The following is a 459,152-nucleotide window of genomic DNA, read 5'->3' as shown; positions in this document are numbered from 1 at the left end:
ACGGACATCCCTTGTGTCATTGATTTTACGATTTTGAGACCGGCGGCGGGCCTATCATTTGTCCGCTCGCCGAACAGGGAGGAAGACAATGGACGGAGAATCGCGTTCCCAATCAAGGCGAAGATTTCTGAAGACGAGTGGACTTGTCGCTGGGTTAACGGCGACGGCTGTTACCGCTCCCTGGGTTCGAAGGGCCGGAGCCGCTGACACTATCACCTGGAAAATCCAAACCTCGTGGCCGGCGGGTGTCGGACTTGAAACTTTCCAGAAATGGTGCGGGACCATCAAGGAAAAGACCGGCGGCCAACTCGAATTTCAGCCGTTCAAGGCAAAGGACATCGTTGGTGATTTCGAGCTCCTCGACGGGGTGAAGAACGGCGTCCTGGAGGCGATGAACTCGTTTTCGCTTTACTGGGCCGGCAAGCTTCCCGCTGCAGCGTTCCTATCCTCGTACACGATGGGGCTACGTTATCCGCACGAATGGGACATCTTCTTCTATTCGAAAGGTGGCCTGCAGGCTGCGCGCGACCTTTATGCCAAACAAGGTCTTTACTACGTCAACCGCATTCATCACGGCCCGAACATCATCCACTCAAAGACACCGATCCGCTCGATCGAGGATTTCAGGGATCTGAAGCTGCGCGTACCGGGCGGCATGATCGCCGAGACATTCGCGAAAGCCGGCGCCAAGACCACGCTGCTGCCGGGCGGCGAGGTGTTCTCCGCGCTGGAAAAAGGCACGATCGATGCGGCCGACTACACGGGCCCGGCGGTAAACTGGGCGCTCGGCTTCCAACAAGTGACCAAATACATTTCCATGGGGCCGCCTGGGCTGATGTCGGTGTATCAGCCCGTCGACCTGATGGATTTCGCCGTCAACATGAACGTCTGGAACCAACTCCCGGACAATCTCAAGAAGTTCGTGGAAGACGAGATCCAGGTCTATTCGAACACCCATTTCGGCGCGATCCAGAAGGCCGACATGGAGGCTTGGCACAAATTCACCGACGCGGGCATCGAAATCAACCGGCTTGGCGCAGAAGATCTCCAAAAGTTCCAGGAAATCGCGGTGCCGATCTGGTTCGAGTGGGCCAACAAGGACAAGGACGCGGCGCGCATCTTCAAGCTGCAGCTTGAGGTGATGGAGAACCCGACCGTCGGCTACGTCACGCCGGACATGTATCAGGGATTGTCGATCAACCTCTGAGGCTCTCCGCGCCCGTCCTGTCCGGGCGGGCGCACTCTCCTTCAAGAGGCAGTCGCCGATGCCCTCACTTACATTTGTGCTGCCGCACTGGCTCTACTGGTCGAGCCTTGTGCTTTTTCCGCTTGCCGCGGTCTTCTTTGTCTATCGCGAGCGGGCTCGACGCGATGCCGGCCGAGCCAACCTGTTCCTCGCCTATTTCTTGCTGGTCACTGCCGGTTTTCTCGGCATGCACCGTTTCTACCTGAAGAGCCGCTGGGGGTTCTTGTTCATCCCGTTCTTCGTCGCTGTGCTCTGGACCAGTGCCCAGGTGCGGGATGGGCGCGAAGCATTGTCGCTGGCTCGATCCCAAGCGGAGCATGCCGAAAGGGTCCTGACGCAAACAAGGGCCGATGTCACATCCGGCAAGAGCGGTGCCGCCGGTCGCCTTGCGAAGGCCGAGGCGGATGCGGTGACGGCTCACGGCAATGACGCTGCTGCCATTGCTGGACTCGCCCGCTCGAACACCCTTGCTCGAATTGCCGGACTTCTGCTCGGCCTCGTTCTCGTGGGCGACGTCTTTCTGATGCCGGGCCTGGTTCGCCGCGCTCGCGAACGCGAGGTTCAACCGGCCCCAACCGACACCCATCCGCTGGTGGCCGACGTGCCCGCCACGCCGGTCAAAGCTCCGCTCGCTGTCTTCCGGCCCGTCGACCGGCTGGTCAAGGTGACGGGCGAGTTGGTCGCCTACTGGTCAGTCCTCGCGGTCATGGCCTACTATTACGAGGTCGTGGCCCGTTACGTCTTCAATTCGCCGACGAACTGGGTGCATGAGAGCATGTTTCTCATGTTTGGCATCCAGTACATGCTGGCAGGAGCCTATGCCTATCGCGACGAAACCCATGTCAGGGTAGATATCGTCTACAGCCATCTCTCCGAACGCGGTCGGGCTATCTGCGACATCATCACCTCGGCCTTCTTCTTCCTGTTCACCGGCACCATGCTGGTCACAGGGTGGCGATTTGCGAGTGATGCCATGGCGGTTGGCGAACGCTCGTTCACCGAATGGGGCATTCAATACTGGCCGGTAAAGCTCGCGATCCCCATCGGGGCGGCGCTCCTGTTGCTTCAGGGTCTGTCCCGGCTGATGCGGGACATCGCCACTGCATTCGGAAGGATCGGCTGAGCGATGGGTCTCGAGCTTCCGATCCTGTGGCTCAGCATATTGATGTTCGGGGGCCTGGGCGTGCTTCTGCTGCTCGGACTGCCGATGGCCTTTTGCACCGGCAGCCTTGCCGTGCTTTTCCTCTTTCTGTTCGGCAATTCGGCCATGCTGAATATGCTGCCGTCTCGGGTCTTCCCGTTCATGACGGATTATCAGCTCTCGGCGGTGCCGCTTTTCATCTTCATGGCCGCAATTCTGGAGAAGGCGGGCATCATCGAGGAATTGTTCGATGTCGTCTACAAATGGCTGGGCGGACTGAAAGGCGGGCTCGCTTCGGCCACGGTGATCTCCTGCACGCTGCTGGCCGCGATGGTCGGCGTGGTCGGGGCGACGGAAGTCACGATGGGGATGATCGCGCTGCCCGCCATGTTGCGCCGCAATTATGACGCCAAGCTCGCGTGCGGCTCGCTTCTTGCAGGCGGGACCCTTGGCATTCTCATACCCCCTTCCGTCATGGCAATCGTCTATGCCGTCGTGGCGCAGCAGTCGCTGGGCGAGCTTTTGATCGGGTCGGTGTTTCCCGGGCTGCTGCTATCCGGGATGTACGTCGCTTACGTGACGGCGCGCTGTTACATCAACCCCAAGCTCGGCCCGGCGTTGCCGCCGAACGAGCGCATCGCTTTCGTCGCAAAACTCAAGCTTTTGCGCCGCACGTTCATGCCGATACTGCTGATCCTGCTTGTGCTCGGAGTCATCTTCATGGGCATTGCCACGCCGGTCGAAGCTGCAGGCATTGGCACGTTCGGCGCCTTCATCGTCTGTGCCGCGCATCGGCGCCTCACCTGGGACACGATCCGGGAAGCCGGGGTCGCGACGCTCAAGGCAACAGCGATGGTCATGTGGATATTCTTCGGCGCCACAATGTTCGTCGGCTTCTTCATCCTGAAGGGCGGGCAGAACTTCGTCGCCGAATCCATACTCGGAACAGGCTTGGCGCCTTACGGCATTCTTGTCCTGATGATGATCATCCTGTTCGTCCTCGGCATGTTTCTGGACTGGGTGGGCATCCTCCTCCTGACCGTACCGATCTTCCTGCCCATTCTAAAAACGCTTCAATTCGGCGGCACTTTCGGATTAGCCGGCGTAGCTCCTGAAGATGTGCCGCTTTGGTATGGCGTCATTTTCATGGTCAACATGCAGATGGCGTTCCTGAGCCCACCTTTCGGCTATTCGCTGTTCTATCTGAAGAGTGTCGCGCCGCCGGAGATATCGATGGCGACAATCTTCCGATCCGCGGTCCCCTTCTTGTGCCTGCAGGCTATCGGAGTGGGACTGTGCATCGTGTTCCCCTCGATCGTCATATGGCTGCCGAAGGTCATGTACGGAGGCAACTGACCTCATTTGCGGCTTTCGTTATCCGACGCCGCGGATCAATCGAATTTGACAGCTTTTCTGTTGAACGGCGTCACCTTGTTTGCCTTTCTTTGCGCGCGTGATGAGATCGCTTCTTGAAACAATCCTGGCTGCGAATGCGGGTGTATTGCTCTCGACCGGTCTCGGTTATCTCGCCTACGCCGTGCCGGGCGACGCGGTGCCTTATCTGGACTGGCTTGCCAGTCCACTCCATTTCGAGGCGGTTGACCAGGGGGGTCCGTGACCTAGCTTAAAGCTCACGATGGACCGTCCAGACTCCGAAATGGCGGAATGGCACGCACCGTGGGAGAACTCTCGGGATGTTGAGAACGGAGAGATGCGAATGGGGCTTTTCGGAGCCCTGCGCGCCGTTCGCGGAGGACAGCCGGCGACCGGCGCTCCGCCATGCAACAACAAATTCGCACGGGCACTGGAGGGACCTGAAGCAGTGACAGTTTCGAGAGCAGTCAGAGGCTTTAAAGCGCACCTGGGCGAGGGGCCGAACACCACTTCACGGGCTTAAAAAGCACACCCAAGACCGAACGGGCACGGCGATGCCAGATCATCTTGCCGGATTTTATGCAAACGATGCAGATTTCGTCGTCCTAGGCGGGGTAGTGATACTTTTGGGCGTCTATCTTGTGCTCCGGCGTATCCTTGCCGCGGTGCGACGGCGCCGCCCGAAACCGTCTGCCTATCTGAACGAATACGGGTCTTCTCCCCTCGATTTGCCTTCTTGGGTATGGGAGCGCCCGGTCGACCTTGCAACCGAGCCTTCTCGGTCTGCCGTGCCTTCAGACCCCGATGTTCGGCCCCAGGATGTCGGCCGTCAGCTTGGGGTACGAATTGAGTATTTCGACGCGAACCCTGAAGCCTGCGAGACCTCGCAAGGGGTCCAGCCCAATGCTTTCGCTGCCGCGACGACCCTCGCGACGGCCTCACCTCCTGCCGCTCGCAGGCCGATCGGTCTTGCGTCCCGCCTGGGCGTCGCCACAATCTGCCTGGCCGTGCCGCTTGGTTATGCGATGACGAGGCAGAACTTGGTCGAAAGCGCCCCCGCCATTTCGCAGGCCCAGGGCCACTCCGACCTTTCGCGCCCCTTGGAGCTTCCGGCGAGTGCCGCACCGGATATGCGTGGACCAGCCCGGATCGACGAGCGCACGAATGCCGGATTGCTCAGCCCGGAGATCACCGCCGCCACGGCGCAAGCCGAGGCGGCCCGCGTTCAGGCAGCCGCGGCGAGGGAATTGGCGGGCCAGGAACACCAAGCTGCGGAAGCTGAGCGCGCCAGGAGCGCAGCCCTGCGGAGTGCGCTCCTCGAGTCGCGCAAGCAGATCGACTCGCTAAGGACAAGCATGACGGAAGCCGACAACACGCGCGAGGAGCGATTTCGCAACGAACTCGCGGCAGCCCGCGCGTTCGACGCATTGCGGCGCATTGCGGGAGAGGCACACACGCTACTGAGCAGGGCCATCGACTATGTCGTTACGGCGATGCCCGCTGCTCATCTGCAGCGACAGCGAACCGAACGAATGGCGCGCGATCTATCGCAAGCGTGGGCGCAAATTGAACAGCTTGAGGCCAAGACCGCCGAGGATCGCGCCAAGGCCGAGGCTTCGCTGGCGCAAGCGAGCGGAGTGCTTGACGACGAGCGCCGGAAGTCGGCGGGCCTTCGAGGCGACGTCGCCGAAATGGCACGATCCAATGCCGCGCTCGTGGAGCGCGCGGATGCGGCCGAGCGCGAGCGGACCGGTGCAGCGGCAGCGAGAGAGCGGGTGGAGCAGACCGCCGCCGAGACGGCGCAGGCTCTGGCGCGAGAACGCGCTGCGGCAGCGTCGGCTCGTGAGGAGCTGAAAAAAGCCCGCCTCGGGCGCGACATGGCCGAACAGGAACGAACCGCAGCAGTCTCAGCCAAAGAGCGTGCCGAGCAGGGTGCAGCCGAGGCGACGCAGGCTTTGGCGCGAGAACGCGCTGCAGCTGTCTCGACCCAGGAGGATCTCAACAGAGCCCGCCTCGAGCGCGACGCCGCCCGAGCACTTCTGGTGCCGGTCACCAGGTTGAACGAGGCTCTGGACGAGCAACGGGAGGCCACTGTTTCTCTAGCCCGCGACTTGGCGGCCGCCCGCGCGGACAATGACAGGCTCAGGGCTGAGCGTCGCGCCGCGCAGAACGAGGCGCCGCTGAAGCCGCGTTCTGGTCGCACATCAGACGCCACGGGCCAGGTTAAGGCTGTCAGCCAGAAAGTTGCGCGCGGCAAGGTTCGCAATACCTCGCGGGTGACCCGCGTACGATCTATCACGCTGCCTTATTCGCTCTGGCCAAGACACTTTGCGTTGGACTGAGTTCCAAAACGACTGGGCGGTCCATGTTTGAAGGCTTGAGACTATAGCCCGGCAGCAACTGAGGCAGGACGCAACGACGTGGGGGGAGACGCTGGAGACGGGAAAGAATTGCCCGTTCGAATTCATCCTGTTCTCGTCGGCGAGGAGTTCCGCGCCATACGCTATGTCAGCCCGATCACGCTGCCTTCGGCGTTCAACTCGCACTCGACCGGCGCCTGACGCGTCTCCACGCGGCCTTGATGTACATAGTCGATGCTGACCTGAACGGGGGCCGAGATCGTGTTTGAGCTCAATCGATGTAGGGAACCTGCGCTGCCGACGCGCACACTAACCGGGCCGAAGGGGGCCGCGGCCGATTTGATTGCATCATAACAGGCGCGAACGACATCATCCGGGACGCCCGGCACTTCGATTGGATGGATTGTTGATGGAATGGTGCTGTCGCCGGGAGGCTGCAGAGTGGGCGGGAGATCGAGCGACTGTCCGCCGTCTGCGGAGGGGACGACACTGGCGGCTGTGGCCGCCTTAGTTGACCCCGTTGTAAAAGTGCTGGTCCCGTCGGCCGGCGGAGGATCACCGCTGGAGACGTCAGGATCGTCCGCCGGGCCTTTGTGCGCGCCGCTGTTGCGGCCTTCGTGCTGGCTGCCAGCGCCATGGCTTCCATCATTGCCATGATGGCCGCCGGCGCCACGCCCTCCGCCGTGCTCGCCGCCGGCTGCGGCTCCTGCGCAAGCGACCGCGATCGCGCAAGCGAATGCGAAACATGCCCAGCTGGATCCAGGGGATTGATGCACGGCGACCTCCAAAGGTGCGTCGGCCAGCCGTCTTTCCCCGGTATACAGTCAGAACGGCACAACCGCTGCCGCCCCCAGGCAAAATTCGCGACTACGGCCCTTTCTAAAATAGCTAGCGGATGAATCCGGTGTATCAAGGACGCGGGTAGCCGCCGCAGCGCCGGGAGTGCAGCATTGGCAGCATGCTATCGAGACGCCGATTGCGAGTTGTGCGGCCTTCGCCTGGGTTTTGAAAAAGTGCGGGCCGGCGGTGCCGCGCCGATCCCGCAATCGGCGCATCGGTCTGGAGGGGCCGATACGCGGCAAGAAGACCCCGTCCTCAGGCAACCTTGCGATCGGGCTGTCGCGCGAAGATCTCCTGGACCTTGGCGGCTATCGCCTTGCCCAGGTCGTGGTTGTTCTGCGCTGTGAAGTGGATGCCGTCACAGCCGTCGGTGGTGATGAAATCCCCGGCGTTCAGGAAATCGACCTTCGCGAAATCGGCCATTGCGCGATACTCGGCCGCGAGCGCGGCGGTCTTTTCATGGCCGCCGGCGAACATGCCCTGGAAGAAGGGATGCGGCATCGGGGTCAGCGGCGGCGGCGCGATCACCAGCGCCTGCGGGGCCGGATAAGGCGTGCCGACGCCGCCGGCGCTGGTCAGGATCTGGCCGACGAGCTTGGCCATGCCATTGGCGATCTCATAGGGCGTGCGGCGGAAGAACGACTTGGTGTCGTTGGTGCCGAGCATGACGATGGCGAGGTCGAGCGGCAGGTGGCTGGCGATAGCCGACGGCAGATAGGCGCTGCCGTTGAGGCGCGGATCGTTGGGATCGTCGAGGCTGGTGGTACGCGCGCTCAAGCCCTCCTCGATCACGTGATAGCCGTCGCCCAGATGAGCGGCCATCGCGCCAGTCCAGCGGTCCTGATAGGGATAGCGGTGGCTCGGCGAACCCTCCATGACCGGAATCCAGCCCCAGGTCAGCGAGTCTCCAAAACACAAAATCGATCTCTTGGTCATGTCTCCAATCCATTTTCCCGTATGCGATTGATCATTGGCCGTTCCGGCCTCGTCCCCTCAAAAATGCCGTCACGTTGACCTGCTCCTGATCCCGTAGAGGATCGCCGCGAGCAGGATGATGAGGCCCTGCGCAATCAGCTTGCCGGGCTCGTCGACGCCGAAGGTGGTCATCACGACGAACAGCAGCGCAAATGACAGCACGCCGAAGAAGGGACCCCAGACGCCACCTTCGCCGCGGCCGAAGACGACGCCGCCAAGGATGGTGGCTGCGACCGCCAGGATCGGCAGGTCGAGACCGACCCTGACGCTGCCGACGGCGATCGAGGCCGTCTGGACCAGGGCGGCAATGCCTGCGAACAGGCCGGCAAGCGTGTGCGCGAGCACCACCGTACGGGCGACCGGAACGCCGGAGAAATGCGCGGCCTGAACGCTTTCGCCGACCGAGGTCACGTAGCGGCCGAAGACCGTGCGCGACAGGAAAAGCGACAGCGCGGCCGAAACCGCCACCCAGAAGATCACAGGCGTCGGCAGCGAGCCGAGCTTGGTGTTGTAGATGTCGCCGAACATGCCGGGCACGTCGCCCGGCGGCTTGCCGCTGGACAGGTATTGCACGATCCCGACGAGCACGATCCCGACCGCCAGCGTGACGATGACGGCCGAGACGCGTCTGACCCCGACCATCAGGCCGTTGAAGAGGCCGACGGCAAGGCCGATGGCCAGCGCCAGGGCGACGAAGAACGTCATCGAGGCACCGGGAAAGACGCCGGACGAGATCGTATAGTTGATAAGCAGGATGACCCCGCCGCCCGAGAGGTCGATGCTCCTCACCCGCATCACCAGAAGCTGGCCGAGCACCAATATGCCGAGCGGCACGATCTGGCGCACGAATATGCCCATGACGTTGAGGTTGAGCATGTTCGGCCGCGCGATCCACAGAACCAAAAGCAGCACGGCAAAGACGTAGTATGCCGGCGGGATGCGAAGCAGGCGGCGCATGACAGGATTGGCGAGCGCGGCAGCCACTTACAGCCCCATCTTCTTGCGCGATTGCAGGGCGACCACCAGAAGCAGGATCGCGCCTTTGATGGTGGTCTGGATGAAGGGCGACACATTCGTCAGGTTCATCCCGTTGGCGAGCAGCGCCATGACGAGCGCGCCGATCACCGTGCCGTGCAGGCTGCCGATGCCGCCGGAAAGCTGGGTGCCGCCGATGGCGACGGCCGTGATCGCGTCGAGCTCGAAGAGCAGCCCGACATTCGGGTCGCCGGAGACGATGCGTCCTGCAAGGAAGACGCCGGCAAGGGCCGCGAAGCAGGCGCAGATCACATAGGCAAGCACGATGTTGCGCCTGTCGGCGATGCCGAAATTATGCGCCGCATCCTCCACGCCGGACGACACGCCGCCGCCGATGGCGAAAAGGTGCAGTCCGAAGCGCGAGCCGTAGAGCAGCTTCCGGGCGACCAGGAGGGTGAATATCCCCCAGAATATCGGCAAGGGCACCCCGAGGAAGGAGCCGGCCACGGCGCTGATGACGATATCGGGCACCGTGCCGCCGGACACCGGCCGCAGCACCCGCGTGATGCCGAGCAAAATGTACTGCATCGACAGCGTCGCGATGATCGGATGCACGTTGAAGCGCGTGATGATGAAGCCGTTGGTGAAGCCCACCAAGGCCGCCAGCACGAACACGGCCGGGATCAGCACCCAGCCGGATCCGCCAAGCGCAAGCACTGCCGTCGTGAAGCTGATCATCGATCCGACCGAAAGGTCGAGCCCGCCGAGCAGGATGACGAACATCTGGCCCACCGCCGTGATGACGAGCGGCATCGCCTGCGGCACCAGATTGAGCAGATTCTCGCCGTTGAGGAACTGCGCGGTCTCGAGGCTCAGCCAGAGCGCGATCGCCAGCGCGATCAGCAAGGGCAGCACCCACATGCCCTGCCGCGATCCCCGCGCGCCCGTCAGGCGTCTGCTGATGGCTGTCATCGGCGCTCTCCTGTCTCCTCATTGCTGAGCGCAGCATCGAGGATGTTGTGCTCCGTGGCGTCGGCCGCCGGCATTTCCGTCACGATGGTGTCGTTGTGGACGACGCAGACGCGGTCGCAGAGCCCGATAAGCTCGACCGTCTCGCGCGACAGCACCAGCACCGCACCGCCCTTCAGCGCAAAGTCGCGCAGCAGCCGGTAGATCTCGGATTTTGCGCCGATGTCGACGCCGCGCGTCGGCTCCTCGACGAGCAGGATGTCGATGTCGGCGCAGAGGTAGCGGCCGAGCAGCACCTTCTGCTGGTTGCCGCCGGACAGCGTGCCGACGGCGGCGGCCGGACCGCTGGCCTTCACCGCAAGGCTCGACATCGTGTCAGCGATCAGTCGCTGATAGCCTGCGGCAAAAGCCAATTCCGGCCGTTTCGAATGGAGCGCGGCGGCAATGTTGTGCGCCACGGAGAGGCCGAGGAACAGCCCGTCCTCCTTGCGATCCTCCGGCACGAAGCCGACGCCCATCGCTTGCAGCCGGCGTACGCCGCCGCCAGGCGACACCGGCAGCGACAACGGTTTGTTCTTGATCGTCACACGGCCGGCGAAAGGATGGTATTGGCCGACCAGCGAGCGCAGGAAGCGCTGCTGGCCCTGCCCTTCCAGGCCGGCCAGCGCGACGATCTCGCCGCGGCTGAGCGACAGCGAGAACGGTCTGGAGCGATCGGTGATGCGGAAATCCTCGACCGCCAGCACGATGGGTCCCGGGGCATCGCCGCGTTGCGGAAAGAGGTCGGCGAGCTCGCGGCCGACCATCATCGCGATCAGCGACGCCGGCGTCATCTCGGCGACCGGCCTGGTGCCGACGAGTTCGCCATCCTTGAGGACGGTGACGGTATCACAGATGGCGAAGATCTCGTCCATGCGGTGCGAAATGTAGACGACCGCCTTGCCCTCATCCTTCAGCCTGCGGATGTGGCGGTTCAGGATTTCGACATCGGCGGCATTCAGCGCCGCCGTCGGCTCGTCGAGGATGAACACGCTGGCATCGGTCATGATGCCGTGCGCGATCTCGACGAATTGCCGTTCGGCAATGCTGAGCCTCGAGACGAGCGTGCCCGGATCGAGCCTGAGACCGAGTTGGGCAAGCGCCTTGCCCGCCTCGCGCCGCATGCGCCGGTGGTCGACGCCGCCAAAGGCCGTGACCGGCTCGCGGCCGAGAAACATGTTCTCGGCGATCGTCAGATTGGGCAGCAGCGACAATTCCTGGAAGACGGTCGAGATGCCGGCCTCCAGCGCATCCTTCGGTTTGTGGAAGACGACCTGGCGCCCTTCGCGAAGGATGGCTCCGCTGTCCGGCTGATGGACGCCGGCAAGGATCTTCATCAGCGTCGATTTGCCGGCGCCGTTCTCGCCCATCAGCGCATGCACGGAGCCGGACTGGAGCGCGATCGAGACTCCCTTCAGCGCCGCCGTGCCGGCGAACGCCTTGCGGATTTCGGACATTTCGACAAGGATTTTCGCGACAGGGGTTTTCACGACCAAAGCACCGTTGCGTCCGGGAGAATTTTCCGTGGCGCTGGCAGCCTCAGCGCCGCCCGCGCCACGATGGCGCCACCCTTTACTTCTTGGCGTAGAACTCCTTGAGCTTGTCTTCCGGCAGCTCCGACGGCCACCAGACATTGGCCGAGAGGTCATCGCGATAATATTTCTTGACCTTCTCGAGATCCCAGCCCGGCGGGTTGTAGTCATAGTGCTTCTTCAGCTCCTTGCCTTCGAGCAGGGCCACGGCGGCGCGGATGCCGGCGGCGCCCTGGGCGGGGCTGTATTCGGCCGAGATCGACTTGAAGCCGTCTGCGATCCACTGGCCGAAGAAGCCGTTGTTGCCCTCGCCGGTGATCGGCGGGATCTTGGCGCCGAACTGCTTGAAGACGTCGACGCAGGCGCGCGTCATGTCGGCGCCGGAAGACCAGATGCCGTCGACCTCGGGGTTGTTGAGATAGAGCGTCTCGCAGAGCTTCTTGGCCTTGTCGTACTGCCAGTCGCCATGCTCCTCGGCGATGATCTTGACGTCGGTCCCCTTCAGCGCCTGCAGCAGGCCGTTGTAGCGGTTGGTGTCTTCCGGATGGCCAGCGAGCCCGCGCAGCACCCAGATGTTGCCCTTGCCGCCAAGATCCTTGACCAGGAAGTCGCCCATCACCTTGCCGAAATGCTCGGCGCCGCCCTGGATCTCGGTGGTGAAGGCGTCGCTCTCGATGCGGCCGGTGTGCACGATGACCGGGATTCCGGCAGCAACCGCCTTGGCGATGCTGGCGTCGGCCGAGGTGGACGTGACCGGCTGGACGATGATGGCGTCGACCTTCTGCGCGATCAGGTCCTCGATGTCGGCGACCTGCTTCTTCTGGTCGAAGCCGGCGTCGAGCAGGATGAACTTGGCGATGCGCTTGTCCTTGGCGGCGGCCGCCTCGGCTTCATGCGCGACCTGCACGGTCCAGGTGTTGGCATTGACGCCGAAATGGCTCATGCCGATGACCCAGGGCGCGTCTTTCTTGAACTTCCCGGCCTCGACCGTCGGGTTGTCGCCGGCACGTGCCGTCACGCCATCCAGCAGGGACCCCTCGTCGGCGAACGAGGGACTGCACAACATGGTGGTCGCGATCACCGCCGCTGCGATTGATTGTACAATCCGTTTCACTGAGCCATCCTCCTTCTCAAGCTCCTCCGACCCTGGAGCCAGGGTCACGACTTCCCCATCGGCGTCCGGCCATGGCCAAGCGCCGCACCTGCCGGACGATCCGGCATTGCTTCAGTTCATTGCTCAACCCGCGCGCCAGGGCCGCCGGAGACATGGTCCAGCGTTGCCGCCATGGGTCATGGCAGCCGGTCGGCGCAAAAGGTTCGGGGCATTCCTCCCAGGCTCACTTCAACCATCGATCCGACGGGCTGTCAATAATTATTCAGAGTGATGGATTATTTTCGCCGCTTGCACTACCTTTGCGCCAAATGGCAGGGTCGCGGTGTGGCGGACGACCGACTCTCGTCCGATTACCTCTGCAAATCAGAACCTTGGCTGCATCGGAGGAGGAGCATGCGATCTGTCTTGTGCTATGGCGACTCCAACACGCACGGGCAGGTACCCGGCGGCACGCCGCTGGACCGCTACGGTCCGGCCGAGCGCTGGCCCGGCGTCATGGCAAGGGAGCTGGGCGCCGGCTGGCATGTCATCGAGGAGGGCCTGAGCGGCCGCACGACGGTGCGCGACGATCCGATCGAGGGAGCCCACAAGAACGGGCGCACATATCTGAGGCCCTGCCTGCAGAGCCACGCCGTTCTCGATCTCGTCATCATCATGCTGGGCACCAACGATCTCAAGGCACGCTTCAACCAGCCGGCTTCGGAAGTCGCGATGGCCATGGGCTGCCTTGTCTACGACATCAAGGAGCTGAAGCCCGGCCCGGGCGGCAGCGTGCCCGAGATCATGATCGTCTCGCCGCCGCCGATGCTGGACGACATCAAGGAATGGCGGTCGATCTTTGCCGGTGCGCCGGAGAAATCGCGAAAGCTGGCGCTCGAATTCGAGATAATTGCCGATTCGCTCGAAGTGCATTTCTTCGATGCGGGCTCGGTCGCCACCTGCGACCCTCTCGACGGGTTCCACATCAACAGGCAGGCGCATGCGCTGCTGGGCAGCGCGCTGGCCCGCGAAGTCGAAGCAATCGGGTGGCCGGATGAAAAGTGACGGCGGCATATTGGACACGACGGATTGCGAGAGGGCACACCATGCCTGACATGCGCTTTGCGCCGCCCAATCCCCTCCGCATCGCGGACCGCGCCAGCGGCCTCAACGCCGTCAGCGTGCGCGGCTACAACGAGCGCCTCGTGCTGTCACTGCTGCTCCAGAGCAAAGGCATCACCCGTCTCGAGATCGGCGAGCGGACCGGCCTGTCGGCGCAGACGGTGTCCGTCATCGTCCGCTCGCTCGAGCAGGAAGGGTTGATCGCCAAGGGCGAGGCCCAACGCGGCCGCGTCGGGCCGCCGACGGTGCCGATCTCGCTCAACCCGGAAGGTGCGTATTCCGTCGGCATCAGCGTCGGCCACCGGCAGGTCGAGGTCGTGCTTGTCGACTTCGTCGGCTCGATCCGCTCGCGCACGGTGCTGCCGTTCTCGGCGGCCAGGCAGGACACCAACCATCCGCAATTCATGAGCGCTATCGCCAAGGCCATTGCCGATCTGCCGCAGCACCTCCACTCGCGCATCGCCGGCATCGGCCTCGCCTTGCCCGGCGACCAGGCGGAACTCGAGCTGACCCCCATGGCGGCCCGTGAACGGTTCGACGCTTTGCAGGAGGAAGTCGAAAGGGAAATCGGCTACCCGGTCTACGTCCAGAACGACATCACCGCCGCCGCAGGCGGCGAGAGTATGTTCGGCGTGGCGAAGCACCTTTCGGACTATCTGTTCTTCTATCTCGGCGCGCGGCTGCACAGCCGACTGATCCTCAACCATCAGATCTACAACACCGCCGCCGCGGTCAGCTTCGACGTCGGCATCCTGCGCCTGGAGGAGGAGATCAGGAGGAGCGGCAGCTCGCCCTCCGAGCTCTGGGAACGGGGGGCCGACTGGCCGTCGTTTGGCGAGGCCGAGACCGCGTGGCAACGCGAGCTGGTGGAGCAGATGAAGTCGTCGATAGGGGCGCTGAAGCAATTCGTTCCGCTAGCTTCGGTTGTCCTGTCCTCCTACGCGCCCCAGGCGGTGTGCAAGGCGATCTGCCGGGAGTTGGAGCAGGCCATGCCCGGCATCACCGCCATCGCCGGCAACATCGAGCGCTCGCCCAAGGCGGTGGGAGCCGCAAGCCTTCCGTTTAGCTCGCGGTTCATGGTGGAATAGGTGTTCACAGCAGGCGAAGGCTGCTGATGGGGCGACGGATCTAGCCGGGTGGTCTCGTAGCTCGCAGGATAGAGGCGCGGGTTCTAAACTGTAGGCCACACGTTCGATTCCTGTCGGGCTCTCCAATCGGGACAGGCTGTCAGTTTTGGGCGCCGGAGGCGTTCGAAGCCAGCTTCTCGGATATTCAACTGTCCTTGTCGATAGGTTTGCGCATCACATGCAGCAGTCTCATCACCCGTGCCGAAATCGCCCAGATACCATCTGATCAGAGATAGATTCGATGGGGTCTCTCTCAATGACGCGCCAGTCCGGCAAGGGTGCTTGACCCGCGTTTTCACATATAGCGAGATCGACGCCAACAGAATACAGGTACTTCACATCCTCACTATTGTTACGATCTATCATTTTGCACGATATTTGAAACAAATTTCCGGAGTCATACTTAAATTTAACATAGTTAAATGTATACGGACCGAAGAATATGGCGCCGTCATTTAAAAATAGAATCCTTTTCTCGTTCAATCTCTTTGGGGTGAATATGTTCCCACCCACTTGGGAGGCCGTGGAAACATCCCAAATCTGAAATCTATCTTCGATCGCCGTTACGATCCGGTCATTCGAAAGAGCGTGCGCAGCTACTGGAGAACCTAGATTCCTAATTCCAATTTGCCTTCCGGTTTTGAGGGAAACGAAATTCCAGGTATCGTCAGAAAAATTTACCAATAAGATTTCATCCAGCAAAAATACGTTTTGAATCTCTGATTCCAGATTTGATACCCACGACACGCTGTCCTTTAGGTAATCATATTTCTCAAGAACGCCATCGTCACCCCAGATTAAAAGCCCCCCAGATTCCGGGAGGAGCATATAGTTGTCCCCAAAAGAAAGTCCCTTTGTAAACTTCTTCCTTAAACCGCCACTACCCACCTCTCGAATCTGAACATCGCCGCCGTCAGAGATCATAAATAGGTCCGTCGACAACTTTGCAATCGCCGTGGAAAAAATTCCAGAATAAACAATATCGTCATCGTTGCCTGGGTCTTTCTCCCATATTATTTTTCCATTGGAGCAATCATAGGCGGCAAGAAGGTTGGATGCCGCAACTAAGAGCCGACCGTCGCCGATCTCCACCACATTCAAGATTTCATTTGCTTCACTAGGATCTTTCACGTCCAGTAGTGGATGGAGTTGTCCGCTGCTGTCATCAAATATGGCGACGAAATCCCTTGACCATATGGAAATCAAGCCGCTCTGCAATAATATTGCCTTGGCAGCCCATGAGACATCCGAATCCGCCTGCCCACCGGTCCTCATGGGGCGGAATTCCTTTTCAATCAAAGGCTTACCGGTTTTGACATCCAAGATACTAATTTGATTCGATGATATCAAAGCAAGGCGATTTTCATCCATCAGGATCTCATCTTTAATAGGGCGTTCCGGCATCCATTCCCAGATCTTGATCCCATCCGATATTCTCCAGACAGCAGCGCTTCTGGCTGCTAAAGTCAGTACATAATCACTGCCGACCACCTTTACGGACTTTAAAACCCCGCCGGACCTTATACACCTTTCTAGATTTCCATCGTTGCTGTTCCAGACACACATTATACCGTCCGAACTCCACGAAAGCACCGCGCCTTCACCAACCCGCAATATCTCTTTAATTGGCCTGACATGCTGAGACTCGAGTTGCCGGACGCGAGCCTCATCGACCTTCCAGAATCTAATTGTTGAATCCTGAGACCAGGATATCACGCGATCGCCGGAGAAAACCCCGGCCCCGATGACAGCGCCGTCGTGATACATGGGAGGACTTGTCTCTAGACCGGTTTGCAAGTCCCACAGTCGAACGGAGCCGTCCGCCGACCAAGACAAGATCCGGTCATCAGCAGTCACAGATGCGGAGATTATAAGCCCGGGATGATGCATCTCCTTTCCAACCTGAGCTCTCTTTCGCAGATCCCAAATCCGCATCGTTCCGAGTTTCGACCATGAGAGCAGCCCGCCACTGGGTAGAGGCATTACCCCAATCACACCTCCATCCTGAGACATATCTGTTCCTAGATGCCTCCCGGTGATGCCATCCCAAACTTTGATGATACCGTCATCGCCCCAAGACACGACGTTGCCATTGGACAAATTGATCACACCTCGGACATCGCGGTCGTGTGCCATCTCACCAGGATCGCCGAGCAGCCGGGCAGTGGTGAAATCCCAAAATCTGATTTGATTGTCGTAGTAAAAAGCTATTGCGCTATCCGATATTTGAACGGAAGGGGTCAAATCTCCGTAGTATTCCGATGAAAAGGTATTTCCAATTCTGTGTCCAGAAATTGCATCAAATACCGCAATAAAATCGGGCTCTGATGAAGAGTTGCTGACTATGAATAAAGCAACTCTGCGTCCTGATATTGGAAGCACCTTCTCTATTTTGCCATCAATGACAGATACCAGCCCGATCCGGGCGATACCTTTGCCATCTAGTAGCTCATACTCATTGAGGCCAACGCGGTAGATATCTCCGTCGGGGGTAAGCCCAACGGTCGAACCGTTCCTTGAGAAATTTTGAAATTTGATTTTACCGGTTCCCCTATCCAGGATCGATATATCGCCTGCTATTGAGTGCGCAATATCGCCGTTTGGCAGCAGGGACATGACGACGGAGGAAAGCGGATTGGAAAACGGACCCTTCTGCCGAGTAAAATCCGCAGTCCAAATGTATTTATCCGTATTTGTGTTCATGAGTGATACTTTTTCCCCAGACGCTATTAGTATTTCGGTTCGAGAAATTTGAACAGCATCGGAAATTCCCAGCTTTATTATACGAGATGGAACTTTCTGATAGCTGTTAGCTATAGACATACTTCTTATCGTTTTCTCAAGCTGCGGTTTATTATCGGTATCATCCTTAGGCCAAGCCCCCAGCGAGAGTTTCAGAGCCTCCGTGGATCGCCCAACTGAGAGCGCTTGCTGTGCAAGCGCCGAGAAGGCACGCGTTTGGTTGACGAGGGCAGCCTTTGCCTTCGAGTCGGCATCGGTCCGAGCCGAATTCAGGGAAAAGGCACTAATCCCGAGAGCAATTGCGAATGCCCCAAGCACAGCGGCAAAAGCCAGACTCCATTTCTTAAACCGTTGTGCAGCCGCAGCTTTGTCTTCTGTCGCCTTTGCCGCGTCCGCGGCTTGCTTTTCTTTTTGAACTTGGCTCGCTGCGACAAAGGCGCTGATCTTGTCGGGAATGTCGTTGGTGCGGGTGATACGCCAGCTCTGGGCCTCCTCGAGATCGGTCCCGCGCAACAAGTCTTCGTCGCGCTGCCCCTTCTCGTCGTAGCGCCTCATTCTACGTTCTACGCTTTCTTGCCACTGCAAGAAGGCGGGATCCGCAGCCACCCAATCGTGCAGTTTTCCCCATTCGCGGATTAGGGCCTCATGGGCGACTTCGGCCACGTCCTGCTGGCGGCTTTCATCGCGTGAAATAACCACTAGCCGGTTCGCCTCTTGAGCCAATGCCTGGATCACATCCAGACCCGGCTTATCAAACTCGGCCAAGGGACGGCGCAGACGTGTGTAGGACTCCAGCGTTGAAACGTGAACCAGACGCGTCAAAGCTCTGCGTGCAGCGTTTTGCTGTTCCGGTTGAAGTTTGGCAAAGACCTCATTTGCATGCCGGTCTATTGCGCCCTTCAGGCCTCCGAGAGTCGCGTATGCGGCCAGTGTCAAGGATTTGGCCTGCTGATCGCGATCCTTCCATAGTTCGGTTAGGCTGAATTCGACAAGCGCCAGGACGCCAGGCTCCTCGCCGGCATCGTCGAGAATGGCTTCAACCAGCTTCTCTTCAAGTGTGAAACCAACAGCCTCGGCCGGCTTTCGAACCGCCCTCGACAACTCGTCGCGCGTCATGCGGGCCAACAGCATGGTACCCGAGCTTGCACAATCGGCAAAGCGGCGGTCGCTCTCCAAGAGATGGCCGGTGAAGTCTGCGCGCATTGTAAAGATCAGCCGATGGGGCCCTGACCGGAAGGTTTCCACCAAATGTTCCAGGAAGGCATTTCTCGCTGCTGCACTGTGAGTCTGGGTGTAGAGTTCTTCCCATTGATCAATGAACAGCAGCAGCCGCGGAGCAACCGCTCCATGCGCCCGCAGGTCGGCTATACGCGCGATATAGTCTGAGAGCTTCGCTTTACCGGCGAGGAGGCTTTCAGCACGTTCCCGCGCTCTGACTATGCGAGTATCCTCATCAGCATCGAGATCGACCTCGCTGCCAAGTGCACGTGCCAGAGCAAGAAGCGGATCCGTTCCTGGCCGCATGACAAGGCCGCGCCAGCCCGGCGCGATGCGCTTGCGGAGTTCCGGAACCACGCCCGCCTTCACTACAGACGACTTGCCGGATCCTGATGCGCCGATCACCGCCACAACCGTATGGCGGTCCAGCAATCCCAGAATATCACGGGTCGCCAGTTCGCGCCCGCCGAACAATAGTGCATCTTCCGGCTCAAACGAAAGAAGCCCTCGATACGGCGGACGCTCATCATCTTTGAGCGTTATGTCGGAGGGTTCAACTTCAATCAGGCGCGCAAGAAGAGCCAGTTGCCGGGCATCAACCCGCGCACCTTCCTCCGCAGCGAGCAGCCAGTTCTCATCGAATCCACCGCCAGCTCTCGCGACGATCTCAGTCGCTGTCAGTCCAAGGACTTCACGCGCCTTTCGGATAGCATCGCCGTTGCTGTGCGGAGAAAGCCCTACGGGACCCGACGGCGGGGCCGACGAGCCTTGCAGCGCGATATTCAGGAAGAAGTCTCTGCCTGCGGTCGCGCTGCCGAGTTCAACCCCGAGCTTAGAGGGGGAGGATGGGGCCGAATCCGCCCCCCCTATCGGTTTCCCGAGGACTTACCTCCGTTAACATCCGAGAAACGAATGTCGCCGGCAGCGCTCCAGCTCTTACCGCGAATACCGCCATGAATGCGTTCGGCAATCAAATTGCCTTGAGACGTCAGTGTCTCAATGTCGATGCCAAGCGCAGTTACCTGATCCGCCGGCATTGCGCTAACCGCTTCTTGCACGGCCTTGGCCTGCTTAAGAAGGTCAGGGTCATTGGCAATTTCCGGGATTGCCCTCAATTCGTCCTGCACGGCACCTTGGTAGGCTGTATTGGACGGTTTCTTCTCCAGTAGGGCTGTTGACACCACCTTGTAGGTATCGACCAATATTGTCCTTAAGCCCTGATAGGCTTCCTTTAACGCTAAAGAGCCGACCTCCGATCCTGCAGCCGTCGCTCCCGCGACGAGCGCGCCCAATATCGCTGAAACCGGATCCATACCCCCCTCCCTGGCCACAACCCCCGACATGAGTAGCACAAATTTGAACAGGCCATAAGCTAATTTACGCTACTTTTCAGTTGAACCCCAGCGGCCGGGGCATGACAGCATATCTCTCCGCATTGTACCTTAAACGAAGACACTTATACATTTGCGCGGATTGAGGTTATGCTCGACGGAAGCATACAGAATCATCCATGCTCAGATAGGTTATCCGAACTGGAAAGTATATTCAGTTCTCAAACCAGATGAGCCCTTACACCGAAAGATTTTCTACTATCAGTGCCGATGCATGCAGAGCTTTAGTAGTTTATACACCAGTGCCACCGCAGCATTTTTGCAACGAGTTCAAGCCCGCCTCGCCGAGTCACGGCTATAGCCCGGGGCGACGCATCCCGGCCAGGCCCCGACGCGAACCACCGTCACCTTTCGCTCGGCGGCGTAGAGGGATGACAGCGCGTCCTGCGACACGCCCTCGTCGGTAATCACCTCGTCGATCTCGGAAATATCCGACAGCGTGCAGGAACCGGGTGCGGTGAATTTCGAGCTGTCGACGAGCAGGATCGTCTTGCGGGCGGAGCCGATCATGGCGAGGGCCACATTTCCTACGGCTCGTCTAGAGCGGTTCAAGATTTGACGGAATCGGAAGGGATTCCCGATTTGTCGGATTTGTGATTCAAGATGCTGGCTGGAATGGAGGCCAGCATCTGATGACGCGACCTCTTTCGAATGATCTTCGCGAACGGGTTGTGGCGGCGGTTTTGCGTGGTGAGAGCCGCCGGTCGGCGGCCAAACGGTTTGGCATTTCGGTTTCGGCGGCGGTGAAGTTGTTGCAGCGCCATCGGGCGACTGGTTCGGTTGCTCCAGGCAAGATGGGTGGACATCGCAAGAGGGTGTTGGAGCCGCACCGTGCCTTCATCGCGGCCCGTCTACGTGAGACGCCGCATCTGACGCTGCACGGTCTGAAGGATGAGTTGGCCGCTCGCGGGGTCAAGGTTTCGCATAACGCAGTGTGGCAATTCCTGCGCCGCGAGGGGCTGAGCTTCAAAAAAAACGTTGTTCGCTCTTGAGCAGGCACGCGCCGATATTGCCCGAAGGCGCCAGCGATGGCGATCCTGGCAGGCCGGCCTCGATCCGCAGTGCCTGGTTTTCATCGATGAGACCTGGATCAAGACCAACATGGCTCCGCTGCGTGGCTGGGGGCCGAAGGGCAAGCGGCTGCGCGGCTTGGCTCCGCACGGCCACTGGCGCACGCTGACTTTCCTGGGCGCGCTGCGCTGGGATCGGCTCGCGGCACCTTGTGTCTTCGACGGACCGATCAACGGTCAATGCTTCCGCGCTTATGTCGAGCAACAGCTCATCACTGTCCTTAAGCCCGGCGATATCGTCATCATGGACAATCTGGGAAGTCATAAGTCGGCCGCCATCAGGCAGATGATCAAGGCCGCCGGTGCCAGGCTTTGGTACCTGCCGCCCTACTCGCCGGACCTTAATCCGATCGAGCAGGCCTTCGCCAAAATCAAACACTGGATGCGCCAAGCTCAGAAACGTACCGTCGAGGACACCTGGCGTCACATCGGTCACCTCGTCGAAACCATCGAGCCAGCCGAATGCAAGAACTACTTCGCAAACGCAGGCTATGCTTCCGTCAAAACGTGAAAGACCCTAAGGCGGCGCTCGAAAACATCACACGCTGCTCGGCGCTCGAGCTCGGCAAACACAACATTCGCGTCAACAGCGTGAACCCGACCGTGGTCATGACGCCGATTTCGTCCGGCCATTGGAGCCAGCCGCATGTCGCCGAGCCGTTTCTGAAGCAGATGCCGCTCGGCCGCTGGGCGACCGAGGATGAGGTCGCCGGCCCGATCGTGTTCCTGCTCAGCGACGCCGCCTCGATGATCACCGGCATCCACCCGCCCATCGACGGCGGCTACACCTGCCGGTGACTTCCATGGGCCCGGCGGCAAATATTCAGCCCGGACTGCCCGCAGTTGGATTGGCGATGATCGCCTCCCGGAAGCGGGCGACGAAATCGTCCAGCGCGGGGCGTTCGGCATCCGAGATCGCCCAGTAGGAAAAGGCGTCGTCGGTCCAGTGGACCAAGAGGAAGCCGCCGGCCGAGAGATCGTCCGCCACCGGCACAGGGGCCTCGTACTGCCGCGGCGCCGCCACCAGCGTGATCAGGTGCTCGTGATGGCGGTAGACCAGGGCCGGCACCGGCTTGTCGCCGATCACCTCGACCCGTCCGCCAAGCAGCGCATAGCCGTCCTTGGCCATGTCGGGCGCCGGCGGCGACACGCCGATCCGGCCGTCGAGCCACGGCTTCACCGTATGTCGGTCGGACGAGACGATATCGACCGGCGTTGCCGCAAGCAGGCTGCGGCGATGGCCGTTGGCGGCGGCGACCGCGAAACTGTCGGGCGCATTCTCCACCATCAGCCACTGCGTCGCGCCGCTGGCGAGAAACGCCGTGAGCACGATCGAGGCCGCCATCTGGCGCCAGTCGAAGGAGTTGAACCACCGTGCCGTAGCGCGCGGCCGCATCTCGATGACCTTGCCCTGTTGCAGCTCCGGGTCTGCCTTCACAGCTTCGGCCTGCGCGGCCTCGGCTTCGCCGGAAGCTTTCACCTCGCCGATCGCCGCGATGCGCGCCAGGAAATCGCTGCTGATCTCGGGGCGCGGCACGTTCGCGATGGCGCTGCGCAGCGCGAGGATGCGCGCATGTTCGGCGGCGAGCTCCGGATCGGCGGCGATGCGTCGCTCGACGGCAAGGGCGGCCGCGGCGTCGAGCTCGCCATCGACAAGAGCGTGGATCATCAGCTTCATATCCTGCGGGTCTTCCGGCAATCCATCCTCACGCGGGCTCATGGTGCCCCTCCAATGTCTGTCATCAGCAGGCTGCGGGCCCGCGCCAGCCGCGACATCACCGTGCCCTGCGGCACCCCTAACATCGCCGCGATCTCGCGGTAGCTGAGCCCGTTTATGTCGCGCAGCACCAGTGTTTCGCGAAACACGTCCGGCAGCCTTGCGATCGCCGCTTCCACCGCCGCCGAGTTCGCCTTGGCGATCAGCGCCGCCTCCGGGCTGTCTGAGCTATCCGGCGGCGGCGACACGTCGTCGAGATCGGCGAGATCGCCGACGGCAACCACCGCGCGGGGACGGTTGCGCGCCATCCAGGTGTAGGAGGCGTTGCGCACGATGGTCAGCAGCCACGCACGCGAATTGCCACCGGCGAAACCGGCAATACCGGCATGCGCCTTGAGACAAGCTTCCTGTACAACATCCTCGGCATCGGCGGCGTTGCCGGTCAGCCAGCGAGCGAGCGACAGCGCATCGCTAAGATGCGGCAACACCACCTCGGCAAAACGCGCGGCCAGCATTTTCTCGCTCAACACCGTCCCACCGTCAGGCGCTCCCGCCAGGGCTCCGCGGCCACCTTCAGCGGGTGGCGATGATCCGTCCCTGCTCACGCGGGTGAAGATCGCGATTGCAGGCGAAGGCGCCTGCTTTGGTGGAGGTGAAGGCATTGGCGTCACCGGAGTCAAGCGCTTAGCAACGCAACGGCGCACCGCCGTGTCAGGCCCGGTGGCATGACGGCGAGGCCAAAATCATTTTGGTCCAGCTCAGTCGCTCCAGGGGCCAGCGGCGGTTTATGCCCTCTCCCTGCCTCCCGGCGTTCGCATTGTCGCAATGGGTCATGTCGGTCTCCTGCAATGCCGTGAGCAGCATCTGCCGGGAAGACCGGTGGAACCGTCGGTTTATTCCCAAACGATCGCCAGTTTCCGATCACGCTGACGTGATCGATGTCGCATGGCTTCGCCAAGAGTACATTCCGGGACGGCCAGGCGCCGCCCGTCCAGCTTGGTCAGAGAGGGCCGGCCGCGATCAGATGCGTTGGCCGGTCTTGGCGTCGAACAGATGCGCCGAGGCGCGGTCGACCTCGATCCGCACGCTCTCCCCTTGCTTCAGCCCGAGCCGCTCGCGGAAGAGGCAGGAGATCGCCTCCCCGCCGCAGTCGACCGTGGCGAAGATCTCCGAGCCGGTCGCCTCTAGAAGCGTGACTGTGCCGGAGAGACCTTGGCCGGTCGCCCGGATGTGTTCGGGGCGAATGCCGTAGACCAGTTCCCTTCCCGCGGCCTCGGCCGGCTGGATACCTTCCGGCAGCGGTAGCGTCAGTCCGCCGGCGCTGCGGAAGATGCCTTCCTCGATGTGGCCGTGGATGAAGTTCATGGCGGGCGAGCCGATGAAGCCGGCAACGAACAGATTGGCCGGGCGGTCGTAAAGATCGAGCGGCGCTCCGATCTGCTCGACAAGGCCGTCATGCAGCACGACGATCTTGTCGGCCATGGTCATGGCCTCGATCTGGTCGTGCGTGACGTAGATCGTTGTTGTGCCGAGCCGCTGATGCAGCGCCTTGATCTCGCCGCGCATCTGCACGCGCAATTTGGCATCCAGATTGGAGAGCGGTTCGTCGAAGAGAAACACCTGCGGATCGCGCACGATGGCGCGGCCCATGGCGACGCGCTGGCGTTGGCCGCCGGAGAGCTGGCGCGGATAGCGGTCGAGCAGCTTTTCCAAACCAAGGATGCTCGCTGCCCGCTTGACCCGGCTCGCGGTGTCGGCCGGATCGGCTTTTTTGATCCTGAGCGCGAAGCCCATATTGTCGGCCACCGTCATATGCGGGTAGAGCGCGTAGTTCTGGAACACCATGGCGATGTTACGATCGCGCGCCCTGAGATTGTTCACGGTGCGCTCGCCGATCGCGATCTTGCCGGCCGAGATCGTTTCCAGCCCCGCGATCATGCGCAGCAGCGTCGACTTTCCGCAGCCCGACGGGCCGACCAGGATGACGAACTCGCCATCGGCGATATCGACGCTGACGTCATGGATGATCTTGGCGTTGCCGAAGGCCTTCTGCACGTTGCTGATGGTTACCGATGCCATTGCGTGTCTCCAAAAAGTGACGGCGGATCAGCCGCTCAACCGCCCTTGACCGCGCCGGCGGTCAGTCCGGCGACGATCTGCCGTTGCGCGAACATGGTCAGCACCAGCACCGGCAGCGTCACCACCAGCGCCGCGGCGGCGAGCGGTCCCCAGCTCACCTGCTCGTAGGACAGCATGTTGTAGACCGCGACCGGCAGCGTCCTGGTCTCGCGGCTGGCGAGCACCACGCCGAAGACGAAGTTGTTCCACGAGAAGATGACCGACAGGATGAAGGCCACGACGATGCCCGGCTTGGCGATCGGCAGCGCCACCAGGCGGAACACCTGCCAGGACGAGGCGCCGTCGATATTGGCCGCCTCCTCCAGTTCCATCGGCGTCGTCTCGAAATAGCCGATCATGACCCAGACCACGATCGGCACCGTCACCACCAGATGGATGATGATCTGCGGCCAGAGCGTGCCGAGGATGCCCAGCCACTGGAACAGAAGGAACAGCGGAATGAGGTAGGAGAGCCCCGGCGTCATGCGGGCGATCATGATCACGACCGCCGAGCGTTCCGCCTTGAGCCTGGCGATGCCGTAGCCGGCCGGCACGCCGATCAGCAACGCCAAGAGCGTCGCCGTGCCGGTCACCAGCACCGAGTTCCAGAGATAGAGCAGGAAATTGTTCTCCTCGAACACCTTCGCGTAGTTCGACCAGGCGAAGCGCTCCGGGATCAGGATCGGCGGGTAGGCGCCGTTGTCGATCTCGAACTTCAGCGACAGCGAGATCATCCAGAGGAAGAACAGGATCGCCGGCGAGACCAGCACCAGCGCCGCGAAGAACAGGCCCAGCTTGTTGAGCAGCCGCGAGCTCATCTATTTGCCCTCCGCGTCGATCCATTGCGAGCGCTGGCGCAGCATCAGGAGGATGAAGGACAGCGCCACGATGACGATGAAGAAGACCACGGCCATGGCCGAGCCATAGCCCATGTCGTAATAGGAGAAGGCGGTGTTGTAGAGGTAAATGTTGATCGTCTCCGACGCGGTGCCCGGCCCGCCCTGGGTCATGGCGTAGATGATGTCGAAGCTCTTCAGCGCATCGATCGTACGGATGATGACCGCGATCATCAGGAACGGCGCGATCATCGGCAAGGTGAGATAGCGGAACTGCTGCCAGGCGTTGGCGCCGTCGATCTCGGCGCTCTCGAAGGGCTCGCGCGGCACCGATGCCAGCCCGCCCAGCACGATCAACATCACCAGCGGCGTCCACTGCCAGGTCTCGACGGCGACCAGCGACGGGATGACCGTGTTGGCGTTGAATATCCACTCCTGCGCCGGAATGCCGACAAGCGACAACAGGTAGTTGAGCACGCCGAGCTGCGGATGGAACATCATCGTCCAGACCAATGCCACGGCGACGGGTGTGGCCATCATCGGCATCACGAAAAGCCCGCGCAGCAGGCCGCGCAACGGGAACCTGGCGTCGAAGATGAGCGCCGCGACGGTGCCGAAAAACATCGGCGCGACCACCGACAGGAACGTATAGGTCAAGGTGTGCCACAGCGATTCCCAAAAACGCGGATCGCTCGCCAGGCGCAGATAATTCTCCATCCCGGCAAAGCTTCGCGACTGGCCGAGCGTCCAGCTGTTGACGCTCATCCACAGCGTGAAGGCCCACGGAAAGACGATCACCGCGCCGACGACGACGAGCGCCGGGACGACGAAAGGCCAGTAGTTGGGAGCCAGCCGGACCGGCTGGCTCTCTTCGATGGCTTGCGTCGTCACCCCCGCGCGTTCTGGGGCGATGGCGGACATCAGCCTTGCTCGCTCCTGTCGAGAACCGGCTGGAACTGCTCGGTGGCCTTCTTCAGCTCGTCGGCCGGATCGGCACCGGCGATCATGTTGGTCAGCGCCACGCCATAGATGTCGCGGAACTCGGTGACCGGGATGATGACCGGCAGCGCCAGCCGGCTGATGTTGCCGGAGCCGACCACGGCGTCCAGCCAGCTCGGTGGCATGGTGACGCCCTCGCGCACCTTGGGGTCTTCGAGCACGGATTTGCGGAACGGCACGCCGGCGCCGGCCTGCAGCAGGCGCGCGCCCATGGCAGGCGATACCGCCCACTGGCAGAACAGATAAGCCGCTTCCTTCTTCGAGCTGGCGGACGTCACGCCGATGCCGTCGCCGAACGTACCCGAGGCATGCGCTTTCGGTCCCTTTGGCATGACGCCGTAGCCGACCTTGCCGACCACCCGCGACTTTTCCGGATTTTCCATCGGCGGCGCGAAGCCCACGCCGTCGAACCACATGCCGATCTTGCCTTGCAGGAACGCGGATTGCGCCTCGGCCCAGTTGAAGCCGGTGACGCCGGGAGGCGCCGCCTTGGTCATCAGCCGCTGGTAGAGGCTGGCGGCTTCGACCGCTTCCGGCGACGTCGTGCGCAGCTTGCCGTCGCTGCCGAGCGGCGTCATGTCGTAGCCGAGCATCAGCGACGTCCACACCGGCGTGTTGGCATTCTTGAGACCGCGCGCGACGAAGCCGTACGTGTTGCTCGACGGGTCCGTCAGCGCTTCGGCGGTGGCGACCAGTTGCTCGAAGCTTTCGGGATATTTCAGTCCCTTGGCGTCGAACAACTCCTTGTTCCAGTAAAGAATCCAGTAGTCGACCGAGAACGGCAGCGAGCGCAGCACGCCCTGTCCGTCCTTGGCGAACTGCATGCCGGCCTCGGCGAAGTCGCTTTCGACCAGCCCCGGGTCGGTGAGACCCGGATCGGCAAGGTAGCCGGAAATGTCGGCCAGCCAGCCTCCCTTCTCGAACTGCCGCTTCTGCACATGGTAGCTCAGATGCACGACATCGAAGCTCGGCTTGCCGGAGCTGAGCTCGATCACGGTCTTCTGGCGCTGCTGCTGCTCGGGCGTCGCCTCCGCATTGACCTTGATGCCGGTCAGTTCCTCGAACTCGGCGAGGTTCTTCAGGATGGTGTCGCTGCGTGGGCTCTTGACCAGGTTGACGTCGAGCGTCGTGCCGGCAAAGCGCTTCCAGTCGACGCCCGCGGCAAAGCTCGGCCGAAGACCGGCAAGGCCGGCGGCGGCGAGTGCGGCTGTTCCCTGGAGAAGCTGCCTCCTGGTTGGATTGAACGGATTGGACGACATTTCTTCCTCCCGGTTGCTGTCGTTGTCGATTGCGCAGCGTCGGTTGCGGCGCGGTCCTGCTTCCTCAAATCTGCAGCGCCAGCCGGCGCGCATTGTCGATGTGCTGGCTGATCGCCTCGACCGCCTTCTGCGGATCGCGTTTCTCCAGCGCGTCGATCACCGCCAGATGCTCGCGCATGACCGGCACGACGCGGCCGTCGATGCGGAAACGCTCCTGGTGGATCAGCCTGATCTTCACCGAATTGACCAGATAGGCCTTGGCGATGATCTCGTTGCCCAGCGCGCTGATGAAGGTGTCATGCATGGCCCAGTCGATGCTCTGGGCCTTGGCTTCCATTTCCGGCGTCGCCGTCTGCGCCAGCGCCTGGGCGAGCATCTCCTCATGCTCGCGCCTGAGACGCGCAATCTCGGCGTCGGAAGCGTTGACGGCAAACAGCGCGACCGCCTCGCGCTCCATGAACAGGCGGAATTGGAAAGCTTCGCGGATCAGGCTGATGTCGATATGCGCGATCTGCATCCCGCGTTGCGGAATGGTCGTCAGCAGCCCCTCCGCCTCGAGCCGCGGCACGATCTCGCGGATCGCGCCAAGCGGCAGGCCAGTGAAGGCGACCAGCTCGCGCTGCGACACGAACTGGCCCGGCCTGAGGTCGCGGGCCAACAGATGCCGCGTGAAGCTGGCATAGGCCTTTTCCCTCAGGGTTGCCGGTTCGCTCGTGTCGTCCATGCCGATCCCGCGTCCTTGCCGTTCAGGCCGCTTGCGTCGCGAACAGCCTGTCGTAAGCGGCGCCAAGCTGCTGCCGCTCCTGCAGTACCACCGGTTCGAGCGGCGGCCGAACCGTCAGCCAGCGTTCGTCGCCGGCCTGGCGCGCCACCATGGCCTTCACCGCCGGAATAACCGGGCGCCTGAGCAGTTCGAGGACGAAGCCTTCCACACGGGGATCGTCGCGCCCGCTCTCGATCATGGCGCGAAGCTCGCCGGCGGCGAAATTGGCCATGCCGGAAATCGCGCCCTGACCTCCGATCCGCACCGCGGGCGCCAGATGCCGTTCGTCGCCGATCAGGATGATCAGGTCGCCATGCGTCTTGATCAGCGCTTCGCTGTAGGCCCAGTCTCCGCCGGAATCCTTGACCCCTGCGACCACGCCTGGATACGCCTTGCGCAGCCTGCCGATCAGGTCGAGCGACAGCTGCACCGTGGTGACCGAAGGGATGTTGTAGAGCAGCATGCCGCGGGCGAGCGGACCGAGGGCCGCGAACACCGCCGCAAACCAGCCGAACAGTCCGTCGTCGCCGACATTCTTGAAGTAGCTCGGCGGCGCCAGCAGGATGTTGCGCGCACCGCGCTGCAAGGCCTGGCGGGATTGCTCCGCGGCATCTTCCGCCGCATCGACCAGCACGCCGGCGACAAGCTGGTCGGCCGAAATGCCTGCCGCAAGCATGGCGTCGATCACCGGCTGCCGTTCCGCCGTCCCGACGGAGGCGCCTTCGCCGGTGGTGCCGAACAGCGTCACGCTGCTGCAGCCGGCATCGAGACAAGCCCAGGCATGCGCGGTCATGAGCGGGACGGCAATCCGCCCGAATGCATCAAAGGGCGTTGTGAGGGCAACCGACAGACCAAAGCGCGAAGCCACCTGCAAAGTCTCCAATTCATCAATATGCAGGCAGAAGTATCATGCTGACATGTTAATTGTAAACAGCATCCGTCGATCACGCTTGGCTGCGGCCTGAAACAGTTCACAGTGCTTGCAAGGCCAGTCCCGCCAGCGCCGATGCCGCGAGCGTCGGCAACATGCCGACTTTCAGCTTCAGCATGGCGACCATCGCCGCCGCCGACAGCAGCGCCGCGCGCCAGTCGAGCGAGGAGAAGACCGGGACCTCCACGCCCCAGCCGACGCTCTCGACTTGGGTGAACACGACATGCAGCGCGAACCAGAGCGCAAGGTTCATCACCACGCCGACGACGGCCGCCGTGATCGCGCCGAGCGCCGCCGACAGCGCCTTGTTCTGCCGCAACTGCTCGATGTAAGGCGCGCCCAGGAATATCCAAAAGAAGCAGGGGACGAAGGTTGTCCAGAGCGTCAGCGCCGACCCGAGCGATCCCGCAAGCAGCGGGCTGATCGCGCCGGCATGACGATAGGCGGCGGCGAAACCGACGAATTGCAGCACCAGGATCAGCGGCCCGGGCGTCGTCTCGGCAAGCCCGAGCCCGTCGACCATCTCGCCGGGCGAAAGCCAGCCGAACGAGGTCACCGCAGCCTGCGCGACATAGGCCAGAACCGCATAGGCGCCGCCGAAGGTGACGACCGCCATCAGGCTGAAGAAGCCGCCCATCTGCGCCCACACGCTCCCCGGTCCCGCCAGCGCGGCGATAAGTGCCACCGGTCCGAGCCAGAGCGGCAGCCAGATCGCGACGGTGCGGGCGGCATGCCACCTGGTCGGCACGGTGTGGCCGAGCTCGCCGCGTTCGAACATCAGGTCGACCACGCCCCGGCTGTCGGCGGCGGTTTTGCCCTTGCCGTGCGCCGAGCCCGAAAACAGGCCCGGCGCGAAGCGGTTTCCGACCCAGCCGATCAGGCCTGCCGCAAGCACGATCAGCGGGAACGGCAACCTCGCGACATAGATGGCGAGGAAGGCCGCCACCGCGATCGCCACCATGACCCGGTTCTTCAGCGCCCGCTTGCCGATGCGGATCACAGCCTCGACGACGACGGCAAGCACTGCCGCCTTGACGCCGAAGAACAGCGCCTCGATGACCGGCGCGTCGTTGTAGAGCATGTAGAAGCTGCTCAAGCCGAGCATGACTAGCGCACCGGGCAGCACGAACAATGTTCCGGCGACGAGGCCGCCGGCCGTCCGGTGCAGCAGCCAGCCGATATAGACAGCGAGCTGCTGCGCCTCGGGGCCGGGCAAAAGCATGCAGTAGTTGAGCGCATGCAGAAACCGCTCCTCGCCGATCCAGCGGCGCTCCTCGACCAGTTCCTTGTGCATCAGCGCGATCTGACCGGCCGGCCCTCCGAAGGAGAGCAGGCCGATCTTTGCCCAGAGCCGTGTCGCTTCGCCGAAGGTCGGCACGGCCGGGATATCGGCCGGCTGCGCGGCGCCGTCTTTGGCAAGCACAGTCATTGTGCCTTGCCTGCGACCGGCCAGTTATGCGTCTCGTCCGTGGCGTCGCGGCACCAGCGGAAGAAGGCGTCGTAGAGAAGCATGCCGGCTTCGAGCTGCTCAAGGTCGTCGCGGAACATGCGCGACAGGCCGAGCGAGGCGGCGAGGAACCCGGCCGCCTGCGGCACGAGGTCGAGCCGTGCCGTGTCCGCTCCGCGCACGATGAGCGCCAGGCGATCGAGCGTCTCGACGCGCAGGCCGAACTCCTCGATCATCGTGTCGAATGTGCAGCGGTCGCCGCGGTGGCTCCAGAACACGCCTTCGATGTCGAAAGGAACCGCGGCGAACCGATCGGCCACCAGGGGCACCTCGGCGGGATCGACGAACAGGAACACCGCATCGGGATCGACGAAGCGGCGGATCAGCCAGGGGCAGGCGATGCGGTCGACCTTTGGCCGGGAACGCGTGACCCAGACGGTGCGGCCCTTCTGGTCGCGGGGCGGGACCGCACTGGCCGTGACCAATGGCGCCTTGGCGGCGGCCCAGGCCTCGAAGCCGCCTTCGAGCGATTCCGCCGCGATGCCTTCATGGCGCAGCCACGCGGCGACGCCTTGCGAGAGCTTCTGCCCTCTCTGGCAGATGACGACGACCTTTGATCCGGAGAATTCGGCCGCCCAGGCCGAGACGGTTCTGAAATCGCGCCGGCGGGAAGCCGGCAGCAGCCGCGGATCGGCTGCATAATCCTCGTCGATGCGCACGTCGATGAGAACCGGCGCATCGGGCAAGCCGACGAGACGTATAAGTTGCGGAATGGTGATTGCGGTCGTTGATGGCATGGCGTCCACCTCCTGAACAAAGAGAGTCTGGACGCGATCGTTGGGCTGACGCCTCACGGGGTCGTCGCGGGAAACCCCTTGCAATGATGCTGGAATGATCCCCGCCGATTGTCAAGGAAGAGCTTCTACGCTCGTCCCGTCACAGCGATGCCGTGATGCCGCCGTCGACATAGAGGACGTGGCCGTTGACAAAGCTTGATGCATCGGATGCCAGGAAGACCGCCGCCCCGATCAGTTCCTCGACCTCTGCCCAGCGGCCGGCAGGCGTGCGTTTCTCCAGCCAGGCGGTGAAGTTGGCGTCGGCGACCAGGGCGGCATTGAGTTCGGTGTTGAAATAGCCTGGACCGATCGCATTGACCTGCAGGCCATATCGCGCCCAGTCGGTCGCCATGCCCTTGGTCAGCATCTTCACGGCACCCTTGGTCGCCGTATAGGGCGCGATGCTCGTGCGTGCCAGCTCGCTCTGCACGGAGGCGATGTTGACGATTTTGCCGTGTCCGCGCGGGATCATACGGCGTGCCACGGCCTGGCCGACATGGAACACGCTGTCGATATTGGTCGCCTTGAGCCTTTCCCAGGCATCCAGCGGAAATTCCTCGAGCGGCGCGCGAAACTGCGTGCCGGCATTGTTGAAGAGGATCTCGATCGGACCGATTTCGCTCTCGATGGCATCGACCGCTGCCGCCACGGCGGCCGCGTCGGTCACATCGAAGGCGCGAGCGTGAACCTTATGGCCTTCGGCGGCGAGCCTTGCCCGCGCCTCCTCCAGCACGCTTTCGTTGCGCGCGTTGAGCACCAGCTCCGCGCCTGCTTCGGCCAGGCCGCGGGCGATCGCGAAGCCTATCCCCTTCGAGGATCCGGTTATCAGCGCGAGCCGGCCGGAAAGGTCGAAGCGCTTGATGGCAGTTTCGCTCATCGTCACGTGCATCACCCCGGAAAGATCGTGAAGCCGCCGTCCACGCGGATCACCTGGCCGTTGATGAAGCGGGCGCGCGACCCAGCGAGAAAGGCGACAGCCTCGGCAATCTCTTCAGGCTCGGCATAGCGGTTCAGGGAACGCTTCGACGAATCCATCCTGGCCGGATCGACGACGCGTGTCGCCTGGAACCGGGCGGTTTTCGTAGCCCCGGGACTGACTGCATTGACCCGCACGCCCTCGTCGATCAGCTCCTTGGCGAGGCAACGGGTATAGTGGACGACAGCAGCCTTGAGCGTCGAATAGACGACCTCCGGCGAGCAGCCGAGGTGAGCGGCCGCCGAGGCGATATTGATCACTGACCCTGATCCGCGCTTCACCATCGGCGGCACGAAGGCCTGGCAAACCAGCATGGTGCCGATCAGGTTGTTTTCGGTGAGCACTTTTATGTCCTCGTAATCGATGTCGAGGGCATTGTTGGGGTTGGGCTTGGTTCCCTTGGCGCCGATGTCGCCGCCCGCGCAGTTGACGAGCACATGCACATCGCCCAGTTCCGCCTCGATCTTGCGCTTCATCTCGGCAACGGCGGCACGGTCGCCGATATTGCCGGTGACCGCGGTCACCCGGGTGCCGTGTCGTCCCAAGTGCCTTGCCGATTCACCGAGGTCTGCGAACTCGCCATACTTCGCCGGTTGGGTCCAGTCCAGGTCGTGGATTGCTACGTCCGCCCCGAGTTCCGCCAGCCGGTCGGCCATCACGTGGCCGAGGCCGCGTCCGGAACCGGTGACGAAGGCGGTGACGCCGCTGAGTTCGCGAGTTGTCATGAGGGGTTCTCCAAGGTCATGAGGCCGAGCTCCTTCATGTTGGCGGCGCTGCGCCGGATCATGTCGAGCTCGTAGGAAACCAGGGCGCCGTCGTCCCCGCGCTCCCAGGGAGTGCGGAAATCAGCATCGCCGGGCAGGCAATTCTCTTGCGCGGCCGCAAGGCAGGCGGCGAATTCGCGCGCGGTTTTCGGCGGATAGCCGTTCCACCAGTCGTCGAGAAGAAAGCGCACATGGCGCGCCTCGAGCGCGCCCGGCTCGAGCACTGCGGTGAGTTCGTCGTGGAGGTCGCCGAGCAGGGCCGCGAGGTCGCGGAAGGGCACGGCACCGTCGCCGATGGCGCAGCGCACGAGCCGGTATCCTTCGCCCGTGAACTGGACGCGGTAGTCCTTCAGGTGGACATGCCGCACATAGGGCGCGACGCGGCGGGTGAAGTCGAGCGGCGCCTCGGCGACGGGAAACGTATTGCCGGTGTCGAACGTGATGCCGACCCCTCGCCCGCCGATCTCGCAGAACGCCACCAGCTCGGCGCTGCCGAAATCCTGATGGTTCTCGATCGCGAGCACGCGGCCTTCGGCTTCGGCCCGCGGCCCCCATTGCTGAAGCGCCGACCTGATCGAGGCGTTGAGCTCGCCCCATTTCTCGCCCCAGGCATTGCGGTCACCGCACAGAACCGGTGTCAGGCCGAGCCGGATGGTCTTCGCGCCGAGCGAGCGGGCGGAACGGAACGCGCTCTCCAGCGGCCCCATCATGTTGAGCCCGGCGCTGACGACGGGCGTCATCCCAACCCCATCGAGCCGCTCCTTCAGCGCGGCTAGTCCGGAATCGGACATTTCCGCCAGCCACGGATCATAGATCTCCAGCGTGCGTGCGCCGAGCTCTTCGGCCAGGGCGATGAAGCCTTCGAGCCCCGCGCCCTTGGGGTTGGCGCGCGGCGTGCCACGGCCCTGCAGCCCAAGATGATAGGTAAGCCCATAGGGGTTCAAACCAACGCGCAGCATCAGGCCAGCCGATCGAACGAGGGGAGACGGAGAACCTGCATCAGCGCAGGCCCGCATCGACGGTGATGGATTGCTTGGTGATCATGCGGCTGTCGTCGGCGGCGAGAAAAAGCGCCGTGCGGGCGATCTCGTCGGCCAGCAGAACCTGCCTGATCAACTGGCGCCCGACCATCTGATCGACGGACTCCTGCGTTGTGTACCAAAGACGGCGCTGCCGCTCGGTGATCACGGCGCCCGGCTCGATGGCGTTGACGCGGATATTGTCGGGACCGAAGGCGCGGGCCAACGACCGCGTCATGCCGATGATCGCGGCCTTGGCCGTGGCATAGGCGGTCATCTGGTCGGCGCCGAAGCGCCAGGAGGTCGAGGAAAGGTTGATGATGGAGCCAAAGCCCAGCGACTTCATCTGCGGATGGACGGCCTGGGCGGCGAAGAACTGATGCTTCAGATTGACGTTCTGGGCATGATCCCAGTAGTCCGGCGTCACCTCGGCGACTGCGTGGCGGTCATCATTGGCGGCGTTGTTCACCAGGACAGCAACCGGCCCGGCCTTTTCCCGCACATTCTCGATCGCTGCGCGCAGGGCCGCGATGTCGGTCACATCGCATGGCAGGAACAGAGGCGCGTGGCGCGTAGCGCCCGCAAGCTCCGCCTTTAGTTCCCTGCCGACCGCTTCCTGAATGTCGAGAAAGGCCACGCGCGCCGCGTTGGCCGCGAAGGCGCGAACCATTTCGGCGCCGATGCCAGAGGCTCCTCCGGTGATCAGCACGACGCGGTCTGCGAGGCTTGGATAGGTGGCGAATGTCAAAGGCTGAGCTTTCAAAGAAGGGATTGGGTCGTCGGATCGAAGAGGCAAGCCCGCGCCATGTCGATGCCGAGGGTCATTGTCTCGCCCATGCGTGGCGCACTGTCCGGGTCGAAACGGCCGGTGACTTCGAGATCGCCGAAGCGAAGCACCGCCAAGGTCTCGGCACCCGTGGGCTCGACCAGCTCGACCGGGGCCTTCACCGCCGCAATGGCGCGCTTGCGATGCTTCAAGTCGTCCGAAAAGCGGTAGATATGTTCCGGCCGCACGCCAAGCACGACGTTCCTCGGCGCGCCGGCCGGCACCGGCTGGGCAAGTTCCAACGCTGCCGTGCCGCCATCCACGGTCCGAACCGTGACGCAGGGCCGGCCCGCCCCGTCGCCGAGCTCGGCGGGAATGAAATTCATCGCCGGCGAGCCCATGAAGCCCGCGACGAACATGTTGGCGGGGCGGCTGTAGATCATCTGCGCGGCGTCGAACTGCTGCACCGACCCCTGATGCATGACGGCAATGCGCGAAGCGAGCGTCATCGCCTCCACCTGGTCGTGGGTGACATAGACCGTGGTCTTGCCGACACGGTTGTGCAGCTTCTTGATCTCGGTGCGCATGTCGACGCGCAGCTTGGCATCGAGGTTGGAAAGCGGCTCGTCGAACAGGAAAAGCTTCGGGTCCCGCACCAGCGCCCGGCCCATGGCGACCCGCTGGCGCTGGCCGCCGGAGAGTTGCCCGGGCTTGCGGCCAAGCAGCGCCTCGATCTGCAGCAGCGCCGCGACGTGCTTGACGGCTTCGGCCTGATCGGCCTTCGGCACGCCGCGGCTCTCCATGCCGAAGGTGATGTTCTGGCGCACGGTCATGGTCGGGTAGAGCGCATAGGACTGGAACACCATGGCGATGTCGCGGTCCTTTGGCGGCACGGAATTGACCAGCCGGTTGCCGATGCGGATTTCGCCCGACGTCACGCTTTCAAGTCCCGCGATCATGGCAAGCAGGGTGGACTTGCCGCAACCGGAAGGTCCGACGAGAGCGATGAACTCTCCCGGCTGCGCTTCGAGGTTGATGCCCTTCAAGACGTCCACGGCGCCGTAGCTCTTGTAGAGATTGCGAATGGTCAGGGCGGATAGGGATTGGTTCGTCATTTGATGGCGCCCTGTGTCAGACCGCGAACGAAGTATTTGCCGCCAAAGAGATAGATCAGGAGCGGCGGCAGCGCCCCGATCAGCACGGCGGCGCTCATCACGTCGTAGCTGCGGGCGGTCGTGCCGCTCGCCGTCAGCGCGACGAGCGCGGCTGTGATCGGCTGCGCCTGGCCGGACGTGAAGACCACGCCGAACAGATACTCGTTCCAGATGCCGGTGAACTGCCAGATGACGGTCACGATCAGAATGGGCGGCGACAGCGGCATTATGATCTTCCAGAAGATCCGCCAGAAGCCGGCGCCGTCGATGCGCGCCGCTTTGATCAGGTCGTCGGGGATGCCGACATAGTAGTTGCGGCAGAACAGGGTGGTGAAGGAAATGCCCTGGACGACATGCACCAGGATCAGGCCGTAGGTCGAGTTGGTCAGGCCGAGCTTTCCAAGAACGAATGCCCAGGGCATCAGCGCGATCTGCCCCGGCATGAAGACACCGAGCAGCATCAGGGTGAACAGGACCTCCGAGCCCTTGAAGCGCCATTTGGACAGCACGTAGCCGTTCACGGCGCCGAGCAGCGTGGAAACGATCGTCGCCGGAATGGTCATCCACAGCGAGTTCAGGAAATTCCGTTGCATCCCCTGGCAGGTGCCCGCGATGCAATAGGTGCTCCAGGCCTGCGCCCATGCCTCCAGCCGGAAGGTCCTTGGCAGCGAGATGAGCCCGTCGCGCGCGATCTCCGCCTGCTCGCGGAAGGAATTGAAGACGACCACGAGCAGCGGGATCAGATAGATTGCGGCGAAGACCGTGAGCAGGCCATAGATCGCGAACCGGCTCCAGAAGTGCCTGCGGCTCGCTGCAGCCGCTTCCAGGTCGATGGCGGCGGCCAGTTCAGCCATTTCCTGCCTCCGCCCGGCGGCGCCACACCACCCACAACGAATAGGGCACCAGCACCACGGCAAGCGCGGCCAGCATCATGACCGCGGCGGCCGCGCCCTCGCCGATCTCGCCACGCTGGAACATCAGATCGTAGACGTAGATGGCTGGGAACGTGGTCGAGATGCCCGGTCCGCCGCGGGTCAGGGCGGCGACGAGGTCGAACGTCTTGATGGCGAACTGGATCTGGATGACGGCGACCGCAAGGAAGATCGGCGCGATGGTTGGCAAAATGACCTTCCTGTAGGTGCGCACGACCGATGCGCCGTCGATCTGCGCCGCCTTCACCAGATCCGGATCGACCGAGCGTAGGCCGGCCAGAAAGAGCGCCATGGCGAAACCGGAAGACTGCCAGACGCCGGTGATGATCACCGCATAGATCGCGTGGTTGCGATCGCTGGTGAGCGCGAAGCTGAAGTCGCTCCAGCCCAGCCCGCGCACCAGCGCCTGGATGCCGTCGACCGGATTGTAGAGCCAGCTCCAGACAGTGCCGGTGACGATGAAGGAAACCGCCAGCGGGTAGAGGAAGATCGTCCGCCACACCGCCTCGCCGCGCACGCGCTGGTCGATCAGGATGGCCAGCAGCAGCCCGACCGCCATGGAGCCCACGATATAGAAGCCGCTGAAGAGGAAAAGGTTGGTGTAGGCGATGTTCCAGCGCCGGTTGGACCAGAGCGATACGTAGTTGTCGAGGCCCGCAAAGCCGTAGCTCGGCAAAAGTGTCGAGTCTGACAGCGACAGATAGAGCGTCCAGCCCGTGAACACGAAGACATAGACGAAGCTCGCCGCGAGCGAAGGGGCGAGCACGAGGATCGGCACGATCGATCCCAGACGATCCCGCCACGAGCGGGCGGGCACGGCTATCGGAACGGAAAGATCGTGGATGGACATTGGGCTTCCTGCCGGCCGGGCGCCGGCGCGATGTCGCGCCGGCGCTCTCCGCACGTCATTCCTGCGCTTCGGCGGCGTCGGCCATGGCGTTGGCCGCATCCTTGGCGGACATGTCTGGCGTCGCGACGAATTCTGTGATCGTGTCCATGATGGCGCCGCGGACCTTTTGCGGGATGGTCATGTTGTGGGCCATTGAGCGGACCAGCGTGCCCGCCTCGATCGAGGCCTGCAGGTCCTTCTGGGACTTCTGCTGGCAGGGATTGAAGCCCTTCGACAGATCGACGTCGAGGCGCGCCGGGATCGAGCCCTTGGCCTGGTTGAAGACGGTCTGGAACTCCGGCGACAGGATGGTGCTGGCGAGCAGCTTCTGGCCCTCCACGTAGTCGGGATCCTTCTGCTGGAAGAAGACGACGGAATCGGAGTTCAGGATGAAGCCGGGCTTGCCCCAGTCGGTCGGCGCCTGGGCGCAGACATAATCCGTTCCTTCCTTGAAGCCGGCGGCGGTGAGCAAGCCGATCGTCCAATCGCCCATGATGTGGAACGCCGCCTCGCCGCGGCCGACGAGAGCCGACATCGAATCCCAGTCGCGGCCGTTCATGCCTGGGTCCATGTACTTGGACGTCATGATGCGGAATTGCTCGAAGGCCTTGACCATGCCGTCGCTGCGCATGGCGTCGACGTTGCCTTCGACGAAGGCCTTGCGATAGAGGTCGAGGTCCTGGCCGTAGACGACGACTTCGAAGACGGTGGAATCGGTCCAGTCGGCGGTCGAGTGCGAGATGCAGATCTTGCCGGTGGCCACGATCTTGTCGCAGGCTGCGTTGAATTCCGCCCAGGTCTTCGGAACTTCCGTCACGCCGGCGGCCTGCATGACTTTCGGCGACGCCCATATCCAATTGATGCGGTGGATGTTCATGGGTGCCGCCACCCACTTGCCGCTCGGCTTCATCACCGGCAGCAATTCCGGCGCCACCACCTTCTCCCAATTCTCCGCCTTCGCGAGATCATCCAGATCGGCGGTCATGCCGGTCTTGTTCCATTCAGCGATCTCGGGACCCTTGAGCTGAACCGCCGGCGGAGCATTGCCTGCGATCACGTCGGCGCGCAGCTTGGCAAGCGTGTTGGCGGTATGGCCGGCGATCGAGGTCTGCTGCCATTTTCCGCCCTTCGCCTCGAACATCTCGCCAAGCTTGGCGATGGCCTGCGCGTCCGATCCGGTCGCCCATTGGTGGAGCAGATTGGTTTTCGGCTCGGCGAGTGCTGTGTTTGCAAGAAAGGCAAATACCGCCGTAGCGACAAGGGTCGCCCTCAGATATCTCATCGTCTCACTCCCATTTGATTTCAGCACGGTTCATCACGACCGTTTCGTCGAGACCGCCCGCGCATCGCAGAAGGTCTCTAGTTTTTTCTAGAATGATCAAATACGATCGACAGTCAAGGAGTTTTAAGACGAAAATGACAAAAAGCCTGCTCAGATCGCTGCTGGACGGTCAGCCTCCGGGCACGCCTGAAAGTCTGATTGTCCGCTGTCTCAGCCAGCGCGGCGCCATTTCCGCCGCGCAGATTGCCCGGCTCACCGGCTTGGCCCGCTCGACCGTCTCGACGGCTTTGACTGGTCTGAAGAAGTCAGGGATCGTGGTGGAACTGGCGGCGGCTGACGAAACGGCCAAAGGCGTCGGCCGGCCGCCGGCGACGCTGACGCTCAATCCTGAAGCCGGCACCTGCGTTGGCGTTCATCTTAGTCTCGACGAGATTCGGGTCGCTGTGGCCGACGTCTCGCATTCATTCATTTCTGAAAAAACTATCCCCCTCGGCCTGGATTATCCTCCGGACCGGGCGGCAAAGCTCACCAAGGCGGCGATCGCGCAATGCTACGAGGAGAACAGCTTGTCTGCGTCCGGCCTCCTGGGTGTCGGGGTTTCTGTATCGGGACCGGTCAGCCCCGAAGGCTTCGTCCAGCGGGCCAGCATCGTTCCCACTTGGGCTGGCGTCAACATCCGACATGTCTTTGGGCCGGTGCTGGAGCAGCCGATCTTCGCAGCCAATGAAAGCAACTGCGCCGCCATTGCCGAGATGATGTGGGGCGCCGCCGTCGGTTACGAGGACTTTGTCCTGTTCAAGATCGACCTCGGGGTCGGCGGCGCGATCGTCCAGCACGGACGCGTCGTGACCGGAATTGCCGGCGGCGCGGGCGAATTCGGTCACATGAGCATCGATCCATCGGGCGATCTTTGCCGCTGCGGCAATCGAGGCTGCCTGGAACTCTACGCCAGCTTCAACCGGCCATTGGAGCAGATCGCGCGCGTGACGGGCCGGCGCGTCACGATGGACGACGTGATCCGCATGGCCGAGCAGGGGGATGTCGGAGCATTGCGCATGATCGAGGATACGGCCGAAATGGCGGGCCGCGGCCTGGGCATGATTGGATCCGTTCTGAACCCGCCCCTCATCATCATCGGAGGACGCATGGCGCTCGCCGGCGACATCCTACTTACGCCGCTCATTGCAGCCTATGAACGGCACACCCTAATCAAGGCGCGGGACGTCGCCCCCGACAGGCGCACGCGAATAATCATCGGCAAGCACACCGAAAACGATGTGCTGCTTGGAGCCGTCGGCCTTGTCCTGAGCCATTACGGGCGACTTCAATAGCCATGGGGACCGGCAAGGACTGCGCCAGGGGAAGGATAGTACGAAGCACCGCGAGTTAAGCCTTACGCCGCGACAGCGCCCCCTTTAGAGCAATTCCAGGAAAAGTGTGTAACGGTTTTCCGTCCGGAATTGCGTAAAAACAGATAGTTAGAGCAGTTCAGCGTTTCCGTGAAACGATGAACTGCTCTAGGGAAGCGCGCCTACTGCGCCGTCCAGCCGCCATCCATCGGCAAGGTCGTGCCGGTCATCTGCTTGGCGGCGTCCGAGCACAGGAAGAGCGTCAGCGCGGCGAGTTCCTCGACGGTGACGAATTCCTTGGTCGGCTGTGCGGCTAAAAGCACATCGTGCTTGACCTGCTCCTCGGTCATGCCGCGCGCCTTCATCGTGTCTGGGATCTGCTTTTCGACCAGCGGCGTCCAGACATAGCCGGGCGCGATCGCGTTGACGGTGATGCCGTCCTGCGCCACTTCCAGCGCCACCGTCTTGGTCATGCCGGCAATGCCGTGCTTGGCCGAGACATAGGCCGACTTGAACGGCGAGGCGACCAGCGCATGCGCAGAAGCCGTGTTGATGATGCGGCCCCATTTGCGCCGCTTCATGCCGGGCAGCGCCGCCTTGATGGCGTAAAAAGCGGCAAGCAGGTTGATGCGGATGATGGCTTCCCATTTGTCGTCGGGGAATTCGTCGATCGGCGCGACATGCTGGATGCCGGCGTTGTTGACCAGGATGTCGAGGCTGCCGAATGCCTCTTCGGCCTCGCGGATCATGGCGGTCACCGCCGCACCGTCCATCATGTTGGCACCCGAATAGCGGCATTTTACGCCGAAATCCTTCTCGATGCCGGCGCGCTCCTGCTCGATCGCCGCGGCATCGCCCAGGCCGTTGATGGTGACGTTGGCGCCCTCGGCGGCAAAGGCGCGGGCGATTGCAAGGCCGATGCCGCTGGTCGAGCCGGTGACGAGCGCATTCTTCGAAGACAGGGAACCCATGGGGAGATCTCGCGACAGGTGGAAGGAGCTATAGGCGCACATAGTTTGTGCGCCGCAACATAACAATGCCATGACCATATGTCCCTGCGATTACAATGTTGTGATGCTGTCCGGGAGCCGGGAAGCTGGCGAACGAGGGGATGACATGGCACTGTCATGGTGCCGTGCAACATAGTCCTCTGCGCATCTCGCGCATGTCGTTCCTAAACCGATAGGTGAACAGCTTGGAAATCGACGATGTCGTGAAGCGCGCCTATGCGATGCCGCTCACCAACCCCTCCTTCCCGCCCGGCCCCTACCGTTTCTTCGACCGCGAATATATCATCATCACCTACCGCACGACGCGCGAGGCGCTGGAGGCGATAGTGCCGGCGCCGCTCGAAATCGACGAGCCGCTGGTCAAGTACGAGTTCATCCGCATGCCGGATTCGACCGGCTTCGGCGACTATACCGAGACCGGCCAGGTCATCCCTGTCCGCTTCGGCGGCCAGCATGGCGGCTATGTCCATTCCATGTATCTCGACGACGACGCGCCGATCGCCGGCGGCCGCGAGCTCTGGGGTTTTCCGAAGAAGCTCGCCAGCCCCAAGATCGTGCACGAGGGCGAAGTGGTGGTGGGCACGCTCCATTACGGCAGCGTTCTGTGCGCCACCGGCACCATGGGTTACAAGCATCGCGAGGCCGACCACGATTCCGTGCTCGCCTCGCTCGCCGCGCCCAACTTCCTGATCAAGATCATCCCGCATGTCGACGGCAGCCCGCGCATCTGCGAGCTGGTGCGCTACTACCTGACCGATGTGGCGCTGAAGGAGGCCTGGACGGCGCCAGCCGCGCTCGACCTTCGGCCGCATGTCATGGCCGATGTCGCGAAGCTGCCGGTGCTCGAGGTCGTCTCGGCCGTCCACTTCACCGCCGACCTGACGCTTGGGCTGGGCGAGGTCGTTCATGATTATCTCGCCGATCGCAACCCGTCCGCGACCAGCGCAATCCAGCCGGAGAAGGCTCGTGCTTGAACGCACCCGAAACAAGGCAAACGCCGCCACCATTGAGGAAATCACCGCGCAATATGACCGCATCGCCCTGGTGTTCCAGGGTGGCGGCGCGCTGGGCGCCTATCAGGCCGGTGTCTATCAGGCGCTTGCCGACGCCGGCTGCGAGCCGACCTGGCTGTCCGGCGTGTCGATCGGCGCCATCAACGCCTCGATCATCGCCGGCAACGAGCCGAGCCGCCGCCTGCAGCGGCTGGAGCAGTTCTGGCAGACGGTTTCCGGCCGCAAGATCTGGGCCTACACGCCGGAAGGCGACATCTATCGCGACATCCGCAACCGCACCTCGTCGTGGATGACGATGACCATGGGCCAGCCCGGCTTCTTCAAGCCGCGCAATCCCAATCCATGGTTCGAGCCCCCAGGCGCTGAAGGCGCCACCAGCTTCTACGACACCGCCGAGCTGAAGGAAACGCTGGAGAGCCTGATCGACTTCGATGTGCTGAACGACGGCAAAAAGCGCTTGAGCGTCGGCGCGGTCAATGTCAGGACCGGCAACTTCGTCTATTTCGACACAGACAAGGTGCGCATCGGGCCGGAGCACATCATGGCGAGCGGCGCGCTGCCGCCTGCCTTCCCCTCGATCCGCATCGAGGGCGAGTATTACTGGGACGGCGGCATCGTCTCCAACACGCCGCTGCAATACCTGCTCGACCAGGAGGAAGACCGCTCCTCGCTGGTGTTCCAGGTCGATCTGTTCAGCGCCCGCGGCGCGCTGCCACGCGGCATGGCCGATGTGCTGTCGCGTCACAAGGACATCATGTATTCGAGCCGCACGCGCCAGAACACCGACAATTTCCAGCGCATCCACGCGCTCAAGATGAAGCTGCTCGATGCGCTGAAGCGCGTTCCGCCGGAGCTGCTGAAAGACGGCGAGAAGGAACTGATGGCCGACTACTCCGATGCCGGTGTGGTCAACATCGTCCACCTGATCTACCAGCACAAAGGCTATGAGGGCCACGCCAAGGACTATGAATTCTCGGGCACCTCGATGCGCGAGCACTGGGAGATGGGCCTCGAGGACACCGAGCGCACGCTGCGCCACAAAAAGTGGCTGATGCTGCCGACCAATATCGAAGGCGTCGCCATCCACGACCTGCACCGCGAAGACCCGACCTGATATTGTCGAAGGCAGGCTTGCGCGCGGAAGGAAAACCTTCCCCGGCTTCGGTCAGCGCCGATCCTGGGCATCGGGTGTGCATCACGCTTTAGCCCGACGCGCTTCCATAAAGGCGCACCGCTGACTTATCCGATAAGAGACATTCTGAATTCTGCGGCGCCACGGCGAAAACCGCGGCGCAGGGCAACGCTTGGGAACGCCTTCGAACTGTGAAGTTCCTCTTAATAGGCCATCAACATTATCGCGAATAGCCGCTTGCGGAAAGCGGGCGTACATCCGGGCGCAAGTAAATGCGCCAGGCTCTGGAGTGCTGCCGATGACCGCCGAAGCTGTTTCCTCTGCCATCGTTCCGTCGCGTGACGCCTGGCGCAGCCTGCTCTGGCTTGCGCCGCTCACGGTGCTATGGCTACTGCTGATCTACAGTTGGCCAGCGATCCCGGCCAGCGGGATTCCGACCACGGCCCACCAACTCGCCGCCCACGGGCTCGTAGCGCTGGGATTGTGGCTCGGCCTCGAACACACGAGCCTGACGCAGGATCAACGCCGCGCGACCTGGCTGGCAATCATGGTCCCGGACACGCTGTGGCTCACCGTCGCCTGGAGCGCCGCGATCAACGGCGTCTTTCACCCGGACACTGCGTCTTTACCGGTGTTGCCAATGGCGATCTTCCTGCCGGTGATGATCGGCGCGCCGCTGCTGCTGTTCTCAAAGCGGATTGGGCAGGTACTCGATGCAATACCAGCGAGGTGGCTTGTCACGCTTCAGCTCTACCGCATATTCGGCAGCTGGGCGGTCGCAGCCTGGCTGCACGGTGCGCTGCCCGGCGTATTCGCAGTGCCGGCAGGTATCGGCGACATGCTGACCGGACTGCTCGCGTTGCCGGCGGCGATCGCTGTGGCGACAGGTACAGTCGAGGGCCGGAGGGCGGCAATTTTCTGGAATTTCCTCGGCCTTGCAGACTTCGCAGTCGCGATCACCATGGGCGTGATTACCTCGCCCGGACCCTGGCAACTGATCGTTCCGCATGTGCAGAGCATCGGTGCTGGCGATTACCCGGGTGTACTGACTCCTGCTTTCGTGGTGCCAAGCTCAATCCTGCTACATGTATTGTCGCTGCGCCAACTGCGCCGCCGTAGCAGGGCGGATGTCGCTCGGCGATAGGCTGGCCGGCAAAAAGAAAACGGCGCCGCGAACGGCGCCGCCTCTGGTTTTCCGCTTCGAACGCTAGAACACCTGGCGGAAGATCACAAACAGCGCGAAGGCAAGCGCGATCGAGCAGGGCAACGTCAGCACCCAGGCAAGCAAAAGGTTGCGCACGGTCGCCCACTGCAGGCCGGAGCCGTTGGCCGCCATCGTGCCGGCAACGCCCGACGACAGGACGTGAGTGGTCGACACCGGCAGGCCGAGACGGTCGGCCATGCCGATCGTGATCATCGCGACCAGCTCGGCGGCGGCGCCCTGGCCATAGGTCAGGTGGCTCTTGCCGATCTTCTCGCCGACGGTGACGACGATGCGCTTCCAGCCGACCATGGTGCCGAGGCCGAGCGCCAGCGCCACCGCGATCTTCACCCACAGCGGGATGAACTTGGTCGCGTTGTCGACCGCCTTATGATAGTCGGTGACCGCCTTCAGGTCGGCGTCCTGCATCGGCAAAAGCTTCTTCTTGTCGATCAGCTTCAGCGCTTCGCCGATCAGATAGATGTCGTTGCGGGCGTTGCTGACCAGGTCGGTCGGGACCTTGTCGACGGTAGCGTAGGGCTGCAGCCCGGCAGTCGTGTTGTGGATGTAGGTCTGCAGCGCCACCGTCGTCTGGTCGTTCCATGACTTGCTGCGCACGGCCTCCTGAACCGCTGCCTTGGCATCCGCGACGGTGATGCCCGGCTTGATGTATTTGCCCAGCGCCTGCTCTACGGAAACCGAGGCCGCCTTGTAGGCATCGAGATAGTTGACGTCAGGCGTGCGGTTGAGCGCATAGGCGGTCGGCACCACGCCGATCAGGATCAGCATGATCAGGCCCATGCCCTTCTGGCCGTCGTTCGAGCCATGCGCGAAGCTGACGCCGGTGCAGGTGAAGATGAGCAGCGCGCGGATCCACCACGGCGGCGGCGTGTTGCCCTTCGGCGCCTGATAGAGCGCCGGATTGCGCACCAGAAGCTTCATCACATAGAGCAGGAGGGCGGCGACGAAGAAGCCGACGAGGGGCGAGACCAGCAGCGACATGCCGACATTGCTCGCCTGCCCCCACTCGACGCCGCTGGTGGCGCTTCCGGCCGGGGCCATGAACTGGTTGGCGAGGCCGACGCCGATGATCGAGCCGACCATCGTGTGCGAGCTCGAAGCCGGCAGGCCGAGGAACCAGGTGCCGAGGTTCCACAGGATCGCCGCCACCAGCAGGGCGAACACCATGGCGAAGCCGGAAGACGAACCGACCTGCAGGATGAGCTCGACCGGCAGCAGCGACAGGATGCCGAACGCTACCGCGCCGCTCGAGGTCAAGACGCCGAGGAAGTTGAAGACGCCAGACCACATGACGGCGAATTCCGCCGGCAGCGATCGTGTGTAGATGACGGTGGCCACCGCGTTGGCGGTATCGTGGAAGCCGTTGACGAACTCGAAGCCCAGCGCAATCAGGAGCGCGATGCCGAGCAGGATCCAGGGCACCGTCTTGGCAATCGCCAGGTCCTGGCTCAGCGCATAGCCGACATAGACCAGGCCGGCCAGAACTAGCACCCCGAAGGCCGGCAGGAACCATTTGGCACCGCTCGATTGCTCTAACGGGTGATCCGGTCTCGGAATCCCCGCCTCACTGGAAACAACGTCCACCATGTCCCACTCCTTTTGCATGCAGCAAAGAACCGGGAAGAACGCTATGTCTCCAGGATGAAGCTGGTGTGACGCCGTGCAACCTATGCGGCTATTCTCACAAGCGGGGAGACGAGGAGCTTGCGCTCCTCTCTATCCGGCTATCTTGAGAAGCGAGGAAACCAGGAGCTTGTGCTCCTCCGGCGAGAGCACGTCGGAATCGAAGAGATTCATGCTGCGCAGTCCCTCGATGGCGAGGAAGCAGACCAGCAGCGAGCCGAGGTCGTCCGTCTCGTCTTTCAGCCGTTCGAACAGCTGCCGCTTGAACGCCTTTATCGGCGTCAGGAAATCCGGATCCTCCGCGATCGCGGAGAACATCCAGGAAGCCGATGGTTTTGGCTTCTCGCAATCATCGGCCGAAAGCCGTATGTAGGCCGCGAGCACGCTTTCATCGCTGGCCTCGGCCGTGCGTTCCTCGAGCGCCTCCTCGAAAGCGTTGAGGTAATTTTCCACCAGCCCCTGCATCAGCTTGGCCTTGGTCGGAAAATTGTAGAGCAGGCCCCCCTTGGAGACGCCGGCCCGGTTGGCAACGGCGTCGAGCGACAGGCTTCCCGGACCCGCCTCGCGGGCCACGTCGGCGGCGGCGGCCAAAATTCTGTTGCGCGAGTTTGCCCTGCGAGCCTTCATCACGCCTCCCTTACATTAGCATGTGCGGAATTGACAAGACCGTCCAGACGGTACAGTAAAGCGCCCGCCATTTGAAATCGGGATTCACGTCGATATGTGTCCCGGCATCGATTGTTTTGCCGGTTGCCGGCTCGAGGGGATTGTCCGTGAAGCGCTTCTTTATCATCGCCGGAATTCTGCTGCTGCTCGTTGTGGCGTGCGCCGGGATCGTCGGTTTCAACCTGTTTCGCGACAATGCGATCAAGCAGTTTTTCGCCACCATGAAGCCGCCGGCCGCGACCGTCTCGACGGTCGTAGCGAAGCCTTCGAACTGGACGCCCGGCGTCGAGGCGATCGGTACCGTCAACGCCGTGCGCGGCGTCGACTTGACGGTCGAGACAGCCGGCATCGTCAAGGACATCCTCTTCCACGCCAACCAGAAGGTCGCGGCCGACGCCGTGCTCCTGCAGCTCGACGATGCCGTCGAGAAAGCCGACCTGGTGGCGCAGAAGGCTCAGGCCGCGTCCGATCAGGCGGCGCTGACCCGCGCGATCGAATTGCAACGGCGTGGTGTCGGCACAGACGCGACGCTTGACGCAGCGCGCGCGGCTGCGGACGCCTCGGCCGCGCAGGTCAACAAGCTGCAGGCGGTGCTCGACCAGAAGCAGCTCTCGGCACCCTTCACCGGGACGGTCGGCATTCCGAAGATCGACATCGGCCAATATCTGGCGCCCGGCAACTCGGTAGTGACGATCCAGGATCTGGACACGATGCGGGTCGACTTCACGGTGCCCGAGCAGCAGCTGCCGCTGTTGAAGATCGGCCAGACGGTGCGGATCGGCAGCAATGCTGCCGACATGTCCTTTGCCGGCTCCATTCGCGGCATCGATCCCAAGATCGACCCGGCGAGCCGGCTGGTGTCGATCCGCGGTGAGGTCGCCAATCCGGAAGGCAAGCTGACGCCAGGCCAGTTCGTGCAGATCCGCGTCGAGCTGCCGGAGGAAAACAACATCATCTCGGTGCCCCAGACCGCGGTGACGTCAAGCCTTTACGGCGACTTCGTTTTCGTTGTCGTTCCGGCAAAGCCTGCCGAGGGTGGCGCTGCGGCGCCGGCCAAAACGGATGACCAGAAGACTGGCGCCGTAAAGCCGGCCGGCGAGGCCGCCAAACCGCAGGCCGATGCCTCGAAGCCGGCCTCCGATACAGCAAAGCCCGCCGACAACGCCGCAAAGCCAGCTGACAACGCTCAGAAGCCGGCCGAGGCCGGGCAGCAGCCGGCGCTCGTTCTGTCGCAGGTGTTCGTCAAGCTCGGCCGCCGCAACAACGGCATGGTCGAGATCACCGAGGGCCTGAAGGCCGGCGACCAGGTCGTCACCGCCGGCCAGAACCGGCTCTTCAACGGCATGTCCGTTGCCGTCGACAACACCATCGATCCCAGCAAATCGGCGAACAAGCAGGTTCAGCAATGAGCTTTTCCGACATCTTCATTCGCCGGCCCGTCCTCTCGACGGTGCTGGCCTGCATGATCCTGCTGCTAGGCTTCCAGGCCATCTTCAACCTGTCGATCCGCCAATATCCGAAGGTGGACGAGACGGCGATCACCATCACCACCGCCTATCCCGGCGCCAGCGCCGACCTGATCCAGGGCTTCATCTCCGCCCCGATCGCGCGCGCCGTCGCCTCGACCGAGAACATCGACTACGTGACATCGTCGAGCCGCCCGTCTTCCAGCACTGTAACTGTGCAGATGAAGCTCGGCTCCAATCCCGACGTGGCGCTGACTGAGGTGCTGTCCAAGGTTCAGGGCGTGCGCGGCACCCTGCCGGATGCGTCCAAGGACCCGGTGATCGTCAAGGGCACCGGCCAGCAGTTCGCGATGATGTACATCTCGATGCAGAATCCGAACATGACGAAGGAGCAGCTCACCGAATACATCGAGCGTGTCGTACGACCCCGCATTTCGACGGTGGAAGGCGTAGCCGATGTTCAGATCTTTGGCGCCGAGGAATATTCCATGCGCGTCTGGATCGACCCGGTCAGGCTTGCCGCCCGCGGTGCCACCGCCGCCGACGTGCTGACCGCGATCAACAACTCCAACTTCCTTTCGGCACCCGGCAACACCCAGAACGAGTATGTGGTCTCGTCGATCACGGTTCACTCGACCTTGCAGACGCCGGAAGCCTTCTCCCAGCTGCCGATCCGCTCGACGGATGGGCAGGTGGTACGCCTGCGCGACGTGGCGCGCGTCGAGCTCGGCGCCGCCAGCACCGACACCAGGGTGAGCTTCAACGGCAAGCCTGGTACCTTCCTCGCCATCTTCCCGACGCCGGCGGCCAACCCGCTGACGACGGCGGCGGCAGTCACCAAGCTCGTGCCGGTGATTCAGGAGACACTGCCGAAAGGCATGACGATCGAGGTCGTCTACGATTCCACTGAGCAGATCAGCGCCTCGATCGAAGAAGTGTTCAAGACCATCGTCGAGGCGGTCGCCATCGTCATCGTTGTCATCCTGTTGTTCCTCGGGTCCTTCCGCTCGGTGATGATGCCGATCGTCACCATCCCGCTGTCGCTGATCGGCGTCTGCTTCCTGCTGTTCGCGGTCGGTTATTCGATCAATCTGTTGTCGCTGCTGGCCATGGTGCTGGCGATCGGCCTCGTCGTCGACGACGCCATCGTGGTGGTGGAAAACATCCATCGCCACATGGAGGAAGACCACATGTCGCCGATGCAGGCTGCCTTCAACGGCATGCGCGAGATCTTCTCGGCCATCGTCGCCATGACCATCACGCTCGCCGCCGTGTTCGCGCCGCTAGCCTTCACCGGCGGCCTGACCGGCGCGTTGTTCCGTGAGTTCGCGGTCACGCTGGCCGGCTCCGTGGTGCTGTCGGGCCTGATCGCAGTCACCATTACGCCGATGATGTCGGCGCGCCTCCTGAAAGCGGGCGCGCACGGCCGCTTCCAGCGCATCGTCGACGGCACCTTCAGCCGCGTCGAGCGTGTTTACGAGCGCGCAGTCACCGCCTCGCTCAGAAACCGGCCGGTGACGCTGATCATCGTCGTCGCCTTGGTCGCGCTCACCGGCTTCATGTTCACGAAGACCTCGAGCGAATTGGCGCCGGAAGAGGATCAAGGCTTCCTGCTCTCGATCGTGACCGCGCCGCGCTATGCGACGTCGGACTATACCGAAACCTACGTCAACCAGATCCTCGGCCTGGTGAAGGATATACCGGAGACCAGGGCGCAGTTCTCCGCCGTCGCCTTCGGCGGCTCGACCAACAGCGCCTTCGTTGGCTTTGCTTTCAAGGACTGGGCCGAGCGGCAGCGCAGCTCGAAGCAGATCCAGGCCGATATCACCGGCCGCTTGGCCAAGGTGGCGGGCGTCGAGGCCTTCGTCTTCGCGCCGCCCACATTGCCCGGTTCCGGCGGCGGCCTGCCCATCTCCATGGTGGTGCGCTCGACCGGCGATCCCTCCGAGGTCTTCGACGAGGCCGAGAAGATCAAGAACAAGGCGCAGGCTTCCGGCCGCTTCATCGTCGTGCAGAACTCGATGGCCTATGACGCGCCACAGGTGACCGTCACCATCGACCGAGAGCGCGCGGCGGCGCTGAACCTGCCGATCGCCGACGTCGGCCGCACGCTGACGCTGCTGGTTGGCGGCGCCGAAGTGGCGCAATTTGACCGCGATTCCAACAGCTACGACATCATCCCGCAGGTGCCGCAGGAGTTCCGCGACAATCCGGCCAAGCTCGGCGAATATTTCGTGCGCAGCGTCGACGGCAAGATGGTGCCGCTGTCGGCCGTGGTGCAAATCTCGACCAACGCCTCGCCGGCGGCGATCGAGCAGTTCAACCAGCTGAACTCGGCCACGATCTCCGCCCTGCCCTTGCCCGGCGTGACCACCGGCGACGGGCTGAAGGTGCTGGAGGATCTCGCCAGGGAGACGCTGCCCGACACCTTCTTCATCGACTATTCCGGCCAGTCGCGGCAGGAAAAGGAGCAGGGCAACACCATCCTGATCGCCTTCACCGCCGCCGTGATCGTCATCTACCTGGTGCTGGCCGCGCAGTTCGAGAGCTTCCGCGATCCGCTGATCATCATGATGGCGGTGCCGCTCTCGATCTTCGGCGCCATCGTGCCGCTCAACATCGGCTTGGGCACGCTCAACATCTACACCCAGGTCGGACTGATCACACTGATCGGCCTCATCACCAAGCACGGCATCCTTTTGGTGGAATTCGCCAATCAGCAGCGCGAGATCCATGGCATGCGGCGGCGCGACGCCATCATAGCCTCGGCCAAGGTGCGCCTGCGGCCGATCCTGATGACGACGGCGGCGATGGCGCTCGGCGTCGTGCCGCTGATCATCTCCAGCGGCGCGGGCGCCGCGGCCCGTTACTCGATGGGCCTTGTCATCTTCACCGGCATCCTGGTCGGCACGATGTTCACGCTGTTCGTCGTGCCCATGTTCTACACCTTCATCGCCGGCAAGGATCTGCCGCACCTTGCCGAGAAGCCGGATCCGAAGCTGATGCCGGCGCTGCCGACTTGAACTAAGGCAATAGCGAATAGGGAGTAGCGAAGAGCGAGTAGCGAAGAGTGGCGCGCAACGGGCCTTCAATCCCCTACTCGCTACTCGCTACTCCCTATTCGCTATTCGCTATTCGCTCCAAAAAAAGAGGCCGGAAATTTTCCGGCCTCTTTTTTTGGCAGCCGCCTCACAGCTTCGGCGAATTCGTCCGAAGGCGGCAACCTGCCTGCTACTTGACCCAGCCCGTTACTTAACAATGACGATGCTGGTGTTGGTGGGACCGAAGGCCTCGACGAGCTGGTAGAAATCGGCCGCCGCATCGGGATGCAGCCGCACGCAGCCATGCGAGGCAGGCCGGCCAAGGCGATTGATGGCATAGGTCGCGTGCACGGCATAGCCGCCGCTGAAGAACACCGAATGCGGCATCGGCGCGTTGTCGTATTTCTTCGAATACCACATCTCGTGCATGCGCGTCGGCTTGAACGATCCCGTCGGCGTGATGTGCGCCCTGTCGCCCGTCGATACCTTCCAGGTGAAGGTCGGCCGGCCGTCGACCGTGACTTCCATGATCTGCTGCGACAGCGAAACCCGGGCGACGATCTGATTGGCGTGGGCGGCATTGCTGGCGAAAAGCAGTGCAGCGCCGGTCAGCGCGGCGGCGGCAATGTTGATGAGCTTGGCTGAAATGGCGGTATGCATGACGATCCCTCTTTTGTCCGGTCCCGGCCGGCTTCAATTTCGATGGGCCGTCCTATCGTGGGCACCTGTTTCAAGCTTATTTCGCTTGATGCTCGTTTCTGTTTCGAATCCGTTTCTCGAAATTAACGGAGCCGCCCATGGAATCTGCTCGTGGATGGCCATAATGGTTAACGAGAAATCAAGCAGATGCGGAAAACGAAAGCTCGTATGCCTCTGATACGAAAGCTATTTCGCCGATCTCGAAACCAAATTGCAACAAAACGCGGCCTGCGCGGCATGATGCGGATACAGGTCGGCGGCAATATCGATGCAACGGGAACAGACATCAGCAAACGAAAATGGGCAGGAAATCGAACCTACGCTCCTGGTTTCTCAGGATAAGCGTCGCGGCGGTCATCCTCGGTGGCGCCGGCTCAGTCGCCGGCAAACCGGTGACGACGCTTGGCGCCCTGAATTTTGGCGCCCTGAATTTTGGCACCATGAATTCCGGCGAGGTTTCGACGCTGCACACTGCACTGTTCATCGCCACGGTCTGGATTGTTTCCAGCCTGCGCGTCAACCGGCTGAGGGCCCTCTGGCGGGTCGGCTTTCGGCTGATGAGGACGCGCGGCCCCTCCGGCTACTTGCTGCCGAGAGGACCGAAGGCCCGCGCCGCAGCGGGGGGCTCCGTCAGCGGCGCGGGCGCTTCGGGAGTTTCCTGAAGCACCGACGACTATCGAATTTGGGGATCAAAGACATGAAGACGAAATTTGCAGCTTCGGTGCTGTCCGCGCTGCTTTACGCTCAAGGGCTGCTCGGCTTTGCCGCGCTTGCAACGGTGCTCCTCAAGGAGCGCGCGCACGCCGAGATCACCGCCAACGCCGACATGCCATCGGGCCCCGCGGTCCTCGTGGTGCGTTAAGCACTGGCATCGGTCCCAAAAGTGTAAAGCAGGTTTTGGGGAATTCCGATGCCAGATCAAGGAAATGACTTGGCCGCCTCCGCCTCAGTCGGTGCGCGGCGTCGGCGGATCGAAGCGATAGCCGGCGCCTCTGATCGTGGTGATGGTCTCGGTATCGAGCTTGCGGCGCAGCCTTACAATGCGCGAATCGATCGAGCGGTCGAAAGCGTCGGCATTCTCGGCAGGCGCGGCGGCGATGATGTCGTCGCGCGTCAGCACCTTTCGCGGGCTCGCCAGGAACAGCCTGAGCAGCGCCACCTGCCCCGGCGACAGCTGATCCTCGGCGCCGGAGCGATGCATGACCATGGCCGACCTCAAGTCGACGGTGGCGTTCTCCAGCACGATCAGTTCCTGGGTGTTGCGGCCGCGCCGCATCAACAGGCCGCCGATGCGGGCGGCGAGTTCGCGAACGTTGAGCGGGCTTTCGATCACGTCGGCGGCGCCGAGTTCCAGCGCCAGCACCTTGTCGACGAGATCGCGTGGCCGGCAGATCAGGATGAAGTCGGAGCCGCCCTCGCCGCCCCCGCCTTGGCTACTATATCGCTTGAGCAGCTCCCGCCCTTCCGCCTGGGTCACATCGTCTCCGACGACCACGACATCGATGCCCCCTGCCGAGAGCAGCGACTCAGCCTCCCAGGGCTGGCGCGCTTGGCGCACATCGTGCCCCCGCCGCTCGAGATGGTCGGCAAGGTCACTGGCCACCACCTCGGCAACGGACACAAGCGCGACGACGGATCGTGCTGCCATTTTTTTCACCCCGCCACAGACAACTCGAGATGAGCGCTGGACATCATGTTTATACCCAATCTACTTTCCGCTGAAAGCGGGAGCGAGACCATTGTGAAGGCGCGCATCATCGTCGTCGAGGACGAGCCGGATCTGAGGGAGGCGGTTGCCGAATATCTCGGCGCCAACGGCTATGACGTCGCCACGGCCGAGAACGCCGCGGCGGCGCGCAGCCTGCTGGACGCGCAATCCTTCCATCTCGCCATCCTCGACATCGCCATGCCCGGCGAGGACGGCCTGTCGCTCGGCCGCTGGCTGCGCTCCAAGACCCAGATCGGCATCATCTATGCCACCGCCGCCGGCACCGCGCTCGACCGCATCGTCGGGCTGGAGCTTGGCGCCGACGATTACATCGTCAAGCCCTATGAATTGCGCGAAGTGCTGGCGCGGGTCCGCAGCGTGCTGCGCCGCGTGCCGCAGCCGGCAGCGCCGCAGGCTGCCAAGATCGAGGCCGGCGCCCGCCGCTTCATGAATTTCGGCGGTTTCCAGGCCGATTTCGACGGCAGGCTCGTCACCGGCGCCAATGGCGCGGTCGTCGAGATGGCCAAGAGCGAGTTCGACGTGCTGGAGGTCTTCCTGACCCGCGCCAACCGGCTTTTGACGCGGGCGGCGATCTCGGAAGCGATCGGCTTCGTGGAAGACCCCGAATCGTCGCGCGCGGTCGACATCCGCATCATGCGTCTGAGAAAGAAGATCGAAGCCGATCCGGCCAATCCGAAATTCCTGCGCACGGTGCGCGGCGAAGGCTATATCTTCTCGCTGCCGACCGGCGACAGCAATTGAACGACACGCGCGGGCTCGAATGACAGCCGACAATGACTGCTGAGGCAGCACGCACCGAAATGCAGGGTTCCCGTCAGGGCGCCGCGATGGCGGCCGTCCATGTCGTTCGCCGCCTGCGCGAGGCGGGCGACTGGCAGCGCGAGATGGACGGCATATTGGAGACGCTCTGCCGCTCGATGGATTGCCAGCGCGGCATCCTCTTCCGCCTGCGCGAATTGCCGGGCGAGGGCTTCGCCCAATCGGTCGCCGCTTACTGGATCGATCCGGCCTCCGGCGGCGAGCTCGCATCGCCCACGGTGATTATGCAGTCGATCATCAACTCCGATCCGCTGCTGGAACGGCTGCAGGAGGACGAGCGCCAGGGCAAGGTCTTTGCCGGACACACGCGCAACCTCGAGGGTTTCCTGCGGGCCGATTTCGAGAAGCAGAGCATAAAATCCTTCATTTCCGTATCTGTCTTCGCTCACGGTCATCTCTGGGGCACGCTCGCCGTCAACGACTGCGTCGCAGAGCGCAAATGGACGGACGAGGAAGAGGCGACGCTGCACATCATCGCGCTCGCCATCGGCGACGCCATCGAGCGCTCACCCTCCGAGGCGCATGCCAGCGAGGTGATCCGCCGCACCATGCTGCAGGCTTCGCTCGACGCCATCATCGTCATCGACGAGTCCGGCTCCATCATCGAATTCAATCCGGCCGCCGAGAAGATGTTCGGCTTCAAGCGCGGCGACATCCTCGGCAAGGACCTGATCGACACGATCGTGCCGCACTACTATCGCAAGGGCTATGCGTCAGGCGCCGACTACATGGCCGGCCGCGGCGCGCCGATGGTCAACCAGCGGCTGGAGACCGTGACCCAGAACGCTGCCGGCGAGATCTTTCCGATCGAATTGACCGCGACCGAGATGCGGGTTGCCGACCGCCGGCTGATCTTCGGTTCGATCCGCGACCTGCGCGAAAAGCTGCGCGCCGAGGAAGAGATCAACCGCCAGCGCGAGAAGCTGCACCAGAATGAGAAGATGGCGGCGATGGGCTCGCTGCTCGCCGGCGTCTCGCACGAACTCAACAACCCACTCGCGGTGGTGGTGGCGCAGTCGACCTTGCTGCATGAATTCGCGACCGACCCGCAGACGAAAGTGCGCGCCGAAAAGGTGCGCGCCGCCGCCGAGCGCTGCGGCCGCATCGTCAAGAGCTTCCTGTCGATGGTGCGCCTGCATCCGACCGAGCAGGCCGAGACCGACCTCAACCAGGTGATGCGAGCCGCGCTCGAGGTCACCGCTTACGGCGCGCGCTCCAGCGGCATCATCATCGACACCGATTTCGCCAATGGCCCGCTGCTTGCCATGGCGGATGCCGACCATGTCACGCAGGTCGCGGCCAACTTCCTCATCAACAGCCAGCATGCGCTGGCCGGCGTTACCGGCGAACGGCGCATCAAGGTGCGGACCTTCCGCAGCGACCGCGGCAATCCCGGCTTCTCCGTCGAGGACAATGGTCCAGGGATTCCCGAGGCGATCCGCTCGCGCATCTTCGAATCCTATTTCACCACCAAGCCGGTCGGTGTCGGCACCGGCATCGGCCTGTCGATCTCGAAATCGATCGTCGAGCGCCACAACGGCAATATCTGGTTCGAGGAGGTTGAGCCGCACGGCGCGCGCTTCGTCGTGCAACTGCCGGCGATTTCCGGCGACGCCGCCAAGGCCGGCGAAGGCCCGGCGCGCTCGAGCGGGCTGCGCCATGCGCTGATCATCGACGACGAGCCCGACGTCGCCGCTTCGCTCTCCGACATACTGGAGCTGATGGGGGTGAAATCGCGGGTCGTCGCAAGCTGGACGTCGGCCGGCGACGTGCTGAGCGGGCAGATGCCGCCGGACATCGTCTTTTCCGACCTGCGCATGCCGGGCACCAGCGGCATATCCATCTACCGCGAGCTGCTGGCCGAACGTCCAGGCCTGGCGCAGCGCTTCGTGCTGGTCACCGGCGACCTGATCGGCGCCAAGGCGGAGATCGAGGCGCTGCCGCCGCCGCAGCGCCCGCATATCCTGGAAAAGCCGTTCTCGACGCTCGACGTCCGCGGCGTGCTCGCAGCGATTGCCGATCTTGCCGCGGTCGACAGCGGGGCGCACATCTGACGGGCTGGGTTCCAGTCGCCCAAAAAAAGAGGCTCCCGACCGACATTGCGGCGGGAGCCTGACTGGAGCGCGGAGGGTGCGCTCAGGGGAACTCTAAAAGACGTTCGGCGTGTTGGTGAGCGGCGCGGCATTGGCGATCATGCGCACCGCGCGGGCCCGGTGCTGGCCGGACTGTTCGGCGATGGCGCGCAGGCATTCGGCGTTTTCGGCGCCCCAGTTCTGACCCTTGCAGGCAAAGTCGATTGCCGGCTCCGGCAGCCGCGCCGTTTTGAGGGTCGTCGAGGCGCCCTGCACCACGTTGGCCGGCGGATTGAGCGAAGCGAAAGCGGGGCCGGAGACAGGCGCCAGCACCATGCCGGCGAAAGCGCAGGCGCCGATCAGCATGAACATCGCCATCGGATTGTCGCTGGCGCGCTGGCGCAGCGCCAGCTTCGGCCGGCGATCATTGCGCTCCGGGCCATATGCGTGGCGACTCGCGTCGACGGTCTGGGCTTTCGTAAACATCGGCTGCTCCCTTCGTTATCTTTCCTTTTCCCATGAAACGAACTTAATCGCGCCGCGTAACAGCCGAATGGTAGGGCGAGATTGCCCGTGTAACAGGATTGAAACAGGGATCTGGACCGCCAGCCTTCCATCCCTGCTTGCCCGCTGGCGAAGGTTCATGCGCCTGTCGGACGCGACGGACTGTAAGCGACCTCACACAGCCGCCGAATTGGCATGACCGTTGCGATCATCGGATGCACCAGACGATCCGAAGCGGACCTGTCGCAACGCCCGAATCCGCAGCCGGAACCGCTGTTTTACATCCGTAGTTAAGGCCCGGATTTTCCGGGATTTTTCTGGCTTAGGCGGCCTCAAAGTCGCCGCCGCGGAAGTTCCATATTCCAACAACCCATTGCATTTCAATGCAAAATATGCTTTTATTGAATGATCATTCAACAATAAGAAGAGTACTTTTATGAACCCGCACCTCCGTGACGTGGCGATCCCCAACGATTGGGACCGGCGGGGCTTGCCGGGGTGGAGTTATCACTCCAACGCGCTGCTCGAGCTCGAGAAGGAATATGTCTTCCGCAATCACTGGCAGATCGCCGGCCACGTCTCCGACGTTCCGAATGCGGGCGATTATCTGACCATGGACGTCATCGGCGAGCGCGCGCTGATCGTGCGCGGCAAGGACGGCGTCGTGCGCGCCTTCAACAATATGTGCCGCCACCGCGGCAGCCGGGTCGTCGCCGACAGCCAGGGCACCTGCAAGAACGCGCTGGTCTGCCCGTTCCACGGCTGGGTCTACAATCTCGACGGCACGCTGCGGGGTGCTGCCCGCCCGCGCTCTTTCCCCGAGCTCGCCAAGACCGAGTTCGGCCTGATGCCGCTCGACCTCGAAATCTGGATGGGCTTCATCTTCATCCGCTTCCGCAACGGCGGCCCGCAGCCTTCGGTGGCCGAGCTCTTGAAGCCGATCGAGGCCGAGATCGCCAACTACCGCATTGCCGACATGGTGCCGTCCTGGGGCATCTGGACGCAGAAATCGCCGGTCAACTGGAAGTCGGTTCGCGACGTCGACAATGAAGGCTATCACGTCGCCATGGCGCATCCTGCGCTGCAGGACCTTTACGGCGCGACGTATTTCGACGAGCCCTTCATCAACGGCGTGTCGCGGTCCTTTGCCACCTACAACCCGCATGCCGGGCGGCGCTGGAGCGTCGGCCAGTACATCAAAATAGCGCCCGAGCCGACGCATCTGCCGCAGCATCTGCGCAAGGCCTGGATCTACTACGGCATCTTCCCCAACAACGCGCTGTCGATCATGCCGGAATCGGTGCAATTCTATCAGGAGTTCCCGCTGTCGACCGGCGAAACGCTGCTGCGCGGCGCGATCTATCGCTACAAGGACGAGACAAGAGAGCAGGCGGCCGCCCGCTACCTAGCCTATCGCATCGACCGCGACACCATGAACGAGGACGTGCAGCTTTCGGTCTGGTCGAACGAATCCATGCTGTCGGAAGCCTTCGGGGGCTTTTATCTTTCCGACCTCGAATATGGCGTGCGCACCCACCACGACCATCTGCGCAGGCAGGTCCCGGTGTTGAACCTCGAGACGGCGCCCGAGGAAAAGGACATGTGGGGGCTGAACGATGCGCTGAGGTCGAGGGGATAAAGCTGCCAATCTCCCCCCTTGAGGGGGAGATGGCCGCGAAGCGGCCAGAGGGGTCGCTGCGCGTGAAGCGCCAACGCCCTTCGGGACATAGACAACGCCGGCGATCTACGCGAGACGACCCCCTCTGTCGCCTTCGGCGACATCTCCCCCTCAAGGGGGGAGAGGAGCGCTCTCACCCCCGCCACACCCCTTCCTTCCTCAGATCATCCATCGTCCGCGAAATCCCCTCGCGCAGGATCGCTACCATGTCGTCGACCTGCTCGCGACTGATGATCAGCGGCGGCGACATCACGCACATGTTGATCAAAGGCCGCACCAAAAGGCCGAGCTCGTGGCAATGCGCGTCGATGCGCTTGCCCACATCCTTGTCGAGCTGCAGCGGGTCCTTGCTCTCGCGGTCGGCGACGCATTCGACGCAAGCCATCAGGCCGACGCCGCGCACCTCGCCGACGAGCGGCAATTCCTCGAGCGTCTTCAACCGCGCCTGGAAATAGGGCGCGATCTCGCGTGCATGCTGAAGGACGCCGTCTTCCAGCAGGTCGAGGTTTTTCAGCGCGACGGCGCAGCCGATCGGATGGCTGGTGTAGGTGAGGCCGTGCCCGAACAGCGCGTCGGGATGATTGGAGCGTCGCAATTCTTCCAGAAGCCGCTCCGAGATGATGACACCGCCGAGCGGGAAATAGCCCGAGGTGACGCCCTTGGCGAAGGTGATCATATCCGGATCGATGCCGAACACGTCGCCCGAGGCAAAGACGTGGCCGAGCCGCCCGAAGCCGGTCACCACCTCATCCGAGACGTAGAGGATATCATTCTCGCGGCAGATCTCGCGGATACGCTTGAGATAGCCATCCGGCGGCACGACGACACCGCCCGAGGCCTGCACCGGCTCGCCGACAAAGGCGCCGATCCGGTCTGCGCCGACGCGCGCAACGGTGTCGCGGAACTGATCGACGAGGAAATCGGTGAAGGCGGGAACGCTCATGCCTTGCGGCCGCCGGAACGGGTTGGGCGATGACAGCTTCACCACCAGCTCGTCGGCACCGTCCATCCAGTCGCGGTCGCGCGGGCGGCCGTTGAGCGAGGCCGACAGGTAGGTCGAGCCGTGATAGGCGCCGCCGCGACTGAGGATCAGCTTCTTCTCCGGGCGGCCGCGCACGTTGTTGTAGAACTGCATGAAGCGCAGCGCCGTCTCCACCGCCGACGAGCCGCCGGTGGTGAAGAAGGTATGGCTGAGGTCGCCCGGCGCGGCGTCCGCAATGCGCCGGGCAAGCTCGGCCGAAGGCGCGTTCATCGTGTACCAGGGCGTATTGTAGGAGAGCGCCATCGCCTGGTCGTACATCACCCTTGCCAGCGCCTCGCGGCGGTGGCCGACATTGATGCACCACATGCCGGCCGGGCCGTCGATCAGCCGCTTGCCGGATGCGTCGGTGATGTAGATGCCGTCGCCCTCGCCGATCAGCGCGCGCGCCTCTGCGCCGACCGAGCCGGCATAGGGCCAGGGCTGGACGAGATGGCGCTTGGCGAGCTCGACCGCGTCCTCGTCGCCGGCGTCGACCATTTCCCTCGACTTGATCTCTCTTGCAGCCGCCATGTTAGCCTCGCATCGTCCGGTTGCGGAATTTCCATGGACACGAAACGAAGCGGAAAACCGTGGAAATTCGAGCTTTCTTCACTTCATTTTGAATGTCCGTTCAATCAATATTGCAGAAATAGCGCTTGATTTCAATCGGCGGATGCGCTCATGATGAAAGAAAGCCGGCAAGCCAGGGCGCGATCGCTCCAGGCATAAGAATTTGGGAACACGGCGCCGGTTAATGGGAAGGCCGAATGGCGGGACAGTCCGAGCCAGCAACCGCAATCACGCCCGGAGCGCTGCAATGACGGCGGCGGCGGAAGGGTCGCCCCCGCTCACCATGGCGGGAGCCAGACGAAGTCCCCTTCTGCAATCGGAAGCCGCCCAAGGCTTCGCGCTGATAAGCCCGACCTTCCTCTACGCGCTCATCCTTCTCGTTCTGCCGATCCTGGTCGTCATCGCCCATTCCTTCTGGACGCAAGACTACCTCACCATCGACCACACCTTCACGCTGGAGAACTACCGGATCGCGCTGACCGAGCCAATCTACCGCGACCTGCTCTGGCGCTCGCTCTACATCTCGCTGACGGTCAGCCTGCTCACCGTGGCTCTCGCCTACCCGATCGCCTATTTCATTTCCTTCCATGGCGGCCGCCACAAGAGCCTGTGGCTGTTCCTCATCACCATCCCGTTCTGGACCAGCTACCTTTTGCGCGTGATGTCGTGGAAGGTGATCCTCGGCTATAACGGCGTGCTCAATTCCGGCCTGATGGGGCTGGGCATCACCGACGAGCCGTCGACGGCGCTGCTCTACAATTCCAGCGCCGTCATCATCACGCTCACACATGCCTGGGCGACCTTCGCCATCCTGCCGATCTTCGTCTCGCTGGAGAAGGTCGACCGCACCTTGGTCGAGGCGGCGACCGATCTCGGCGACGGGCCGCTGCGCTCCTTCCTGCGCGTGACCTTGCCGTTGTCGGCGCCGGGCGTCATCTCGGCGGCGCTCATCGTGATGATCCCGACCGTCGGCGACTATGTCACGCCGAAGCTGGTCGGCGGCAAGGACGGCGTCATGATCGCCAACGCCATCCAGGCGCAATTCGGCAAGGCGTCGAACTGGCCGCTCGGCGCCGCACTTTCCGTCACCACCATGGTCATCGTCTCGCTGATGGCCGGCGCCACGGTGCTGGTCATCCGGGCGCTGCAGAGGCTGGCGCGATGACTGCGACCAGACGCTTCCTGCCAAGCTGGCTGTCGAGCTACGCAGCGCTCTACATCCTCTTCCTCTATTTGCCGGTGATCTTCCTGCCGATCTTTTCGATCAACACCGCGGCGACGCCGAAATTCCCGCTCTCCGGCGTCACGCTCCATTGGTATGAGGACCTGCCGCGCACGCCGGCGCTGATCGACGCGACTTGGAACAGCTTGGCTGTCGGTGTCTCGGCCTCGATCCTGTCGACCGTGCTCGGCATCCTCGCCGCCCGCTCGATCACCCGCTACCGCTATCCCGGCCGCCGCAGCATCAATGGGCTGATCATGGCGCCGCTGGTGCTGCCCGAGGTGATCGTCGCCATCTCGATGCTGCTGGTCATGCTGCAACTTGGCTTGAGCCTGTCGCTGTTCACCGTCGTGCTCGGCCACGTGCTGGTCTGCATCCCCTATTCGATGACGGTGCTGACCTCCGGTTTCGAAGGCTTTGATCGCAGCCTGGAGGAGGCTTCCGCCGATCTCGGCGAGAGCGCCTTCGGCACCTTCCGGCGCGTGACGCTGCCGATGGTCGCGCCGGCGATCATCTCCAGCCTGCTCGTCTGCTTCACCATCTCGCTCGACGAATTCATCATCGCCTTCTTCCTCACCGGCACCGAAGCGACGCTGCCGATCTATATCTGGGGCCAGCTCCGCTTTGCGGCCAAGCTCCCTGGCGTGCTGGCGCTTGGCACCTTGCTGCTGGTGGCGTCCTTCGTGCTGATGACCGTTGCCGAAATCCTGCGCCGCCGCGCGGCGAGACGCACCCAGAACGAGGGAGGCCTCTATGCTTGAGCGATCGGAGCGCGCCCAATCGGATCGCACCATGATCGAGATCCGCGAGGTCACGCGCAGCTACGGCGCCTTCAAGGCGCTGGACGATGCATCGCTCAGCATCCGCGAGGGCGAGTTCTTCTCGCTGCTTGGTCCTTCCGGCTGCGGCAAGACCACGCTCTTGCGCATGATCGCCGGCTTCGACACGCCGACCAGCGGCTCGATCGCCGTGGACAGTCAGCCGATGGACGGCATTCCGGCCAACCGGCGGCCGACCAACATGGTGTTCCAGAGCTATGCGATCTTCCCACACCTGAATGTGGAGCAGAATGTCGCTTACGGCCTGAAGCGGCTGAAGCTAGCGGCCGGCGAGGAAAAGCGCCGCATCGAGGAGGCGCTGGCGCAGGTGTCGCTGACCGGCCTCGGCAAGCGCCGCGCCACCGAGCTCTCCGGCGGCCAGCGCCAGCGCGTGGCGCTCGCCCGCGCGCTGGTCATGCGGCCCAAGGTGCTGCTCCTCGACGAGCCGCTCTCGGCGCTCGACAAGAAGCTGCGCGAGCAGATGCAGGTCGAGCTGCGTCGACTGCAGCAGGCGGTCGGCATCACCTTCGTGCTGGTCACTCACGATCAGTATGAGGCGCTCGCGATGTCGGACCGCATCGCCGTCATGTTCGACGGCCGCATCGCGCAAGTCGCTTCGCCGAAGGAAATCTATCAGCGTCCGGTCAACCGCCAGGTCGCCGACTTCCTCGGCGGCATGAACTTCGTCAAGGCCGAGATCGTCGAGGAGAACGGCGCTTCGCTGGTTGTCGACACGCTTGGCTTCGGGCGCGTCAAAACCGACAAGCCGAAGGCCTTCGTGCGCAATGGCGGCGTAGCCACGCTCGGCATCCGGCCGGAGCGGCTGCGCGTTTTGTGGGACAACGCCACGGCGAAGTTCGAGGTCGCCGGCAAGGTGGTCGAGCGCCACTATTTCGGCGAGATCACGCATCTGATCGTCGAGATACCGGGACTGGAAAAGCCGCTCTCGGTGACCGAGACCAACGATTTCGGCGCCGACGACATTCCGGTCGGCGCGCCGATCCGCCTCGCTTACGATCCCGAGGCGCTGGTGGCGATGGCCGACTGAATTTTCCTGGCGGCGATACGCCCGGCCACGATCGCGCCTTCGACATAGCCGGGAAAAGACGGCGAGAGTTCCGAAGCCGAGAAATAGACCGGCGGTGCGCCGGCAAGGATGGTGCGCTCGGCGTACCTCGCCGTCACGTCGACGATGAGATCGCTGTAGGCGCCGCCGCTCCAGCGATCGTGCGTCCAGTCGCGTGAGCTGAAATCGACGATGTCGGCCGCTTCCGGGCCGAGCGCGTCGACAAGCCTCGCCGTCACCTCCGCACGCAATGCCGCCTCGCCCAACTCGCGCCAGCGCAATGCACGCGGCCCGCCGACGAAGACGGTGAGCGCGGCGTGCCCCTCATCCTTGCTGGCGTCGCAGGCAAACAGCCCCGGCAGATCGCGCCACATCACCATGCCGCTCAAACCCCGCTCGCGCCAGAACGGCTTCGTATAGCGCACCAGGATCTTGATCACCGCACCGCTTTCCCAGACGCCCAAATCCTTCGCCAGGGCGGGCGGCAAGGCAGGCGCGAAGTCAAGCTTGGCAGCTGTCGCCGGTGGCAGCGCAATCAGCACCGCGCGCGCTTCGACGACGCCCGCGGCGGAAGTCACGCGAACGCCTTCCGGTCCATGCTCGATGCGCGTCGCCGGCTGACTGAGCCGCAGCCGGTCGCCGAGATCGCCCGCCAGATCGTCGGCGAGCGACTGCATGGTTTCGCGCAACGAGTATTGCAGCTCCGGCACCTCGTTGGTGATGCGCCGGTCGTTGTCGATCAGGTGCCAGAGCGGCACCTTGTCCAGCGCCAGGCACCACAGGCCCTCGATCAACGAGCGAAAGCCCGCCTTGGCGTCCGCCGGGTCTTCCTGGCGTTCGAGCCAGTCGGCGACGCTCAAGCCGGCGATCGCCGGATCGTCCGGCTCGATACTGTTCATGCGGTCGCGGATCGCCATCGAGGCGTGATACATGAGCTCGCCCCTCGACGCCGACATGCGCGGATGGGTGATGAACTCGCCCTCGACGTAGGTCTCGACCAATGTCCTGCCGTTCGCCTTTGCCAGCGCCATCAGTTCGGGCATGTCTTCGCACAGGAACTGGCCGCCGCTGTCGATCAGTTCGCCGAGCCCGTTTCGCACGGCCTCCACGCGCCCGCCGACACGGTCGCGCGCTTCCAGGACAAGAAAATCGATCCGGGCGCGCTTCAGTTCGAGCGCGGCGGACAGGCCGGTGAAGCCAGCGCCGACGATGGCAACGTCGGTCCTTTCGGTTCTGATGCTCAATAGCCGGCCTTGATCTTCTCGAACTCGGCGACCATCCGCTGCTTGAGCTCAGGCGCCACCGGCTGCTGGAACAGCGTCTTGTCGAGGAACTTGTCGAGATTGTCGAAGCCGCGTTCGGTGAGCAGCTTCTGGTCCATAGCCGCCATGCCGGCGCTGTTGCCGTGGCCGTAGCCGAAGGTCTTCACCATATACTCCGAAACATCGGGCGCGTTGACGGCGTTGAGGAAATCGTAGGCCTGGTCGAGCTTGCCCGGCGCGTCCTTCATCAGCACATAGCCGCACACCCAGGTCGACAGGCCTTCCCTCGTGTTGCGGTTCATCTCGATCGGCAGTCCTTGTCCTTTCAACGTCACATAGGTCTCGTTCCAGCCCCAGACCAGATCGACCTCGTTGCCGGTGAAGGCCTGGTTGAGGTCGGTGTCGTCGGTCCAGTAGAAGCGGATGTTCTTGTGCACGTCGCGCAGGAAGGCGGAAGCTTGGCTGAACTGCTCGTCGGTCATCTTGGTCCAGTCCTTCAGCCCGATGACGAGGCTTGCCAGCGCATAGGCATCGTCGACATTGTCGCCAATGGTGACGCGGCCCTTGAACTTGGGATCGGCGAAGATTTTCAGCGACTGCGCCTCGTCCGCCGTCACCTTGTCGGTGCGGTAGAGCAGCGAGGTGTTGCCCCAGTCGAAGGGCATGAACCAGGCCTTGCCGTCGGCGGTGGTAGCGAGATTCTTCATCGCCATGATGCCGGGATTGAGATCTTTCCAGCCGGCGATCCTGGACGTGTCGAGCGGCTGCAGCAGGCCGGCCTCGCGCCACTTCACAACGCTCTGCGAGCAGGGATGGGCGATGTCGGCCTTGAAGCCGGCGCGCATCTTCTCGAAGGCTTCGTCCTCGTCGCCGAAGAAGGAGAAGCTCGGCTCGGCCGCGTATTTGGCGGTATAGGCCGGATGCAGCAGCGGATCTTCGTAGCCCGACCAGTCGAAGACGACGAGGTCGCCGCCGCCTTCGGCAAGCGCATAGGCAGCACCCGCGCCGACGGTGACGGCGGCAGCCAAGGCAAGGCGGCGAAGCATGGATTTCATGGCGCGAGAACTCCCCCCGTCGCGGACGTATCGGCGGAAGTTAGGAGAATTCGGCAGCTTTGGCGAGCCCGCATGGTCCGGGGCCGGAGCAACGGCTTTCGGACCTGCCTCCAACTTATGCCGGGACCTTCAATTGCCGAGGCTGGCGCTGCCCCTCATTGCCCTGCCGGGCATTTCTCCCCGTATAGTGACAGGGAGAAAGACGCCGTCATCGATGGTTTCGCCAATCGCCGGCGTTGCAGGATAGGCGTCAGCGTTGCGGCCGGCCCCTTCTCCCCGTCACGACGGGGAGAAGGTCCCGGCAGGGGGATGAGGGGCAGCGCCGGCATCGGCGATCTGCACCTGCCAAACAACCACAAGCCGCCATTGAAGCGATTGCGCTACGCCGTTTCAGTTCAGGGCGACCGGTCGTTTCCGCAGCACTCAATAGCCGGCTTTGATCTTCTCGAACTCGGCGATCATCTTCAGCTTGAGCTCGGAAGGCAGCGGCTGCTGGAACAGCGTCTTGCCGACCCACTTTTCCACGTTGTCGTAGCCCTTTTCCTTGAGCACCGCCTGGTCGACGCCGGCCATGCCCTTGGCGTTGGCCTGGCCGTAGCCCCAGTCCTTGACCAGCACCTTGGCGACTTCCGGATCGTTGACGGCGTTGAGATAATCATAGGCCTTGTCGACATTGCCGGGCGCGTCCTTGAACAGCACATAGCCGCACACCCAGGTCGAGATGCCCTCGTCGGTATCTTTCTTGGATTTGATCGGCACGCCCGCCGCGACCGACTGCACCGTGGCGTCGTTCCAGGCCCAGGCGAGGTCGACCTCGCCGCCGCTCAAGAGCTGCACGATGTCGGTGGTGTCGGTCCAGTACGAGCGCACGTTCTTGTGCACCTGGCGCAGGAAGTCGGATGCCTGCTTGAACTGCTCGTCCGTCATCTTCGTCCAGTCCTTGAGCCCGATGGCGAGGCTGGCCAGCGCATAGGCGTCGTCGACATTGTCGCCGATCGAGACCCTGCCCTTGTACTTCGGATCGGCGAAGGCCTTGAGCGACTGCACGTCGTTCTCGGCGATCTTGTCGGAATTGAAGGTGAGCTGCGTGTCGCCCCAGTCCCACGGCATGAACCAGGCCTTGCCGTCGGATGTCGTGGCGAGATCCTTCATCGCCATGATGCCGGGATTGAGATCCTTCCAGCCGGCGATCTTCGAGGTGTCGAGCGGCTGCAGCAGCCCCGCCTCGCGCCACTTCACCACGCTCTGCGAGCAGGGATGGCCGAGGTCGGACTTGAAGCCGGAGCGGATCTTTTCGAATGCCTCATCCTCGTCGCCGAAGAAGGCGAAGGTCGGTGAGTCGCCGTCCTTCTCGACATATTTCGGATGGAAGCTCGGATCCTCATAGCCGGACCAGTCGAACACGATCAGGTCCTTGTCGGCGGCGACGGCGAACGCCGCCGCCGAGGCCGCCAGCGCGCCGGTGAGCGCCAATGTCAATGTGAGGCGTCGGCTGAGTTTCTTCATGCTGTTCCATCCTCTTTTGGTCTTGCCGGTCTTGGCGGCCGGCTGCTGCTAACCGTAATGTTTCGGGAAGGCGGCCGCCAAAAAGGCGTTGGCCGCCTGCAGCGCCGTTTCGCGCGTGGTGTCCTCCGTCCCCATCATCAGCCGCAGCCACAGGCCTTCGAGCATGGCGCTGAGCGCCAGGGCCATGACCTGAGGCTCATAGGCATAGCCGCCGCTTTGCTTCAGCGTCGCGCAGAGGTCGATGAAGACCTGCTGGTAGTAAGCGTCGCGCGAACTGCTCAGTGCCTGGTAGGTCGGCCGCGACTTGGCCTCGCCCCAGAAGGCGCACCAGGCGGCGAGCTTGCGCTTGTTGCAGATCGAGCGGTCGAAGTCGGCCCACACCAGCGCTTGCAACTGCCGGGCCGGATCGTCGCCGGCCTTCTGCAAGGCGGTGCGCCAATGCGCCGAATACTCGTCATACATGTACTGCAGCGTGGCGACGAGCAGCTTTTCCTTGCTCTCGAAATGGAAGTTGACGATGCCGCGCGACAGTCCGGCGCCGTCGGCGACATCGGCCATCGTCGTTTCCGCATAGCCTCGCTTGGCGAGTGAATCGATCGTCGCTTCGATCAGTTGGAGCTGCCTGACCTCTTTCGACGCCTTGCGCCCGCGCTTCTCGGCGTTTGCTTTTCGCGCCGGTTGAGGAGCGTTGTCCCTGGCCTCTACAGTCTTCATGAGCGTGACGGTCTCCAGCATTGCCGGCTATCCAACCGGCTTCCAACCGCGCAGATGAGTGGGACGGTGCTCCCCACTGTCAAGCACCTTCTGCATCGCCTCCCAGGTCCGGATGTTCTTGTCGACATAGGCCGCGCCGACCGCGGCGGCGACCGGCTCATAGAGCGGCCCCTTGAGCCGCGCGAGTTCCTCCCGCGCGACCTCGCGGTACCATGGATTGCGGTCGCGGACGGCAATGTCAGAGAAGCCGGCGCGCCGCATCGCTTCGGCATAACGCGCCGGCGAGGCCATTGCGAAGGACAAGCCTACCGCCGCTGTATAAGCCTTCATCTCCGGAGACGGCTCGCCGTCATGCGCGATCATCCAGTTCGACGCGGCGAAGACGCCGCCGGGTTTCAGCACGCGAAAAATCTCGGCGAACAGCGCCTCCTTGTCCCGCACGTGCAGCAGCGCGTCCTTGGAGAACACGACGTCGAAGGAGGCGTTGGCGAACGGCAGCGGCCCCGGCGGCGCCTGGACGAAACTGACGCGGTCTTGGAGACCTTTCAACATCGCCTTTCGCCTCGCCGTCTCGATCACCGGCTTCTCGACGTCGAAGCCGGTGGCTCGGGCAGCACCATGCCGCGCAACCAGATGCGCCGTGATGCCACCCGCGCCGCAGCCGATATCGAGGATCGCCTTGCCCTTCAGCGAAAGACCTTCGACCACGCGGTCGACCTCTTCGGGACCGCCCGGCGACAGATAGCCGTCACCCCAAAGCGCTTCGAGGAAGCGGATGGCGGTGTCGTCATATTCCGGCTCGGCATCCGCCGTTTCGATCATCAGACCTCGAGTCCCGAATACCTGGGTTCCCGGTTCAGTAATGCAGTGTCCAGAAATGCCGACAAAGCCTAGCGCATCAAAACGAAAACGCAATATCATTGGTTGAACATTCATTCAAAATGGCTGGACAGAAAACCGCGACCCATGCCAAATTCCGCGCATCGGGGAACAAACAGCCCGGAAAGAAAGGGCGGCCGGATGGAGGTTGAGCGCACATGAAGGCGTGGGATGCGATCGTCATCGGCGGCGGCCACAACGGCCTGGTCAACGCCTGCTATCTGCAGCGCGCCGGGCTCGACGTGCTGGTGGTCGAGAAGAACGACTGGGTCGGCGGCGCCGCTACCAGCCGCGAGTTGACGCCGGGCTTCCTCTACTCCAACTGCTCCTATGTCTGCTCGCTATTCCGGCCCGAGATCATGCGCGACCTGGAGCTGCCGCGCTTCGGCCTGCAGGTGGTCTCCTATGAGGGCGGCGCCGTGTTCACGCGCGATGGCGACTATCTCGCCAACTACCGCGATCATGACGCGCATCGCCGCGAGTTCGCCCGCTTCTCCAAGCGCGACGCCGAGGCCTATGACCGCTATTCGCGCGACGTCACAAGGCAGTGCCGTTTCATTCAGCCGCTTCTGATGCGCACCGCGCCCGACCCGACCAGCTTCAGGCCGCGCGACCTCGGCGAGTTGCTCTATCTCGGCAAGAAATTCGCCGGTCTCACCGCCGAGGAGATGGCGCTGACGCTTCGCTTCTGGACGATGTCGATCTCCGACTTCCTCGACGAATATTTCGAGACCGACGTCATCAAGGCGAACTTCGCGCTCTCCGGCATCATCGGCACCGCGCTCGGGCCGATGTCGCCCGGCACAGCTTATGTCCTGCTTCACCACTATATGGGCGAGGTCGACGGCTCGGTCGGCGCCTGGGGCTATGCGCGCGGCGGCATGGGCGCCGTCACCAAGGCGCTGGCCGCCTCCTTCAAAGCCTCGGGCGGCAGCATCCGCACCGGCGCCGCGGTCGATCACGTGCTGATCAGGAACGGCAAGGCGAAGGGCGTCGTGCTTGCCGGCGGCGAGGAGGTCTACGGCAAGCTCGTCGTCTCCAACGCAGACGTCAAGCGCACCTTCCTGAAGCTGGTCGAGGAAAAGGAGCTGCCCGACATCTTCCTGAGGCGCGTCAGGAACTTCAAGATCCGCGGCTCGTCCGGCAAGGTCAACATCGCGCTCGATTCGCTGCCCGAGTTCCCGGCTCTGCCGAAGGACTCGCCGGTCTATCGCGCCGACATGCACTTCACCGATTCCATCGAGCGAATGGAGCGCGCCTATGACGACTGGAAGGCCGGACGCTGGTCGGCCGACCCCTTCCTCGACATGGTGATCCCTACCACGCTCGACCCGACCATGGCTCCGCCGGGAAAACATTTCATGAGCTGCTTCGTGCAGTACGCGCCGCCCAAGATCGACGGACGCGACTGGACCGATGCCGACCGCGATGGTTTTGCTGAAAGCGTGATTGCGCAAATCGCCGAATACTCACCCGGCTTCCGCGACCGCATCGTCCATATGGAGGTGCGCACGCCGCGCGAGATCGAGGCAGAGGTCGGCCTCACCGAAGGCAACATTTTTCAGGGCGAGCTCACCTTCGACCAGTTGCTCTTCAACCGCCCGGTGCCGGGCTACGCGCAACACCGCTCGCCGGTCGGCGGGCTCTATATGTGCGGCTCGTCCACCCATCCGGGCGGCGGCGTCATGGGCGCGCCGGGACGCAACGCCGCCGCCGAGATCCTGCGCGACCTCGCCAAGCCAACCCTACATATGAGCCGGGCCCATGACGTCATCTGATCTGAACTGGGACGCCGTCGTCATCGGCGGCGGCCACAACGGCCTTGTCGCCGCCGCCACGCTGGCGAAGTCGGGACGCAAGGTGCTGCTGCTCGAGGCCGGCAACGATGTCGGCGGCGCAGCGCGCACCGAGGAATTCGCGCGGGGTTTCCGCGTCTCCGCGGTCGCCCACCTGCTCAATCGCCTGCATCCCGATGTGGTGAGGACGCTGGAGCTGGAGCGGCATGGGCTCAAGGTCGAGCGCAGCGATTTCGTGCCGTCGGTCGCGTTGTCGAAGGACGGTCCGCTGGTGCTGCACGGCGCCTATGGCGAAGTGCTGACGGGCGCCAGCGCTTCGGAGCAATCCGCCTGGAAGGCGCTGCGCGCGCAACTGCTGCGCTATGCCGGCGTGCTGAAACCGTTCCTGTCGCGCCGGCCGCCGGACCTTGCCGGCATGTCGCTCGCCGAAATCACCGGGCTCGGCCAGACCGCGCTGGCGCTGAAGAGGCTCGGCAAGGAAGACATGCGCGACTTCCTGCGCGTGCTTTTGATGAATGTCTACGACCTGCTCGACGAGCAGCTTTCCGACGACAGGCTAAAGGGCCTGCTTGCCTTCGACGCGACGCTCGGCAGCCATCTCGGGCCGCGTTCACCGACCTCGCTGCTCGGCCTCTGCTACCGGCTGGCCGGCGAGATCGGCGGCCTCGCCGGCGCGCAGATCCAGCCCAAAGGCGGTATGGGCGCCGTCGTCGCAGCGATCCGCGCCACGGCGGAAAAGGCTGGTGTCTCGATCCGCCCGGCATCGCCGGTCGCCAAAGTCATCGTCGAGAAAGGCCGCGCCGTCGGCGTCGTGACCCAAAGCGGCCAAACGCTGCGGGCCAGGACCGTCGTCTCGGCCATCAATCCGGCGACGACGATCCTCGATCTGGTCGGCCCGCACGAGGTCGATACCGGCTTCGTCCGCAAGGTGAAGAACATTCGCATGAAGGGCGATGCGGCGAAGCTCCATCTGGCGCTCGGCCGGCCGCCGCAATTCGCCGGCGTCGACGCCGCCTGCCACAAGGGCCGCCTCGTCATCGCCCCTTCGCCAGATCATGTCGAGCGCGCCTTCAACCCGTCGAAATATGGCGAGTTCTCGCCCGAGCCGGTGATGGAGATCACGCTGCCCAGCGTCGTTGATACCTCGCTCGCACCCACCGGCGCTTGCGTGCTTTCGGCCGTGGTGCAATACGCGCCCTATGCGTTGAGAGAGGGCTGGACCGCCGGCAAGCCGCAATTCCTCAAGGCGATCATGGCGCAGCTCGAAACCTATGCGCCCGGCATCGGCGCGACAGTACGCCACGCTGAGTTGCTGACCCCGGCCGACATCGAGGCGCGCTACCGCATGCCCGGCGGCCACTGGCACCATGGCGAATTGCAGGCCGACCAGATGCTGATGTCGCGGCCGGTCTCCGGCTGGTCGGGCTACGACACGCCGCTCGAAGGACTGTTTCTTGCCGGCGCCGGCTCGCATCCGGGCGGCGGCATCTCCGGCGCGCCCGGCCTCAACGCCGCGCGCCGCATCATCGCGATGAGGGCATGAGCATGGCACAGGCAACCAGGAAGAAGCCCGTCGAAGCCGATGCCGCGCTCGACGCCCGCACCCTCGCCCAACCCCATTTCCGCACGCTCAGGCTCGGCACGCCGTTCCAGCCCCGCATCGACGCGCTGGGGCTGAAGCAGGATTGGTACAGCTGGGCCGGCTACCGGGCGCCGCATTCGCTGTGGGACGAGGAGCTGGAATATTTCGCCATCCGCAGCCAGGCGGCGCTGTTCGACATCTCGCCGATGACCAAATACCGGATCGAAGGCCCGGATGCCGAAGCCTATCTCGACCGGGTCACGCTGCGCGACGTGACCAGGCTCAAGCCCGGTCGCGTCCACTACACCGCCTGGTGCGACGACGAAGGGTTCGTGCTCGACGACGGCACGCTGTTCCGGCTCTCGTCGACACGCTTCCGGCTGTGCTCGCAGGAGCGGCATCTGCCCTGGCTTCTGGACAGCGCGATCGGCTACGAGGTGAGCGTCGAGGAAGAGACCGAAGCGGTCGCCGGCTTGGCGCTGCAAGGCCCGACCTCCTTCGCCATCCTGCGCGACGCGGGCTTTGCCGGCGTCGAGCGGCTGAAGATCTTCGACCTTGCCGAATTCGCGCATGATGGCGGCCCCCAAGGAAACAGCCAAGTCACCATCTCGCGCACCGGCTTCACCGGCGACCTCGGCTACGAACTGTTCGTGCCGGCGGACAAGGCGCTGAGCCTGTGGGATCGGCTGATGGCGGCGGGCGAGCTGCGCGGCATCCGCGCCATCGGCTACACGGCGCTGAACCGCGCCCGGCTGGAAGCCGGCCTGATCGTCGCCAATGCCGACTTCACCACCGCCGAGCACGCCATCCGCACCGACCGCCTGCGCATGCCCGACGAGATCGGCCTCGGCTTCATGATCGATCCGGACAAGGGCCATTTCAACGGCCGCCGCGCCATCCTCGAGGCGAGGGCCAGGCGCAAGCTGCGCCACGTGCTGGTCGGGCTGGAGATCGAAGGCAACATTCCGGCCGAGCACGCCATCGTCTATTATCGTAAAAGCCAGGAGGTCGGACTGGTGAGCGCGGCGATGTGGTCGCCGATGGCCAAGCGCAACATCGCCATCGCCTCTTTGCGGCGGCCCTATGGCGACAGGATCGTCGACGACCTCTGGGTCGAGATCTACGCCATGCGCGAGCTGCAGTACCAGAAGCTGATGAAGCGGGCGAAGGTGGTGCCGCGGCCTTTCATCAAGCTCGACCGCCGCACCGCCAACCCGCCGGCGGATTTCTGACATGGCAAGCGAGCACCTGGACGCGGAGGCGGAAGCCGCCGAGCAGTGGCAGCTGGTCAACACACCGCTCGGCGAGATGTGGTCCGGCCGCACCCGCTATGCGGCGGCGATGTATTTCTTCAAGCGCGGCGAGATGAATGCCGAGACGCTGGAGGTCTACCGCATCTGCGCGAGGCTCGACCATGAAGACCCCTTACCGATCATCCGCGACCGCGGCGTCGGCAAGGAATGGCTGAAGCGTATCGGCGCTTAGGCTTCAATCGTCATTCTAGGGCGGAGCAAGGAGCGAAGCGACGCGGCGCAGACCCTAGAATCCATGCCGTGACTTGGAAGCGCTGCTACGGTGCAGAATTTTGCTCCGTTGCACTCCTTGGCGAAGGTAACGGCATGGATTCTAGGGTCTTCGCGACGGAGCTTCGCTCCTGCTTCGCCCTAGAATGACGACCTGAAAAGCGCTGGGCTCCGATCTTCTAAATCTGTGATCGTGCACTCACACGGAAGGCCTAGCCGATGGTCCTTTCCAGCACACTCAACCAGTTCCGATAAGCGATCTTCTCGATCAGCGCGCGCCCGAAGCCGCGCGCGGCGAGCGCGTCGATCAGCTTGGGCAGGCCGGCGACGTCGCCGATGACCGCCGGGATCATCGCGCCATCAAAGTCGGAGCCGAGCCCGACGCCGTCCTCGCCTAGCGCCTGCAAGAGCGAGTCGATATGGCGCACCATGATGTCGAGTCCGGTGTCGGCGTTCATGCGGCCGTCCTCGCGCAGGAAGCCGGTGGCGAAGTTCAGACCCACCATGCCGCCGGACTCGCGGATGGCGCCAAGCTGCCAGTCGGTCAGGTTGCGCGAATGGCCGCAGATCGCATGGACGTTGGAGTGTGTCGCGACCAGCGGCGCATCGCTCAGCGCCGCGACATCGCGAAAACCCTTCTCGTTGAGATGCGAGAGATCGATCATGATCCTGAGCTGGTTGCATGCCTTGACCAGCGCCTTGCCGGCGTCGGTCAGCCCCGGCCCGGTATCGGGCGACGAGGGAAAGCGGAACGGCACGCCATTGCCGAAAGCATTTGGACGGCTCCAGACGATGCCCAGCGAGCGCAGGCCGGCGGCATGAAGCACGTCAAGCATGGCAAGCTCGGGATCGATCGCCTCGACGCCCTCGATGTGGAAGACCGCCGCGATCGAACCCTTCGCCATCGCATCGCGCACGTCGCCGGCGCTGCGGCACACGCTCAGCGCGCCGGCGCGCTCCAGCCGGAACAGGATCGAGGCCATGCCGATGGTCGAGGTGATCGCCTCGGCACGCGGCAGTTCCGGCGGCAGGGGTTCATTGTCGCTCGGCGCCGGCGGCACGGCGCTGCGCTTGGTCTTTTCGATCGGCGGCGGGAAGATCGCGAACATGCCGCCGGCAAAGCCGCCCTTTTTGGCGCGCGGCAGGTCGATATGGCCGCCGGGCGTGCCCTCGATGAACAGCTTTTCGACATCCGCTTCCTTCGGCTGGTAAAGCCGAAGCAGCGTGTCGTTGTGGCCGTCGAAAACGGGAATGAGGTCGGGTTCGGTCATCAGGCCATTCGCTTTTGAGGTGGCAGATCGGGGGGCGGGAGAATCCGCAGCTGATCTGTCTACTTAGGCAAGATGGCCGAACTGCGCAAATGCCAGTGGCGTGTTCGTAGTTGTGGCTGGGCAGCTCTTTTCCTTCTCCCCTTGTGGGAGAAGGTGGATCGGCGCGCAGCGCCGAGACGGTTGAGGGGTGTTCCAGCGGAGTGAGACGTTGGCTTTCCCTGGAACACCCCTCATCCGGCCGCTTCGCGGCCACCTTCTCCCACAAGGGGAGAAGGGAAGAACTCAACGCTTCAGCACATCCGCCCATTCCGGATGGCGGCGGAATTGGGCGTTGGCGAAGGGGCAGAGCGGGATGATCTTCTTGCCGGCGGCGCGCGCGTCCTCGACCGCGCGGGTGACGAGCCGAAGCCCGGCGCCCTGGCCGCGGAAGACATCCGGCACTTCGGTGTGGTCGATGATGAGCTGGTGCTCGCCGACCTTGGTGAAGGTCATCTCGGCCTCGGCGCCGCCGGGACCGCGCAGCACGTAGCGCCCCTTCGAGCCATGGTCTTCCAGTTCGATCTCGGGCAGTTGGTCAGCCATTGTTCTTGTCTCCTTCGGCGGCAGACGCGGATGCGAAGAGCCGCCGCGCCGCTTCGATTTCATTCGGCCGCACCTCGTGCCCGCCGTCGTGCCATTCCACTGTGACATCGGCCCCGTCGGCGCGCAAATAGGCTTCCAGCCGCGCCGTCAGGTTCGGCGGGCAGATCGGATCGCGCCTGCCGGCCGTGATCAGGATGTGGCGGCCGGCAAGGCTGCCCTGCACCTCCGGCTCGAACGGGATGAGCGGATGCATCAGCGCCGCGACCTCGAATAGGTCCGGCTCAGCGAACACCACCGAAGCCAGGATGTTGGCGCCGTTGGAATAGCCGAGCCCGAACACCGCCGAGGGTTTTTCCGCCTCGACATGCGCCTTGACGAAGCCCGCCATCTTGGCCGTCGCCCGCGCGAGATCGTTCATGTCGTAGACGCCCTCGCCGGTGCGGCGGAAGAAGCGGGCGGCGCCATGCTCGGACACGTCGCCGCGCGGCGAGATGATCGTCGCTGAAAGCAGAAGCTCGCGGCCGAAGGACAGGAGCTGGTTCTCGTCGGCTCCGGTTCCGTGGAAGACGAAGAGCAGCGGGCTGCCCGGCGCACCGGGCAGCACTTTGTGGATATAGGCGTCCTTGCTCATGGCGTCAGTCTTCCAGCTTCTGCAGGTGCTGTTCGAGATAGGGCCTCAGATGCTGATGCTGCGTCGGCAGCTTCAGCGCCTCGCCGAGATGCGCGGTGTCCTCGTCACGGTTGAAGCCCGGCTCGTTCGTGGAAACCTCGAACAGCACGCCGCCCGGCGTGCGGAAATAGATCGCCCAGAAGTAATCGCGATCGATGACCGGCGTCACCCCGTAGCCGGTGTCGACCAGCGCCTTGCGCACCTCAAGCTGCTTGGCGCGATCCTCGACCGCGAAGGCGACATGGTGGACCGAGCCGGCGCCGAGATTGGCGAAGCCGGCGCCGGGCAGCGATTCGATATCGACGACATCCGCGCCATTGCCGTTCTTGATCGCCAGTCGGCGGACGCTGCCGGATTTATCGACCTCCTCATAGCCCATGAACTTCAACAGCTCCTCGGTGGCGCCGCCGTCTTTCAATCTGAGCGCGACCGAGTGAAAGCCACGGATCGCTTCGTCACCGGGCACGCCGCCCTTGACCCAGGGCGCTCTGGTGTCGGCCCTGTCTTCGACGAGCGCAAAACTATCGCCGTCGGGACCAGTGAAGGTGAGCCGCTTCTCGCCGAAGCTTGTCGAGCGGGCAACACCGCTCACGCCTTCATCGGCAAAGCGTTTTTCCCAGTAACCAAGCGTGCCCTCGGGCACGGAAAAGACCGTGGTGCCGACCTCGCCGACCCCATGCCGGCCCTTGCCGATGTCGGGGAACGGGAAATAGGTCATCACCGAGCCAGGCGTGCCGAACTCGTCGGCGTAGTAGAGGTGATAGACGTCCGGCGCGTCGAAATTGACGGTTTTCTTGACCCGGCGCAGGCCGAGCTTCCTCGTGAAGAATTCATTGTTGCGGCGCGCATCGCTCGCCATCGAGGTGACGTGATGCAGGCCCTTGATCTGATTGAGCATGATCATGCTCCTTCCCTATCCTTGCTGCGGCCCTCGCCGCTGTCCACGCCAATATGAGGATAGGCCTGACGACGGGAAAGCACGCAAACACAGAATGGACTGTGTCATAAAAGTGAACGAGCATAGAATTTACGTTCACCAATTGACGAAACTGACTTGGTCTTGCAACGCTGGCGAAATTCGGCTCCATGAGCGGCGCGCCTTCTTGAGGAGAAGACTTTGGACAACCGATTGAGCCGCCCGAATGTTCTCCTCATCACTTGCGACCAGTGGCGTGGCGATTGCCTGTCGGCGGCCGGCCATCCGGTGGTGAAAACGCCGAATGCCGACGCGCTGGCCGCCGAGGGTGTGCTATTCCGGCGCCACTTTGGCGGGGCCGCGCCCTGCTCTCCGGCGCGTGCCTGCCTCTATACCGGCCTCTACCAGATGAACAACCGCGTCTGCCGCAACGGCTCACCGCTCGACGCCCGCCACGGCAACATCGCACTTTCGGCGCGCGCGGCGGGCTACGACCCGACGCTGTTCGGCTACACCGATGTGGCGCCTGATCCACGCCGGCTCTCGGCCGGCGATCCGCGGCTGCGCAGCTATGAGGATGTGCTGCCCGGCTTCACCGTGCGGCAGGCGCTGCCCGAGCACCAGAAGCAGTGGCTGTCCTGGCTGCAAGCGCAAGGCATCGACGCCAGCGCGGGCAGCCCTGACATCCATCGTCCGGCAGTCGGGCCAGGCAAGGTCGGTGGCGACGTGACCAACGCGCCGCCGGTCTATTCGAAAGACCAGACGCCCACCGCATTTCTCGCCGGCGAGTTCATCCGCTGGCTTGGGGAGCAGGAGCAGGTCGTGCCATGGTTCGCCCACATCTCCTTCATCAGCCCGCACCCGCCTTTCATCGTGCCGGAGCCCTACAACACCCTGTACGACCCGGCCGACGGCCCCGCTTTCCAGCGCGCCGCAAACTGGCAGGCCGAGGTCGAAAGCCATCCCTATCTCGCTTACGATCTTGGCCTGCAGAAGCGGACAAAATTCGTTCCGGGCATCGAGGGCAAGGTGCCGGACTGGAGCGAGCAAAACTTCCGACGCATCCGCGCGATCTATTACGGCATGATCTCCGAGCTCGACGCCCAGCTCGGCCGCATCTGGCAGGCGCTGAAGGCGGCGGGCGCCTGGGACGACACCGTGATCGTGCTCACCTCCGACCACGCCGAGATGATGGGCGACCATTTCATGCTGGGCAAAGGCGGCTTCTTCGACGCCAGCTACCACATTCCGCTGATCATCCGCGATCCCAGCCGCGGAACAACTGCCGGCGCATCGGTTGACCGCTTCACCGAAGCCGTCGACATCTATGCGACTTTGCTCGACCTGATCGGCTCCGCACCGCAGCCACATCTCGACGGCAGATCGCTGGCACCCTGGCTCGACGGTGACCAGCCAGGCGACTGGCGCGACGCCGCGCATTGGGAGTTCGATTTCCGCTCGGTCGCCGAGGGCGAAGCTGAGCATCATTTCGGCGTCGGCTCGCGCGACTGCAACCTGGCAGTCATTCGCACGGAGGATTTCAAATATGTCCATTTCGGCGGCGGCCTGCCGCCACTGCTGTTCGATCTCGCGAAGGATCCGGGAGAACTGAGCAATGTCGCGCGCGACACCGCCTATCTGCCGGTGCGACTGGAATTTGCCGAAAAGCTGCTCGCCTGGCGCGCCAGGCATCTCGACCAGTCACTGGCGCTGGCGGAGCTGACGGAGGACGGCGTGGCCGGCTATGTCGCTAGGAAATAGGCAGTAGGGGTTGGGAAGCTCGTTCCCGAACATATGCCCTACTGCCCACTGCCTACTGCCCACTGCCTACTCCCCTACTCCCCTACTCCCTTACTTCAGAATCATCCGCTGCTGGTCGCGCTTCTCGGCATAGGTGCCTTTGTCATAGGCCGCCTGCGCCTGCAGCTGTTCCTTGGTGAAGTTGGTGTAGAGGTACTTCTTGCCGTCCTTGTCGGTCATGAATTTGAGCTTGTCCATGCCGACCGCCACTTCCTTGGCGCCAATGCCGAGGAAGCCGCCAACGTCGACGATCACGGCGTCCGGCTTGTTGTCCTTCAGCACGACATCGCCGATTGTGCCGATCTTGGCGTCGCTGGCGCCATAGACGGTGGCGCCCTTCAGATCGTCGCCCCGGATATTGTCCATCGGCATTTCGGTCAGCGTCGATTTGTCGATCGAAGCTGTCTGCGTCGTGTCGGTGGCGGACGTGCCGGAGTCCGCAGGCTTGGTCTCGGTGGTCGCCTGCGCAGTTTGGGCTGGCTTAGCCTCCTTGCCGGCCGTGGTGTCGGACGACGCCACAGCGGGCGTTGTGGTAGGTGGCGTCTCGTTCGACGCAGCAGTGCTTGTCGAGGCCGGCGCCGGATCGTAAGCCTTGCGGTTGAAGTCCGGTTGAGCCTGCAGCTGCTCCTTGGTGGTCTCGGCCACCAGCCAGCGATCGCCGTTCTTTTCCGCCCACTTTGCCTTGGCGAAGTCATAGGTGACGCTCTTTTCACCGATGCCAAGGAACCCACCAACGCCAATGACGAGCGACTCTGCCTTGCCGTCCTTGGCAAGCACGATGTCGTTCACGTCGCCGATCTTCTGGGCGTCGTCGGCGGTGCCATTGTAGACAGACTCGCCCATGATATTGGTGGCGAGATTGCCGTCGGCCTTCTTCACCGGTTCAGCCGGCTGAGCGGGCGCCTGCGCCGTTCCAGTGGTTGCAGGCTGAGTAGCATCCGCCGGCTGCGCCGGGGCTGGATCGTAAGGCTTGCGGTCGAACGCAGGCTGAGCATTCAGCTCGTCCTTGGTCGTCTTGGCCACCAGCCAGCGGTCACCGTTCTTCTCGGCCCATTCCATCTTGCTGTAGTCGAAGGCAACGTCCTTCGTGCCGACGCCAAGGAATCCGCCGACGCCGATGATTGCCGACGTGGCCTTGCCGCTTGCGTCGAAGACGACGTCGTCGATCTTGCCGATATCCTGGGCGTCCTTGCCGGTGCCGTTATAGACGGATTCCCCGATGATGTTGGTCATCAGGGCGCCGTCCGCGCGGATCACGGGAGCGGGGTTTTCGGCGGCAGGCGGCTGTGCCGGCGTTGCCGTCTGGGCGAAGGCCCCGGTTGCAACCAGTGTTGCAAGCGCGGTCGTCGCAAAAAGAGTGCGGATCATGATCGTATCTCCTCCTGTCTAATTTCGTGCACGCCGCATCCGCGACCGGCCTCTTCAAGAGCAGGTCGGGCGCGGCCCTATTCCACAGCTTCACAACGTCGTGAGCGGGGGGATGTTCCAACCACGTGGACGTTGCTCAACCAGCGATTGCCGCCGCGCGCGGAACCTTTCCGCGGCCCTTCCGTTTCAGCCTGCGGCCGGGGCTCGTTTCCGGCCCAAGAATGGAAGAGACGGAGCGGGACATGCGGTTTGCTGCGGTGCTGAACAAGGACGGCGGCACGCTGCGCACGACCGATATTTCAGCCTTTGCCGACCGCCTGCGCCAGACGCTGGAAGCGGCAGGCCATTCGGTTGAGGTCGACATCGTTGACGGCCGCGTAATCGCCGCTGCTCTGGAAAAAGCCGTAGCGAAGCGCAGTGTCGACGTCGTGATCGCCGGAGGCGGCGACGGCACGATTTCTACGGCGGCAACCCTTCTCATGAACAAGAAAAAGGCCTTGGCCATACTGCCGGCCGGCACGATGAATCTCTTCGCGCGCGGCCTTGGCATCCCGCAGACGCTGGATGCGGCGCTGAAATCCTTTGCCGAGGGCGAGGTGACGGCCGTCGACATGGCAAGCGCCAACGGCCAGCCCTTCGTGCATCAGTTTTCCATCGGCATGCATGCCAGCATGGTTCAGCTTCGAGAGAGCATGAATTTTGGGTCACGGCTGGGAAAGATGCAGGCTTCCGTTCGCGCCGGATGGGCGACGATCAAGAGCCCGCACACCCTCAAAGTGACCTTGACCATCGGCAAGGCCGAGATCGTCACCCGCACCACCGGCATCGGTATCAGCAACAACCTCTTCGGCGAGGGCCATCTGCCCTACGCGGACAATCCGGCCGGGGGTGTGCTTGGCATCTATGTCAGCGTCGCCCGTCGCCGTCACCATCTGGTGAAACTGCTCCTCGCGATGTTGCGCGGCCGGCTGCGCGACAGCGAACATGTCGAAATCCATCAGGCCGACAGGGCCGTCCTGAAGATCCATTCGCCGACGAAGAAGTTCAGGGCGGTCATGGACGGCGAGTTGGTCAAGCTGGAGCGCGAGACGGTGATCGAGATTCATCCCGGCGCGTTGAACGTATTGGTTCCGGCAAGCGACGCGCAGGCAAAGGCGGCGTGATGGGTCAGCCGCCTTGCGTGGGTTTCTGCCCAGTTGCCGGCCCAGTTGCCGGCGCCTGAGGCACGGTCTGTTCACTGGTCGCCTGGCTCTTGATCATCTCGCCATAGATCTCGACCGCGGCCCAGGCAATGAAGGCCAACAACAGCCCGGCGATGAGGATCCTGAGCGCGTGCCAGCCCCAATGCCCCTGGCGGGCTTTGTCTTCAGGAATGATCTTGGTCATATTGGCCTCCGTGTTGCGTGGCGGCGGGCGCTTCGGTCACGGCATGGTCGGGTAACGGGCCCTTTCCGCGAAGGTTCCGTTGCCGACGGCGCGGTTCGGCAGCGATCGGGCTTGCCGCGGGGCGTTGCGCATGGAGGATAGAGGATAGCAAGTCAGCCAAGTTGACGGCCGATATCAGCCGCTTCGTCGGGGATGCGGGGCGGCCTGCCTACGGCTTTACGTCGGAATCCGGATCCTCGGGCCCGGGCTTCACATTCTCGCGGTAGATGGCATAAGCGACGAGCGCGAGCGCGGGCGCCAGAACGGCGCCCAGGCCGCCCTTGCTCTTCGCAAGCGCCGGAAGCAACGCAAGCGCCGCTGTAACGCCGACCGCCGTCATGTCGGCCTTGCGCCGGCGCGCCCGCCGCCGCGCGCGCCTGCCGGTGGTCAACTTGTGGATCGCAAGGATGAGCCCGGCGATCACCAGGAAGCCGATGCCGAAGCCGAGGCTGACCGCCAACGCCCCGTAGCGCGCCGCCAGCCAGATATAGGCCGCACCGACGAGGAAGCCGGCGCCGGACAGGGCGAAAATACCGGCAAGCCCATAGAGGATTGCCGTCGTCCGCGTTCTTTGCAACGCGGCCATCGCCTCGCCGGAAGCAAGGCCCGAAATCAGCGAAACCAGCGTCCCCATCTGCGGGCTAGCGGCGCGAAAGAAGCGCGAACAGGAAGCCGACGCCCGCCGCGATCGCCAGCGACGTCACCGGTCTTTCGCGAACGCTGGCTATGAGCTGTGCCTCGATATCCTGAGCACCGCCGCGCACGCTTTCGAACGCAGCCTCGCCCTGGGCACGCAACTGCTCGACGCCTTCGCTGGCCGCGCGGCGCGCCGCTCCGTAACCATGCTCTCCGGTCTTGGCGAGTTGCTTGGTGAGCTTTTCGATGTCGGCTTTCAACTGCTGGATGTCGGCCTCGAGATCGGCCGTGGTCGGTGCATCTGTCGAGGATTTGCCTGCGGCGGTCGCCATCGTCTAACTCCTTGCGTTTGCTTCGGTTTCAACGCCCGATCGGTACCAAGGTTCCGATCCTGTGGGCTCAATTTCCCCCATCAGGCTGCCCTGCAGGCCAATGAGATCGCCAGGCATGGAATGGATTTGCCGCCGCCCGTCAGGCAATAGCTTGTAACGGAACGCCCAACCCGAAAGGATCGTGTAGAGATGCGCGCTGTGGCTGCCTTCGACCAACACGGTTGCGCCCCTGTCGACGGCGAGTTCCCCTTTCTTGAAGGTGCTGACGAACAGAAGTTCTTGTTTTTCGAACGTGCGAAAGGCCGGCAAAGGTCGCAGCGGACACTTGTCGCAAGAATGTTGGCGGGTTGTAACAGAACGGGCGCTCTGGCCGGACATTTCGACCCCTCTTCGAAATCCCTGCCCCGATCGGGCGGATAGAAACGCTTCACGCGGATGGAGGTTCCGCGATCACGAAGCTGCACACCCGGTCATGTCTTTTTTAAATGACAGAGCGCCAAATACCGCGCATGACTGCGGCCCATTGTAGGAGTCGCCGACACGTGCCCCCATTGCTTGACGGATTGCGTATCCTGATCCTGGAAGATGAAGTCCTGATCGCAATGGATGTCGAGCAGCTGTGCCGCGACCAGGGCGCCGCCGACGTCACGATTGTCGACGATCTAGCCGAGATCGACCGGCGGGATGGGCTGTCGTGGTTCGACGCCGCCATCGTCGACCTGATGCTTGGCGGCACCTCGACGCTCGACTTCGCCGCACGATTGCGCAACGCCGGCATTCCGTTCGTCTTTGCCTCCGGTCATTCCGACTCGGAAGAGATCGAGGGCTCCTTTCCGGAAATCCAGCTGGTCGCAAAACCGTACTCGGGAGACGATCTGATCGAGGCCGTGGCGACGGCCTGCGGGCGCGCCAAAGCGGCTTGACGAAGTCGCGGCCTGAGAAGAAACCGGACGTCGGAGTCAGGCCGCGTTTGAGCCGGTCACCTGCGCGGAAATCGCGTCAGGGCCGTATTCGTCCTCACCGGAAATCTTGAGGATATCCTGCAGCCTGGCGCGCGCCCGGCTGACTCGGCTCTTGATCGTGCCGACCGCGCAGCCGCAAATCTCGGCCGCCTCTTCGTAAGAGAAGCCGGACGCGCCGATCAGGATGATGGCTTCGCGCTGATCCTCGGGCAGTTGTTCCAGCGCGCCGCGAAAATCCTTGAGGTCGAGCTGGCCATGCTGGGCAGGGTGAACGGCGAGCCTGGCGGTCATGATGCCGTCGCTGTCCTGCACCTCGCGGCCGCGCTTGCGCATCTGGGAATAGAATTCGTTGCGCAGGATGGTGAACAGCCAGGCCTTGAGGTTGGTGCCCGGCTGAAAGCTCTCGTGCTTGTCCCACGCCTTGACCAGGGTTTCCTGGACGAGGTCATCGGCCTTGTCGGCATTCTGCGTCAGCGACACCGCAAAGGCGCGCAGGCTCGGTATGGCACCGAGCAACTCGGTCTTGAAGCTCTGGGAGACCGCCGCCATGCCTCAGTCCTTTTTCTCGGCGGGCTCGGCCTTTTCCAGCTGGCTCAGCAACTGAGCGAATCGATCCGGCACCTGATCGGAGACCAGCTCGTCGTAATATTGCTTGAGTTTGCGGGCGATTTCGGAGTTTGGTCCGAGTGGATTGCCACCCCCATTCCGGTGCCTGCCCGAGGCGCCAGTCGTTGGATTCTTTGACATTTCTTTCATATTTGCCCTAATTCCCAGCACTCGAACCGCTCTAGAACCACAAAACCATAACGCAAGCGGCACCCTTGTCTGGGTTGCCCATCCCGAAAGCCCGAAACGTCCGTTTCCTAATTTAGTTCCATGCGCGGCGGAACTTTTTCGGAAAGGCGACGTTGATTTGTCGGGGTTTGCGACCCGTATGGTCTAATGAAATGCAACAACGTCATCTGAGGGAGACGTCAAATATGAGCCTGTCCGCAACCATCGCTCCTCACCTGCCGTTCCTTCGCCGTTTCTCGCGCGCCGTCTCGGGATCGCAGGAAAGCGGTGACGCATTGGTCGCCGCCATGCTGGAGGCCATCATCGCCGACACCGAAGTCTTCCCCAAGGCATCGAGCGACCGGATCGCATTGTACAAGGTTTTTGCCAGGCTTTTCACCTCGATTGCCATCCGCGTGCCTCAAGAGAATGCGCAGACCGCTTGGGAACAGCGAGCAGCCGCCAATCTGAATGCGATCGCGCCGCGGCCGCGGCAGGCGTTCCTGCTGGTCGCCGTGGAAGGCTTCAGCGAGGACGAGGCGGCGGAAATCCTCGATGCCGACGAACAGGAATTCTCCGAATTGCTTGCCCAGGCAAGCAGCGAGATTTCCCGCCAGGTCGCGACCGATGTGCTGATCATCGAGGACGAGCCGCTGATTGCCATGGACATCGAGGAGATGGTCGAAAGCCTTGGCCACCGCGTTGTCGGCACCGCGCGCACCCACGCCGAAGCGGTGGCCATGTTCGGCAGGACGCGTCCGAAAATGGTCCTGGCCGACATCCAGCTCGCCGACGGCAGCTCGGGCATCGAGGCTGTGAACGAGATCCTGTCCTCGACGCCGGTGCCGGTGATCTTCATCACCGCCTTCCCCGAACGCCTGCTGACCGGCGAGCGCCCGGAACCGGCGTTTCTGGTGACCAAGCCGTTCAATCCCGATATGGTCAAGGCTCTGATCAGCCAGGCGCTCTTCTTCGACCGCCAGGCAAAGGCCGCAGCCTGACCGCACCAAGGTCCGACGACCGAGGTTTCATGCGAGGCCCCGCCTGGCATGAAGCCGTGCGAAGCCCGATCCGTGAAAGCGCTTCAGGGGGATCGTCTTTTTCCGTAAATGGTGGAACAAACGGCATCTAGCCACGTTTTTCAAGACGTTAGAAGGAGACGTATCATGCTGTACTGGGCGCTCGTTTTTCTTGTGGTTGCGATCATCGCCGGCGCGCTTGGGTTCGGCGGCATTGCCGGCACATCGGCTGGCATCGCGCAGATATTGTTCTTCATCTTCCTCGCCTTCCTGGTGATTTCGCTCATCGCCGGCCTCTTTAGACGAGCCTGAGGCGTGGAGCGTCGAACACTGGAAGCCGCACCCCTCAAACGGTTTCCAGCCACCGCCGGGCGGTGTCCCCAAAGGACGTCGTCCGGCGGACCGTTTTTGAGGCTGCGCGCAGCCTCGGCACGTCAAGGCCGAAGCAGCCGTCTGTCGTAAAGCCGGTCAGCCTGGATGCGGGAAGTATTGGATGCGTTCCAAGGCATCAGAGAAGGACGATACGGACAAGCGCGGCGACGAGGTGATCGCGATGCATCCGGCGGAGAGCGGGATGCAGCTGGGACGCGCGCTGCTCCACGCGCTTCACAATGCCGGAATTTCAGTCCTCTATCAGGACCGCGACATGAAGACCGTTTGGGCCCGCAACATGCGCGCGCCCTGGGCGGCCGAGACGGCCGACGGCAAGGATTTGCTCTCCCCCGCACAAGCCGAGCGCATCAGCGCAGCCAAACGCAGGGCGGTTGAAACCGGCAACGCGGACCGTCTCGAGCTCGGCATTCCCGGGAGTGACGGCGTGCGCTGGTTCCAGATTTGGGTCGATGCCGATCATGGCGATACCGGTGAGGTCCAGGGCGTCGTCACCACCATGGTCGAGACGACGGAGCAGAAGCGCCGCGAACAGACGCTGAAGACGCTGCTGCGGGAGGTCAGCCATCGCTCGAAGAACCTTCTGGCCATCATCCAGAGCATCGCCACACAGACCGGGCGCTACTCGGAGACGCTTGGCGACTTCCTGACGCGTTTTCGCGGCCGCATTCAGTCGCTCGCCTCGTCTCAGGATCTGGTGACATCCTCCAACTGGCGGGGAGCAGCACTTCAAGAGCTCGTATCTGGCCAGGTCGGCCGCTACAGCGCCGACCCGCGCCGCAGTTTGCGTTTCGATGGCGAAAACCCTTACCTCAACCCAAACGCCGCCCTGCATGTCGGGCTGGCCATGCATGAGCTCGCCGTGAATTCGGTGAGTTATGGTGCCCTGTCGCGGCCTGACGGCCATGTCGAGGTAAGCGCCAAGATCGCATCCGGCAGCGGGGCCTCGCCCGGCCTTTTGCTGGTATGGACGGAGAGGATCGGCGCCGGCCGGCGCAACAAAAAGCGCTTTGGCAGCGTCGCTCTGGAACGCGTCGTGCCGACGTCGCTGAACGGCTCCGCCAGCCTCGAGATCGACGAGAGTCGTCTCGAATATCGCCTCACGATCCCGCGCGGCAATTTCGAGATGGAATGACCGCCACGCCGCGGGCCACGGACATTCGCCGGCAAGGCCCTTAACCGGCTGTTCACCATAAAGTCCGATTCTGTATTCCCGGCGAAGGTGCGCCGGAACGCCCAGCCGCGCCCAGTCACGCACGATTTGGCACGCGATTCGGGAGGACTAAAATGATGATTGCCGACATGAACAGGTTGGAGCAGGCCGCGCGCGTCTCGATGAGCGGCTTCCAGGACGCCGAGGCGCCGCCCTCGCCCCGCTCCTCGCATCTTTCGCTTCGCCTCGGCGCCGTCGCGCTCCTCGCTGCCCTGGCTCTGGCGGCGGCGTGGCAGTTGACCTGATTCGGCAACCGTCCCGATTTCAAGGCAACCGCACAGTCGCCGAGGGCTCCTGGGATGGCGCGTCATGTCTGCGGCAAGAAACTTTGGGCGGCAAATATGTCCAACGGCGCGCGCCCCGAAAAAGACTCTCTTCAGCAACAATAAGATCGGGCAGGCAAAGCCCGTTTTTTCGTGCTAAATGGCGGACGGCACTGCCGAAAGTGAGGACAAAAGTGAGGAGCAATTTTATGCGGAAGATGATCATTGCCATGGTTGCCGTGGTCGCTGTCAGCGGCTGCACCACGACCGAGCAGGATGTGGTCGGCGGCGGCCTGATCGGCGCCGGTGTGGGCGGCTTGGTCGGCGGCGGCAAGGGCGCGCTGATCGGTGCGGCTGTCGGCGCCGGATCCGGCCTGCTGGTCCGCAACCTGCGCAATGGCTATTGCCAGTATCGTGATCATCGCGGCCGGATCTACACCGCCCGCTGCAACTGATCCCCCGACAGAGCAATCCCAGGAAAAGTGTGTAACGGTTTTTCCGTCCGGAATTGCTTAGTCCGGTGAGAATGTCGATCTGGAGGCCGGCCCGCCGGCCTCCATTTCTTGTGTTTGAACGGCCGGTCGCTCGCTAGAGCAATTCCAGGAAAAGTGTGCAACGGTTTTCTGTCCGGAATTGCGTAAAAACAAATAGTTAGAGCAGTTCGGCGTTTCCGTGAAACGGTGAACTGCTCTGAACGGATTCGATCCGTTCACCCTGTCAGCGGAATCCTTATTTCCACCTTCAGGCCGTCGGCCTGAAAATCGCGCCTGATCGTGCCGCGCAATTCCCGTGTGACATTGAGATCGATCAGCTTGGTGCCGAAACCGGTCTTTGCCGGTGCTTCCAGTCTTTCCTGCCCTGTCTCGCGCCATTCGAGCACCAGCGTCCGCTCGCGGCCGCGCGCTTCAACCGCCCAGCTGACTTTCAACGCACCAACAGAATTGCCGGCCTCGCCGTATTTCAGCGCATTGGTGGCAAGCTCGTGGAAGGTCAGGCCGAGCGCCTGCGTCGTCGTCTCGTCGAGCAGCACCTCCGGCCCCGACAATATGCCTTCGGGAAGCTCCTTGCCGAACACCTGCCCGAGCTCGATGCGCAGGAGATCGCCAAGGTCCGCCTTCTGCCAGCGCGAGCGTGTCAGCATGTCCTGTGAAGCCGCCATCGCCTGCAGCCGCGCCGAGAACGATGCCGAGAATTCCTTCACGTCGGTGGCGTGGGAGGCAGTCTGCCGCGCGATCGCCAGCACCCTGGTGATCGAATTCTTGATGCGGTGCTTCATCTCCTGCAGGATCAGATCCTTTTCCAGCAGGCTCTTCTCCGTCGCTTCATGCAGCAGCGACTTCGCCTCATAGGCGCGCTCCTGATAACGGGCCACCAGGGCGATCGCCCCGGCCAGCAGCAGGCCGAACAGCCCGAGCATCACCGGAATGGCGCGCGAGGAAGGCAGCGAAAAAGCGCTCGTCGGCCGAAACAGAACAGTCCAAGGTCGGCCGGCCACGACGATATCCCGGCGCGCCACGAGCTTCGTACCCAGGGAATCGGCCGGCGGCGCCTCCGAGCGGAACAGGAGATTGTCGGCACCCGGCTTGCCGTCATAGATCTCGACATTGACCGGCAGCAACGGTGCCTTGCTGAGCGCCACCTGGAACAAATCGCGCGCGCGGAAGGCGGCATAGAGAAAGCCTGCGGTCGAGGAGCGGCTGGCATTGATGACGTCCGGGGCCGTTTCCACGTTCAGCCGCACGAAAACCAGGAATCCGGGGAAGGTCTGCGTCGCGCCGGCGCCCTCGCCGAGTTGGATAAGGCCGCTGGCATGCTGCTGGTCGTCGGCCATGGCCTTCTCGATCGCCGCCCGCCGCACCGGTTCGCTGAACATATCGAAGCCGATGATCGACTGGCTGGAGGTATCGAGCGGCTCGAAAAGCACGATGGGCGTGCGCCACGGCTGCTGCGTCGTGGCCGGGTAGATCGGATGCGCTGAACCGTGATCGTGCAGGATGTCGCGCTCGACCGCGGCCACGTCGCCGGTCTTGGCCAGCCTCAGGAAGCCGATGCCGCGCAGGCCGGCGAAATTGTCGTCGATATCGAGCGCCGTGAAGAAGGCGTTGAACTCGCCGCGCGCGATATCGCCGTTGCGGGCATCGAACAGCGCCTGCGTCGAGCGCAACAGCGACAGATGCAGGTCGATGCGGCTCTCGATGCGGTTGAGCGCATCGTCGGCCGTTCCCTCGAACTTGATGCGCGCCGCTTCCTGGGTCGCGAAATAGGCGAACCCCGCCATCGTCAGGCTGATCAGCGAGACGGCAATGAATGCGACGATCGGAAAGAGTTTTTTCAATGTTGGATGCGGCCCTCGATGGTTGACCACCTTTATGGGCAAGTCTCCGTGCCAACACAATGGCGAGGCCAATCCATCACGGCCACTGGCACATCACCTAATCGTAAATTAGCCAACTAACTTATTGCCTTACGCCGCGATCTTCAGCGCTCCCGGACCCGGAATCGCGCCCGGCGGGCACTTGCCCAAAATGATCATGCCGAGCACCTCGTCCTGCGTCACGTCGCTGGTGCGGGCGGTGCCCACCACTTGGCCGTTCTTCATCACGCAGACCCGGTCGGCCAGCTCGAAAACGTCGTGGATGTCGTGGCTGATCAGGAAGATGCCGATGCCGTCGGCCTTGAGCTGCCGCACCAGCTCGCCGACCTGGGCCGTCTCCTGGGGACCGAGGGCCGCGGTCGGTTCGTCCATGATCAGGATGCGGGCATTGAACAGGATCGCGCGGGCGATCGCCACCGACTGCCTTTGCCCGCCGGACAGCTTGATCACCGGCTCCTTGAAGCGCTGGAAGCGCGGATTGAGCCGGCCCATCACCTTGCGCGCCTCGGCCTCCATGGCGACGTCGTCGAGCGTGCCCCAGGCGGTCATCAGCTCGCGGCCGAGGAACAGATTGGCGGCGGCATCGACATTGTCGGCAAGCGCCAGCGTCTGGTAGATCGTCTCGATGCCGTATTTCTTGGCGTCGCGCGGGTTGGAGATCGGTGCCTCCTCGCCGTTGACGAAGATCTGCCCGGCATCGCGCTTGTAGGCGCCGGACAGGATCTTGATCAGCGTCGACTTGCCGGCGCCGTTGTGGCCGAGCAGCGCCACCACTTCGCCGGGGAAGAGATCGATGGACGCGTCGTCGACGGCGCGGATGCCGCCGAAGGCGATCGAGACGTTGCGCATGTCGACCAGCGGGACGTCCGCGGGAGCGGTTTTCTCAGCCATGATCCTTCTCCTCCCTGCCTGATCAGACGCGCTTGCGGTAGATGGTGTCGAGCCAGACCGCGACGACCAGCACCGCGCCGACGACGATGCTCTGCAGCGGCGAGTCGACGCCGAGCAGCACCATGCCGGACTGCAGCGACTGCATCAAAAGCGCGCCAAGCATGGCGCCGAGCACGGTTCCGGAACCGCCGGCAAGCGAAGTGCCGCCGATGACCGCCGCGGCTATGACCAGCAGCTCGTCCAGGGTGCCCAGCGCATTGGTCGATGAATTCTGCCTGGCGGACGAGATGGCCGCGGCGATCGTCGCCAGCACACCCATGATCATGAACACCTTCATGGTGATCCAGCGCGTGTTGATGCCGGCAAGGTTCGCCGCCTCCGGATTGCCGCCGATGGCAAAGACATAGCGGCCGAAGCGGGTGCGCTTGGTGATGAAAGTCATGATCAGGCCGACCGCGACCGCCATGAGCACCGGAATGGCGATGCCATGGGCGATGAACAGGCCGCCTTCGGGAACGGTGATGTTGTTGGCGGCGGCGTAGCGGTTCACGATGCCGACCGGCCACGGATAGGAGTTGGCGAGCCAAACCGCGCCCATGATGACCGCGCAGCTGACGGCGCCGAGCAGCGTCTCGGCCCAGATCGGGCGCAGCGGGAAACGAAAGCGCTTGCGCTGCACCCGACCGTTGAACAGCGCAAACACCACCGCCAGGCAGGCGACGACGCCGACGACCCAGCTCCATCTGGCGCCGATCGAGCCGGCCGGTCCGCCGCCCATCAACTGGAAGGTGGCGTCGAGCGGCGCCACCGTCTGGCCGCTGGTGACCCACCAGGCAGCGCCGCGCCAGACCAGCAAGCCACCCAGCGTTACGATGAAGGCCGGCACTTCGAGATAGGCGATGACGAAGCCCTGGAAGGCGCCGATCAGCAACCCGAGCGCTAGGCCGATCAACAGCGCCAGCACCCAGATCCACGGATTGCCGAGCTCGAGCCCGACCATGCGCACCAGGAAATGCACCTGGGCAAAGCCCATCACCATGCCGATCAGCCCCTCGGCCGAGCCGACGGAGAGGTCGATGTTGCGCATGACGATGACCAGCACCATGCCGGAGGCCATGATCGCCACGGCCGAAGTCTGCACCGACAGGTTCCAGAGATTGCGCGGCGTAAGGAACGTGCGGCTGTCGAAATCGAGCGGATTGACGCCGAGCCGCAGGCTCGAAATGACGTGCAGGCCGATCCAGATGATCAAAAGCGCGCCGACCATGCCGAGCATGCGCGTGTCGAGCTCGGTCGCCTTGAGGAAGCGCCCGACGGCGCTGAGTTCGGAGGCCCGCGCGCGATCGGCGGCCGGGTTGGCCGGCGTATCAGAGGTCGTATCGGTCATGATCTCCTCCCACCGGCTTGCCGTCTGGCGCGGATGCCGGGCCACGATGCTAGAGCAATTCCAGGAAAAGTGTGTAGCCCGTCCGGAATTGCGTGAAAACCAAGCGGCTGCAGCTGTTCGACGACCTTGCCGGACGATGAGCTGCTCCAAAGACTTTCCCGGTTTATGTGCAGCGGGAAACCTTGTTGAGAAACGCCGCGGCCTCTGGGCCGCGGCGTCAGGATTTGGACAGGCGTCGTCGGCTTAATTGCAGACCGCGACACTGCCGGCGGCAACGCCGGCGCAGACCTCGTCCTTCTTGATCCAGCCGGCGTCGATGACGACGTTGAGATTGTCCTTGGTGATCGCGACCGGGGTCAGGAACAGCGACTTGACGGTGTTGCCGCCAGGCGTCGTGAAGTCCTTGGTGCCGACGATATCGGCCATCTTCTTGCCGTCGGCGAGCTGCGAGGCGATCTCGGCGGCGTTCTTGCCGAGCTCGCGCGCATCCTTCCACACCGACACCGTCTGCGTGCCGAGCGCGATGCGGTTGAGCGCGGCATGGTCGCCGTCCTGGCCGGAGACCGGAACGGTGCCGGCCAGGCCTTGAGCCGTCAGCGCGGCGACGACGCCGCCGGCGGTGCCGTCATTGGCCGCCACCACCGCGTCGACCTTGTTGTCGTTGGCGGTCAGGAACTGCTCCATGTTCTTCTGCGCTTTGGCTGGCAGCCAGCCGTCGGTATAGGCCTCGCCGACATTCTTGACCTTGCCGCTGTCGATGGCTTCCTTCAGCACTTCCATCGAGCCCGAGAACAGGAAATCGGCATTCGGATCGGAGCCCGAGCCCTTGATGAAGACGTAGTTGCCTTCGGGCTTGGCCTTGAACACCTCGCGGGCCTGCATGCGGCCGACTTCCTTGTTGTCGAAGGTCAGGTAGAACACGTCCTTGTTCTCGATCAGGCGGTCGTAGCCGACCACCGGAATGCCTTCGTCCAGCGCCTTCTGCACCGCCGGGCCGATTGCGGAAGCGTCCTGCGCCAGGATGATCAGCGCGTTGGCGCCCTGCGAGATCAGGCTCTCGACATCGGTCAGCTGCTTGCCCGGATTGGACTGCGCGTCGGCCGAGATGTATTTGTCGCCGGCGGCCTCGATGGCTTTCTTCATCGCCGCCTCGTCGGTCTTCCAGCGCTCTTCCTGGAAATTCGACCACGAAACGCCAATCACCTTGTCCTTCGCCTCTGCGACCGACGCCAGCGTCAGCGACATGGCGACACCCGCCAGCATGGCGGCTGCGAAACTCTTCATGATTTCCTCCCTGCGCCCCTTGCGGCGCGACCCAGACTGGCCCGAAGGCCGGTACAGAGGCTTTTTTTCGAGCCTCGAAAAAACACTGATGCAACGCCGAAGCGCTGTCAACTGCGATTCTGATGGTTTTTGAGGTGCCGCAAACTTTTTTTCGAGCTCCGCAATAAATAATGACAGTCCCGGCAGCTTCTGCCAGTATCCCTGGCACGTCGGCGACGGCCCATGGCATGAGGAGAAGGCCGCGACGCCCGGGAGGAAGGAAGAGATGTCGGTCGGAATCCGCCACGACGACCTGCGCCGGCGCAACCGCGCCATGGTGCTCTCGGCCGTGCGCCGGGCCGGCCAGCCGTCGCGCACGGAAATCGCCGCGACCACCGGGCTCAGCCACTCGACGATTTCGGCGATCTCGGCGGACCTCATCCAGGAAGGCATCCTGGCCGAGAGCAAGCCGAGCGAGACCGCGTCGCTGAAGCGCGGCCGGCCGCAGGTCGGCCTCGCCCTCAACCCCGAGGCGGCCGCGGTGGTGACGGTGGTGCTGTCGCTGAATTTCCTCTCCGTCGCCGTCATCGACTATGCCGGCCAGGTCATCGCCGAGGAGCAACGGCGTCTCGACACCCTCACCATGCCGCGCGACGAGCTGATCGGCGAATGCACGGCGATCGTCCGGCGCCGGCTGGAAGACCCCGATCTCGATGTCGCCAGCGTCGCCCGCATCGCCATGGGCATCCAGGGCATCACCGATTCCCATGCCCGCGCCATGCTGTGGTCGCCGATCACGCCTTTGACCGACATTCCCTTTGCCGACATCCTGGAAAAGGAGTTCGGCATTCCCGCCACCATGGAGAACGACTGCAACATGATGGCGGTGGCGCTGCAATGGCGCGACCCCGACCGCTATCGCGACAATTTCATCGCCATCCTGCTTTCGCACGGCATCGGCATGGGGCTGGTGCTGAAGGGCGAGTTGTTCACCGGCACGCATTCCTCCGGCGGCGAGTTCGGCCACATGATCCACCGTCCCGGCGGCGCGCTTTGCCGTTGCGGACGCCGCGGCTGCGTCGAGGCCTACGCCGGCAACTACGCCATCTGGCGCAGCGCCATGAAGATGAGCGAGGACGCCGAGCCGGTCGACGTCGGCGACGCCGACATGCGGGCTCTTGCCGCGAAGGCGCGTGAAAAAGACGGGCCGGAGCGCGAGGCCTATCGCCGGGCGGGCGAGGCGCTGGGCTTTGGGCTGGGCAGCCTGTTCGCGCTGATCGACCCGGCGCCGGTCGCCGTGGTCGGCGTCAGCGCGGCGGCCTTCGACCTGATCGAGCCGGCGCTGCGGGAAGCCATCGCCCAGACCGCCGGCGGCCAGCACTCCAAATCGATCTCCTTCGACACCGAGCCGAACGAATTGCCGCTGATCCGCGAAGGCTGCGCCATGCGCGCGCTGAGCTTCGTCGACCAGGAGATTTTCGCGCCGGGCGTCCAGGCGCGAGCGGGGACGGGCAAGAACGTAGCCTGATCAGCCTTGAAGTGATCGTTGGGTTCCGTGTCCTGCCAGGCGCCGGAGATTAGCGAAAGCCCCGCAGCTTCGTCATTCCAGGGCGAAGCAGGAGCGAAGCTCCCGTCGCGGAGACCCTGGAATCCATTCCGTTACCTCAATCGTCGGATGCAGCGGAGCAGAATTCTGCACCGCCGCGGCGCGTGGAAGTCACGGCATGGATCCTCGGGTCTTCGCCGCGTCGCTACGCTCCTTGCTCCGCCCGTGGATGACGAAGCAAAAGCGTCTCGGCTACTCCCCAGCGTGGATGTTGGAAGTGCATAACCTGTCAGAACATCGGTGCCTGAAACTTAATCCTCGCGGATCGCGTAGCCAGCCCCGCGTATCGTGCGGATGACGTCGGGCATGCGGCCGTTGTTGACCGCCTTGCGCAGGCGTCCGACATGCACGTCCACGGTGCGCTCGTCGATATAGATCGTCTCGCCCCAGACATTGTCGAGCAGCTGGCTGCGCGAGAACACGCGGCCGGGATGCCGCATCATGAATTCGAGCAGCCGGAACTCGGTTGGGCCGAGCCTGATCTCGCTCTTCTTGCGGTAGACACGGTGCGATTCACGGTCGAGCACGATGTCGCCGACCTTGAGCACGCTGGACAGCACCTCCGGCTTGGCACGGCGCAACAGCGCCTTGACCCTGGCCATGAATTCCGGCGTCGAGAACGGCTTGACCAGGTAGTCGTCGGCGCCCGTCGAGAGGCCGCGCACCCTGTCGCTTTCCTCGCCGCGCGCGGTCAGCATGATGATCGGCAGCCGTTCGGTCTCCGGCCGCATCCTGAGGCGCCGGCAAAGCTCGATGCCGGAAACCGCCGGCACCATCCAGTCGAGCACCAGAAGGTCGGGCACGTTCTCCTGCAGGCGGATCTCGGCTTCATCGCCGCGGGTCACCACCTCGACCTGATAGCCTTCGGATTCGAGATTGTAGCGGAGCAGCACCCCCAGCGGCTCCTCGTCCTCCACCACCATGATGCGTGGGGCGATCATTTGTCAGGCACCTTTGCTCAGGCCGCCGGCGCCGACATCGCCGTCTCGTCCTGCTTCGGACGATTCGCGGGCAATTGGGTGCCGGTCAGCACGTAATAGGCATTCTCGGCGATGTTGGTGACATGGTCGCCGATGCGCTCCAGATTCTTGGCGCAGAACAGGAGATGCGTACAGGCCGTGATGTTGCGCGGATCCTCCATCATGTAGGTCAAAAGCTCGCGGAAGACGGAGGTGTATTTGACGTCGACGCGCTCGTCGTCGTTCCGGAGCTTGGCAAGCGCCGTGGCGTCGCCCGCGGTGTACTCCTCGATCACGCCCTGGACCTGGATCAGCACCAGTTGCGCCATCGCGTCGATGGAGTGCGTCAAGTCGCGCGGCGCAGCGCTGACGCCGACCGAGCCGACCCGCTTGGCGATGTTCTTGGCGAGATCGCCGATGCGCTCGAGGTCGCCGGCCATGCGGATCGCGCCGACCACGCTGCGCAGGTCGTCGGCCATCGGCTGGCGCTTGGCGATCAGCGTGATGGCGCGGTCGTCGAGCTCGCGCTGACGCGCATCCATGATGGCGTCGTCGGAGACGACGCGCTGCGCCAAAGCATTGTCGGAATTGAGCAGAGCCTTGGTCGAGGCGCCGACCATCGAGCCGGCAAGATCGCCCATGTCACGGATGAGCCGGCTGATCTGCCCGAGATCCTCGTCGAAGGAAGCGACCGTATGGGCCATGATTTATGTCCTCGTATGAACTCAGCCGAAGCGGCCGGTGATGTAGTCCTGCGTGCGCTTCTCGCGGGGCGAGGTGAAGATCTTCTCGGTCCGGTCGAACTCGACCAGCTCGCCCAAATACATGAACGCCGTCTGCCGCGACACGCGCGCCGCCTGCTGCATGTTGTGGGTGACGATCACGATCGTGTAGTCGGCCTGCAGTTCGTCGATCAGTTCCTCGATCTTGGCGGTCGACAAAGGATCGAGCGCCGAGGCCGGCTCGTCGAGCAGGATGACCTCCGGCTTCACCGCCACCGTGCGGGCGATGCAGAGCCGCTGCTGCTGACCGCCGGAAAGGCTCTGGCCGCTGGCGTTGAGCTTGTCCTTGACCTCGTTCCACAGCGCCGCGCGCTTCAGCGCCTGCTCGACGCGGTTGTCCATCTCGGCCTTGCTGATCTTCTCATACAGCCTGACGCCGAAGGCGATGTTCTCGTAGATCGACATCGGGAACGGCGTCGGCTTCTGGAACACCATGCCTATCTTGGTCCTGAGCAGGTTGAGGTCCTGCGAACGGTCGAGGATGTTCTTGCCGTCGAGCAGCACCTGGCCCTCGGCGCTCTGCTTCGGATAGAGCTCGTAGATGCGGTTCAGCACGCGCAGCAGCGTCGACTTCCCGCAGCCCGACGGCCCGATGAAGGCGGTGACGCTGCGTTCGGGCAGCGACAGGTTGATGTCCTTCAGCGCCTTCGACTGGCCATAGTAGAAGTTGAGGTTCTTGACCTCGATCTTGGCCTTCTCGACGGCAGTGTCGGCTACGTTCAGGTCGGTGGACAACATCGGTTTCATCTGTCCTCTCTGCGTCCGGTAAGGCTGCGGGCGAAGATGCTCAGCCCGAGAACCGTCAGGGTGATTATGAGTGCGCCCGTCCAGGCCAACTGCTGCCATTCCTCATAGGGGCTGAGCGCAAACTGGAAGATGGTCACCGGCAGGCTGGCCATCGGCGCGTTGAGATTGCTCGACCAGAACTGGTTGTTGAGCGCGGTGAAGAGCAGCGGCGCCGTCTCGCCGGAAATGCGGGCGATGGCCAGCAAAATGCCGGTGACGATGCCGGACAGTGCGGCGCGATAGGCGACCGAACGGATCACCACCCAGCGCGGCGCGCCGATGGCGGTGCCGGCTTCGCGCAGCGCGTTGGGCACCAGGTTGAGCATGTCCTCGGTGGTGCGCACCACGACGGGGATCACCAGGATGGACAGCGCAACCGCGCCGGCGATCGCCGAGAAATGCCCCATCGGGCGCACCATCAGCTCATAGACGAACAGGCCGACGATGATCGACGGCGCCGACAGCAGGATGTCGTTGATGAAACGCACCACCGTGGTGAGACGCGAGAAGCGCCCGTATTCGGCCATGTAGGTTCCGGCAAGCACGCCGATCGGCGTGCCGACGATGATGCCGATGATGGTCATCACGATGCTGCCGTAGATGGCGTTGAGCAGGCCGCCGGCGTCGCCCGGCGGCGGCGTCATTTCCGTGAACACCGAAAGCGAGACGCCGGAGAGCCCCTTGTAGAGCAGCGCGCCGAGGATCAGCGCCAGCCAGGCGAGGCCGATGCCGGCCGCGATGACGCACAGCGCCATCATCACGGCATTCTTGCGCTTGCGGCGTCGGTGGAGCGATGCGGCTGTCGACATCGGTCAGGCTCCGGTGCGGCTATCGATGCGCAACAGCATGTAGCGTGCGAGCGCGAGGATGATGAAGGTGATGATGAACAGGATCAGGCCGAGCGACACCAGCGAGGATGTATAGAGCTCGCCGTCGGCCTCGGTGAATTCGTTGGCGATGGTCGCCGAGATCGTCGTGCCCGGCGCAAACAGCGAGGCGCTGATGCGATGCGCGTTGCCGATGACGAAGGTGACGGCCATCGTCTCGCCGAGCGCGCGGCCGAGGCCGAGCATGACGCCGCCCATGATGCCGACGCGGGTATAGGGAATGGTCACGCGCCGGGTCACTTCCCAGGTCGTGCAGCCGATGCCGTAGGCCGATTCCTTCAGCACCGCCGGCACCGTGTCGAACACGTCCTTGGTGATCGAGGTGATGAAAGGCAGCACCATGATGGCGAGGATGAGCGACGACGTCAGCAGGCCGATGCCGTAGGGCGGGCCGGCAAACAGGCTGGAGAGGCCTGGTATGCCGTGGAAAAGATTGATGATGAAGGGTTGCACCGTCGTCTGCAGGAACGGCGCGAAGACGAACAGGCCCCAGATGCCGTAGATGATCGAGGGAATGCCGGCGAGCAGTTCGACCGCGATGCCGATCGGCCGCCTGAGCGGGCGCGGGCAGAGCTCGGTCAGGAAGACGGCGATGCCGATGCCGATCGGCACGGCGATGAGAATGGCGATGGCAGAGGTGACGATGGTGCCGTAGATCGGCGCCAGGGCGCCGAAATTCTCGGTGACCGGGTTCCAGGATTCAGTGGTCAGGAAGGAGAAGCCGAACTTCGACAGCGCCTCCCACGAGCCGGCGATCAGCGAGATCGCGACCCCGCCGAGCAGGACCAGCACGAGGATGGCGGAAAGGCGCGTGGCCGTGCGGAAGATCGTGTCGGTGAGGGCGAAGCGGCGCACGGTCGCTTCTCTGGTCCGCATGGCGGACGATGTCACGGCTTCGGAAACGGCTGTCATTTCGCCCCTCGCATTTCGAAAGAGACGGGAGGGCGCTGGAGGCGCCCTCCCCATTCCGTAGCAATTACATGCCGGAGTAGAGCGGCTTGCCGTTGCTGTCGACGATGTCCTTGCCCCACATTTCCTCGACGCTCTTCACGACCGCGTCGGGCATCGCAACATAGTCGAGCTCGGCAGCCATGTCGTCGCCCTTGGCGTAGGACCAGGCGAAGAACTTGAGCGCTTCGCCGGTGGCGGCCGCATCGTCGGGCTTCTTGTAGACGAGGATCCAGGTGGCCGACGTCATCGGCCAGGATTCGGCGCCCGGCTGGTTGGCCAGGATGACGCCGTAACCCGGCTGCGAGCTCCAGTCGGCATTGGCTGCGGCGGCCGAGAACGCCGCTGCGGTCGGCTCGACCTTCTTGCCGTCCTTGTTGATCAGGTCGGTGTAGGTGAGCTTGTTCTGCTTGGCATAGGCGTATTCGACATAGCCTATCGCGCCACCGGTCTGCGAGACGTTGTTGGCGACGCCTTCGTTGCCCTTGGCGCCGATGCCCACCGGCCACTCGAGCGCCTTGTCGACGCCAACCTTCGACTTCCAGTCGGCGCTGACATCGCCCAGATAGTAGCTGAAGTTGAACGTAGTGCCCGAGCCGTCCGAACGGTGGACGACCGCGATCGCCTGGTCGGGCAGCTTGACGTCGGGATTGAGCTTCTTGATCGCCGCGTCGTTCCAGTTGGTGATCTTGCCGATGAAGATGTCGGCCAGCGTCGGACCGTCGAGCACGAGCTCGCCCGGCTTGACGCCTTCGAGATTGACGACCGGAACGATGCCGCCCATCACCATCGGGAACTGCGCCAGCCCGGTGGACTCAAGTTCATCGCCCTTGAGCGGCGCATCGGAAGCGCCGAAGGTCACGGTCTTGGCCTTGATCTGCTTGATGCCGCCGCCGGAGCCGATCGACTGGTAGTTCAGACCAGTGCCGGTCTCCTTCTTGTAGGCGTCGGCCCACTTGGCATAGATCGGATAGGGGAAGGTGGCGCCGGCGCCGGAGATATCGGCAGCCATCGCGGCGGAAACGCTAAGGGTCGATGCCGCAGCCATTGCAATCGCAACGGCCGCCGAGCGGATGAAATGTCTCATGTGGCCTGCTCCTGTTCGGAATATGGTCTCTTGGCACCGCCTTCTGCCGGCGCCCGGTGTGGGCAATAGCCCTCGATTATTACAGTCGCATGACAGTTTCGTGTCAGCCCGGTAACGTCCGAACAGGGATAGCTGGAGAGGCCTGCGGCCGCCTTTTGCCGGCCAGCCGGAGTTTGCCGCGGGAATCAGCAACTTGTCTGACTTTTGAATCAAAAAATTATCCCGGCGGCCGAAATTTCGGCCGCCGGGAAATAAAAGCCGGACGAGAGCGCGTTGCCCGAATGCCAGAGCGGATCATGGCATAGCCATCGCCGAAAACAGGTCCGTTGGGGTAGAGTCGACGCTGTTCCTTGCCGGCGGTCGCTGCTCCCGCCCGTAACCGAAGGGCGGAATCGACAGCCGCTATTGTTCCGGCTCGGCTTTCGCTTTGATATGGTGCGATCACACCATACGTCTGCGGACGATGCCCGTGAATGACGCCGCTAACAGCCGTCTGTTAGCCGGCGCTGCGCCGGGCTTCCGCGTCGGACCCGAGCCATCTTTCGAGCTTCTCGAGCAGCGCCTTCGGGCTGATCGGCTTCGGCAGATAGTCGTCCATACCGGCTTCCAGACAGCGTTCGCGGTCCCCTTTCAGCGCGTGCGCCGTGACGCCGACGATCGGCACACGCGTCCCCATCTCGGCTTCGAGTTGGCGGATGGCCGCGGTCGCCTCCAGCCCGCTCATCTCCGGCATCGACACATCCATCAGGATCATGCGCGGATTGAGCTTGCCGAAGGCGTCGAGCGCCTTGCGGCCATTGCCGACGATCTCGAAATGATAGCCGGTCTCGCCGAGGATTTGCGTGAACACCAGCTGGTTCACCTCATTGTCCTCGGCGACGAGGATGTCGAGCCCGCGCTCCACGCCGGCCGGGCGCGGACGGGCACGCGCCGGCGGCGGCTGCAGCAGGACGCGGTCCGATGCCGTTGCCTGCGCCATCGGCGATCGCGGCGCGCCGGACCCTGTCCCGACGCTGCCGGCCAAAGGCGGATGGGTGGCCGCGGTGCTGTGGCGATGGCGCTGGATGGTGGCGACCAGCGTCTCCAAAAGGATGGAGGAGCGCGCCGGCTTGATCAGCTGCGCATCGATGCCGAGATCGCGATAGGCTGCGCTGGCGAGCGACTGGTCGACCGAGGTCAGCATGATGATCGGCGTGTGCGCGAGGCCGGCGGTGTTGCGCAGGATGCGTGCCATTTCGGCGCCGGTCATGCCCGGCATCTGGTAGTCGAGCACGACGCAGTCGACAGGCACGCCGTAGGCGGCGGCGGCGATCAGCACCTTCATTCCCTCGGCGCCGCTTTCCGCCGCGCAGGAATCGAAGGTCCACGAGGCCATCTGCTCGCTGAGGATCGAGCGGTTGACGGCATTGTCGTCGACGATCAGCACGCGCGCGCCGGTGACGTCGACCGGCATGATCCGCTGCCCGCCCTGTTCGGCCCGCGGCAGCGTGACGGTGAACCAGAAGGTCGAGCCCTTGCCTTCGGCGCTGTCGACGCCGATCTCGCCGCCCATCATCCCGACCAGCCGCGAAGTGATGGCAAGGCCGAGCCCGGTGCCTTCGTGCCGCCTTGTCGAGGAGGTGTCGACCTGGCTGAACTTCTCGAACACCAGCTTCAGCTTGCCCTCGGGAATGCCGATGCCCGTATCGGTGATCGAGATGGTGAGCCTGGTGCCCGCCGGAACCCGCTCGCCGGTGACGTCGACCAGAACGTGGCCCTCGTCGGTGAATTTTACCGCGTTGCCGAGTAGATTGGTGACGATCTGCCTGAGGCGGCCGACATCGCCGACGAATTGCCCGTCGAGCCCCGGCTGGACGCGGACGATGAGCTCGAGGTCCTTTTCCTTGGCGCGCGTCGAAACCAGCGTCGCCACATCCTCGATCGCCTCGGCGAGATTGAAGGGCGCCGGATCGAGGACCAGCTGGCCGGCGTCGATCTTGGAGAAGTCGAGGATGTCGTTGATGATGGTGAGCAGCGCGTTGCCCGATTTGACGATGATGTCGGTGAACGTCTTCTGCTTCGGGTCGAGGTCCGACTTGGCGAGCAGCTCGGCCATGCCGAGCACGCCGTTCATCGGCGTGCGGATTTCATGGCTCATATTGGCGAGGAACTCCGACTTGGCGCGGTCGGCGAGCACGGCGCGCTGGCGCGCCTCGCTAAGCTCGGCCTCGCGCTGTTTCAGTTCCGTTATGTCCGTGGTCGATCCGATCAGATAGAGCGAGCCGTCGGACGCGATCATCGCGCCCTTGCGCGCGAACTGGTGGCGCACGCTGCCATCGGGCATCGTCACCTTTTCCTCGATCTCCTGCGTCTCGCCGGTGCGCAGCACCGCGAGGTCCCCCGCGATGAAGGCTTCGCCGTCCGCGCCGAATATCTCGACATCGGTCTTGCCGATCGCCTCTTCCTTGCTGAAGCCGGTGAGGTCGCACCAGCCCTTGTTGACGTAGAATTGCCTCAGATCCGAGCGCTTGGCGTAGATCGACACCGGCACGTTGTCGATCAGGCTGCGGAACACCTCGTTCTCGCTCATGCTTTCCTTGAGCGCCCGCTCGCGCGCCTTGACGTCGGTGATGTCGGTGCTGGAGCCGACCAGATGCACCGATCCGTCGACGGCGACGAGGCGGCTCTTGCGTGTCATCAGTTGCCGCACCGTGCCGTCGCGATGAGTGACGGGCTCCTCGACCTCGCGCCCATTGCCGGTGGCCACGACCTCGGTGTCGTCATGGCTGTAGCTCTCGGCGTCCCCGGAACCGAAAAGCTGGCGGTCCGTCTTGCCGATGACGTCTTCCTTGGCGATGCCCGTCAGCGCGCACCAGGCCTTGTTGACGAATTCGATGCTGAGATCCTCGGCCTTGATGAAGGCCGCCACCGGCAGTTCGTCCATGACATGGCGGTAAAGGTCGATCTGGCGCATCGAGTCGCGCAGCGCCTTCTCCCGTGTCTTGAGGTCGGTAATGTCGACACGAACGCCGATGAACGTGCCGTCATCGGTGCGCATGTCGTAGACCTGGTACCAGCGTCCGTCGGCATTGAGCCGCTCATAGGACGAATTGGGCAGGCGGTAACGCTTGAGCATGGCGTCGAGCCAGCGCTCGGTATCGACATTGTAGAGACTATCGATCTCAAGGTCGCCGCTCGACTGGAAATAGCCGACGGAATGCCCGAGTGCGAGCGCCTCGCGGAAGCTGCGGCCCGGCTGCCAGGCCGGCTTCAAGGCCGGCAGCGTATCCTGCAGCTTGTGGTTGGCGAAGACGAAGCGGTCGTCGCGGTCGTAGATGATGACGCCGGCCGGCAGCGACTCCAGCACCGTGGCAAGATTCTTGCGCGCGTCCTCGGCCTCGGTCTCGCGATGCTTCATGTCGGTGATGTCGACATAGGAGATCAATCGCTTGCCGCCGGCAAGCGGTGCCAGCGACGCGATCAGCGTGCGGCCGTCATTGCGCGGCAACTGCCTGGAGCCGGCGACGCCTGCCCGGATTTCCGCCTCGCGTCCGGCAATGTGGCGCTGCCATTCCGCTTCGTCGTCGCCATAGGGGTCGGCGTCGCGGCTCGCCGCCATCAGTTCGCGAAAGCCGCAGCCGACCGTGGCGCGGCGCGGATCGATCTTCCAGAAGTCGTAGAAGGCGCGGTTGATGATCTCCGCCCTGAGATCGGCATCGAGGACGATGACGCCGATCGGCATCGAATCGACCATCAAGCGAAGGTTGGCGAGCGCTTCCGAAGTCCCTGCCGCCTGCTGTGCTCCGGCGGATGTTTCGCCGCCGCCCGCAACCGTCCTTTGGGAATCGCGAGCGTCGCCCGTCCCGAAAGTCCCGTCCGTATCAGCCATTCCTACCCCCAGGCCGAACCCTCGCCGGTTCGTCGGCGGAATGTGCCCGACAAGCATTAACGATCCGCTAACCTTAACGATTCGCAACCGAACACAGCCGATGCCGTTGATGCGTGTCGCGCAAAAGTGCGCAGCGGTTTTGCGAAAACGACATGCATCGAAAACAAAAGACAAGCTCGTCGTATGGATCCGTTTCAGAGCCACACGCGTCAAATCGGACGCTGGTCCGATGCCTGCTGCGGTAATCCGTCCGTTGGCGGACCAGCGCTACCGGGCTATAAAGCCCGTGGGGGTAGATTGCTGATGCTCGGTCGAATGCTGACTTTTGTTCTGTGCCCGGCGCTGCTTGCCGCAAGCGGCTGCGCGCGCAGCGACGACGGCACGGTGATCATTCCACGGCAGCTCGACGTCAGGCGTGTCTGGGACAAGCCTCCGCAGCAGGCGCAGTCAAGCTCGCCACCTGTCGCCGTCGGCGTCTTTCCAGCGCCGCCCGAGGCGGCAAGATCGGCGCCGCGCAGATATCGGAAGCCGCCTCCGGCAAAGCCGCCGGCGAATGCGCAGCCGCAGGATACGTTTGCCGGTCCGGAGAAGGCGCTGGCCTGCCGCAATATCAGCGAACCCGGCAAGCGCTTTCGCGTCGTGTGCGACTAGACTAGTCCCCGGCGATTGCGGTCGAAGCTGCCGGCCGGGATCAATCCGCCGGGAAAAAGGCGGGGCCGACCACCCGCACCCGCCGCGATCCGACCGGCCCGGTCGGCGTCTGGCCCTCCGCCGCGCCTGCATCGGCTGCGGCCGCATGGACCTCGGCATCAGCGTCCGAGGGCGATGGAATATCCGAAACCGTGCCGAGATCGGGCTTTGCCGTCGGCAGCGGGATTATGGCGTTTTGCATGTTGCCCGGGGTCACGGTGCGCGCCCTGAGCTCGGCCACGCGTTGATGGTAGCGCTTGAGATCGCAAGACTTGAAATTGGCGTCGTCGCGATACCGGAAAGCGGCTGGAAGCTCGGTGTACGGCTTGCGCGTCTCGACAGCAACCATCTGGTCGGTCTCCAGGTTCGGATCGCTCAGCGCGTAGAGGTCGACACCCGGATCGTCGCAGATATAGCGGCACTGATCGACCGTGTCCTTGAGATCGGCGCCCTCGCGCGAATTGCGAGTTCGGCGCCGGGAAGAAGTAGCCGTCCGAAAGGCGCACACAAAACAGCATCGCATTGCCGCCGAACGTCGTGCCGGAAGATTGCATCGGCGCTGGTTCCGCCGACTGCCGCTTGGGCGCGGACTGGCAGCCCAGCGCGACATATCTCGCCTGCGGGTCGTCACGGCCCGGGCTGCCGATGGAGGCGATCCGGTGCTGTACCTCGGCCTTGCTTCTGGCGAGGTCGGCGCAGGCGTTGAAGAAGCCGCCCATCGCGCTGCTGGCGGTGCAGCGCCGCTGTCTTTCGATGCCCTGGATCGCGCCGAGCTGGCGCCGCAGTTGGGCAAGTTCCGGATTGGCCGAGCCGCGCCCGCCGGCAAGCATCTGGCTTTTGAGCGCGCTGCAAACGTCAGCGTAGGAAACTGTTGCCAATGCCAGCAACGCAGTAACAGCCAAGAGAGAGACCTTGAGGAACCGCAGACACATCATTGGTTGCCGCCCTTCTAAAACTCATCCAAGCTCTAAGCATACATAAGCCTTGGCTAAATGAGTTTATCGTCACGTCTTAAAAGGTAAAGCGCCCAACACAGCTTTGCACTATGAGTGTTATGCTCGGTCTTGTAAAATGAATATTACACTTTCATTTCAAGATTGAGACAGTGGCCGAAAAAGCCATCCGAATCGATCGACGTCTCGTATCGACGTCCAGCCGCGCTCGATCGCGGACTGCCGATGAAACCTTTGACCGGCATCTGACGTTATTCTCGCAGCACCGAGGAGGCTGAAGATGTCTGTTCACTTCACCGTCTCTGGCCTGACCAGGAACCTGATCCATTCGCTTGGACTGGATCACGAGCGGGCGCCGAGGCATCTGACACCGGAGCAAAATCTGCTGCTGGAATGCTATCTGGCCGGGCAGGTTCCGGAATCGGCCTGGAACGACTATGTCTTCGAGATGCCGGAACTGGAAAAGCACGCAAATGCGCGGCGACCGCGCAATGCGGCGTAGTGCGGTTCCCTAAAAAAGCATAACGGTTTTCGGTTCGGAATTGCGCAAAGCTAAATTGAGCCGTTCGGCAATTCTATTGCTGGACTGCTTTGGCGTTATCTTTTGGCGAATTGAACTGAAGTGTAAAGACCTTTCCCGGAATTCCCTGCGCCAGTGCCGGCGAAAAGCTGAGCGGCAGGCAATTGCGCAAGGCGGCCGTCGCCGCGTCGACAAACGCCTGACGCGCTTTGTCATCGCCGCTGACCTTGATGGCCGTTGGCTTCGGCGGGCCGATCAGCGTGCCGTCGCGCTTGAAGCTGAAGCTCAAGGTGACCGAGGAATTCCCGGAATTGGCAGGCGGGGTCCAGCACGCCTGCAGGGCGACGCCGACCTCATTCATGGTGTTGAGCGGCGTGGCATTGGCCGGAAGGGGCAGCGCCAGCAGCGCGCCGGCAATCGCCGAATATCTAGCCATGCCTCTCATCGCTGGTCCTCCTCGCTTTCGCCAATTCGCCCATTCGCCAATTCGCCCATTCGCTTGCCGGTATGGTACGATCAACGAGGAGGATGACAATAGGATTTCAACGCGGTTGACCCCGGCAAAATCATGTTGGCGTGATGCCGGCACGACCGTCGCCGGAAAAGCAAAAGGCCGGCAATGAGCCGACCTTTCCCTAGCCTCGGCATCGCGCCAGTACATCCGTGGTCGCAGCGAGGACTGAGACACTAGACAGGGCTTTGGTTAACGAATCCCTAATCCCACGGGTTTCTCAAGCCGTGGCCTGCGTCTTCACATGGGCGATGTAGCCGCGCACGTCGCCGGCCGGCTCTGCATAGGCATTGCCGAGCTTCTTCTCGATCGCGGCCATATAGTCCTTCGCCCATTTGGGCAGCGCGTAGTCGATGACGGCCAGGAATTCGAGCGTCGCCGCCAGCCGGATGTCTGCGATCGACGGGTTGGCACCGCCGATGAACGGCTTGCCGTCCCTGAAGAAGGAGTGAAACACCTCCAGCGGCTCGGCGATCGCCGCGGCAGCCGCCTTCTGCGCCTCCGATTTCCTGTCGGGGTGGGCGTCGCTATGGCCGACCTCGCCGGCATATTGCGGAAAGCCGAGCGCCGGATAGGTGGCTCTGGCCACATAGGGATAGAGCGTGCCGACCAGGTAGAACATGGCGCTGTCGACCATTGCCCGCTTGGCCGGCGCCTTCGGATAGAACTTATCGAGCCCGTGCTTGTTGGCGAGATACTGCATGATGGCGCAGCTCTCCCAGAGCACGCCCCTGGGAAGACCTTTGTCCTCGATCATCGGCGTCAGATGCGCCGGGTTGCGCGCCAGGAATTCAGGCGTGCGCGTCAGGCCCCAGGCGTCGGTCTCGGAATGGTCGAGCCCAGCCGCACGCGTGAACACCCTGACCGTCATGTTGTTGACGCTCGGCCTCAGCATGCTGAGTTTCACGCCAGCTTTCCTGGCTGGCTTCGCCTTGGCTTTTGCCGTCGCTTTAGGCGCGGCCTTTGCCGTCGCTTTAGGTGCGGCTTTTGCCGCCGCTTTGGGCGCGGCCTTTGCCGCGGCTTTCGCCGCCAGCCTCGCTGTTGGTTTGGCCGTTACCTTCTTGGTTCCTTTTGTGGCTGTCTTTGCCATCTTGGTCCTCCCTCTGACCTGTTCAGTATGGATTCTTCGCCGCCCGGTTCTCGGACAATGTTTCGCGCGATCGCTCGACCAGCGCCTGGATGGCGTCGGCAAGGTGCACTTCGGCGATGTTGTAGTCGCCGCGCGCGACGCGGATCTTGTGCGCCGCCATCAGCACGTCGGCATGGGTGAAACCGGCCGGCGGCTCGAAGCGGTACGAGGCGAGCTCGATCAGAAGGCCGAGCGGATCCTCGAAATAGATCGAATCCATGAAGCCGCGATCCTTGACGCCACTGTGCTTGATGGCGCGCTCGTCGAGCCGGGCGACCGCCTGCAGGAAGGTCACCCGCGACACCGAGAACGCGATGTGGTGGACGCAGCCCGTATCGGTCGGCGTGCGCCGCTTGACCGCCTCGCGGCTCTCGTCGGCGAAGACCGTGATCAGCCGGCCGTCGCCGGGGTCGAAATAGAGGTGGCTTTCGCTCGCCTTGTCGAGATTGGGCTGCTCGAAAATGAAGGGCATGCCAAGCACGCCTTCCCAAAAATCGATCGAGGTCTGGCGATTGGCACCAACCAGCGTGATGTGATGGACGCCTTGCGATTGTAGTTTCTGCATCTGGCTCCTCCCGGACACCCCGCGCCTTGCCGCCGGTTCAGATGCCCAGTCGCATTTTGATCAGCGCTCGGCACGTGATCGCCGCCCGGCTTCGCTCCCTGCGCTCCGCATTCCGCATCCTGCAGGAATGCGGCCGGAGCTTTTGATGCGCGGATGCTAATTCAATCCGAGGCGTTGCGCCAGAAGCGCTGGTGCTTCAGGACCCAGGCGGCCCGATCGGCGATCCGTGCTTGCCGGCGCCGAAGAATGCGCGACCCTTAGATGTAAATCACATGTTCTTCATCGGCACGTCGGGATCGACATGTCCCCCATCGGCGGTGATCTTCAGCCTTGAGAGGTAGTGCTCCCATCCCTTTCGATGGCTGTCACGCTCCTTTGCGTTCGGCAGTCCGCTGTGCGTGAAGCGGATCAGTGTCCCCGCATCCCTCGCGATCAGGTCGATCTCGACATGGCTGGAGCCGGGCGGCACGGTCTCGTTGTCTTCCCAGCCAAAACTGTAGGCAAGACGGTGGACCGGGATCACCTCGGTGAACTCACCGCGCGCCACATGGCGACCACCGACATTGACGAGGAACAGACCGCCCGGGGTTGCATCCAAATTCGCTTCGGTCCCGATCCATCGCACGATCTGGTCCGGATCCGTCAAAAGCGCGAACACGGTCGCCTGTGGCGCCGCGACCTCAATCTCTGTGTAAACCGATTCCGCCATTGCTCACTCCAGGTCACATCCGCCCAGGTCACATCCGCATCGAATGCCGTGCATGATTGAAGCGAATGTGGGGAGTTGCAAGAAGATGTTCGAGGCGTAAGCATAAGCTGGTGCCGAGTGACCTTCTACCGATGCTTCTCGCAAACTCGCTTTCATTCCTTCTGGACGACGCCGCGCATATTGGCGGCGGCGGGCGACTTCTATTGCAGCTCTCAACGCATTTGATGGAAGACGGCTTGCCGATCATTGCCGGCGCGCTGGCGCAGGATGCTCCCAACCCGATCATTTCACGCCGCATCTGGCTCTGGCGAGCGCCTAGCGATGAAGTGGTCGAGGCTTTGGGAATAGGCGCCGACCGCCAGAATGCCGATCCCCGGCTCGTGCTGCGGGAGTGGCTTGGTACGACGCGGGCGATCGTGTTCGACGAGGGAGCGGGCGGTGTCGCACCGACTTTGGTGTGGGCGTTCGATCACACCCCGGATGAGGCGCAGTCGGAGCTGCTGCGGCAAATCTCCCGGTTTGCCGCGGCTCCGATGACCGCACTCGCAGAACGGTCTGCGAAACGCGAATTGCTCGAAGCATATTTGGGAAAGCGCAGTGCAGCACATGTGCTCAACGGTCATTCTCGTCGAGTAAAGGGAGAGACGATACGGGCTGCGCTTCTGTGCGCGGACCTTCGAGGTTTCACCGATCTATCCGAGGTTCAGGATGCAGACGAGATCGTATCGGTACTTGATGCCTGGTTCGATTGTGTCGCCGGCGCGGTGCACGCATTTGGTGGCGAGGTTCTCAAGTTTATAGGTGATGGCGTCCTCGCGATTTTCCCGATTGGCGAGCGCGATGCAAGGGCCGCATGTGACGCGGCGGTACGCGCCGTGAAGGCCACGCGCGCCGGGATAGATCATCTCAACCAAACTCGCCGCCGCAATGGGGGCCCTGAGCTCGGATATGGCATTGGCCTGCATGTCGGCGAGATACTTTGGGGGAATATCGGCACTGCCGGCAGGTTGGACTTCACCGCGATCGGCAAGGCTGTAAATCTTGTTAGCCGCATCGAAGGGCTGTGCAAGCCGTTAGGACGGACGGTGCTCGCGTCGACAGTGTTCGAGGCAGAAACTACCGAGCCGATGATCGCCATGGGCAGTCATACGCTAAGAGGAATAGCAGGCGCGCAAACGCTTTTCGGCTTGCCGGAATAGAGCCCAGCCATGCGCGTCGCACGCAGCTTCGCTGGCCGGTGCTAAGGGCCGACTATTCCTGGCTTCCACCCTTCGAGGGAGAGGCGCCAACGAGCCCAATCGCGTGAGCTCGCCGAAACGATCCGTCGCCGGCAGCTTTAGCCTGAATCGGCTCCAGTCACTGGGCCGCGTTTCAGATGGTGTCTTCCCTGACGGAACCCCCTACCCGTCCGACCGTTTACGGCTCATGGCACTGGCGAACGACATCCAAATGGCGGAACGGCACGTTCTGCAAGCTGAGCGGCACATCAAGCGCCAGCGCGCGCGGATCGCTGCACTAAAGCACCGTCGGTTGCCGCGAGGGAAGGCGGCCAACTTCCTGCAGTTGCTTGAAGATGCCCAATCGATGCACCTCCAACACCTATCGCGGTTGTTGGAGCAAGCGTCCCGCGAAAAGACCGAAGCCGGCACATAGACTCGGCGCAAATCCTGAGAAAAGCTTGGTACGCCCAAGGGGAATCGAACCCCTGTTCCCGCCGTGAGAGGGCGGTGTCCTGACCGCTAGACGATGGGCGCGCTCAAGAACCGGCTACATAGGATGACGGCATCGAAAAAGCAACTGGGGTTTCGGACTGTTCCCGGACTTTGCAGACTGCCCCTGTCAACCCTGCCGTTTCGGCTCGATCAGGTCCCAGAGATTGCCGTAGAGATCGGCAAACACCGCCACTGTGCCATAGACCTCGAAGCGCGGCGCCTCGCGAAACTCGACGCCCCTGCCAAGCATCGCCTGATGGTCGCGCGCGAAGTCGTCCGTCTCGAGGAAGAGAAACACCCTGCCGCCGGTCTGGTCGCCGATGCGGCTCGCCTGCGTCTCGCCGGAAGCCTCCGCAAGCAACAGCCGCGCGCCTTGTCCATTTGCCGGCGTGACCGTCACCCAGCGCTTGCCGCCGCCGAGGTCGACATCGTCGGTCAGCACGAAGCCGAGCCGCTCGACATACCAGGCGATCGCCTCGTCATAGTTTTCGACGACGAGCGCCACCGTCGCAATGCAGCGTTTTTCGGCAAAGCCGCTCATTTGTTGCGGGCTCATTTGTTACGGATTGCCGATCATGCGGCGCTCGGCAATGTCGTAGACGAAGATGGAACGGCTGCCGTCGGCAAGCTCGGCATCGATCGACAGCCGATTGCCGGACAGCGACTGGCTGACCACTCTGGCGCGGACCGGCAGCACGATGTCGCCGCTGAGCGGCGCGCCGGCCGGGGCCTGGACGTCGCCGGCGGGTGCCGATCCGGCAACCGGCGCATTGCGGGCTTTGTAGACAAGCGCCCCGATCACCACCATAAGGGCGAGGAACAGCAGGCCGAGATTGACGATCATGAAGCGGATGAGCTTCCTGCGCACCTTTTCGGCAGCGGGGTCGAGCGGCTTCTCTTCATCTTCTTCGTCGATGGGCCGGGCCATGGCTAAACAATCCGCAACGGGTTTCGATGAGCGCTCATAACGAAGAGACCCCGATTTTGATAGGGGATGAATCGACCGGGAACGAAGCCGTCATTCTGGAAGCCGGCGCGGATGCCGCAGGGCAGCGCCTCGACCAATGGCTGGCCGCAAGGCTTGGCCCCGACATTTCACGCAGCCGCGTTCAGGCCCTTATCAAGCAGGGCGCCGTCTCGATCGCCGGCAGACCGGTAGAGGAGGCCAAGCGCAAGATGGCGGTCGGCGAGCACGTCTCGGTCGTCATGCCGGAACCGCAACCGGCCGAGCCGCAGGGCGAGGCGATCCCGCTCGATATCCTCTACGAAGACGACGAGTTGATCGTTATCAACAAGCCGGCGGGTCTGGTCGTCCATCCCGGCGCCGGCAACTGGACCGGCACGCTGGTCAACGCGCTGATCCACCATTGCGGCGACAGCCTCTCCGGTATCGGCGGCGTCAGGCGGCCGGGCATCGTCCATCGCCTCGACAAGGAGACGAGCGGTGTTATGGTGGTGGCCAAGACCGATCGCGCCCACAAGGCGCTGTCGGAGGCCTTCGCCGACCATGGCCGCACCGGCGATCTCGAGCGCGCTTACCTGGCGCTGGTCTGGGGCATTCCGCAGCGGCCGAGCGGCACCGTCGACGCCGCGCTCGGCCGCGCCGCTGACCGCGTCCGCCGCGCGGTGGTTCCCGAAGGACGCGACGACGCCCGCCATGCGGTCACCCATTTCAGCGTGGTCGAACGCTTCGGCGAAGGGCAGAAGGCCTTCGCCACGGCAAGTCTGGTCGAATGCCGGCTGGAGACCGGCCGCACGCACCAGATCAGGGTCCATATGGCGCATATCGGCCATCCCGTGATCGGCGATCCGGATTACGGCCAGGCCTTCCGCACCAAGGCCAACCGGCTGCCGGAGCCGCTGAAAAGCGAGGTCACTGCATTTTCCCGGCAGGCGCTCCACGCCTGGCTCCTTGAATTCCGCCATCCGGCTACCCATCTAACGATGAGGTTCGAGGCGCCGATGCCGAGGGACATGGAGGAACTCGTCGGCGGTTTCCGCAAGCTCTGAGCCGCCATCAAGACGCTTCAAACCAGCCATCAAAAAACCTGACTGGCGTTGTTCACTTAAGCGTGACACACTGTTTTGTGTTGAACAAATGCCTGTCCTTTCTGGTTTTGTTCCTATATACACCCGCTGCCGCGGATGAGCCGATTGGCATTCGCGTCACATGCCCGCCGCGTTTCGGGGGCATCACTCCAATAGAGAGGGGGCGCTAATCATGGCCCAGTCATTACCCAGTATCGTTTCCGGTGAGGGCGGTCTCGCCCGTTACCTGGAAGAAATCCGTCGCTTTCCGATGCTGCAGCCGCAGGAAGAGTACATGCTCGCCAAGCGTTATGCCGAGCATCAGGACACTTCCGCCGCGCACAAGCTCGTCACCAGCCATTTGCGGCTCGTCGCCAAGATCGCCATGGGCTATCGCGGCTACGGCCTGCCGATCGGCGAGGTGATCTCGGAAGGCAATGTCGGCCTCATGCAGGCCGTGAAGAAATTCGAACCGGAGCGTGGTTTCCGGCTCGCCACCTACGCTATGTGGTGGATCAAGGCCTCGATCCAGGAATACATCCTGCGCTCGTGGAGCCTGGTCAAGATGGGCACCACCGCCAACCAGAAGCGCCTGTTCTTCAACCTGCGCAAGGTGAAGGGCAGAATCCAGGCGCTCGACGACGGCGATTTGAAGCCCGACCAGATCGCCGAGATCGCCACGCGCCTCAACGTGTCCGAGGCTGAGGTGGTGTCGATGAACCGCCGCCTGTCGGGCGACGCTTCGCTCAACGCCCCGATCAGGGCGAGCGAGGGCGAGTCCGGCGAATGGCAGGACTGGCTGGTCGACGACCACGAAAGCCAGGAAGAAATGCTGATCGAGCAGGACGAGCTGGAAAACCGGCGCTCGATGCTGTCGGGCGCTCTGTCGGTGCTCAACGATCGCGAGCGGCGCATCTTCGAGGCGCGTCGCCTGGCCGAAGAACCGCTGACGCTGGAAGAGCTGTCGGCCGAGTTCGACATCAGCCGTGAGCGCGTGCGCCAGATTGAGGTGCGCGCCTTCGAGAAGGTACAGGACGCGGTCAAGGCCGCAGCCAAGCGCCAGGCCCAGGCGCTGCGCACCATCGAGGCGCAGCCGGCCGCTTAACAAGCTCGATATCGAAAAGAAAAAGGCGGGGCTTCGGCGCCGCCTTTTTTGTTTTTGACGTCGGCGATTTGGCGAAAGCGGCGAACCAGCCCTTTCTCCCCGTCACTAAACGGGGAGAAATGCCCGGCAGGGCAATGAGGGGCGGCGCCGAGGCTGCGAGATTGCCGTTTCAGGGCAAGACATTCGGAAGCTGCGGCTCGATTACCTCGAAGCGCCGCGCCGCTCCTCATCCGCCCTTCGGCACCTTCTCCCCGTGAACGGGGAGAAGGAAAGCTCACGCCGTCGGCTGCTTGGTCTTTCTCAGATACGGCAGCACCGTCTCGTAGGCGCCGAAGCGCTTGATGGCGTCCTCGTTGGAGACGGCTGCGGTGATGATGACGTCCTCGCCCTGCTTCCAGTTCGCCGGCGTCGCCACCTGGTGCTTGGCCGTCAGCTGGATGGAATCGATGACGCGCAGGATCTCATCGAAGTTGCGGCCAGTGGTCATCGGATAGGTCAGCACCAGCTTGATCTTCTTGTCGGGGCCGATGACGTAGACAGAGCGCACGGTGGCGTTGTCGGCCGGCGTGCGGCCTTCCGAGCTCTCGCCGGCGCCCGCCGGCAGCATCTCGTAAAGCTTGGCGACCTTGAGGTCCTTGTCGCCGATCAGCGGGTAGTTCACCGTCTGGCCGGTAGCGGTCTTGATGTCGGCCTGCCACTTGTCGTGGCTCGATACCGGGTCGACGGAAATGCCTATGATCTTGACGTTGCGCTTCTTGAAGTCACCTTCCAGCCCGGCCATCGTGCCGAGCTCGGTCGTGCAGACCGGCGTGAAGTTCTTTGGATGGCTGAAAAGCACCGCCCAGCCGTCACCGATCCACTGATGGAAATTGATCGTCCCTTGCGTGGTCTCGGCCGTGAAGTCCGGCGCGATATCGTTGATACGAAGGCTCATGACGTGTTCCCTACCCTGTGACATGTCGCCGGCATGGGCCAACCCCAGCGGCGGCTCAACCTTCTATACCGCCGGACGGCCCGGTTCAAAAGGCTTGTGTCTGCAAGCGTGATCGAAGCGGCGGAAAAATTTCGTCTTTTCCTGGAAAAGACAGCAGGATTTTCCGCGACGGATGCTAAAGCATGTCTCCCGAAAGTGGGAACCGGTTTCGGGACAAAGACATGCGAAAAATCAAAAACTGAAGCGCATGGAGCGAATCTGAAAGATCGCGACGCGCTTTAGGGTCCGGACGAGGCGCGCTTTAAGCCTTCTTCACCGCCAGCGTCGTCGCCAGGTCTTCCATGCGCTGGGCAAGCGCCGCGAGCGCCGTGGTCAGCACGCTGTCGCTCTTGTCGGCCTTGGTCAGCGCCTCGTCGCGCGTCTTGCGCAGCGTCAGCACTTCGCTCTCCATGCCCTTGACGCGCTTGTTGAGCTCCGAGAGCTCATCCATCACCATGATGCCGGCCATCACGGTCAGCCGCTGGTCGCCGATCTCGCCGAAGGAATCCTTCAGATGCGCGACATAGCGGTCGAAGCGCTCGGCGAGGTCGATCAGGTGCTCTTCCTGGCCCTCGTCGCAGGCCATCCGGTACTGCTTGCCGTCGATCGAAACCGTCACCTGTGCCATTGGCTTACCTGTCCAGGACCGCGCGGATGGTCTCCATGGCGGTCACCAGCCGGCGCGATACTTCCTTGTTGGCATCTTCCAGCCGTTCGGCGCGGGCCTCGGAGTTGTCGAGCTCCTGCGCCAGCCGCGAGCGGTCGGCATTCATGCGCTGCACCTCGGCCTCGGCTTCCGAATAGTCGCGCTCATGCTCGAGCCGCGCCGCCACGGCGTTTTCCAGCCCTTCCATGGCCTTGCCGAGCCTGGCGATGACTTCTTTGAGGGTCGTTTCCCCGGTCATGGCCTTCGTCCTATGCCCTGCCCGTCACCGAATCGCTCGCGTTCAGAACGCGTTATGTCGGAAAGATTAGGCGCCGGGTGAAGCGCGCGTCAATAAAGCTCTCGCGACTGTCCCCCGCTAACGCTAATGTAGCGCACCCGCCCCCTTCACAAGCCCGGCAAAAGCCGACCGGATTTGTTGACTAAAAGGCCGCGCCTGCTATGTGTCGCGGCATCCTTTCCAAGGGTTCCCCCAAGGCTCCAACCCACTTCCGGAGGAAGCATGACCTCGCGTGAACAACATGACCGGATGGCCAATGCGATCCGTTTTCTCTCCATGGACGCCGTCGAAAAGGCGAATTCGGGTCACCCCGGCCTGCCCATGGGCTGCGCCGACATCGCCACGGTGCTGTTCACCCGCTTCCTGAAATTCGACGCCAAGGCCCCGCACTGGGCCGACCGCGACCGCTTCATCCTGTCGGCCGGCCACGGCTCGATGCTGCTCTACTCGCTCCTGTACCTCACCGGCTATGAGGACATGACGATCGACCAGATCAAGAATTTCCGGCAGCTCGGATCGAAGACCGCCGGCCATCCCGAATACGGCCATGCCGCCGGCATCGAGACCACCACCGGCCCGCTCGGGCAGGGCCTCGCGAATTCCGTCGGCTTCGCGCTCGGCGAGCGCATCATGAACGCCGCCTTCGGCAACGACCTCGTCAACCACTATACCTATGTGCTGGCCGGCGACGGCTGCCTGATGGAAGGCGTCTCCCAGGAAGCCATCGCGCTTGCCGGTCACCTCAAGCTCAACAAGCTGATCGTCTTCTGGGACAACAACAACATCTCAATCGACGGCCCGGTCTCGCTCGCCGACAACACCGACCAGGTCGCCCGCTTCCAGGCCAGCGGCTGGAACGCCAGCCACATCGACGGCACCGATCCGGAAGCGATCGCCTATGCCATCGAAGCTGCACGCCATTCCGACAAGCCGACGATGATCGCCTGCAAGACGACCATCGGCTTCGGCGCCCCGACCAAGGCCGGCACCAACAAGGCGCATGGCTCGCCGCTCGGTGCCGAGGAAATCGCCGGCGCGCGCAAATTCTTCAACTGGGAGTCGCCGCCCTTCGAGGTTCCGGCCGACGTTCTCGACGCCTGGCGCGCTGTCGGCACCGGCGGCGCCAAGGCACGCGCCGATTGGGAAGGCCGCCTCGCCAAGGCCGATGCCCAGCTGAAGGGCGAGTTCGAGCGCCGCCTCGCCGGCAAGCTGCCGTCCAACTTCGATGCCGTCATCGCCGACTACAAGAAGAAGCTCTCGGCCGACAAGCCGAAGGTCGCGACCCGCAAGTCGTCGGAGATGGCACTGGAAGTGATCAACGGCGCGGTTCCCGAAACCATCGGCGGCTCGGCCGACCTCACCGGCTCCAACAACACCAAGACCAGCCAGACCAAGAACATCACGCCGGACGACTACGGCCAGCGCTATGTCCACTACGGCATCCGCGAGCACGGCATGGCGGCTGCGATCAACGGCTTGACGCTGCATGGCGGCCTCATCGCCTATGGCGGCACCTTCCTGTGCTTCTCCGACTATGCCCGCCCCTCGATGCGCCTGGCCTCGCTGATGGGCATCCGCTCGATCTTCGTCATGACGCATGACTCGATCGGCCTCGGCGAGGACGGCCCGACCCACCAGCCGGTCGAGCATCTGGCCGCACTTCGCGCCATTCCGAACCACAATGTGTTCCGTCCGGCCGACGCGGTCGAAACCGCCGAATGCTGGCAGTTGGCGCTGGAGTCCGAAAAGACGCCGTCGACGCTGGCGCTGACCCGCCAGAACCTGCCGACCGTGCGCAACGAGTTCAGCGAGAAAAACCTCAGCGCCTCCGGCGCCTACGAGCTCGCCGCGGCAAATGGCGAGGCGGCGGTGACGATCTTTGCCACCGGATCCGAGGTCGAGATCGCGCTTGGCGCCCGCGAGCTGCTCGAGAAGCACGGCCATCCGACCCGCGTCGTCTCGGTGCCCTGCTTCGAGCTGTTCGACCGGCAGAGCGAGGACTATCGCAAGAAGACGATCGGCAACACCAAGGTGAAGGTCGCCATCGAGGCGGGCATCCGCCAGGGCTGGGACCATCTCATCGGCACTGACGGCATCTTCGTCGGCATGCACGGCTTCGGCGCCTCCGGCTCGATCGAGCAGCTCTATCCGCATTTCGGCATCACCGCGGAGGCCGCGGCGAAGGCGGTGGAAGCGCGCCTGCACGGCGACTGAGCCGTTGCATGTCGCTCAAAAGCGCACAGCGGCTTTGAGCGACATATAGAAGCAGGAAGCCCGTCCGGCGAAGCCATTCAAGGGTTTCGCCGGGCTGGACCAACCTAATCGATTTAAATCTGGGCTCCTGCGGCTGGATTCTTGTGCCATCCGCCGCTATGAAGCTGCGGGCCCATCCGCTTTCCAGCCCCAGGGAGAGAAAAATGACCGTCAGAGTTGCCATCAACGGATTTGGCCGCATCGGCCGCAACATCCTGCGCGCGATCCATGAATCCGGCCGCAAGGACATCGACGTCGTCGCCGTCAACGACCTCGGCCCGGTCGAGACCAACGCGCACCTGCTGCGCTATGACAGCGTGCATGGCCGCTTCCCGCACGAGGTGACGGTCGACGGCGACCAGATCTCGGTCGGCAAAGAGAAGTTCAAGGTCACCGCGATCAAGGATCCGACCCAGCTGCCCTGGAAGGAGCTCGGCATCGACATCGCGCTCGAATGCACCGGCATCTTCACCGCCCGCGACAAGGCCGCCGCGCATCTGACCGCCGGCGCCAAGCGCGTCATCGTCTCGGCTCCGGCCGAAGGCGCCGACCTCACCGTGGTCTACGGCATCAACCACGACAAGCTGACCAAGGACCACGTCGTCATCTCCAACGCGTCCTGCACCACCAACTGCCTGGCGCCGCTTGCTGCCGTCTTGCACGAGACCGTCGGCATCGAGAAGGGCATGATGACGACGATCCACTCCTACACCGGCGACCAGCCGACGCTGGACACCATGCACAAGGACCTCTACCGCGCCCGCGCGGCGGCGCTCTCGCAGATCCCGACCTCGACGGGTGCTGCCAAGGCGATCGGCCTCGTGCTGCCCGACCTCAAGGGCAAGCTCGACGGCATCTCGATCCGCGTGCCGACCCCGAACGTCTCGGTCGTCGACTTCAAGTTCATCGCCAAGCGCTCGACCACCGCGCAGGAGATCAACGAAGCTCTGATCGCCGCCTCCAAGGGCAAGCTGAAGGGCATCCTGGCGGTCACCCATCACCCGAATGTCTCGATCGACTTCAACCACGATCCGCATTCCTCGATCGCGGCGCTCGACCAGACCAAGGTCATGGACGGCAACTTCGTTTCGGTGCTGTCCTGGTACGACAACGAGTGGGGCTTCTCCAACCGCATGGGCGACACGGCCGTCGCCTTCGGCAAGACCATCGCCTGATCGCAGGCTGCCTTTGATCGTGTGAAACGCCCGGCTTCGGCCGGGCGTTTTTCGTTCGACGCCAGCGGCATGGGGCAAAAAACCACGCTGCCGCCTTGCACTGGTCATGTCTTCGCCCCACTCTGCCGTAAAGCGGGAGGGACGGGGATGTGAGGGGCGATTCCGGATGGAGCATGCGATCTATCTTGTAACGCTGGTCGGCACCGCGCTTGTCGTGGCCGCCGCGTTTTCGAGCCTGATCGCCTTCCGCTTCGGCGCCCCCCTGCTGCTCCTCTTCCTCTGCATCGGGCTCGCCACCGGCGTCGACGGCCTCGGTATCGAATTCGATAATGCGCGGCTGGCTTACTTTGCCGGCTCACTGGCTCTAGCCATCATCCTGTTCGATTCCGGTTTCGGTACGCCGCTCAACGCCTTGCGCCAGGCGGCCGGGCCGGCGCTGTCGCTGGCGACCGTCGGCGTCATCCTCACCACCGGCATTTTCGGCGTCGCCGCCTTTTATCTGCTCAACCTCAGCTGGCTGGAATCTTCGCTGCTCGGCGCCGCCGTCGCCTCGACCGACGCCGCCGCCGTGTTCTTCCTGCTGCGCGCCGGCGAGATCCACCTGCGCGAGCGCGTACGTTCGACGCTCGAGGTCGAATCCGGCACCAACGACCCGATCGCCATTTTCCTCACCATCACTTTGGTCGAGATCATTGCGGCCCACGCAAATCCGCAAGCGGATGTTCTCGCCACCAACCTTGCGCTCGGCTTCGTCATCAATATGGGGCTCGGCGCCGTCATCGGCGTGCTTGGCGGCTTCGCCATCGTGCGCCTCGTCGAGCGGCTGAATCTCGACCACGGCCTGCTGCCGATCTTCGTGCTGACGCTCTCGCTGATGGTGTTCGCGGCGGCCGGCGCCGTCGGCGGCTCCGGCTTCCTGGCCGTCTATCTCGCCGGCCTCGTCGCCGGCAATTCCGACATTCGCGCCGTCACCATCCTGAAACGCTTCCAGGACGGCATGTCGTGGCTGGCGCAGATCATCATGTTCCTGATTCTCGGCCTTTTCGCCACGCCGTCGCAGTTCCCGGCGATCATGGTGCCGGCGATTCTGCTCGGCCTTTTCCTGATCTTCGTGGCGCGGCCTTTAGCCGTCTGGCTCTGCCTGACCCCGTTCCGCTTGCCGCGCCCCGAGGTCGCCTTCGTCTCCTGGGTCGGCCTGCGCGGCGCCGTCTCGATCCTGCTTGCCATCACGCCGCTGCTCGGCGGGCTGGCGAACGGCCGCCTGATCTTCAACGTCGCCTTCATCATCGTGCTCGTGTCACTGGTGGTGCAGGGCTGGACCGTCGGACCGCTGGCCCGCCGCCTTGGCCTGATCGTGCCGGCGCGGCTCGGGCCGCTCGACAAGGTCGAGCTCGAGCTGCCGGGCTCGGCGCACCATGAGCTGCTCGCCTATCGCGTGGCGCCAGGCAGCCCGGTGGCGCGCGGCGAGCGCATCCCGCGCTGGGCGCGGCCTTCGCTGGTGCTGCGCGATGGCCGCTCCATGCGCTTCCAGGACATGGGCCGGCTGACCGCGGGCGACCAGGTCTATATCTTCGTTCCGGACCGCTATCCGCGCCTGCTCGATAAGCTTTTCGCCAGCCGCGCCGTGGTCGACCCCGAGGATGCGGATTTCTTCGGCGCCTTCGCCGTCGATCCGGCCCGCTCGGCTGGAGAGCTGGAAGCCGCCTACGCGCCAGGCCTCACCGAGGCCGAGCAGAAGCTCACCGTCGCCGCGCTGGTCACCGAGCGGCTCGGCGGCCACGCCGAATATGCCGACCGCGTGATGATCGGCCCGATCGAGCTGATCGTGCGCGATGTCGACGAAAAGGGCCGCATCACCGGGCTTGGCCTGTCCTTCGAGCCGACCGCGCCGGTGGCTCGGGTGCCGGTTTTCCTGAGCGCCGGCGAGATCGCCGACCGCATCGCCGCCTTCATCCGCGACTGGCGCAAACCCGCAGAAGCGCCTGTCGCGGTGCCATCCGCCGAGGACGCTCCGGCGCCCGATCCTGTGGCGCAAAAAGCGGCAAGCGAGAGCTGACGTCACACAACGACATCATTTTTGCGCGCGCCCTTCAATGCAGCCCTTGCATCGTCGCCGGTGCCGGGTAAGGTCCCCGCGTTTTCGCGGAAAGGAACGACCATGGCCGGCTTCAAGACACTCGACGATATCGGCGCCGTCAGCGGCAAGCGCGTTCTGGTGCGCGTCGACCTCAATGTGCCGGTAGCGGACGGCAAGGTGACCGATGCCACGCGCATCGAGCGCATCGCGCCGACCATTTCCGAGCTCTCCGGCAAGGGCGCCAAGGTGATCCTGCTCGCGCATTTCGGCCGTCCCAAGGACGGCCCCTCGGCAGAATTCTCGCTGGAGCCGATCGCCCGCGCGACGGCGCAAGTGCTTGGCCGCCCGGTCCGCTTCGCCGCCGACTGCATCGGCGACAAGGCGGCGGAAGCGGTCGCCGCCATGAAGGACGGCGACGTCCTGCTTTTGGAAAACACCCGCTTCCACAAGGCCGAAGAGAAGAATGAGCCGGCCTTCACCGAAAATCTCGCCGCCAATGGCGACATCTACGTCAACGACGCTTTTTCCGCTGCGCATCGCGCGCACGCGTCGACCGAGGGCCTGGCGCACCGGCTGCCGGCCTATGCCGGCCGCACCATGCAGGCCGAGCTCGAAGCGCTGGAAAAGGGTCTCGGCAATCCGGTGCGGCCCGTGGTGGCCATCGTCGGCGGCGCCAAGGTCTCGACCAAGATCGACCTTCTGATGAACCTGGTGAAGAAGGTCGATGCGCTGGTTATCGGCGGCGGCATGGCCAACACCTTCCTGGCCGCGCGCGGCACCGATGTCGGCAAGTCGCTCTGCGAGCATGACCTGGCCGGCACCGCCAAGCAGATCATGATCGAGGCGGCGGAAGCCGGCTGCGCCATCATCCTGCCCGCCGACGGCGTCGTGGCGAAGGAATTCAAGGCGGGTGCTGCGAGCGAAACCGTCGCCATTGCGGACGTGCCGGCCGACGGCATGATCCTCGATGTCGGCGCAAAGACCGTGAAAAGCGTCACCGACTGGATCGACCGTGCCGCGACCCTGGTGTGGAACGGCCCGCTCGGCGCCTTCGAGATCGAGCCTTTCGATCACGCGACGGTGGCTGCGGCCAAGCACGCTGCGGCTCGCACCAGGGAAGGTAAGCTTGTCTCGGTCGCCGGTGGCGGCGACACGGTGGCAGCGCTCAACCATGCCGGCGTCGCCGACGACTTCACCTATGTCTCGACCGCCGGCGGCGCTTTCCTGGAATGGATGGAAGGCAAGCCGCTGCCCGGCGTCGAGGTGCTGAAGCAATAGCCTATCAACATTCGGCGAGAACGTTCGCAGCTCGAAGACTTTCAATCGATTCACGCTTTCCGGCGTCATTCCTTTGGCGGTAGTGTTCTGCTGAAGCAATTCCAGGAAAAGTGCGCAGCGGTTTTCCGTCCGGAATTGCGGGAAAACGCAGGCCTGAAGCGGTCAGCGGGCTGACCGCCCCAGGCGCGGAATGAAACCGTCAAGGAGAGCACCATGAGCGAACGTCTCGAAGACATAGCCGCCGCGATCGTGGCCGATGGCAAGGGCCTTTTGGCCGCCGATGAGAGCTCTGGCACCATCAAGAAGCGCTTCGACGTCATCGGCGTCGAATCGACCGCCGACAGCCGGCGCGACTATCGCGAGATGATGTTTCGCGCCAAGGAGGCGATGACCAAGTACATTTCCGGCGTCATCCTCTATGACGAGACGATTCGTCAGAAGGCCGCCGACGGCACGCCGCTGATCGACATCATCAAGGCCTCCGGCGCGATTCCGGGCATCAAGGTCGACCTCGGCGCCAAGCCTCTCGCCGGCTTTCCGGGCGACACCATCACCGAGGGTCTCGACGGCCTGCGCGAGCGGCTGGCGGAGTATTACAAGCTCGGCGCCCGCTTCGCCAAATGGCGCGCGGTGATCGACATCGACGTCGCCAAGGAAGTGCCTTCGGCGACCTCGATCGGCTCCAACGCGCACGCGCTTGCCCGCTACGCGGCGCTCTGCCAGGAGGCCGGCATCGTGCCGATCGTCGAGCCGGAAGTGCTGATGGACGGCGCCCACTCGATCGATACCTGCTATGAGGTGAGCAAGGCGACGCTGCTGAAGCTCTATGGCGAGCTCTATGCGGCGCGCGTCGTGCTGGAAGGCACCATCCTCAAGCCCAACATGGTCATCTCCGGCAAGAAATCGGGCAAGAAGGACAATCCCGAGGAAGTCGCAGAGAAGACGATCAAACTGTTCCGCGAAACCGTGCCCGTGGCGGTGCAAGGCATTGCCTTCCTTTCCGGCGGCCAGGACGACGAGGAGGCGACGGCCAATCTCAATGCCATCAACGTGATCGGCCCGCATCCGTGGAAGCTCTCCTTCTCCTATGGCCGCGCCTTGCAGGCCGCCGCGCAGAAGGCCTGGAGCGGCAAGGCCTCGAACGTCGCCGCCGGCCAGGCGGCCTTCATCCACCGCGCCCACATGAACCATCTGGCGGCGCTGGGCAAATGGCGGCCGGCCCTCGAAAAGGCCGCCTGACACCTCGCTTTTCTCAATGCACCGAAAACCCGGACCATTTGAACTGACCCCCGAAAGTTGGACACAACCTTCGGGGGTCAGTTCACATTGGCCCGGGTTTTGTTTTTCGCGACCGCCATCCCCACTTTTGAAGCTGCCGAAAGCGCGCAGGCCATGTCGGGTCGCGCCCATGTCGAACGTCCTTGGCAGGAGAGGACAGGAGATGGTCATGCATCGCAACACCGTGGTTTCGCGGGAGGACTGGTTCGAGGCGCATAGAAAACACCTCGAGCGCGAGAAGGAGCTGACGCGGTTGCGCGATTGCATCGCCGCCGAGCGGCGGCAGCTGCCCTGGCTCAAGCTCCGCAAGGATTATGTCTTCGAAAGCGAACAGGGACCGAAGCGTCTCGCCGAGCTGTTCGCCGGCAAGAGCCAGCTGATCGTCTACCATTTCATGATGACGCCGGGCTCCGACCACCGCTGCGAAGGCTGCTCGTTCCTGGCCGACCATATCGATGCCGCCGACCAGCATCTCAAGCACCACGACGTCTCGCTGGTCGTCATCTCGCGGGCGCCGCTGGCCGAGCTCCTGCCCTACAAGCAGCGTATGGGCTGGAAATTCGACTGGGTGTCGTCCTACGCGTCCGACTTCAACTTCGACATGCAGGTCTCCTTCACCGAAAGGCAGATCGCGGCCGGCGGGACGATCTATAATTTCGAGAAACGCCCGCTGCGATCGAAGGACCTGCCCGGCACCAGCGTCTTCTATCGCGACGAATGCGGCGACATCTTCCTCACCTTTATGTCGCGCGCGCGCGGCGGCGACGCGCTGATCGGCGCCTACCACTATCTCGACATGACGCCGAGAGGGCGCAACGAGACCGGCCCCTATCATGGCCTGATGGACTGGGTGCGCCTGCACGACGAATACCAGGACAGGACCAAGGATCGGCCGGACTGCTGGGAGTGACCTGCCTCGTTCACCTCCGTCGAAACATGCGCTAAGAGCAATTCCAGGAAAAGTGTAACGGTTTTCCGTCCGGAATTGCGTAAAAACAAATGGTTAGAGCAGTTCAGCGTTTCCGTGAAACGATGAACTGGTCTAACGCTTCCCACTATTCAATGGATTTGGCATGCAGCGCCTGCTCGCCCTCGTCACCTGGCTCGCTTTTCCGATCTATGTCTGGCAGGGCCTTGGCGTGCGCCGCCGCACCAGCCGCATGCTGCCGGCGCAAGGCCCGGTCTTGCATGAGATACCCGGCACGGCCCCGGGAATCGCATTGTTGGTCCTGGGCGATTCCTCCGCCGCATCGGTTGGCATCGAACAATCGGAGTTCGGGCTCGCCGCGCAGCTAGCCGGCCTGATTGCCGAGAGCACCGGCTGCAGCGTGCGTTGGCGCGCCGCCGGCTTCAACTCGGCGACATCCGGCCAGATCCGCGATTACGTCCTGCCCAACCTGTCGGCCGATCCGTGGACGCATATCGTGCTTGCCATCGGCACCAACGACACCAAGAATTTTCATTCCGTGCCGCGCTTCAAGAAGGAGTTCGGCGGTCTGCTCTATGCGCTGCGCGCCAAGTGGCCGCAAGCGCGTGTGATCTGGTCGCCGGTGCTGGAATTCACCCGCGCGCCGGCGATGCCGCCATTGCTCGGCAAGATCCTCGAAATCCGCGCTATCGCGATGAACCGGCTGGGCGAGCGCCTCTGCAACGAGCGCGGCGCGGTTCCGGCCGCTCGCCTGCCGATCACCGATCCCCAAGCCGGTTTTGCCTCCGATGGCTTTCATGCCTCGGAAGCGGGCTATCGCGCCTGGGCCGAGCACCTGGTGGATTTTGTGCTGGGAGACGAGGTCCCCATCCCGATTTGAGGTATTCAGGCCCAATGGCCTAACACGGCCGCCAGCGAGATCGCGGCCATCGCAAGCAGCGCCAGCTTCCAGAAATCGCTGCGGCGCTTGAGCCCCGGCCAGCCGAGCGGCTTGATGATCTGGATCAGCATGATGCCGATGATGACAAGGGCGAGGAGTTTCGTCATGCCGCCTTTGACCAGTATCGCCGGCGGCTGTCAAAGCCGTTCTTGGCGCTTCCGGCAGCCGCGTCGCTCCTGACAAACAGGCGGTTTCGCGGTGCTTCGCCAACCTTTCTGGCGCCTGCTCCGTCGGCCTGCCAACCTCCTGACAGACTGCTGTCAGGAGGGGTGTGAGATACTGCTCCCATCGAAAAAGAGGAGCCTGGTCATGAACGGTTTTACGCTACTGCGCAGTGTGCAGCACTATGTCGGCAAGATCCGCACCGTGCGGAATGAGATTCGCACGCAGCGCTTCCTGAACACTTTGCCGGCGGACATCCGCAAGGACATCGGTTGGCCGGACCTTTATGACGGCCGCGTGCGCAAGAACTGAAATTTTTCGGCGCACGACTTGGATAGTGACTGTGTCGCGCCCAGATGTAATGTCGGTTGAAACGCCGGATTTCAGGAAAAACATGGCTGTTGTCTGGTGGATAGGACGCAGCCTCCTGACAGTATGTTGTCAGGAGGCATGCGGTAGTTGGAGCAGCCTCGAACCTGACAGCAACGATTTCGGTCCGCCCATCAGAGTGACCTTCGCATGGTGAAAAGCTGGAACGACAGGCTGAATACGCCAGGCATCAACGGCATCAAGCCGTCGCCACGCACTGTCGGCGACGTCGTCGAAGGCCAGTCGATGCTGGTGCCGACGGCGCGGCAAGTCGATGATTTCATCCGCTCGATCCCCGAAGGCGTTGAGATGGATGTGCGCGCGCTGCGCACCGCTTTGGCCATCGAGCACGGCGCCGAAGTGACATGTCCTTTAACCATCGGCTATCATTTGCGCACTGTCGCCGAGGCCGCCAACGAAGATCTTGAGCGCGGCATGGCGTTGAGCGATGTCGCCCCCTTCTGGCGCGTGCTCGACGCGAAGACGCCGACGACGGGCAGATTGTCCTTCGGTGCACAATTCGTCGCCGCGCAGCGCAAGCGCGAAGGCCTGAAGCCATAAACCCCCTGGGAGAAATCGATGCGCCGCGCCGACAGACTTTTCCAGATAGTGCAGCATTTGCGCGGGGGCCGATTGGTCACTGCGCAGAAGCTCGGCACGTGGCTCGAGGTTTCCGAGCGGACCATCTACCGCGACATAGCCGACCTGCAGTCGACCGGCGTGCCGATCGACGGCGAGGCGGGTGTCGGTTACATGATGAGGGAGGGTTTCGACCTTCCGCCGCTGATGTTCACGCGTGACGAGATCGTGGCGCTGGTTGCCGGCGCCCGCATGGTGCGCGCCTTCGGCGGCGCCGCCATGGCGAGGGCCGCCGACGAAGCGCTGGTCAAGATCGGCGCCGTGCTGCCCGATAGTGAAAAGGACCGCATTGCGCGCACCGAGATCCACACGCCGATGTGGGTGGTGAGCGATGCCGCGCGCGAAGCGATCGACCTGATCGAACGCGCCATCGAGAAGCGCCAGGTGCTGACCATAGATTACTCGGACGAGGCCGGCCGCGGCACCGCGCGCGACATCCGGCCCCTGGGCCTCTGGTTCTGGGGCAAGGTCTGGACCCTGGTCGCCTGGTGCGAGATGCGCGACGATTTTCGCGCTTTCCGCATCGATCGCATCGCCTCGGTGGTCATCGCCGGCCGCATCTACAAGCCGGAGCGCGGCAAGCAGCTCGCCGACTTCTATCGCGCCGTGGAGCGCAGCGAGGACTATGGCATGGCGCCCGACCGCGCGGCGCGGACCTGATCCTCCCCAGCCGCCGCCGACAAAAAAGCCCGCTCGAAGCGGGCTTTTTTGTCGGGTTTAGAGACCCTTATTCCTCTTCCTCGTCGTCTTTCTTGTCTTTCGACTTCAGCGCCGAAAGCTTGGCGAAGACGGCGTTGGCGTCGAGCTCGGCATCTTCGTCCTTCGGCTTCTCCGGCGCCGGCGTCAGCCTCTCGGTCAGCGCAGCCGGCAGCAGTGTGTCGCCGGCAACCGGCTGTGCCTGCTCGCGGCCGCGCGAGGCGCGGTTGACTTCCAGGTCGAGGTCGATCTGCGAGGTGAGACCCAGCGTCACCGGGTCCATCGGCTGCAGGTTGGCCGAGTTCCAGTGCTTGCGCTCGCGGATCTGCTCGATCGTCGACTTGGTGGTGCCGACGAGACGGGCAATCTGGGCATCCTTGAGCTCGGGATGGTTGCGCACCAGCCACAGGATCGCGTTCGGCCGGTCCTGGCGCTTCGACAGCGGCGTGTAGCGCGGACCCTTGCGCTTCGATTCCGGCACCCGCACCTTGGGGTCGGACAGCTTCAGCCGGTGGTTCGGCTCCTTCTCGCCGCGCGCGATCTCGTCGCGGGTGAGCTGGCCGGTCATGATCGGGTCCATGCCCTTGATGCCTTGCGCCGACTCGCCGTCGGCGATCGCCTTGACCTCCAGCGGATGCAGCCCGCAGAACTGCGCGATCTGCTCGAAGGAGAGCGCGGTGTTGTCGACCAGCCAGACGGCGGTCGCCTTGGGCATCAGCAGCGTATTGGCCATATCAAAAATCCTTCTCGTTCGCCCGCGTTCCCGCGCGGGCGGTGGTTTTAGAGCCACCAAAATGGGAAATTCGCGGCCTGTATAAACGCTCCGTCACGATTTCGCAATGTTTTTGGGAGGGAAGGGTCTGCGGCCCGAAAAAGACAAAACCCGCTGGACAGGATCCAGCGGGTTCGGAACCGGAGACGAGCAAGCGTCTGCGACGGCTCTGGCTTCGAGGCCGCGGCCCGGCCTTGCGGCCGGGTCGCGCTTGAAATCAAAGAGCCTGGCGGGCGATACGCTCGATGTCGGCGCGGTTGATGCCGAGGTCGTTCAGCTGACGGGCGTTGAGGCGGTTCAGCTCACGCACGGTCTCGTTGTACAGGCGCCAGTTGCGGAAAGCGCGGATCGGGTTCATGTCAGTCCTCCATTCGTGGATCAATTGTTTCGATGCCGCGTAAATAGGCACCCTTGCCTACGAATTGAACGGACGCTTTTGCATGGCGGCAATGCATTTTGTGCAATGCAGCATTAAGCATTGTTGAACCTGTTGCTGACGATGCCTGAGGTCTGTTGAGATTCAGGTCAGGCCGAGCCGAGAATGGTGGCTTCCGAGAACCGGCCTACGCCGGCCGTAGCCTTCATAGAGCGGAAACACTTATGACGTCTTCGGCCGGCGAAGGCCGGAGCGGAGCGTACTTTAAGTACGTGAGCACCGGCCTACGCCGGCCGTAGCCTTAACTGTCACATCACTCATGAGTGCTTCGGCCGGCGAAGGCCGGAAGCGCAGGAAGTCACCGTTCGCAGGCCGGCATCACCTGAATATCGACGGACCTCAGCCGACGTCGAGCACGATCTTGCCGATATGCTCGCCCTCCTCCATCCGCTCATGCGCCCGCCAGGCTTCCGTCAGCGGAAAGATCATGTCCATGACCGGGGCGACCTTGCGGGTGCCGAGCAGCGGCCAGACCTGGGCCTCGAGCGCGGCGGCGATCCCCGCCTTGAATTCGACAGTGCGGGGCCTGAGCGTCGAGCCGGTATGGACAAGGCGCTTGACCATGAGCTTTGCGAAATCGGCGCTGGCGACAGCGCCGGCCTGCACCGCGATCTGGACGATGCGCCCTTCGATCGCCGCGGCATCGTAGTTGCGCGCCACATAATCGCCGCCCACCATGTCGAGGATGACGTCGGCGCCTTTGCCGCCGGTTGCGTCCTTGACCCCGGCGACGAAGTCCTGCTCGCGATAATTGATCGCCCGGTCGGCGCCGAGCTTCAGGCAGGCGTCGCACTTCTCCTTGCTGCCGGCGGTGGTGACGACATAGGCGCCGAAGGCCGACGCCAGCTGTATGGCGGTGGTGCCGATGCCGGATGAGCCGCCATGAACGAGCAGGGTTTCGCCTTTCTTCAGCCCGCCCCGCTCGAACACATTATGCCAGACGGTGAAATAGTTCTCCGGCACGGCGGCGGCCTCGGAATAGGTGAAACCGGCCGGGATCGGCAGCACGCTGCCGGCATGGACCTTGACATATTCGGCATAGCCGCCGCCCGGCGTCAGCGCGCAAACCCGGTCGCCGATGCGCCAGCGCGATATCTCGTCGCCGAGCGCAGCGACTTCGCCGGCCGCCTCGAGGCCGGGCAGGTCCGAGGCGCCCGGCGGCGGCGGGTAGGCGCCCTTGCGCTGCTGCACGTCCGGCCGGTTGACGCCGGCGGCGTGCACGCGGATGAGGATTTCGCCGGGACCAGGCGCGGGCACGTCGCGCGTCTCCGGCTTCAGCACCCTGGGGCCGCCCGGCTGCGAGATCGCGACAGCCGTCATCTTTGCCGGAATCTTCTGCCCGCTTGCCATGGCTTCCCATCTCCTTGTGCCGGCATCCGAAAATCAGAATCGATTTTCGGAGAAGCGCGAAGCGCGACACAAAAACTACCTTGGCCGGTTATTTGCATCGGCGCCCCTGCCCTATGTATGCTGATTGCCAAACCAGGCAAATGGCCAATGAGGGAGGAGCGACGATGGCGATCTTCGACGACGAACCCAGGAAGAAGCCGCGCCCGCATGAGATCGGCCAGGATCTCTCGCTGCTGTCCGTCGACGAATTGTCCGAGCGCATTGCCCTGCTGCGCGAAGAGATTGCCAGGCTGGAAGCCGAACGGACGGCCAAAGGCTCCACCAAATCCGCTGCCGAGGCGCTGTTTCGCCGCGGATAATCCGGCCGGCGTGTCCGCCCGCCCCGGAAAAGCCTGAAAGCGACTGCCAGACCTGTACTCTGAAGCAGAGCTGCGCTCTGAAATTTCCAGCCGGATCAGCCCATGTTCGCAACCTACCGACCGATCCTCTCGCTGCTGCGCGGCACTGCGTTCCTGCTGGCGGCGTCGGGCCTGCACGGCTTGCTTTTGCCGCTGCGCGGCCAGGTTGAAGGGTTCTCGACCGCCTCGCTCGGCCTGATGGGCACGGCCTGGGCCGGCGGCTTCGTCACCGGCTGCTTCTTCGCGCCGCGGCTGGTGCGCCGGGCCGGCCATGTCAGGGCCTTCGGCGCCTTCGCCGCCTCGGGGGCGATCATCGCGCTGCTCACCGGCCTCATCATCGACGAGTATTTCTGGATCCTGCTGCGCGCCTTCACCGGCTTCACCATGGCCGGCGCCTTCATGGTCATCGAAAGCTGGCTGAACGAGAAGGCCACCAACGAGAACCGCGGCACCGTCTTCGGCCTCTATATGATGGTCACCTACGCTTCCATCATGGGCGGCCAGATGATCGTCGCCGGCGGCGACGTAAGATCGGCCTCGCTGTTCATGATCACCGGCATCCTGTTCTGCCTGTCGCTCATTCCGACCGCCGTCTCGACGCAGTCGCATCCCAAGCCGCTGCAGGACGTCAAGCTCGACGTCAAAGGCCTTTATGCCAATTCTCCGGTGTCGGCGGTGGCCTGCCTGCTGATCGGCATCGCCAATGGCGCCTGGGGCACGCTCGGCGCCGTCTATGGCGCCCGTATCGGCATCTCCACCGCCGAGATCGCGCTGATGATGAGCCTTGTGGTCGTCGCCGGCGCGGCCATGCAGCTTCCCGCGGGGCGGCTTTCCGACACCACCGACCGCCGCTTTGTGCTCGCCGGCGCCGCCTTCGGCGCGGCGCTGGTCGCGGTGCTGATCTTCCTGATCGAGCCGCATGCGGGCGTCTTCGTCATCGTGCTGACCGCCGCCTACGGCGCCTTCGCCTACACGCTCTATTCGATCGCCGTCGCGCATGCCAACGATCACGCGCGGGCGGAGGATTTCGTAAAAGTGTCGGGCGGCCTGCTTCTGCTTTACGGCTTCGGCACCATGATCGGGCCGCTGCTGGCCGCCGCCCTGATGGGCTGGCTGCGGCCGGAAGGGCTCTTCCTCGCAACCGCGCTCGCGCATCTTAGCCTGGCCGGCTACACGCTGCTGCGCATCCGCGCCCGTGCGCCGGTTCCGATCGAAAACCGCGATGCCTTCAAGACGCAGCCGGCCGACCGCGCCGTCACGCCCGAAGCCCTGCGGCTCGATCCGCGCACAAAGGTTGAAGCCGATAGTTGAGATTTGGAAAACTTTGCCTCACAAATAAGGCATGATGTTTTCCGACGCCTTCGTGGCGATAGCCGATCCCAACCGGCGCTATCTGTTGGAGGAGCTCCGGCGTGGCCCCAAGACGGTGAACGAATTGGCCGCCGGGTTGCCCGTTTCACGCCCGGCCGTTTCGCAGCACCTGAAAGTCCTGCTCGACGCCGGCCTGGTCAACGCCAAGGCGGAGGGCACCAGACGGGTCTATGCCGTCAGCGCCGCCGGTTTCCTCAGGCTCAACATCTGGCTCGACCAGTTCTGGGAAACAGCGCCGGGGGAATAGTCTTTGGCCGTGAATGCATGTCGCTCAGAAGTGTGCAGCGGTTCTGACACAATGACATGCATCAAAGTCGATTCCGCCATGCTAAGGTTTCCGAGCGTTCCGTAAAAACGTCACGTCCGGTTTTTCGTTGCGCCGTGCCGAGAGAGATGGGCAGTGCTTTGAAACTATGGCGCCTTTCGGCGAAGCTGACGGGGGACGACCCGACTGACACTGGTGTCGAACAGGCGCGGCCCTCTCGATGAAACCGGTGGCGACCCATAGCTTGAGAGCGCTTCAGGCGGGGGGTGCTGACTGCCACGTCGGCACCATCCGAGAACCGCGAACGCGCATTCGCGCAAGATCGGAATCGTGCGTCTTTGAGGATCGAATTTCCCGATGGAGAATTGCGGACTGGCTGCGAGGAGCTAATGCAAATAGTATCGCTGGTCCAAGCGATCTACACGCCGCAAGAGCAGGCGGCCATGTCCGGTGGCAATGCCCCTGCGTACTGCCGCATCGACGAAAACCATCCGGCATAGATGTCTGGAAAGATGCGCGCCTTTCAATTCCTTCCGATCGATGGTCTGGCTCCCTATGTCGACAGGATTTGGGGATGGGAAACTGTCGGCGGCGAGCGGGTCGACTTGCCTGTGCTGCTTCCCGGAACCGGGGCGGAACTGTATTTCCACTACCGTACGCCGTTCAGGCGATCGGTGAGTGATGGCGCGCCGGAAACCTGTTCCGTCGCCCACTTGTTCTACATTCGCCGCCGGCCGTTGGCATTGTTGCCATCAGACGACGTTGGTTTCGTCGCGGTGCGCTTCCGGGCCGGCATGATACATCGATTTGTCGACATGCCGGGCAGGGACATGATGGATCGTGCGCCTTCCGCGGAGGACCTGTGGGGTGCGGCGGGCCAAGAGTTGGCCTGGCGTGTAGCCGGCGCGGAGGCGCTGTCCACCCGGCTCCGGCTGATCCAGCGCTTCCTTGCAGAACGCCTGTCCCGAGCGGCGCCGGACATCGTCTTCGAACGCGCAATGGGCATGCTGTATGGCGATCCTGCCAACCTTGCGATCGACCGATTGACGGACTGCATCGGACTCGGGCGCCGTCAGTTGGAACGCCGTTCGCTAGCATTGCCGGGCAGACACCAGTCGAGATTCGTAGTCTGGGACGCTTCCAGAAGACGGTTCGCGCCCTGATGCTGAATGATAGCGCAAGGACCACAGACGCGGCGCTGGCATACGGCTATTACGATCAGGCTCACTTTATCCGCCACTTCCGCGAGCTGGTTGCGGAGTCTCCGCAGCGCTACCTCAGAGAGGCTCGCGCCAGGACGCATTTTTACAATACTTCCCGCTGGGCTGGAGCGATGGTGATGGCTCCTTCACACCTCTAGGAGATTGTCATCATGCATCTTTTGCTGGCGGAATTGAGTGCCCGTCCGGCCTGTGCCGGCGAAGTCGAAGGGATTCTGCGCAAGCTAGTGGATATCGCAAGCGGCGAAGATGGGAATGTGCGCTATGCCGTGCATCGGCGGAAGGAGGATCCCAATGCCTTTGTCGTCTACGAGCTCTATCGAGACGCGGGGGCGTGTGACGCGCACCTCGCATCTCAGCCGGTGAAGGAGGCGTTGGAGCGTTTCGAGACGCTGCTGAGTGCGCCGCCGCGGCTCGTTTTCTGTGATTTGGTCGCCGCGGCGGAGTAGGACTGCTTAGCTGGACCGGCTTTCCCCATGCAGCGACGATACGCGAAGCATTTGACAGGTAGAGGGCGGCTCGCCGTTTCCGTGAAATGGTGAAACGCTCTACTGCTTCATGTCGCCAGTTCCAGTGCCGCCCCGAGCGCGTCGAGCAGTTCGCCGGTGCCGTGCTCGCGGGTGGCCGGTGAGTCGATGCCGTCGAAGAAAGCCCCCTGCTCCGTCAGGATCAGCCGCGTTCCCCTGCCTTCCGCGATGAGCTCTATCGTCGCAAGCGACACCGACACTCGGGTTTCGCCGAACAACAGCTCATAGCTGTAGACGATGCGCTGGTTCGGCACGATGTCCTGATAGACCGCATTGTAGAAATGCATCTGCCCATCGCTCGGGCAACCGGCATTCATCTCCTTGCCGCCAATACGAAAGTCCATTTCATGCCGGCTCGGCATCGGGTTGTCGGGATCGAAAAACCAGCACTTCTTGGCGGCCGGATCGCTCAGCGCGAAATAGACCCTTTCGGGCGCCACCGGATAGACGCGCTCGATGACGAAGGTGGAATGGACGACGGATCGTTCGGTCATGGCGGCGTTCCTCAGTTTTGGTCTTTGGTTGTTTCGGCGAGAAAAACACCGAGCCGATCCAGCCGGCGCTCCCAGGCGAGCCGTCGCTCGTTGATCCAGCGCTCGGCGGCGCTCAGCGCCTGCGGTTCGATCCGGCAGGTGCGCACCCGGCCAAGCTTCTCGGTGCTCACCAGGCCGCTCGCCTCGAGGACGTTGAGATGCTGGACGACGGCCGACAGCGACATCGCCAGCGGTTCGGCCAGCTGGCTGACCGAGGCCGGCCCGCGCGACAGCCGTTCCACCATCTGGCGCCGCGCCGGATCGGCGAGCGCCTGGAACATGAGGTCGAGCTGGGCCGGATCGTGCAGCATCGCCGGCTAGCCGTTGTTGTACGGAAAGAACTTGAAGTAAGGTCCCGCTTCCTCGATCACGCGGGCGAAGGACGGGCGCGCGAGCAGCCGGTCGTGATAGCGCCTAACGGCGGGGAACTCGTCGCCGAACGGCTCGACCTTGTTGGCGTAGAATAGCGCCGGCGAGGCCGAGCAGTCGGCCATGGTGAAGATCTCGCCGACCGCCCAGGTCCTCCCTCTCATCTCCTGTTCGACGATGGCGTAGGAATTGCGCAGCTGCGCGCGCGCCTGCTCGACCCCGAACGGATCGGTCTTGTCCTTTGGACGCAGCCGGTCGCCGACGATCTTCTGCATCGGCTCCTGCATGTAGAAGTCGTAGAAGCGGTCGGCTTGGCGGACCTTGATGGCGAGGTCGATGTCGGCGGGGACGAGCTCGACCGGCCCGGGGTAATAGGCGGCGAGATATTCGATGACGATGGTCGATTCCAGCACCGTGCGGTCCCTGGCGTCGTCGCGCAGGGCCGGCATCTTGCCCGTCGGCGAAACCTTCAGGAATGCCGAACGCGACTGCGCGTCACCGAGATCGACGATCACCGGAGAGAAAGGCGTGTCGTTCTCGTAGAACGCGATGAGCGGCTTCCAGCAGAAGGAAGCGAGCGGATGGAAATGCAGCGTCAGGGACATCTTTTCTCCTGTCGTCGGATACAATACTGAAGTGACCACTTAACTATTTTTGTAGACCGCCGGAGTCAAGGCCGGCCTCTTCGACTAGCGATGCGTCGCGATGGCTTCGATGATTTGCGGCCAGTCGTTGCGGTGCAGTTCGTGGCCGCCGCCTTCGATCCGCACCAGCCGGGCGCCGGGAACGGCTTTAGCGAGCGCCTCGCCATGCTCGATCGGAAAGAGCGGATCGGCGGTGCCATGGATGACGAGCAGCGGCATCGTCAGGTCCTTTATCCGCCGCTCCGGCCCGCCGCCTTTGAGCAGGAAATGGTTGGAGGCGCTGGCGAGGCCGGCGGAACGGTCGTAATCCTTCTCGATCGCCGCGCGAGTCCGTTCGCTGTCGAACGGGTGCAGGGTGCTGGCAATGGCGCGAGCGTCCTTGACCATGAAGTCGAGCACCTGTCCCCGATTCGACCAGTCGACATTGGCGCCTTCCGCGGAATGCTCCTTGTAGGCCTGACTTACCCCCGGCAACCCGGAGGTATCGACGCCGAGCGGCGAGCTGGAGATCACGGTGAGCGCGCCGACGCGCATCGGATATTTCAGCGCCACGATCTGCGCGATCATGCCGCCCATCGACATACCGACGACATGCGCCTTGCGGATGTCGTGATCGTCGAGCACGCGGATGGCATCGTCGACCATGTCCTCGAACGCATAGGGCGGCTCGCCCGGTGTGTATTTGGTCGAGAGACCCGTATCGCGATTGTCGTAGCGGATGACGAAACGGCCGCGCTCGGCGAGCTGCCGGCAGAAGGCTTTCGGCCACCAGAGCATTGAGGCCATGGCGCCCATGATCAAAAGGATCGCCGGATCGGCCGGATTGCCGAAACTCTCCGAGACGATTTCAGGACGTGGCAAAGCGGACATCATGCTCTTCCTTCTCTCAATCCGATTGCATTTTGCAATCAGTTGCACGATAATGAAACCGATATAATAATGCAACCGGTTTTGGGAGACTGTCATGAACACCGAGCACCGCTCCGGCTGCCCGATCAATCTATCGCTCGAGGTTTTCGGCGATCGCTGGAGCCTGATCATCCTGCGCGACATGATCTTCGGCGGCCGGCGCCATTTCCGCGAACTGCTCAATGGATCGCTGGAAGGCATAGCCTCCAACATCCTGGCCGACCGACTAAGGCGGCTGATGGAACTCGGCCTGCTGACCAAGGCCGACGATCCCAGCCACAAGCAGAAAGCGATCTACAGCCTGACCGAGATGGCGATCACGCTGGTGCCGATCATGGCGCATCTCGGCGCCTGGGGCGGGTATGGCTTCCGGTCAGCGAGGAACTGTCGATCCGCGCCGAGCTTCTCGAAAACGGCGGCCCGCCGCTGTGGGAGCAGTTCATGGACGAGCTTCGCCACGAACATCTCGGCGCGCCGGTGAGGACGCCGCCGGGCACACCGACCGTGCGCCAGCAACTGCGCGCTGCCTACGAGGCGGTGGCCGCGCGAAAGGCTGAGGCTACTGCGGATTGACCGCTTTCGTCTCGGTGGCCTTGGAGATTGGCCGAAACGTCCCTCGCGTCGTCATCCTCTGGCGGAGCACGGAGCGAAGCGACGCGGCGCAGACCATAGGATCCATTCCGTGACTTCCAAGCGTTGCAAAGGTGCAGAATTCTGCTCCGCTGCGCTCTTCGGCCAAGGTCACGGCATGGATTCCAGGGTCTCCGCGACGGAGCTTCGCTCCTGCTTCGCCCTGGAATGACGACATTGGAAGACCTAGTTCAAATTGATGTCGCGGCTCGCCGATCGCATCGACACCGAGAAGCCGGCCAGCACGTCGAACAGCGCAATGATCATCAGCGTGAAAAACACCGAGTGCGCCGCGCCCTTCACCAGCAGGAACTCGACCAGGAAGGCGACGAAGACCAGCGTCGACAAAAGATGATCCAGGATCGATGCATTGGTGGTGCGCACCGATTTTGAGATCTCGATGAACAGGAAGACCAGGCCGATCAGCACCATCAGGTCGCCGAGCGTCATCGAGAACACGCCGCCCGACATCATGCGGAAGGAAAACATCTCGGTCATCCATGGATCGTCGCCGCCGCCGAACAATCCCAGCAGTCCGAGATTGTAGAGGACGAAGGGCACGATCAGCAGCGGGATGGCACCGAACATCTGGGCAACTCCAATGAGGCACCCTTTTGTAAAATCCGCGGCAGGCGCGCCGTCAAGAATTTTCGAGCCCTGCGACGAACACGGTCTGAGACCTAATGAAATAACGATGTCAGCCGGTTGTCTTTGCTTTTCCGCAACCTCCGCGATCCACTCCGCAATCCATCAACCATGCGCCAAAAACAAAAAGACCGGCCAGGGGCCGGTCTTTTGAAGATCACAAACCGTGGAAGCTGCTCAGCTTTCCTTCGGCTCCAGAACCTGGCGGCCGCGATACATGCCGGTCTTCAGGTCGATGTGGTGCGGGCGGCGCATTTCGCCGGAATTCTTGTCCTCGACATAGGTCGGGGCCTTGAGGGCGTCGGCCGAGCGGCGCATGCCGCGCTTCGACGGAGAGGTTTTTCGTTTTGGAACGGCCATGGATATGCTCCACTACATGGTCAAAATGCCCCGGCAACCCTCGCGAAAGGGCCGCATCGAGGCCATAATCTGAGAAAGTCGGGTGCCTATACACGCCTTGCGCCGTTTTGGCCAGCGCCGCTCGCGAAATTTTTTGCGCCGGCGCCGCTTCGCCCTAACTCTTCCGCAGGACAGAGTCCGCTGGCTGCACGGTGGTTATCGGATCGGCGTGCCGATGGATGAGCTTCCAGCCGCCTTCTTCGTGACGAAAGATGCTCGTAGCCCGAAGATACACCGGGGAGACATCCTTGCGGCCGCTCACCTTGGATTCGAGCCGCTCTACTTCGACGATGTAGGCGAGACCGGGGGTTACATATTTCGAGATGGTATCGAAGCCGATAGCATCGCCATCCCGGTAATTCGATGCTGCACGCTTCATCGTCTCAACAACTTGCGTCAATCCGCACGCGAAAGGCCCGAAGGGGTTGCCAAGGGTGACATCGTCTTGTTCGGAGAACAGTTGCTTGGCGGGCTCGTAGTCTCCCTGCATGAACGCGCCGAGCGCCCGGTGGTATTGCTCGACGACCTGCTCGAGATCGTTGGCGGTATTCATCGATCCGCTCCTTCTGATCGCGGATAAGGCTGACGCGAGGTTCGTTATGCCACCCCGTCAGTGCTGCACGAATCCCCTTGAGCGAATGAATGTCAACCGACCTTAGTCAAGACAACCGACATAGGCTCCGGACCTGCCCGCGCGCCGCTCGATCAGATTGGCGAGCCGCCTCAACCCCGGGCCGGGCCGGGCCGGATTGCGCGCGATCGGGTTGGGCAGGCTGACGGCGAGAAGTGCGGCCTGCCGGCGCGACAATTGCTTGGCCGAGACGCCGAAGTGATGCTGCGCGGCGGCCTCGATGCCGTAGATGCCCGGCCCCCACTCGGCGATGTTGAGATAGATCTCCATGATCCGCCGCTTCGACATCACCGCGTCGAAATAGATGGCCAGAGGCAGCTCGACCACCTTGCGCACGCTGCCCAGCGGCCGCGACCACAGGAACAGGTTCTTCACCGTCTGCATGGTGATGGTGGAGGCGCCGCGCGTCGCCTCGCCGGCCAGCGCATCGTCGACGACGCCGCGCAATTCGCCGAGATCGACGCCACGGTGGAAGCAGAACTGCCCATCCTCCGACATGATCACCGAATGCGCCAGCACCGGCGCCACGTCGTCGATCGACACCCAGCGCCGGTCGTAGCCGGAGAAGGTCGCGAGATCCTTCAGCATCAGCGTCGAGATAGGATGCACGAAGGACGGCAGATAGAGGAAGGTGAGCACGACCGGTATCGCCGCCAGCACGATCGCCGCGACCAGGCAACGCCGGCCAAGGCGCTTGAGACCGGCGCGATTCAGGCGCCGCGATCGCGCCATGTCCAGCCCTTCGCTTTCATGTTCGACGATCGGTTCCGTCAAGCCGCCCCACCCGTGCCACGCGCTCAACGGCATAAAGGTGCCGGGCTTCTTGCGCAATGTCTGAGTGTCGGCTACCGGTCCCGGCCATGATGAAAGACGACCAGACGGCCTTCGAAACCGCGCTTTTCGCGCACGCCGCCGCAATCGAGGTTCTGCTGCGGCAGATCCTGGATGCGCCGCTGCTTTCCGGCGAGATAGCCCGGCCGGAGCGCCTGATGGCGGCCATGCGCCATGGCGTTCTCAACGGCGGCAAGCGGCTCCGCCCTTTTCTGGTCATGGAAAGTGCTGCGCTTTTTTCCGCCGATGGCGAGCCGGCGCTGCGCATCGCTGCGGCGCTCGAATGCGTGCATTGCTATTCGCTGATCCATGACGATCTGCCGGCGATGGACGATGACGATCTGCGTCGCGGCCAGCCGACGGTGCACAAGGCCTTCGACGAGGCGACCGCGATCCTTGCCGGCGACGCGCTGTTGACCTTGGCCTTCGACATCGTCGCCGACGAGGCGACCGTGCTGCCGGCCGAGCGCCGGGCAGCGCTCGTGCTGGCGCTGGCGCGCGCCGCCGGAGCGGGCGGCATGGTCGGCGGCCAGACGCTCGATCTCGAGGCCGAGCGCAAGCGGCCGGATGAGGCCGGCATCATCAGGCTGCAGGCGATGAAGACCGGCGCGCTGATCCGCTTCGCCTGCGAGGCGGGCGCCATCGTCGCCGGCGCGCCGGCTGCGGATCGTGAAAGACTGGCGGAATTCGGCTCGGCCATCGGCCTTGCCTTCCAGCTTGCCGACGACCTGCTCGATCTGACGGCCGACGAAAAGCGGATGGGCAAGGCGACGAAGAAAGACGCAGCCGCCGGCAAGGCGACGCTTGCCGCACTCAACGGCCCGGACTGGACGCGCGAGCAGCTCCACGGCCTGATCGATCAGGCGCATGCGCTGCTGGAGCCCTATGGCGAGCAGGCGGATATGCTGAAAGCAGCCGCGACGTTCGTGGCGACGCGCAACAACTGAGCTGCGGCGCAGGCGGGGCGGCGATGCCGGCCAGCATCGATCCTCACAGCCTCGCCTCGGCAAAGAATGCGCGATGCTCGCTCCAGGAGGAACGTAGCCGCGGAGCAAGCTGCCGGTTCCGCGGATAGGGCGCCGACTGCATCGATTGTTCGACCTGCCCGAATACTGCTGTCGACAGCCAGGTGATTATTCGGCGTCCGAAGCAATCTATGTTCGCTCCGGGACAGCGAACGAAGATCGATCCGGCCGATGACGCCTCGCCGGCTTCTTCGTCCAGCGCCGTGAAAATCCAACCCGGAAGGAACCTGCAAATGCCCTTTGCCAACTTCAAGATGCCCGAGGCCGCCCTCACAAAGGCGCAGAAGGAAGACCTCGTCCACAAGACCACGCAGATGTTCGTCGAGTATTTCGGCGAAGGCGTGCGTCCCCATACCATGGTGCTGATCGAAGAAGTTCCCGATGGAGGCTATGGCCGCGCCGACGAGGTCTTCATTCTTCCCGACGCCTACCGGGCCAAGGATAGTGCCTGACTTGAACCGGGCGAGTCGCTTGCCGAGCGGCTCGCCCAACTTTCCGTGTCGGAGCCGATACTCGCTTTCCCTCGGATCAGTCCCGGTTCGGCAAGCTCCGGAGGAATTCGATCATCGCGGCGTTGACCTTGTCCGGGCGCTCCTGCTGGGTCCAATGCCCGCAGCCGGGCAGCATCAGTGTATCGCGGATTTGCGGGATGAAGTTCCTGAGATTGGCCAACAGTTGATCCATGCCGGGGAAGGCGATCACCAGGTCGCGGTCGCCTGCTATGTAGAGCGCGGGAACCTTGATCCGCGCGCCCGCAAAGGGCGCCATCAGCTCCCAGTTCCGATCGATGTTGCGGTACCAGTTGAGACCCCCGGCAAAACCGGTGCGCTGAAACTCGCCCGTGTAGAAATCGAGGTCGCTTTCGCTGAGCCAGTGCGGCAGGTTCGGAGGCGCCTCGACGGCTTGCAGGAGACCTCTGCCGTGCGGGACCATGCTGATTCCAGCGCCCGCTGTCGTGCTGCCGGCCGAAGCATCTCCCGATGCAGCGTAAAGCATGGTGCGCACCGTGGCCCGGGGGTCCCGTTCCAGCTCTGCCTCGGCAACGCCGGGTTGTTGGAAATAAAGCTGGTAGAATTGGGAATCCGCCGTTCGCGGCATGAGGCTGGTCGGGCGCGCATTGCCGCGCGGCCGGAACGGCACGCTGAGGCCGATGACGGCGTGGAAGCGGTCCGGTCGCAGCAGCGCCGCATACCAGGCGACGACCGCGCCCCAATCGTGGCCCACGATGACGGAGGTGGGGGCTTCAAGGGCGTCGAGAAGGCCAACCATGTCGCCGACCAGATGAAAAAGCGTGTATTGGTCGATCGCTTCCGGCCGATCGCTCTTGCCGTAGCCTCGCATGTCGGGGGCGACGGCGCGAAAGCCCGCCGCAGCAAGCGCGCCCAACTGATGGCGCCAGGAATACCAGGATTCGGGAAAGCCGTGGCACAAAAGCACCACCGGCCCTTCTCCCTGCTCCGCGACATTGAGGCGGATGCCGTTGGTCTCGACCGTTCGCTGTGTAGGTTCGCTCACGACCGCTTCCCGTGCTCGTGTTTCCACCTCCGATCAATGGCAGGCGGCCAGACGCCGCAACGGGTGGCTGGGCCGACGGAGTGCCAGGTTTCGGAAGCGCGCATCTTTTATTGACTGTCTCAGGGGCGGTCGCGGCAGTCAATGTCCGACATGGTCACCCGGCCGTCAGCGCCGCGAGGATCAAGGTCAATGGGCTTCTTTCTTCCAACCGATCCCCAACGGTGCATATTCCAATCGAAAAATCGGGCAGGCGCCCATGCATTCGAATAGTTCTGGTGATGCGCGTCCATTCGTGCAGGATCGCCGACTGAGGAAGCGGGGAATCAAATGCTTAAACTGCAAGGCTGGCTAGCCGACTATTGGGTCGTTGGCGCAGGGTTCATGGCGGCATCGCTTATCGCGGTTGCGCCAGTGATGCCGCTTTCGTGGCCGGTGTTCCTGATCTTCTTGCACAGCCCGCTTTACATGGTCCATCAGGTGGAAGAACGCACCGGCGACCGATTCCGCAAGTTCGCGAACGAGAATGTTTTCGGCGGCCGTGACGCTCTTACCGTCGCCTCGGTTCTCGTCATCAATCTGCCGTTTGTCTGGGACATCAACCTGCTGGCCCTTTACGCGGCATTCATATGGGGACCCGCTTGGGGCCTGGTCGCCCCGTATGTCATGATGGTGAACGCGCTCGCTCACCTCGTCACATCGGCGCGGCTCCGCAAATACAATCCCGGCCTCGTCACCAGCGTCACTTTGTTCTTGCCGCTGAGCGTTGCCACCATCTGGATGATTGGCCGAACGGGAGGTCTTGTCCCGCAATTGATCGGAGCAGCTCTCGCGATCCTGCTTCACCTGGCGATCATTGCGGTGGTGGCTGCTCGATACCGCTCTCTCATAGTCAACCCATAGCATCTCCGGCGAACCACCATTGCGATGTCGAGAAAGCCGATAAAACGCCAGTTGGGGCCGAACGCTCAGTTGTTGCCGATCAGAACGAGCACGGCACCAAAGCTGTCAATGACATCTGGCCACCCATCGCCAACGAAATCTTAATGTAAATCAAGCGTAATCCCGACCATTAAAATCGTGCGTATGGGTTTGGGGTTGCGCATGCCGGAATATTCCTCCTTCATCCGGTCGATCCGGATTCGTTACTTTTCGGGATTGCTCGTCTTTGCGCTGGCCTCGGCCGCCGTCATGTTCGCGCTCAACCGAGTGAATTCATACCGCCACGAGGTCGACGCTCTCAGCGGCAATTTCGTCATCTTCTCCCGCGATCTGCGCAACGCCACCAATTTCGCCGAAACGACGGGAACGGCCTGGCGGGCCGAGACCCGCGATGCGCTGGCCGCCGCCGCGCGTGGCCATTCCGAACGGCTGATGGGCGAGATCGGGATACTGAACGCGCAGCTTGCGGCGATCAGGCCGCGCCTGTCGAACAACACCCTCAACGCGCTGGAATCGGCTTCGGTGAACGGCGATCTGTTCTGGTCGACTCGCGACATGGTGCGCAACTTCAACCTGATGTCGGTGGCCCAGAAAGTCGATGAGTGGAGCTATCGCGAGATCCGCAACCAGAACGACCTTTTCGCCCAGCCGATGCTGGTGCGCGTGCGCACCGCGCTCGATGAGGAGCGGCGCCTCGCCGACGCCTCCAGCGACCGGCTGCTGTTGTGGGCGAGCGGCCTGCTGGTTGCCGTGATCGGCGTCGCCGCGGTTCTGATCTTCCGGCCGATGGAGAACGCGATCCGCCGCGCCTTCGCCGAAACCGCCGCGTCGCTGTACAAGGCGGAGGCCGCCGACCGCGCCAAGTCGGAATTCCTCGCCAATATGAGCCATGAGATCCGCACGCCGATGAACGGCGTGCTCGGCATGGCCGAGCTTCTCGCCAAGACCGAGCTGACGCCGCGCCAGAAGACGTTCACCGACGTCATCGTCAAGTCCGGCAACGCGCTGCTCACCATCATCAACGACATCCTCGATTTCTCGAAGATCAATGCCGGCCAGCTGACGCTCGACCCCGCCCCCTTCCGCCTGGCCGAAGCGGTCGAGGACGTGGCAACGCTGGTGTCGGCCCGCGTTGCCGAAAAGAACCTCGAGCTCATCGTACGCGTCGATCCGCGCCTGCCGGCCTTCGTCGTCGGCGACGCCGGGCGCTTCCGCCAGATCGTCACCAATCTGCTCGGCAACGCGGTGAAGTTCACCGAGAAGGGGCATGTGCTGATCGATGTCGGCGGCGATGTCGTCGACGGCGTGGTCCAGTTGAAGGTCCGCGTCGAGGACACCGGCATCGGCATCCCGGCCGAGAAGCTGCAAAGCGTGTTCGAGAAATTCGCCCAGGTCGACGGCTCGTCCACCCGCCGCCACGAGGGCACCGGCCTCGGCCTCGCCATCTCCGCCCGCCTCGTCGACCTGATGAGCGGCAAGATCGGCGTCGAAAGTGAGATCGGCCGCGGCTCGGTCTTCTGGTTCGCCGTGCCGCTGCCGGTGCAAAAACAACAAACGCGCGACGAGATCGTGCCGGTCGACGTCACCGGCGCGCGCGTGCTCGTCATCGACGATAACCCCGTCAACCGCGAGATCCTGCTGGAGCAGCTGAGAAGCTGGAGCTTCGACTGCGCCGCGGCCGAAAGCGGCGCCGTCGGCCTTGCCTTCCTCGATCGTGCCTGCCAGCTCGGCGCCTCGGTCGACTGCATCATCCTCGACTATCAGATGCCCGGTATGAACGGAGCCGATGTCGCGAGAGCCATTGCCGCCGACAACCGCCTTTCTTCCATTCCGGTCGTGCTGCTGACCTCGGTCGACCAGGTCGATTTCGGCAGGATGGTGATCGATTTCGGCATCGCCGCGCATCTCACCAAGCCGGCGCGTTCGGCGGTGCTGCTCGGCACCGTGATCTCCGCCATCCAGAAGGCGCGCACGCAAGGCGCCAAGGCGCAGTTCGTTCGCGAGCCGGTCGCCGCCCAGCCGGCACCTCCCGCCTTCACCGTCATCCGCGGCCCGGCTGTTCCCCTGCCCGCGGCGCCGGAATCGACCGCCACGCCGAGCGGCCCGATCGATATCCTGATCGCCGAGGACAATGACGTGAACCAGCTGGTCTTCGGCCAGATCCTCAACGGCCTTGGCTTGAGCTACCGTATCGCCGGCAATGGCCGCACCGCGGTCGAGATGTACCGCTCGCTGCGGCCGCGGCTGGTGCTGATGGACGTGTCCATGCCGGAGCTGAACGGCTATGAGGCGACGCGCGCCATCCGCGCCATCGAAGAGCAGAACGGCAGCCATACGCCGATCATCGGCGTCACCGCGCACGCGCTGAAAGGCGATCGCGAAAAATGCATCGAAGCCGGCATGGACGATTACCTGCCGAAGCCGGTCTCGCCCGACCGCCTCGGCGCCAAGATCGGCACCTGGCTCAGCGAGACGGTGGCGGCGAAGACGGCCTGAGCGTTTGCTGACTAAAGACGGGTCTCAAAAACCAACTGCCGAGTGCCCGCCACCCCCCTCTGTCCCGCCGACATCTCCCATTTTCTTTGTGCTACCGGTTGCGCAGCACCACGCATGCCCCGCCGACGCTTTGCAGCTTGTTGCAAATGCCGTTGGCCTCGGCGCGCGAGTCGGCGCCGATCCTGACCGCGTAGATGCCGCGCCGGCCGATCGGCGTGCGCACGCGGCTCACCACCGGATCATGGCTGGCGAGCAGGGCCGGGAACCGCCCACGCACGCGCAGCCATTGGCCGATTGCGGCGGAGCGGCGGAAATTGCCGGCCACCTGCACGCCCCATGGCTTGACGTTGATCGAGGCCATGGCGACCGTCCGCGACATGATCACCGGCAGCCGGCGGCAAGCGACAGCGAAGCTCGTCTTCGGATCGAGCGGCTGGATGGCGCTGGCGTAAGCGGCGTCGGAAAACTTGTCGACCGGCTCGCCCATGACGTCGAAGACATAGCTTTCCGTCTCCATCGGCAGAAAGCCGCCGGAGGAGAGCCAACGCGACACTCGGTTCTCGCCGGCATTGTAGGCGGCCGCTGCGAGGCCGAGATTGCCGTAGCCGGCCTTCATTTCGGCAAGATATTTCGCCGACGCCGGGATGGCCTGCTCGATGTCGAAGGGATCTGCGAGACCACGCAGCTTGGCCGTGCCGGGCATGAACTGCGCGATGCCTTCGGCGCCCACCGGACTGACCGCATTGGGGTCGAAGCGGCTCTCCTTCCAGATCAGCCGGGCGAAAAAATCCTTGGGCAGGCGGTTTTGCTCGGCCTGGGTCTCGATCAAGTCGCAGACGCGGGAAATCAGCCGTTTGGCGGCCGATTGCGGCGGATCGGCCAGCGCCTGGCCGGCCGAGTTCAGCCCTAAAAGTAGGAAAAGCGTCGCCTTCAACAAACGACGCATGGGCTCATTCCGCGGCGGCTTTGCCGTGTCCGTAACGCTGCTCGATATAGTCGGCGACCATTTTCTCGAAATCCTGCGCGATCGAAGGGCCGCGCAGCGTCGCCGCCTTCTTGCCATCGATGAAGACCGGCGCCGTCGGCGTCTCGCCGGTGCCCGGCAAAGAGATGCCGATATCGGCATGCTTGGATTCGCCCGGGCCGTTGACGATGCAGCCCATCACAGCGACCTTGAGGTTCTCGACGCCGGGATATTTTTCGCGCCATACCGGCATGTTCTTGCGGATGTCGGCCTGGATGCTCTGGGCCAGTTCCTGGAACACGGTGGAGGTGGTGCGGCCGCAGCCGGGGCACGCGGCGACGATCGGCACGAACTGCCGGAAGCCCATCGTCTGCAAAAGTTCCTGCGAGACCTGCACCTCGCGCGTGCGGTCGCCGTTCGGCTCGGGCGTCAGCGAGATGCGGATCGTGTCGCCGATGCCTTGCTGCAGGAGGATGCCCATTGCAGCGGACGAGGCGACGATGCCTTTCGTGCCCATCCCGGCTTCGGTCAGGCCAAGATGCAGCGCATGGTCGGAGCGCGTCGCAAGCGCGGTATAGACGGCGATCAGGTCCTGCACGCCGCTGACCTTGGCCGACAGGATGATCTTGTCGCGGCCGAGCCCGATCTCTTCCGCCATCTCGGCCGACAGGATCGCCGACTGCACGATCGCCTCGCGGGTGACTTCCTGCGCGGTGAGTGGCGAGCCCCGGGCCTGGTTCTCGTCCATCAGCCGGGTCAGGAGCTCCTGGTCGAGGGAGCCCCAGTTGACGCCGATGCGCACCGGCTTGTCGTACCTGATCGCCATCTCGACGATCGCGGCGAACTGGCGGTCCTTCTTCTCCTTGAAGCCGACATTGCCGGGATTGATGCGGTATTTCGCCAGCGCCTCGGCGCAGGCCGGGTGATCGGCGAGCAGCTTGTGGCCGATATAGTGGAAATCGCCGACCAGCGGCACGTTGACGCCGAGCCTCAACAGCCTCTCCTGGATGCGCGGCACGGCGGCAGCGCTCTCGTCGCGATCGACGGTGATGCGCACGATCTCCGAGCCGGCGCGATTGAGCGCCGCGACCTGGGCGACGGTCTGGTCGACATCGGCGGTGTCGGTGTTGGTCATCGACTGCACGACGACCGGCGCGCCGCCGCCGACCGTCACGCCGCCGACGTCGACGCCGACTGATGCCCGGCGCGGGAAAGGAGAAGAAAAATATCCGGTCATGCCGGCCGCCTTCATCTGGAAGTTCCGGGCATGAGGTGGCGGAGCAAAGATGGCTTGTCAATGGCAAGCGGCAGCCACGGTCCGCAAATCGGCTGACCTTGATCGGCGGCCGCGCAACTCAACCAACCACATCGGGTTGCGAGACGCGCCCCGAAAATGGTCAGGTAATTTCGGTGTAAAGCACCAACCCGGCGGCATTTCTTGCCACCGGTGGGGTTGCACCACGACGGGTGCGGTGATGTTGCCTAGAGGAGCTTCAGTGTGCCGTCGGTTTCGCCTTCAGCTTTTCAATCTCGTCCTTGATTGCCAACTTGCGCCGCTTGAGATTGGCGATTTCGAGGTCGTCTACCGAAGGATGCATCATCGCATCGGTGATTTCGCGCTCGATGTCGCCGTGCTTCCGCTGCAGCTCATCAAGATGGGATGCAAGAGACATGATTGGTTCTCCCTTTCATGGTTTCCTCGATTGCAGCCGCCGCAGGCTCGTCCACCGCAGGTCGCTACTGTGACGGCACAATGACAGTCTGCCACCAACCAATCTCGATGTCGAATGCCCAGTGGTAGCATTCCACGACAATGTGAAATGTGATATCAGCGGCGCGCCGGTGACAAGACCGACAAGTCACAAACCCCACCGGCCCCGCCCAAAGGCCCATCCCTGGGCGACGCATACGCAGACGGTAGATAATGTCCGAACAGGAACAGGCTGAGATACGCCTAGAATATTCCCGGCTCAAACAGGAACACGCCGATTTCGACGCCGCCATCAACGCGATGATCGCCATGGGTTGCGACCCGCTACAGATCCAGCGCATGAAGAAGAAGAAGCTTCTGCTGAAGGACCGGCTGATGGCGCTCGAAGACCGCATCATCCCCGACATCATCGCCTAATGCATGTCGCCCAGGATTGAAGCGCGGCGCCTGGATCCATTTCAGCGCGACGCGCTTTAGCCGAAACTTTTCGCTCGTCCTACGAGATCGAAAGCCGCGCCGCGCGCTCGCGCAGCAGCGCGACCAGTTCGCCTGTCCGCTCCTGCGAGGTGTCGATCGGCACCACCAGGCACATCGTCGCCTCGACCGTGCCGGGCGCTAAAAAGACCGGCGCCGCCAGGCATTTGGTATAGGCGTCGACGAGGCCCGACGTCACGCAATAGCCGGTGACGCGGGCTTTTCCGATGTCGTCGATGAAATCCTCGAGCTCGATCTTGCGGCCGTCGGGCAGCACGAGATCGTCCTCGCAGATCATGGCTTCGATCCGATTGCGTTCGAGGCCGGCGAGCAGCAGCCGGCCGGAAGCTGTCCAGGGCAGCGGTATCTGCAGGCCGGTGGCGGAGCTGATACGGAACGGCCGGGTGCCTGGGCTCGAATGGACGATCGTGTAGCGGCCGCTCTGCAGCATGCAGAGCTCCGAGGTCTCGCCCGTCTCGCGCGACAGCGCGTCGACCTCCTGCCGTCCGCGCCGCAACAGGTCGTTGCCGCGCATATAGGCCATTCCATAGAGGTAGAGCTTCTTGCCGAAATAGACGCGATTGCCGTCGCCGGCCATCTCCAGCAGGCCGGCATCGACCAGCTCGCGCACCAGCGTGTAGGTCGTCGAACGCGGCGCGTTGAGCCCCTTGGCCAGCTCGCCGATGCCGATCGCGCGCTGCGTGGCATGCAGGAACTCCAGAATGTGCAGCACGCGGTTGAGGCCCTTTTCGCGCGAGTTCGCGGGCTTCTCTTCGTCCGTGCCAATAGCTGGCCATTCGCTGAGCGTTTCGCCGTCTTGCATTGTCGATTCCTAATGCTAGTATCTGTCTTGTACAGGATACATGCGTCTCTTATAAGAGACAATACCTATCGACCATCGGCGCATGCATCGCTGCTTCATTGGGGAATAACCATCAAAGGAGGTCGCCGTGAACGACACATCCGGCAGACGTGATTTTCTGAAATTGGGCATGGCAGGATTGGCCACCGCCGGCGCGCTCACCGCAGTCAGCGCCGAAAAGGCGGCCGCGCAGGCCGCATCCGACAGCGTACTGCGCACCGCGCTCGATCGCGGCAAGCTCATCGTCGGCACCGGCAGCACCAATGCGCCCTGGCATTTCGAGAACGATGCCGGCGAGCTGGTCGGCATGGACATCACCATGGGCCGCATCCTCGCCAAGGGCCTCTTCGACGATCCGACCAAGGTCGAGTTCGTCATGCAGGACCCGGCGCAGCGCATCCCGAACGTGACCACCAACAAGGTCGACATTACCATCCAGTTCATGACCATGACCGCGCAGCGCTCGCAGCTGATCCACTTCTCGCGGCCCTACTATGTCGAAGGCGTCGCGCTGCTGACGCTGCCCGGCTCCGAGAACAAGACCTTTGACAAGCTGCTTGCCGGAGGCTCCGCCACACGCATCTCGATCCTGCAGAATGTCGATGCCGAAAGCTCGGTCCACTTTGCCCTGCCGCAGGCGCAGGTGATGCAGATCGACACCCAGGCCAACGTCCTGCAGGCACTGGAATCGAAGCGCGTCGACGCCGCCGCGGTCGACCTCTCCACCGTGCGCTGGCTCGCCTCGCGCAATCCGGACAAATATTTCGACGCCGGCAAGAGCTGGTACTCGATGCTTTACGGCGCAGCGGTCCGCCAGGGCGATCTCGACTGGCTGACCTATGTCAACCAGACCTTCACCATCGCCATGTTCGGCCACGAGACGGCGCTCTACGACGCCGCCTTCAAGGAATATTTCGGCCAGGAGCCGCCGCCACGTCACCCGGGCTTCCCGGTCATCTGACCAGGCCCGTCAGACAAAGTCGGCGGAAGGGCGCGGCAAACGCTCTTCCGCCTGTTTCTCCTCGACACGGGCCACGCGGAGGACGAATGCTGTGTTCGTCACCGCGGGCCATTGAGATGGACGCATGGGCTACACGCTCAATTTCAACCTGATCTGGCGGCATTTCGACAAGCTTTCGGGCGGCCTGCTGCTCAGCCTCGAGCTTGCCTTGATCTCGATCGCCATCGGCATCGTCATCGGCCTGGTGCTGGCGGTCTGGTACGTCTCGGCCGGGCGCGTCGCGCGCGCCATCATCGCGGCTTACGTCGAATTCATCCGCAACGTGCCGCTGATCCTGCTTGTCTATCTGGTCTTCTACGGCCTGCCGACCGTCATCGACGTCGCCTACAGCGCGCAGACCTCATTCGTTGCGACGCTTGCGCTCTACAGCGGCGCCTATCTGGTCGAGGTGTTTCGCTCCGGTCTCGAGGCCGTGCCGCGCGGCCAGATCGACGCCGGCAAGGCGATCGGCCTCACCCCCTGGCAGCGGCTTATCCATGTGCGCCTGCCGACGATGATGCGCATCACGCTGCCGGCGCTCTCCAACACCTTCATCTCGCTGTTCAAGGACACCTCGGTCGCGTCCGTCATCTCGGTGCCGGAGCTGACCTATGGCGCGCAGTGGATCAACTTCAACACCTTCCGCATCGTCGAGGTCTATCTCGTCGTCACTGCGATGTATCTTGTCACTGGCTACGCCCTGCTCTTCGCACTGCGGCTGGTCGAGCGCTGGTACAGGACGGCGCACTGATGCTTGGCCAGATCGCTTATGCCCTGCCGTTCCTCGCCGAGGGTTTCGCGCTGACGCTCTGGGTGTCCTTGCTGGTCGTGGTGCTGTCGCTGATTGCCGGCGTCATTCTCGGGGTCGGCCTCGTCTACGGACCGGCGCCGCTGCGCTGGGCGGTGCGCATCTTCAGCGATACCATTCGCGGCATCCCGATCCTGGTGCTGATCTTCTTCGTTTATTACGGCCTGCCGGCGGTCGGCGTGCATCTCCAGTCCTTCTGGGCCGCGGTGCTGGCGCTCACTCTGTTCAAGACCGCGCAGGTCGTCGAATATCTGCGCGGTGCGGTCGCTTCCATTCCAAAGGGCCAGTCCGAAGCGGCGATGGCGATCGGCCTGACCTTCCGCCAGCGGCTCGCCTACGTCATCTTTCCGCAGGCTTTCCGCCGCTTCCTGCCGCCCTGGATCAACGGCGTCACCGACGCGGTGAAGGGCAGCGCGCTGGTCTCGCTGCTCGGCATCACCGATCTGATGCAGGCCATCAACCAGGTCATCGGCCGCACCTATGAGGCGATGCCGCTCTATATCCTCGGCGCCCTTCTCTATTTCGCCGTCAATTACGCGCTTTCGCTCGCCAGCCGCCGGCTCGAGCGGCGCTTCGCCTTCATCCGGGAATAGCACTATGGCCACCAGTTCCAATGACATGCCAGCGCTTCTCGACATTGCCGAGGTCTCGAAATCCTTCGGCTCCGTCGAGGTGCTGCGTTCGGTCAGCCTCAAGGTGGCGAAGGGCCAGGTCGTCACCGTCATCGGCCCGTCCGGCAGCGGCAAGACCACGCTGCTGCGCTGCGTCAACTTCCTCGAAAGTTACGACAGCGGCTCGATCCGTATCGACGGCAAGGAGGTGGGCTTCCGCGACGGCGGTGCGCGCCAGCGGCGCAGCGAGCGCGACCTGGCCGCCATGCGCGCCGAGACCGGCATGGTGTTTCAGAGCTTCAACCTGTTCCCGCATCTGACCGCGGCTGGCAACATCATGCTCGGCCTCACCAAGGTGCGCGGCAAGAGCAGTGCGGAAGCGCGCTCGATCGCCGAGCATTGGCTCGGACGCGTCGGCCTCGCCCACAAGGCCGACAGCCTGCCGGCGGAGCTTTCCGGCGGCCAGCAGCAGCGTGTCGGCATTGCCCGCGCCGTCGCCATGGAGCCGAAGATCCTGCTGCTCGACGAGATCACCTCGGCGCTCGACCCCGAACTCGTCGGCGAAGTGCTGGCCGTGGTGAAGAGCCTTGCCGAAGACGGCATGACCATGGTGATGGTCACGCATGAAATGGCCTTCGCCCGCGATGCGTCGAGCCGCATCGTCTTTATGGCCGATGGCGGCGTCAGCGCCGTAGGGCCCCCGAAAGAGGTTCTCGCCGCGGAGACCACCAACGAACGCCTCCGCACCTTTCTGGCGCGCTTTCGCGCCTCGCATTTTTGAAATCGGATGGCTGGCGCCATCCAATGTCGACAACGGATGGCTGAAGCCGTCCTAGGGAGCCTTCTTCCATGACGCCTTATACCCGGCTCGCCGAACTCGGCCTGACGCTGCCCGAGCCGCCGACGCCCATCGCCAACTTCGTCACTCATGCCGAAAGCGGCCGGCTGATCTTCCTGTCAGGCCAGGGGCCGCTGCGCGCCGACGGCACGCTCTGCACCGGCAAGGTCGGTGAGGACGTGACCGTCGAGCAGGCCTATGAGCATGCCCGCCTCACCGGCCTCAACCTGCTTGCCGTCATGCATGCGGCGGCGGGCGACCTCGGCCGCATCGTGCGTGTCGTCAAGCTGCTCGGCTTCGTCAACGCGACGCCGACCTTCGGCGACCACCCCAAAGTGGTCAACGGCTGCTCCGACCTCTTCGCCGACGTCTTCGACAAGATCGGCGGCCATGCGCGCTCGGCGATCGGCGTCGGCTCGCTCCCTGGAAACATCACCGTCGAAATCGAAGCGGTCGTCGAGATCGCCGCCTGACTTTCATGGAGTCCACTCAAATGAAGACCTATTCCGACACCGGCTCGAACACCACGATCCACGAAAGGCTGGGCTTGCGGCCGATCATCAACGTCTCCGGCACGATGACATCGCTCGGCGCCTCGATCATCGTTCCGGAAGCAATCAGCGCCATGGCCGAGATCGCCTCGCAATGGGTGGATATGGACGATCTGCAGCGCGCTGCGAGCGCGGTCGTGGCGCGTCTCACCGGCGGCGAGGCCGGCTTCATCACCGCCTGCTGCGCCTCAGGCATCACCATGGCAATCGCCGGCGCGATGACTGGTACGAACCTTCTCGCGGTCGAACGGCTGCCGGACGACACCGAAGGCCTGAAGTCGGAGGTGGTGATCCAGCTCGGCCATATCGTCAATTACGGCGCGCCGATCGACCAGTCGATCAGGGTGGCCGGCGCCAAGGTGATCCCCGCCGGCACCGTCAGCGTCACGCAGGATTATCACGTACGCGAGGCGATCAACGAGCGCACGGCGGCAGCGCTCTACGTCGTCGCGCACCACACCGTGCAGTACGGCATGCTTTCGCTGGAGGAGTTCTGCGAGATTTGTCACGCCAAAAACATTCCGGTGATCGTCGACGCCGCCTCGGAATATGATCTGCGCAGCTTCCTGGCGCGCGGCGCCGACATCGTCGTCTACAGCGGCCATAAATTCCTCAGCGGCCCGACCAGCGGCATCGTCACCGGCCGCAAGGACCTGGTGCGCGCCGCCTATCTGCAGAACCGCGGCGTCGCCCGCGCCATGAAGGTCGGCAAGGAAAGCATCGCCGGCACGATGGCGGCGCTCGAGGCCTGGGAGAAGCGCGACCATGCCGGTATCCGCAGGCGCGAGGAAGCGGCGCTCAATCTGTGGAAGGACGCGCTGCAGGGCATTCCGGGCATCGGCGCTGAGATCATTCCCGATCCGACCGCGAACCCGCTCGATCGCCTGCAGGTCTTCGTGCGCCCGGAAAGCCGCTTCACCGCCGCCGGCCTCGCTTCCGTCTTGGCTGCCGGTTCGCCGCCCGTCATCGTGCGCAACCACGAGGTCGAGCGCGGCCACTTTTTCCTCGACCCGTGCAACCTCCATCCCGGCGAGGCGGAGATCGTCGCCGAGCGGCTGCGCGCCGTGCTGACCGCGAAGGAGCGACCGGCGGATGCAATGAAGGCGGCACGCAAGGATTCGGCGGGCGCACTGCGCTGGCCGGACTAGAGCATGATGCCGAAAAGTGTGAAGCGGTTTTCGGGCGACATCATGCTCTATCTCTTTGATTTAGAGCCGGATTCAGATTTCAGGTCGGTTCGACCTGAAATCATCCGGCTCTAGCACCGGCCTGCAACTACCTCGACAGTGCAGCCATCCGGCCTGCGAGGAAATCAACGAACAGGCGGGCCCGGACCGGCAGCTGCCGCCCGAACGCGTGCACGATATGGACCGGCATGGTCGGCATCGCCGCCTGGGGCAAGATGCGAACCAGGCGACCGGCATCGAGATCATCCTGCACCGCAAACTGCATCAGATGAGCGATGCCGGCTCCGGCAAGCGCCGCCTGCCGGATGGCGCCGCCGTCGTCGGTATCCAAGCGCCCGTTCGGCACGATCTGTGTGCCATTCGCGAAAACGACGGGATAGGGCCTCCCTGCCATCTGGTGGCGGATAAAGTCGTGGTCCTGCAGTGCATCGATAGAGGCCGGTTGGCCTCGCCGCTCTATATAGACGGGCGCGGCAACCAGCACGACCGGCAGATTGGCGATCCTGCGGGCGACAAGACCGGTGTCGGACAGGTCGCCTATTCGCACCGCCATGTCGTAGCCCTCGCGGATCAGGTCGGCATGGCGGTCGGTGACGCTGAGCTCTAGTTTCAGCTCGCTATGTTGCGAAAGAAAGAGCTGCGCCCAAGAGGCGATCAGGCCGCGCCCGAGCTCGAGGGGTGCGGTGACTCGCAGCAGGCCCCGGGCCGTATCGGCCATCTGGACGATATCTTCAGCATCGTCGAGCGCCCTTAGCAGAGGCGCGACCCGCTCGTAATAAGCGATGCCTTCGCTGGTCAGGCCGAGGCGGCGCGTCGAGCGTTGGACCAATCGCACGCCCAGCCGCCGTTCCAGCCGCGCCACGCTTTTCGATACTGCCGACGGGCTGGAGCCGAGTAGTCGGCTGGCAGCGTGAAAGGAACCGGCATCGACTGTACGAACGAAGGCGACAAGACCGGCGGTCTTTTCGAGGATTGTCGTCATTCCAGAATTCCAGGCACGAAAGAAATGATCCGGCTGATCCTAATACGCCTTCCGATCATCACCAGATACGGCTCATCATCAACACAAGGAGAGATTTGATGAGCAGACTGGCCGAAAAGGTCGCAATCGTTACCGGCGCTTCGAAAGGCATCGGCGCCGCCATCGCCAGAGGATTGGCGGCAGCCGGCGCTGCCGTGGTCGTCAACTACGCCACTTCCAAGGAAGGTGCTGACCGCATCGTTGCCGAGATCAAAGAAGGCGGCGGCCGGGCGATAGCCATCCAGGGCGACGTCTCGCTGGGCGACGACGTGCGCCGTCTGTTTGAGGCGGCGAAGTCGTCCTTCGGCACCATCGACATACTGGTCAACAATGCAGGCGTGTTCGAGTTCGAGCCCCTGGAGGCCGTAACCGAAGCTGAGTTCCACCGCCAGTTTGACACCAATGTGCTGGGTACGATCCTGACCATCCAGGAAGCAGCGAAACATTTCGGCCCAGCGGGCGGCAGTGTCATCAACATCAGCTCGATAGCCAGCCAGAACCCGCAACCCAATTCGCTCATCTATGCCGCAACCAAGAGCGCGGTGGATTCGATCACGCTGTCGATGTCCCGGGAACTCGGGGTTCGCAACATCCGCGTCAACGCAATAGCTCCGGGCGGCGTCGACACCGAGGGGCTGAAACGGGTCGGCGTCGTAGGCAGCGAGTTCGAAAAGGAAATCATTGCGAAGACCCCGCTCGGCCGTTTCGGCCAGCCCGAGGATGTCGCCAGAATTGCGGTCTTTCTCGCTTCCGATGACGCGTCGTGGCTGACCGGCGAGCGCATTGCCGCCTCTGGCGGGTGGCGATAGACGTCTGCCGGAGCATCGATCGGGCCCAAACCGAATCCTTGCGGCTCCTGGCGTTTTCCGCTAAGGCGCGCCTTTGCCGCCGGGAGCGAAAACCTTGACCGATCAGCGTGCCGACGTCGCCATCATCATGGGCAGCCAGTCCGACTGGGCGACGATGCGCCAGGCGGCCGAAACGCTGGACGCGCTGGGCATTCCGCACAGGCGGCTGATCGTCTCGGCGCACCGCACGCCCGACCGCCTCTATGAATTCGCCAAGGGCGCCAAGGCTGCCGGCTACAAGGTGATCATCGCCGGCGCCGGCGGCGCCGCGCACCTGCCCGGCATGACGGCGGCGATGACGCCGCTGCCGGTTTTCGGCGTTCCGGTCGAATCCAAGGCGCTGTCCGGCCAGGATTCGCTGCTTTCCATCGTGCAGATGCCGGCCGGCATTCCGGTCGGTACGCTGGCCATCGGCAAGGCGGGTGCGGCCAATGCGGCGCTTCTCGCCGCCGCCGTGTTGGCGCTGAACGACGAAAGGCTCGCCGCCCGGCTCGACGCCTGGCGCGCGGCTCAGACCGCCAAGGTCGCCAGCGAGCCGGCGGATACGCCGTGAGCCTGCCCATCGGATCGACCATCGGCATCATCGGCGGCGGCCAACTCGGCCGCATGCTGGCGATGGCGGCCGCCCGACTTGGTTATCGCACGATCGTGCTGGAGCCGCAGGCCGATTGCCCGGCGGCGCACGTCGCCAACCGGCAGATCGTCGCCGCCTTTGACGATCCGGCAGCGCTTGCCGAACTGGCCAGCGCCAGCGCCGTCGTCACCTACGAGTTCGAGAATGTCCCGGTTGCGGCGGCGGAGACGCTCGCCGCGCGCGTTCCCGTCCATCCGCCGGCCCGCGCGCTCGAGGTTGCGCAGGATCGCGTGACCGAGAAGAGTTTCTTAAACGGCATCGGCATTCCGACGGCGGAATTCTGCCCAATCGACAATGACGATCAGCTCACCGTGGCGCTGAAAAAGTTCAGCGGCAGCGGCGTGCTGAAGACGCGCCGCCTGGGCTATGACGGCAAGGGGCAGCGCATCTTCCGCAACATGGAGACGGGCGGCTTTGCCGGCACCTGCGAGGCGATGGGCAATGTGCCGCTGATCCTCGAATCGCTCGTCGCCTTCGAGCGCGAGATTTCGGTGATTGCCGCGCGAGGGCTTGACGGAAGCATCGCCGCCTACGATCCAGCGGAGAACGTTCATCGGGAAGGCATCCTGCGCAGCTCGACCGTACCGGCCACGATCAAGCCGGAAACCGCCGCGGCAGCGAAGGAGGCGGTGGCGAAAATCCTCGCGGCGCTCGACTATGTCGGCGTCATCGGCGTCGAGTTCTTCGTGCTTGCCGACGGCGCGCTGCTCGCCAACGAGCTGGCGCCGCGTGTCCACAATTCCGGCCACTGGACGGAAGCCGCCTGCATAGTCTCGCAATTCGAGCAGCATGTCCGCGCCGTCGCCGGCTTGCCGCTGGGCTCGCCCGCACGTCATTCCGACTGCGAGATGGAAAACCTGATCGGCGACGACATGCTGAAGGTGCCGGCGCTGCTCGCCGAGCCAGACCTGATGCTGCATCTCTACGGCAAGACCGAGTCGCGGCCCGGCCGCAAGATGGGCCATTTCACGCGGATCAGCCGCAGGAGCTAATCGCGCCGCGCCTATTGCATGTCCTGGTCTTCGTCCTCGTCCGGGCTGGCGCAGCTCGGATCGCCGTCCTGGCAATTGGGGCCTGAGGTGAGCTGCTTGGTGCGCTCGTTGGTCAGCTCCGTCAGGCACTGTGAAACCTCCATCGGATGGATGGAGCCACCCGCGCTGTCGGCGGCCGAATAGGCGCATTCGGCATCGCGGAAGGCGATCCAGGCGCGCTGCGCCGTCTGCAGCAGCTTGTTGGCCTTCTCGTCATTGTCGCCGACGAGATTCTTGTAGGCGGCATTGAGCTTGGCATCGGCCGCCTCATAGTCGGTGTTGGCGCAAATGGTCATCATCGACTGGCTGTCGTCGCTGCGGTCGCATTCTTGTGCCCAGGCCGCTGCAGCGGTCGCCAGGAGGACGAGGCTGGCTGACAGAAAGAGACGGCGCATGCTGGATCTCCAATCGCTTTGCGTCGGCCCAGCATTCCAGCCGCTCTTGAGTCGCGCAATGCGGCGCGATCCGGATGGCGAATGTTCGATGAGCGCGCCCAGTTGCGGTATCAGAGTTGCGCGCTTGCGGTTGACAGGGGCAAGGCTCCTCGTTTATGAGCCACGCAAGTTCAGAGGCGCGCTTTTCCGGGCGCGCCTTTAAAATTCGGCCCGGGACCGGGCCCCGACCGAACAGGCAAGACCATGAAGATCAAGAATTCGCTCAAGGCGCTCAAGGCGCGTCACCGCGACAACCGGCTGGTTCGCCGCAAGGGACGCATCTACATCATCAACAAGACCGCTCCGCGCTACAAGGCGCGCCAGGGCTGACGCTTGCGCGCGGCTTAATGCATGCCGCCCAAAAGTGCGCAGCGGTTTTGGGACAACGACATGCATAAAAACAAGGTCGCCGCGCCCGCTGATGTCGACTGCCGGTTCGCCGGCCTCTCACGTTAAAATCATTTTGACGATCCGCCGTCCGGGACTAGATTCCGGACATGCGGATTCTTTTTGCATTTTTCACCGCCTTCGTCCTTTCCGGCACGGCTTTGCCAGCCTCGGCGCAGGATCAGGCCAAGCCGCCCGCCGCGACGCCGCCCGCCATCACACCGCCCCCGGTCGCCTCGACCAGGCAGGGACGGCTCGACCAGCTCTTTGGCGATCTCAGACGCGAGCGCAACGAAAAGGCCGCCGAACGCATCGCCGGCCGCATCTGGAATGAGTGGAGCCAGTCCGGCAGCGCCTCGATCGACCTGATGATGCAATGGGCGCAAAAGGCGACGGAAGACCAGAAATTTGACGTCGCGCTCGATTTCCTCGACCAGGTCGTGACCCTGCAGCCCGATTATGCCGAGGGCTGGAACCGCCGCGCCACGGTGCATTTCCTGATGAAGAACTATGGGAAGTCGATGGCTGACATCGACCACACCCTGCAGCTCGAGCCCCGCCATTTCGGCGCCCTTTCCGGCTTGGCGCAGATCATGGCCGAGACCGGCCATAAGCAGTCGGCGCTGGAAGCCTGGCAGAAAGTGCTTACCATCTATCCGATGATGCGCAGCGCCCAGGATCAGGTCTCGACGCTTTCGGAAGAGCTGGCCGGCGAAGGGATTTGAGGCAGTAGGAATTGGGCAGTAGGGCTTAGGGGGAAGAGAGCACCTACTGCCTACTGCCTACTGCCTACTGCCCTAAACTAACTTCCCGCCACTTCCGTATTCCTCCGCATGAACCTCATCTGCGCTGCATTTCTCTTCCTCATTGCGCTCGTCTTTGCGCTTGCCGGCATCACCCGTGCCAGTGCCTGGCTGATCGAGCGCCGCAACCCGCCGGTCGGCGAATTCGCCGACATTAACGGCGCCCGTATCCATTACGTCCACATACCAGCCGCCCCAGGCGCCGAACTCCCGCCGATCGTCTTCATCCATGGCGCCAGCGCCAACCTCAAGGATCAGTTGCTGCCGCTGAAGCCCCTGCTCGACGGCCGCGCCGAGATGCTGTTCCTCGACCGGCCGGGCTTCGGCTGGTCCGAACGCGGACCGGGCAACAATGAAACGCTGGCGGCGCAGGCCGACACCATCGCCGCGCTGATGGATCGCCTCGGCATCGAAAAGGCGGTGATTGTCGGCCATTCCTTCGGCGGCGCGATCACGACAGCCTTTGCGCGGACGCATCCCGAAATGACGCTCGGCCTCGTCTTCCTCGCGCCTGTCAGCCATCCCTGGCCGGGCGGCGCGACCGCCTGGTATTACAGGCTGACGGCGACTCCGATTGTCGGTCGGCTGTTTTCGGAGACTCTGGCCCATCCTGCGGGCATGCTGCAGCTTGGCGGCGCCACGGCCTGCGTCTTCTCACCGAACAAGGTGCCGGACGGCTATGTCGAGAATACCTCGATCCCGCTGGTGCTGAGGCCGCGCGCCTTCCGCGCCAATGCCATCGATGTGGCGCAGCTCTATGATTATGTGCGCGAGGCCTCGCCCGGCTACCGCGAGATCAAGGCTCCGACGGTCGTCATCTCCGGCGATCGCGACAAGGTTGTCTACGCCACGATCCATTCCGTCGGCCTCGAACGCGACATTCCCGGCGCCGAATTGGTCTGGGTCCGTAATCTCGGCCACAAGCCCGACTGGATCGCACCCGACCTCGTCATCGGCGCGATCGAGAAGGCCGCCGGCAAAGATATCGATCTGGAGGCGATGGCCAGGACAGTGGAAGGCCGCATCGCCGGCGACACCCAAGGCATCGGCAGATGTCCCGAGCTCAAAGTGCCGGATGCAGAGCTCGCGCCGGGTTGAGCTCAAGCGCCTTGAGGTGCGTCGAGATTCAGGTCAGGCCGAGCCGAGAAGAGTGGCTTCCGAGAACCGGAGCGGAGCGTACTTGAAGTACGTGAGCACCGGCCTACGCCGGCCGTAGCCTCAAACTGCGCGGCGACTCATGAGTGCTTCGGCCGGCGAAGGCCGGAAGCGCAGGAAGCCGCACTTCGCAGGCCGGCCTCACCTGAATATCGGCACACCTCAGTGAGTTTCCGACCCGACATAGGCAATCCGCAGCATATTGGTCGATCCGGGCGTCCTGAGCGGCACTCCGGCGGTGATGATCACGCGGTCGCCGGGCTTGCCGAAGCCTTCGTCGAGAGCGATGCGGCAGGCGCGGTCCACCATGTCGTCGAGGTCGATGGCATCCTCCGAGACGACGCAATGCGTGCCCCACAGGAGCGACAGCCGGCGTGCCGTGTTGACGATCGGCGACAGCGCCACGATCGGCACCTGCGGGCGCTCGCGCGCGGCGCGCAGGCCGGTTGTGCCGGAGGCGGTGTAGGTGATGATGGCCGACAGTTTCAGCGTCTCGGCGATCTCGCGCGCGGCGAGCGAGATCGCGTCCGCTCCGGTCGCTTCCGGCTCCGAGCGCTGCGCGTTGATGATGCCGGCATAGGTCGGGTCGGTTTCGACCTTGGTGGCGATGCGGTCCATCATGGCGACCGCCTCGACCGGATAGGCGCCGGCCGCGGACTCGGCCGAAAGCATGATCGCATCCGCGCCTTCGAACACGGCGATCGACACGTCGGAGACCTCGGCGCGCGTCGGCACAGGCGCGGTGATCATCGATTCCAGCATCTGGGTGGCGATCACCACCGGCTTGCCGGCGCGGCGCGCGGCGCGCGTGATCTGCTTCTGGATGCCGGGCACGGCCTCCAGCGGCATCTCGACGCCGAGATCGCCGCGGGCGACCATCAGCGCGTCGGAGAGCTCGATGATCTCGGGCAGGCGGGCCACCGCCTGCGGCTTCTCGATCTTGGCCATGATCAGCGCCCGGCCGCGCGCGATCTTGCGGGCTTCGGCCAGATCCTCCGGCCGCTGCACGAAGGACAGCGCCACCCAGTCGACGCTTGCAGCCAGCACCGCGTCGAGATCGGCGCGATCCTTCTCGGTCAGCGCGCCGACCGGCAGATCCGTGTCGGGCAGGCTGACCCCCTTCTTGTCGGAAATGCCGGTGCCGGCCACGACCGTACAGGTGATCGACTTGCCGTCGCTCTTGATCGCCTTGAGCTGCAGCTTGCCGTCATCGATCAAGAGACGGTGACCGGCCTCGACCGAGCTCAGGATTTCCGGATGCGGCAGGTAGACACGGCTGGACGTGCCGGGCTCCGGATTGTCGTCGAGCGTGAAGGTCTGGCCGACGGTCAGCGCTTCCTTGACGTTGGCGAACTTGCCGACCCTGAGCTTCGGCCCCTGCAGGTCGGCGAGGATGCCGATCGGTCGGCCGACGGCCGCCTCGACGGCGCGGATGCGGCCGACGAGCGTGCGCATCAGCTCGTGGTCGGTATGGCTCATATTGATGCGGAAGACATCGGCTCCTGCTTCGAAAAGCTTCTTCAGCATCTCCTCGGACGAGGAAGCCGGACCGATGGTGGCGAGGATCTTGACCTTGCGGTTACGTCTCATTGACTGTTTGTTCCCGGGGCGGGGGTCGCTGGCGCGCCTCCCGTTGCGGGCTCGTCGGTCAGCTGGACCATCCAGCTGGCCTGCTCGCCCGTGTCATATTCCTGAAATCCGGCGCGCTGGAAGCCCCGGGCGACGCAATCATTCACGCCGGCAATCTTGAACTCTTTTTCGGCGACGCACATGTTGATCGGGCCGTCCCAACGCCCGCCGCGCTCGGCGTCTTCTGCATAAAGATAGTAAAACCTTGATGACAGCGGACCCTCGATCAGCGTCTTGCAGGTCGACCCCTCGATGTGCCACCAGCCTTCGGTGATCCAGCCGGCCTTGGCGCGGTAGCCGATGCCGACCCCGACCAGGTTTTGTGTCGCGTTGCAGACGCGGAAGTCGGCGCGCGCCGGCGAGGTCGCGCAAAGCGCGGACACGGCCGCGCCAAAGATCAGGAGCGGCAGGGTCAGGCGCTTGCGCGGCCTGCCGGCGAAACCCATTCCAAATCCCTTCGCGAACCACATCTGCATCTCTCGAAGCCCTTTTCAGCAAACTCCGGGCGCATGTCAACGCGCCGTTTTGTTCAATTCCAATCGATTTAGAAGGGCTCGGCGTGCGGTAAGTCGTCCCGCTCGGGATTTTTTGCAGAAACCGTGGCCAAACAACGGCATTGCGCCTGCGTCCTCTTCATGGAATGACGATACCACCCCGCCTGGACACCAGCGAACAGACCGTTTTCAGCCAATGACCCGATCCACAGTTTTCGCGCCTTTCGACATCGTCGAGGGCGACCGCAAGAAAGGCATCGTGCTTCTGGCCGACCACGCCCGCCGCGACGTGCCGGACGAATATGGCAGCCTCGGCTTGCCGGCGGCGGAGTTCGAGCGCCACATCGCCTATGACATCGGCGTCGAGACGGTGACGCGCGAGCTGGCGGCGGCGCTCGACGCGCCGGCCGTGCTTGCCGGCTTCTCGCGGCTTCTGATCGACCCCAACCGCGGCGAGGACGACCCGACGCTGATCCGCCAGCTCTATGACGGCACCATCGTGCCGGGAAACTACCCCATGGCTGAAGAGGAACGGGAGAAACGGCTCGACCGCTTTTACCGGCCCTATCACGACGCAGTCGGCGCGATGATTTCGTCGGTGGCGCACGCCTCCGGCAAGGCGCCGTTCATCTTCTCGGTGCATTCCTTCACCCCTCGCATGCAAGGCTTCATCCGCCCCTGGCATGTCGGCATCCTGTGGGACCGCGACGACCGCGTGGCGCGGCCGCTGATCGACATGCTTGCCGAAGACAAGAACCTCGTCGTCGGCGACAACGAACCCTATGACGGCGCTTTGCGCGGCGACACCATGTTCCGCCACGCCATCGTCAACGGCTACGCCCATGCGCTGATCGAGATCCGCCAGGACCTGATCGCCGACCGCGCCGACGCTCTTGCGTGGGCGGAGCGGCTGGCCCCGATCGTTGACGCCATCGACCGCCGTGCCGATATACACGAGGTGAAGATGTTCGGCTCGCGCACCGGGCCGGTGTGACGGGCCTCAACGCATGTCTCCCGAAAGTGGGAACCGGTTTCGGGATAAAGACATGCGTAAAATCAAAAACCTAAAGCGCATGGAGCGAACCTGAAAGATCGCGACGCGCTTTAAGCCCACGGAGTTCCATGCAATGGCCGAACTCAGCGACGAACAGAAACGCGATTTCGAGGCGGCCGCCTTCCGCCGGCTGGTCGATCACCTGCGCGAGCGCGGCGATGTCCAGAACATCGACCTGATGAACCTCGCCGGCTTCTGCCGCAACTGTCTGTCCAACTGGTATCGCGAGGCCGCCGAGGCCGACGGCGTCGCGCTGTCCAAGGACGAGTCGCGCGAGATCATCTACGGCATGCCCTATGCCGAATGGCAGGCGCTGAACCAGACCGAGGCGTCGGAGGCCAAGAAGGCGGCGTTCGAGGCCAGGCGGCCGAAGGATCATTAGCGATGCCGAACGCTTTCGCGACTTCGTCATTCTAGGGCGGAGCAAGGAGCGAAGCGACGCGGCGCAGACCCTAGAATCCATTCCGTGACGCCTGCCGAAGAATGCCGCGGTCCAGACTATGATCGTAGCGGCGGGGTGACGTTCTGCATCGTAGCGGCGCTCCCAGGTCGCGGCATGGATCCTCGGGTCTGCGCGCGTCGCTTCGCTCCTTGCTCCGCCCGTGGATGACGAAAGGAGGGGCGTCTCGCCAATCTCCGAAGCATGCCACGACGGCATGCCTATGCCGAATGGCAGGCGCTGAACCAGACCGACGCCTCCGAGGCCAAGAAGGCCGAGTTCGAGGCGAAGCGGCCGAGGGATCATTAGCGATGCCGAACGCTTTCGCGACTTCGTCATTCTAGGGCGGAGCAAGGAGCGAAGCGACGCGGCGGAGACCCTAGAATCCATTCCGTGACGCCTGCCGAAGAGCACGGCGGTCCAGACTATGATCGTAGCGGCGCAACCCCGGGGGACGTTCTGCATCGTAGCGGCGCTCCCAGGTCACGGAATGGATCCTCGGGTCTGCGCGCGTCGCTTCGCTCCTTGCTCCGCCCGTGGATGACCAGCGGAGAGGCGCTTCTGCCAACCTCCAAAGCAGCAGCCTGCCACGAACGACGACCCTTGGTCGCTCCCTTGGTCCAAGCACTTCCAGAATACGGTCCTTGACTGCAAATTGAATCGATCTAATTTGCCGCACGAGGGCCATCCGGCATCGCGGACTTCAAACAATGAACGTGCAGACCACAATGCAAGCCGCGACCCGCGGCCGCTTTGCCGTTGCCGGCATTTTCCTTGCCAACGGCTTTCTCACCGGCAGCTGGGCGCCGCAGATTCCGGTGTTCCTCACCCGGCTGGACATTTCGAAATTCACCCTCGGCCTGCTGATCCTCTTGTTCGGCGTCGGCGCGGTGATGGCGATGACCTGGTGCGGCCATCTCATCTCCAGGCACGGCTCGCGCGCCGTGCTGCGCTGGTTCGGCCTCTGCGGCAGTTTCGGCCTGCTGGTAGTGGCCCTCGCCCCCAACGTGCCGCTCGCGGCAATCGCCATGCTCCTCTTCGGCGGCTCGATCGGCGGCATGGACGTCGCCATGAACTCCAACGCGGTCGTGGTGGAGAGAAGATTGTCCCGCGCTATCATGTCGTCCTCGCATGGCTTCTGGAGCCTCGGCGGCTTCGCCGGCGGCGCGCTTGGCGGCTACGCCATCCAGAATTACGGCTCCCTCGTGCATGCGACCGTCGTGACGGCGATCGCTTTCGCAGTGATCGCCTTTGCTGTTCGTTACCTCATCGCCGAGGACAGGCCGCAGGTCGCCGAGCACCAAAAATTCGCGCTGCCGCGCCACCCAATCGTCTATCTCGTCGGACTGATGGCGCTGCTCACCATGGTCTCCGAGGGGGCGGTGCTCGACTGGGCGGCGCTCTACCTGCATCAGGAGCTCGGCGCCGACCTTGCCATTGCCGGCCTCGCCTATGCAGCCTTCTCCGGCGTCATGGCGCTCATGCGCTTCCTGGGTGACGGCGTGCGCAACCGCTTCGGCGCCGTGGCGACGCTGCGCGGATCGGCGCTCGTCGCCGCGGCCGGCATGTTCGTGGCCGGCCTCTCGCCCTCCCCCTGGCTTGCCATTGCCGCTTTCGCCTTCTGCGGCTTCGGCATCGCCAATATGGTGCCGATCTTGTTTTCAGCCGGCGGCAACCAGGAAGGCATGTCTTCCGGCACCGGCATGAGCGTGGTCACCACCATGGGCTATTCAGGCATCCTGGTAGCGCCGTCGGCGATCGGCTTCGTCGCGGAACACTCGAGCTTCGGCCCGATCTTCATCGCGCTCTCCGGCCTGCTGGTCATCGTGCTGTTGATGGCCAGCCTTGCTCACCGCGCCGAATTCGCCGCCGAGCCGGATGGATTTCAGGTCGGATCGACCTGAAATCATCCGGCTCTAGGATCAGAGAAATAGAGCATGATGTCGTCCGAAAAACCGCTTCACACTTTTCGGCATCATGCTCTAGCCGGCGCCGGCGGAGTAGCGCTTCAGCTCTTCATGCAGGAAATCGGCGACGCGACGGATGCGCATGCTCGTGCGCACGTCGCGATGCATCGCAAGCCACACCGGTAGCACGGGCAAGGGAACCTCCGGCAAAAGCTTCTCCAGCTCCGGATCGCTGTTCGCCAGCGGCTCCTGGCCGATGCCGATGCCGTTTCCTGCCCGCACCGCTTCCCAAAGCACGATCTGGTTGTCGGTCCGGAAACGGAAATGGCTGCGGCCGATGGGAATGCCGAAGGCGGTGAAGCCGCGAATGATCTCGTCGCTGCGGTCGAACCCGACCAGGGCGTGGTCGGCGAGGTCGGCGGGCTTCTCCGGGCGGCCGCGCCGGTCGAGATAGGATTTCGCCGCGCACAGGCAGAGCGCAATGTCAGTGACCTTGCGCGCCACCAGCTCGTTCTGCGCCGGCCTGACCATGCGGATGGCGATGTCGGCATCGCGGCGCAGCAGGTTCTCGACCTGGTTCGAGGCGACGATCTCGACCTCGATGCCCGGTTCCTCCTCGCCAAGACGCGCCGTCATCTGCGGCAATACGCAGGCCGCAACCACTTCGCTTGCGGCGATGCGCACCGTGCCCTCGATCGCCTCGACCGAGCCCAGCGCCAAAAGCGAGAAGGCATTGGCCTGCTCGCTGACCGCCTGACCGCGCTCATAGAGCGTGCTGCCGGCCTCGGTGAGCTCATAGCCGCGCCGCCCGCGCCGGAACAGCGTGACGCCCAACGCCTGTTCCAGCTCGGCGATGTGGCGGCCGAGCGTCGGCTGGCTCGCCTCCAGCCTGCGGGCGGCGGCCGAAAGACTGCCGGTCTCGGCCACCGCGACGAAGCTCTTGATCAGGTTCCAGTCGAATTCCTTCATTCATTTTTGAATATCAGACCGCCGATATCTGTCAATTTTCATTCGCTTGCGAAGAGGACAGATTGATTGGGCAAACCCAAGCACCGGAGAAGACAAAATGACCAAGATCGCAATTCTGGGCGCCAATGGCCGGCTCGGCCGCGTGGTCGCCAAGGCCTTCATCGACGCCGGTTTCGACGTCCGCGCCGTCACCCGCACCGGCAAGGTGCCCGCCGAGCTCAAGGGCGCCACTGCGGTTGCCGGCGACGCGCTGGACCGCCAGTCGCTGATCCGCGCGACGCAAGGCGTCGACATCGTCTTCAACGGCCTGAACCCGATCTATACCGACTGGGGCAAGTGCCTGCCGATGGCCGAGAACGTCATGGCCGCCTGTCGCGCGAATAACGCGCCGCATCTTTTCCCCGGCACCGTCTACAATTACGGCTCGCCGATGCCGCGGGTGATCACCGAGGAGACGCCTTTCCATCCGACCACCGAAAAGGGCCGCATCCGCTGCGCCATGGAAGAGCTGTTCCGCCGCGAGGCCGATGCCGGCCGCGTGCGCACCATTCTGCTCAGGGCCGGCGACTTCTTCGGCGGCACCGGCAGCGGTTCCTGGTTCGACCTCGTCGTCGCCGCCAAGATGAGCAAAGGGAACCTACACCGCCCCCGGTCCGGCCGACCTCGTGCATGAATGGGCTTATCTGCCGGACTTCGCAGTGGCCTTCGTCGGAGTGGCGCGCAACCTCGACAAGCTCGGCTTCTACGAGGCGATCAATTTCCCCGGCCACGCCATCACCGATCTCGACATCAAGGCCGCGGCGGAGAAGGCGCTCGGCCGCAAGCTGAAGCTCTCCTTCATGCCTTGGTGGGTTCTGCGCGCCGGCAGCCCGTTCGTGGCCATGTGGCGCGAGATCGTCTCGATGTCCTATCTGCGCTTCGAAGCGCACCGCCTGGTCTCGGCGCGGCTGGAAGAGGTCATTGGCGAAATCCCGCACACCCCGCTCGATCGGGCGGTTGCGGAAGCCATGCAGGATATCGGCATCGCCGTTGCGCCCTCGCGTCAGGCCGCCTGATCGCGACAAGAGAGCATCCAGAAATGAAGCGGCCGGTCCCGAAAGTCCGGCCGCAATGTTGAGGTCAAATCCTGCCCATCAACAAAAGGATCAGCAGCACTATCAGAATGACGCCGACGATCCCCGACGGGCCATAGCCCCAGGAGCGCGAGTGCGGCCATGCCGGCACCGCACCGATCAGGATCAAGATCAGGATGATGATGAGAAGTGTGCTGATCGTCATGAAAAGCCCTCGCCGTATGGTTGAATACGAGGGAACAATGCAAAAAGCCGCCCGGTTGTTCCCCGGGCGGCTCTTTTGCCATTGGGTTCGAAACCGGCCTATTCCGCGGCTTTCGGGAAGGCTGCCCCCGGTTCGAGGTCGGTTTCCAAAGTCGGTTGATCGGTCGACACCTTGCCGCGGCGGAACAGGCGGCTGAACAAGCTGCGCCGCGCGCCGGGCTTCACCTTGGCGCGGGTGAACACCATCAGCATTGAAGGCGTCACCACCAGCGTCAGCAAGGTGGCGAAGGACAGGCCGAAGACGATCGCCGAGGACAGCGAAATCCACCACTGCGTCGACGGCGCGTTGATCGTCGTCTCGTGATGGAAGATTTCGAGGCCGAGGCCAAAGGCGATCGGCAGCACGCCGAGGATCGCCGACACCGCCGTCAGCACCACCGGTCGCGCGCGTTCGCGACAGGTCTGCAGCACCGCGTCCATCTTGTCCCAGCCCTCCTCGCGCAGCCGGTCATAGGTGTCGATGAGCACGATGTTGTTGTTCACCACCACGCCGGCGAGCGCGATGACGCCGATACCCGACATGACGATGCCGAAGGCCTCGCCAGTCAGAAGCAGCCCGAGGAACACGCCGATCGTCGCCATGACCACGCAGGACAAGACAAGCCAAACGCTGGTGAACTTGTTGAACTGCGCCAAGAGCACCAGGAAGATCAGGAAGATCGCGGCGCCGAAGGCCTTGCTCAAGAAAGCGCTGGCTTCCGCGCTGTCCTCGTTGGAGCCAGCGAGCTTCCAGCGGATGCCGCTGCCGAGGCCCATGTCGGCGACGGCCTGAGTGACCTCCTGCTGCACGGCCGCCACCTGCGCGCCGGCGCTGACATTGGCTTGCACGACCACGGTGCGCGCGCCGTCGATGCGGTTGAGGATGCCGACCGTCGGCTCGGGTTTGCGCACCACGAAGTTCGAGATCGGCACCGACCCTTGCGAGGTCTGCACCCTAAGCTCGTCAAGCGTCGACAGCGTGCGCCGGTCCTCCGGCAGACGCAGCCGGATGTCGACCGCGTCGTCGGCGCCGGCCGGCCGGTACTCCGACAGCTTGAGGCCGTTGGTTACCAGTTGCACCACCGTGCCCACGGAGGTCGGGCTGATGCCGTATTGCGCAGCCTTGGCGCGGTCGACCTCGAGCGCCCAGTCGACGCCGGGCGGCGGCAGGCCGTCCGAAACGTCGATGACGTTGGGTATCTTGGCGATCCGCGCCGCCACCGCGCGCGCCTTGTCGTCGAGGCCGGCAGGATCGGCGGCCGACAGCCTGATCTGGATCGGCTTGCCGGTCGGCGGGCCGGCTTCTGGCACGCGCACCTCGACGTCGACGCCGGGAATGCCGGCCGTCACCGCGCGCAGGTCGTCGAGGATCTGGTTGGCGGACTTGCGTTCGCGCCAGTCGACAAATTCGTACTGGATCACGCCGACGACGTCTTCCGGGATGTCCTGGCCGCCGCCTTGCGTCTTGCCGACGCGGGTATAGACCGACTTCACCCCTGGCCAGCCGAGCAGGCGGCTTTCGGCCGTCTTGGTGGCAGCGTCCATTTCGGCCAGCGAAAGGTTGCCGCGGGCATGCACGTAGAGCAGGCCGTAATCCGGCTCGACATTGGGGAAGAACTCGACGCCGGCGCCGTACTTGGAGTAGGCGAAGCCGACGCCGACCAGCAGGCCGACGGTGAGCAGGATGACGGTGATCGGGAAGCGCACCGCCTGCTTGACCAGGGCCATGTACCAGCCGTCGCGGTTGCTCTCCTCGTGATGCGCCGGCGCCTTGGCGAAGATGGCGCCGAGCGTCGGCGCAAAGACCAGCGCATAGAGCATCGAGGCCGACAGCGTCACGATCAGCGTGATCGGCATGTATTTCATGAAGTCGCCGATGATGCCGGGCCAGAACAAGAGCGGCGAGAACGCGGCGATGCGCGTCATCGTCGCCGCGATCACTGGGCCGGCCATGCGCTTGGCGGCCAAAGCGAAGGCATCCGCCTTCGGCATGCCTTCGCTCATGCGCCGTTCCGCGAATTCGGTGACGATGATGGCATCGTCGACCAGCATGCCGACCGCCAGGATGAGGCTGAACAGCACGATCATGTTGATCGTGTAGCCCATCATGGCGAGCAGAAGGATGCCGATCAGGAACGACGACGGGATGGCGAGGCCGATGAGCAGCGAGGCGCGGCCGGACAGCGCGTAAAGGATAACGATGAACACCAGGATGACGGCGATCATCACATGGTTCTGCAGGTCGCCGAGCAGCTGGTTGACGAAGACCGACTTGTCCTGCGTGTAGGTGACATGCATGCCTTCCGGCATCGACTTGATGAAGTTGTCCGACACTTCCCTGACATGGGTCAGCGTATCGATCAGATTGGCGCCGATGCGCTTCTTCACCTCGATGGCGATCGCCGGCTTGCCGTCGAGCCGGGTCACCGTCTCGGCGTCCTTGAAGGTCGAGCGTACGGTGGCGACGTCCTTCGCCTGCACCACGGCATTCGGCGTGGCGACGACCGGCAGGTTGGCGACGTCCTCGGGCGTTTCGATCAGCGACGGCACCTTGACCGCGTATTTGCCTTCCGAGCCTTCGAGATTGCCGGCCGCGACAAGGCTGTTGGAAGCACCTACGCCCTGGATCACCTGGTCGAGCTGCAGCCCGTACGAAGAGAGCTTCACCGGGTCGATGACGACTTCGACCAGGTCGTCGCGCGCGCCCTGCAGCGAGCCTTCCAGCACGCCCGGCACTTCCTCGATGCGGTCGCGCAGTTCGCGCGCCGCCGCCGTCAGCACGCGCTCCGGCACGTCGCCAGACAGCGTCACGACCAGGACCGGGAATTCCGAGACGTTGACTTCGGTGACGGTCGGCTCCTCGGCCGCCTGCGGCAGGTCGGCCTTGGCGTCCTGCACCTTGCTGCGCGTATCCTGCAGCGCGGTGGCCAGATTGGTCTGCGGCTGGAACTCGACCAGCACGTAGCCGCCGCCCTGGAAGGCCGCAGAGCGCATCTCCTTGAGCCCCTTGAGGCTCTTGAGCTTGCTCTCCATCGGCCTGAGCAGCAGGCGCTCGGAGTCCTCCGGCGAGATGCCCTGGTAGACCAGGCTGACATACATCATCGGAATCGGAACGTCGGGCTCCGCTTCCTTCGGCGTCGACTGATAGGCTACCCAGCCCGCAGCCAGAAGGAACATCAGCGCCGATATCGTGAGGCGGGCGTTGTGAATGGCGAGTCTGACGATGTCCATGACTTATGCCTGCTGTTTCGTTGGAAGCGGCGACACTGGCCGGCGGCGCCGGTCGGGCCGGCGCCGGGCGGTCGCGCTACTGCGTGCCGGCGGTGGCTTCGCTGATCAGCTTGTTGATGGTGGCCTGGTCGGCCTCGACGGGCTTCACCGGATCGCCTTCCTTCACCAGCTCCTGGCCGGCGACGATGATGCGCGCATCCCGCGGGATGCCGCCGAGGACCAGGCCGCGCGGCGTATCGTCGACGAGGTCGATCGGGAAGAAGGCCACCTTGTCGTCCTTGCCGACGGCGCGGATGCCGAGGTCGCCCTTGTCGCCCAGCGTCACCACCGAGCGCGGCAGCATGACCGCATCGGTCGGCTCGGCGCTGAGCGTGATCTCGGCCGTCATGCCGGCGGGGATGGAGCCATCCCCATTGGGGATCGCCACCTCGACGCGGAAGGTGCGGGTCTGCGACGAGGCATCCCGGCTGATGTAGCGCACCGTGCCGGTGACCTTCTGGTCGTTGACCAGGCGCACATTGGCCTCGTCGCCGATCTTGATGTAGCGCAGGTCGCGCTCGCTGATCTCGCCGCGCGCGATCACCGGATCGAGTTTGAGGATCGTCGCCACCTCGCCGCCTTGCATGACCGAGCTGCCGAGTTCGACCGGCACGCGGTCGATGACGCCGTCGAACGGCGCCTTCACCTCGTTGCGGTCGAGTTCGGCCTGTGCCGTCTCCAGCATCGACTGCGCCGCGGTGAGGTTCGAGCGCGCGGTGTCGAGCTGCAGCTTGGGCAGGTTGCCGGTCTTCATCAGCTTGAGCGCCGCTTCGAGTTCGGCCTGTCGCTGCACCAGGAGCTGCTTGGCGTTGTCGACGTTCGAGATCTTCTCCTCGGCGGCAAGCATCAGCACCAGGTCGCCGGTCTTGACGCGATCGCCCTGCTTGACCGGCAGCTTGTCGATGACGCCGGCGACGCGCGTGGCGAGCACCGCCCGCTTGTCGGCCTCGGTGAGGCCCGAGATGCGTATCGCCCGCGCGAAGGTCTTGCGCGGCGGCGTCACCACCGCGACGGTGCGCAATGCGGCCTTCGGCTCGGCCTCTGCCGTCTTCGGCTTCTCGGCTCCTGATTGCGCTGCTTTGCCTGCCTCCCCTGCATTCTGGTGGTCGGCGGCGCTGCCCACGGACGAGAACTCGCCCGTTGCCATCCAGGCAGCGAATCCGATGAGCACAGCAATGGCTGCAAGCTTGTGAAACCTGATTTTCGGCATCGTCGTTTTTCCGTTGCGGGCTTGGCGAGGTCGGCGCTTCGACTCCCTGGCGCGCGGCCGATATGGGTGCGCGCAAAGCCATGTTCAATTTGCCGTGATCGGCGAAGCGCGCTTCTACCTCAAAGTTGCGGCGCAATATAGTCAGAAAAATTGCAGCATCATTGCGCTTTCAATCGGTGCTTGCTGGCTTTTTCCACTTTTCGGACCGTCGGCAGCCGGCTTTTCCCGGTCCGGACAGATATTTTTGTTCGCGGGGACCCTCGATGGCAGTAGGCGTCAGCATGCTGCGGAATTTTTTCGCGCAATGACTTGCCCCATTGGCATGAGACAACGCTGAGGCGCGCCCGCTTCGAAAATAAATGCTGTCAGCCGATCAAGTTCAGCAAGCGGAACAACTGCTCGAATGTCCTGCCATAGGGCGGTCTGAGCAGGCCGCCGGCGCTTAGCCTGGACTGGACGAAGATCGGCTTTTCCTTGCTGAAGGTCCGGAAGCCCCATTCGCCGTGATAGGCGCCCATGCCGCTCTCGCCGACGCCGCCGAATGGCTGCCGCTCCTGCACCAGATGCATCATGCAGTCATTGACCGTGACGCCGCCGGCCACGGTTTCCCGCATCACCCTTTGGCGATTGGCGCTATCCTTGCCGAACCAATAAAGAGCGAGCGGACGCTCGCCCCGGTTCACATGCTCGATGGCGTCGTCGACCGTGCCGTATTCGAGGATCGGCAGCACCGGCCCGAAGATTTCCTCGCGCATCAGCCGCAAGGTCTCACCGGGATTCCTGACCAGGACGGGCGCCATCTTGCGGTCAGTGACGCCAAGCTCTTCATTTGCCGGGTTGACCTCCGTGACATCGGCGCCGCCTTCGCGCGCCTCGGCAATCATGTCGCTCAGCCGTTGGCGGTGCCGTTCGCTGACGATCGCCGTGTAGTCGGGATTGTCGGCGAGGCGAGGATAGAGCCGCGCCATCGCGGCGGCGAGCTTTGTGGCGATCGCCGCACCTTGCCCTTGCGGGACCATCAGATAGTCGGGCGCGATGCAGGTTTGGCCTGCATTCAAAAGCTTGCCATAGGCGACGCTTGCGACGGCAGCATCGAGATCGCAGGATTGATCGAAGATCGCCGGCGACTTGCCGCCGAGCTCGAGCGTGACCGGCGTCAGATTGGCGGCCGCGGCCAGCGCCACCTGCCGGCCGACCGCGGTGGAGCCGGTGAACAGGAGATGATCGAAAGGCATCGACACGAATGTCTTGCCGACGTCGGCATCGCCGACCGCCACGCTCATCTCGTCAGGGGAAAAATGCTCCTCTACCAAGCGGGCGAGCAGGTCCGAGAACTTCGGCGTCAGTTCGGAAGGCTTGATCAGCACCCGGTTGCCGGCGGCTAAAGCGGCGGTCGCCGGCGCGACGGCGAGCTGGAACGGATAATTCCAGGGCGAGACGATGCCGACGACGCCGAGCGGTTGCGGCAAAAGCCGATTGCGCCCAGGCAGGAAGGGCAGGCTGGTGGCGACGCGGCGTTCGCGCATCCATCCGCGCAGATGCCGAATGGCGTGCCTGATGCCGGCGCGAACGACGAACAGTTCCGCAAGCCGCGTTTCCTGCTGAGCCCTGCCGGAAAAATCGCTGTCGATCGCCGCGCAGATCTCGGCCTCATGCTTTTCGGTGAGAGCGAGCAGGCGCTTGAGCCGGTCCTTGCGCACCTCGAGGCTGGGAAAAGGCTCCTTCTCGAAGGCCCTGCACTGCGCTTCAAACCTGACCCCGAGGGAGTTCTGTCTGGTCTGCAGCATCGCTACCTCCCCTTTACGTTCAGGTAAGTTACATCGGCCTGGCAATCGAATCCAGCATTGCCCCGGTTCCGTCGGGGAATGTTCCCGGCGGTTGCCCCGATCCGAACGCCTCAAATATGCCGTTTGGCACCCGTCATCGACACAAGAAAGTCACCGGTCCGCAAATGGCCCTTTTCGCCGTTCAAGCGTTAATTGGGCGTGCGTAAACAGCCCTTGGCGATGGTGTGCGGCCGGTGACAAAACCGCAAGATCGGTCGAGCGCCTCATGTCCGCGCCGCTTAGCTGGAGCTGCCACGGAGAACAGAACGATGCAGGCGGCGCTGCAAAACTACCTTGCCCGGATGCAGCGGGTGCTGGATCACATAGACCGGCATCTGGACGACGATCTGGACCTGGACGCGCTGAGCAGCGTCGCAGCCTATTCGAAATATCATTTCCACCGGCAGTTCACGGCGACCTTCGGGCTGTCCGTGCATCGCTATATCCAGCTCGCCCGCATGAAGCGCGCTTCATACCGGCTGGGCTACGGGGATGCCGAAAGCGTCACGGATATAGCGATGGATGCCGGTTACGACGCACCGGATGCCTTCGCCCGCGCCTTTCGGCAACGGTGCGGGCAATCGCCTTCGTCGTTCCGGAGATCTCCCGACTGGGGGGCGTGGCTTATGGCCTTCGGGCCTCTCGACAACGCCAGGAGAAAGCTCATGCAGATAATTTTTACCCGCGACGACGTGACGATCCGCGATGTGCCTCCCACCCCGGTGGCGATCATGGAGCATCGGGGTGACCGGGCGACGCTCGGCGCTACGATCCAGCGGTTCATCGCCTGGCGCAAGGCCGCCGGCCTGTCGCCCGAAACAAGCCCGACCTTCAATGTCTTCCGTTCCGAGAGATGTCCCGCTGTCGCGGCCGACTACAGCATGGACATTTGCGTCGGGACCGACCAGCCGATCGACGCGAACGACGAGCAGATGAAGGCTGGCGTGATCCCCGGCGGACGCTGTGCGGTGCTGCGCTACCCCGGCAATACCAACAATCTGGAGCCCGCCGCGCTTTACCTTTATCGTGAATGGCTTCCGGCCAGCGGCGAGGAAGCACGCGACTTTCCGGTCTATTGCCAACGACGGCTGTCCTTCTCCCCAGAGATGGCGGTGCCCGAGATCATCGTCGAACTCTTTCTCCCTCTGAAATAGCGCGACAGGAAAGCGGCTTGTCCTGTCCGAGCGAGAAGCGGGACAGGCCGCCATCCAACGATCTCGATCTTTGTGAGGTCGCGACCTGGCAAATCAGGCGCGGCGTCGCGCCGATTCCGGCTTGATGCGCGCTGCGAGGAATTCCTTGACGCGGCGCCCCGGCGCCGGACCGCGCACCGGCTTGAAGCCGTCGTCGAGCTCGCCCGACAGGTCGAGCGTCGCCTGGCTGCCGACGGCGTCGTAATTTTCCTCCAGCCAGTCGCTGGCGGCATTTCGGCCGAGGTCGCGCAGATAGGCGAGGAAGGCCCATTCGGCATTGACCTTGGACGAGGCCGAGAGATCCTTGAACGCCTCGTCGGCGTCGATCCTGTGCATGCGGATATCGCGGTATTCGCCATGCGGCAGGCGGCCGGCCGCGATCAGCTCCTTGACGAAGGCAATCGAGCGGAATTCGCGCAGGAGCCCTGCGTTGAAGGTGATCTCGTCGATCCGGTTCTGGATCTCGTTGGCGCTCTTCGGCGTGCCTTCGCGCACCACCGGATTGATCTGCACCAGCAGCACATCCTCGGTCGCCGCCGTCTTGAAGAAAGGATAGAGCGCCGGATTGCCGCCATAGCCGCCGTCCCAGTAAGGCACCCCCTTGATCTCGACCGCGCGGAACAATTGCGGCAGGCAGGCGGAAGCCATCACCGTGTCGAGGTCGATCTCGCCGTCGGAGAAAACGCGCAGCTGTCCGGTCTCGACATTGGTCGCCGAGATGAAGAGCTCGATCGACTTGCAGGCGCGCACATTGCGGAAATCGATTTCTTTCTCGACCACGTCGCGCAGCGGGTTGAGGCCGAGCGGATTGGCGATGTAAGGCGAGAAGACCCGCGACATGGTATCGAAGAAAAAATAGCCGGGCGTATTCTCGATCGACCAGTTGCCCCACACGACATCCCACGGCATGCGCTGCACCGGGCTGAAGCGGCCCTTCGAGGCCACCGCACGCCAGAACTTGTCGAGCTTCTTGCGCGCGCCCTCGACGCCGCCGCGCACGAAGCCGTCAGCCAGCGCGACCGCGTTCATGGCGCCGGCGCTGGTGCCGGACACGGCCGCGATGTCCAGCCGCCCGTCCTCGAGCAGGCGGTCGAGCACCCCCAGGAGAAGGCGCCGTGCGAACCGCCGCCCTGGAGCGCGACGTTGATCTTCTTCTTTTCCCCCGCCTTGCCGTTCTTCGCCATGACGTTCCTTGTCTTGATGCTTCGGCCTGCCCTTGCGTCATAAGGAGCAGCCCAGCGCAATCAGCCTATGTTGCAGCGCAGCATATAAGGGCGGACCAAGGCAAGAACACGAACACACAAGCGTGATCTGTTGAAATTTCGGCAGTCGCCTTCGTCATCCTATGGCGGAGCAAGGAGCGAAGCGACGCGGCGCAGACCATAGGATCCATGCCGTGACTTTCGAGAGCCGCGACGGTGCAGAAAGAGCGACGGCAGCGCCATGCGCTCGTTCTGGATCGCCGCATTCTTCGCTTGATGTATCGGCATGGATTCCAGGGTCTACGCTTCGCGTCGCCCTGGAATGACGAAGTTCGAGGGGCTTCGGCCAATTCCGAACGTTTACGCGGTGCAATGATCACCGATCCGCGCTGTCAGGCGACGAGATCGGGCACCGGCCCGACATAGCGCGACTGCGGCCGGATCATCCGCCCGGTCACCTGCTGCTCGCGCGCGTGGGCGATCCAGCCGGCGACGCGGCCGGCGGCAAAGACGTTGGAGAACGCTTCCTCAGGGAAGCCGGCGGCTTCGAGCAGCAGCGCCGTATAGAACTCGACATTGGTCTGGATCGAACGCTGGGGCTTGGCGATCCTGAGCACGTCGAGCGCCGCCTGCTCCACCGTTTCGGCGAAGGCCAGCCGGCTGCCCGCCTTCCCGCTACTCGTCTGGCTCCTGGCGCCAAGTCGCCGCACCACGGCCTTCAGCACGTCGGCGCGCGGATCGCGCACGCGGTAGATGCGGTGGCCGAAGCCCATGATGCGCTCGCCGCGCGCGATCTCGTCGCGCAGCCAGGCGGCGGCGTCGCCGCTCGCCTCGATCGCGTCGAGCATCTCGATCACCGGCCCCGGCGCGCCGCCATGCAGCGGACCCTTGAGCGCGCCGAGCCCGGCCAGGATCGCCGAGGTCAAGCCGGCCTGCGTCGATGCCACCACGCGCGTCGCGAAGGTCGAGGCGTTGAGCCCGTGGTCGCAGACCGTCACCAGATAGGTGTCGAGCGCCTTGGCAAGCGCCGGCGATGCGGTGCCGCCGAGCATCTTGAGCATATCGGCGGCATGATCGGCGCTTGCATCCGGAGCGATCGGCTTCTTGCCGCGGCTGAGCCGCAGCAGGGCCGGCGTGAGCACCGCCGGCGCCGCGGTCAGCCGCAGCGCATCGGCAAGCCCATCGCCGTCGGGCAGCAGGGCGATGCCGGCGCGCATGGCGCTGTAGATATGGAGCGGCGCGAGCTCCGTCAGCATCGGCTGCAGCCGTTCGAAAACCTCGACGCGCGCATCGCCGATGGCTTTTTCCAGCTCGGCATCACCGGGAAGCTCGTCGAAGAAGCCGTCGAACAAGAGGCGCACCACCTGGCCATAACGCCAATGGGCGGCGAGTTCCGTCAGGGAATGGCCTCGGATGGTGAGATGGCCGCCCGCGCCATCGACATCGGAAAGCACCGTGTCCGCCGCCACAACATCATCAAGCCCGTTTGCCATGACTTGTCTCCTTGACCTTTTGTGCACTGCAATTAATGCTGCGCAACCAATGCATCAATCTTGATCAATAGAATCAATGTGAGGCACCAGGCATGTCCGAATGGTTGACACGAGAGGAAGCGCTGACGCGGCTCAACGTGCGGCCGCAGACGCTTTATGCCTATGTCAGCCGCGGCCGCATCGGCATGCGGCCCGACGAAGTGGACCCGCGCCGCAGCCAGTATCGTGCCGACGACATTGCCGCGCTTGCCACCCGCCGGGCGCGCGGACGCAGCCCGCAGGCGATTGCCGAGAGCGCCATCGCCTGGGGCGAGCCGGCGATCACCACCGCCATCTCGACGGTGCTGCATGGCCGCCTCGTCTATCGCGGCCAGGATGCCGTGGCGTTTGCGGCGGCGGCAACGCTTGAGCAAACCGCCGGCCTGTTATGGGCCTCCGGCGCTGCCGTATCCTTCGCTTCGCTGACCCCTTCGACCGCGCGGCAGAGCGGTGCTTCCACGGCATTTGCGAGACTCTCGGCGCTTGCGGGCGAAGGCCGGCCTTCGCTCGGCCGCAGGCCGGCCATGCTGCAGCAGGACGGCGCCAATGCGATAAGCGTGATCGCCACCGCGCTCGGCGCGATCTTCGGATCGGAGCCGGTGCATGAAAGGCTGGCGCGCGCCTGGTCGGTCGACGCGGCCGGCGCCGATCTCATCCGCAAGGCGCTGGTGCTGCTTGCCGATCACGAGCTCAACGCCTCGACTTTTGCCGCGCGCGTGGCGGCCTCCACCGGCGCGCCGATCGCGGCCTGCCTGCTTGCCGGTCTCGCCACCCTCACCGGCCCGCGCCACGGCGGCGCCGGCGCCGCGGCGATCGCCCTTGTCGAGGATTCGGAACGGCTGGGCCCGGACGAGGCGATCGCGCGCTGGCTCGCCCACGACCGGCCGCTGCCCGGCTTCGGTCATCAACTTTACCCCGAAGGCGATCCGCGCGCGGAAGCCTTGCTGCCCGATGTCGAGATCGATGACGGGCTCCTGCATCTGCGCGACGCCGTCGTTGCCGCGACCGGCATGCATCCGAATGTCGATTTCGCGCTGGCCGCGCTGACGCGCAGCCTGCGTCTCCCCGCCGACGCGCCCTTCCGCCTGTTCGCGCTCGGCCGCAGCGTCGGCTGGACGGCGCATGCCATCGAACAAGTGACAAGCAACAGGCCGATCAGGCCCCGCGCGCGTTACGACGGGCCGCTAAGGCCGGAACGATCTATGGTCTAACCGTTGGGGATTAGCCGAAAGGCCTATCGCTTCGTCATACTCGGGCTTGACCCGAGTATCCATGCCGTGGCCCTTGCCGTAGGGTACAAACGTGCAGAATTCTGCAATTGCTGCAACGCTTTAATGTAACGGCATGGATCCTAGGGTCTGCGCGCGTCGCTTCGCTCCTTGCTCCGCCCTAGGATGACGACGTCAGAGACGCCTCGACCACCACAAGCGTTCGCAACCGCCAACACACCCGTCAGGACATCGTGTCGAGCTTGCGCTGCATCGCGGCGATCTGCGCCTTCAATTCCTGCAGATCGTCGGATTTCTCTTCCTTCTTCGGCGGCTCGGCAGGCGCCGCGGAATTGTTCCCCGCGGACGGGAACGGCGTGAACATGCGCATCGCGTTCTGGAACATTTCCACGTTCCGGCGCGTCTGTTCCTCCAGCGCCTTCATCGGCGTCTTCATCATGTCGATCGGCGTCTTGCCGAAGGCGCCCTTGAGCTGCTCGCGGAAGCGCTCCTGCTCCTTGGAGAAGGCGATCATCGACTGTTCGAGGAAGCTCGGCACGATCATCTGCATCTGATCGCCGTAGAAGGAGATCAGCTGGCGAAGGAACGGGATCGGCAGCATGTTCTGCCCATCCTTGTTCTCCAGCTCGAAGATGATCTGTGTGAGCACCGGATGCGTGATGTCGTCGCCGGTCTTGGCGTCCTGCACGGTGAACTCCTCGCCCTTCTTGACCATCTCGGCCAGATCCTCGAGCGTGACATAGGTGCTGGTGCCGGTGTTGTAGAGCCGGCGGTTGGCATATTTCTTGATGACGATCGGGTCGTCTTTTGCGGCCATCCGTATCCTCCCCAGGATACCGGCGCGTTCAGAGTAAGCGGCCGGTAACGATTGCGCCATTTGTCGAGGATATGCGCAAAAGCGTCACAATTCCAAGTGGTTTGTGCAGTGCGGCATCATTTAATGCGGAATGAGCGGAGCAAATTGTACCGCGCGCTGATGGCTGCGCTGTCACGATAGGCGCCCGACCTGCTTGCCGCGCATGGCGGCCATGCCCATTTCCGGTTTGACTCGGGTTCCCTAACGGGCAAGAAAAGTCTTCAATGATCGCCTAAAACACGACACCTCGAAGTCTGGAGAAGAAAATGTCCGCTTCCAATTCAATCGTCGTTGCCAGCGCCGCCCGCACGGCGGTCGGGTCCTTCAATGGCAGTTTCGCCGCGACGCCGGCACATGAGCTCGGCGCCGTGGTCATCAAGGAACTGCTCGCGCGGGCCGGCGTCGAGGCAGGCGAGGTCGACGAGGTCATCCTCGGGCAGGTGCTGACCGCCGCCCAGGGACAGAACCCAGCCCGCCAGGCCTCGATCAATGCCGGCCTGCCCAAGGAGACCACCGCCTGGGGCCTCAACCAGGTTTGCGGCTCGGGGCTGCGGGCAATCGCCCTCGGCATGCAGCAGATCGCCACCGGCGATGCCAAGCTGATCGTCGCCGGCGGCCAGGAATCGATGTCGCTCTCGCCGCATGCCCAGCATCTGCGCGCCGGCGTCAAGATGGGCGACTACAAGATGATCGACACCATGATCAAGGACGGCCTGTGGGATGCCTTCAACGGCTACCACATGGGCAACACCGCCGAGAACGTCGCCCGTCAGTTCCAGATCACCCGCGACGACCAGGACGAGTTCGCGCTCGCCTCGCAGAACAAGGCCGAAGCGGCACAGAAGGCCGGCAAGTTCAAGGACGAGATCGTCGCCTTCACCATCAAGGGCAAGAAGGGCGACACCATCGTCGACCAGGACGAATATATCCGCCATGGCGCGACGCTGGACGCCATGACCAAGCTGAAGCCCGCCTTCGACAAGGACGGCACGGTCACTGCCGCCAATGCTTCAGGCATCAATGACGGCGCCGCCGGCGCGCTGCTGATGACCGAGGCCGAAGCCGCCAGGCGCGGCATCACGCCGCTGGTGCGCATCGCTTCCTGGGCGACCGCCGGCGTCGACCCGGCGATCATGGGCACCGGCCCGATCCCGGCCTCGAAAAGGGCGCTGGAAAAGGCCGGCTGGTCGGTCAAGGACCTCGATCTCGTCGAGGCCAACGAGGCGTTCGCCGCGCAGGCTTGCGCCGTCAACAAGGGCATGGGCTGGGATCCCTCGATCGTCAACGTCAATGGCGGCGCCATCGCCATCGGCCATCCGATCGGCGCTTCCGGCGCCCGTGTCTTCAACACGCTGGTCCATGAAATGCGCCGCCGCGGCGCCAAGAAGGGCCTGGCGACGCTGTGCATCGGCGGTGGCATGGGCGTCGCCATGTGCGTTGAAGCGTTGAACTGAGGCAGTAGCGAATAGCGAATAGGGAGTAGCGAATAGGGAAGAAAAAGCGTCGCGCGGCGGGATATCAGATCCCTACTCGCTATTCGCTATTCGCTACTCCCTATTCGCTCCTCCGACCAAAAAAGGGAGGAACTTCATGTCCAAAGTCGCAATAGTCACGGGCGGATCGCGAGGCATCGGCGCGGCGATATCGGTGGCGCTGAAGAGCGCCGGTTATTCGGTGGCCGCGAACTATGCCGGCAACGACGAAGCGGCGCAGAAATTCAAGGCCGAGACCGGCATCCCCGTCTACAAATGGTCGGTCGCCGACTACGATGCCTGCGCCGCCGGGATTAAACAGGTGGAGGCCGATCTCGGCCCGGTCTCGGTGCTGGTCAACAATGCCGGCATCACCCGCGACGCCATGTTCCACAAGATGACCCGCGAGCAGTGGAAGGAGGTTGTCGACACCAACCTCTCCGGCGTCTTCAACATGACGCATCCGCTCTGGAGCGGCATGCGCGACCGCAAGTTCGGCCGCGTCATCACCATCTCCTCGATCAACGGCCAGAAGGGCCAGGCCGGCCAGGTCAATTACTCCGCCGCCAAGGCCGGCGACATCGGCTTCTCGAAGGCGCTTGCCCAGGAAGGTGCCCGCGCGGGCATCACCGTCAACGTCATCTGCCCGGGCTATATCGCCACCGAGATGGTCAAGGCGATCGACGAGAAGGTGCTCAACGAGCGCATCATCCCGCAGATCCCTGTCGGCCGTCTCGGCGAGCCGGAAGAGGTCGCGCGCTGCGTCGTCTTTCTGGCGTCGGACGAGGCCGGTTTCATCACCGGCTCGACCATCAGCGCCAATGGCGGCCAGTATTTCACCTGAGATCTTATCTCACCTGATGTTCTTCGATGGCAGGTGGCCCGGAGAAATCGGGCCACCTGTTTTTGTCTGCGCTCCCGGCGGAACGCGTGACGCATGCCTCAATTCGGCACGCAAAAGTTAACGGCTTCCGCGCGCCCTATGCGAAATCCCGTTCACAGCTTGTGAATTTTCGGTGCGCAAGCTGTGGACAACACCATATCTAGAGGTGAACAAAACGGGAAAGTTCGTAGATCGCTGATTCGTCGCCGATTCGTTCCGGCTTTGGCCGAAAAGTTAACGCGCGGAGCGGAAACGGCGTCAAAATAATTAATGGGCGATTAGGAAAGATCAACCATTTCATAACTTTGGCGACTGCACTCAGGTAAGCCGCCACCGTTCGCCGGCAAAAGTTAACGGCCGTTCGAAGCGCGCCCGAGCCAAGCATGAAACGGGCCAGTTCTTGGATTCAGCATGTGGTGAGACTCAGCGTCAAAAAATCCACATATAGCCGTGAACAAAACCTGAATCAGGCCGAGTCAGCGATTCGTCGCCGATTCGTTCCAGACTCGTTCCAACGGTTAATCGGCCGCAGATTTTGACCTTGCCCGTCGGCGCGCCATTTTTTTCAGGGAACATTCCGCTTTCGCTTCGCGTCTGAAATCCCTATGTGTCGCCTGTCACACGCGGCGGCACCGCCGCGTTCCCGACAACAAGCGGCAGAAAGCGTCATTTCCCAGCCGATGAACATCCAGCCGAAACACACCCAGCCGCTGATCCTTTCGGGCCGCGACGTGACGGCCGTGCTCGGCCCCACCAACACCGGCAAGACCCACCTCGCCATCGAGCGCATGGTGGCGCATGAGAGTGGCATCATCGGCCTGCCGCTCAGACTGCTTGCCCGCGAGGTCTACACGCGCGTCTGCGAGAAGGTCGGCGCCCACAAGGTGGCGCTCATCACCGGCGAAGAGAAGATCATTCCGGCAGCTGCGAAATATTCTGTCTGCACCGTCGAGGCGATGCCGCGCGAGACCGATGCGGCCTTCGTCGCCATCGACGAGGTGCAGCTCGCGAGCGACCTGGAACGCGGCCACATCTTCACCGACCGCATCCTGCATTTGCGCGGCCGCCAGGAGACGCTGCTGCTCGGTGCCGCCACCATGCACGGCATCTTGCAGAAACTGCTGAAGGGCATTTCGGTGGTGACGCGGCCGCGGCTGTCGCATCTCGCCTATGCCGGCTCGAAGAAGCTCACCCGCCTGCCGCGGCGCACGGCGATCGTCGCCTTCTCCGCCGACGAGGTCTATGCCATCGCCGAGCTGATCCGCCGCCAGCAGGGTGGCGCGGCAGTCGTGCTCGGCGCGCTCTCGCCCCGCACCCGCAATGCCCAGGTGGAGATCTTCCAGTCTGGCGATGTCGATTATCTCGTCGCCACCGACGCCATCGGCATGGGGCTGAACCTCGATCTCGAGCACGTCGCCTTCGCCCAGAACCGCAAGTTCGACGGCTACCAGTACCGCAACCTGACCGCCGCCGAGCTCGGCCAGATCGCCGGCCGCGCCGGGCGGCATCTGCGTGACGGTACCTTCGGCGTCACCGGTCAGGTCGATCCGTTCGACGAGGATCTGGTCAAGAAGATCGAAGGACACGACTTCGACCCGGTGAAGGTGCTGCAGTGGCGCACCGTCGATTTCGATTTCACCAGCCTCGATGCCCTGAAGCGCTCGATCGAGACCAACGCGCCGGTCGAAGGGCTGACCCGGGCATTGCCGGTGGTGGACGCCCAGGCGCTGGAACATCTGTCGCGCGACGAGGATATCCGCGCGCTTGCCAGCGGCAAGGAGCGCGTGGCGCTGCTTTGGGAAGCCTGCGCGCTGCCGGACTACCGCAAGATCGCGCCCGCGCAGCATGCTGACCTTATCGCCTCGATCTACATGGACCTTGCGCGCCATGGCCATGTCGATGAGAATTACATGGCCGAGCAGGTGCGGCGAGCCGACACGACGGATGGCGATATCGACACGCTGTCGCACCGGATCGCACAGATCCGCACCTGGACCTTCGTCTCCAACCGACCGAACTGGCTGGCCGATCAGCTACACTGGCAGGAAAAGACGCGCGAAATCGAAGACAGATTGTCGGATGCGCTGCATGAGCGGTTGACGAAACGCTTCGTAGACCGCAGGACTTCCGTCCTCATGCGGCGCCTTAGAGAAAATACCATGCCTGAAGCCGAAATCAGCCCAACCGGAACCGTCCTCGTCGAAGGCCATCACGTCGGCGAGCTGCAGGGATTCCGCTTCACCGCCGACCAGAGCGCCGGCGGCGAGGATGCCAAGGCGGTGCGCACCGCCGCCCAGAAGGCGCTCAGCACGGAATTCGAGGCGCGCTCGGAGCGCTTTGCCGCCTGCGCCAACGGCGATCTGGCATTGGGCTCGGACGGCATATTGCGCTGGATCGGCGCACCGATCGGCACGCTGGTCGCCGGTGACGAGGCGCTGAAGCCGCGGCTTGTGCTGCTTGCCGACGAACAGCTCACCGGGCCGGCCCGCGACAAGGTCGCGGCGCGCGCCGAGCGTTTCGTCAATTTCCAGATCGAGTCGCTGCTGAAGCCGCTCGTCGACTTGAAGAATGCCGACCAGCTCGCCGGCATCGCGCGTGGCATAGCCTTCCAGCTCGTCGAGCATTTCGGCCTCATCAACCGCCGCGACATCGCCGAGGAAATGAAGTCGCTCGACCAGGAGGGCCGCGCGGCACTGCGGCGCCTTGGCGTGCGCTTCGGCGCCTACCACGTCTTCGTGCCGGCGCTGATCAAGCCGGCGCCGGCCGGGCTGGTGACGCTGCTCTGGGCGCTGAAGAACGAGGGCAAGGACAAGCCGGGCTTCGGCGACGTCGTCCATGCGCTGGCGTCGGGCCGCACCTCGGTGGTCATCGACCCGGCCTTCGACAAGACCTTCTACAAACTCGCCGGCTACCGCAACCTCGGCCGCCGCGCCGTGCGTGTCGACATTTTGGAAAGGCTCGCCGATCTCATCCGCCCGGCGACCAACTGGAAGCCCGGCCTCGGTCAGCGCCCTGACGGCGCTTATGACGGCCACGCCTTCATGGTGACGCCGCCGATGATGTCGATCCTCGGCGCCACCGCCGACGACATGGAAGAGATCCTCAAGGGCTTGGGCTATCGTTCCGAGCCGAAGCCGGCCGCCGAAGTCAAGGCCAAGCTCGACGCGCTGGACAGCGCCGCCCGCGAAGCCGCCGCCGCGAAGCTCGCCGCGGAAGAGGCCGCGCGCGCTGCAAAGGCGGCTGAGATGCCGGCTGCCGATACCGCCGCCGAAGGCTCGGAACCGATAGCCGAAATACAAGCTACCGAAGCTACGACCGACGGAGGCACGGAGTCTGCCGCTGAGGCCGGCGTAGAGCCCGTGTCGGAAGAGCAGCCTCAAACTGAAGCTGTAGGAGAAGCCGCTCCTGCGCCAGAGCAGGCCACCGAGGCTCCGACCTCCCCCTCGATGGGGGAGGTCGCGGCGCGAAGCGACGCGGGTGGGGGTGATGGCGCCGGCGATGCAGACGGCACCAATACCGCCGGTGCCGGCGCTCCCCCCGCCCCGGCGCTGCGCGCCGACCCTCCCCACGAGGGGGAGGGTAAGGCCGGCGAAGCCCCAGCCGAGCAAGAAGAGCCGAAGCCGATCCTTCTGTGGCGACAGGCGCGCTTCGATCATCAGCGCCCGCGCCATCGCCACCATGACAACCGACGCGATAACCGTCAGCGCGGCGCACTGACTGCGCATGATGGCCAGGCGGGCGCCACTGGCGGCCAGGCCGGAGATCGGCCGACCCACGAAGGCCGTCGCGACCAGCGCGACGGCGCCGGCAAACCTCGCTTCGATCGCTCGAAGTTCAAGCCGAGGCCGGAAACCGGCGACCGCCGCGAGGGGCGGCCGGACTGGAAGGGCAACAGGCAGGGCGGCAAAGGAAATGCCGCGGGCGACAACAAGCCGGCCTTCCAGAGCAAGCCACGCGAGGAGCGTCCGCAGCGCTTCGACCCGGATTCGCCCTTCGCCAAGCTCGCCGCCTTGCGCGACCAGCTGAAGAAATAGCCTCGGCCGGTGCAATGGTTGGAGAAGGACGCCAGCGCATCGACAAATGGCTGTTCTTCTCGCGCGCGGTGAAATCGCGCTCCCTGGCGGCGAAGCTCGTCATTGCAGGACGCGTCCGCATCAATCGCGACAAAGCAGCGCAGGCCTCGGATCTGGTCAAGGCCGGCGATGTCCTGACCATCACGCTCGACCGCCGTATCATGGTCTGGAAAGTGCTTGGGCCAGGAACCCGGCGCGGCCCGGCGGAGGAAGCGCGACTGCTCTACGAGGATATGTCGCCCCCACCCACGCCCAAGGGTGAGGCCGTTCCCGACGCCATTCCGGCGCTGCGCGAGACCGGCAGCGGCCGTCCGACCAAGCGGGAGCGCCGGCACACCGACCGCCTGCGCGGCGAGGACTAAGCATGTCTCCCGAAAGTGGGAACCGGTTTCGGGACAAAGACATGCGTAAATTCAAAAAACTAAAGCGCAGGGAGCGAATCTGAAAGATCGCGACGCGCTTTAGAAGAGACGACTGAACCGCGTCGCGGCGACCGGTTGGAATTCTGTTCCGCAACGCCGGCTCCGGCAGCAAGCCCCGCCCTTGCCAGCGAAGGGCAAAGGCGTTACCTCACCCTGAAAAGCCCAACAAAAACGGGACGTCCCGGAGCCTGCGATGACCTATGTCGTGACCGACAATTGCATAAAATGCAAATACATGGACTGCATCGAGGTCTGTCCGGTCGACTGTTTCTACGAAGGCGAGAACATGCTCGTCATTCACCCTGACGAGTGCATCGACTGCGGCGTCTGCGAGCCGGAATGCCCGGCCGACGCGATCAAGCCGGACACCGAGTCCGGTCTCGACAAATGGTTGCAGGTCAATTCCGAATACGCCGAGAAATGGCCCAACATCACCGCCAAGAAAGAGCCGCCGGCAGATGCCAAGACCTTCGACGGCGAGACCGGAAAGTTCGAGAAATATTTCTCGCCGGAGCCTGGCGAAGGCGACTGACTGCCGAGCCGGCTAGGTCGGCATGACGCAGCGTAACAGGCCCGATACAATTGCTGTCTTGACAGACAGCGACGGCGTTTGGCGTTAGCGAACGCAGCAAAACCTTGATTCTTCCGACTTTTTGTGCTACATGAGCGAAACATGCCGGTGACACAACGTCGATTTATGGCGCTAACGCCCCAAATCACTGAAAGGTGAGCTTCTCAATCCGGACCAGAGCGATCTGGGGCAGGCGGGTCGCATTCGTGCGATTTGTCGGTCTCGGTTTTTCCGGTGGGTTCACCTGTTGTGCGGCTAACGGTCGGCTATCGCCGATCGCGTGGGTTTCAGCCGGCGCCGCCATGCCGGCGCTACAACTAAGGAGTTCAGGGCGTAATGGCAACGATCACCCCGCAGAAGAAGTCCACCGCAGCCCGCCACGGGTTCAAGACCGGCGAATTCATCGTCTATCCGGCGCATGGCGTCGGCCAGATCGTGGCGATCGACGAGCAGGAAGTCGCAGGTCACAAGCTGGAACTATTCGTCATCGATTTCCAGAAGGACAAGATGCGGCTCAAGGTGCCGGTCGCCAAGGCGACCTCGATCGGCATGCGCAAGCTGTCGGAAGAGGATTATGTCGATCGCGCGCTGAAGGTCGTGCAGGGCCGCGCCCGCATCAAGCGCACCATGTGGTCGCGCCGCGCGCAGGAATATGATGCCAAGATCAATTCCGGCGACCTGATCTCGATCTCGGAAGTGGTGCGCGACCTCTACCGCGCCGACAACCAGCCGGAGCAGTCCTATTCCGAGCGCCAGCTTTACGAAGCCGCGCTCGACCGCATGGCCCGCGAGATTGCCGCCGTCAACCGCATGTCGGAGACGGAAGCCGTGCGCCTCATCGAGGTCAACCTCAACAAGGGTCCGAAGCGCGGCGCCAAGGCCGACAACGAGGAAGCCGAGCAGGAAGAAGCTGCCTGAGCTTTTTCGCTTTCCGAATACGAAAAAACCCGGCTCGAGCCGGGTTTTTTCGTTGCGAGCAACGTTGGCAAAGTCAGCGCTGCTCCTCATCCGCCTGCCGGCACCTTCTCCCCGTATAGTGACGGGGAGAAGGAAGACGGCCGTGGCCTCGGCAATCATTCTGCACGTCGACAGTTGGCGAAATCATTCATGACGGCGTCTTTCTCCCCGTCACTATACGGGGAGAAATGCCCGGCAGGGCAATGAGGGGCAGCGCAGGCCTACGAAGAAATCGTACCTGATCCCTCTCTGCCGCCTTCCCTTTGCGCCTCCTCCTGCCGCAGCGAGGCGATGAAGCGCTTGGTCCGCTCGCGCTCCGGATTGTCGAACACGACCGAAGCCGGGCCCTTTTCGACAATCGAGCCGGCATCGAGGAACACCACTTCCTGCGCGATCTTGGAAGCAAGCCGCAGATCATGCGTGGCCATCACCATGGTGGTGCCTTCGCGGGCCAGTTGCCCCAGCACGTCGACCACTTCCTGCGCCAGTTCCGGATCGAGCGCCGAGGTCGGCTCGTCGCAAAGCAGCACGCGCGGCGACGGCGCCAGCGCCCGGGCGATCGCCACCCGCTGCTGCTGGCCGCCCGACAATGTCGCCGGCCAGGCATCGGCCTTGTGCGCCATGCCGACCTTTTCGAGCAGCGCCATCGCCCGCTCGCGCGCCCTTGTCTCGGACCACTTCAGCACCGTGATCAGTCCTTCCATGACATTCTCGATCGCGGTCCGGTGCGGAAAAAGCTGGAAATTCTGGAACACCATGCCGGTCTGCAGGCGCACGCGCTGCACATCCGCCGCCGGCACCTTGCCGCCCGGCCGGAACGCAAGCGTCTCGTCGCCGATGCGCAAGATGCCGGAGGTCGGGATCTCCAACAGGTTGATGCAGCGCAAAAGCGTGCTTTTCCCGCCGCCCGAGGGGCCGACCAGCGCCGTCACGCTGCCCTCGTCGATGCTGACGGTGACGCCCTTCAGGACAAGGTTGTCGCCAAAACGCTTCTCGATGTCGGTGAGGCCGATCATGCGTTGGCCTCCAGGAACCCGCCATAGCGGTTGAGCCGCACCTCCAGCCGCGCCTGCAGCGCCGACAGCACCGAGCTCATCGCCAGGTAGAGCGCGGCCGCCTCGACATAGAGGATCAGCGGCTCGTACGTGGTGGCGACGACGCGCTGCGCTGCCTGGAACATCTCGGGCACCGTTATTGCCGCCGCGAGCGAGGTGTCCTTGACCAGCGAGATGAAGGTGTTGGAAAGCGGCGGCACCGCGACCCGGCCCGCTTGCGGCAGAATGGTGCGCCGCATCGCCTGGCTCCAGGTCATGCCGATCGAGTAGGACGCCTCCCACTGCCCCTTCGGCACCGAGCCGATGACGGCGCGGATGATCTCCGACGTGTAGGCGCCGATGTTGAGCGTGAAGCCGATCAGCGCGGCGGGAAAGGCATCGAGCAGGATGCCGACCGACGGCAGGCCGTAGAAGATCAGGAAGAGCTGGACCAAGAGCGGCGTGCCGCGAAAAATCCAGACATAGAAGCGGACGAGCGCAACCAGAGGCTTGGGGCCGAACAGCCGGACCAGCGCCGTGACCAGCCCGGCGATGAGCCCAAGCGCGAAGGACAGCAGCGTCAGCGGCACGGTGAAGATCAGCGCCGCCCACAGCAGCGTCGGCAGCGACTCCATCATCAGTTGCAACCAGTGCGGCACGGAGCCCTTCTCCTTTCCGGATGCTGCGACCACCTCCGGCCGGCAATGCCCGAAGAATATCATGCAAAAACCGGCGGGCCGTCAAAGACGACCCGCCGGAACTCAAAAGGAAATACGTATGGTTTACTGCGAGACGTCCTGGCCGAAATAGGTGTCCGCGATCTTCTTGTAAGTGCCGTCGGCCTTGATGTCGGCCAGCGCCTTGTTGATCGCGGCGACCAGTTCCGGATCGCCCTTGCGCACGATGACGCCGGAATAGTCGGCGTTCTCTTCCTGCGCGGCGATCTTCACATTGGCGTCCGGCTTGTGCTTCTTGAAGTCGAGGAAGGATAGGCTGTCGTTGATGGTGGCGTCGGCGCGGCCGGTGAGCAGCAGCTGGATCGACTGGTCGAAGCCGTCGGTGCCGACCAGCTCGGCGCCGTTGGTTTCGGCGAGCTTGCCGAAATTGGACGTCAGCGACTGCGCCGACTTCTTGCCCTTGAGATCGGCGAAGGTCTTGATGTCGCTGTTGTCGGCGCGCACGATCAGCACGGCCTTGGAAGCGATGTAGGGGTCGGAGAAATCATACTTGGCCTTGCGGGCATCGGTGATGCCGACCTCGTTGATGACGGCGTCGTAGCGATTGGCGTCGAGACCGGCGATCAGACCGTCCCACTTGCCTTCGAGGAACTGGACCTTGACGCCGAGCTTCTCGGCGATCGCCTTGGCGATCTCGACGTCGAAGCCGACCAGCGCGCCGGATTCGTCATGATAGGTGAAGGGCGCGTAGGTGCCTTCCGTGCCGACCTTGATGACGCCTGCCTGCTTGATCTGGTCCAGATTGGCGCCGGCATGGCCGGCGGTAACCGCCAGAACCTGCAGGGTTCCGGCGACGAGAAGCGATTTGAGCCATTTCATTTTTCTGTGATCCCGTTTTGACCGGTGCCCCGGCGCATTGTGAGAGCCGCAAACTGGCAGATAGATGTCCACGAAATAAGGAACCAGATTTCAAAAATTGGCTCAGCCAGAAATCCGATCCTCAAAATCCATGCAAATCGCGGCAGGCGAACATGCCGGGCCGATAACAAAACCATGCCCGCGCATCGGGCGTGCGCCTCCGCCGCAACGGAACCATCCATGCGCCTGACACGTTGCAGGCTGTTGTAGGGCGCGGCAGCGTCTTTTCAACCTTCATCAGCGTAACGACCGCCAAGAGGAGCCGGCATGATCGAGGACGTGGCAGGACGGACACTGGTCCGGGCGGCGATGAAGGCTCCCTATCTCGAGCGCGAGGAGGAGCATCTCCTGGCGATACGCTGGAAGGAAAAGAACGACCAGGACGCGCTGCACCTGATCACCGTCGCCCATATGCGCCTGGTGATTTCCATGGCGTCGAAATTCCGCCACTACGGCCTGCCGCTCGGCGACCTGATCCAGGAAGGCCATGTCGGCCTGCTGGAGGCTGCGGCCCGCTTCGAGCCTGCCCGCGAGGTGCGCTTCTCGACCTACGCCACCTGGTGGATCCGCGCCTCGATGCAGGACTACATCCTGCGCAACTGGTCGATCGTGCGCGGCGGCACGAGTTCGGCGCAAAAGGCGCTGTTCTTCAATCTGAGGCGGTTGCGCGCGCGCCTCGCCAATGGCGCCGAGCCGATCTCCAACGCCTCGCTCTACCGCGAGGTCTCGGCCGCGCTCGGCGTGCCGGAGGCCGACGTGGCGATGATGGATTCGCGTCTTTCGGCTCCCGACAGCTCACTCAACACCCCTTTAGCCGACGAGAACGGCGCCGCCGAGCGGATGGATTTCCTGGTCTCGGAGGATCCGCTTCCCGACGAGGTGGTCGGCGAAACGATCGACATCGAGCGTCGCGCGGTCTGGCTGAAAAGCGCGCTTGGCGCGCTCAACGCCCGCGAGCTTCGGATCATCGAGGAACGGCGGCTGAGCGATGACGGCGCCACCCTGGAATCGCTCGGCGAGGCGCTCGGCATCTCCAAGGAACGCGTCCGCCAGATCGAAGCGCGCGCCATGGAAAAGCTGCGGGCGGCGCTGGTCAAGCAGAACCCTGAATTCCTTGCGGAAGCAGCCTAAGCAACAACTTGAAGTTGCTAGCGTGAATATTTATTAAATAAACATATCTCGCCATCGCAGCAGCCTTTCTTCTTTTCCATATCGGCGTATTGTGAATTCTTTAACAGACCCGCGTGCCGCAATTGGTCTTTGTGAGCCAATAGACCATAGCGGATGGGGGATTTGCCATGCTGCGATGCTACGCGTTCCTTGCAGCCTTGATCCTCGTGGGCCTCACGGCGTTCGAAGCGCATGCGGATCGCAGGGTTGCCTTTGTGATCGGCAATTCCGAATACCGAGAAATCCCGGCGCTTAAGAACCCGGACAAGGATGCTCAGGACGTGGCGAACACGTTCCGGCTGGCCGGCTTCGACGTGTTCGTCGCCAAGGATCTCACCAAGCTTCAGTTCGAGGCGCAGTTCCGAAACTATCTCGCCGCGGCGGACGGCGCCGATCTCGCCGTCGTCTATTATTCGGGCCACGGCTTTCAGATCGGCGGCGAGAATTTCCTGATCCCGGTCGATGCGTCGCTGAAGGCCGCGGCCGATATCGAGGTCCAGGCGATCAAGCTCGACGACGTGCTGCAGCAACTGCGCTCGAAGTCGAAGATCCAGGTGATCATCCTCGACGCTTGCCGCAACAATCCGTTTCCGCGCAAGGACTATTGGCTGCGCGACCAGCTGATCGTCGCCGGCGGCGCCGGCCTGGCGCAGGTGAAGAGCTCGCTGAACACGCTGATTGCCTTCGCCACCGAGCCCGGCGCTGTCGCCTATGACGGTACCGGCGACCTCAGCCCGTTCTCATCCGCCTTCTCCCGCCGCGCTCTGGCGCCGAACCAGGAGATACGCACGGTGATGGCGGCCGTGCGCCGCGACGTGGTCAAGGCCACCAACGGCAGGCAGGTTCCGTGGGAGAACTCCTCGCTGATCGACGACGTGGTGCTGGTGCGCAGCGCAAGCCAACCGGCACCGGAGACAGTCCAGCCGTCGGGCGTCGCACCTGTCGCGCTGAACCTGCCCAGCGGTGCCGCCGAGGCGATCGAAAGCCGCGACATCGGCATTCCTGTCGGCGTCGGTCCGGTTTCGTTGAAGCTGGACTTCCCGACCAGGGATCCCGCGGTCAGCCTCAAGCTCGCGAGTTATCCGGCAACCGGAACGCTGTCCCTGCCGGATCGCGCGCTGCCGCCTCAATCGAGCCTGACGGCCGATGAAGTCGACGATTTGCGCTACGAGCCGCAGATCGGCTCGGCAACTCCTGTCGAGGTTGGCTTCGAAATCCGCGCCGGCAACGCGTCCAGGTCGGCGACGATGAAGCTGTCGCCAAGCCTCAACCCCTGCGACCAGGCCGCGGGCGCACAGCTCGACCTGCAGGGCGTCGTCCCCGGCAGGTTGCCGAACGAGATCGGCGGCGCGGCTGTCGAGGCCTGCGAGGCGGCTGTGAAGGCTTACCCCGATGTCGCCCGCTTCCACTACGAACTCGGGCGGGCGCTGCTGGCGGCCGGCAAGGTCGACGAGGCCAGGAAGGCCATCCAGGATGCTGCCGACAAGGGACATGTCCGCGCCGTCTTCGAGCTCGGCTACATTGCCTCGTCCGGAATAGGGACGGCCGTAGATCCAGTGAAAGCGAGCGGCTTCTATTCGCAAGCTTCCGACAAGGGAGACCCCTACGCCATGGCCGCGTGGGGACGCGCCTTGTTCAATGGTCTCGGCGTCCAGCGCGATACCGACAAGGGGCTGGACCTGCTGCTCAAGGCGGCGGCGATGGGGCATGTCAATGCCATGAACGATCTCGCGCTGATCTTCCAGGAAGGCCGCAATGGCGTGCCCGCCGATCCGGCCCGCGCCCTGGCTTTTCTCAAAGCCGGCATCAAGCGGCAAGACGTATATTCGATGAGCATTCTCGGTCTTCCCGCGCGCAGCGAGTTAACGGTTGCGGTGTGCAAGCCCAAGATCGTGCGAAAAACAGTCACGAAGATAAAGGTGGTCCGCATACCCACGCCAAAGGCCGTCGAGACACCGGTCAAGCCAAGACAGAAAGATACTGGTCCGGCGTCCTGGCGCGGCAATGGCGGTGATCGTCCCGAGCCCCGCGGCGGCAGCGGCGGCGGATCCGACAGTGGCAGCACCGACGGCGGCACCGAAGGCGGCACCACCGGCGGCACCGAAGGCGGCACCACCGGCGGCACTGAGGGCGGCACGACCGGCGGCACTGACGGGAGCACCACCGGCGGCACTGACAGCGGTACCAGCGGCGGCTTCGACACCGTCAGCGGCGATGGGCTCTGACGACGGCGGCAGCGACGGCATGCCCGGACCGACCGAATAGACGGCGTCGAGCCAAATCCTGGCGGAGCCGCATGAACGCGGACGCCGGCCCCTACTTGTCGGTGACGATCTTTACCTTGTCGCCGGCCGACACGGTCGCGCCGGGCGACATTGCATTCAGCACGCGGAACAGGTCGAGCTTGCGGTCGACGCCGACCATCTGCGCGGCAAGCGTGCCCATGGTCTGGCCGGCCTGGACGGTCACCACCCGGATATGCAGCGGCTTCAGCGCCGCCTTCTCGGTTGCGCTCAGCGTGCGGAAGGAACCGCTGACCGAGCGCGCGACCGGCTCCAGCGCGGTGCTGGCCGAAGGGGCGGCGGTCAGAAGCCGGTAGACCTGCGCGCCGGCCCGGATGACCGCGATATCGAACTGCCAGCCTTGCGCGCTGGCATGCGCCATCGCGGCTTCGTTGCCGTTGACCGTTTCCTGGCGCACGCTTGAGTCTTCCAGTCCGGCGACCCAGCCGCTGCGGATGTAATCGGCCAGCGCCACCGACTTGTCGATCGCCACGCCGTCGAAGCGGATGGCGATGTCGCCAGGTCCGGTCGCGGTCACCGCGGCCGCCGAATTGTCGATGACGAAGCTTTCCGGCACCGAGAACGAGACGCCGAGGCCGGGATGCATGAAGGTCTGGCCGCGCACATAGCCCTCTTCCGGCGTGTCGCCGTAGAGCAGGCCGTCTATGCCGGCGAGGAAGGCATCGCGGTCGCGCGTGCCGACGCCCGGCGCCCCGAAGTTGCGGGCAAGCCGCTGCGCCAGTTCGATGCGCTGCGGCGTGTTGGGGTGCGTGGCCAGGAAGTCGAGGCTGGCATCGGTGGCGCCGCTCACCGAGCGGAAATCGGTATAGGCCGACATCGACTGCAGGAAGCGGCCGGCGGCATACGGATCGTACCCTGCCTCGCCGATCGACTTGATGCCGATGGCGTCGGCCTGCAGTTCCTGGTTGCGCGAGAACTGCGCGAGCTTCAGCTTGCCGCGGATGAGTGCTGCCTTGGCGGTCGGGCTGTCGCCGAGCACGTCGGAGACCACCTTGGTCGCCAGACCTTCCTCGGCCTCGAGCTGCTGCCGCTGCAGGCCATGATTCGCGGTGACGTGGCCCATCTCATGCGCGATGACGGCGGCGAGCTCGGAGGAATCATTGGCCAGCGCGAGCAGCCCGCGCGTGACATAGAGATAACCGCCCGGCAGCGCGAAGGCGTTGACGTTGGGCGAATTGAGGATGGTGATGCGATAGGTCTGCGTCGGATTGGCCGACACCACCGTCAGGTTGCCGACGACCTTGGCCACCATGCGCTCGAGCTTCGGATCGGAATATTCGCCGCCATAGGTTGCCAGGATGCGCGGGTGCTGCGCCTTCGCCATGTCGGCGAGCTTGGCATTGGCGACGACATTGTCGACCGTGATCGGCCTGTCGGAGGGCTGGAAGCCGGATTCCTGGACATCCGGCGGCGTGAACATCTGGCAGCTCGCCAGCGCCACGGCAAAGCTGGCCAACGCGAAAAATCGCGTCAGCGGCTTCATCCACACTTTCTCCGCGCCGGTCGGCAGATCGGCTTCCTTTCGAAACTCTTTCGGCAAATCGCGGCCCACCCGGACCAGCATGGCCGGACCTAGCCACACTCCCCCGGACAAGGCAAGCAAACGCCGGATCACCCGTTGCCGGTTTGGCCGTAAATTATGTCCGCTTCCGGGCAATGTGTTGTGATCCGGCAACGCTGCCGCCTCGATCACCGATATAGCGCCGGAAGGCGTCCGGTCCAGAGCGGTCGAAGAAGTCGGCGGCCGGCCCCGTTGCCGCGACCCTGCCCTCGTCCACAAACACGATCTCCTGGCCGATGCGGCGCGCATCCTCCGGCTGGTGGGTGACGAAGAGTGCAGTCATGTGCCGTTCGGCGTGGATGTCGGCGACCAGATCCAGCATGTCGTCGCGCAGCGCCGGACCGAGCGAGGCAAAAGGCTCGTCGAGCAGAAGCACAGGCCTGTCGCGTAAGAGCACCCTCGCCAGCGCGACGCGCTGCCGCTCGCCGCCGGAAAGCTCGCGCGGCAGCCGTTTCTCTTTGCCGGCAAGGCCGACGCGCGTCAGCGCTTCCGCGACCGCGTGGCGGTCGGCGGAGGTGAGCTTGAGCGATGGCGAGCGGCCGAGCCCGACATTGCCCTCCACAGAGAGATGGGCGAACAGATTGTTTTCCTGGAACACCATCGACATCGGGCGCGCCGAAGGCGGCGCATTGCCGACATCGATCCCACCGATCAGCACTTTGCCCGCGCTTGGCTTTTCAAAGCCGGCGACCAGATTGAGCAGCGTCGATTTTCCGGAACCGCTCGGTCCCATGATGGCGGTGATCCTGCCGGCGGCGAATTCGGCATCGAAGCGGAACGATGCCTCGCCATAGCTGAACCAAACGTCCTCCAGCCTGACGGCCAGCCCGGCCCCCGCCACAATGCCGTTGTTGGTCGTCGTCATGCCTTTGCTTCCCGCCCCAGCCAATCGGCGGCGACCACCAGCATCAGGCAGACGAGGCCGAGCAGCAAGGCCAGCCCCGCGGCGTCGGCGGTCCGGTAGCTGCCCATGCGCGCGAGCAGAAGATAGGGCAAGGTCTGCACCGCATCGCTGCCGAACAGCGCGATCACGCCGAGATCGCCGAGCGACAGCGCCATGGCGAAGGCGAAGCCGGTGGCCAAGGGCCGCCTGAGCGACGGCCAGTCGACCAGGCGCAGCCGATTCCAGCCGGAAATGCCGAGCGCTACGCAGAGCCGCTCATGGCGCTCGCTTGCCGCATCGTAGGCCGGACGAACGGCGCGGATGGCGAAAGGCATCGCCATCACCGCATTGACGGCGACGACCATGACGGGCGCGATGGCGAAGACATCCGTGACGCCGCGCAGCGCCAGGAACCAGCCGGCGCCGACCACGATCGGCGGCACGACGAGCACGAAACCGGCGCCGGTGTCGGTGGCATGCTCGAGCAGCGACATGGCGCTGCCCGCGCGACGGCGCAAGGCCAGCGCGCGCCGCGCCGCGATGAGCGAGAGCGATAGCGTCACCGAAAGCAGCGCCGAGACGAAAGAGAGACCGGCGCTGGTGAGCGTCGCCAGGCGCACGGCGTCCTCGCCAGCCAGCCGGCCGAGATCCGCATCCAGCCCGGCGAGTACGGTCGCCGCCATCGGCCCGGCGACGAACAGCAGGGCAAGCGCGATCAGGCCGGCGTTCAGAACGGCCTCGACCTTGCCGGTTGCAAGATAGCGGCGCGGCGCCACCGGCAGATTGGCGTCGCCGACCGTGTTGGCGCCGAGCCGCATCAGCACGGCGACGACAACGACGGTCAGGCCGATCTGCAGCAGCGTCAGCACCACCGCCCGGGCCGGATCGAAATCGAAGCGCAGCGCCTGGTAGATGGCGACCTCCAGCGTCGTCGCCGACGGCCCGCCGCCGAGCGTCAGCACGATGGTGAAGGACGTGATGCAGAGCATGAACACCAGTCCGGCGACGCCCGGCAATGCCGCGCGCAGCGCCGGCCATTCGATCAGCCGCAACGCCGGCCGGGCGCCCATGCCGAGCTGGCTCGCCAGCCGCCACTGGTCGGTGGGCACGGTAGCCAACGATTCCAGGAACAGGCGCGTGGCCAAAGGCAGGTTGAAGAAGACATGCGCGATAAGGATACCGGACAGGCCGTAGATGCCGGGCCATTCCCCGCCGCCGAATTTACCGAGGACGCCGGCGAAATAACCGGCGCGGCCATAGAGCGCCAGCACGCCGAGCGCCGCGACGATCGCCGGCAGCGCCAGCGGGACGGTGAAGAGCTGCAGGATCAGCCGACGCCCGGGAAAGGTCGGGTGCCTGGACAGGGCGCGCGCGACCAGCATCGCCGGCGCGACCGACAACAGCGTCGACAGCAGCGCCTGCCACAGCGTGAAGCGGGCGACGCGCAAGAGATAGCCGTCGAAGGCAGCGAGAGCGCCGGACGGGTCGTGCACGCCTTCGACAGCGAGACCGGCGAAGGCGCCGCCGATGAGCAAGGCGATTACCGCGAGGGCAACGATGCCGGCGGTGACGCGGAAGTCAGAGCGCGGCGCGGACTGCACGCTGCACCACTTGGGTTTGAGCTAGCGAACGCTGAGTTCCTTCGCGCCCCCCTCTGTCCTGCCGGACATCTCCCCCTCCAGGGGGAGATTGGAAGCTCGAGCGCCCCGCTCAGTCCTGCAACGTTTGAGATTGGCGAAGGTCGAGGTGACAGCCAATCTCCCCCCTTGAGGGGGAGATGTCCGGCAGGACAGAGGGGGGTGGCTTGGCGCAACCATCGAAAACTTTACTTGCTCATCGCCGCCAGCCACTCATCCACCCAGGCCTTGCGGTTGGCCGCGACCTCTTCGGGGCTGAAAAGCAGGGTCTTGGTCGGCTTCACCAGTCTGTCGAAGGCCGGGTTGAGCGGCTTGTCGGTCTTGCCGGCCGGGAACATCCAGTTGGTTTCCGGGATGACGTCCTGGAATTTCGGCCCGGTCATGAAAGCGATGAACTTTTCCGCCAGTGGGTTCTTCGCGCCGGTCGTGGTGATGCCGGCAACCTCGATCTGCAGGTATTCGCCCTCCTCGAAGGAAGCCGCCTGGTAGCGCTCGGTCTTTTCGGCGACCATATGGTAGGCCGGCGAGGTGGTGTAGGACAGCACCATCGGCGCTTCGCCCTTGGTGAACAGGCCATAGGCTTCGCTCCAGCCAGGCGTCACCGTGAGCACCTTTGACTTGAGCTTGGCCCAGGCTTCCGGCGTCCTGTCGCCGTAGACCGACTTCACCCAGAGCAGCAGGCCAAGGCCCGGCGTCGAGGTGCGCGGATCCTGGATGACGATCTTGTCGGCGGCGCTGCCCTCGACCAGTTCCTTCAAGCTCTTCGGCGGGCTCTTCAGCTTCTGGGTATCGTAGACGACGGCGAAATAGCCGTAGTCGAAGGGCACGAAGGTGTCGTCCTTCCAGCCGCCGGGCACGTTTATGTCAGCGACCGCGCCATGCGGCGCGAACAAACCGGTCGCCTTGGCGTCCGCCGTCAGGTTGGTGTCGAGCCCGAGCACGACGTCGGCCTTGGTGCCGGCGCCTTCCAGCTTGACGCGGTTGAGCAGCGCCACGCCGTCGGCGACCGAGACGAATTCGAGATCGCAGCCGCATTCGGCTTCGAATTCCTTCTTCACCGCGGGCCCCGGACCCCAGTCGGCGGTGAAGCTTTCATAGGTGTAGACGGTGAGCTTGTCCTTCGCCTCGGCAGGCCCGACGCCCGCCAAAAGCGAAACCAGGCCCGTTGCGAGAATAAGCTGGGACAATAGTGAGCGCATCGGCGCCTCCTTCGTTCGCGTGACAAGGAATTGAGGCGCCGGATGGTCCGAAACGTCTAATCCCTCCGCCGGTACAAACCGGATCAGGTTCAGCGGGTTGGCATTGTCGCCTCTCAGCCGGTTCGCAAAGTCAGCGTCCGGCACCCCGTTAGAGCACTGCGAGACATAGGCCCGGCCGAAGCGGCGCGCAAGCGGAAGTTGCCGGGCATCCAGTTGCATCGCCGCTAACTCCGGAACGCTGCTCCGTTGCGTTTGGATGCGCCCGGCTTCCGTTTCGCGGGCAGGGCTGGTAAGGGCGACGCCCATGGGCACATTCACCATCCTGCTTGGCGGCGAACTCGTCCGCACGCCTCGACTCGAGCGCCAGATCGAAGGCTCTCGCGTCATCGCCGCCGACGCCGGCATCGGCCATGCGCACATGCTCGGCCTCGTGCCGGAGCTCTGGGTCGGCGATTTCGACTCGGTGCCGGCGAACCTGCCGGATGATCTCGCCGCCGTCCCGCGTAAAATCTTTCCGGCCGAAAAGGACATGACCGATGGCGAGCTCGCCATCGCCGAGGCGCTTGCGCGCGGCGCCACCAGCCTGGTGCTGGCCGGCGCCTTTGGCGGTAAGCGCGCCGACCATGCCTTCCTGCATCAGGCTCTCAGCGTGCGGCTGGCCGAGGCGGGCACGACGGTGCTGCTGACCAGCGGCGCGCAGGAAGGCGTGCCCGTCCTGCCGGGCAAAGCCAGTTTCGACTACGCCGACGGCACGCTGTTCTCGGTGCTCGGCTTCTCCGACCTCGCCGGCCTGACGGTCACCGGCGCCAAATGGCCGCTCGACCGTGTCGAGGTGGCGTTCGGCTCCTCGCTCACTATATCAAACGAGGTCAAAGGGCAGCTTGGCATCGCGCTGGAGCGCGGCCGGGCGCTGCTGCTCGCCCACCCCTATCCTCTTCCCGAAAGCTGACATGGCGCCGCCACTCCTCAATCTCGACGGCATTAAACTGACCTTCGGCGGCACGCCGCTGCTCGACGGCGCGGCGCTGAGCGCCTCCGCCGGCGAGAAGATCGCGCTGGTCGGCCGCAACGGTTCCGGCAAGTCGACGCTGCTCAAGATCGCCGCCGGGCTGATCGAGCCGCAGGACGGCGAGGTCTTTCGCCAGCCTTCGGCCACGGTTCGCTACCTGCCGCAGATGCCCGACATGGATGGCTTCGCCAGCGTGCGCGCTTATGTGGAGGCCGGCCTTGGGCCGGCCGACGACCCGCATCGCGCCACCTATCTGATGGACCATCTCGGCCTCAGCGGCGAGGAACGGCCGAACGACCTTTCCGGCGGCGAGGCAAGACGCGCCGCGCTTGCCCGGGTGATGGCGCCGGAACCCGACATCCTGCTGTTGGACGAGCCGACCAACCATCTCGACCTGTCGGTCATCGAATGGCTGGAAGAGGAGCTCGCCCGCACCTCATCCGCCGTGATCCTGATCTCGCACGACCGCCGCTTTCTCGAGCGCGTCTCGCGTGCCACAGTCTGGCTCGACCGCGGCCAGACGCGGCGGCTGGACAAGGGATTTGCGCATTTCGAGGAATGGCGCGACCAGGTGCTGGAAGAGGAAGAGCGCGAGCAGCACAAGCTCGGCCGCCAGATCGTGCGCGAGGAGCATTGGCTGCGCTATGGCGTGACCGCCAGGCGCAAGCGCAACATGCGCCGCCTCGGCGAGCTGCAGGCCATGCGCCAGCGCTTCCGCAGTCATCGCGGCGCCGAAGGCACGGCCACCATGCTGGCGAGCGACGCCGCCGAATCCGGCAAGCTGGTGATCGAGGCCAAGAACATCGAGAAGAGTTTCGGCGGCCTTGCCGTCGTCAAAGGCTTTTCGACCCGCATCCAGCGTGGCGATCGCGTCGGCCTGGTCGGGCCGAACGGCGCCGGCAAGACGACGCTGTTGAAGATGCTGACCGGCGAGCTGGCCCCGGATGCAGGCTCGGTGCGGCTCGGCGTCAATCTGGAGATCGCCACGCTCGACCAGAAGCGCGAGGCCGTCGACCCGCAGGAGACGCTGGCGCATTATCTGACCGACGGACGCGGCGAGAACCTTCTGGTCAACGGCGAGCAGCGCCACGTCGTCTCCTATATGAAGGATTTCCTGTTCAAGCCGGAGCAGGCGCGCACGCCGGTGCGCGAGCTTTCGGGCGGTGAACGCGCGCGTCTTCTGCTGGCCCGCGTGCTGGCGCGGCCGGCGAACCTGCTTGTGCTCGACGAGCCCACCAACGACCTCGACATGGAGACGCTGGAACTGCTGCAGGAGCTGGTCGCCGGCTTTGCCGGAACGGTCATCCTGGTCAGCCACGACCGCGACTTCCTCGACCGCACGGTCACCAGCGTGATCGCCCCCGACCGCGGCGGCCGCTGGATCGAATATGCCGGCGGCTATTCCGATATGCTGGCGCAGCGCGGCGGCTCCAGGCTGGAGGACCGCAGGGCAAGGCCCAAGGTCGAAACCGCCGACGCAAGCGCCGCGCCGAAGGCCGAACAGGCCGCCCCGAAAGGCGCGGCGAAGAAGCTTTCGTTCAAGCAGAAATTCGCGCTGGAATCCCTGCCGAAGAAGATCGAGGCGGTGACGGCCTCGATCTCGCGGCTGGAGAACAATATCGCCGATCCGTCCTTCTACGAGCGCGACCCGGTCTCGTTCCAGAAGACCATCGCCGCGCTGGACAAGGAGCGCACCACACTGGCGGCACTTGAGGAAGAGTGGCTGGAACTGGAGATGCTGCGGGAAGAGATGGAGGGCTGAGGCCGAGCAATGCCCGCTCGTTGCCGCAATAAGGAAATGCGCATATAGTATACGCATATTGCGGAGACCATCATGCGCAAGATAGCCGCAAATGCGGTCCGTCAACCGGCAAATCTGTCGATCGATTCACAGCTCATGAAGGAGGCAAAGGGGCTTAACGTGAATGTCTCTCGTGCCGCCGAAGCCGGCATCGCCGAAGCCGTGGCCGTTGAGAAAACGCGGCTTTGGAAGCTTGAAAACCGCGCCACGATGGACTCCTGGAATGACTATGTCGAAAAGCATGGCATTCCGCTCAAAGAACATCGGCAGTTCTGATGGCGCGCTATGACGTCTTCGCCGCCGGCGGCATAGAAGGCGGCTACCTTCTCGACGTTCAGTCCGATCTCCTCGACAACTTCAAGACACGAGTGGTCGTTCCGCTTCTGCCGCTCGCGTCAGCCCCGCCGCCAATGCGGAAGCTGCACCCCGTCTTCGAAATCAATGGGCGAAAGCTGGTCATGGCCACCCATCTGATCGCCACGGTGGCCGCGACAGAGCTCGCGGAGAACAGAACCAATCTCGCCAACCATCACGACGAGATCGTCGCCGCACTCGACATGCTGTTTCAAGGATTTTAAGCCGGCGAAAACCGCTCTTATCCAGACGTCTTCGCCGCCCAAGCCTTCAGCGCCTCGTCAAAAACCTTCTCGCCGGGGATGCCCTTTTCCATGGTGAGCAGGGCGCGCCGTCCGGTCTTGTAGACCACCGGAACGTCGATCCAGTCCTGTCCCCTGAGCAGCGTCAGGTTGGCGTCCTCGTCGGCCTTGGTGTCGTTGAGCGCGACGAGGAAGAAGCCGTCGGCGATCTTGGCCGGAATGCCGATCAGCGGACTGCCGGCGTCCTGTTCGGAACTCTTCATGGCGATGCGCAGGATGTTGTCGACGCCGCCGCCATCAAACCCTTCCGGCGTCAGGAAGATCATCTCGATGATGTGGCTCGCCGGCAGGGTCTGGTCCGTGTTGCGCCGGATCGTCATGCGGAGCTGGATGTCCTTGCCGGGAATGGTTGCCTCGGCGCGGATCGCCGGCTCCGGCGGCAGGTCGCCGCCCGGCGATTCCTGCACCAGCGACCAGACGATGCTGCCGGGCTCCGCCGTGCCCTGCTGCGTGCTGGTGCGCTCCTCATAGAAGATCGCCTTCTGGCCGACCGGCACGGTCGCTTGCGCCGTCGCAGGTGCCGGCGCTGCGCCAGCGGGGGGTGGCGTTGCGCCGGCGGCAGGCGGTGTGGTCCCCGCTGCAGGGGGTGTGGTCCCGGCGGCCGGCGCAGGCGGATTGGCGGCAGCACCGGAAGGCGGCGTTCCCGCGGTAGGCGGTGTCGCGGCCGGCGTTTGCGCAGCCGGTGGCGTGCCGGCAGGGGCCGGCGGAGTAGTCGTCGCCGGCGCGGCCGGCGGCGGTGTGGTCAGCGCGGCGACGGATTCGCCCTCGCCGATGGTGCTCTGCCCACCGGCCGGACCGGGATCGGTCTCCTTGCCCTCAGGCGTCAGGCGCTGGGTGAATTTCGCTGTCTCGGCTGGCTCATTGGCAGCCGTCGCGTTGTTGCCCGCGGCGGGCGGCGCGGCTGCCGTCTCGGTGGCCGGTTTTGCTGGAGCGGGCTTGACCAGAGGCTCGGTCGAGACCGTCTTGCTGCCACCGCCTTTCAAGCCGAGCATCGAGCTGAACGCATCCTTGTTCAGCCAGATGCCGTAACCGCCCCCGCCCAGCACCAGCAACGCGACAACGGTCGCGATCAACCCGCCATAGCTGCGCTTGCGTGGCGGCGGCCGCAGCCGCTGGAAAGTGTCTGCCGCCGGCTGCTCGTCATTGGCGAAGACATCGCCGTCCTCCGGCTCGGCGGCGTCCGTGCCGGGCAGGCCGACATCGTCCTCGCGCGGCGAAGGCATCGGCGGTGGCGCCGAAGGCACTTTGTGCCAGCCGCCGGGCTCCGTCTTCGTTGCCCCTTGCCAGCTCGGTTCCGTCTTTGATGCGCTTTGCCAGTTCGGTTCCGTCTGCACCGGCGCCGGCGCCGGCTTGAACGGCTCAGGCTTGGCAGGTTCGGGCTTCGCCATCGGCGGCTGCCGGACATGGCTCGGCTGGTTCTTGTTGCGGTCGATCGACGAGAAGATGTGCTCCAGCTCCGCCAGTGGATCTTCCGCCGGGACGGGCTTGGGCGCCGGAGCTGGCTTGGTGTACTCCCGCTCGACGCTGGAAATCGCGTCTTCCAGCGAGCGTTTCTGTTTGCTGACGATATCGGGCGCCAACGGCGGAGAATACTCCGCGAGCTTCTTCACCAGTGCCGTACGAACGTTCTCGTAGATCCGCTTGCGAAGCTCGGACGAGGGCTCGCCGTGCTTCTCAAGCTGCTTTTTCAGAACACTAACGAAATCTGCCATGCGTCAGTTGACCTGCATTCTTTCCCCGGCGCACAAATCAGCTGTTACGCCGGGAAGGGCTGTGAAACTAGTCTTGAAACGGATCGGTCACAAGTATCGTGTCGTCCCGCTCCGGGCTGGTGGAAAGCAGCGCAACCGGGGCGCCGATCAGCTCCTCGATGTAGCGGACATATTTGACCGCTTGCGCCGGCAGATCGTTCCAGCTCCTGGCGCCGGCCGTCGTCCCCTTCCAGCCTTCGAGCGTCTCATAGACCGGCTCGACGCGCGCCTGGGCGCCCTGGCTGGCCGGCAGATAGTCGATCATTTCGCCATCGAGGCGATAGCCGGTGCAGACCTTGATCTCGTCCAGCCCGTCGAGCACATCGAGCTTGGTGAGCGCGATGCCCTTGATGCCGTTGACGGCGACGGCCTGGCGCACCAGCACCGCATCGAACCAGCCGCAGCGGCGCTTGCGGCCGGTGACGACGCCGAATTCGTGGCCGCGCGTGCCGAGGAACTCGCCGATCTCGTTCTGCTGTTCGGTCGGGAACGGGCCTTCGCCGACGCGCGTCGTATAGGCCTTGGTGATGCCGAGCACATAGCCGATCGCGCCTGGGCCGGTGCCGGAGCCGGCGGCCGCCTGTCCCGCCACCGTGTTGGACGAGGTGACGAAGGGATAGGTGCCATGGTCGATATCGAGCAGCGTGCCCTGCGCGCCTTCGAACAGGATGCGCTCGCCGGCGCGCCTTTTGTCGTCGAGCACCTTCCAGACGCGGTCCATGTAAGGCAGGATCTCGCCGGCCACCGAGGTCAGCTCCTGCATGATCGCCTCATGCGTCGCCTCGGCATGGCCAAGCCCACGGCGCAGCGCATTGTGGTGCGTGAGCAACCTGTCGACCTTCAGGGGAAGCGTTTCCAAATCCGCCAAATCCATTACCCGGACGGCGCGCCGGCCCACCTTGTCCTCGTAGGCGGGGCCGATGCCGCGGCGGGTCGTGCCAATCTTGGTTCCGGAATTCGAGGCGGCGTCTTCGCGGAATCCGTCCAGCTCCCGGTGCAGCGACAGGATAAGCGCGGTGTTTTCGGCTATTTTCAGGCTTTCGGGCGTCACGTCCACGCCCTGTTCCTTGAGCTTCTTGACTTCCGCGACGAAGGCATGCGGATCGAAGACGACGCCGTTGCCGATGATCGACAGCTTGCCCTGCCTGACCACGCCGGACGGCAGCAGCGACAGCTTGTAGACCTTGCCGTCGACGACCAGCGTATGACCGGCATTGTGGCCGCCTTGGAAGCGCACGACCACGTCGGCGCGTTCCGACAGCCAGTCGACGATCTTGCCCTTGCCTTCGTCGCCCCATTGCGAGCCGACGACCACCACATTGGCCATGTTCTTTTCCCTTGAGATGCCGCCTTGGCGGCTTGAAACGACAGGCCTCTATAGACTCATGTGCCGGCCGATGCGACCCTTTCTTTGCCGCCGAAAACCCGAAACCGAAGGTCGGCGAACGCAAAAAGTGGGAACCGGTTTTCGGAAGAGATCATGCTCCAACCTAGTGTTGGATCAGGATGACTCAACAAATCGTCATCCTGATCCAGGCACAACAAATTCTGGCTTTCGCATCATTTACTTGGCCTTGCGGCCGCAATAGGCCGGCTTCGATCTTCGAACGCAGCTTCCGAGCCGGATTGAGCAATGCATCGAGCCGCCTATCTGTTCCTTCTCTCCACCACGCTGCTATGGGGCGGCAATTCCGTGGCCGGCAAGCTTGCCGTCGATCACGTGTCGCCGATGACGCTGGTCTTCCTGCGCTGGGTATTGGCGGTGCTGATCCTGCTGCCCGTCGGCTGGCGGGCGTTTCGCGAGGACTGGCCCGAATTGCGCCGGCATTGGCTGCTGCTCGCCGGCCTCGGCGCTTGCGGCTTCACGATCTTCAACGTCATCTTCTACACGGCGCTGAACTACACGACCGCCATCAACGTCTCGATCGAGCAGGCCGCCATACCGATCGTCATCATCCTTGCCAATTTCGTGCTGTTCCGCCTGCATGTGCAGCGGCTGCAGATCGTCGGCGTCGCGCTGACCACCGTCGGCGTCGCCCTCACCGCGAGCCACGGCGATCTCGGCCAGTTGCTGAAGCTCGAGCTTAATTTCGGCGACGCCATCATGCTGGTCGCGGTTGTCTGCTACAGCCTCTATTCGGTGGGGCTGCGTCTGAAGCCGGCCATTCGCTGGCAAAGCCTCATGCTGGCCTTGTCTTTCGCCGCGCTTTTGACCTCGGTGCCCTTCTTCGTCTGGGAAGTGGCGGCAGGCCGCGTCATCGTCCCGGACGCGCGCGGATGGGCGGTCGCATTTTACACCGCGCTCGGCGCCAGCGTCGTCTCGCAGATTTTCTATATCAGGGGCAATGAACTGATCGGGGCCAACCGCGCCGGGCTGTTCATCAATCTGGTGCCGATCTTCGGCACGCTGCTTTCGGTGCTGATCGTCGGCGAGCAGTTTGAGCTCTATCAAGGTCTTGCGCTTGTGCTCGTGCTCGGAGGCATCGCCCTCGCCGAATACAGCGGCAGAAAGGTGGCCGTCACGGCTCACGTCACGGGGAGCTGTCGGTCACACCACGTTTAATCAGAATGCCTTCGGGAGACCTGCCTGTTTCAGAATGGCATTTGCTGTGTGACGGGACTTGATGGCGTGATCCACGGTGACCTTGCGCCCGGAAATCGGATTGGTCCAAATTTCATGGTCGCCTTTACCCGAACGGAGAAACTGCCAACCGGCTTGCGACAAGAGCTTTTTCGTTAACGGGGCGAAATTATTCACCGCAGACAACTCGATATTTGAAAATGATTCCGCTCACTTTAAGCGGAAATTAATAAAAAATTCTTAAAAATCTATTAAATCGCAACTAACAGAGGTTAATACCTAGGCGGCGACTGTTTGGTGACTCCGCGCAATCAGCTCGATCTCGAACGGCCCTTCGTGGTCGCCGCCGAGCAGGTCAGGAACTAAAACCGCCAGTTTGTCCTGAAGCAGTTCTATCGTATCGGCTTCTGTTGCGAGCCCGATCTTTTCCCGGGACGACGCGACCCAAACCTTCGCGTCATCATCCCAGAATGCGTCGACCACGATCTTCATAGCGAACTCCTCGGTTGCGCCATATTAACGTATCAGGTCATAAACAAAAAGGCGCGGAACGGCCGCGCCTTTGCATGCCCTTTTGGGCCCGGATCACACACCGCCGACGTCGAAGTGCAGCGGCTTGGCCGAGTCGATCGACTGGTGCGCCCGCAGTTGATCCAGCACCTTCTCCGGGAACGGCGCGTCGAGATAGAGCAGTGCGATCGCATCGCCGCCCGGCCGGTTGCGGCCGAGCTGGAAGTTGGCGATGTTGACGCCGTTCTCGCCGCAGACGGTGCCGAGCAGGCCGATGATGCCGGGCGCGTCCGCGTTGGTGGTGTAGAGCATATGCTGGCCGACCTCGGCGTCGAGGTTGATGCCCTTGATCTGGATGAAGCGCGGCTTGTGGTCGGAAAAGCAGGTGCCGGCGATCGAGCGCGTCCTGTGCTCGGTCTTGACGGTCAGCTTGATGTAACCGTCGAAGACGCCCGATTTGTCACGCTTGACCTCGGCGACGATGATGCCGCGCTCCTTCACCATGATCGGCGCCGACACCATGTTGACGTCGGAGACCTGCGGCCGGATCAGGCCGGCAAGGGTGGCGCTCACCAGCGCGCGCGTGTTCATCGTCGCGGTCGAGCCGTCGAACAGGATCTCGACCTCCTTGATCGGATCCTCGGTGACCTGGCCGACAAAGGCGCCGAGCACTTCGGCGAGCTTGACGAAGGGTTTCAGCCGCGGCGCTTCCTCGGCGGTGATCGAAGGCATGTTGATGGCGTTGGAGACGGCGCCCTTGATCAGGTAGTCCGACATCTGCTCGGCGACCTGCAGGGCGACATTCTCCTGCGCCTCGGTGGTCGAGGCGCCGAGATGCGGGGTTGCCACGACATTCTCCATGCCGAACAGCGCGTTGTTCTCCGCCGGCTCGACCTCGAACACGTCGATGCCGGCGCCGGCCACCTTGCCGCTCTTCAGCGCCGCGACCAGGTCGGCCTCGACGACCAGCCCGCCGCGCGCGCAGTTGATGATGCGCACGCCGTCCTTCATCTTGGCGATCGCAGTCGCGTCGATGATGTTGCGCGTCTTGTCGGTCAGTGGCGTGTGCAAGGTGATGAAATCGGCACGAGCGAAGAGCTCGTCGATTTCCACTTTCTCGACGCCGAGCTCCTCCGCCCGGCTGTCCGACAGGAACGGATCGAAAGCCACGACATGCATCTTCAGGCCGACGCCGCGCGTCGCGACGATCGAGCCGATATTGCCGCAGCCGACGACACCCAGCGTCTTGCCGGTGATCTCGATACCCATGAAGCGGTTCTTCTCCCACTTCCCGGCATGCGTCGAGGCGTTGGCCTCCGGGATCTGGCGGGCCAGTGCGAAGATCATCGCGACGGCGTGCTCTGCCGTGGTGATCGAATTGCCGAAGGGCGTGTTCATCACGATGATGCCCCTGCGGCTGGCTGCCGGGATGTCGACATTGTCGACGCCGATGCCGGCGCGGCCGACGACCTTCAGCCTGGTGGCGGCGTTGATCAGCTTCTCGGTGACCTTGGTCGCCGAGCGGATGGCGAGGCCGTCATACTGGCCGATCACTTCGGCGAGCTTTTCCTTGTCCTTTCCGAGATCGGGCAGGTAGTCGACCTCGATGCCGCGATCCTTGAAGATCTGCACGGCGGTGGTTGAAAGTTTATCCGAAACGAGAACGCGGGGCGCCATGGCGGCCTCCTTGAAGGGAATTGAGTGTATTGGGAAATGGTGGCGGCCCGCGGGCCGCCACGGATTTCAGGCCGCTGCTTTCAGCGACGCCTTCTGCGCGGCGCAGGCCCAGTCGAGCCAGGGCAGCAGCGCTTCGAGATCGGAAGTCTCGACGGTGGCGCCGCACCAGATGCGCAGGCCGGGCGGCGCGTCGCGATAGGAGCCGATGTCGTAGGCGACGCCTTCCTTGTCGAGCGCCGCGACGATGCCCTTGGCGAACGCCGCCTGACCGTCGGCGTCGAGCGCCGCGACATCGGTATCGGTGAAGGACAGGCACACGGAAGTGTTCGAGCGTGTCGCCGGATCGGCGGCCAGATGGCCGAGCCATGGTGAATTGTCCACGAACCGGTCCAGCACCGCGGCGTTGGCGTCGGCGCGGGCGATCAGCGCCTCCAGGCCGCCGATCGATTTCGCCCACTGAAGCGCATCGAGATAGTCCTCGACGCACAGCATCGACGGCGTGTTGATGGTCTCGCCCTTGAAGATGCCCTCGATCAGCTTGCCGCCCGAGGTCAGGCGGAAGATCTTCGGCAGCGGCCAGGCCGGCTTGTAGGTTTCCAGCCGCTCGACGGCGCGTGGGCTGAGGATCAGCATGCCATGCGCGCCTTCGCCGCCCAGCACCTTCTGCCATGAGAAGGTCACGACATCGAGTTTTTCGAAGTCGAGCCTTTGCGCGAACGCCGCCGAGGTGGCGTCGCAGATGGTCAGGCCGCGGCGCGCGGCCGGAATGAAATCGCCGTTCGGCACGCGCACGCCGGAGGTCGTGCCGTTCCAGGTGAAGACCACATCGCGGTCGAAATCGATCTTGGTGAGATCCGGCAGTTCGCCGTAACCGGCCTCGAACCTGCGTATGTCGGCGAGCTTGAGCTGCTTGACGACATCGGTCACCCAGCCGGAGCCAAAGCTTTCCCAGGCGACCATGTCGACGCCGCGCTCGCCAAGCAGCGACCACAGCGCCATCTCGACCGCGCCGGTGTCGGACGCCGGCACGATGCCGATGCGGTAGTCGGCGGGAACCTTGAGGATCTCGCGCGTGAGCTCGATCGCCTGCTCGAGCTTCGCCTTGCCGATCTTGGCGCGATGGGAACGTCCGAGCGCGGCGGCTTTCAGCGCCTCGGCCGACCAGCCGGGGCGTTTTGCGCAGGGACCTGAGGAGAAATTGGGATTTGCCGGACGGAATCCAGGCTTGGTAAGCGTCGTCATCGTGGTCTATCCTTCCAGATAGTGGCCCCTCGTTGGGGAGGGGTGGCCCACGGACGGCGATATGCTTTCAGCCTTCCGGCGTCAAGAGCAAAGTTTTTGTCGCTGGCGGGATACTGGCTTCAATCTGCGCTTCGGCTCAAACGAGAACGACGGATCTCCCGGGATCCGCCGTCGGCATCTCCTGCTTGTGCCGCTCACCAGAGATCGTAGCGCAAGCCGAGCTTGACCTGGTGATTGCTGATGCCTTTGTGGACCGGGAACGAATTCAGGCTCGCGGCGGTGACGTATTCCGCATCGGGGGCGGAAAAATACTGGTAGCCCAGGTCGATCAGCACATTCTTCGAGACCTGGTAGGCAACACCCGCATTCAATGTATAGGCCAGCGAATATTTCGCCTTGGAGCTACGCTCGACAAAATCGTCGGTGTCGTCGCCATTGGCGGTAAAATAGCTCGCCGAGAGCTCGTATTTGCTTCGGACGATGCCGACGCCTGCGCCAACGTAAGGCGTGAAGCCGACATAGGTGCCGAGATCGACATAGCCGTTGAGCATGCCCGAGATCGCATGGTTCTTGAGGCTTCCGGATGCCACGGTCGGCTCTGCCGCGGTCGCCGTGTCATCATAGCTGAAGCTGAACTTGTTGCCGGGCAGATAACCGAGGTTGAGATCGGCGCGGAGATAATCGTTGAAATGATATCCGAAACCGATGCTTGCGAAATACGCGTCCTCGCTCTCGCTTTGACTGGCAGGCGTGAAGCTGAAGTCCTGGTCCCTGAAGCTCTTTTCCACCAGATAGGAAACATCGCCGCGCAGGTACCAGCCTGAGCCCACCTCGACCGGCTGATAGTCAGGGGCCTGGTTGACATAGATCGGCGGATCGTAGTCGGCCGCGAGCGCTGGCGTCAGCGGCAAAAGGGTTGCGGCAAGCGCTGACGCGATACGCGATTTGAGTGTCATGGTCCCCGGCTCCCGAAATTGGCGCCAGCCGCGAACGCGAGCGCCGTTTCAAGGAGCCATTGTTAACCATAGTGGTTAAGTGCCGGTTAAGGATAACGGATGGTTACCGAATTGATTTCGATGCGATTTTACCAGCCGCGCAAAAACGAAAACCGCCCGGCTGGCGCCGGGCGGTTCGCAAATCTCGGGATCGCAAGGGCGATTACTTGGTATAGATCGGCTCCGGCTCGGGCACATAGGGTTCCGGCGGCGGGGCGCAATCGGACCTGCCGAATTGATAGCGCAGACCGCCGCGCACTTCATGCACGTTGATGCCGCGGTCATACCCCGGGCCGACATTGCTATCCGAAGCATATTCGAACATCTTGCCGCCATTGATGTGGCTGTAACGGTAGCCGACATCGAGCTTGACGCGATCGGTCAGGCAGTAGGAGGCACCGGCCATAAGAGCATAGGCGAAGCGCCAGCCCTTGCCGCCCTGATGGAAGAAATCGCCGTCGTCGTCGCTGTTGTGCAGCGTGTCCCACTTGACCCATGCGCCGCCGATGCCAGCGCCGACATAAGGCGTGACACCATGCCAGGTGCCGATGTCGACATAGGCGTTGGCCAAAAGCAGCAGCGCCGAATAGGACGAGGTGTCGGTCGATACGCAGGGTACGCCGCCGCCGCAGAAGCCGACCGTTGAACCCCGGAAGTTGGACTTGCCCATCCAGTCTGCGGTTAGGTCGGTGCGGAAATACTGATTGACCTGATAACCGATACCGGCACCGGCGGAGAAGGCGCCTTTCAGCTTGCCGCTGGCGAAGCTACCCTGGGTCTGGGGTGCCGCGCCGTAAGTGATGTAGTCGCCACCGCGGAAGCGCGACCAGTGATAGTCGATATCGCCGCGGATATACCAGCCGCCGAAGTCGACCGGCTGCGCCTCCACGACCGGCGGCGGAGCTTCCTCGACCGGTGGTGGTTCCGCAATATCCGCGGCGAACGCCGGTCCGGCCAAGCCCGCGAACAGCGCGGCAAACAATGCCATTCTTGCTGTATTGAACATGCTGTCACCCCTAAGAAGCCTCGGGACGACACCGCCCGAAGATGAACCTCGGCGTGGATAATGAATTGCAAAGGTTAAAAGCCGTTTAACCGTACCGATTAACCACGAATCTATACAATTTTAGAGGGTATGCCGTTGTCCGGGCGCCGCGGGCGCACGAAAAAGCCCGCCGGGCGGCGGGCTTCCGAACGCGATGGGCGGTTGCCTGTTTTACGCAATTCCGGACGGAAAACCGTTACACTTTTCCTGGAATTGCGCTTGCGGCTCCGTCAGGCGGCGCTGCGGGTTTCCGAGATGATCCCGACAATGTCGTTGACCACGGTCTCGACCAGTTGCGGATCGTCGCCTTCGGCCATGACGCGGATCAGCGGCTCGGTGCCGGAAGGCCGGATGACGAGGCGGCCGGCCTTGCCCAACCGGTTGCGAGCATCCTCGATCGCCGCCTTGACCGGCGCTTCCTCCAGCGGCTTGCCGCCGGAGATGCGGACATTCTTCAGAAGTTGCGGCACCGGTTCGAACTTCTTCGACAGCTCGCTGACCGGCCGGTTCTGCCGCTTGATGCAGGCCAACACCTGCAGCGCTGAAACCAGGCCGTCGCCGGTGGTCGAGAAATCGGACAGCACGATATGGCCAGACTGCTCGCCGCCGACATTGAGGCCGTGCGCGCGCATATGCTCGACGACGTAGCGGTCGCCGACCTTGGTGCGGTGCAGCTGCAGCTTCATGTCGCCGAGGAAACGTTCGAGGCCGAGATTGGACATCACCGTGGAGACGACGCCGCCGCCGGCCAGCCGCCCGTTCTGGTGCCAGGATTCGGCGATCAGCGCCATGATCTGGTCGCCGTCGACGATGGCGCCGTTCTCGTCGACGATGACCACACGGTCGGCGTCGCCGTCGAGCGCGATGCCGATATCGGCGCGCACCTCATGCACCTTCTTCTGCAGCCCGGCCGGATGGGTCGAGCCGCACTCCTTGTTGATGTTGAAGCCGTTGGGCTCGACATTGATGGCGACCACTTCGGCGCCGAGCTCCCATAGCGCCTCGGGCGCCACCTTGTAGGAGGCGCCGTTCGCGCAGTCGACGACGATCCGCAAGCCCGAGAGCGACATCGAGCGCGGCAGCGTGCGCTTGGCGAATTCGATGTAGCGGTCATGCACGCCATCGACGCGTTTGGCGCGGCCCAGCCCGTCTGAATCGGCAAGCGCAAGCTCGATGTCCTTGTCGAGCATGCCTTCGATGCGCTCCTCGATCTCGTCGGAGAGCTTGTAGCCATCGGGGCCGAACAGCTTGATGCCGTTGTCGTAGTAGGGGTTGTGCGAGGCCGAGATCATCACGCCGATGTCGGCGCGCAGCGAGCGCACCAGCATGGCGACCGCCGGCGTCGGTATCGGTCCGAGCAGAAACACGTCCATGCCGGCGGCGCACAGGCCCGACACCATCGCGTTCTCGATCATGTAGCCGGAAAGCCGCGTGTCCTTGCCGAGCACGACGCGGTGCCGATGATTGCCGCGCTGGAACGAAAGCCCGGCGGCCATTCCGACCCGCATGGCAACCTCGGCCGTCATCGGAAATTTGTTGGCGCGTCCGCGGATGCCGTCGGTGCCGAAATACTGCCCTGCCATGCTTGCCAATGTCCCCGTCGGTTTTTCAGCCGCCCGTATTGCCACAATTGGGCCGCATCCGATCATCACATTTCGTGATTATATATTACCATTCCTTAGAAAATCATTGTCGCGGGCGGGTCAAGTGATTCGACAGCCTACCATGCCCCCTCACTGTAGCGGCAATATACCAGCCGGGGCGAGCTTTTCTGCCCAAAACCGCCTGGCAAAACCTTGTTTACGCGACCGACGCCAAGCAATTCGTCACCTTATCGGGAGGAACACACTTTGTGAGGGCATCCGCGCCGGAAGCATCTGGCGCAGTCTGAAGTTGAGAGCTATTGATTTGGTATAGGGACACCACCTGGCGGCAGCAAGGGAGAAAACGCCATGCTTATTCATAGACTTGCAACATTGACGGGCATCGCCGTCGCAACCTTGTTCCTGGCGGCGCCGGCCAACGCGCTGACCATGGCCGAGTGCAGCACCAAGTATAACGCGGCCAAGGACGCCGGAACGCTCGCCGGCCAGACCTGGAACCAATTCCGCAAGGCGCAATGCGGCAGCGACGCCTCCGCCGCGACCGACACCAAGGCGGCGACCGATACCAAGGCGGCTGACACCAAGCCGGCCAAGAAGGCCAAGGACACGACCGCCGCGGCCGACGACAGCTCGGCCAAGGGCCTGACCGCCAAGGAATGCAGCACCAAGTATCAGGCCGCCAAGGCTGCCGGCACACTGAACGGCATGAAGTGGAACGACTTCCGCAAGACCGAATGCGCCGCCGGCGCCACCGCCGCTGCGACCGACACCAAGCCCGCCAAGGCGACCAAGACCGAGACCTCGACGGCGGCTGCAGCCGACGGCGGTAAGGGCCTGAGCATGGCCGAATGCAGCACCAAGTATCAGGCCGCGAAGACCGCCAACAAGCTCAACGGCATGAAGTGGAACGACTTCCGCAAGGCCGAGTGCGGCGCCGGCGCCGCCGACGACGACACCGTGCCGGCTCCAACGGAAGCGACTTTCACCAAGGAACCGGCGAAGCCGACCGCGGCCGCCCCGAAGGGCGTGACTTTCCCGACCGCTATCTCGCCGAAGTTTGCCACCGAGACCCCGGCCAAGGGCCGCATGCACACCTGCCTCGAGCAGTACTACGCCAACAAGGACGCCAACACGCTGAACGGCCTGAAGTGGATCCAGAAGGGCGGCGGCTTCTACAGCCTCTGCAACGCCAAGCTGAAGAGCTGACCTCTTAGTCACATCTTCCAGAGAAGGGCCCGCGCATCGCAAGATGCGCGGGCTTTTTTTGGGATTTGTTTGGTCTCGCGTGACCGTCAGGGCCAAATCTGGGCCATAGGTCGAAGCCGAGGCGACAATCCGATTTCCCCCTCGTGGGACCCACAAGGGGAAGATTGCATGCTCCACCGTCTTCGCCAATCACCATCGCTGAGATTGTTGGCGCCGTCGCTAAAACTGCCAATCTCCCCCCTTGCGGGGGAGATTGGCTGTCACCCCGACTTTCGCCAATCGCCAGCGTTGCAAATACCAGATCGAGGGCCGGCAATCCCTGCGATCCCCCAAAGCAAAACGCCGCGGTTTGATCCGCGGCGTTCCAAAGTTCCTTTGTTCTCTTCGAACTCAGCCCTGCGGCTGCGGCTCCATGCCGCCTTCGGGCTCGGGGCCCTTCTTGCGGCGGCCGCCGGTGCCGGCCTTCGGCACGGCCGAGCCGCGGCTGGGCGGGGTGTCGTCGCCGAGGTCGCGGGCGGGCTTGTGGCCGGCGATCAGCTGCTTGATCTCCTCGCCGGTCAGCGTCTCGTATTCGAGCAGCCCTTCGGCCAGCGCGATCCAGTCCTTCTTCTTCTTGGTCAGCACGGTCTTCGCGGTGGAATAGGCGTCGTCGATCAGCCGGCGCACCTCGGCGTCGATGATCTGCGCCGTCTCTTCCGAGATGTTCTGCTGGCGCGCAACCGAATGCCCGAGGAAGACCTCTTCCTGGTTGTCGCCATAGGCGACATGGCCGAGCTTGTCGGAGAAGCCCCAGCGCGTGACCATGGCGCGCGCCAGCTTGGTCGCCTGCTCGATGTCGGAGGAGGCGCCGGAGGTGATGTTCTCCTTGCCGAACTTGAACTCCTCGGCGACACGGCCGCCCATCATGATCGCGAGCCGCGAGATCATGTACTTGTAGCTCATCGAGTAGCGGTCGCCTTCCGGCAGCTGCATGACCATGCCGAGCGCACGGCCGCGCGGAATGATGGTCGCCTTGTGCAGCGGGTCGGCCGTCGGCACGTTGAGCGCCAGAATGGCGTGGCCGGCCTCGTGATAGGCGGTCAGTTCCTTCTCGGCCTGCGTCATCGCCGACGAGCGGCGCTCGGCGCCCATCATGATCTTGTCCTTGGCGTCCTCGAACTCGGCCATGGTGACGAGCCGCTTGTTGCGGCGCGCCGCCATCAGCGCGGATTCGTTGACGAGGTTCATCAGGTCGGCGCCGGAGAAGCCCGGCGTGCCGCGCGCGATCACCTTGAGGTCGACATTGGGCGCCAGCGGCACGTTGCGCACATGCACCTTGAGGATCTTCTCGCGGCCGACGATGTCGGGGTTCGGCACCACGACCTGGCGGTCGAAGCGACCGGGCCTGAGCAGCGCCGGATCGAGCACGTCGGGCCGGTTGGTGGCGGCGATCAGGATGATGCTTTCGTTGGACTCGAAGCCGTCCATCTCGACCAGCAGCTGGTTCAGCGTCTGCTCGCGCTCGTCATTGCCGCCGCCGAGGCCGGCGCCGCGATGACGGCCGACCGCGTCGATTTCGTCGATGAAGATGATGCAGGGCGCGTTCTTCTTGGCCTGGTCGAACATGTCGCGCACACGCGACGCGCCGACGCCGACGAACATCTCGACGAAGTCCGAGCCGGAGATGGTGAAGAACGGCACGTTGGCTTCGCCGGCGACAGAGCGGGCGAGCAGCGTCTTGCCGGTGCCGGGCGGGCCGACAAGCAGCACGCCGCGTGGGATCTTGCCGCCGAGCCGCTGGAACTTCTGTGGATCGCGCAGGAATTCGACGATCTCCTCGAGATCCTCCTTGGCCTCGTCCACGCCGGCGACGTCCTGGAAGGTGACGCGGCCGTGCGCCTCGGTGAGCAACTTCGCCTTCGACTTGCCGAAGCCCATCGCGCGGCCGGAGCCGGACTGCATCTGGCGCATGAAGAATATCCACACGCCGAGGATCAGGATCATCGGCAGCCACGAGATCAGATAGCCGAACAGCGAGTTGGAGCCGTCGGTTTCAGGCCGCGCGTTGATGGTGACGTTCTTGTCCTGCAGCCTCGAAACCAGCGACGGATCGCCGGGCGAATAGGTCTGGAAGCCGTTGGCGTTGTCCGTGTAGTTGCCCGAGATGCGGGCGCCGGCGATGGTCACGCTCTTCACCCGGCCGGACGCGACATCCTGCAGGAACTGCGAATAGGCAACCTCGCTTGAGGCGCCGCGCGTCTGCGGCGTCTGGAAAAGATTGAACAGGGCGATGAGCAGGACCGCTATGATCGCCCAGAGCGCAAGGTTGCGATAATTCGGATTCATCTATTGTCCTGTTGGCGTCCGCATGCGGACCCACGATGATGATGGAGGCTTGGGCCTAACATAGGGAGAGCGCTTCCCCTTGCCAAGCATAACAGCACGCCTCGGTTAAGCTTTCGCCCATGCTCCATCGCGATCATGGCCGCGGAAAGGCAAAGGCGGCAGCGGCGGCGCGCCAATCAGCGCGGCGACTGCCGCGGCGACCAGCAAATCGAAGGACGGCAGGAAGCGGGCGAAAGGCGACACCACCGGCACGCTGGCCATTGGCCGCGGCACATCACCGCCGCCAGCAAAATCAAGACGTTCAGCGCCGCGCCACAATGCGGGTTCGGCGGCGAGCGCCCTGCGTAGCAGGCTTGCCGGAACGTCGCCCTCCCGGACGGATCGTTTGGCAACGACGGCCCCCATGGGCGCGATCACCAACCCGCCCGACCTGTCGCTCAATGTGATCCGGCGCCGGCCGTCCCAAAGGGCCTGATCCTGCGCCGGAACGGCGGCGGGCAGATTGCGCGCCTCGCGGTGAAGGAAGATGCCGCTCCGGCGCGCATCGACCACGGTCCGCGACAATGTGGCGCAAAGCGTTCCGGACCGAAGACGCTCGAACAGCGCCCGGCAACGCGCCTGATCGACAAGGAACGAGACGCCGCCGACCGTGGCGAGCAGGATGCGCAGCGCATAGACGGCCGCCTCGCTGTCTTCACCATGAGCGAAAACGCGATCGAGGCGGATGAGCCCCGAAGCCGGCCTGTCGGCAAAAGCGCGGATCAGCGCGGCCGCGCGGCGGCCGAGGTCGTCGCGTTCGGCGGCCGCCTGTCCGGCCTTTGCGATTGCCTGCGCGAAGCGCGCCTCGCCGTCGTCGCCGGCAAGCGAGATGCGCATGCGCGGCCGCTCGAAACGCTGGTCGACATTGGTCGGATCCTCGATCCAGCCGATGCCGCGGCGCTTCAGCATCGCGCGCAGTGCCGCCCGGCGCGTGCCGAGCAGCGGCCGGGCGATACATGTGCGCCAGTCGTAGAGCGTGACGGGCGCCATGCCGGCGAGGCCGCGACCCTCCTCGCTCGACTCTTCTTCGCCGGCCCTTTCATCGCGGGTCCCTTCGGCGCGGACTTGCCGCATAAGAACCGTCTCTGCCTGGTCGTCGGCGGTGTGGCCGGTTACCACCACGCGGATGCCTTCCGCTTCGGCCGCCTCGGCCAGCAGCCGGTAGCGCGCCTCGCGCGCGGCGGCTGCCAGGCCGGTCGTCGGCTTGCGCCCGGACCAGACCAGCGTGCGGTGCGCGATCCCATGCTCGGCGCAGACGCTCGCCACGGTTTGCGCTTCCGCTGCCGAACCTGGTCTGAGGTCATGATCGATCGTCACCGCGAGCAGTTTTGCCGCGGGCAGGGTTCGGTCGAGATGATGTTTGAGGAGAAAGAGAAGGGCGGTCGAGTCGCTGCCGCCGGACACGGCTGCAACGGCGCCGTTGGAAAAGTCGAAGTCTGAGAAAAAGCGATCCGAAATGTCAGGCTCGGTGTCGAGCATCGGCGCATGTCGCCCAAGAGTGGTTCCGGGTTTGGAACAAACGGCATTCAGCCTAGCACGACGCCAGCGCCTTTTCCTGCTTGATGCGCTCCTTGAGCGTGCCGGAAACATCCGGATAGCGCTTGCCGATCTCGCTGAAGGTGGCGCAGGCCACGTCGTTCTGCTTGAGGCCGACCAGCGACACGCCGAGCTTCAGCAGCATGTCGGGCGCCTTCTTGGCCTTCGGATAATCCTTGCTGGCGGCCAGGAAGACCTCCGCCGCGTCGCGGTATTTCTGCTGGCCGAGCAGGGATTCTCCCAGCCAGTAATGCGCATCCGGCGCCTTGGCGTCCTTGGGGAAGCGGGAAATGTGGTCGCGAAAACCCTGCTCGGCGGTGGGATAATCGCCCGACAGGATGAACTGGTAGGAGTTGCGGTAGAGCTCGTCCGGATCATTGGTCGAGGGCAGCGAAGCCATGACCGTGCCGCCGGACTTGCCCTTGCCGCTCTTGGTGCTTGTCTCGGCCGAAGGCGCGTTTGCCGTGGCTGCGGGAGCTTGCGCCTGCGCACCCGCCTGCGGATCGGATTCGGCGTTGACGACATTGCCGTTCTTGTCGACCGTGATGGTGCCGAAGGTCTTCGGCGGCGCGCCGGTGATCACCTTGCCCGGATCGCCGGTCTGCGACTCGACGATAACCTCGCCGACGCTCTTGCCGCTGCCGCTTTGCGCACCCGCATCGGCCGGAGCCTGCGTCGCCGGAGCTTCGGCGACGCCGGTGTCCGTACTGGAGTCGCCGGTACCCGCATCACCCAGATTCGTGTTGCCATTGCCGGTGTTGCCATCCTGCGGCGCGGCCTCGGACTTCTTCTGGCCCGTTGGCTTCGCCCCTTGCGAGCCGCCTTCGAGCTGCTGGAAGCGGAACTCGTTGTCTTCCTGCTGCTTGCGCATCTGCTCCTGCATTTGCAGGATCTGGAAATTGAGCTCCTCGATCTTGCCGTTCATCTGGCGCAGCTGATCTTCCAGGCCGGTCATGCCGGTGCCGTCCTGCTGCGCCATCTGAGCCTGCTCGGCCTTCTTCTTGTCGCCGAAGATGCCGAGCGTCGGCAGATGGAAGGTGAACCCGCTGTCGGAGGATTGCCCGCTGTCCGCCGGGGCGGCGACGGCTGCGATGCTTGATACGAGCAGCAGCGCAAGCGTGCCGCTCAGGACCGTTCTGAAATGCATTCTATCTCTCGCCGTGAAATCTGTTGGCCTGATGCGCCTTTCCAAATCGGAATGGGAGGAAGCGCCCTCGCGCTCTTAGCAGGACGCGAGACTTCGGCCAAATTTTGTTTCAGGCTGTCGCATATGAAAAAGGCGGCCCTGAGGCCGCCTTTCGTTCCGCGATGTTGTATTTTTGCCGCCCGGTGGGGCGTCAGGATCCGGCGCCCGAGAGGGTGGTGACGGCGCGGCGGTTCTGCGACCAGCACGAGATGTCGTCGCAGACGGCGACCGGGCGTTCCTTGCCGTAGGAAATCGTCTTCAGGCGGTTGGCGGCGACGCCCTTGGAAACCAGGAAGTCGCGGGTGGCGGCGGCGCGGCGGGCGCCCAGCGCCAGATTATATTCGCGCGTGCCGCGCTCGTCGGCATGGCCTTCGATGACGATGGCATACTGCCTGTACTGGCTGAGCCACTGCGCCTGGCGCCCCAGCGTGGTCTGCGCGTCGGCGCGGATCGACGAGGAGTCGGTGTCGAAGAAGATGCGGTCGCCGATGTTGACGGTGAAATCCTGAGCGGAGCCCGGCGTAGCGGCGCCGGCGCCGTTGAGGCCGAGATCGGCCGCGCTGTTCGGCGTCTTCTTCGAGGCGCAACCGGTGATGGCAAGCGCTGCCACCAGCGCGATCATCGCCGGATTTCTGGTAAGTGCTGCGATACGGCCCATGCCGCCTCTCCTTCGCATTCGAGTGATTTCGTTGATCACCCAGTAACCACGTTTGGGTTAACCGGCATTCAAGAAACACGGTTAATATTTGGTTTCAGGCCGCCGTCCTCGGCCATTTTTGGCAGGGGCCACGATGCGAGCGAACCGTAGGCGGAAATTTGACCAAAACGCGACCACGACGTGAAAAAGCGGGATTTCCCCGCTTCTTCAGTTCTTCAATTCCCCAGTTCTTCAATTCCAGTTCAGTCCCTACTCCAGCAACGGCGACCAAGCCGGGTCCGACGCAAAATTCGACGTCGGGATCTGCTGCTCGTTGCGGCCGGTGAGGTCGACCGAAACCAGCTTCGGCCCGCCGGCCGAGTCGCGGAAGAACATCAGCACGCGGCCGTTCGGCGCCCAGGTCGGGCCCTCCTGCTGGAAGCCGGAGGACAGGATGCGCTCGCCCGAACCGTCGGTCTTCATGACGCCGATCTGGAACTCGCCGCCGGACTGCTTGGTGAAGGCGATGAGGTCGCCGCGCGGCGACCATACCGGCGTGGAATAGACGCCGTCGCCGAACGAGATGCGGTGCGGGTTGGAACCGTCTGCGCCCATGACATAGATCTGCGAACGGCCGCTGCCGCCGCCGCGGTCGGAGGTGAAGACGATCTGCGAGCCGTCCGGCGAATAGGACGGCGAGGTGTCGATGGCGACCGAATTGGTGAGCCGCGTGGTCGTGCGGCTTCTCAGATCCATCGCGAAGATGTTGGAGTTGCCGTCGTCGCGCAGCAGGCTCATGATCACCTTCTGGCCGTCAGGCGAGAAGCGCGGCGCGAACGTCATGCCGGGGAAGTTGCCGACCAGCTCGCGCTGCCCGGTCTCGATCTGCAGCAGGTAGACCTTCGGCTGCCCGCTCTCATAGGACATGTAGGTGATTTCCTGCCGGTTCGGCGAGAAGCGCGGCGTCAGCACGATGGAGCGGCCGTCCGACAGATAGCGCACATTGGCGCCGTCCTGATCCATGATGGCGAGGCGCTTCTTGCGCGCGTTTTTGGCGCCGGATTCGTCGACGAAGACGACGCGCGTGTCGAAATAGCCCTTCTCGCCGGTCAGCCGCTCATAGATCGCGTCGGCGATGATATGGGCGACCCGCCTGGTGTTGGCGTCATTGGCGAAGAACTGCTCGCCGGCCATCTGCTGGCCGGCGAAAGTGTCCCACAGCCGGTACTGGGCGCGGATGCGGCCATCGGCCTCCTTGCCGACGCTGCCGGTGACCAGCGCCTGCGCATTGATCACCTTCCAGTCGTCGAAGCGCGGCGTGGCGTCCGGGCCCGAGATCTTCTCGATGAAAGCGCTCTTGTCGATCGGCGCGAACAGGCCGGAGCGCTTCAGATCGGCGGTGACGATTTCCGTGATCTGCGCGCCAAGCGCGTCGTTGGACTGGAAATCCGTGATGGCGATCGGCAGCGGCTCGACATTGCCCTTGTTGACGTTGAGCTCGACGAGGGCCCAAGCCGGCAAGGTGGTGCTGGCCGTCATGCCCAACGCCATGGCTGCAATCGTCAGGAGCGGCTTGAGGAAGGATCTCATATTTTCTCGCTTCTTTTCTTTGATGGTTCAGACGCCGGGGCTAGAGGCCAAGCATCTCCCTTGGATCGAAGGTGACGCGGATGTCGTTCCAGATGTCCTGCTTGCCTGCGGGGACCTGCAGGCCGGCCACGTCGCATTTCTGAACAGCGCGCACGGCGCTTTCGTCGAACTGCCGGTTGCCGCTCGACTGCTCGACCGAGGGGCGACCGTCGAGCTTGCCGTCGGTGTCGAGATTGAACCGGACCACGACGACGAAGTTCTCCGAGCCTTCCAATCCGACAGGCAAGGTCCAGCAGCCGCCGAGCTGAGCCTCCAGGGCTCCCTGCTCCGACTTGGAGAGCTTCTGGCCCTGATCCTTGTCACCGCCGAGCGACGACTGCTGTGTCGAGCGCTTGGCGCCGCCGCCGGACGGCTTCTGCTTGTCGAGCAGGGCCGAAATCTCGTCGGCGTTGAACTGCTTCTCATCCGACTTCGGCTTCGAGGAGGCCTCCTTGACCGGCTTTTCCGCATCCTTGCGGTCCGGCGCCTTGGCGCTTTCGGCCTGGGCCGGCTGCGGCTTCGGCCGCGCCTCGGGTGCTGGAGCAGAGTCCGGAAGCTTGGCCTCCTCGGTCGGCTGTTCCTTGGCGATCGCCTCGGCGACAGCGTCCGGCTTCACCTCTTCCTTCTGGATGGCGGCGGTCGTGTCCTTTGGCGGCGCCGGCGTCGGCTCCTTGGCCGGTGTCGGCTTGGGATCGGTCTGCTTGACCGGCTCGGGCTTGACCTCTTCCTTCGGCGCAGGCGTCGGCGCCACTTCGGTCGCCGGCACCGGCTTCGGCTTTTCCTGCGGCTTCGGCACGTCCTCGACGGCCGGCTTTTCGGTCGGCGTCGGCGCCGGCGGCGGCGCGGAGGTCTTCTCGACCGGCTTCGGCTTGGCCTCGTCCGTCACCGGTTTCTCGGTGTCGACGGTATTCTCGCCGACCTTTTGGGCGTCGGGGACGACATCCGGCCGCTTGGTCGGCAGCGGCGCAGGCTTGTCATGCATGACCGCTTTCTTGTCGCCTTGCAGCGTCTGCGCGATCGCTTCCATCGGCACGATATCGACCGCCACCGACTCCACGTCGGAAGCCGGCATCGCCGGCGGCGAGGACAGCGTGAACAGCCCGAAGGCCAGCGCCACCGCATGCAAGATCACCGAAGAGGTGAGGCCGGTCCGCATTTCGCGTCCTACTGATCCTGTTCCTGCAACGAGACCAGGCCGATGTTCTTGTAGCCGGCCGCCGAAATGCGGGCCATGACCTTCATTGCCGTGCCATAGTCCGTCGACTTGTCGCCGCGGATGAAGATGCGCTCGTCGTAGCCGGTCTTCGAGATCGCCTGCAGCTTCGCCACCAGCTCCTCGATCGGAATCTCGGTTTCCTGCAGATAGATCTCGCCGGTCGCGTTGATCGACACGGTGATCGGCTGGGTGTCGACATTCATTGCCTTGGCCTGCGTGTCCGGCAGGTCGATCGGCACGCCGACGGTCAAGAGCGGCGCCGCGACCATGAAGATGATCAACAGCACCAGCATCACGTCGACCATCGGCGTGACGTTGATTTCCGACATCAGGCCATGATGACGGCCACGCCGCCTGTGGCCGCGTCCGCCTCGCCCTATGCCACCTGCGCTAGCAGCAGACATACCCATGATCGTACCTCAGGCCTTCTGCGCCACTTTTTCATCGATTTGGCGCGAGAGTATGGCGGAGAACTCGTCCGCGAACCCTTCCATGCGCACCGCGATCTTGTTCGCATCCGATGACAGCTTGTTGTAGGCGATGACCGCGGGAATGGCCGCGAGCAGGCCGATGGCCGTCGCCAGTAGCGCCTCGGCGATGCCGGGCGCCACGACCGACAGGCTGGTGTTCTTCGAGGCGGCAATCGCCTGGAAGGATGTCATGATGCCGATGACGGTGCCGAACAGGCCGATGAAGGGCGCGGCCGAACCCGTGGTGGCGAGGAAGCCGAGGCGTCCTTCCAGCCTTTCCATCTCGCGGGTCAGCGCCAGGTCCATCGCCTTGTCGATGCGCGTCTGCAGCGCCAGCGCCGATTTTGCGCCCTTTTCAAAACTCTTTTTCCATTCGCGCATGGCTGCAACGAAGATCGCGCCCATGCCGGTGGTCTTACGGTCTGACAGCGTGCGATAGAGGTCTTCGAGCGACTGCCCCGACCAGAACACCTGCTCGAAGCGGTTGAGCGCCAGCCGCATGCGGCTATAGGCGACGAGCTTGTCGATGATGATCGCCCAGGTCCAGATCGAGGCGCAGAGCAGGCCGATCATGACCAGCTTGACCACCCATCCGGCCTGCATGAACAGGGCCCATATCGACAAATGCGCGCCCGGGTCGGCGAGTGCGATGTTTTCCATGACTCAAGTCCTTAAGATTTTCCGGGCATCGCTGTCGGCTGGCCCATGGGCATCCCTCTGATCCGATCGCGCGAAGCTTGAAGCTTTGCGGGACAAGCCCCGAATGCACCGTTTCGCGGCCTTTTCGGGGCAAATATTGGTGAAAGGAAGGCGCACGAATTGCACCGATCTTCACCAATTCCTTCATGAACCGTTATGGTTAAGGATAGGTTAGGATATAAAGCGCGGCGCATTGCCGCGCCCGGCAGTCCGGCGCTACGCTTTGAGCGGGCCGGTTAACGGCTTCAGAAGTATGGCGATGCCATCGTTGGGATCAACTGCGACCCGTCGGTATAAAAGCCGCAACCCACTCCTTCGGAAAACGCCTCGGCCGGCCGTTCTCGCCAATGATCGCCGCCTCGACCTTCGCCTCCACCAGCACTTCGCCGCCGCGTTTCAATTGCTGCGCCATGAAGATGCGGGCGCCCGAAATGTCCTCGGTGCGCGTGTCGATGGTGAGGATGTCATCCATGCGGGCCGGCGAACGGAAATGGATCTCCATGCGTCTGACCACCCAGACGATGCGCTCGCCATGCTTGCCGTCCAAAAGCTCGGTGTGATGGACGCCGGCGAGCCTGAGATAATCGGAGCGCCCGCGCTCGAGGAATTCGAGATAACGCGCGTGATAGACGACGCCGGAAAAATCGGTGTCGGCATAATAGACGCGAGCCATGAGGCGGTGGCCGAACTCCGTCAGCACCCCGGAAAGCCCGGCGCCGAGCGCCGATTCACCATGATCGTCCATCGCGCTTTCCTTTTTGGGCCCGAACAGGCACCTGTTCGTTCGCGCGCCCTTCCCCGGATCTCCGGACGGTTCGGAGCGGCGCGCTCGGCGCGGGAACGGGATGGCACTGTTGGGCGCGATGATCAAGACCTTGATGGCGGCGCTGCTGGCGCTTGGCGCTCTCGTGCTGCCCGCCGAGGCGGCGACGTTCTCGATGAAGCGTGGCCTCAATCTCGACCAGTGGACGACCTGGACCGGCGAGGAGAAATGGAACGACCCGAACGCCATCCTGCCCTATCCGGAATGGCGCAAATTCCTGAAGGAGGATGACCTCAAGGCGCTTAAGGATGCCGGTTTCGATTTCCTGCGCATGCCGGTCGATCCCTCGCCCTTCCTGTCCGACGAGACCCTTGCACTGCGCGACGACCTCTATGCCAGCGTGCGGGACTCAGCGCGCCTGATCAACCGCGCCGGGCTGAAAGTGATCGTCGACCTGCATCTGATCCCGGCCGGCGGCAGCCGCAAGATCGGCATGAGCGAGGTGATGGACGATCCCGCCACCTTCGACGCCTATGTCGAGGTCGTGCGCAAGATGGCGCATACGCTCGCCGCCGAAGACCCGAGCCAGGTCGCCTTCGAGTTGATGAACGAGCCGATCGTCGATTGCGACGGGAACGGCACGAACCTGTGGCCGGACCGCCAGAAGAAATTGTTCGCGGCGGCGCGATCTTCCGCCACCAGGTTGACGCTCATCCTCACCGGCGGCTGCTATTCGAACGCGGCCTCGCTGGCGAAGGTCGATCCGAAGGCGATCCCAGACGACAACGTCATCTGGACCTTCCATTCCTATGATCCGTTCCTTCTGACGCATCAGGGCGCGACCTGGGCCGGCGACTTCATCCGCTACGTCACCGGCCTGCCCTATCCGCTGACCGCCGTGCCGCGCGCCCGGCTCGACGTGGCGCTGGAGACGATCCGCGACAGGATCGGGGCCGAGGCGCCATGGACGCGCCGCAGCGGCATGCTTGCCTATCTCGACGAGCAGGTCGCCGGCATGGACACGCCCGACAAGCTCATCGGCCAAATGGATGCGCCGTTCAAGACCGTCGAGGACTGGGCGACAGCCAACGGCATCAAGCCCGAAAACATCACGCTCGGCGAGTTCGGCATGATCCGCCAGGAATACGGCAATGCCTATGTGATGCCTGCCGAATACCGCGCCGCCTATGTCAAGGACATGATCGCGCGCGCCGAGACGCACGGCTTCTCCTGGTCGGTATGGGGTTATGGCGGCGCTTTCGGCATTGTCGATGCCTTCGACGGCGACAAGGCCGAGCCCAACGTGATGGACGCGATCAGGTCGCTTCACTGAGGTGGCTCAACCCAAGTCGATCTGCAGGATTTCCGGCCGCACACCGAAACGCACCGGCATGATGCTGAAGCCGAGCCCGCCCGACACGATCAGGTTGCGGTCGTTCTCGACGACATGGCCGTAGGCATAGCGGTTGCCGAAGTCGGACGGCACGACCGGCGAATAGCCGAACAGCCGCACCTGCCCGCCATGGGTGTGGCCGGACAGCGTCAGCGAAACCCGCCTGGGCACTTTCGGAAAGATATCCGGCTCATGCGCGAGCAGGACGATCGGGTCGCTATCTCGCACCTTGGCCAGCGTGCCATTGAGATCGTCCAAACCCTTGAAGCCGTGGCGGCCCAGGGCCTTGCTCGGCCGGATCGCCAGCTGGTCCGCAAGTCCGGCGATCCAGAAGCCATGCCCGCTTTTCTCCAGACGCACGACGTCGTTTTCCAGCACCGGGATGCCGACGCTCTCCAATGCCCGGCGCGCGACCGTCGGCCCGGCTCCGGCCACCTGAGCGGCATAATCGTGCCACCAGTCGTGATTGCCGAGGATCGAGAGCACGCCGAGCGGCGCTTTCAGTCCTGAAAGGGCGGACGCCCAATCCGGTGCGGATACGTCGGCCGTCACCAGGCGCATTCCGGCGACATAATCGCCAAGCAGCAGGATCAGGTCTGGCTGTAAGGCATTCGTCTGCTCAACCAGCGAGGCGATCCGCTCCGGCGTCATCCAGGGCCGGCAGGCATGGATGTCGGCCAGCGCCACGACGCGCAGCGTGAGTCCCGAGGGCCAGTGCGGCGGGGTCAAGGCATAGCGCTTCACATGGGTGAGCAGCATCGGCTCGATGCCGACCGCATAGGCACTGAGCGACACCATCGACAGGACCGAGCCGCCGATGAGGCGCAAAAAGCCACGTCTGGTGATCATCGGTCAGCCCAAGCCCTTGGGATCCATTAAGCGACCCTTGCCTTAAAGGCGGCAATTGTGCCTTCAGCTAGGCCAAGGCGAGCAGATTCTACGCAGACAAGCCGTTTTCTGCCCGACAGGCGGACAAATGTCCGTTACTCTTCCTGGAACAGGCTGATCTGCTGCTGGGCGAGGTCCTTCGGCGCTTCGAGGCCGAGGTGCCGCCAGGCATTGGCGGTCAGCACGCGGCCGCGCGGCGTGCGCTGGATGAAGCCCTGCTGGATGAGATAGGGCTCGATGATGTCCTCGATGGCGTCGCGCGGCTCGGAGAGCCCGGCCGCGATCGTCTCGATGCCGACCGGCCCGCCGCCGAAGTTGCGGGCGATCATCGAGAGATACCGGCGGTCGAGCGCGTCGAGCCCGAGCCCGTCGACTTCCAGCCTGGTCAGCGCCTCGTCGGCGATGCGCTTGTCGACATGGCCGTTCCCGGCGACGGAGGCGAAGTCGCGCACCCGGCGCAGCAGCCGGCCGGCGATGCGCGGCGTGCCGCGGGCACGGCGCGCGATCTCCAGCGCGCCGTCGTCGCCGAGCGGCATCGAGAGTATGCGGGCGCCGCGGCGCACGATCTGCTCCAGCTCCTCGACCGTGTAGAAATTGAGCCTGACCGGAATGCCGAAACGATCGCGCAACGGATTGGTCAAAAGCCCGAGCCGGGTCGTCGCGGCGACCAGCGTGAAGCGGGCGAGGTCGATCTTGACCGAGCGTGCCGCAGGCCCTTCGCCGATGATCAGGTCGAGCTGGAAATCCTCCATCGCCGGATAGAGGATTTCCTCGACCGCCGGATTGAGCCGGTGGATCTCGTCGATGAAGAGCACGTCGCGCTCTTCGAGATTGGTGAGAAGTGCGGCCAGATCGCCGGCCTTAGCGATGACGGGACCAGACGTCGAGCGGAAGTTGACGCCGAGTTCGCGCGCCATGATCTGCGCCAGCGTCGTCTTGCCAAGCCCCGGCGGGCCGACGAACAGCACATGGTCGAGCGCCTCGCCGCGGCTCTTGGCGGCATCGACGAAGACCTTGAGGTTGGCACGCGCCGCCGCCTGGCCGACGAATTCGTCGAGCGATTGCGGACGCAAGCTCTGGTCGGCATCCTCGCCGCGCTTGTCGGGGGCAATGAGGCGGGGCGAAAGGCTCATGCCGCCTTCCTTGCATACGGCAAGGATCGGGACAAGCGCTGCCTCACCGCGCCAGTTCCTTCAGGCCGAAGCGGATCAGCTTCGAGGCGTCGGCGCCCTCGCCGGCCGATTTCAGCGCCGCCGACACGGCATTGGCGGCGATGTCGCGCGAATAGCCAAGATTGACGAGCGCCGAGACCGCATCGGTGATCGGCGCTGCAGCCACGCCTTCGCCAAGCTCCTGCTTGAGGGCGATCGTGCCGTTGGCGGAGCCGGCATAGGCCGGCGCCTTGTTCTTCAATTCGGTCACGATGCGCTCGGCCACCTTCTTGCCGACGCCGGGGGCACGGGAGACCATGGCGATGTCGCGCAGCGCGATCGCATTGGCGAGGTCGGCCGGCGCCAGCGTCGACAGCACAGCCAGCGCCACCTTGGCGCCGACGCCTTGCACATTGTTCATCAGGAGACGGAACCACTCGCGCTCGAGCGCCGACTGGAAGCCATAGAGTCGGATCATGTCCTCGCGCACATAGGTCTCGATGAACAGCACCACCGCCTCGCCGGGCGACGGCAGGGAAGCCAGCGTGCGCGCCGAGCAATGGGCAACATAGCCGACGCCATGAACGTCCACGAGGCAGGAGTCCTCGTCGATCTCGTCCAGCGTGCCCTTGAGCTTGCCGATCATGTCCGAGAGCTTTCTTAGGGATGAGTGTCAGGTGCGATAAGCTCGACATCAGGAAAGTATTTTCTGAAGCCCGCCGGATCGCGCGTAAGGATGGGATAGCCCCGAATGACGGCATGGGCACCGATCAAAAAATCGGGCATGATCCTTTCTCGTGGCCCTCCTTGCCGGCGATAGATCAAGAATGCTCTCGACGCGGCGAAGGCCGCTTCGAACGGCAACCCTTCGCGTCGGTATTCATGCTCGGGCAACACGTCGTCGACTTCATCGATCGCGTCGTAGCGCATCGAAAATTCTGCGTAGATGATCTGATTGATGACCAAGCTGCCTTGCCTGCGCGCATTTTCTATCTTCGGCCGCGACCATTTCAGCCAGACAGGATCGCGAACGGCGATATCAATAAGCACATTGGTATCAACAAGTGTCGCCAAGATTAGCGATCTCGCGTCAAAGCCATGACGTCATCAGCATTCATCGTTTGGTCCCCGCTACCCTCCAGGCGGTCAAGCGCCGCGAGAAACCGATCGAGCCTTTCGCGATCTGCCTGCCGTCCCTTGTCGTGGCGGGGCGTGATCGTGATCTTGCCGCCTTCTATGCCGAAGATGACTTCGCTGTTCGCATCGATGCCGAACGTCTCCCGCAGGTCGCGCGGGATGGTCACCTGGCCCTTGCTGGTCACACGCATCGGATTTCTCCATTCTTACCGGTAAGAAATATTCCAACCGGAAGAACAAGTCAAGAACAAAGCTATCCAGCCGGCGCCGCCATCCGATAAGCGACGCTCTGGCGGTGATGCGCGTGGCAGATGGCGACGGCCAGCGCGTCGGCGGCATCGTCGGTTTCGAAAACCGCCTTCGGCATCAGCACCTTCACCATCATGTGGATCTGCTTCTTCTCGCCGTGGCCAACGCCGATCACCGCTTTCTTGACCGCGTTGGGGGCATATTCGGCGACCACCAGTCCGGCGCGCGCAGGCACCAGCATGGCGATGCCGCGCGCCTGGCCGAGCTTCAGCGTCGCCGTCGCGTCCTTGTTGACGAAGGTCTGTTCGACCGCCGCCTCGTGCGGCATGGCTTGATGCAGCACCTCGGCCAGCCCGTCATGCAACTGGCAGAGTCGCGTCGCCAGCGGCGCCTTGTCGTCGGAGCGCACGGTGCCGGAGGCGACGAAGCGCAGCGAGTTGCCGAGGCTCTCGAGGATGCCCCAGCCGGTGCGCCTCAGGCCCGGATCGATGCCGATGATGCGAATCGCTTCCCCCATGCGCCAAGTCTAACCTCGGCGTATGGCGATGCCAGCGAATTGTGAACAAACCAGAAACAAGCTTGGGCTAGCCGCGTGCAAACGCCGTGTTGAGAAGCGATATCTGGTCGGACACCGGGTTGGCGCGGAGGACGGCGGCCGGCGCGTCGTTCATCGCGCCGCCATAAATCTCCTCGTCCATGCGCCGCACAAGCGCCTGCAGGCGCAGCGACCGGCTCACCAGATCCAGAAAATCCTTCGGCAACTCGTTCCAGCCCAACGCCTCGTCATGCGCCGAAGCAGTGTCGAGCCGCACCTTGGATTTTTCAGAAGCGACCTGGTCGCGGGTCATTTCACCCGAATTCGCGGCCCGCTGCAGAAGCAGCCAGGACGCGACCTGCATCAGCCTTGTGGTCAGCCGCATCGATTCGGCCGCATAGAGTGTTGCAGCCGTGCGCGACAGCTTCTTGGCTTCGAGCCTGCCCTTGCCGTCGAGATATTCGGCCGCCTGTTCGACCAGGCCCATCCCCTCCTGGTAGAGCGGCTTGAAGGATTGGGAGAAAACCCGGCGTTCCGCGAGCTTTATGGTCTTCGCGCTGTCCTTCGAAGGCTCGGTCATCGATACGCCCCTGCACTGCCGCAAGCCGATTCGGCATCCTTGCCGATACGTCCTGCACCCTTAAACGACTGAGGCTTGAAAATGCGCTTCGATGCCCACGAAGGCAAGCGCATGTTTAACAAACGGTTAACGCCGGAGCGCACGCCGACGAGCCATCGGCGACAAAAAAAGAGCCGCGGATAAGGCGGCTCTCAGGAGTTTAACAGGGAGGCGTCAAACAAAGTGGCTCCAACCACTCGGTAAGAATCCAGCAAAACTGGATGCGCATAGTAAACGCCCGTAAAGCTTAATGAAGCCTTAACGCCGGGCGGAATTTTTAACCGAACGGACTTTCCTGTGCCGGAACGGGACACCGCCTCTTCCTGCCAGCCATCTCCTGCAACGCATATTGCGGTGTCGAAACAAGACGGTCGCCGCCGCGACATCGTTCGGAAACACGCCCCCCGCAAAACGCGCGCTCCTCTCGACGGCCGGCGCAAACCGGTGCCGCCCGCAAGACAAGAACGACATTTGGAGCACATCATGGACTGGTACTCGATCGTCAAATTCCTTCACGTCGTCTCGGCCATTTTGTGGGTCGGCGGCGGTTTCGTCCTGTTCCTGCTCGGCGTGCTTGCCGAGCGCGCCGGCAAGATCGAGGACAAGCTGCAGGCGATGCGCGCCAGCGGCCAACTCGGCGGCCGCTTCTTCGCGCCGATGTCCCTGCTCACCCTGATCTTCGGCCTCGTCATGTGCGGCTTCTGGGTCGGCTTTTCCGAGCTGTGGATCGTCATCGGCCTTGTCGGCTACGCCACGACCTTTTCGATCGGCATGCTCGTCTTCAAGCCGACCGGGGAGCGCATGGGCGCCATGGTCGCCAAGGAAGGCGTGACGCCGGCGGTTCTCGCCATCGGCCAGCGCATGATGAGCTGGGCGCGTTTCGACTACGCGGTGATGCTGGTGATCATTGCCGACATGGTGCTGAAGCCCGCTATGCACGACATCGGCATCCTCGCCGGCATGGCGCTGGTGATAGCGGTCGGCGCCGCACTCGCCCTTGGCGGCACCCGTCAGATGGTGCCGCGCACCGCCTGAGACCGCGATTGCAGGCGCGGCCGCCGAGCCGCCCCGCTATTACATGAGTCCCGCAAGACCGTCCCAGAGCAGCTTGACCGCCACCATGGCCACCGTCGCATAGGTGAACGGATAAAACACCTCCGGCCGCATGCGGCGCACCAGCCAGGCGCCGGCGATGGTGGAGAGCGGCGCCAGCGGCATCAGCGCAAAAGAGGCGGTGAGGTTGGTGCTGTCGAACTGGCCGAGTGCGAAATAGGGGATGAGCTTCAGCGCATTGGTGGCGGCGAAGAAGATCGCCGCCGTCCCCGACAGCACCTTTGGGTCGAGCCGGATCGGCAGCGCATAGACCTGGAAGGGCGGGCCGCCGACATGGGCGACGAAGCTGGTGAAGCCGGCGACCGTGCCCCAGAAGGCGGCCGCGATGCGGTTCGGCTCGGCCGCATGATCGGCGCCGTGGCGGAACTGCAGATAGATCCAGCGCAAGACGAAGATCAGCGCGACGGCGCCGACGATGAGCCGCACCATCTCCTCGGTCACCAGGGCCGCCGTCAGCCAGCCGAGGCCGATGCCGATGATGGCGCCCGGCATCATGTCGGTGAGCATCTTGCGGTCATAGATGCCCCACCATGTCCACACCGAAACGATGTCCATCAGGCAAAGGATCGGCAGCAGGATGGCCGCGGCCTGTACCGGCGGCATGGTCAGCGCCATCAGCGGCACGCCGACGAAACCCACGGCGCCGCCGAAGCCGCCCTTCGACAGGCCGACGAGGAGGACCGCCGGAATGGCGGCGGCATAGAACCAGGGATCGCTGAGCAGGCCTGACATGGTGAGAACGGCGGGGGATGAGAACGGCGGGAGAATGACGGGAGACCTGCAATAGACCACAAAGCGGAAGAGCGCGATAGCCGATGCGTCCCGTCAGCCGGCCGGCGCGATCAACTGTCCCGCAAACCAGCCTTACGGTTTGCGGCAGGCGCGAAGGCCATGCATAAGGTCAGCGGCCCAGCATGAGGTTTGACGATGAGCGAAGTCCTGATCCGCCGCGCGCGGCAAGCCGATCTCCCGGCGATCGTCGCCATGCTTGCCGATGATGTGCTTGGCCGCGCCCGCGAGGACACACGCATGCCGCTGACGCAGGCCTATCTGGATGCCTTCGCGGCGGTCGACAGCGACCCGAACCAGTTGCTCGCGGTAATGGCGGACGGCGCCGATGTCATCGGCACGCTGCAGATCAGCTTTCTCGCCGGACTGTCGTCGCAGGGTGCCTGGCGCGGCCAGATCGAGGCGGTGCGCGTCGCGGCGAACCGGCGCGGCGAAAGGCTCGGGCAGCGCCTGCTGGAATGGGCGATCGAAAAATGCCGTGAACGCGGCTGCAGGGTCGTCCAGCTGACGACCAACAAGAGCCGGCTCGACGCCCACCGCTTCTACGAGCGGCTCGGCTTCAAGGCCAGTCACATCGGCTACAAGCTGGATCTGTGACCGCCGCGGGGGCGCGGCCGGCGGGCGTGTCATCGCCGGGCTGGTTGGCCGATGCCCATTTGAGGGCATAGCGTTGGTTTCCCGCTAAACAACGCCATGCCCTCGATTTGAACTGCGGGGCGCCTATTCCACTCCGCCTTGCGCTCTACGGCTTGCGGCCGATCACGGCGCCGTTCGCGGCGGGTGCTTCGAACCAGACCGTCTCGATGTTCCGAAATCCGGCTTCCTTGAGCCACGCCGAATATTCAGCCGGCGTGTAGTTTCGCCCTTCCGTCTCGATCAGCATGTTGAGGCTCATCAGCGCGGCTGGCGCTGGTCCGGTCTTTTCGTCATTGACCAGAAGTTCGCTGATCACGACTGCGCCGCCGCTCGGCAAAGCCTCGAAGGACCGGCGCAGCAAGGCGTGGTTCTTCGCCTCGTCCCAATCGTGCAGGATCATCGACAGGAGATGCACGTCGTGATCTCCGGGAAGCTGTTCGAAAAAGCTGCCGCCGGCGGTCTCGATGCGGTCGGTCAAGCCGGCCTCGGCAATTTTTCCCGCGGCGATCGCGGCCACATGCGGCAAGTCGAACACGGTCGCACGCAGCGCCCCATGCTGTTTGCAAAGCTCGATGTCGTACGCGCCCGATCCGCCGCCGATATCGAGGAGGCGGCGGAAATGACCGAGATCCACGGCTTCGCCGAGCTTGCGCGCGGTCATCATGGAGAGCGAATGCATCGCCTCCCAGAAGAGGGCCAGCATCGTCGGATCCTCGCCTTCGAACGCCGAGGATTGCACTGCCGGGTCCCACGTGGTTGGCCGGTTCGTGCGCAGCGCTTCGGCAAGTTTGCCCCAGCCCTCGTAAAGCCGCTTGTCGGCCATCTGCACGAAGCCACCGAAGTAATACGGTTTCCCGCGCACGAGATAGGCTTCGCTTAGCGGCGTATTGCGATAACGGCCGTCCGTCTTCTCCAGAAGCCCGAGTGCGGCGCAGCCGGTCAACAGCATCTCGGCCGGGCGTGGATTGAGACCGAGCGCTTCCGCCAGTCCGGCAACCGTGATGCCGGCGCCGCCCGCGAGGCGGCTGAAGAGGTCCAACTCGTGCGCAGCGGCCAGGGTCTTGAAGGCCCAGAAACCGGTCGAAAGCGCCATCAGCGGGACAGCGGTAGGAAGCTCCGCTGCGTTCGCCGTGCGCCTTTCACGGATTGTCGGTTCCATGATCATCTCCTGCAAATGGGTTCGACGACACGCACATCGTCAAAGAGCGCCGTTGCAGGGTGATTTCGCGGCCGAGAAATTCGGTTACATCTGAAATCATGGGCCTCCTGCCTGGGGTCCCCGATGGCGCAAGCCTTCGCTGTCGCGATGCATTTCGGCGGCTATCTTCGCCCGCCTCCTGTTCAAGCCGGACGCATTGCTTTATGCCGCAATGCAACCATCTTCGCCCGGCATAGGCGAAAACCGGGATCGAAGGCCAATGAACGATTTAACGCCGCCCAACCGCTGCCGTATCGTGCTGATCGCGCCGCCGCTTGCGACGGCCGAGCACATCTGCGCGGCCTTCGACGGCGGCGACATCGCCTCGCTGATCCTGCCCGACAACGGCATGGACGATGCCACCTTCCAGGCCTTCGCCGAAAAAATCGTGCCGGTCGCTCAAGCCGCCGGCATCGCCGTCATCATCGCCGGCGACAGCCGCATTGCCGGCCGCGTTCACGCCGACGGCATCCATGTCGAGGCCAACCGACAGGAGCTCGCCGAGACGATCGAGCGCCTGGCGGACAAGATGATGGTCGGCGCCGGCGGCGCCAAGACCCGCGACGACGCGCTGGAGCTCGGTGAGGAGCGCCCCGACTATATATTCTTCGGCCGCTTCGGTTACGACAACAAGCCGGAGCCGCATCCGCGCAACCTCTCGCTCGGCCAATGGTGGGCGCAGATGATCCAGATCCCCTGCATCGTCATGGCCGGGTCCGATCTCGCCTCGGTGGAAACGGTGGCGGCCACGGGGACAGAATTCGTGGCGCTCTCCAGCGCGGTCTTCGCCGACGGGCTCGATCCGCGCGCGGCGGTCGCCGCCGCCAACGCCCTGCTCGACGAAACCGCGCCGCGCTTCGAGGACTGACGTGCGCTACTCCCGGCTTCCCCTCGCGGCGTTGGCCGCTGCCTTGACGATCCAGGCGGCCGCGGCGGCAGGCGCGGAGGCGGTGCCGGTGCCACAGCCCAGGCCGGATACAAGTGTGCCGGACGCGAGTGCCCCTAATACCGACGCCCCTAATGCTGGCGCCCCTAATGCTGGCGCTGCGCGGGCCGACAAGCCGATAGAAACACCGCTGCCGCAGCCGGCGACGCTTGCGCCGCCATCGCCCGACACCGTCAACCCCGATCGCTTCGGCGCCAAGCCGCCGGACGCCGCCTATGGCGCCTTCCAGCGCGGGCTCTACAAGACCGCCTATAACCTCGCCATGGTGCGGGCCAAGAATGGCGACCCCGCCGCTCAGACATTGGTCGCCGAGATCCTGTCGCGCGGGCTGGGCGTGCCGCTCAACGCGGCCGAGGCTGCGAAATGGTATGGGCTTGCCGCCGAGCAGGGCGTGCCGGAGGCGCAGTTCCAGTACGCGCTGATGCTGCTCGACGGCCGCTATGTGAAGAAGGACAGCAAGGAAGCCTATGCGCTGATGCAGGCCGCCGCCGAGGCCGGCAACCGCCTGGCGCAGTTCAACTTCGCCCAATTGCTCGTCCAGCAGGATCCGGGCGATGCCGGCCTCGCCAAGGCCGCCGTCTACTATGAGCGGGCTGCCGCGACCGGACTTGCCGACGCCGAATACGCGATGGCGCAAATCTACTCCAACGGCGCCGGCGGCAGGCCGCATGACGACGCCAAGGCACGCGTCCTGTTGGCTCAGGCCGCCCGCCAAAATTACGACACCGCACAGATCGATCTCGCCGCCTGGATGATCGAGGGGCGCGGCGGCGAACGCGACCTGAAATCGGGCTTCGCCTGGATGAAGCGCGCGGCCGAGGGAGGCAACGTCGCCGCCCAGAACCGACTCGCCAAGCTCTATATGGGCGGCATCGGCACCGACCCCGATCTGATCCTGGCCGGAGCCTGGTACATCCTCGCCCGCCGCGCCGGGCTGATCGACCCGCAGATGGACGATTTCCTGCAGGGCCTCGACGACGGCCAGACCAAGCAGGCGCTGCAGAAGGCGAATCGCCTGCCCTGAGACCACTTGCCATGCCGGACCGGTTCGAGATCCGCTCGCTCGCCGCTTTCCCTTGCCACTCCCTCCCTTGCCTCCCCTCCCTTGCCTCCTTGGGCGATTTGTGGTCTTGGAAGCGCCAAAGCGCGCGTCCCGCGCGAAAAAATCTCATTCCGGATCAGTTCACCATGGCCAAGATCAGCGGCAGCGAAATCCGTCCAGGTTACGTCATCGAGCACGATGGCGGCCTGTGGGTGGCGGTCAAGACCAACACCGTCAAGCCGGGCAAGGGCGGCGCCTACAACCAGGTCGAGCTGAAGAATCTGATCAACGGCACCAAGCTCAACGAGCGCTTCCGCTCGGCCGAGACCGTCGAGCAGATCCGCCTTGACCTGAAGGATTTCTCCTTCCTCTACGAGCAGGGCGACGCGCTGGTGTTCATGGACACCGAGAGCTACGAGCAGCTCGAACTGGCAAAGGACTTCGTCGGCGAACGCGCCGCTTTCCTGCAGGACGGCATGATGGTGACGGTCCAGCTCTACGAGGAACGGCCGATCGGCATCTCGCTGCCCGACCAGGTGACGCTGACCATCACCGAGGCCGACCCGGTGGTTAAGGGCCAGACGGCGGCGTCCTCCTACAAGCCGGCGGTGCTGGAAAACGGCGTCCGCGTGCTGGTGCCGCCCTTCATCTCCGCCGGCGAGCGCATCATCGTCGACACCAACGAAATCACTTACGTGCGCCGCGCAGACTAGACGGCCCGGACAACAGGAAGAAAAGACAGCAGGAAGAAAAAATGGCGCGTTCCGCTCTGCTCAATGTCATGGTCCAGGCCGCGATGAAGGCCGGCCGGTCCCTGTCGCGCGATTTCGGCGAGGTGCAGAACCTGCAGGTCTCGATGAAGGGACCGGGCGACTATGTCAGCCAGGCCGACCGCAAGGCGGAAGAGATCGTCTTTGCCGAACTGTCCAAGGCGCGGCCGGGCTATGCTTTCCTGATGGAGGAGCGCGGCGCCGTCGAAGGCGAGGACGGCCAGCATCGCTGGATCGTCGACCCGCTCGACGGCACCACCAATTTCCTGCACGGCATCCCGATTTTCTCGGTCTCGATCGCGCTCGAGCGCCAGGGCCAGATCGTCGCCGGCGTCGTCTACAATCCGGCGATGGACGAGCTCTATACCGCCGAGCGCGGCGGCGGCGCCTTCATGAACGACCGCCGGCTGCGGGTCGCCGGACGGACCAAGCTCACCGATGCCGTGATCGGCTGCGGCGTGCCGCATCTCGGCCGCGGCCAGCACGGCAATTTCCTGATCGAGCTGCGCAACGTCATGGCGGAAGTTTCCGGCGTCCGTCGCCTGGGCTCCGCCGCGCTTGACCTTGCCTATGTCGCGGCCGGCCGCATGGACGGTTTTTGGGAAACCGGTCTCTCGGCCTGGGACATCGCCGCCGGCACGCTGCTCATCCGCGAGGCGGGCGGCTTCGTGTCGGACATGGATGGCGGACAGGACATGCTGGAGGCCGGCTCCATCGTCGCCGGCAACGAACTCATCCAGCGTGCGCTCTTGAAGACCGTCAAGAAGCCCCTGGCATCGCGCTGACAGCCAGCCACGCCGGCGGCGCGGCGCGTTGAAGCGCCTACGCATGATCCCCGAACCGAAGGTTCGGAAAGGATCATGCGCAAATCAAAGTGCTATAGCGTCCTTTGCGCGTCGAAAGGACGCGCGGCTGTAGTCGCAAAACCGCAACCGAAGCTTGAAATACTGGTCCGCGACTGCCCAGATAAGGGTTGCAGGATCACTCATGAACGACGCGCGCGCAGAGTCCCGGATCGGAATTGGGCCCCAGGTCGAAACCGGGTCCCAGATCGAAATACCCTTTATCGGCCGCTGGCATTATTCGCGCGCCGAAATGATCGCCGATGGCATCGTTCATGCCGTGGGCATCGTGCTGGCGATCGCGGCCGGTTCGGCCTTCCTGGCGCTTGCTGCCTTTCATTCCGGGCCCGGTGAATATGTCGCCGCGGTCTTCTACGTCGTATCCCTGCTCACCGTGCTCTCGGTATCGCTGGCCTACAATCTTTGGCCGATATCGTGGCCGGCGAAGTGGATATTGCGCCGTTTCGATCACGCCGCGATCTACCTGCTGATCGCCGCCACCTACACGCCCTTCCTCGCTCAGCTCCAGGCCTCGTCGCTGGCCCTGCCGATGATCGTTGTGGTGTGGGCCGCGGCGGCGACGGGCATCGCGATCAAGATGTTCCTGCCCGGCCGCTACGACCGTCTGGCGATCGTCTTCTACCTCGCCATCGGTTGGAGCGGCGTCGTGCTCGCCCGACCGCTGGTCGAAACGCTGCCCACGGCCTCTGTCGTGCTGCTGATCGCCGGTGGCATCGTCTATTCCTTGGGCGTCATCTTCTTCGCCTGGAAAGGCCTGCGCTTCCACAATGCCGTCTGGCACGGCTTCGTCGTCACCGGCGCCGGGCTGCATCTGGCCGCCATGGTCGACTGCCTGGTGATCAGCCGGTTCTGAACCTTGGCGGCGGCGATATTGCCAAGCACCATTCAATTTGGTCACAATTCCGTTTAGAGTCGCGGCAAATTCGCGGCGGGTGGCATCGGAAACGGGGCACGGATGGCTTTTCTCAGATCCTTCGGCAGGCGCTCGGATGTCCTGGTCTACGATCCGCACAAACTATCGAGCCCGCAGGTCTTCCTGCTCACCATGGTGATCTTCCTGGTCATCGTCGCCTTCATCGCCGCCATCCTCACCCGCCAGATCTCGAGAGCCTTCTCGGCCAATCCCGGCCTCAACGGGCTGATCATCGGCGTGCTCGCCGTCGGCATCCTGCTCGCCTTTGTCCAGGTCGGGCGGCTGTTCCGGGAAGTGCGCTGGGTCAATTCCTTCCGTGCCGGCTCCGAGACCACCGAGCCGGTGCTTTTGGCGCCGATGAAGGCGATGATCGGCCGCTCGTCGGCGGTCGCCTTCTCGACCTCTTCGATGCGCACTATGCTCGATTCCATCGCCACCCGCCTCGACGAAAGCCGCGACACCTCGCGCTATCTCGTCGGGCTGTTGGTGTTCCTCGGCCTGCTCGGCACCTTCTGGGGTCTGCTCGGCACCATCGCCTCGATCCGCGAGACCATCGAAGCGCTGGACCCCGGCAGCGGCGATGCGGCGGCCGTGCTCGATGCGCTGAAGCAGGGCCTGTCGGCGCCGCTTGCCGGCATGGGCACGGCCTTCTCGTCCTCGCTGTTCGGCCTCTCCGGCTCGCTTGTGCTCGGCTTCCTCGACCTGCAGGCCGGCCGCGCCCAGACCCGCTTCTACACCGAGCTCGAGAACTGGCTGTCCTCGGTCACCGATCTGTCGTCCGACATCGTTGTCTCCGATCAGGCCCGTGCCGAGCCGTCGGAGGAAATCCGCCTGCTGTCGGAACGGCTGCGCAGCCTGCAGGAGAATGGCGGCGGCTCCAATCCACGCGTCGCCACCGCCATGGCCAACCTCGCCGACGGCATTTCCGGCCTGGTCAAGAACATGCGCTCCGAGCAGCAGATCATGCGCGACTGGGTCGAGGCCCAGTCCGACGAGCAGAAGGCGATGCGCAACACGCTGGAAAAGATCGCCGACGCGCTGAAGAAGCAAGGGGTCCACTGACGTGGCGCTGGCAAGACGGCGCGCCGATCGCCGCATCGACTACTGGCCGGGTTTCGTCGACGCGCTGTCGACGCTGCTTTTGGCGATCATGTTCCTGCTGACCGTCTTCGTGCTGGCGCAGTTCCTGCTCAGCCGCGAGATTTCCGGCAAGGACACGGTGCTCAACCGCCTCAACTCGCAGATCAACGAGCTGACCCAGCTGCTGGCGCTGGAGCGCTCGAACAGCCAGGACAAGGAAGATACGCTCGCCAACCTGCAGGCCTCGCTGTCGGCGGCGGAAGCGGAAAAAAGCCGCCTTCAGCAATTGCTGGACCAAGGGGCCGGCGCCGGCGACGCAGCTAACAAGCGCGCCTCGGCCCTTTCAGGCGAGCTCGACAACCAGCGCCAGATCAGCCAGCAGGCGCTGAGCCAGGTCGAGATCCTCAACCAGCAGATCGCGGCATTGCGCAAGCAGATCGGAGCGCTCGAAGACGCGCTCAACGTCTCCGAGCAGCGCGATCGCGACTCCAACACCAAGATCGCCGACCTCGGCCGCCGGCTGAACGTGGCGCTGGCGCAGCGTGTCCAGGAGCTCAACCGCTACCGTTCCGATTTCTTCGGCCGGCTGCGCGAGATCCTCGCCGACCGCGAGAACATCCGCATCGTCGGCGACCGCTTCGTCTTCCAGTCGGAGGTCTTGTTTCCCACCGGCTCCGACGTGATCAACGATGCCGGCAAGGTCGAGATGAAGAAGCTCGCCGACGCCATTATCGAATTGCAGAAGGAAATCCCGCCCGAGATCAGCTGGGTGCTGCGCGTCGACGGCCACACCGACAACAAGCCGCTGTCCGGCACCGGCCGTTATCGCGACAACTGGGAGCTTTCGACGGCGCGCGCGACCTCGGTGGTGAAGTTCCTGATCGAGAACGGCGTGCCGGCCAACCGGCTGGTCGCCGCCGGCTTCGGCGAGTTCCAGCCGCTCGATCCGGCCGATACGGACGAGGCGCGCAGCAAGAACCGCCGCATCGAGCTGAAGCTCACCGAGCGCTGAGTGGCCGCTCGAATCCGTTCGTGCCGGACGTTGCGCCCGAATGCGACTTTTTAGGGCAGGATGCGGGCATGACAAGGCCGCAAAAGATTACCGTTTTTTAATTCCACTTTGCCCGGTGCCGCTCCTAAGTTTGCTATGGGGCCGAGGACCGCCGGCGGTGCCTCCCACATCGCGACGCGACGGAAACCGGACGGCCCAGGCCGGAAGGCAGGTCGTTCCGGCGCTGCCTTCCCCAGCAAGAGGGAGACGCAGCCATGCGCTCTTTCAAGTTACCCCTAACTTTCAAGTTACCCAGGACCGCGGCGCTCGCCGCACTTGTCGTCGCCGTTCCGTTTGCCGGCGCCTATGCCGCATCGGCCGGCTTCTATACCCCGCGCACGGCGGGCCTCATCGATCAGGCGCAGAGCGTGGACCAAGGCATCACGGCCGCGAGGCAGATGGACAAGATCAAGCCAGCCGAGGCGCGAGACCTTCACAGGCAGGCCGTCCGCATCAGCCGGGTCGCGCAACGGGAAGCCGCGGCGGGACATGGCGCGATACCATCCGAGCAATATCAGCAGTTGGTGGCGCAGCTCGATGATGTGAGCCAGAGCCTGCGGAACGCCACCGGCAGCAGCCCGCTCATCGGCGACGGTGCCGACGGCGGCTACTATCTGAACGGTTGAGTTCCCATCCATCGCAGCGAATTTTGCCGCGACGGCGCCCGCGCGCTTTTTGGCGCGCGGGTAGGGTGGAGTCGCGCGGGCACCACCTGGCGCCCGAGCCCTAGAGCATGATGCCGAAAAGTGTGAAGCGGTTTTCGGGCGACATCATGCTCTATCTCTTTGATTTAGAGCCGGATTCAGATTTCGGGTCGGTTCGACCTGAAATCATCCGGCTCTAAGGGCGCCCTTTTTTCACCAGCCTAGCCAAACTGCGGCGATCGCGAGCACGGCCGGCACCGTCTGGATGAACAGGATCTTGCGGCCGACGGTCGCCGCGCCGTAAAGGCCGGCGATGGCGACGCAAAGCAGGAAGAAGATCTTGATCTGGAATCCGCCGGCGCCGAGATAGAGGCCCCAGATCAGGCCTGCCGCGAGAAAGCCGTTATAGAGCCCCTGGTTCGCGGCGAGCACTTTTGAAGCGCTGGCAAAGTCCGGCTTGAGATTGAACGCCTTGTGCCCGCGCGGCGTATCCCACAGCACCATCTCCAGATAGACGATGTAGCAGTGGATCAGCGCCACCAGCCCGGTCAGGATATTGCCGACCATTGTCCCCTCCAGTCGTTTGTTCCCGGCATTGATCACGCAGCGCTGCCGCAAGGCAAGATGGGCAGCTCTTCTGCTGGCCGATCAGGGTTGCCAAGCTCCATGCGTTGGTATCTTTTCGCGCCAGCCAATTTCCAGTTGGGATCCGCCATGTCCTTCCAAAAACTCGATCAACTCGGCCACAAGCTTGAAGCGCTGGAACATGCGTTAGCCATCCTCGGCGCCGACGAGGCGACCCACATGGCGGTCGGTGGCGGCGAGAAACGCGCCGAGGCGATGTCCACCCTTGCCGGCATGCTGCACGCCCAGGCAACCGCGCCGGAGATCGGCGACTGGATCGCCGCCGCCGAAGCCGAGCCGCTGAACGACGAGCAGCAGGCGGCGGTCCGGGAACTGCGCCGGCAATTCACCAATCTCACCTGCCTGCCGGTCGAGTTCGTCGAGCGCCAGACGACGGCGCGCATGCGCTCCGAGCAGCTCTGGCGCGACCTGCGCGCCAAGAATGACTGGGCGGGCTTCCTGCCGGCGCTGGAAGGGTGGTGGCGCTGGTGCGCGAAGAGGCGGCGCTGCGCGCCGACGCGCTCGGCCTCGCCCCCTATGACGCGCTGATGGAGCAGTACGACCCCGGCAACCGCGCCGCCGACATCACGCCGGTGTTTGCCGAGCTGAAGGCCTTCCTGCGGGACTTCCTGCCGCACGCGCTGGCCGTGCAGGATGCGCGCCTGGCCAAGCATCCGCTGAAGCCGCTCTCCGGCAGCTACGCCATCGAGAAGCAGCGCGAGCTCGGCCTTGCCATGATGGCGGCGGTCGGCTTCGACCTCACGCATGGCTCGCTGTCGGTGTCGCATCACCCGTTCTGCGGCGGCGTGCCGAGCGACGTGCGCATCACCACCCGCTACAAGACCTCCGATTTCCTGTCGGCGCTGATGGGCGTGCTGCACGAGACCGGCCACGCGCTCTACGAGCAGAACCTGCCGAAAGCCTGGTCGCACTGGCCGCTCGGCAAGGCGCGCGGCATGGCGGTGCATGAAAGCCAGAGCCTGTTCGTCGAGAAGCAGATCGGCCGCAACCCCGCCTTCTGGCGCTGGGCGCTGCCGGTGGTCGAAAAACACCTCGGCGAAGCCTGGTCGCTCGACGACATCCTGCCGCATGTCCACCATGTGAAACGCGGCTTCATCCGTGTCGACGCCGACGAGGTCACCTATCCGCTGCATGTCATCCTGCGCTACGAGCTCGAGCAGGAGCTTGTTGCCGGCCGGCTGGAGCCCGCCGACCTGCCCGAGGCCTGGGACGCCAAGATGCGCGACTATCTGGGCCTGTCGACCATCGACGACCCGGCCGACGGACCGATGCAGGACGTGCATTGGCCGGGCGCCGCGTTCGGCTATTTCCCGTCCTATACGCTTGGCGCCATGATGGCGGCGCAGCAATGGGCGGCCTTGACCAGGGAACATCCGTCCGCGGACGAGGACCTCGCCAGGGGCGATTTCGGCGCCATCAACGACTGGCGCCGCAAAAGGATCTGGTCGCAGGGTTCGCGCTGGTCGACGCCGGAACTGCTCGAGCGCGCCACCGGCAAGAGGCTCGACGCTGCTTACTTCACCGAGCACCTCCGCAGGCGCTACGGCAACTGACGCGCCCTCGCCGGCTCACCAGATCGAGGCGCGCAAAAGATGCGTTGCCGGCCTTTACTTTGGCAGGAAAGACTCTGAGAAATAGCGTTCCTTGCTTCAGCGGGCTTGAATGTTGGTGGGTGGCGGTTTTCGTGAGGTCGGGTCTTTCCGTTACCTCGTGCTTTTTTTGGTCGCACTGGCCGGTCTGATCTCCCCTGCAAGGGCGGATGAGATCGTCCGTAAAGGACCGGAGGCGGACTGGATCAAGTCGGTCGACGTCCCGTCGGCGGACCCGGCACGAGGCGACCAGATCAAAAACGGCATCTCCTGGCTGCTGGCGGATGAGCAAATCATCCATCGCGACTATGGCTATGACGACTATTCGCGCACTGTCTACAGAATCGTCGATCGGCCTGGCCTGGAGCAGGGTGCGAGCATCGACCTGCAATTCGACCCGTCCAGACACAAGGTGACGCTCAACCATTTACGCATCGTCCGCGACGGCCAGGTGCTGGACCGGCTCGACGACGTCAAGTTCGACATTTTCCGGCAGGAGAAGGATGCCGAAAAGGGCGTCTTTGACGGCTGGCTGACCGCCCATGTCAACATCGACGACGTGCGTGTCGGTGACGTCGTGGACTATGGCGAGACCTATGAGATCACGCCGCTCGTCGGCAAGGGCCTGTTTTTCTACAGCTTCTCGACCGAGTGGGAGGAGCCGGTGGGCCTGATCCGGACCAGCATCATCTGGCCGGCCTCGCGGCCGCTAGCGATCAAGCCGCGCGGAACCGAAATCAAACCCGTCATCTCCACCTCGGGAACGGGCTCCATCTATCTCTGGGAGATTGCCAATCCGAAACCGGTCAAGGTCGAGGAGAACGTGCCGACGGATTTCCCGGCCTGGGGATCGATCGACGTCTCGTCCACGGCAAGCTGGCAAAGCATCATCGACGCCATTCAGCCTTACTACAAGCCGGCTACCGCCTTCCCGCCCGCTTTTGCCGCCAAGCTCGACGAGATCGCGGCCAGGCACCCGCTGCCAGAGGATCGGATGATCCAGGCGATGCGCCTCGTCCAGGACGAGATCCGTTATGTCAGTCTCTCGATCGGCTCCGGGTCCTATATTCCGCGCGATCCGGCGACGGTCATCCAGAGCGGCTTTGGCGACTGCAAGGACAAGGCGCTGCTGCTTGCCTCGGCGCTCGCGCGGCTGGGCGTTTCCGCCCAAGTCGCGCTGGCCGACCTCGACCATGGGCGGGCGCTGGACCAGCACCTGCCAGCGCTGCGCGACTTCGATCACGCCATCGTCAAGGCGACGATCGGCGCCAAGATATATTGGCTGGACGCTACTGACTACCTGCAGGGCGGCGACGCAAGCAACTTCCCGCAGCCGGACTATGGTTTCGCCTTGCCAGTCTTTGGCAGTGGCGCGTTGGAGAAGATGCCCAGTGCGGAGCTTGAAAGCCCGACCGTCAAGGTCGCCGAGGAGTTTTCCTTTCCCGACAAGCCTGACGGCCACCTGACGCTTTCAGTGCTGTCGACCCATGAGGGTGCCGACGCCGACTACATGCGCGGCAAGCTCGCCAGCCGGTCGGTGAGCGAGCTGTCCGACGCCTACCTGAAATATTACAGCAAGCGCTACCCCGGTATCGAAAGCGCGGCAAAGCTGGAAATCTTCGACAATCGTGACGGCAACATCATCAATGTGCGGGAGAGCTACCGGCTGCCGGCTCAAGCATTGACCGCCAACGATCTGGCGAAAAACTTTTCGATCAAGGCAGCCGACCTCGGCACCGATCTGCCGACCCCGAGCATGGTGAACCGCGCCGGACCCGTCTCGCTTGGGTCCCCGGTCTACCGCAGGCACACCGTGACGGTGAGCAATCTGAAGGCACGCTTTTCCGGCGGCGAGATGAAGGATGTCGTCACGCCCTACCTGTCGCTGAAGTCGTCCTGGAGCAATACGCCGACCACTTTCGAGGTGCAGTGGGATTTCCGGACACTGGCGACACAGGTTCCGGCCAAGGCGGTCAACGATTATCTGAAGTCGGTCAAGGACGTGAGTGACAACATCGATTGGACGTTCGACTTCACCTATCAGGATGCGCCCGAAAATCCAGTGCCCGTCGCCGCACCGGACAGGTCCGAACAGCAGGTCATTGGCGGGTTGCTGCTGGTCTCGATTTTTGTAGGCATACCGCTTTTCATGGCCATCCGCCGCTGGTAGCCACGCGACGCGATACTTGCCTGCCCGGGACGCGCGGCCCCGGACGTTTTTACTCCGCCGCGCCCTTGAAGGCGCTGGCGCCGGTCTCGAACTGCAGCTTGGCCAGACGCGCATAGGTGCCGCCCTTGGCGACCAGGCTCTGATGCGTGCCTTCCTCGACGATGCGTCCCGCTTCCATGACGAGGATCCGGTCGGCCTTGAGCACCGTCGCCAGCCGGTGGGCGATGACGATGGTGGTGCGGCCGCGCATCAGCCGCTCCAGCGCCGTCTGCACCAGCGTCTCGCTTTCGGCGTCGAGCGCCGAGGTCGCCTCGTCGAGCAAGAGGATCGGCGCGTCACGCAGGATGGCGCGGGCGATCGCGATGCGCTGGCGCTGGCCGCCGGACAAGGTCACGCCGCGCTCGCCGACCTGGCTGTCATAGCCCTTTTCGAGCTTGCCGATGAATTCGTCGGCAAGGGCGGCCTTCGCCGCCGCCTCGATCCCGGCGTTGCCGGCGCCAGGCCGGCCGAAGCCGATATTGTCGCGCGCGCTGGCCGCGAAGATGGTGACGTCCTGCGGCACGATGGCGACGCGCTCGCGGATCGCGGCCGGATCGGCCTCGCGCACGTCGACGCCGTCGATGACGATGCGCCCGCTTTCCGGATCGTAGAAGCGCAGGATCAGCGAGAAGACGGTGCTTTTTCCCGCGCCGGAGGGGCCGACGATCGCCACCGTCTCGCCCGGCTTCACCTGGAAGCTCAGGCCATGCACCGCTGCCCGGTCCGGCCGCGCCGGATAGGAGAAGGAGACGTCGTCGAAGCTGATCGCGCCCTTGGCCTTGGCCGGCAGCGGCTGCGGATCGACGGGCGATTGGATGGCAGGTTTCTCGGCCAGGATTTCGGTTAGCCGTTCGGCGGCGCCCGCCGCCTGCGACAGTTCGCTCCACACTTCCGACAGCGCGCCGAGCGCCCCGGCGGCGAACACCGAATAAAGCAGGAACTGGCCGAGCGTGCCGGCCGACATCGTGCCGGCAAGCACGTCGCGTGAGCCGAACCAGAGCACCGCCACCACCGAGGAGAAGATCATGAAGATGGCGAAGAAGGTGAGGAAAGAGCGCGCGAAGACCGAGGTCCTTGCCGCCTCGAAAGCGGCCTCCACCGCGGTCGAGAAGCGCCCCGTCACCAGCTTCTCGTTGGTGAAGGCCTGCAGCGTGCGCACGGCGCCGATCTGCTCGCTGGCATAGGCGGTGGCTTCCGCAAGCGTGTCCTGCGCCAGCCGCGACTTGCGCCGCACCGAGCGGCCGAAGGCGACCAGCGGCAGCACGATCAGCGGGATGGCTGCAATGACCAGGCCGGAGAGTTTCGGACTGGTGAAGACCATCATCGCCACGGCGCCGAGGCCGAGGATGAGGTTGCGCAGCGCGACCGAAGCCGTGGCGCCGACAGCCGACTTCACCTGGGTGGTATCGGCGGCGAGCCGCGACACGATCTCACCGGAATGCGCCTTGTCGAAAAAGGCCGGCGAAAGCGTCGTGACATGAGAAAAGACGTCGCGGCGGATGTCGGCGACGACCCGCTCGCCGAGCGTGATGACGAAATAGTAGCGGCTGGCCGACGCCGCCGCCAGCAAGGCCGCCATCAGAACCAGCGCCGCGAAATACTCGGCAATAAAAGTGGAACCCGCGGCCTGGAAGCCGTGATCGATCATGCGCCGCACGGCCATCGGCAGGGCCAGCGTCGTCGCGGCCGCCACGATCAGTGAGATGATGGCGCCGACCGCCAGTTTCCGATAACGGGTAATATAGGGGAAAAGGCTTCTCAGCGGCCGGACCGAGCGCTTGCGCGCGTCTCCACTGACACCGATATCCGCCATGAGCGTTTCCTCTGGCCGCTTGCCGGTAACGCGCTTCAATATGCGCTTGCCGCGGCCTTGTGATTCAATTCCGGCTGATGTATAGGCTCGCCGACCGTTTTAGAAGCCGTGGCTTTTCATTAGCTGCGGCTTCGAGTTTTAAAAAGGGGCGCATCGACGCAGGCCATGGGCCCGTCACGGCGCCGGCAAGCCAGGAAATAAGACAATGAAGGCCGATATCCATCCCGACTACCACACCATCAAGGTCGTCATGACCGACGGCACCGAATACCTGACCCGTTCGACCTGGGGCAAGGAAGGCGACACGATGAACCTCGACATCGACCCGACCACCCACCCGGCCTGGACCGGCGGCCAGCAGACCCTGCTCGACCGCGGCGGCCGCCTGTCGAAGTTCAAGAAGCGTTTCGAAGGTTTCGGCCTTTAAGCCCTTCTCTGCTTTGTCGCAGATCAAAAACCCGCCCTCGTGGCGGGTTTTTTGTTGGTCAGTGCTCCCTTCTCCCCGTCTCTATACGGGGAGAAGGTGCCGGCAGGCGGATGAGGGGCAGCGCCAGCGTCGACGACTGGCTGGCTGAGGCGGAAGAAATTCGGCGACAGTGTATTATTAAAACTGGTGCCAATATCTTAGGCCCGCGCTGCCCCTCACCTGCCTGCCGGCATCCTCTCCCCGGATAGTGACGGGGAGAGGGACGCTGTCGCCGGTGGTTTCGCTAACTGTCAACCTGCAGGAAGCGCCGAGGTCGGGTCGTTTCTACTCCCCCACCAGCTCCCTCAGCGCCATTCGCTTGTAAGCCGCGACCAGCCTGTCGCCCTCTTCCCGGTCGACGGAGATCGCCAGCCGCATGGCGGTCTCGCCCATCTGCCAGACGAGGAACGCCGTCGTCTCCAACGCGATCGCGTCGGCGCCGGGGCGGAGCCGCTTCAGCACCGCGACCAGGAATTCGGCATTGGCCCGGCTGTCGGCAAGTTCCAGCTCGCGCAGCGCCTTGTCTGCCTGCGTGCCCGACCAGATGTCGCGCATCACCGGCTCGGCCAGGAACAGCCGGTAGTAGATATCGACCAGTTCCGAAAACGCCCGCTTCAGACCTTCGGCGTCGCTGACATCCTTCAGCGCTGAGGCAATGCAGGCCTGGCTTTCGGCGGTGTGGCGCTCGGCCAGCGCCCAGACGATTGCCCGCTTGTCCGGGAAGAATTGGTAGAGCGAGCCGATCGACACCCCTGCCCTCTCCGCCACCTCGCCCATGCGCATGGCGTCGCTGCCCTGCTCGGCAATCAGCGCGGAGGCGGCGGCAAGCATGCGCTCGACCCGCTCGCGGCTGCGTTGCTGCGTCGGCGCCCGCCGCGGCGAAGCAACAGAGGCCTGGTCGGTCCTCCCGGCGGATTTGTCTTCCATGCTCTCTCAGGGCGATTTTTCGAAAACTGGCTTGACTCGCAAAATACGAGGGTTTATCACATTTTGCAAATGTGAGGATTTCTCATATTTTTACCCGGGCATCGCCCGCGGCAAATCTGGAGCAACCGACATGATGAAACTTCTTCCCACCCTCACCTTCATCGCCGCGATCGGCTCTGGCGTCGTTGGCGGCGTCTTCTTCGCCTTCTCGAACTTCGTCATGGCGGCCCTTGCCCGGCTGCCCGTCCCAAGCGGCATCGCCGCGATGAATTCGATCAATGTAACGGTGATTACTCCAACCTTCATGACCGCTCTTTTCGGCACCGGCCTCATCTGCCTAGTGCTGATTGCCGCCGTTCTTCTTGGCTGGAGCCAGTCAGGCTCATACTGGCTGCTTGCCGGCGCCGTGATCTATTTCATCGGCAATCCGATCGTGACCATGGTCTTCAACGTGCCGCTCAACGACGCACTCGCCGCCGTTGATCCTGCGAGCGCCAACGGCGCCGCCGTGTGGGCGAACCATCTGAGCCAGTGGGTGATGTGGAATCACGTCCGCACCGTCACCGCCATCGTGGCGATGGCGTGCTTCATCATGGCATTGATCTGAGAATATGCAGCCGCAATGCAAAAGACCTCGCCTCTGAACTGACCCCGTAAAGTTGGACGGTTCATTGAGCTGGTAGATTTAAGGGCTGGGTCCTGTATTGCACAGGGGCCAGCCCTTTCAGTTTCAGTTTGATGCGGCGGTGGTTGTAATAGTCGATGTAGCCCTTGATGGCCGTATCGAGGCTTTGGACAGTGTCGAACCTTTCCGGATGGAAGAGCTCGGACTTGAGTGTGGCGAAGAAGCTCTCCATCGGTGCGTTGTCGAGGCAATTGCCTTTGCGTGACATGCTCTGTGCAAGGCCTCTGGCCTCCAGCCTGCGCTGGAATGCCGACATCTGGTATTGCCATCCCTGATCGGAATGCAGGATCGGCCGCTCGTCCTCGTTGAGCCGGGCGAAGGCTTTGGTCAGCATGTTGTCCACCAGTTTGAAGCGCGACCGGCGCGCCGTCTCGAAGGCGACGATCTCGCCATTGTAGAGATCCATGATGGGAGACAGGTAGAGCTTGTCGCCGGCCACGCTGAACTCCGTCACGTCGGTCACCCATTTGCGGTTGGCGCGGTCGGCGCCGAACTTGCGCTGCAAGAGATCGGGAGCGGTCCGCCCGATCTCGCCCCTGTAGGAACGATACTTCTTCGGCCTGACCAGTGACTTCAATCCCATCCCGGCCATCAGGCTCTGGACGGTCTTGTGGTTGACGCATTGGCCCAACTGGCGCAGTTGCGCGGTCACCCGGCGATAGCCATAGCGGCCCTTGTGGCTGTCGAAGATGGCCTTGATCGCCTCCTTCAGCGCCGCATGACGGTCCGGGCGCGAGGCCGCCTTTTGCCTGTAATAGAACGTGCTGCGCGGCAGCTTCGCCAGGTCGAGCAGGCCCTTAAGCGGATAAAACGGCCTTAACGCTTGGACGGCTTGCGCTTTTTGGGCGCATGTTCCTGCGTTAAGGCCCTCAGTTTTTTTAGGTAGGCGTTCTCCATCCGCAACTGCTTCAACTCGGCCAGCAATTCTTCGCGGCTTTTGGCCTCGTCACTGGCTGCAACAGGCACCGCAGGGGCCGGCGGCTTTGACATGGGTCGTCCTCTGGGGCGGGGGCCGAGCGCCTCTATCCCACCCGCATGATAGTGCTTCTCCCAGCCCGTCAGGCAACCGGAATTGCGGATATTGAACAGCGTCGCCGTCTGGCGATGCGACAGACCGTCCTTCCACATCCGCTCGAGCACCGACAGCTTGAACGCCACATCGTAACGACCGTACTTCCGCGACAGCCCGGCATCGCCATGCGCCTGGTACAAAGCAACCCACTTGCGCACAGTCGCCGCGTCAACTCCACGCTTAGACGCCGCACTCGCGTAGCTTTCATCCCCGCACAAATAGCTATCGACAACCGAGCGCTTGAAACGCGCACTGTGTTTGGACATGCAAAACCCCCGAAGGTTGTGTCCAACTTTCGGGGGTCAGTTCACTCAGGCGGGGTCTTTCTTGTGCGTCTTGCGGTCCGCATGCCCCAGATCGCGCTCCGGGTCGATGACGTCGCGGACCAGCTGCTTGAGCTTTGCCGCATCCGGAAAGCCGCCGTCGCGCTTGCGCTCCCAGATAAGCTGATCGTTGCAGGAAATGGTGAAGATGCCGCCAGTGCCCGGCACCAGCGTCACTTCGCCGAGATCGGTGCCGAAGGTCGAGAGCAATTCCTGCGCCATCCAGCCGGCACGCAGGAGCCACAGGCATTGCGTGCAGTAGGTGATGCGGATGGCCGGAAGCGGTTTCTCGCTCATGTCGGATCCCGCGGCCGATCAGGCAGCGCTGAGCTTGGCCATCGTCTCGTCGTCGACCTCGAAATTGGCGTAGACGCTTTGCACGTCGTCATCGTCCTCGAGGGTGGCGACCAGCTTCATCAGCGATTGCGCCCGCTCTTCGTCAACCGGGACGTTGTTCTGCGGCCGCCAGATCGGCTTCACCGATTCCGCCTCGCCGAGCGCAGCTTCCAACAACTTCGACACTTCGCCGAGATTTTCGAAGCTGCAATAGATGGTGTGGCCTTCCTCGTCCGACTCGACGTCGTCGGCGCCGGCCTCGATCGCCGCTTCCATGACCTTGTCGGCGCTGCCGGCAGCGGCCGGATAGTAGATCTCGCCGATGCGGTCCCACATGAAGGACACCGAGCCGGTTTCGCCGAGCGCCCCGCCGGCCTTGGTGAAGGCGGCGCGCACATTGGACGCGGAGCGGTTGCGGTTGTCGGTCAACGCCTCGACGATCAGCGCCACGCCACCTGGACCGTAGCCCTCGTAGCGCACGGCCTCGTAGTTTTCCCCGTCGCCGGCAGAAGCCTTGTTGATGGCGCGCTGGATGTTGTCCTTCGGCATCGACACCGCCTTGGCGTTCTGCACGGCAAGGCGCAGCCGCGGGTTCATCGCCGGGTCCGGCGTGCCGGTCTTGGCGGCGACGGTGATTTCGCGCGCCAGCTTGGAAAACATTTTCGACCGCACCGCGTCCTGGCGGCCCTTGCGGTGCATGATGTTCTTGAACTGTGAATGGCCAGCCATGGCACCCCTGTCGTGTTCGGCTAGAGCATTTTCGGCCAGGAGCGATCACCCGGCATCGGCAAATGCTCGAATTCAAATTTCAGAACGCTGCAAGCATGCCCGCGAAGGCATGCGGCGTCTCTGTCGGAATGGCCGGCTTATAGATAAATCGGCTCAATTCGTCCAGCCGCGCCGTTTCACCGGTCGCGACGCCGAGCTGGCCATCCCGGCGGAGTGCGTCAGCCCTCCAGATCCGACTTGAGCCGGTCGAGGATACTGATCGCGTGGCCGGCATACTGGCTGATCCAGCGGTCGTGGATCTGCCTTATCGGCAAAGCGTTGAGATGGTTCCAGCGTTCGCGCCCCTCGCGCCGCGCCACGACCAGATCGGCCTCTTCGAGCACCTTGAGGTGCATCATCACCGTGCAGCGGTCCATGTCGGGGAAAGCCTCGCAGAGCGCGCCCGTAGTCTGCGGCTGATCTTTCAGCCGGTCCAGCAGCTCGCGCCGGCGCGGATGCGCCAAGGCCTTGAAAACATGGTCGTCCGTGGTTTGACTTGACATGTTATATTTCTATAACATATCGTTTAGACGATCAAGGAAGGAGCTGTGGATATGTCTCTTGGATTCAGAATTTCCGGACGCATCGGCAAACCGGTCACCGATGTCTTCGACGCGGTGGTCAATCCGACGAAGCTCAGCGGCTATTTCACCACCATCGGCGGCGCCTCCGCCCCACTGGTCGCCGGCACAACCGTCACCTGGTGGAAGACCGTGCCGGTCGAGGTCGACGAGGTGACGAAGGACAAGCGCATCGTGCTGCGCTGGGACGCGACCGACGCCGAGGGCAAGCCGGCCTACAAGACCCGCATCGAGATGAATTTCGAGCCATTGGATGACGGCGGCACCTTCGTCACCATCGCCGAGGAGGGCTGGCGCGAAGGCGAGGCCGGACTGAAGAAATCCTACCTCAATTGCGAGGGCTGGTCGCAGATGCTGGCCTGCATGAAGGCCTATCTTGAATACGGCATCAACCTGCGCGACGGCTATTATCGCAGCGAGCTGCGGGGCGAGCCGGCGAACGAGACCAATATCTGAGCCCAACATCAGAGCAAAGGAGGCCGCTCGTGAAAGTAACGCCGTTCCTGATGTTCGAAGGCCGGGCGGAAGAGGCGATGACCTTCTATTGCGAGACCATCCCGGAGAGCCGCGTCGTCGACGTGACGCGCTACAGTGCGGGCGAAGACGGGCCCGAAGGGACAGTCAAGCTGGCCCGCGCCTCGATCGGCGGCACAGAGGTAATGATCTTCGACAGTCCGGTGCATCACGCCTTCACCTTCACGCGGTCGGTCTCGCTCTTCGTCGACTGTTCCTCCGAGGAGGAGCTGGAGCGCATCGTCGAGGCGCTGGCCAAGGACGGCGCGTTCCTGATGCCGACCGGCAATTACGGCTTCAGCCGCCGTTTCGCCTGGCTCAACGATCGGTTCGGCGTCTCCTGGCAGATCAACCTGCCATGAACAATGCGATTCCAGGAAAAGCGCGCAGCGGTTTTCCGTCCGGAATCGCGCAATCGCAAACTTACGGCAAGTCGGCAATTTAGGAGGAAGTCATGGAACTCAAAGAAGCTCCCACCGCCGAAACGGCCATGCTGATCCGCCGGCCGGTTGCCGAGGTTTTCGAGGCCATCGTCGATCCGGCGGTCACCACGAAATTCTGGTTCACGCATTCGAGCGGCAGGCTGGACGGTGGCAAGCCGGTCGAGTGGGAATGGCGCATGTATGGCGTCTCCACAAGAGTCGAGGTCAGCGAGATCGTTCCCAACGAAAAGATCGTCATGCGGTGGAGCGAGCCGCCGACCACCGTCGTCTGGACTTTCAGCGAAATGCCCGGCGACGCGACCTTCCTCGAAGTCCGCAATTTCGGCTTTGTCGGCAGCGGCGACGAACAAGTCAGCCAGGCGATCGGCTCGACCGGCGGTTTCTCGCTGGTGCTCGCCGGCGCCAAGGCGTGGCTGGAACAGGGCCTGACGCTCGGCCTGATCGGCGACCGGCATCCGAAGGGCATCTCAGCCTAAGCCGTAAGCGACTAATGCATGTCGCCCAAAAGTGCGCAGCGGTTTTGGGAGAACGACATGCATCAAAACAAAGACTTAAAGCGCGTCGTCTGAATCCGTTTCAGCGCGACGCGCTTTAGGTCATAAGGTCGGACAATGTTTGCGTTGGCAGATGCTGTGGCGATTGGCCGAAATGCCTTTCGCTTCGTCATTCTATGGCGGAGCAAGCGAAGCGACGCGGCGCAGACCATAGAATCCATGCCGTGACTTGGAAGCGCCGCCACGGTGCAGAATTTTGCTCCGTTGCGCTCCTTGGCTAAGGTAACGGCATGGCAACTGTGTTCATGCGAATGCGGTTTTGTCGCGGATGATGGCGTTGAGGACGACCAGGAGCTTCCTTGCTACGGCGATGATAGCAAGTTTCTTGGAGCCTGATCGGGCGGCAAGTGCGGTATAGAAGGACTTGAACCGGTCACAGGTTCTGATGGCTGTGAGGGCTGCCATGTAGAGGGCGCGGCGCACGCGTGATCGCCCGCCCTGGATCTGGCTCCTGCGTGTGAGCTTGCCGCTCTTGTTGTCGAACGGGGCAAGGCCGACGAGCGCGGCGATCGCCTTGGGTGAGCGCTGGCCGAGCTCGGGCAGGAGCGCCAGCAGCGAGAGCGCGCCGACCTTGGAGACACCGGGCACGGAGACCATCAGCGCATGGTCGCGAGCGGTGCCCTGGTTTTGACGAATGACTTCGGCAATCAGGCTCTCGAGCGCCTTGATGCGCGTGTCGAAGTGAGCGATCGTTTCTTCCAGATCGGCAATGACGATCTCATTGAAGGCCTCGGCGAGGTGCTTCTTCGCCGTTGCCCGCATATTGACCAGGTGATCGCGGTGGCCGGCAAGCGATTGAAGCCGCTCGACTTCTTCGCTCGGCGCCGGCTCGGCCTCAGGGTGATAGCGACGGCCGTAGTCGCTCAGCATCCTGGCATCGAGAGGATCGGTCTTGGCGCGCCGTCTCGTCGACTTGGCATAGTGGTGGGTATGGGCCGGGTTGTGCCGCGAGAACGGCACGCCGGCCTTGGCCAGCGCATGGCGCAGCAGCCGGTCATGCACCCCCGTCGCCTCCATGACGACAAAGTCCCGACTGGGATCAAGGCCCGCCACATAGGCCGCGATCGCGTCGGCCTGATTGTCGATGCGCCGGAAACGGCCGCTTGCCTCATCAAAAAAGTCCAGCCACTGCTTTGAGATGTCGCAGCCGACATAGTTCTGCATTATCATGTCCACGCCTCTTCCTGTGGTGCGGGGTCTGCTTGGAACAGCCCCGTGCAACTGTTCAGGTTGATGGTTCACCGGTGGGAAGGGACCGGGCCATGCCACGGCCTGTCCGAAAGGACGACCAGGATCCACTCGGTCTCCTTCCCACTTCAACCATACACCAGAACCAACACACAGGATTCTAGGGTCTGCGCTCCGCTTCGCGTCGCTCCGCCCTAGAATGACGAAGGTGTGCCAGCCTCAATGCCCGACGCCGGACCTCTGCTTCTTGCGGTGCCGCGCCAGCATGTTGAGCCCCTCGACCAGCGCCGAAAAACCCATGGCGGCGTAGATGTAGCCCTTGGGCACGTGGTAGCCCATGCCGTCGGCGATCAGCGTCATGCCGATCATCAGCAGGAAGCCGAGCGCCAGCATGACGATTGTCGGATTCTTGGCGATGAAATCGGCGAGCGGCGTCGCCGCCAGCATCATCGCGCTCACTGCCACGATCACCGCGATATACATGATGGCGATCTCGTCGGTCATGCCGACGGCGGTGATGATGGAATCGATCGAGAAGACGAGGTCGAGCAGCAGGATCTGGAAGATCGCGCCGGCAAGGCTCATCTGCAGCGTGCCGCCCACCATCGTGTCTTGATGGTCCTGGGGATCGACCGTGTGATGGATTTCCTTGGTCGCCTTCCAGACCAGGAACAGGCCGCCGGCGATCAGGATCAGGTCGCGCCAGGAAAAGCCATGCCCGAATGCCGTGAACACCGGTGCCGTCAGTTGCACGATGATCGAGACGGTGGCGAGCAACACCAGCCGCATGACAAGCGCCGCCGAGATGCCGAGCCTACGGGCGCGGGCCCGCTGAGCTTCCGGCAGCTTATTGGTCAGGATCGAGATGAAGATCAGGTTGTCGATGCCGAGCACGACCTCCAGCACCACCAGCGTCAGCAGCGCGACCCACGCGGTCGGATCGGAAACGAAGGCAAAGTGCGGCGCCAGGAATTCGACAAGCTGCATGGAGGTCGTCCCCTCTACGATCCAAAGCATGTCGCCCGAAAGTGCGGCGCGGTTTTGGGATCACGACATGCTCAACCAACAAAATCAAAAGCGCGTCGCATAAGATCAGGTCGAAGGCGGCGCGCTTTTGAAGCAGTTTCGAAGCCAGTTAGGTGCTGGCCCCGCTCATATCAATGTCACGACCAGAAGGACGGCGCCGTTTCCTCCAGCCGCGGCCCGCGACGAAACGGCGCGATCTTCTCGGCGAGCCCGGTTCGGTCGGAAATCTCGACGCCGATGCCGCACAATGTCGCTGGTCCGCTCGCCGCCTCGAAGCGGCCTTTCGGCACTTTCGACAGGAAGCGGTTGAGCGGTTCTTCCTTGTCCATGCCGAGCGAGGAATCGTAGTCGCCGCACATGCCGGCGTCCGAGATATAGGCGGTGCCGCCGTTGAGGATCTGGTGATCGGCGGTCGGCTGGTGCGTGTGGGTGCCGACCACCAGGCTGGCGCGACCGTCGACGAAATGCGCGAAGCACATTTTTTCAGAGGTCGCCTCGGCGTGGAAATCGATCACCGCCGCATCCGCCTGCTCGCCGAGCGGACAGGCGGCAAGCTCGCGCTCGCCGGCCTGGAACGGATCGTCGAGCTCGGGATGCATGAAGACGCGGCCCATGATGTTGGCGACCAGCACCCGTGCGCCGTTCCTGGCGATGTAGACGCCGGAGCCGCGCCCCGGCGTGCCCTTGGGAAAATTGGACGGGCGCAGGAAGCGCTCCTCGCGCGGCGCGAAGATCAACGCGTCGCGCTGGTCCCAGACATGGTTGCCGGTGGTGACGACATCCGCGCCCGAAGCGAGCGTCTCGCGAAAGATCTCCTCGGTGATGCCGAAGCCGCCGGCGGCGTTCTCGCCATTGACGATGACGAAGTCGAGCCTGAAGTCGGAAATCAGCCCGGGCAGCTGTTCCCACACCGCCGTGCGTCCAGTTTTTCCAACCATGTCGCCGAGGAAGAGAAGTCTCATACGATCCTGCGCCGAAAGTCCGCCAAGCAAAAGCTGCATGACTTCCCGCAAAAGATCATGCGTTTCTCAACCGCTTTTCTACAATTGCGGCGTGAACCGGCGCAACCCGCTCTCGGTGAGTATTTCCGAGATGATCACGTCGTGGTTCTCATCCGGCACCTGGGCCACTTCCTGGCAATCGAAGGCGATGCCGATCAGCCTGGGCGTCAGCCCCTTGTCGGCCAGCCTGGCGATCGCCCGGTCGTAATAGCCGGCGCCGTAGCCGATGCGGTGGCCGCGCGCGTCGAAGGCGGCGAGCGGTATCAGCATGAGCGAAGGGTCGAGCACTTCGGCCTCGTCATGCGGCCCGACCGTGCCGAAGCCCATCTCGACCATCGGCGCGCCGCGCACCAGCTCGCGGAACACGATGGTGGTCTTGTCGAGGATCGCCGGCAGGCAGAGCCTGGCGCCCTTTTCGCGCAGCGCGAACATCAGCGGCCGCACGTCGACCTCCGAGCGCATCGGCCAGAAACCGGAGACGATCTGCCCCGGCTCGACGGCGATCTGGTCGCGCGCCGTCTCGGCCATTTCGAGCGCGATCTCCACCCGCCAGAATTCGTCGAGCGCGTCCCGGCGCGCCAGAGCGTCCTTGCGAAGCTGTTTTTTCAGGTCTTTTGATGGGGTCATGCGCAGACGCTAGAAAAGGACAGATTTGGATGGAGTTTTAGGAGCGACGTTTTGGAGGAGCGGAGCGAACTTTTCGTTCGTGAGCACCGCACAAAACGGCGCGACGACAAAATCCGCCAAATATGGCCTTTTCGATCGGTGGCGATCCACACAACCGGTGGAGGGTCGATCCCGGGTGCCTACAAAGTAGGTGGGCACCGTGTGAGAAAACCCACGGGTCTTCCCAGGGACAGCTCCCTAAGGATCGATAAGGCCCCGGGGATAAGTTCTCCTGCCGGGAAGCGCAGACCGCCATTGCCAATATAGGCCGACGGTTGGCCGAGCGCCAGAGAAACGAAGGGCGAGAAACGAAGGCGGAAACGAGCGGCCGTTAAAGCTTGCGCGCATCCGCAGGGCTCCTTACGGTCCCCGCCTCACGGACAGGAGAAAAAATGCGTTTCGAAGGCACCGCGGCCTATGTCGCCGACAAGGATCTGATGGTGGCGGTCAATGCCGCGATCGCTTTGGAGCGGCCCTTGCTGGTCAAGGGCGAGCCCGGCACCGGCAAGACCGAGCTCGCCCGCCAGGTGGCGGCAACGCTTGGGCTCGATTTCATCGAATGGAACGTCAAGTCGACCACCAGGGCGCAACAGGGCCTCTACGAATATGACGCCGTCTCGCGGCTGCGCGACAGCCAGCTCGGCGACGACCGCTTCAACGACATCGCCAACTACATCAAGCGCGGCAAGTTGTGGGACGCATTCGCGGCGCAAAAGAAAGTCGTGCTTCTGATCGACGAGATCGACAAGGCCGACATCGAATTCCCCAACGACCTCCTGCAGGAGCTCGATCGGATGGAATTTTTCGTCTATGAGACCGGCGAGACCATCCGCGCCGCCTTCAGGCCGATCGTCATCATCACCTCGAACAACGAGAAGGAGCTGCCGGACGCTTTTCTGCGCCGCTGCTTCTTCCACTATATCCGCTTTCCCGACATCGAGACGCTGCACCGGATCGTCGACGTGCACTATCCCGGCATCAAGCAGAACCTGGTGCGCGCCGCCCTTACCCAGTTCTACGAGATCCGCGAGGTGCCGGGCTTGAAGAAGAAGCCCTCGACCTCCGAAGCGCTCGACTGGATCCGACTGCTTGTCGCCGACGACATCGCGCCCGAGGATCTGCGTGCCGACCCCAAGAACGCGCTGCCGAAGCTGCACGGTGCGCTGTTGAAGAACGAGCAGGACGTGCATCTGTTCGAACGGCTGGCCTTCATGGCGAGACGACAGGGATAAGGCGACAGCAATAGCGCTTTCCCCGGTTGTGGACCGTTGCCGCCGGGCGATGACTCCCGCAGCTTCGGGCCAAAAGCATTGGAGGAAGAAATGACCGAGATCACCGTCCGTCCGCTCGCGCAGTCCGATAACGCCGAATGGCGGCGGCTATGGACCGCCTATCTCACCTTCTACGAAACCAAGCTGCCGGACGAGGTCTACGACGTCACTTGGAAACGCCTGTTCACGCCTGGCGAGTTCGAGCCTAAGGGTTTTATCGCCACGCTCGACGGCAAGGCCGTGGGCCTGACCCATTATCTCTACCACCGCTCCTGCTGGTCGGAGAAAAACAACTGCTATCTGCAGGACCTGTTCGCCGATCCCGAGATGCGCGGCAAAGGCATTGGTGCAGCGCTGATCGAGGCGGTGCGGCAGGAGGCCGGCAAGATCGGCGTGAAGAACGTCTACTGGATGACCCACGAGACCAACGCCACCGCGCGCCGGCTCTACGACCACGTCGCGCGCCGCACGGGCTTCATCGAGTACGATCTGCTATAGCATAGGTCAACGGTTGAAATGGCCAAAATTGCGCAATATATTGCGCACAATTGGGAGGCGCGATGCCGCTGATAGAGACCAATACGCGCAAGATTGTCGCGAGACTCTTGCGCGAAGGTTGGTCGAATGTCGGTGGCGGCAAACATGAAAAGTATGAGCATCCGGAAAGGCCGGACGTTATGATCATCGTGCCTCGGCATCGCGAACAGTCTCCTGGTGTGGCGCGGTCGATCGCTCGACTTGCCGGATGGATTTGAGGACGAGCACATGACGCACTATGTCGGAATTCTAGACGGCGCCGACGATGTCTGGGGCGTACGGGTGCCCGATCTTCCCGGCTGCCACGGCGGCGGGGCAAATCCCGAGGAAGCAATCGCCGACGCGACTTCGGCCGTGCGCGAATGGGCTGAAGCCCGGACAGCAAAGCAGTTATCTATGCCTGCCCCGCGTACAATGACGGAATTGCTGAGGTCCGGCGAAATCGACAGTACCGCAGGCGAATCCGCGGTGATGATCCCCGTGCTGATCGATTCGGGGCGACCGGTCCGAGCCAATCTATCACTCGACGCTGGTTTGTTGGCGGCGATCGACGAAGAAGCGAGCCGCCGAGGCCTGACGCGCTCGGCCTTCATTGCAAGTGCCGCGCGAGAAAAGATCGAGGGGCACAGATAACAGCCCAGATGTTCATCCCCTTCTTCCTCGAACTGAAAGCCGCGCGGATTCCCGTTTCGCTCAGGGAATACCTGTCGCTGCTGGAAGGCCTGGAAGCGGGGCTGGTCGACTATGACGTCGAGGGTTTTTATTACCTCGCGCGCTCGGCCCTGGTGAAGGACGAGCGCCACATCGACCGCTTCGACCAGGTCTTTTCCCATGTCTTCAAGGGCATCGAGGCGCTCGCCGGACCGGACGCCGTCGATGTCGCCAACATCCCTGAGGAATGGCTTCGCCGTTTGGCGGAAAAGCACCTGACCGACGAGGAGAAGAAACTGATCGAGGCGCTTGGCGGTTTCGACAGACTGATGGAGACGCTGAAGAAGCGGCTGGAGGAGCAGAAGGGTCGGCACCAGGGCGGCTCGAAATGGATCGGCACCGGCGGCACCTCGCCCTTCGGCGCCTATGGCTACAATCCGGAAGGCGTGCGTATCGGCCAGCATGAAAGCCGCCATCGCCGCGCGGTGAAGGTGTGGGACAAGCGCGAGTTCAAAAATTTCGACGACGCGGTCGAACTCGGCACCCGCAACATCAAGGTGGCGCTGAAGCGGCTGCGGCGCTGGGTGCGCGAGGGCGCGGAGGAGGAATTCGACCTGCCCGGCACAATCCATGCGACCGCCGAGCATGGCTATCTCGATGTCAAAACGCGCCCCGAGCGCCGCAACGCGGTGAAGCTCTTGATGTTCTTCGATGTCGGCGGCTCGATGGACGATCACATCAAAAGCGTCGAGGAACTGTTCTCGGCCGCCCGCGCCGAATTCCGCCAGCTCGAATATTTCTACTTCCACAACTGCCTTTATGAGCGCGTCTGGAAGGACAACCGAAGGCGACTTGCCGAGACGATCCCGACCTTCGATCTCATCCACAAATACGGCCCGGACTACAAGGCGATCGTGGTCGGCGACGCCTCGATGAGCCCTTACGAGATCGCGCATCCCGGCGGCTCGGTCGAGCACTGGAATCCGGAGGCCGGCAGCGTCTGGCTCGGGCGGCTGTTGCAGCAATGGCCGAACGCGGTGTGGCTGAACCCGGAGGCCGAGAAGAACTGGCGTTACACCCACTCGATCGCCATGATCAGCGACATCTTCGGCGGCCGCATGTTCCCGTTGACATTGGCCGGGCTCGAGGCCGCGACGAAGCAGCTTTCGCGGAAACATTGAGCATCTACGCAATCGCCAAGGTCAGAGCTGCCCCTCATCGCCCTGCCGGGCACTTCTCCCCGTATAGTGACGGGGAGAAGGGGCTGGCCGCAACCTCGGCGCCTTTCTTGCAACGCTCGTGATTAGCGAAGCCGGCGATGAGAGCGCCCCTCTCCCCGTCACTATACGGGGAGAGGATGCCGGTCCACCCTCCGCAGCTGCTGCGGAGGACGGGCAGGCAGGTGAGGGGCAGCGCCAACGGCAATAAGGGGCTGAAGCGAAACCAGCGGCAACTGCCTTGTCAGTCCCGGCACTGGGCATGCGTGTAACAAACACCTATCTTCGTGCGAACATAGGCTGCCAACCAACAACGAGCCGCCAAGGCCGAGGAGATTTCATGGACACCCACGCATACCCCGTCACTCGCACCGATGCCGAGTGGCGCGCCCGGCTGACGCCGGAGCAGTATGCCGTCATGCGCAATCACGGCACCGAGCGTCCCGGCAGCTGCGCCCTGCTCTATGAGAAGCGCGCCGGCACCTTCTTCTGCGTCGGCTGCGACCAGCCTTTGTTCGAATCCAAGCTGAAATTCGAGAGCGGTACCGGCTGGCCGAGCTTCAACGACCCGGTCCCAGGGTCGATCGAAACCACCGTCGATCGCAGTTACGGCATGGTCCGCACCGAATGCCATTGCGCGCGCTGCGGCAGTCATCTCGGCCATGTCTTCGAGGACGGCCCGCCACCGACCGGCTTGCGCTACTGCATCAACGGCGTGGCGCTGCGGTTCGAGCCGGCGGCCTGACCGGTAACCCCGTCATGGCTTCGAAAAGGGCGGCTCCGGCCGCCCTTTTTGTCTGCGCGGCACCGAGCGCCGGTCAGGCAATGACCGTCGCAATCAGCCAGAGCGCCGAGCCCAACATCATCATCGATGCCTTGGCGCCGCCTGTCTTCTCCGCCGTTCGCCAGACGGCGAGGGCGACGAAGATGTTGTAGGGCACCGGCAGGAGATGCACCGTAAGAACCAGCCAGAGCGGCAGCTTCAACCCGAGCAGTGTCAGCGCCAGACCCGACGAGGCGATGTTGATCGCCGTGCCGACAAGCACCATGTCGCGCCAGAACAGCCGGTCGAGCGGCTGTTTGCCTTGCCAGCGCGAGCGAAAGAAGCCGGCCAGCATCTGTGGTCTACTCCTGCCTCAGGACTTCAATTACCGCGCGTTCGAAACGCGAGCATTCCGTCACCAGCCAGTCGGCCATGGCTGGCCAATTGTCCTCGGCAAAGCAGTTGACCCGCCACTGCGAGTTGATGCCGAGATTTTGCGCGCTCTGCTCCGGCCTGAGCTTCAGCCGCGCCTCGATCGCCGGCTGGAACGGCTTCAGCCGCGTCCAGACTTGCGTTGCGCCGAGCTTCTCGTTGCGGCCGAAGAAGACGCCGACCACGTTCTCGCTGGGCGCGACATACATCGAAAGTACCAGGCCGAATTCGGGCAGCCCGCGCTGCCAGAACCAGGGCCCGCGCCGCGCCAGGCGGGGCCGTTCTTGCGGATGCCGTTCGGCGAACAGCGCCCAGAAGCCGCGATGGCGGAACTCCGAGGCCCGGCGGCCGCCGAAGTCGAACTCACTCATGGCCGGCCCCCGGCCATGAGACTTACACCATGCCGAGCGCGGCCTTGTACAGATCGAGGATGGACTCCTCCTCCTGGCGCTCGGCTTGGTCCTTCTTGCGCAGCCGCACGATGGTGCGGATCGCCTTGGTGTCGAAGCCAGTGCCCTTGGCCTCGCCATAGACGTCCTTGATGTCGTCGGAAATCGTCTTCTTTTCTTCCTCGAGCCGCTCGATGCGCTCGATGATGGCGCGCAGCTGGCCGGCGGCTACAGTCTGGCTGGTCTCGGTGATCTCGTCGGCCATTTTTCTCTCCGCGTTTTTTGGCGCCATGGCGATTCCCGCCCGGCTAAATTGGAGCCGGTTCGATGCCCGAGCAGGCGCGGCGGGTCAAGACATTATCGATGCGGCATGAAGGGTTACCCACGCCCCGAGGTGTGTTGAGATTCAGGTCAGGCCGGGCCGAGAATGGTGGATTCCGAGAACCGGCCTACGCCGGCCGTAGCCTTCATAGAGCGGAGACACTTATGAGGGCTTCGGCCGGCGAAGGCCGGAGCGGAGCGTACTTGAAGTACGTGAGCACCGGAAGCGCAGGAAGCCTCCATTCGCAGGCTGGCCTCACCTGAATATCAGCACACCTACCCAAAAGCGATCAGCAGATCTTTCGCATCGATCTGGTCGCCGGCCTTGACCAGCACTTCGGCGACCACGCCGTCGCGCTCGGCGTGCAGCGCGGTCTCCATCTTCATCGCCTCGATCGAGAGCAGCACGTCGCCCGCCTTGACCGCCTGGCCGGCGGCGACGGCAAGCGCGGAAACCACGCCCGGCATCGGCGCGCCGATATGCGCCTCGTTGCCCGGCTCCGCCTTGCGCCGCGCCTTGGCGGCCGAGGCGCCATGCGCGCGGTCCGGCACCTTCACGCGGCGCGGCTGGCCGTTGAGCTCGAAGAAGACGGTGACCATGCCCTTTTCATCGACATCGCCGAACGCCTGGCAGCGCACGACGAGCGTCTTGCCCTTCTCGATGTCGACGAAAATCTCGTCTTCCGACTTCATGCCGTAGAAATAGGTCGGCGTCGGCAGCACGCTGACCGGACCGTAGGTTTCCTGCGCGGCGGCGAAGTCGGTGAAGACCTTCGGATACATCAGCCAGGAGGCGAATTCGAACTCCGTGAGCTTGCGCTCGAGCTTCTCCTCGATCTCCTTGCGGCTGGCCTTGAGGTTTGCCGGCTTGAGCAGCGAGCCCGGCCTCACGGTAATCGGCTTCTCGCCTTTCAATGCCTTCTTCTGCAGCGCTTGCGGCCAGCCGCCGGGCGACTGGCCGAGATCGCCGCGCAGCATTGAGACGACCGAATCCGGGAAGGCGATATCCTTTGCCGGGTTCTCGACATCGGCGACGGTGAGGTCCTGGCTGATCATCATCAGCGCCATGTCGCCGACCACCTTGGACGACGGCGTCACCTTGACGATGTCGCCGAACATCAGGTTGACGTCGTGATAGGCCTGCGCCACCTCGTGCCAGCGCGTTTCGAGCCCCAGCGAACGCGCCTGCTCCTTGAGATTGGTGAACTGTCCGCCCGGCATCTCGTGCAGGTAAACTTCCGAGGCCGGTCCCTTGAGGTCGCTTTCGAAGGCGGCGTACTGGTTGCGCACCGCTTCCCAGTAGAAGGAGATGTGGCGGATCCATTGCGGATCGAGGCCGGGGTCGCGCTCGGTGCCCTTCAGCGCCTCGACGATCGAGCCGAGGCATGGCTGCGAGGTGTTGCCCGATAAGGAATCCATCGCCGCGTCGATGGCGTCGACGCCGGTCTCGACCGCTGCCAGCACCGTCGCCGCCGAGAGGCCGGAGGTGTCGTGCGTGTGGAAATGGATCGGGAGGTCGGTCTCTTCGCGCAGCGCCTTGAACAGCACTCGCGCCGCCGACGGCTTCAACAGGCCGGCCATGTCCTTGACGGCGATGATATGCGCGCCGGTCGCTTCCAGCTCCTTCGCCAGCCCGACATAGTATTTGAGGTCGTATTTGGCGCGTGCCGGATCGAGGATGTCGCCGGTGTAACACATCGCCGCTTCGATCAGCTTGCCCTCGGCGCCCACCGCGTCCATGGCGACGCGCATGTTCTCGACCCAGTTCAGGCAGTCGAAGACGCGGAACAGGTCGACGCCGCCGGCGGCCGCCTGTTTGACGAAATGCTGCACGACATTGTCGGGATAGTTGGTGTAGCCGACGCCGTTGGCGCCGCGCAGCAGCATCTGCAGCAGAAGGTTGGGCGCGGCCTCGCGCACCCGTGACAGACGCTCCCACGGATCCTCGGTGAGGAAGCGCATGGCGACGTCGAAGGTGGCCCCGCCCCAGCATTCCAGCGACAAGAGCTGCGGCAGCGCCCGCGCATAGGTGCCGGCGATGCCGGCAATGTCATAGGTGCGCATGCGGGTGGCGAGCAGCGACTGGTGGCCGTCGCGCATCGTCGTGTCGGTGACCAGCACCTGGTTCTGCTCGCGCATCCAGGCGGCGAACTTCTGAGGCCCGAGCGCGTCGAGCCGCTGCTTGCTGCCATCCGGCACCTTGCCGTTGAGATAGGGCACGACGGGTGCGGCGGCATCGGCCTTGGGCATCGGCCGTCCGCGCGTCTCCGGATGGCCGTTGACGCTGACATCGGCCAGATAATTGAGCAGCTTGGTGGCGCGGTCCTGCCGCTTCACCTGCTGGAACAGTTCCGGCGTCGTGTCGATGAACTTGGTGGTGTAGGAATTATCGGCGAAGCTTGGGTGATTGATGATCGCTTCGAGGAAGGTGAGGTTGGTGGCGACGCCGCGGATGCGGAATTCGCGCAGCGCCCGGTTCATGCGGGCGATCGTCTCGGCCGGCGTCGGCGCCCAGGCCGTCACCTTTTCCAGCAGCGGATCGTAGAAGCGGGTGATGACCGCGCCCGAATAGGCGGTGCCGCCGTCGAGGCGGATGCCGAAGCCGGTGGCGCCGCGATAGGCGGTGATGCGGCCGTAGTCCGGGATGAAATTGTGCTCCGGGTCCTCGGTGGTGATGCGGCACTGCAGCGCGTGGCCATTGAGCCTGATGTCCTTCTGCGCCGGCACGCCCGATTCCGGCGTGCCGATGGCGAAGCCGTCGAGGATGTGGATCTGCGCCTTCACGATGTCGATGCCGGTCACCATTTCGGTGACCGTGTGTTCGACCTGGATGCGCGGATTGACCTCGATGAAATAGAACTTGCCGGTATCGGCGTCCTGCAGGAACTCGACCGTGCCGGCGCCGATATAGCTTGTCTCGCGCGCGATCTTCAGCGCATAGCCGCAGAGTTCCTGGCGCAATTCCTCGCTGAGATACGGCGCCGGCGCGCGTTCGACGACCTTCTGGTTGCGGCGCTGGATCGAGCAGTCGCGCTCGAACAGATGCACGGCATTGCCATGTGTGTCGCCCAGCACCTGCACCTCGACATGGCGGGCCCGCTCGATCAGCTTTTCGAGATAGACCTCGTCCTTGCCGAAGGCGGCCTTGGCCTCGCGCTTGCCTTCCATCACCTCGCGGGCGAGGTCGGCCTCCGCGCGGATGGCGCGCATGCCGCGGCCGCCGCCGCCCCACGAGGCCTTCAGCATCACCGGATAGCCTATTTTCGCGGCGAGCTTCTTCACCTCCTCCATGTCGTCGGGCAGCGGATCGGTGGCCGGCACGACCGGCACGCCGACCTCGATCGCCAGGTTGCGCGCGGCGACCTTGTTGCCGAGCCGGCGCATCGTCTCCGGCTTCGGCCCGATGAAGGTGATGCCGGCGGCAGTGCAGGCCTCGGCGAATTCCGGGCTTTCCGACAACAGGCCGTAGCCGGGATGGATCGCATCGGCGCCCGACAATCTGGCGACGCGCATCACTTCGTCGATCGAGAGATAGCTTTCGATCGGTCCCATGTCCTTGTTGAGGTGCGGCCCCCGCCCGACCTGGTAGCTTTCGTCGGCCTTGAAGCGGTGCAGCGAATATTTGTCCTCTTCCGCCCAGATCGCCACGGTTTTGAGGCCCAGTTCATTGGCCGCGCGAAAGACGCGGATGGCGATTTCGGACCGGTTGGCGACGAGGATCTTCGTGATTGCCAAGGACTGGGCTCCAGCAGCGGAAGGTAAGATGAACGGGCAATGATTAGCGTGAAAATGCTGCAGCGCAAACAAAATCGCGCGACACTTAAACCGATTTAAATCGTTTGTTTGCGCCAAAACCCTCGCTGTCGTCCCGCAGGCGGTTCAGGAATGATTTTTCAGATTGTCCTAATTGCGGAACGCTTGGTCGGCTGGACGCTAGCGTACGCAAACAAAAATGCCCGGCGCTAAGCGCCGGGCATCCGAAAAGTCGGCTTGTGTTTGCCGGCTTATTTCTCGAAGTAGCTGTACTTGCCGTCTTCGCCCTTCTTCCACTCGTAGACGACATAGTCCGGACGGGTGATGTCGCCCTTGGAGTCGTAGCCGATCTCGCCGATGGCCGTCTTCCACGGGCCGCCCGACTTGATCGTGTCGGCCACCTTCTGCGCATCGTCGGCCGAACCGACCTTGGCGATGGCCTGAGTGATGATCTGGATGGCGGCATAGGAGTAGAGCGTGTAGGCTTCCGGCTCGAAGCCGGCGGCGCGGAACTTCTCCACCACTTCCTTGGCGGCCGGATTCTTGCGCGGATCCGGAGCGAAGGTGTTGAGCGTGCCGGCAACGGCGTCGCCGGCGATCGAGGCCAGCTCGTTGGAGACGATGCCGTCGCCCGAGAACAGCGGCGCCTTCAGGCCCTGGTCGGCCGACTGGCGGATGATCAGGCCGGCTTCGGTGTGCAGGCCGCCCCAGTAGATCAGCGTGACGCCGTTTTCCTTCATCTTGGCGATGAGGGCGGAGAAGTCCTTGTCGCCGACGTTCACGCCTTCATACATCACTTCCTTGGTGCCGTTGGCGTTCAGGTTCTTCTTGGTCTCGTCGGCAAGGCCCTGGCCGTAAGGCGTCTTGTCGTGGATGATGGCGATCTTGGCGTCCTTGAAGTTCTTGGCGATGTAGTCGCCGGCCACCTTGCCCTGCTGGTCGTCGCGACCGCAGGTACGGAAGGTGTTCCACAGGCCGCGCTCGGTGAGCTTCGGATTGGTCGCGGCCGGCGTCATGACGAGGATGCCGTTCTCGGCATAGACTTCCGACGCAGGAATGGTCACGCCTGAGTTGAAGTGGCCGTCGACGAACTTGACGCCGTCGGCGACGAACTTGTTGGCGACCGAGATGCCCTGCTTGGGGTCGGAGACGTCGTCGCCGATCTCAAGCTTGAGCTGCTGGCCATTGATGCCGCCCGCCGCGTTGATATCGGCGACCGCCTGCTCCGCGCCCTTCTGCAGCTGCGCGCCGAAGGCGGCGTTCGGACCGGTGATCGGACCGGCGACGCCAATCAGGATGTCGGCCCACGCGCTGCCGCTGAACGCGATGAACGCGGTCAGCGCCACGGCGGACAAAAGTGATTTTTTCATTGAAACGCTCCCATTTACGGAGTGGGCGTGGATGATACCTTCATGCGATGCCCACCCTTATCGCAGAAAGCATAGAATGCCGATTTTCAGGCACTTGTCACGCCGATTCATTCCCCTGAACGACGTTAATCATGAACGTCAACCTTTCGGTTTCCAGCTCAATAAGGAAGCTCTTTCGTAGAGCCAGTTATACTGTGTGACCATCTGGTTGGTGCGCGTGTATTGATAGCCGAGGAAGCCCAGTATCATCAGCACAATGGTGTCGACGATATAGTAGTGTAGCGAGAACATCGTGCCATCGAACAAGGCATGATGGATGAACCTGACGCCGATGCCGAGGCCCAGCATGTAGAGGAATAGCCGGGTGTGGCTGCCCCAGGTCTGGGCCACGGCTTTGCCGGTCATCCACGCTGCGCCGCCGCCAAGCAGCCAGGTGACGAACAGGAACTGCCAGATCGAGGCTTCTTCGTAGAGTACGCCTTGCATGTTGAAGCCCCTTCTTAGTGATGCCCGCCTTCGAGATACGCGGCGCGCACTTCCGGATTGGCGAGCAGTTCCTTGCCGGTGCCGCTCATCGTCACATTGCCGTTGACCATGACGTAGCCGCGATTGGCGAGCTTGAGAGCGCCGAAAGCGTTCTGCTCGACCAGGAACACGGTCAGTCCTTGCGTCTTGTTGAGCGCGCGGATGGCGTCGAAGATCTGCTTGACGATCAGCGGCGCGAGGCCCAGCGACGGCTCGTCGAGCAGAAGCAGCTTCGGCCTCCCCATCAGCGCGCGTCCGATCGACAGCATCTGCTGTTCGCCGCCCGACAGCGTGCCGCCGCGCTGGTTGATGCGCTCCTTGAGCCGCGGGAACAGTGCGAACACTTTCTCGGCATCCTCGTCAAAATGCTTGAGGTTGTCGATGCTGGCGCCCATCTGCAGGTTTTCCATCACCGTCATGCGCGGGAAGATGCGGCGTCCCTCCGGCGACTGGGCGATGCGCATGCGGGCGATCTCGTGCGTAGGCAGCTGGGTGATGTTGGTGCCGGCGAAGGTGATGGTACCCGCGCGAGCGCGCGGAGCTCCAAAGATGGTCATCATCAGCGTCGACTTGCCGGCGCCGTTGGCGCCGATCAGCGCCACGATCTCACCCTGGTTGACGGTGACGTCGACGCCGTTCAGCGCCCGGATGTTGCCGTAATAGGTCTGCACGCCCTTGATATCGAGCAGCGTTGTGCCGGCCATTATTTACGCCCTCCACGCTTGTCCGCAGCGGGCTTAGCCGAAGCTTCCTTGCCCTTCGAAGCGCCGCCGGCTTTCGCGGCCGGAGCCTTGGCGGCCGGAGCCTTGGCGGCCATTTTCTTCGGCGCTGCTTTCGCAGTGCTCCGCTTCGCGGCCGGCTTGGCTGCTGCGGTGGGCTTGCTGGCGACTGATGCGGCGCGCGCATCGACCTGAGCCGCCTTCGAGGCGCCTTTCGACACCGTGACCCGCTCGCCCTCATCCGCATGTTCGACACTATCGGAAACCGGCCCCGCCATCATCGAAGCGGAATTGCCCGGACCATGGGCAGAGTCGGGGCCGGTATCTAGCTGTTCGATCACATCCTCGTCGCCGACTTCGGTGAGCACGGTTTCGACCTCCTCGTCGTCGACGCCGAGATAGGCGGCGATGACGCGCGGATCGGTCCGCACCGATTGCGGATTGCCGTCGGAGATCTTGCGGCCGTATTCCAGCACCACGACATGGTCGGAGATCTGCATGACCACCGACATGTCGTGCTCGATCAAGAGGATCGACGTGCCGGTGTTGTTCTTGATGTCGTTCAAGAGCTGGTTGAGCGAAGCCGATTCTTTCGGGTTGAGGCCGGCGGCCGGCTCGTCGAGGCAAAGCAGCTCCGGTCCGGTGCACATGGCGCGGGCGATCTCCAGCCGCCGCTGCGCGCCGTAGGGCAGGTCGCCGGCCGGATCGTCGGCGCGGTCGACGAGGTCCGCCTTCTCCAGCCAGTGCCTGGCAAGCTCGATCGATTCGGCCGATGCCTGGCGGTAGCTCGGGAAGCCGAACAGGCCGAGGAAGGTGTAGCCCGAGGCCTTCATCAGCTTGTTGTGCTGGGCGACCAAAAGGTTCTCGAGCAGCGTCATGCCCGAGAACAGGCGGATGTTCTGGAAGGTGCGCGCCACATTGGCGCGCGCCGGGATCTCGTGGTTGGGCAGGCGCTCGAGCAGATAGGTCGAGCCGTCGCGCTTGTTGAGCGTGATCATGCCCTCGGTGGGCTTGTAGAAGCCGGTTATGCAGTTGAACACCGTCGTCTTGCCGGCGCCGTTCGGCCCGATCAGCGCGGTGATCTCGCCGCGCCTGGCCTGGAAGGACAAGTCGCCGATGGCGACCAGGCCGCCGAACTTCATCGACAGATGCTCGACCTGCAGAATGAAATCGCTCTGGGAAGCTTGCACGTCCATCAGCCGTGGCCCTCCTTGGTGAAGGAGCCTGAGACCGCTCTTCGTTCCTTGAGGAAGGCGGTCGGTTCACGGCTGCCGACGAAGCCGCGCGGCTTCCACAGCATGACGATGACCATGGCCATGCCGAACAGCAGCATTCGATAGAGTTCCGGTGTAAAATCGGGGCCGAACACCGCCTTGAGGAAGCCGAGCTCGCGCAGGATCTCGGTGCCGCCGATCATCACCAGCGCCGCCACCGCGATGCCGCCCAGCGAACCCATGCCGCCGAGCACAACGATGGCAAGGATGATCGCCGATTCCAGGAAGACGAAAGATTCAGGGCTGACGAAGCCCTGTCGGGCGGCGAAGAACGAGCCGGCGAAGCCGCCGAACATGGCGCCGGTGGCGAATGCCGTCAGCTTGGTGGTGGTGGTGTTGATGCCGAGCGAGCGGCAGGCGATCTCGTCCTCGCGGAGCGCTTCCCAGGCGCGGCCGACGGGCAACCGGCGAAGCCTGATGGTGACGAATGCGGTGAAGAAGCACAGGCCCAGGATCAGGTAGTAGAGGAAGATTTTATAGTAGGCGCCCGACTGGGCGATGTGCAGCACCTTGGCGATATAATTCGGGTCCGAGACGTTGAACGACATCAGGCCGAAGAACGACACCTTCGGAATGCCGGAAACCCCGGCCGAGCCGTTGGTGACCTCGCGCCAGTTGATGATCACCAGCCGGATGATCTCGCCAAAGGCGAGCGTCACGATCGCCAGATAGTCGCCGCGCAGCCGCAGCACCGGGAAGCCGAGCATGACGCCCCAGAAGGCGGCCATGGCGCCGGCGGCGGGCAGCAGGATCCAGAACGACAGGCCGAAATGCGTGCCGAGCAGCGCATAGGCATAGGCGCCGACCGCATAGAAGGCAACGTAACCGAGGTCGAGCAGGCCGGCCAGCCCGACGACGATGTTGAGGCCCCAGGCCAGCATCACATAGATCAGGATCTGGATGCCGAAATTGTCGACCCATTTCAGCGAGCCCTGAAAGCCGAACGCCAAGACCATCACGACTGGATAGGCGATCAGCACCGCGACGCCAATCTTGTTGAAGTTGCGCCGCACAAAGCCCGGTTCGGCCGCGATGGCTGCGGGCGCCTTGGCCTTTTCCGCCTTGGCCCGCTCTATCGCCGGCTGCGCATATCCGACATAGAGGAAGCGGCCGACGGCGGTGGCGATGACCACCAGGGCTAGCAGGCCCCAGCGCTGCACAAGGATGAGTTCGTTGGAGATGTTCTGGTCGGTCCTCAGACCGATGAACAGCACGAACAGGCCGAGCGCGATGGCACCCGCATAGAGCGCCTCGCGGAAAGCGCGCTGGATGGGAGGGACGACGACGTCGCGCTCCGGAGACACGGTAACGGCCATGAGGATCAGACCTTTTCGACTTCAGGCCGGCCCAGGATGCCGGAGGGCAGGAAGATGAGCACGATCGCCAGGATCGAGAAGGCTGCAACGTCCTTGTAGTCGATCGAGAAATAGGCCGACCACATGCTCTCGATGAAGCCGATCAAAAGCCCGCCGAGCACCGCGCCCGGCAGCGAGCCGATGCCGCCAAGCACCGCCGCCGTGAAGGCCTTCACGCCCGGCACGAAGCCGTCGGAGAACACCACCACGCCGTAATACATCAGGAACAGCGTGCCGGCGACAGCGGCAAGCGCTGCGCCCATGATGAAGGTGATCGATATAGTGCGGTCGACGTCGATGCCAAGCAGCGCCGCCATCTTGCGGTCCTGCTCGCAGGCGCGCTGCGCCCGCCCCAGCGCCGTCCTGTTGACGAGATACCAGAAGATTACCAGCAGCGCTGCGGTCACCAGCACGATGATGATCTGCTTCAGCGAGACGCTGATGCCGTCGATCGTGTAGACTTGGCTGACCAGCGGCGGGATCGGCTTGTTGCGCGGGCCTTGCGTGACCTGCACGAAGTTGGACAGCGCGATCGACATGCCGATGGCGGTGATCAGCGGCGCCAGCCGGAACGAGCCGCGCAGCGGCCGGTAGGCCACCTTCTCGATCGTCCAGTTGTAGAGGCCGGTGAGCAGCATGCCCACGATCATCATGATCAGGAGCGCCACCACCACCGGCACCGAATAGAACATCGCGCCGAGGATCAGGAAGACGATGAGGGCCGTGAAGGCGCCGACCATGAAGATGTCGCCATGGGCGAAATTGATCATGCCGATGATGCCGTAGACCATCGTGTAGCCGATCGCGATCAGGCCGTAGATAGATCCCAGCGTCAGCCCGTTGATAAGCTGCTGGACGAAGTACTGCATATTTACGCGGCTCCCCTGGAATGTCGCCTTCGAGGACGCATTCCTTTTCGTATTTCCCCTAGTCGTAAAGTCTCGAGCCCGGATTGCAACGTCATTTTTCAATCGCCGGGCGTGTTTTGGAAGCACGCCGCCCGATTGCCCGTTTTCCCGCACCCAGCCCCTGGACTATCGCGGACCCTATCATTGGCACAACGCAATGTCTTTGACGATTCAGCCGTAGCATGCGCACGCTTTCGAAGAAATCGCCGTCAAAATAAGTTGATGTGACGATTCCTTGCGTCCCTGAGCGTGGCCGATTTTGCGCGGAATCCCTTCCGCAAGGTGAGGCCGTGACGGTTATGTGACGATGAATCCGTGCGCGAACGGATCGCGGTCGTCGATGAAGATGGTGTTGAGCCCGGTCATGCGCGCCCAGCCGCCGATCGAGGGGATGATCGCCGGCTTGCCGGCCACGCTGACCTCCTTTTCGACCCTGCCCTTGAACAGCGAGCCGATGATCGATTCATGGACAAAACTGGCCCCGGCCTTGAGCTTGCCTTTGGCGTGAAGCTGCGCCATGCGCGCCGAGGTGCCGGTGCCGCAAGGCGAGCGGTCGATCGCCTTGTCGCCGTAGAAGACGGCGTTGCGCGCATCGGCCTCGGCATCTCTCGGCTTGCCGGTCCACAGCATGTGCGACAGCCGGTTGATGCCGGGATTCTCCGGATGCACGAACGAGTATTTATCGTTGAGGCGCTGGCGCACCACCGGGCTCCAGGCGATGAGATCGCCGGCCGAATAGTCGCCCATGTCGCGGTAGTTCGTCTGCGGCTCGACGATGGCGTAGAAATTGCCGCCATAGGCGACGTCGACGCTGATCTCGCCGAGCACGGGGCATTCGACCGTCAGCCCTTCGGCGTAGAGGAAGGACGGCACATTGGTGATGCGCACCTCCTCGACATATTCGCCGACCTGTTTGTATTCGGCGATGACCAGGCCGGCCGGCGTGTCGAGCCTCAGCACGCCCGGCGTCTTCGGCTTCACCAGTCCGTGCTCGATCGCCATTGTGACGGTGCCGATGGTTCCGTGGCCGCACATTGGCAGGCAGCCGGAGGTCTCGATGAACAGGATGGCGATGTCGCAGTCCTCGCGCGTCGGCGGATAGAGGATCGAGCCCGACATCACGTCATGGCCGCGCGGCTCGAACATCAGTCCGGTGCGGATCCAGTCATACTCGGCGAGGAAATGCGCGCGCCGCTCCATCATCGTCGCGCCTTCAAGCAACGGCCCGCCGCCGGCGACCAGCCGCACCGGATTGCCGCAGGTGTGGCCGTCGATACAGAAGAATGATTTCTTGGCCATGATGCTCCTTAAAATATCACAATCCGCGGGTGTCAGAACCGTTGCGGACGGAATGGAGTGAGATCGAGCGGCGGATTCTGCCCGAGAACGAGATCGCGGATCAAGCGGCCGGTCGCCGCCGCCTGGGTGAGACCGAGATGGCCGTGGCCGAAAGCGTAGAAGACGCCCGGCGCCCGCGCGGCTCCAATGACCGGCAGCGAATCCGGCAGCGAGGGGCGAAAACCCATCCATTCGCGGCCGCCCGACGGATCGAGCCCCGGCAGGAAGCGTTTTGCTTTTTCCAGCATCGCCTTCGAGCGCCGGAAATTCGGCGGCCGCTCGATGCCGCCGAGTTCGACGGCGCCGCCGACGCGCAGTCCGGTTTCCAGCGGCGTGATGACGAAGCCATGCCCGGAAAATATCAATTGCCGCTTCACGTCGAAGGCCGAGATCGGCAGCGTCGTGTTGTAGCCGCGCTCGGTTTCCAGAGGGATGCGGTCGCCGAGATTCTTGGCCAGAAGATGCGACCAGGCGCCGGCGGTGACGACGAGCTGCTTCGCCTTCCGCGTCGTGCCGTCGGCGAGCATGATCGTGGCGCCGTTTGTTCCAGCCTCGATACGCTCGATCCGCGCATGCTCGAACCGAGCGCCGAGCTTCTCCGCATAGGCCCAGACCGCCTTGCCGAGCAGCTTCGGATCGGCGACCGTCTTCCAGCCCGGCACGAAGGTGCCCTTGACGAAGCGCGGTGACAGGCCGGGCTGCAAGCTGGCCATCTCCTCGCCCTCGACATGGCGAAAGCCGATGCCGAAGCGCTCACGCTCCGCCCAGCCCGGCAGCGAGGCGCGGAACTCGGCTTCGCTTTCGTAGAGCTCGAGCGAGCCGTCCTCGCGCAGCATCGGTCTCGTGCCTGAGCGGTCGAGCAGGCCCATCCATTCGGCTTCTGCAAGCTTCATCATGCCTGCCTGCGCCGCGACGCTCGCCTCGTAGTGCTTGGCGGCGCCGGCGCGCCAGAAGCGGATCAGCCAGGGCAGGAGGCTGGGCAGATAGGCCGGCGGAACGGCCAAAGGCCCAAGCGGGTCGGCAAGCCATTTCGGCAGCTGCCTGATCATCCCCTTATGCGCCAGCGGCAGCACGTCGGAGAAAGCAAAGGCGGCGGCGTTGCCGGAGCTCGTCTCCTCGCAGATGCCGGTGCGGTCGAAGACGGTGACGCTGCGGCCAGCCTCGGCGAGGTATGTGGCAGCGCAGATGCCGATGATGCCGCCGCCGATGATGGCGATGTCGATCGAAGTATCGCTTGTCATGGGTGCATGCCGCGCCGCATGTCTCCGCCTCGCTCCGCGCCTTGCATTGAGGCCCCCTCATCCGGCCCTTCGGGCCACCTTCTCCCCGGTGGGGAGAAGAGGCTGGCGCCAGCGTTAGCGACCTCTTCTCCCCTCGGGGAGAAGGTGGCCGCGAAGCGGCCGGATGAGGGGGTCTGCGACATTGTCACCTTCAAAACGCCGGCAGTTCCGGCCGCACGGCCAGCGCATCCTTGACGATCTTTTCCACCGCCTTGCGGCGCTCGCCCGACAGCGGCCGGCGCGGCATGCGCACGCGGTCATTGGTATCGATCGCCAGCACTTCAGCAAGCTTGATGTTTTGGACCAGATAGGTCGAGACATCGAGGTCGAGCAAAGGCCGGAACCAGCGGTAGATCTTCAGCGCCTCCTCGCGGCGGCCCTTTCTCATCAGCTGGTAGATGGCGACGGTCTCGCGCGGGAAGGCGGTGACGAGGCCGGCCACCCAGCCGATGGCGCCGACCGACAGCGCCTCGAAGGCGAGGTTGTCGACGCCGGTGAAGAGATCATAGCGGTCGCCGAGGCGGTTGATGATCTCGGTCGACCGGCGGATGTCGTCGGACGATTCCTTGATGGCGACGAATCGCTTGTCCGACGCCAGTTCCTCCATCAGGTCGACGGTGACGTCGACGCGATAGGCGAGCCGGTTGGAGTAGATCATGACCGGCAGGTCGCCGGCTTCGGCGACGGCGCGAAGTGCCGCCACCGTCTCTTGCGGGTCGGTGTGGTAGATCGGGCTCGGCACCACCATCAGGCCGTCGGCGCCTTCCTTGGCGGCGCGGCGCGCGATGCTTGCCGCCTCGCGCGTGCCTGGCTCATTGACGGTTAAGAGCACCGGCTTGCCGCCGGCGGCCCTCTGCGCTGTCTTCAGCACCTCGATCTTCTCGTCGAAGGACAGCATCGGCCCTTCGCCGAGCGAGCCGCAGACGATGATACCGTCGCAGCCGGCCTCCATCTGCAAGCCAAAGCAGCGCTCCATCTCGGCATGATCGAGGCGGTCGTCGGTGGTGAATTTGGTCGTGACTGCGGGGAAAACTCCGGCCCACATGGCTGTCTCCATCTGATATATCAGTCGTATATCTATTAAGAGTTGGCCTGTCAACGCTGAATCCCTTATGATATATGAAAATATATCAGGAGCCAGTCATTGATCTCCCCACTGATATCCATCGAGACCAACACGACCTTCGAACCGGCGGCGACCAAGGCCTATCGCGCGCTGGAGCACATGATCGTAACCCTTGAGCTGGCGCCGGCGAGCTTCGTCACCGAAGGCGCACTGATCGAGCGGCTGGGTCTCGGGCGCACCCCTGTGCGCGAGGCGATCCAGAGGCTGGCCTGGGAAGGACTTCTCGACATCAGACCCCGCGCGGGCATCGCGGTCGCGCCGCTTCACCCCGGCGACTGGCTGCGCGTCATCGACGCAAGGCGTGGCGTCGAGGTGGTGCTCGCCCGCTCCGCCGCCCGCTTCGTCACCCGCGAGGCCGCGGACCTGTTTCACGAGGCGGCCCTTGCCATGCAGAAGGCGGTGATCTCCGGCAACGTGCTTGCCTTCATCCAGGCCGACAAGCAACTCGACGAGGCGCTGGCGATCGCCGCCGACAATCCCTTCGCGGCGCGCGTGGCGGCGCCCTTGCAGACGCACAGCCGCCGCTTCTGGTTCCGCTACAAGGCCGATACCGGGCTCGCCGAATCGGCCGAGCACCATGTCGCGCTGATCCGCTCGATCCTCGACGGCGACGAGGAAGCCGCTGCCAAGGATGCCAAGAAGCTGATGGCGCTGCTGCGCGGCCACGCCGAGGTGGCCGCGACGCGCTGATCGGATCGGTTCAGCCCTCGCCGAACTCCCCGTTATTATCTACGCAATTCCGGACGGAAAACCGTTGCACGCTTTTCCGCGAATTGCATTCAGCCGCCCGGCTGCCCAACCGCGGTGGCCAGCGTGTCTTCCCATCCGTCACCGGCCGCCAGGATGCAGGCTTGGCCCTTAACGTCGGTCATCAGGATGGTCCAGGTTCCGCTCGCCGACACAAACACCTCGAAGATCGCGACTTCTCCGGCCACGCCATAGCCGAGCCGCTTCTCCTCGAATGCCTCCGCCAGCCTCGCGACCAGATAGTCATGGCCGCCGCAGATGACTTGCGCCCGCGCGGGGAATGCCGGCAGCGCCATCACGGCGCCGACAGCCGCCAGCTTGATCGATCGATACGAAAATATGCGTGCCATAGGGCACCTCCATTGCCTTCGCATTCCGGCAAGGGAGGCACATTCGGCCGCCTCAGTGTACCGGAACGCTCCAGGCCGGATTGGACGTCTTCATCGCGTCACTCCTTCTGGTTTCCGGTCTGTCGCAGGGAGATCATGACTCCCTGGATTCGATATGGTGAACCTCCACCCTGCAAACAAGCGGGCGTTATGGGGAGCGCCTGGGTCGGCCTTCGCTCAGCGCGTGGCAGGGCGTTCGACCAGGCCGTTTGGGTGTTCAGGCACCCGGCATGGCTGCCGTGATTGAAGGGCTGTCCCAGCCTTCGCCCACCGAAAGAATGCAGCTTTGCCCCTTGGTGTCGGAGGCAAGCACGGTCCAGCTGCCCCGGTCGGACACAAAAATCTCGAGCACGACGTTCGGATTGATCAGTCCGCGCCCCGCTTCGCTTTCGTGGAACTGGTCGCCGAGCGCCTTGATGATGTCGGCGCGCGGTGCGCACTGCGCGGCCGCATTGGCCTGGACGGCGCCGCCAAACACTGCAGCCGCCGCAAGGAACGTCGTCGCCATAAGAAATCGTGCCATCTGACACCTCCTCGCGCCAGACGAGAACCCCGGCTGCTACCGGCGCTGTTTGATTGGCCTGCATCTTGGCAGGGATGCAATTTAAGACGAATGGTAGCCTGTTGGTTCCATCGCCTATGCGTGATGTCCTTTCCAAATGCAGTAAGGCCCGGGCGTTGCCCGGGCCTACCTGTACGACCTTTCGACTGGTCAGTTCATCGTCGGAATGACGAACTCGGCGCCGTCCTTGATGCCGGACGGCCAGCGCGAGGTGACCGTCTTGGTCTTGGTGTAGAAGCGGAACGCATCCGGGCCGTGCTGGTTGAGATCGCCGAAGGACGACGCCTTCCAGCCGCCGAAGGTGTAGTAGGCGATCGGAACCGGGATCGGCACGTTGACGCCGACCATGCCGACCTGGACGCGCGAGGCGAAGTCGCGCGCGGCGTCGCCGTCGCGGGTGAAGATGGCGACGCCGTTGCCCATCTCATGGTCGTTGGCGAGCTTGATCGCATCCTCGTAACGCGGCGCGCGCACCACCGAGAGCACCGGCCCAAAAATCTCTTCCTTGTAGATGCGCATGTCGGCGGTCACGTTGTCGAACAGGCAGCCACCCATATAGTAGCCGTCCTCATAGCCCTGCATCGTGAAGCCGCGGCCGTCGACGACCAGCTTGGCGCCTTCCTTGATGCCGAGATCGACATAGCCTTTGACGCGCTCCAGCGCTTGGCGCGTCACCAGCGGGCCGAAATCGGCGGAAGAATCCGTCGACGGACCGACCTTCAAGCTTTCGACGCGCGGCACCAGCTTTTCCATCAGCCGGTTGGCGGTGTCGTTGCCGACCGGCACGGCGACCGAGATCGCCATGCAGCGCTCGCCGGCCGAGCCGTAGCCGGCGCCGATCAGGGCGTCGACCGTCTGGTCCATGTCGGCATCGGGCATGATGATCATGTGGTTCTTGGCGCCGCCGAAGCACTGCACGCGCTTGCCGGACGCGCAGCCGCGCGCATAGATGTACTGCGCGATCGGCGTCGAGCCGACGAAGCCTACGGCCTTGATGTCCGGATCGTCGAGGATTGCGTCGACCACTTCCTTGTCGCCGTTGACGACGTTCAGCACGCCTTCCGGCAGGCCGGCCTCGATGAACAGCTCCGCGATGCGCAGCGGCACGCCCGGATCGCGCTCCGACGGCTTCAGTATGAAGGCGTTGCCGCAGGCGAGCGCCGGCGCGATCTTCCAAAGCGGGATCATGGCCGGGAAGTTGAACGGCGTGATGCCGGCGACGACGCCGAGCGGCTGGCGCATCGAATAGGTGTCGATGCCGGGGCCGGCGCCGTCGGTGAACTCGCCCTTCATCATATGCGGCGCGCCGATGCAGACCTCGACGACTTCGAGGCCGCGCTGGATGTCGCCGCGCGCGTCGGCAATCGTCTTGCCGTGCTCTCGCGCCAGGATGTCGGCCAGTTCTTCATAGTCGCGCTGGACCAGTTCGAGGAACTTCATCAGCACGCGCACGCGGCGCTGCGGGTTGGTGGCTCCCCATTTGAGCTGCGCGGCCTTGGCGTTCTCGACCGCGGCGCGCAATTCCTGCGCCGAGGCCAGCGCCACCGTGGCGCGCACGGAGCCGTCCATCGGCTGCATGACGTCCTGCTTGCGGCCGCTGGTGCCGGCGACATGCTTGCCGCCGATGAAATGACCGTATTCGATCATGGTTTCTCTCCCTTTCTGGTGATGAGGCATTGTCCGCCTTTGCGGCGGCGATGGCAACGCGAGCCAAAACGCAACCGTTGTGCAAAAAATAGATAGCGGCGATTGGGCGTGCATTAATTGCCGCAAATGATAGGGTGCGACTTCCACACTACAGGGATTGAACGTTGCATTCCTTCACACCCCCTCTGGCCTGCCGGCCATCTCCCCCGCAAGGAGGGAGATTAGCAGTTTCTTTGATGGCGCATCTCCTCGAACGTTGGCGATTGGCGAAAGCCGCCGTGACGTCCAATCTCCCCCCTTGCGGGGGAGATGGCCGGCAGGCCAGAGGGGGTGGGCGGGAACGCGGCGCCCGCCATTAATCCGGACCATCCCCATGAACTGGGATGACGTGCGCATCTTCCTTGCCGTGGCGCGCGCCGGACAGATCCTCGGCGCGGCCAAGCGCCTGGAGCTCAACCATGCCACCGTCTCGCGCCGCATCGCGGCGCTCGAGGAAGCGCTGCGCACGAAGCTTTTCCGCCGCCTGACCACCGGCAGCGAGCTGACGCCCGCCGGCGAGCGCTTCCTCGACATCGCCGAGCGCATGGAAAGCGACATGATCGCCGCGCGCTCGACCATCGCCGGCGAAGGCGACGACGTCTCCGGCACGGTGCGCATCGGCGCGCCCGACGGTTTTGGCGTCGCTTTCCTGGCCAAGCGGCTCGGCGAGCTGACCGCGCTTCACCGCGAGTTGACCATCCAGCTGGTGCCGGTGCCGCGCTCCTTCTCGCTGTCGCGGCGCGAGGCCGACATCGCGATAACCGTCGAGCGGCCGACCGAGGGGCGATTGGTGGCGGGAAAGCTGGTCGACTACACGCTCGGCCTATTCGCCTCCCGCGCCTATGCCGATGCCAACGGCCTGCCCAGGACGGCGGCCGAGCTCGGCCGGCATACGCTGATCGGCTATGTGCCCGATCTCATCGTCAGCCCCTCGCTCGACTATGCCGCCGAGTTCAGCCCGGACTGGCGTTCGAGCTTCGCCATCTCCTCGGCGCTCGGCCAGGCGGAAGCGGTGCGCTCAGGCGCCGGCATCGGCATCCTGCACACCTTCGTCGCCCGCTCGATGCCCGAGCTCGTGCCTGTCGACATCGTGGCGCCCATCCGCCGCGCCTACTGGCTGGTCTATCACGAATCGGTGAGGCCGCTGCGCCGGGTCCAGCTCGTCGCCAATTTCATCACCAAGGCGGTGGAGCGGGAAAAGGGGTTGTTCGTGTAGATCCGCTTCAAGGCGGATCGAGCACGAATGAAGTCACGACCTTCTCGGCCTCGTCGGCGAGCGGCGCCCACATCTGGGCGGTTTCCTCGGCGCTGTTGCCCATGAGCCCGCAGGTGACGAAGCCGTAGCGGTCGCTGCGGATCGAAATCGCGATCTTGGCGTGCCCATAGAACCCGGCATTGCCGTCGCCCAGCCGGAAATCCATGTCGGCCATCCGCACCGGATAGCCGTCCGGGAATCGCGCCAGCCTGTCATTGCTGAAATTGGCCGAGCCGAAGGCCGCGCCGATCAGCGTCTGCCAGCTGTCCGGCGACCAGTCCTTCTCGACAAAGACCCTGGGATCGGGCGGATTGTCGGGGGCGGTCGGATCGTAGAGATTTTCCGACACCCGGCAGGTCAGTCCTTTTTCGCCGGATTTGACCTTGAGCCGCATGGTATCGCCGGACGTGGTTTCGCTCGTCCATTCCTCCGGATAGGTCAGCGAAAAACCGTGCTCCTTGTCGTGAACCGTCTTGTCCGCCGAAAGTGCCGGGGCGCAGATCAAATATCCGGCCGCCCCAGCCAAAACAAAAGCGCGCATCGCACTACCCTTCCCACCGCGCCGACGATAGCACAACCGGCGTGCAATGCCGCCTTGCGCTTGCCACAAAGTCGGCGAGTGTGGCACCAGCGTCAGGATCGATGTCGTCGGCCGCATCGGCCTTCTAGGTCAAGCCTTGACATACCGGTCGGGGCTGAGATCGAGCGCGTTGATCTCCGGCACCCGGTTGGACATGATGTCGGAAAGCACCTTGGCCGAGCCGCAGGCCATGGTCCAGCCCAGCGTGCCGTGGCCGGTGTTGAGATAGAGATTGGACAATTCGCTCTGGCCGACCAGCGGCGGCCCGTCCGGCGTCATCGGCCGCAAGCCGCACCAGAAGGTCGCCGCCTTGAGGTCGCCGCCGCCCGGATAAAGGTCGCCGACGGAATGCTCGAGCGTGCGGCGGCGCGATTCATGCAGGCGGAGATCGAAGCCCGAAATCTCAGCGGTGCCGCCGACGCGGATGCGATCGCCGAGCCTGGTGATCGCCACCTTGTAGGTCTCGTCCATGACGGTCGACACCGGCGCCGCCTCGGCATTCGTGATCGGCACGGTAATGGAATATCCCTTGACCGGATAGACCGGGATCGGCCGCTTCAGCTTGCGCATGAAAGGCGCCGAATAGCTGCCCAGCGCCATCACATAGGCGTCCGCCGTCCGCCAGCCCTTGTCGGTGCCGACATTGACGACGCGGTTGCGGTTCCTGACGACGCGCCGGATGGTCGTGCCGTATTCGAAAGTGACGCCGCGCGCCGCGCAAAGCTCGGCGAGCTTCTCGGTGAACATCTTGCAGTCGCCGGTCTCGTCGCCGGGGAGTCTCAGGCCGCCGACAAATTTTTCGCGCACGCCGGCAAGCGCCGGCTCCGCCGCGATGCAGCCGTCCCGATCGAGGATCTCGTAGGGAACGCCGTACTTCTTCAGCACCTCGACGTCGCCGCCCGTGCCGTCGAGCTGCTTCTGCTTGCGGAAGAGCTGCAGCGTGCCCTTGGACCGCTCGTCATAGGTGATGCCTGTCGCGGCACGCAGCGCCTTCAGCGTGTCGCGGCTGTATTCTGCGACCGGCACCATGCGCGACTTGTTCAGCGCATAGCGCTCGGCCGTGCAGTTGCGCAGCATCTTGATGAGCCACGTCCACATATGCGGATCGAAGGCGGGGCGCACCACCAGCGGACCGTATTTCATCAAGAGCCATTTGACGGCTTTCACCGGGATACCGGGCCCGGCCCATGGCGAGGCGTAGCCCGGCGACACTTCGCCGGCATTGGCGAAGCTGGTCTCCAGCGCAGCACCTTGCTGCCGGTCGATCACCGTGACTTCATGGCCGGCCTCGGCAAGGAAGTAGGCGGTGGTGATCCCGATCACGCCGCCGCCCAGCACCAGGACTTTCATTTAATGCTCCCTCAAAGCCGATCATGCCGCCGAGGGGCCTGGATCGTCGCCTTCTGTCTGCCGGATTTTGCCGGCCCCGCCAAGGGGCCTTGTGGCGCTGTGGACCAGCCTGAGGCCATGGGGTCGCCGTCCGGCCGCCACGTTCCGCGCTGCACGCCGAGCGGCTTCCGGCTGGTAGGCCACATCCTCGAGAAGGATGCTCTCACCGCTGCCGTCGGGGCGCTTTATCAGTGCCGACTGACCTGTCCTCATGCCAAGCAGGCAGAGACCGCGCCAGGTGCCGACCGGCAGGCTGGATCCGACGGGAGCGGATGCGTCGCCCAGCACCAGTGTCCGCGTCTCCACTGGACCATTATCGACGCGGAAGATCACCCGGCTGTTCAGCGTGGCCACGTCGGGCTCGATCATGCCGACCGGGACAATGCTGCTCTCGGCGAGCTTGCGTTCGAGCATCGGCACGCTCGCGTCGGCAAAGGCGCGCCGGCGCATCAGCATCGCTTCGAGAACCGCGAAATCCTTCGCTGTGAGACAATACATGGTCCGGGTCATGGCGCTCTCCGCGACGACGTTTGCTCGACGGCATGAATGGTTGCCGAAAGGACCCGGCTGTCGCGGCTTCGCCAGGAGACCGTCCGGCCGGTACGGGCGCCGATCAGCGCCGTTCCGAGCGGCGTCAGCACCGAGATGCGTTTCTCGGCGATGTCGGCCTCGGCGGGGTAGACCAGGGTGACGCACTGGACGCTTCCTTCGTCGTCGTGAAGCGTCACCGTCGAGCCCATCCGCACCACGTCGGCGGGCATGGCGGATTCGGCGGCGATCCTGGCGCGATCCATTTCGGCGAGCAGGTCCTCGGCCATCTCAGGCGCGCGCTCGAGAAAGGCTCTGGCAAGGCCGCTCAAACGGTCGTGATCCGCATCGCTGACGACGATCTGGTTTCCGGGGCGCGATTGGGTTGTTGCATGCATGGCGAACCTCATGGACTGGCGCATCGACGAACGAATGCGCGGACGGCCGCCGTTCAAAGGCGGCGGACAAGAGCCGGTAGCCGCAAGGGGGCTGGCTGGCTCGATGACGATGTCAGGAATTCAAATGCCCCCGGCTCGGCGGCCGCCAAAGCGGCCGCGCCGGGGCTACGCTCCCGCGATGGGGCAAACCCTGAAGAAGGTTCTGCTATGGGCGAGGTTGCTCATGTTCCGAGCCTTGCCGAGAAGCACCGGCTTGTCAAGCAAGGCAGTAGCTCTCAGATCCCGACATAGCGGCGGTGAAAGCGCGCACCCAGGCTGGTAAGCACCTCGTAGCCGATGGTGCCGGCATGGCCGGCCACGTCGTCGAGGCTTTGCGACGGGCCGATGAGCTCGACGAGATCGCCCTCGCCCAGCCCGCCGGCCGGAAGCGCTGAAATGTCGAGGATGATCGAATCCATCGATATCCGCCCGACGAAAGGCAGGCGCACGCCCTCGAACCAGGCGGCCGAGGCGGCGCGCCGGTGCCAGCCATCGGCATAGCCGAACGAGATCGTCGCCAGCCTGAGCGGTCCCCGCGCATGATAGGTATGGCCGTAGCCGATGCCGGCGCCGTCTTCGACCTCTCGCGTCTGCGCCACCTTCGCCTGCAGCCGTACCACCGGCAGCATGGGGTTGGCCTCGCCCGGCGTCGGATTGATGCCGTAGAGCGCGGCGCCCGGCCGGGCGAGATCATAGTGGTAGGACGATCCGAGAAAGATGCCCGACGAATTGGCGAGCGACGCCGGGGCCTCGGGCAGCATTGCGCGCAGCCGTTCGAACGCCAGCCGCTGCACTTCGTTGGCGGGATTGCGCGGCTCGTCGGCGCAGGCGAGATGGCTCATCACGAACCTAATGTCGATGCCGTCGAAGGCATCCTTCGCGAGCGCCTCGACTTCGGCCGGCGGCATGCCGAGCCGCGACATGCCGCTGTCGACCTGGATGGCGGCCGGCAGCGTTCGACCGGCGGCTCGCGCCGCTTCGCGCCACGCTTTCAGCTGAGCCGCGCTGTTGATGACGGGATGAAGCCCGGCCGCGAGCGCTTCCGATTCCGAGCCCGGCGGCAGCCCGTTGAGGACAAAGATGTCAGGCCCTGGCCCAAGCACCTTGCGCAGCGCGATGCCCTCGCCGAGCAGCGCGACGAAGAAGACGTCGCAACCTTCCTTGATCAGCGCCGAGGCCGCTTGCGCGGCGCCGAGACCATAGCCGTCGGCCTTGAGCACGCCGGCGCAGCGCACACCCGCCAGCCTTGCTTTGAGCCGCCGGTAATTCTCGCGGATGGCGCCGAGATCGATGGTCAGGATCGCGCCGGCGGCTGCCTCGCTAGGCATCGAGCTACCGGCGGCAGGCGTTTGCGGCAAAGGGGCTCTGGCGTCGCTCATCGAGGCAATCGCGCCGGAAAAGAAGACTGTTTTGCACTTGTTGCGGAGACGCGTGCTTGCCGACCCCAGCGCTGCCCCTTACCTGCCTGCCGGCATCCTCTGCCCGTATAGTGACGGGGAGAGGGGCGCTGTCGATGCCGATTTCGCCAGTCACCAACGTCGCAAGAACGGCGCCGAGGCTGCGGCCAGCCCCTTCTCCCCGTCACTATACTGGGAGAAGTGCCCGGCAGGGCGATGAGGGGCAGCGCCGACGCTCCGCTAAAGTGCGCTTGCCGCGCGTCGTTCATGTTTGCCTCTTTGGCTGCGGCACATCTCAACAAAGCATGATCTCGACTATGGTGCCAACCTCTTCGCTATCCGAATTTGGTTGGAAGCACGCCTGCCCACGCTTCTAGCCAACCAGATGCCGAAAGGCCGCCACCACCTGTTCGTAGACCTTGCGCTTGAACGGCACGATGAGGTCCGGCAGCTCCTGCATCGGCCGCCACGCCCATTGATCGAATTCGGCCTTGTGGCCGCCCGGCGGCGGGTTGATCTCAATCTCGCTCTCGTCGCCCTCGAAGCGATAGGCGAACCATTTTTGCGTCTGGCCGCGATAGCGCCCCTTGAAGGCGACGCCGACCAGATGCGGCGGCAGGTCGTAGTTGATCCAGTGCGGCGCCTCGGCAAGCAGCGACACGCTGCGCATGCCGGTTTCCTCGTAAAGCTCCCGCTCCGCCGCGTTAAGCGGCTCCTCGCCCTTGTCGATGCCGCCCTGCGGCATCTGCCAGAGTTTCGTGGTGCCGGAAAACTCGCTGTCCGGCTCGGCGATGCGGTGTCCGACCCAGACCAGGCCGGCGCTGTTCAAGATCATCAGTCCGACGAGGGCAGCGTCTCGGGATCGATCATTTTCTTGGACATTCCTGGATTGCGGTATCGGCGAGAGACCGATGATTAGAGCAATTCCAGGAAAAGTGCGAAACGGTTTTCCGTCCGGAATTGCGTTGAAAACAAACAGATAGAGCGGTTCTTCGTTTCCATGAAACGGTGAACCGCTCTAGCCTTTCTGCGGGTCGATGGCGACAGCGGAAATCGGCACGATCTCGATGCCGCGCTTCTTCGCCTCGGCGACCCAGGACGTGACCGTGTCGACGGTGATGTCGAAAGCCGAGCCGATGCCGACGGCACTGCCCTTGGCCCGCGCCGTGGCTTCCAGACTGTCCAGCTTCTTGAGGATTTCGCCGCGATCCTGCACCGCGTCGATCGCCATGTCGCCGGCGACGAACGGCACGCCGTCCTTCAGCGCGAGTTCGGGCGCCAGGCTTCGCGCGGACGAGCCGTCGTCGACATAGGCAAGCCCTCGCTTGCCGAGCTCGGCCATGAACGGACCCATCGCGTTTGCGTCGGCCGAGAAGCGCGCGCCCATATAGTTCATGACGCCGGTATAATTGGTCGTCCTGGACAGCGCCCAGTGCAGGCTCTTCAGATTCTCGTCCGGGCTTGCCGAGACCGTCAGCGTGTTGCGCCCCGGATTGACGTTCGGATAGTCGAACGGCTCAAGCGGTACCTGCATGACGATCTCATGCCCGCTCTGCCGCGCCACCTTCATCCAGCGGTCGATGCTGTTGCCCTGCGGGGCAAACGCCAGCGTCACCTCGGGCGGCAGTTTGGCGATCGCCGCCTGCGTCCCGGTCTGCGAGACGGAGAGCCCGCCGATGACGATCGCCACGCGCGCGCCGCGCGCGCCCGACCATGGCCGGGCATAGACGTCGAACGGCCGCCTGCCGTCGGCGGAGCGGACCGGCAGCGGACCGCCCTCGCTGGCCTCGATCAGCGCCCTGTCCGGAAGATGCGCGACCTTCAGATTCTGCCCGAGCGCGGAGGGGTCGCGGATGACGATCCCGGCTTTGGGTGGACCGTCGCCGTCTTCGGTCTGGACATGGATGATCTGCGGGCCGCCGCTCTTCATCGGCGTGCTCGCATTGGGATTCGCCCGCGCCGTTTCAGCCGATGCTGATGCCGGCGCCGGCGCCGGAGCTGGCGCTGGCGCCACGGTCACCTTCGGCGTCGAAACGGCCATCTCTTCCGGCTTGCGGAAAGGTTTTTCACGCAATGCGATCGCACCGGAAATGCCGACCACGGCGAGGATGGCGACCGCCGCGCCAAGCGTGCCGGCGCTGATGCCGCGCCAAGCAAGGCGCTGAGGCCGGAGCGTCTGTCCGAGCGGGCGTTCGATATCCTTGCCGATGTCAGCCAAGCCGCATCCCCAAGCCCGTGGCGCGGCTGACCGCATTGTCAGCGCTCACGAGCGAATTCAACCCTCGGCGCCCCGGCGCCTCATCCCCGAATCAAACTGCCGGAACCTCGCGGTCCCGGCAGCATCGCATCGCTTCGGTCGGTCGGCCAGAGCGATATGCTCCGGTCAATCCCGCCTTTACTGGTTCAGCACAGCCTTGTCCGGGTTCGGCGGGAAGGCCGGATCGGTCTTTTGGCCACGCAGCAGCTGTTCGGCATAGATCAGCTGCAGGTCGTCCTTCGGCTCCGGCGGCACATAGGCGGCCGAGCCCGAGCCGGTTGCACCCTCGTCGGCACCCTTGATGTGGCCCTTGAGGTCGGATTCGCCGCGGGTCAGGTCCCTGCCCTGCAGGTCCGGCGGCAGCGGCTGCTCGACCTTGATGTCGGGCGTGATGCCCTTGCCCTGGATCGACTTGCCCGACGGCGTGTAATAGAGCGCCGTGGTGAGCCTGAGCGCGCCATTCTCGCCGAGCGGGATGATGGTCTGCACCGAGCCCTTGCCGAAGGACTGCGAGCCCACCACCGTGGCGCGGCGCAGATCCTGCAGCGCGCCGGCGACGATCTCGGACGCGCTCGCCGAGCCGCCATTGACCAGCACGATCAGCGGCTTGCCGCCGATGTCGTCGTTCTGCTTCGGCTTGGCGTCGAAGCGGGTGACGTCCTTCGGGTCGCGGCCGCGGGTCGAAACGATCTCGCCGCGCTTCAGGAAGGCGTCCGACACGCTGACCGCCTGGTCGAGCAGGCCGCCCGGATTGAGGCGCAGGTCGAGCACATAGCCCTTCAGCTTGTCGTTCGGCACCTGCTTCTTGATGTTCTCGATGGCGTTCTCGAGATCGTCGTAGGTCTTCTCGGTGAAGGAGGTGATCTTCATGTAGCCGACGTCGTTCTCGACCCGGAACTTGACCGCCTTGACCTTGATGATGTCGCGCACGACCGTCAGCTCGATCGGCTTGTCGGCGCCCTGGCGCAGGATGGTGAGCTTGATCGGCGTGTTGACCGGGCCGCGCATCTTCTCGACCGCGTCGTTGAGGGTGAGGCCGCGCACCTCTTCGCCGTCGATCTTGGCGATATAGTCGCCGGCAAGCACGCCCGCCTTGGCGGCCGGCGTGTCGTCGATCGGCGTGATCACCTTGACCAGGTCGTTCTCCATGGTGACCTCGATGCCGAGGCCGCCGAACTCGCCCTTGGTCTGCACGCGCATATCCTGCGCCTGCTCGGCGTTCATGTAGGAGGAGTGCGGATCGAGCGAGGCGAGCATGCCGTTGATGGCGTTCTCGACCAGCGACTTGTCGTCCGGCGGCGTCACATATTGCGCGCGCACGCGCTCGAAGATGTCACCGAAGATCGCCAGCTGCTTGTAGGTCTCGGAGCCCGCAGCATTCGCCGCCGAGCCGGGTGCGCCGTAGACCAGGCTCATTGCCGATGCGCCCATCAGCGCGCCGGCAAACAGAAGCGACAATTTCCGCATCATTTCACGTCCTTCCAGAAAATCGGTCCGCCCACCAGGGTGCCGGATCGACGGGTTTTCCATCCTTGCGGAACTCAACATAGAGTTCCGGCGTCGCATTTCCATTCTGCGAGGCCGAAGTGCTCGCCACCCGGGCCTCTCCCATCGCGCCGACCGGTTCTCCTGCGAGCACCGACTGTCCGGTCGCGACGCTGATTCTGCTCATCCCCGCCAGGACGACATGATACCCGTCGCCGGCATTGAGGATCAAGAGTTGACCATAGGAGCGAAACGGCCCCGCATAAAGCACGTTTCCGTCCGCCGGCGCGGTGACGATGGCCCCCGATTGTGTCGCAACCATGTCACCCTGCATCATGGCGCCATTGCCGTCGTCCGTTCCGAACCGCCTTTTGATCTTGCCGATGACCGGCAGCGCGATCTGGCCCTGCAGCGCCGCGAACGGGGCGGAAGCGGTCAAACGGTTGCCCTCCGGCACCGGCAGCGCGGCCGGTTCGGTCATGGAGGCCGTTCTGTCGCCATCCGCCGATTTCCGCTCGGCCGCGCTGGCCTGCTCGGCCGCCTTGCGCGCCTTGTCGGCCTCGAGCGAGGCGATGAGGTCCTTCAGGCTGCTGGCCTTGGCCGCCAGCTGCTGCGAGCGCTGCTGCTCGGCCGCGAGTGCCGCTTCGGTATCGGCCTGCAGCTTCCGCTTAGCCTCGAGCAGCATGGTCAACCGCTTCTTCTCCGCCGTCTGCTCGGTGACGGCAGCGGTGAGCCGCCCCCGTTCGGCCTCGATCGAGGCGGTCACCCGGGTCTGTTCCTTGAGATCGGCGAGCAGCCTGTCGGTCTGCTGGCGCAATTCCGGCACCACGGCGCCGAGCAGGATGGCGCTGCGCACCGACGACAGCGCGTCCTCCGGCTTGACCAGGATCGCCGGCGGCGGGTTGAGCCCCATGCGCTGCAAAGCGCCAAGCACTTCGGCGAGCACGTCGCGGCGCGCGACGAGCGAGGCGTGCAGCTTCTCTTCCTCCGCCTTCAGCCCTTCCAGCTTGGCGCCGATGTCCTCGATGTCCTGGCCGAGCTTCTGCGCGGTCATGGCCGACTGGATGAGCGCCGCGCTGATCGAGGCATGGTCCTTCTTGACCGTCGCGACGTCGGCGGCAAGCTTGGCAAGCCGCTCGGACGACAAGGTGATTTCCTTGGAAACCTGCTCGTATTCGGCCCGGCTCTGGTCGGGATCGGGCGCGCGATCGAGCGTGTTTTCCACCGCCTGGGCCGGCCCGAGCGCAATCAGCGCGGCGACAAGTGTCAAGCCGCAGCGGCTGCGCCAGGCACGCATTCTCGAATTCCAGCCTTCAGACATCAGGCCTCGACTCTAATCGCCGCTTCGTTAACGAACCATCAACCATGTTGGAGGAGCCCCAACCATTGGGATGATGTGGAGTGCCATTGGGGCGGAAATCCGGAGAATACGTGTCTCCTAGTTCCCCGACACAGGGATTTTGAAAGGTTGCCGTTTGTCTTGGTGCAAGATTTTCCGTTCATTTTCGTGAAATCAGCACAAACGGCGGGGATTGGTTGAAGCCGCCCCAACGTCGTCATTCTATGGCGGAGCAAGGAGCGAAGCGACGCGCGCAGACCATAGAATCCATTCCGTGACTTCGAAGCGTTGCTGCGGTGCAGAATTCTGCTCCGTTGCACTCCTTGGCGAAGGTAACGGAATGGATTCTAGGGTCTGCGCGGTACGCTTCGCTTCCCGCTCCGCCCTAGAATGACGAGGGATAGGCGTTTCGGCCAATCTCCAATGCATGGCCACCTGCCAACGCAAACAGAGCCTGGGAGCCGCCCTCGTGCGGGCGCCGTATCACGATCGATGATACGGATGCCCCGCCAGGATGGTCGCGATGCGATAGAGCTGCTCGCCGAGCATGACGCGAACCAGCTGATGCGGCCAGGTCAGCGCTCCGAACGACAGCACCAGATCGGCCTCCTCGCGCAAGGATTTGTCATGGCCGTCGGCGCCGCCGATCGCGATGACCAGCGCTTTGCGGCCGCCGTCGCGCAACTGGCCGATTCGTGCCGCCAGATCCTCGGAGGACAGCGACTTGCCGCGTTCGTCGAGCAAGATGAGCACGGTGCCCTGCTGCAGCTGGGCCTCAAGCTTCTGGCCCTCCTCGCGGCGGCGTTCGTCGGCGCTCTGGCCGCGGCTCTCGGGGGTCTCGACGATGCCGGCAAATTCCAGCCCGACCGCGGGCCCGCTTTTGGCGAAGCGCTCGAAATAGCGGCCGGCCAGTTCTCTCTCGGGGCCGGTCTTCATCCGGCCCACGGCATGAACGGTAATCTTCATCCTCGCCTCGGCGAGCCGTCGATCGCTACCGGACCGGAACGGTCACGGCATGCGATACGGCTCAGTGCAAGGTCTCTTCCTCGAGGTCCGGCGCCTGCCACATCTTTTCGAGATTGTAGAATTCGCGGACTTCGGGACGGAAGACATGGACGATGATGTCGCCCGAATCGATCAGAACCCAGTCGGCGCTGGCCAGCCCCTCGACGCGCGCCATGCCGAGACCGGCATCCTTGAGCGCCTTGAGGAGATGATCGGCGACAGCCGAGACATGACGGTGCGATCGGCCCGACGCGATCACCATATAGTCGCCGAGGCTCGATTTACCCTGGATGTCGATTGAGACGATGTTTTCGGCCTTGGAGTCTTCCAGACTGGCAAGGACTGTCTTGATGGCGAGGGAGGCAGCATCGCTTCCGCTGATCCCGGCCGGCGAAGGCACGATGTCGGCCTTCTTCCGCAGTGCTGTTCTCAGTGTGTTTCCTTTCCCAATAAGAACAACCAAATCACCCCGCAAATCAGGTGACACCACTTAGATAGGCAGAGTTCCATTGCAGTTTCAAGACGGGCGTCCTTTCAGGGGAAGTCGCGCATCGGCGCTCGCCTGCTCAAGGAAGGCTGGAAAGATCGGAACTCCTGGCCGCCGCACGGGTTATCGGCTCACCGGACAAAGGGGACTTCACCATGCCGACAGACCCGCAAGACGCACTTCTCATCGTCCAGGCCGGGCTTGCGCAGCTCTCTACGCTCATCGTTTCCTATTCCTTCTCGGCAGTCGGCGCCGTCATCCTTCTGATTGCCGGCTATTTCGTCGCCGGCCTTGCCGAGCGCTCGATCTTCGCCGGCCTCGGCCACATCCACGGCTTCGACGCGACGCTTCGCCATTTCTTCTCGAAGATCGTCCGCTACGCCATCCTGATCCTCGTCGTCATCATGGTGCTCGGCCAGTTCGGCGTGCAGACCGCTTCCATCATCGCCGCCATCGGCGCCGTCGGTCTGGCCATCGGGCTGGCGCTGCAGGGCACGCTGCAGAACATCGCCGCCGGCATCATGCTCCTGGCGCTGCGGCCGTTCCGCATCGGCGAATCCGTCGAGGTCGGCTCGGTCGCCGGCACGGTCGAGGAGATCGGCCTGTTCGCGACCAAGCTGCGCACCGTCGAAGGCGTCTACATCCTGGCGCCCAATTCGACTTTATGGAATCAGCCGGTGCGCAACTTCACCCGCAATGGTGTCCGCCGCACCGACATCACGCTCAGCATCGGGTCGTGGAACGATATCGACCGCGGACAGAAGACGCTGCTTGCCGCCGCCAGTGCCGAGAGGCGCATCCGGCGAGAGCCCGCGCCGATCGCCTTCGTGGCGAGCCTGGGTGAAGCAACGGTTTCCCTGACCTTGCGCTACTGGACGTCGGCGGCGGACTACTTCGCCACCCAGATCGACATGACCAAGCGCGCCAAGCAGGCCTTCGACAGCGAGGGCATCTCGATCCCGCTGCCGCCGCCCGAGGCGCCGCCGCCGGGAGCCCGCAAGCAATAGCCGGTTCAATTCTCTTGGGACTGTTCATCCGGCCCAAAAGCGAGCTCCACCGGCAGCGGCGTCTGTGCCGACATCGGCGCGAAGCTGCCGGTGGCCGCGGCGGGCGTTGGCCGCGCGGCAAACACGCGCCACAGCACGAACAGGCAGAACGCCGAAGCGATTGTGATGCCGACATAGATGAAGGTTTCGGTGCCGAAGACGGCCGAAAGCACCGTCACGATGCCGGGCACGATGAAGCCGGACAGCGACCAGGCAAAGAGCAGCGAGCTCGAGAGCGCCAGCAGCTCTTCCTTCCTGGCGCGGTCGGCGGCATGCGCGCTGGACAGCGAATAGATCGATTCCGAGGCTCCGTCCCAGATCAGATAGATCACCACCAGCGCCATCAGCGCGCCGCCGTCGAAGGCGATGGCGAGCAGGCTCGCCATCACCGCGAGCGCCGCCGCGCCCGCCAGCACATAGCGCCGGTCGGTGCGGTCCGAGAGCCAGCCGAGCGGTATCTGCAGGATCAGCGTGCCGACCGGCATCGCCGACAGAAGCAGCGCCACATCCGCCTGGCTGTAGCCCTTGGCCGTGGCGTGGATTGGCGCGAAACCGGAAATGATCATCGACAGCCCGCCCACCGCCAGCATGCCGACGACGCCGACCGGCGAGATCTTCCAGGCCTGACCGAGCGCCACTGAAGCCGCCTGCGGCGCGGGCGGCTGGGCAAGCCGCGTCATGCCCACCGGCAGGATCGAGAGCGCGGTGAAGGCGATGCCGATCAGCGGCACCGCCGCCGTATGGATGTCGACTGCGGCGAGCGTCGCATAGCCGACGCCCAATCCGCCGATATAGGCGACGTAGAACACGGCCATCACCCGGCCGCGTACGGCGTTCGGCAAGGCGTCGTTGAGCCAGCTCTGCGCGACGATGAAGAGGCCGCAGATGGCAAAGCCGTAGAGCGCCCGCGCCGCGATCCACAGCAGCGGCATCGGCCCGGCGCCGATCGCCACGTTGGAGAGCGCGATCAGCGCCGAAAGCACCATGAACGCGCGGGCATGGCCAACTCTCTTGACGAGAGGCCCGGTCAGGATGCAGCCGGCAAGCCCGCCGGCCGAAAGGCCGGTGACGATCAGTCCGGCCCAGGTCGGATCGAAGCCGTCGGCGCCGAGCCGCACGGGAATGAAGGCGAACATCAGCCCGTTGCCGATCGCGATCAGCGCCATCGACACGATGACGCTGGCAATGGCGATCAGCGGCGCCGATTGCGCGCCCGGATCGGTCGTGGCTTGGTTCTGCTGGAGCATGCTGGCTCCAGCTTGGCTGATCGGCGAATGAAAGGCCGCTGTAAAAGCGACATGGCGCGCCTTCTCCTTCTCCCCTTGTGGAAGAAGGGGTAGCTCTACCCCTTCGCCGCGTTGCGGATCGCGGTGGAAGAGAGCGACGAGCGCGGGCCGTGGATGAAGGTCCAGGCCGGCGCCCGCATGCGGGCAAGCCGCGGCGCGTCACCCTCGTCGACGCGGGCATAATCGAAGGTCTTCGCGACGACCGACGACAGGAAGGAGAGCGTGGCGCCCGGGCGGTCGATGACCGCGATCGGGAAGGTCAGCACGATCTCGCGCCAGCGCTGCCAGTGATGGAAATCGCGCAAACTATCCGCGCCCATGATCCAGACGAAGTCGACGCCGGGATTGCGGGCCTTGACCATCGCCAGCGTGTCTGCAGTGTAGCGGACGTGATGCGTCGCCTCGAAGGCGGTGACCTTGATCTTCGGATTGCGGGCGATCTTTTCCGACAGCGCGATGCGCTCGGCAAGCGGCGCCAGCTCGCGGGCACTCTTCAGCGGATTGCCGGGCGTCACGATCCACCAGAGCTGATCGAGCGCCAGCCTTCTCAACGCGATCTCGGCGACCAGCGCATGGCCGGCATGCGGCGGATTGAACGAGCCGCCGAACAGGCCGACGGCAAGGCCCTTCCCGGCATGCGGCATTTTGAGGTATCGGGCGGGGACGGGCAGCTCGGGCTGGGAAAGCATGTGCTAGGCACCCCCCTCTGCCCTGCCCGTCCTCCGCAGCAGCTGCGCTGCAGCTACGGAGGGTAGACCGGGCATCTCCCACTCAAGGGGAGAGAGTTCGTTCGCAGGCGCAAATCTTGCAGCGTCGGCGATTGGCGAAGCCCTAAATGCCAGCTGATCTCCCCCCTGAGGGCAGGACAATCGCATATGGCGTTCCCCCACTCCGTCTCGGCTTCGCCGAGCCACCTCTCCCCCACATTCGTGGGGGAGAGGAAACGCCAACCGCGAAGGTCGCGGCCTTTGAAAGGCTCGGATTTCCTCTCCCCCATGGACATGGGGGAGAGGTGGCCGCGCAGCGGCCGGAGTGGGGGGCTGGCACCGCCATATGCGATTGCCCTGCCCTTGTGGGGGAGATGTCCGGTCCACCCTCCGTAGCTGCAGCGCAGCTGCTGCGGAGGACGGGCAGGACAGAGGGGGTGCCTGGGCGCAAGCTTCAAGCCCTTGGGGCAAACGGCTTCAAGGCCGCACCTGTCCCGACCCGCGCACGCGGTATTTGAACGAGGTCAGCTGCTCGACGCCGACCGGCCCGCGCGCGTGCATCTTGCCGGTGGCTATGCCGATTTCGGCGCCCATGCCGAACTCGCCGCCATCGGCGAACTGCGTCGAGGCGTTGTGCAGCAGGATCGCAGAATCGATCTCGTTGAAGAATTTTTCGACCGCTTGCTGATCCTCGGCGATGATCGCCTCGGTATGGTGCGACGAGAAGGTTTCGATATGCTCTATCGCGCCGGCGACGCCGTCGACCAGCTTCACCGCGATGATGGCGTCGAGATATTCCGTCACCCAGTCGGCATCGGTCGCCGGGCTAGCGTCCGAGAAAGCCTGCATCACCTCGCTGTCGGCATGAACTTCGCAGCCGGCCGCGCGCAGCGCCTCGAGGATCGGCACCAAATGGGTGGACGCGACCGCGCGGTCGACCAGCAGCGTCTCGGCCGCGCCGCAGACCCCGGTGCGCCGCATCTTGGCGTTGACCGCAATTTTGACCGCCATGTCGAGCTTCGCCGAGCGGTCGACATAGAGATGGCAGACGCCTTCGAGATGGGCGAAGACCGGCACCCGTGCCTCGTTCTGCACGCGCCCGACGAGGCTTTTTCCCCCGCGCGGGATGATGACGTCGAGATTGCCGCTCAAGCCTTTGAGCATCTCGCCGACGGCGGCGCGGTCGGTCGTCGGCACCAGCTGGATGGCATCCTCGGGGAGGCCCGCCGCCTTCAATCCCTCGGCCATGCAGGCATGGATCGCCGACGACGAATTGATCGAATCCGAGCCGCCGCGCAGGATCACCGGATTTCCCGCTTTCAGGCAAAGCGCGCCGGCATCGGCCGTCACGTTGGGCCGGCTTTCATAGATGACGCCGATGACGCCGAGCGGCGTGCGCACGCGTTCGATATGAAGGCCGTTCGGGCGATCCCATTCGGCAATGACGTCGCCGACCGGGTCCTCGAGCGCGGCGATCTCGCGGATGCCGTCGGCCATCGCCTTGATGCGCGACGGCGTCAGCTTCAGCCGGTCCATGAAGGACGCCGAAAGCCCCGCCTCGGAACCGTTCGACATGTCGATGGCGTTGGCCTCGAGGATCGCCTGCTCGTTGCGGAGGATGGCGTCGGCCATGGCGGCCAAAGCATCATTCTTGGCCGCGGTCGCGGCGACGGCCAACGGTCGGGCAGCGGCGCGGGCGCGGCGGCCGATATCGGTCATCAGCGCTATCGTATCTTCCCCGGATTTTTCATGCAGCTTCAGCATGTTTCATCCTCCGCTCACTCTTCGTTTTTTCGCAATTCCGGACGGAAAACCGCGTCACACTTTTCCTGGAATTGCTCTAGTCGTCGGCCAATACGTGGTCGCCGGCAAGGCTCACCACAAGGTCGTCGCGATGGATCATCGCCGAGCGTGCCTCATAGCCGAGCACATTTTCGATCTCGGCCGTCTTCAAGCCCGCGATCCTTACGGCATCGGCGGCATCATAGGCAACCAGGCCGCGCGCGATCTCGCGGCCCTCGGGCGACAGGATCGCCACCGTGTCGCCGCGCGAGAAGTTGCCGCTGACGAGCTTGACGCCGGCCGGCAGCAGCGACTTGCCCGACTTCAGCGCGCCGACGGCGCCGGCGTCGACGGTCAGCCGGCCGGCCGGCTCGAGCTGCCCGGCGATCCAGGTTTTATAGCCCTTCACCGGACTGGCGCTCGGCTTGAAGAAAGTCGCGCGCTCGCCGCGCTCGATCGCCATCAGCGGCGACAGCCGCGTGCCAGCGGTGATGATCATCGCCGTGCCGGCGGCGTTGGCGATCTTGCCGGCGTCGAGCTTTGTCCGCATGCCGCCGCGCGACAATTCGGATGCCGCCGCCCCCGCCATTGCCTCGATGTCGGGGGTGATGCGGTCGACCACCGGAATGAATTTTGCCCCCGGATCCTTGGCCGGGGGAGCAGTGTAAAGCCCGTCGATATCGGAGAGCAGCACCAGCAGATCGGCGCCCATCATGGTCGCCACCCGCGCGGCGAGCCGGTCGTTGTCGCCATAGCGGATTTCGGAGGTCGCCACCGTGTCGTTCTCGTTGATGACCGGCACCGCCTTCATCTTGAGCAGCGTCGAGATCGTGGCGCGCGCATTGAGGTAGCGGCGCCGTTCCTCGGTGTCGCCGAGGGTCAAGAGGATCTGACCCGATTTCAGCCCGCCCTTGCCGAGCGCGTCCGACCAGGCCCCGGCAAGCGCGATCTGGCCGACGGCGGCCGAGGCCTGGCTCTCCTCGAGCTTCAGCGCGCGCTTGCCGAGCCCGAGGATGGTGCGGCCGAGCGCGATCGCGCCGGACGAAACGACCATCACCTCTGCACCGGCATTGGCAAGCACCGCGATGTCGTCGGCTAAAGAGGTCAGCCAGTCGCGCTTCAGGCCGCTGGCGCGGTCGACCAGCAGCGCCGAGCCGATCTTCACCGTGATGCGCCGGTATGACTTCAGCGATTTCATGGGCTTTGCTGCCAGCGCGTGTCGACGGGAGCGGGAACGGCGTCGCGCGCTTCGGCGACCACCGCCATCAGCGCGCGCTGAACAGCCTCGACGCCTTCGCCGGTGACCGCTGACAACAACATCGGCGCGCGGCCGGCTGCGCGCTTCAGCGACGCCGCCTTCTTCTTGCGGGCCTCCGCGTCGAGGATGTCGACTTGGGAAAGCGCGACGATCTCGGTCTTCTCGGCCAGCCCATGGCCATAGGCTTCGAGCTCGGCGCGCACGGTCTTGTAGGCCTTGCCGGGATTCTCCTCCAGCGCCGAAACCAGGTGCAAGAGCACGCGCGTGCGCTCGACATGGCCAAGGAAGCGGTCGCCGATGCCGACGCCCTCATGCGCGCCCTCGATCAGGCCGGGAATATCGGCCAGCACGAATTCGCGACCGTCGATGCGGGCGACGCCGAGGCCCGGATGGAGCGTGGTGAACGGATAATCGGCGATCTTCGGTTTCGCCGCGGTGACGGCGGCAAGGAAGGTAGACTTGCCTGCATTGGGCATGCCGACAAGGCCGGCGTCGGCGATCAGCTTGAGCCTGAGCCAGATGCTCAGCTCCTCGCCAGGCAGTCCGGGATTGGCGCGGCGCGGCGCCTGGTTGGTCGAGGTCTTGAAATGCTGGTTGCCGAAGCCGCCATTGCCGCCTTTGGCGAGCAGGAAGCGCTGGCCGACGACGGTCAAATCGCAGATCAGCGTCTCATTGTCCTCGGCAAAGACCTGGGTGCCGGCCGGCACTTTCAGCGTGATGTCGGCGCCCTTGCCGCCGGTCATGTTGCGGCCCATGCCGTGCATGCCGGTCTTGGCCTTGAAATGCTGCTGGTAGCGGTAGTCGATCAGCGTGTTCAGCCCGTCGACCGCTTCCGCCCAGACATCGCCGCCGCGGCCGCCATCGCCGCCGTCCGGCCCGCCGAATTCGATGAACTTCTCGCGTCGGAACGACACCGAACCGGCGCCGCCGTCGCCGGAACGGATGTAAACTTTGGCCTGGTCGAGGAATTTCATCGGATTTTCGAGGTTTCTGCTGATTGCTTTGCGCGATTGCTCTAAACCAAGGCGGGGCCAAGGGCGAGGCTGTTTTGCGACGAAAGCGCTGGCACACGCTTTTGCGCACGCGGGAAACACGCCGGCACCGGCCGATTGCGAATGATCCCGCGCGACGATCGTTTCCGGTTCTCGCGGTTCTGCGTTGGTGTTGGAGTACCGGAATGAAGCTCGTCACCTACAACATCCAGTACGGCATCGGCCTCGACGGCCAGTACGATGTCGGCCGCATTACCGACGCCGTGCGCGGCGCCGATGTCATCGCCTTGCAGGAGGTGACCCGCAACAACCCGCGCAACGGCGACCACGACATGGTGGCCGAGATCGGCGAGGCGCTGCCTGACTATTTTGCCGCCTATGGCAGCAATTTCGAGGTCAACATCGGCTCGCGCCTGGATGCCGGCCGCGCCGTCACCAGGACCTTCCAGCTCGGCAACATGGTGTTGTCGAAGACGCCCATTCATCTGTCGCGCAATCTCCTTCTGCCGCGCAGCCGCAGTCTGGAAAGGATGAACTTCCAGCGCGGCGCGCTCGAGGCGCTGATCGAGACGCCGCTCGGTTTCATCCGCTTCTATTCCACCCATCTCGACCACCGCAGCCCCGTCGAGCGCCAGGGCCAGATCCGTTTCCTGCGCCAGCGCCTCTTGAACTATGCGCTGGAAGGCGGGGGCCTTTCCGGCATTCCCGAGATCGGTCTGCCGGACCTGCCCTACCCGGAGGCCTTTATCGTCATGGGCGACTTCAACATGCTGCCCGGATCGCCCGAATATGTCGAACTCGCCGGACGTCCGGACCATGAGTTCGGCATGCCGCTGACCGCCGATCTCGCAGTCGACGTCGCCCAGCGCCTCGACGTTTCCGGCCTGTTCACCTGGGTCGACCCCAAGCGCCCCGATGATGCCGACCGACACAAACGCATCGACTATGTCTTCACCAGCGCTTCGCTCGCCGGCTCGCTGAGGCGCCTGTGGGTCGACCGGCAGGCGCGTGGGTCGGATCACCTGCCGGTCTGGGCCGAGTTGAGCTGAGCTCAACCCGCGCAGAGCGCCCCTCATCCGGCCGCTTCGCGGCCACCTTCTCCCCGAGGGGAGAAGAGGCTGGCGCCGGCGCCTCAAACTCCTCTCTCCTTGGGGAGAGGTCGGATTGCCCCGAATTGCTTTTCGCAATTCGGCTGGCAATCCGCGTGAGGGGGCGCTTGCTCAGCCTTCTGAACCAATCATCAAAAATGCACCCAGTTCCGCAGGCTGTTCCAGGTCTTCCTGTCCAAGCGGTAGCGCTCGACCGGCACCTGGCCGGCGACGATCGAGTTCAGCATGCCCTGGCCGGCATACTGGAAGCCGCACTTGTGGATGACGCGGCGCGAGGCCGGATTGATGACCCTGGTCGAGGCATGCAGCACCTGGATCGAGGTCTTCTGGAAGGCAAGGTCGACCAGCGCATGCGCGGCTTCCGTCGCATAGCCGCGCTTCCAGTAGGGCTCGCCGATCCAGTAGCCCAGCTCCAGCCCGCGATCGGTGGTGTTCAACCCCGCGCAGCCGACGAAGGTGCCGGTGCCGGCGAGCGTCAGCGCATAGACGATGCCGGCGCGGCGCGATGAGGCCATGGCGAGGAAGGCGCGGGCCTCGGCTTCGCCGTAAGGATGCGGCATGCGGGCCAGCATTTCGGCGACGTGACGGTTGTCGGCCAGAGCCACCAGTTGCTCGAGATCGCTCTCGCGCGGAGCGCGCATGACCAGACGCTCGGTGGCGAGCACAGGGCAATCGATCGCGTAACTTTCGTCGTCGGTGTCTTCCGCTTCGGCAACCATTTTAGTCCTCCAGGAAAGAAAAATGAAAAAGGAGAGATGGAAGCCCATCTCTCCTGATCCTTTTCCTGGCCTGGCCAGACACCGGTTCCCGAGATGGGCGCCGGTGTTATGGTGCGGAACCGGCTACTCCGCTGCTTTGGTAATCGGGTTTACCGACACGTAGGTTCGGCCGTTGGCTTTCTTGTTGAAGGCGACTGCGCCGGCTTCGAGCGCAAAGAGGGTGTGGTCCGTGCCCATGCCAACGTTGGTGCCCGGATGCCATTGCGTGCCGCGTTGACGGATGATGATGTTGCCGGCGATGACGGCTTCGCCGCCGAACTTCTTCACGCCGAGCCGCTTGGAGTGCGAGTCGCGACCGTTGCGCGACGAACCGCCAGCTTTCTTGTGTGCCATCTAACTAACTCCGATACGCCTCGAAGGGCGTTTGAAAGGTCTTATGAACGCGTTCGCGTTCCGTTTCAAGTCCGATCCGGCGACGTTTGCGCCGGATCTGCCTTACTTCTTCGCCAGCTCCTTGGCCTGCTCGCGCCAGTCCTTGATCTGGTCGGCGCTGAACGGCATGTACTCGTCGATCTTGGCGACATCCTTGTCGGTGAGCTTGGCCAGCTGCGCGAAGGTGACGATGCCCTGCTCGGCGAGGTCCTTCGCCGCGACCGGGCCGATGCCCTTGATCACGGTGAGGTCGTCCGGCTCGCCCTTCGGCGCCTTGAACAGCGGCGCGGCCTTGGCCTCTTCCTTCGGCGCAGCCTCAGCCTTGGCTTCCTTCTTGGCCTTGGTCTCTTTCGGCGCGGCTTCGGCCTTCGCCTCGGCGGCGACTTCCGCCTTGGCTTCGGGCGCCTTGGCCTCAGCCCTGGCTTCCGGCTTGGCGGCGGCCTTCTTCGACGGCTTGGCGCCACCCAGCAGGATCTCGGAGATCCTGACGGTGGTCAGCAGCTGGCGGTGGCCGATCTTGCGGCGCGAATTCTGGCGGCGGCGCTTCTTGAAAGCGATGACGGTGCGGTTCTTGCCCTGCTCAACGACTTCCGCCGTGACCAAAGCGCCATCGACGAACGGCGCGCCGAAGGTGACGTTCTCGCCCTCGCCATGCGCGAGTACCTGGCCGATCTCGACGATCTCGCCGACCTTGGCTTCGAGTTTTTCGATCTTCAAGAGATCGTTGGCGGCGACGCGATATTGCTTGCCGCCCGTTTTGATGACTGCGAACATTTTTTGCCTTTCGCTGTTCGGTCGGCCTCGATGAACCGCCTCAGGCGGTCCGGCCGTCTTTTTGTCAGTCTGCGGGTTCAAAAAACAAGCGGCGCGGAGAAGCCCCCACGCCGAATGCGGGCTGTCCCTAACCGAAGGTTGCGCGGAAGTCAAGGCAAGCCGACCATACCTTGAGATACCCTGAGCGACGTTGCCGGCAAAGCTCGGCCTGTCGCGGCGCTGTCGCTTTTCGCGGAAGCGGGAAATCGGTCGAATAGGGCCTTGTAACTCCTGCGGTCAGCCGTTATCTAGTGCGCCGCGCCGGCAACGGCCGACCATGACCTCGCGGAGAGGTGGCAGAGTGGTCGAATGCACCGCACTCGAAATGCGGCATACTCGCAAGGGTATCGGGGGTTCGAATCCCTCCCTCTCCGCCATTTAGCTTCCATAATAATCGTTTCCTTTCAAAAGCTTCCTTGTTGCGCTTGACCAGCGCGAAGCGAAACTTATCTTAGACTGTGTAACAAACTGTGTAACATTAGAGAAAGATAATGCGACGTTCCGCAGCGCCAAAGCCGCATAAACGTGAAGGCATCTGGTATCTCGTCCGCAGGGTGCCGAAGGAATTCGCGGCGTTTGATCGCCGCTGCCTAGTACGCATTTCCACGGGCGTCGCCGTGGCTGACGATCCCCGCGGTGTACGGGCGCGAGATGCAGTGCTAAGCCTCGGCGCGGGGCTGGAGGCGTATTGGCGTAGACTGCGGGAAGGCCAATCCGCCGAGGCGGGGCTGCGTTTCGAAGCCGCGAGGAAGCGCGCGCGGTCATTTGGATTGGCCTATCGCTCTAACGAGGAACTAGCAGCGGGGCCGCTCGACGAACTCATGGCCCGTATCAAGCTGCTCCTCGACAAAAAATCGATCGAGGACGCGCAGGACGTCTCGGCCGTCATGGGTGGGGAGAAGCGGCCAGCGGTCCGCCTGAGCGGTCTTATCAAGGAATTCGAGACGATCGAGCAACAGAACTTGCTGACCATGTCGCCTAACCAAATCAAGAAATGGCGTAACCCCAAAAAGCGCGCAGTTGCCAATCTGGTTGGAGTCATTGGCGACAAGGAGATCGCAAGCCTCACTCGGGACGACGCAATCGCGTTCCGCGAGTGGTGGCAAAAGCGGATCGTTGAGGATGGACTTGATATCGGTACGGCCAACAAGGACATCGGCCATGTTTCGAAAATGCTGCGCGTCGTCGATCTGACTCACCAGCTCAAGCTGGAGCCGGTTTTTCGAAACCTGCGTCTTTCCGGCGCCGTCCCCGGGCAACGCGCTGCGTTCACAGCGGAGTTCATTCAGGAGAAGATACTCGCTGAAGGCGCGCTCGACGGACTCAATGACGAAGCCCGCCATCTAATCTATGTGATTGCCGATACCGGACTCAGGCTTTCTGAAGCGGCAAACCTCACCACCGAAACAATCCACCTCGATCAAGAAATCCCGCATGTGCGGGTGCGCCCCAATGGCCGTCGCTTGAAGACCGGTCATTCAGCCCGTGACATTCCCTTGGTTGGCGGCGCACTTGCAGCCATCAAGCTCCATCCGGACGGCTTTCCTCGTTATCGCGACAAGGCCGCGTCACTTTCAGCGCTCGTCAACAAGGTGCTCGCCAGCAAGGAACTTCTGCCGACTTCCGAGCATAGTCTTTATAGCCTGCGACACACTTTCGAGGACCGGCTGACGGCAGTTGAGGCGCCGGAGAAGGTAATTGCTTCTCTGATGGGCCACAAATGGATCCGGCCCAAATACGGCGCGGGACCTTCGTTAGCGCAAAAGCGCGAGTGGCTTCAAAAAATCGCTTTTACCCCGCCCGGGCGAATGTGATTGCGGCGCCATCCAGGCCTTGAGAACCAACCTCACGGCTCCAGCTGTCCGAGCCATTTAGGTTGAGCGTGGCCAGCACGCGCTGCGCTCGCTCGCGATTTCCGAGCTTCCGCCGCATTTGTTCGACCTCGTATTCCAGCCTTTCGAAGGTCGGTATATAGGCATCTCCATGCCGGATGACCAAGTAGGCGGCAACAGCTAGACAGCATTCTAGCTCCGTGGCCGATGGATCGGAAAAAGGGGCGACGCCATACCAAGACGAGCAACGCCTCTCGAGGGCTTCCGAACTAGGCAAACGGCCAGCATGTGGCATGGGATACAAACCTATGCCTGATCGACGAACCTAAAGTGCTCACGAAGCTTGACCGGTACGCGGGCCATCGGAGGGTTCTGCCTAAAACCGCCAAAAATTTTGAAACACCCATTCATCCGGCTCGAATTCAAAGGGATCGGCGATTTTTGGGTTATGGCTTGCAAGCATAGTTCAGCCCAGACAAGAACGCCTGATATCTTGTCGTTCACTGTCACCCTGCCAAATATGGTGCCGGTGACAACGGCAGTTTGGCGAGCAGAAGAATTCCCGAGACTGAGACGTTCTACGGCTTGGCCCATGTTCGCGCTCCTCCTCGATTGGAGACAGGATGGGCCATATGGAAGCGAATAAAAGGAGGTTGGTGACGAGTCTCGGTAGTGGAGTAGAAACGGGTGGAAAAGCTTGCGCTATTCGCCGTCGGCGCCGCTAAGCGCATTTGAGAGAAGGGGCAACGATCGCCAAGAGATGACGTCCGATCGCAAGCCGGCTAGAAATGCGACAGTGACGCGCCTTTTTTGGCACGACCTTAGCACCCGATCGGGCCTCAGCTGGTCGTCGTTGCGCAGCCGATCGGGTGCGATTTTTATAAAGCTCTCTTGGCTTTAGCTTTGAGAGCCCGTCATCGAGACAAATGCAAGGGAACGGTCCCGCCCCCTGGGGACATTCGACATGCCGTGGCAGCTTCCTATGGTGAGCCAGCGCATTCCGATACACGTTTTCCGCGCTCTACCGTTGCTCCAGCACCTGTGCTGAGGCTGAGCGCTTGATCAGGACCCGACCGCTGCTGTTGCGGGATGGTGACTGGGTTGAGGTCGCGAAAACCTTGACCGCGGGTACGTTGTTCATCCAGATGAGCGCTGAGCCGAGAAGCAGCCAAGAACGCTTCCCGTAATCGAATCCTACGGGAACCGCGAAACCAGCGTCCAAGGGACGCAATTCTCCGACGTCGTTCACTCAAGCTCATCTCGCAACTTGAACGCTTGTATGAAGCCGCTGCATGTGCGCCGGTGGACCGGATTGCTGCTATCCAAACCACGTGCTCAGTTTCGCCCCCGTAATAACTCTACCGTCCGAAACGGCTTTCGCGCGTCAGGTCCACCCCACATGAAAGTTCCGCGAGCAGCACGGACGGAGAGGCCGGTCACAACTCCTTCGCGTGCTCTTTTACTACCGAATCAAGTGCCAAATGGAGAGGCACTGCCTTAGAGAACAGGAAGCCCTGCGCGGTTCTGCAGCCAAGCTTGTACAGAGTTTGCCGATCTGCCTCTGTTTCAACGCCCTCGGCCATGACCTCGATCCCGAGCGTCCTACCAAGGTCAATCACCGCTTTGACAAGCAGCCGATTCTCCCGGGACTTGGCTAAGCCGCGAATGAAGCCCTGATCTATTTTCACTTTCCTGATCCGACTGTCCTTGAGCGATGCCAACGTCGAAAAACCGGTGCCGAAGTCCTCGAGCGCGATAGAAATGCCAGCATGTGAAAGCTGGCCGAGCTTTTCATCCACTCTGTCCGGATCCACTGGGGCTTCTTCGGTAATCTCGATGTCGAACATCGTTGCAGGGAGGTCTTTTGCCGCCAGACCATTAAGAATCATCTCGTCAATATCGCCAGCTTCCAACTCGCGCGGTGAAACATTCATCGCCACACGAACATCACGACGGTCAGCTTTGACCAAGCCCTCGATAAGAGCGCAACAGTCGGCGAATACCGTTTGAGTTAGCAGCTGAAGCATTCCAGTTTCGCGTGCCGCTGTCATGATCTCGGGCGGAGAAATGGGACCGTGAAGCGGGTGAGACCATCTTAGCAAGGCTTCAAAACCGACGACGCTTCAGTTTCGAGTCTTACGATTGGCTGAAACCAAGCGACCAAGCTTCTCATCGTTATCGCCGAATGAAGATCGCGTTCGATTGACTGGCGGCGTTGCAGTTCCCGGGCTAGCTCGGCACCGAACAGACAAAATTCATTCCTGCCGCGGCGCTTAGCTGTGTAAAGGGCGATGTCGGCCCGCAACAACATTTCCGTCAGTCCGGGGTTTTCAGCCAAGTAGATTCCTATAGACGCTCCAATGCGGACGGATGCGATCCCAGGATAGGGGCGAGCAAGCTTGGCTATGAGATTGGACGCGAGATTGGTGGGAGAAGGAGAATTCTTTCGCGAAGAAAAAACCAGCACGAATTCATCCCCACCGATGCGGGCGAGCGTTGAGCCCTCCGGTGCTTCTTCCTCTATTCGGCGGGCGATCCTGGCAAGCAGCTCGTCACCCGTTCTGTGACCGTAGGTACCGTTGACAGATTTGAACCCGTCCAGATCAATCAGCATGGCCACAAAGGGTCCATCGGTGTTCTCAAACTGATCGATTGCATGTTCGAGGCCCCGCCTGTTGAGGAGCGCGGTAAGATGGTCCTCCCTGGAATTGCGCTCCATTTCCGCGGCAAGCCGCTCGGCTTGATGTCTCAGGCGGCTCGCGTCACGGAAGCGCGCTTGTCCAACGAACGAGGATCGAACCAGGCCGCCCTCGAAAAGCAGGACGGCAAAAGCCAGAATGTAGTTTTCCGGGGCTCCCTTCGTCAGCAAACATGCGGCGGCAATGAGGAGTGGCGGTGTGATGAAGCATATCGCTGCCGCAGCATATGAGCTGCCGTACGTGACCGCGCCAGCTGAAATGCCCGCCAGAATTATTAGATGCAGCGATGCTTGAGACGTCGTGTATCCAGCCGTTAGGATGGCAAGGAATGACCAGGTGAATCCCGCCAGAAGAGCAAGCCTGCCAAACCAGCGAAGCCGCAGCCAAACCCGTGTCAGATCATCCTGGACTCCGGGTTCCTTCAGCTGATGACGGGCGAGTGCAAGGCGGGCGGCATTTATCGCATTAACGACCGAAAACCAGGCCGCGCCAGCAAGACCGTTCCCGGAAAGGGCCTGCACGGTCAAAATCAGCCCGGACAGCACAATGCTTATCGGCATTGAGACGAAAAGGCCTGCCCTCAGATCAGCGAGCTGGTCCTGAAGGATTCTCGCCTCCAGCGGATCTTCTTTTCCAAGGCTGGACGGGTCAGCTTGCTTACTCCTGCTTGTCCGCAGCCTATGCAGCCCCCCTGAAGGACGGGTTAATTCTTCAATCGGAGATCAGCGTCGGGGAGCAGGATTACTCCGGTGCATCATGCACTCTCTCCCATCGCTCGCCCAGCACGCGCAAAAATGCGACTGCTGGTGCAGTATCACCGCTGGAGCTCCGCCGATATCCCATGCCGGACAAGGGGAACATGTTGGGCAAAGCGAAGCCCCAGATGCCTTGCAAGCCGTGCCGCCAGGTGGTCTCTGGAGTAGAGTCCAATCAATATGTTCGTTGCATGGTAGAGCGGCGCCGCCGACAGGCGCAGCCGCCTTTCGTATATATGCAGCATGTCGGGGTCGCCAACATTGCGGCCGTCGCGGCACGCAGTCATGATTCCACGGGCGAGTTGCTTCTGGCTGCTGAGACCGATGTTGAATCCGTGAGCGGTCACCGGGTGCATGCCGATGGCAGCGTCGCCGATGAGTGCGGCGCTCGGCGCCCGGAATTTGTGCGCCCAGGTCGTGACCAGCGGATAGGTGTGGCGCTTGCTTGCCAAGGTCATTTTTCCAAGGCGCCCTCGACACCGTTTCGTCAACTCCGACAGGAACAAATCATCATCGAAGGCAAGCAGTCTATAGGCCTCGTTTGAGCGCAATGTGAGCAGCAGCGACGACATGCCCTCCGCGAGGGGCAACATCGCTATCGTCTGATGGTGATCGAACCATTCGATGGCGATCTGGTGGTGGGCGCGCTCGTGCCTCACTCGGCAAATCAGCATCGAGTGGCCAAGCCGGTTGATATCGGCGCCGATGCCTAGCAGATCACGCGTGGCGGACAAACGCGAATCCGCGGCAACAACCAGCCGAGCAGTTAAACGCGCGCCATTAGAGAGCGTTACGACTGCTCCTTCTTGGCTGTTTGTTGCATCGACGACCGAGTGGCCGCACAACAGCCGGGCGCGATCCTGCAAGCGGACGATTTTGAACAGCGCCTCGCGGATCCGGCAATTTGGAACCAAAACCCCCAGCGGTTCTCCAGAGTTGCTGGGAGGATCGAAACGAAGAGCGAATGCGCTCGAGCCGTTGAGCACGCGCGCGCCTTGAAGTGCTGATTTGTCCGAAGCCGGGATGACATCCCAGGCGCCGAGCTCGCGAAGGGTTCTGATCGAAGCGTTGGTCAGCGCGATTTCGCGACCATCGAAAGCCGGATTCGCCAGACTATCGAATGTGTTCTGTTCAACAACTGCCACCTTGAGTTCGCTTTGGGCAAGCGACGCAGCGAACGAAAGGCCGACCGGGCCGGCTCCAACGACAACGATGTCAAAATTATCGTCAGAGCCCATCAGCGTGCCGCCATCCGGTCGCCTATCCTCGTGTAACGGTGGAACTGAGCCGAGTGACATGAGCTCCGTGGCCGCCGCATTGCCTAAAGGCGCTGGGCCGGGAGATTCGCATCGATCGGCAACGAAGCACTCAAAGCGCTCAGAGGTGGATGCGGCTAACCGATCCCGCCCTTTGGCCGCGCAGCCGCGCAGATCGCCGCCAGCAAGCGAGACACTCGCGACGCTGGTCAGCCACGGCCGCGCCGCATCGATCGCCACATTCCACCTGGAACCCTTGCGCATACTACTCACGCTCCACGACGTCGAAGCGGGCTCTCTTGCGAGGGTATCGAACGTAGCGCTCTCTCTCGTCATCCCAGCCAAGGTAGCGGAAACTTTTATCCACGACCGCGCATATCTCATCAAGAACCTGCTGCATGGCTTCGATGTCGATGTCCTTGCAATTCAGTCGCCGATAGAGCAAAGCCCACGCGGCGACATAGTCGTCGAAATAGCGCGCGTCACTCGAACCAATGATCAACTTCGGACGGTTGATCGATCTCGAAAACGCACGTCCCAACCCCGATGATGCTCCGCAGCACGTTGACATCACGAGGATCTTCGGCGCTGGATGCGAGCCCTGGAACATTTCTACGAAGTCAGCCCAAAGAAGGCCACTTTCGACGCACACAACCCATCAAAGGCGAAAGCTGTTGATCGGCCCCCGTGTCCGCGCAGCCACGCGGATGGTCAGCCAGCAAGCGAGATACACACGACGCCGGTCAGCTAATGGCTGCGCCGTAAGCACAAGGCATGGCCGACCACACGACAGAAAACCCAGAACCGTGAAGGTGCTGATAATGACGACCAATCTTTCCGTAAGTCATGCATTTCTCCGTCGAAGACTGGTCAATAGAACACACCGATGAGTATGACCCTGATCTGGATCAGCCAGACATGACCAATCGGCACTGGCGGTTCACGGTCAGGTGATCGACCGTGACGTTCCACTTTGGAACCCGTGCGCACATGGCCAAGCTCTCGTCCGGCCACGCGAGGTACTCTCGTGGCATCAGCCGCCTCATACTGGGTGCAATGGGAGGCAGTCCTTCGCACGACAGAGGCTTTTCACAAATGTAGTGTGCAGCTTAGGTCAAGATGGTCATGGAGCATGGAGCATGGAGCATGGACAGCTTGTTCCCGACCGAGCCGGCTCGACTGACGAGCGCGATCCGCGCATCTTATGCACAGCGGATTGAAATCAGCGTTCCGGTTTGTCGTCCCGATCAATTAGTATCCGCTCGGCGGCTCCGTCGAGATCTTCGTATTGACCGCTTCGCAATGCCCAGACGAAGCCGGACACACCCAGTGCACCCAGAAAAAGGGCCACTGGTATGAGATAGAGCAACGTCGTCACGAGGATTATGCCGAATAGCTGACTGCGGAGCGTCCGACTTTTTGAATAACTTGCAGCGTCGCATTCGCCCCGAAGCCGTGCAAGCGCAATGCGTTTCCAATAACAAGCACCGATGAGGCAGACATGGCAATCGCCGCTAACAAAGGCGTGGCGTGCCCGAGGATGGCGATTGGTACTGCCACCGCATTGTAGACGATCGCAATCGCGATGTTCTGGCGGATCAGGTGTCCCGCCTTGCGCGAGACGTCCAGCGCGAGAGGCACTGCCAGAAGGCTTTCGCGCAGGAATACGAAGTCGGCGGCATTGCGGCCAATGTCGGCGGCGGTAGCTGGAGCGATCGAGACATGCGCCGCGCTGAGCGCCGGCGTGTCGTTGAGGCCGTCGCCAACCATCAGAACCTTGTGTCCGTCTTTCGCCAGGGTCTCGATGCGCTCGACCTTGCCGGATGGCAGCAGGCACGGAACGAAGTCCTTGACACCCAGCATTTCTGCGACTTCACCGCAGGCACCCGCAGTATCGCCCGACAGCATTTCCACTGACACCCCGGCATGGCTCAATTGCCCGATCGCCGCCTTGGCGTCTGCGCGCAGCGCGTCCTCAAAATCGAAGGTCGCGACAATGAACCCGTCTTTTGTCAGCACGGTTCCGCCATGTTTGCCTTCACCACCGGTCCGGGCTCTCCATCCAGCCCATCCGCGTCGGCCTAGCCGCCAGGTGCTTCCGGCTCCAGTGGCTTCGATTCCAAACCCTGGATGCTCGGTGACGGCATCAAATTTGTACTGCCCGCCGGGATGGGCAAAACCGGCTATGGCCTTTGAAAAAGGATGGCGGGAATGCGTAGCCATGTCTCCCGCGACTGCCAGCATGGCCGGATCGATCGACGATGCATTGACCAGCCGGGGCTGGCCGAGCGTGAGCGTTCCGGTCTTGTCGAACACCGCTGTATCAATCGTCGCCAGGCGCTCCATGGCAGAACCGTCCTTTACCATGATGCCGTTCTCAAACAGGCGCCGCGCGGCGACCACCTGAACGATCGGTACGGCGAGGCCGAGCGCGCACGGGCAGGTGATGATCAGAACGGCAATGGCGATGGTTATCGCCCGGTGCCAGTCGCCGGTCACCGCCATCCAGCCAAGGAACGTCGCGAAGGCTGTGAGATGAACCACCGGGGCATAGAGCGCTGAAACGCGATCGGCGATCCGGCGATAATGCGCGCGGCCGCCCTCTGCGGCTTCCATAAGACGAACCATTTCCGCCAGAAACGAATCCTTCGCGGCGGCTGTCGCCTCAATCGTCAGCGGGCCGGTAAGATTGAGCACGCCGGCCTGAACTGCTTCGCCCGGCGCCACGTTTTTCGGCGTGCTTTCGCCTGAGGCCAGCGAGCAGTCGAGATCCGACGTTCCCTGGATGATCTTGCCGTCGACGGGGATCCTCTCACCGGCTGCGATCAACAACCGCATGCCTGGTTCGATCTCGCCGACCGGCAAATAGTCGCGCGCGCCGTCGCTGCGCAGCACCATGGCGCCATGTGCGGCCAACTGGGACAGGCCTTTCACAGCGGTCCGGGCACGTTCGCGCATCACGTGATCCAACGTGCGGCCGATCAACAGGAAGAACAGCAGCGATACCGACGCGTCAAAATAGGCGTGATCGCCATGGTTGATCGTCTCGTAGAGGCTCATGGCGTAGGCGAGCGAAACACCGACCGCGATCGGCACGTCCATATTCATGCGGCCATGGCGCAAAGCATTCCAGGCCGAACGGAAGAAGATGCCGCCGGCGAAGGCGAGGGCAGGAATGGCGATCAGCGCCGAGACCCAGTGAAACAGGTCGCGGGTAGCACCTTCGGCGCCGGACCAGACCGAGACCGAAAGCAGCATGATGTTGCCCGCCGCAAAGCCGGCAACCGCGACCGCGCGGATCAAATCCGATAACGTCCTGTCCTTGTCGCCGACCTCGGAAGGGAAGAGATGCGCCTGGTAGCCTAGCCGCCCAAGCGCGACGACGAACGGTGGGACCTCGTCACCACGCCACCGGACAGAGACCCGTTTCGTCGACAGGTTGACGCGGGCGCTCTCGACGCGATCGAGCTTTCCCAGCGCCGTCTCGATCGTCTGGATGCAGCCTGCGCAATGAACCGTCGGTACTGAAAGATCGGTCTGGTGAAGATCATCGCCAAGCGATCGGCTCGCCAGCCTGATCTCCTGGCTGGACGGCAGGACCGATCCGGTGTTGACCAGATCAAGCGCCATTTCGGCGCCCGGTGCACAACAACTCATTGCAGCGCTCCATTGGAAATCATGATCCGGCGGACGTCGCGATACGGTTTGTCCAGACCGGCGTCGGCGTCGACTTCGACAATCCAGACGCCGTCCTTCGGCATGTGCTGGGCTGCGAATTCCTGGCCCGAGGCGGGTGCGAGGGTGACCGACTTGTCCTCCTTCTCGTACGCGGGATGGCGAAACAGCACCTTGACGCCGTGCAAGGGAACCGGCTTGCCGGCGACGTCGGCGAGGCCATAGCGAACTTCGCCCCATGCGATGGTCAGCTTGCCGGTCCAGCCAAGTGCTGCCTGCGCCCGTCCTTCCTCGGCCTTCTTGTTGAATTGCTGGCTCGCCACATAGGTGTTTTCGACGACGAGGCCAGTCCAGCTTGTGCTGGCGAGCGTTGCCATGGTCAGATTGACTGCGATGACCACGCCGAAAAAGGCCAGGATGATGACCAGCATGTGCCTGCCGGTGAATTCACGAGGCTTTTGTACATTGGCAGTCATCTGAGGGGCTCCGGCGCGTTGAAGGTGGCGGTGTACTCGTTCGACTCAAAGCTGGCTCTGTCCTCGACGCGGAACTTGAAGGTCTGTGCCGGAGCGCGGATCTGGTCCGCCGGCTGGCGAACGAAGACCCTCAGCATTTTCAGGCGGTCGGGTTCGACCGGAATGGCGAAGGAACGGCCTGCGGGGATGTCGTCGCCGACGACGACCATGTCAGCGCCTTCAAGGCCCTGCATGGTTACGACGATCGTCCTCGGCTCGGGGATCATGTTGAGCAGCTTGACGGTATAGCCATTGCGGATGGATCCGTCGGTCAGCGTGACGAACTGGGGATTGCGATCATGCAATACGTTCAGTTCGAGCCGATCGCGCGTCAGCAGCGAATAGAGCAGGCCGAGGCCGATCAGCGACCACAAGCCCATGTAGACGTAGGTGCGCGGCCGAAAGATCTTGCGGATGTGAAAATGCGCCACCTTGTCGGAGAACAGGCCATCAGCGGTCCTGATCAGCGATGGATTGACTGAGCTGGACCCGCCTGCAGTCGCCAGCATCATGTTGGCGTTGTAGTCGGAGAGCGTCGCATAGGCGATCAGCCCACGCTCCTTGCCGAGCTTGTCCATGACGCCGTCACAGGCGTCGATGCAGAGCGCGCAAGTGATGCATTCGAGCTGCTGGCCGTCGCGAATGTCTATCCCCATCGGGCAGACCGCGACACAGGCATTGCAGTCGACGCAGTCGCCCACGGGCTGGCCTGCGGCCAGCACCTTCTTGGCGTGGCGCGAACGCGGTTCGCCGCGCCAGTCATTGTAGGTGACAGTGAGGGAATTTTCATCGAGCATGGCCGCCTGGATGCGGGGCCACGGGCACATATAGGTGCAGACCTGTTCGCGCATCAGACCGCCGAACGTGTAGGTGGTAGCCGTCAGGACGGCGACAGTGATGTAGGCGACGGGCGCCGCAGTGCCGGTGAAGAGCTCGCCGAGCAGCGTCGGTGCATCGGCAAAGTAGAAGATCCAGGCGCCGCCAGTCGCCGCCCCTATGACCAGCCAGATGGTGTGCTTGGACACACGCAGCATGAGCTTGCGCGCGGTCCAGGGACCTGCGTCAAGTTTCATGCGGGCGTTGCGGTCCCCCTCGATCGCACGTTCGACGACGAGGAACAGATCGACCCACACCGTCTGAGGGCATGCATAGCCGCACCAGGCACGGCCGACAGTCGAGGTGATCAGGAAAAGACCGACGCCCGCCATGACCAGGAGGCCGGCCACATAGAAGAATTCCTGGGGCCATATCTCGATGAAGAAGAAGTAGAAGCGCCGGTTCGCGAGATCGAGCAGGACTGCCTGGTCCGGGGCAAATGGACCGCGAGCCCAAGGCAGCCACGCAGCCAGGTAGTAGATGCCAAGTGTGATCGTCATCACCAGCCATTTGAAGCGACGAAAGTTGCCCGAGGCGCGCTTCGGAAAGATCTTTTGACGCGCGGCATAAAGCGGCTTGCGGGTTTTGGCGGAATTGACAGTTTCTGTTTCGAGCCGTGTCAACTGCGTCTTATCACGCATGTGCAACTCCACTTTCCCAGCCAATGTCAGGGGCACCTGTCGTAAAGCCTCGCGGTAGGATAGCCTTGCCGGGTTGTGCAGATCGCATTAGGGATGGTGTCGAGGCCCGGCTCACGCCGGGCCTCGTCCGCTTGGCAGGGGGGACCGAAGAATAGGACTTCCATTCCTATTCTCCGCCGCCAAGCGAATGGACATAAACTGCAAGTTCCTTGACCTTGATCTCGCCGAGACGGCCAACCCAGGCCGGCATGACGCCCTGTTTTGGCGCACGGACCTGTGCGGCGATGGCTGTCTCACCGGATCCATAGAGCCAGATCGCATCGGTCAGGTCGGGGGCGCCGAATTCCCTGTTGCCTTTTGCATTGTCGCCGTGACAGGCGACGCAGTTCTCGGCAAAGACCTTGGCGCCGGGTTGGATCAGACTTGCATCGCGGACCTTGCCGGAAAGGCTGGCCACGTAGGCGCTGACTTGTGCGATCTGGTCGGCGGTAATGATGTCGCCGAAGGCCGGCATTTCCGACAGGCGCGTGTCCGGATCGGATGCGAAGCGGATGCCGTGCGTAATCGTCTGCTGGATCTGCTCGGCCTTGCCGCCCCATAGCCAGTCGTCGTCGTTGAGATTGGGAAAGCCCTTGGAACCTTGGGCGCCGGAGCCGTGACATTGTACGCAATTGACCTTGAAAGCGGCGCCACCGGCGGCGATTGCGAATTCGCGCAGGCCGTCGTCCGCGGAGATCTCCGAGACGCTCTTGGACTCCACCGCCGAGATATATTTGCCCTTGGCGGCCTCAGCCGCAGTCAGCTCGTTCCTGACCTCGTTGCGGCTGGAATAGCCGAGCACACCCTTCGTCGCCGAGTGCAACAGAGGCCATGCTGGATAGGCGATGGTGTAGCCTATCGCCCAGACAATGGTGACGTAAAAGGTGATAACCCACCATCTGGGAAGCGGGTTGTTCAGCTCCCGGATGCCATCCCATTCGTGGCCGGTGGTCGAGACGCCAGAGATTTCATCGATATGCTCGTCGCTCATGATCACTCGTCCTCGAGCGGAATGCGGGCCGCTTCGTCGGCCAGCCTTCGGCTGCCGGGGCGTAGGGCAAAGGCGATGCACCCCACGAAGAACAGCGCCATCGCAACCAGGCCCCAGCTGTCGGCAAACGCCCGCATCAAATTGTAGGTCATCAGCGTTCTCCTCAGCGGTAGCCGGCGGCTTCGTCGTAATTTTTGAAGTCGACCAGTGTGCCAAGCATCTGCAGGTAGGCGAGCAGGGCATCCATTTCGGTGACCTGTTGCGGGTTGCCGTCGAAGTCGCCGATCTTGGCTTTTGGGTAACGCGCCTCAAGGCCTGATGTGTCGGCATTGGGATCGGCCTGCGCCGCCAGATCCGCATTGGCGTGGACGATCATGTCATCGGTGTAAGGGACGGCTACAAGCCTGTTGGCGACCAGATGCGTTGAGAAATCCTTCACGTCGATCGGCGTGTCTTTCAGGAACCCATAGCTCGGCATGATCGATTCCGGCACCACCGAGCGCGGGTCGGTAAGATGCGCGACATGCCATGCATTCGAGTAGCGGTCGCCAACTCTGGCGAGATCCGGCCCGGTGCGCTTCGATCCCCACTGGAAGGGGTGATCGTACATGGACTCGGCAGCTAGGCTGTAGTGGCCATAGCGCTCAACTTCGTCGCGGAACGGCCTGATCATCTGGCTATGACAGAGGTAGCAGCCCTCGCGCATATAGATGTTGCGCCCGACAAGTTCGAGCGGCGAATAGGGGCGCATGCCTTCCACCTTCTCGATCGTATTGTCGAGATAGAAGAGAGGCGCGATCTCGACGATGCCGCCGACCGTCACCACGAGCAGCGAGCCAACGAGAAGAAGCGTGGCGTTCTTCTCGATGATTGCGTGTTTGTCCATCAAGCCCATTACCTGGCTCCTGATCGCGCAGGTCGGATGGCGACGGGGCTCGGCATCGGCTCCTCCTCGCGCTGGTGGCCGAGGATGGTCCTGGTGATGTTCCAGGCCATGATCAGCGCGCCGGAGAGGTACATGGCCCCACCGATGGCGCGCATGACATAGTAGGGGTGCATGGCGGCGACGGTCTCGGCGAAGGAGTAGACCAGGAAGCCCTGCTCGTCGTATTCGCGCCACATCAGGCCCTGCATGACGCCGGATACCCACATCACCGCGGCGTAGACAACGATACCAAGTGTCGCCAGCCAGAAATGCCAGGTGACCAGCCGCAACGAGTAGAGCCGTTGCCGGTTCCAGAGCTTCGGCACCATGTAGTAGATTGCGCCGAACGAGATCATGCCAACCCAGCCGAGCGCGCCCGAATGGACGTGGCCGATCGTCCAGTCGGTATAATGCGACAGCGAATTGACCGCCCGGATCGCCATGATGGGGCCTTCGAAGGTCGACATGCCATAGAAGGCGACGGCCATCACCATCATGCGTATGATCGGATCGGTGCGCAGCTTGTCCCAGGCGCCGGACAGCGTCATCAGGCCGTTGATCATGCCGCCCCAGGACGGCATCCACAGCATGATCGAGAACACCATGCCGAGCGTCTGCGCCCAATCGGGCAAGGCGGTGTAGTGCAGGTGATGCGGCCCGGCCCAGATGTAGAGAAAGATGATCGCCCAGAAATGGACGATCGACAGCCGGTACGAATAGACTGGCCGGTTCGCCTGCTTGGGCACGAAATAATACATCATGCCGAGGAAGCCGGCGGTGAGAAAGAAGCCGACCGCGTTGTGGCCGTACCACCATTGCGTCAAGGCGTCCTGGACCCCTGAAAAGGCGGAGTAGCTCTTGGAGCCCAGGAACGAGACTGGTATGGACAGGTTGTTGACCACATGCAGCATCGCGATGGTGACGATGAACGACAGGTAGAACCAGTTGGCCACGTAGATATGCGGTTCCTTGCGCTTCAGGATCGTGCCAAGGAACAGAATGAGGTAGGCGACCCAGACGATGGTCAGCCAGACATCCACATACCATTCGGGTTCGGCGTACTCGCGGCCCTCGGTGATGCCGAGCAGGTAGCCGGTCGCGGCCATGACGATGAACAGCTGGTAGCCCCAGAAGACGAACCAGGCCAGATCACGGCCGAAGAGGCGGGCGCGGCAGGTGCGCTGCACGACATACAGAGACGTGCAAAGCAGCGCGTTGCCGCCGAAGGCGAAGACGACACCGGATGTGTGCAACGGCCGCAAACGACCGAAATTGAACCAGGGCTGGATGTTGAGATCGGGGTAGGCGAGCTGCAGCGCGATCACCACGCCGACCAGCATGCCGACGACACCCCAGAACACGGTGGCGATCGCGCCGTAGCGGATCGGACCATCCATGTAAGCGGATGGGTCAATCGGAGCTGCTGGCTTGAACTCCGTGTTGCGCAACAGGATCGCAGTGAAACCAGCCACTGCGAAGAACAACACCCACATGTGTCGGCGGAAAGGTTCATCCACGCCGAAGCCGGCGGCCACCAGGGCCGCAAAAGCGAACACGCTTAGAAGGACGATCTCTGTGCCGAATTTCATTGCAGATCCCGATCTCGAATCTGGTGGATGCCAAATCCGCAGCGCACTAATCGCGCAGCCGCCGCCCCCTCGCCCTGATCTATGTCAGGCCGCAAGATTTTGTGTCGGCGGCGCAATCAGCAGGTGGCGAATGAACGAGGAACGCAGCGCGGGCTCACCCCCCTCATGGAAGGCGTTCCCTGGGTTGGGCGGGCGCAGACGCGATCGCTGAGGCGAAAGCTGAGGCCCTGCGCGCGTTGGATGCTATTGCCGATGCCCTGCCAAACGTTGTTCGGATCCCATTGGAAACGAACGCGATCGTTCCGCCGAGCCGTGGCAGATTAAGGACCATGCTTCGCCGGTATGTGCCGAAACACACCTGGCGATTGGTCACGTTCCTATCAAAGCCCGAAAGCTGTTTGTCTCGACCGTGACGCCGCTTCGTCGAAGGCGCGGCAACATCGCATTAAAAGGCAAACACGGCCCGCCCCGGAGTCATGCGACATGGCCTCGCCGCTTAGGGCCGCTCGCGTCCGCCGCCACAGCGCTTCTCCAGACGGCTTATGCTGTCCACCGTCACATGGCGTGCGTTCTCAATCCGAATCACCCCGTCAGCCCGCAATCGCGTCAGTTGGCGGCTCACGGTCTCGTTGGTGATTCCAAGGAAATCAGACATTTCGACACGCGTCAGCGGCAGATCGAAGGACGCCGACCCGGAAGCCGCATCGAGACTGGAATCGATATTCCGGGCCATCATGAGGAGAAAAGTCGCTACCTTTTCCGGAGCTGTCTTGCGCCCCAGCGTCACCATCCACTCGCGCGCCTCATCGAGTTCATTCAGCGTCTGTTTGAGCAGGCGATGCTCGAATTCCCGTGACGCCTTCATCATCCGTTCGACGGCCGCTCGCGGAAACGAACACAGCGTGACTGCTGTTGCCGCTTCCGCATTGATCGAGCTTTCCACCTTGAAAGGACGTCCCAGAAAATCCGGTGCAAACTGGAGACCGACGATCTGCTGGCGCCCATCCGACAGGCTCTTTGATAGCTTTACAACGCCTGAAAGCACGTTGGAGTAGCTGTCGACGTTCTGTGCCTCGCCGGTCAACTCCATTCCTGACTCGATCCGGCGACGCGAGCAAGTCTTGGCGAGCCCAACCAAATTGTCTGGATCGAGCGCACCGCAGACACCGCGACGCCGTGCCTCGCAAGGGAAGCAAAGAACAGGAATGCCGGAACTATGAATGTCTTGCCGAAAGGTCATGCGTTCGCCTTACCCGATCCTAACTGCCGGCAGGATACCCATCCAGGGTAGAGAAATCCTGCGGCGGTTTGTCCATGAGCGCGGCTGATCGAGATCAGGGTCTGCTTCAGCGATGCGTGCAGTGTTCCGGCGGGCAACACGGTGAACGCGAGATGCAATCGGAAATAGCTGTCAAACTCAGCGAGAACGTCCCACGCTACACCAGCTATCCGACGGCGCCGCATTTCCATTCGGGGATCGATGCTGCCATTTACCGTGGCTGGTTGGAGACGCTGGAAAGCGGCGACGAAATCTCGCTGTACCTGCACATTCCTTACTGCGACAAGCTCTGCTGGTTCTGCGCCTGCCACACCAAGCAGACGCACCAATATGAGCCGGTGGCCGCTTATCTGCGCTCGCTGAATGCCGAAATCGTCACGATTGCCGGTCTGCTGAGCGGCAAGGCACATGTCCGTGCAATCCACTTCGGTGGCGGTTCGCCAACTATTCTGAGGCCCGATGATATGGTTGCTCTTGGAGCGGCCTTGCGGGACAGCTTCGACTTTCTCCCGGATGCTACGGTCAGCATCGAAATCGAAACCAACGACATGGACAAGGCGCGCCTTGATGCACTTGCTCAAATCGGCGTAACCCGGGCGAGCCTCGGCGTGCAGGATTTCGATCCGCAAGTGCAAAAAGCAATTAATCGTGAGCAGAGTTTTTTGCAGACCAAGGCAGTCGTCGACGGGGTTCGTTCGCGGGGCGTCGAATCGGTCAATCTGGACCTGCTCTACGGGCTCCCGAATCAGACACGCGAGACGATCTGTTCCACGGTGGCGCAGGCACTGACCTTGGAGCCAGACCGGATGGCCCTGTTCGGCTACGCACATGTGCCCTGGTTCAAGAAGCATCAGACGATGATCGACGAGGCATGGCTGCCGAGTCCCACTGAGCGTTTCGCCCAATCTCAACTCGCGGCGCGGGCAATTGTCGCCAAGGGATATGAGGCAATAGGACTCGATCATTTCGCGAAGCCCGACGATGCGCTGGCCATAGCGGCCCGCGCAGGGGTTTTGCATCGCAATTTTCAGGGCTACACTGAGGATCGCTGCCCGACACTGATCGGACTTGGCCCTTCGTCCATCGGTCGTTTTCGCCAAGGCTACGTGCAAAACATGGCTTCGACTGCCGGGTACGGGCGCATGGTTGCGGATGGCGGGTTGGCTGCCGTCCGCGGCGTTGCCCTTTCCGACGACGATCGCGTCCGTGGCTGGATCATCGAGCGGCTGATGTGTGATTTTGCCTTCTCGGCAGTCGATCTGGTGGAGCGGTTCGGCAAAGCCGGCGAGCAGCTCCTTCATCGCTCGAGGTCCATCGCACTCCACGATCCTGCCCGAGCGCTTGAATTCGATGGTGACAGTTTCCTCGTACGGACTGAAAGTCGCCCCTTCATTCGAACCATCGCGGCCAAGTTCGATACATATTTCAAAGGGGGAACGGCGAGGCACTCGGTGGCGGTCTGAGCAAAGCACAGTGCGCTCGCCGTTTGGTCGATCGGCGAACCAGCTGCGTTCGTTTTGACCGCTCATAGGCGACTACCGCATCAAATCGAAAATGCAAACTTAGGCTGTTGCGCGGTATCTCCTTCCACATCCTCTCTTGCGCATACCTACATTCCAAGGGGTTTGATCCTATGCTTCGCGAGGAGCAGGTAGGTCGCGACAGCTAGGCAATGTTCCAGCTGCCCTAGCGGAGGAGTCACGATTTTCCGGCAAGCTCCGTCGGCAGACGTTCTTTTCTGGCCCTGGCAAAGGCTCGGTCGCCTTCCAGAAACGCCGCCAGCATGAAAGGGATGAGTTCTGCCACGGTTTCAGACTGACCATAGGTCTGACGGTAAAGTGCAGCATACTCCTTGAGTGTTTGGCTCAGCTCCGCGCTGACGGTAATGGTGATCTTCGAAGCTGTTCGGTCCGGAAGTTTTCCAAGTTTCAGGTCAGCCATGATAACTCCTGCTCAACTGGCGTATGGCCGCAGCACGATGTCCTTGTGCACGATGACGCGCAGTGGCCAACCTGGGCGGACGACGATGGTGGGCTGGATATTGAGGTTTTTTTCGGTGATGCGCTGGCCGGCTCGACTGGCGTTCTGCTGGGCTGATTCCCGGATCGCCTTGACCAGATCGCTCTCGTTTTCGCCGAGGCTGAATTCTGTGCCGACACCGAGCAATGTGGCAAGCGCCACTCCCTTGATCATCTGCCAAGTGTGGAAATCGACTTTGTCTTCCAGCCCTGCGTAGCCGGCGGTGTCGCTCGCGGGCAGATTGTCGATTTCGGCCGACGAGCCGTCGGGCAGCAGAATGCGCTGCCAGACCAGCAGCGCTCGCTTTTGCCCGAACGCGACGACGCTGTCGTAGACGCCGATAAGACGTGAGCCCTGCGGAATCAGCAATATGTTGCCCGTGACCGTGTCGTGCACATTTTCGGTGACTTGCGCGACGACAAGGCCCGGCAAATCGGAATTGATGCCGGTGATCAGGCTGGCGGCAATCACGCTGCCAGCCATCAGTTGATATGGCGAGATCGGCGTCTGAAGCGCATGCGGATTGTAGATCCCGCCAGTGCTCCGCTGGCTGAGAAAATCAAGCTTTCGCTGCTGATTGTTCTGGTCGCCTTCCGCCGCCGCCACCGAGGCTGACGCGCGTCCTGCTTCGGATTGGGGAAGCGCCTCAAATGGATGCTGAGCAGTTTGCACGCTCTCTCCGACATCTGTCTGTTGAGCTCGATTTTCGACGCGGAAAAGCACCCGCGATTCACGCGCTTCGATCGCCTGCTGCGCTAGACGCTGCTCCTCGGCCGAGATGTCTTGGCCCGGCACGATGCCGAGCTGGCGCTGCCGCTCGAGGATGGGGCGGCCGAGGTCGCCCGGCAAAGGTAGCCCAAGGACGGGAGGCTTTGGCTTCATGCCGGAATAGTCATGGGGAAGCGTATCGAGTCCCTCGGCGGTTGGTTTGCGCTCAGTGTTGTAGAGATCTTCCGCCTGATCCCTGATGCGAAGGGCCGGCCCCTGGAGGGCGATCATGGTAACGCCGAAGACAGCGCCGGATCCGAGCGCTGCGATAGCGATGATCACACCGCGCCTGAACCGCACCACGCGGCGGGGAGAGGCCCGAAGCTGCAGTTCCTCGGGATCCAGTTTCGGCGGGATGCCAGAGCGGGAATTTTCGATCATGAGCCCTCACCTCGCCGGCTGCCGCGAAAGAGCGAGATCCGCCGTTGCGGTTGCCTGCCGTCAATCCTGCTGATGCGGATCACCTGCTGCCGCTTGGTGCCGAGGCGAAGTTCGGCCGCGGCGAAGAGCCGATCGACGATGTAATAGTTGCCGCGCACGCGATAGTTGACGAGCTCGCTGCTCCCATCTGCGCCGACGATGAAGAGTGGTGGCGCCTCGCCCTGATCTATGCGACGAGGGAACTCAATATAGACCTTGCTGCCGTCGTCGAAGGCTCGCGTCGGTCTCCAGGGCGGTGTGTCGCCACTGATTGAGTAGCGAAAGCGAAGGTTTTCGAGCGCGATGTTCGACGCGACCGGTGTAACTGCCTCGGCTTGAGCATTGCGCTGGCGAAGCGCGATGATCTGGTCTTGGCTGTAGGTCCAGGAGATTGCCGCCATTGCGGTCTTCTCGGTGCTTTGAAGCTGCAAATGATAGGTCCGCCGGTCCGTCGTAATGACGACATTGGTGGCAAGACCCGGCGCGAAGGGTTTTACCAGAACATGGGTGCGCTGATTGTCACCGGTGCCGCTTGCGGTATCGCCAATGACCCAGCGCACGGTGTCGCCAGCCGACACGGCGGTTAGTTTCTCGCCCGGCTGCAGAGCGATGTCGGTCACGCGCTCCGGCGCGGCATAGAGTTGATAAAGCGCGCCATCGGTGAAGGGGTAGACTTGCACTGCATTAACATACCCGTACTTGGTGGGTTGCTGGGTCGCGGCTTTGTTGGCATCAGCGACGCGTTCTTCAGGAGGGCGCTTGTCCTCGGCCTTGCCGGGCTCGGGCTGCATTTGGCCAGGCAGCGGCAGTGGTTTTGGCACCTCGACAATTCTAATCGGCCTCTCCGGCGCTTTTTCGATCGCGGCCGGTTTGAAGTCGGCAGCGTCATAGGAAATCTCAGGCGGCGGCACCTTCTTCGATGCACAAGCGGAAACGACCGCTGCCGACACCGATAGGATCAGCACGGCACGAATCGGTGACATTTTACCTTTCATTGGTGGACTCCGTCGGAGAAAGGGGGGCTGGGACGGCGCTGTCGAGCTCGCGTGACCAGTCAATGGCATTGATGAAGACGCCGAGCGGATTCTTGCGCAGCTGATCCGTATTGCTTGGCGAGCGGATCACGATCGTGAGGATCGCAGTCCAGCGCATCGTGCTGGCAAGGCTTCCGCGCTCAAACACCTGCTCGGTCCATTTGACCTGGAATGAACTTTCGGAGGCTCTGACCACGCTGGTGACCTGTACCGAAACACTGCGCGTTCCGATCTGACCGAAGGGGTCGTTCGCCTTGGCGTATTCGTTGAGGAAGAGCGCTGCGCGATCGCTAGCAAAGTCGTACGCTGCCAACCAGTTCTGCCGAACCAAAACCGGATCGGTGGAAACGGAACGGACATTCTGGATGAAGCGGCCGAGATGCCAGGCGATCTGAGCATCCGAGGGCTCATAATTCCGGACCGCCGGCGCGACGGCGCGCGTCTCGCCGAAGCCATCGACCTCGACGACATAAGGCACGACACGGCTTTGCATCGACTGCCATACGAGTCCGCCGGAAAGCCCGGTCGCCAAGGCCAGGCAGCCAAGGGCCATGATCCGCCAGTTCCTGGCCTGCAGTCGAGATGAGCCGATGCGCTCGTCCCACAGTTGGGCGGCTTTTTGATACGGCGTGACCGGTTCGGGTGTTTTGCCGTAACGGTGCACGGGTCGCTTGAAGAGCATCTAGTCATCCTTGTCGTTGAGAGAGGGGTTGGCGCTGCCTCCCGGCCGGTCTCCGTCTCGGACAGCTTGCATGGCAGCGTGGCGATTTGCCCGGGCGGTCTGTTCAGAACGTAGGCGCCTTGCCCACGTCGGCGCCGAAACAGTGGCCGAACCGGCAGAGCGTTCGGTCATTGACGCTGTCGGCGCGCCGCCGGTCGCGGTCCACGCGGCATCGCGCCCGGCATCGGCGTTGCGCCCAACACTTGCAGTGGCGGATCGCGCTATGCGTATAGCGGCGCCGCCAGCTGCACTGGTTACACCATGCATTCCAGCAGCCACACCGGAGAGGCCAGCGTCGGGCGAGGTTGCGCGCCCGATCTGCCATGACGTGGAAGCAGCCGATCCCATTGTTGTGCCGGCTCGGATGGCGGCGAGACCGCCGCTGGTTGCCATACGCGCGCCAGCAAATGCTGTGCCTCCAGCAACGAGTGATACACCCGCTGCCGCCGCGGTCGTGCCGAGGGCGGCGCCCGCCCCAAGCTGCGGTGCGCCTGAGACAAGACCCGACGCGATCCCCGGCCCAAAAATGCCAAGGCCAAGCAGTGCCAGTGCGCCCAGTACCTGGGACATGGCACCGGCAAGATCCGGCTCCTTGCCTTGCAATGCGGAAGCGAACTCCCCGAAGAGCGTGGAGCCGATACCGACAATGACGGCGAGCACCATCACCTTGATGCCTGACGAGATAACATGGCCGAGCACGCGTTCGGCCAGGAACGCTGAACGGTTCCAAAGTGCGAATGGAACCAAAACAAAACCTGCCAGCGTGGTGAGCTTGAACTCTAGGATGGTGATGAAAAGCTGGATGGAAAGGATGAAGAAGGCGATGATAACCAGGAACCAGGCCATCAGCAGCACGAAGATGGTCAGTGCGTTGCCGAAGATTTCCGGGAAGCCCAGGAGCTGACTGGCTTGGTCAAGCATTGGCCAAGCACCTTCGAAACCGGTCGCGGCAATGCGGCCCGGGCGCAAGAGATTGTCTGCCGACAGATTGCCGGCCGACGCCTTAATCCCGAGACCGGCAAAAGAACGATAAACGATATCGGCGAGGTTCTTGAAATTGTTCAGAATGAAGGCGAAGACGCCAACATAGAGCACCTTGCGGACAAGCCGGCCGAGAACGCTGGTTTCGTCGCCGAGCGCCCACGCCAGGCCGGCAAGTGTGATGTCAATGCCGATCAGAATGGTAGTGAGGAAGGCGAGGTCGCCCGATAGCAGACCGAACCCGCTGTCGATGTAGCGGATGAAGGTCTCCATGAAGCGATCGATGACGCCAAGGTCGTTCATGCCGCTGCCTTTCTCGTCGTGATGAACTCGTGATTAATTGCCGGGATAAGCCGAGCCGGTACCCAAGAACCGCTTCGTCATCTCGCGGGCGGCTTCGTCTGACTGGGCCTTGCGGGCGGCATCCTCGGCCTCAGCTCGAAACTGCGTTGCGAGCAGCGTCTGGATCTGCATCTGCTGTTTTGTCGAAAGCGCCATCAGCTGGTTGGTGGCCTGGCTTGCCTGAAGCGCACCGGCCGCCCCTTGGCTGCGGTTGACGAGATCGGCGAGCAGATCGCCGTCGGCGCGGACGTTCTCGACGATTTGCGACTGGACACCCATGGTCTGGCGGAACGCCTGCATGGCGGTTTGCCAACGCTCCCGCGCAGCACTCGCCACATCGCTGACTTTGATCGTGGCGTCGTAGCTTTCCGGATATTGGCTGCGCCACTGGTCTTGAAGCTTGCCCAGATCAAAGCTGAGGCCACTCGCCTGGTCCATCAAGCCGTCGATGCGATGGAGCGAACCGGTGAGTTGGCCAACGGAAGAGAAATCCAGACGCTGAAGATTGCGCGCCATGTTCTGCAGCATGGTCGCCTGATTCTGCAGCGACTGGATTTGGTTGTTGATCTGCTCCAATGCGCGCGCGGCCGTCAGCACGTTCTGCGCATAATTGGACGGATCGAACACGATAAGGGCGTACGCGGGCTGCACATAGTCGGCCATAGGCTTGGCGATCAGGGAAACGGTGATCAGGCCGGAGAGAAGGCGTCGCCGCATCATGAGAATTGCTCCTTGTCTGGTTGAGGGAATTGCTTGAGAAGTTCGCCGGCCCAATCGAGGCCGCGCGCGATCAGGAACTGCGAGGCAAAGCTGCCTTGCCCGTCTTCGGACATGATCCTGTCGATCAGAGTCTGCGTGGCCGGATCGGAAGCACCGCAAAGCGCAAGAGCGATGGGGCCAAGCTCGAGCTCGAACAGACGGTTGCCGCGGCGCGATTGCAGATAATACTGACGCTTCGGCGTGGCGCGGGCGATCAATTCGATCTGCCGCTCGCTTAAACCGAAGCGCTCGTAGGCTGTGCGCGCCTGGGGTTCCACGGCACGATCATTGGGAAGGAAAATGCGCTGCGGGCAGCTTTCGATGATTGCCGGCGCTATGCCAGAGCCCGCGATATCAGCCAGCGACTGCGTAGCGAAGACAACCGACACGTTCTTCTTTCGCAGCACCTTCAGCCATTCGCGGATGCGGGCGGCGAACAGCGGATTGTCGAGATAGACCCACGCCTCGTCGAGCATGATCAGCGTGGGCCGTCCGTCGAACCGTTCCTCAAGTCGCTGGAACAGATAGGTAAGCACCGGCAGCAAAGCGCCTTGGCTGTGCATTAACTCCTCGGTCTCGAAACACTGCACATCCGACAAGGCCAGCCCATCATGATCGGCATCGAGCAGGCGGCCGAAGGGACCGTCGAGCGTGTAGGGCATCAATGCGGTCTTCAGCGCATTGGATTGAAGCAGGACCGAAAGACCGGTCAGTGTGCGTTCCTGCGCCGGCGCGGTGGCAAGGCTGGCCAGCGCTGACCAAATAGCCTCCTTCACCTCCGGCGTGACGGTGACGTTCTCGTGGGCAACAAGGCTGGCGATCCATTCGGCCGCCCAGCTTCGGCTAGCCTGGTCGTTGATGCTGCGCAGTGGCTGAAAGGCAAGGGAACCGTCCGCTCCTAGCGCGTGGTGTTCTCCACCCATGGCAAGTGTTGCAGCACGGGCCGAATTGCCTTTGTCGAAGACATAAACCTGGGCGCCGGCATAGCGCCTGAACTGCAGAGCAATCAGAGCAAGCAGAACCGACTTGCCGGCGCCGGTCGGACCAACAACCAGCATGTGGCCGACATCTTCGACGTGGGTGGAAAGCCGAAACGGTGTCGACCCACTGGTCTCGGCAACGAAAAGCGGTGGCGCTTCGGTTTGGGTGACTTTCGCGAGATGCTCGTTTGTCGCAGGACCGGCCCAAACCGACGACAGCGGCATGAGATGGGCAAGGTTCAATGTATGAACGAGCGGTTGGCGAACGTTAGCGTAGACATGGCCAGGCAATGAGCCGAGCCAAGCCTCGACCGCATTGACGCCTTCTCGGATCGTGGTGAAGCCGAGCCCATTGATGATGCGCTCGACCGCGCGAAGCTTCTCTGCAGCGGCTTGGCGATCCTCGCCCCACACCGTCACGGTGGTGGTGAGATAGCCGAAACTCACATGATCACCGCCCAATGCCTGAAGGGCTTCGTCGGCATCGAGCGCCTTGTTGTCGGCATCGTTATCGACAAGCGGGACCGGCTCGTTGGTAATGACCTCGCGTAGGATTGCCACGATCGATTTGCGCTTGGCAAACCACTGCCGGCGCAATCGCGTCAGCGTCTTCGTGGCTTCCGTTTTCTCGAGCGGAATGAAGCGCGTCATCCAGCGATAGGCGAAATCCTGATGATTGAGGGTATCGAGGATTCCGGGCCGGGTGAGGTTCGGAAAGCCGAGGATGGTCAGTGTGCGAAGATGCTGCTCACCCAGCATCGGCTCCAGGCCACCGGTAAGCGGCGCATCGACCAGGATTGCATCCAGATATATCGGCGTTTCCGGGGCCATGATAGGATGGCGACGAGGCGAAATCGTGCCGTGGAGGTAGGTCAACGTCTGAGCATCATCGAGGACGCGTACTTCGGACATGAAACCCGAGAAGAGATCGAGCACGCGGTTGGTCTCGTCACGGAACCTCGCCAGATCCTGGCGCCAGTCTCTTTCTCCTCGGGAATAATGAGAGTCGACGAGCGCGCTTTCTGCGCGCGCCTGGGCGTCCGGCGGTGGCATAAACACCAAGGTCAGATGATAGCGGCTCTCGTAGTGCGCTACCTTCCCCTCGAAAGCAGCGCGGCGTTCTTCGTCGACCAGCCACGACGCGGCGTCAGGAAAATGCGAGTTCGGATAGCCCAGCGCTTCTGTGCGCTCGGCCTCAAAGAACAATGCCCAGCCAGAGCCAAGGCGTCTGAGAGCATTGTTCGCCCGGGCGCAAATGCCGACGAGTTCAGCCTCCGTCGCACTTTCGAGATCCGGGCCGCGGAACCGCAACGTCCGCTGAAAGCTGCCGTCCTTGTTGAGCACGATGCCGGGCGCCACCAAGGCAGCCCAGGGTAGATGGTCGGCAAGCCGGTCGGCTTTGCTTCGATATTCCGAAAGGTTCAGCATGCAAGCCACCCCTTCAGACGTAGGTGGCGCACAAGCACGCTGGCGAAGTCCGGATCGCGTCTTGCGGCAAACACCGCTAACGAGTGGCCTGCGATCCAAAGCACCAGACCAGCAATCCATTGCTGCAAGCCGAAGCCAATGGCCGCGGCCACTGTACCGTTGAGGATCGCCACCGCGCGCGGAGCCCCGCCGAGCAGGATCGGCTCGGTCAGCGCCCGGTGGACCGGTACTGCGAAGCCCTCGATATGCTGCTCCCCGGCGGCCATCAGACGAGCGCCCCACCACCGAAGGAGAAGAAGGAGAGGAAGAAGCTCGATGCCGCGAAGGCGATTGACAGACCGAAGACGATCTGAATCAGGCGCCGAAAACCACCGGCGGTGTCGCCGAAGGCAAGCGTCAGGCCGGTGGTGATAATGATGATCACCGCAACGATCTTGGCGACCGGTCCCTGCACGGACTCCAGGATCTGCTGCAGCGGCTGCTCCCACGGCATGCCGGAGCCGGCGGCATAAACCGGGGCCGTGTTAAGAAACGCGAGCGCTGTGGACGAAAGAAAGCGAAGCTTCTTGCGCATGAGGAAGGCCTTTCAAAGCTGCTGGAGTTGCGAAAGCGTGAGCGGGGCAACGGCGTAATCGCCGCTGCCGTCGAGACCGGTGACCTCGGCGATTGCGTCGATGTGGCGCGACGAGCCGCGTCCCGCTATGAAGACGATCAGATCTATCGCCTCAGCGATGAGCCGGCGGGGAACGGTGACCACCGCTTCCTGGGCGAGTTGCTCAATGCGATAGAGAGCCGAGCGCGCGGAATTGGCGTGTACGGTAGCGATGCCGCCTGGGTGCCCGGTGTTCCATGCCTTCAGCATGTCGAGCGCTTCCGCGCCCCTCACCTCGCCCACGATGATGCGGTCCGGCCTGAGCCTCAGCGTCGAGCGCACGAGATCGGCAAGGGTGACCGAGCCCCGCCTTGTTCTCAGGGCAACGCAGTCCCTGGCCGCGCACTGCAGTTCGCGTGTGTCCTCGATCAGGATCACCCGATCGTCGCATTCGGCGACTTCAGCCAGCAGAGCGTTGGCGAGTGTTGTCTTCCCCGAGGAAGTGCCGCCGGCGATCAGCATGTTGCGCCGCTCGCGGACGGCCTTTTTCAGCGCATCGGCCTGCAGCGGCAGCATGATGCGTTCGGCAACATAGTCGGCCAGGGTGTAGACTTTCGCGGCGGGCTTGCGGATGGCAAAACATGGCGCCAACACCACAGGTGGCAGCAGGCCTTCGAAGCGTTCGCCAGACGGCAATTCGGCACTGACGATCGGGTTGTCGGCGTGCGCCTCGGCGCGCACGTGCGAAGCAACCAGGCGGATGATACGTTCTGCCTCGGACGGGTGCATGTGAACGTCGGTATCGACCCGACCTTCGCCTAACCGGTCGAGTCGCAGCGCGCCGTCGGGATTGACCATCACCTCGATGACGGACGGATCGGCCAGGGCTTCGGTGATTGCCGGACCCATGGCGGTGCGCAGCATGACACGCCGCCGGTGGTCGGCCTCGGGATGAGAGCTCATCCTTCCCCTCCCCCACCATTGTCTTTGCTAAGCGACTTTTTGCCGGAAGCGATCTGGCGGCCGACCTTCTCAACGAATTTCTCGAAACGCTCTTGGGCAATAGCCTGCGTTGCCCGATCCGGGACCGGCGTGTGGGCGTGAAGGGTGATCGAAAAGCGGATGAAGAGCGCCAGGCTCTCCAGGATCACCTCGGAATCGCGCCTGACGTGGGCAAGATCGCGGGAGAGCCGGTCAAGCCTTACGCCGTAGCGCCGATCGAACTCGCTCTCGCCACGCCGCTCGATGAACGCCTCGATCGCCTTCGCCACGATCGCTGATTTGGTCGTTGACGGATCGCGACTGAGGTTGTCCAGTTTCTCGCTGAGCTCCGGCTCAAGCAGAAACTGATGGCGAATGCGGTGCGGCTTCATGCGGCTCGTTCCGACGGCCCGGCGTTGCGCCGGCGACGGGAGAAGCATCGGCCAGACGCTCAAAATTGCTTATGGCCGTTATCTACGCTGAGGTGCGCTCTGCAACTCAGCGGACTTCAGAAGCCGGGAATGACATCGTCGCCCCTGCCCTCGTTGATACCGTAGGCGCGGGCCGCAGTGGAAATCCGATCCATGACACGCTTGTCCGCGAGCGCTTCGCTGTCATCGTCTGCGGGCTTGTACAGATCGGCCTGATCGGGCTCTTGAGAGACAACAACGTCTTCTTCGGGCAGGCTTGGATGGCGTTGCTGCTGAACGCCTCCCTCGTCTTCAACTGGCGCGTCGGCGCTTTCCTCGTCCGCAGCAAGTCGGCTATCGACGCTGCACACTTGTCCAGTCCAGCCGTCCGGGCGTGATGCAGGGCAGTCCGCATAGGGTCCGTCGTGCAGCACCGGCGCAGGCAGCACCCGATCTGTGAAATTCTGATCCTGATAATAGCGCAGCTTCTTGGCGCGGATCGGCGGCAACCCAGAAACCAGGACCAATTCGTCTGACGGCGGCAATTGCATCACCTCGCCTGGCGTCAGGAGCGGGCGCGCGGTTTCCTGGCGGCTCACCATGACATGTGAAAGCCAGGGCGCAAGCCGATGGCCCGCATAGTTGCGCATCGACCTAAGTTCGGTTGCGGTGCCGAGGGCATCCGAGATGCGCTTGGCCGTGCGTTCGTCATTGGAGGAAAAGGCAATTCGCACGTGGCAATTGTCGAGAATAGCATTGTTCTCGCCATAGGCCTTTGAAACCTGGTTCAAAGATTGTGCGATCAGATAGGAGCGAATGCCATAACCTGCCATGAAGGCGAGCGCCGTTTCGAAGAAGTCGAGGCGACCGAGCGCCGGAAACTCGTCCAGCATCATGAGCAGCTGATGCTTACGGCTCTTCTTCGGGTCCCCCTCCAGACGCTCCGTCAACCGCCTGCCGATCTGGTTCAAGATCAGTCGCACCAAAGGCTTGGTGCGCGAGATATCCGAAGGCGGCACGACCAGATAGAGCGACAGCGGTCGCTCTCCATCCACTAGGTCAGCGATGCGCCAGTCGCAGGACGAAGTGGCCGCCGCGACCGTTGGATCACGATAAAGCCCAAGAAAGGACATGGCGGTCGAGAGGACGCCTGAGCGCTCGTTTTCCGACTTGTTCAGGAGTTCGCGAGCCGCCGAGGCCACTACGGGATGGACCTGAGGGTTATGCCCCGTCCCGAGATGGTTTGTCGTCATCATCCGCCGTAGCGTTGCGGCAAACGAGCGTTGCGGGTCCGACAGGAAGGTGGCGACGCGGGCTAGCGTCTTGTCCTCTTCAGCGTAGAGCACGTGCAAAATGGCGCCAACTAGGAGTGAATGGCTGGTCTTCTCCCAGTGATTCCGTCGCTCCAGCGCGCCCTCGGGATCGACGAGGATGTCGGCGATGTTTTGAACGTCCCGGATCTCATCTGGGCCTTTGCGCACCTCCAGCAGCGGGTTGTAGCGTGCCGATCTCGGGTCGGTCGGATTGAACAGAAGGCAGTACGAGAATTTCGACCGCCAGCCGGAGGTCAACTGCCAATTTTCGCCTTTTATATCATGAATGATGGCAGACCCGGTCCAGGAAAGTAGCGTTGGAACAACCAGCCCCACGCCCTTGCCCGAACGCGTCGGCGCAAATGCCATGACGTGCTCCGGGCCGTCATGGCGCAGATAGCGATCGTTCAGCCTACCGAGGAAAACGCCCGCCGGCCGTAACAACCCTGCCGTCTCGACCTCATGAGTCGTGGCCCACCGTGAAGACCCATAGGTCGTAACCGACCCGCGCTGTCGCGCGCGCAAAAGCGAGCCTGCGATTGCGGCGGCACAGCCCAGGAATCCGCTGGCGCCTGCAAGCGTACCGGCTTTGTCGAAGACCTCCGGCGCATAAGCATCGAAGTGGAACCACCATTCAAACAGCTTCCACGGCTTGTAGATTGGCCAGCCGGCGAAGAGAAACCATGGTGCGCCGAGAGGCGTCTGGTAGGTCAGCATTTGAGCGCACCATTGGGTTGCCGTCCATACGCCGATAATGACAATTGCGCACACAACGGCGATCTGCCCGATCAGTAGCTTCGTAGGTGTCATCGGCTTGGCCCGCTGAACAACGCGACCTAGCATCGCGCGGTGCAGCCGGGACAGGAATGTTCCTCACATACGATTTGGGAGCAATGAACGACTTCCTACTATGCAGGTCGGTCAGCACGCGTGTTGCGCCTTCACGCGACACCATCCTCTCCATTCACCCTGAGGCCCGGCGCCGCCGACAGTTGCGTGACCGCTCCTCCGCAAAGTTATCTTCTGCGTTCAGGGAGCCAGGGCGCCTGGGCTGGCTGATGAACACCGTCCGCTCGCGCATGTGGGGTCGAATTGATTTGTGCCCAAGTGGAGGCAGGCTCATCATTCAACAGTTGCCGCAGTTCCCCTGGCTCGAACGCCATCATTGGTGGGGAGGCAGGCTCGTCTTCCAACAGTTGCCGCAGTTCCCCTGGCTCGAACGCCATCATCGGTGGGGAAGCGGGTTCATCCTCCAACAGCTGCCGCAGTTCCCCTGGCTCGAACGCCATCATCGGTGGGGAAGCGGGTTCATCCTCCAACAGCTGCCGCAGTTCCCCTGGCTCGAACGCCATCATTGGTGGGGAGGCAGGCTCGTCCTCCAACAGTTGCCGCAGTTCCCCTGACTCGAACGCCATCATTGGTGGGGAGGCAGGCTCGTCTTCCAACAGTTGCCGCAGTTCCCCTGACTCGAACGCCATCATTGGTGGGGAGTCAGGCTCGTCTTCCAACAGTTGCCGCAGTTCCCCTGGCTCGAATGCCATCATCGGTGGGGAGGCGGGTTCATCCTCCAGCAGCTGCCGCGGCTCTTCCTCGTGCGGCAAGCGCCTCCTTAGCCGGTCTTGCAGCGCCTGCCGATCGGCAACGAGGTTGTCGAGGGGCAGCGGCTCGTGGTCTGGCCGCTGCCCTTTCACCAATCGTTCAACCAGCGCCCACGTGCCCTCCAGGACAAATACGCCGCAATCATAATGGTTCGTCTGTCTGGCCATGGGGGCTGGCGCCAAGGTAGCATTCAGCAGTCCTGCGAGCTGTTTTGCAGGCACGTCGTTATATCCCTCTCGCTGGAGGGAGTCGTAGTGATAGGCGAACCGCCTTTCGGGGTCGCGGCGATCAACGAGCAGCAGCGACCAATGGGTGCCGGGGCTAGTAGCCGTGCCATTATTCACTGGCAAGAACAGGAAGTCGGCTGTGGCGTTGTTTTGATTATAGATGGACTGCAATATGCCTCGAGCGTCTTGCGGCGACGTGTGTCGCAGTAGATGGGATACGGAAGGATCCACCAGCCGAGTCCGGGCAGCGAGCGCCGGATTGATCCCCTGCAGTTGCCGCTCCAGCAAATTGTAATCTCTCTGGACATGGGCGTCGCTCAGCCATTCGGCGGCGCCGAGCACCCGCCCCGTTGCAACGTTGGACGGGGCTGTCGGATCGAGCGCCCCGATCTGAGCCCCAGAGGAACTGGTCGTCAGTGTGGTCACATCAACCAGTGGAAGGCCGCGGTAGGTGCCTGGCAGCTTAGCGGTTGCTGGCGAGGCGGGTTGGGGAGCTCTTGCCGGTGCCGCTGGCCCAGCTTCAGCAGCGGCCCCAACGCGCCTGGTGACTGCGTCTGCCGGATGAGCAGCAAGGACAGTTTCGCGCCCGAGCACAATGCGCGGCAGGATATCCCGGAGGTGAGCCAATGCAGAACCGATACTTAGTCTATTACCATAGGAGACAGCCTTGAAGCTCTCAACATCTTTATCCAGCGATTTGTCGTGAATCCGAGCGGCAATCCCAGGCTTGTTATTTTGACGCAGATACTGGCTAAAATGTCTAAGAAAATTTGTATAGCCGCCCACGGTATCTGGATTCCGTCCGGTCGCAGGCGCTGCCAGGTACTCCTTGGTCGAAGCGGCTCTGTAATCTCTAATGAGCTCGGCATCGTCAGGATAGGGGATCACGAGAGGGCGACCCATAATCGGGGCTCCGCTTGTCGACTTCTTGAGGTAACGCAGTGCGCCAGCCACGGTGGAGGAACCACCCGTACTCTCGTACTCCTTGAGATCCTGATCCAGCGACGAATGGTAAAGCCGAGCAGCAAACCCTGGCTTGTTGTTTTGAAGGAGCCACCGACTAAAGCCGAAAAGAGAATTTACATTGAAAGTGACCGTGTTCGCGCTGGCCTTACCCGCGTGGAATGCTGCCCTCAGCCCTTCGATAGCGGTCGCATCGTTGGAATAGACAGGACGCTTGTCGGAACCGTTGGGGACTACAATTGGACGATCCGGCTGCACTGTCGAGGACATCGAACCACCACCTCCGGGATGCGGTGCTGGGGTGGATTCGTGTTCATCCCTCTGCCTGACGAGCTGCGCCTCAGATTCCGGTGTAGCCACCTTATGAGGATCCTGCATCGGTTCGATCCCCTCCATCTCCTGCTGCAACCAAGCCAAAGCTTGGCGAGCGGCGGCTTCATCAACCGCGGAGGATGTCTCCACACCTCTGGCGGACGCCGGCAGAGCCTGCTCCGCCCGCCGTCGAAAGAGCTCTGGCGAGGCGGATTTCTCCGCCCACAATCTGGGCTGCGTAGCGAGTCCCCGTCCAGATTTATGTGGCACCGCCTCGCTTGGCAGCGGGCTGCTCCTGTCCCGTGCAGCTACCAGCCCCTCCGGGGCGCCCTGGTCGCCGTGGCGCCAGTTCAAGTGAGGGACGGCCTCTCCAAAGTCGGGTGCTTGGTGTTGGTGCGCGGTTGGGGCGAGAGACAATGGTAGATCGGTGCCCTCCTTATAACCTACCGGCAGGAGCTCCTCTGGCCAATCGAATCCCTGCTGTGGTGCGGTATGCTGAGCAGCGTCGCCACGGGGACGAGCCTCCATGCTGACCGCGTTTTCCAGATGACTCCCGAGTATAACGCGCGGCGGGTGCTTGCGGATATAAACCAGTGCAGATTCGATCGGAGCTCCACGAGTAGAGGAGGCGGCCTTGTAGCTCTCAACATCTTTATCCAGCGATTCATCGTAAATCCGGCCCGCAATCCCGAGCTTGTCATTTTGACGTAGGTAATGACTGAAATGGTTAAGAGCAGTTGCGTAGCCGCTCGCGGATCTGAAATGTCTAGTGAGCGCGGCGTCGTCAGGATGGGGGTTCAGGACAGCGCGACCCACAATCGGGGCGGCTCCGCCTATCGGCTTCATCAGTTGACGCAGTGCGCCAGCCACTGTGGAGGAACCACCCCTACTCTCGTACTCCTCGAGATCCTGGCTCAGCGACGGATGGTAAAGCCGAGCAGCAAACCCTGGCTTTTTGTTTTGAAAGAGCCAACGACTAAAGCCGAAAAGAGAATTTGCGCTGCGAGTGACCGTGTCCGGCCTGGCTTTACCCGCAAGGAGTGCAGACTTCAGCCCTTCGATGGCGGTGGCATCGTTGGAATAAACAGGACGCTTGTCGGCACCGTCGGGGGCCACAATTGGACGATCCGGCTGCACTGTCGAGGGCATCGACCCATCGAGATGCGGCGCTGGGGTGTATTCGTGCTCATCCCCCTGCATCGCGAGCTGCGCCTCCCGTTCCGATGTACCCACCTGATGGGCAGGGAGTTGCATCATCGCGCGAGCGCCTGAGTCACCAACCTGACCTGGTTGCCGCTCAGTGACAGCATGCTGCAGATTGCTTTGGATCCTCTGCCTCTTCGTTGGTCTCAACTCACCTTTGCCATGCGAGCCATTGACGAGGACATCCTCGCCTGGTGCACTCATCAACTCATCCGCCGCCTGCAATTCGCCCAAGTGCTGCTCAAAACCGGCTTGGCCGGCTTGTCCGCTTGCTCGTGCGGTACGGCGTGCTGCACCTGCAGCCAAGCTGCTACGATGAATGTCCAGTTTGTACGGGTGCACGCTAGCCTCACTTCCACAGATCACATGAGCAACCTACTCAGGCAAGCTTTCGAAAGGCTGACGAGGTCCGCCGCCGCGGAAGGCGAAGGCTGGTTTTCTGCTCAGCGGTTGACGGCCTAGCGTGTTGCGGCCGCGCCGGGTATCACGCCAATCAATCTGAATAGTCGATGCGTCAAACGAACCAGGATAGGATTTTCGTAGCGGGGCTGCTCTACTCACTCTTGTCCTGAGGTAGAATTCAACCATATCGCCGAGCAACTGGATGCCGATTGGATACCCGATCCGGAAAGCTTCAGCTCATATGTGACGCGAGGATGAGAATCGTGGCAGCTCCAGACCGACGGGCTGCCACCCACAGCGGCGATGACCGACGAGGGTCTTCTATTGCCAAGGTAATCGTCCGTTCGGGGACCTATGTGTTCCTATGCTCGTCGAGCGGATCGGGTGGGCCGCACCGCCGTAGCGTTACGGCGAGCGGAAGCGGCGTTGGGTGCGGCTTTTCCCCTGAACGCTTCACACCAGGCTGATAGGGGATCTTGCAATCGCACACACGCGGTCTGCAGGCGTGCCTATCAAGCAGTTTGCTCAGACCAACGTCGCGGCGAGCCTATCCTCAATACGCAGCGCAAGTCCTAGACTCCACGATCGTCCTTCGGTGCAGATTTGCTCGCGCCTCGCCCTGATTACAGCCGATAAGGCGAGCTAACAATTGCAAGAGCCACAAGCTACTCCAGCTCGATCGGTTTGCTGTTCCAGTCGGGCGGGGTCTGACCGAGAATGTTGCGAACGAAGAAGTCTAGGAGTTTGCGCTCGGTGTAGGTGCCTAGAGTATGGTGATTGGCACCAGGAACGTAGACAATGTCAAAATCTTTTCCTGCCTTGATGAGTCGATCGGCAAGCTGGAACGAGCAAAACGGATCGACATTATCATCCATTTCGCCGACCGCGATCATCAGCTTGCCCTGCAGCCTGTGAGCATTGTCAACGGCGGAGGATTGCGAATATTCAATGCCGACCGGCCACCCCATCCACAGTTCATTCCACCAGGTCTTGTCTATCCTGTTGTCGAAGCAGCCGTTTTTGGCGACGGCGACCTTGTAGAAATCGGGGTGAAAGAGCAGCGCGCTGACTGCACTCTGGCCGCCGGCGGATGCGCCAAAAATGCCGACGTTGGATATGTCGTACCATGGATATTGCGCGGCCGCCGCCTTGTGCCACAGAATGCGATCGGGAAATCCTGCGTCCTTCAGATTCTTCCAAGCAACATCATGGAAGGCGCGGGAGCGGTTGTTGGTGCCCATGCCGTCGATCTGAGCAACGACGAAGCCCAGCTGCGTGAGCGGCTCTGTCCACCGCGAGAAGGATTTTGGGACGAAGGAGCCGTGGGGTCCAGCATAGATATTCTCCACAACCGGGTATTTCTTCGTCGGGTCGAAGTTGGCTGGCAGGTGGAGCACACCCCAGATGTCAGTTTTGCCGTCGCGCCCCTTGGAATGGAAACTGAGCGGCGGCTGCCAGCCTGCGGCGACGAGCTCGGAAATGTCGGCCGTCTCGATCTGCTGGAGCTTGGCATTGTCGCTGGCGCGGTAGAGTGCCATGCGCGGGGGCAGATCGATGCGTGACCAGAGATCGACATAATAGCGCCTGTCAGGCGAGAACTCGATATGGTGGTTGGCCGGTTCGGGCGTCAGTGCAGTCAGTCCCTTGCCGTCAAAGCCGATGCGGTAAGCATGGACCCAATAGGGGTCCTCCTGCGAGTTCATCCCGCTCGCCTCGAACCAGATCTGACGCTTCACCGGATCGACATGGTTGACCCTCCGGACGACCCACTCACCTCGGGTGATCTGGTTTTCGAGCGCGCCTGTCCGGCCGTTGAAAAGATACAAATGCTCATACCCGTCGCGCTCTGATGCCCAGATGATCTCCTTCCCGTCATCGACATCGTAACGGAAGATTTTTCCGGCATCCTCCTGGCCATGCCCCAGCGGCAAATAATCCACGAATGTCTCGCTGGTCTCATCGATCAGGGAGCGCCCGCGGCCCGAGGCGGCGTCTACCTCGACCAAGCGATAGAGCTGATGCCCGCGCTGGTTATATTCGAAAGTGAAGCCGCGGCTGTCCGCCCACCACCGGAGAGGGGAAAGTTCGAAGACGTTCGAGAAGAGGGCACCGTCAATCACGATCTGGCGCCGGCCGGCAATGTCGAACAGGACTGGTTGGGGCAGCGGAAGGACATCGCCCGGCCTGGGATAGAATATTGTTGAATATTCCCGCTCCAACTGGTCCGTCGATGAATTGAGGTAGCGGACCTCTCGCCTATAGCCGGGGCGAACAAGGTAAGCGGCGAGGTGGCGCGAGTCCGGCGACCAGCTCAGCGTCGAAAAGACGTAGCAATTGCCTTCGGCTCCGTCCCGGCTCAGAGGAACATCCTGCAATCCGTCCTCGCTGCGCAGGAAAACGTTGCAGTTCTTGATATAGGCGATCCATTTGCCGTCGGGCGACGCGTTGCTCTTGTCGGGGTTGTTCTCCGCTGGCGGCGTGTAGCGGTGGCTGAGCTCCCTACGGTCCCCTTTCCTTGCATCGAATGTGGTGCTGGTACAGTCATAGCTTGCAAGGTCGCAGCTCCACCGGGTGTCTTCAATCTGGAAGTCGAGCCTGCGACCATCCTCACTCAGTTCGAAACGGTCGAACGGAAGATTGCCGGCTTGATAGCTCTCATGGCTCACCTTGTTTAGCGCTGCCGCCAGACGCGCCTGATCGAAAGCGGGCCGCTTGAAACCCGTGGCAGCATCGACCTGCATGAACTGCTGCTCGCCGTGGCTAGTCCGGCGGTAGACGAAGGCTTCACCCCCGGTCAGCCAGAAAGGCATTTTGGGGACATTGACAGTGAGCCCGCCATATCGATCGTTGATCGTAAGTGCGCGCTTGAAATCGGCCGGCGCTAGCGTCGGGTGTAAACTTTTCGAACCCTTGGCCAGCGTCTGAGTTGCCGATCGCCATGCCGCGCGCGTCAAAGCGCCGATCCTGGACATACCTGTTCACTTCTTTCGGTTTTCGGAATGCTAATTTTGAAGTTGGGTTCTCGTCGCCGGTCTGCAGCAGCGCCGAGCGTCGCCTTGGAGGAGAGCCAGCACGCGGGTGCAGCCAGGCACGCGCAACAGGGGCGCTCCTTGGACATCCAGGCACTGGTTCGGGTGCCGATTGAAGAGTTGGCGTCCGTCGCCGAAACAACCAGGAAAGAGCGTCCATGCAGCCCTGACGCGACTATTTCCCCGCGAGTATGGCCGCTTGCTTTTCTGCATCATCTGAAAGGTCCTGCTCTAGTCGGGCCGGATGTCACCCCGGCAGATTGTGCTATTTCGACAATCTCCGAGCGATTGCCGCCGGCCCATGACGAGGTTTACCGATAGGGCGCAATATGCGTGCCAAAGGAAAAGCGGTTTAATACACGGCAATCCGCCTATGTCGCATCCCCAACATCGTCGCACACCGGACAATGCCGGACGATATTGTCCCGGGGCGTCAAATTGGTTTGATGGTGACCCAACAACTGGCGGATGACGATCTCGAAATGCGCGACAACGGCCTCGGTGGACACTGTCGCCGCGCCCAGCACGCTGGCCGCCTGCCCGGCGATGTCCGCGCCCAGGCGGATGGCCTTGGCCACGTCGACGCCATCGCGGATCCCGCCCGACGCGATCAGCTTCACCGTTGGCAGCGCCCGACGCACCGCCTGCACGCTGGTCAGGGTGGGAATCCCCCAATTGGCGAATGACATCGCCACTGCACGGTCGGCGGCATTGCGGGCGCGCTCGCCCTCCACTGCGGCCCAACTGGTGCCGCCGGCGCCGGCGACATCGATTACCGCCACGCCCGCCTCGACGAGCGCACAGGCCACCGAGGCGGACAGGCCGCCCCCACTTCCTTGGCCACGATCGGCACGCCCACGATGCGCGCGGCGCCAGCGATCAGCGCCAGGACGCCGCGCCAGTCGCGGTCGCCCTCCCGGCTGTACCGCTTCCTGCAGCGGATTGAGATGGACGATGAGCCCATCGGCCTCCAGCGCGTCCACCGCGCGACGCGCCAGGTCCAGGCCGTCGGCCTCCCGCAGTTGCGCGGCGCCGATATTGGCCAGCAAGGGAATGTCTGGCGCCAGGCGGCGCAGCGCGCGCGTTAGCCCCTGGGAGTTACGGGATTGCAGGCTCACACGCTGCGAACCGCACATGGCGATCCGCAAGGCTTGCGCTGCCTCGCTCAAATGCCGGTTGATGGCCTCGGCCCGTGGCATGCCGCCGGCCATAGAGCTGATCAGCAGCGGCGCGCGCATAGCCTTGCCCAGCAGCGAGGCGCGCAGGTCGATCTGCGTCAGGTCCAACTCGGGCAGTGCGCAGTGTTCGAAATGGATGTACTCCCAGCCAGCGGCCACCGTGGCCGGCGCCGTTCGCCGATCCAGCACCAGCGAAGCGCGCAGCTGAGCGCAGCCCTCGAATCCGGAGAGAACGCACGGTACGCCGTGCCCCAGCGCCTGCTCCACGGCGGCGAGCTGCTCCGGCGCGATCAGGCCAACGTCGTTGCAATCGTCTAGCCAGAACAGCAGCGCCAGTTCGCGATAGAACGCCACGATCAGCGTTTCGTTCTGCGGATCACGGCCGGTGCGGGCGCTGGTGTCGCGCAGGCTCGGGTGAATGCGTTGCAGGATTGGGGGACGCGTGACGCAGTCAAAGCTCCCCTTGCCAAGCACGGAGCAGGCGAGTGAGAGAGCAGATGAATAGGCGTGTCGCCAATATTTTCGCATTGCTATAATCGATTATAGTTGTGAGGAGCAATTTGAGACCATTTACTTGCGGCTCAAGTCACCCATAAAAGAAGGCAAGCACCGATTCGGTAGCTTATCCCCTGTCTTTCGCGTACTCGCGGCCGTGGCGCCGGGTGAACGATTGAAGACCGCCGGTCTCACTCGCAGGTGGGCGCCAGGGCGTGGGACGGTTGGCAAGCCACAGGAGTAGGACAATGTCGAAGGATTCGGGTAAGGGCGATAATCACGGCGGCGGGCCGGGCAAGATCGAGATCACGATGGTGGTGAACGGCCAGCCCACGCAGGTCGAAGCCAATCCCAACCAGCCGCTTCACGTCATTCGTACCAAAGCCCTTGAGAACACGCAGAATGTCGCCCAACCAGCCGAGAATTGGGAATTGAAGGATGAGGCCGGCAACTTGCTCGACGTCGACAAGAAGCTTGGCGATTTCGGTTTCCCGAATACTGTGACCCTGTTCCTCAGCCTGAAGGCGGGCGTCGCAGGTGCCTAAACCCCAAAGTGTGGATCCGGAGGTCTCCCGAGCGAAGTTTGATCGGGAGATCGGCCGGTTCCGGCCATATGCTGATGTCTATCGGGCTCAGGGCTGCTTCTTGATCGAGGCGACCTTTCCGCGCGCTTTCTTCATTTTCGCAAGCCTCAAGTTAAAACCACGGGTGATCAGCGCAGCGAGCGAGGTCGACTTCACCGACTACGACTTAAGACCACCGTCCGTGGTCTTCGTCGATCCGTTTACGCGTCATCCGATTGCCCGGAAAGATCTATACCTGAAAATGCTTAGACGTCCGCCGCTGCCCGGAACGCCGCCGGAGATGATAGGAGCTCTCATCCAGCAGAACGCCGTGCCGCTGACGGACTTCATCCAGGCCAACAGTCCCGAGGACGAACCATTCCTGTGCATGGCGGGCGTCCGGGAATACCACGACAATCCAGCCCATTCAGGTGATCCATGGCTACTTCATCGGGGTTCTGGCGAAGGCTGTTTGGCCTTCATCCTGGACAAGATCATCAAGTACGGAATCATTCCTATAGAGCAGTTGCAGATTCAACTCCCACCGGCAATCGTAGGAATGGTGGTATCCCCTCAGGCGATACAAGAATGACTGGTTTGAGAGATGTAACGATCGTGACTCTCCCGCGCGGCTGCATCTCGACCACGCATGGGCATCTGCGCTCAGTTGGTCGCGAAGGCAATGAGGGGATGGCGCTCTGGGTCGGCGTTCAGCAAGACCGGCACTTTGCCGTAACAGAGACGGTTATCCCGGCGCAGCGTCACATTCGGACAAACGATGGCGTTTGCGTGATCGTTGCGGCCGAAGAACTGCACCGGCTCAATGTCTGGCTCTACAAAAGCGGCCTGAAACTCTTGGCCCAGATTCACAGCCATCCGGGCCGCGCCTACCATTCGACGACGGACGACGCTTATGCGGTTGCTACCACGGTTGGGTGTCTGTCGCTGGTAGTGCCGAATTTCGCCCGCGAGCCTTTCGATTTTGCTCGGGTCGCCGCCTATCGGCTTGACGAAAAGGCCAAATGGAATGCGCTCCCTCCCGCGGCACTGTCGCGAATGATCATGATATCGAGTTGAACAATGGCATTCGCTAACTTCATCGATCGTGCCGCCACGGCGGCATCTCAGGTCCTGGCCGATTTTCATCTGGGAGACTTCAAAGCAGCTCTTGAAAAGCAGGTCGTGGCAGTCGCCTTCGACCATCAGGCCGCTTCCTGCGCCGAAGGCCAGGCGACACTAGATCTTGCGGTGAGATTGCTCGCTAGGCTCTACCCGGTTCTGGCGATACTCCCGCTGGACAGCGCGGCGAGCTCTCAAGCCCAAGCGCTGGAGCGCTTGGCAAAGTCGATCAATCCAAAAGTCGGCATCCGGCGTTCCGGCAAGTCTGCCACCGTCTGCGTCGTTGCAGGGGTAACGCGCCCATCACTCCGGTGCCCGATCTTTTTCGTGGGATCGGACGGTTGGGCGGCAAAGCTGTCGCGTACGGACCCGGTGGGCTCTGGCCCAAGTCTGCTGCCTTTTGGAGCTGGCGCCGCCAGTTGCTTCGGCGCCGCCAACGTCTTTCGAACTATCTTCGCCGCCCAGTTGACCGGCGCCGAGTTGGACGAAACCATCGACCTCTCGCTATGCAGCTACGACAAGACCAAAGCCGGGGAGGCTGGCCCGATCGACTTCCCAGTCGACCTTGGCGAAACCCACCTCGTTGGGCTCGGTGCGATAGGCCATGGCTCGCTTTGGGCGCTAGCGAGACAACCCGATCTCAAGGGTCGTCTGCATGTAATCGATCACGAAGCGATCGAACTCTCAAACCTGCAGCGCTACGCATTGGCCGGCCAGGCGGAGATTGGTATGTCCAAGGCGGTTCTTGCAGCCACCGCCCTTAGATCGACTGGCCTTGAGGTCGAGGCGCACCCTCTGACGTGGGCAGAATATGTTGCGCGCCGGGGCAATTGGGTCTTAGACCAAGTGGGTGTGGCGCTTGACACCGCCGCCGACCGTCTGGCTGTCCAAGGTGCACTGCCGCGATGGATCGCAAACGCTTGGATGCAGGAGCACGATCTCGGTATCTCCCGGCATGGTTTCGATGACGGCCAGGCTTGCCTTTGTTGCATGTACCTGCCATCCGGAAAATCCAAGGACGAGCACCAGCTGATTGCCGAGGAACTCGGAATACCGGAAGCACACGAGCAGGTGAAAACGCTCCTGCAGACAAATGCCGGAGTTCCCAACGACTTTGTAGTTCGCGTGGCTACAGCGATGGCTGTGCCGTTTGAACCGCTAGCCCCGTTTGTCGGCCAGCCCCTGCGCTCCTTTTATCAGCAGGCTATCTGCGGCGGTCTGGTGTTCCAGCTTAGCGAAGGAAGTCGCCGCGTTCGAACTGTGGTTCCGATGGCCTTTCAGTCGGTGCTTGCCGGGATTATGCTTGCCGCGGATTTGGTCAAGCATAGTGCGGGGTTTCCCATGAGCCCGACGACGAGCACTCGGGTGAATCTTCTGCGCCCCCTTGGCTCTCACTTGCACGATCCGAAGGCCAAGGACTCCAGCGGCCGCTGCATCTGTAGCGACGACGATTTCATTGCCGCTTACAGGCGCAAATACGGAGCGCGTTGATCAGGTAAGCGATGTCTCGGCCGCCTAAGCAGACGCGCACCTCTCCGTAGACGCAGGGGGCGCGGCTTGTGGGCGTGACCATGGGCGCCATTATGACACGCTTGGCCCGCTCCTTTGCCGGCCTATCGTCCTCCGCGCATGATCCCGTGCCGACGTGATGATCCAGCACCAGCCGCCATGGCACCAGAGGCTGGTCAAACCTCCGTTGTTGGCCGGTTTGGACAGTGCTGCATCAGGTCTCGACCGACGTCTCGACAGTCAGGGCTGCTTCGACGGGTGTGAAGATGTCAACATCGACCCCAGGCGCCCGAATCGTCACAATCAGGGCGTACCGAGCCAGAGCGTCGACGCGTTCCAGGTAAGGCTTCTCCTTCCACCAGCCCCCGACCGGGAACACGCCGATCGCGTCACGCTCGGCGAGATCGGCGGCGCTGCCCGACCAGAAATCGGCGTGCAACGAGCCGCGATCGCGGAAGGTGCCGAGCAGCCACTCTTCTCCGCCTCCAGCAGGCGCCCCTTCCTCCTCGTCCCGAGCGGCCTGATTGATGCGGGCTCGGAATTCGTCGACTGTCTCGGTCGCTGACTTTACTCTGAACCGAAGACCATGGGACGCGTAACGATGCCGGCGGGTCCATCCGCGTTCACCGGGGTTGGGTTCGATGAAATAGGACAGCGTGACGCGGAGCTCGACCTGGGCAGCGCCGAGCGCCGCGAGCTGCTCCTTCGGCCAAGGCAGGCGATGCAGCTTCATGTCACGCGTTTTGGCAGCCGCGCCGCCCTCGCGCTGGAAAGGCTGAAGCTCATCTTCAACGATAAGCGTGAGGTCGTTCACCGTTGACAGAAGCGCGCGCCCAAGATCTGGCACGCCGTAACCATAGCGCCGCACGAGCGCCTGGATCTCGCCCTTCGCTCCGTTGCACGCATCGATGCGTGCGCGCATCGCCGGAGTCCATTCGGCCGAGTGGACGATCAGGGCGCGAACCGATTCAGGCCACAGCTCGGGGCGCGCTGATAGAATTAGTCCCGCCATCCGTGCGGCATGGGCCGTTGCCGCGCTCGTATCTCCGAGGGTGGTGAAGTGGCGCAGTTCGGGTCGACAGAAAGTGGTCAATATCTGCAGATCGTCGATCGGCTCGCCGGGCAACACACCGTCATGGGCGAGATTGCCGCCTTCGAAGACGACCTCGGGCTTCACCGGCCACTGCCTGTCCCAAACGACCGAAGTGCGACTGCGCGGCGAGAGCTCGCCGACCGGCGCGATCGGAGCGTAGCCCGAAAAGTCGGTGTCAATGATATCGACCTTTTCTGTGAAAGCGCCGACCGTCAGCGCATTCCAGGCCTGAGAAGGATCATCGACTGCTTCCAGATCGTTGCGCGTCAAATGCTCGGCCGGCATGAGGTCATCGCCGATGTTGCCGGCAGAGAGAACGATCAAGCGTCGCTGTTCCTCTTCGAAACAGAGTTGGTCGATAGCGGCAGACCACGATGTGGGCCTTCCACGCGCCGGACTGGCGCTTGTCACAGCCATTGCGATCGCGCGGCGGCGCTCCGGCGCCTGCACCTCGGCGCGGGCGATCGCTTCCGCGGTGATCGCGCCATAGAGTTCTGGATCGTTTGCCTCGTCTTCTGGCGGAAGGATACGAACACTCTCCAGCCGAAAGGGCAATGGAACTGGATCGCCTCCGACCAGGAGCGGGACCAGATCACCGTACAGGCCGACACCTGCCATTCGCGTCCCGTGGCCGCTCCACGCAGGTGTGTCGTCGCTGCCCCATGCCGGTTTGACGGTGTGCCAGTCTTAAACGGCAAGTGCGGGTTCGATCAACGGGTGGGTGCGACGCACGCCGCTGTCGAGAATGCAGACCGCAATATCGGATTGAGGCGGTCTGACGCGCCCGAGAAGCTCGTCGCTCCAGTCCCTTTGCTCCGCGCCGCCAAGGCCCAGGAAGAAGGACGGCGTATCCTTCGCGCGCCGCAGCTCGGCGACGACATCGCTGTGCGCAATCATGCGGTCGAGCATTGCCGTGCTGGCGAGGGCCAGCATGACCACCCGCTCCGGAAACCTAACCGCATGCGTGCGCAAAGTGATGTTCAGGGCTTCGGCAATGTGCTCGAAGTTCTCGCGGCGACCGTCGCGCAGCCAGACTTCCCACCACACCTGCTCGTCAGCGGCCTGGGGGAAGAGGTCGTCGTGGTCGGTAAACAACGATCGTGCAGTCGCCAGCCTGACTGTCTCCATGCGGGAGACGAGCGGCTCGTTGCGCGGTCTGCCGCGGTCAGTATCAACGTCTCGATACGCCTCGACTTTCCGCAAATAATAGGCTTGCGCGCTTTGCGGCAGGAACACCGACGCTGTGATGGGAGCACCGGGTTGAGTTGGCTCATGGACGGCGACCAGCTCCATGTGCTGGCGACGATCGGCCAACTGGTCGAGGGCCGCCCGTCCGGACATGGGCAGATCGATCGCGAGGTAAAAGCCAGGCGTGCCGACCGACAGCTGGGGGTCACGCGCCGCAATCTGCTGGCGTGCACTTTCGACCGCTTGTTCGATGGATTGCGTCAAGGCCGCAGCATGCGACGCCCGATCACGCGCCGGCAGCGGCGGTGCATGTATAAGTTGGTTGGGCCGCCGATAGGCTTCCCGAATGCCGTTGTTGCGAAGGTGGATATGGGCGCGGTCGCGCGGAAAATCGTCTGCCATTATGATCTGTGCTGTCGCTACTCAAACAGCGACGCCTGCCGGCGTTCCTTCAGAGCGTCGATGAGCGCTTCCGAGGTGATCCGCTTCCCCCCCCGCAATATGATGGTTTTTGCAGCGTCGTCGGCCGCGCGCGTGATCTCGGCCTGCGACAGTCTCTCTGCCTGAGAGATCGCCTCGTTCCAGGCAAGCCCTCTGGTGTCGAAGCGGTCGAGTCGAGCCCGAAGCAGCGCCTCTATAATCGGCCGATCGGGCACGGCGTATTCGATGACATCGTCGAAACGGCGGAACAAAGCTCTGTCGAGCAGCTCGGGATGATTTGTTGCCGCAATAATCAGGCTGTGGCTGTCGTCTTGCTCGAGAAACTGCAGAAACGAATTCAGCACGCGCCGAATCTCGCCAACATCCTGGCGTTCGCCTCGACGCGCGCCGATGGCATCGAATTCGTCAAAGAAGTAGACGCCCCGCGTCGCCTGCATTGCATCAAAAACAAGCCGCAGCTTTCCGGCAGTCTCTCCCATGAACTTGGTGATCAAACCATCGAGGACGATCGTGAAAAGGGGCAGATGAAGCTCCCCGGCCAATGCCGATGCGGTCATCGTCTTGCCTGATCCTGGCGGGCCGACCAGAAGCAGTTTGCGACGGGGAACAAGCCCGTGCTCGCGCAAGCTTGCTTGTTGGCGCTGCTCTCCCAGCACGCGGTGCAGGCGCGAGCGCAGACTGTCCGGCAAAATCATGTCGGTCAGTCGCAGGTCCGGATAGCGCACATGCAGGAGCCCTGCGAGCTCGCCCTTTGGCTGAAAAAGGGGAACCGGCCGACTGCTCTTGACAATCCGGGCGTCCCTGCTCTTGGCTGCGTCGACCAGATCCTTGAGCTCCTGAGCAAGCTTACCATGGCCTTGACGTGCCTCATGCGCAGCAAGCTGCATCGCGATAGAGAGGAAACGATCCTCGTCGCCGGCAATGTGGCTTTTAAGCAGCGTCACGATATGGCGGGCCGTGGTCATGGCTCTCTTCTGGGGTATCCGTTTACTTGGCGAAGCGCATGCAACCTAAACGCTTTCAACGGCGATTTGTATCGCGCAATGGTGTTTTTTCTCTTGTCGATGTTCGCCCGTGGCAACTTCAGCGGTGAACTGTTGCGCCGCGGTCATAGGCCAGCCGGAATAACGCCGGCCAGCAGACAACAGTCCGCATCTTCGAGCGCTCGAAGTCTGGCCACTCACGCAGCGTGTCGGGTCCGAACGCTCCAAAGCCGCCCCGCCTGGCAGGTCCATGCGACCGATTGCGGGCGTGCGGCCATAAGGTCTACGCGGGCTCGCATGGCTGCCCGCGCCGCTGGCTAAAAAGCTGTACACCATCTCACGAAACACCAGGTCCGCTCCTTTGCCGGCCGACGGTCCATGAAATCCCCTCCCCACTTACGACACCGGAGACCTCCTTGCCCACATGGCGCTCAAGCACCGGCCGCCATGGCACCAGCGTGAACTCGCGCGACTTTTCAACGACGGCATATTTTCCGCTGGCAAGCTCGACGGAGCGGCGGAGCGTACCCTCTACTCGTCCTCCGGATCGCGCTTCGGCATAGGGCAGGCCAAGTTCCTCCGACAGTTGGCCAGCAACACGGTTCAGTTCTCGCTGGCGCAGGATCGAAAGCATGTTGGCTCGATAGACGATCCCATCCTGTTCTTTATGCGCGAGGCCTTGCGCGATCAGCCACTGCCGCCGGCGAGCTTGCGCCTCTCTCACGTCGCGGCCGAAGCCGGATCCGTGCAAAGGCTCGGGTCTATCGGCAACCAGCTCCCGGTCGAGCCAGGTGGCGCCGTTGAAGCTGACCTGTCGCTCCAGCGCCATTGAGGAGAGCTTGTCGGCAACGACAGGCTCGGCCCTGGCCCGCTGGCCCTCATAATTCGCGACGCGATCGAGATGGTCCGGCGCGATGAGCCAGGTGCCGTTCGGCTCTCGCTCGACGCCGCCGGTCGCGCGGCGGATCGCCTCCAGCCGCCGCACATGCGTTCGCGCAAAGCTCTCGGTGGCGGATGGGTCATGCTTCAGGTGCATATCGACGTCGTAACGGCCGCCATGCGCGGCGGCGATTTCGGCGATGGTACGATCGACCTGCCTCGGCTCGGTGTTCCTTGGCGCGACACGCACGATGCAGCCATTAGGCATCGTTTCCATCGCCTCGCCTCTACCGATGTTGATCCAATGGCTCTTACCGTCGACGGCGTCGACGATCATGTAATGGCGGTCATTGATCTCGTCGGCCAGTCCACGCGCGACAACGCGACCGACGAGAGACTGGACGGGCTCGCCGGATCGATCGTGGATCACCCAGTCGGCGGCCCTGCGGGCAAGCCCCTTGCCGGTCAGTTCGCGGTGCATGGTCTTGATGATGTCGCCGCGTTCGCCGGTGCGGCGCAGCGTGGCTTCGAGCTCATCGTCGAGGCGCCAGGAGCCAGCGCCGACCTCCGCGGCCAGACCCATCCGCTCGAGCTTGCGCAGCCGTCCCTGGTGCAGCGTCTGGCGAATGGCGTCGGGACCGCCCGGCGAGACCAGGCCGTCATCATCACGCATGCTGAGCAGCCGACGGTCGATGCTGGTGAAGCGTTCCTGCTCCATTTCCCGGCGCAGGCGAAGCTCAATCTCGCGGTCGGTTCGCGGACCGAGATCGAGGCTGACCAGCTCGGCCGCCCGCTCGCGGATGCCAGATGAGATATATTCGCGCGCGATGACCAGGTTCTCGCCACGGTCGTCCCTGCCACGGACGATGATGTGGCTGTGCGGGTGGCCGGTGTTGAAATGATCGACCGCGACCCAGTCGAGCTTCGTGCCGAGGTCTTCCTGCATCTGCGCCATGAGCCGCCGCGTCAGCGCCTTGAGGTCGTCGTACTCGATGCCGTCTTCGGCAGCGACGATGAAGCGGAACTGATGGCGGTCGCCGTCCGCGCGATCGATGAACGCCTTGCCGTCGACGCGGCCGCTGTCGGCGCCGTAGAGCTCGCCAGGTTCACCTTCGCGGGTGACCCCGTCGCGCTGAAGATAGCGTAGATGGGCACGCGCCCCGTCCGCGCCCTTGCCGGCGAGCTTGACGACCCGCGCCTTGACGATCACCCGGCGCTGGCGGAAGGCGGCATACCGGTCGCGCGATTTCAGCAGTGCGGCGGCCGCCCCGCCGCGCCCTGTCCGGCTTCCTGTGAAGCGACCACCGCGTTGCGGCCGGCCGCCAGCCCGGTTGATCGCCGCACGAACCTGGCCGGCATAGCGTTTGCCGGCCTTCGAGCCGCGCGACCCGATTTTGCCGAGCTTCGGCCTGAACTCGTCATCCTTAATGCGAGCCTCCCAGACATATCAAGCAAAATCAGACACTTACACGTCAAACCCTCTTGGCACCGGCGGCAGCCTCCCGGAAAAACGATGTGCAGACAAAGATTTAACCGCCTCCTGGAGGCGGTACCTTTATCTTGCCTTCCGCGCCCAGCCCCGCCAGACGCGCCCCCGTCCGCCATGGCTAACGCACCGGCTCCTTCGGCTGCGCGCCGTCCTTGCCGAGCGGCACGAAGAGATCGCCGTTTCGCACGCCTGAGTGAACACCGTCATGAATGAAGAACAGCGACCGTCCGAGAGGAGCGATTTGCGCCTTTGGAGCGACAGATTGGCTTTCGAACGCCTCGATGTCGGCCGCCGAAACTCCGGCCGCCTTGAGTTGGTCGAGGTACTCGACGGTCTCTTCTGGCAGCGGTTTGCCACGCTTCAAATGCTCGTCGTAGCGCTCGGGACCGGCATTGTAGGCGCCAAACAGGCCAGGAAATCCGAAGCGGTCATACATGGCACTGAGATAGGCCGTGCCGGCCAGGATATTGTCGCGCGGATCGTGGGGGTTAGGCCCAAGGCCGTGTTCGACCCGCATCTCTTCATAGGTGCCGGGCATCACCTGCATGAGGCCCATGGCGCCAGCGGGGGAGGTGATGGGGCGGCCGCCGCGCATTGTCTTGCCGCCGCTTTCGGCAGCCATGACGGCATAGATCCAGGCTTGGGGAATATGGAAGCGCCGGCTTGCTTCCGATACCAACGTCTGCCACTTTCGCAGCTGCGGACTTTGGGAGATGGCGACCGGCTCAGCGCCGGTCGAGGCGGAACAGGCGCATGGCGCAATGGCGATCATGCCCAACAAGAGGAGGGTCACTCGGTCCATAGTGGTACGAGCCTCCCGATGACATTTTGAGTGGGAACAGGCCCGAAATAGCGGCTGTCGAAGGAGCGGTTTTTGTCGCTGCCGAGCAGGAAAACCTCGTTATCCCCGAGCGCTCGGCAGCCGTTCCACCATGGCAAAGGTCGGCCTTCGGCGTCGATTTTGAGCCGGCGCGCGACGATGTCGCCGCCGATGATGATGGCGTCATTGAAGGCGCAGACATTATCGTCCGGCAGCGCTGCAAGACGTTTTGCCAGCGGCACATTGCGAGGCAGATAGCTGCGCTCGGCGGCGAGATACGCCGCGTATTCAGGCGGGCGCACGAGCACGAGATCGCCACGCGCCAGCGCTCCCGCAGCGATGCGGTAAAGGCCGATCGGCGCGCTGGCCGAGGCGTTCCAGACCAGCCAAGGGGCGGGCTTTCCCAGCGCCGTGAAGCCCAAAAGACCGAGACCGGCCGCGGCCAAGGCGACCGTCTTACGGGCTCGAACACGCCTCAGGCGGCTGCCGATCAGATGGATGGAAGGGCGCCGCCTCATGAACGGCCTCCCGTGCCGCCCTGGCCGGAACCGGCCTTGCCATCGCCGGCGATGGAGTGCTGCGGGTGTCCTTTCGACCAATGGTCGAGTTCGTCGATGTGATAGCGGACATAGCGGCCGTGCTTGCGGAATTTCGGGCCGCCGCCCTTGAGCCGCATCTTTTCGAGCGTGCGCTGGGAGAGCCCGATATAGAAGGCGGCTTGGGCTGTGCTGAGAAACGGGCTGCCCTTTTTCGCGCGGGCCGCGCGTTCGTTTTCGTCGTCCATGATGATCCTCGTTTCGCTTCGGACAAGCGAGGGCGAGGATGGGCGAGGGAGATCGTCTCGGGGACGGGCGAAGAGTCGGGGGAGAGTTTTCGCCGCCCTTTAGGGCGGACGGGGTTTGGGTGGAACTCCTGGGAATGAGCCCCGCGCCGGGGCTGCGGCGCGAGGCTCTTATCTCGGCCGGTCAGTCGGCCGGGTTCCAGATGATGGCGTAGGTGTCGTGATCGTCCTGGCCGGCGGCTCGGCCGAGATTGGCGTAGAGCTTGCGCGGTCCGAACTCCGGCGCTGCAATCGACAGGCTCACATAATCCTTGCCGGAAGTCTCGCCGGTGCGGATCCAGCCAGCGCCGACTTCGACCCCTTGCGTAAGCACCCGGAAGTCGGGATGGTTATCGGCGCTCTTGGCCTGGTTGGGGACGATATCGATGTCGGCGCGGACGCTGAGCGTCTTGAACTGGCCCTTGTAGGCGCCGTTTTCCTGCTTGTTGACGTAACCGATCGCGGTCATTTCGAAGTCTCCTTTTGTGGTTTCGCCGGGGACCATCCCCTGCGATGGCGCACCGTAATGGGCGCGTCAGGACCGCCTGAATCCGACAGGGCCGCAGCGACAGTGAAGGACCCGAGCGGGCAGCTTTTTTGTGAGCGAAGCGGCGCGAGGAAGCCGCCGCAGGCGGCGGGGAAAAAAGCTGATGGCGCGAGGGTTTCGGGCGGCCGGACCCGCCCATAGGTCGACAAGCCAGCCGCAGGGATGGTCCTTGGAGAGAGCATGGAGACCGCTCGCCAAGTGCGGTCTGTCAGCCAAGCAGGACGCCGGGATGAAACGGCCTGCAAAGATGCTGCGCCCTTATGCCGGATCGAGATCGTGCCAGCGGGTCGGGCGCCAGAGCAGACATCCGGCATGGTGCGATCTATGAAAGCAGGGCTCGCCAGCGGGAATTTGATACGCGAGGGGGCCAAAGTAAGGCTGGATGAGAAGCCGGTGCTACCTGCAGGTCCAGTGTCATGTGGCGGCGCTCGGGAAACCGCTACGCAATGTAACGCGCTCTTATGAGGCGAACAGACCGGCCCCAAAACCGATCGACCGGTGGTCGGCGCGAAACGCGTCATGCCTGTCCGAAAGCTGACAGTGGCAGAAGACGCATGTCGGGTTCCGCACAATTGACCATGCTGGATTTGTGAGGTTTTCAGGGAGAGCCATGCGTTCACTTCCCAGTGAGCTTTGGCACGGCATTTGCTCTTGATGTGGCAACACGGATCGAAGGTTGACTGCATGCACAAGCGCGAGATGAGCAATGCTCTCCTTTCCTGGAGGCTTGGCAGCAGATTCGATTTGACGTTGCGAGGAGCTTCAGCCGCTCGCGGCGGAAGTGATCTCAAATCTGAAGGCACCGTTGGGGCCGCAGCCATCAAACACATCTTTCTCTTTTTCGCAGCTCGTCTTCAACGCGATGCGGACTTCTTCGCGTCGACGGCGGCCGAAGGTGGAGAAGGGGCTCGACTTGCAAAAAGGAGTTGTCAATGACGTCTTACGTTCGCACCAACAGCCCGGCGCAGGTGCGCTCACTGTCCACCTTTGGCAAGCATCTGCAAAGGAGCGTGCTGACGGCGACGCTGCTTGCCGCGGCTTCGACGGGAAGTGAAGCGCAGCCCTATGTTCGTGCTGACGGCAGCACGACTGACGACTTGGAAGCGGCGCGAGCAAGTTGGCGTCATGACGCCGAATTCAATGGAAATGTGGGGCTCGCAGCCATCAACGCGGATGCCGCGTATGCGTTGGGTTCCACCGGGGAGGGGGCCAGAGCTCCTCGCCTGCCCTCGTCCGTCTTGACGAGTGCCCGCTTACAGCCTACCTCACTATCGCGTTAGCACTCGTCCATCGCGAGTGCTAACAAAAACCCCTCAACAGCGCACCAGGGAAAAATCCGAAAATGGCAAAGTCGAAGTTCCGCCCGCTGCATGACCGCGTGGTCGTTCGCCGGGTCGAATCCGAATCCAAGACCGCTGGCGGGATCATCATCCCCGACACGGCAAAGGAAAAGCCGCAGGAAGGCGAGATCATCGCTGTCGGCTTCGGCGCTCGTGACGAAGCTGGCAAGCTGGTCCCGCTGGACGTCAAGGCCGGCGACCGCATCCTGTTCAGCAAGTGGTCGGGCACGGAAGTCAAGCTCAATGGCGAAGACCTTCTGATCATGAAGGAATCCGACATCATGGGCATCATCGGCTCATATCAGGCCCTTTCGTCAACTGAATTCCCGGGCTCGATTGAAGCCCCTGCCAGGAGCTAAAAATGGCTGCCAAAGACGTAAAATTCTCCCGCGATGCCCGCGAGCGCATGCTGCGCGGTGTCAACATCCTCGCTGACGCGGTGAAGGTCACGCTCGGCCCCAAGGGCCGCAACGTGGTCATCGACAAGTCGTTCGGCGCCCCGCGCATCACCAAGGACGGCGTCACCGTCGCCAAGGAAATCGAGCTTGAGGACAAGTTCGAAAACATGGGCGCGCAGATGGTCCGCGAAGTTGCTTCGAAGACCAACGACATCGCTGGCGACGGCACCACGACCGCGACCGTTCTGGCGCAGTCGATCGTCCAGGAAGGCCACAAGGCCGTTGCCGCCGGCATGAACCCGATGGACCTGAAGCGCGGCATCGACCTCGCGGTAACCGACGTCGTTGCGACCCTGATTAAGAACGCCAAGAAGATCAAGACCTCCGAAGAGGTTGCCCAGGTCGGCACCATCGCCGGCAACGGCGATGCTTCGGTCGGCAAGATGATCGCCGAAGCGATGCAGAAGGTCGGCAACGAAGGCGTCATCACGGTTGAGGAAGCCAAGACCGCCGAGACCGAACTCGAAGTCGTCGAAGGCATGCAGTTCGACCGCGGCTACCTCTCGCCCTACTTCGTCACCAACGCCGACAAGATGGTTGCCGAGCTCGAGGACGTCTACATCCTCCTGCACGAGAAGAAGCTGTCCAACCTCCAGGCCATGCTGCCGGTTCTCGAAGCCGTCGTGCAGACCTCGAAGCCGCTGCTCATCATCTCGGAAGACGTCGAAGGCGAGGCTCTGGCCACGCTGGTCGTCAACAAGCTGCGTGGCGGCCTGAAGATCGCCGCCGTCAAGGCGCCGGGCTTCGGTGATCGCCGCAAGGCCATGCTGGAAGACATCGCCATCCTCACCGGTGGCCAGGTCATCTCGGAAGACCTCGGCATCAAGCTCGAGAACGTCGGCCTCAACATGCTCGGCCGCGCCAAGAAGGTGTCGATCTCCAAGGAGAACACCACCATCGTCGACGGCGCCGGCAAGAAGGCCGAGATCCAGGGCCGCGTTGCCCAGATCAAGCAGCAGATCGAAGAGACCACTTCGGACTACGACAAGGAGAAGCTGCAGGAACGTCTGGCGAAGCTCGCCGGCGGCGTTGCGGTGATCCGCGTCGGCGGTGCGACGGAAGTCGAAGTCAAGGAAAAGAAGGACCGCGTCGATGACGCCCTCAACGCGACCCGCGCGGCCGTCGAAGAAGGCATCGTTGCTGGTGGTGGCGTCGCGCTGCTGCGCGCTTCGGCCAACATCAAGGCCACCGGCGTCAATGCCGACCAGGCCGCCGGCATCAACATCGTGCGTCGTGCGCTTCAGGCTCCGGCCCGCCAGATCGCGGCCAACGCCGGTGCGGAAGCATCGATCGTTGCCGGCAAGATCCTTGAGAACAAGGGCGCGACCTTCGGCTACAACGCCCAGACCGGCGAGTATGGCGACATGATCGCCATGGGTATCGTCGATCCGGTCAAGGTTGTCCGTACGGCTCTTCAGGACGCGGCCTCGGTCGCCGGCCTGCTGGTCACCACCGAAGCCATGATCGCGGAGGCTCCGAAGAAGGAGTCGGCTGGCGGCGGCATGCCTGGCGGCATGGGCGGCGGCGGCATGGGCGGCATGGGCGGCATGGATTTCTAATCCAGCTCTGGCAGCTTTCGCAACGAGAGGGCGGCATCAATGCCGCCCTCTTTTTTTGCGAACCTCGGTCCGATGAACGATCGACGCCAACGCCGGCCATCGGCGTTAGGGCAACCTCAAAAGAACTGTCGAGTTGGTTGCGCGCGGCTTTGCGTCATCAGAGGCGCAAGGCGGTCGCGTGTGAGGATTGCGCGCTCCCATAGGCGGTTTCGGCATGTGCCTCGCCTTCGACATCGACATTGCGGCCAAGCAGGAAATCGGCGGCTTTCGAGGCATGGCTTGCGGCGCGGAAGATGGCGCGGTTGTCCTCGCGCAAAACCGTCAGCCATGAGCCGATGTAGTCGGCATGGCGCACGCTCGGCTCGATGCCGAGACTGCTGCAGATGAAGGCTGATGCGATTTCGGCGACCAGTTCCTCGCGCGCATAGGTGTTGGACCCGAAGGAGCCGGACAGGTCGCGCGCGAGTCGCCTCGGGTGGCCGGTCCAGTGTCCAAGCTCGTGAAAGCAGGTCCGGTAATAGTCGATCTGGTGGAAGAAAGCCGGCTGCGGCGGCACCTGTATGGTGTCGCTGCCGGGCATGTAGAAGGCGCGCTCGCCGCCGATGCGAAAATCAGCGCCGGTTGCATGAATGAGCGCCTCGGCCTGCGGGACCATCTCGCGCTCAGGCAGAGGCTCGCCGGCGGCGTAAAGATGTTCGGGCAGATTATCGCACTGCGCGACATCGAAGACGGTGAAGCGCTTCAGGAAGGGCACCGCCTGCGGTTCGTCGCCATCGGTGTCGGCGCGTTGCTTTTCGTTCTTGGGAACAAAGCGGTCAGCGTGAACGATGGTGGTGCCGTGCTCGCCCTTCCTGACATTGCCGCCAAGCGAAAGCGCCTGCCGGAAGGTGAGCCAGTTCTGGCTGGGGAAACCGCGCTCGATGACCGCGCCCCACAGGATCAGGATATTGATGCCGGAATATCGGCGCTGGGTGGCCGCATTCCGCGGCAGGCCGAGGCCTGTCCTTGCCCTGCCCCACGGCTTGACCCATGGCACGGTGCCGCGCTCCAGTTCGGCAATGATGCGGTCGGTGATTTCCTGATAAAGGCTGGCGCCGGTGCGCCCGCCACTGTCTGCGCCAGCCTGTCGGCTGCCGCAACGTTTGTTGTTTGCACGCATCGTGATGTCCTCCGCTCTACAATCGCGCGCCCTCCCCGGAAGCGGGGTGGGCGGCAAAAGCGACCGGAAAGGCCCGCCGTCGGAGGCGGACTGCATCAGCAGGACCGGAACGGAGTGGAGGACCCGAAAGCGACAAGCGAAGGGTTGCGGGACGCCGCGGCGGGCCTAGAAGGGAGTGCTGCCCACCCTGCGCCAGGGGGAAGGCCACAATAGAAAGACGCCGGCCGACAGGCCGGCGACCGTCAGCAGCCGAAGGCTGCCCCGCGCCAGGGGGCGATGCCGCAGGGCCAAGACCGCCTGAGCTTGCCGAAGAAAAGCGGGCTCGGTTCACGAGCACCCGGCCAGCGACTTCAGGCGCGGGCGCTCAGGATTGTTGTTGGCGCCCACGGCAGCTGGATGACCGCAACAAGATTACGAGGAGCGACAGCAAAGCCAGCTGCCACAAACGGCACGCTCCGGCAACAACAGCGTGGCCGGTCTACAGATGCTGCCCCGCACGAGAGCCAGCACGCTTTGAGCGCGCATCGGCGATGCAAGCGTTGCAAGCTGGCCATGTCCACAAGGTCGGCGACCACTATATCGCCGACCACCAACGCGGGCGTACCGTCTAAGTGCAGACCTTTCGCGAGTGCGCGGACCGCGCATTTCATCTGCGATGGCCGGATCTTGCATTCCCGCTTGAGCTGCTCAACGTCAAGGCCTACACGCGCTGCGATCTTGAGAGTGACCCTTCAACTGGGGGAAATCATAAGGGCGCGGTGGAATTCGTCGAACTTTCCCTGTTTTCTCGAGGCGAGTGCGGCGAAGGCTGGGAATTGGGAATCCGGTCCCAGGACCGGGAACTGTTTGATCACAAGCTTCAGATTGGGTTCATGCTTGAAGGCTTTTTGGTAGTTGATATCAGCCAGTCTGCAATGCGGACAGTTGTGGTAGTCATTGAATATGACCAGAACGGCATCGCCTTGCGGGTTGCCGGCGATTGGCGAAGGAGATCGTTGTCGAATGCGCCGCTCCACTTTTGCCTGTCGGTCGACCACGCCTGCCGGTGCAGGTTCGCGCTATATTGGCTCGCCAGCAAGGCGAGGAGTAAAAGAAGAGCTGCGACAGTGATGGCAGTCGGCTTAGACATGAGTCTCCAATCCATGGACGGCGTGGCAGCAACGGCCGCCTTTTTGGTGTAAAATGGGTCAGTTTTGATCGTGCCCCGCAGTTGCTACAGGCGCACAGGTGCCGGTGCGATCTGGCGGTTTCTCAAATACGGCTTTGCGCCATCGGGTCCACCCCAATAGCTGAGCGTCGTTCGCACGGGGAATTGTGTTCACCACGCCGGGCGACTTGACCGTCCACCGCCGGAGCGCTGAACGGTCCGCTAGTGAGGCGCTCCCCGAATCGTCGTTTATCCCGCTCGCCCCGGACCGGGTGACAGCCAGCGTTGCCGCTACGCTGCGGAGAAAAACCGTCAGCGCGTGGCATTCGGACATAAGCTGATCGACGCCAAGAATAAGCCCCACGGAGGTGACCGGTGCGGCCGGAACAAGAAAGAGCGTTGCAGCCATTGTGACGAGGCCTGCACCGGTAATGCGGGTTGTTCCGTTCGAAGGGAACAATGCGACAAACAGCATGAGGATCCGGCAGCCGATCGGGAGATCAGTTTTCGTCGCTTGGGCGATGAAAAGGGCGGCGAGCATCATATTCGTGCCGTCCAGATTGAATGGAATGAGACCCACGACCGAATGCGTGGCGCCGGCCCTTTCCATCTTCTCCATGAGCGAGGCCAGCGCGGCCTCTGAGGAGGACATTGCGAGCAGCAGCTCGTCCTTGATGTATCGGACGAGAGAGAAGAGCGAGCGGCCGTTGTAGCGGCAGACCGCGCCGAACAGGACCGAGAGGAACAAGACTTGCAGGATGTCGCCTTCCGCGAAGGCATTGGCAATCGTTGACGGGATGATGTTCATCAGGAAGCTGGTCACGGACTGCTCGTGAGCCGTGGCCACATAGCCCTTAACGGCTTGGACATCGAGCGAGGCCGGATCGATGTTGAGGCCGGCGCCAGGCTGAACGATATTCGCGACAATCAGCCCGACAACAAAAGCGAGCGTCGAAAAGGTGAGAAAATAGACCATCGCCTTGGCGGCAACTCGGCCGACCTTCTGCAGATCGCTCATGCCGGCAATGCCGGTCGCCATTGTCAGGAAGATGACAGGTACGGTGATTATCTTGACGACATCGACGAAGGCATCGCCGAGCGGCTTCAGGCTGTGGCCGGTCTCCAAATGGAAATAGCCGATTGCGGCACCCAGGATTATGGCGGCAAGTACCTGCACGTAGGTCCGGGCAAAATGGCGCTTGCGGGGCGCTGCGATCGCGCGGGGAACTCTTGGAACCAACACCGTCTCTCTCCTTGACCGGATCGGGGTGGGGCTCCTCCCTCTCCCATGCAGTGCTCCGGTCGAACGCTGCGCCCACTTCGGCGCAAACGATGTGCCAAATAGCAAAGAGGGGAAAACGCGCAGGACCTCACGCAATGCTTGCGATTCGCTCTCCCACACTCGTGCAGTGGTTGCCTGTCGCAACTATGGAAGGGTCGATTCTTGGGAACTCCAAAGGCCGCTCTTTGCGTCGAGCAGCTTGGCTGCCTGGAAGGTTCCCTCTTTGCCTTGCGGTCTGCGAGCTGAGTCCAGATCGTCATCATTTGGCTGCGCGCCGCACGGGGCTCGAAAGATTCAATCGAGGACGGGTCCTCTTGGAAAACGGGGGCAGCGTTGGTCAAGCCCTTCCACCCTGCTGTCCCAATGGTGTTCAGAAGCTCAGTTCACGATCAAGCGATGGATCAGCGTCATCTGGCGTTTGCGCCATCGCGGCGGCGTTGCAACGGGTCTGCCAAAGATGAGAAGGCCGCGAGGCAGGGTCCGAGACCTAGACTCCAACCTCATAGCGCGCTCGGCTCGCGTTCGGAAGGTTCGAACCGCAGCACGATCAGGTGGCGACACCGTTGGTCGGAACCGGAACCCGACGAATGATCGTTCGTGACCGACATCTGTGAACAAGCAGTATGTGTCATTGCAATCACCACCCGTTGCGCGGAAATGCCCATATGGCCGTGAATGAACTGGATTTGGTGATTTTCCAGATGGCGGTGGAAAGCGTCCGCTTGCTCTCTTCAAGCTTTGATGAGAAGGCGGCTGAGATAGCCACGAGGAGCCGTGGTAGCCTTCTTTTTGACGTGCGGGTGGACGGTGACCTGGAGGTCCAGCGAGTCGCAGCCATTGGATATCCAGGCGACAAGATCGGTGTGGTGGCATTGGACCGAGAGGGCCTTGTTAGCTGTTGTTGCCTAGTCAATGGCACCTTCTCACCTTTCATTGCACCGTTGGAGAACTGGACCAGCATGCCCCTTTCGATGCAGGCCCAGATCGATGTCACAGGCTATGCGAGGCTCCTTCTGGCCGCCTTGCGAAATGCTGGACATATGCTGGACAGGTAGCATCGCGATGATGTCTGTGATGAGATGGTGCAAACGGCTGGATGAGGCGATCGCTTGCTGGCAGCTTTGGCAACAAAGCGATCGGTGAGTTCGCAATGCTGGAACACGTCCTTTAGACTCTGCAGTTAAGTTAGCGGACTACCATCTGACGAATGCCCTCTGACAGTCTGCATGGCGCGGCATGCCCTCTTAGGAATGCAGCCGTGGTTCTACACCATCGGCTGTTTTTGTGTCGAAGGCGACGGGCACGCCATGAACGAAGGAAGCGGCCGCCAACAGTTCCTCCAACTCGCGGTCGGTGGCCTTGCATGCCGGCATTAGTGTTCGGATGGCGCGGATCGCCTGCGCCATGGAGAGAAAGCGGACCCTTCCCCTGGAAAGGACATAGGCTTCTGCGGCTTTTTCGACGGTGACGGTGTGAAACGAATTGGTCATGACGAATTCCTCCCTGAACCCTGACCAACCCGACTTATGGCACGAATTCGACCGCCTTCAAGCCTATGTCCGATTGCGGACAATAGCTGCGATTCGTTCAAAACCGCTGATGCTTTTGGGCGACCTGGTGAGGGGCAAGGAGACGTCGGCTGAACCCGTTTCAACCGACATGCTTCAGGCAGCGGCCAGGCCGAAATAACGCTGCTCCTCCTTGTCATAAGCGCCATGTGTGAGCTTTATCAATCCGGCACGGTCGATGATCGTGATCTCGCCGCGCTTGGCGTGCACCAGTCCTCGATACTCAAGCATTTGCAGGGCCGTGGTGACCCCGGGCGGTGGGCGCGAGCATGGTCGCCAGAAATTCATGCGTCGGGAGGATCTTATCTCCTTCCGCACGGTCGTGGACCATCAGCTGCCAGCGGGCCAGCCGTTCTTCGATCTTGGAGTGGCCATTGACCAGTGCCGTCCGGCATGATTGGACGAGGAACGCGTGGGCATAATCCAGCACTGAGGTGCGAAGCGACGGGCTAATCGCAGGGCGAAGGTTTTCAACCGGCAGGCGCCAGGTAGTGCTTTCCTTTCCGAGAATGACGGCAATTCCTTTCATCCCGTCATAGCCGACAATGCCGACTTCACCTTGCCGCCCGCCGGTCATGGTGGCGACCACCGACGCGATGCCCCTCTCGGGAAAATATACGTTCTTGATCGGCTGATGCGCGACCTCCAACTGGTCCTTGATGCCCGGTTCGACGTGATGCAGCGATGGTCGCAAAAGCGCGAAGTCCTGCGGGGTGAGGGCTTCAGCACCTGGTCGCGAAAGAGGGATCGGGCAAGGCTCTCTTCCAACGGGGCAAGAGCGCGTACGTCTTACTGTCGGCTGCACCGAAGTAAATGCCGGCCGATGCCAAAGCATAGGCTTCGAAACGCGCGATTGCAAAGCCCTGTCGGGGCAGTGCAGTCATGCTAGAAGTCGCGCCGCCTACGATAGGCAGCGGATGACATGATTCCCTTCTGCGGCGGCCACCAAGAACGGCTCGGGCACGCTTTAATCGTTCATACACAAGCTCGCAGGAATGTAAGCAGCGGAACAATCGGGTGATTCGTACCGCCCTGCCCTTTCAGAGATCAAGTCATTGGACGTCAATTCGGCTGGAACGCCTCGTCGAACGGCCCAGGAAAATGCAGCCGGATGAGCAATGGTGGTTCACCTTATGTGCGGTCCCGGATATGCGGTCCGGCGGCTCATCTCCCAATAGCTTGTCGATGGGGAAGTGGAACTCGTCATGTCGCCGCGAACCGTCACCGCGCTAGCGGGGCTCTTTTGAAGACGCCGGTGTTTTTCTTTGTGGAACTGAATCTGTGAGGTGATTGATGCATGAATCAAACATTTGCGTATTTCCGCTGCATCGGCGACGTATATTGGTCGAAAGTATCGCCCAGGCCCTCGAGACCAAGAACGGCGAGGCGGCGAGTGCGTTCTGGCGCTGTGCTGCCAAGAAAATGCTCATTCAATTGTCCGATGTAGGAATTGCGCCAGAGCTCGCTGCGCAGGAGGTTGGAAGCCTTCTTCATGCGGTCTTGGACGACATGGCCAACCGAACGGTAATGCACAAAGCATAGGCTCGGGCGCTGTTGGACCGCGCGTCAGCTCGGGTCCTTATCAGGGGACTGCTCCGACTGGCCGACGGTCCGGCCAAACCGGCATACCGGCAAAGGTTTGAGGTTGCGATCGCTCACGGCGGCCGGTCCAATATTCTAAGACGACCTCAGAAGCCACGTTGGCTTCTTTGGACGAAGCGGAGGGGCGCCATTTTGGCGTGCTCACGCTGGACTGCGGGTTGCGCCTACGGAAATCCAAAGTCCGGCCGCGCGAGCCAATCGACCGGAACAGTCGAAAGCTCGTGGGGGCGGGTCCGCTCACCCTCACGGCGGCGGTGGCGGCCGTGAGCAGACTTAACTCAAGTCACGGCTGAGCATCCGCAGGCGCTATGCCGATTGGATGAGAACTGGTTGCCACAACACCGGCCCGTTGAGGCGTCCCCTCCAGCGGATGCGCAAGAGACTGGCGTAGGAAATATCGAGGAAGCCGGCGACTGCCTCGGTGTTGCCGACCTGCTTGGGCTGTCCGATACGTGACAACGGCCAGGTGGCGAGACGAAGGATCCTTTCGATGCGCGTATCTGTCACCGTTACGATCCCGGAGAGATTGTTGGCCAAGCCGAATTCGATGATCCCCGCGAAGAGCTCGTAGGTTGCTTGGGCCAGGCCGCCAGCTGCCTTCGGCGCTGTCGCAGGGAGATCGAGCGCGAAACGACTACTCTCCCAGATATCGGCACTCGCAGGGACCACCATCTCATCCAGCAGCGTCGGAAACGTATCGCGCAACATTGTCGGTCCGGTGGTCGGCAAAAGGCGGACGCAGCCGCAAGTTCGCCAATCGGACCCCTTGAGAAGCAGGTAGACGGGGTTCAGGCTGTCAAACGGGTCCGTTTCCATTTCGCCTTCGGTCTGCACTTCCCAATCGAGCCGCTTCTTGAAAACCCGATACCTAAGTCCGTGCATTTCCTTGAGTTCGCTCGCAAACTCGGCGTAGCAGTCGGGTGTTATCAGCTGCATCATTGTCGTCTCCGTGCGGGATGTGTCCACGCAATCGAAGGGCAAAGCCGTCATGAATGCAGCCTGTAGACCTTTACAGCTAGACTTGGAGAGGATCAGGATCTCGCCCGAGCAGCCATCCGCACTACGGCCTGGTTGATGGTTCGCACGCCAAGCTTCGCCTTGGCGTTTTCCTGATGGAAGGTCACGGTGCGTTTCGAGACACCGAGAATCTGGCTGATATCCCAGGCCGACTTGCCGCACGCCGCCCATTTCAGGCACTCGAACTCCCGCCGGGTGAGCGTTATGCCATCTACCACGCAATCTTCGGCGAGCCTGCGCCGGGCATGGATATGAACGTTGATCGCAACCAGTTGCATTGCTTTTTCGTAGCGCGTCAGCGACCTCAGAAATGGCGGATGCGCCTCGTTGGAGGCGAAGGTCAGTGCGGCGAACCGGCCGCGATGATCATGCATCGACATGGTCAGTCCGCCGCGAATGCCGAACTCAGCTGCTTTTTCCAGGACTTCCTGCTGAGAGGTCGGCAAATAACGGTGATCGCGGTCCACACCCCAGTCGAAGGTATCCCAGCCCCGCAGTCCCCGCAGGATCACGGGATCCACGCTGTGGTAGCGCTGTTGCAGGTAATGTGATGTCCATGATGATGGATAATTCGAGATCAATCGCGGCCTGTCGCCGGAAGCGGATGGGTAGGTGAAATAAGCGAAGAGCGGAAAGTCGAACCCGGCTGCGGCGGACGCCATTGCCTCATGGAGATCGACGGCATCGACGCTTGCAGAGAGTTGCTCGACCAAGGTTTCAAATACGCGATGCATCTGCGCTTAGCGTACCTCGCGGAGGTTGCTGGAAGCCGACGGAGACGTGGTTCTAAATGATGGCCTGTCCCTGCAGGGCATACGACGCGCCGCCGTCATCACCGCAATTGCTGTGCTGCTTCCGATTGGAGAGAGCTCCGCCCACCTGACCAACTACCGATGGGTGATATTGCGACGTTATCGATGAGCCGCGTGTCGCCAAGCCAAGCCGCAGCAAGCAAGCGTGCCGGTCGGTCAAGGCTTGCTAACGATTGCAGGTCTGTTTCTCCGCGCAGCTCCAGGTATTCGAGCTCGCGATAGCCGGCAGCCAGAATTGCTGCACGCGCTTCATCAAGCGTAGGCAGGATGGGGGAGCCGCGTGCAAGCCGCTCGGCCGTATCGAGCAGGACCGATGCTAGTTTTGGGGCAATGGCGCGTTGGGCTGGGGAGAGCCGCACGTTACGCGACGATAGCGCAAGACCATCGGCTTCGCGGACTGTCGGACAGGGCACAATAGTGATCGGAATGTCGAGATCCCGGACCAAGCGCCTGACAAGCTGAAGTTGCTGAAAATCCTTTTCGCCAAAAAAGGCGAAGTCAGCGCCGGCCTGCAGGAAGAGCTTGGCCACGACCGTCGCCACGCCATTGAAATGGCCGGGCCGGAATGCGCCGCAAAGGCATTCGCTGATGCCGGACACTGAAACGGCCGTGGCGAAGCCCACCTGGTACATTTCCTCTGTGTCCGGCACATAGAGCAGATGCGTGCCCAGCAGAGCGAGCTTGGCAGCATCGTCGCTTTCCGTCCGAGGGTAGGCAATCAGGTCGGCGGGGCTGTTGAACTGCTTGGGGTTTACGAACAGCGTCACGATCACCCGCTCGGCCCTTTCGAGCGCCTTCCGCACGAGGCTCAGATGCCCGTCGTGCAAGGCTCCCATGGTCGGCACAATACCGATCGTGGCACCCGAGCGACGCCATTGCGCAACGACGCCGCGCAGCTCGCTCACGGTTCGAGCGATCGGCACGCTCATGTGAAGTCACCGGCCTTCAAGGCGTTGACATAGAGATGTTCGACCGCCGGAAAGTGCCGGTTCCGCACATCGGTGGCGTAAGCGGCGATTGCCGCCTCAGCCTGCTCACCGAGCTCGGCATAGCGTTTGACGAACTTCGGCCGAAATGAGGTGAAGAGCCCGAGCATATCGTGGCTCACCAGAATCTGGCCGTCGCAAGCTGGCGAGGCACCGATGCCGATTGTGGGTATGTCGATATCGGCGGTTATCTGCCGTGCAAGCTGCTCCGGTATCTTTTCCAGCACCAAGGAGAAGGCGCCCGCTTCGGTTACCGCCCTGGCGTCGCGCCTGATCCGCTCTGCATCGGCTCCCCGGCCCTGCACACGATAGCCTCCAAACGTGTTTACCGCCTGCGGCGTCAGGCCCACATGGGCCATGACAGGTACGCCGCGCGCGGTAAGGAAGCGGATGGTTTCCGAGATGGTCTCGCCGCCCTCGATCTTTACCGCTGAACAACCGGTCTCACCCATCACGCGCGCAGCGTTGCCGAAAGCGTGCTCTGGGCTTTCCTCGTAGGAACCGAAGGGCAGGTCGACGACCATCAGCGCGTGTTCAAGGCCGCGGCGAACGGCCTGTCCGTGCATGATCATCATGTCGAGCGTGACCCCCAGCGTCGACGACAGGCCGTGCAGCACCATGCCGACGCTGTCGCCGACAAGAACGATGTCGCAGTGGCGATCGAGCAGCCTCGCGACCGGCGTGGTGTAGGCCGTCAAGCATACAAGTGGCGTCTGGCCTTTTCGCGATCGAATATCTGGAGGAGTCATCCCTTTTATCTCACCAGCCGCGCTCAACCGAGGCCCCTTCCCTTACGTTACCAACAGCGGGTGTCGCGTTTGGCATATTTTTGTGCGACTGCGAAGAGCTAAAAACAGCGCTTGAGTACTCTGGTGTTGACGTGCTGGCTTCCAAGGTTACATTCAATCGATTAAGGCGCTCCGTTGGGCCAACCCGCTTTCGCAAACATGGATCCTCAGACAAGAAGAACCAAGAAAGGCAAAGCCGCCGTCAAAGCTGACGAAGCCAAAGTGGACCTGACTGCCGTCGTGGTCGCCGTAAACGACAGTGAGCCCTGTGTCCTCACAGTCGGTCATGCGGACACCCTCCCTTCTGGACCTTTTGCCCTTGAGCATCGATCACTGCAGTCGGGTTTGAGGGGGTGGGTGGAGCAGCAGACCGGCCATGCACTTGGATACATCGAGCAACTCTACACCTTCGCCGATCGCGATCGCATCGGCACTGAGCGCCACCAGCGCGTCATCTCAATCAGCTATCTCGCATTGACCAGGAAGGAACAGGCAACGAACTCGGCCGCGTGCGGCTGGCAAAGTTGGTACGAATATTTTCCCTGGGAGGACCACCGCTTCGGCACGCCGCCTGTGCTGCTCGATAGATTGCGGCCCCGCCTGATTGAGTGGGCCGGCGGCGCCAGCGAGCCGACCACTCAACGCGAGCGCCGGCAGCGCGCTGCGATAGCCTTCGGCTTCGACGACCGCCATTGGAACGAGGAACTCACGCTCCAACGCTACGAGTTGCTCTATGAAGCTGGTCTGATTGAGGAGGCCGGTGGCGGCAGGGACGCGATTGCGGCCGCGGCTGGCAAACCAATGGTCGCTGACCACCGTCGTATTCTGGCAACCGGGATCGCGCGGCTGCGTTCGAAGATCAAATACCGGCCGGTCGTGTTCGAGCTTATGCGGCCTTCCTTCACGCTGCTGCAACTGCAGCGAACCGTGGAAGCTTTGGCTGGCAGGCTGATCAACAAGCCGAACTTCCGGAGATTGGTCGAGCAGCAGGAACTTGTTGAGGAGACCGGGGAGACCTCCCTCGACACGGGCGGCCGACCGGCGAAGCTTTATCGCTTCCGGCATGCCGTCCTCGACGACAGGGCTATCGCCGGGACAAAATTACCGCTGGCGCGGGCTTGACATACTTATAGTCAAGGTAGATATATTCCCTTATTGTCAAACCGAATATAATCGAGGCGCCAATGACTGGGGCGTTACCTATGGCTGCGTCCCTGTATGAGCGTGTCCGGCGGGTGATCCCACCCGTTGAATGGCTCGCGTTCGCCGGCGATATTGAAGCCATCTTAGCGCTGAAGCGTGAGCGCAATGCGGTGGTGCTGGCGCACAATTACCAGACGCCCGAAATTTTTCATTGCGTGGCAGACATCGTCGGCGACAGCCTGGCGTTGGCCCACAAGGCGGTGACGGTCGACGCCGACATCATCGTGGTTGCCGGCGTTCATTTCATGGCCGAGACGGCAAAACTGCTCAATCCGAACAAGACCGTGCTCATCCCGGATCTCCGCGCCGGCTGCTCGCTGGCCGAATCGATCACGGCAAACGACGTGCGGCTAATGCGGCTGCGGTATCCGGGGGTCCCCGTTGTTACTTACGTCAACACTTCCGCCGCCGTAAAAGCGGAGTCCGACATCTGCTGCACGTCCGGCAACGCCAAGGCGGTGGTGGAATCGCTTGGCGTGGCGCGTGTGCTGATGCTCCCGGACGAATATCTGGCGAGGAACGTGGCAGCCGATACAGACGTCGAGATCATCGCCTGGAAAGGCCATTGCGAGGTGCATGAGCGCTTCACCGCAGCAGACATCCGGGAACTGCGCGATGCCCATCCAGGCGTCATCGTGCTGGCCCATCCAGAATGCCCACCAGACGTTGTCGCGGAGGCGGAGTTCTCCGGCTCGACCGCGGCGATGTCGGATTATGTCGAGCGTGAGAAACCGACGCGTGTCGTCCTTCTGACCGAATGTTCGATGAGCGACAACGTCGCGGTCGCGCATCCCGACGTCGAGTTCGTTCGCCCATGCAATCTGTGCCCGCACATGAAGCGCATCAACCTGGCCAACATTCGCGCCGCACTCGAGCAGAACCGGCATGAGGTCCGGATTGATCCCGAAATTGCCGGCCCCGCCCGCCGCGCGGTCGAGCGCATGCTTTCCCTATGAGTCTGGAGGTTCGCGACATCGCCGGGGCGCCGGTCGTCATCGGCGGCGGCATTGCCGGCCTGATGACGGCGCTTCATCTGGCGCCGGAACCGGTCGTGCTTTTGACCAACGCGCCGCTTGGAACCGGAGCCTGCAGTGAACTTGCCCAGGGCGGTCTTGCGGCAAGTCTCGGGGGCGACGACGGCCCAGATTTTCACCTTTGCGACACGATAGCTGCCGGCGACGGACTCTGCGATGAGGCCACGGTGCGGCGAGTGGTACGAGCTGCACCCGAAGCGATTAGGACGATCCAAAGGTTCGGCGTCGACTTCGACCAGCACCCTGACCGCGCGTTGCGACTTGGGCTCGAGGCGGCACACTCGCGACGGCGAATTGTGCATGCAGCCGGCGACGCCACCGGTCGCGAGTTGGTGCGCGCGCTCGTCGCCGCGGTTCGGCGTACAGCCTCGATCACCATTATCGAAAATGTGGAGGTCCGCCGGCTGGTCGTGCAGGACGGGTCGGTCATCGCCGTGGTCGCAGCAGGACGAGCCGGCGCGCTCGCTCTGCCCACGCGTCGCGCGGTGCTGGCGACCGGCGGCGTCGGCGGGCTGTTTTGCGACACGACAAACCCCGCTGGCTCATGGGGTCACGGGCTGGCGCTCGCCGCATGGGCGGGGGCGGAACTCGCCGACTTGGAATTCATACAGTTCCATCCAACTGCGCTCGACGGTCCGCGCCGGCCGATGCCGCTGGTGAGCGAAGCCGTGCGTGGCGAAGGCGCGGTGCTCATCGATGAGCGAGGAGAGCGCTTCCTCGCCGACACACCTGGCGGTGAACTTGCGCCTCGCGACGTCGTAGCGCGCGCCATTTGGCACCAGCTTGCCGTTGGACGCCGCGTATTCCTGGACGCACGGCAAAGTCTCGGCCCGAGATTTGGCAAGCGTTTTCCAGGCATCGCCGAATTGTGCCGGAGCGCAGGAATCGACCCCGCGACCGACCTGATCCCGGTGCGCCCGGCGGCACATTATCACATGGGCGGCGTCGCCGTAGACAGCGCCGGCCGCAGCTCCATCGAGGGATTGTGGGCCTGCGGTGAGGTGGCCTGTACCGGCCTGCACGGCGCCAACCGCCTGGCCAGCAACTCGCTCACCGAAGCGGCGGTCACCGCGAGCTGGGTTGCCGAAAGCGTTGCCGGCACGTCGTATACCCGGCGACCGCGCAGATGCTCCACATTCGTCCCTCCACGACCAGACGCTTCCGTGGTCCGCCCGATTGTCTCCGCCGCCCTGGGTATCATCCGCGACGGCGAGGCAATGCGCGAAGCGGTGGCGACCCTGCTGCCGATCGCAGCCAATAGTGTCGCTGCCTCTGGTCCGGCTTTGGTCTCACTGATGATCGCCGCGGCGGCCCTGAGGCGGGAAGAGAGTCGAGGCGCGCACTGTCGGTCCGATTTCCCGCTCCACGATGCCAACGTGCGCCCATCACGGCTGACACTGCACAGCGCAATGCGGGCCGCGGCCGCACTCGATTGCCGGGCTACCATACGGAGCACTTGATATGACTTCATTCTCCCCCCTCCCCGCGACCCTGATCGAACCGATTGTGCGCGTTGCGCTCCTCGAAGACCTGGGCAGATCCGGCGACCTGACCACCGATGCGGTTATCCCGTATGATTGCACTGCCACGTTGGTGCTCAAAGCGAGGCAGGCGGGCGTCGTTGCCGGGCTCGATCTGGTCTCGTATGCCTTCCTTCTCGTGGAACCGGCGATCAACATCCAGATCTGGCGCCCTGATGGCAGCGAGGTTGGGGCCGGGGAAACCATTGCAAGATTGTCCGGACCCGCACGAGGCCTGCTCACGGCCGAACGCACGGCCCTCAATTTCTTATGCCGGCTGAGCGGCATTGCCACTGCCACAGCGGCCATGGTTGAGGCCGTGCGCGGTCACAAGGCGAGGATTGTATCGACGCGAAAGACGACGCCCGGGCTGCGGGCATTGGAGAAATACGCCGTGCGCGTCGGCGGCGGTGCCAATCACCGGTTCGGCCTCGATGACGGCGTGCTCATAAAGGACAACCACATCGCGATCGCCGGCGATATCCGCACAGCAATAGAGCGGGCGCGCGCCGCAGCAGGGCATATGGTGAAGGTCGAGGTCGAGGTCGACACGCTGAAGCAGCTCGATGCAGCGCTCGCGATTGGTGTTGACGCGGTGCTGCTCGACAATATGTCGGTCGAGGATCTTGCCCGCGCGGTTTCTATAGTGGATGGCCGTACGATCACCGAGGCGTCCGGTCGGGTGATGCCGAAAACGGCGGCGGCGATTGCGGCGACCGGTGTCGATCTCATCTCCATGGGTTGGCTGACGCACAGCGCCCCGATCCTCGACATCGGCCTGGACATGCCGGACCACCAGAACATCTGCAAGCACTTGAACTGAGGATTACGGCGTGAGGAGCAACATCAGCTCGGCAGGCGTAGGAGGTGCTGGAAAGACGTGCCGCAGCTCGCCTTTAGCGAGTGCGCCCCAAAGCCAAGAAGGCGTACCGGACTAGCAAACAAAGGTTTGACGATGACGATTGGAATGAACTCGGAGTTCGACGTGAACCAGACCATGCAATCGGTCGATGGAACGCCTCCGCGATGGAACCGCAAAGAGGCCGAGGCCATCTACGGCATGCCATTCAACGATCTGCTGTTCCTAGCTCAGACGATCCACCGCCAGAACTTCGATCGAAACCGAGTGCAGCTGTCGCGGCTCCTTAGCATCAAGACCGGCGGGTGCCCCGAAGATTGCGGCTATTGCAGCCAGTCTGCGCATTACGAAACCGGTGTGAAGGCGTCGAAGCTGGTGGACGTCAAGCATGTCATCGACGAAGCGGCCATGGCGCGTGATGGCGGCGCAACGCGCTATTGCATGGGCGCGGCGTGGCGAAGTCCCAAGGAGCGCGACATGGAGGTTGTGGTCGCCATGATTGAGGGCGTCAAGGCCCTCGGCATGGAGACCTGCATGACGCTCGGCATGCTCGATCTTGAGCAAGCTGCTCGCCTGAAGCAGGCCGGTCTCGACTACTATAACCACAACATCGATACCTCTGAGCGCTACTATGGCGAGGTTATTTCAACCAGGACTTTTGCCGACCGGCTGGAAACGCTTGGGCACGTGCGCGCGGTTGGGATGAAAGTCTGCTGCGGCGGCATTGTCGGGATGGGAGAAGAAAAGACCGATCGCATCGACATGCTGGTCACGCTCGCGAACCTGCCCGAGCCGCCGGAAAGCGTGCCGATCAACATGCTTATTCCCATCGAAGGCACGCCGCTTGCCGCGGCCGACGCCATCGATCCGATCGATTTCGTCCGCATCGTTGCGCTCGCGCGGGTGATGATGCCGAAATCCTATGTAAGGCTGTCCGCCGGCAGGACGGCGATGAGCGACGAAACGCAGGCGCTGTGCTTCTTTGCCGGGGCCAATTCGATCTTTGTCGGCGACACGCTGCTGACGGCGGGAAATCCCGGCGAGGACAAGGATACCCTTCTGTTCCGGCGCCTCGGCATTGAGCCTATGGAACTCGCCACGCAATGAAGGAGGCAATTCTTGCCCGCTATGACGCAACCTTGCGGGGACTGGGGCGCAAGGACCGGTTGCGGACGCTCGCACCGCGCGCCGGGCTCGACTTCTCGTCGAACGACTATATCGGACTTGCCGCCTCCAAAAGACTGGGCGATGCGGTTTCGACGGCGATTGCGCGGGGCACGCCAGTGGGCGCCACCGGATCGCGGCTGTTGCGCGGCAATGCACCGGAACATGAGCAACTGGAGGCGGACGCAGCGGCATTTTTCGGAGCCGAGCGTGCACTGTTCTTCGGCAGCGGCTATATCGCCAACTTCGCTCTGCTGACGGCCCTGCCGCAGAAAGGCGACCTGCTGGTCCTCGACGAGCTCGCTCATGCCAGCATGCATGAGGGTGCCCAGGCCGGGCGCGCTGAGTTCAAGCTGGCCGCGCACAACGACGTCGACGCTGTCGAGGACGCAATCACCCGCTGGCGCGCCGAAGGCGGCATGGGGCGGGTGTGGATCGCCTTCGAAAGCCTTTACAGCATGGATGGCGACCGTGCGCCGATGGAGAGCCTGGTCGCGCTGGCTGATCGGTACCAGGCATTCATCGTCGTCGATGAAGCGCATGCCACCGGCGTCTGGGGACCGGACGGCCGGGGACTGGCCGCCGCGTATGAAGGCCGCGACAACATCGTCACGCTCCACACATGCGGCAAGGCGCTTGGCGCATCCGGCGCGCTCGTTACCGGACCGCGAACACTGTGCGACTATCTTATCAACCGGTGCCGGCCATTCATCTATGCGACCGCACCATCGCCGCTGATGGCAGTCGCGGCACGTGAGGCGCTGACTATTCTGTCTGACGAGCCTATGCGTCGTGCTCAGTTGCACGAGCGTGTCGCTTTCGCGAGCCGGCAATTGGCCGAACGCTGCGGCGTGATGCCCAGCGGTTCGCAGATCCAGCCGCTTGTGATCGGCGATAACAGCCGCACCATGGCGGTGGCGGCAGGACTGCAGGCACGCGGCTTCGACATACGCGGCATTCGCCCGCCGACAGTGCCTGAGGGTACGTCGCGCCTGCGCATTTCGCTGACTCTCAACGTCGACGAAGCCGACATTTCCGCCATGGTCGAGGCTCTCGTCGGAGTGTTGGCCACAGCATGACCAAACGCATCGTCGTCACCGGAACAGACACTGGAATTGGCAAGACAGTGTTTTCGGCCGGACTTGCCGGGCTGCTCGACGGCTTCTACTGGAAGCCGGTGCAATCGGGCCTCAACGAGGAGACCGACAGCGAGGTCGTCGCCCGGCTTTCCGGCTTGCCCGACGGACGCGTGCTGCCCGAAGTCTATCGACTGACGATGCCGCTGTCGCCGCATCGATCAGCCGAAATCGACGGCGTCGCGATCGAGGCCGACGATCTTTCATTTCCGGTCCTGCCGACACCGCTCGTCATCGAAGGCGCCGGCGGGCTGATGGTGCCGCTCAATCGACAGACAAGGTTCATTGACATATTCGAACAATGGCGGCTGCCGGTCATACTGTGCGCCCGCACCGCGCTTGGCACCATCAATCATACGCTGTTGTCGATCGAGGCCCTGAGAGCCCGCTCCATCCCGCTCATCGGCATTGCCTTCATTGGCGAAGAGGTGGCCGATACACAAAGGACAATCGTGGAATTCGGCGGCGTGCCGCAGCTGGGCAGGCTGCCGCACCTCGGTCCGCTGACGGGTGAAACGTTGAGAGATGCAATGATTTCCGGCTTCGACCTGGCCATGATTGCCGGAGGCGACTGATGGCGGAGTCTCGAGTCTGGCATCCGTTCACGCAGCACGCGCTAGAGCCCTCGGTCCCTGAAATCGTGCTGACTGAAGGCGCCTATCTCCACAAGGCCGACGGCTTCCGCATCCTCGATGCGATTTCTTCCTGGTGGGTCGTCACCCATGGCCATCGCCACCCCCGCATCATGAAGGCCATCGAGACGACCGCGTCGAGCCTCGACCAGATCATCTTCGCGGGCTTCACCCACGAGCCGGCCGAACGGCTGGCCGAGGCGCTTATCGGCATCGCACCCGCCGGCCTCGACCGGGTGTTCTATTCCGACAGTGGCTCCACCTCAGTCGAAGTCGCGCTGAAGATGGCGCTCGGCTATTTCCGCAACATCGGCGCGCCGCGTTCGCGCATCGCCGTCATGGAGCACAGCTATCATGGCGACACGATCGGGGCGATGAGCGTCGGCGCCCGCGGCGTCTTCAACGCCGCCTATGATCCTTTGCTGTTCGAGGTCGACGCCATCCCCTTCCCGGCCGCCGGGCGCGAGCAGGAAACGCTGGATCGGTTCGAGGCCGTTAGCCGCGACCGGCGCGCAGCCGCGCTGATCGTCGAGCCGCTGGTGCTTGGCGCCGGCGGCATGCTGATGTATCCGGCCTGGGTTCTTGCCGAATTGAAGAGGATCGCCGAAGCCTCCGGCACGCTGCTGATCGCCGATGAAGTGATGACCGGCTGGGGGCGCACCGGAACCATGTTTGCCTGCGAACAGGCGTCCGTCTCGCCCGACATCTTGTGCACCTCGAAAGGTCTGACCGGTGGTACCATCCCGCTGGCCGCCACGATCGCCACCGATGCCATCTTCCACGCTCACTTTTCGGAGGATCGCAAGAAGACGTTTTTCCATTCGAGCTCCTACACCGCCAATCCGATCGCCTGCGCGGCAGCACTTGCCAATGTCGAGATCTGGCGTGACGAGCCGGTGGCCGAGCGGATCGCGGTCTTGAGCGCGAGGCAGGCCGCCGGGCTGCAACGCTTCCGGGTCAATCCATATTTCACCGACTGCCGGACAACCGGCACCATCGCGGCACTCGACCTACGCACCGGCTCAGCCGGTTATCTGGCCGAGATCGGGCCAAAACTGCGCGCTTTTTTCCTTGAGCGGGGGCTACTTGTGCGCCCGCTCGGCAATGTCCTCTATCTTCTACCGCCCTATTGCATCACCAGCGACGAATTGGGCGGGCTCTATGACGCGATAGAGGAGGCCGGCGAACGCTTCGGCTCGCGGCCATGAACCTATCGTCGCGCGTTCTCGGCTTCGGCCATCATGCGCCGGCGCGCAAGGTCGAGAACCCGGAAATCGAAGACCGGCTCGGGCTTGAGCCCGGCTGGATCGAGCGGCGCACCGGAATTCGCTCGCGCTTCTGGGCAACAGACGAAGACACGCTGTCGGGCCTTGCCGCCTCTGCCGGCGACATGGCGCTGACCAATGCCGGTATCGACCGCGGCGACGTCGGTCTACTCTTGCTCGCCACGTCGACGCCCGATCACCTTCTGCCGCCAAGCGCGCCGCTGGTCGCACATCGGCTGGGGCTAGGCCGCGCCGGAGCGATCGACCTGACCGGCGCCTGCGCCGGCTTCATCTATGCGCTGATGTTCGCCGACGGGTTCACCCGCCTGCACGGCAAAGCGAGCCTTGTCATCGCCGCCAACATCCTCAGCCACCGCATCAATTTGGCCGAGCGCGCCAGCGCCGTGCTGTTTGCCGATGCCGCCGGCGCCATGGTGATCAGTCCTTGCGATGACCCGGATCGAGGCATTCTCGGCGCTTCGGTGGATTCCGACGGCTCGCGCTACGGGCTAATCCAGATTCCCGCCGGGGGAAGCAACACTCCGTTCCATGCCGACCTCGACCTCGCGCAGACACGGATGACGATCACTGACGGCCGTGAAGTATTCAGCAAGGCCGTGGAGATGATGACCGCCTGCTCGAGAGATGCGCTCACTGCTGCCCGACTGAGGCCGCAAGACCTCGATCGTTTCGTGCCGCATCAGGCCAATGCGCGCATTTTCGACGCGGTCGGCAGGAACCTCGGCATCGCTGATCACTCGATCGTCAAGACGATCGCCGAATATGGCAACTCTTCCGCCGCGACGATCCCGCTCTCATTGTCGCTGGCCCATCGGGCGCAGCCGTTTCGGCCTGGCGAGAAAGTCCTCTTGGCGGCAGCGGGTGCGGGTCTCAGCGGCGGCGCGCTTGTGGTGGGAATTTAGCAAAGCAATGCTTGCGCACAGGACTGCTCATGAATGAGACTATGAGAATGGCTCAATACGTAAATAGTCGCCGGCAAGCTCCATAGAGCTGGGTTCCGTGCGGTGCTCCGCGATGTCTAAGTATCGACCCGCTTGCTCAAATCGCAGCGCTCATCGAAGGCCAGCAATACCTCATGCAGAGCGAAAATCCTCAACCGCCCGTTTCAAAGACGCTCGCCCCATTTCGAAACAAGGTGTTTCGCTCAATTTGGGCGGCCACCCAGATTTCCAGCCTCGGTTGGCTAGTGCAAACGGTCGCCATCAGTTGGCTTATGGCAACGATTTCAGCGTCCGACCTCATGGTGGCACTCGTCCAGGCCGCATCCACATTGCCGGTGTTCTTCCTCTCAGTTTTCGCCGGAGCCATTGCCGACAACTTCAGCCGCCGGTGGGTGATGTTTGCGGGACACTGCCTGATAGCATCGGCGTCGACGACGCTGATGATTTCTGTGGGTCTGGGATTTGTCAGTCCTTGGCTGATTCTCGGGTTAGGTTTCCTGGCCGGCTGCGGCTTTGCCTTGAATGATCCGGCTTGGCACGCTTCGGTCGGCGATATCCTTCACAAACGCGACATTCCGGCCGCAGTGACGCTTATGTCCGTCGGATACAACATTGTGCGCAGCGTTGGTCCGGCCTTGGGGGGCGTGATCCTGGCCGTCTTTGGGCCGCTGGCCGCTTTCGCCTTGGCTGCGGTGAGTGATCTGGCGCCCATAAGCGCGATATGGCGCACCAAATGGGAGGTCCGCTCTTCGCCTCTCCCTCGTGAGAGAATGACGACGGCAATTCATGACGGAGTGCGCTTTACTGCGATGTCTTTGGAGATCAGGGCAGCGACCGCCCGAGCCGCTCTTTTCGGATTGGCAAGCATCTCCATTCTGGCGTTGCTCCCCCTCGTCGTCCGGGATCAGTTGAAGAGTGGGCCAATTGTCTACGGTATCTTATTGGCCGGCTTCGGCATGGGTGCTTTCATCGCGGGCATGGGCAACGGCTTCTTGAGGAAGGTCACGTCTCAAAACAGGCTGGTGGCCTTCGCCTCTGTGGCTTGTGCAGTCTGTTGCCTCTCCCTTGCCCTTACATCGTCGATTCCTGTGGCGGCCATTTCGCTGGCGCTCGGCGGAGCGGGTTGGCTTATCACCTGGACGGGCATTGACGTGTCGGTGCAGTTGGCAAGCCCAAGGTGGGTTGTAGGCCGCACGCTCTCCATTTACTACGCCTTGAGCGCAGGCGGTATGGCTGCTGGCAGCTGGATCTGGGGTTCTGTCGCGCAAAACTATTCCTTGACCTTAGCATTGGAGGGCGCCGCAGGCGCTCTGTTGCTGGTTGCAGCAGCGGGGATCGTGTTGCCGGTCCGTCCCTGGGAAGAAACCGATCAAGAAAGTTCAGTTTTTCATCCGCCGGACGTGGCTCTCGATCTGAAACCCAGAAGTGGCCCTATCGTGGCCAAGGTCGAGTATTTGATATCGGAGGAAAATATCGAGGCCTTTCTGGGCTCCATGCGCACGCGGCGACACGTCCAGAGCCGTGCCGGTGCACGAAACTGGACGCTCCAGCGAAATCTGCAAACACCGTCACTTTGGACGGAGACATTCCGCACCCCCACCTGGATGGACTTTCTCCGCCTAAATCATCGACTCACCGCAGCAGATAAGGAAGTCGCCCAGCATCTCCTGTCACTGCATGAAGGAGAGGTGCCTCCGCAGACAGTGCTTTCGATTGAACGGACGACCGAGGCAATTCGTACCCGTACCTCGACAATCTTTTCTCGTCCTCCAAGATGACGCCATCAAGCTGCTGTCCAGGGACAGGGTGGATCACCGGTGCTTTGCAGAGCACAGCCTCACACCGAGAGCAGCGTGCTCCGGGTTGTGCGCTTTCGCGCGCACCCAGGCGAGATGATGGTGAACGCGGCGTCAAGTGGAAGTCCCCTGCATACGCTTGCGGAGTCTTCTGCGAGAGCCCATGCCGACGAGCGCCAAACAAGGTTTGATGCCTTTCGGCGTCGTGGCCTCAACTCATCGATTCGCGAGAAAAGCATCGAATGCAGCAGCAACGGCGCGAACAACAAAGCGGTGCTCCGGCCGCACGCGGATGAAGCCGTTTTCGACGTCCAGGATCCCCTCCTCAGCCAGCGTCACCAAACTCTCAACTGAATCGAGAAAACGAGCTGGTTCGATTTCGTGGGCGGCACAGATGGTCGGCACGTCGGCCTCCAAATCGCACATCAGTCGCTCGATGATCGCTGCGCGCACCCGGTCATCGTCGGTCAGACGGTGACCCTTTGATGTCGCCAGACGTCCACTTGCGATGTGCCGGGCGTAAGAATCCCGTGTTACTTCGTTCTGAACATACCCCTCGCGGACTCGGCCAATAGCCGACGCGCCTAAGCCGATCACGTTTTGCAAGTATCGGCCGAGTATCCCAGCGAATTACGCCGTAGGCGCGCCCGGTCTTCTGCGCTAGCGCGAGTTCGTCGTCCGGCGGAGCGAAATGATCGAGCCCGATCTCCCGGTAGCCAGCGCCAACCAGTGTCTCGGCGACAGCTGCAGCCTGTTCGGCGCGAAGATCGCCGTCCGGTAGACCTGCCTGCTCGATAGGCGCTGGTTCTTTATCACGGAAGGAATATGCGCGTATCCGAACACCGCAAGCCGGTTGGGGCGCATGGCGACCGCAGCCATCGCGGTCTGGATGCAGGACTGCACAGTCTGTTTCGGTAGACCGAAGATGAGGTCGAAGTTGATATGGCCAACGCCATGCCGGCGGAGATTTTGGACTGCAGCGGCCGTCTGCACCTTACTCTGGATCCGATTGATCGCCTTTGCACATCGGGATCAAAGCTCTGCACGCCGATGCTCGCGCGGTTGACACCGTTAGCTGCCAAGGCTTCGGCCATTTCCGGTGTGAACGTTCGGGGATCGATCTCCACGGTGATCGCAGCAGTTTTGCTGAAAGCGAAGTGGCGGCGTAGAAATTCCATCAGCGCCAAGTGCTCGGCTGGCCCGATAAGGTGAGGCGTTCCGCGCCGAAATGCACATCGCTCACCGGCAGCCCTTGCCGCACTTGCTCCGACACCAAACTGATCTCCTGACGCAGCACCGCTAAATAATTAAGGATCGGGCCGTTGCGACGGATGACCGCGGTAGGGAAGCCGCAATACCAGCACATGGATCGGCAAAACGGAATGTGGAAATAGAGCGACACCGATTCGTCGGCCGGGAGGCCCCCCAGCCATTCCTCATAATCGTCAGCACCAACTGCCGCAGAGAAGTCTGGCACAGTCGGATAGATGGTATACCAAGGCGGCCGGGGGTCCCGGTACTTTGTCAGGATTGAGGTGTGCAAGGAGCTGTCATCCCACGTCGCTGATCCATCATTCTTTCGTTGCGCGCTCGTCCTGGTCTCTGACCTAAGTCAGTGCGTCCCGCTTATGTCGCAGTCTCGTTTGGACAGGATGGGGTCAACCACGCCGGGGAGCGCGCGTGCCATGGTTGCGCCTGAGGTGATGGTGCGGTGCCGCATTCAACGTCTGAGTAGTACGTGACGCCAGTGCAGTGTGCTTGAGGCGTCTGCGGAAGAACTTTGCAATGCGAAATTCATGTCCGACGCAACGGACCTGTCAAGCCTCGTTCAGACGCCATCCAGGTCCAGCCAGCGGCCTTCCCTGCCGGCCGAAAAACCATACCGGCTTTAGCCACCGAGACGCTCTAAAGCTGACGTCGGCTCATTTGATGAAAGGAGGACGCCGCTAGGGGGTGCACAAGGTTCCCCGGCTTGACGTCGCTTCGAGCGAAGAGCGGCGGTGTGGCTTGTCGTCAAGCGCCGGGCAGCGTGCCCCCTACCGATATCCCGAAAAGATCGACCAAGATGGCCATGCCGACGCCACACGCGGTCTGGATGAGGCCGACCATGAAAATGCGATTGGCGCGTTCGTAGATGGGGCGCCGCAAGGAACTCATGTCGAGCAGCATGGACAGCGCTCTCATCTGCAGTGCGATGCCGAGCAGGATCGGCACTACGGCGAACAGATCGTAGAGTTGCCATGGCAAGGGGTTCGCGGCCCAATGAGTGAGGAAGCCGAGCGAAAAGGCAAGCAGGATACCCACGGCAGTGATTGTGCCGTTGCGGAAAATGGTCTCGATCGGTTCTTCCTTCGGATCGTGCTCGTCCAAGCGGCTTCCTTTCGTTGCTCTTTCCGTCGAGACTAAGTTCTCGAGAATGCTGTTCATCGCCAATTACTCGAGGCGAGCCGTAGGCAGCCGTTTCAGGGTGCGCTCCCTCTCGCTTCCGGCCGCGCAATGTACCTGCACGGCGAACTTACAGCGGCGAAAAGGTGCTGCGGCCACCATGCGACGCCTCGGACGCGCACGCCCTCTGTTCCTGGCGCAGCCCTTGCGGAGCGTACGCGCAGTGATCCTTCTCGGTAGCGCATGGCGCGGCCTCCGTTGCGGTCAGACGGGAAGCCGTCGCTGTTAAACGAGACTGTCACATATCGAACATGGCGAACCGTGTCGCACATTGCTTTTCGCAGTGACCCTCAAAAAAAGTGATTCCAGCGAGACGAAGGCGCGTCGGCCCGATTTTGGTGTCGGCCGCATTTACGCTTCAGGTTGGCATGTCGCTTGCTGCTCTATTTCGGAGAGCTGCAGCGGTCCGACCGGAGTGTTTCACATGTAAACGATAATGAATCTCCTAACAGAAAACACTATTATAAGTACATGTGGCTTTTACGCTGGCTCACCTCTCGTGTCAAGCGCTTTGGCGTCCACATATTGGAGACAACACGCACAAAATTTAGAGGAAAAGCTTGCTCTTTCGCCTCTATCCTTTTTATTCCTTCATGGAGATCTAGACATGTACATCAAGAGTCCTCTTCTCGGCTTAACTGCTCTGATGACCGTTTCCGTCGGTCGAGCAGCTGGCGCCGAGCGGGAACCGGCCGAGTACATCAAGATCTGCGACGTCCTCGGCTCGGGATATTCCTATATTCCCAACACCGAGACCTGCCTGCGCATCGGCGGCTATGTCCGTTACGATATCGGCCTGGGTGACGTCCGATCGTATGACAGCGCAAGAACCTCGGACGTGAGAACTGGCGAGGACCAAGGCACTTGGCGAAACAGCACACGCTTCACGTTCAAAACTTGGACCGGCCAGCAGACCGAGCTCGGCGCGTTGACGACCTATACCGAAACCCACGTGAATTTTGGCAACAGCGCTAACTCGCATGACAGTCCTCAGAACTATGATTTCAACAGCGGCCTCGCACTGGCTTCTGCCTGGGTCGAGCTGGGAGGCCTGCGAGTTGGCAAGGAGGGGTCGGCCTTCGATACGTTTGTAAGCTACGCTGGCGACGTTCTCGATAGTATGCTCGTTCCGTCGGCCGGCTTCGACACCAACGTGGCTCAGTACCACTTCGACGCCGGCAACGGCATTTCGACTGTGATTTCGCTCGAACAAGGATCGGGCTCAGCCGGTACTATCGACAGCTATATTCCGCACGTTGTCGCCGGCTTGAAATACACGCAAGGCTGGGGCTCGATCACCGGCGTCGCGGCTTATGACAGCAATTACGAAGCTTTTGCCGGCAAGATCCGCGTCGACGTCGCTGTCACAAACCAGCTGTCGCTGTTTGGACTCTTCGGCTACGGTTCCAATGCCAGTCTCAACGAGGACTCAAACGGCGCAATTGCCAATCATGGGCGCGGCTCGTACAAAATCTGGAACGGCCAGTGGGCTTTCTGGGCGGGCGCCACCTACGAGTTTGACGAGAAAACTTCGTTCAACCTTCAGGTCTCGGGTGATCAGCTCAAGGATGCTGGTGTGGCTGCAAACGTCGCCTACATGGTCGTTCCCGGCTTCACGGTCACAGCCGAGGTCGATTACGACCACTACGGCAACTCTGGCCTCGGCCCTGCCGAGCCTACCGCCGTCAAGGGCACGAGCAAGCCGAACAGCGTCGGCGGCATTCTCCGCTTACAAGGCTCATTTTGAAATCTCTCCAGTCGCGAGCATGGCAAAGGCACTTGCCTCGACAACGCACGCATGGAGAGCTTCGTTCGCCATCTTGAAGTCTGCATCGACCGTCCACGGCCCATCGTACCAACTAGAAACTGAAAGTTATGAGCCCTGTGTACTACACCTAGCCCTTGACCTGCCCGATGAACCGGCCAGGGGCCGTCAGTTCAAATTCGGGGCCGCTTAGAGGGCAGTGTGAGGCCGTGTTAGGTAAGCGCCACTGCAATGTCGAGGCCGCGACACGCCTGTCGCTTTGGACGGCTGGAATTGCCCTTCGCGGCGCCATTCATTCTCTCAACATTTACGTGATAATGCACGCTGAGTCCGAGCCGCGTGGCAGCACCCATCCTAGGTCACTATCGGGGGGCCTTAAACCTGAACAGCTCCATCGTCGCGGCTGCTGCGGAAGCAGGAGCTATCACTGGGACCCGTACTGGTGCTTGTCAGCCGCTGAGCCGCTACTTCGTCTTAGGAAGAGCATTGTCCTTGCCAAAAGCCGGCCAGTATTTCGAGATTGCCAGTGTGGCGCCGGCTGAAGAGAAATGACCATAGTCGAAATATAAAAACTCTCCTCTATCGGAATAGGCGCAGCGTCCTGCGCTGCACAGGAATTTCAGCGGATCGATGAATGTGGCGCCTTTGGTAAATGAGCGCACACGTTCGTTGATGTCGGGGTCCATCGCGATCGGCCAGGACGTATCGTCCAGATTTTGGCGCTTGGCGAAGAACGCAATTTTCCGGACGTCAGTTGGGAACTGCGGAGACTGGCCGATGACAAACACGCGCACGCCCAGGGCACGAAGCGTAGCGATTGTTTGCTGAAGACCGTCGAAACCTCTGACCTCATAGTCACTCCATCTACCGCTGAGGATAACCGTCTTGATGTCCGCTTCCAAGATGACGTCCAAGGCCTTGCGATTGAACCGGACACAATCAAGACGATCGTAAGGGTAGTAATAGAGTATCGGCGCGCAGCTGGCGTACGTATATTCAACGATGTTCGCCTGCAATCGATTTATGTTAGCACCCAAGCCGGAAACATAGTGCGCGGCGAAGGAGTCGCCCCACAAAAAAACCGTTGTTGGAAAACCGCTGGTGCGCGTGCAATCCTCCATATTCCAGCTTTCGATCCGGCTGGTGCCCTCGTTGAAACAGATGCCATTCCTCCAGTCCCCGACGGAAATGCGCCGCTGGACATAGTCCGGAAACCGTTGCGGAAAGCCATTGCCGAGCGCCCCCGCCGCTCCGCCGGCACAAAGGACAACGATCGCGAGCGCTGAAAAGGCGAAGATAGGCCCCGGGGAGGTGAAGGCCCTCTTCTGTCGAAACGGCTGCTCTACAAACTTCCAGGAGAATGCAGCCAATGCGAGGCTTGCCACCAACATCGCACCGGTCATCAACGGATCGAGTTTTTGGAACGAAAGATAGTGCGCGAACGCATTGAGAGGCCAGTGAACAAGATACAACGAATACGAGATGAGCCCAATCCAGACCAGCGGCCGGACTTCGAGCATGCGGGTGGCGACCGTCGAGGGGGTATTTTGGCCAACATAGATCAGAAGGGCCGTTCCGATGCATGGATACAAGGCGTTGTAGCCTGGGAACGGATCACTCGCCGAAATCGCGAAGAACCCGATGGCGAGAAGGCCAAATCCGGCCACCCCCACCGACTCCATCAGGAATCGGTTGCCCAGCGGCGAGGGGCATTTGAGCATGAGCAGGGCGCCCAACATGAGTTCCCAGATTCGGGTCGGCAGCAGATAGAATCCGGCGGTGGGTGCCAGCGATGTCGCCATCACCGCCACTACGAAGCTGCAGAGAATTATCGGAAGAAGTGTCGTCAGCCAGCGCTTCCCGATGTAGCGATAGATTAGGAACATCAGGATTGGTGCGAAGATGTAGTACTGCTCCGCTACGGAAAGCGGCCAAGTGTGCAACAGTGGTAGAAGCGCGGCATCGATAGAGAAGTAACTTGACGTTTTCCAGAAGAAAACGTTCGACCAGAAGGTCGAGGTAGCTATGATGCTAAGACTGAATCCGCGCAGATCCGGTGGCAGAAGAATGAACAATGCTGCAATGCAGGTGAGAAGCATCACAAAGACGAGCGCCGGCAGAATGCGCCGGGCACGGCGCCAGTAGAAGTTGACGATGGAAAATTGGCCGCGTTCAAGGTCATCCAGGAGGCTTCCGCTGGTTAGGTAGCCGGAGATGACGAAGAAGATATCGACCCCGCTAAAGCCACCCGGGATCGCCGAAATTCCGAAATGAAAGAGTACGACCGGAAGTACAGCAACGGCCCTAAGGCCCTCGATATAGCGCCTATATTGCATCCAGCGGTTCCTTTTATTTTAGATCAGGACGCGATTGGAAGCTTTCAATCTCCGGTAGGAGTGCTGCCGAGATAAGGGCGGTATCAGCCACCTTTATCCGTCCCGAATGTTCTGTAAGTTGCAACTGGTACAGAAGCACGATCGCCATCGCCGGCCTTGACGGCCTGATTGTCGAGCAGATCGCGCGGATCGTTGACCATCACGGCCAGGTTATGTCCTGTCGAACAACCAAGCGGCTGTTTGAAGGATTCTTCATTGGGTAAGGCACCATATGAGGGACAGACCGGCGGACGGGCGTGATAGACAATCGCCTCAATTCGCACTGAGCCGGCGTCGTGTTGATCGCGCAATTGAATGTTGTCTTCTTCGATTGCCAACTGCCTGGCCTGATGGGCTACCCCTGCGCTGAGCTGGGGCGAACCGCTGATGAGGAGGTGGATGGCATCGAACCGGCCGCGACTGGCCTTGTCTAGGAAAACACGCAAACGCTGCCGTTCGGAAGCGCGCAGGCTTTGCAACGTCAGGACGGTGGTCTCCTCTCGGACAAGCATTGGTGCCGATGGTTCGACATCAACTGGCGTAGTGCTTGTGCAGCCACTTACGCTTGGTGCCAGAGCGACAAAGAGGATTATAAAACGCAACATCTTTGGATGACACTATTCGATGATGAAGCCGAGACCGCCCTGGGCGCTTGGCGCGCCCGCACGGATAGCAGCGCGGTCTCGCGGGGGACTTGTCACGGAATTCGTCGGAGCGCCCCCTCCGTTCAAAGCCGGTGCCGCCCGCTCGGTCGGTGCGCTCATCTGGTTTGGGTTGGAGCCTGGTCTTACAATGTAAGGCGTAACTAGAATGACCAGTTCTGACTCCTCTTTTTGAAACGAGGTCGAGCGAAAAAGCGGTCCCAGGATCGGCAGTTCTCCGAGCCAGGGAAAGGCCCTGACATCATTGTTGACGTTCCGCCTGATTAGACCGCCGATTGCGAAGCTCTGGCCGCTGGCGAGTTCGACGACCGTATCGGCTCGGCGCGTGGAAACTGCCGGCACGGAAATTCCGTTGATTTGCACGGCACCTTGCGTCGACAGTTCACTGACTTCGGGCGTTACGTGAATGTTGATTTGATTGTTGCTGAGAACTGTCGGCACAAATTCCAGACTGACGCCGAAGTGACGGAATTCAACCGATACCTGCCTGTTTTCCTGCAGGACAGGAATGGGAAATTCGCCGCCCGCGAGAAAGCTGGCCTTTTCACCCGACATAGCGGTGAGGTTCGGCTCAGCCAGGACGGAAGCTATATGCTCCTTGGCGAGCGCGTCGAGAACCGCGCTGACGTTGACGGCACCGTTGTCGAATCCGATTTCTGCTGTACCGCCACCCTGGGTTGAACCAGACCCAGCGCTTGCAGCGCTTCCGCTTAGAACGCCCACTTTGAAATTGCCGATTTGACCGAAGGCGGACAAGTTGACGCCGAGTGACTTCATGGCGCTGCGTGAGACTTCGGCTACGCGCACGCTGAGGTTAACTTGCAGGGATCCAGCGACCTTGATGTTGTTGACGACTTGCGCTCCGTCGCCCAGATATTGCTCAGTGACTCTTTTTGCGGTGTCGGCGACCTCTGCGTCGGGCGCCGTCCCGCTAAGGATTGCGCCGCGCGGCGTATAGTTGACGCGGATGGGATAGTCGCCGACCTGCTCCCGCAACATGGCGCGTAAATCCCCGATCGGTTGCGTGACAACGATACGCAATTCGGCGAGAGGCTCGCCATTGCCATCCAAGGCGAATAGGCTGGTCCGCCCCGATTTCTTGCCAAAGACGAAGATTGTTTTGCTCGATGGCGCCTGAAAATCCGCGATCGTGGGGTCAGCAACAAAGATGGTCGTGGCTGGCGCGGGCAGATGAACGGTCTCCCCGAGCGAAGAGGAAAGGGTCAGCGTGGCGTTGATGCTATTCGAAGCCGCATGCGGCGGGCCTTTGTCCTGCTTGTTTTGCGCCGCGACACCAAGTGGGAAAGTCACAATAAGCGCGCAGAGGAGATGGCCCAGGTAACGGGGAACTGCAGGTCTTGTAACCTTGTTGGCGATCGCCCGCCAATTGAGCGCATGGCAAGGATGTTGAAGGATCAGCAAAATAGATCTTCTTTCGATTCGACAAACTATGCGGACGAGGCGTCAGTCAATTCTAGGATGTAACCAATGCCTCGGATGGTCTTGATCCGTGGCGTTGCACCTGATCTGGTCAGATGTCCCCGTAAACGATAAATTCCGACTTCAAGCGCGTTGGCAGACACGTCGTCGTTGAATGAATAGAGGTGATCTTCCAATTGCGCACGGGGCACGATGCGGCCTGCCCGGTTAAGCAGGTGCTCTAGAATACAGAGTTCGCGACGTGCGATCATCATTGGGTGCCCATCAACGAAAACCTGGCGGGCGACCGGATCAAAGTCGAGATTGCCAAATACGAGCCTCAGGTCGGTCATCTGTGTCGCCCGGCGCAGAATGGCTCTCATTCTGGCAATAAGCTCATCGGTAGAGATGGGTTTGAGCAGAAAGTCGTCCGCACCACCGTTGAAGATCGCAATTCGCTTATCGAGATCGTTAAGGCTGCTCATAATGACGGCAGGAACTGAATGCCCGTGGGTCCTCAACTGCCTCAGCCAACCCAAGCCATCGCCATCTGGCAGAGCCAATTCCAGCAGGAGAATTTCATAGCTGGCGCAAGAAAATGCACTCGAAGCCAGTTCCAGAGTACCAACGACATCAACGACGAAGCCGCCATCCCCGAGCGCAAGTCGCATGGCGCGCGCAAGATCCGCATGATGATCCACGAGCAGCGTTCGCATTTCATCTCCTCTCGAAGAGGGACGGCCCATCGAACGCGTCACCGGCGGCCATCTGATCGGAGCACACGGCGCGCAACTCGTCGCAGCTCTCGGAACTGGTCCGAGTCGGAGGGACATGCAAGTCGCTCGGTGGCAATAGGCGCGGGTGAGGACCAACTGACGGGCTCAAATACGCCGGTCGGCGAACCCACGAGGCCAGCAACCCGCGTGCGATTTCTCGTTGCATCATCTCTCCTACGTGCAGCCCCTGCGCTCGCAAGGCAGCGTCGCGGCTCAGAGCCCGATTCCCACAGAGGGTAGGGTTAGCTTTCGAGAAACTGATTGAACAAATCGATTATTTGGATCGAATGCATCCACGGTATGGATGCAGCGCACCATCTTCAACGACTGCGGCGTCCTGATGCACTGTTGTGTCTGTCGTGCTCTGCTTTTTTCGCTGTCCTTCAAGGCTGGCGAGCCTGGTGGAACCTGCGCGTCATTGGCTTGGTAGCTTGAATGCTCAACAACGGAGCGCCCTGCGCAAAGCCGCTCTCATTTCCAAAAAGCCTTGCAATCTGGTTGGAGCACTTCGCGCTCGACACCAAAATAGGCGAGGAAAACTGACGTCTGACAGGGATGTACATGCAACAGCCGATTTGCGGCACCAGCAAACGACCGCGTTCAGGCTGAAGATCGACGACCAACGGCTCCTCGATTTCCGCACCGACCGCTTTTACAAGCTCTTCCTGTGCGGGCGGATGCCGGCAAACAGCAGCACAGGGTCAGCGAAACCGGGAGCGGGCCTGCTTGATCGCCATGATCACATTGCCGCTGTCGCGCGTGCGGAGCGGAATGCAATCGGTCCAGCCGGCGGCAATCCGGTCAGCACCATCGTCTGCACGAAGCTCCCTGACGAAGACGTGCCCGAATGCGCTCAACAAAGCCGGGCGGCGGATCTTTCCAATCGCCGAAGGTGCGGGCTGGCACCGAGCGGCGAACTGCGAACTCATTCCTGCCCGGCGGCGCTGGCCGCCGCGAGCGTCGATGCGGACCCAGCCGCTCCGAATCCTCCCACAACACGATGAGCGCGTCGCGGACATCGCTGCCGTAACAGCGGCTGCGGCTCTTGCCCGCAGACGGCCTCTGCTCACGACGGTTCATAAGACGGATCGCGCGCTTGCGAATAATAGCCGGTTACCGCCTCGAACTCATCCAGAATGCGCCGCTTGTCAACGCCGCAATAAAGCTCCACGATCGCCGCTTCACCGTGTCGCCATGCTGAGCCGCGCCATCCTTCCCCCGAACCGGAATGGCACGACCTGTCCATCCCCTTTGGAACAGGACACTATTGGTAACATTTTGCTTGAGGCAATGCGGCTCGTTGCCTTCCTTTTCGCTGACCGGAAGGGTACCGGAAGTCGTCTATCGCATTTTACCCGCTGAAAGCGGCAACACCTCGACCTCAATCGCAGATCATAGGAAATAGACGATCGCGTCGGGGCCTCAGCATCGGTTCACCGGGTTTCCGTCATCGACTGAAGCGAATTGCCCCATCGACCGTCACCGGGTGGGCCGCGATACGTCGCCGTGTATGATTAGCGAGCGCACGTAGCGGAGCCATAGCTCTCCACCCAGCCATGTTCCCCTAGTTGGAAAATGTCCGGCGGACCAGAGGTGCTGTCGTCAGCTTTTCCTGAATAGCGGCCAAGGCAATCCCTACCAGTCCATCACCACCTTGCCGGAACTGCCGCTCTTCATCGCATCGAAACCGATCTGAAAATCGTCGATGCCGATGCGGTGGGTGATCAGGCCGGAGACATCCAGCGGACCCTGCACAAGCGCGATCATCTTGTACCAGGTTTCGAACATCTCGCGGCCGTAGATGCCTTTGAGATGCAGCATCTTGAAGATGACCTTGTTCCAGTCGATCTCGAAGCCGGTCGGCGCGATGCCCAGAATGGCGATCTTGCCGCCATTGTTCATGGTGTCGATCATGTCGCGGAAAGCGGGGGCGGCGCCTGACATTTCGAGCCCGACGTCGAACCCCTCGGTCATGCCGAGCACCGGCATGACGTCGCGCAGCTTCTCCTTCGAGGCGTCGACGACATGCTGGACGCCGAGTTTCTTGGCTAGCGCCAGCCGCACCGGGTTGATGTCAGTGATGACCACTTTGCGCGCGCCGACGCATTGGGCGACGAGCGCGCCCATGATGCCGATCGGCCCGGCGCCAGTCACCAGCACGTCCTCGCCGACCAGATCGAAGGACAATGCGGTGTGGACGGCATTGCCCAAGGGATCGAAGATCGCGGCAATCTCATCGGGCACATCGTCGGGGATCGGCACGACATTGTGCTGCGGGATCGCCAGATACTCGCCGAAGGCGCCTGGACGGTTGACGCCGACGCCGAGTGTGTTGCGGCACAGATGCCCTCGCCCGGCGCGACAGTTGCGGCAATGGCCGCAGACGATGTGGCCTTCGCCCAATACACGCTGGCCGACCTTGTATTCGGTGACCGCTGCGCCGAAATCGGCAACGGTGCCGACGAACTCATGGCCCGTCACCATCGGCACCGGCACCGTCTTCTGCGCCCACTGGTCCCAATTGTAGATGTGCACGTCGGTGCCGCAGATCGCCGTCTTCTTGATCTTGATCAGCACGTCGTTGGGGCCGATTTCCGGCACCGGCACCTCTTCCATCCAGATGCCCGGTTCGGCCTTGGCCTTCACAAGCGCCTTCATCATGTTCGACATCAGGATTTCCCTATTCCGTGATTGCGCTTCTGGCGAGATAGCCTGCACAACGGGAAGGTAGGCCACTAACTCGTTTGAACGTCCGGAATGGTCAGCCCCGCCTGCTCGGCCTCGCGGCGCAAATTCTGACGGGGCCTGGGGCCGATCTGCTGGATCACCAATCCGGCTGCCAGTGAGCCAAGGTCGCCGCAAGTCTGCAGGTCGCGGCCTTGCGTGTAGCCATGCAGGAAGCCGGCGGCATAGAGATCGCCGGCGCCCGTCGTGTCGACCAGTTCCTTGATGGCGGTCGCCTTGATCACCACGGTCTCGTCGCCGCGCACGATCACCGAGCCTTTTTCCGAGCGGGTGACGGCGGCGATCCGGCAATCCTTGCGGATCTGGGCCAGCGCCTCGTCGAACGACGATGTCTGGTAGAGCGACTTGATCTCGTGGCTGTTGGCAAAGACGATGTCGACCGTGCCCGAGCGCATCAGGTCGAGGAATTCGTCGCGGTAGCGGTCGACGCAGAACGAATCCGATAGCGTCATCGACACTTCTCGGCCTGCCGCGTGCGCCAGCTTCGCCGTCTGGCGGATTGCCTCCTTGGCGCGCGGCGGGTCCCACAGATAGCCTTCGAAATAGGTGACCTTGGCGCCGGACGCCTTGTCGGCTTCGACATCCTCAGGGCCAAGCTCGACGCAGGCGCCGAGATAGGTGTTCATCGAGCGCTCGCCGTCGGGCGTGACGAAGATCATCGAGCGCGCCGTCGGCGGCTCACCCTTGAGCGGCGTGGTGCCGAAGGCGACGCCCTGCGCATGGATGTCGTGGGCGTAGATTTCGCCCAGCGCATCGTTGGAGACCTTGCCGAAGAAGGCCGCGCGGCCGCCAAAGCTGGCGACGCCGGCCGCCGTGTTGCCGGCGCTGCCGCCGGACGCTTCGATCGCCGGACCCATGCGGCTGTAGAGCAGTTCGGCGCGTTGTGTGTCGATGAGGTTCATCGCGCCCTTGATGATGCCGTTGGTCTCGAGGAATTCCTCGTCGCACTGGGCGATGATGTCGACAATGGCATTGCCGATGCAAAGCACGTCATAATCCGGCATCAAAATCTCCGCCAAAACCCGAGCCGGCTTCTTGCCACGCCGGCCGGGCGTGGTCTCGCGAGTTGAAATGGGTTGCCGCATGCGCTTGATCCAGCCGCCCTCACGCAGCTGCCGGTCCGGCTTCACGCAGCAAATCGTCAGCTTTGTCCGTCTTCTCCCAAGTGAACTCAGGCTCTTCACGCCCGAAGTGTCCGTATGTCGCCGTCTTGCGGTATATCGGCCGTAAGAGATCAAGCATCTTGATGATGCCTTTCGGTCGGAGATTGAAAACCTCGAGAACAAGGCGCTCGATCCTTTTTTCCTCGATCCTTGCGGTTCCGAAGGTATTGACCATGACAGAAACCGGACTGGCCACGCCGATCGCGTAGGCAAGCTGAACCTCGCAGACCTCTGCAAGGCCGCTGGCAACGATGTTCTTCGCGACATACCGGGCGGCATAGGCCGCCGAGCGGTCAACCTTGGATGGGTCCTTGCCCGAAAAGGCACCGCCGCCGTGACGCCCGGTCCCACCGTAGGAATCGACGATGATCTTCCGTCCTGTGAGGCCGCAGTCGCCGGCAGGCCCACCGACCACGAACCGCCCTGTTGGGTTGACCAGAAATCTGATCCCCGAAGTATCCAGGTGGGCCGGCAGGACCGGTTTTATGATCTCCTCAATGACGCCTTCGCGGACCGTGGCTTGTGAGACCGCTTCGTCATGCTGCGTTGACAGGACTATGGTATCCAGCGCCACCGGGCGGAGCCCTTCGTAGCGTACCGACACTTGAGATTTCACGTCCGGACGCAGCCAGCCAAGCTGTCCCGCTTTCCGGACCTCGGCCTGTCTTTTCGTCAAATGGTGAGCGAGTTGGATCGGCAGGGGCATCAATGTATCCGTCTCGTTGCATGCGAATCCAAACATGATGCCCTGATCCCCTGCCCCTTGCCCGAGATCCTGCCCTCGTCCTTCATCAACGCCCTGGCTTATGTCGGGCGACTGCTCGGTGGAGCGGGCCAGAACGAACGACGGGCCGCAACGTCCGGACCCATCAAAGCCAATCGCATCATCGGACAGATCGCATCACATCTAACCCCGCCGTCCCCGGATCGCCATATCGATACTGCCTTAATTCGCTTTGGATTAAATCCGGCGGGGCGACTTGGCGTAAGTCGATGTGGGCATGGCTGGTGGATTCGCCAGCATGCGCACCACAACCAGCGTACTTCCGTATGCCCGCCGAGTCCTGTCTCACCAACACTTCACGATAAGCGCTCCGCATAGGCTTTGCCTGACAGCGGGCCGTCCGAAGATCAAGATCAGCATGTGATTTCAGTGCCCCAGTGACGAGTTTCATAACCTCGCTCCAGAAGCGCTCTGGCCAGAGCCTTGGCGTTGTGACGATCTCTACCGAACACGAAAGGACGAGTGTCGCTGCTTCCTGCAAAGGCGACGGCAAGCGCGGCGATAGTATTCATATGCGGTCCGCCTTGCAGAAGAGGGAACACGGCGCAGATTGTGTTTGCTCTTCGGATGATGGAGGGGCTGATAACGGTCTTCATTCCTTGATAAAATGAAGCCACCCCGGGGACCGCGGATCGACTTGTGAGAGGTGCTGGTGACCACATCGCAATGGGACACGGGGTTCGGATGCACTCCTGCGACAACCAGGCCGCAGATGTGGGCGATGTCAGCCACCAGATACGAGTTCACCTCCGAAGCAATTTCGGCCATTGCCGCGTAGTCAAAAATACGCGGATAAGCAGTTCCGCCGACCCAAATTAGCTTCGGGCGTTCCCGCTTGGCGGTCTCGCGCAAGTGGTCATAGTCAATTTGCTGTGTCTTTTCGTGCAGCCTGTACGGGACGCGCTGATAATCGCTGCCGGAAAAATTGACGGACCAACCGTGAGTCAGATGGCCGCCTTCGGGTAAAGGCAAGCCCATGACTTTGTCACGGGGGCTCAAAAGCGCGCGATAGACAGCCTGGTTGGCTGGCGAGCCTGAATAAGGCTGGACGTTGGCGTGTTCACTGCCAAATAGCGCTTTCAGGCGCTCGATCGCGAGGGTCTCAAGCTCATCGACGATCTCGTTTCCGGCGTAGTAGCGCGCACCGGGGTATCCCTCGGCATACTTGTTGGTGAAAATCGACCCGGTCGCTTCCAACACCGCCGAGGAGGCAAAGTTCTCGGAGGCGATCAGTTTGAGAGTTGTCCGCTCCTGACGCTCCTGTCTTAGAAGCAGTTCGTGAACGCGGGAGTCGACGGCGGCTAAGTGAGGCCGCCCGTAAGTGTCGGGCTGCGCGATGGCGCCGCCGGCGGAGTTATCCATGGTAGTCGCGCTCCATTTGGACTGATCTATTTCACGATCAAGCAGGCGGTCCCTTCAACCGCGCGTCTTGTATTGCTTCCAGGCGTTGTAGGTCTCTTTTATGATGGCCATCATCGTGGGGCAGGAGATCGACCACCAATTGAGCCAGCCCGCCATCCTTGCCTCCTGCTTGCATATGGTACGAAGACTGCGGACGTTGTTCGTTGCAGCAAAGAAAGTTGGCTCTGCCCAGCCGCCGAACGTGGCGTCGAACCTGCTCGCGAGGCAGACTGGTAATATCGGCCAGCTCGCCGACGGTTAGATCCGCATGCGCGCAAAGGCCCAGGATTCGAAGGCGATCAAGATGCGCTGCCGTCCTTAGGCGATTTACCAGTGTCAACATTGGTTGGCATCAACCCGGACGGGATGCAGCAAGCCGCTAGCCCTTCTATCCCCATCAATCCGCATGAGACCTCTCTCGTCATTTGCTGTAAATCCGCTGGTATGGATGCTAATGGAAGATGGATCACAGTCCTTTCTACGACTAAGACGCCAGATATTGGGGCTAATGTACCACCTGACAGGAGACTACACTCACGAACATTATGTGAATTTTTTTTAACGTTGCTGAGAATCAAGGGTGAGGTTTGGCGAATGTCTCGCCGTCGACTGTCGAATCCTGCCCGACGGGATTATGGGGTGCGTAGCCTGCTTGTCCTTTCCACATGACCAGCGACGATGGGGCGGAGGCGGCAGACATAGCTCTGGAGCATGCTGCGGTATCTTTGGCCTGAAGCCGAGGAAGGCGGACCGTGGCTTCCGCGCCGCTGCCGGGAGCCCGCGAACAGGCCAAGTTGATCAGCCGGGTGTTGCCGTCATAGAGCGTGAGACCCAAAGCTGGCCAGCCGCGCCCTGAGGCTGACGCACCGCTCAGCGTCCACCTTGCTCTCGAAGCCCATCGGCATAGCGCCGATAACGACTTGACCGCGTGCGTGTCGACGAGCGATCGGTGAGCGCAAGGATCGAGGGTGCAGTGCAGGATAATGCTGTTTTAAATCAGCGCTGTTTTCAGCCGACTGCCTTGAGCGTGGGCACAAGGATATAGGCCCAAGGCAGGAGATCATCGTCTGCTGTTCGGGAGGCCGCCCTGGGCGCGCGACAGCCGTTCCTTCGGCTGCGCCGCTCCGCCACCATCCGCGCCGTGCCTTCCGGAGACCATTCCCGCTGCCGGCCGGCGCCCGTGAAAACCTCGACCCGGCGCACCGGCTCGAGATGGCTGGGCTCAGCGTAACTCTGAAGTCGTCATATACCGAAGCCTTCACAGACTTCGGACATCCCCCTCACAGTCCGATCCAGATGGCGTCAGGAACACCGCTGCGTTGATGCGGATGAACCCCTGCTTGTGCCACAATGACCCTTATGTCAGCGCGCGAGCCAAAGCTTCCGCGCAAGGCGACGGCTAGGATAAGGCAATGCCGACGAAGGGCACATTGCTTGCCACACTCTGGAATGATGGCATGCTCGGAAGGCCTAGGCTTTGCTCAGGGCCGCCTGCAAGGCGCGCTTTGAGGTTATTCACATAGCCTTCTGCGTAGTCCTGCGCCGTCGAGACCGAAAGATCAATGCCTGCCGCCAAGGCCTCTTCCATCAGGTGCTTTACGAGCCCATTTCGAATGGCCAGCTTGACCTCGGGGCCTGCGATAAGGCCGATCGCCTGCGCGGCCATATTGAGGCCAGCTTCCTCCAGCGCTCGCTTCATATCGCCTCCGTTAATGGCCGTACGCAGGAGATTGGCTGCTTGCGACTCAGCCTCGAGAACCATCGAGGCAAGATCGGCTACTTGTCCGAGGCCCGGAATGAAGCTGAGCAGTCCCACCGCCGTTGCCGCCAAGTCGAGCACTTTCGTCTCGATTTTGAGCACGGAGTCGACGACGTGCATGACGGCCCCGCCGTTCTTTTTGGCTGACTTAATGTCAGGCTGGTCCATCAGGCCCATCTTCATGTCCGCGACGGCATTCTGCTCTTCTGCGGTTTGGGCGCCGTGGGTGATTGGCTGCTGAACGTTGCGGTTCGCAGACGACATGTTTGTGCAAAAATGGGCAAAGTCTTTTTTGCTGATATTGCCGGAATCAACCGTATGCCCGCCGCCAAAGTCGAAGAATTTATGATGGGTCTTATAGCCCGTGATCGAATTGTTCAGGAGGCCAAACAGAAGAGGATCTGAAAGGAGCTGAGAGGCTGCTTCCCGCACTTTCGGATCAAGGCTCTTGTCGTCTTTCATTTTCGCCAGTTTGTCGCGAGTCAGAACACCGCTTCCAAAGAACGTGTCCTGATGGTCCTTGATCATCTCGACCGTATTCAGCTCAGTTTGCGTGAGGCTCATCGACGATGAGGCGACTTGCAGGAAATCCTCTTTGTGCATCTTCCCTTTCGAGCCACCGCACAACTGGTTCCAAGCATCGGGGTGATCGAGGAAATATTGCGCCGCCGCAATGACCTGGGGCGGAAATTTGCCGTTTTTCGATTCGCCGCCGACCATTTTCTTGAACTCATCCAGACTCAGGTCCTTGGACAGATTTTCGGAGTACCGGTAAAACTCCCGCAAGGCATCGCTCAAGGTCATGACCGAAGGCTGCAAACCTCCGCTGCCGTCGGATGGTATGTAGTTCTGCTCGTAGCTTCGCGCTTGGGCTTCCTGAAATGCAGCAACTTGTGGGTGGTGGTTTGAAAATCCGGCCAAGTCCTTGGCGTTGATCTTGCCTCCACAGCGGCCGTCGCCCTGCGAGCCAATCGCATAAAAAAGTCCCGAATCCTGCTGCAGTCCCTGGATCGCCGCTTTCAGATCCGGTGGCGTAGAGGGATCATTGGCTTTGTCGGTCAACGACTTCCAAGTAAGCGGGCATTGGTCCTTGTGACGGTTGAGTACCGCAACAATCTGCAACTCAGCCGTGGTCAGCGACCCACCGTTCCACGTGATTCCGGGGCTCGGCCTGGGAGCCGGCTCGATCTTCGGAGTGACGCCGAGCAGATGTTGGGCTTCAGTCGCCTTGGAGCGTTGCGATTGGTCCTCCTTGAGAGCCGCCCTCATATTTGGCGGCAGCAGATCCAGTGGGTGTTGCTCCAAGCCATTCAATGTCAAGACATCCGGTGCCAGATGGCCCAAAGGGTCCTGCCGCAATTTATCCATTGTCGAATCAAGATTCGACGCTGGCAGATCCCCTTGCGCGAAAGAGCCGGGCTTGTCTGCCAGCACACAAGTGGACAGCATCGCTTCGAAGCACGATGCACTTTGCTGATGCTGGGTCGCAAAATGGGAAACTTTCAGGCCCGGCCAACCCCTTGCGGACTGTAGCGAATTTGAGCGGTAGAAAGTTGAAAGATTACTGGCCGACATTATGCATCCTCAGACGTGACGTTGAAATCCCCACAAGAGACCCCGACAGAAGATCCCTTGCGTTTCACAAAATTCGACAATTCCAAGCGTCGGCAGGTCACGAATGCGCCTGCCCTGCCTTCAATTGCTGTGTTCCGGGCCGGCTCCAAGGTTCGGTCCAACACAATGGCCGGAGTCACCGCGAGAGCTGCCGGGACTCATCATGAGCGGATTAGCTTTCGAGAAACTGACGAGTTTGCGAAGAGTTCACAAAGGGGTAGCCGCAGTCATGTTCTTCAGAGCTGCGGGAAATCCTCAATGTTCATTTCTTGCCCAGCTCAGGCTTCCCGCCAACGCTATCCTGTTGTGGGATGTCAGAAGAATAAGAAGCATCCGGTCGTCCGTCGCGAACGACCGTAGTGGAGGAGCCGCGAAACAAGATCAGCACTGATTCCTTTGGCGTTGCCGCTATGTGAGTCTGCGCCTGCGCCTGCGCCACCAAGCCGTTAAAGGTCTGCTCCACGAGTGCGACGAAGCGCGGTGGACCGGAAACGAAGACGAGGCCATTGCCTGGCACGGGTTTGACCACATAGCGCTCGTCGGAGATATCAAGCTTGTCGAGAGCCCCCTTGAACGCATCGAAGCGAATCGACGTCATCAAAAGCATTCGAGTTTGCGATTCTTGTGCAGCAGACACATAGAGCACAAGGCCGTCATAGTACCATTGTAGACCGTAAAGGTTCGTCAAGCGGTCGAGGAACGCGCGCGGTGGCAAATCAGGCATACGTCCGCGAATTCGCCCCTTCACCGCAGGACTGATGTTGACCCTGATATTCAGGTTGTTGCCGAATTCCTGCAACGCTGCAGCGAGCTCCTGATCCAGAACCGTGTATCTATAGGGTGTCGCCGGAAGGGACAGCGGGACTGCATGCGCCGGGTGAATCCCGGTGGACAGAAAAAACCCGGCACAAAGAAGTCTCAAAACATGCAGGGTGACGGGTTGGATAAGCGTTCTCGGCATGTCGCACTGATAAACCAAACGCTGAAATCATCACAAGTGACTAAATTGCCGAAGAGATTTTAGATTGTCGAAATGACGCCGCCGTTAGTCAGCTTGTTGTCAGCTTGCCCCCCTAGGAGTGTTGCGCCGACACCGGGTGATGAATGGGCGGGGCTCGCCCGGTCAGAGAGAGCAACCGAGTCCTTACATGATGATGCCTGTCACGTCGATCTCTGCCACTCTAACGGCTGGCCTCCCCAGGGTCGGATCACCGTCGATTGTCGAGCAGGCCCAGTTTGAGCGCGCCTTAGGGCATGCAGCCGACTCGCTGAAAAACGATGCCGCCGCGGGGCCAGCGAGTGCGGCGCCAGTTGCTGCGGCGATGGATGTTCAGCGCGCGGCTGCGCCGACGAGCGGCATGGGCGATCGCGTGTTGCAGACGATTTCCTCCCTATATCCACACAACACTGTTTCCTTCCCCGCGCTCGACCATGACATAGCCCTTTCGAAGGGCGCTCTACCGGGACCGGCGCAGAAGCTTCCCGTTCCAGGTGAGGCGGGAACCGGAATCTCGGGCATTCCCCAACAAGGGCAAGACTTCGAAACGATGATGGCTGGTCTTCGGGATGTTTACAACGGCGTCACCCAGGTGGCGCTTATCTCCAAAGGCGTCAGCGGCGTCACATCATCCGTGAATAAACTTTTGAAGGAAGGCTGAACCGCGCGCATGATTGGCTTGGCCGAGGGCGAAATCATGCGTGGCCTGTCAGGGTGGCGGTCGGTTAGACTTGTCATGCTGCCAGTTCTCGTCGCCCTCACTGCTTGCAAAGCCGACCTCTACACGCAATTGCAAGAGCGTGAGGCAAATGAAATGCTCGCACTTCTTGAAGACAACGGGGTCGCCGCGATCCGGGTGGTCGCCAAGGATGGAACCAGCACGATCCAGGTTGACGAAAAGCTGCTCGCCTTCTCAATCAACCTTCTGAACGCCAAGGGGCTGCCGCGCCAATCCTTCAAGAACCTCGGTGAGATATTCCAAGGATCAGGCCTGATTGCCTCGCCGACCGAAGAGCGTGCCCGTTACGTGTATGCCCTGAGCGAAGAGTTGTCGCGGACGATCAGCGATATCGATGGCGTTTTTTCTGTACGTGTTCACGTCGTGCTGCCGCATAACGACCTTGTGCGAGCCGGTGCCACGCCATCCTCGGCCTCGGTGTTTATCAGGCACGACGCAAAAACAAATGTCGCGGCTCTGCTGCCAAAGATAAAGATGCTTGTAGCCGACAGCATCGAAGGCCTGTCCTACGATAAGGTGGAAGTGGTTTTGGTGCCGGTAGAACGGTCCGCACACGAGCAACGGCCCGATCCGACTGCTGTTTTGCCACAAGCATCACTACCTCTTCCTGCGCCACTTCTGGCGACCGTAACAGGTTTTGCCGCAGCCGTATTCGCCGTGGCCTGTTATCTCTTGATCGGCGTTGTTACGCGTCGGCGCAAGCAATCAACCGGCGTTTCCAAGGTCGAGGGGCGCCGGGATGCTTCTGCTGTCGAGGCCATTCGCAAAAGAATGCCTGCAATTGGACGTGGGTGACATCTCATTGCCAATGCCTATACAGACCGCCCGACCTGATGGTCCGCACTTTCCGGGCGCGAGCGAGCTTGCGGCTTCGGCCCATCCAACCCGTCTTGCGGCGCGTCTTGATCCAGCGTTATCGGCCGAAACGTTAGTGAAGTTGCAGAAGTGTTCCAGACTGCATCCAAGGCTGGCAGAATTGCTGGGCAACGATGACGTGGATCTGAACCACATCGGCTGCAGGCCGGACCTTCTACGCGGGCATGATCCATATCGAGCGGCCCTTCTTGCTGGTAGTATCTGGCATGCCCGTTCGCTGGTCGCGTTTGTCTCTCAGCCTGAGCTTGCCATCCTTGTTAAACGCATCGGCGTGGATGCACACGCATTCGGAATCCGACACCTGCTGCATGCTGTTGACAAAAGACTGATCTCGGACCCAGAAAAACTCGCTCAGCAAATCGAATACGATGGACACGCATGTCTTGGAGCTTGGCTCCAGGACAGTTCAGCGACCGAGCGTAACCGCGTGCTTCTTCGATTGCCCGAGGGGACTGCCGCGGAGACTCCAGCACATGAGCATTGGACCGCCGCCGGCCAATTGCTTTCACTTGTAGTAGCTCATTTTGAGACAGAGACCCCGGTGAAATGACAGTCGAACTTTCCGAGGGGCCAATAGCGCCGCAGATGCGTCCAGTCGGACCACTGATACCCGCGAGCGAGCTCGAAACCTGGCACAGCGCCGCGCAAGCCCTTGCCGCGGCAGAACGGCATCGGCAGCGCGTTCGAAACTGGGCACGCGCGGTTTACCAGCGGGCGTGGGCGCGCGGCCACATGGAGGGCTCGAATGCAGGCACCGAGGAGATGGCAGGGTTGATTGCGGAGACAATCTCCGAAATCGCGCGACGAAAGGCGGCTCTGGAGCAGGAATTGCCGCAGCTCGTGATGGAAATATTGAGCGATCTTATCGGCGCTTTCGATCCGGGCGAGCTATTGGTGAGGGCTGTTCGTCACGCCATAGAGTGTCAATACAGCGGCGCCGACGTTTGCCTTCATGTTTCTCCCATGCAAGTCGACATGCTTGCACGAGAGTTTGCTCGATGCGACGGCCAGGATGGTCGACCAAGGGTGCGGATCGAGCCCGACCCGACATTGTCGCCGCAACGCTGCGTGCTGTGGAGCGAGTACGGCAATGTTGACCTTGGACTTGACGCCCAGATGCGCGCGCTGCGCCTTGGTTTCGGGACGCTCTGTGAGAAAGGCGAGCTATGAGAAAGCCCGTCCCAGAACATAACGCTGACGCCGACACTCGAGCTCTCGTTCCAGCAATCTCGTCTTTGAGGGCTGCGGCCAAGCGAATTGACACGCGTGCGGTGCGCGGTCGGATCACGCGGGCTATCGGCACACTGGTTCATGCCGTCTTGCCAGACACTCGTATTGGGGAACTTTGCCTCCTAGAGGACCCGCGAACCGGGCTGTCGCTCGAGGCCGAGGTGATCGGCCTGTCGGGTGATGGTGTATTGCTGACACCGATCGGGGACTTGGTGGGCCTATCCAGCCGCGCAGAGGTCGTGGCCACTGGCCGAATGCGTGAGGTGCCCGTCGGCGGCGATTTGCTCGGTCGCGTGATCGACAGTCGTTGCCGCCCATTGGACGGCAAAGGCGAAATCAAGACCGTCGAAACTCGGCCCCTGCATGGCAGAGCCCCCAATCCGATGACGAGGCGCATGATTGAGCGGCCATTCCCGCTTGGGGTCCGTGTCCTCGATGGTCTGCTGACGTGCGGCGAGGGCCAGCGGATCGGGATTTATGGCGAGCCAGGTGGTGGCAAGTCGACGCTGTTGTCACAGATCGTAAAGGGTGCCGCCGCTGACGTCGTCATAGTGGCGCTCATAGGCGAACGTGGACGGGAAGTTCGTGAATTCATCGAAAGGAATCTTGGTGAAGAGGGCCTTCTCCGTACGGTCGTCGTGGTTGAAACATCCGACCGCTCGGCGGTAGAGCGTGCGCAATGCGCTCCAATGGCGACTGCGCTCGCGGAATATTTCCGCGATCAAGGCCTACGCGTTGCTCTCATGCTGGATTCGCTGACGCGCTTCTGCCGCGCTATGCGCGAAATAGGCCTTGCTGCGGGTGAGCCGCCGACGCGACGGGGCTTTCCTCCTTCCGTTTTTGGCATGCTGCCAGGCCTGCTCGAGCGCGCCGGCATGGGTGAGCGGGGCTCAATCACGGCCTTCTATACGGTGCTTGTAGAGGGTGATGGCACGGGTGATCCAATCGCCGAGGAATCGCGTGGTATTCTCGATGGCCATGTCATCCTCTCACGCGCTATTGCGGCGCGATCGCATTTCCCCGCTATTGATGTGCTGCAGAGTCGCAGCCGCGTCATGGATGCAGTCGTTTCGGGGACACATCGCAAGGCAGCATCCATTTTCCGCGAGCTCCTGTCGCGCTATGCCGAGACCGAGTTCTTGATCAATGTTGGCGAATACAAGCCAGGTGGAGATCCCCTGACTGACCGGGCTGTCGCGTCAATCGACGAACTGAGGGAGTTTCTGCGCCAGAGCGAAGATGACGCGTCAGATTTCGAGGAGACGGTCGCATGGATGTCGCGTCTGACCGCGTAAACTGGATTCAGTCTTCGAGGTTACGGCTTCTGAAGGAAATGCAAGAGCGTCGTGCCCTTGGCGAGCTGTCCAAGAAGGAAGCCCAGCGCGATGTGGCCGCCTCAGCCGTACAAAATGCCTCTAGGGAGCTTGCAATGATACAGCAACATTGTTCAAGAAAAGAAGCAGCGCTCTATCAGCATCTGATGTCACTCGACAACTTGTCTAGCGCAGCGCTCGACCGTCACCGCCTTCACACTGAACAACTTGCCGCTGAGATCAATTCCAGACGGCAGATGCTTGATGATACCCAAATCGCTCAAGAGGAGGCTGAGATGGCGGCGTCCAGGACGAGGGAGCTATGGGTCATATGTTCGGCGGCAAGGGACAAATGGCAACAAATCGAGGACGACGTGCGGCGCGCCGTCGAGACTCATTCGGAGGCCGCAGCCGAGATCGAGGCCGACGATGAGATACTGCTGAAATATGCGAGGGGGTCGCTTGCCTAAATGCCGCGCAACCGGATCCGACGGTCGCAAGAGGTCGTCCGAATGACACGACCGTGCAGTCTTTGATAGGCGCTGCGGTCACACCCGCCATGTTCGAACCAGTTCTGAAACTGTCCCACACGGTTGTCTCGTGGCTCAATGATACAGCAGCGCCGCGCACGCCGTTTCAAAGCCGGATCAACGAGGTGCCGCTATCGGTGCGAACGGCAGGGCTTGTCTGGCAGCAGGAACCTGCTGCCATTCCGATGCTTGACTGCGTCTGGAGAGTGGGAGCCGAAACGGTCATCTTGTCACTGTCGCGCCCGCTCGTAGAGGAGTTCATCACGACAGTGCAGAACGGCTTGGCCTTCCCTTCCGAGCCAACTGCTTCGCTAATTCTCGAACTCGCTCTGGAGCCGCTTGTCACTCGACTGGAGGAGACGACGCGTCTGAACGTGCAACTCGTGCGGGTATGCGAAGCCACGATGCTGGCTCCTCATCTTGAACTCGACATCATTTTCGGCGCGGTCAAGGGCAAGGGCCGTCTATTCCTGTTCACGCCACTTGACGGCTTAGTACCGCCTGCGTTTCGCGCGCTAGGCGAACTGCTTGCCCAGTTGCCGCGGCAGCTGGGCGGGCTGCCTCCAGAGCTCCCGCTCATTGTTGCAGGAGAGGTCGGCACGCTTCGCCTTCCTGCGGCGCTTCTTCGAAGCGCATGTGTCGGTGATGCATTGTTGCCCGATATTGCGCCGTTCGGCCGCGGCCAGATCACCCTAGCTGTCGGCCAGTTGTGCGCCGAGGCGGATCTTGACGGCGATGAATTAATCTTGCGGGGGCCTTTCCGCCCGCGACCGTGTCCTTTGGAGAGTGCGCATATGACACAACCCGGATCGCAACTGGAGCTTACTAAGGATCTCGACGATGTCGAGATCGTGCTTGTCTTTGAATGCGGCCGCTGGCCTATTTCTCTTGGGGAATTAAGAAGTGCCGGCGAAGGGCATATTTTTGAACTTGGATGGCCGATCGACGGCCCGGTCGACATAGTGGCCAATGGTCAGCGTATCGGGCGTGGCGACATTGTCCGCATCGGAGAAGAGCTGGGCATCAGGCTCCGTGGCGGGTTTGCATGCAATGAGTGAAGCTCAGCCGACAATCCTGGCGCTTCTTGCGGTTACCGCCGGACTCGGTCTGCTGGTTTTAGCAGTTGCCACGACAACGGCCTTTGTAAAGGTATCAATTGTTCTTTTCCTCGTCCGCAATGCGCTCGGGACCCAGACCATACCACCCAATGTGGTGCTGTACGCCGCGGCGATGATCCTCACTATGTTCGTTAGTGCGCCCGTTGCTGAGCAGACCTATGACCGCATGTCGGATCCCAAGCTCCACTATCAGACATTCGACGACTGGGTAAGCGCCGCTAAAGCCGGAAGTGAGCCCTTGCGCGAGCATCTCAAGAAATTCACAAATGAAGAGCAGCGGCGATTTTTCCTATCTTCGACAGAAAAGGTCTGGCCAGAGGAAATGCACGCTGCAGCCACGCCTGATGACTTTGCAATACTTGTACCATCTTTCTTGCTATCAGAATTGAAGCGCGGATTTGAGATAGGATTTCTACTTTATCTGCCTTTTATTGTTATAGATCTGATAGTGACAACTATCTTGATGGCAATGGGTATGTCGATGGTCTCACCAACTGTTATATCTGTCCCGTTCAAGATCTTCTTGTTTGTTGCCATTGATGGTTGGTCAAAATTGATGCATGGGCTTGTGCTGAGTTATACGTTACCGGGAGGCTGATCATCACTGAATCCAGCATCATTACTCTTATGAGCCAATCACTGGTGGTTTTCATGATCTGGATTCTACCGCCGCTCATTGCATCAGTGGTTGTCGGCCTCGTCATCGGCATCCTCCAGGCGGCGACGCAGATCCAGGATGAAAGCTTGCCGCTCACCGTGAAGCTTCTGGTCGTTGTCGCGGTGATTGGGCTGTTTGCTCCTGTGCTAAGCGCCCCGCTCATAGAGCTAGCCGATCAGATCTTCACCGAGTTTCCCGCAATGACACTTAGCTACTAGTCCGCCCCATGGACGCGCCATCGGCCGATATTCAAATTCTGATCCAGACGGCTCTCGAACTCGTCGTTGCGGCAGGTCTTGGGGCAGCCCGCGCGATGGGCATCATGCTGATCTTTCCCGTATTCACACGCTCGCAGATCAGTGGGCTGATCCGGGGCTGTTTGGCTGTTGGCTTCGCACTACCATGCCTGGCACACGTCAGCGGCGGATTGCCGGCGCTGGATCCTGATACGCGCCTGATCCAGCTAACCCTGCTCGGATTCAAGGAAGTTTTTGTCGGTGTACTCCTTGGCACTTTTCTTGGCATTCCGCTTTGGGGCCTTCAGGCTGCCGGGGAGCTTATCGACAACCAACGCGGCATCAGCAGCCCGACCGCTTCGGCCGATCCCGCGACGAACAGTCAGGCTTCCGCGATGGGCGTTTTTCTGGGGATCACTGCGATTGCCATATTCGTCGGATCAGGAGGCCTGGAAACTTTGATCAGTGTCCTGTACCGCAGCTACTTGATCTGGCCGGTGTATCAGTTTCACCCGACACTGAGTGGGCCAGGAGCAATGGAGTTGTTGGGGCTTCTCGACAGCATAATGCGCACGGCATTATTGGTATCGGGGCCTGTCGTGTTCTTCCTGATACTGATTGATATATCGATGATGCTGCTGCGTCGCTTTGCCCCGCAATTTAAGGCGAGCCAACTGTCTCCGGCAATCAAGAACATTGTCTTTCCAGTTCTCATGGTCACCTACGCTGCCTATCTGGTGGAGAGCATGAAACTGGAGGTCACACGTGCCAACGGCGTGCTGGAGTGGTTCGACAAATTGCTGCCATGAGCGACACAAGTGAAGAGAAGACACACGCCGCCAGCCCGAAGAAGTTAAGTGAAGCGCGCAAAAAAGGACAGCTGCCACGTAGCTCCGATTTCGTCCGCGCGGTCGGGACTTGCGCTGGGCTCGGCTACCTTTGGCTAAGAGGCAGCGTGATCGAGGACAAATGCCGGGAAGCGCTCCTATTAGCCACCAAGTTGCAGAGCCTACCTTTCGATACCGCGGTGCCGCAGGCATTGGTTGTGCTCGTCCAACTCACAGTCGCGGCTGTTGGCCCGCTGCTTGGAACCCTTGTCGCCGCGGTGATTTTGGCCAGCCTGCTAGCCAATGGTGGATTTGTCTTCTCTCTGGAGCCGATGAAGCTCAGCTTTAAGAAAATTGACCCCTTTGAAGGGCTGAAGCGCTTGGGGTCTGCTCGTTCCATGGTCGAAGTCTGCAAGACCATGTTCAAGGTATTGGTTCTCAGCGCAACCTTTTCCATTGTCCTTCTCGGGATGTGGAAGACAATGGTCCCTCTGCCGATCTGCGGCATGGGCTGTGTTGGCCTCATCTTTATGGAGACAAAATTGCTGATGGGAATTGGCGCCGGCGCACTGCTGGTCGGCGGACTGATCGATCTTCTGCTCCAGCGCGCGTTGTATCTGCGCGAAATGCGCATGACCAATACCGAAGTGACGCGCGAGTCGAAGGATCAGCAAGGAGCGCCAGAGTTGAAAGGTGAACAGCGTCGCATCCGCGAGGAGGCGGCCGACGAGCCTGCGCTTGGCGTGCATCGCGCCACGCTGGTCTTAACAGGAAGGGCGGTCCTGATCGGTCTGCGTTACGTTCGCGGTGAAACCGGGGTGCCGTTCTTAGTTTGCCGTGCCGAAGGTGAGCGCGTTTCACATGTGTTGAGCGAGGCGCGGGCACTACGCCTGACGATCGTCCATGACCATGTCTTAGCGCGTCAGCTGATAGGCACTACAAAACTCGGCCACGCGGTTCCTATGCAATATTTCCAGCCTGTCGCGAAAGCATTCTTTGCCGCAGGCTTGGCCTAGTCATTGGAAGTCCACGACTGCCCAGTTCAAAACTGACCTGGCTCCATGCTAGTGGCAAATGTCGGCTGGCCATCCGTGCCCCAGTGTCTCTGTCAGGCCAACCGCGCAACCGCGGGCCTGGGGCAATCACTCCCCTCGGATCTGCCACCCAGCAACTACGGCAAGTCCTCCGGGCATGACCTTGCAGCCTCTGCTGGCCGGTGCGTGGCGCAGTCCGAGGTTTTGAGGCCGGCAGTGCGGATTTGATTGGTGCAGCCGTTGGAATGCCCTCGTCAGCTAGTCGTCAACTAAGCGCCCTATGTTGAACAGCCGTGCTAACTTGAGCTCGGTTGCGAAACATAGGAGTACGAATCGTCATGTATGGTCGAATTGGTGGCTCATCCGATAGTTACCGCGCGCATAATGCCGGCGAGCAATCGGATGCAGGAAGCGAAGGGTTCGCGGACACATTTGCCCGAATGCACTTATCCGGATCGGAAGGTAGCGGCGCCTCATCATCGGCGGCTCCCCAAGCATACTCCCTCAATTCCCGACCTCCTGTGGTGGAGATCAACAGGACTTCCTTCAGGAGACAGGTGAGGCAATTTCATGGTGATGAAATCACGCACATCGCCGACAATCCTCAAGAGTATTCGGAGTTCGTATCGTCACGAGCCAGGCGCACCGCGGACGTTGCTCAGCAATATGGCATCCGTCGAGATACGGAGCACGCGCGATATTTCAGTTACCAATTGGGAGACCGGAGTGCCGGACTGCTGAGAATGGAAGGCGGATTCAGCATGAACGAGTTCGAATCGGAAAGTTGGCGGGAACAATTTCCTGGTCGAACTGAGGTCACTTCCATAGTGGATCTTCAAGTCGCCCATCCGCTCGTCGAAAATGCGGGCGATATTCTGCTGGAGCATCAACTTCGGATAGACGGCGACCGACCGTTGCTGAATTGGCGTGCGGCTAATCCGGAAGCACAAGCGCGCGCGCAGACGATGGGGTTTGTTGAAGTGGATCATGGCGACCTGGTGCTTGACCCTACGCAGCATCCCGACAAATGGACGAAGAACAGTGCCGGTGAGTGGCAGCGTGCAGGCAAACCTCCACTCTATCTCCACAAAACCGAGGATAGCGACAGCAGCGATAGCGGGTCCGACGACGATTTCATGTGATTTGTCGACCCGCCGCCGAGCCTTGCAACTGGTGACGGTTGCAAGGCTGTTGGCAGTGAATGCTAATTGTCCGGCGACAGCCCCGCCTTAGCGCCAGCGCCGCCGAGCAATCCAGCCCATCTCCCAGACAATAAACTGCGGATGCGCATCGTGGGTGCTTGCGAGCGGATTGTATTCGGGCCGGAACTCCGCCTCTTGGAACCGAGCTCTCCCGAATCCAATTTTCTCCACCACACCGTTGGGTCGTTGCGATGCGCCGATCCCGATCGGATCGGCTATGCCTGCTCCGCGCTCGCAGGAAGACCTTCCGCCTCGATCTTGGCGGCGCGATCTCGGCGATAAGTTGGATGGGAGGCAAGATACGCCGCCACGTCAACAGCCGGTAACGCGACATCGCAAATCGGCCCTGACGGTAGCCGATCGACTCCAATCGCCGGACCGCAACTCGCGCAGCGGCATTCGCGGTTTGGCCAGGAGAAATGCTCGCTGACTCACAGCGTGGCCGGCCGCATTCTGAGTGCCCTGTCATGCAGCCTGCGCCGACGGGAGCTCGGCACGCGAATGGCGTGGTTGGCGGCCAAGCCCTGAGGTCAACAAGGACTTACAGAAAGCGGGGGTGAGTTTGCCGCGATGAATTATGACCTTCTCGCGACCGGACCTAGCATCGGCTTCCTCTCGCTCTCGATTGTAGCCGCGCTGTTCGTTGGATTTAACGTGGCAAGCGGTGAATTCGGAATCAGCCAGCCCTTCCAAGTTTCTGGCCATGACGGGGCGACTCGTGTGGATGTGCACCCACATCGGGCTCGGCATCGCACCATTGACCAGCATCTTGGGCTGCAGCTTCATCTCAAACAGCTTTCCTGGCTCGCCACGCAGCGCGACCGGTGCCTCCGGCGGCATCAATTCGTCGGCATTGCACAAATGTTCCAGGTATTTTTGCGCCGGAAATGCGTAGGTCTTCATGCAATCAGTCGTAATGCCGGCTTTTCCTTCATTCAATGCGTTGGCCTGTCCCAGCACCATGTTCAGCAACCCTTTGAGCTGGTCTGTGCGTTCGTGCACTTTGGGTAGCTGGGTGGAGGTGAGTAGCAGGCGTACATTACGCCCCTGCAACCCGGCGAGACAGGTTTGCATCTCAATGGCCTGGGCTCGCAGGTACTGGGCCACATCGTCCACGACCTTACCGGCCTCCTCAGGCTTCATCTGGCGCACTTGGGAGACGACGCTTTGCTGACCGGCCAGATCGAACTGCAAAAGTTCGTCCAATCGTTTGAGCCGCTCCGTCAATACCTCCATTGACAACGCGGCGCCCCCGATTGTCGAGCCTGCCCCCGACGAACTCGCAGCCACCTCTTGCGCTCTCACCTGTGTACTCGCAACTTGATCCGAGCGCGCGAGAACCTTGGCTGCTGGCACTGTGCCGGCGTTCGCAGCGACTGGTGTTGATGGCTGCCCGGCGGCAGAAGTCCCGGCGCGAGCTGCCGACTTATGCTTTGACTTCCCTTTCCTTCGCGCTGTAGTGCCTTCTGACACTGCAGCCGTACCAGCAGTGCCAGCCGGTATCGCAGCGCCTGCCCTGGCCGGCATCGCAGCGCCCGCCTGGGCCTGTGGCGCCATGATGGCTGACGGCGGAGACTGCAGGTTCAACAAGTGCATGGCATCGTGCGCAGTGATCCATGCATCGTCCACGATCCGTTCGAACAGTTTCAATGGGAGGCCGGCATCTGGGTAGGTATGGCTTAGCTTGGTATGCACCTCGTGCAACGCCAATCCAAAATCCGAAAGCCGCTCCATGATTTTTTCTACAACCGCGCAATCATGAGCGTTGAGTGTTTTGCCATCATCCATTATGCCCTTCGCCAAAGAGAGGGCGCGAAGAGCTTCTTGAGCGGCGCTTGCCATCAGCTGCACCACTCCATTTCGACCGACGAGGAGTTCCTTCAAATCTGGCTCGAACCTGCTCGCCCGCAGTTCAATCTTGGCCCGCGCAAGACCGATCCGCTCACGGACCAGCCAGATCCTGACACTCAGTACCGAGCCGGCACGCAGCCGCAGTGCGCACCGCTCGGCTTCCCGCATCACGGGCGTTCCACTGGATAGGCTAGCGGTGGCAGCGCAGGCGGATCGCTGCCGTTCGGAGCGCCATGCCTTTTTTTCCCACCACTTAATTGCCGCCGTATGGTGGTTCTCCACATTTAAAATCAACAGCTCCTGCCGGTCCGCCTGGGAGTAGGAGTAGAGTTTATCGACCATACCTGCCGCTTTCTTGGTCTTTTTGTCCAATTTCGTGATCGTCGACAGGCCAAGTTTGTCTACTTCATTCGCGGCGTCGCACACGATCTGGCAACATCTACGCACCTTGTCGTCTGGCATAATTGTCTGCGCCTCAGCCGCAGGCAGGCTAGCGCGGTACTCCAGAATTGCTGAGGCTGCATCGACGACCCGACTGATCAGCTCCACCGCCTCCTCGGGGACGTCGGTTTTCCTGGCCGCAGCCTCGCAATCAGTCAGTTGTTGAACAAGACTGTTCATTCTGAGCTGTGTCGGACTGATATCTTCATTTGACGATGAGCTGGTGCCTTCCACCTGCGCGGTTGATAGTTGGCTACCGACCGGCGCCATGGCTTCGCCCTCAGACATGGAGGGAGAACCGCGCCGCCTTGCGGCTGCGCCACGTGGCGCTACGGTTCCGCGTGGTGGCGCAGCGGCTCCACGTCGCGGTGTGTTCAGGATTTGATCTTCGCCAATCGAGGCGCCTGGCAGACTTTCGCGGGCATCGCCTGGACCGCGCGCAACTGGAAGGGAGGAGGGCCTCCTATCGGCGTCCCCAGAGCGCATCTGCTCCACAACGGAATCGAATGACTGTCCACCTTCTCCCGCAGCAAGACTTGATTGCGAAAGGGAACTGCTCGCCCGCCCCGCGCGGCTGGCTCCAGTTTCAGCCTGCGATTTCCGTGGTCGGCCAATGCCCTTCATATTGCGTCTCCGTAGTAGGCGAGAATGTGCTGCTATTGTGCTGGCGGCTGACGAGACCAGCGGCATCTTTCGGTTAACGTCACGGTCAGCCAGACCCGCGACGGCGTAATGTTCCCGCCAAAGTGCTTCTCAGTAGCAGGCCAAGATTGGCCCGAGCTCACAGGACTTTCGCAACGTTGCCATCGATGTCCTGAGATTATCAGCGCTTCAGTCCGCCGATTTCCAGGAACAGCGAATGAAATCAGACCAACTCGGCTAGCTCCCCTTCCTAGACACGTGCCTGACGATTTTATTGATGCGTCACTCCTCTCGTTCGCCACCGACAAAGTCACACATTTGCTTCAGAGAAGCGTGTGCGTTGCGTATCACGCGGACCATTTCGATCTATAGTTACAAAAAGTGTCGAGACGGGACCTTTGGATCCGAAGGTCAGGCACGGCCGGCCTAGATAGACCGCTTGGCTGACGATTAGCTGACGATGGGAGTTCTCACGAACAGGGCAAGAAAATCCGACCGCTTCAAGCTTTCGATATGGTGAGAAGAGGATCCGCACCGGCCTCCCAAAGCCGGCAGACCATCCCATGTTCGTACGGTCGCCGACCTTCTCGAAGCCAATGAGCTCACCGCGCCGGGCCGTGATGTGCAGGCGAGAGAATGGTGATGCAAAGACCGAGTTCCTGCTCGTTGCGTGCGCCCGTGGAGCCAGCAAGAATACGGTCATTGCGGTCATGCAGCACGTGGACCGTGTCTCCTGTTCGACACCACAGCATCGAGGATGCAAACGAGCTGCTGCGGCTGCCATTCGGTCGCGGCATGCGTGGACGGCGGGATTGGCCGAACAGCCGAGATCGTGGTCGACTGTTCGATGCGAGAGCAACATCCTGCAGAGCATACGTTTTTGCGCTGGCCGGTTTTTGTCAAAAGCCGTCAGGTTCTCGAAAGCTCCCGCCCTTAGCTTGATCGAGGCTAACCTTTAACACGTCGCCGCCAATGGCAAATGCCGGAGTACCTGATGATAGCAGCAATTGGGAGTGGAGTTGGCAACCTCGGGACTTCCTTGATCCGAAAGGGCCATGGGGATTCGAAATCCGAGCATTCTGGTGATGGCAAGCCGGCTGATGGCAATGATGGCAAGCCAGCTGGTGGGAATGATGGCAAGGCAGCTGGCGGGAACGATCGGGCGGATAACCGGACCGTTTCAAATGATCAACTTCAAGACAACTCACAGTCTGCAGCACAAAGTGAAGCCTTCCAAAGTATCCTGCGATCGTTCGCGTTCCAATTCGCGAACGATGCGATGGCTGAGGCCGATGAAGCTTTGGATGACACAGAAGATGCCTGACGCGGGAAATCCGGCGTGAGGTCATACAGGCCGTTATTGACGGCACAACTCCAACAGAAAAAGGAATGATCATGGCTGCAGTTGATAATAATAAAAAATCAGGCAATACCAATACCAGTAGCGCCGGCAATACCGATAAAACTAACAGTGGCACTCCCGGCAATACAAGCGGAGCTGATGCTACTGCTTTTCAGGCGCAAGTGCAGGAACTAACCAATGTTAGCTTGGAGGCGACGAAAAGGAGTGTCCAGTTGCGCACTCTAACGACCAATCTCCAGACCATCAAGAAGGCCGCCGACGAACGCGTTTCGTAATGTCGGAAGCGGGTTTTAGACTGCCCCCTAGCGCGTCTCCTTATTGACGCGACGTAGTCCCGAAATGAGCCGCATGGCAATTGCCATGCGGCTTCTATCCTGTTTGAGAGATGCTCTGTGGATGACGCCGTTTCCCTCCGTTTCGAAGTGCGTTCGGGGCACTATTGCGGTCTGACCGGCAAGACGGATCTTCAAAAGTGTTTAATCGGCAGCGGCTTCGATGCCGATTTGGTCTTTGTCGAGCAGGGACTGGCACCGCATCACCTTCGTGTAACTCTTCTTGGCAAGTCGATCGAACTGGAGGCGCTTGCACCCGGACTCAGTATCGAGGGCAACCGGAATATCGCCGCAGGCCAGTCCGTTGTTGTGCCCCTTCCTGTCGTCCTGCTCGTAGGCGAGATGTCCATTGCTTTGTCCGTGCAGGATGCAGAGCCGCCTGGTTCGACCGGCATACCGCGCCTACCGATCGGTGTGCTCGCCATGGTCATAATCAGCTCACTCGGGATCGGCGCGCTTTCAGGCACGATCTCCTATCTTGGCAATGCAAGTGGATCGAGCCCCAATTCACTTCGGGCTGAAGTCGCGTCCAGAACGATCAGTCACCGCGCTGACAATGAACTTACGGAGGCAGCGGCCCAAGAGCTGCAGGAGGAAGTCGATCGAGCGGGTCTTCTCGACGTCAAGATTGGGTCGGCAAAGGGTGTTGTGACCGCCGAAGGCACCGTCACGTCTGAATCGGTCATCAGCTGGCAGAAGCTTCAGCAATCGTTCGATCGTCGCACCAAGGGTACTCTAACACTGGTGAACGGAGTGCTCATCAAAGAGGAGAAGGCGCCATCCGCAATCGCGGTCGAAGCTGTGTGGCATGGGGTCCAACCATATATTGTCATCGACAGCGAGAAGTATTTTGTCGGCGCCATTTTGGCTGATGGATGGGTGGTCGAACGTATTGAGGACAGCCGTGTGCTGCTGAGCAGGAATGGCCGCATTGCTGCTCTCCAATATTGAAAGCTCGCAGGCCCCATCAAGCAGCACTCTATGGCCAGCCAAACATCCTGTCGCGCTCGGTGCTGACAAGCTGGCTGCGTTGGAAACATTTGCTGCCCAGCCATTTCGCGCCTGCTTGTGGCTCTCATGCAGGGTCACGCGCTGGCCAAGGCTGAGGCGCCTTCGGAGTTCGAAAGCCACGTTTCATGGCGTAACAGCAGAGTAAGTCTCAACCGATTGCAAAGGTGTCTCGATGGCCAACGTCCTGCGTGACTTCATCAAGCGTGCGCCGGCCAGCCCGGATTTAATGGTTGCGTTGATGCTGCTTCTGGCTGTCGCGATGATGGTCATGCCTATCCCGGTCGTGGTGGTCGACGCCCTGATAGGATTCAATATGGGGTTGGCCATACTGCTGATGATGGTTGCCCTGTATGTCAGTACTCCACTTGATTTTTCCTCTTTGCCCGGCGTTATTTTGATTTCCACTGTATTCCGTCTCGCGCTCACGGTCGCAACGACGCGACTGATCCTGGCCGAGGGGGAGGCCGGCAGCATTATTCATACTTTTGGCGATTTCGTCATTTCAGGCAATATCGTGGTGGGTTTCGTCATATTTCTGGTCGTCACCATGGTGCAATTCATGGTCCTCGCGAAGGGTGCCGAACGGGTGGCAGAAGTGGCGGCGCGTTTCACGCTGGATGCTCTGCCGGGCAAGCAAATGGCGGTCGACGCAGAGCTACGCAACGGCCACATCGATGCCAACGAATCCCGCCGGCGGCGCGCCGAATTGGAGAAGGAAAGCCAACTCTATGGCGCGATGGACGGCGCGATGAAATTTGTGAAGGGCGATTCCATCGCCGGGCTGGTGGTTATCTGCATCAACATGCTGGGTGGAATTTCGATCGGCCTGCTCTCCAAGGGCATGTCCTTCGGCGAGGTACTGCATCACTACACTCTGCTGACGATAGGCGATGCATTGATATCGCAGATTCCGGCCCTTCTGCTCTCCATTACTGCGGCGACCATCGTCACCCGTGTGACTGGGACGGCGAGGATCAACCTCGGTACAGAAATGGTCAGTCAGCTCACGGCCAGCACTCGAGCCTTGCGACTGGCGGCCGGCGTCCTGGTTGTAATGGGGTTCGTTCCTGGGTTTCCCCTCCCCGTCTTTCTGATGCTGGCCGCAGTGTTCGCTGCGGTAAGCATTGTCAAGGCTGATGTGCTGGGCGCCGGCACTGCCGATGCGAAAGGTGGAACTGCAGCGGAGCCTAAGCAAGCCGCGCCTGCGAAGGAATTCCCGATCGCATTTTTTCTAGCGCCAGATCTTATGCAGGCGGTCGATCAAGCCGAATTGCAAAAACATATTGGGCGCGTTTCGCTCCTGGTCACAGCCGATCTGGGCATTATCGTTCCTCGCATCCCTGTCTTGGTTGACGAGCAGCTGCCTGAATCGCAATTCCGAATTGATGTCGAGGGCGTGCCAGTCGAACAGGACGCCTTAGATCCAAACCAGATGGCGCTCCGAGCCGATGTAGCGCACGTCGACTCGAGCGGTGTCCCCCTTAGACGTGAGCCGAAAACGGACACACTCCCGGTTGAACATACCCCTGCAAAGGCCCTTACGGGCGCCGGCACGGAGCATAGGGCTCCCGGCGAACTCCTCGCCTTGCGCGTCCATGCAGCGTTGACCCGCTACGCACCGCGATTGGTGGGCATCCAAGAGACCCGACATTTCCTGGGCCGAATGGAGCAGGAATATTCTGAGCTTGTGAAAGAGGTGCTACGCACGACGCCGATTCCTCGGATTGCCGATGTTCTGCGCCGCCTCCTGGAGGAAGGTATCCCAATCCGCCACACCCGTCTCGTGTTGGAGGCATTGGCCGAATGGAGCGAGCGTGAGCAGAACGTTGCCCTGCTGACGGAATATGTCCGTTCTGGTTTGAAGCGACAGATCTGCCACCGCCATGCCAACACGGAGGGCATCGTGTCCGCCCTGGTCGTCGAGCGCGAGAGCGAGGATGTGATGCGTGGCGCGGTTCGAGATTCGGATGCAGGCCCCTATCTCGCACTGGAGGATCGGCAAAGCGAAGCGATGCTATCACAGATACGTCAGGTCCTTTCGAACGCAGAACCGGGTCAAACCCGCCCTATTCTGTTGACGTCGATGGATGTCCGACGTTTCGTCCGCGGCTTTCTGACGCGAAACGGGGTTGATCTCGCCGTGCTGTCTTATCAAGACCTCGCCTCCGACTTTACAATTCGCCCCGCAGGATCCGTCACACTCCCGCACGGATCGAACAGCGGATTGTTAGAGTAGTCCCACCTTTCCTAACTGAACGCCACGCGCCTCCCCGATAACTGAGAGATAACATGAATAGTAATACAGTTTCTCCATCGCCTATGTTTCTGCGCCGGAACTCACTTCTTTTTGCCGTACTCGCCATTCTGCCTTTGGGCGGTTGCGCCAGCTGGCAAAAGCCGGCTCTTTCCGTGCAGGAGACATCTTCCCCCGAGTTGCTCAGCGCCGATCAAATCGATCCGGCTATGCGCGAACGCATTTTGCGCGAAGTTGGTCAGGATGTTCAAGAGCGGGCTTTGCGGGATGAGGTGAAGCAGCACCCGGACAATGTTGATGCGGCGATACGACTTACAAATGCCTTGGTGGGCCAGAAGCGCCCGCACGAAGCGGTTGAGGTGCTCGACAGCGTCTTGGTTGCAGCCCCAGGAAACGTACGTGCATTGAATGCGAAGGGCGTGATTTTGGACATTGAGGGGCGGCATGACGCGGCACAGGCCCTGTATCGGCGAGCTCTCGAAAACGAGCCAGGCAATCAGATGGTGCAGCATAACTTCAATCTGTCGCTTGCCTTTAACGGCAAGTCCAAACAACCAAGGTTAGCACGATCGCAATAGGTGGGCACAGTGCATGCGCAGCCTGTTCCCCGGCTCGAACACGCGCTCGGCTCCCATCATAGATGGCCCCCTGAAGAGAGCCATATCTATGCAAAACAGTTGCTCCAGATCTGGCCGGCAGAGATCGGCAGGAGAGCCGGATGACATCACGCGGCCACCCGCAAGGCCACCCGCCTCGCTTCGTTGCCAGAGCGCCCTCTCCCTCGCCGGTCACCGTCTCGCAATGCGGCGACCTGGCTTAAGGCGGTCGACCGAGCGCCCGATGCAGTAGCCATGAATACGTAACGCAGCGATGGACCCGCCGGATCGTGTCGCGCTTGTGCTGGCCGTCCCTGCCATTACAGCACGGTGATTGTAGCTGGATCCTATTCTAGAGGCATCGATGGTGTGGATGCCTTCGATCCAAACAATCGATTTGTTGAATTCGTCCGCCTGAGGAAATTAGCTGCGGCGATCCGACTTCCGACGCCTGCAGGCGCAAAACCAACAGCGTGAGCGCTGCGGGTCCGGAGGCAGGCTGCAAAGTGCAATCACCAGCGCTGATAAGCGGCAAGTGAAGAATGTATCGCTCGGGCGACTCCTGTGTTGTGCACGGTTGCCCCGCGAGGTGAACTGTAGCAGCTTGGCAGCTCAGCGTTCACGAAAGGAGAAAAGATTTGGGGCCAAGCAAAGACCGGCTTTTTTGATTGTCTTGCTGTATCGCTATGGTGGGGCGGGCGCGACCGCTCCCATAATTCAATACGCTGCCTTTAGCGATGGACGATGACGGGATGCGTCGCCGAGACTTCAATGGTGGAGGAGCAGCGCACCCGTCGATCCATTTGCTTTCAGCGGCAACCGCCACTATGAAGCGACACTTCGCCCAACTGTGTTTCAAGCTGCCCGGAGAAGTTTATGACAGAAGAACCCCACAAGACCGACATCCTCATCGAGCTCACTGCCGATGTTGTATCAGCCTACGTCTCCAACAACCCCGTCCCGGCGGGGGAGCTTCCTGCCCTGATCGCCCAAGTGCACGGGGCTCTAAACGGCACGGCTGGACTCATACCGGCAGAAGAGCCTGTGCCTGTAAAAAAACCTGCTGTCCCGATCAAAAAGTCGATCGAACCGGACTACATCATTAGCCTTGAAGACGGCAAGAAATTCAAATCGCTAAAGCGCCATCTGGCGACGCACTATGGTCTGACCCCAGACGAATATCGCGCCAAATGGGGTCTGCCGTCGGATTATCCCATGGTGGCGCCGAATTACGCCGCTGCGCGCTCCGCCTTGGCCAAGACCATGGGACTCGGCCGCAAACCGAAAGAGCCGGAAGCCCCAGCCACGGCGCCGGCGAAACGGACCCGCAAGAAGGTCGCAGCCTAAATCCGTATCAACAGTCGTTCGGACGCGCAGCAGCCGTTGGCCCAATCTGCGCGGAATCAAAGGGCGGGGATGAGCCCCGCCTTTCCCGTCCAAGAGCCTCATTTCCAGAGTAATTCATGATGGCTCCAGCAATCCCTGCCGCGGCATTAACTTGCATGCTCCGGCCCGGGTTTCGAGCCGTCAATGCGTTCCGGCGATGACGAACCTTGCCAAGGCTTTCCCGGACCGTTAGCCAGCCTTGCTGAGGCTGCCTGCAGAGGACTTTCCCGTGCGGCGATCCTGTTCCACCTCGTAGTTGATCTTCTGGCCCTCATTAAGGGTCGACAGGCCCGCTCGTTCAACAGCGGAAATGTGGACAAAGACATCCTGACCGCCGTTGTCAGGCTGAATAAAACCAAAACCCTTCGTGCTGTTGAACCACTTCACCGTTCCAGTCGCCATATCCATTCCTTTGTAATAAGTCGCAACTTAGGCAGGCCATTCACGCCAGCCTGATTTGTACACGAGACTTTAGGCGCATCAAAATCGGAAAATTGCAAGGCCCACTCGATCGCCTGATCTCCAGCAGCAACTGCAACATATGCGAGGCGCGTGCCAGACGAGGCGTATGCCAGACGTTTCGTCGTGCGCTGTCGCTCGAACGTTGACAGAAACAATGACACACCTTGCAAACTCGGCACATCTTGTGGACGTGCTCGGGTCGCTTCTCGACTGCGATACCCGCTCCTGACCGGGTATCGTCGGCCAAAATGAGGGTTTTTGTCATGTGCCGCCAGACCGAAAGATCAGGCGCGCAGCGACCTGCACATTCAAACCGGAACCCGCGAACCTCGATTAGCTTCTGCCTGCTCCGAAGGGCGGTAGCCTGCTCTGAGGCGGGCCACTGTCGGGTTGAAAACCAACTGTCGGGTTCGGAACCCCAGATTGTCGGCAAGGTACGCGCCGCCCACTGGTTGGCCAAAGGGGCACTGGCTCCTGATCCTGCCGCCATGCTCGCCCGATCTCAACCCGATCAAGACAGGTCTGCTCAAAACTCAAGGCGCGGCTGCGGAAGAAGGCGGCCAAAACTTTCGACGCTCTCTGCGGAACTCTCGGCGATATCTGCCAGCTGTTGGAGCCAAATCAAAAACCATTAATTGCGACAGGTGATTTTATGACATTCATTGCGAAGAGGCCAGAATGAACAGCGGAAGAGAGTAGCAGCTCTCTGGCCGCGGCGAGGTGGATCGTCGACACGATCGGCACCTGGCCCGTGCGGGGATCGCACCGCAGCCAGCACCAGAGCCAGACCTTGACCGCTTGCCTTGCTCAGGCGCCACAACAACGAGTGGCTGGAAGCAGATCCACGTGAACTCAGCGATATCGATCAGACGATGCTTACCCTCATGAAAGCCGATCCCGACGCTGTCCAGCGCCGCGAAATCCTGACCAGCATATGGCGCATCGGATGCCACCGCCTGCACACTCACCATCGACATGCCGGAACTCGGAACCAAAGGCCGCAAGCCTCGCCGGCCTCGGCAAAATGGAGCGGCCGCGCCTTCATCCGGGGCGGCCGGGCCAATGTTCGCCAGGCCCTCTACATGCCCGGCCTTCGCCCTGCGCTTCAACCCCGACCTCAAGGCAAAATACCAGGCGCTAAAGGCGGCAGGCAAACCCGCAAAGGTCATCATCTTGTTGCGAAAGCTCCTCATCCTAGCAAACGCTCTCCTCAAGGCGCAGCGAAAATGGCCCCTAAAACCCTTGACCGAAACGGATACCTTAGCCTTTCAGGTGAGGCGGGCCGAGATAGACCAACCGCGGGTTTAACTTCGCGAGTTTAAGCTGATTATGCCGATGCAACTCTAGCGCCTGCGCGACCGTTTTAGCTTCCATCAACAAGGCGGCAGGGTGGGAGGAAGTACCCTCCCCTGCCGCGAACAAGCTTTGGACAAAGCCCCACCTTGTCCGTAATGTGATCGGGAGGCCGGGGCGCGGCGGTGCTCAGCGGATGTGACGCGCGAGATCTGCGACCCTACCCATCAGCACTTCCACCGGTCCTCGCTGGAAGACGCGCAGCCAAAGCACCGCAAAAGTGCTGATAACCACAACGAAGCCAAAGAGCGTGGACAGGCTCTCGTCTTTGAAAATGTTTATCTTCATAAGATAGGCTATTCCCGCAATGTGCAGCACATAGGCCGTCAAAGACATCGAGCCGACTGCGATTATTGGCCAGACCAGCTTTCGCAGACGCGGGAGCGCATCCACAGCGAGCATGCAAGCCGCCAAGATGATCATTGCGCAACCGGTGCTGCCCACGATCGAAAGCGTCGTTTCGCTATGAGGTGCGGCTATCCATGACGACTTGACTATAAATGACGACTTGGAAGGCTCAAAAGCGCCGTCAACGTCAGACCACCACAAGGAGGTTTCAGTCAAAGCGCGGGAACTCAGCGCGAGCAAGGATCCCCCATGGCCCAACACGGCCAGCGCGACCCCCGCCAGACCAAGGCGCCAATGCGCTGCTAGCGTATTAAGATTAAGGCGCGCGATGGCCATGCCAGCGATGAGGAAAGGAACCCAGGTCACCGCGGGATAGTAGCCGTTGACCATGAGGTTGAAGACCGGGTCGAGGAGGTTGGGGGCAACCGACAGAAGGGAGGAACGGACTTGCGGGAGAACTAATGCCGTAGCGGCAGCGATCAAGCCCAGCTGATATGCGCTGAGCCGATGGAGCGGCAATACCAACAAGAAGCAAATTCCGTAGTATTCTAGGATGACTTCGACCTGGGTACCGAGGCAGCCCAGGATTGAGCCAAGCGCGAGCAAAACAAGGGCACGAATTGCGACTCTGGCGATGGCCTGTCTACCGGCTATCCCCGACTTCGGCGCCTTGCGACCTGTAATCAGGAGGATTGAAAAACCGGCCAATACGGCAAACAGGGCCGACGGCCGCCCATGGGTTAGTTCCATCAGAAACCCGACTAGTCCTCCTTCGCCGGGGTCGGGACCGAGATGGGCGGCATACATCCCGAAGACAGCCAGGCCCCGAGCGAGGTCGATGCCGACCAGCCGATCTACTACCGACCCATTCCTAGCGTCGGCAACCGGTGCCTTCATTACCATGGTAGATTCCCTTGTTGGGTGTGTGGATCGCGGGAGCCGCGATAGGAGAGCCGGTCGGCTGCTGCCGTCGCCTCGTGAAAGGGTTCAAAACATCGCGCCATCTGGCGCATCGAGCCGGCGACAGAGCTGTTCAGCCATTAGCCTGGGGTAAGAACAACAGATCGGCTCACAAAGCCTGTGTCACGGACCTGAAAAGTGGTGTCGCGGAACCGTCGTTTTTTGCATGATGGCTAAGCCGAGAGATCCACTGCACCGACGAGAGACTCAGCGACGTTGGATATCCGATCAGTACGCCGCGGCTCCGCCGGTGACGATCACCCCGGGTGTCAAGGCCAGGGCGTAAACCTGCCATAATCTGTGGTGGTGCGCCCGCGACCAATCCGTTCGACAAAGCTCGGCGCATGGTCGAGCCAATCATATTCTTCCATGTGGCTGTTGCCTGAAAAACCGAAGACGCCGTTCGCTGGTCCAGCTGTTCCAGACCTCGGCCTGCGTCGGTCATTAGAACCGGCGCGCCTGTTTCCCAAATCAATTTGCTGATGCAGCCGCCGGGGGTCACATTGAGCAAAAGTGCCGAGGTCAGGACGGGTTTCATAGGGGCTCTTCGTTTGGCTTTGTTAACGACCCCTTTCTTGCAAGTTGTAGCTGACAGCAGCCTGAAAGCTCCCCAAATAATTCGCTGCCGCCGGTTCAGCCTATTGTCAGCTTCGACCAATAAGATGGGAGCCTTGCCCTCATACCGGAGCTCGGAAGCATGATGCGAATACTGCTCACTGAAGACGATAAGGACCTTGGAAGTGCTATGCACGATCATTTGGTGGCTGGTGGCCACGCGGTCGACTGGGCCAAGAACCTGTCCGAAGCGCGCGATTATGCAGCTGTGGTCGGCTACGACCTTATTTTGCTCGACGTTCACCTGCCGGACGGCAATGGGATCGACTATCTGCGGGAGCTGATCAAGGAACTTGAATCGGCACCGGTCATCATTCTGACAGCCTGCGATCGGATTTCGCATCGCATCGAGGGCTTCAACGCTGGAGCCGACGACTATTTGGTCAAGCCGTTCGATCTGGGGGAACTCTCAGCGCGTATCCATGCAGTGGCACGTCGCCATGGGCATTTTCCGGAGCCGCAATTTTCGGTTGGGACGCTTTCCATACAGGCAGCCGAGCGACGCCTCTTCCGCGAGGGGCAGGAGGTCTACCTGACTTGACGCGGATGGGCGGTGCTCGACTACCGTCTGCCCCAGCCCTGCACGGTCGTTTCAAAAGGGAAGATCGTGGACGCGCTTTTCGGCAGACGGCGCTGATTCATACTCTAAAAGAAAATTCGGCTTCCAGTTGCCTTGGCCATGACTGCCCTTCCCGAGAGATGGGTGACAGTTCATTCCGGATAGATGGGTTAAACTTTCGGCCCTTTGCAAGGAGAGCAAGGTGCCTTGGAAGGAGTGTAACGTCATGGAAGAGCGGCTGAAGTTCGTCGCCCGGCTGCTGGACGGCGAGAAGATGGCGGTGCTTTGCCGGGAGTTCGATATCTCGCGCAAGACCGGCTACAAGATCCTCACGCGCTACAACGACAGCGGCCTGGAGGGGCTGACGGACCGATCGCGGCGGCCCTATCGCCACGCCAATCAGCTTCCGTTTCAAATCGAGAAGCTGATTGTGCGCCTCAAGCAAGACAAGCCGACATGGGGTGCGCCGAAGATACGCGAGCGGCTGGCCCGGCTGTATCCGGATGTGCACCGGCCCGCGATCTCGACCGTGCATGCCGTGCTCGACCGCCACGGCATGGTCGAGCGCCGCAAGCGCAGGCGCAACAGGGCGACGGGGACACCACTTTCAAACGGCTGTCGCCCTAACGATCTTTGGTGTGCCGACTACAAGGGCGAGTTCGGCAGAGAACACGGCCGGGACAGGGGATCACAAACACTTGACCGTTCCAGACCCTGGCAGTGGCGCATCGATTGACCGTTGGCTCTGTTCGTGGGCACCGAAAATAGGGCCTTCTTGGTCCTCGGCAGAGAATATGGCCCGGACGGGGGATAACAAACACTTGACCGTTCCAGACTCTGGCAGTGGCGCATCGATTGACCGTCGACTCTGTTCGCGAGCGCCGAAAATACGGACGACCCCTATGGTCAAAGTGCACTTCTGACCTGCTAGGCACTGTTCGATAACTGGAGGCACCCGCTACGGTGCCCTCGTATTTAAGACACCTGTCAGTTTCAAGCCTGGACATTGACGCGTGGCGCGGCTGCCATTCGTTGACCGCCACGTCGAATTGCCCGCCAACCAGTGTACAGCCGCCGGTGGTCACATTGAGCAAAAGTGCCGAGATCAGGAGGGGTTTCATAGGGGCTCTTCGTTTGGCTTTGTTAACGACCCCTTTCTTGCAATTGTAGCTGACAGCAGCCTGAAAGCCCCCAGATATTCGCTGGCGCCGGTTCAGCCTACTGTCAGCTTCGATCAATAAGGCAGGAGCCTTGCCCTCATACCGGAGCTCGGCAGCCTGATGCGAATACTGCTCATTGAAGACGACGACGACCTTAGAAGTGCTGTGCACGATCATTTGGTGGCTGGTGGCCACGCGGTCGACTGGGCCGAGGGCCTGTCCGGAGCGCGCGGTCATGCAGCTGTGGCCGGCTACGACGTTATTTTGCTCGACGTTCACCTGCCGGACGGCAATGGCATCGACTATCTGCGGGAGCTGATCAAGGGGCTTGATACAACGCCGGTCATCATTCTGACAGCCCGCGATCGGATTTCGCATCGCATCGAGGGGCTCAACGCTGGCGCCGACGACTATTTGGTCAAGCCGTTCGATCTGGGGGAACTCTCGGCACGCATCCGTGCAGTGGCACGTCGCCAAGGGCATTTTCCGGAGCCGCAATTTTCGGTTGGGACGCTTTCCATACAGGCAGCCGAGCGACGCCTCTTCCGCGACGGGCAGGAGGTCCACCTGTCTGGACGCGAATGGGCGGTGCTCGACTGCCTTCTACGCCAGCCCGGTTCGGTCGTTTCAAAGGGGAGGATCGAGCACGCGCTTTATTCATTCAATTCGGAGTTCGAGAGCAACACAGTGGAGGTTTATGTCAGCCGGCTCCGCAAGAAGATCGGCGGGGATAGAATAGCAACCGTGCGTGGCTCCGGATACAGGCTCGTGGTCACATGACGAACTCGAACAGCATGACGAGAAAGCTGCTATCGTGGTTAGGCGGGGCAACGCTCCTGGTTTGGATCGCCGCCCCAACCATGGCTGCGTTCATTTTTTGCAATTATGTAAACGAAAGTTCGGATGACTTGCTCCAGGGGAGCGCAAAGTACAGACAACCAGAGCTGATCAAGGTCTTGAATGGAAAACACGTTGATCAATACAATAACAACTTTCCCACTTACGAAAAGTACTTTACCTATCGTGAGCAGGTTATTAATAAGTACGGGATAGTGCTTATTTCTGAACCGGAAGAGGGTCAGCAGCCCTTCCCTGATGCTCCCCTGAGTAACGGCTTTTGGGGAAACGCTGATTACCGCGTCTACACAGAGGAGATCCAAGACGGCGTGTATCATCAGTTGGCCGAACCGCTTCATGGCCGCCGTACCACAATCGCGAAGGGCGCACTTTTTGTCTTCCTTCCGACACTCGTGCTCCTGCCCTTTAGCTTAGCTGTTTGGTGGATCGTGATCCGGCGCTCGCTGCGGCCAATCGAGGTACTGCGACAGCAGATCGGATCGCGCGACGGCGGCAATCTGTCACCAATGGACTTGGGCGATTTCCCGGCAGAGTTGGCTCCAATCGCGGCATCCGTCAATCGGCTTCTCGATCGTCTGCGGGCGGCTCTCGAGGCCGAACGCGAGTTCGCCGCAAACAGTGCGCATGAACTGCGCACGCCGATCGCAGGTTCAATCGCTCAGATGCAGAGATTAGTGGCCGAGCTTCCCAATGGGTCGGCCAAAATGCGTGCGCGCGGCATCGAGCAAGCGCTGTCGAGCCTTGGCCGCCTTGTCGAAAAAGTGCTTCAGCTCGCTCAAGCCGAATCGGGGGTTGGCATGGCGGATCACGCGATCGATCTTGTCCGATCGGTTCGGCTGGAAATCGACGACCTGAGGAAAAAGCCGCAATATGCCGGACGCCTGCATCTTAACGTCGACGGCTGCCCCACTTTGATGCGCAAAGTGGATGTCGATGCGTTTGGGATCCTCCTTCGTAACCTGATCGAGAATGCGCTGATACATGGACTGCCCACTGTTCCGACAACAGTTTCCGTCCAAACTGATGGAACCATCGCTATTGCAAACGCCGGACCGGTGGTGCCCCTCCCCGACCTCGAAGGGCTTACAAAGCGATTTAGTCGTGGTGCTACTCCTGCTGCGGGCTCAGGCCTTGGTCTACATATCGCTAACATGGTTATCCAGCGGATCGGTGGCAGTCTAGAGCTTGCGTCGCCCGCCCGCGGTCGCAATGATGGTTTCGAGGCGATCATACGAATTCCTCAATGACACCGGTGAATTCGACGACATTTGGACACAGGGCGGATTGCTGGCAAGGCTGCTGACATGGCGAACTGTACGGCAGTATGTATACGGCGTAGAAATCGTACTTCACACAACGCATTTCGGCCGCGGCAATCAATGCCGCTATCATCGTCTGAGCAGTTCGATCGAAGCGACACGACATGATCGGCAAAATCGAAGGCTCCGCCTCACCGCTCGCTCGATTTCGCCCGGGGAGAAAAGAGGCCATCCGAGAAAGTGCAAGCCGCCGCGCAAAGGCGACGTGTCCAATTGTCTGGGTGCCCCTGTGCGCCGGCCCGATCGGGTTGGCGCAGGTCCAGTAAGGACCCGGACCAACCATTCCATTTAGACGACCGGCAGGTTTTAATCGGCGTCCGGATCGCCGGCCCAAAATGCCCCAAGTATACGGCTAGAAAGGCTGCCAACGATCGAGCTTTGGTCGGAGGCGTGCTTGTCAGCGTCTTGGGTGCTTGACCGGCCTTTGCAATGGCCATCGCCATCGCAAGTATCGTGCGTGGCCAGTGAGACCGCAATTTCATCAGCCTGGAGCCGACCGTATCGGTGCTTTTTTCTGATTTAGGGATTTTTCGTTTTCCTCTTGGATCATCACGGGTTTGGAGAGGATCTGGTGTTAAGTGCCATTCGGAGCGCCGGCGAACCGCCCGAAATTAATGTGGTCGAGTCATGAAGCCTCCCGAATGCGTTAAACGAGACCCTTTATGGCGGCCCTGGCTGACAACAGTCTGAAAGCTGCAAGCGGCATGCGAAAATGGGGCGATCCTGAATGACGACAGATGCTATCAACATGAAAGAGGCTCGCCCTGAAAGCTGAGCACGCTTTATGCTCAGGCTGCTGACAAGGCCAAAGCAGCGTAAGTGCGTAGTGAAATCCAAGGTCCACATGGGTCGTCGCGCGTCCCGTGCGCCTGGGAAGGCGCCGGCCCGGCCAAGCTTTCCCAGCTCGTCCGCATGATGCTTCGCTGAGCGTCAATGGACGTTGGCGCGAGACCAAGGCGTCGTGCGTTGCAATCCGGACGGTCCAGGGTATCAGGAGTTTCACGGCCTCGGCCCGCTTGGCTGGCCACAGTTGAAGCTCCAACGTACCGGCTGGCACCGGGAAATTGGGCTCTGCGCTGCCTCAACGCTGATGGCACGGTCAATGCTTGCCTACCGATGGGGCCGCCCATGCCGTGATGCTGTCGGTCGACGTTCGCAAACCAGACCCTCGCGAGACCCAGCGAAGGGGCTCGCCGGTACGACGAGGGACCTTACCTCTTTATGCGCGGCATCATTATCGAGGATGACATGTTGCCTTACACGTCGTCCCTCGCGCTCGGGTCTTTGTGGGGCGGATGAAGTCCTGATCGCGGTGGCACTGCTGCATGTTTGCGTAAGACCCATCCAGTCACGATCGCGCTGTCCTTCGATGTCGCGGTGCTGATAGGCGGGCAGATCGGTGTGCGCGGCGCCCGCCAAAGGATCGTCGTCACGCCGGAGGAGGCGAGCGTCATAGCCGGCGCGCCGGCGAAAGGCGCTTTCTGTCGGATGCCCGACAATGTCGGATATCGCAAGTATCAAGGTTGGATCAAACCTTGCGAATCGGGGCTTTCTTACTTGGCACGGGGCATGCTCAGGTATCCGCAAACACCCAATGGATAACGAGCAGACTTCCCATGGCCTCACCATGCCGAAAGTTTCCCGGACGCATCCAAAGATGAGGCTCGCGTCAGGCCCAGCAACACGCTGACGGCTCATGTGGCTCGGCGTCGCGTGCCGATCCACTTTCTCCCAATAGGCGTTCGGGAGACATAGATCCTTCAAAATGAGGAACAGATCACTTTGCCAGGAACGCAGCCCATAACCCCACTCTCCCTACCAGAACTACCAAGCAAGCCCCGCACTCATGGGCTTCGCAGGACGTCCGTTGCGTCCGAGTTGGTCGGCGCGGGGCCGGCTCCGATCCCCGTCGCATGGGAGGACGGCAAGGCGAGGGATTTCGTGCTCGACAACGGCATGGAGGTGGTCGTCATTCCCAACCACCGGGCGCCGATCGTCACCCACATGGTGTGGTACAAGATCGGCAGCGCCGACGAGCCGCCGGGCAAATCCGGCATCGCCCATTTCTTCGAGCATCTGATGTTCAAGGCGACGACCAACCATGCGGGCGGCGAATTCGACCGCGCAGTGTTCGAGATCGGCGGCTCCAACAACGCCTTCACCTCCTCCGACTACACCGCCTTCTATCAGACAGTGGCGCCGTCGGCGCTCGAGCTGATGATGAGCTTCGAGGCCGACCGAATGCGAAACCTCATCCTCACCGACGATGTCGTCAAGACCGAGCGCGACGTGGTCATCGAGGAGCGCCGCTCAAGCACCGACACCAACCCGCAGGACGTGCTCCATGAGGAGATCGACGCGACGCTGTGGCAGAACCAGCCCTATCGCATCCCGATCATCGGCTGGATGCAGGAGATCGAGCAGCTGAACCGCGTCGACGCCACCGCCTTCTATGAAAAATACTACTGGCCCAACAACTCCGTGCTGATCGTGGCCGGCGATGTCGAGCCGGAAACGGTGAAGGTGCTGGCCGAGAAGACCTATGGCAAGGTGGCGCGCGGGCCCGACCTGCCGCCGCGCATCCGGCCGGTTGAGCCCGAGCAGAACACCAGGCGCACCGTCACGCTCTCCGACGCCCGCGTCAGCGTGCCCAGTTTTTCGACGCAGTGGGTGGTGCCGTCTTACCATACCGCCAAGCCGGGCGAGGCCGAAGCGCTCGACCTGCTGTCCGAAATCCTCGGCGGCGGTAACCGCAGCCGGCTTTACCAGGCGCTCGCTGTCCAGCAAGGTATCGCTTCCAGCGCCTGCGCCTATTTCCAGGGCACCATGCTCGACGACACCAGGTTCGCCATCTATGGCGCGCCGCGCGGCGATGCCAAGCTGGCCGATCTCGAAGCGGCGGCCGCTGCCGAAGTCGCTCGCATTGCCAAGGATGGTGTCAGCAGCGAGGAACTGGGCAAGGCCAAGGAGCGCTTTGTGCGCGATATGATCTTTGCCGAAGACGACCAGGACGACCTCGCCTGCATCTACGGCTCGACGCTGGCCACCGGCGGCACCGTGAAAGATGTCGAGGAACGGCCGTCTCGCATCCGCAGGGTTACCGCCGCGCAAATCAAAGCAGTTGCCGCCCGCTATCTCGCGTTCGACCGTTCGACCACGGGCTATCTCTTGCCCAAGACGGAGAATCAAGAGATGACGCTCGGCGCTCAGCCCCATGCTGCGATGAACATCCAGGAGGTGAAGTCCGAAAAGGGCATCATCGCCTGGCTGGTGGAGGACCACACAGTGGAAATCGTCAACATCGGCTTTGCCTTCAACGGCGGCACCACGCAGGACCCGGTCGGGAAGGAGGGGATGGCCAAACTGATGGCCGGCCTGTTCATCGAAGGCGCTGGCCATTACGACAGCGATGCCTTCCAGGTGAAGCTCGACGATGCCGGCGCCGAAATGAGTTTGGACGCGCAAAGCGACGACATCTACGGATCGGTGTGCATGCTTTCCAAAAAGCAGGACGCCGCGTTCGGCCTGCTTCGGCTCGCGCTGAACGCGCCGCGCTTCGACCAGGGGCCGATCGATCGCGTCCGCGCCGAGATTGTCTCCGGCATCGTCGGCAGCGAGCGAGACCCTGGCGCAATCGCTCAGCGCAAATGGCTGCGCGCGATCTACGGCGCGCATCCTTGTTCAAGGCCGGGAGAAGGCACAAAAGAGAGCCTCGCCGGCATCACGCCGTCCGACCTCCTCGCCTTCCACCAGGCCATTTTCGCTCGCGACGGGCTCCATATTGCCGTGGTGGGTGACATTGACGCGAACACGTTGAGGGAAAGGCTTGACCAGCTGTTTGGTGATTTGCCTGAGCAACAAACCCTCGTCCCCGTCTACGATGTCGCGCCGAAACTCGGTCAACTGGTGGAGGAGAACTACGACCTGCCGCAGACTTCGCTAACGTTGGCCTGGCCTGGCGTGAAGCGTAGCGCGCCGAATTTCTACGCCGCCGTGCTGATGAACGACATCCTTGGCGGCTCATACTTGACTTCCCGCCTTTACGAGGAGGTACGCCAAAAACGCGGCCTTGCCTATCACGTCAGCTCTGAACTGACCCTTGACAAGCTTCTGGTTACGACAGAGACACGCTCGGATTGCGCCGCCCAAACGCTGAGCATCGTGCGAGAGGTGGTAAAGCAGATGGCGCAGCAAGGACCGACCGGGGCCGAGCTCAAGGCGGCGAAGAAGCACCTGATCGGCACCTATGCCATTGACCGTCTGGGCTCGACCAGCTCGATTGCAGACCGGCTCCTGGATTTGCAGATTCAAAATGCCGACGTCGACTACAACCAGCGTCGCGCCCGCAGCATCGGTCGGGTGACGCTCAAACAGGTCAAGGCGGCGGCCAAGAAGCTGCTTTCGGCCGAGCCCGCCATTTTGGTGGTCGGCCCGCCGCTGGGCGGCAAGGATGAGTAAAGAAACTCATCTCGCCTTCCTTCTTCCTTGGGGCTTCTCGTGGGAAGAGCGAATATGGAGGCCGGTGGGCCAAGCAGATCATGCAGACCCGCGGAGTCGTTTCGCGGGCCTTGCGCGGCATTGGCGGTCCAGGGGCCTCTCGCCGAAAAGGCGCTCCTCAGCATGCATGCCGCCTTTTGCAGAATACACTCGCACGCCACCAGCAGGCAGCGGGTGGATGAAGCAAACATCCGGCTGCTCAATCCATCAACTGATGAACCGCGGGCACTCAAACTAACGGAACTGTTGTCGTATGTTTGGTCTACCAACTGCTTTGCCGAGGCCCTAGGACGAACCCGCTGGTGCAGAATACACACCGACGGCCTGTCGACCTGGATGTTCGCTGCGTTGAGGAGGAATCCGGTATTGCCCCTGTGCCTGCCGATGATCCGCCGTCTGAAATCCCCGCACCTGTTTGGAGCCATCGACCGCCTGCCGGCACTCGGCAGACCGGTTGGCAATAAGACGTTCGAGGTCGTCAATCCGTCGACCGGCGAAGTTTTGGCAGAGCTTCCCGATATGGGCGTGGAGGAGACACGTGCTGCGGTAGACAAGGCCTATGTTGCGCAGTCGGGATGGGCCGCGTTGACTGCCCGAGAGCGTAGCGACGTTCTTTGGCGATGGCATCAGCTGATCATCGACCATGCAGGCGATCTCGCCGCGATTCTGACCGCGGAAATGGGCAAGCCGCTTGCCGAAGCCGTGTCAGAGGTATCGCATGCGGCGGCGTATCTGCAATGGTATGCCGAGGAGGCCAATCGCGTCTATGGCGAGACGATCTCGGCACCCTCGACAGACCGCCGAATGCTAGTGATCAAGCAGCCCATCGGCGTTGTTGGCACGATCACGCCATGGAATTTCCCGGCCTCCATGGTGGCGCGCAAGATCTCGCCGGCCTTGGCTGCGGGCTGCACGATCGTGCTCAAGCCCGCTGAACAGACGCCGCTCGTGGCTGGCGCAATGTTCGCCCTTGCCCATCAGGCCGGCTTTCCCGATGGCGTGGTCAACCTGATCTATGCGTCCGAAGGTGATCGCGTCGGCCGTGAACTCTGCACCAATTCCAAGATCCGCAAGATCAGCTTCACCGGTTCGACCGAGGTCGGGCGGCTGCTGATGCGTCAGTGCTCTGACCAGATCAAGAAGGTTAGCCTTGAGCTCGGCGGCAACGCACCTTTCATCATCTTCGATGATGCCGACATCGACGCTGCTGTTGACGGTGCGATCCAGGCGAAGTTTCGCAATGCCGGCCAGACCTGCGTTTCGGCGAACCGTATTTACGTCCAATCGAGCGTTCACGATGAGTTCGTCAAGAAATTCGTGGAGAAAGTCCGGCACTTGTCGGTTGGCGACGGATTCGGTGCCGGAGTAGACATCGGACCGCTCGTCGACAGGCATGCTCTGGCCAAGATCGAGTCTCACATCGCAGATGCCATTGCGAAAGGCGGCACAATACGATGTGGGGGCCAACGTATCGGCAAGAATGGCACGTTTTTCGAACCCACGGTCCTCACCGAGATTTCCAGCGTCATGGCAGTCGCGCAAGAGGAGACATTCGGGCCGCTCGCGCCGATCATTCGCTTCAACGATGCGGATCAGGTCGTGCGCGAGGCCAATGACACGATCTACGGCCTCGCCGCATACTTCTATGCCTCAAACCTGAAGCGGGTCTGGCGTGTGGCAGAGGCTCTGGAATATGGCATGGTTGGCATCAACACGGGACGCATGTCCTCGGAGGCGGCACCGTTTGGCGGGATCAAACAATCCGGCATCGGGCGGGAGGGTTCCCGTCATGGCCTCGAGGACTATCTGGAAATGAAATATCTTTGCATGGGCGGGATTTGAAACCTGCTGCACTGTCTCTCCGCCCCACCGGGGGGCGGCCTGCGGCCAATGCCGCCACCTAATTGGAAGTTCCAAACGCCGTTGACCTGAAACACGGATGCCCGGCAGGAGACTGAGCTCGCTGCCGGGCCGGACATGCCTTGGGAGGGCATAAGTCAGCGCTCCTAGGGCCGATGGGCCACTCAGTTCGTGCGCCTTTTGCCGATTGCGTTGCATGTGCCGTGCCAAGCCAAAAAGCATTGATAAACCGCCGATGGATCAGCTTTTGCCCTGTTGCGCATTCTACATTGTGGGGATATGCGACAATGCCCAAGCGGTTGAATCGTCGTGTTGCAGACCCCCAGACGGGTCATGACTGCTGTTCTTAGGACAGTGCGCAGCAAGCCGCTACTCGCTGCACTCCAGGCACACCATTTCCATAATCAAGCGGTGGGTGCTATGTCTGACCGAGCTGTCGACCAGGGAGCGGTGTGAGGCCTCAAATCCCTCCATATTGTTGCACCCGCCGGTCCAACAGGACTGCAGGTCCGGACTCAAAGGATCTTGGCTGCTATGGCGACATTGCGGTGCACGCCGCTTTCCGACCAATGATGTGCGTCCAGGTCGAGGCCGGCCCTAATGAACCACCGCCTTGGCACCCTCGCCCATCTCATTGCGGCATCGACAAGCTAGACCAGAGCGCACCTTGCAAGGCGCCATGCAGTCCTGTCGGCGGGCGAACTGTTGGTGACGGGTACAGCTGCGAGCGAACGTTCATCCACCGACGCACAGCGCGGACTGTCGCTTTTCAAATTAGGAAATCTCTGTAGCCACCATTCATGAGCGCGCGGCCACGCGAGACGGCCCGACGGATGCGGTCGCGCAGATGATCGCGAGGATCCGCCCAGTCGGCATGGACGCGCCGTTGACCGATGAGAACTTCGGCGAGCTCGCGATGAGGTGCTCCGGCGAGCGAACCGTCGAGCGCACGAAGAACGAAGGACAAACGGACGCCGCGCTTTTCCGGCGCAAACAAGCGGGGGGCAACTGTTGCCCTAGACTGAGAGCATTGAGGCACTCCAGTCCCCTCAGTCGATGCTTTAAAAGCACCGCGGGCCAGATGGCTTGCGTATGCAGGCAAACAGGGTGGAGGATATTCGCGCCCGAGACGGCGAGCTGCAGCGCGTGGTCCGCATTGCGAAGAAGAACATGCTGGCTCTTGTCGGGCGCCAGCAGGACGGTTGCACGACAGGGCAATGCCGAGAGTTCGAACGGCGGTGTCGGCGACGAGGCAGGCAACCGTTCCGCAATGACCGGCAGCACATGGACGCACCAGAGCGGACACCAGAATACGACCGAAGCGCGGCCACAAGACTCCGCGAAACAGAACACCCCAGCGTGACAGGTCGCCGGCCGACGCGACCATATCGAGAAAGGATTGGAGAGACCAAGTCTTGCAATGCTGGCGCGCAGCGGTCAGATCGCGCTGGAACGCTGGATTGCGGCGTAAGAACTCCCAAGCCCACTCCCGCAGCGTCAGGCCAGCGGTGTAGTCGTATGATCTTTCATCCCGCCAATCGGCCTGATCCGCGCCAGTCAGGAGATTCATGACTGACATCCCCTGCCCGCGCCTGCGTGCGTCGAAACATTATGCCACTTCGCAAAGCATCGGCGAAGGCAGCAGACGTCGAAGACCCCGTTTCGTTGAAGCGTCAGCCATCGCCACTGTCGGCGACAGAAGATGTGCCCAAATTGCCACCAGACCGTCGAACTGGCACAGCGACGGCCAGCGCGACCTGGAATTGATCCCGTAACGGTCATCGGCTCCTGCGTCGCGATCCAGACGTCCCTTGAAGGCGCAGTAGCGCGGCAGTGGATCGCACGCTGCTTGTCGGCAAGTTGTCGTAGCGGCGGCGCCATAGGCACGGTCATCGGAGGGTCTCCTGCGGCAAGTTTTCGCCATTGGAGGCCAATCTCCCCGCTAGGGCAGCCTGTGCAGTTGCACAGGTGAAGCGGATCAATCAGGGGGAGCCATGGCGGAAACTGGATGATGGCGGCTTGAGGAGAGCGGCGTATCGAGGCGGGTGATGAAGCCTGCCAGTACCTCTCAAGGAGAGTGATACGCCATGAACGAGACTATCAACACATTGTTCGCCTTCGTCAGCCCGACGAAATCGATGATACCCTGACGGATGTACTTCGCAGCGGCGCGCGCAAATTGCTTGCGCATGCGATCGAGATGGAGGCCGAGGCGTATGCCAAGGCGGTCGACTGCCTGACGAAAGATCAGAATGCGTCGCTGGCGCTCTACGATTTCCCCGCCGAACACTGGGATCATCTGCGAACGTCCAATCCCATCGAAAGCGTCTTTGCAACCGTTCGCTATCGCACGGTTCGCACCAAGGGCTCGCTATCCTCGAAAACCGCCCAGCTGATGGTCTTCAAGCTGTTGGCCGCGGCCAGGAAGTGGCGACGATTGAAAGGACAAAATCAGTTGCCGAAACTCATCGCAGGTGCCAGGTTCCTGGACGGAATCCAGGTCATCGAAACGAAGCCGCAGAGCGCCGCTTGATCAGCCTCGTCGCCCAAATTCCAGCATAGCTCCATCGGAACTGCCAGCCTTCCTTGCCGATCAGGCGCATATCAGCGCTGACGATACCGAGGACGGCGATGGCGATCACCTCCAGGCCGCCGAGTAACGACCCTCAAAACACCGCACTGGTCGAGGCCAGCCTGAACCGGTATCTTGTGCCTGCCCTCGGGAGTCGCTCTATCCACCATGTGATCGACACCGACATTGCTAACATCACCAAGAAGATCGTCGCCGGGGGTCACCCGCAAAGGGCTAACACGGCCTTCTGGTATATGCGGGCATTTTCAACTGGTATCGCAAACCGCCGCAACGGCTCATCGCGGTTTCCCGCGAGGGTTTGGAAAATTAGGTATCCGGCCCCGATCGTCAAGCGCAAGCGAGTGGTGAACGATGCCGAACTGGCGGCTATATGGACGGGCTGTGAGCCCGAACCGGGCGATATCGGCTATTCGTTCGGCTCCATCGTCAAGCTGCTCATGCTGACCGGACAGAGGCGTACGGAAGTTGCCGCGATGCATTGGTCTGAACTCAACCTTGAAGCCGGAACATGAGAACTATCGGGTGACCGCACGAAGAACGAAGAGCCTACGCTTATTCCGCTGTCCACACTGGCGGTGTCGGTCCCCCAGTCGGCACCGAAGACTAATGACACGTTTGTTTTCCCTGCCAGGGTCAACAAAAAAAGCCACTTCTCAGGCTACGCGAAGGGCAAGAAGGCTCGAGACGGCAAGGTCAATGTTGACGGGGTGGCTTTGGAGAACGGGACCCTTCACGATCTGCGCAGGACGCTCGCGACAAATCTCGGCAGGCGGCAGGTATTGCCACACGTCATCGAGCACATAGTGAACACAAGGCGTCGTCCCTGAGACATTGGCGAAATCTACAATCTCTTTAGCAACGTCAAGGAGAGGCGCGAGGTGTTGCAGATGTGGTCAAATCACATCGAATGGCTGATCAAGCAGGCTGCGGATGACGCTCTGGCGGCGTAGCTGCTGGCATGGGCGGAAGATGCGGCGCAACAATCGTCAGAGCCTCATCGAATTGGAGATCATGCTTGACCAGCAAATGCGCGGCCAATGCTTCGATGGCTGACCAGTGATCGAGTACTAGCCGGGCCGTGCGATCTTCGATCCGCCTCCAACGGGGGCGGCGCGGCATCAGGAACCGCAACTCACCATAGATTCGCTTGGCATCCGCGTAGTCGCTGCTCCCGTCATTCCCATCGGACGCATTCATCGCCATATCGCGCGGGTCCAGATAGCCTTCGAATGCGGATTCTGCAAAAGGACCTGCCAGACACGCAACTATCTCTTGGATCGCACAATCGCGTTTCAAATATCGATCCATATCGTCCTCGAAAATCGGCTTTCGCTTCGAGGTGACTCCTTGCGCTGAATAAAAACCCGCGCCTTCGACAACACCACCGCACTCTCCGTCACCGGCGTCGGGGTAAATACTAACACTTGAGAAAGCAGGGAGTTCACGGTCGTCGTCGAACACCTGACGGTGCAAAACGATGGCGGCCACCGCGTGCCCGGCTTCGTGATGCGCCACAAGCGGCAGATATTGGGAGGCTACATTCATGCGGTGCGGCTCTCAGGTCTAGTTTGCTTTTGCGCATAGGACCGCAATTGTCGTGCCAACTGGGAAAATCGTTTCGGGCAATGCGATCGCTCCGATAGCGTTGTGCCTCCTGTCTGACATTGTTGGGAAGTCGACACGCGCCCGTCGCAATGCGGTCGACCTTCCGCGCGAGTTGGGTGACCCGTGAAGGCGGCCGACCAGGACGATGTTGCGCTGATCGGCGACGAAGGCGCCGCCGGGCGAGATCGCGCATCAGGGGGTGACCGGCGTGTCGGCGAAGTCGAAGTCGTCGATGTCCTTGGCCAGCGGCAACTTGGCGACAGCGAACTGGTATTTGATGGAGCGGGCCTGCTTCTCCGATATCTCGGCCTGCAAGAGATCACCGACAATCCTGGGCTCGTGCCGTCGCTTGATGGCGACGCGCCCATGATCTCGTCATAGGCTCTGCGCATTCCGTAGAGCTTCAGCGCTCCCATCAGTTCCAGTACCTCGGTGCGTTCCATGGCTGTTTGTCCTCCTGAGACTGTCATAGCGGGCGCAGTCGGCGACCGCTCGTGAGCTAGCTTCAGCGCCTGGGGAATGGAAAGGATCGTGCCCGGCGCCGGATCGCGGCTGCGGGCCAGGATGTTGAGGATCACCGGCGCCGACGATGCACCGTGCTCGATGGCTTCCTGACAGGCGGCCTCGACCGCGCTCAATCCGTCGGTCAGCACCCAGGTGAGGATCAACACCATCTGCCGGTCGACGTCATCAACCGCCTTGAGCTGCGCCGCACCTTCTCCATTGCCGACCGCAGGACCCAGCTAAGGAACGGCGCGCGCCGTGTGCCAGGGATCGTAGACGACCTCGTTGCGGCCAAAGGAGCGAACGTGTTCTCCCACGACCACGCCATCCTCTGGCGGATGCGATCCGATCGACATAAGCATGGATCTCGACGGGCCGACCGACGGCACTCGACAGCACCGAGTATTTGTTGTTGTCGAAGCGCACCGTGCAGGTCTTCGACACCGACGGGGGAATGCAATGGAAGCCGTCGAAGCGACCGGCAGCCGCTCCCGCTGCGGCTTGGCCGCATTCGCCGACAGCAGCCGGTCCCGCGTCTCACGCCAGGCTCCCATGCGGGGAGGGCTGGTGCTTGCGCTCGTAGCGGAACTCCGTCTGCTCAGAACGCAGGACCTTGCGCACCACCTTGCGCGAGATCTTCAGCTCACGGCAGATCGCCTTGATCGACTTCCCCTGGACCAGCGACAGCCGACGTATCTTTGCAATCGTCTCTAAAACCAACATCCAAAACACAAATGCCTCCGATCAAGCCGGAGGCATCTTGATGACCCCATCGTTAAAGGGTCCCGTTTGGACGAAAATCACCCTTTAAACAGGGTCCCCATTCCACGAAAAATCAATGCACTACCTTCCAAAGCTGCGAGAGATCGCCACCGACCGCTTTGAAGGGCCTTTCGGCGGTCTCGTCAGCGAGGTTGTGGCATGAAGAAACATCAATCCACAGCATTGGGCCGAAGCATGCCACGGGCTCATGCCGCGGGAGAGCGGGAAGATATTCTTGAAAGAAGCGGTCTCCGACATCAATACCGACAGGATGGGCAGCTTTCTCACATCACTTGAGGTCGAGCGTGGCAGTTGCGACCCGCAATGCAAGGCTGGCGGCGATGCATGCCTTTGCGCGGTTCCTGATTTCGGAGCACCCCGAATATTAGGATACGCTGCAACTGGTGGTGACACTTCCCTTCAAGAGAGCGCGTGGGTGGCACCTGTCGAATATCTCGATGAGCCCGGAAATCAAGAGCGTCCTGGCGCGTATCGACCGCCGCACGCCTTCTGGACAGCGGGATTACGCTCTGTTTTCGCTGATGTTCAATACGGATGCACGAGTTCAGGGATCCTGACTCTTCGATTGTGACCTTCGTCTGGTATCGCCCTGTCCCGCCGAGCAAAGCAACGACCGCCCCACACTGCTCACCCGGTTCGGTGTTCGATACTTGCTGCGCACACATGGCTGCGGGCGAAGGAACCACCCTGGCGGAAAAAAGCATCCATCATCGCCCTTTGCGGGACACGACGGCCATCCACCTCGTCAAGGCGGGTGTTGACATCGCCACCATCAGTCGATGGCCAGGCCACTCGGGCTGAACTAACGATGCGCTACGCCCAGGCCGGTATCGATATGAAGCGGCAAGCGCTCGAACAAGTCTTCCCCGACGTGATGTCATCGGCAAAAGATCAGACGATCATCGCTTTGATGGCTGGATGTTTGGCTGGCTGCACCGCTTGTAGACGCTCAGTTATGTGGAGTTGTATCGCGGGAAGTCGCGCGTCTTGGGCTTTTGCGATGTCAGCTCCACATCTCTCCGCAGTGCACGTTGTCACTGTTGAAGAGCCGTTTGTTCAATCTTCGTCCTGGCACGGCAAGGGTTGTCCATATTGTGGGCGTCTTACGCTTGCCGAGCTTGTCCGAAATCCAGCGCCGGATCAGGCGTGAACACTGTTGCGTAGTTCGTCAGCCAGAGCGCGGAGAACGTCGGCGCTTCCTTCCAGCGCCGTAAAAGCGTAGGGATTGAGGAACTGTCGGCCCCAGAACAGATTGCGATCTGTGCCGGATAGCGTAGCTTCCTCGCTAACACGCGGCCAATTCTCCGCAATGCATCGGAGCTGGCCTTCAACAATCGCAAGAGCTTCCGGCGCGCTGAGCAGGAAGTGATGCGCGGCTTCAAGGCAGGACGCTATCCGGCTCATGCGGTTATTGCCGCTGATGAGCATGGCCTGGCTGGCCTCCTGGCCACTGCGGGCCTGCGGACAAATATCGTACGCAGGCGTGAGGGTGAGCTTAGCCCCATCCCAGAATGCCGCATGGTTGCGGGCATGATCGTCGGTGTTGCCGCAAAGTATGTTGAAGACAATGCGGCTGAATAACTCGCGCAGAGTTTCCGACGGCGCGGTGAATCGGTGGCGAATGATCTCCGCCAAATCCTGGTAGCTGGCGTAACGCGCCATCATCTCATCGAGCGCGAGCATCGTCAGCGCTGAGACCATGGATTTGCGTTGCCAGCCGCCCGTGACCTTGATCCGGTCGAATCGCTCGACGAGCAACACGTCGTTGCCTGCGGCGCGAACGAGCGAGACGGATGCCGCTCTGATGCCGCACAAGGCGGCAAGCCGCATGGCTATGAATTCTCCTTTGACGACGCTGTAAAGGTCGGCAGACGAGGAAAATTTCGCGACATGCTTGACGGCGTCATCCTCGATCAGCGCCTTTGGCCTTGCGCCGCCGATCGAGCTGCCGTGATGCAGCGCCTGATCTAATTCGGGGGTGAGCGGAATACCTTTCTCTACCCGCTCCGCCGATTGGACAAGCTCTTCGAGAGTGGCATTGGCCAGTGCGCGCGGCTCGTAATTCGTGGGCGAAAACTGAAAATCGAGCGCGCCGATGCGGTCCGAGCCTGATTCCAGCAGGAACGTCAGTTCTGAAATATCGAGCCGCGCGATTTCATCGCCCTTCACACCGAATTTGCGGTTTAGGATAACCCGTCGTCCCCAGGCATCGGGGGCAGCATCGCGGATGCATCCCGGCATGGTTAGGCCAGGAAGCAAAGGCAATTCGCCTGCCTTCAGGGGCAGTTCCGGGAGATAAAGCGGGATCGCGCTGCCCAGTTCACGAAAGCTCCTGCCATAGTTGAAGCTGACGAGTCCGTCATGGGCATATAGCCGCCCGGCGACAACCGGCGCGGTCTCGCCCGGCAGCCAGACCCAGACATAGGCTTCGTCGTACTTGGGGACCTTAGAACTCATCGACGATCTGCTTGCCGGCCTTGTAGACGTGCTTCGGCAGCAGCGCGATGCGATCGTCAATGCGGCCTGTGAGGGCTGTGATGCCATTGCCGTCGGCATCGAACAGCTTCACACCGACAATGGCAGCAGCTTCGAACATCAGTCCGATTTCGACTTTGGGATCGCCCTTCTCGATGCGCTGCAGGGTGCTGCGTGAAACACCGATTCTCTCGGCTAACTCCTGTGCGGTTAATCGGTGCTGCATCCGGCCCAGCCGGATGGTCTTACCGAAAAGGCCAAGCGCTTCCATCGCGTAGCGCGAATAGGTGCGTTTATGCGCTGCCGTCATTCGGGTCTCCGTGACCTATGCATGATCCATATCACCATCTTTCGACCTTTATATAGGTAATGTCGCAGAGCGACTGCCAAAGTCAAGACTCCGTATCGTATGACTCAATCCCCCTGATTCGACTTTATATGCAGCAAGAGTTCGCATCACGGCTACGTTCGGAAAGCCAGGTAGAATGCGACGGGAGACGCAAGCGTTACACGTCCGAACAAGGAAGGCGAATATTGCCTACGGCTCCTGCACAACCGGCCAGCTCTGCGCGCCTCGGGCGAGGCGGAGATCTGGCGCTGGATCGCGGACAGCCTTGAGACGCCTCGCATGAGTCATTCGATGGGCGGTCCCTGGTGCGAGGCCGAGGCGCTCGACTACTGGCCGACATCCTCGGCGGCGGGACTCGCAGCCGGCTATACCAGCACTTTTCGACCGCATACGCGCCCAGCTTCTCTCCGAAATCATTGCCAATGAGCGCGAACCTCACGCGATCGCCGAGCTGGCCTGGCGGCGCGGAATCTACGGCGTATTCGAGACCGCCCAAGGGAGCCTGACCAGCGTAACGCCCTCCGATCTAAGCGCCTTCCACAAAGCCGCTTTCGCCCGCGACGGGCTGCATGTGGCGGTCGTAGGCGACATAGATGCCAAAGCCCTGAGAGCAAGGCTCGACCAGCTGTTCGGCGATTTGCCTCAGAAACAGGCGCTCGCCCCCGTACCTGATGTCACCCCGAAGCGCCGAGCGGACGCAGGTCGCATACGCCCTCCACCAGACTTCGCTCCAGCTGGCCTTTCCCGCCATTGGACGCAACGACCCGGAATTCTACGCGGGACAGCTGATGAACGATATAGTCGGAGGCTCACGATTTACCTCACGTCTGTTCCAGGAAGTGCGCGAAAAGCGCGGCCTTGCCTACGGTGTCTCGTCCAGCTTGGAAGGCTACCAGCATTCCAACATGCTTGTCGTGACGACGTCGACGCGCGCCGACAGGGCGGCCGAGACGCTCGACCTGATAACACAACCAATCAACGAGCTGGTGGACACAGGCCCAACAGCGGCCGAACTCGAAGCGAGCAAGAAGTATCTGATCGGCGCCTATGCTATCGACAATCTGGGTTCCTCCAGGTCGATTTCCGCCACGCTTGTCGGGTTGCAGCTCGACAAACTCGGCATGGACTACATCCAGCGCCGCCCGGCCCTCATCGAGCAGGTGATCCTCGACCAGGCAGGGCGGCGGCGAAGAAGCTGCTTTCGGCCGGGCGTTGGCCCGTGACAGCGAATAATCCCACGCTCTACAATAGCTGAAGGACTCGCCGAACTACGTGTGGCTGATCCGATTATGGTGTGGCAGAATGAACGCCTTGAGACTGCCTGCGCGCCCTCGCAGACCAGGTTCTCTCCCGTGATTCGATTTCCCGCCCCGAAGAATGCCGTCGTTCCGAGAAAGTATTCTAACTTTTGCGTATACCAAATACGGGAAAGTTAGAAACTCTTGAATATGATGATTATGCTAGCTTTCCCGTATCTCAGGGAACTTTAGAAATGGCCCTTCACCTCGTTGTGAAAACATCGATAAAACCCGCAGCCACTATCAGGCTGAAACGGGCAAGCTCGTCCAGTTAATGCGCGGCATCTATCTCGATGCCGGGGAGGATATCGAGGCCATGATACTCAAGCACGCCATCGCCAAATACCTGTATCCCAACGCTTACCTCTCGGCGGCGAGCGCTGTGCTTCTCGGCCCGACCCGGGATGGCCGCCTGTTCCTGAGCGGGCGACGAATACAGCGCACGCGCTTGCGCTTGCTGGAAATCATTCAGAACGCAGCTCCCGACCACCCATCAGTCGCTCAAGCGGTTGTCGATGATGGAATGGGAGAATTCCGGATCGACGTCTCCTCGATGCGCCAGCGCTTCCTCGAAGCTTTCCGCCTGCGCAGCGAACACGCGGCATCCATCGGCGAGACGATGCGCGAGGCAATCGCGAACCGCCTCATAGAACAATACGGCAGCGCCCAGGGCGCTGCCGACGCGACATGGGCGCTTGCCGGCGCGAACCAGCGGTATCGCGAGGGCGAGCACGCCGAGCGCTTTTTCCTCCGCCCTCCACTGACCACAGAACCCGCACGCAACGAAGCCGCGCTCGATCTGATCGTGGCGTGGCACGGCTAGGTGCAATGTTTGCCCTCGCGCAGCAAGCCGGCTTTTCCTGACGTCGTCGTCAACCTGGGTCTATGCGACCGAAGGTGGTCGCGTGGGGCCGCGAACTCTGCTCCAATGCCAAGGTCCGAAAGATCAGCTTTACAGGCTCCACCGCGGTTGGCCGACTGCTCATGCGCCAGCGCTCGGACCAGATCAAGAAGGTCAGCCTCGAGCTCGGCGGCAATGCGCCCTTCATCGTCTTCGATGACGCGGATATTGACGCTGCGGTTGACGGCGCGATCCAGGCGAAGTTCCGCAATGCCGGCCAGACTTGCGCGTTTCATCGAACCGGCTTTACGTCCAATCGAGCGTTCACGATGAGTTCGTCGAGAAGTTCGTGGAGAAAGTCCGGCACTTATCGGTTGGCGACGGCTTCGCTCCGGGAGTGGACGTCGGACCACTCATCGACATGCATGCTTTGGCCAAGATCGAGTCCCACATCGCAGATGCCGTTGCCAAAGGTGGGATAATTCGATGCGCGGCCGAACATATCGGCAAGGATGGCACCTTTTTCAAACCCACAGTCTTCACCGAGATCTCCAGCATCATGGCGGTTGCGCAAGAGGAGACTTTCGGGCCGTTGGCGCCGATCATCCGCTTCCACGATGCGGATCAGGTCATCTGTGAGGCAAACGACACGATTACGGGCTCGCCGCCTATTTCCATGCCTCGAACCTGAGGCGTGTCTGGCGCGTGGCCGAGGCATTGGATGGCATGATTGGCATCAATACGGGCGTATGTCTTCGGAAGCGGCGCCCTTTGGCGGCTTGAAGCAGTCCGGCATCGGGCGGGAGGGTTCCCGCCACGGGCTCGAAGACTACCTCGGAATGAAGTACCTCTGCATGGGTGGAATCTAAATGACGTCGCCCCGAGTTTCTCCAGTTTTGGGTTCGTTTCCGGCGTGGGTTGTGCGCTGCTGGGCGGGTGAAGCGACGGGCGCTGGCGCGGAACCTTTCGCATAGCGCAGCGCGAGCGACCGTCGCGGGTTGAAGGTGGTGGCGAACTCGGCCGATGTCTGCCAGGCGATTTGGGAGTGCGGCCGCGCGGTGTTGCAGTCGGCGCGCCACAGGCGATAGCGATGCTTGCCATGCGCATGGAATGCCATTCGACCGGTTCTGATCCGCGCAGGAGAGGATGGCGTTCGAGATGAACTCGCTGGCATTGTCACTGACCAGTGATGAGCCGGTTCAATTCCCGGGCAACCAAGTGCCCTCGACCGTGCTGAATAGCGCGCCTTTGCCATACCGGCGGATTAGCGCGGCCGACCTTACTTCGGCATGATGCGAGCAATTTCTGCACCAGGCGCGCGACGTATGCCACTCCCTCAGATCGCCCAGCGATACGTCTGGGCCTGCATGTTTGCTGCCTTCTGCGATGGCTTGCCGACACTTTCGGCTCGCCGGGTGTGATGATCTTCTTCTGCGTCTTTCCCTCTCGGCGATATTGCCGTTCGGCCGTCCCGACCAAGGCCAAACCTCGGGCCGTTTTCCCGTTCCCGGGTAGAGCTTGAACGTCTCGTCGATGATGTCTCTGGCGTGCTGCGAGCTCAACGCCGAGGCGCTTGGCATCGATGCATGGCGCGACATGATTGCGGCGGTGTCGCACGGGTTCGACGGTTTGGGCTTCAGGATCGTGCGGATGGGCCACGCTTTTCTGGCGGCGCGAAACACGGGCAATGCGCGTTCAAAACCTGACAAAGGCAGAAATTTGTCAGGTTCAATCCAACCGCCATCCGGGCACTACGGAGGTTTTTCAAAGCATATTCATGCACTTGCGCGCTGAGCCCGCTGGCATGGACCTTGCAACGCTTGCAGCAGGACGGTATGCAATGGAGCAGACGAGGATGTTCTCTCCCCTGAACCGTGTGCCGTCTCTGAGAGGGAAATAAGCTCGTGCAGAAAATCTCACAACCTTTGACAACGGCTTTGGAGAACAACGTGGTGTTGCAGATCGAGTCCCCGGCTCCTTCGATTCAAGCGGAAACCTGGCTGCGTGGCGAGCCCCTCACCAGCTTCGAGCCTGGCAAAGTGTACATCGTCGAATTTTGGGCAACTTGGTGCGGTTCGTGTGTGGACGGGATGCCCCATCTGATGCAGCTGCAGGAGAAATACAGGGAAAGCGGCGTTGAGATCGTAGGAGTCGCGGCTAGTGAACGCGCTCCAACGGCCGATGAGGCCCGAAGCACGTTGGACGCTTGGTTGACGGAAAAGTTCCCGAATCTGAACTATCGGATCGCATTCGACTCGACAGGCGAAATGGACAAGCTTTGGATGGAGCCCAGCTTTTCTTTCTGGATTCCCACCAGTTTCGTGGTCGACCGAGACGGCTGCATCGCCTTTATTGGTGCACCGACGGAACTCGATGAGGTCTTGCCGAAGGTGCTTAACGGCAGCTGGCGCACCAGCGATAAAGCAAAATCCGCCGATGCGGAGCGGATCGCGGAAGGCGAACCCATAGCGCGCGAACAAGCGCTGAAGAAGCCGATCAATGACAGATATCGGGCGGCGGTGGAGAAAAAGAATTGGAGGACGGCGCTCTCGGCGATCGAAGAAGGCATCGCCTTGATGCCGGACAACCTCGGTTTCCGCCGTTCTCATGTGAATCTGTTGCTTCACAAAATGAAGGACATGCAGGTCGGCTTGCCCGTCATGCGCCAATTCGTTCGCGACGCGATCAACAGAAACTCCGAGAATTGGATGGTTGCGGCGTTAGACGAGCTCTTCTTTCCGAACTATGACCATTCGCACTTTCCGTCTGCTGAGCGCTTGGCGATGGGAAAACAGCTGTCCGAACACATCCTGGCACTGAATCCCCCGGAAAGCGACAAACGTAAGCTCCTGCCCTATCGTTTGGCAGCCCTCTACTATCACGAGAGCGGCAACAAAGATCGGGCGATCGAGTTGATCGAACTGGCACTGAAGTCGCAGGGCGGTCCGGAGCTTATCCGGGACGAAGATGAACAGCGCGAAATATCCCATTTGCTGCAGTTCCTGGCCTACTTCAAGGGTGAGAAGGTTTGTTACGGCGCTCTGTGTGCGGTTCCAAACAATGGCCGATTCGACAGCTGGTATACCGTTTGCGGCTGACCGCCAGCTTATGTGAGGGACAGAACTGGCCGGGCGGACAGCTCTTGATGCGAACGGCGCAAACCCCGCCCGGCTTGCGAAATCACCTGGGCCGCTCTTTTGGACCTAAGTCCGAAGGACTGCGGCCTTGTACGATGCCCGCCTTTGTTTAGGCGGGCTATGAGCTGAGCTACGGGTTTTGCCCGCTACTAACCGTTCGCCAGCCTGGCGCAGGTGCCTCTCAACACCTCCACCACACCAAGGTTTCATGCCGGTAGCGAATTCGATCTTGGCGGCATGGCCATTAAGCACATGGGAGGGCCTCGCTGGCGGCATGCCTGTGATCTGGTACTGCAGCCCACGCTTGCCTCCGCCAGCGGTTCGATGAGGCAGCCTGTCGCACAATTGATATCAGGACTTCAATGCCGGAACACCGGACCCACCCTCAATTCAATAAATGAGGTGTCGCGTACCACGGTTGGCTGCTTGATCCAGGCAATTCAGGCCGCCGTCATCCTCAATGAGGTGACCTCGACCAGAGCCTCGGCCTTGAATGGCATGATGCAGGTGCATGGGATGGCGGCCACCGTCATTTTCGTCGATCCGAACGGAATTTCTTGCAACCGGTTTGCGGCTTTATCCAACACGCAAGGGCCGCGCTGTCGACAGTCTCCCAACGCACCAAAAAGGCAACTGTGCAGAGCAAGCCTTCTATCCATCAATCTCCCTTTTGAAAATCATCATATCTGTGACCAACACTGCGATATTTTTCGCGGCGGAAGGAGCCAGGCACAGTCATTTCCATGCGCAACAGCATTTCTAAGTTTCTCAGCTCGCCGGAACACGTCGGCGGCCGATGTCGCGCTCCGGGGGAGCTCTATTCCTTTTCGAACAACATCAGATTTGTCGCAGAACTGAGTGAATAGGATCTCGTCCACAAATCCATCATCACTCTTCGCATCGGCGATCACTTGAGAAATCTTCTTTCTTCTTTCGGCGCTAAGCTTCTCCAGCCAGCGGCCCGGCGTTTCGAAGCGTCTCCTTATCGCATCCGCCATGGACGCTGCTCGCACTGGCAATTTCTGCATGTCTGAAATGCTGACGAGACCTTCGGTCTGGCGTCAGGAAACAACTAGCCGACACGGCCTTTGGTCGGCGTCTCGGATGAAGTCTAGAATGCTTGCGTCGGCTCCAACCAACGTCTCTTCTGGAGCGGAAACACGCTCAGAGATTTTTCCACTCGGCGGTGTCGCGTCGAAGAAGCGTTCTGCAAAAGAATAGTCCCCCGAAACCGCCGTCATGAACCACAGGGACATAGCTGTGACGAATTGATATTTCGCGTAGTTACATCGGAAACCGACTCGCAAGTCATAAGATGAGCTCTAGTGTCATTATCATTCCAACCGTAAGGCCTCCCTGTAGCGTGCCAATTTCCGGACTTACGTCGGCGAGTTCTTGATAATCGTTTTTTCCGCACGAAACTTAAGGTCCCATAGGAGAAGGCGAGGAAATCAATGCACGGTAGCAACGACGAGCCTGTCTCTCGAGAAATTGTAGAAGCGAGAATCAATTCTGAGTTCCACGTTTGAAGGCCGATTCCCAGTGCAGCGTCTGGACCCGGAGGCGTCTAGGAATCCAACAGCGGCATTCAACCAGAACCGAAATTCACCCACGTCGAAATGCGCAATGTTCGAGCGTATGGTCTCAGCGGCATGCTTTTCATGGACCCGCGCCAGCTTGCAGATTGTCATTGCCAGCATGATTGGCTGGCTGTTAGCCCGCTCCCACAGGAAGTCGTCGTCTAGAAATGCTGCTTCGTCAGCATCCGAAAACTCGAATCCACTACTGTCCCGTACCTCGGCAAGATTTTCATAGGGATGACTGTGGAAATCACCGATGAGCGTCAAGTGTGGTGCCCATCGATCCATCAGTTCGCTCTTCAGGCGGACAGCCTGATTGTTGGGCTTCACGCTGTTCCGTGATCGCTCGGCTGAAATGCTGAGACTCATAAGATCGACATGGAAATGGGTCGTTCCTTTCGAGTCCTCGCGACTGAAGCCCCAAAGATACCCCAGCGTTTCCAGCTTTGTTCGGCGCGGACGACCATCTCCGAGAACATAGGCTTCCAGTGTGGCAAGCGTAATAGTGTGACGAGCTGCATCAGAAAGGGAAATGGTGAAATTCATCGTGCGTTACCTGAAGGTGCCTCCGATTCGTTTCCGATCAACGGCCAGCCACGATCCTCACGGGGGCTTTGCTGGTCCAAATCGCGACATATCCTTGCATTTCAAAATTCGCAAGATTATAGCGATTGCGGAGGTGCGACATGTCGACTCCCACCATCAGCATCCGTTTGAAAGCGCTGCGCAGACAGCGCAACCTCTCGCAGGAGGAGGCCGCGCGTCTGTTCGGCTTCAAGGACCGCCAGACCATTTCCGCCATCGAGACGGGCGAGCGGCGACTTTCGGCCGAGGAACTCGTTCGCGCCGTCGAAATCTTTCGCGTTCCGCTGGACTTTTTCACCGATCCGTTTCTGCTCGTCGGCGAAGGTAAGTTCTCCTGGCGTCAGAACGGCGTCATCGGTCGTGCCCTACTGGGTTACGAAGAAGACGCGGGCCGCGTGATCGCGGCATTCCGTACGCTCGCGCCACAAGTGGGCAGGGAAGCTCCGCTGCTGAGGTGCTCGCTCGGTCTTTCAAAAGAATCCAGCTACGAGGATGCATCGGCTGCGGGCGACCGGTTCGCCGGCGAATATAAGCTAGGAAACGTGCCTGCCGCTCGCCTCGCCGAGGTCATGGAGCGGGATCTCGGAATGCTGGTCCTGATGGTTGATCCGATCGAAGGCGTGTCGGGCGCCGCCTGCCGCCTGCCGGAACTGGATGTCGTGTTGATCAATCGCCGCGAGGTTGCGGGTCGCCGCCATTTCGACCTCGCTCACGAGCTTTTCCACATCCTCACCTGGGACGCGATGCCGCCGGATCATGTCGAAGATGTCGTGCCCAAGAAACGTAGCCGGGTCGAGCAACTCGCCGACAATTTCGCCTCGGCTCTCCTCATGCCTTCAACTGTGCTTGGCAAGGTTGGCGATTGGTCCGAATTGGCAGGCGACGAACTCATCGTACGGCTGAACGCGGTCGCAGATGAATTGAGGGTCACGGCTTCCGCATTGCGCTGGCGGCTGGTCGGCCTTGACTGGATCGACAAGGATATTGGCAGGGGTATCGCCGAAGATCGCCTTCGCAACAACGGCCGTAGCAAGCCCGCCGAAGAGCCGCTGCTTCCGCTGTTCTCCCCGACGTTCGTCGAGGTGATCGGCAAGGCTGTCAATGAGGGTCGTGTGGCGATGAGGCGCGTATTGCACCTGCTCGGCATCTCGATCGACGATCTTGCGGACCTCTTTGCAGTTCACAGCGTGGAAGCGCCATACGAGTTGTAGGCGGGTGAATGCCGCGGCACCGAAGTTCGTTGCTGGTCGATACCAACGTCATCATCGAGTGCTGGCGTGTGTCGGCATGGAAGGCGCTGACGAGCGGGTACCCGGTGGAGACGGTCGAGATGTGTGAGATCGAAACCCAGACAGGGCTCCAGAGGCGGCGGCCCGAACAGCAGATCGAAGCTAATGTTCTGAGAGAGACACTTAAAGCCGTACATCCGGTCAGCGACATTGAACGCGCGAGCGCGCTATTGCGTGACGACCATATGCGCTTTCTGGACGCCGGAGAGCAGATGCTCTGGACACACCATCACGCGCAGCGACGCTTGGCTCCTTTGCGGTCCGGATAAGGCGAGTCTTCGCGTTGGGCTGCGCCTCGGCTTGCGCGACAGACTGGTCTCGTTGGAGCGGCTCCTCGCCGATATCGGCCATCGTCCGAAGGTCCTGTTAAAGATGCCTATACCCAAAAATGGCTCGACCAGACGCTGCGCAGCTTTACCTTGAGAGACCGACACCATGACGAATTCGCTCGAGGTACGAAACAAGCTGATCGACATCCTCCGCCGCGACCTAGTCGGCCCGAATCCTGACCTTGATCAGAATCTCGCACGCGAAGTTTGACCGAGAAGCAATCGCTGGGACGCCGGGGGCTTTATCGTTCCCGCCTACGACGGTGTTGCGCCTGTGATACCTGACGGCGAGGAAACCATCGAAGAAACCGCCGACGACCTTCTCGCCAGTGAGATGCTGGACTCCGCTGTCGAGGGGGAGGTCGAGGAGAAGGATTCGACTGACCAACCACCGCGGGACAGGTTTCTTCCGTCGTCGATAGGGTTGACGGTGGTTCTTCCGCAAACGGTGAGTCAAGTCACGCTGCGCGCAACATGGGGGAACTATAAGACGGAGCCCCCATTGCCCGATGCGCTCCTCATTCCCGAACTGTCGGGAAAGGGCAAGCCAAAGCCAGAAAAGCCCGAGAACCTCCGTTGGGTTCGGGTTCCCGGCGAAGCCGCGATCGTCCTCGACGTCACTCGGAACCAGTCCGGAATCCTGCTGCCGGAAAGCGCTGACTCAGAGGCCGGGCGGCGGCATCGAAGTCGCCGTTGACACCGTGTGCTCCGTCAAAAGACTCCGGAGGGGGCTGAAGAGCGTCTGCGCGTCATCACCGTCTTCTTGGTAAACCGTCGACGGAGCACAAAGGCTCCGTACAAGGACGTGGCCTACGCGTTCCAGACCCGGATCGAGCTCGAATGTGCGGATGGATTTTATCCGCGCAGCGACCTGTCCACCTACCAGTCCGATGATTTCGACCTTAGGCTGGGCGATCTCCATTATCGCGATGTCCGCGAATATGCCGTTGGTCGCAACACATCTGCAGGCTGGCAAGAACGGCTTGACGCGACGAACGATCCGCTCCCCGTGACGCGTGTTTGGACCGATTTCCTTCCGCAGCAGGAGGTGGAACGTGTCGTCCCGGCAAGGAGCGATGGCGTCGAGTTCGGCATGGAGGCTCTCGCTCGGGCTGCCGTTTCCGGAGCCGAAGCGGTCAGTGCAGCCTTGGATTCACTGCCTGAACTTTACGCCGAGTGGCGGCGGAGTCAGGAAGGACTGATGACAGGGCTTGCGCCGAGACGGCTAAAGACGGGCCAGGCGCTTCTGGAAAATGTTGACACCGCCGGCAGCAGGATTCGCGATGGGATAGATCTCCTTAAGCGTGATACGATGGCGCGTGAAGCATTCGGCCTGATGAATACGGCGATGGCGATGGCCAACCGCCGGCGCGAGGCAGAAGAAGCTGCCGGGCGATGTAGACCCGCCAACATGGCGGCCGTTCCAGCTAGCCTTCGTCCTCCTCAATCTCGTTGGCGTGACCGACCGAAACAGTGGTGAGCGCGAGATCGTCGACCTGCTTTTTTTCCGACCGGCGGCGGCAAGACGGAAGCATATCTTGGACTTGCCGCCTATGCGATTGTGCCGAGGCGGCTCCGCGGATCTGGCGTGCTGGGTGCGGGCATCAGCGTCATCATGCGCTACACGTTACGCCTGCTCACGCCGCTGGTCTCGTCTGCGCGCTCGAACTCCTGCGGACCCATGATGACAATGGCCGGAAGACGCTTGGCGAATGGCCGATCGAGATTGGACTCTGGGTGGGCGGCGCAGCCTCACCGAACAATCCAGCCGCGAAATTCTTCCGGCAAGGACGCCGCGACGACCTGGCTGAAGCGGTACCAGAGCAGACCTAAGACGAAACCCCGGTGCCACTGAAGGCATGTCCCTGGTGTGGTGAGCCCTTCAAGCCAGAGAGCTTCCACTTCACGCCCAACAGGACAGCTCCGCAGAATCTAGTGCTCAAATGCGAGAACGCCGAATGCGACTTCACGCGGGATCGACACCTGCCGGTGCTCGTGGTGGACGAGCCAATTTACCGCCGTCTTCCCGCATTTCTCATCGCCACGGTGGACAAATTTGCCTCCCTTCCATGGATTGGCAAGAGCGGCGCATTCTTTGGACACGTAGATCGGCATGATCCGGACAAGGGGTTCTTCGGCGCGTCTGAGCCAGGCGAAGGTCGCCCCTTCGGAAACGGGCATCGGCTCGATCCGCCGGATCTTGTCATCCAGGACGAACTGCACCTGATCTCTGGCCCGCTTGGAACGGCGGCCGCACTCTACGAAACAGCGATCGACCTGCTGTCGTCGCGGCCGGGTCTTCATGGACTCATTCGTCCAAAAATCGTCGCCTCGACCGCGACCGTCCGAAGGGCGGAGAAACAGATCGCAGCCTTGTTCGATCGTTCGGAGACGGCCGTATTTCCGCCACCCGGCATCCACCGTACCGACAGCTTCTTCGCCAGCACTGTGCCATCGGCACGAGAGCCAGCCCGCCTCTACGTCGGTGTGGCGAGTCAGGGTCGCGGGCTTAAACTCCTCTTTCTTCGGAGCATGCAGACCCTGCTGGCAGGCGCGCAGGCATTGACTTCCAGCCCGACGCAAGAAGGGGAAGATGCCGCCGATCCGTATCTGACAGTGCTCACGTATTTCAATGCGCTTCGCGAGCTTGGGGGCGCTCGTCTGCTCGAATTCTGCACGGTGTCACCGACTGGCGCCGGAGTTGACCCGGGATTAGGAGGAGCACTCGTTGTCGGATTCTCGACGATGTCGGACATGTGACACAACGCTTCCAGAGCGATCGCATTGTTCCGAAACGATTTTCCCAGTTGGCACGTCGGTTGCGGTCCTATGCGCAAAAGCACTGCGATGCCGCACCGACTGGAAGAACTCATCAATGATCACGCTTTTCGAACATGTGGGCGCCGCTACCAACACTGAGCGTTCCCGATCAAACGGAAGCCATTCCACTTTCATTCCTCAGGTCGTTCGGACATGAACGCATTTGATGTCCGTCCAACGCTGGATGCTCCCGACGACGATCCCTATCTCTGGCTTGAAAATGTAGAGGGCGAGCGGGCACTTGCCTGGGCCGCCGGCCAGTCGGCAAAGACCCTAAAGCACTTCGGTGGAACGCAGTTCGAGCGCGACCGCGCGGCTCTGACAGCCATTTTCGACAATCGCGACAACCTTCCCCTGATCGCGCGCCATGGTCAGTACCTCCACAATTACTGGCGAGATGCCGGAAATCCACGCGGACTGTGGCGCCGGACCACCCTTGCCGCCTACATGAAGGCGGATCCCCAATGGGAGCTACTGCTCGATCTGGATGCTCTCGCGGCTAGCGACGGAGAGGATTGGATCTGGGACGGCGCGTCCATCGAGCCGGAGAGACGGGAAAGAGCCGTTCTGCGCCTGTCGCGCGGCGGCAGCGACGCGGTCGTGCATCGCGAATTCGACCTGATCTCTCTGAGCTTTGTCGCCGACGGTTTCAATCTCCCCGAGGCCAAAGGCTACGTTAGTTGGCTGGACCCTGACACGCTTCTGCTTTCCAGTGCGCTTGGTAATGGCATGGCCACCCGCTCCGGCTATGCGCGCACCGTGCGACTGTGGAAGCGTGACGCGGATCCCCTCACCACACCGGTAATCTTCGAGGCCGGGTTCGAGAGCCTCAAGGTGTCTGGTCATTCGGACCGCACCGGCCGCAGCGAGCGCCTTTGGTTCATCGAGAAGCCGGCCTTCTTCGAGGAAATCAGCTGGATCGGCGACAGGAGCGGGCCGAGGAGGCAGATCGATCTTCCTCGTGACGCGTCGTGGCGGGTCTTCGGCGACTGGCTGGCGGTAAGGCCGCGCAAGCCGTGGACGGTGGGAGGCACCACCCATCCCGCCGACGCGCTGATCGTCATCTCGCTTTGCTCTTTCCTCGCCGGCGGACGCCGATTTGAGACCCTGTTTCAACCAGGGGAAAGGCGCTCCCTGCAGTCATTCTTCTGGAATGACGGGAAGCTCATTATCTCTTACCTCATCAATCTCGTACCGCGTTTCGAGATGTTCACTCCCGGCCACCAGGAATGGACGCGCCGAGTCCTGGACACTCTGCCCGCCGAAGGGACTGTCCACGTCTGGTCATTCGATGCGGCAGTTCACGAGGCCAATGGAGAGGTCCTGGTCTGTGCTCAGGATCCGATCACGCCGCCGCAGCTCTTGCTATTCGATCTCAATGCCGCGCCGTCTCTCAGCGCTTCAGCAATCCTGAAGCGCAGCCCGGAGAATTTCGATGCATCCGGACTGGTGGTCACGCGCCACGAGGCAGTCTCTATCGATCATGAGCTGATCCCCTATACGCAGGTTGGTCCGGCGAACGGGAACGGAGATGCTCCGATTCACCTTTCCGCTTATGGCGGGTTCGGCGTATCACTCCTGCCCTACTACAACTCCCCGCTGGGCAAGCTGTGGCTCGAGCGCGGCGGCACGTGTGTCGAGGCGAACATCCGCGGCGGCGGCGAGTTCGGCACCCGCTGGCACGAAGCCGGGCGCAGGGAGGGCAAGCGTCTCGCCCATGACGATTTCGCCGCCGTTGCCGCCGACCTCGTGCGAAGGGGCATCACCCTGCCGAGGCGGATTGCCGCCGAGGGTGGCTCAAATGGCGGCCTGCTGATCGCAAACATGCTGACCCGCTATCCTGAGCATTTCGGGGCTCTGTTCTGCACAGCACCGCTTATCGACATGCGTCGCTACACCAAGCTCTTGGCGGGCGCGAGCTGGATCGACGAATATGGCGATCCGGACAAGGTTCACGATTGGGCTTTCCTGAAGGAAATCTCCGCCTATCACGCCGCAGCGCCG

The 459,152-nt window shown here is 62.4% G+C and carries 413 protein-coding genes, 2 tRNA genes, 1 other RNA gene, 26 pseudogenes and 1 riboswitch (1 of these 443 only partly in view); of the genes and pseudogenes, 189 read left to right on the top strand and 253 right to left on the bottom strand.

Annotation, left to right across the window (positions count from 1 at the left end; translation table 11 throughout):
• The first annotated feature begins 88 nt into the window (after positions 1–88).
• The 5 genes from dctP (at position 89) to EJ071_RS39335 (ending at position 6,103) form a co-directional block, all read left to right on the top strand.
• Positions 89–1,207, top strand: a complete 1,119-nt coding sequence (dctP, locus tag EJ071_RS09430; protein WP_126097628.1) for a TRAP transporter substrate-binding protein DctP — start codon at positions 89–91, stop codon at positions 1,205–1,207.
• A 58-nt stretch (positions 1,208–1,265) separates the two neighbouring features.
• The gene (locus tag EJ071_RS09425; RefSeq protein WP_126097627.1) at positions 1,266–2,369 is read left to right on the top strand and encodes a TRAP transporter small permease subunit; all 1,104 of its coding nucleotides are present in this window, start codon (positions 1,266–1,268) and stop codon (positions 2,367–2,369) included.
• 3 nt (positions 2,370–2,372) lie between these two features.
• Positions 2,373–3,743: a TRAP transporter large permease subunit gene (locus EJ071_RS09420; RefSeq protein ID WP_126097626.1), complete on the top strand. Its 1,371-nt coding sequence runs from the start codon at positions 2,373–2,375 to the stop codon at positions 3,741–3,743.
• A gap of 100 nt (positions 3,744–3,843) precedes the next feature.
• On the top strand, positions 3,844–4,005 hold the full coding sequence (locus tag EJ071_RS38415) for a hypothetical protein (RefSeq protein ID WP_189521434.1): 162 nt from the start codon (positions 3,844–3,846) through the stop codon (positions 4,003–4,005).
• Positions 4,006–4,315: 310 nt separating this feature from the next.
• The gene (locus EJ071_RS39335) at positions 4,316–6,103 is read left to right on the top strand and encodes a hypothetical protein (RefSeq protein WP_245460188.1); all 1,788 of its coding nucleotides are present in this window, start codon (positions 4,316–4,318) and stop codon (positions 6,101–6,103) included.
• Between the two features lie 1,113 nt (positions 6,104–7,216).
• Here the strand turns inward: EJ071_RS39335 and EJ071_RS09405 are convergent.
• From EJ071_RS09405 to EJ071_RS09385, 5 genes are all read right to left on the bottom strand, one after another.
• Positions 7,217–7,897, bottom strand: coding sequence for an SGNH/GDSL hydrolase family protein (locus EJ071_RS09405; RefSeq protein WP_126097624.1), 681 nt, complete (start codon positions 7,895–7,897; stop codon positions 7,217–7,219).
• 69 nt (positions 7,898–7,966) lie between these two features.
• A complete protein-coding gene (locus EJ071_RS09400) occupies positions 7,967–8,893 on the bottom strand; it encodes an ABC transporter permease (protein WP_189521533.1) in 927 nt (308 codons plus the stop codon).
• A gap of 27 nt (positions 8,894–8,920) precedes the next feature.
• Positions 8,921–9,883, bottom strand: coding sequence for an ABC transporter permease (locus EJ071_RS09395; RefSeq protein ID WP_126097622.1), 963 nt, complete (start codon positions 9,881–9,883; stop codon positions 8,921–8,923).
• A complete protein-coding gene (locus EJ071_RS09390) occupies positions 9,880–11,376 on the bottom strand; it encodes a sugar ABC transporter ATP-binding protein (RefSeq protein WP_126102519.1) in 1,497 nt (498 codons plus the stop codon). Before EJ071_RS09390 ends, EJ071_RS09395 begins: the two co-directional genes overlap by 4 nt.
• 115 nt (positions 11,377–11,491) lie before the next feature.
• Positions 11,492–12,565, bottom strand: a complete 1,074-nt coding sequence (locus EJ071_RS09385; RefSeq protein ID WP_126097621.1) for an ABC transporter substrate-binding protein — start codon at positions 12,563–12,565, stop codon at positions 11,492–11,494.
• 393 nt (positions 12,566–12,958) lie between these two features.
• Between EJ071_RS09385 and EJ071_RS09380 the strand changes: the two genes are divergently transcribed.
• Positions 12,959–13,609 (top strand): SGNH/GDSL hydrolase family protein, encoded by a 651-nt coding sequence (locus tag EJ071_RS09380; RefSeq protein WP_126097620.1) that lies wholly within the window; start codon positions 12,959–12,961, stop codon positions 13,607–13,609.
• A gap of 41 nt (positions 13,610–13,650) precedes the next feature.
• Positions 13,651–14,754 (top strand): ROK family transcriptional regulator, encoded by a 1,104-nt coding sequence (locus EJ071_RS09375; RefSeq protein ID WP_245460187.1) that lies wholly within the window; start codon positions 13,651–13,653, stop codon positions 14,752–14,754.
• Between the two features lie 231 nt (positions 14,755–14,985).
• Here the strand turns inward: EJ071_RS09375 and EJ071_RS09370 are convergent, their stop codons facing one another.
• From EJ071_RS09370 to EJ071_RS09360, 3 genes are all read right to left on the bottom strand, one after another.
• On the bottom strand, positions 14,986–19,227 hold the full coding sequence (locus tag EJ071_RS09370) for a hypothetical protein (protein ID WP_348628136.1): 4,242 nt from the start codon (positions 19,225–19,227) through the stop codon (positions 14,986–14,988).
• 392 nt (positions 19,228–19,619) lie between these two features.
• Positions 19,620–20,066: a hypothetical protein gene (locus tag EJ071_RS09365; protein WP_126097618.1), complete on the bottom strand. Its 447-nt coding sequence runs from the start codon at positions 20,064–20,066 to the stop codon at positions 19,620–19,622.
• Between the two features lie 348 nt (positions 20,067–20,414).
• Complete coding sequence (locus EJ071_RS09360) at positions 20,415–20,654, bottom strand: hypothetical protein (RefSeq protein WP_245460186.1); 240 nt, start codon at positions 20,652–20,654, stop codon at positions 20,415–20,417.
• Between the two features lie 122 nt (positions 20,655–20,776).
• On the opposite strand from EJ071_RS09360, the gene EJ071_RS09355 reads away from it, so the two are divergent.
• Both EJ071_RS09355 and EJ071_RS09350 read left to right on the top strand, forming a co-directional pair.
• A protein-coding gene (locus EJ071_RS09355; RefSeq protein ID WP_126097617.1) for an IS630 family transposase occupies positions 20,777–21,725 on the top strand; the annotation gives its coding sequence in 2 pieces (ribosomal slippage) (positions 20,777–21,112 and positions 21,114–21,725; 948 coding nt in all).
• The gene (locus EJ071_RS09350; protein WP_245460185.1) at positions 21,722–22,012 is read left to right on the top strand and encodes an SDR family oxidoreductase; all 291 of its coding nucleotides are present in this window, start codon (positions 21,722–21,724) and stop codon (positions 22,010–22,012) included. The genes EJ071_RS09355 and EJ071_RS09350 overlap by 4 nt, the downstream gene beginning before the upstream one ends.
• A 25-nt stretch (positions 22,013–22,037) precedes the next feature.
• Here the strand turns inward: EJ071_RS09350 and EJ071_RS09345 are convergent, their stop codons facing one another.
• The 18 genes from EJ071_RS09345 to EJ071_RS09260 form a co-directional block, all read right to left on the bottom strand.
• Complete coding sequence (locus EJ071_RS09345) at positions 22,038–22,934, bottom strand: anti-sigma factor (protein WP_126097616.1); 897 nt, start codon at positions 22,932–22,934, stop codon at positions 22,038–22,040.
• Positions 22,931–23,458, bottom strand: a complete 528-nt coding sequence (locus EJ071_RS09340) for a sigma-70 family RNA polymerase sigma factor (protein WP_245460184.1) — start codon at positions 23,456–23,458, stop codon at positions 22,931–22,933. The genes EJ071_RS09345 and EJ071_RS09340 overlap by 4 nt, the downstream gene beginning before the upstream one ends.
• 493 nt (positions 23,459–23,951) lie before the next feature.
• Positions 23,952–25,010 (bottom strand): sn-glycerol-3-phosphate ABC transporter ATP-binding protein UgpC, encoded by a 1,059-nt coding sequence (gene ugpC / locus EJ071_RS09335; protein ID WP_126097615.1) that lies wholly within the window; start codon positions 25,008–25,010, stop codon positions 23,952–23,954.
• A gap of 35 nt (positions 25,011–25,045) precedes the next feature.
• A complete protein-coding gene (locus tag EJ071_RS09330) occupies positions 25,046–25,867 on the bottom strand; it encodes a carbohydrate ABC transporter permease (RefSeq protein ID WP_126097614.1) in 822 nt (273 codons plus the stop codon).
• Positions 25,868–26,806, bottom strand: a complete 939-nt coding sequence (locus EJ071_RS09325; protein WP_126097613.1) for a sugar ABC transporter permease — start codon at positions 26,804–26,806, stop codon at positions 25,868–25,870.
• Positions 26,806–28,143: a sugar ABC transporter substrate-binding protein gene (locus EJ071_RS09320; RefSeq protein WP_126097612.1), complete on the bottom strand. Its 1,338-nt coding sequence runs from the start codon at positions 28,141–28,143 to the stop codon at positions 26,806–26,808. Before EJ071_RS09320 ends, EJ071_RS09325 begins: the two co-directional genes overlap by 1 nt.
• A 64-nt stretch (positions 28,144–28,207) precedes the next feature.
• Positions 28,208–28,867 (bottom strand): GntR family transcriptional regulator, encoded by a 660-nt coding sequence (locus tag EJ071_RS09315; RefSeq protein ID WP_126097611.1) that lies wholly within the window; start codon positions 28,865–28,867, stop codon positions 28,208–28,210.
• A gap of 22 nt (positions 28,868–28,889) precedes the next feature.
• Positions 28,890–29,774, bottom strand: coding sequence for a dihydrodipicolinate synthase family protein (locus EJ071_RS09310; protein ID WP_126097610.1), 885 nt, complete (start codon positions 29,772–29,774; stop codon positions 28,890–28,892).
• Positions 29,775–29,877: 103 nt separating this feature from the next.
• Positions 29,878–31,266 carry a chromate efflux transporter gene (gene chrA, locus EJ071_RS09305; RefSeq protein ID WP_126097609.1) on the bottom strand — a complete coding sequence of 463 codons (1,389 nt, stop codon included), beginning with the start codon at positions 31,264–31,266 and terminating at the stop codon, positions 29,878–29,880.
• Positions 31,263–32,081 (bottom strand): chromate resistance protein ChrB domain-containing protein, encoded by an 819-nt coding sequence (locus tag EJ071_RS09300; RefSeq protein WP_126097608.1) that lies wholly within the window; start codon positions 32,079–32,081, stop codon positions 31,263–31,265. The genes chrA and EJ071_RS09300 overlap by 4 nt, the downstream gene beginning before the upstream one ends.
• A gap of 139 nt (positions 32,082–32,220) precedes the next feature.
• Positions 32,221–32,997, bottom strand: coding sequence for an SDR family oxidoreductase (locus EJ071_RS09295; protein ID WP_126097607.1), 777 nt, complete (start codon positions 32,995–32,997; stop codon positions 32,221–32,223).
• Positions 32,998–33,008: 11 nt separating this feature from the next.
• Positions 33,009–33,821 carry an SDR family oxidoreductase gene (locus EJ071_RS09290; RefSeq protein WP_126091611.1) on the bottom strand — a complete coding sequence of 271 codons (813 nt, stop codon included), beginning with the start codon at positions 33,819–33,821 and terminating at the stop codon, positions 33,009–33,011.
• Positions 33,818–34,819 (bottom strand): sugar phosphate isomerase/epimerase, encoded by a 1,002-nt coding sequence (locus tag EJ071_RS09285; protein ID WP_126097606.1) that lies wholly within the window; start codon positions 34,817–34,819, stop codon positions 33,818–33,820. Before EJ071_RS09285 ends, EJ071_RS09290 begins: the two co-directional genes overlap by 4 nt.
• Before the next feature lie 40 nt (positions 34,820–34,859).
• A complete protein-coding gene (locus EJ071_RS09280; RefSeq protein WP_126097605.1) occupies positions 34,860–35,627 on the bottom strand; it encodes an SDR family oxidoreductase in 768 nt (255 codons plus the stop codon).
• Between the two features lie 11 nt (positions 35,628–35,638).
• The gene (locus tag EJ071_RS09275; protein ID WP_126097604.1) at positions 35,639–36,760 is read right to left on the bottom strand and encodes an ABC transporter ATP-binding protein; all 1,122 of its coding nucleotides are present in this window, start codon (positions 36,758–36,760) and stop codon (positions 35,639–35,641) included.
• Entirely contained in the window at positions 36,757–37,653 is an 897-nt protein-coding gene (locus tag EJ071_RS09270; protein WP_126097603.1) for a carbohydrate ABC transporter permease, read from the bottom strand. The genes EJ071_RS09275 and EJ071_RS09270 overlap by 4 nt, the downstream gene beginning before the upstream one ends.
• On the bottom strand, positions 37,646–38,581 hold the full coding sequence (locus tag EJ071_RS09265; RefSeq protein ID WP_040973636.1) for a sugar ABC transporter permease: 936 nt from the start codon (positions 38,579–38,581) through the stop codon (positions 37,646–37,648). The genes EJ071_RS09270 and EJ071_RS09265 overlap by 8 nt, the downstream gene beginning before the upstream one ends.
• 55 nt (positions 38,582–38,636) lie before the next feature.
• Entirely contained in the window at positions 38,637–39,902 is a 1,266-nt protein-coding gene (locus tag EJ071_RS09260) for an ABC transporter substrate-binding protein (RefSeq protein ID WP_126097602.1), read from the bottom strand.
• A 134-nt stretch (positions 39,903–40,036) separates the two neighbouring features.
• Here EJ071_RS09260 and EJ071_RS09255 point away from each other — a divergent pair, with 134 nt between their 5' ends.
• Complete coding sequence (locus tag EJ071_RS09255; protein ID WP_040973638.1) at positions 40,037–41,233, top strand: ROK family transcriptional regulator; 1,197 nt, start codon at positions 40,037–40,039, stop codon at positions 41,231–41,233.
• Between the two features lie 200 nt (positions 41,234–41,433).
• Here EJ071_RS09255 and EJ071_RS09250 read toward each other — a convergent pair whose 3' ends face one another.
• The gene (locus tag EJ071_RS09250) at positions 41,434–42,222 is read right to left on the bottom strand and encodes a 3-hydroxybutyrate dehydrogenase (RefSeq protein WP_126097601.1); all 789 of its coding nucleotides are present in this window, start codon (positions 42,220–42,222) and stop codon (positions 41,434–41,436) included.
• A 224-nt stretch (positions 42,223–42,446) separates the two neighbouring features.
• On the opposite strand from EJ071_RS09250, the gene EJ071_RS09245 reads away from it, so the two are divergent.
• From EJ071_RS09245 to EJ071_RS09235, 3 genes are all read left to right on the top strand, one after another.
• Positions 42,447–43,235, top strand: coding sequence for an acetoacetate decarboxylase (locus EJ071_RS09245; protein WP_126097600.1), 789 nt, complete (start codon positions 42,447–42,449; stop codon positions 43,233–43,235).
• Positions 43,228–44,388 (top strand): patatin-like phospholipase family protein, encoded by a 1,161-nt coding sequence (locus EJ071_RS09240; protein ID WP_126097599.1) that lies wholly within the window; start codon positions 43,228–43,230, stop codon positions 44,386–44,388. Before EJ071_RS09245 ends, EJ071_RS09240 begins: the two co-directional genes overlap by 8 nt.
• Positions 44,389–44,704: 316 nt before the next feature.
• Positions 44,705–45,550, top strand: a complete 846-nt coding sequence (locus tag EJ071_RS09235; protein WP_126097598.1) for an MFS transporter — start codon at positions 44,705–44,707, stop codon at positions 45,548–45,550.
• Between the two features lie 63 nt (positions 45,551–45,613).
• On the opposite strand, the gene EJ071_RS09230 is transcribed toward EJ071_RS09235, so the two are convergent.
• Both EJ071_RS09230 and EJ071_RS09225 read right to left on the bottom strand, forming a co-directional pair.
• Entirely contained in the window at positions 45,614–47,215 is a 1,602-nt protein-coding gene (locus EJ071_RS09230; protein WP_126097597.1) for an inorganic phosphate transporter, read from the bottom strand.
• A gap of 129 nt (positions 47,216–47,344) precedes the next feature.
• Entirely contained in the window at positions 47,345–47,878 is a 534-nt protein-coding gene (locus EJ071_RS09225) for a TetR family transcriptional regulator (RefSeq protein WP_126097596.1), read from the bottom strand.
• 146 nt (positions 47,879–48,024) lie between these two features.
• Between EJ071_RS09225 and EJ071_RS09220 the strand changes: the two genes are divergently transcribed.
• On the top strand, positions 48,025–49,326 hold the full coding sequence (locus EJ071_RS09220; RefSeq protein WP_245460183.1) for an efflux RND transporter periplasmic adaptor subunit: 1,302 nt from the start codon (positions 48,025–48,027) through the stop codon (positions 49,324–49,326).
• The gene (locus EJ071_RS09215; RefSeq protein ID WP_126097594.1) at positions 49,323–52,406 is read left to right on the top strand and encodes an efflux RND transporter permease subunit; all 3,084 of its coding nucleotides are present in this window, start codon (positions 49,323–49,325) and stop codon (positions 52,404–52,406) included. The genes EJ071_RS09220 and EJ071_RS09215 overlap by 4 nt, the downstream gene beginning before the upstream one ends.
• A 225-nt stretch (positions 52,407–52,631) precedes the next feature.
• Here EJ071_RS09215 and EJ071_RS09210 read toward each other — a convergent pair whose 3' ends face one another.
• The gene (locus EJ071_RS09210) at positions 52,632–53,084 is read right to left on the bottom strand and encodes a L,D-transpeptidase (RefSeq protein WP_126097593.1); all 453 of its coding nucleotides are present in this window, start codon (positions 53,082–53,084) and stop codon (positions 52,632–52,634) included.
• A 338-nt stretch (positions 53,085–53,422) separates the two neighbouring features.
• On the opposite strand from EJ071_RS09210, the gene EJ071_RS09205 reads away from it, so the two are divergent.
• Both EJ071_RS09205 and EJ071_RS09200 read left to right on the top strand, forming a co-directional pair.
• Positions 53,423–53,785, top strand: a complete 363-nt coding sequence (locus tag EJ071_RS09205) for a hypothetical protein (protein WP_126097592.1) — start codon at positions 53,423–53,425, stop codon at positions 53,783–53,785.
• Positions 53,786–53,820: 35 nt separating this feature from the next.
• The gene (locus EJ071_RS09200) at positions 53,821–53,985 is read left to right on the top strand and encodes a hypothetical protein (protein WP_126097591.1); all 165 of its coding nucleotides are present in this window, start codon (positions 53,821–53,823) and stop codon (positions 53,983–53,985) included.
• A gap of 84 nt (positions 53,986–54,069) precedes the next feature.
• Here EJ071_RS09200 and EJ071_RS09195 read toward each other — a convergent pair whose 3' ends face one another.
• The gene (locus tag EJ071_RS09195) at positions 54,070–54,771 is read right to left on the bottom strand and encodes a response regulator transcription factor (protein ID WP_126097590.1); all 702 of its coding nucleotides are present in this window, start codon (positions 54,769–54,771) and stop codon (positions 54,070–54,072) included.
• Positions 54,772–54,864: 93 nt separating this feature from the next.
• Here EJ071_RS09195 and EJ071_RS09190 point away from each other — a divergent pair, with 93 nt between their 5' ends.
• Together EJ071_RS09190 and EJ071_RS09185 are read left to right on the top strand one after the other, a co-directional pair.
• On the top strand, positions 54,865–55,593 hold the full coding sequence (locus tag EJ071_RS09190; protein WP_245460182.1) for a response regulator transcription factor: 729 nt from the start codon (positions 54,865–54,867) through the stop codon (positions 55,591–55,593).
• 32 nt (positions 55,594–55,625) lie between these two features.
• Complete coding sequence (locus tag EJ071_RS09185; RefSeq protein WP_189521432.1) at positions 55,626–57,725, top strand: sensor histidine kinase; 2,100 nt, start codon at positions 55,626–55,628, stop codon at positions 57,723–57,725.
• Between the two features lie 93 nt (positions 57,726–57,818).
• Here EJ071_RS09185 and EJ071_RS09180 read toward each other — a convergent pair whose 3' ends face one another.
• Positions 57,819–58,229 (bottom strand): hypothetical protein, encoded by a 411-nt coding sequence (locus EJ071_RS09180; protein WP_126097588.1) that lies wholly within the window; start codon positions 58,227–58,229, stop codon positions 57,819–57,821.
• Positions 58,230–58,683: 454 nt separating this feature from the next.
• Between EJ071_RS09180 and EJ071_RS09175 the strand changes: the two genes are divergently transcribed.
• Positions 58,684–59,886, top strand: coding sequence for an aromatic ring-hydroxylating dioxygenase subunit alpha (locus tag EJ071_RS09175; protein ID WP_126097587.1), 1,203 nt, complete (start codon positions 58,684–58,686; stop codon positions 59,884–59,886).
• Positions 59,887–60,058: 172 nt separating this feature from the next.
• On the opposite strand, the gene EJ071_RS09170 is transcribed toward EJ071_RS09175, so the two are convergent.
• The gene (locus EJ071_RS09170; RefSeq protein WP_126097586.1) at positions 60,059–61,477 is read right to left on the bottom strand and encodes an aminotransferase; all 1,419 of its coding nucleotides are present in this window, start codon (positions 61,475–61,477) and stop codon (positions 60,059–60,061) included.
• Positions 61,478–61,763: 286 nt separating this feature from the next.
• Between EJ071_RS09170 and EJ071_RS09165 the strand changes: the two genes are divergently transcribed.
• The 3 genes from EJ071_RS09165 to EJ071_RS09155 are packed head-to-tail and all read left to right on the top strand — an operon-like array spanning position 61,764 to position 64,604.
• On the top strand, positions 61,764–62,681 hold the full coding sequence (locus tag EJ071_RS09165; protein ID WP_126097585.1) for an ABC transporter permease: 918 nt from the start codon (positions 61,764–61,766) through the stop codon (positions 62,679–62,681).
• Positions 62,678–63,499 carry an ABC transporter permease gene (locus tag EJ071_RS09160; RefSeq protein WP_126097584.1) on the top strand — a complete coding sequence of 274 codons (822 nt, stop codon included), beginning with the start codon at positions 62,678–62,680 and terminating at the stop codon, positions 63,497–63,499. Before EJ071_RS09165 ends, EJ071_RS09160 begins: the two co-directional genes overlap by 4 nt.
• Before the next feature lie 31 nt (positions 63,500–63,530).
• Positions 63,531–64,604, top strand: a complete 1,074-nt coding sequence (locus tag EJ071_RS09155; protein WP_126102515.1) for an ABC transporter ATP-binding protein — start codon at positions 63,531–63,533, stop codon at positions 64,602–64,604.
• Here the strand turns inward: EJ071_RS09155 and EJ071_RS09150 are convergent.
• The 5 genes from EJ071_RS09150 to EJ071_RS09125 all read right to left on the bottom strand — a co-directional run bounded on the left by EJ071_RS09150 (position 64,568) and on the right by EJ071_RS09125 (position 69,981).
• Entirely contained in the window at positions 64,568–65,866 is a 1,299-nt protein-coding gene (locus tag EJ071_RS09150) for a flavin monoamine oxidase family protein (protein ID WP_126097583.1), read from the bottom strand. The genes EJ071_RS09155 and EJ071_RS09150 overlap by 37 nt on opposite strands.
• On the bottom strand, positions 65,863–66,939 hold the full coding sequence (locus tag EJ071_RS09145; RefSeq protein WP_126097582.1) for an extracellular solute-binding protein: 1,077 nt from the start codon (positions 66,937–66,939) through the stop codon (positions 65,863–65,865). Before EJ071_RS09145 ends, EJ071_RS09150 begins: the two co-directional genes overlap by 4 nt.
• Before the next feature lie 423 nt (positions 66,940–67,362).
• Positions 67,363–68,445 (bottom strand): ABC transporter substrate-binding protein, encoded by a 1,083-nt coding sequence (locus EJ071_RS09135; protein WP_126097581.1) that lies wholly within the window; start codon positions 68,443–68,445, stop codon positions 67,363–67,365.
• Positions 68,446–68,493: 48 nt separating this feature from the next.
• A complete protein-coding gene (gene betI, locus EJ071_RS09130; RefSeq protein ID WP_126097580.1) occupies positions 68,494–69,180 on the bottom strand; it encodes a transcriptional regulator BetI in 687 nt (228 codons plus the stop codon).
• A gap of 6 nt (positions 69,181–69,186) precedes the next feature.
• Positions 69,187–69,981: a class I SAM-dependent methyltransferase gene (locus EJ071_RS09125; RefSeq protein WP_126097579.1), complete on the bottom strand. Its 795-nt coding sequence runs from the start codon at positions 69,979–69,981 to the stop codon at positions 69,187–69,189.
• A 215-nt stretch (positions 69,982–70,196) separates the two neighbouring features.
• Between EJ071_RS09125 and EJ071_RS09120 the strand changes: the two genes are divergently transcribed.
• Genes EJ071_RS09120 through EJ071_RS09105 form a run of 4 tightly spaced genes read left to right on the top strand, consistent with a single transcriptional unit; the run spans position 70,197 to position 74,901 of the window.
• Entirely contained in the window at positions 70,197–71,816 is a 1,620-nt protein-coding gene (locus EJ071_RS09120) for an NAD(P)/FAD-dependent oxidoreductase (RefSeq protein WP_126097578.1), read from the top strand.
• Positions 71,803–73,377 (top strand): NAD(P)/FAD-dependent oxidoreductase, encoded by a 1,575-nt coding sequence (locus EJ071_RS09115; RefSeq protein WP_126097577.1) that lies wholly within the window; start codon positions 71,803–71,805, stop codon positions 73,375–73,377. The genes EJ071_RS09120 and EJ071_RS09115 overlap by 14 nt, the downstream gene beginning before the upstream one ends.
• A 2-nt stretch (positions 73,378–73,379) precedes the next feature.
• Complete coding sequence (locus EJ071_RS09110) at positions 73,380–74,648, top strand: aminomethyltransferase family protein (RefSeq protein WP_126097576.1); 1,269 nt, start codon at positions 73,380–73,382, stop codon at positions 74,646–74,648.
• Position 74,649: 1 nt separating this feature from the next.
• Positions 74,650–74,901 carry a hypothetical protein gene (locus tag EJ071_RS09105; RefSeq protein ID WP_126097575.1) on the top strand — a complete coding sequence of 84 codons (252 nt, stop codon included), beginning with the start codon at positions 74,650–74,652 and terminating at the stop codon, positions 74,899–74,901.
• A gap of 250 nt (positions 74,902–75,151) precedes the next feature.
• Here EJ071_RS09105 and EJ071_RS09100 read toward each other — a convergent pair whose 3' ends face one another.
• From EJ071_RS09100 to EJ071_RS09085, 4 genes are all read right to left on the bottom strand, one after another.
• Positions 75,152–76,210 carry a dipeptidase gene (locus EJ071_RS09100; protein WP_126097574.1) on the bottom strand — a complete coding sequence of 353 codons (1,059 nt, stop codon included), beginning with the start codon at positions 76,208–76,210 and terminating at the stop codon, positions 75,152–75,154.
• 282 nt (positions 76,211–76,492) lie between these two features.
• Positions 76,493–76,792, bottom strand: coding sequence for a GNAT family N-acetyltransferase (locus EJ071_RS09095; RefSeq protein WP_126097573.1), 300 nt, complete (start codon positions 76,790–76,792; stop codon positions 76,493–76,495).
• Positions 76,785–77,423, bottom strand: a complete 639-nt coding sequence (locus tag EJ071_RS09090; RefSeq protein WP_126097572.1) for an alpha/beta hydrolase — start codon at positions 77,421–77,423, stop codon at positions 76,785–76,787. Before EJ071_RS09090 ends, EJ071_RS09095 begins: the two co-directional genes overlap by 8 nt.
• 4 nt (positions 77,424–77,427) lie before the next feature.
• On the bottom strand, positions 77,428–78,360 hold the full coding sequence (locus EJ071_RS09085; protein WP_126097571.1) for a VOC family protein: 933 nt from the start codon (positions 78,358–78,360) through the stop codon (positions 77,428–77,430).
• A gap of 219 nt (positions 78,361–78,579) precedes the next feature.
• Between EJ071_RS09085 and EJ071_RS09080 the strand changes: the two genes are divergently transcribed.
• The gene (locus EJ071_RS09080; protein WP_126097570.1) at positions 78,580–80,139 is read left to right on the top strand and encodes an alkaline phosphatase family protein; all 1,560 of its coding nucleotides are present in this window, start codon (positions 78,580–78,582) and stop codon (positions 80,137–80,139) included.
• A 90-nt stretch (positions 80,140–80,229) separates the two neighbouring features.
• Here EJ071_RS09080 and EJ071_RS09075 read toward each other — a convergent pair whose 3' ends face one another.
• Complete coding sequence (locus tag EJ071_RS09075) at positions 80,230–81,546, bottom strand: PRC-barrel domain-containing protein (protein ID WP_126097569.1); 1,317 nt, start codon at positions 81,544–81,546, stop codon at positions 80,230–80,232.
• Positions 81,547–81,788: 242 nt separating this feature from the next.
• Between EJ071_RS09075 and EJ071_RS09070 the strand changes: the two genes are divergently transcribed.
• On the top strand, positions 81,789–82,709 hold the full coding sequence (locus tag EJ071_RS09070; RefSeq protein WP_126097568.1) for a diacylglycerol kinase family protein: 921 nt from the start codon (positions 81,789–81,791) through the stop codon (positions 82,707–82,709).
• A gap of 4 nt (positions 82,710–82,713) precedes the next feature.
• On the opposite strand, the gene EJ071_RS09065 is transcribed toward EJ071_RS09070, so the two are convergent.
• From EJ071_RS09065 to EJ071_RS09050, 4 genes and pseudogenes are all read right to left on the bottom strand, one after another.
• Entirely contained in the window at positions 82,714–82,932 is a 219-nt protein-coding gene (locus EJ071_RS09065; protein ID WP_126097567.1) for a hypothetical protein, read from the bottom strand.
• 208 nt (positions 82,933–83,140) lie between these two features.
• Positions 83,141–83,605: a hypothetical protein gene (locus EJ071_RS09060; protein ID WP_126097566.1), complete on the bottom strand. Its 465-nt coding sequence runs from the start codon at positions 83,603–83,605 to the stop codon at positions 83,141–83,143.
• 7 nt (positions 83,606–83,612) lie between these two features.
• Positions 83,613–83,939, bottom strand: a complete 327-nt coding sequence (locus tag EJ071_RS09055; RefSeq protein WP_126097565.1) for a DUF883 family protein — start codon at positions 83,937–83,939, stop codon at positions 83,613–83,615.
• 66 nt (positions 83,940–84,005) lie between these two features.
• Positions 84,006–84,317, bottom strand: a pseudogene (locus tag EJ071_RS09050) (cyclic nucleotide-binding domain-containing protein); the annotation flags it as partial.
• Between the two features lie 164 nt (positions 84,318–84,481).
• On the opposite strand from EJ071_RS09050, the gene EJ071_RS09045 reads away from it, so the two are divergent.
• Entirely contained in the window at positions 84,482–84,862 is a 381-nt protein-coding gene (locus tag EJ071_RS09045; RefSeq protein WP_245460181.1) for a response regulator, read from the top strand.
• Between the two features lie 36 nt (positions 84,863–84,898).
• On the opposite strand, the gene EJ071_RS09040 is transcribed toward EJ071_RS09045, so the two are convergent.
• Together EJ071_RS09040 and EJ071_RS09035 are read right to left on the bottom strand one after the other, a co-directional pair.
• A complete protein-coding gene (locus EJ071_RS09040) occupies positions 84,899–85,450 on the bottom strand; it encodes an RNA polymerase sigma factor (RefSeq protein WP_040973662.1) in 552 nt (183 codons plus the stop codon).
• Between the two features lie 3 nt (positions 85,451–85,453).
• Entirely contained in the window at positions 85,454–85,657 is a 204-nt protein-coding gene (locus tag EJ071_RS09035) for a NepR family anti-sigma factor (RefSeq protein WP_126097563.1), read from the bottom strand.
• 224 nt (positions 85,658–85,881) lie between these two features.
• Between EJ071_RS09035 and EJ071_RS09030 the strand changes: the two genes are divergently transcribed.
• The 5 genes from EJ071_RS09030 to EJ071_RS09015 all read left to right on the top strand — a co-directional run bounded on the left by EJ071_RS09030 (position 85,882) and on the right by EJ071_RS09015 (position 89,015).
• The gene (locus EJ071_RS09030; protein WP_126097562.1) at positions 85,882–86,676 is read left to right on the top strand and encodes a response regulator; all 795 of its coding nucleotides are present in this window, start codon (positions 85,882–85,884) and stop codon (positions 86,674–86,676) included.
• A gap of 165 nt (positions 86,677–86,841) precedes the next feature.
• A complete protein-coding gene (locus EJ071_RS09025) occupies positions 86,842–87,006 on the top strand; it encodes a DUF1328 domain-containing protein (protein ID WP_018429836.1) in 165 nt (54 codons plus the stop codon).
• A gap of 181 nt (positions 87,007–87,187) precedes the next feature.
• Positions 87,188–88,219, top strand: a complete 1,032-nt coding sequence (locus EJ071_RS09020; RefSeq protein ID WP_126097561.1) for a PAS domain-containing sensor histidine kinase — start codon at positions 87,188–87,190, stop codon at positions 88,217–88,219.
• 152 nt (positions 88,220–88,371) lie between these two features.
• On the top strand, positions 88,372–88,542 hold the full coding sequence (locus EJ071_RS38410; RefSeq protein ID WP_189521431.1) for a hypothetical protein: 171 nt from the start codon (positions 88,372–88,374) through the stop codon (positions 88,540–88,542).
• Positions 88,543–88,769: 227 nt separating this feature from the next.
• Positions 88,770–89,015 (top strand): YMGG-like glycine zipper-containing protein, encoded by a 246-nt coding sequence (locus EJ071_RS09015; protein WP_027166589.1) that lies wholly within the window; start codon positions 88,770–88,772, stop codon positions 89,013–89,015.
• A 254-nt stretch (positions 89,016–89,269) separates the two neighbouring features.
• On the opposite strand, the gene EJ071_RS09010 is transcribed toward EJ071_RS09015, so the two are convergent.
• The 4 genes from EJ071_RS09010 to xylF all read right to left on the bottom strand — a co-directional run bounded on the left by EJ071_RS09010 (position 89,270) and on the right by xylF (position 94,496).
• Complete coding sequence (locus EJ071_RS09010) at positions 89,270–90,895, bottom strand: CHASE domain-containing protein (RefSeq protein ID WP_126097560.1); 1,626 nt, start codon at positions 90,893–90,895, stop codon at positions 89,270–89,272.
• A 129-nt stretch (positions 90,896–91,024) separates the two neighbouring features.
• Positions 91,025–91,825: an ATP-binding cassette domain-containing protein gene (locus EJ071_RS09005; RefSeq protein WP_126097559.1), complete on the bottom strand. Its 801-nt coding sequence runs from the start codon at positions 91,823–91,825 to the stop codon at positions 91,025–91,027.
• A 22-nt stretch (positions 91,826–91,847) separates the two neighbouring features.
• Positions 91,848–93,212, bottom strand: a complete 1,365-nt coding sequence (locus EJ071_RS09000; RefSeq protein ID WP_126097558.1) for a sugar ABC transporter permease — start codon at positions 93,210–93,212, stop codon at positions 91,848–91,850.
• Positions 93,213–93,455: 243 nt separating this feature from the next.
• The gene (gene xylF / locus EJ071_RS08995) at positions 93,456–94,496 is read right to left on the bottom strand and encodes a D-xylose ABC transporter substrate-binding protein (protein ID WP_126097557.1); all 1,041 of its coding nucleotides are present in this window, start codon (positions 94,494–94,496) and stop codon (positions 93,456–93,458) included.
• Between the two features lie 265 nt (positions 94,497–94,761).
• On the opposite strand from xylF, the gene EJ071_RS08990 reads away from it, so the two are divergent.
• Positions 94,762–96,003 (top strand): ROK family transcriptional regulator, encoded by a 1,242-nt coding sequence (locus EJ071_RS08990; RefSeq protein ID WP_126097556.1) that lies wholly within the window; start codon positions 94,762–94,764, stop codon positions 96,001–96,003.
• A gap of 329 nt (positions 96,004–96,332) precedes the next feature.
• Here the strand turns inward: EJ071_RS08990 and phoB are convergent, their stop codons facing one another.
• The 7 genes from phoB to EJ071_RS08955 all read right to left on the bottom strand — a co-directional run bounded on the left by phoB (position 96,333) and on the right by EJ071_RS08955 (position 105,398).
• Positions 96,333–97,022, bottom strand: a complete 690-nt coding sequence (phoB, locus tag EJ071_RS08985) for a phosphate regulon transcriptional regulator PhoB (RefSeq protein ID WP_010911896.1) — start codon at positions 97,020–97,022, stop codon at positions 96,333–96,335.
• Positions 97,023–97,039: 17 nt separating this feature from the next.
• The gene (gene phoU, locus EJ071_RS08980) at positions 97,040–97,747 is read right to left on the bottom strand and encodes a phosphate signaling complex protein PhoU (RefSeq protein ID WP_126097555.1); all 708 of its coding nucleotides are present in this window, start codon (positions 97,745–97,747) and stop codon (positions 97,040–97,042) included.
• Positions 97,748–97,765: 18 nt separating this feature from the next.
• A complete protein-coding gene (gene pstB, locus EJ071_RS08975) occupies positions 97,766–98,569 on the bottom strand; it encodes a phosphate ABC transporter ATP-binding protein PstB (RefSeq protein WP_126097554.1) in 804 nt (267 codons plus the stop codon).
• Positions 98,566–99,417: a phosphate ABC transporter permease PstA gene (gene pstA, locus EJ071_RS08970; protein WP_126097553.1), complete on the bottom strand. Its 852-nt coding sequence runs from the start codon at positions 99,415–99,417 to the stop codon at positions 98,566–98,568. Before pstA ends, pstB begins: the two co-directional genes overlap by 4 nt.
• 3 nt (positions 99,418–99,420) lie before the next feature.
• Positions 99,421–100,407 (bottom strand): phosphate ABC transporter permease subunit PstC, encoded by a 987-nt coding sequence (pstC, locus tag EJ071_RS08965; protein WP_126097552.1) that lies wholly within the window; start codon positions 100,405–100,407, stop codon positions 99,421–99,423.
• A 64-nt stretch (positions 100,408–100,471) separates the two neighbouring features.
• Positions 100,472–101,530 (bottom strand): phosphate ABC transporter substrate-binding protein PstS, encoded by a 1,059-nt coding sequence (gene pstS, locus EJ071_RS08960; RefSeq protein ID WP_126097551.1) that lies wholly within the window; start codon positions 101,528–101,530, stop codon positions 100,472–100,474.
• 496 nt (positions 101,531–102,026) lie between these two features.
• Positions 102,027–105,398, bottom strand: a complete 3,372-nt coding sequence (locus EJ071_RS08955; RefSeq protein WP_245460180.1) for a response regulator — start codon at positions 105,396–105,398, stop codon at positions 102,027–102,029.
• A gap of 315 nt (positions 105,399–105,713) precedes the next feature.
• Between EJ071_RS08955 and EJ071_RS08950 the strand changes: the two genes are divergently transcribed.
• On the top strand, positions 105,714–106,049 hold the full coding sequence (locus EJ071_RS08950) for a hypothetical protein (RefSeq protein ID WP_245460179.1): 336 nt from the start codon (positions 105,714–105,716) through the stop codon (positions 106,047–106,049).
• Between the two features lie 40 nt (positions 106,050–106,089).
• On the opposite strand, the gene EJ071_RS39330 is transcribed toward EJ071_RS08950, so the two are convergent.
• On the bottom strand, positions 106,090–106,596 hold the full coding sequence (locus tag EJ071_RS39330) for a DUF2865 domain-containing protein (RefSeq protein WP_245460178.1): 507 nt from the start codon (positions 106,594–106,596) through the stop codon (positions 106,090–106,092).
• 151 nt (positions 106,597–106,747) lie between these two features.
• On the opposite strand from EJ071_RS39330, the gene EJ071_RS39325 reads away from it, so the two are divergent.
• Together EJ071_RS39325 and EJ071_RS08940 are read left to right on the top strand one after the other, a co-directional pair.
• Positions 106,748–107,041 (top strand): hypothetical protein, encoded by a 294-nt coding sequence (locus EJ071_RS39325; RefSeq protein ID WP_245460177.1) that lies wholly within the window; start codon positions 106,748–106,750, stop codon positions 107,039–107,041.
• 280 nt (positions 107,042–107,321) lie between these two features.
• Entirely contained in the window at positions 107,322–107,543 is a 222-nt protein-coding gene (locus EJ071_RS08940) for a hypothetical protein (RefSeq protein ID WP_126097549.1), read from the top strand.
• Between the two features lie 73 nt (positions 107,544–107,616).
• On the opposite strand, the gene EJ071_RS08935 is transcribed toward EJ071_RS08940, so the two are convergent.
• From EJ071_RS08935 to EJ071_RS08920, 4 genes are all read right to left on the bottom strand, one after another.
• On the bottom strand, positions 107,617–108,006 hold the full coding sequence (locus EJ071_RS08935; RefSeq protein WP_126102514.1) for a hypothetical protein: 390 nt from the start codon (positions 108,004–108,006) through the stop codon (positions 107,617–107,619).
• A 286-nt stretch (positions 108,007–108,292) separates the two neighbouring features.
• Positions 108,293–109,162: a glutathione S-transferase family protein gene (locus EJ071_RS08930; RefSeq protein ID WP_126097548.1), complete on the bottom strand. Its 870-nt coding sequence runs from the start codon at positions 109,160–109,162 to the stop codon at positions 108,293–108,295.
• Between the two features lie 22 nt (positions 109,163–109,184).
• Positions 109,185–109,766: a VOC family protein gene (locus tag EJ071_RS08925; protein WP_126097547.1), complete on the bottom strand. Its 582-nt coding sequence runs from the start codon at positions 109,764–109,766 to the stop codon at positions 109,185–109,187.
• 268 nt (positions 109,767–110,034) lie between these two features.
• Complete coding sequence (locus tag EJ071_RS08920; RefSeq protein ID WP_126097546.1) at positions 110,035–110,475, bottom strand: SRPBCC family protein; 441 nt, start codon at positions 110,473–110,475, stop codon at positions 110,035–110,037.
• 131 nt (positions 110,476–110,606) lie between these two features.
• Between EJ071_RS08920 and EJ071_RS08915 the strand changes: the two genes are divergently transcribed.
• Complete coding sequence (locus EJ071_RS08915; RefSeq protein ID WP_126097545.1) at positions 110,607–111,674, top strand: adenylate/guanylate cyclase domain-containing protein; 1,068 nt, start codon at positions 110,607–110,609, stop codon at positions 111,672–111,674.
• A 103-nt stretch (positions 111,675–111,777) separates the two neighbouring features.
• Positions 111,778–112,128, top strand: a complete 351-nt coding sequence (locus tag EJ071_RS08910) for a hypothetical protein (RefSeq protein WP_126097544.1) — start codon at positions 111,778–111,780, stop codon at positions 112,126–112,128.
• A 26-nt stretch (positions 112,129–112,154) separates the two neighbouring features.
• On the opposite strand, the gene EJ071_RS08905 is transcribed toward EJ071_RS08910, so the two are convergent.
• From EJ071_RS08905 to EJ071_RS08895, 3 genes are all read right to left on the bottom strand, one after another.
• A tRNA-Glu gene (locus EJ071_RS08905) sits at positions 112,155–112,229 on the bottom strand.
• An 85-nt stretch (positions 112,230–112,314) separates the two neighbouring features.
• The gene (locus EJ071_RS08900; protein WP_126097543.1) at positions 112,315–112,728 is read right to left on the bottom strand and encodes a VOC family protein; all 414 of its coding nucleotides are present in this window, start codon (positions 112,726–112,728) and stop codon (positions 112,315–112,317) included.
• Positions 112,729–112,746: 18 nt separating this feature from the next.
• Complete coding sequence (locus EJ071_RS08895) at positions 112,747–113,115, bottom strand: fimbrial protein (RefSeq protein ID WP_126097542.1); 369 nt, start codon at positions 113,113–113,115, stop codon at positions 112,747–112,749.
• Positions 113,116–113,141: 26 nt separating this feature from the next.
• Here EJ071_RS08895 and EJ071_RS08890 point away from each other — a divergent pair, with 26 nt between their 5' ends.
• Complete coding sequence (locus EJ071_RS08890; RefSeq protein WP_126097541.1) at positions 113,142–114,197, top strand: RluA family pseudouridine synthase; 1,056 nt, start codon at positions 113,142–113,144, stop codon at positions 114,195–114,197.
• Positions 114,198–114,408: 211 nt separating this feature from the next.
• Positions 114,409–115,320, top strand: coding sequence for an RNA polymerase sigma factor RpoH (rpoH, locus tag EJ071_RS08885; RefSeq protein ID WP_126097540.1), 912 nt, complete (start codon positions 114,409–114,411; stop codon positions 115,318–115,320).
• Positions 115,321–115,594: 274 nt separating this feature from the next.
• On the opposite strand, the gene EJ071_RS08880 is transcribed toward rpoH, so the two are convergent.
• The 3 genes from EJ071_RS08880 to EJ071_RS08870 form a co-directional block, all read right to left on the bottom strand.
• Complete coding sequence (locus tag EJ071_RS08880; RefSeq protein ID WP_126097539.1) at positions 115,595–116,254, bottom strand: peroxiredoxin; 660 nt, start codon at positions 116,252–116,254, stop codon at positions 115,595–115,597.
• A 301-nt stretch (positions 116,255–116,555) separates the two neighbouring features.
• The gene (locus tag EJ071_RS08875; protein WP_126097538.1) at positions 116,556–116,921 is read right to left on the bottom strand and encodes a cell division protein ZapA; all 366 of its coding nucleotides are present in this window, start codon (positions 116,919–116,921) and stop codon (positions 116,556–116,558) included.
• 4 nt (positions 116,922–116,925) lie between these two features.
• Positions 116,926–117,198 carry a DUF4164 domain-containing protein gene (locus EJ071_RS08870; protein WP_040973690.1) on the bottom strand — a complete coding sequence of 91 codons (273 nt, stop codon included), beginning with the start codon at positions 117,196–117,198 and terminating at the stop codon, positions 116,926–116,928.
• Between the two features lie 261 nt (positions 117,199–117,459).
• Here EJ071_RS08870 and tkt point away from each other — a divergent pair, with 261 nt between their 5' ends.
• The 7 genes from tkt to EJ071_RS08835 all read left to right on the top strand — a co-directional run bounded on the left by tkt (position 117,460) and on the right by EJ071_RS08835 (position 127,106).
• Positions 117,460–119,451 carry a transketolase gene (gene tkt / locus EJ071_RS08865; RefSeq protein WP_126097537.1) on the top strand — a complete coding sequence of 664 codons (1,992 nt, stop codon included), beginning with the start codon at positions 117,460–117,462 and terminating at the stop codon, positions 119,449–119,451.
• A 203-nt stretch (positions 119,452–119,654) separates the two neighbouring features.
• Positions 119,655–120,665: a type I glyceraldehyde-3-phosphate dehydrogenase gene (gene gap, locus EJ071_RS08860; protein ID WP_126097536.1), complete on the top strand. Its 1,011-nt coding sequence runs from the start codon at positions 119,655–119,657 to the stop codon at positions 120,663–120,665.
• A gap of 166 nt (positions 120,666–120,831) precedes the next feature.
• Positions 120,832–122,721, top strand: a complete 1,890-nt coding sequence (locus tag EJ071_RS08855; protein ID WP_126097535.1) for a potassium/proton antiporter — start codon at positions 120,832–120,834, stop codon at positions 122,719–122,721.
• 102 nt (positions 122,722–122,823) lie between these two features.
• The gene (locus tag EJ071_RS08850; RefSeq protein WP_126097534.1) at positions 122,824–124,020 is read left to right on the top strand and encodes a phosphoglycerate kinase; all 1,197 of its coding nucleotides are present in this window, start codon (positions 122,824–122,826) and stop codon (positions 124,018–124,020) included.
• Between the two features lie 213 nt (positions 124,021–124,233).
• Positions 124,234–125,259 carry a class I fructose-bisphosphate aldolase gene (locus tag EJ071_RS08845; protein WP_126097533.1) on the top strand — a complete coding sequence of 342 codons (1,026 nt, stop codon included), beginning with the start codon at positions 124,234–124,236 and terminating at the stop codon, positions 125,257–125,259.
• A 208-nt stretch (positions 125,260–125,467) separates the two neighbouring features.
• Entirely contained in the window at positions 125,468–126,208 is a 741-nt protein-coding gene (locus EJ071_RS08840; RefSeq protein WP_126097532.1) for a thioredoxin family protein, read from the top strand.
• Between the two features lie 163 nt (positions 126,209–126,371).
• Positions 126,372–127,106 carry an SGNH/GDSL hydrolase family protein gene (locus EJ071_RS08835; protein WP_126097531.1) on the top strand — a complete coding sequence of 245 codons (735 nt, stop codon included), beginning with the start codon at positions 126,372–126,374 and terminating at the stop codon, positions 127,104–127,106.
• A 5-nt stretch (positions 127,107–127,111) separates the two neighbouring features.
• On the opposite strand, the gene EJ071_RS08830 is transcribed toward EJ071_RS08835, so the two are convergent.
• Positions 127,112–127,273, bottom strand: a complete 162-nt coding sequence (locus EJ071_RS08830) for a hypothetical protein (RefSeq protein ID WP_082953665.1) — start codon at positions 127,271–127,273, stop codon at positions 127,112–127,114.
• A gap of 202 nt (positions 127,274–127,475) precedes the next feature.
• Here EJ071_RS08830 and EJ071_RS08825 point away from each other — a divergent pair, with 202 nt between their 5' ends.
• The 3 genes from EJ071_RS08825 (at position 127,476) to EJ071_RS08815 (ending at position 128,996) form a co-directional block, all read left to right on the top strand.
• The gene (locus tag EJ071_RS08825; protein WP_126097530.1) at positions 127,476–127,640 is read left to right on the top strand and encodes a hypothetical protein; all 165 of its coding nucleotides are present in this window, start codon (positions 127,476–127,478) and stop codon (positions 127,638–127,640) included.
• A gap of 207 nt (positions 127,641–127,847) precedes the next feature.
• A complete protein-coding gene (locus tag EJ071_RS08820) occupies positions 127,848–128,258 on the top strand; it encodes a hypothetical protein (RefSeq protein WP_189521430.1) in 411 nt (136 codons plus the stop codon).
• Positions 128,259–128,276: 18 nt separating this feature from the next.
• Positions 128,277–128,996 (top strand): YafY family protein, encoded by a 720-nt coding sequence (locus EJ071_RS08815; RefSeq protein ID WP_126097529.1) that lies wholly within the window; start codon positions 128,277–128,279, stop codon positions 128,994–128,996.
• 67 nt (positions 128,997–129,063) lie between these two features.
• Here EJ071_RS08815 and EJ071_RS08810 read toward each other — a convergent pair whose 3' ends face one another.
• The 3 genes from EJ071_RS08810 to EJ071_RS08800 all read right to left on the bottom strand — a co-directional run bounded on the left by EJ071_RS08810 (position 129,064) and on the right by EJ071_RS08800 (position 131,590).
• Positions 129,064–129,765, bottom strand: coding sequence for a DUF1013 domain-containing protein (locus EJ071_RS08810; protein WP_126097528.1), 702 nt, complete (start codon positions 129,763–129,765; stop codon positions 129,064–129,066).
• Positions 129,766–130,021: 256 nt separating this feature from the next.
• Positions 130,022–130,162: a DUF1127 domain-containing protein gene (locus tag EJ071_RS08805; protein WP_126097527.1), complete on the bottom strand. Its 141-nt coding sequence runs from the start codon at positions 130,160–130,162 to the stop codon at positions 130,022–130,024.
• A 417-nt stretch (positions 130,163–130,579) separates the two neighbouring features.
• Positions 130,580–131,590 carry an NAD(P)H-quinone oxidoreductase gene (locus tag EJ071_RS08800; protein WP_126097526.1) on the bottom strand — a complete coding sequence of 337 codons (1,011 nt, stop codon included), beginning with the start codon at positions 131,588–131,590 and terminating at the stop codon, positions 130,580–130,582.
• A 164-nt stretch (positions 131,591–131,754) separates the two neighbouring features.
• On the opposite strand from EJ071_RS08800, the gene EJ071_RS08795 reads away from it, so the two are divergent.
• The 5 genes from EJ071_RS08795 to EJ071_RS08775 all read left to right on the top strand — a co-directional run bounded on the left by EJ071_RS08795 (position 131,755) and on the right by EJ071_RS08775 (position 135,293).
• Positions 131,755–131,949, top strand: coding sequence for a DUF1192 domain-containing protein (locus EJ071_RS08795; RefSeq protein WP_126097525.1), 195 nt, complete (start codon positions 131,755–131,757; stop codon positions 131,947–131,949).
• Between the two features lie 102 nt (positions 131,950–132,051).
• Positions 132,052–133,299, top strand: coding sequence for an MFS transporter (locus tag EJ071_RS08790; RefSeq protein ID WP_126097524.1), 1,248 nt, complete (start codon positions 132,052–132,054; stop codon positions 133,297–133,299).
• Between the two features lie 31 nt (positions 133,300–133,330).
• Positions 133,331–133,606: a metalloregulator ArsR/SmtB family transcription factor gene (locus EJ071_RS08785; RefSeq protein WP_126097523.1), complete on the top strand. Its 276-nt coding sequence runs from the start codon at positions 133,331–133,333 to the stop codon at positions 133,604–133,606.
• Positions 133,607–134,136: 530 nt separating this feature from the next.
• Entirely contained in the window at positions 134,137–134,787 is a 651-nt protein-coding gene (locus tag EJ071_RS39320; protein WP_245460176.1) for a DUF6597 domain-containing transcriptional factor, read from the top strand.
• Between the two features lie 209 nt (positions 134,788–134,996).
• Positions 134,997–135,293 carry a putative quinol monooxygenase gene (locus EJ071_RS08775; RefSeq protein ID WP_126097522.1) on the top strand — a complete coding sequence of 99 codons (297 nt, stop codon included), beginning with the start codon at positions 134,997–134,999 and terminating at the stop codon, positions 135,291–135,293.
• Positions 135,294–135,400: 107 nt separating this feature from the next.
• On the opposite strand, the gene EJ071_RS08770 is transcribed toward EJ071_RS08775, so the two are convergent.
• The 4 genes from EJ071_RS08770 to EJ071_RS08755 form a co-directional block, all read right to left on the bottom strand.
• Positions 135,401–135,865 (bottom strand): SRPBCC family protein, encoded by a 465-nt coding sequence (locus tag EJ071_RS08770; protein ID WP_126097521.1) that lies wholly within the window; start codon positions 135,863–135,865, stop codon positions 135,401–135,403.
• Positions 135,866–135,876: 11 nt separating this feature from the next.
• Positions 135,877–136,215 carry a metalloregulator ArsR/SmtB family transcription factor gene (locus tag EJ071_RS08765; RefSeq protein WP_126097520.1) on the bottom strand — a complete coding sequence of 113 codons (339 nt, stop codon included), beginning with the start codon at positions 136,213–136,215 and terminating at the stop codon, positions 135,877–135,879.
• A 6-nt stretch (positions 136,216–136,221) separates the two neighbouring features.
• Positions 136,222–136,878: a glutathione S-transferase family protein gene (locus EJ071_RS08760; protein ID WP_126097519.1), complete on the bottom strand. Its 657-nt coding sequence runs from the start codon at positions 136,876–136,878 to the stop codon at positions 136,222–136,224.
• Positions 136,879–136,962: 84 nt separating this feature from the next.
• Positions 136,963–137,787, bottom strand: coding sequence for an alpha/beta hydrolase (locus tag EJ071_RS08755; protein WP_126102511.1), 825 nt, complete (start codon positions 137,785–137,787; stop codon positions 136,963–136,965).
• Between the two features lie 94 nt (positions 137,788–137,881).
• Between EJ071_RS08755 and EJ071_RS08750 the strand changes: the two are divergent.
• Positions 137,882–138,399: pseudogene (locus EJ071_RS08750) on the top strand (helix-turn-helix domain-containing protein).
• A 243-nt stretch (positions 138,400–138,642) separates the two neighbouring features.
• Here the strand turns inward: EJ071_RS08750 and EJ071_RS08745 are convergent.
• The 4 genes from EJ071_RS08745 to EJ071_RS08730 form a co-directional block, all read right to left on the bottom strand.
• Entirely contained in the window at positions 138,643–139,044 is a 402-nt protein-coding gene (locus EJ071_RS08745) for a hypothetical protein (protein ID WP_126097518.1), read from the bottom strand.
• A gap of 234 nt (positions 139,045–139,278) precedes the next feature.
• The gene (gene rpmF, locus EJ071_RS08740; RefSeq protein ID WP_006203806.1) at positions 139,279–139,461 is read right to left on the bottom strand and encodes a 50S ribosomal protein L32; all 183 of its coding nucleotides are present in this window, start codon (positions 139,459–139,461) and stop codon (positions 139,279–139,281) included.
• Between the two features lie 154 nt (positions 139,462–139,615).
• Complete coding sequence (locus EJ071_RS08735; RefSeq protein WP_126097517.1) at positions 139,616–140,053, bottom strand: DUF4440 domain-containing protein; 438 nt, start codon at positions 140,051–140,053, stop codon at positions 139,616–139,618.
• A gap of 102 nt (positions 140,054–140,155) precedes the next feature.
• Positions 140,156–140,863 carry a transglycosylase domain-containing protein gene (locus tag EJ071_RS08730; RefSeq protein ID WP_189521531.1) on the bottom strand — a complete coding sequence of 236 codons (708 nt, stop codon included), beginning with the start codon at positions 140,861–140,863 and terminating at the stop codon, positions 140,156–140,158.
• 128 nt (positions 140,864–140,991) lie between these two features.
• Between EJ071_RS08730 and EJ071_RS08725 the strand changes: the two genes are divergently transcribed.
• Positions 140,992–141,909 carry a polyprenyl synthetase family protein gene (locus tag EJ071_RS08725; protein ID WP_126097515.1) on the top strand — a complete coding sequence of 306 codons (918 nt, stop codon included), beginning with the start codon at positions 140,992–140,994 and terminating at the stop codon, positions 141,907–141,909.
• 311 nt (positions 141,910–142,220) lie between these two features.
• Entirely contained in the window at positions 142,221–142,439 is a 219-nt protein-coding gene (locus EJ071_RS08720) for a 4-oxalocrotonate tautomerase family protein (RefSeq protein WP_126097514.1), read from the top strand.
• Between the two features lie 76 nt (positions 142,440–142,515).
• Here EJ071_RS08720 and EJ071_RS08715 read toward each other — a convergent pair whose 3' ends face one another.
• The gene (locus tag EJ071_RS08715) at positions 142,516–143,502 is read right to left on the bottom strand and encodes an alpha/beta hydrolase (protein WP_126097513.1); all 987 of its coding nucleotides are present in this window, start codon (positions 143,500–143,502) and stop codon (positions 142,516–142,518) included.
• Positions 143,503–143,829: 327 nt separating this feature from the next.
• On the opposite strand from EJ071_RS08715, the gene EJ071_RS08710 reads away from it, so the two are divergent.
• Entirely contained in the window at positions 143,830–144,402 is a 573-nt protein-coding gene (locus EJ071_RS08710; RefSeq protein WP_126097512.1) for an HXXEE domain-containing protein, read from the top strand.
• Between the two features lie 201 nt (positions 144,403–144,603).
• Positions 144,604–146,937: a response regulator gene (locus EJ071_RS08705; RefSeq protein WP_126097511.1), complete on the top strand. Its 2,334-nt coding sequence runs from the start codon at positions 144,604–144,606 to the stop codon at positions 146,935–146,937.
• A gap of 91 nt (positions 146,938–147,028) precedes the next feature.
• On the opposite strand, the gene EJ071_RS08700 is transcribed toward EJ071_RS08705, so the two are convergent.
• The 3 genes from EJ071_RS08700 to EJ071_RS08690 form a co-directional block, all read right to left on the bottom strand.
• The gene (locus EJ071_RS08700) at positions 147,029–147,883 is read right to left on the bottom strand and encodes a lytic transglycosylase domain-containing protein (protein ID WP_126097510.1); all 855 of its coding nucleotides are present in this window, start codon (positions 147,881–147,883) and stop codon (positions 147,029–147,031) included.
• Positions 147,884–147,887: 4 nt separating this feature from the next.
• On the bottom strand, positions 147,888–149,138 hold the full coding sequence (gene ispG, locus EJ071_RS08695; protein ID WP_126097509.1) for a flavodoxin-dependent (E)-4-hydroxy-3-methylbut-2-enyl-diphosphate synthase: 1,251 nt from the start codon (positions 149,136–149,138) through the stop codon (positions 147,888–147,890).
• A 256-nt stretch (positions 149,139–149,394) separates the two neighbouring features.
• Complete coding sequence (locus tag EJ071_RS08690) at positions 149,395–149,574, bottom strand: YdcH family protein (protein WP_126091508.1); 180 nt, start codon at positions 149,572–149,574, stop codon at positions 149,395–149,397.
• A 251-nt stretch (positions 149,575–149,825) separates the two neighbouring features.
• Here EJ071_RS08690 and EJ071_RS08685 point away from each other — a divergent pair, with 251 nt between their 5' ends.
• Complete coding sequence (locus EJ071_RS08685) at positions 149,826–150,029, top strand: DUF465 domain-containing protein (protein ID WP_027166663.1); 204 nt, start codon at positions 149,826–149,828, stop codon at positions 150,027–150,029.
• 79 nt (positions 150,030–150,108) lie between these two features.
• Here the strand turns inward: EJ071_RS08685 and EJ071_RS08680 are convergent, their stop codons facing one another.
• Positions 150,109–150,909 carry an IclR family transcriptional regulator gene (locus tag EJ071_RS08680; protein ID WP_126097508.1) on the bottom strand — a complete coding sequence of 267 codons (801 nt, stop codon included), beginning with the start codon at positions 150,907–150,909 and terminating at the stop codon, positions 150,109–150,111.
• Between the two features lie 169 nt (positions 150,910–151,078).
• Here EJ071_RS08680 and EJ071_RS08675 point away from each other — a divergent pair, with 169 nt between their 5' ends.
• The 6 genes from EJ071_RS08675 (at position 151,079) to EJ071_RS08650 (ending at position 155,904) form a co-directional block, all read left to right on the top strand.
• Positions 151,079–151,909 carry a transporter substrate-binding domain-containing protein gene (locus EJ071_RS08675; protein ID WP_210211930.1) on the top strand — a complete coding sequence of 277 codons (831 nt, stop codon included), beginning with the start codon at positions 151,079–151,081 and terminating at the stop codon, positions 151,907–151,909.
• A gap of 124 nt (positions 151,910–152,033) precedes the next feature.
• A complete protein-coding gene (locus EJ071_RS08670; protein WP_126097506.1) occupies positions 152,034–152,699 on the top strand; it encodes an amino acid ABC transporter permease in 666 nt (221 codons plus the stop codon).
• A complete protein-coding gene (locus EJ071_RS08665) occupies positions 152,699–153,349 on the top strand; it encodes an amino acid ABC transporter permease (RefSeq protein WP_126097505.1) in 651 nt (216 codons plus the stop codon). Before EJ071_RS08670 ends, EJ071_RS08665 begins: the two co-directional genes overlap by 1 nt.
• Before the next feature lie 4 nt (positions 153,350–153,353).
• Complete coding sequence (locus EJ071_RS08660; protein WP_126097504.1) at positions 153,354–154,148, top strand: amino acid ABC transporter ATP-binding protein; 795 nt, start codon at positions 153,354–153,356, stop codon at positions 154,146–154,148.
• Between the two features lie 68 nt (positions 154,149–154,216).
• Complete coding sequence (locus EJ071_RS08655; RefSeq protein WP_126097503.1) at positions 154,217–154,678, top strand: RidA family protein; 462 nt, start codon at positions 154,217–154,219, stop codon at positions 154,676–154,678.
• A gap of 20 nt (positions 154,679–154,698) precedes the next feature.
• On the top strand, positions 154,699–155,904 hold the full coding sequence (locus EJ071_RS08650; RefSeq protein ID WP_126097502.1) for an aminotransferase class V-fold PLP-dependent enzyme: 1,206 nt from the start codon (positions 154,699–154,701) through the stop codon (positions 155,902–155,904).
• 127 nt (positions 155,905–156,031) lie between these two features.
• Here EJ071_RS08650 and EJ071_RS08645 read toward each other — a convergent pair whose 3' ends face one another.
• Positions 156,032–156,925: a LysR family transcriptional regulator gene (locus tag EJ071_RS08645; protein ID WP_126097501.1), complete on the bottom strand. Its 894-nt coding sequence runs from the start codon at positions 156,923–156,925 to the stop codon at positions 156,032–156,034.
• Between the two features lie 98 nt (positions 156,926–157,023).
• Here EJ071_RS08645 and EJ071_RS08640 point away from each other — a divergent pair, with 98 nt between their 5' ends.
• The 3 genes from EJ071_RS08640 to EJ071_RS08630 all read left to right on the top strand — a co-directional run bounded on the left by EJ071_RS08640 (position 157,024) and on the right by EJ071_RS08630 (position 159,438).
• Complete coding sequence (locus EJ071_RS08640; RefSeq protein ID WP_126097500.1) at positions 157,024–157,773, top strand: glucose 1-dehydrogenase; 750 nt, start codon at positions 157,024–157,026, stop codon at positions 157,771–157,773.
• A gap of 94 nt (positions 157,774–157,867) precedes the next feature.
• A complete protein-coding gene (purE, locus tag EJ071_RS08635; RefSeq protein WP_126097499.1) occupies positions 157,868–158,365 on the top strand; it encodes a 5-(carboxyamino)imidazole ribonucleotide mutase in 498 nt (165 codons plus the stop codon).
• Entirely contained in the window at positions 158,362–159,438 is a 1,077-nt protein-coding gene (locus EJ071_RS08630) for a 5-(carboxyamino)imidazole ribonucleotide synthase (RefSeq protein WP_126097498.1), read from the top strand. The genes purE and EJ071_RS08630 overlap by 4 nt, the downstream gene beginning before the upstream one ends.
• A gap of 11 nt (positions 159,439–159,449) precedes the next feature.
• On the opposite strand, the gene EJ071_RS08625 is transcribed toward EJ071_RS08630, so the two are convergent.
• Entirely contained in the window at positions 159,450–159,872 is a 423-nt protein-coding gene (locus EJ071_RS08625) for a lysozyme inhibitor LprI family protein (protein ID WP_126097497.1), read from the bottom strand.
• 243 nt (positions 159,873–160,115) lie between these two features.
• Here EJ071_RS08625 and ykgO point away from each other — a divergent pair, with 243 nt between their 5' ends.
• The 3 genes from ykgO (at position 160,116) to EJ071_RS08610 (ending at position 162,199) form a co-directional block, all read left to right on the top strand.
• Positions 160,116–160,241, top strand: coding sequence for a type B 50S ribosomal protein L36 (gene ykgO / locus EJ071_RS08620; RefSeq protein ID WP_040974291.1), 126 nt, complete (start codon positions 160,116–160,118; stop codon positions 160,239–160,241).
• A gap of 167 nt (positions 160,242–160,408) precedes the next feature.
• Complete coding sequence (locus EJ071_RS08615; protein WP_126097496.1) at positions 160,409–161,023, top strand: hypothetical protein; 615 nt, start codon at positions 160,409–160,411, stop codon at positions 161,021–161,023.
• A gap of 108 nt (positions 161,024–161,131) precedes the next feature.
• A complete protein-coding gene (locus EJ071_RS08610) occupies positions 161,132–162,199 on the top strand; it encodes an alpha/beta hydrolase (protein ID WP_126097495.1) in 1,068 nt (355 codons plus the stop codon).
• A gap of 219 nt (positions 162,200–162,418) precedes the next feature.
• Here the strand turns inward: EJ071_RS08610 and pyk are convergent, their stop codons facing one another.
• Complete coding sequence (gene pyk, locus EJ071_RS08605; protein ID WP_126097494.1) at positions 162,419–163,846, bottom strand: pyruvate kinase; 1,428 nt, start codon at positions 163,844–163,846, stop codon at positions 162,419–162,421.
• Positions 163,843–164,331 carry a DUF1036 domain-containing protein gene (locus tag EJ071_RS08600; RefSeq protein WP_126097493.1) on the bottom strand — a complete coding sequence of 163 codons (489 nt, stop codon included), beginning with the start codon at positions 164,329–164,331 and terminating at the stop codon, positions 163,843–163,845. Before EJ071_RS08600 ends, pyk begins: the two co-directional genes overlap by 4 nt.
• A 244-nt stretch (positions 164,332–164,575) precedes the next feature.
• On the opposite strand from EJ071_RS08600, the gene EJ071_RS08595 reads away from it, so the two are divergent.
• From EJ071_RS08595 to EJ071_RS08580, 4 genes and pseudogenes are all read left to right on the top strand, one after another.
• Entirely contained in the window at positions 164,576–165,373 is a 798-nt protein-coding gene (locus EJ071_RS08595; protein ID WP_126097492.1) for an N-formylglutamate amidohydrolase, read from the top strand.
• Positions 165,374–165,506: 133 nt separating this feature from the next.
• Entirely contained in the window at positions 165,507–165,815 is a 309-nt protein-coding gene (locus tag EJ071_RS08590; RefSeq protein WP_126097491.1) for a DUF1244 domain-containing protein, read from the top strand.
• Positions 165,816–166,094: 279 nt separating this feature from the next.
• Positions 166,095–166,181: pseudogene (locus tag EJ071_RS40230) on the top strand (DUF1244 domain-containing protein); the annotation flags it as partial.
• Between the two features lie 401 nt (positions 166,182–166,582).
• Complete coding sequence (locus EJ071_RS08580; protein WP_126097490.1) at positions 166,583–167,776, top strand: MFS transporter; 1,194 nt, start codon at positions 166,583–166,585, stop codon at positions 167,774–167,776.
• A 78-nt stretch (positions 167,777–167,854) separates the two neighbouring features.
• On the opposite strand, the gene EJ071_RS08575 is transcribed toward EJ071_RS08580, so the two are convergent.
• Positions 167,855–168,748, bottom strand: coding sequence for a LysR family transcriptional regulator (locus EJ071_RS08575; protein WP_126097489.1), 894 nt, complete (start codon positions 168,746–168,748; stop codon positions 167,855–167,857).
• A 97-nt stretch (positions 168,749–168,845) separates the two neighbouring features.
• On the opposite strand from EJ071_RS08575, the pseudogene EJ071_RS08570 reads away from it, so the two are divergent.
• A pseudogene (locus EJ071_RS08570) lies at positions 168,846–169,803 on the top strand (SDR family oxidoreductase).
• Positions 169,804–169,867: 64 nt separating this feature from the next.
• Here the strand turns inward: EJ071_RS08570 and EJ071_RS08565 are convergent.
• From EJ071_RS08565 to EJ071_RS08550, 4 genes are all read right to left on the bottom strand, one after another.
• Positions 169,868–170,026 (bottom strand): DUF3309 family protein, encoded by a 159-nt coding sequence (locus EJ071_RS08565; protein WP_126097488.1) that lies wholly within the window; start codon positions 170,024–170,026, stop codon positions 169,868–169,870.
• A gap of 98 nt (positions 170,027–170,124) precedes the next feature.
• Positions 170,125–173,295 carry an efflux RND transporter permease subunit gene (locus tag EJ071_RS08560; RefSeq protein WP_126097487.1) on the bottom strand — a complete coding sequence of 1,057 codons (3,171 nt, stop codon included), beginning with the start codon at positions 173,293–173,295 and terminating at the stop codon, positions 170,125–170,127.
• Positions 173,296–173,371: 76 nt separating this feature from the next.
• The gene (locus EJ071_RS08555; protein WP_126097486.1) at positions 173,372–174,544 is read right to left on the bottom strand and encodes an efflux RND transporter periplasmic adaptor subunit; all 1,173 of its coding nucleotides are present in this window, start codon (positions 174,542–174,544) and stop codon (positions 173,372–173,374) included.
• Positions 174,545–174,909: 365 nt separating this feature from the next.
• Entirely contained in the window at positions 174,910–176,331 is a 1,422-nt protein-coding gene (locus EJ071_RS08550) for a coniferyl aldehyde dehydrogenase (RefSeq protein ID WP_126097485.1), read from the bottom strand.
• A 308-nt stretch (positions 176,332–176,639) separates the two neighbouring features.
• On the opposite strand from EJ071_RS08550, the gene EJ071_RS08545 reads away from it, so the two are divergent.
• Positions 176,640–177,524 carry an AraC family transcriptional regulator gene (locus EJ071_RS08545; RefSeq protein ID WP_126097484.1) on the top strand — a complete coding sequence of 295 codons (885 nt, stop codon included), beginning with the start codon at positions 176,640–176,642 and terminating at the stop codon, positions 177,522–177,524.
• 93 nt (positions 177,525–177,617) lie between these two features.
• Here EJ071_RS08545 and EJ071_RS08540 read toward each other — a convergent pair.
• Positions 177,618–178,747: pseudogene (locus EJ071_RS08540) on the bottom strand (patatin-like phospholipase family protein).
• A 410-nt stretch (positions 178,748–179,157) separates the two neighbouring features.
• A complete protein-coding gene (locus EJ071_RS08535) occupies positions 179,158–180,258 on the bottom strand; it encodes a citrate synthase/methylcitrate synthase (RefSeq protein WP_126097483.1) in 1,101 nt (366 codons plus the stop codon).
• A 92-nt stretch (positions 180,259–180,350) separates the two neighbouring features.
• Here EJ071_RS08535 and EJ071_RS08530 point away from each other — a divergent pair, with 92 nt between their 5' ends.
• Positions 180,351–181,508, top strand: a complete 1,158-nt coding sequence (locus EJ071_RS08530) for a citrate synthase (protein ID WP_126097482.1) — start codon at positions 180,351–180,353, stop codon at positions 181,506–181,508.
• Positions 181,509–181,749: 241 nt separating this feature from the next.
• Here EJ071_RS08530 and phaR read toward each other — a convergent pair whose 3' ends face one another.
• Positions 181,750–182,343 (bottom strand): polyhydroxyalkanoate synthesis repressor PhaR, encoded by a 594-nt coding sequence (phaR, locus tag EJ071_RS08525; protein WP_126097481.1) that lies wholly within the window; start codon positions 182,341–182,343, stop codon positions 181,750–181,752.
• A gap of 305 nt (positions 182,344–182,648) precedes the next feature.
• Between phaR and EJ071_RS08520 the strand changes: the two genes are divergently transcribed.
• Positions 182,649–183,836 carry an acetyl-CoA C-acetyltransferase gene (locus EJ071_RS08520; RefSeq protein WP_126097480.1) on the top strand — a complete coding sequence of 396 codons (1,188 nt, stop codon included), beginning with the start codon at positions 182,649–182,651 and terminating at the stop codon, positions 183,834–183,836.
• A 136-nt stretch (positions 183,837–183,972) separates the two neighbouring features.
• Positions 183,973–184,698, top strand: coding sequence for an acetoacetyl-CoA reductase (phbB, locus tag EJ071_RS08515; RefSeq protein WP_126097479.1), 726 nt, complete (start codon positions 183,973–183,975; stop codon positions 184,696–184,698).
• 468 nt (positions 184,699–185,166) lie between these two features.
• Here the strand turns inward: phbB and EJ071_RS38405 are convergent, their stop codons facing one another.
• Complete coding sequence (locus EJ071_RS38405) at positions 185,167–185,313, bottom strand: hypothetical protein (protein WP_189521428.1); 147 nt, start codon at positions 185,311–185,313, stop codon at positions 185,167–185,169.
• A 104-nt stretch (positions 185,314–185,417) separates the two neighbouring features.
• Here EJ071_RS38405 and EJ071_RS08510 point away from each other — a divergent pair, with 104 nt between their 5' ends.
• The 4 genes from EJ071_RS08510 (at position 185,418) to EJ071_RS08495 (ending at position 190,721) form a co-directional block, all read left to right on the top strand.
• Positions 185,418–188,771 (top strand): helicase-related protein, encoded by a 3,354-nt coding sequence (locus tag EJ071_RS08510; RefSeq protein ID WP_126097478.1) that lies wholly within the window; start codon positions 185,418–185,420, stop codon positions 188,769–188,771.
• A gap of 14 nt (positions 188,772–188,785) precedes the next feature.
• Positions 188,786–189,172: an RNA-binding S4 domain-containing protein gene (locus EJ071_RS08505; RefSeq protein ID WP_126097477.1), complete on the top strand. Its 387-nt coding sequence runs from the start codon at positions 188,786–188,788 to the stop codon at positions 189,170–189,172.
• 253 nt (positions 189,173–189,425) lie between these two features.
• Positions 189,426–189,764, top strand: coding sequence for a ferredoxin FdxA (gene fdxA, locus EJ071_RS08500; RefSeq protein WP_059189985.1), 339 nt, complete (start codon positions 189,426–189,428; stop codon positions 189,762–189,764).
• Positions 189,765–190,139: 375 nt separating this feature from the next.
• A complete protein-coding gene (locus tag EJ071_RS08495) occupies positions 190,140–190,721 on the top strand; it encodes a CarD family transcriptional regulator (protein ID WP_040974338.1) in 582 nt (193 codons plus the stop codon).
• Positions 190,722–190,981: 260 nt separating this feature from the next.
• Here EJ071_RS08495 and EJ071_RS08490 read toward each other — a convergent pair whose 3' ends face one another.
• The 3 genes from EJ071_RS08490 to EJ071_RS08480 all read right to left on the bottom strand — a co-directional run bounded on the left by EJ071_RS08490 (position 190,982) and on the right by EJ071_RS08480 (position 193,350).
• Positions 190,982–191,776, bottom strand: a complete 795-nt coding sequence (locus EJ071_RS08490; RefSeq protein WP_126097476.1) for an amino acid ABC transporter ATP-binding protein — start codon at positions 191,774–191,776, stop codon at positions 190,982–190,984.
• A complete protein-coding gene (locus EJ071_RS08485; protein WP_126097475.1) occupies positions 191,773–192,453 on the bottom strand; it encodes an amino acid ABC transporter permease in 681 nt (226 codons plus the stop codon). Before EJ071_RS08485 ends, EJ071_RS08490 begins: the two co-directional genes overlap by 4 nt.
• 123 nt (positions 192,454–192,576) lie before the next feature.
• Entirely contained in the window at positions 192,577–193,350 is a 774-nt protein-coding gene (locus EJ071_RS08480) for an amino acid ABC transporter substrate-binding protein (protein WP_126097474.1), read from the bottom strand.
• Between the two features lie 306 nt (positions 193,351–193,656).
• Between EJ071_RS08480 and EJ071_RS08475 the strand changes: the two genes are divergently transcribed.
• Positions 193,657–194,520, top strand: coding sequence for an RNA polymerase factor sigma-32 (locus tag EJ071_RS08475; protein ID WP_126097473.1), 864 nt, complete (start codon positions 193,657–193,659; stop codon positions 194,518–194,520).
• A gap of 167 nt (positions 194,521–194,687) precedes the next feature.
• Positions 194,688–196,784 (top strand): caspase family protein, encoded by a 2,097-nt coding sequence (locus EJ071_RS08470; RefSeq protein WP_189521427.1) that lies wholly within the window; start codon positions 194,688–194,690, stop codon positions 196,782–196,784.
• Positions 196,785–196,875: 91 nt separating this feature from the next.
• Here EJ071_RS08470 and EJ071_RS08460 read toward each other — a convergent pair whose 3' ends face one another.
• From EJ071_RS08460 to thiB, 4 genes are all read right to left on the bottom strand, one after another.
• The gene (locus tag EJ071_RS08460; protein ID WP_245460315.1) at positions 196,876–198,282 is read right to left on the bottom strand and encodes a M48 family metalloprotease; all 1,407 of its coding nucleotides are present in this window, start codon (positions 198,280–198,282) and stop codon (positions 196,876–196,878) included.
• A gap of 217 nt (positions 198,283–198,499) precedes the next feature.
• Positions 198,500–199,288 carry a thiamine ABC transporter ATP-binding protein gene (thiQ, locus tag EJ071_RS08455; RefSeq protein WP_126097472.1) on the bottom strand — a complete coding sequence of 263 codons (789 nt, stop codon included), beginning with the start codon at positions 199,286–199,288 and terminating at the stop codon, positions 198,500–198,502.
• A complete protein-coding gene (gene thiP, locus EJ071_RS08450; RefSeq protein ID WP_126097471.1) occupies positions 199,285–200,907 on the bottom strand; it encodes a thiamine/thiamine pyrophosphate ABC transporter permease in 1,623 nt (540 codons plus the stop codon). Before thiP ends, thiQ begins: the two co-directional genes overlap by 4 nt.
• 224 nt (positions 200,908–201,131) lie before the next feature.
• A complete protein-coding gene (gene thiB, locus EJ071_RS08440) occupies positions 201,132–202,142 on the bottom strand; it encodes a thiamine ABC transporter substrate binding subunit (RefSeq protein ID WP_126097470.1) in 1,011 nt (336 codons plus the stop codon).
• A gap of 43 nt (positions 202,143–202,185) precedes the next feature.
• Positions 202,186–202,300: riboswitch (TPP riboswitch) on the bottom strand.
• A gap of 146 nt (positions 202,301–202,446) precedes the next feature.
• Between thiB and EJ071_RS08435 the strand changes: the two genes are divergently transcribed.
• The 4 genes from EJ071_RS08435 to EJ071_RS08420 all read left to right on the top strand — a co-directional run bounded on the left by EJ071_RS08435 (position 202,447) and on the right by EJ071_RS08420 (position 205,530).
• Positions 202,447–203,091, top strand: a complete 645-nt coding sequence (locus tag EJ071_RS08435) for a thiamine diphosphokinase (protein WP_126097469.1) — start codon at positions 202,447–202,449, stop codon at positions 203,089–203,091.
• Position 203,092: 1 nt separating this feature from the next.
• Entirely contained in the window at positions 203,093–204,913 is a 1,821-nt protein-coding gene (locus EJ071_RS08430) for an ABC-F family ATP-binding cassette domain-containing protein (protein ID WP_126097468.1), read from the top strand.
• Between the two features lie 72 nt (positions 204,914–204,985).
• Positions 204,986–205,228, top strand: coding sequence for a type II toxin-antitoxin system CcdA family antitoxin (locus tag EJ071_RS08425; RefSeq protein ID WP_126097467.1), 243 nt, complete (start codon positions 204,986–204,988; stop codon positions 205,226–205,228).
• The gene (locus EJ071_RS08420) at positions 205,228–205,530 is read left to right on the top strand and encodes a CcdB family protein (RefSeq protein ID WP_126097466.1); all 303 of its coding nucleotides are present in this window, start codon (positions 205,228–205,230) and stop codon (positions 205,528–205,530) included. The genes EJ071_RS08425 and EJ071_RS08420 overlap by 1 nt, the downstream gene beginning before the upstream one ends.
• A gap of 17 nt (positions 205,531–205,547) precedes the next feature.
• Here the strand turns inward: EJ071_RS08420 and EJ071_RS08415 are convergent, their stop codons facing one another.
• Complete coding sequence (locus EJ071_RS08415; protein WP_126097465.1) at positions 205,548–207,320, bottom strand: hypothetical protein; 1,773 nt, start codon at positions 207,318–207,320, stop codon at positions 205,548–205,550.
• Positions 207,321–207,387: 67 nt separating this feature from the next.
• A complete protein-coding gene (locus tag EJ071_RS08410) occupies positions 207,388–208,686 on the bottom strand; it encodes an adenylosuccinate synthase (protein WP_126097464.1) in 1,299 nt (432 codons plus the stop codon).
• A 306-nt stretch (positions 208,687–208,992) separates the two neighbouring features.
• On the opposite strand from EJ071_RS08410, the gene EJ071_RS08405 reads away from it, so the two are divergent.
• Positions 208,993–209,922, top strand: coding sequence for a DMT family transporter (locus EJ071_RS08405; RefSeq protein ID WP_126097463.1), 930 nt, complete (start codon positions 208,993–208,995; stop codon positions 209,920–209,922).
• Here EJ071_RS08405 and EJ071_RS08400 read toward each other — a convergent pair whose 3' ends face one another.
• The 7 genes from EJ071_RS08400 to glmM all read right to left on the bottom strand — a co-directional run bounded on the left by EJ071_RS08400 (position 209,923) and on the right by glmM (position 216,992).
• Positions 209,923–210,117: a type II toxin-antitoxin system HicA family toxin gene (locus EJ071_RS08400; protein ID WP_126097462.1), complete on the bottom strand. Its 195-nt coding sequence runs from the start codon at positions 210,115–210,117 to the stop codon at positions 209,923–209,925. It abuts the gene before it with no gap.
• A 102-nt stretch (positions 210,118–210,219) separates the two neighbouring features.
• A complete protein-coding gene (locus EJ071_RS08395; protein ID WP_126097461.1) occupies positions 210,220–210,432 on the bottom strand; it encodes a DUF1902 domain-containing protein in 213 nt (70 codons plus the stop codon).
• A 93-nt stretch (positions 210,433–210,525) separates the two neighbouring features.
• Positions 210,526–212,127, bottom strand: coding sequence for a phosphoglycerate dehydrogenase (gene serA, locus EJ071_RS08390; protein ID WP_126097460.1), 1,602 nt, complete (start codon positions 212,125–212,127; stop codon positions 210,526–210,528).
• Positions 212,128–212,193: 66 nt separating this feature from the next.
• A complete protein-coding gene (locus EJ071_RS08385) occupies positions 212,194–213,369 on the bottom strand; it encodes a phosphoserine transaminase (protein ID WP_126097459.1) in 1,176 nt (391 codons plus the stop codon).
• Positions 213,370–213,563: 194 nt separating this feature from the next.
• Entirely contained in the window at positions 213,564–214,325 is a 762-nt protein-coding gene (locus tag EJ071_RS08380) for an outer membrane protein (RefSeq protein WP_126097458.1), read from the bottom strand.
• A 202-nt stretch (positions 214,326–214,527) separates the two neighbouring features.
• On the bottom strand, positions 214,528–215,370 hold the full coding sequence (locus EJ071_RS08375; RefSeq protein ID WP_126097457.1) for an outer membrane protein: 843 nt from the start codon (positions 215,368–215,370) through the stop codon (positions 214,528–214,530).
• Positions 215,371–215,639: 269 nt separating this feature from the next.
• Positions 215,640–216,992, bottom strand: coding sequence for a phosphoglucosamine mutase (glmM, locus tag EJ071_RS08370; protein WP_126097456.1), 1,353 nt, complete (start codon positions 216,990–216,992; stop codon positions 215,640–215,642).
• Between the two features lie 369 nt (positions 216,993–217,361).
• On the opposite strand from glmM, the gene EJ071_RS08365 reads away from it, so the two are divergent.
• The gene (locus EJ071_RS08365) at positions 217,362–218,219 is read left to right on the top strand and encodes a hypothetical protein (protein ID WP_126097455.1); all 858 of its coding nucleotides are present in this window, start codon (positions 217,362–217,364) and stop codon (positions 218,217–218,219) included.
• Positions 218,220–218,609: 390 nt separating this feature from the next.
• Here the strand turns inward: EJ071_RS08365 and ftsH are convergent, their stop codons facing one another.
• The 9 genes from ftsH to ybgC form a co-directional block, all read right to left on the bottom strand.
• Positions 218,610–220,544, bottom strand: coding sequence for an ATP-dependent zinc metalloprotease FtsH (gene ftsH, locus EJ071_RS08360; RefSeq protein ID WP_126097454.1), 1,935 nt, complete (start codon positions 220,542–220,544; stop codon positions 218,610–218,612).
• Positions 220,545–220,649: 105 nt separating this feature from the next.
• A complete protein-coding gene (gene tilS / locus EJ071_RS08355) occupies positions 220,650–222,062 on the bottom strand; it encodes a tRNA lysidine(34) synthetase TilS (protein WP_126097453.1) in 1,413 nt (470 codons plus the stop codon).
• Between the two features lie 52 nt (positions 222,063–222,114).
• Complete coding sequence (ybgF, locus tag EJ071_RS08350; protein ID WP_126097452.1) at positions 222,115–223,266, bottom strand: tol-pal system protein YbgF; 1,152 nt, start codon at positions 223,264–223,266, stop codon at positions 222,115–222,117.
• 190 nt (positions 223,267–223,456) lie between these two features.
• The gene (gene pal / locus EJ071_RS08345) at positions 223,457–223,963 is read right to left on the bottom strand and encodes a peptidoglycan-associated lipoprotein Pal (protein ID WP_126097451.1); all 507 of its coding nucleotides are present in this window, start codon (positions 223,961–223,963) and stop codon (positions 223,457–223,459) included.
• Positions 223,964–224,212: 249 nt separating this feature from the next.
• Positions 224,213–225,493, bottom strand: a complete 1,281-nt coding sequence (tolB, locus tag EJ071_RS08340) for a Tol-Pal system beta propeller repeat protein TolB (RefSeq protein ID WP_245460314.1) — start codon at positions 225,491–225,493, stop codon at positions 224,213–224,215.
• Positions 225,494–225,572: 79 nt separating this feature from the next.
• Positions 225,573–226,727, bottom strand: coding sequence for an energy transducer TonB (locus EJ071_RS08335; RefSeq protein WP_126097449.1), 1,155 nt, complete (start codon positions 226,725–226,727; stop codon positions 225,573–225,575).
• A gap of 8 nt (positions 226,728–226,735) precedes the next feature.
• Positions 226,736–227,197, bottom strand: a complete 462-nt coding sequence (tolR, locus tag EJ071_RS08330; RefSeq protein WP_126097448.1) for a protein TolR — start codon at positions 227,195–227,197, stop codon at positions 226,736–226,738.
• Positions 227,198–227,206: 9 nt separating this feature from the next.
• Complete coding sequence (gene tolQ, locus EJ071_RS08325) at positions 227,207–227,917, bottom strand: protein TolQ (RefSeq protein WP_126097447.1); 711 nt, start codon at positions 227,915–227,917, stop codon at positions 227,207–227,209.
• Positions 227,918–228,230: 313 nt separating this feature from the next.
• A complete protein-coding gene (gene ybgC / locus EJ071_RS08320) occupies positions 228,231–228,701 on the bottom strand; it encodes a tol-pal system-associated acyl-CoA thioesterase (RefSeq protein ID WP_126097446.1) in 471 nt (156 codons plus the stop codon).
• A 100-nt stretch (positions 228,702–228,801) separates the two neighbouring features.
• Between ybgC and EJ071_RS08315 the strand changes: the two genes are divergently transcribed.
• On the top strand, positions 228,802–230,052 hold the full coding sequence (locus EJ071_RS08315) for a cellulase family glycosylhydrolase (RefSeq protein WP_126097445.1): 1,251 nt from the start codon (positions 228,802–228,804) through the stop codon (positions 230,050–230,052).
• A 6-nt stretch (positions 230,053–230,058) separates the two neighbouring features.
• Here EJ071_RS08315 and EJ071_RS08310 read toward each other — a convergent pair whose 3' ends face one another.
• The 7 genes from EJ071_RS08310 to EJ071_RS08280 form a co-directional block, all read right to left on the bottom strand.
• Positions 230,059–230,961 (bottom strand): metallophosphoesterase, encoded by a 903-nt coding sequence (locus EJ071_RS08310; RefSeq protein WP_126097444.1) that lies wholly within the window; start codon positions 230,959–230,961, stop codon positions 230,059–230,061.
• 134 nt (positions 230,962–231,095) lie between these two features.
• A complete protein-coding gene (gene ruvB, locus EJ071_RS08305; protein ID WP_067002199.1) occupies positions 231,096–232,133 on the bottom strand; it encodes a Holliday junction branch migration DNA helicase RuvB in 1,038 nt (345 codons plus the stop codon).
• Positions 232,134–232,176: 43 nt separating this feature from the next.
• A complete protein-coding gene (gene ruvA, locus EJ071_RS08300; RefSeq protein WP_126097443.1) occupies positions 232,177–232,797 on the bottom strand; it encodes a Holliday junction branch migration protein RuvA in 621 nt (206 codons plus the stop codon).
• 14 nt (positions 232,798–232,811) lie between these two features.
• Positions 232,812–233,225: a type II toxin-antitoxin system VapC family toxin gene (locus tag EJ071_RS08295; protein ID WP_126097442.1), complete on the bottom strand. Its 414-nt coding sequence runs from the start codon at positions 233,223–233,225 to the stop codon at positions 232,812–232,814.
• Positions 233,226–233,227: 2 nt separating this feature from the next.
• Positions 233,228–233,479 (bottom strand): AbrB/MazE/SpoVT family DNA-binding domain-containing protein, encoded by a 252-nt coding sequence (locus tag EJ071_RS08290; protein ID WP_126097441.1) that lies wholly within the window; start codon positions 233,477–233,479, stop codon positions 233,228–233,230.
• Positions 233,480–233,541: 62 nt separating this feature from the next.
• Positions 233,542–234,054 (bottom strand): crossover junction endodeoxyribonuclease RuvC, encoded by a 513-nt coding sequence (gene ruvC / locus EJ071_RS08285; protein ID WP_126097440.1) that lies wholly within the window; start codon positions 234,052–234,054, stop codon positions 233,542–233,544.
• Between the two features lie 67 nt (positions 234,055–234,121).
• The gene (locus EJ071_RS08280) at positions 234,122–234,652 is read right to left on the bottom strand and encodes a DUF1465 family protein (protein ID WP_126097439.1); all 531 of its coding nucleotides are present in this window, start codon (positions 234,650–234,652) and stop codon (positions 234,122–234,124) included.
• A 522-nt stretch (positions 234,653–235,174) separates the two neighbouring features.
• Here EJ071_RS08280 and EJ071_RS08275 point away from each other — a divergent pair.
• Positions 235,175–235,726, top strand: a complete 552-nt coding sequence (locus EJ071_RS08275) for a DUF2269 family protein (protein ID WP_126097438.1) — start codon at positions 235,175–235,177, stop codon at positions 235,724–235,726.
• A 39-nt stretch (positions 235,727–235,765) separates the two neighbouring features.
• On the opposite strand, the gene EJ071_RS08270 is transcribed toward EJ071_RS08275, so the two are convergent.
• On the bottom strand, positions 235,766–236,536 hold the full coding sequence (locus EJ071_RS08270; protein WP_126097437.1) for a sulfite exporter TauE/SafE family protein: 771 nt from the start codon (positions 236,534–236,536) through the stop codon (positions 235,766–235,768).
• 195 nt (positions 236,537–236,731) lie between these two features.
• On the opposite strand from EJ071_RS08270, the gene EJ071_RS08265 reads away from it, so the two are divergent.
• The gene (locus EJ071_RS08265) at positions 236,732–237,190 is read left to right on the top strand and encodes a GNAT family N-acetyltransferase (RefSeq protein WP_126097436.1); all 459 of its coding nucleotides are present in this window, start codon (positions 236,732–236,734) and stop codon (positions 237,188–237,190) included.
• 145 nt (positions 237,191–237,335) lie between these two features.
• On the opposite strand, the gene EJ071_RS08260 is transcribed toward EJ071_RS08265, so the two are convergent.
• Complete coding sequence (locus EJ071_RS08260) at positions 237,336–238,388, bottom strand: methyltransferase (RefSeq protein ID WP_210211912.1); 1,053 nt, start codon at positions 238,386–238,388, stop codon at positions 237,336–237,338.
• Between the two features lie 259 nt (positions 238,389–238,647).
• Here EJ071_RS08260 and EJ071_RS08255 point away from each other — a divergent pair, with 259 nt between their 5' ends.
• From EJ071_RS08255 to EJ071_RS08220, 8 genes are all read left to right on the top strand, one after another.
• Positions 238,648–239,295: a thiamine phosphate synthase gene (locus tag EJ071_RS08255; protein WP_126097435.1), complete on the top strand. Its 648-nt coding sequence runs from the start codon at positions 238,648–238,650 to the stop codon at positions 239,293–239,295.
• 1 nt (position 239,296) lies between these two features.
• Entirely contained in the window at positions 239,297–240,397 is a 1,101-nt protein-coding gene (locus tag EJ071_RS08250; RefSeq protein ID WP_126097434.1) for a tetratricopeptide repeat protein, read from the top strand.
• A 164-nt stretch (positions 240,398–240,561) separates the two neighbouring features.
• Positions 240,562–241,128: an elongation factor P gene (gene efp, locus EJ071_RS08245; protein ID WP_059190016.1), complete on the top strand. Its 567-nt coding sequence runs from the start codon at positions 240,562–240,564 to the stop codon at positions 241,126–241,128.
• 41 nt (positions 241,129–241,169) lie between these two features.
• On the top strand, positions 241,170–241,970 hold the full coding sequence (locus EJ071_RS08240; protein WP_126097433.1) for an inositol monophosphatase family protein: 801 nt from the start codon (positions 241,170–241,172) through the stop codon (positions 241,968–241,970).
• A gap of 202 nt (positions 241,971–242,172) precedes the next feature.
• On the top strand, positions 242,173–242,901 hold the full coding sequence (locus EJ071_RS08235) for a hemolysin III family protein (protein WP_126097432.1): 729 nt from the start codon (positions 242,173–242,175) through the stop codon (positions 242,899–242,901).
• Between the two features lie 102 nt (positions 242,902–243,003).
• A complete protein-coding gene (locus EJ071_RS08230) occupies positions 243,004–244,023 on the top strand; it encodes a MotA/TolQ/ExbB proton channel family protein (RefSeq protein ID WP_126097431.1) in 1,020 nt (339 codons plus the stop codon).
• Position 244,024: 1 nt separating this feature from the next.
• Complete coding sequence (locus EJ071_RS08225; protein WP_126097430.1) at positions 244,025–245,053, top strand: peptidoglycan -binding protein; 1,029 nt, start codon at positions 244,025–244,027, stop codon at positions 245,051–245,053.
• A gap of 254 nt (positions 245,054–245,307) precedes the next feature.
• The gene (locus EJ071_RS08220; RefSeq protein ID WP_126097429.1) at positions 245,308–245,718 is read left to right on the top strand and encodes a hypothetical protein; all 411 of its coding nucleotides are present in this window, start codon (positions 245,308–245,310) and stop codon (positions 245,716–245,718) included.
• Positions 245,719–245,949: 231 nt separating this feature from the next.
• On the opposite strand, the gene EJ071_RS08215 is transcribed toward EJ071_RS08220, so the two are convergent.
• Complete coding sequence (locus EJ071_RS08215; RefSeq protein WP_126097428.1) at positions 245,950–246,303, bottom strand: DUF1304 domain-containing protein; 354 nt, start codon at positions 246,301–246,303, stop codon at positions 245,950–245,952.
• Between the two features lie 57 nt (positions 246,304–246,360).
• Between EJ071_RS08215 and EJ071_RS08210 the strand changes: the two are divergent.
• Together EJ071_RS08210 and EJ071_RS08205 are read left to right on the top strand one after the other, a co-directional pair.
• Positions 246,361–247,934: pseudogene (locus EJ071_RS08210) on the top strand (hypothetical protein).
• A gap of 109 nt (positions 247,935–248,043) precedes the next feature.
• On the top strand, positions 248,044–250,140 hold the full coding sequence (locus EJ071_RS08205) for a DUF3857 domain-containing protein (protein WP_126097427.1): 2,097 nt from the start codon (positions 248,044–248,046) through the stop codon (positions 250,138–250,140).
• A 49-nt stretch (positions 250,141–250,189) separates the two neighbouring features.
• On the opposite strand, the gene EJ071_RS08200 is transcribed toward EJ071_RS08205, so the two are convergent.
• A complete protein-coding gene (locus EJ071_RS08200; protein ID WP_126097426.1) occupies positions 250,190–251,992 on the bottom strand; it encodes an ABC transporter transmembrane domain-containing protein in 1,803 nt (600 codons plus the stop codon).
• A 205-nt stretch (positions 251,993–252,197) separates the two neighbouring features.
• Between EJ071_RS08200 and rpmE the strand changes: the two genes are divergently transcribed.
• Positions 252,198–252,419 carry a 50S ribosomal protein L31 gene (gene rpmE / locus EJ071_RS08195; protein WP_040974396.1) on the top strand — a complete coding sequence of 74 codons (222 nt, stop codon included), beginning with the start codon at positions 252,198–252,200 and terminating at the stop codon, positions 252,417–252,419.
• A gap of 324 nt (positions 252,420–252,743) precedes the next feature.
• On the opposite strand, the gene EJ071_RS08190 is transcribed toward rpmE, so the two are convergent.
• Entirely contained in the window at positions 252,744–253,385 is a 642-nt protein-coding gene (locus EJ071_RS08190; protein WP_126097425.1) for a TetR/AcrR family transcriptional regulator, read from the bottom strand.
• A 130-nt stretch (positions 253,386–253,515) separates the two neighbouring features.
• Between EJ071_RS08190 and EJ071_RS08185 the strand changes: the two genes are divergently transcribed.
• Complete coding sequence (locus tag EJ071_RS08185; RefSeq protein WP_126097424.1) at positions 253,516–253,992, top strand: DUF1772 domain-containing protein; 477 nt, start codon at positions 253,516–253,518, stop codon at positions 253,990–253,992.
• A 61-nt stretch (positions 253,993–254,053) separates the two neighbouring features.
• Here the strand turns inward: EJ071_RS08185 and EJ071_RS08180 are convergent.
• The 4 genes and pseudogenes from EJ071_RS08180 to EJ071_RS08165 all read right to left on the bottom strand — a co-directional run bounded on the left by EJ071_RS08180 (position 254,054) and on the right by EJ071_RS08165 (position 257,072).
• Positions 254,054–255,408: pseudogene (locus tag EJ071_RS08180) on the bottom strand (IS3 family transposase).
• A gap of 45 nt (positions 255,409–255,453) precedes the next feature.
• On the bottom strand, positions 255,454–255,762 hold the full coding sequence (locus tag EJ071_RS08175; protein WP_126097423.1) for a SelT/SelW/SelH family protein: 309 nt from the start codon (positions 255,760–255,762) through the stop codon (positions 255,454–255,456).
• Between the two features lie 18 nt (positions 255,763–255,780).
• Positions 255,781–256,530, bottom strand: a complete 750-nt coding sequence (locus EJ071_RS08170) for a YebC/PmpR family DNA-binding transcriptional regulator (RefSeq protein ID WP_126097422.1) — start codon at positions 256,528–256,530, stop codon at positions 255,781–255,783.
• A 218-nt stretch (positions 256,531–256,748) separates the two neighbouring features.
• The gene (locus EJ071_RS08165) at positions 256,749–257,072 is read right to left on the bottom strand and encodes a helix-turn-helix domain-containing protein (protein WP_126097421.1); all 324 of its coding nucleotides are present in this window, start codon (positions 257,070–257,072) and stop codon (positions 256,749–256,751) included.
• A gap of 51 nt (positions 257,073–257,123) precedes the next feature.
• On the opposite strand from EJ071_RS08165, the gene EJ071_RS08160 reads away from it, so the two are divergent.
• From EJ071_RS08160 to EJ071_RS08150, 3 genes are all read left to right on the top strand, one after another.
• Positions 257,124–257,606: an SRPBCC domain-containing protein gene (locus EJ071_RS08160; protein ID WP_126097420.1), complete on the top strand. Its 483-nt coding sequence runs from the start codon at positions 257,124–257,126 to the stop codon at positions 257,604–257,606.
• Positions 257,607–257,656: 50 nt separating this feature from the next.
• On the top strand, positions 257,657–258,025 hold the full coding sequence (locus tag EJ071_RS08155; protein ID WP_126102507.1) for a VOC family protein: 369 nt from the start codon (positions 257,657–257,659) through the stop codon (positions 258,023–258,025).
• Positions 258,026–258,117: 92 nt separating this feature from the next.
• Positions 258,118–258,582, top strand: a complete 465-nt coding sequence (locus EJ071_RS08150; RefSeq protein ID WP_126097419.1) for an SRPBCC family protein — start codon at positions 258,118–258,120, stop codon at positions 258,580–258,582.
• Between the two features lie 321 nt (positions 258,583–258,903).
• On the opposite strand, the gene EJ071_RS08145 is transcribed toward EJ071_RS08150, so the two are convergent.
• The 5 genes from EJ071_RS08145 to ssrS form a co-directional block, all read right to left on the bottom strand.
• Positions 258,904–259,830: an IS110 family transposase gene (locus tag EJ071_RS08145; RefSeq protein ID WP_245460308.1), complete on the bottom strand. Its 927-nt coding sequence runs from the start codon at positions 259,828–259,830 to the stop codon at positions 258,904–258,906.
• A gap of 237 nt (positions 259,831–260,067) precedes the next feature.
• Positions 260,068–260,835 carry a TerC family protein gene (locus tag EJ071_RS08140; RefSeq protein ID WP_126097418.1) on the bottom strand — a complete coding sequence of 256 codons (768 nt, stop codon included), beginning with the start codon at positions 260,833–260,835 and terminating at the stop codon, positions 260,068–260,070.
• Between the two features lie 176 nt (positions 260,836–261,011).
• Positions 261,012–261,836, bottom strand: a complete 825-nt coding sequence (locus tag EJ071_RS08135) for a YmdB family metallophosphoesterase (RefSeq protein WP_126097417.1) — start codon at positions 261,834–261,836, stop codon at positions 261,012–261,014.
• A gap of 78 nt (positions 261,837–261,914) precedes the next feature.
• Complete coding sequence (locus EJ071_RS08130) at positions 261,915–262,502, bottom strand: 5-formyltetrahydrofolate cyclo-ligase (protein WP_126097416.1); 588 nt, start codon at positions 262,500–262,502, stop codon at positions 261,915–261,917.
• Positions 262,503–262,641: 139 nt separating this feature from the next.
• A non-coding RNA gene (gene ssrS, locus EJ071_RS08125) (6S RNA) lies at positions 262,642–262,795 on the bottom strand.
• 138 nt (positions 262,796–262,933) lie between these two features.
• Here ssrS and EJ071_RS08120 point away from each other — a divergent pair.
• The 6 genes from EJ071_RS08120 (at position 262,934) to msrB (ending at position 266,962) form a co-directional block, all read left to right on the top strand.
• Entirely contained in the window at positions 262,934–263,773 is an 840-nt protein-coding gene (locus EJ071_RS08120; protein ID WP_126097415.1) for a MoxR family ATPase, read from the top strand.
• Between the two features lie 90 nt (positions 263,774–263,863).
• Entirely contained in the window at positions 263,864–264,310 is a 447-nt protein-coding gene (locus EJ071_RS08115) for a GNAT family N-acetyltransferase (protein ID WP_126097414.1), read from the top strand.
• A gap of 62 nt (positions 264,311–264,372) precedes the next feature.
• Positions 264,373–264,567, top strand: a complete 195-nt coding sequence (locus tag EJ071_RS08110; protein WP_126097413.1) for a type II toxin-antitoxin system HicA family toxin — start codon at positions 264,373–264,375, stop codon at positions 264,565–264,567.
• 10 nt (positions 264,568–264,577) lie between these two features.
• Positions 264,578–264,982, top strand: coding sequence for a type II toxin-antitoxin system HicB family antitoxin (locus EJ071_RS08105; RefSeq protein WP_126097412.1), 405 nt, complete (start codon positions 264,578–264,580; stop codon positions 264,980–264,982).
• An 8-nt stretch (positions 264,983–264,990) separates the two neighbouring features.
• Positions 264,991–266,181, top strand: a complete 1,191-nt coding sequence (locus EJ071_RS08100) for a VWA domain-containing protein (protein WP_126097411.1) — start codon at positions 264,991–264,993, stop codon at positions 266,179–266,181.
• Between the two features lie 376 nt (positions 266,182–266,557).
• Entirely contained in the window at positions 266,558–266,962 is a 405-nt protein-coding gene (gene msrB / locus EJ071_RS08090; RefSeq protein ID WP_027166759.1) for a peptide-methionine (R)-S-oxide reductase MsrB, read from the top strand.
• Positions 266,963–267,035: 73 nt separating this feature from the next.
• On the opposite strand, the gene EJ071_RS08085 is transcribed toward msrB, so the two are convergent.
• The 13 genes and pseudogenes from EJ071_RS08085 to EJ071_RS08020 all read right to left on the bottom strand — a co-directional run bounded on the left by EJ071_RS08085 (position 267,036) and on the right by EJ071_RS08020 (position 281,689).
• Complete coding sequence (locus tag EJ071_RS08085) at positions 267,036–267,335, bottom strand: hypothetical protein (protein WP_126097410.1); 300 nt, start codon at positions 267,333–267,335, stop codon at positions 267,036–267,038.
• A 7-nt stretch (positions 267,336–267,342) separates the two neighbouring features.
• On the bottom strand, positions 267,343–267,783 hold the full coding sequence (locus EJ071_RS08080; protein WP_126097409.1) for a hypothetical protein: 441 nt from the start codon (positions 267,781–267,783) through the stop codon (positions 267,343–267,345).
• Between the two features lie 22 nt (positions 267,784–267,805).
• The gene (locus EJ071_RS08075; RefSeq protein ID WP_067001689.1) at positions 267,806–268,066 is read right to left on the bottom strand and encodes a DUF2312 domain-containing protein; all 261 of its coding nucleotides are present in this window, start codon (positions 268,064–268,066) and stop codon (positions 267,806–267,808) included.
• A gap of 332 nt (positions 268,067–268,398) precedes the next feature.
• The gene (gene pyc / locus EJ071_RS08070; protein ID WP_126097408.1) at positions 268,399–271,857 is read right to left on the bottom strand and encodes a pyruvate carboxylase; all 3,459 of its coding nucleotides are present in this window, start codon (positions 271,855–271,857) and stop codon (positions 268,399–268,401) included.
• Between the two features lie 269 nt (positions 271,858–272,126).
• Positions 272,127–273,245, bottom strand: a complete 1,119-nt coding sequence (locus EJ071_RS08065) for a branched-chain amino acid ABC transporter substrate-binding protein (RefSeq protein ID WP_126097407.1) — start codon at positions 273,243–273,245, stop codon at positions 272,127–272,129.
• Between the two features lie 138 nt (positions 273,246–273,383).
• Positions 273,384–273,731, bottom strand: coding sequence for a DUF6867 family protein (locus EJ071_RS08060; RefSeq protein ID WP_126097406.1), 348 nt, complete (start codon positions 273,729–273,731; stop codon positions 273,384–273,386).
• 14 nt (positions 273,732–273,745) lie between these two features.
• Positions 273,746–274,474, bottom strand: a complete 729-nt coding sequence (locus EJ071_RS08055; RefSeq protein ID WP_126097405.1) for an ABC transporter ATP-binding protein — start codon at positions 274,472–274,474, stop codon at positions 273,746–273,748.
• 68 nt (positions 274,475–274,542) lie between these two features.
• Positions 274,543–275,685: pseudogene (locus EJ071_RS08050) on the bottom strand (ABC transporter ATP-binding protein); the annotation flags it as partial.
• Entirely contained in the window at positions 275,685–277,079 is a 1,395-nt protein-coding gene (livM, locus tag EJ071_RS08045; RefSeq protein ID WP_126097404.1) for a high-affinity branched-chain amino acid ABC transporter permease LivM, read from the bottom strand. The pseudogene EJ071_RS08050 and the gene livM, both read right to left, overlap by 1 nt.
• 5 nt (positions 277,080–277,084) lie before the next feature.
• Positions 277,085–277,987 carry a branched-chain amino acid ABC transporter permease LivH gene (locus EJ071_RS08040; protein WP_126097403.1) on the bottom strand — a complete coding sequence of 301 codons (903 nt, stop codon included), beginning with the start codon at positions 277,985–277,987 and terminating at the stop codon, positions 277,085–277,087.
• 336 nt (positions 277,988–278,323) lie between these two features.
• The gene (locus EJ071_RS08035; protein WP_126097402.1) at positions 278,324–279,325 is read right to left on the bottom strand and encodes a 4-hydroxyproline epimerase; all 1,002 of its coding nucleotides are present in this window, start codon (positions 279,323–279,325) and stop codon (positions 278,324–278,326) included.
• A gap of 32 nt (positions 279,326–279,357) precedes the next feature.
• Positions 279,358–280,605, bottom strand: a complete 1,248-nt coding sequence (locus EJ071_RS08030; protein WP_189521426.1) for an FAD-binding oxidoreductase — start codon at positions 280,603–280,605, stop codon at positions 279,358–279,360.
• Positions 280,606–280,795: 190 nt separating this feature from the next.
• Positions 280,796–281,689 (bottom strand): dihydrodipicolinate synthase family protein, encoded by an 894-nt coding sequence (locus EJ071_RS08020; protein ID WP_126097401.1) that lies wholly within the window; start codon positions 281,687–281,689, stop codon positions 280,796–280,798.
• Between the two features lie 111 nt (positions 281,690–281,800).
• Between EJ071_RS08020 and EJ071_RS08015 the strand changes: the two genes are divergently transcribed.
• Positions 281,801–282,460, top strand: a complete 660-nt coding sequence (locus EJ071_RS08015; protein WP_126102505.1) for a GntR family transcriptional regulator — start codon at positions 281,801–281,803, stop codon at positions 282,458–282,460.
• Positions 282,461–282,549: 89 nt separating this feature from the next.
• On the opposite strand, the gene EJ071_RS08010 is transcribed toward EJ071_RS08015, so the two are convergent.
• From EJ071_RS08010 to EJ071_RS08000, 3 genes are all read right to left on the bottom strand, one after another.
• Positions 282,550–282,867, bottom strand: a complete 318-nt coding sequence (locus tag EJ071_RS08010) for a hypothetical protein (RefSeq protein WP_189521425.1) — start codon at positions 282,865–282,867, stop codon at positions 282,550–282,552.
• Between the two features lie 256 nt (positions 282,868–283,123).
• Positions 283,124–283,429: a hypothetical protein gene (locus EJ071_RS08005; protein ID WP_126097400.1), complete on the bottom strand. Its 306-nt coding sequence runs from the start codon at positions 283,427–283,429 to the stop codon at positions 283,124–283,126.
• A gap of 189 nt (positions 283,430–283,618) precedes the next feature.
• Positions 283,619–285,115 carry a CoA-acylating methylmalonate-semialdehyde dehydrogenase gene (locus tag EJ071_RS08000; protein WP_126097399.1) on the bottom strand — a complete coding sequence of 499 codons (1,497 nt, stop codon included), beginning with the start codon at positions 285,113–285,115 and terminating at the stop codon, positions 283,619–283,621.
• 373 nt (positions 285,116–285,488) lie between these two features.
• Here EJ071_RS08000 and EJ071_RS07990 point away from each other — a divergent pair, with 373 nt between their 5' ends.
• Positions 285,489–286,370 (top strand): LysR family transcriptional regulator, encoded by an 882-nt coding sequence (locus tag EJ071_RS07990; RefSeq protein ID WP_126097398.1) that lies wholly within the window; start codon positions 285,489–285,491, stop codon positions 286,368–286,370.
• A 7-nt stretch (positions 286,371–286,377) separates the two neighbouring features.
• Here EJ071_RS07990 and EJ071_RS07985 read toward each other — a convergent pair whose 3' ends face one another.
• The 11 genes and pseudogenes from EJ071_RS07985 to rsfS form a co-directional block, all read right to left on the bottom strand.
• Positions 286,378–286,950: a hypothetical protein gene (locus EJ071_RS07985; protein ID WP_126097397.1), complete on the bottom strand. Its 573-nt coding sequence runs from the start codon at positions 286,948–286,950 to the stop codon at positions 286,378–286,380.
• A 129-nt stretch (positions 286,951–287,079) separates the two neighbouring features.
• A complete protein-coding gene (locus EJ071_RS07980; protein ID WP_126097396.1) occupies positions 287,080–288,339 on the bottom strand; it encodes a D-amino acid dehydrogenase in 1,260 nt (419 codons plus the stop codon).
• Positions 288,340–288,360: 21 nt separating this feature from the next.
• Positions 288,361–288,888 (bottom strand): nucleoside-diphosphate kinase, encoded by a 528-nt coding sequence (locus EJ071_RS07975; protein ID WP_126097395.1) that lies wholly within the window; start codon positions 288,886–288,888, stop codon positions 288,361–288,363.
• Positions 288,885–289,304: a nucleoside diphosphate kinase regulator gene (gene rnk, locus EJ071_RS07970; protein WP_126097394.1), complete on the bottom strand. Its 420-nt coding sequence runs from the start codon at positions 289,302–289,304 to the stop codon at positions 288,885–288,887. The genes EJ071_RS07975 and rnk overlap by 4 nt, the downstream gene beginning before the upstream one ends.
• 275 nt (positions 289,305–289,579) lie before the next feature.
• Positions 289,580–290,722, bottom strand: coding sequence for an alanine racemase (gene alr, locus EJ071_RS07965; protein WP_126097393.1), 1,143 nt, complete (start codon positions 290,720–290,722; stop codon positions 289,580–289,582).
• 391 nt (positions 290,723–291,113) lie between these two features.
• Positions 291,114–291,622: pseudogene (locus EJ071_RS07955) on the bottom strand (RNA pyrophosphohydrolase).
• A 136-nt stretch (positions 291,623–291,758) separates the two neighbouring features.
• Positions 291,759–292,958, bottom strand: coding sequence for a divergent polysaccharide deacetylase family protein (locus EJ071_RS07950; RefSeq protein ID WP_126097391.1), 1,200 nt, complete (start codon positions 292,956–292,958; stop codon positions 291,759–291,761).
• Between the two features lie 177 nt (positions 292,959–293,135).
• Positions 293,136–294,467, bottom strand: coding sequence for a S41 family peptidase (locus EJ071_RS07945; protein ID WP_189521424.1), 1,332 nt, complete (start codon positions 294,465–294,467; stop codon positions 293,136–293,138).
• Position 294,468: 1 nt separating this feature from the next.
• Positions 294,469–295,803 (bottom strand): murein hydrolase activator EnvC, encoded by a 1,335-nt coding sequence (locus EJ071_RS07940; RefSeq protein WP_126097390.1) that lies wholly within the window; start codon positions 295,801–295,803, stop codon positions 294,469–294,471.
• 501 nt (positions 295,804–296,304) lie between these two features.
• Positions 296,305–296,787 (bottom strand): 23S rRNA (pseudouridine(1915)-N(3))-methyltransferase RlmH, encoded by a 483-nt coding sequence (gene rlmH, locus EJ071_RS07935; protein ID WP_126097389.1) that lies wholly within the window; start codon positions 296,785–296,787, stop codon positions 296,305–296,307.
• Positions 296,788–296,848: 61 nt separating this feature from the next.
• Positions 296,849–297,226, bottom strand: coding sequence for a ribosome silencing factor (gene rsfS / locus EJ071_RS07930; protein WP_126091382.1), 378 nt, complete (start codon positions 297,224–297,226; stop codon positions 296,849–296,851).
• A gap of 242 nt (positions 297,227–297,468) precedes the next feature.
• Here rsfS and EJ071_RS07925 point away from each other — a divergent pair, with 242 nt between their 5' ends.
• On the top strand, positions 297,469–298,320 hold the full coding sequence (locus EJ071_RS07925; RefSeq protein WP_126097388.1) for a mechanosensitive ion channel domain-containing protein: 852 nt from the start codon (positions 297,469–297,471) through the stop codon (positions 298,318–298,320).
• Between the two features lie 5 nt (positions 298,321–298,325).
• On the opposite strand, the gene EJ071_RS07920 is transcribed toward EJ071_RS07925, so the two are convergent.
• From EJ071_RS07920 to obgE, 5 genes are all read right to left on the bottom strand, one after another.
• Positions 298,326–299,606 carry an MFS transporter gene (locus tag EJ071_RS07920; RefSeq protein ID WP_126097387.1) on the bottom strand — a complete coding sequence of 427 codons (1,281 nt, stop codon included), beginning with the start codon at positions 299,604–299,606 and terminating at the stop codon, positions 298,326–298,328.
• Between the two features lie 95 nt (positions 299,607–299,701).
• Positions 299,702–300,289, bottom strand: a complete 588-nt coding sequence (locus EJ071_RS07915; protein WP_126097386.1) for a nicotinate-nucleotide adenylyltransferase — start codon at positions 300,287–300,289, stop codon at positions 299,702–299,704.
• A 540-nt stretch (positions 300,290–300,829) separates the two neighbouring features.
• On the bottom strand, positions 300,830–302,116 hold the full coding sequence (locus tag EJ071_RS07910; RefSeq protein WP_126097385.1) for a glutamate-5-semialdehyde dehydrogenase: 1,287 nt from the start codon (positions 302,114–302,116) through the stop codon (positions 300,830–300,832).
• A 76-nt stretch (positions 302,117–302,192) separates the two neighbouring features.
• A complete protein-coding gene (gene proB, locus EJ071_RS07905; RefSeq protein ID WP_126097384.1) occupies positions 302,193–303,332 on the bottom strand; it encodes a glutamate 5-kinase in 1,140 nt (379 codons plus the stop codon).
• The gene (gene obgE, locus EJ071_RS07900) at positions 303,329–304,366 is read right to left on the bottom strand and encodes a GTPase ObgE (RefSeq protein WP_126097383.1); all 1,038 of its coding nucleotides are present in this window, start codon (positions 304,364–304,366) and stop codon (positions 303,329–303,331) included. Before obgE ends, proB begins: the two co-directional genes overlap by 4 nt.
• A 203-nt stretch (positions 304,367–304,569) precedes the next feature.
• Between obgE and EJ071_RS07895 the strand changes: the two genes are divergently transcribed.
• The gene (locus EJ071_RS07895) at positions 304,570–305,433 is read left to right on the top strand and encodes an endonuclease/exonuclease/phosphatase family protein (RefSeq protein ID WP_126097382.1); all 864 of its coding nucleotides are present in this window, start codon (positions 304,570–304,572) and stop codon (positions 305,431–305,433) included.
• A 191-nt stretch (positions 305,434–305,624) separates the two neighbouring features.
• Here EJ071_RS07895 and EJ071_RS07890 read toward each other — a convergent pair whose 3' ends face one another.
• From EJ071_RS07890 to rplU, 3 genes are all read right to left on the bottom strand, one after another.
• Positions 305,625–306,212, bottom strand: a complete 588-nt coding sequence (locus EJ071_RS07890; protein WP_189521423.1) for a GNAT family protein — start codon at positions 306,210–306,212, stop codon at positions 305,625–305,627.
• A 123-nt stretch (positions 306,213–306,335) separates the two neighbouring features.
• Positions 306,336–306,605, bottom strand: coding sequence for a 50S ribosomal protein L27 (rpmA, locus tag EJ071_RS07885; RefSeq protein ID WP_126097380.1), 270 nt, complete (start codon positions 306,603–306,605; stop codon positions 306,336–306,338).
• 102 nt (positions 306,606–306,707) lie between these two features.
• On the bottom strand, positions 306,708–307,418 hold the full coding sequence (rplU, locus tag EJ071_RS07880) for a 50S ribosomal protein L21 (RefSeq protein WP_126097379.1): 711 nt from the start codon (positions 307,416–307,418) through the stop codon (positions 306,708–306,710).
• Between the two features lie 326 nt (positions 307,419–307,744).
• On the opposite strand from rplU, the gene EJ071_RS07875 reads away from it, so the two are divergent.
• Positions 307,745–307,834 (top strand) — tRNA-Ser (locus EJ071_RS07875).
• 114 nt (positions 307,835–307,948) lie between these two features.
• Positions 307,949–309,271, top strand: coding sequence for an integrase (locus tag EJ071_RS07870; RefSeq protein ID WP_126097378.1), 1,323 nt, complete (start codon positions 307,949–307,951; stop codon positions 309,269–309,271).
• Positions 309,272–310,725: 1,454 nt separating this feature from the next.
• Here the strand turns inward: EJ071_RS07870 and EJ071_RS39315 are convergent.
• The 13 genes from EJ071_RS39315 to EJ071_RS07810 all read right to left on the bottom strand — a co-directional run bounded on the left by EJ071_RS39315 (position 310,726) and on the right by EJ071_RS07810 (position 324,490).
• The gene (locus EJ071_RS39315; RefSeq protein ID WP_245454739.1) at positions 310,726–311,391 is read right to left on the bottom strand and encodes an EAL domain-containing protein; all 666 of its coding nucleotides are present in this window, start codon (positions 311,389–311,391) and stop codon (positions 310,726–310,728) included.
• Entirely contained in the window at positions 311,385–312,533 is a 1,149-nt protein-coding gene (locus tag EJ071_RS39310; RefSeq protein ID WP_245454738.1) for a GGDEF domain-containing protein, read from the bottom strand. The genes EJ071_RS39315 and EJ071_RS39310 overlap by 7 nt, the downstream gene beginning before the upstream one ends.
• A gap of 269 nt (positions 312,534–312,802) precedes the next feature.
• Positions 312,803–313,984 carry a 5-demethoxyubiquinol-8 5-hydroxylase UbiM gene (gene ubiM / locus EJ071_RS07860; RefSeq protein ID WP_185928959.1) on the bottom strand — a complete coding sequence of 394 codons (1,182 nt, stop codon included), beginning with the start codon at positions 313,982–313,984 and terminating at the stop codon, positions 312,803–312,805.
• 280 nt (positions 313,985–314,264) lie between these two features.
• Positions 314,265–314,609, bottom strand: a complete 345-nt coding sequence (locus EJ071_RS07855) for a hypothetical protein (protein ID WP_126057793.1) — start codon at positions 314,607–314,609, stop codon at positions 314,265–314,267.
• Between the two features lie 612 nt (positions 314,610–315,221).
• Positions 315,222–315,377 carry a cbb3-type cytochrome oxidase assembly protein CcoS gene (gene ccoS / locus EJ071_RS07850; protein WP_081714250.1) on the bottom strand — a complete coding sequence of 52 codons (156 nt, stop codon included), beginning with the start codon at positions 315,375–315,377 and terminating at the stop codon, positions 315,222–315,224.
• 5 nt (positions 315,378–315,382) lie between these two features.
• A complete protein-coding gene (locus EJ071_RS07845) occupies positions 315,383–317,656 on the bottom strand; it encodes a cation-translocating P-type ATPase (RefSeq protein WP_126059322.1) in 2,274 nt (757 codons plus the stop codon).
• Entirely contained in the window at positions 317,653–318,150 is a 498-nt protein-coding gene (locus EJ071_RS07840; RefSeq protein ID WP_126057792.1) for a FixH family protein, read from the bottom strand. The genes EJ071_RS07845 and EJ071_RS07840 overlap by 4 nt, the downstream gene beginning before the upstream one ends.
• Positions 318,147–319,706, bottom strand: coding sequence for a cytochrome c oxidase accessory protein CcoG (ccoG, locus tag EJ071_RS07835; protein ID WP_126057791.1), 1,560 nt, complete (start codon positions 319,704–319,706; stop codon positions 318,147–318,149). Before ccoG ends, EJ071_RS07840 begins: the two co-directional genes overlap by 4 nt.
• Before the next feature lie 166 nt (positions 319,707–319,872).
• Positions 319,873–320,736, bottom strand: a complete 864-nt coding sequence (gene ccoP, locus EJ071_RS07830; protein ID WP_126057790.1) for a cytochrome-c oxidase, cbb3-type subunit III — start codon at positions 320,734–320,736, stop codon at positions 319,873–319,875.
• A gap of 2 nt (positions 320,737–320,738) precedes the next feature.
• Positions 320,739–320,888 (bottom strand): cbb3-type cytochrome c oxidase subunit 3, encoded by a 150-nt coding sequence (locus EJ071_RS07825; protein WP_024502864.1) that lies wholly within the window; start codon positions 320,886–320,888, stop codon positions 320,739–320,741.
• 11 nt (positions 320,889–320,899) lie between these two features.
• A complete protein-coding gene (gene ccoO / locus EJ071_RS07820; protein WP_126057789.1) occupies positions 320,900–321,631 on the bottom strand; it encodes a cytochrome-c oxidase, cbb3-type subunit II in 732 nt (243 codons plus the stop codon).
• A complete protein-coding gene (gene ccoN / locus EJ071_RS07815; RefSeq protein ID WP_126057788.1) occupies positions 321,631–323,250 on the bottom strand; it encodes a cytochrome-c oxidase, cbb3-type subunit I in 1,620 nt (539 codons plus the stop codon). Before ccoN ends, ccoO begins: the two co-directional genes overlap by 1 nt.
• A gap of 496 nt (positions 323,251–323,746) precedes the next feature.
• Positions 323,747–324,490, bottom strand: coding sequence for a Crp/Fnr family transcriptional regulator (locus EJ071_RS07810; RefSeq protein ID WP_126057787.1), 744 nt, complete (start codon positions 324,488–324,490; stop codon positions 323,747–323,749).
• 152 nt (positions 324,491–324,642) lie between these two features.
• On the opposite strand from EJ071_RS07810, the gene hemN (EJ071_RS07805) reads away from it, so the two are divergent.
• Positions 324,643–325,992: an oxygen-independent coproporphyrinogen III oxidase gene (gene hemN, locus EJ071_RS07805; protein ID WP_126059321.1), complete on the top strand. Its 1,350-nt coding sequence runs from the start codon at positions 324,643–324,645 to the stop codon at positions 325,990–325,992.
• 235 nt (positions 325,993–326,227) lie between these two features.
• On the opposite strand, the gene EJ071_RS07800 is transcribed toward hemN (EJ071_RS07805), so the two are convergent.
• From EJ071_RS07800 to EJ071_RS39015, 16 genes and pseudogenes are all read right to left on the bottom strand, one after another.
• A complete protein-coding gene (locus EJ071_RS07800; RefSeq protein ID WP_126057786.1) occupies positions 326,228–326,470 on the bottom strand; it encodes a DUF2274 domain-containing protein in 243 nt (80 codons plus the stop codon).
• A 12-nt stretch (positions 326,471–326,482) separates the two neighbouring features.
• Entirely contained in the window at positions 326,483–327,697 is a 1,215-nt protein-coding gene (locus EJ071_RS07795) for a TrbI/VirB10 family protein (protein WP_126057785.1), read from the bottom strand.
• Positions 327,694–328,719: a P-type conjugative transfer protein TrbG gene (trbG, locus tag EJ071_RS07790; RefSeq protein ID WP_127232321.1), complete on the bottom strand. Its 1,026-nt coding sequence runs from the start codon at positions 328,717–328,719 to the stop codon at positions 327,694–327,696. The genes EJ071_RS07795 and trbG overlap by 4 nt, the downstream gene beginning before the upstream one ends.
• A 1-nt stretch (position 328,720) precedes the next feature.
• Positions 328,721–329,452: a conjugal transfer protein TrbF gene (gene trbF, locus EJ071_RS07785; RefSeq protein ID WP_126063930.1), complete on the bottom strand. Its 732-nt coding sequence runs from the start codon at positions 329,450–329,452 to the stop codon at positions 328,721–328,723.
• On the bottom strand, positions 329,453–330,775 hold the full coding sequence (gene trbL / locus EJ071_RS07780) for a P-type conjugative transfer protein TrbL (protein ID WP_126057783.1): 1,323 nt from the start codon (positions 330,773–330,775) through the stop codon (positions 329,453–329,455).
• Positions 330,776–330,808: 33 nt separating this feature from the next.
• Entirely contained in the window at positions 330,809–331,534 is a 726-nt protein-coding gene (gene trbJ, locus EJ071_RS07775; RefSeq protein ID WP_024502854.1) for a P-type conjugative transfer protein TrbJ, read from the bottom strand.
• On the bottom strand, positions 331,531–333,981 hold the full coding sequence (gene trbE / locus EJ071_RS07770) for a conjugal transfer protein TrbE (RefSeq protein WP_126057782.1): 2,451 nt from the start codon (positions 333,979–333,981) through the stop codon (positions 331,531–331,533). Before trbE ends, trbJ begins: the two co-directional genes overlap by 4 nt.
• The gene (locus EJ071_RS07765; RefSeq protein WP_024502852.1) at positions 333,975–334,247 is read right to left on the bottom strand and encodes a VirB3 family type IV secretion system protein; all 273 of its coding nucleotides are present in this window, start codon (positions 334,245–334,247) and stop codon (positions 333,975–333,977) included. Before EJ071_RS07765 ends, trbE begins: the two co-directional genes overlap by 7 nt.
• Positions 334,247–334,555, bottom strand: coding sequence for a TrbC/VirB2 family protein (locus tag EJ071_RS07760; protein WP_126057781.1), 309 nt, complete (start codon positions 334,553–334,555; stop codon positions 334,247–334,249). The genes EJ071_RS07765 and EJ071_RS07760 overlap by 1 nt, the downstream gene beginning before the upstream one ends.
• Positions 334,556–334,567: 12 nt before the next feature.
• Positions 334,568–335,536, bottom strand: coding sequence for a P-type conjugative transfer ATPase TrbB (gene trbB / locus EJ071_RS07755; protein WP_024502850.1), 969 nt, complete (start codon positions 335,534–335,536; stop codon positions 334,568–334,570).
• Positions 335,533–335,946: a CopG family transcriptional regulator gene (locus EJ071_RS07750; RefSeq protein WP_095488561.1), complete on the bottom strand. Its 414-nt coding sequence runs from the start codon at positions 335,944–335,946 to the stop codon at positions 335,533–335,535. The genes trbB and EJ071_RS07750 overlap by 4 nt, the downstream gene beginning before the upstream one ends.
• Before the next feature lie 116 nt (positions 335,947–336,062).
• Complete coding sequence (locus EJ071_RS07745; RefSeq protein ID WP_024502848.1) at positions 336,063–338,087, bottom strand: conjugal transfer protein TraG; 2,025 nt, start codon at positions 338,085–338,087, stop codon at positions 336,063–336,065.
• Between the two features lie 206 nt (positions 338,088–338,293).
• Complete coding sequence (locus EJ071_RS07740; protein ID WP_245454737.1) at positions 338,294–341,815, bottom strand: Ulp1 family isopeptidase; 3,522 nt, start codon at positions 341,813–341,815, stop codon at positions 338,294–338,296.
• Between the two features lie 833 nt (positions 341,816–342,648).
• Positions 342,649–344,955: a S9 family peptidase gene (locus EJ071_RS07735; RefSeq protein WP_126080685.1), complete on the bottom strand. Its 2,307-nt coding sequence runs from the start codon at positions 344,953–344,955 to the stop codon at positions 342,649–342,651.
• Between the two features lie 515 nt (positions 344,956–345,470).
• A pseudogene (gene fni / locus EJ071_RS07730) lies at positions 345,471–346,394 on the bottom strand (type 2 isopentenyl-diphosphate Delta-isomerase); the annotation flags it as partial.
• A pseudogene (locus EJ071_RS39015) lies at positions 346,383–346,622 on the bottom strand (hypothetical protein); the annotation flags it as partial. The pseudogenes EJ071_RS39015 and fni, both read right to left, overlap by 12 nt.
• 311 nt (positions 346,623–346,933) lie before the next feature.
• Between EJ071_RS39015 and EJ071_RS07725 the strand changes: the two are divergent.
• The 4 genes from EJ071_RS07725 (at position 346,934) to EJ071_RS07710 (ending at position 349,858) form a co-directional block, all read left to right on the top strand.
• Complete coding sequence (locus EJ071_RS07725; RefSeq protein WP_126057779.1) at positions 346,934–347,230, top strand: DUF2604 domain-containing protein; 297 nt, start codon at positions 346,934–346,936, stop codon at positions 347,228–347,230.
• Positions 347,223–347,840: a putative metal-binding protein gene (locus EJ071_RS07720; protein WP_126057778.1), complete on the top strand. Its 618-nt coding sequence runs from the start codon at positions 347,223–347,225 to the stop codon at positions 347,838–347,840. The genes EJ071_RS07725 and EJ071_RS07720 overlap by 8 nt, the downstream gene beginning before the upstream one ends.
• A gap of 98 nt (positions 347,841–347,938) precedes the next feature.
• Positions 347,939–348,325: a Mov34/MPN/PAD-1 family protein gene (locus EJ071_RS07715; protein WP_245454736.1), complete on the top strand. Its 387-nt coding sequence runs from the start codon at positions 347,939–347,941 to the stop codon at positions 348,323–348,325.
• A 3-nt stretch (positions 348,326–348,328) separates the two neighbouring features.
• Positions 348,329–349,858, top strand: a complete 1,530-nt coding sequence (locus EJ071_RS07710; RefSeq protein WP_126057776.1) for an E2 ligase fold family C protein — start codon at positions 348,329–348,331, stop codon at positions 349,856–349,858.
• Between the two features lie 232 nt (positions 349,859–350,090).
• On the opposite strand, the pseudogene EJ071_RS07705 reads toward EJ071_RS07710, so the two are convergent.
• The 7 genes and pseudogenes from EJ071_RS07705 to EJ071_RS07675 form a co-directional block, all read right to left on the bottom strand.
• Positions 350,091–352,559: pseudogene (locus EJ071_RS07705) on the bottom strand (S8 family peptidase).
• Between the two features lie 17 nt (positions 352,560–352,576).
• Complete coding sequence (locus tag EJ071_RS07700) at positions 352,577–353,563, bottom strand: ATP-binding protein (RefSeq protein ID WP_126057775.1); 987 nt, start codon at positions 353,561–353,563, stop codon at positions 352,577–352,579.
• 355 nt (positions 353,564–353,918) lie between these two features.
• On the bottom strand, positions 353,919–355,889 hold the full coding sequence (gene rlxS, locus EJ071_RS07695) for a relaxase/mobilization nuclease RlxS (protein WP_024505648.1): 1,971 nt from the start codon (positions 355,887–355,889) through the stop codon (positions 353,919–353,921).
• Between the two features lie 178 nt (positions 355,890–356,067).
• The gene (locus EJ071_RS07690; protein WP_024505647.1) at positions 356,068–356,751 is read right to left on the bottom strand and encodes a lytic transglycosylase domain-containing protein; all 684 of its coding nucleotides are present in this window, start codon (positions 356,749–356,751) and stop codon (positions 356,068–356,070) included.
• Entirely contained in the window at positions 356,739–357,287 is a 549-nt protein-coding gene (locus EJ071_RS07685; protein ID WP_024505646.1) for a S26 family signal peptidase, read from the bottom strand. Before EJ071_RS07685 ends, EJ071_RS07690 begins: the two co-directional genes overlap by 13 nt.
• Positions 357,284–357,553, bottom strand: coding sequence for a helix-turn-helix domain-containing protein (locus EJ071_RS07680; RefSeq protein ID WP_024505645.1), 270 nt, complete (start codon positions 357,551–357,553; stop codon positions 357,284–357,286). The genes EJ071_RS07685 and EJ071_RS07680 overlap by 4 nt, the downstream gene beginning before the upstream one ends.
• Positions 357,554–357,734: 181 nt before the next feature.
• The gene (locus tag EJ071_RS07675; protein ID WP_024505644.1) at positions 357,735–358,058 is read right to left on the bottom strand and encodes a DUF736 domain-containing protein; all 324 of its coding nucleotides are present in this window, start codon (positions 358,056–358,058) and stop codon (positions 357,735–357,737) included.
• A 1,010-nt stretch (positions 358,059–359,068) separates the two neighbouring features.
• Between EJ071_RS07675 and EJ071_RS07670 the strand changes: the two genes are divergently transcribed.
• The 3 genes and pseudogenes from EJ071_RS07670 to groL all read left to right on the top strand — a co-directional run bounded on the left by EJ071_RS07670 (position 359,069) and on the right by groL (position 361,493).
• A complete protein-coding gene (locus EJ071_RS07670; RefSeq protein ID WP_063169239.1) occupies positions 359,069–359,416 on the top strand; it encodes a hypothetical protein in 348 nt (115 codons plus the stop codon).
• A gap of 62 nt (positions 359,417–359,478) precedes the next feature.
• Positions 359,479–359,772: pseudogene (gene groES, locus EJ071_RS07665) on the top strand (co-chaperone GroES); the annotation flags it as partial.
• 65 nt (positions 359,773–359,837) lie between these two features.
• Positions 359,838–361,493 (top strand): chaperonin GroEL, encoded by a 1,656-nt coding sequence (gene groL / locus EJ071_RS07660; protein ID WP_126057772.1) that lies wholly within the window; start codon positions 359,838–359,840, stop codon positions 361,491–361,493.
• A gap of 157 nt (positions 361,494–361,650) precedes the next feature.
• Here groL and EJ071_RS07655 read toward each other — a convergent pair whose 3' ends face one another.
• Positions 361,651–362,652, bottom strand: a complete 1,002-nt coding sequence (locus EJ071_RS07655; RefSeq protein WP_126059319.1) for a zincin-like metallopeptidase domain-containing protein — start codon at positions 362,650–362,652, stop codon at positions 361,651–361,653.
• Between the two features lie 611 nt (positions 362,653–363,263).
• On the opposite strand from EJ071_RS07655, the gene EJ071_RS39305 reads away from it, so the two are divergent.
• Positions 363,264–363,833, top strand: coding sequence for a hypothetical protein (locus EJ071_RS39305; protein WP_245454735.1), 570 nt, complete (start codon positions 363,264–363,266; stop codon positions 363,831–363,833).
• Between the two features lie 6 nt (positions 363,834–363,839).
• Here the strand turns inward: EJ071_RS39305 and EJ071_RS07645 are convergent, their stop codons facing one another.
• Positions 363,840–365,039 carry a cation:dicarboxylase symporter family transporter gene (locus EJ071_RS07645; protein WP_306462679.1) on the bottom strand — a complete coding sequence of 400 codons (1,200 nt, stop codon included), beginning with the start codon at positions 365,037–365,039 and terminating at the stop codon, positions 363,840–363,842.
• A 707-nt stretch (positions 365,040–365,746) separates the two neighbouring features.
• Between EJ071_RS07645 and EJ071_RS07640 the strand changes: the two genes are divergently transcribed.
• Positions 365,747–366,136 (top strand): hypothetical protein, encoded by a 390-nt coding sequence (locus tag EJ071_RS07640; protein ID WP_024505560.1) that lies wholly within the window; start codon positions 365,747–365,749, stop codon positions 366,134–366,136.
• A 189-nt stretch (positions 366,137–366,325) separates the two neighbouring features.
• Here the strand turns inward: EJ071_RS07640 and EJ071_RS07635 are convergent, their stop codons facing one another.
• The 3 genes from EJ071_RS07635 to EJ071_RS07630 all read right to left on the bottom strand — a co-directional run bounded on the left by EJ071_RS07635 (position 366,326) and on the right by EJ071_RS07630 (position 367,343).
• A complete protein-coding gene (locus tag EJ071_RS07635) occupies positions 366,326–366,571 on the bottom strand; it encodes a hypothetical protein (protein WP_063169243.1) in 246 nt (81 codons plus the stop codon).
• 174 nt (positions 366,572–366,745) lie between these two features.
• Entirely contained in the window at positions 366,746–366,880 is a 135-nt protein-coding gene (locus tag EJ071_RS40015; protein ID WP_256754986.1) for a hypothetical protein, read from the bottom strand.
• Positions 366,873–367,343, bottom strand: coding sequence for a hypothetical protein (locus tag EJ071_RS07630; protein ID WP_245454734.1), 471 nt, complete (start codon positions 367,341–367,343; stop codon positions 366,873–366,875). Before EJ071_RS07630 ends, EJ071_RS40015 begins: the two co-directional genes overlap by 8 nt.
• Before the next feature lie 599 nt (positions 367,344–367,942).
• Here EJ071_RS07630 and EJ071_RS39300 point away from each other — a divergent pair.
• Positions 367,943–368,191, top strand: coding sequence for a DUF6074 family protein (locus tag EJ071_RS39300; RefSeq protein ID WP_063169245.1), 249 nt, complete (start codon positions 367,943–367,945; stop codon positions 368,189–368,191).
• A gap of 366 nt (positions 368,192–368,557) precedes the next feature.
• On the opposite strand, the gene EJ071_RS07620 is transcribed toward EJ071_RS39300, so the two are convergent.
• The 4 genes from EJ071_RS07620 to panB all read right to left on the bottom strand — a co-directional run bounded on the left by EJ071_RS07620 (position 368,558) and on the right by panB (position 371,842).
• Positions 368,558–369,190 (bottom strand): acyl-homoserine-lactone synthase, encoded by a 633-nt coding sequence (locus EJ071_RS07620; protein ID WP_126057769.1) that lies wholly within the window; start codon positions 369,188–369,190, stop codon positions 368,558–368,560.
• Positions 369,191–369,282: 92 nt separating this feature from the next.
• Positions 369,283–370,002: a LuxR family transcriptional regulator gene (locus EJ071_RS07615; protein WP_126057768.1), complete on the bottom strand. Its 720-nt coding sequence runs from the start codon at positions 370,000–370,002 to the stop codon at positions 369,283–369,285.
• A 98-nt stretch (positions 370,003–370,100) separates the two neighbouring features.
• Positions 370,101–371,009, bottom strand: a complete 909-nt coding sequence (panC, locus tag EJ071_RS07610; RefSeq protein ID WP_024505565.1) for a pantoate--beta-alanine ligase — start codon at positions 371,007–371,009, stop codon at positions 370,101–370,103.
• A complete protein-coding gene (panB, locus tag EJ071_RS07605; RefSeq protein WP_126063927.1) occupies positions 371,006–371,842 on the bottom strand; it encodes a 3-methyl-2-oxobutanoate hydroxymethyltransferase in 837 nt (278 codons plus the stop codon). The genes panC and panB overlap by 4 nt, the downstream gene beginning before the upstream one ends.
• Positions 371,843–372,013: 171 nt before the next feature.
• Between panB and EJ071_RS07600 the strand changes: the two genes are divergently transcribed.
• The 10 genes from EJ071_RS07600 (at position 372,014) to EJ071_RS07555 (ending at position 383,407) form a co-directional block, all read left to right on the top strand.
• Complete coding sequence (locus tag EJ071_RS07600; protein ID WP_126063926.1) at positions 372,014–372,976, top strand: hypothetical protein; 963 nt, start codon at positions 372,014–372,016, stop codon at positions 372,974–372,976.
• A gap of 62 nt (positions 372,977–373,038) precedes the next feature.
• Positions 373,039–374,013, top strand: coding sequence for a quinolinate synthase NadA (nadA, locus tag EJ071_RS07595; protein ID WP_126063925.1), 975 nt, complete (start codon positions 373,039–373,041; stop codon positions 374,011–374,013).
• The gene (locus EJ071_RS07590) at positions 374,010–375,551 is read left to right on the top strand and encodes an L-aspartate oxidase (RefSeq protein WP_024505569.1); all 1,542 of its coding nucleotides are present in this window, start codon (positions 374,010–374,012) and stop codon (positions 375,549–375,551) included. The genes nadA and EJ071_RS07590 overlap by 4 nt, the downstream gene beginning before the upstream one ends.
• 1 nt (position 375,552) lies before the next feature.
• Positions 375,553–376,434, top strand: a complete 882-nt coding sequence (gene nadC / locus EJ071_RS07585) for a carboxylating nicotinate-nucleotide diphosphorylase (protein WP_024505570.1) — start codon at positions 375,553–375,555, stop codon at positions 376,432–376,434.
• Between the two features lie 174 nt (positions 376,435–376,608).
• Positions 376,609–377,577 carry a biotin synthase BioB gene (gene bioB, locus EJ071_RS07580; protein ID WP_245454882.1) on the top strand — a complete coding sequence of 323 codons (969 nt, stop codon included), beginning with the start codon at positions 376,609–376,611 and terminating at the stop codon, positions 377,575–377,577.
• The gene (locus EJ071_RS07575) at positions 377,574–378,713 is read left to right on the top strand and encodes an 8-amino-7-oxononanoate synthase (RefSeq protein ID WP_024505572.1); all 1,140 of its coding nucleotides are present in this window, start codon (positions 377,574–377,576) and stop codon (positions 378,711–378,713) included. Before bioB ends, EJ071_RS07575 begins: the two co-directional genes overlap by 4 nt.
• Complete coding sequence (gene bioD, locus EJ071_RS07570) at positions 378,710–379,345, top strand: dethiobiotin synthase (RefSeq protein WP_063169254.1); 636 nt, start codon at positions 378,710–378,712, stop codon at positions 379,343–379,345. Before EJ071_RS07575 ends, bioD begins: the two co-directional genes overlap by 4 nt.
• Positions 379,345–380,610: an adenosylmethionine--8-amino-7-oxononanoate transaminase gene (locus EJ071_RS07565; RefSeq protein WP_126080683.1), complete on the top strand. Its 1,266-nt coding sequence runs from the start codon at positions 379,345–379,347 to the stop codon at positions 380,608–380,610. The genes bioD and EJ071_RS07565 overlap by 1 nt, the downstream gene beginning before the upstream one ends.
• Positions 380,607–381,590 carry a beta-ketoacyl-ACP synthase III gene (locus EJ071_RS07560; RefSeq protein WP_126063924.1) on the top strand — a complete coding sequence of 328 codons (984 nt, stop codon included), beginning with the start codon at positions 380,607–380,609 and terminating at the stop codon, positions 381,588–381,590. The genes EJ071_RS07565 and EJ071_RS07560 overlap by 4 nt, the downstream gene beginning before the upstream one ends.
• Positions 381,591–381,763: 173 nt before the next feature.
• Positions 381,764–383,407: an MFS transporter gene (locus EJ071_RS07555; protein WP_126063923.1), complete on the top strand. Its 1,644-nt coding sequence runs from the start codon at positions 381,764–381,766 to the stop codon at positions 383,405–383,407.
• 234 nt (positions 383,408–383,641) lie between these two features.
• Here EJ071_RS07555 and hemN (EJ071_RS07550) read toward each other — a convergent pair.
• Positions 383,642–384,968 (bottom strand): annotated as a pseudogene (hemN, locus tag EJ071_RS07550) (oxygen-independent coproporphyrinogen III oxidase).
• A 470-nt stretch (positions 384,969–385,438) separates the two neighbouring features.
• Positions 385,439–385,795 (bottom strand): hypothetical protein, encoded by a 357-nt coding sequence (locus EJ071_RS07545; protein WP_024505577.1) that lies wholly within the window; start codon positions 385,793–385,795, stop codon positions 385,439–385,441.
• Positions 385,796–386,477: 682 nt separating this feature from the next.
• Between EJ071_RS07545 and EJ071_RS07540 the strand changes: the two genes are divergently transcribed.
• Positions 386,478–387,617 carry a porin gene (locus EJ071_RS07540; protein ID WP_126063922.1) on the top strand — a complete coding sequence of 380 codons (1,140 nt, stop codon included), beginning with the start codon at positions 386,478–386,480 and terminating at the stop codon, positions 387,615–387,617.
• A 482-nt stretch (positions 387,618–388,099) separates the two neighbouring features.
• On the opposite strand, the gene EJ071_RS07535 is transcribed toward EJ071_RS07540, so the two are convergent.
• The 9 genes and pseudogenes from EJ071_RS07535 to EJ071_RS07495 form a co-directional block, all read right to left on the bottom strand.
• Positions 388,100–389,971 (bottom strand): acyltransferase family protein, encoded by a 1,872-nt coding sequence (locus EJ071_RS07535; protein ID WP_126080682.1) that lies wholly within the window; start codon positions 389,969–389,971, stop codon positions 388,100–388,102.
• Positions 389,972–390,054: 83 nt separating this feature from the next.
• Positions 390,055–390,615, bottom strand: coding sequence for a CpaD family pilus assembly lipoprotein (locus EJ071_RS07530; RefSeq protein WP_063169261.1), 561 nt, complete (start codon positions 390,613–390,615; stop codon positions 390,055–390,057).
• Between the two features lie 12 nt (positions 390,616–390,627).
• On the bottom strand, positions 390,628–392,049 hold the full coding sequence (locus tag EJ071_RS07525) for a type II and III secretion system protein family protein (protein ID WP_050580548.1): 1,422 nt from the start codon (positions 392,047–392,049) through the stop codon (positions 390,628–390,630).
• A 71-nt stretch (positions 392,050–392,120) separates the two neighbouring features.
• Positions 392,121–392,807: a response regulator transcription factor gene (locus EJ071_RS07520; RefSeq protein WP_024505585.1), complete on the bottom strand. Its 687-nt coding sequence runs from the start codon at positions 392,805–392,807 to the stop codon at positions 392,121–392,123.
• An 812-nt stretch (positions 392,808–393,619) separates the two neighbouring features.
• Positions 393,620–393,788 (bottom strand): annotated as a pseudogene (locus EJ071_RS39295) (transposase); the annotation flags it as partial.
• Positions 393,789–394,502: 714 nt separating this feature from the next.
• Complete coding sequence (gene tdh / locus EJ071_RS07510; protein WP_126063920.1) at positions 394,503–395,537, bottom strand: L-threonine 3-dehydrogenase; 1,035 nt, start codon at positions 395,535–395,537, stop codon at positions 394,503–394,505.
• A gap of 65 nt (positions 395,538–395,602) precedes the next feature.
• Positions 395,603–396,616 carry an adenosine kinase gene (locus EJ071_RS07505; protein ID WP_126063919.1) on the bottom strand — a complete coding sequence of 338 codons (1,014 nt, stop codon included), beginning with the start codon at positions 396,614–396,616 and terminating at the stop codon, positions 395,603–395,605.
• A 100-nt stretch (positions 396,617–396,716) separates the two neighbouring features.
• Positions 396,717–397,598, bottom strand: a pseudogene (metK, locus tag EJ071_RS07500) (methionine adenosyltransferase); the annotation flags it as partial.
• A gap of 317 nt (positions 397,599–397,915) precedes the next feature.
• A pseudogene (locus tag EJ071_RS07495) lies at positions 397,916–398,921 on the bottom strand (serine hydroxymethyltransferase); the annotation flags it as partial.
• A 100-nt stretch (positions 398,922–399,021) separates the two neighbouring features.
• On the opposite strand from EJ071_RS07495, the gene EJ071_RS38390 reads away from it, so the two are divergent.
• Positions 399,022–399,222 (top strand): hypothetical protein, encoded by a 201-nt coding sequence (locus EJ071_RS38390; protein ID WP_024505365.1) that lies wholly within the window; start codon positions 399,022–399,024, stop codon positions 399,220–399,222.
• A gap of 1,137 nt (positions 399,223–400,359) precedes the next feature.
• Here the strand turns inward: EJ071_RS38390 and EJ071_RS07480 are convergent.
• Both EJ071_RS07480 and EJ071_RS07475 read right to left on the bottom strand, forming a co-directional pair.
• On the bottom strand, positions 400,360–402,294 hold the full coding sequence (locus tag EJ071_RS07480) for an HrpF/NolX family T3SS translocon protein (protein ID WP_024505366.1): 1,935 nt from the start codon (positions 402,292–402,294) through the stop codon (positions 400,360–400,362).
• A gap of 301 nt (positions 402,295–402,595) precedes the next feature.
• Positions 402,596–403,294 (bottom strand): secretin N-terminal domain-containing protein, encoded by a 699-nt coding sequence (locus tag EJ071_RS07475; protein ID WP_024505367.1) that lies wholly within the window; start codon positions 403,292–403,294, stop codon positions 402,596–402,598.
• Between the two features lie 187 nt (positions 403,295–403,481).
• On the opposite strand from EJ071_RS07475, the gene EJ071_RS07470 reads away from it, so the two are divergent.
• From EJ071_RS07470 to EJ071_RS07415, 12 genes are all read left to right on the top strand, one after another.
• Positions 403,482–403,991 carry a nodulation protein NolB gene (locus EJ071_RS07470; RefSeq protein WP_024505368.1) on the top strand — a complete coding sequence of 170 codons (510 nt, stop codon included), beginning with the start codon at positions 403,482–403,484 and terminating at the stop codon, positions 403,989–403,991.
• Positions 403,992–404,000: 9 nt separating this feature from the next.
• Entirely contained in the window at positions 404,001–404,864 is an 864-nt protein-coding gene (gene sctJ / locus EJ071_RS07465; RefSeq protein ID WP_024505369.1) for a type III secretion inner membrane ring lipoprotein SctJ, read from the top strand.
• A complete protein-coding gene (locus EJ071_RS07460) occupies positions 404,857–405,495 on the top strand; it encodes a nodulation protein NolU (RefSeq protein WP_306462680.1) in 639 nt (212 codons plus the stop codon). The genes sctJ and EJ071_RS07460 overlap by 8 nt, the downstream gene beginning before the upstream one ends.
• Positions 405,492–406,115: a type III secretion system stator protein SctL gene (sctL, locus tag EJ071_RS07455; protein WP_024505371.1), complete on the top strand. Its 624-nt coding sequence runs from the start codon at positions 405,492–405,494 to the stop codon at positions 406,113–406,115. Before EJ071_RS07460 ends, sctL begins: the two co-directional genes overlap by 4 nt.
• Positions 406,112–407,470 (top strand): type III secretion system ATPase SctN, encoded by a 1,359-nt coding sequence (sctN, locus tag EJ071_RS07450; RefSeq protein WP_024505372.1) that lies wholly within the window; start codon positions 406,112–406,114, stop codon positions 407,468–407,470. The genes sctL and sctN overlap by 4 nt, the downstream gene beginning before the upstream one ends.
• Positions 407,446–407,958, top strand: coding sequence for a hypothetical protein (locus tag EJ071_RS07445; protein ID WP_032899688.1), 513 nt, complete (start codon positions 407,446–407,448; stop codon positions 407,956–407,958). Before sctN ends, EJ071_RS07445 begins: the two co-directional genes overlap by 25 nt.
• A gap of 89 nt (positions 407,959–408,047) precedes the next feature.
• On the top strand, positions 408,048–409,076 hold the full coding sequence (gene sctQ / locus EJ071_RS07440) for a type III secretion system cytoplasmic ring protein SctQ (RefSeq protein ID WP_095769044.1): 1,029 nt from the start codon (positions 408,048–408,050) through the stop codon (positions 409,074–409,076).
• Entirely contained in the window at positions 409,069–409,734 is a 666-nt protein-coding gene (gene sctR, locus EJ071_RS07435) for a type III secretion system export apparatus subunit SctR (RefSeq protein WP_029354851.1), read from the top strand. The genes sctQ and sctR overlap by 8 nt, the downstream gene beginning before the upstream one ends.
• Positions 409,735–409,763: 29 nt before the next feature.
• Positions 409,764–410,012, top strand: a complete 249-nt coding sequence (locus EJ071_RS07430) for an EscS/YscS/HrcS family type III secretion system export apparatus protein (protein WP_081714428.1) — start codon at positions 409,764–409,766, stop codon at positions 410,010–410,012.
• Between the two features lie 8 nt (positions 410,013–410,020).
• Positions 410,021–410,839, top strand: coding sequence for a type III secretion system export apparatus subunit SctT (gene sctT / locus EJ071_RS07425; protein WP_024505376.1), 819 nt, complete (start codon positions 410,021–410,023; stop codon positions 410,837–410,839).
• Positions 410,836–411,873: an EscU/YscU/HrcU family type III secretion system export apparatus switch protein gene (locus EJ071_RS07420; RefSeq protein WP_024505377.1), complete on the top strand. Its 1,038-nt coding sequence runs from the start codon at positions 410,836–410,838 to the stop codon at positions 411,871–411,873. The genes sctT and EJ071_RS07420 overlap by 4 nt, the downstream gene beginning before the upstream one ends.
• 356 nt (positions 411,874–412,229) lie before the next feature.
• Positions 412,230–413,033 (top strand): hypothetical protein, encoded by an 804-nt coding sequence (locus EJ071_RS07415; protein ID WP_024505378.1) that lies wholly within the window; start codon positions 412,230–412,232, stop codon positions 413,031–413,033.
• A 525-nt stretch (positions 413,034–413,558) separates the two neighbouring features.
• On the opposite strand, the gene EJ071_RS07410 is transcribed toward EJ071_RS07415, so the two are convergent.
• Positions 413,559–415,673, bottom strand: a complete 2,115-nt coding sequence (locus tag EJ071_RS07410) for a hypothetical protein (RefSeq protein ID WP_245454733.1) — start codon at positions 415,671–415,673, stop codon at positions 413,559–413,561.
• A 1,348-nt stretch (positions 415,674–417,021) separates the two neighbouring features.
• Here EJ071_RS07410 and EJ071_RS07405 point away from each other — a divergent pair.
• The 6 genes from EJ071_RS07405 (at position 417,022) to EJ071_RS07380 (ending at position 422,930) form a co-directional block, all read left to right on the top strand.
• Positions 417,022–417,351, top strand: a complete 330-nt coding sequence (locus tag EJ071_RS07405) for a hypothetical protein (RefSeq protein WP_081714433.1) — start codon at positions 417,022–417,024, stop codon at positions 417,349–417,351.
• A gap of 71 nt (positions 417,352–417,422) precedes the next feature.
• The gene (locus EJ071_RS39290; RefSeq protein WP_224570034.1) at positions 417,423–417,665 is read left to right on the top strand and encodes a nodulation protein NopA; all 243 of its coding nucleotides are present in this window, start codon (positions 417,423–417,425) and stop codon (positions 417,663–417,665) included.
• A 117-nt stretch (positions 417,666–417,782) separates the two neighbouring features.
• On the top strand, positions 417,783–418,673 hold the full coding sequence (locus EJ071_RS07395) for a hypothetical protein (RefSeq protein ID WP_024505382.1): 891 nt from the start codon (positions 417,783–417,785) through the stop codon (positions 418,671–418,673).
• A gap of 232 nt (positions 418,674–418,905) precedes the next feature.
• Positions 418,906–420,969 (top strand): type III secretion system export apparatus subunit SctV, encoded by a 2,064-nt coding sequence (sctV, locus tag EJ071_RS07390; RefSeq protein ID WP_024505383.1) that lies wholly within the window; start codon positions 418,906–418,908, stop codon positions 420,967–420,969.
• A gap of 53 nt (positions 420,970–421,022) precedes the next feature.
• Positions 421,023–421,565 carry a tetratricopeptide repeat protein gene (locus EJ071_RS07385; protein WP_081714429.1) on the top strand — a complete coding sequence of 181 codons (543 nt, stop codon included), beginning with the start codon at positions 421,023–421,025 and terminating at the stop codon, positions 421,563–421,565.
• Positions 421,566–422,459: 894 nt separating this feature from the next.
• Positions 422,460–422,930 carry a MucR family transcriptional regulator gene (locus tag EJ071_RS07380; protein ID WP_024505385.1) on the top strand — a complete coding sequence of 157 codons (471 nt, stop codon included), beginning with the start codon at positions 422,460–422,462 and terminating at the stop codon, positions 422,928–422,930.
• 228 nt (positions 422,931–423,158) lie between these two features.
• On the opposite strand, the gene EJ071_RS07375 is transcribed toward EJ071_RS07380, so the two are convergent.
• Positions 423,159–423,371, bottom strand: coding sequence for a cold-shock protein (locus EJ071_RS07375; RefSeq protein WP_008874821.1), 213 nt, complete (start codon positions 423,369–423,371; stop codon positions 423,159–423,161).
• A 1,542-nt stretch (positions 423,372–424,913) separates the two neighbouring features.
• The gene (locus EJ071_RS07370) at positions 424,914–426,035 is read right to left on the bottom strand and encodes a DUF418 domain-containing protein (RefSeq protein WP_126097377.1); all 1,122 of its coding nucleotides are present in this window, start codon (positions 426,033–426,035) and stop codon (positions 424,914–424,916) included.
• A 754-nt stretch (positions 426,036–426,789) separates the two neighbouring features.
• Between EJ071_RS07370 and EJ071_RS07365 the strand changes: the two genes are divergently transcribed.
• From EJ071_RS07365 to EJ071_RS07335, 7 genes and pseudogenes are all read left to right on the top strand, one after another.
• Positions 426,790–427,248, top strand: a complete 459-nt coding sequence (locus EJ071_RS07365) for a response regulator transcription factor (protein ID WP_245458615.1) — start codon at positions 426,790–426,792, stop codon at positions 427,246–427,248.
• Between the two features lie 244 nt (positions 427,249–427,492).
• Positions 427,493–427,927: pseudogene (locus EJ071_RS07360) on the top strand (helix-turn-helix domain-containing protein); the annotation flags it as partial.
• Positions 427,928–428,546: 619 nt separating this feature from the next.
• Positions 428,547–429,206: a response regulator transcription factor gene (locus tag EJ071_RS07355; protein ID WP_126097376.1), complete on the top strand. Its 660-nt coding sequence runs from the start codon at positions 428,547–428,549 to the stop codon at positions 429,204–429,206.
• A 14-nt stretch (positions 429,207–429,220) separates the two neighbouring features.
• Positions 429,221–430,531, top strand: a complete 1,311-nt coding sequence (locus EJ071_RS07350) for a HAMP domain-containing sensor histidine kinase (protein ID WP_167509388.1) — start codon at positions 429,221–429,223, stop codon at positions 430,529–430,531.
• 1,950 nt (positions 430,532–432,481) lie between these two features.
• Positions 432,482–433,786: pseudogene (locus tag EJ071_RS07345) on the top strand (pitrilysin family protein); the annotation flags it as partial.
• A 9-nt stretch (positions 433,787–433,795) separates the two neighbouring features.
• Positions 433,796–435,061: a pitrilysin family protein gene (locus EJ071_RS07340; RefSeq protein WP_335930842.1), complete on the top strand. Its 1,266-nt coding sequence runs from the start codon at positions 433,796–433,798 to the stop codon at positions 435,059–435,061.
• Between the two features lie 405 nt (positions 435,062–435,466).
• Positions 435,467–436,942 carry an NAD-dependent succinate-semialdehyde dehydrogenase gene (locus EJ071_RS07335; protein WP_126102500.1) on the top strand — a complete coding sequence of 492 codons (1,476 nt, stop codon included), beginning with the start codon at positions 435,467–435,469 and terminating at the stop codon, positions 436,940–436,942.
• A 787-nt stretch (positions 436,943–437,729) separates the two neighbouring features.
• Here the strand turns inward: EJ071_RS07335 and EJ071_RS07330 are convergent.
• The gene (locus EJ071_RS07330) at positions 437,730–438,347 is read right to left on the bottom strand and encodes a DUF2285 domain-containing protein (RefSeq protein WP_245460313.1); all 618 of its coding nucleotides are present in this window, start codon (positions 438,345–438,347) and stop codon (positions 437,730–437,732) included.
• 834 nt (positions 438,348–439,181) lie between these two features.
• On the opposite strand from EJ071_RS07330, the pseudogene EJ071_RS07325 reads away from it, so the two are divergent.
• Positions 439,182–439,493: pseudogene (locus EJ071_RS07325) on the top strand (IS256 family transposase); the annotation flags it as partial.
• Positions 439,494–439,591: 98 nt separating this feature from the next.
• Positions 439,592–440,065 (top strand): hypothetical protein, encoded by a 474-nt coding sequence (locus tag EJ071_RS07320; protein WP_126097374.1) that lies wholly within the window; start codon positions 439,592–439,594, stop codon positions 440,063–440,065.
• A gap of 403 nt (positions 440,066–440,468) precedes the next feature.
• Here the strand turns inward: EJ071_RS07320 and EJ071_RS07315 are convergent, their stop codons facing one another.
• The 6 genes and pseudogenes from EJ071_RS07315 to EJ071_RS07295 form a co-directional block, all read right to left on the bottom strand.
• The gene (locus tag EJ071_RS07315; protein ID WP_126097373.1) at positions 440,469–441,098 is read right to left on the bottom strand and encodes a hypothetical protein; all 630 of its coding nucleotides are present in this window, start codon (positions 441,096–441,098) and stop codon (positions 440,469–440,471) included.
• A 192-nt stretch (positions 441,099–441,290) separates the two neighbouring features.
• A pseudogene (locus EJ071_RS39285) lies at positions 441,291–441,601 on the bottom strand (ATP-binding protein); the annotation flags it as partial.
• A 10-nt stretch (positions 441,602–441,611) separates the two neighbouring features.
• A pseudogene (locus tag EJ071_RS39280) lies at positions 441,612–442,145 on the bottom strand (IS21 family transposase); the annotation flags it as partial.
• Positions 442,146–442,199: 54 nt separating this feature from the next.
• Complete coding sequence (locus tag EJ071_RS39275) at positions 442,200–442,385, bottom strand: hypothetical protein (protein WP_245460175.1); 186 nt, start codon at positions 442,383–442,385, stop codon at positions 442,200–442,202.
• A gap of 1,200 nt (positions 442,386–443,585) precedes the next feature.
• Entirely contained in the window at positions 443,586–444,902 is a 1,317-nt protein-coding gene (locus EJ071_RS07300; protein WP_126063913.1) for a HipA domain-containing protein, read from the bottom strand.
• Positions 444,892–445,230, bottom strand: coding sequence for a helix-turn-helix transcriptional regulator (locus tag EJ071_RS07295; RefSeq protein WP_167498459.1), 339 nt, complete (start codon positions 445,228–445,230; stop codon positions 444,892–444,894). Before EJ071_RS07295 ends, EJ071_RS07300 begins: the two co-directional genes overlap by 11 nt.
• A gap of 325 nt (positions 445,231–445,555) precedes the next feature.
• Between EJ071_RS07295 and EJ071_RS40225 the strand changes: the two are divergent.
• The 4 genes and pseudogenes from EJ071_RS40225 to EJ071_RS07280 form a co-directional block, all read left to right on the top strand.
• Positions 445,556–445,891 (top strand): annotated as a pseudogene (locus EJ071_RS40225) (hypothetical protein); the annotation flags it as partial.
• 49 nt (positions 445,892–445,940) lie between these two features.
• Positions 445,941–446,492, top strand: a complete 552-nt coding sequence (locus tag EJ071_RS40220; RefSeq protein WP_335930839.1) for an insulinase family protein — start codon at positions 445,941–445,943, stop codon at positions 446,490–446,492.
• Between the two features lie 269 nt (positions 446,493–446,761).
• Positions 446,762–447,387 (top strand): annotated as a pseudogene (locus EJ071_RS07285) (type II toxin-antitoxin system HipA family toxin); the annotation flags it as partial.
• A pseudogene (locus EJ071_RS07280) lies at positions 447,378–448,277 on the top strand (aldehyde dehydrogenase family protein); the annotation flags it as partial. The pseudogenes EJ071_RS07285 and EJ071_RS07280, both read left to right, overlap by 10 nt.
• On the opposite strand, the pseudogene EJ071_RS07275 reads toward EJ071_RS07280, so the two are convergent.
• A pseudogene (locus tag EJ071_RS07275) lies at positions 448,274–448,595 on the bottom strand (hypothetical protein); the annotation flags it as partial. The pseudogenes EJ071_RS07280 and EJ071_RS07275 sit on opposite strands and share 4 nt — an antisense overlap.
• A gap of 331 nt (positions 448,596–448,926) precedes the next feature.
• On the opposite strand from EJ071_RS07275, the gene EJ071_RS07265 reads away from it, so the two are divergent.
• Together EJ071_RS07265 and EJ071_RS07260 are read left to right on the top strand one after the other, a co-directional pair.
• Positions 448,927–449,202, top strand: a complete 276-nt coding sequence (locus tag EJ071_RS07265) for a hypothetical protein (protein WP_126097371.1) — start codon at positions 448,927–448,929, stop codon at positions 449,200–449,202.
• Between the two features lie 110 nt (positions 449,203–449,312).
• The gene (locus EJ071_RS07260) at positions 449,313–450,506 is read left to right on the top strand and encodes a TlpA disulfide reductase family protein (protein ID WP_245458614.1); all 1,194 of its coding nucleotides are present in this window, start codon (positions 449,313–449,315) and stop codon (positions 450,504–450,506) included.
• A gap of 719 nt (positions 450,507–451,225) precedes the next feature.
• Here the strand turns inward: EJ071_RS07260 and EJ071_RS39270 are convergent.
• On the bottom strand, positions 451,226–451,543 hold the full coding sequence (locus EJ071_RS39270) for a hypothetical protein (RefSeq protein WP_245458613.1): 318 nt from the start codon (positions 451,541–451,543) through the stop codon (positions 451,226–451,228).
• Positions 451,544–451,996: 453 nt separating this feature from the next.
• Positions 451,997–452,671 carry a hypothetical protein gene (locus EJ071_RS07250; protein ID WP_126097369.1) on the bottom strand — a complete coding sequence of 225 codons (675 nt, stop codon included), beginning with the start codon at positions 452,669–452,671 and terminating at the stop codon, positions 451,997–451,999.
• A gap of 140 nt (positions 452,672–452,811) precedes the next feature.
• Between EJ071_RS07250 and EJ071_RS07245 the strand changes: the two genes are divergently transcribed.
• From EJ071_RS07245 to EJ071_RS07220, 6 genes are all read left to right on the top strand, one after another.
• Entirely contained in the window at positions 452,812–453,921 is a 1,110-nt protein-coding gene (locus EJ071_RS07245; RefSeq protein ID WP_126097368.1) for an XRE family transcriptional regulator, read from the top strand.
• Between the two features lie 29 nt (positions 453,922–453,950).
• Positions 453,951–454,268, top strand: a complete 318-nt coding sequence (locus EJ071_RS07240; RefSeq protein ID WP_126097367.1) for a hypothetical protein — start codon at positions 453,951–453,953, stop codon at positions 454,266–454,268.
• A 334-nt stretch (positions 454,269–454,602) separates the two neighbouring features.
• Positions 454,603–455,025, top strand: coding sequence for a hypothetical protein (locus EJ071_RS07235; RefSeq protein WP_126097366.1), 423 nt, complete (start codon positions 454,603–454,605; stop codon positions 455,023–455,025).
• Between the two features lie 6 nt (positions 455,026–455,031).
• The gene (locus tag EJ071_RS07230; RefSeq protein WP_126097365.1) at positions 455,032–455,808 is read left to right on the top strand and encodes a hypothetical protein; all 777 of its coding nucleotides are present in this window, start codon (positions 455,032–455,034) and stop codon (positions 455,806–455,808) included.
• Positions 455,809–456,173: 365 nt separating this feature from the next.
• Entirely contained in the window at positions 456,174–457,088 is a 915-nt protein-coding gene (locus EJ071_RS07225) for a hypothetical protein (RefSeq protein ID WP_126097364.1), read from the top strand.
• A 213-nt stretch (positions 457,089–457,301) separates the two neighbouring features.
• On the top strand, positions 457,302–459,152 hold the 5' portion of the coding sequence (locus EJ071_RS07220) for a prolyl oligopeptidase family serine peptidase (protein WP_126097363.1). The gene runs 312 nt beyond the window's last position; only the first 1,851 of its 2,163 coding nucleotides appear in the window; its start codon is at positions 457,302–457,304; its stop codon lies beyond the right edge, outside the window.

It is taken from the genome of Mesorhizobium sp. M1B.F.Ca.ET.045.04.1.1 (assembly GCF_003952465.1).
GTDB lineage: Bacteria > Pseudomonadota > Alphaproteobacteria > Rhizobiales > Rhizobiaceae > Mesorhizobium > Mesorhizobium shonense.
The sequence above is the reverse complement of the archived record's forward strand: the minus strand, read 5'-3'. Positions and strand labels throughout refer to the sequence as shown.

Coding starts and splice junctions, on each gene's coding strand:
- dctP (WP_126097628.1), top strand. CDS start 89: ATGGACGGAGAATCGCGTTCCCAATCAAGGCGAAGATTTCTGAAGACG.
- EJ071_RS09425 (WP_126097627.1), top strand. CDS start 1,266: ATGCCCTCACTTACATTTGTGCTGCCGCACTGGCTCTACTGGTCGAGC.
- EJ071_RS09420 (WP_126097626.1), top strand. CDS start 2,373: ATGGGTCTCGAGCTTCCGATCCTGTGGCTCAGCATATTGATGTTCGGG.
- EJ071_RS38415 (WP_189521434.1), top strand. CDS start 3,844: ATGAGATCGCTTCTTGAAACAATCCTGGCTGCGAATGCGGGTGTATTG.
- EJ071_RS39335 (WP_245460188.1), top strand. CDS start 4,316: ATGCCAGATCATCTTGCCGGATTTTATGCAAACGATGCAGATTTCGTC.
- EJ071_RS09405 (WP_126097624.1), bottom strand. CDS start 7,897: ATGACCAAGAGATCGATTTTGTGTTTTGGAGACTCGCTGACCTGGGGC.
- EJ071_RS09400 (WP_189521533.1), bottom strand. CDS start 8,893: ATGCGCCGCCTGCTTCGCATCCCGCCGGCATACTACGTCTTTGCCGTG.
- EJ071_RS09395 (WP_126097622.1), bottom strand. CDS start 9,883: ATGACAGCCATCAGCAGACGCCTGACGGGCGCGCGGGGATCGCGGCAG.
- EJ071_RS09390 (WP_126102519.1), bottom strand. CDS start 11,376: ATGTCCGAAATCCGCAAGGCGTTCGCCGGCACGGCGGCGCTGAAGGGA.
- EJ071_RS09380 (WP_126097620.1), top strand. CDS start 12,959: ATGCGATCTGTCTTGTGCTATGGCGACTCCAACACGCACGGGCAGGTA.
- EJ071_RS09375 (WP_245460187.1), top strand. CDS start 13,651: ATGCCTGACATGCGCTTTGCGCCGCCCAATCCCCTCCGCATCGCGGAC.
- EJ071_RS09365 (WP_126097618.1), bottom strand. CDS start 20,066: ATGGATCCGGTTTCAGCGATATTGGGCGCGCTCGTCGCGGGAGCGACG.
- EJ071_RS09360 (WP_245460186.1), bottom strand. CDS start 20,654: ATGATCGGCTCCGCCCGCAAGACGATCCTGCTCGTCGACAGCTCGAAA.
- EJ071_RS09345 (WP_126097616.1), bottom strand. CDS start 22,934: ATGAGCCCGCGTGAGGATGGATTGCCGGAAGACCCGCAGGATATGAAG.
- ugpC (WP_126097615.1), bottom strand. CDS start 25,010: ATGGCATCGGTAACCATCAGCAACGTGCAGAAGGCCTTCGGCAACGCC.
- EJ071_RS09330 (WP_126097614.1), bottom strand. CDS start 25,867: ATGAGCTCGCGGCTGCTCAACAAGCTGGGCCTGTTCTTCGCGGCGCTG.
- EJ071_RS09325 (WP_126097613.1), bottom strand. CDS start 26,806: ATGTCCGCCATCGCCCCAGAACGCGCGGGGGTGACGACGCAAGCCATC.
- EJ071_RS09320 (WP_126097612.1), bottom strand. CDS start 28,143: ATGTCGTCCAATCCGTTCAATCCAACCAGGAGGCAGCTTCTCCAGGGA.
- EJ071_RS09315 (WP_126097611.1), bottom strand. CDS start 28,867: ATGGACGACACGAGCGAACCGGCAACCCTGAGGGAAAAGGCCTATGCC.
- chrA (WP_126097609.1), bottom strand. CDS start 31,266: ATGACTGTGCTTGCCAAAGACGGCGCCGCGCAGCCGGCCGATATCCCG.
- EJ071_RS09300 (WP_126097608.1), bottom strand. CDS start 32,081: ATGCCATCAACGACCGCAATCACCATTCCGCAACTTATACGTCTCGTC.
- EJ071_RS09295 (WP_126097607.1), bottom strand. CDS start 32,997: ATGAGCGAAACTGCCATCAAGCGCTTCGACCTTTCCGGCCGGCTCGCG.
- EJ071_RS09290 (WP_126091611.1), bottom strand. CDS start 33,821: ATGACAACTCGCGAACTCAGCGGCGTCACCGCCTTCGTCACCGGTTCC.
- EJ071_RS09285 (WP_126097606.1), bottom strand. CDS start 34,819: ATGCTGCGCGTTGGTTTGAACCCCTATGGGCTTACCTATCATCTTGGG.
- EJ071_RS09275 (WP_126097604.1), bottom strand. CDS start 36,760: ATGACGAACCAATCCCTATCCGCCCTGACCATTCGCAATCTCTACAAG.
- EJ071_RS09270 (WP_126097603.1), bottom strand. CDS start 37,653: ATGGCTGAACTGGCCGCCGCCATCGACCTGGAAGCGGCTGCAGCGAGC.
- EJ071_RS09265 (WP_040973636.1), bottom strand. CDS start 38,581: ATGTCCATCCACGATCTTTCCGTTCCGATAGCCGTGCCCGCCCGCTCG.
- EJ071_RS09260 (WP_126097602.1), bottom strand. CDS start 39,902: ATGAGATATCTGAGGGCGACCCTTGTCGCTACGGCGGTATTTGCCTTT.
- EJ071_RS09255 (WP_040973638.1), top strand. CDS start 40,037: ATGACAAAAAGCCTGCTCAGATCGCTGCTGGACGGTCAGCCTCCGGGC.
- EJ071_RS09250 (WP_126097601.1), bottom strand. CDS start 42,222: ATGGGTTCCCTGTCTTCGAAGAATGCGCTCGTCACCGGCTCGACCAGC.
- EJ071_RS09235 (WP_126097598.1), top strand. CDS start 44,705: ATGACCGCCGAAGCTGTTTCCTCTGCCATCGTTCCGTCGCGTGACGCC.
- EJ071_RS09230 (WP_126097597.1), bottom strand. CDS start 47,215: ATGGTGGACGTTGTTTCCAGTGAGGCGGGGATTCCGAGACCGGATCAC.
- EJ071_RS09225 (WP_126097596.1), bottom strand. CDS start 47,878: ATGAAGGCTCGCAGGGCAAACTCGCGCAACAGAATTTTGGCCGCCGCC.
- EJ071_RS09215 (WP_126097594.1), top strand. CDS start 49,323: ATGAGCTTTTCCGACATCTTCATTCGCCGGCCCGTCCTCTCGACGGTG.
- EJ071_RS09210 (WP_126097593.1), bottom strand. CDS start 53,084: ATGCATACCGCCATTTCAGCCAAGCTCATCAACATTGCCGCCGCCGCG.
- EJ071_RS09205 (WP_126097592.1), top strand. CDS start 53,423: ATGGGCAGGAAATCGAACCTACGCTCCTGGTTTCTCAGGATAAGCGTC.
- EJ071_RS09200 (WP_126097591.1), top strand. CDS start 53,821: ATGAAGACGAAATTTGCAGCTTCGGTGCTGTCCGCGCTGCTTTACGCT.
- EJ071_RS09195 (WP_126097590.1), bottom strand. CDS start 54,771: ATGGCAGCACGATCCGTCGTCGCGCTTGTGTCCGTTGCCGAGGTGGTG.
- EJ071_RS09185 (WP_189521432.1), top strand. CDS start 55,626: ATGACTGCTGAGGCAGCACGCACCGAAATGCAGGGTTCCCGTCAGGGC.
- EJ071_RS09180 (WP_126097588.1), bottom strand. CDS start 58,229: ATGTTTACGAAAGCCCAGACCGTCGACGCGAGTCGCCACGCATATGGC.
- EJ071_RS09175 (WP_126097587.1), top strand. CDS start 58,684: ATGAACCCGCACCTCCGTGACGTGGCGATCCCCAACGATTGGGACCGG.
- EJ071_RS09170 (WP_126097586.1), bottom strand. CDS start 61,477: ATGGCGGCTGCAAGAGAGATCAAGTCGAGGGAAATGGTCGACGCCGGC.
- EJ071_RS09165 (WP_126097585.1), top strand. CDS start 61,764: ATGACGGCGGCGGCGGAAGGGTCGCCCCCGCTCACCATGGCGGGAGCC.
- EJ071_RS09160 (WP_126097584.1), top strand. CDS start 62,678: ATGACTGCGACCAGACGCTTCCTGCCAAGCTGGCTGTCGAGCTACGCA.
- EJ071_RS09155 (WP_126102515.1), top strand. CDS start 63,531: ATGATCGAGATCCGCGAGGTCACGCGCAGCTACGGCGCCTTCAAGGCG.
- EJ071_RS09145 (WP_126097582.1), bottom strand. CDS start 66,939: ATGAAATCCATGCTTCGCCGCCTTGCCTTGGCTGCCGCCGTCACCGTC.
- EJ071_RS09135 (WP_126097581.1), bottom strand. CDS start 68,445: ATGAAGAAACTCAGCCGACGCCTCACATTGACATTGGCGCTCACCGGC.
- betI (WP_126097580.1), bottom strand. CDS start 69,180: ATGCTGGAGACCGTCACGCTCATGAAGACTGTAGAGGCCAGGGACAAC.
- EJ071_RS09125 (WP_126097579.1), bottom strand. CDS start 69,981: ATGATCGAAACGGCGGATGCCGAGCCGGAATATGACGACACCGCCATC.
- EJ071_RS09120 (WP_126097578.1), top strand. CDS start 70,197: ATGAAGGCGTGGGATGCGATCGTCATCGGCGGCGGCCACAACGGCCTG.
- EJ071_RS09115 (WP_126097577.1), top strand. CDS start 71,803: ATGACGTCATCTGATCTGAACTGGGACGCCGTCGTCATCGGCGGCGGC.
- EJ071_RS09110 (WP_126097576.1), top strand. CDS start 73,380: ATGGCACAGGCAACCAGGAAGAAGCCCGTCGAAGCCGATGCCGCGCTC.
- EJ071_RS09105 (WP_126097575.1), top strand. CDS start 74,650: ATGGCAAGCGAGCACCTGGACGCGGAGGCGGAAGCCGCCGAGCAGTGG.
- EJ071_RS09100 (WP_126097574.1), bottom strand. CDS start 76,210: ATGACCGAACCCGACCTCATTCCCGTTTTCGACGGCCACAACGACACG.
- EJ071_RS09095 (WP_126097573.1), bottom strand. CDS start 76,792: ATGGCTGACCAACTGCCCGAGATCGAACTGGAAGACCATGGCTCGAAG.
- EJ071_RS09090 (WP_126097572.1), bottom strand. CDS start 77,423: ATGAGCAAGGACGCCTATATCCACAAAGTGCTGCCCGGTGCGCCGGGC.
- EJ071_RS09085 (WP_126097571.1), bottom strand. CDS start 78,360: ATGCTCAATCAGATCAAGGGCCTGCATCACGTCACCTCGATGGCGAGC.
- EJ071_RS09075 (WP_126097569.1), bottom strand. CDS start 81,546: ATGATCCGCACTCTTTTTGCGACGACCGCGCTTGCAACACTGGTTGCA.
- EJ071_RS09070 (WP_126097568.1), top strand. CDS start 81,789: ATGCGGTTTGCTGCGGTGCTGAACAAGGACGGCGGCACGCTGCGCACG.
- EJ071_RS09065 (WP_126097567.1), bottom strand. CDS start 82,932: ATGACCAAGATCATTCCTGAAGACAAAGCCCGCCAGGGGCATTGGGGC.
- EJ071_RS09060 (WP_126097566.1), bottom strand. CDS start 83,605: ATGGGGACGCTGGTTTCGCTGATTTCGGGCCTTGCTTCCGGCGAGGCG.
- EJ071_RS09055 (WP_126097565.1), bottom strand. CDS start 83,939: ATGGCGACCGCCGCAGGCAAATCCTCGACAGATGCACCGACCACGGCC.
- EJ071_RS09040 (WP_040973662.1), bottom strand. CDS start 85,450: ATGGCGGCGGTCTCCCAGAGCTTCAAGACCGAGTTGCTCGGTGCCATA.
- EJ071_RS09035 (WP_126097563.1), bottom strand. CDS start 85,657: ATGAAAGAAATGTCAAAGAATCCAACGACTGGCGCCTCGGGCAGGCAC.
- EJ071_RS09030 (WP_126097562.1), top strand. CDS start 85,882: ATGAGCCTGTCCGCAACCATCGCTCCTCACCTGCCGTTCCTTCGCCGT.
- EJ071_RS09025 (WP_018429836.1), top strand. CDS start 86,842: ATGCTGTACTGGGCGCTCGTTTTTCTTGTGGTTGCGATCATCGCCGGC.
- EJ071_RS09020 (WP_126097561.1), top strand. CDS start 87,188: ATGCGTTCCAAGGCATCAGAGAAGGACGATACGGACAAGCGCGGCGAC.
- EJ071_RS38410 (WP_189521431.1), top strand. CDS start 88,372: ATGATGATTGCCGACATGAACAGGTTGGAGCAGGCCGCGCGCGTCTCG.
- EJ071_RS09015 (WP_027166589.1), top strand. CDS start 88,770: ATGCGGAAGATGATCATTGCCATGGTTGCCGTGGTCGCTGTCAGCGGC.
- EJ071_RS09005 (WP_126097559.1), bottom strand. CDS start 91,825: ATGGCTGAGAAAACCGCTCCCGCGGACGTCCCGCTGGTCGACATGCGC.
- EJ071_RS09000 (WP_126097558.1), bottom strand. CDS start 93,212: ATGACCGATACGACCTCTGATACGCCGGCCAACCCGGCCGCCGATCGC.
- xylF (WP_126097557.1), bottom strand. CDS start 94,496: ATGAAGAGTTTCGCAGCCGCCATGCTGGCGGGTGTCGCCATGTCGCTG.
- EJ071_RS08990 (WP_126097556.1), top strand. CDS start 94,762: ATGTCGGTCGGAATCCGCCACGACGACCTGCGCCGGCGCAACCGCGCC.
- phoB (WP_010911896.1), bottom strand. CDS start 97,022: ATGATCGCCCCACGCATCATGGTGGTGGAGGACGAGGAGCCGCTGGGG.
- pstB (WP_126097554.1), bottom strand. CDS start 98,569: ATGAAACCGATGTTGTCCACCGACCTGAACGTAGCCGACACTGCCGTC.
- pstA (WP_126097553.1), bottom strand. CDS start 99,417: ATGTCGACAGCCGCATCGCTCCACCGACGCCGCAAGCGCAAGAATGCC.
- pstC (WP_126097552.1), bottom strand. CDS start 100,407: ATGACAGCCGTTTCCGAAGCCGTGACATCGTCCGCCATGCGGACCAGA.
- pstS (WP_126097551.1), bottom strand. CDS start 101,530: ATGAGACATTTCATCCGCTCGGCGGCCGTTGCGATTGCAATGGCTGCG.
- EJ071_RS08955 (WP_245460180.1), bottom strand. CDS start 105,398: ATGGCTGATACGGACGGGACTTTCGGGACGGGCGACGCTCGCGATTCC.
- EJ071_RS08950 (WP_245460179.1), top strand. CDS start 105,714: ATGCTGACTTTTGTTCTGTGCCCGGCGCTGCTTGCCGCAAGCGGCTGC.
- EJ071_RS08940 (WP_126097549.1), top strand. CDS start 107,322: ATGTCTGTTCACTTCACCGTCTCTGGCCTGACCAGGAACCTGATCCAT.
- EJ071_RS08935 (WP_126102514.1), bottom strand. CDS start 108,006: ATGAGAGGCATGGCTAGATATTCGGCGATTGCCGGCGCGCTGCTGGCG.
- EJ071_RS08930 (WP_126097548.1), bottom strand. CDS start 109,162: ATGGCAAAGACAGCCACAAAAGGAACCAAGAAGGTAACGGCCAAACCA.
- EJ071_RS08925 (WP_126097547.1), bottom strand. CDS start 109,766: ATGCAGAAACTACAATCGCAAGGCGTCCATCACATCACGCTGGTTGGT.
- EJ071_RS08920 (WP_126097546.1), bottom strand. CDS start 110,475: ATGGCGGAATCGGTTTACACAGAGATTGAGGTCGCGGCGCCACAGGCG.
- EJ071_RS08915 (WP_126097545.1), top strand. CDS start 110,607: ATGCTTCTCGCAAACTCGCTTTCATTCCTTCTGGACGACGCCGCGCAT.
- EJ071_RS08900 (WP_126097543.1), bottom strand. CDS start 112,728: ATGAGCGGCTTTGCCGAAAAACGCTGCATTGCGACGGTGGCGCTCGTC.
- EJ071_RS08895 (WP_126097542.1), bottom strand. CDS start 113,115: ATGGCCCGGCCCATCGACGAAGAAGATGAAGAGAAGCCGCTCGACCCC.
- EJ071_RS08890 (WP_126097541.1), top strand. CDS start 113,142: ATGAGCGCTCATAACGAAGAGACCCCGATTTTGATAGGGGATGAATCG.
- rpoH (WP_126097540.1), top strand. CDS start 114,409: ATGGCCCAGTCATTACCCAGTATCGTTTCCGGTGAGGGCGGTCTCGCC.
- EJ071_RS08880 (WP_126097539.1), bottom strand. CDS start 116,254: ATGAGCCTTCGTATCAACGATATCGCGCCGGACTTCACGGCCGAGACC.
- EJ071_RS08875 (WP_126097538.1), bottom strand. CDS start 116,921: ATGGCACAGGTGACGGTTTCGATCGACGGCAAGCAGTACCGGATGGCC.
- EJ071_RS08870 (WP_040973690.1), bottom strand. CDS start 117,198: ATGACCGGGGAAACGACCCTCAAAGAAGTCATCGCCAGGCTCGGCAAG.
- tkt (WP_126097537.1), top strand. CDS start 117,460: ATGACCTCGCGTGAACAACATGACCGGATGGCCAATGCGATCCGTTTT.
- gap (WP_126097536.1), top strand. CDS start 119,655: ATGACCGTCAGAGTTGCCATCAACGGATTTGGCCGCATCGGCCGCAAC.
- EJ071_RS08855 (WP_126097535.1), top strand. CDS start 120,832: ATGGAGCATGCGATCTATCTTGTAACGCTGGTCGGCACCGCGCTTGTC.
- EJ071_RS08850 (WP_126097534.1), top strand. CDS start 122,824: ATGGCCGGCTTCAAGACACTCGACGATATCGGCGCCGTCAGCGGCAAG.
- EJ071_RS08845 (WP_126097533.1), top strand. CDS start 124,234: ATGAGCGAACGTCTCGAAGACATAGCCGCCGCGATCGTGGCCGATGGC.
- EJ071_RS08840 (WP_126097532.1), top strand. CDS start 125,468: ATGCATCGCAACACCGTGGTTTCGCGGGAGGACTGGTTCGAGGCGCAT.
- EJ071_RS08835 (WP_126097531.1), top strand. CDS start 126,372: ATGCAGCGCCTGCTCGCCCTCGTCACCTGGCTCGCTTTTCCGATCTAT.
- EJ071_RS08830 (WP_082953665.1), bottom strand. CDS start 127,273: ATGACGAAACTCCTCGCCCTTGTCATCATCGGCATCATGCTGATCCAG.
- EJ071_RS08825 (WP_126097530.1), top strand. CDS start 127,476: ATGAACGGTTTTACGCTACTGCGCAGTGTGCAGCACTATGTCGGCAAG.
- EJ071_RS08820 (WP_189521430.1), top strand. CDS start 127,848: ATGGTGAAAAGCTGGAACGACAGGCTGAATACGCCAGGCATCAACGGC.
- EJ071_RS08815 (WP_126097529.1), top strand. CDS start 128,277: ATGCGCCGCGCCGACAGACTTTTCCAGATAGTGCAGCATTTGCGCGGG.
- EJ071_RS08810 (WP_126097528.1), bottom strand. CDS start 129,765: ATGGCCAATACGCTGCTGATGCCCAAGGCGACCGCCGTCTGGCTGGTC.
- EJ071_RS08805 (WP_126097527.1), bottom strand. CDS start 130,162: ATGAACCCGATCCGCGCTTTCCGCAACTGGCGCCTGTACAACGAGACC.
- EJ071_RS08800 (WP_126097526.1), bottom strand. CDS start 131,590: ATGGCAAGCGGGCAGAAGATTCCGGCAAAGATGACGGCTGTCGCGATC.
- EJ071_RS08795 (WP_126097525.1), top strand. CDS start 131,755: ATGGCGATCTTCGACGACGAACCCAGGAAGAAGCCGCGCCCGCATGAG.
- EJ071_RS08790 (WP_126097524.1), top strand. CDS start 132,052: ATGTTCGCAACCTACCGACCGATCCTCTCGCTGCTGCGCGGCACTGCG.
- EJ071_RS08785 (WP_126097523.1), top strand. CDS start 133,331: ATGATGTTTTCCGACGCCTTCGTGGCGATAGCCGATCCCAACCGGCGC.
- EJ071_RS39320 (WP_245460176.1), top strand. CDS start 134,137: ATGCGCGCCTTTCAATTCCTTCCGATCGATGGTCTGGCTCCCTATGTC.
- EJ071_RS08775 (WP_126097522.1), top strand. CDS start 134,997: ATGCATCTTTTGCTGGCGGAATTGAGTGCCCGTCCGGCCTGTGCCGGC.
- EJ071_RS08770 (WP_126097521.1), bottom strand. CDS start 135,865: ATGACCGAACGATCCGTCGTCCATTCCACCTTCGTCATCGAGCGCGTC.
- EJ071_RS08765 (WP_126097520.1), bottom strand. CDS start 136,215: ATGCTGCACGATCCGGCCCAGCTCGACCTCATGTTCCAGGCGCTCGCC.
- EJ071_RS08760 (WP_126097519.1), bottom strand. CDS start 136,878: ATGTCCCTGACGCTGCATTTCCATCCGCTCGCTTCCTTCTGCTGGAAG.
- EJ071_RS08755 (WP_126102511.1), bottom strand. CDS start 137,787: ATGTCCGCTTTGCCACGTCCTGAAATCGTCTCGGAGAGTTTCGGCAAT.
- EJ071_RS08745 (WP_126097518.1), bottom strand. CDS start 139,044: ATGTTCGGTGCCATCCCGCTGCTGATCGTGCCCTTCGTCCTCTACAAT.
- rpmF (WP_006203806.1), bottom strand. CDS start 139,461: ATGGCCGTTCCAAAACGAAAAACCTCTCCGTCGAAGCGCGGCATGCGC.
- EJ071_RS08735 (WP_126097517.1), bottom strand. CDS start 140,053: ATGAATACCGCCAACGATCTCGAGCAGGTCGTCGAGCAATACCACCGG.
- EJ071_RS08730 (WP_189521531.1), bottom strand. CDS start 140,863: ATGGCGCGATCGCGGCGCCTGAATCGCGCCGGTCTCAAGCGCCTTGGC.
- EJ071_RS08725 (WP_126097515.1), top strand. CDS start 140,992: ATGATGAAAGACGACCAGACGGCCTTCGAAACCGCGCTTTTCGCGCAC.
- EJ071_RS08720 (WP_126097514.1), top strand. CDS start 142,221: ATGCCCTTTGCCAACTTCAAGATGCCCGAGGCCGCCCTCACAAAGGCG.
- EJ071_RS08710 (WP_126097512.1), top strand. CDS start 143,830: ATGCTTAAACTGCAAGGCTGGCTAGCCGACTATTGGGTCGTTGGCGCA.
- EJ071_RS08705 (WP_126097511.1), top strand. CDS start 144,604: ATGCCGGAATATTCCTCCTTCATCCGGTCGATCCGGATTCGTTACTTT.
- EJ071_RS08700 (WP_126097510.1), bottom strand. CDS start 147,883: ATGCGTCGTTTGTTGAAGGCGACGCTTTTCCTACTTTTAGGGCTGAAC.
- ispG (WP_126097509.1), bottom strand. CDS start 149,138: ATGACCGGATATTTTTCTTCTCCTTTCCCGCGCCGGGCATCAGTCGGC.
- EJ071_RS08690 (WP_126091508.1), bottom strand. CDS start 149,574: ATGTCTCTTGCATCCCATCTTGATGAGCTGCAGCGGAAGCACGGCGAC.
- EJ071_RS08685 (WP_027166663.1), top strand. CDS start 149,826: ATGTCCGAACAGGAACAGGCTGAGATACGCCTAGAATATTCCCGGCTC.
- EJ071_RS08680 (WP_126097508.1), bottom strand. CDS start 150,909: ATGCAAGACGGCGAAACGCTCAGCGAATGGCCAGCTATTGGCACGGAC.
- EJ071_RS08675 (WP_210211930.1), top strand. CDS start 151,079: ATGGCAGGATTGGCCACCGCCGGCGCGCTCACCGCAGTCAGCGCCGAA.
- EJ071_RS08670 (WP_126097506.1), top strand. CDS start 152,034: ATGGGCTACACGCTCAATTTCAACCTGATCTGGCGGCATTTCGACAAG.
- EJ071_RS08665 (WP_126097505.1), top strand. CDS start 152,699: ATGCTTGGCCAGATCGCTTATGCCCTGCCGTTCCTCGCCGAGGGTTTC.
- EJ071_RS08660 (WP_126097504.1), top strand. CDS start 153,354: ATGGCCACCAGTTCCAATGACATGCCAGCGCTTCTCGACATTGCCGAG.
- EJ071_RS08655 (WP_126097503.1), top strand. CDS start 154,217: ATGACGCCTTATACCCGGCTCGCCGAACTCGGCCTGACGCTGCCCGAG.
- EJ071_RS08650 (WP_126097502.1), top strand. CDS start 154,699: ATGAAGACCTATTCCGACACCGGCTCGAACACCACGATCCACGAAAGG.
- EJ071_RS08645 (WP_126097501.1), bottom strand. CDS start 156,925: ATGACGACAATCCTCGAAAAGACCGCCGGTCTTGTCGCCTTCGTTCGT.
- EJ071_RS08640 (WP_126097500.1), top strand. CDS start 157,024: ATGAGCAGACTGGCCGAAAAGGTCGCAATCGTTACCGGCGCTTCGAAA.
- EJ071_RS08625 (WP_126097497.1), bottom strand. CDS start 159,872: ATGCGCCGTCTCTTTCTGTCAGCCAGCCTCGTCCTCCTGGCGACCGCT.
- ykgO (WP_040974291.1), top strand. CDS start 160,116: ATGAAGATCAAGAATTCGCTCAAGGCGCTCAAGGCGCGTCACCGCGAC.
- EJ071_RS08615 (WP_126097496.1), top strand. CDS start 160,409: ATGCGGATTCTTTTTGCATTTTTCACCGCCTTCGTCCTTTCCGGCACG.
- EJ071_RS08610 (WP_126097495.1), top strand. CDS start 161,132: ATGAACCTCATCTGCGCTGCATTTCTCTTCCTCATTGCGCTCGTCTTT.
- pyk (WP_126097494.1), bottom strand. CDS start 163,846: ATGAGACGTAACCGCAAGGTCAAGATCCTCGCCACCATCGGTCCGGCT.
- EJ071_RS08600 (WP_126097493.1), bottom strand. CDS start 164,331: ATGGGTTTCGCCGGCAGGCCGCGCAAGCGCCTGACCCTGCCGCTCCTG.
- EJ071_RS08595 (WP_126097492.1), top strand. CDS start 164,576: ATGACCCGATCCACAGTTTTCGCGCCTTTCGACATCGTCGAGGGCGAC.
- EJ071_RS08590 (WP_126097491.1), top strand. CDS start 165,507: ATGGCCGAACTCAGCGACGAACAGAAACGCGATTTCGAGGCGGCCGCC.
- EJ071_RS08580 (WP_126097490.1), top strand. CDS start 166,583: ATGAACGTGCAGACCACAATGCAAGCCGCGACCCGCGGCCGCTTTGCC.
- EJ071_RS08575 (WP_126097489.1), bottom strand. CDS start 168,748: ATGAAGGAATTCGACTGGAACCTGATCAAGAGCTTCGTCGCGGTGGCC.
- EJ071_RS08565 (WP_126097488.1), bottom strand. CDS start 170,026: ATGACGATCAGCACACTTCTCATCATCATCCTGATCTTGATCCTGATC.
- EJ071_RS08560 (WP_126097487.1), bottom strand. CDS start 173,295: ATGGACATCGTCAGACTCGCCATTCACAACGCCCGCCTCACGATATCG.
- EJ071_RS08555 (WP_126097486.1), bottom strand. CDS start 174,544: ATGCCGAAAATCAGGTTTCACAAGCTTGCAGCCATTGCTGTGCTCATC.
- EJ071_RS08550 (WP_126097485.1), bottom strand. CDS start 176,331: ATGCTGCAGACCAGACAGAACTCCCTCGGGGTCAGGTTTGAAGCGCAG.
- EJ071_RS08545 (WP_126097484.1), top strand. CDS start 176,640: ATGCAGGCGGCGCTGCAAAACTACCTTGCCCGGATGCAGCGGGTGCTG.
- EJ071_RS08535 (WP_126097483.1), bottom strand. CDS start 180,258: ATGGCAAACGGGCTTGATGATGTTGTGGCGGCGGACACGGTGCTTTCC.
- EJ071_RS08530 (WP_126097482.1), top strand. CDS start 180,351: ATGTCCGAATGGTTGACACGAGAGGAAGCGCTGACGCGGCTCAACGTG.
- phaR (WP_126097481.1), bottom strand. CDS start 182,343: ATGGCCGCAAAAGACGACCCGATCGTCATCAAGAAATATGCCAACCGC.
- EJ071_RS08520 (WP_126097480.1), top strand. CDS start 182,649: ATGTCCGCTTCCAATTCAATCGTCGTTGCCAGCGCCGCCCGCACGGCG.
- phbB (WP_126097479.1), top strand. CDS start 183,973: ATGTCCAAAGTCGCAATAGTCACGGGCGGATCGCGAGGCATCGGCGCG.
- EJ071_RS38405 (WP_189521428.1), bottom strand. CDS start 185,313: ATGTTCCCTGAAAAAAATGGCGCGCCGACGGGCAAGGTCAAAATCTGC.
- EJ071_RS08510 (WP_126097478.1), top strand. CDS start 185,418: ATGAACATCCAGCCGAAACACACCCAGCCGCTGATCCTTTCGGGCCGC.
- EJ071_RS08505 (WP_126097477.1), top strand. CDS start 188,786: ATGGTTGGAGAAGGACGCCAGCGCATCGACAAATGGCTGTTCTTCTCG.
- fdxA (WP_059189985.1), top strand. CDS start 189,426: ATGACCTATGTCGTGACCGACAATTGCATAAAATGCAAATACATGGAC.
- EJ071_RS08495 (WP_040974338.1), top strand. CDS start 190,140: ATGGCAACGATCACCCCGCAGAAGAAGTCCACCGCAGCCCGCCACGGG.
- EJ071_RS08490 (WP_126097476.1), bottom strand. CDS start 191,776: ATGATCGGCCTCACCGACATCGAGAAGCGTTTTGGCGACAACCTTGTC.
- EJ071_RS08480 (WP_126097474.1), bottom strand. CDS start 193,350: ATGAAATGGCTCAAATCGCTTCTCGTCGCCGGAACCCTGCAGGTTCTG.
- EJ071_RS08475 (WP_126097473.1), top strand. CDS start 193,657: ATGATCGAGGACGTGGCAGGACGGACACTGGTCCGGGCGGCGATGAAG.
- EJ071_RS08470 (WP_189521427.1), top strand. CDS start 194,688: ATGCTGCGATGCTACGCGTTCCTTGCAGCCTTGATCCTCGTGGGCCTC.
- EJ071_RS08460 (WP_245460315.1), bottom strand. CDS start 198,282: ATGTTCACGCCGCCGGATGTCCAGGAATCCGGCTTCCAGCCCTCCGAC.
- thiQ (WP_126097472.1), bottom strand. CDS start 199,288: ATGACGACGACCAACAACGGCATTGTGGCGGGGGCCGGGCTGGCCGTC.
- thiB (WP_126097470.1), bottom strand. CDS start 202,142: ATGCGCTCACTATTGTCCCAGCTTATTCTCGCAACGGGCCTGGTTTCG.
- EJ071_RS08435 (WP_126097469.1), top strand. CDS start 202,447: ATGGGCACATTCACCATCCTGCTTGGCGGCGAACTCGTCCGCACGCCT.
- EJ071_RS08430 (WP_126097468.1), top strand. CDS start 203,093: ATGGCGCCGCCACTCCTCAATCTCGACGGCATTAAACTGACCTTCGGC.
- EJ071_RS08425 (WP_126097467.1), top strand. CDS start 204,986: ATGCGCAAGATAGCCGCAAATGCGGTCCGTCAACCGGCAAATCTGTCG.
- EJ071_RS08420 (WP_126097466.1), top strand. CDS start 205,228: ATGGCGCGCTATGACGTCTTCGCCGCCGGCGGCATAGAAGGCGGCTAC.
- EJ071_RS08415 (WP_126097465.1), bottom strand. CDS start 207,320: ATGGCAGATTTCGTTAGTGTTCTGAAAAAGCAGCTTGAGAAGCACGGC.
- EJ071_RS08410 (WP_126097464.1), bottom strand. CDS start 208,686: ATGGCCAATGTGGTGGTCGTCGGCTCGCAATGGGGCGACGAAGGCAAG.
- EJ071_RS08405 (WP_126097463.1), top strand. CDS start 208,993: ATGCATCGAGCCGCCTATCTGTTCCTTCTCTCCACCACGCTGCTATGG.
- EJ071_RS08395 (WP_126097461.1), bottom strand. CDS start 210,432: ATGAAGATCGTGGTCGACGCATTCTGGGATGATGACGCGAAGGTTTGG.
- serA (WP_126097460.1), bottom strand. CDS start 212,127: ATGGCGCCCCGCGTTCTCGTTTCGGATAAACTTTCAACCACCGCCGTG.
- EJ071_RS08385 (WP_126097459.1), bottom strand. CDS start 213,369: ATGACGACGCTTACCAAGCCTGGATTCCGTCCGGCAAATCCCAATTTC.
- EJ071_RS08380 (WP_126097458.1), bottom strand. CDS start 214,325: ATGACACTCAAATCGCGTATCGCGTCAGCGCTTGCCGCAACCCTTTTG.
- EJ071_RS08375 (WP_126097457.1), bottom strand. CDS start 215,370: ATGTTCAATACAGCAAGAATGGCATTGTTTGCCGCGCTGTTCGCGGGC.
- glmM (WP_126097456.1), bottom strand. CDS start 216,992: ATGGCAGGGCAGTATTTCGGCACCGACGGCATCCGCGGACGCGCCAAC.
- EJ071_RS08365 (WP_126097455.1), top strand. CDS start 217,362: ATGCTTATTCATAGACTTGCAACATTGACGGGCATCGCCGTCGCAACC.
- ftsH (WP_126097454.1), bottom strand. CDS start 220,544: ATGAATCCGAATTATCGCAACCTTGCGCTCTGGGCGATCATAGCGGTC.
- tilS (WP_126097453.1), bottom strand. CDS start 222,062: ATGCTCGACACCGAGCCTGACATTTCGGATCGCTTTTTCTCAGACTTC.
- ybgF (WP_126097452.1), bottom strand. CDS start 223,266: ATGCATTTCAGAACGGTCCTGAGCGGCACGCTTGCGCTGCTGCTCGTA.
- pal (WP_126097451.1), bottom strand. CDS start 223,963: ATGGGCCGTATCGCAGCACTTACCAGAAATCCGGCGATGATCGCGCTG.
- tolB (WP_245460314.1), bottom strand. CDS start 225,493: ATGGCGTTGGGCATGACGGCCAGCACCACCTTGCCGGCTTGGGCCCTC.
- EJ071_RS08335 (WP_126097449.1), bottom strand. CDS start 226,727: ATGCGGACCGGCCTCACCTCTTCGGTGATCTTGCATGCGGTGGCGCTG.
- tolR (WP_126097448.1), bottom strand. CDS start 227,197: ATGGGTATGTCTGCTGCTAGCGCAGGTGGCATAGGGCGAGGCGGACGC.
- tolQ (WP_126097447.1), bottom strand. CDS start 227,917: ATGGAAAACATCGCACTCGCCGACCCGGGCGCGCATTTGTCGATATGG.
- ybgC (WP_126097446.1), bottom strand. CDS start 228,701: ATGGACGATCATGGTGAATCGGCGCTCGGCGCCGGGCTTTCCGGGGTG.
- EJ071_RS08315 (WP_126097445.1), top strand. CDS start 228,802: ATGGCACTGTTGGGCGCGATGATCAAGACCTTGATGGCGGCGCTGCTG.
- EJ071_RS08310 (WP_126097444.1), bottom strand. CDS start 230,961: ATGATCACCAGACGTGGCTTTTTGCGCCTCATCGGCGGCTCGGTCCTG.
- ruvB (WP_067002199.1), bottom strand. CDS start 232,133: ATGAGCCTTTCGCCCCGCCTCATTGCCCCCGACAAGCGCGGCGAGGAT.
- ruvA (WP_126097443.1), bottom strand. CDS start 232,797: ATGATCGGCAAGCTCAAGGGCACGCTGGACGAGATCGACGAGGACTCC.
- EJ071_RS08290 (WP_126097441.1), bottom strand. CDS start 233,479: ATGCGTGTGACCAGCAAGGGCCAGGTGACCATCCCGCGCGACCTGCGG.
- ruvC (WP_126097440.1), bottom strand. CDS start 234,054: ATGGGGGAAGCGATTCGCATCATCGGCATCGATCCGGGCCTGAGGCGC.
- EJ071_RS08280 (WP_126097439.1), bottom strand. CDS start 234,652: ATGACCGAGCCTTCGAAGGACAGCGCGAAGACCATAAAGCTCGCGGAA.
- EJ071_RS08275 (WP_126097438.1), top strand. CDS start 235,175: ATGGACTGGTACTCGATCGTCAAATTCCTTCACGTCGTCTCGGCCATT.
- EJ071_RS08270 (WP_126097437.1), bottom strand. CDS start 236,536: ATGTCAGGCCTGCTCAGCGATCCCTGGTTCTATGCCGCCGCCATTCCG.
- EJ071_RS08265 (WP_126097436.1), top strand. CDS start 236,732: ATGAGCGAAGTCCTGATCCGCCGCGCGCGGCAAGCCGATCTCCCGGCG.
- EJ071_RS08260 (WP_210211912.1), bottom strand. CDS start 238,388: ATGGAACCGACAATCCGTGAAAGGCGCACGGCGAACGCAGCGGAGCTT.
- EJ071_RS08255 (WP_126097435.1), top strand. CDS start 238,648: ATGAACGATTTAACGCCGCCCAACCGCTGCCGTATCGTGCTGATCGCG.
- efp (WP_059190016.1), top strand. CDS start 240,562: ATGGCCAAGATCAGCGGCAGCGAAATCCGTCCAGGTTACGTCATCGAG.
- EJ071_RS08240 (WP_126097433.1), top strand. CDS start 241,170: ATGGCGCGTTCCGCTCTGCTCAATGTCATGGTCCAGGCCGCGATGAAG.
- EJ071_RS08235 (WP_126097432.1), top strand. CDS start 242,173: ATGAACGACGCGCGCGCAGAGTCCCGGATCGGAATTGGGCCCCAGGTC.
- EJ071_RS08230 (WP_126097431.1), top strand. CDS start 243,004: ATGGCTTTTCTCAGATCCTTCGGCAGGCGCTCGGATGTCCTGGTCTAC.
- EJ071_RS08220 (WP_126097429.1), top strand. CDS start 245,308: ATGCGCTCTTTCAAGTTACCCCTAACTTTCAAGTTACCCAGGACCGCG.
- EJ071_RS08215 (WP_126097428.1), bottom strand. CDS start 246,303: ATGGTCGGCAATATCCTGACCGGGCTGGTGGCGCTGATCCACTGCTAC.
- EJ071_RS08205 (WP_126097427.1), top strand. CDS start 248,044: ATGTTGGTGGGTGGCGGTTTTCGTGAGGTCGGGTCTTTCCGTTACCTC.
- EJ071_RS08200 (WP_126097426.1), bottom strand. CDS start 251,992: ATGGCGGATATCGGTGTCAGTGGAGACGCGCGCAAGCGCTCGGTCCGG.
- rpmE (WP_040974396.1), top strand. CDS start 252,198: ATGAAGGCCGATATCCATCCCGACTACCACACCATCAAGGTCGTCATG.
- EJ071_RS08190 (WP_126097425.1), bottom strand. CDS start 253,385: ATGGAAGACAAATCCGCCGGGAGGACCGACCAGGCCTCTGTTGCTTCG.
- EJ071_RS08185 (WP_126097424.1), top strand. CDS start 253,516: ATGATGAAACTTCTTCCCACCCTCACCTTCATCGCCGCGATCGGCTCT.
- EJ071_RS08175 (WP_126097423.1), bottom strand. CDS start 255,762: ATGAGCGAGAAACCGCTTCCGGCCATCCGCATCACCTACTGCACGCAA.
- EJ071_RS08170 (WP_126097422.1), bottom strand. CDS start 256,530: ATGGCTGGCCATTCACAGTTCAAGAACATCATGCACCGCAAGGGCCGC.
- EJ071_RS08165 (WP_126097421.1), bottom strand. CDS start 257,072: ATGTCAAGTCAAACCACGGACGACCATGTTTTCAAGGCCTTGGCGCAT.
- EJ071_RS08160 (WP_126097420.1), top strand. CDS start 257,124: ATGTCTCTTGGATTCAGAATTTCCGGACGCATCGGCAAACCGGTCACC.
- EJ071_RS08155 (WP_126102507.1), top strand. CDS start 257,657: ATGTTCGAAGGCCGGGCGGAAGAGGCGATGACCTTCTATTGCGAGACC.
- EJ071_RS08150 (WP_126097419.1), top strand. CDS start 258,118: ATGGAACTCAAAGAAGCTCCCACCGCCGAAACGGCCATGCTGATCCGC.
- EJ071_RS08145 (WP_245460308.1), bottom strand. CDS start 259,830: ATGATAATGCAGAACTATGTCGGCTGCGACATCTCAAAGCAGTGGCTG.
- EJ071_RS08140 (WP_126097418.1), bottom strand. CDS start 260,835: ATGCAGCTTGTCGAATTCCTGGCGCCGCACTTTGCCTTCGTTTCCGAT.
- EJ071_RS08135 (WP_126097417.1), bottom strand. CDS start 261,836: ATGAGACTTCTCTTCCTCGGCGACATGGTTGGAAAAACTGGACGCACG.
- EJ071_RS08130 (WP_126097416.1), bottom strand. CDS start 262,502: ATGACCCCATCAAAAGACCTGAAAAAACAGCTTCGCAAGGACGCTCTG.
- EJ071_RS08120 (WP_126097415.1), top strand. CDS start 262,934: ATGCGTTTCGAAGGCACCGCGGCCTATGTCGCCGACAAGGATCTGATG.
- EJ071_RS08115 (WP_126097414.1), top strand. CDS start 263,864: ATGACCGAGATCACCGTCCGTCCGCTCGCGCAGTCCGATAACGCCGAA.
- EJ071_RS08110 (WP_126097413.1), top strand. CDS start 264,373: ATGCCGCTGATAGAGACCAATACGCGCAAGATTGTCGCGAGACTCTTG.
- EJ071_RS08105 (WP_126097412.1), top strand. CDS start 264,578: ATGACGCACTATGTCGGAATTCTAGACGGCGCCGACGATGTCTGGGGC.
- EJ071_RS08100 (WP_126097411.1), top strand. CDS start 264,991: ATGTTCATCCCCTTCTTCCTCGAACTGAAAGCCGCGCGGATTCCCGTT.
- msrB (WP_027166759.1), top strand. CDS start 266,558: ATGGACACCCACGCATACCCCGTCACTCGCACCGATGCCGAGTGGCGC.
- EJ071_RS08085 (WP_126097410.1), bottom strand. CDS start 267,335: ATGCTGGCCGGCTTCTTTCGCTCGCGCTGGCAAGGCAAACAGCCGCTC.
- EJ071_RS08080 (WP_126097409.1), bottom strand. CDS start 267,783: ATGAGTGAGTTCGACTTCGGCGGCCGCCGGGCCTCGGAGTTCCGCCAT.
- EJ071_RS08075 (WP_067001689.1), bottom strand. CDS start 268,066: ATGGCCGACGAGATCACCGAGACCAGCCAGACTGTAGCCGCCGGCCAG.
- EJ071_RS08065 (WP_126097407.1), bottom strand. CDS start 273,245: ATGAAAAAATCACTTTTGTCCGCCGTGGCGCTGACCGCGTTCATCGCG.
- EJ071_RS08060 (WP_126097406.1), bottom strand. CDS start 273,731: ATGCAAGGCGTACTCTACGAAGAAGCCTCGATCTGGCAGTTCCTGTTC.
- EJ071_RS08055 (WP_126097405.1), bottom strand. CDS start 274,474: ATGGCCGGCACAACGCTGCTCGATATCAAGGGCGTGCAGACCTATTAC.
- livM (WP_126097404.1), bottom strand. CDS start 277,079: ATGGCCGTTACCGTGTCTCCGGAGCGCGACGTCGTCGTCCCTCCCATC.
- EJ071_RS08040 (WP_126097403.1), bottom strand. CDS start 277,987: ATGCAGTACTTCGTCCAGCAGCTTATCAACGGGCTGACGCTGGGATCT.
- EJ071_RS08035 (WP_126097402.1), bottom strand. CDS start 279,325: ATGGCCAAGAAATCATTCTTCTGTATCGACGGCCACACCTGCGGCAAT.
- EJ071_RS08030 (WP_189521426.1), bottom strand. CDS start 280,605: ATGACAAGCGATACTTCGATCGACATCGCCATCATCGGCGGCGGCATC.
- EJ071_RS08020 (WP_126097401.1), bottom strand. CDS start 281,689: ATGTGGGCCGGAGTTTTCCCCGCAGTCACGACCAAATTCACCACCGAC.
- EJ071_RS08010 (WP_189521425.1), bottom strand. CDS start 282,867: ATGGCACGCATATTTTCGTATCGATCGATCAAGCTGGCGGCTGTCGGC.
- EJ071_RS08005 (WP_126097400.1), bottom strand. CDS start 283,429: ATGGCACGATTTCTTATGGCGACGACGTTCCTTGCGGCGGCTGCAGTG.
- EJ071_RS08000 (WP_126097399.1), bottom strand. CDS start 285,115: ATGATCGAATACGGTCATTTCATCGGCGGCAAGCATGTCGCCGGCACC.
- EJ071_RS07990 (WP_126097398.1), top strand. CDS start 285,489: ATGAACTGGGATGACGTGCGCATCTTCCTTGCCGTGGCGCGCGCCGGA.
- EJ071_RS07985 (WP_126097397.1), bottom strand. CDS start 286,950: ATGCGCGCTTTTGTTTTGGCTGGGGCGGCCGGATATTTGATCTGCGCC.
- EJ071_RS07980 (WP_126097396.1), bottom strand. CDS start 288,339: ATGAAAGTCCTGGTGCTGGGCGGCGGCGTGATCGGGATCACCACCGCC.
- EJ071_RS07975 (WP_126097395.1), bottom strand. CDS start 288,888: ATGACCCGGACCATGTATTGTCTCACAGCGAAGGATTTCGCGGTTCTC.
- rnk (WP_126097394.1), bottom strand. CDS start 289,304: ATGCATGCAACAACCCAATCGCGCCCCGGAAACCAGATCGTCGTCAGC.
- alr (WP_126097393.1), bottom strand. CDS start 290,722: ATGAGCGACGCCAGAGCCCCTTTGCCGCAAACGCCTGCCGCCGGTAGC.
- EJ071_RS07945 (WP_189521424.1), bottom strand. CDS start 294,467: ATGATGCGGAAATTGTCGCTTCTGTTTGCCGGCGCGCTGATGGGCGCA.
- EJ071_RS07940 (WP_126097390.1), bottom strand. CDS start 295,803: ATGTCTGAAGGCTGGAATTCGAGAATGCGTGCCTGGCGCAGCCGCTGC.
- rlmH (WP_126097389.1), bottom strand. CDS start 296,787: ATGAAGATTACCGTTCATGCCGTGGGCCGGATGAAGACCGGCCCCGAG.
- EJ071_RS07925 (WP_126097388.1), top strand. CDS start 297,469: ATGCCGACAGACCCGCAAGACGCACTTCTCATCGTCCAGGCCGGGCTT.
- EJ071_RS07920 (WP_126097387.1), bottom strand. CDS start 299,606: ATGCTCCAGCAGAACCAAGCCACGACCGATCCGGGCGCGCAATCGGCG.
- EJ071_RS07915 (WP_126097386.1), bottom strand. CDS start 300,289: ATGCCGCATGCCGGGAAGGGCCTTGCCGTCGGCCTGTTCGGCGGCTCG.
- EJ071_RS07910 (WP_126097385.1), bottom strand. CDS start 302,116: ATGCTGAAGCTGCATGAAAAATCCGGGGAAGATACGATAGCGCTGATG.
- proB (WP_126097384.1), bottom strand. CDS start 303,332: ATGAAATCGCTGAAGTCATACCGGCGCATCACGGTGAAGATCGGCTCG.
- obgE (WP_126097383.1), bottom strand. CDS start 304,366: ATGAAATTCCTCGACCAGGCCAAAGTTTACATCCGTTCCGGCGACGGC.
- EJ071_RS07895 (WP_126097382.1), top strand. CDS start 304,570: ATGAAGCTCGTCACCTACAACATCCAGTACGGCATCGGCCTCGACGGC.
- EJ071_RS07890 (WP_189521423.1), bottom strand. CDS start 306,212: ATGGTTGCCGAAGCGGAAGACACCGACGACGAAAGTTACGCGATCGAT.
- rpmA (WP_126097380.1), bottom strand. CDS start 306,605: ATGGCACACAAGAAAGCTGGCGGTTCGTCGCGCAACGGTCGCGACTCG.
- rplU (WP_126097379.1), bottom strand. CDS start 307,418: ATGTTCGCAGTCATCAAAACGGGCGGCAAGCAATATCGCGTCGCCGCC.
- EJ071_RS07870 (WP_126097378.1), top strand. CDS start 307,949: ATGCGACGTTCCGCAGCGCCAAAGCCGCATAAACGTGAAGGCATCTGG.
- EJ071_RS07855 (WP_126057793.1), bottom strand. CDS start 314,609: ATGTTCCAGGGCTCGCATCCAGCGCCGAAGATCCTCGTGATGTCAACG.
- EJ071_RS07845 (WP_126059322.1), bottom strand. CDS start 317,656: ATGAGTTGTTGTGCACCGGGCGCCGAAATGGCGCTTGATCTGGTCAAC.
- EJ071_RS07840 (WP_126057792.1), bottom strand. CDS start 318,150: ATGACTGCCAATGTACAAAAGCCTCGTGAATTCACCGGCAGGCACATG.
- ccoG (WP_126057791.1), bottom strand. CDS start 319,706: ATGCGTGATAAGACGCAGTTGACACGGCTCGAAACAGAAACTGTCAAT.
- ccoP (WP_126057790.1), bottom strand. CDS start 320,736: ATGAGCGACGAGCATATCGATGAAATCTCTGGCGTCTCGACCACCGGC.
- EJ071_RS07825 (WP_024502864.1), bottom strand. CDS start 320,888: ATGACCTACAATTTGATGCGGGCGTTTGCCGACAGCTGGGGCCTGGTT.
- ccoO (WP_126057789.1), bottom strand. CDS start 321,631: ATGGGCTTGATGGACAAACACGCAATCATCGAGAAGAACGCCACGCTT.
- ccoN (WP_126057788.1), bottom strand. CDS start 323,250: ATGAAATTCGGCACAGAGATCGTCCTTCTAAGCGTGTTCGCTTTTGCG.
- EJ071_RS07810 (WP_126057787.1), bottom strand. CDS start 324,490: ATGACCTTTCGGCAAGACATTCATAGTTCCGGCATTCCTGTTCTTTGC.
- hemN (WP_126059321.1), top strand. CDS start 324,643: ATGCAATCGGAAATAGCTGTCAAACTCAGCGAGAACGTCCCACGCTAC.
- EJ071_RS07800 (WP_126057786.1), bottom strand. CDS start 326,470: ATGGCTGACCTGAAACTTGGAAAACTTCCGGACCGAACAGCTTCGAAG.
- EJ071_RS07795 (WP_126057785.1), bottom strand. CDS start 327,697: ATGATCGAAAATTCCCGCTCTGGCATCCCGCCGAAACTGGATCCCGAG.
- trbG (WP_127232321.1), bottom strand. CDS start 328,719: ATGTCACCGATTCGTGCCGTGCTGATCCTATCGGTGTCGGCAGCGGTC.
- trbF (WP_126063930.1), bottom strand. CDS start 329,452: ATGCTCTTCAAGCGACCCGTGCACCGTTACGGCAAAACACCCGAACCG.
- trbL (WP_126057783.1), bottom strand. CDS start 330,775: ATGAACGACCTTGGCGTCATCGATCGCTTCATGGAGACCTTCATCCGC.
- trbJ (WP_024502854.1), bottom strand. CDS start 331,534: ATGATGCGGCGACGCCTTCTCTCCGGCCTGATCACCGTTTCCCTGATC.
- trbE (WP_126057782.1), bottom strand. CDS start 333,981: ATGCTGAACCTTTCGGAATATCGAAGCAAAGCCGACCGGCTTGCCGAC.
- EJ071_RS07765 (WP_024502852.1), bottom strand. CDS start 334,247: ATGGCCGCCGGGGAGCAGCATATCGAGGGCTTCGCAGTACCGGTCCAC.
- EJ071_RS07760 (WP_126057781.1), bottom strand. CDS start 334,555: ATGCGCAAGAAGCTTCGCTTTCTTTCGTCCACAGCGCTCGCGTTTCTT.
- trbB (WP_024502850.1), bottom strand. CDS start 335,536: ATGAGCTCTCATCCCGAGGCCGACCACCGGCGGCGTGTCATGCTGCGC.
- EJ071_RS07750 (WP_095488561.1), bottom strand. CDS start 335,946: ATGAAGCCGCACCGCATTCGCCATCAGTTTCTGCTTGAGCCGGAGCTC.
- EJ071_RS07745 (WP_024502848.1), bottom strand. CDS start 338,087: ATGACACCTACGAAGCTACTGATCGGGCAGATCGCCGTTGTGTGCGCA.
- EJ071_RS07735 (WP_126080685.1), bottom strand. CDS start 344,955: ATGTCCAGGATCGGCGCTTTGACGCGCGCGGCATGGCGATCGGCAACT.
- EJ071_RS07725 (WP_126057779.1), top strand. CDS start 346,934: ATGTCGAAGGATTCGGGTAAGGGCGATAATCACGGCGGCGGGCCGGGC.
- EJ071_RS07715 (WP_245454736.1), top strand. CDS start 347,939: ATGGCGCTCTGGGTCGGCGTTCAGCAAGACCGGCACTTTGCCGTAACA.
- EJ071_RS07710 (WP_126057776.1), top strand. CDS start 348,329: ATGGCATTCGCTAACTTCATCGATCGTGCCGCCACGGCGGCATCTCAG.
- EJ071_RS07700 (WP_126057775.1), bottom strand. CDS start 353,563: ATGACCACGGCCCGCCATATCGTGACGCTGCTTAAAAGCCACATTGCC.
- EJ071_RS07690 (WP_024505647.1), bottom strand. CDS start 356,751: ATGGACCGAGTGACCCTCCTCTTGTTGGGCATGATCGCCATTGCGCCA.
- EJ071_RS07685 (WP_024505646.1), bottom strand. CDS start 357,287: ATGAGGCGGCGCCCTTCCATCCATCTGATCGGCAGCCGCCTGAGGCGT.
- EJ071_RS07680 (WP_024505645.1), bottom strand. CDS start 357,553: ATGGACGACGAAAACGAACGCGCGGCCCGCGCGAAAAAGGGCAGCCCG.
- EJ071_RS07675 (WP_024505644.1), bottom strand. CDS start 358,058: ATGACCGCGATCGGTTACGTCAACAAGCAGGAAAACGGCGCCTACAAG.
- EJ071_RS07670 (WP_063169239.1), top strand. CDS start 359,069: ATGACGTCTTACGTTCGCACCAACAGCCCGGCGCAGGTGCGCTCACTG.
- groL (WP_126057772.1), top strand. CDS start 359,838: ATGGCTGCCAAAGACGTAAAATTCTCCCGCGATGCCCGCGAGCGCATG.
- EJ071_RS07655 (WP_126059319.1), bottom strand. CDS start 362,652: ATGCGTGCAAACAACAAACGTTGCGGCAGCCGACAGGCTGGCGCAGAC.
- EJ071_RS07640 (WP_024505560.1), top strand. CDS start 365,747: ATGGCCGTGAATGAACTGGATTTGGTGATTTTCCAGATGGCGGTGGAA.
- EJ071_RS07635 (WP_063169243.1), bottom strand. CDS start 366,571: ATGACCAATTCGTTTCACACCGTCACCGTCGAAAAAGCCGCAGAAGCC.
- EJ071_RS40015 (WP_256754986.1), bottom strand. CDS start 366,880: ATGCTTGAGTATCGAGGACTGGTGCACGCCAAGCGCGGCGAGATCACG.
- EJ071_RS39300 (WP_063169245.1), top strand. CDS start 367,943: ATGCATGAATCAAACATTTGCGTATTTCCGCTGCATCGGCGACGTATA.
- EJ071_RS07620 (WP_126057769.1), bottom strand. CDS start 369,190: ATGATGCAGCTGATAACACCCGACTGCTACGCCGAGTTTGCGAGCGAA.
- EJ071_RS07615 (WP_126057768.1), bottom strand. CDS start 370,002: ATGCATCGCGTATTTGAAACCTTGGTCGAGCAACTCTCTGCAAGCGTC.
- panC (WP_024505565.1), bottom strand. CDS start 371,009: ATGAGCGTGCCGATCGCTCGAACCGTGAGCGAGCTGCGCGGCGTCGTT.
- EJ071_RS07600 (WP_126063926.1), top strand. CDS start 372,014: ATGGATCCTCAGACAAGAAGAACCAAGAAAGGCAAAGCCGCCGTCAAA.
- nadA (WP_126063925.1), top strand. CDS start 373,039: ATGACTGGGGCGTTACCTATGGCTGCGTCCCTGTATGAGCGTGTCCGG.
- EJ071_RS07590 (WP_024505569.1), top strand. CDS start 374,010: ATGAGTCTGGAGGTTCGCGACATCGCCGGGGCGCCGGTCGTCATCGGC.
- nadC (WP_024505570.1), top strand. CDS start 375,553: ATGACTTCATTCTCCCCCCTCCCCGCGACCCTGATCGAACCGATTGTG.
- bioB (WP_245454882.1), top strand. CDS start 376,609: ATGCAATCGGTCGATGGAACGCCTCCGCGATGGAACCGCAAAGAGGCC.
- EJ071_RS07575 (WP_024505572.1), top strand. CDS start 377,574: ATGAAGGAGGCAATTCTTGCCCGCTATGACGCAACCTTGCGGGGACTG.
- bioD (WP_063169254.1), top strand. CDS start 378,710: ATGACCAAACGCATCGTCGTCACCGGAACAGACACTGGAATTGGCAAG.
- EJ071_RS07565 (WP_126080683.1), top strand. CDS start 379,345: ATGGCGGAGTCTCGAGTCTGGCATCCGTTCACGCAGCACGCGCTAGAG.
- EJ071_RS07560 (WP_126063924.1), top strand. CDS start 380,607: ATGAACCTATCGTCGCGCGTTCTCGGCTTCGGCCATCATGCGCCGGCG.
- EJ071_RS07555 (WP_126063923.1), top strand. CDS start 381,764: ATGCAGAGCGAAAATCCTCAACCGCCCGTTTCAAAGACGCTCGCCCCA.
- EJ071_RS07540 (WP_126063922.1), top strand. CDS start 386,478: ATGTACATCAAGAGTCCTCTTCTCGGCTTAACTGCTCTGATGACCGTT.
- EJ071_RS07535 (WP_126080682.1), bottom strand. CDS start 389,971: ATGCAATATAGGCGCTATATCGAGGGCCTTAGGGCCGTTGCTGTACTT.
- EJ071_RS07530 (WP_063169261.1), bottom strand. CDS start 390,615: ATGTTGCGTTTTATAATCCTCTTTGTCGCTCTGGCACCAAGCGTAAGT.
- EJ071_RS07520 (WP_024505585.1), bottom strand. CDS start 392,807: ATGCGAACGCTGCTCGTGGATCATCATGCGGATCTTGCGCGCGCCATG.
- tdh (WP_126063920.1), bottom strand. CDS start 395,537: ATGTCGAACATGATGAAGGCGCTTGTGAAGGCCAAGGCCGAACCGGGC.
- EJ071_RS07505 (WP_126063919.1), bottom strand. CDS start 396,616: ATGCCGGATTATGACGTGCTTTGCATCGGCAATGCCATTGTCGACATC.
- EJ071_RS38390 (WP_024505365.1), top strand. CDS start 399,022: ATGATGGCCATCATCGTGGGGCAGGAGATCGACCACCAATTGAGCCAG.
- EJ071_RS07480 (WP_024505366.1), bottom strand. CDS start 402,294: ATGTCGGCCAGTAATCTTTCAACTTTCTACCGCTCAAATTCGCTACAG.
- EJ071_RS07475 (WP_024505367.1), bottom strand. CDS start 403,294: ATGCCGAGAACGCTTATCCAACCCGTCACCCTGCATGTTTTGAGACTT.
- EJ071_RS07470 (WP_024505368.1), top strand. CDS start 403,482: ATGATGATGCCTGTCACGTCGATCTCTGCCACTCTAACGGCTGGCCTC.
- sctJ (WP_024505369.1), top strand. CDS start 404,001: ATGATTGGCTTGGCCGAGGGCGAAATCATGCGTGGCCTGTCAGGGTGG.
- sctL (WP_024505371.1), top strand. CDS start 405,492: ATGACAGTCGAACTTTCCGAGGGGCCAATAGCGCCGCAGATGCGTCCA.
- sctN (WP_024505372.1), top strand. CDS start 406,112: ATGAGAAAGCCCGTCCCAGAACATAACGCTGACGCCGACACTCGAGCT.
- EJ071_RS07445 (WP_032899688.1), top strand. CDS start 407,446: ATGGATGTCGCGTCTGACCGCGTAAACTGGATTCAGTCTTCGAGGTTA.
- sctQ (WP_095769044.1), top strand. CDS start 408,048: ATGTTCGAACCAGTTCTGAAACTGTCCCACACGGTTGTCTCGTGGCTC.
- sctR (WP_029354851.1), top strand. CDS start 409,069: ATGAGTGAAGCTCAGCCGACAATCCTGGCGCTTCTTGCGGTTACCGCC.
- EJ071_RS07430 (WP_081714428.1), top strand. CDS start 409,764: ATGAGCCAATCACTGGTGGTTTTCATGATCTGGATTCTACCGCCGCTC.
- sctT (WP_024505376.1), top strand. CDS start 410,021: ATGGACGCGCCATCGGCCGATATTCAAATTCTGATCCAGACGGCTCTC.
- EJ071_RS07420 (WP_024505377.1), top strand. CDS start 410,836: ATGAGCGACACAAGTGAAGAGAAGACACACGCCGCCAGCCCGAAGAAG.
- EJ071_RS07415 (WP_024505378.1), top strand. CDS start 412,230: ATGTATGGTCGAATTGGTGGCTCATCCGATAGTTACCGCGCGCATAAT.
- EJ071_RS07410 (WP_245454733.1), bottom strand. CDS start 415,673: ATGTCTGAGGGCGAAGCCATGGCGCCGGTCGGTAGCCAACTATCAACC.
- EJ071_RS07405 (WP_081714433.1), top strand. CDS start 417,022: ATGATAGCAGCAATTGGGAGTGGAGTTGGCAACCTCGGGACTTCCTTG.
- EJ071_RS39290 (WP_224570034.1), top strand. CDS start 417,423: ATGGCTGCAGTTGATAATAATAAAAAATCAGGCAATACCAATACCAGT.
- sctV (WP_024505383.1), top strand. CDS start 418,906: ATGGCCAACGTCCTGCGTGACTTCATCAAGCGTGCGCCGGCCAGCCCG.
- EJ071_RS07385 (WP_081714429.1), top strand. CDS start 421,023: ATGAATAGTAATACAGTTTCTCCATCGCCTATGTTTCTGCGCCGGAAC.
- EJ071_RS07380 (WP_024505385.1), top strand. CDS start 422,460: ATGACAGAAGAACCCCACAAGACCGACATCCTCATCGAGCTCACTGCC.
- EJ071_RS07375 (WP_008874821.1), bottom strand. CDS start 423,371: ATGGCGACTGGAACGGTGAAGTGGTTCAACAGCACGAAGGGTTTTGGT.
- EJ071_RS07370 (WP_126097377.1), bottom strand. CDS start 426,035: ATGGTAATGAAGGCACCGGTTGCCGACGCTAGGAATGGGTCGGTAGTA.
- EJ071_RS07365 (WP_245458615.1), top strand. CDS start 426,790: ATGATGCGAATACTGCTCACTGAAGACGATAAGGACCTTGGAAGTGCT.
- EJ071_RS07355 (WP_126097376.1), top strand. CDS start 428,547: ATGCGAATACTGCTCATTGAAGACGACGACGACCTTAGAAGTGCTGTG.
- EJ071_RS07350 (WP_167509388.1), top strand. CDS start 429,221: ATGACGAGAAAGCTGCTATCGTGGTTAGGCGGGGCAACGCTCCTGGTT.
- EJ071_RS07340 (WP_335930842.1), top strand. CDS start 433,796: ATGACGCTCGGCGCTCAGCCCCATGCTGCGATGAACATCCAGGAGGTG.
- EJ071_RS07330 (WP_245460313.1), bottom strand. CDS start 438,347: ATGGTCGCGTCGGCCGGCGACCTGTCACGCTGGGGTGTTCTGTTTCGC.
- EJ071_RS07320 (WP_126097374.1), top strand. CDS start 439,592: ATGGCGATCACCTCCAGGCCGCCGAGTAACGACCCTCAAAACACCGCA.
- EJ071_RS07315 (WP_126097373.1), bottom strand. CDS start 441,098: ATGAATGTAGCCTCCCAATATCTGCCGCTTGTGGCGCATCACGAAGCC.
- EJ071_RS39275 (WP_245460175.1), bottom strand. CDS start 442,385: ATGTTGGTTTTAGAGACGATTGCAAAGATACGTCGGCTGTCGCTGGTC.
- EJ071_RS07300 (WP_126063913.1), bottom strand. CDS start 444,902: ATGAGTTCTAAGGTCCCCAAGTACGACGAAGCCTATGTCTGGGTCTGG.
- EJ071_RS07295 (WP_167498459.1), bottom strand. CDS start 445,230: ATGACGGCAGCGCATAAACGCACCTATTCGCGCTACGCGATGGAAGCG.
- EJ071_RS40220 (WP_335930839.1), top strand. CDS start 445,941: ATGTCACCCCGAAGCGCCGAGCGGACGCAGGTCGCATACGCCCTCCAC.
- EJ071_RS39270 (WP_245458613.1), bottom strand. CDS start 451,543: ATGGCGGATGCGATAAGGAGACGCTTCGAAACGCCGGGCCGCTGGCTG.
- EJ071_RS07250 (WP_126097369.1), bottom strand. CDS start 452,671: ATGAATTTCACCATTTCCCTTTCTGATGCAGCTCGTCACACTATTACG.
- EJ071_RS07245 (WP_126097368.1), top strand. CDS start 452,812: ATGTCGACTCCCACCATCAGCATCCGTTTGAAAGCGCTGCGCAGACAG.